A 458546-nucleotide genomic window follows, 5' to 3' on the forward strand; every position below is an offset into this window, starting at 1 on the left:
CAAGAGGCCCGAAGGTCCCCCTCTTTGGTCTTGCGACGTTATGCGGTATTAGCCACCGTTTCCAGTAGTTATCCCCCTCCATCAGGCAGTTTCCCAGACATTACTCACCCGTCCGCCACTCGTCAGCAAAGCAGCAAGCTGCTTCCTGTTACCGTTCGACTTGCATGTGTTAGGCCTGCCGCCAGCGTTCAATCTGAGCCATGATCAAACTCTTCAATTTAAAAGTTTGATGCTCAAAGAATTAAACTTCGTAATGAATTACGTGTTCACTCTTGAGACTTGGTATTCATTTTTCGTCCGAGGACGTTAAGAATCCGTATCTTTGAGTGCCCACACAGATTGTCTGATAAATTGTTAAAGAGCAGTGCAACGCGGCTTTCGCTCACCGTCGCGAGGTGGCGTATATTACGCTTTCCTCTTTTTGAGTCAAGCCTTTATTTTCGCTTTCCTCACAGACTTCTTAACGAAGCCTTTCTGACCCGGCGGCCTGTATGCCGTTGTTCCGTGTCAGTGGTGGCGCATTATAGGGAGTTATTAGAGCCTGACAAGACCTAAATGCAAAAAAAAGCTCAACCGTTCACTTTTCAAACAACATTTGAACCAAAAGCCTATTTTCGCCTGGTTTTTAAACAAAAACGAGCCCGTCAGGGCCCGTTTTATTCAAATTTGTGACTTACTGCACTGCCACAATACGATCATCATTGGCTTCAAGGCGAATCACTTTGCCAGGAACCAGTTCACCAGACAGGATTTGCTGCGCCAGTGGGTTTTCGATCTGCTGTTGAATAGCACGTTTTAACGGACGCGCCCCGTAGACCGGATCGTAACCGTTGGCGCTCAACAGTTTCAGCGCCTCGTCGGAGATATGGATTTCATAACCACGTTCTTCCAGACGTTTGTACAGACGCTGCAGCTGGATCTGAGCAATAGAAGCGATGTGTTGCTCACCTAACGGATGGAATACCACAACTTCATCAATACGGTTGATAAATTCCGGACGGAAGTTTTGGCTAACCACACCCAGCACCATCTCTTTCATTCGACCGTAATCCAGTTCGCCAAAGCGCTCCTGAATGAGATCGGAACCGAGGTTAGAAGTCATAATGACCACCGTATTACGGAAGTCGACCGTTCTCCCCTGCCCGTCAGTCAGCCGACCGTCGTCCAGCACCTGCAACAGAATGTTGAATACATCCGGATGCGCTTTTTCTACTTCATCCAACAAGATGACGGAATAAGGACGACGGCGTACCGCTTCCGTCAAATAACCGCCTTCTTCATAGCCGACATATCCCGGAGGCGCCCCGACCAAACGAGACACGGAGTGTTTCTCCATAAACTCAGACATGTCGATACGCACCATCGCGTCGTCGCTGTCGAACATAAAGTTAGCCAGCGCTTTACACAGTTCGGTTTTACCGACCCCCGTCGGCCCAAGGAACAGGAAGGAACCAATCGGACGGTTCGGATCGGACAGCCCCGCGCGGCTACGACGTATGGCGTTCGATACTGCTTCAACGGCTTCATTCTGCCCGATCACACGGCTGTGTAACTCTTGTTCCATACGCAACAGTTTTTCACGTTCGCCTTCCAGCATTCTGGCAACCGGAATACCGGTCCAGCGCGCCAGCACTTCGGCAATTTCCGCATCCGTTACTTTGTTACGTAACAGACGCATGGTTTTACCTTCCGACTGGGTCGCGGCTTCCAACTGTTTTTCCAGCTCCGGAATTTTGCCGTACTGCAGTTCAGACATTCGCGCCAGGTCGCCAACGCGACGCGCCTGCTCGATGGCGATCTTCGCCTGCTCTAGCTCCGCTTTAATAGTTTGCGTCCCAGAGAGCGACGCTTTTTCCGCTTTCCACTCTTCTTCTAACTCAGAATACTGGCGCTCTTTGTCGTCCAGTTCTTCATTCAGCATATCGAGACGTTTTTTACTCGCCTCGTCAGACTCTTTCATCAACGCCTGCTGTTCCAGTTTGAGCTGAATAATGCGGCGGTCGAGTCTGTCCAGCTCCTCCGGCTTAGAGTCAATCTGCATACGAATGCTGGATGCCGCTTCATCGATGAGGTCGATAGCTTTATCCGGCAACTGACGGTCGGCGATATAGCGATGAGACAATGTTGCCGCCGCCACAATCGCCGGGTCAGTGATCTGCACATGGTGGTGCAGCTCGTAACGTTCTTTCAGGCCACGCAGAATAGCAATGGTGTCTTCCACTGAAGGTTCTGCGACAAACACTTTTTGAAAACGACGTTCCAGCGCCGCGTCTTTTTCAATGTACTGACGGTATTCATCCAGCGTGGTGGCGCCCACACAGTGCAGTTCACCACGCGCCAGCGCCGGTTTCAGCATATTCCCGGCGTCCATGGCGCCATCGGCCTTACCTGCGCCAACCATGGTGTGCAGCTCATCGATAAACAGGATGACGTTGCCTTCCTGTTTTGCCAGATCGTTCAGCACGCCTTTCAGACGCTCTTCAAATTCGCCGCGATATTTCGCCCCGGCCACCAGCGCGCCCATATCCAGCGCCAGTACGCGGCGACCTTTTAAGCCTTCAGGGACTTCACCGTTAATAATGCGCTGCGCCAGTCCTTCAACAATTGCCGTTTTACCGACCCCTGGCTCACCGATTAACACCGGGTTATTTTTAGTACGACGTTGCAGTACCTGAATGGTACGGCGAATTTCTTCATCACGACCAATTACCGGGTCAAGCTTACCTTGTTCAGCCCGCTCGGTCAGATCGACGGTATATTTTTTCAAGGCCTGACGTTGGTCTTCAGCCCCTTGATCGTTCACGCTTTCACCTCCGCGCATCTGTTCAATTGCCTGAGTGATATTGGCCGTGGTCGCACCGGCTGATTTCAGCAGATCGGTTAACGTGCCGCGAGACTCAAGCGCCGCCAGAACAAACAGCTCTGACGAAATAAAATTGTCTCCCCGTTTTTGCGCCAGCTTGTCGCAAAGGTTCAGTACGCGTACCAGTTCCGAAGAAGGCTGTACGTCGCCGCCGGTGCCTTCCACCTGCGGTAAACGGCTCAGCGCCTGATCGATAGCAGTGCGCAACTGGCCAGCATTAATGCCGGCGGAGGTTAATAAAGGACGTATCGATCCCCCTTCCTGGTTCAGCAAGGCGCTCATTAAATGAAGAGGTTCGATGAATTGGTTGTCGTGCCCCAGCGCGAGCGACTGGGCATCGGCAAGAGCAAGCTGGAATTTGTTAGTAAGACGATCCAGACGCATAACTCCTCCCATAACAGGTCAAAATTGCTACTGGAGATTAAATGAGGTCATCCCTCAATTATTCAAGGTGAATGACCTGAATTATGTGAAAAGAAAGTTACCCGTACCGGATCGTCTTGATTCTTTAGGTTATATCAGCCAAATAAAACTTGCCATACGACCTGTCGTCTTGTCGCGACGATAAGAGAAGAAAGTCTCACTTTCGCTAAAGGTGCAGCGATCCCCGCCATAGACATGTTCAACGCCGGTATTCGCCAGACGTTGGCGTGCAAGCTGATAAATATCCGCCAGAAATTTTTCCCCGTGCGGCAAAAATGCGCTATCGGCTTGCGCATCTTTTGCTAAAAATGCGTCACGCACTTCCGGCCCCACTTCAAACGCGGCCGGGCCGATCGCCGGACCTAACCAGGCGATGATATTTTCTGGTTTGTCAGCAAAGCAGGTGACAGTTTCCTCCAGTACGCCTTCACATAATCCGCGCCAGCCCGCATGAGCCGCCGCCACTTCTGTTCCCTCACGGTTACAGAATAGCACAGGCAGGCAGTCTGCCGTCATTACCGCGCAGACGGTTCCTGGCGTATTGCTGTAAGACGCATCCGCACGTTTGGAGGCATAAGGTTCTCCGGTAAGCCTCAATACATTTTTACCGTGAACCTGTTCAAGCCAGACAGGTTTCGAAGGCAGATTGCCCGCCGCAAACAGACGCTTGCGGTTCTCTTCAACATGCTCCGGGTTATCGCCGCAATGCGCGCCCAGATTCAGCGAGTCGTAAGGCGGTAAACTCACCCCGCCAATACGGGTAGAACTACAGGCTGCGACGCCTTTCGGCAGCGGCCACTGCGGGACAATCAGTGCATTCATAACCAGTCCACATCATCTTTATGATCTTCAAAATCAGCGCGCATCGCATCGATAAGGTCCACCATATCTTGTGGAATCGGCGCGTGCCACTCCATTTCGATACCCGATACAGGATGGTAGAGACGCAGCATTGTTGCATGCAGCGCCTGGCGGTCAAACTTACGCAGCGTGGAAATAAATTCTTCCGATGCGCCTTTCGGTGGACGTGGACGACCACCGTAGACCTGATCGCCCACTAACGGGTGCGTAATATGCGCCATATGCACGCGGATCTGGTGCGTACGCCCGGTCTCCAGACGCAACCTAAGACGCGTGTGCACACGGAAATGTTCCATAATGCGGTAGTGGGTCACCGCCGGTTTGCCCATGGGATGCACCGACATATGGGTACGTTTGGTCGGGTGACGACTGATGGGTTCATTCACCGTTCCTCCCGCCGTCATATGTCCGATCGCGACCGCTTCATATTCGCGGGTGATCTCGCGCAGCTGCAAAGACTCCACCAGGCGCGTTTGCGCCGGAACGGTTTTGGCCACCACCATCAGCCCCGTCGTGTCCTTATCCAGACGATGCACAATGCCCGCGCGCGGAACATCCGCAATCGGCGGATAATAATGTAGCAACGCGTTCAGTACCGTACCGTCCGGGTTACCCGCGCCAGGATGTACCACCAGATCGCGTGGTTTGTTGATAACCAGAATATCGTCATCTTCATAAACAATATCTAACGGGATATCCTGCGCTTCAAAACGAATCTCTTCGTCGATCTCCGCATCAATAGCCACCCGCTCGCCGCCTAACACTTTTTCTTTTGGCTTATCGCAAAGTTGACCATTGACCAACACGCGCTGATTCAAAATCCATTCTTTTATACGCGAACGTGAATAATCCGGGAACATTTCGGCCAAAGCCTGATCTAAGCGTTGACCGAGTTGGTTTTCGGAGACCGTTGCGGTGAGTTGTACTCGTTGTGCCATATACAGCTTCTTCGTTTAACGTTGGGTTTTACGGCTTTGCCGTTTAATATAGTGTGCTATTGTAGCTGGTCTTAACCGGGAGCAGGAACAGAGAATCTCCCGTAAAACATTTTGAGGAAAGTCAAAACGTCATGACGCGCATGAAATATCTGGTGGCAGCAGCCACGTTGAGCCTGTTTCTGGCGGGTTGCTCGGGTTCAAAGGAAGAGGTGCCCGATAATCCGCCGAATGAAATCTACGCGACTGCTCAGCAAAAGCTGCAGGACGGTAACTGGAAACAGGCAATAACGCAATTGGAAGCGTTAGATAATCGTTATCCATTCGGACCGTATTCTCAGCAGGTGCAGTTGGATCTTATCTACGCCTATTACAAAAACGCCGATTTGCCGCTAGCGCAGGCCGCCATCGATCGTTTTATGCGTCTTAATCCAACGCACCCTAATATTGACTATGTCATGTACATGCGCGGCCTGACGAACATGGCGCTGGATGATAGCGCGCTGCAGGGTTTCTTTGGCGTCGATCGCAGCGATCGCGATCCGCAACATGCGCGGGCGGCGTTCAATGACTTTTCGAAACTGGTACGCAGCTATCCTAATAGCCAGTACACCACCGACGCCACTAAGCGTCTGGTATTCCTGAAAGACCGTCTGGCGAAATATGAATATTCCGTCGCAGAGTACTATACCGCGCGCGGCGCATGGGTTGCGGTCGTAAACCGGGTAGAAGGTATGCTACGCAATTATCCTGATACGCAGGCCACGCGCGATGCGTTGCCGCTGATGGAAAACGCCTATCGTCAGATGCAGCTGAATGCGCAGGCTGACAAAGTCGCGAAAATTATTGCCGCTAACAGCAAAAACACCTGAAGCAATACCAACAAGCAAAACGGCAGCCTTCCGGCTGCCGTTTTTTTATTCGGTATCTGATGCAACAGAAATGATTTCACTGCAACGCATCCAGTCAAATATGGCCTGCTTTCAGCCATTCCTCAAGTAAAAGATCGCTTCTTCCTGCGATGCCTCACAAAAAGTTCGCCTTGACAAAAAGTGACAAAATAATGTGATTTACATCACACATTTTGACATTAAGAACGGTATGCTGGAATCACCAAGACGGGAAAGACAAGAGGTAAAATTTATGACAATGAACATTACCAGTAAACAAATGGAAATTACTCCGGCAATCCGCCAACATGTCGCAGACCGTCTCGCCAAACTGGAAAAATGGCAAACTCACCTGATTAATCCTCATATCATTCTGTCTAAAGAGCCACAGGGCTTTATTGCTGACGCCACCATTAATACACCGAACGGACATCTGGTCGCCAGCGCAAAACACGAAGATATGTACACCGCTATTAATGAATTGATCAACAAGCTGGAACGGCAGCTCAATAAAGTGCAGCACAAAGGCGAAGCCCGTCGTGCCACCGCATCGGTGAAAGATGCCAGCTTCGTCGAAGCAGAAGAAGAGTAGTCCCTTACATTGAGTGTATCGCCAACGCGCCTTCGGGCGCGTTTTATTTCACAGTATCTCACTGAAATAAAAGGATTTATTTCAACCAACGTCCACATATCGACCACATCGATAACAAAAAACCCCGAATCTGGGGTTTTTTCATATGGAGTCTAAAATGCAAGAGTTAGAAGGAGCACCACTACATCATTCAAAACTGGCCGGCGTTCGGCTTGCCTGCCCTCCTGAACTTTCAGCTTCAATACAAGATTACTTCAAAAGTAACGGGTTTGACGTTAGTAAAACTATTTGCTTTTCCAACAATGCACCGGATAGACTTAATCTCATCTTTGAAGTGGCCACTCAGGCAAGGAAGTTAGCAGGGGTTATTATGGGATTGCTAAACAGGAACGATGTTGAAATCGAATTGAATCTTTGTACCGGGGACTATGAACCTAAAATAGCAAAGGTTAAATTGCGCAGTCTGAAGGATGTTGAAGCGTGCGAACGTCTGATCGATAAACTGGCATCAGTGGTTGTTGCACCAAAGCAAGACAATAAATAAGGTTAAGAAAAAGGTCATATATAAGATAAAGCCTCGACTAATGAGGCTTTATCTTATTAGTTTAATTCTAATTAAATTGTAGTACGGACTTTACAAATCATCCCAGTCTATATTTATAAATTCACTCTCAACCATTCAATCCAATCCTTTTTTAATGAAGTCCATGATTGGCGACCAAAACTCAGAGTTGTGCTCGTTGAATAAATCTATCATACCCGCCCTAATAAACAACTCAGATGTAAAATCCAATTTATCACTTAATCTAGTAAAATAAACATGATGATCACATGCCGAATTCATTACACTTTCAACAGCCGCCTTGATTTTTTCAGCATCAAATCTTGTTAACAAACATCTTTGCCTTAAAACTGAAGCATGTTCTTCTATGTTTTTAGCAATATAATGATAGACTATAGCATCAGGATAGTCGTCCCCGATAAACATTGCATTTTCAGGCAATTCCTTAGTTCCCTGCCGTCCTTTAATATCGCCATCAACTAAGGCAATAGAAGGATAATTAATGGTAGGGTTCTCATTATGATATTGACTAACCTTAACAACACTAGGATATCCGCCAGCCGTATAAACTTTTATTGTTGAAGCTAATTTTGGAAGATATCTATCTATCGCATTCTCAACCCACTCTTTTGCAAAAGAATCTTCAACATATATAACCTTCGAATTTACCTTCTGCCCCGTAATAGCACGTAAACTTTCAATGCTTAGTTTACCATTCCAAACTTTTTTATTAATGGAGGCCCAAACGGCTTCTGGCTCAAGCTCATTCACTGCATCCTGTGAATGTGTTGTAAATATTATCTGCAGTTTTTTTCGCTTCGCGACATTTGTCAAATAATTAACAAACAATCTTACCGCGACAGGATGCAACCCATTCTCAATTTCTTCAACCAAGATAAGAGAATTATCGGTAGCATTTTCAATTCTATCAATAGTATCTATTATTGAGGCTTCACCTGCACCAAAATGGAACTGAGAATAACCAGAACCATTCAACGCCTTGCCTACAAACATTCTAGAAGTTGGATCATTCTTATTTATTACACATTTATAATCTTCTATTTTTTTATCCAAAACTGCAGTGCAATATTTTATTGTATCAGGATTAAGGTTTTTCACTTCAAATTGAATTGAATCACCAGATAAAAACTTATTGAATTTAGTTAGCTCACCAGCAGGGACTGTTCGTTGTATTTCTACATATACAACATTTCGCTCCGGAAAACTATCTCTACGCCATTTCATCTGTTTGAACTTTGCAGTTCTGTTAATGTTTTTATCTTTTGAAATAGGCTTATCAATCAATTCAAAACCAATCTCCCAATCACTCATTGAATCGTCGCCATAAAATGATTTAGGGAAAAATTTACTTGGCTTAACATTTTTATAAGCGAGGGCTACAGCACCTAATATCGTCGACTTCCCGCCGCCATTGGTACCAATAAGCGCAGTTACGGGGGTTTTAAACTCTACAATTTCCTCATCAAATCCCCTGACATTTTTTAGTGTTATACGTTTAACATATTGATTGAATTTATTATCCTGCACCTTATCCTTTTCTAACTTTAATTCTGCTGGAGATAATTTCATTTTAGTCCCTTAGTTTTAATCATAAAAAATTATAACCATACTATTAATACCATATGGATACTATATTTGTAGCCAGTATAAATATTAACAGAACTTACATCATTTTCTCTCTTACCAAGATATTAAATCCCCGTTAAAGAATAAAAACATCGCATAACATAATATTGGAAGCTCCCTCGGAAAACCGTCACAACCATCACACCTTACAAAAAGAAACCCTATCATAATGATTCTAAACAATAAATGTTGTGACGGTAAAACCATCACAAAACGTAACGCAAACCATCACACTCAATAAATTCAATGAGTTATAAAACAGAGTTGTGATGTTTTAATACCGTCACACTGTGATGCTTCTGTGATGCTCTTGTGATGGTTTTAAATATGCTTATTTATTATTAAATATCATATAGATAGATAATACTTTTAAATCTTGTGACGTTTGTGACGGTTTTCCGATGCCCCCCATCAAATTTTGAAAATGCCCAGATTGGTCAGAAATCCCCCTGATTTGTTGGTAGTTTTGTATATCTATCTGTTAGTGATTTGAGCACTGGAGCGTGTACGTTATTGCAGGTATGGCGATGGTTCAGGCTGTGCAAAGTATTTCAGTTCCGCATTTCACTGCCATTCCGCGCCAGAGCGCGTCATATAAGGTCTGGGCACTTCCCCGCCCTTACGTGATTCCGATGCGGTTGTTACGTAAAAAGTCACGTAATCGCTGTTAATCCCGCATGAAGTCCGGCACCGGCATTTTTCACCCACGGCCGGTAATCGCACAAAAACTGTAATCTTTGAAATCTGTTTCACACATTTCAGTTAGCGATCGGCCGTCAAACCTCCAGCATTGGCACGGTCTGGCGATGTGTTTTGTACCACCGGAAAAACTGAAATCATTCTCAACACGAAAACCGCAGGCGGGTGCGGTGTAGCGCCGTTTTCGTCACTTCCGCCGTTATTTCGTCGCCAACAGACAGCCGCAGCGGCTTGCTGTGCCACTGAAACAAATGAGGTAATGGATGAACGGGGGCAGATATTAACGACGCTAAAAATGCGTCTGATACGGTCTGAAAGTGGGGATAAAAAAGCCCGCATTATGCGGGCTGAAAAGAGAGAATCAGGCGATGATGTTCTGGTACTTGCTCCGGGTCTGTCCGGCCTTCGCTGCCGTCTGGTTAAATGCGCCCGCGTTCGTCGGCGTACCGACACTGGGGTGCGAATGGCTCGCGCACTGCTGCGCCAGCTCTGCCAGTAAATCAATGGTGTCCAGCATCATAGTTAGCGTATTTACGCCCTCGCTACCGATATGCACGGTTGGCCCCATAATCTGCTGACCGCCCGCCGCCACAGATTTACGTAATGCGGCAATCTTTTCTGTCAGGGTTCCCCCCACATCAACATTCATGGCGCCGGCCACTTTCGTGGACAGCTGCCCGGCGATTTCGGTTTCTTCATTTCCTGTAATACTGGCCAGCCGGTTTCCTTTTACCGCCTGGCTGAAGTCGCCAGCACTGACCTGCTGTATGGCTCCGGCCATCAGCGTGGCGGTACCCAGTACTGTGATTTTATCCGTGGCTTTCACCGTGGTTTCACGGCTGACCAGTTCTCGTCGTTCCGTGTCGGCTTTCACCGTCCGCGCCATCGATGTTTCACTGATGGTCTGATCCGTCTGGCGTACCCAGTCTCCTGCCTGTGTCACGCGTTGCGAGACTTCCGCTCGCTGCTGTTGCAGCTGTTCGCCGGGCTTAATGTCCGGCAGACTGGTGCCATCCGGCAGCGTCTGCCTGATAAAGGGCTTGTCCGGTCTGCCGCCCGTAAACGCCACTTCTACCAGCGTTCCTTCCGGTGGAAACTGGAACATTCCCGAATCGTTACCGGCCATTGGCACTGGCAGCGGTACGGCGGAATATACCGGCGTCTGGTTGTCCGGGTTGCCGTCCGCGTCAAGCAGCTGCACGTCAACAGCGTACCGTGGCCGGAACGGGTCGGCAAAATTACCGCTTTTTACGGCCTCGCTGGGTGCCACCACCCTGGCCAGTTTGGGCAGGTGAAGACCTGAAGCCAGTTCCGGGTAATGGCTTTCTATCTGACGCTGCGCCGGTGTTTTCTGCAATGGCTGACCTGTGGCGCGGTTCCGTGGTGTCCACGTGATGGTCATTGTGTCATTCGCCAGATGAACTTTGGTCACGCGTTCCCCGTTCACGTCCACGCCCGGACGAAGACTCTGGATCACCGGCAATGTCATGGAATTACCGCCCGCCGTTCCCTGGCTGAACTCTGCCGGGATTTCTACCGGGCGTCCGGCAAACAGCGCCTTTTCTGCGCCGCCGACATACAGCGAACCATCCGGCAATGGATACCAGATGTAATCCGTGATACTGAATGCCCTGCCCAGGTTATTCAGCAGCTGGTATCCCGTCCCGTTATGGGTGAAATGGGGGATCGGTTTATCACTGTACGGCACATCCGGTACCGCAATGCTGATCCCGCTGTTTTCCTCCAGCCATCCGGCCACATCGCGCAGTGTGGGATGCTGAAATGAGCATGGCCACATCCGCTCAAACACGCCAGCCAGCTCGCGGACAAACAGACGCTGATAACCGTTTTCGGCAGGCTGTGAGCGCTCCACATAGCCGGTAAACCAGCGCAGAAGTAAACCGGAATACCCCACATCCAGCCGTACCAGTTTGCCGGTGTAGTCTGTGGTCGTCTGTGCCGTAATAAAGCCACGTCCGCAGCTGTTCAGCTCCAGCACCAGACTGGCGTCAGCCAGGTGTATTTCATCCGTTGAAAGGTAAAGGCGTTTTACTGGTTTCATCATTAACCCAAAGCGTCATTGACGGGCTTCAGCACCCTGCGTTCAAACCACGTCAGTTTTTCTTCATCCTCTCCGGCATTCTGACCAGCGGATTGTCCCGTACTGCTGGCCGTCTGTTTTTTTGCCGTTGTTTTACCGGTTGCCCTGGCTTCCCGCTTCTCCTGCACGCTGACATGTTCCGCCAGGGTGAACGTGACCAGCCAGGCCATTTTTCCGTCCTGCTGCGGCGCATCCAGCATTCCGCTGAAGGTGGCCTCACGAAAATTCACCGCTCTGGCCACCTCATGCGCAACGCGGTATTTCATGCGTTTCCCGTCTGCATCGGTGGCGCTGGCCAGTTCAAAAATACGCTTCAGGATCTCCGGGTTTTTAAAGGGTATTTCGCCGCTGATACGCAGCTCTTTGCCCTTTGCCCCCTGCTCTGATTTGGTGGTCGCGCTGGTCTGACCGGACTGGTCTTTATCCTGAAACTGCTGGGAAACGGTCACGCGCATGTTTTTCAGCAGTATGGCCTCACCATTAAGCGCCAGTGTCGGGATCGACGTCATGAATCATGCCCCTTATTCCATCAAGATTTTTTCCGGCCAGCATGATTGCCGCAGTATAAACGGCTGAAGGCTGCGGAATGTCCTTTACCAGCGCCAGAAGGGTGGCGGCGGTGTCGCCACTGGCCGTAAATACCCATGCCCTGGCGCTTTTCCCCTGTAAATCAGCGAGGCCGCTGGCCACATCGTTAATCAGGTTGTCACGCAGTTGCGTAAATTCCCCCAGCTGTTGTTTCAGCCCTTCCAGGCTGAATCCGGCGCCAGCCGCTTTCTGCGCCTCACTGATAGCGGCAGCGGATAACGCTGCCCTGCTGGTCGGAACGGACAGCGGAATGGCAACCGGCAGTCCTGCCCCGGCTTTCGCGGGGATCTGCATTTTCTCAGTAGCCAGTGTCGCCGCAGACTCAGCCAGACGTCTAACCTGGGTGAATGCGGGCGCGGGGAAAACATCCACCAGGCTGTTAAGCCCCTTCATGAAGTTTTCATGGGTCTGTCCCGTTACCATCATGATCACCACATCGGTATTGCCTCCCGTTCCGGCCAGCCTTTCCGCCAGATAATGGATTGCATTGACCGGACTCAGGTATGCCCCGTTATCTGTCTGCTGCCCCAGACCGTGAATCCACGGATGCGCCGGAACGACAGAACAATCCAGCGCAGCCAGAGAATCCGTAAAAGCCAGACGCGCTTCACGCCACATCCGGTACCTCCGGCCAGTCAATATCTGGCGCACCAGTCAGATCCAGACGGCGCAATTTTGTACGCACTTCACGTAAATCGGAAAGTTCGACCAGCTCGGCATCAGTAATATCACTATCATCCTGCGCTTCCATAAGCTGATTGATTTTTGACGTGACCGACGCCATGCGCCGGTCGCGTTCTGCTGTCGCTAAAGCAACATAATCAACCTGAACAGGTGCGATAACGCCGTTGCTATAGGTAAAATTACCAGCCTGGAAACCATCAGGAATATCAGTATCAGCGAGTTCCACAACAGAGCAATTCAGCGGAAATAACTTTGTTGCATCTTTATCCGCAGCAATAATCAGACCTGTTTTGTCATACTGTATTTTCAGTGTGTCTGGCTGAAATAATTTCTGTAGCACATACCAGTCAACACCTGATTCATCGTGGATAAACTGAACGCTGCAGTTCTCTGATAACTCCTGCTGAACAGGGGTTAATTCCGTTGTTTTAGTGAATTTTTTAAAATGTCTCATTTTTATGTCCCTACCGTATACCACTGACCATTCACTTTAAGCTGTAACAAGCGTCGTTGGATCCGGTCTGGTGTATCGTTCGAGTCTCCATTCTCAACACCTGTAATGACGTAACCTAACTGGTCTGCAAATCCGGGCGAACGATATAAGTTTCCATGCTCAACGGCACCGAATCGAATTGACTGAACATACCCACTTAGCATGTCAGTTGTAGCAAGGAATACACCAGAACCATCATCATGAAGCATAAATGGCTTTGTTTTGTCGTTCTGGTACACACCGACCATGGTGATGTATTGTCGTAACGGTCTGCCTGCAATATACGCACTCAACCAGCCAGGCCCGCTGCCTGTGCCCCATATATCGCCGTAAACATCGCCGTTTTTGTTGAATATCGCATTTCCGGCCTGCAAATTTTCAGCAGCTGCGATAACACCGAGTCGGGTGCTGATATATGCCCGGATAGCCAGGTCTTCTGAGTTCTGAAATCCAATACCATTCCATGACTTAATGTTCAGATTGTTACCATTAAAACCTGCACCATCAACGTCACCTTTAGCCATCCCACCAGTGCCATCCCCAACCGTAACCAGGGTATCGCCACGCATATTTGGAGCAGAAATCCCCCCCGTAAAGGCGCCCCCCTCCAGCATCGCCACATGACGCCATGAGGTAATACCTGCTCCTGTACCGTGACCAAACAATACGTTATTGCCACTGACTGCAAGAACATCCACAACAGTGGTCGGACTTACCACCTCGCTAAGGGTAATAATTTGCCAGAAACTTACCAGGTCTGGCGCATCAGGTGCCTGATGTGCGCGCATAAACTGACAGCCTGTAGCCGCCCTGGCACCAATTGATGTTCGGTCAATTGCGTCACTGACAAATGTTCCCGCGAGGAACCTGCCATCACCTTTGAAAAGCACATTTCCCAGTCCAATATTTTGAACAAACAGAGGTTTATCAGGAATATCCGATCCGTTCCTGTCTTTCGCTAGTCGTGCTGCGGCATTATCCATAGCAATCTTGACTGCTTTCGGCGTAGCGGCCTGTTCTTCACTGGTGCTGTCTGTCGCGCTGCTTAACTGAGTGAACCCCTTCGCGCTGGTAGTGGCGTCCGGATGATTACGGGATTGCTCATGTTTTCTCAGCGCATCGCTGGCCTGCTGCTCATTCAGTGTCCCTTTCGGGCGTAAATCCGTAATATTGCCGTTTTCATCAATACCCGCCACCGCAAACACATAATGCTGTACGCCGTTCTGCACATAATCCGCCAGGTTGTCAGCAACCGTAATACGGGACTGCACACCCCACACGCTGGTAAGCGTTCCTGTCCAGCATACATCCAGCCAGACTTTGACTGGCCTGGTTGTCACGGTAATATTCAGGTTTTCTGCAAGCGTTGTGCGCAGACCTGCCACATAGCCGGTACCTTTGGTCACATAAAACTGATTCCCGCTTTTCCCGACCAGATAGCCGTCCCCAAAAAACGCCGCCGCCCCGAAGATGTCGATATTTTCCAGGCGCTGGCGCTCGTCCATTCCGGCCATACGCGCGGTAAAGTCAATCTGCCAGGTCTCAGCAGGCGTATTAATTCCGGTTTCAGCCTGTGCGCCGTTATATTCCATCAGAAACGAGCGTGTAAGCACGTTCCCCTGTTGCCCTTCAGCTGTTTTAAGTTTTTGCTGTAATGGCGCATGAACAATCATTGCCAGCGTACCGCTGGCCTTATTAATCAGACCAATCCAGTTAAAGGAAAAATCCCCCACATCAGCCCCCAGTACGACGGAATGCACCACAGCGTTGTCATTCACCACGCCCTTACGGCTGACGGCCTGCCGGTGAACAATCTGTTCAGCCGGTGGCAGGGTTTCATTGCGGTCAACCGGCTGATCCGGGTCAAGTGCCGGCACATTAGCGAACACAAATTCATCCAGCAGAACAGGCTCCCCCGTGGTGCCCTGTTGCGCTTTCCACTGTTCAAATGCCAGTGTGATTGTTGTCTGTGACATATAATCCCCTTATAACCCTGCGCTGTACGTTGCGCTGCTGGTTTCCGTACCGCTCAGTGCTGCCGGATAAACCACATATTCCCCCTGATCCCATCCCGCCCGGATAGTCAGCCGTTCGGACGTGATCACTTCAAACTGGTAACGGCGGCATGTCCGCCCGTACTGCCGGATAATCTGGATCATCAGCTGCGTGTTAGTCGCAATCTGGCTGTCCGTGACGCGAACCTGAATCACATCCCAGTCAATTCCCGGCTGGCGCTCCATCAGTTCAACGTACCCGATCCCCAGCCGCTCAAAGATACTGATAAATCCCTCAACAGAACCGGCGTCACGCGCATTCACGAAGGCATACGCCACACGCCTGCGGAACAGTTCCAGCGGCTCCCCGTCAAAGCGGGAAATGTCCCGGTCATACGCCAGCAGGTTAAGTAACGCCGGTGTACAGGTCAGCGGATCAAACTGGTTCAGTGGCCACGTCACCCAGCCGTACACTTCCGCCCAGAACCGACGCGCCGTTTGCAGCAGTTTTCGCGGCTCGCCCCTGTCCATCCAGGAGGGAAGTACCATTCCGGCCAGTTTTTTCATGAACTCATTCATTCTCAATACTCACCACAAGCGATTTCAGGCGCGGCACATTCAGCTCACTGGCAATGTCATCCAGCGAAAAATTCAGCGATTCTGTTACCGGAAAATTTTTATGGATTTCGCGCCCCAGCTGCGAGAAGGAGAACCGTGAATACGGCCACGTCCTTCTGACGTCATAGTCCGTATTTTCCCGGAAGGCGCACCGGATCAGGTTTTCAATACCGTCCTTCAGGCGCTTCTGTTCATCATCACTGATGTTGTTCAGGTTCCTGACCCAGACAGTGACCGCCAGATCGTGCAGGGTTTCCGGCATGGCATAACACTGCATATCGTCCCCGTGGCCGTGATGCCCCTGCGTGTTGATATAGTCATTCACGGCATCCACAAACGGCGCAGAAGCCACGCCGCTGTCCAGCAATAAATAGGCGTTGGCTGTCCCCGGCCCCCTCGGTGCTTCGTGCTCAAAGAAAATCCGGTCAATGCTCAGTCCGGCAACACCGGCTATCATCGACCGGTATACCGCGTCCGTATGGTAGTTGCCCACCAGGTTAAACTGGTTACGGCAACGCTCACGCAGTTCATCATCGCTTTCCTCATCCGCGCCCGGTACGGTCAGCCAGTTTTCTTCACTGGCCACATGGCTGATGCCGTCCACGGCCACCGGCAGAATGCGGTAATATCCCGGCGCAAGGTTATATGCGCCGCCCGTTCCCGTTGCCTTTACCGGCAGCAGTGCGCTGGCGGTACCGGAGGCAATCACCACATCTTCCGTGATGGCCAGTTCATACACCCTGCCGTTAATACGTTCTGTCTGTATCACCGTTCCGGCCTTCACCGTCACCACGGCGCTGGCGTCTTCCTTGTAAAAACGGATAACGCCCTGTGCAGCGCTGGCGGGCTTCGGCGTGATATTCACCGCCCATGCCAGCAGCCGTAACATGCTTCCACTGGCCGTGGCCACAAACATATTGGCCAGTACGGTGGAGACCAAAACCTCCTTCAGCCACATCACCGGCGCGGTTACAATGGCCGTGACCAGTCGCCAGAACGGAGACATACGGGAGGTATTCGTGATAATTCCCTCCTCCGTCGCAATGGCATTAAAGCGATCGCGAATCTCTTCTTCCGTCACCGGCATACCGCTGGCTTTCACCACCTCTTCAAAGTCAACCTGTGGCTTTTCCGTCATAAATCCACCTGTACCGATATTCCGCCGAAGTCATAAGTGCTGGCCGTGATCCACAACCGTGTCCGGCTTTCTTCACCGATTTCCACTGTTCCCGGAACGATACGTTCATCATCCTCAATCAGTAATTCCATACGGGTAAAAATATCTGCCCGCATGGTCGGGCTTCTCTCGGCAATTAATTCCGTCGCCAGACCGCTTTCAATAATGGAATGAATAATGTCCTGCCCGATACTTTTACGGTTATTACATAATTCAGGTTCATTACCGGTATTCAGGACAAAGTCATTTCCCTGAATTAATAAATCAACATACAGGATTTCATTCATACGCCCAGCTCCTGAAACTCCATTAACTGCCCCGGCGTTATCATTTCTTTTGGATAGATATTGACAGTATTAATTTTCCGACTGTTATCCGTCACAACCCTTGAGTTATTACTAACAGATTTACTAATACCACCTTTATCAATTCCTTTTAATTCTCCACCAGTAGAAAGCGTATTTGTTGTCAGTGCCGGAGGTGACTCGTTAGCCAGCGAAATATTGACACCGGGTATTTTATTCAACTTTTCTACAATCCAGTTCCATGATTTCAGGAAGCTACCTTTAACGGACTGCCAGATATTATCAAACATGGATACAATACCACCGGCCATCCCGCTTAATGCCTGTGAAGGTGAAAATCCCGTCAGCAGATTAATAAAGCCGTTCCAGCCGTCCTTAATCCATTGCCATGCCGTCGAGAACACACCGGCAAGCCATTCGACAACGCCAGCCACAGCGGTAAACGCTGCCGTATTCATCACCGCCGCCTGTACATCGTCCCAGTGTTTAATCAGCAGATAACACCCTGCTGCCAGCAGGCCAATCGCACCAATAACCAGCAGAACCGGCCAGCTCATCAGATTTATGCCAATTCCGGCCATAATTGCCGCCATACGAACCGCAAGAAGCGTACCACGCAGAAATTTAAGCGTCAGATTCCATGCCGCTACAGCTTTTGAGGCAATCCAGACGGTGGCGGTGTATATCTTCGTGACTGAAGTCAGTGTCTTCCAGAGAGCAATCGCACCCAGCTTAATAAGTTTTGAGACGCCCAGAACGATGTTAGCTATTGCGCCGGCAGCAGCAAACCCCAACAACGCCATAGCCGCATAACCGATAACACGCGCAATGTTGGGAAACAACTGCATCCAGCGGGCAAAGGTCTGTCCCATATCAGCCAGGCGGTTCAGCACCGGATACAGAACGGGGATCAACGTCAGTCCAATGACGGTCTGAACAGACTTAAGGATCTGTACAAAGCGATCCCACGGTTTCACCAGTTTGCCGGCCATCTCCTGTGTACGCTTCAGCCCGTCAGAACCGCCCAGCTCAGTGATGTTACGTTGCAGTAAGGCCACATTGCCGTACAGGTGTTTCACCACCGCCGAACTGTCACCAAATGCCGCATCCAGCTCCGCCTGTGCTTTCAGGTTCCCTTCCAGACTTTTGCCATACTTGCCCTGTAACTTGATCAGCATTTCAGGCATGGACAGCATTTTGCCGGTGGCATCCGTAAAGGACAGCCCCAGCTTTTTACCGCCCTCAATGGCTCCGGTCATGAAGCCTTCGTAAGCGCTGCTGGCTTCCGTTCCCAGCGTGCGGTTAAGCTGCCCCAGTACGGCCAGCTGTTCATCCAGTCCGACGCCGTAGTTGGTACCAACGCCCCGCGCCCCTTCCATCAGGTCTTTGATAGTGCCCATTTCGGTACCGAAGACCTTGCGCATATACACCATTTTTCCGGCCAGCTGCTCAGCGAACTGAACCTTGCCCAGACGCTCCGCATCAGCGGAAAAGTTACCGAACATCTGCCCCATAAATTCCGCCGTTTCGGCAGATGTGGATCTCAGGGCAAATGCCAGGGTATTAGCAACTTTTGTCACTTTCGGCAGCTCATTACCGGCGAGGCCGGCAATGGAGGCATTAATATTTTCTGTGGACTTAACAAACTCCACCGCGCTGGCACCGTAGGTCATACTGAACCGCAGCGCATCACGCTGGACAGCCTTTAAAGCCTGATCATCAATCCCTTTTGCCGCAGCGTCATTCAGTGCGTCATACATCTCAATAGCCGGCGATAACGCCCCTTTGATGGCCATCCCTGTGCCGGCTAAAGCCAGCGCACCGCCCCCAATCTGCGTAAAGGCCGCTTTCGATTTTTCCGCAAAGCCTGTGACACTGCTCTGCACCTGCTTTAACGGGCGCGTCAGTTTATCAATCAGGCTTAATGTAAAATCTAACTGTTTCATCCTGAACCTTTAAATGCGGTGCTTATTCCGTTAGCAACCGCTATGCGCGTATTTTCCCAGTGGCGATTATCCAGCCAGATAGCGGCGGAAATATCATCCACGGAATCCTGACCGTGCGGTAAATAATGACGCCGTAAAATCAGATATTGTTCGAGTCCGTTCTGTTCGATTGACCGGACTCGCTTTGTCAGTTTTTTACTTCAATTTCCAGTTCTGGCGCATAAAGTTCATTGATTTTCCCTGCAAGTTGAAGCGCTGCCCCCGGACGTTTCAGAATATCTTCCAGCGCTTCTTTACACTCTGGTACAACAATACGCATAAGATAACTATGGGCTGGAGCCACTTTATTATCCATCGCCATTTCATTGATGAATTTATTATAAGCCGTCTGATTTGGTTCAAACGTAATTTCTTTCTTACATACAACCAGATTAATTTTTTCCATAAATAATATTCTCTCTTAAATTAATTTCATCAACCAGCGTGTTATGACGTGCAGCACACTGCCCGTATAACTCCAGATAAAGTGTCAGTAATTCCGCCGCATCTTTTCCCTGCGTGCCATTCAGGCGCGGCAGCTGCGTGGCACATTTAGTTTTCAGGTTTTCCTGATAACGTACGTTCGGTACTGGTGACGGCGTCGTTGTACATGCGGACAAAGTCATCAGACAGGCACACGTTAGTAAACACCGGTTTAACCACCTCCGTACGAATTTCACGCGGCGGCGCATTTTTCAAAGCCTCCAGTTGTTCTTCCAGTTTTCGCCCGGATTCACTGGCCACGCTCGCCAGCGTTTCCCCGGTAGCGCTGGCTGACCGGCTGATGGCCAGATCGATACTGTCACGCTGCCAGTTAGCCGCCTTCCAGCCTGCCCAGAAGGCCAGAACAACCGTCACAAGCCAGCCCGCTACCACACGATCCATCAGCGAACCCCGTCATGTTCCAGACTGAAATGATTGCCGTCCGGCCTGGATTTGAAGCGCCCGCCCCAGCTGCCGCCCAGTGACTCCCAGTATTCGCCCAGCGGCAGGTAATCCTCTGTGCGGGTCTGGTACTGGCCGTTAACAAACAGGTTAAAATCCACCGCCAGACGCCGGGTATGCAGACTGTTGGTAATACCGCTACCCTTTTTAGCGTTCAGCGCCGCCTGTTCCGGCGTGCGGTAAGCCTCCCCGAACGTCAGCCGGTAGCCGTGTTCTTCTGCCCAGTGGATCAGATTTGCCACCATAATGGTAAACAACTGTTGTTTTTCGCTCAGTGTCACTTTGTCACCCCCTTGCCCAAAATTCCGGCAAATCCACGTTTACGTAACCATGCTTCCACCACGTTTTGTCCCAGAATCCCCAGACCAGAACCAAATCCCAGCAATGCCAGCGGATGAATATTTGGTACAAAGTAAAGAGCAACGCCGGCAATAACAGATAACCCGGCCCCGACAATGACACGGCCGGCCACCAGACGAAGGGTAATCGGCTCGTCACTGTTAAGTAGTTTCCCCAGTGCAATCAGCCCCCCCATAACCACAAGGGCAATAAATCCCTTTTCATAGTCCTGCATCCCTGCTGCCCCTTATCCAATCAGGTTTTCCGTGGCCTCCGCTTCCAGATACGGAACGCCGTTGATGTTGACGAACTTCGGACTGGTCACGAAGTATTTAATTTTATGGGTGGACACGCTGCTGCCCTTCGGATCAACATCCAGTACACTATTGAGCTGGAGCTTATTACCGAAGGTTTCCACCTTCATTTCTTCGCTGCCGGCTTTGGCGTAAAAAAGGAAGTCCACAGGGGGAATGCCCCGCCATGAACCGGCTGAACGGGCTTTGGCCGTCAGTACCTGAAGCACTTTTGAACTGACTTCAATTTCACCCTCTGCGGCCACATCGCCGTCGACATAGCCGTCAGGTACACCGCGTGTCTGAGCTGCGGCGCTGTTGTCGGTGATATCCAGCGAAATTTTTTCAATGTGGATCAGGTCGCCGTCCACGTAGACGTCAAAGGACATCCCTGAAATACGTTTGGTCATGCGCTGGCCTCCAGACTCGCATCCAGTAACAGACTGATGGTGATTTGCAGTGGTACTTCATACGTACGCACCACAATGTAGATATCCACCGCCTTTTTGTTCTTCCAGACAATGGTCACGTCACCGTCCTGCGGTGGCTTCACTTCGCCCGGAAATGACACACCGTTAATGCTGGCCGCCGTGGACATTTCACGCAGCGGACGGGCAAACAGCGTCTGGTGTGCGGCAATGCTTCCCGGTGTACTGTTCAGGGAGCGATCGGCAATCTTACCGATAGCCAGCAGACGGACACGACGGGCGGCCTTGTCCACAATACGCAGCGTCTCAATGGACTGATAATCACCTCCTTCCACATCCAGCGTGCGACCGTCAGCCCAGTAAAAGCCGTCATAGTCCGGATACCACATCGGCACGCTGTAGCGCTGTGCCTCCAGCGCCTGAAGGGTAGCCAGCCCCAGCGTTGCCCCTGCCCCATCTTTCGGCAGTTCATCGCTGCCCAGATTCAGTAACGGCCCGGTTTTTACCCGCGCCGGACTGTCAGCGATGGTAACAGCGCGATTACAGAGGCGACCGGCCAGAACACCCGGTTCATTCCCCCAGAGACGCGGAACCAGCTGCACCGCTTTTTCAGCAATACCCTGCTGAAGGGTGGACAGACGTTTCAGATAATCCGCCTGTGATTCATCCTCCTGCATACCCTGTACGGCCAGAATGAACCACACCCAGCGACCGTATTTTGCAATCAGTTCGGATCGCAACGTTGCCGCCTGGTTAATCTGCTCTTTTGCAGCCACATCATCCGACAGCACCACACCTTCCACCGAACAGGAAACCTGTGCAGCTTTGACGGCATCAACCCACGCCCCTGACTCACTGTCAGCGGCCAGCACATGGATGAACCCCCACCAGTTCTGCCCGGCGTTCGCCAGTGCAGCCAGTACATCACTTTTTAACGGACTGTTTCCCTCACCCAGTAGCGCGTTAAAGTCACTCTGTGCATTAACAGCCAGAGTTTTTCCCACATTTTTGGTACCCGTACCGATAAACAGCAACGTGCGTTCCACCTCTTTGGTTTCACCCAGTAACTGGTTTACCTGGTTAACGGTTACGATTGGCCAGGTCATGCTCTCCCCCTGATATCCTGCGCGTTAACATCCCAGCCGAACCCGATAGCCTGAAGCTGTCGTGCCAGCGATCTGTTAAAATCATCCTGACCTATCCCCAGAAACGCCCTGGCAGGTAAATCAATCTGCCAGGATGTTTTGACCGGTTTGTCCTCCAGTATCCGGATAAGCAAACCTGCCTGTCTGGCGGTCATTTTTTCCTGTATTTCCTTATAACCGGGCTTACGCCAGCGCTTGCCGCGCCTGACTTTATACCCGGCCTTACGCAGACGTTTCGCCTGTCGCAGTGATGCAGGTTTATCCCCCTGCTCACGGCCTTCCACCTGCCTGCGGTTGACGGTTACGCTCATGCCATTCTGCTGGACATAACCCACCACGCCGGCAGGCAGATTTCCCTTCGCATTCCGGTAATGGCCACCAGCCAGATACAACCTGACGGAATCCGTTTCCGGCATTTCACGGATGCGGATAAGTTTCGGCATATTGCGCAACATCTTGCCTTTACGCCGGGTCTGTCTCCCCTGCCACTTATCCCCCTCCGGTGACTGCTGGTTGCGCACATTGCGCTTTGCTGCGGCTTCCACGCCGTATTTCGCCATGCGCCACAACAGCCGGCGACGTCTGGCAGGAGGCAAATCCAGCTTTTTCAGCGCCTCCTGTAGCTGGCGGAACTGTTCCTGGTTCAGTTCGCCATTTATCATCCATCCCCCTCATTGACGGGGATCACCGTCACCTCATCCGCCGTCCAGACTTCGGGGTTTGCCAGCTTCCAGCGCTGGCCATCAAACGGGATCTGACCTTTGGGATCGGGGATCAGATTCAGTTCCTCCACCATTGGCAGCGTCACCACCATAATGGCGGTTTCCTGGTCGATGGTTTCGATATCAAATTCAGGTAATTCGGCATCAATGCCGGTTTCCTCAAAGAGCGCCCGCTCATCCTGACAAAGCCACGACATAAATAACGCCATCAGAATTTTGGGATCGTACTCACGGTAGGGATAACGCTCCCACGTCAGCACGGCGTTATAACGAATGATGGCAATGCGATACTGCCCCAGCCCGGTGTCACGCTGTGCCGGGATGAATGCGATTTCATCCATCTGGCTGTCAAATCCCTGCATTGCCCGTCTGGGCATGTTCGCAATGAGAAAATCCGTTAATTCGGTAAGCTGGCTCATATCATGGCCACCGTGATGCGTTTCAGCCCTTTGATACGCCGTACCGCCAGCGTGGATTCCGCTATCAGACTGGAGCGGGTTTCATCGCTTTCCTGCCCAGGATGGCTTTCACGGCGCCCAACAGACGCAAATTCGCCCATCAGGTCAGCTTTGGCGCGGGCAAAAACAGCCTTGCGGTAACGGGCGCACAACAGATTTTCACCGTCAATCTCAACGCCCGGAACGTCCGCCGCGCTTGCATGGCCACTGAGGCGACAATCCGCCACTACCCTGACCAGATCATCATTGATTTCACCGGCTGCGGTCAGCAGCGCCTGACGGATGGTGGCTGCGTCGATATCGGCAGGAATAGCACGCTGGGACTGAAAATCCTTCACGCTCAGGTCTGGCCAGAAGCCATCATTAGTCAGAATGGCATCATCAAAATCAATTGCAGTTCCGCTGAACATCCTGTTCCTCCGGAAAAAAGCGGGCTGGCCGGTTTCCACGGGCGATACGCTGATGCGCTCCCCTCCACCGCGCCCGCTTTCGGGTCGGTAGCCTGTGATTACTTATCCAGCGCCCGCAGACGTGCAGCAATGCGCTGCAACATCGTGCCGACACCACATTTAGGGTCGAATCCCTTCGCCTGCTCCAGCAAATCCTTCGCCCGGAGCAATACATCCCTGTCTTCCGTTGCCGCTGCGCGTGGCTCTCCGTTCTCATCGCGTAGCAGGTGCAGACCGGCAAATTTCACATATTTGGCCTTGATGACCTCATACACATTCCAGTGCTGCATAACGTTTCCCAGCGTGCGGCTGAAATACGGCTCCACATCCTGCCCCTGTGCGGCTTCCGTCTCCGCCCAGGCCAGTACCGTATCGGCCACAAACACCGGGAACGCACTGCCGAACGCGGCCGGGGTTTCCTGCCCCCGTTCGATGGCCACATCCGCCCAGTCCAGCGCCTGATCGAACTGGCCGGTATCAAACAGCCAGATGACACACCAGGCAAAAACGGGATTCTGATGCATGCTGTCACTTTCCAGCCAGGTTTGTGCGGTCGGCATCCAGCGGGGCAACAGCACATCACGCTTGAACTCCATGCGCTCCGCACGGTTGCTAATCGCTGCGGCCGCTGCCACATCCTTTTCCAGTGCCGCAATCTGGACGTGCAGACTGGTTTCACTGTCGAGAGATTGTTGCTGACGCAGCAGCCGTTCTGCTGCAATACGCGCGCTGTGTCGCTGTGCCGGTGACAACTGCATTATTTCCCCCGTTATGCGCCTGCTGACGGTGCAGCCGTTGCCCCAATCGTTACCGCGCTTTCGTCAAATGCGGCATACAGTTCCGGATATTCCACGGCATAGCCTTCATTACGCAGGTATTTGTTTTCATACTGCTTGCGATCTTCCACAAACTCCGCTTTACGCTGACGCGTACCGCGCTGGGTGTAGATATGCAGGTTAGGCAGTGTGGTAACAATCATGCGCTTGCCTGGCATAAACGGAGGAACATAAGCCGTACGGCCGGCGATACTGTCAGACAGCAGCTGTGCCGCAATCTTTTCAGTGGGTTTATCAGCTTTCTGATACAGACGGAACGACTCCGCCGCCACCAGGTCAGCACCTACCAGAACCACCAGACGCGGATCATTACGGTACTGTGCCGGAATTTTGGCATTGATAAGATCGGATGCCATCGCATCCAGCGACACGTAATCACCTTTACCGTCACCGTCCAGCACAACCTTATCAGTGATGATCTGCTGGCCATCCTTCCACTCTTTAACGATTTGATGCCAGCCCTTGTTCACATCCTCGCCGTTCGGGTTGGTTTCCGCATTTGTGGTTTCTGCCACTTTGGTACCATTAAACCCGATACGCAGCATATCCAGCGCAAACGCCTGATTGGTGAACTCCTGGACACGCTGGAAAAACTCGTTTTCATCGCCGGCATTCGCCCAGACAGAAAGCAATTGCCAGGTCAGTGCGGCACACGAATCTGTTTCGACCAGCCTGTAATCATTGCCGCTGACGCCCACTTTTTTACGGAAACGGCCATCCAGCACACGCCCGGTATACAGGCCAGAACTGCCAACCGGAACCACCTGCCCCTGTAACTGATCCACATCAGCAACCGTCAACAGATTCAGGAAAGATGACTCCTCCAGTAGCGCATTACGCATCTGGGTTTCTTTCGGATCTGACAGCGCAAACCAGCGGTCGTCATCGGTCGCACCGTAGGATTCACGCAGACCATTGTGATACTGGCGCAGAAACTCACGGGCTTTCGCATTTAATTGCATATTCTTTTTCCTTAAAGAAAAGTTGTGTTATCCCTTACAGGAAATTGAAGCCTTTTTTGCCCTTGCTGAATTTTTTATCCGGCAACTGGGTAACTTTGCTGTTCAGCTTGCTGAAGTTTTTCACCAGTTCTGGCAGATTCCCTACCAGGCGCGCAAAATCTTCGGTATCCACCACTTCCTTAACGGTGTCCACATCTTCCTGGACATCAGATACCGCTTCTTCCGCCTCACCCAAACGGGTTTCAATGGCAGATACACGCTTATCAATCGCATCCAGCGCTTCAGCGAGCGCCTGTAAAGCATCAGGCTGTGATGTTTCCTGCTCCGCGGTCGCTTCTGGTTCTTCAATACTGAAAAAATGGCGCCAGCCTTTTTTCGCTTTAGACATTCCCTTTTCCTTTTTAAATTCCCTGACTTCATCAAACGCCAGCGGCTTATACGGGCCGATGCGTTTTCCTTTGGTGCGGCTGAAACGTAGCCGTGTGGTGCTCACTCCTGCCGGGCTGTCAGTGACTGCCAGCCCTTCCAGATAGGTTTTACCGGTGTTCCGGAAATTACCGTCCGGTGTGAATTCCGGCGACAAAAATAAAAGTTGCCCGTTGGCGTTCGCCTGAAGTAACGAAATACCAGGACATAAACGAGCATATAAACGCAAAATACCTTCATCATCACGTTCAGCTTTTAATTCCAGCACCTCCCCCATATTCCCGAAATTACGGGAATGCTCCGGCCATAACAGCGCCGTATACAAAGAGGGGTCGTATAATTCAGCGGCATCCAGTAGCCATTGCTCTTCAATAGCCCGCTTATCAACCGTTTCACCCGCAGTAGCGATACAAATCCAGTTTGTTGCCAGTTGTGAAGCTGACATATTGCCTCCCTTCCTGCTGCGGTTTTCAGTATCGCCAATAAAATTAGCTTCCGCATTCACTTCATTCCGGAATAATTCGGTTATGTCGCTTATCCGTATATCCACGAAATTATTTTCAAAAAAGAAAACCAAATTGCTGAATAATTCATACATACCACTGCTTCCGGATTTAACCGAAAAGACAGTACTGACATAAAGGCAAGGAAGCCAATGGCGAAATACAGTGAAGAATTAAAAGGCGTTGCACGGGCACTCTATTTAAAACGATATACTCCGCAGGAAATTGCCGATGAACTTAATCTGCCTAACAGACGTATCGTCTATTACTGGGCGGAGAAATATTGCTGGGCGGAATTACTCAGTCATGAATCAACAGAAGACGCATTAAACCGCCGTATTCAGTCACTGACATTACGTGAAGGGAAATCGGAACTGGAGCTGCGGGAGCTGGACAGCCTCGTGTCTCACCTGGTGAAACTCCGTGCACAGCATAATAAGCATCAGGAAAAGCTGGCAGAAATTAAACACAGTGAAAGTGATGCGCCGGCGTCCCGCCAGTCCTGTGGCGACGAAAAGCACCGGAAACGCGGCAAATACAAAAAGAACGATATCAGCCACTTAACCCAGGAGGATTTTGACCGTTTCGCGCTGGAGCACCTTTTCGGCTACCAGAAACACCTTCGCGACAATCTTCATCAGCAAATCAGGAACATCCTGAAAAGCCGCCAGATTGGCGCAACCTGGTATTTCTCAATAGAAGCGTTTGAGAATGCGGTTATGACAGGTGATCCACAAATCTTCCTGTCCGCCTCAAAAGCCCAGGCTGAAGTATTCCGCAGCTATATCGTCAACATTGCGGAGCAGTATTTCGGCGTGGAGCTGACCGGCAACCCCATCCGTTTGTCCAACGGCGCGGAGCTGCGCTTCCTGTCAACCAACAAGAACACCGCCCAGTCATACAGTGGTCATCTGTACTGTGATGAATATTTCTGGGTACCCAACTTTGCAAAGTTAAACGAAGTGGCCAGCGCAATGGCCACACACGACAAATGGCGCACCACTTACTTTTCCACACCCAGCAGCAAAACACACCAGGCATACCCGTTCTGGACAGGCGAAGAGTGGAAGCGCGGCGACAAAAAACGCGCACGCGTGGCGTTCCCAACAGAGAAGGAGCTGCGTGACGGCGGACGGTTATGTCCTGATGGCCAGTGGCGCTACATCATCACGCTGGAAGACGCGATCGCAGGCGGGTTTAACCTGGCCAGCATCGATAAGCTGCGCAATCGCTACAACCGCGACACCTTTAACATGCTGTACATGTGCGTGTTCGTGGACAGCAAGGACAGCGTATTTTCGTTCTCCCACGTCGAACGTTGCTGTGTTGATCCGGATATCTGGGAGGATCATGACGAAAACCTGCCACGGCCATTCGGCAATCGTGAAGTGTGGGCAGGCTATGACCCTGCACGCAGCGGGGACACATCCACCTTCGTGATTATCGCGCCGCCGATCGTGGCGGGCGAAAAATTTCGCGTGCTGCGCGTATTCCACTGGCAGGGAATGAACTGGAAATGGCAGGCGGCACAAATTAAGAAGCTGTTTGGCCAGTACAACATGACCTACATCGGCATTGATATCACCGGGCTGGGGAGTGGTGTCTTTGAGGATGTGCAGCATTTTGCCATGCGTCAGGCGGTGGCTATCCGCTACGGCGTGGAAACGAAAAACCGCCTGGTGATGAAGATGATCGACGTTATCGAAGACAACCGCGTGGAATGGGATAAGGAGAAGACGGAAATCGCTGCCAGCTTTATGACCATCCGCAGAACGTCCACGGCCAGCGGTAACGCCATGACATTTGTCGCCGACCGCACAGCTGAAACCGGCCACGCTGACAGCTTCTGGGCTATCGCCCATGCCATTGACAACGAACCATTAAACTTTGAAAACCAGCGAAAATCACGCTGGGGCAACTTAGGGAAAGCAGCATGAAAAAACGGAAATACAGGGAACGCCGCACCGTTACCAGACCGCGCCATATGAGCCTTATCACGCTGGGTAAGCCAGAACCCATTCTGACGACCGGCACGAACTATACAGACGTCTGGTATGACAATGAAGCGGAACACTGGACGCTCCCGATTGACCGGCTGGCGCTGGCGCAACTGGTAAACCTGAACGCGCAGCACGGTGGCGTGCTGTATGCCCGCCGCAATATGGTGACAGCAAATTATAATGGCGGCGGCCTGACGCATGAGCAACTGGGCGCGGCCGTGTTTGACTGGCTGACGTTCGGTGATGTGGCCATTCTCAAGGTACGTAACGGCTGGGGGGATGTAATCGCACTTTACCCGCTGCCGGCACTCTATACCCGCCAGCGTAAGACCGGGGAATTTGTTGTACTTCAGCAGGGTGAACCGGTAATTTATCCGCCTGAAGATATTATTTTTCTCAGGCAGTACGACCCGCAACAGGCCATTTATGGTCTTCCGGATTACATCAGCGGCATCCACTCCGCCATGCTCAACGGTGAAGCCACGATTTTTCGCCGGCGTTACTACCACAACGGTGGTCACACGGGCGGCATGATTTATTGCAACGACCCGAATATGACCGACGAAGTGGAAGAAGAAATCATTCAGAAGCTGGAGCAGTCGAAGGGGATCGGGAACTTCAGCACCATGTTTGTGAACATCCCCAAAGGCGATCCGGATGGCATCAAATTTATCCCGATTGGCGATATCAGTGCCAAAGATGAGTTTCAGAACATCAAAAGCATCAGCGCCCAGGACGTGCTGACCGCGCATCGTTTTCCGGCAGGTCTGGCAGGGATTATCCCCACCAACGGAGCTATAATGGGCGATATTGAAAAAGCGGCTAAAACATACCGTAAAGCGGAGATTTTACCCATTCAGCGTATGTTCAGCGCCGCAGTGGCGCAGGAAAGTGATGTACCGCCCCACCTGTACCTTAATTTCCTGAAAGACAGTGAGCTGGAAGGTGATTAATGTCCAGAAAAAGGCTAAAATATCAGCGTTTTCAGATTAACGGAGCGAGGGATATGCGGGTACTGAAAGTAAAATGTCCGGAGTGCGGGGCAAAAGCGGTTATCAGAAAAACCAATCCCAAACACCCCCATATTTCAGATATTTATTGCGCCTGTACGGATGTGGAGTGCGGACATACATTTGTACTGAACCTGACATTCTCCCACACACTCAGCCCCAGTGCGAAGACAGGCGATATGATGTTACAGACCATCATTAATTCATTCTCACCAGAACAGAAGCAAATGACGCTGGATTTATTAAAAGCCAGTCTGGCCGCATAACACATGGCACCGCACACGGTGCCTTTTTTATTTCTCTCGACCAAATATCCAGCACCGGAAGGTCTCAGGCATTCTGGACATATCCCCTTTACCGCGATTATGACGCTCACTTACTGCGCTGCGTGTGGTTCCCTGCCTGATGAAACGGCGTTCATTACCGTTTTTAAGCAGCTTTTTGATTTCCGTTAAGGTAAAAGGTATGCGCTGCCGGTGTGCAGCGGCGACTTCCTCCATGTGGTTAAAATTAACCGCTATTTCATTCTCATCAGACGAATGATTGATGCCATAAGGTGCCAGTTCATCCAGGTAATCAAACAACTCCCAGAACTCCTGAACCATAGGATGATCCTTTTTAAGTGCCTGGCAGCGTTCCACGGCCAGTGCAGTGATAGCCGCACGGGTTTTTTCTATGCGCTCAACCGGCAACGGTACAACAATCGCGAGCGCATCCAGCAGACCAGCCAGCTGCGCGTGATTTTTTGCAATACGAATATGGCGAATATCCGCATCAGACTCCAGTTCATTACGGGCGCGTTCGTAACTCCTGCTGAACGTATCCATAATTTCTTTTTCACGCATGGCCGCCAGTAACGTGAATCCGGACACCCGACTGACAGGGATTTGTTCAAGCCGCTCTGCGGCATGTCGCGTCTGAATGGACTGGCCACGTTTGTCAGTGTAGATATGGATAATACGCTCCAGAAACGCCTTACTGCCGTCTGTATCTGCGTTCTGTGCGATAACGATACTTCCCCTGAATGGCGGTTCATATGTCTCGTTATTGTTGGATTTGATGCCTACTGCGCGGGATGCCCGACCATTATACAGTGATTTCAGTTCATCCCAGTCAAAAGCACGCTGTTTCGCGTTGTCCGTGGTGCGATCACCTTCAATTAGCACCACCGGCAGGTTACTTACCTGAGCAAAGTTACGTCCGCGCGCTGCGGCCGTCGATTTAGATGGATCAAAACCTTCATATTCTTCACGGCCAGCGAGTTTCCAAAGGAACTCAATAAGCGTTGATTTACCCGTTCCGGGTTCGCCGACAATCTCCAGAAACGGAAATGACTTGTCACGTTCGCGGATTTGTTCAGCAAAGAGTGACCCCAGCCAGAACGCCAGCGCCACATATCCTTTTTCACCGAACGCCGTCCAGATATCGTCAATCCAGCCTGTGGTAAATTCATTCAGCTTTGGATTCAGATCCAGCACAGGCGTAAGACTCAGGCTTTTTACGCTTGCATGGTTAATTTCGAAATAATCCTCGTCATTCATTTCATACAGCCGGCCATCGCAAACGGCCACACGATTAAACAACCACGCTGAATAATCCTTGTTGTAACCAATAAAATTCTGCGTTTTAACCTCTTTGATTTCGGGAAGACGCATCTGAATAAACTTATCCAGCTGTTTGGTACTTCCGGTATACACAGCCCCTTTGGCAATATGCAACAAGCGCTTTTTGAACTCGGCGGAGCTGGTAAGCTGATTTGCTGTGAAGGTGTCTTTCACAGCCGGTCTGTTTGGCATATTCACCTTCACGTAATACCAGGACTCGTCCGTGGGTTCAGAACGCTGGAAATACAGGGGAGTCAGCCAGCAGTTGGCAATTTCCGTGACACATCCGGACTCTTTAACAGCTTTTTCTCTGGCCTCCCATTCCTGTATGACTTCGGTTCCGGTATTGGTAATACGATCCAGTGCGCGTGTGTACCGGTCAAGATCCAGCTCAAACCAGTACATACGTGAGCCATACTCAAAATAAAACGAATGCCATTCATTATGTTGATGCATAAGAAGGGCTTTTTCAGTCGGGCTTTTCGCCAGCAGGAGATCTCCATAATAGCGGTAATTTTTTATGTCTGATTTACTGAAACGGTCACGTAGCAGCAAATCATTCCAGTCCAGGCAAGACGATGATTTCATCGGCTGCGCGGCGCGCGTTTTCCAGCCGGCTGCATCACTGCGCGCAGCAAAAGCCAGTGTGTGTTTTGTACCGGCCTTATCACCATCAAACGCCCATACAAGGCGCGGGCGTGGTTTTTCACCCAATTCTTTGGCCAGTGTATCCAGCGCGGCCAGCGGATAATTATTGCTGCTCAGTGTTGCCACCGCAGGTAAGCCAGCCTGACAAAGACTCAGTGCATTGAAAATGCCCTCGGTGATCCAGATTTCGTTCACTTCCAGCAGGTTAATAAAAGGCGGTACCCACCAGTGACCAACATAGCTTCCTTTGATATTCGCTTTTTGTTTTCCGAAGCGCTGCGGCTGGTCAATGATACGCTCCCACATGGCACCACATGACAACTTAAACCGGACAGTGGCAGATCCCATACCATCCTTCACAAATGCACCCTGGGTAAAACTGCCTTTCAGTGGTTCCGTATTCAGTCCTCTGGCCTCACGCAGATAGGCTTCTGCCGCCGCATGTGGGGTTTCGGGCGTGTCCTGATAACGCTTAGACCAGTCTTCAAAAATATCCGAATACAGCTCTTTAACAACGACCTGATGACCGCAGTTATTTTCACGGCCACATTTCAGAATCCAGGGTTTCTCAATACTGGTAAATAACTCACGTTTATGACAGGCAGGGCATATGCCCTGCTGCAAATATTTATCTTTTTCTTTAAATTCAAAGTCACGGACAAGGCGGCGCACAACGTCCCGTTGTATCGTAGCGTTCATATATAATCCAGATATGAATAGTGAAAGAAAGGCAAAAATTATATTTTATACTGTTTGTTATATCGCTCATGCGTCATTAATTCCCAGTCCCTGCCCTTATTCTTACTAAGCAGACGCCAGCGATAGGAGACATGAACAGAAAAATAATGATTCGGCTTAATAACCTGATAAACCTTTTTGCCGTTGTAATATTCCGTCAGCGCTGAAAATGCCTTATTTATGACACTTTCACTTGCATGAGAGGTCACTTTCAGCATAGTTATTTCACACTGGCTATTTTCATGAGGTACGTCCAGACATAAGAAACAATTTTTGCCTGATGGATAGCATCATATAAAGCGTGATGTTTGACGCCTTCAAACTTAATAATATTATTAATATTCAGTCCCAGAGCTTTAGCCAGTGCACTTACTGTTCTTACATCACGATCATTCCAGTAATTCCACATCGGGCTTAACAAGCCGACCTTATTTGCAGCATGACGAAGAATAACGTTGTCGAATGACGATCCATTACCCCAGACCTGTAAATGATGTGCATCAGTGAGTTCACAGATAAAATGGAAAAGGTCAGATATGGCGGTATCCAGCGGACAATTCGCATCATTAATAATCTCGCTCTTTGCTTCGATGGACTGACGCAGCCACCACAACACGGTATCTGCGCCCATCGTGCAGTCGTAATCAACGCTACTTGTAAGACTGATACGACGATAGAATGTTTCCCCCATTTCACCCGTTTCCGGATTAAACAAAACAGCACCGATAGCAGTAATTGCAGCGGTTGGTTTATTATCCATTGTCTCAAGGTCAATCATTAAATGTTTCATGGTATTTCCTTAACGTTGAACGGCGGTAAGTTGTACAGCAGATTTATTATTTTTTACAGTGCATGAAGCGAGTGAAATGAGGCCTGGAATATTATCATCAACCGGAATACTCCCATTAAAAGCCATCATAGTAATTTCGTGAAGTTCACAATAATCCTCAAATTCATTATTAAACCTGGCCATTAAAGACATACCTTCGAGACACTTCGCCAGTTTTAAATTTAGCTCCATTAACTGGATACCATCGCTATGAACAGAGAATGACTCCTTCTCAATAGCACTTGCCTGTTCGCGATAGGTACGTAACAGGCTACGAATAAGCGTGGCGTATTTCGCTTTCATAGTGAATCCCGAATAAATTAAAAAATTATTTTTTACTATGGCTTGTTGTTTTACTCGTCGTAAAAACTCGCTTAGCCCACTCTTTAAAGATTCCTGGTTCAGATGTAAATAAGCGGTTTTTCCAGTTATGCCACTCAGGCGGTGCAGACTGCGCAAGGTAAGCTGCGTAATCATCCCATTCGCCACGATGAATATAAATTTCTCCCCCTTTTTTCGAGGGGTTATCAGGATCTTTCATGCGTACAACTGGCAACTTATTAGCAGAAGCCATTTTTCGGATCGCAGACGGTGTTTTACCTATGTAGGTAGCAAAAAGTTCTGGTGTCACCAGTAATGAAATCTCATTTTCGGATAGCTCTTTCATCTGTGTTATCCTCCGTCAGTTTGGGTTCTTAGGGCGCTTTAATCCGCTCTAGGGTGTATTTGTATGTCACATCTGACAAGCAAAGGATATGTCACATATGACCAACTCGTCAAGTGCAGGAAAGAAAATCCAATTAATTAGGAAGGCGGAGGGATTAAGTAGAAGTCAACTATCTGAAATAATAGGAATTTCCTACAACACTTTAACTAATTACGAAGTGAAAGGCATACAGATGACTGAAGGCAACCTCATGTTGTTCACTCAGCATCCAAGATTTGAAAAATATACGCTTTGGTTAATGACAGGCAAAACAGCACCGGCAGCGGGACAGGTCGCGCCGTCTCTCTCCCCTGATGGGCAAGACGACAAAAAATCATCCCACTCCACCCAGAAGGCTGGTTAATTGTCTGTTTTATATACGCATTAGCACATAATTTACATAATGATTCAGATGTCGGAGGGCTTCGCTATGTCGATTAAGAAGCTCGATGATGGTCGTTATGAAGTGGACGTAAGACCGCGCGGAACTTCAGGAAAGAGGATTCGCCGAAAATTCAACAGGAAGTCAGAAGCTCAGACATATGAAAAATATGTTTTGACAAACTTCCACGATAAAGAGTGGCAGGATAAACCAGCAGACAGAAGACTTTTGTCTGATTTGATCGCGCTATGGTGGAGTTACCACGGTAAAAACCATAATTACGGTGACTCATACAAAAAACGGCTAGAAAAGATTAACCGTGAAATGGGCGAACCCAGAGTTTACGAACTGACTCGTAATTTTTTAATGAAGTATCGTGCAAGCAGGCTACATGATGGTGTGTCTGCCGGAACGGTAAACAGGGACTTTTGTACTATGTCCAGCATGTTTAGGCTGCTGATTGATATGGAGGAGTTTCATCATGAAAACCCATTTCACAAGGTGCGTAAACTACGCCTGGAAAACACAGAAATGTCCTTCCTGTCAGAAGAGGAGATCCGGGACTTATTAATGGCACTCACTGGTGATGATCGTAGGGTTGTCGTGTTATGCCTAAATACAGGGGCGCGATGGGGCGAAGCCAGTAATCTGAAAGCAGAACACGTTATCAGTAATCGTGTAACTTTCGTCAAGACTAAAACTGGCCCGGCCCGGACAGTTCCAATTTCACAAGAGATAGCTGACTACATCCTTACGCGCAAATCAGGAAAGTTGTTTGACACTAACTATGAACGAGTTCGCGATGTACTCCGTAAGGTAAAACCCGACCTGCCAAGAGGACAAGCGCTTCATGTGTTACGACATACTTTTGCTACTCATTTCATGATTAACGGTGGAAACATTATCACGCTACAGCGAATCCTGGGGCATACAACTATTGAGCAAACAATGACGTATGCTCACTTCGCCCCGGACTATTTATCCGATGCTATACGGTTTAACCCTATGCGCGGGAGTGTCCAGATAATGTCCACCAACTAAGGCACTTTAGGGGTAATTAGGGCTGATAAGGCGCTCATAACTGATTGATTTAAATAAGAGCGTCTTATTTAATAAGTATTTCAATCGCACCTTCGGGCGCGTTTTTTGTTGACAGGATTAAAACAGTACGGGTACTGTACTTACGTACACAAAGGAAACAGTTATGAAGCTCACCCGGTTTTTCTTCGCATTCTTTTTTATCTTCCCCTGACCGGGAGGCGTTTCGTCATGTGATAAAGAATGCGAAGACGAACAAGAAGGCCTCCCCCACCGGGAGGCCTTTTTTATTGATAACAAAAAAGGCAACACTATGACATCGGAAAACCCATTACTGGCGCTGCGAGATAAAATCAGCGCTTTAGACGAAGAGTTACTGGCCTTACTGGCAAAACGACGCGCGCTGGCGATTGAAGTGGGACAAGCAAAACTACTGTCGCATCGTCCGGTTCGGGATATCGATCGTGAACGCGCGCTGCTGGACAGGCTCATCCATCTCGGTAAAGCCCACCATCTCGACGCACACTACATTACCCGTCTGTTCCAGCTTATCATTGAAGACTCCGTGCTTACTCAGCAGGCGCTGCTGCAACAACATCTGAATAATACTCACCCTCATTCGGCACGTATTGCGTTTCTTGGGCCGAAAGGCTCCTATTCTCATCTCGCGGCGCGCCAGTATGCTGCACGCCATTTTGAGCAATTTATCGAGAGCGGCTGCGCAAAATTCACCGATATTTTTCATCAGGTCGAAACCGGCCAGGCCGATTACGCCGTGGTTCCGATAGAGAACACCAGCTCCGGCGCTATCAACGATGTGTACGACTTATTGCAACACACCAGTCTGTCGATTGTCGGTGAGATGACCGTCACTATCGATCACTGCGTGCTGGTTTCCGGCGCTACGGATCTGAATACCATCGAAACGGTGTACAGCCATCCGCAGCCGTTCCAGCAGTGCAGTAAATTTTTGAGCCGCTATCCGCACTGGAAAATCGACTATACCGAGAGTACGTCGGCAGCGATGGAAAAAGTCGCGCAGGCGAACTCTCCGCGCGTCGCGGCGCTCGGCAGCGAGGCAGGTGGCATGTTGCACGGATTACAGGTGCTGGAACGCATCGCCGCAAACCAGACGCAAAATATCACCCGCTTTCTGGTACTGGCGCGCAAAGCCATTAATGTTTCCGATCAGGTTCCGGCAAAAACCACTCTGTTAATAGCCACCGGGCAGCAAGCTGGCGCGCTGGTCGAAGCGCTGCTGGTGCTGCGTAACCACAATCTCATCATGACGAAACTGGAGTCGCGCCCCATTCACGGCAATCCGTGGGAAGAGATGTTTTATCTCGATATTCAGGCGAACCTGGAGTCGCAGGTAATGCAAAGCGCGCTAAAAGAGCTGGGCGAGATCACGCGCTCAATGAAAGTGCTTGGCTGCTATCCCAGCGAAAACGTCGTGCCGGTAGAACCTGCCTGACGTTCAATAAAACGGCTTTTCTTCATCCCTGCGACGGCTACCTGCAGGGTGAAGATGGCGCCGGAGAGCGGATAATCCGCCACTTCCTGAGCAGACATATTTTCTCTGGTAGTTGTAATAAACAGCGTTTTCATATCTGCGCCGCCAAAGCAAACCATCGTCGGACAACGTACCGGCAACCGGTACTCTTCCAGCTGCTCTCCTTGCGGTGAGAAACGCGCCACGCGCCAGCCGTCAAACATCGCGCTCCAGTAGCACCCTTCGCTATCCATCGCCGCGCCGTCGGGAAGTCCTTCTCCTTCGCCAAAATGGCGAAAAAGTTCACGCTTGCCCGGTTCGCCATGCTTATCAAGTAACGTGCGGTATATCACGCCATTCGGCGTATCGGAGGTATACATCCACTGGTTATCCGGGCTGAACGCCAGGCCGTTGTGTCCCTGGATATCGCACTGGATCACTTTTGCCGTCAGGTCATGATCGATCCGCATCAGCAACGCGCCATTATAGTCACCCGGCGCCCAGAACGTTCCGGCATAAAAACGCCCATCGCCATCAGTGCCACCATCGTTGAAACGCGCCAGTTTCGTATTAGAGGGATTGTCGCAAACCTTACGCTGCAATAATCCATTTTTATCGGCCAGCCAGATAGCATGACGCATGGCCACAATAAATCCGCCCTGCTCACGCAAGGCAAAACAGCCTACCTCTTCCGGAAACGCCAGCACGCTATGCGTCCCGCTCGCCGGATGGTAACGATGGATCTCCTGTTCCAGGATATCGGTCCAATACAGCGCGCTTTCATCCTCGCTCCATGTGGGGCATTCTGGTAGATGTCCGACATAATCAAATAAAACGTGCGGCGTAGTCATAACGGTTCCTTAAATGAAAAAAGCCAGCAAAGCTGGCTTTTAGTATAGATGTCATCATTATGGTCGGCTGTCATTCGCCTGACGCAATAACACACGGCTTTCATTCTGGAAGCGTCTGGCATAATCGCCAAACCAGTGTTCAACTTTGCGAAAACTGTCGATAAAAGCCTGCTTATCACCCTGTTCCAGTAACCCGATCGCATCGCCAAAACGTTTATAGTAACGCTTGATAAGCGCCAGATTGCGCTCCGACGACATAATAATGTCCGCATACAGCTGCGGGTCCTGGGCGAACAGACGCCCGACCATCGCCAGCTCCAGTCGATAAATCGGCGATGATAGCGCCAGAAGCTGCTCAAGCTGGACGTTCTCTTCCGCCAGATGCAGCCCATAAGCGAAGGTAGCAAAATGGCGCAACGCCTGGATAAAAGCCATGTTCTGATCGTGCTCGACTGCGCTAATTCGATGCAACCGCGCGCCCCACACCTGGATTTGCTCAAGGAACCACTGATACGCTTCCGGTTGACGCCCATCACACCAGACCACCACCTGCTTCGCCAGGCTCCCGCTGTCCGGGCCAAACATCGGATGCAAGCCCAACACGGGGCCATCATGGGCCGCCAACATTGCCTGCAACGGACCGCTTTTCACCGATGCCAGATCGACCAGAATACAGTCGGACGGCAAGGGCGGCAGTTGCGCTATGACCTGTTCAGTAACATGAATCGGCACGCTGACGATCACCATTCCGGCATCGGCAACAATGTCCCTGGCGCGCGGCCAGTCCTGCTGTTCCAGAATACGGACCTGATAGCCCGACAGCGTGAGCATTTTTTCAAACAGACGCCCCATCTGTCCGCCGCCGCCCACAATGACGACCGGACGCAGAGAAGGACAAAGCGTTTTGAACCCCTTATCATTTTCGCTGGAGTAAGATTCACGCATTACCCGGCGCAGGACATCTTCAATGAGATCGGGCGGGACACCGATCGCTTCTGCTTCCGCCCGTCGTGAAGCCAGCATAGAGGCCTCACGCTCCGGCACGTAAATAGGCAGGCCAAAACGGCTTTTCACCTCGCCGACTTTGGCAACCAGTTCCAGGCGCTTAGCCAGTAAATTCAACAACGCTTTATCGACATCATCTATTTGATCGCGTAACGCGGTCAATTCAGCAACCATAACAACCTCTTATGCGACGCGCACCGCCAGCTGGCCGCTCAAATCTTTATGAATTTCACGTAACAGGGCATCGGTCATCTCCCAGCTAATACAAGCATCGGTGACGGAAACGCCATACTTCATTTCGCTGCGCGGCTGCTCGGAAGACTGATTACCCTCATGAATATTACTTTCAATCATTAAGCCAATGATTGAACGATTGCCATCTTTAATCTGCGCAACCACAGATTCGGCAACGGCTGGCTGGCGGCGATAATCTTTATTGGAGTTACCATGACTGCAATCTACCATCAGCGAAGGACGTAGTCCCGCCTGTTCCATCTCTTTTTCACACTGAGCGACATCTGCCGGGCTATAGTTTGGCGCTTTGCCGCCACGCAGAATCACATGACCATGCGGATTTCCCTGGGTTTGCAATAACGCAACCTGACCGGCCTGGTTAATGCCAACAAAACGATGAGGTTGCGCAGCGGCGCGCATGGCGTTAATCGCTGTCGCCAGGCTGCCATCCGTGCCGTTTTTAAAGCCGACCGGCATAGAAAGACCAGACGCCATTTCGCGGTGGGTTTGCGATTCGGTTGTGCGCGCGCCTATCGCCGACCAGCTAAACAGATCGCCCAGGTATTGCGGGCTGTTCGGATCCAACGCTTCGGTCGCCAATGGCAACCCCATATTCACCAGTTCCACCAGTAGCTGACGCGCTATTTTCAACCCGGCTTCCACATCAAATGAGCCATCCATGTGAGGATCGTTAATCAGCCCTTTCCAGCCGACGGTAGTCCGCGGCTTTTCAAAATAGACGCGCATTACCAGATAGAGGCTATCGCTGACCTCTGCGGCAAGGGCTTTAAATCGACGGGCATATTCCAGAGCGGTTTCAGGATCGTGAATAGAACAAGGACCGCATACCACCAACAGACGCGGATCGCGCCCGGCAATAATGTCAGAAATGATTCCCCGGGACTGCGCTATCTGCGCTTCCTGCGCCAGGCTCAACGGAAAGGCCGCTTTAAGCTGCTCCGGCGTCATTAATACCTGTTCATCGGTGATACGTACGTTATTCAGCGCGTCTTTTTGCATGATGGCGATCCTGTCTTTTCTTGTTTGCGATAGTTGATCCTCCACGAGGATGTTTAAACCATACCACAAAAAGTAAAGATTTCAATCCATATTACGTAAAATAAACTTTACACCATGCGAAATCATCGATTAAACCCCTTCATTTCGTATCAAAAACTTTACACAACAAGTGAATTATTTTATTCCCAGCCTCAGAAAAGCGGTAAAATGAGCGATGCTCGCTATTTTTTGATTATTTTTTCTCCGCACACATATTTTTACTTTCTGATACAGGGTGATTAATACCATTATCACAAGAATTTAATATCAGGGATGCCACTTAAATTATTCATATTATCAATAAGACATAATGACGATATGGCAAAATAATGTTATTTTGCTACAAACAATCACGGATGTATTTTAATGCTTTACGACTGAAGATGGTGGGGACTTGTTAATGCGTTTTTCTCACCGATTTATCCTTCTGTTATCGCTATTATTAGCAAGCTTGCCTCTGTATGCTCAACGCGTCACGGAAGAAGAGAAATCCGTACGCGCCATCGTCTCCGGTATCGTCAGTTATACACACTGGCCGGCGTTATCCGGGCCGCCAAGGCTATGCATATTTTCATCTGCGCGTTTTGTCAGGGTACTTAGCGAAGAGGCTGACTGGGCTTTCCCTTATCAACCGCTTGTCATCCGTACCACACAAGAAGCCCTGAGCGCCCGCTGTGATGGTTTTTACTTTGGCAATGAATCGCCAGCTTATCAGGTGGAGTTAACGCGTCATTATCCAGTTAATGCCTTGTTATTAATTGCCGAGCAAAATACCGAATGTATTATTGGCAGCGCATTTTGTCTGATCATTAACAATGATGAAGTCAAATTTTCCGTCAACCTGGACTCCCTCTCGCATAGCGGCGTGAGAGTGAATCCAGAAGTATTAATGCTTGCACGGAATCAAAAGCATGAATAAGGAATTTTCTCTGTCCAGGCCAACATTTAAACGCACACTACGGCGGATTAGTATAATCAGCGTGCTGCTTACAATGACATTGATCTGGCTATTAATTTGCGTTGCGTCTGTCCTTACGCTCAAACAGTATGCGCAAAAAAATCTCGATTTGACCGCCGCCACAATGGCCCATAGCCTTGAAGCGGCGCTGGTATTTTCCGATAACGCGGCCGCAGCGGAAACGCTCGCCACACTGGGACGCCAGGGACAATTTTCAGCGGCGGAGGTCCGCGATAAAAATGGCCGTGCTATCGCCTCATGGCGCTATGATGCGCGAGCCGCAGACGATAAGCTCATCGGCTTAATTAGCCACTGGCTTTTTCCATTGCCGGTATCGCAACCCGTCTGGCACAACGGCAGGGCCATCGGCGAAGTACGGCTTGTCGCCCGCGACAGCCTTATTGGTCATTTTATCTGGCTATCGCTGGCAGTGCTGACAGGATGTATTCTGCTGGCATCCGGCATTGCCCTGCTGCTCACGCGTTATTTACACAATGGCGTTGTGGATGCGCTGCAAAATATTACTGAAGTTGTACACGACGTTCGCACTAACCGAAATTTTTCACGCCGGGTACCTGATGAGCGTATTGCGGAATTTCACCTGTTTGCGCAGGATTTCAATAGCCTTCTGGATGAGATGGAAGAATGGCAGCTACGGCTTCAGGCTAAAAATGCCCAGTTACTACGTACCGCGCTGCACGATCCGCTGACGGGGCTTGCCAATCGCGCGGCATTTCGCAGCTGTATTAACGCGCTGATGAAGGACAATTCCGCTCGTAGCAGTTCGGCATTGTTATTTCTGGATGGCGATAACTTTAAATATATTAATGATACCTGGGGACATGCGGCAGGCGACCGCGTACTTATAGAGGTTGCCAAAAGATTAGCGGAATTCGGTGGTAGCCGTTATCAGACTTACCGACTCGGCGGCGATGAATTTGCGATGGTGCTTTACGATGTACATTCGGAATATGAAGTACAACGTATTTGCGCAGCGCTATCCCAGGCGTTTAATCGACCTTTTGAACTGCATAACGGCCAGCGAATAACGATGACCCTGAGTATTGGCTTTGCGCTGACATGGGAACATGCCACTGCCGAAAAACTACAAGAACTGGCCGATCGAAATATGTATCAGGCTAAACACCGGCGTGCGGAACGCTCGCTAAACTAAGGAACGGGCCTGGCCGTTTCTGACTCAGCGTTGAGACCACAGACCCAGCCTAATCATGCAACCGTCTATGGCGTGGAGCAAACCCATAAAAAAGGGGCCAGCGTAATGCCAGCCCCTTCTTTTCTACAAGCTTTCGGATGTTGCGAAAGCGCGTTCTTAGTTAAGACGCTCTTTGATACGAGCCGCTTTACCAGTACGCTCACGCAGGTAGTACAGTTTAGCTTTACGAACAGCACCACGACGTTTAACAGCAATGCTGTCAACTACCGGAGAGTGAGTCTGGAAGACACGCTCAACGCCTTCGCCGTTGGAAATTTTACGAACAGTGAATGCAGAGTGCAGACCGCGGTTACGAATAGCGATAACCACGCCCTCGAATGCCTGCAGACGTTTCTTGGTACCTTCAACAACCCATACTTTCACTTCCACGGTATCGCCCGGACGGAAGGAAGGTACGTTCTGCTTCATCTGCTCTTGTTCAAGTTGCTTAATAATGTTGCTCATAATTTAATCTCTTATCCTGGGTAAACTGATATTCGGGGGCCTATGCCATCCCATCATGTTTATGCTGCTGTTGTGCGTGTTCTGTTTTGAACTCCGCCAGCAACCTTGCTTGCTCTTCAGTCAGAGCCAGGTTTTCCAGAAGTTCAGGTCTTCTAAGCCAGGTTCGGCCCAGCGACTGTTTCAAACGCCAGCGACGTATCTCGGCATGGTTTCCCGACAGCAATACTGGCGGTACTTCCATCCCCTCTAACACTTCAGGGCGCGTATAGTGCGGACAATCCAGCAACCCATCAGCAAACGAATCTTCGATTGCTGATGCTTCATGCCCCAGAACTCCCGGTATAAACCGGGCGACGGAGTCAATCAGCGTCATTGCCGGTAGTTCGCCACCGCTGAGAACGTAATCGCCAATTGACCATTCTTCGTCAATTTCGGTCTGAATTACGCGCTCATCTACGCCTTCGTAGCGACCACACACCAGAATAAGCTTCTGATTCGTGGCCAGCTCGCTAACGCCCGCTTGATCAAGCTTGCGTCCCTGAGGCGACAGATAAATCACTTTAGCGCCTTCACCTGCCGCGGCTTTTGCTGCATGAATGGCGTCCCGCAAGGGTTGCACCATCATTAACATCCCCGGTCCGCCGCCGTAAGGACGATCGTCCACGGTACGGTGCCGGTCATGCGCGAAGTCGCGAGGACTCCAGCTTTGGATGTTCAGCAGGCCTTTTTTTACTGCCCGGCCAGTTACCCCGTAATCGGTAATTGCGCGGAACATTTCAGGAAACAGGCTAACGATGCCAATAAACACAAGCCAATCCCCATAACGCCATTTATTACCGTTTATTCGGTGGTTTAAAAACCAGGATCCCAGTCTACTTCGATAGTACGAGTAGCGAGATCGACTTTCTTGATAACCTGCCCATCGAGGAACGGTACTAGTCGTTCCTTGATACCAAATGCATCTTTCAGGTTCGCCTTAATGACGAGAACGTCATTCGACCCGGTTTCCATCATGTCGATAACTTTACCGAGATCGTAGCCTTCAGCGGTGACTACCTGGCAGCCCATCAGGTCTTTCCAGTAGTAGTCTCCCTCCTCAAGCGCAGGAAGTTGCGAGGAATCCACGACAATTTCGCAATTGGTCAGAAGATTCGCTGCATCTCGATCGTCAACGCCTTTCAGCTTGATGATCAGATCCTGATTGTGGTGCTTCCAGCTTTCCAGCTGTACCTGCTGCCACTGACCCGCCTTCTGGATAAACCAGGGCTGATAGTCAAAAATGCTTTCGGCGTCTTCAGTGGAGGAAAACACTCTGAGCCAACCACGGATACCGTATGAAGAACCCATTTTCCCCAGTACAACCGGTTCAGCGGGTACTTGTGCGGCGAGTTGCTTGCTCATCATGACCACCGTGACAGATTAAGCTGCTTTTTTTACTTCTTTGATCAGCGCCGCAACGCGATCGGAAATGGTTGCGCCCTGGCCAACCCAGTGAGCGATGCGATCCAGATCCAGGCGGGTGCCTTCTTCTTTTTCGCTAGCGATTGGGTTGAAGAAACCAACGCGCTCAATGAAGCGACCGTTGCGTGCATTACGGCTGTCGGTGACAACAACCTGGTAGAACGGACGCTTTTTAGCGCCGTGACGAGCTAAACGAATAGTTACCATAACATCCTCTTGTGTGAATAAAACAACCGGGCCCCATCGAGGAACGGAGCCCGGCGTCATATTAAAAGCCCGAAAATTTTACTGATTTCTGGGAAAAAAGCAATCAACATGTGATGAAGCTTGATTCCAGGGCGTGACCGTTGCAGCCAGTTTGGCGTCGGCGTGCGCGCAGAAAGCGGAGCGTACACGCAGTACGTGAGCATTTCGAGCACACTCCGGCGTCAAAATGGCAAATAAGGTAGCCCGATATATTTATCTACCCGGGAAGCCTGGCGGCATCATCCCCTTCATACTCCGCATCATCTTCGCCATCCCGCCCTTCTTCATCTTCTTCATCATGCGCTGCATGTCGTCGAACTGTTTCAGAAGGCGATTAACGTCCTGCACCTGCATCCCACAGCCCTGCGCGATACGACGCTTGCGGGAACCTTTGATGATTTCCGGCTTCGCGCGTTCTTTCAGCGTCATCGAATTGATGATCGCCTCCATACGCACCAGCACTTTGTCATCCATCTGCGATTTAACGTTGTCCGGAATCTGCCCCATGCCCGGTAATTTGCCCATCAGACTGGCCATACCGCCCATGTTTTTCATCTGTTTGAGCTGTTCCAAGAAGTCGTTCAGGTCGAAACCGTCGCCTTTCTTCAGTTTGGTCGCCAGCTTCTCAGCCTGTGCGCGGTCAACTTTGCTTTCGATATCTTCGATAAGAGACAGTACGTCTCCCATGCCGAGAATACGCGAGGCGATACGATCCGGGTGGAACGGCTCCAGCGCGTCGGTTTTCTCGCCGACACCGAGGAATTTAATCGGCTTGCCGGTGATATGACGAATAGAGAGCGCCGCACCGCCACGCGCATCACCATCAACTTTGGTCAGCACCACACCGGTTAACGGCAGCGCTTCGTTAAAGGCTTTTGCGGTATTCGCCGCATCCTGACCGGTCATCGCATCGACGACAAACAGCGTTTCTACTGGCTTGATAGAAGCGTGGACCTGTTTGATTTCGTCCATCATCGCTTCGTCAACGTGCAGACGACCGGCGGTATCCACCAGCAGCACGTCGTAGAATTTGAGCTTCGCTTCTTTCAGCGCGGCGTTGACGATATCAACCGGTTTCTGGCCGACATCAGACGGGAAGAAATCCACGCCAACCTGCTCAGCCAGCGTTTCGAGCTGTTTGATCGCCGCCGGGCGATAGACGTCGGCAGAGACGACCAGCACTTTCTTCTTGTGCTTCTCGCGCAAGAATTTCCCCAGCTTACCGACGCTGGTGGTTTTACCCGCCCCCTGCAGACCCGCCATCAATACTACGGCTGGCGGCTGCGCAGCTAAATTCAGCGTCTGGTTCTCTTCGCCCATCGCCGCAACCAGTTCGCTACGGACAATCTTGACGAACTCCTGCCCTGGGGTCAGGCTCTTGTTAACTTCATGACCAACCGCTTTCTCTTTTACGCGATTGATGAACTCACGCACTACCGGCAGCGCAACGTCAGCCTCCAGCAGCGCCATGCGCACTTCGCGCAGCGTCTCTTTAACGTTGTCTTCAGTAAGGCGCCCACGGCCACTGATATTGCGCAGCGTGCGCGACAAACGATCGGTTAAATTATCAAACATTGTCTCTCGCCTGGGGTGGAAACGGTTGGTCGCCGCAGCGACACAGTTACAGAATTTCGCCACAGTATACCATGAAGCCGTCTTTGTTGTTATGCAACGGTTGGAGCTGCGGTCACGTAACGCTATACTGCTTCTCTTTCTCACTGGTCAACTGTCGACACAACTATGCCCGTTTTTGCTTTACTTGCCCTTGTCGCCTACTCCTTCAGCCTCGCGCTGATCGTTCCCGGACTGTTGCAAAAGAACAGCGGCTGGCGGCGTATGGCTATTCTTTCTGCGGTCATCGCGCTGGTGTGCCATGCTGTCGCGCTGGAATCGCGTATTCTGCCCGGCGGCGACAGTGGACAAAACCTGAGCCTGCTGAATGTCGGTTCGCTGGTCAGCCTGATGATCTGCACGGTGATGACCATTGTCGCGTCGCGTAATCGCGGCTGGTTACTTCTGCCCATTGTCTATGCTTTTGCGCTGATTAACCTGGCCTTCGCCACGTTCATGCCTAATGAATATATTACGCATCTGGAAGCGACCCCAGGCATGATGGTGCACATCGGTCTGTCGCTTTTCTCTTACGCGACGCTGATAATCGCCGCGCTGTATGCGCTACAACTGGCGTGGATCGACTATCAGTTGAAGAACAAAAAGCTGGCGTTTAGTAATGAAATGCCGCCATTGATGAGCATTGAGCGCAAAATGTTTCATATCACGCAGATTGGCGTCGTACTGCTGACCCTTACTCTGTGTACCGGCCTGTTTTACATGCATAACCTGTTCAGTACTGAAAATATTGATAAAGCCGTGCTCTCTATCGTGGCATGGTTTGTCTATATCGTTCTGCTGTGGGGGCATTACCATGAAGGCTGGCGGGGTCGGCGGGTCGTGTGGTTTAACGTCGCAGGCGCGGGTATTCTGACGCTGGCCTATTTTGGTAGCCGCATATTACAGCAATTTGTAAGCTAAGCTTTTAAAGGAGTTTCCCCTGGAACACATCTCCACCACCACGCTGATTATCATATTAATCATCATGGTGGTCATCTCGGCCTATTTTTCCGGTTCCGAAACTGGAATGATGACGCTAAACCGTTACCGTTTACGCCATATGGCGAAGCAAGGTAATCGCTCGGCAAAACGGGTAGAAAAATTATTGCGTAAACCCGACCGACTGATAAGCCTGGTGCTGATCGGCAATAACCTGGTCAACATTCTTGCCTCGGCGCTCGGCACGATTGTGGGTATGCGGCTTTACGGCGACGCCGGCGTGGCTATCGCTACCGGGGTACTGACGTTTGTCGTGTTAGTTTTTGCCGAAGTCCTGCCCAAAACTATCGCCGCGCTCTATCCGGAAAAAGTGGCCTATCCCAGCAGCTTCCTGCTGGCGCCGTTACAGATACTGATGATGCCGCTGGTGTGGTTACTTAACACCATCACCCGCCTGCTGATGCGTCTGATGGGAATTAAAACGGACATCGTGGTCAGCGGGTCGTTAAGCAAAGAGGAATTACGCACTATCGTGCATGAATCCCGTTCGCAAATCTCTCGCCGCAATCAGGATATGCTGCTGTCGGTTCTCGACCTGGAAAAGGTCAGCGTGGATGACATCATGGTGCCGCGTAATGAAATTATCGGGATCGATATCAATGACGACTGGAAGTCTATCGAGCGGCAGCTCACCCACTCGCCGCACGGACGCATTGTGCTCTATCGCGATTCGCTGGATGACGCCATCAGTATGCTGCGCGTGCGTGAAGCCTGGCGGTTAATGGCCGAGAAAAAAGAGTTCACCAAAGAGATGATGCTGCGCGCCGCCGATGAAATCTATTACGTCCCGGAAGGTACGCCGCTCAGTACACAACTGATTAAATTTCAGCGTAATAAAAAGAAAGTCGGACTGGTCGTCAACGAATATGGCGATATCCAGGGGCTGGTCACCGTGGAAGATATTCTCGAAGAGATCGTCGGCGACTTCACCACATCGATGTCGCCGACACTGGCGGAAGAGGTCACGCCGCAAAACGACGGTTCGGTCATTATTGACGGTACCGCCAACGTCCGGGAAATCAATAAAGCGTTTAACTGGCACCTGCCGGAAGATGACGCGCGCACCGTCAATGGGGTGATTCTGGAGGCGCTGGAGGAAATTCCGGTTGCTGGCACGCGCGTGCGCATTGAGCAGTACGATATCGATATTCTCGATGTACAGGAAAATATGATTAAGCAGGTAAAGGTTGTACCGGTAAAACCGCTGCGCGAGAGTGTGGCGGAGTAACACAATGGCGAACTCCGGTTCGCCTTTTTTATCGCCGTCTTTTAAGATTCCATCAATTCCTGCCATTTACTTAACAATGCAATAATGTCTTTTCAGGCATTCAGAAAGGATATTGATGTTATGTCAGAAAATTATGTAATTGAATGGGATAAGAATTTTGCAGACGACCTCAACGTCGTCGCCAACGTTTTTTTATCGCACAACCCAACCTTATGGCCCACTATTTTCTCTCAACTTTCGACGCAACCTGAAATCTTTGAAGACGAAGATGAAGACGAATATGGGTTGCAGGACGTCCTGGATTGTAGCGGTGGCGATCTCGGAAATAACGAGCTGGCACAGGCATTTTTACAAGTTCTACGCGGCGAAGGATTTATTCACCTCGTTGACTGGAAAGGTGAAGATGAAGAAGGCGAACTGGCTAATTTTGCCGCAGATCGCTTTTATGAACTCACAAAAAACCTGACGAATTCTGAGGAATTAAGAAATCTTCTTGTCGAAATAACCCAAGAGGATGAAATCTCCGATGTCTGTGAAGCCGGGGACCGTTACCTTGACGAGATCTTTGAACGCATCCAGACCGAACTCAATAAGAGGGGCTTCCAGATTTTTGATCTGAATGAAGGATCTGACACCTATAATGTGGTCGTTCTGCCAATGAGCGAATATAAAAAAATAGAGGATTTCAACACGCCGTGGCTGGAAGTGCAGGATTTTTTAAGCTAAAAAAATGGCCGACTTTACATCGGCCATCAGACTTTTACTTCGCCTTCGCTACCGTCACCATCGCCGCGCGAATGGTACGACCGTTCAGCGTATAGCCTTTCTGCATAATACCCAGCACATTGCCTGCCGGAACCTCTTCCGACTCCACCATCGCAATCGCCTGATGCACGTTCGGGTCCAGCGGCACGTTGGTCTCAGCAATCACTTCCACGCCGAACTTACGCACCACATCCAGCATAGACTTCAGCGTCAGCTCAATCCCTTCGACCATTGCCGCCATATCCGGATTGGCTTTGTCTGCGACTTCCAGCGCGCGATCCAGGCTATCGATTACCGGCAGCAATTCGTTGACGAATTTCTCGAGAGCGAATTTATGCGCTTTTTCGATATCCTGTTCAGTACGACGGCGCAGGTTTTCCATTTCCGCTTTGATGCGCAACACGGTGTCGCGTTCGCGAGTCTGGGCTTCTGCAAGCTGAACTTCCAGATTCGCAATTTTTTCATCGCGCGGATCCACCTGCTCAGCAGAATCGTTTGGTTCAACTGCCTCAACCTCTTCGTGCTGATCCATGATAATTTCTTCCGGGGCTTGCCCCTCAGGCGTTTTCTGTTCTTTACTACTCATGAATTTCTCCGCGTTTTTTTTCGCATTCATCTCGCTAACTTCGCTTATTATGGGGATCAGATTCAGGGTTTCAAGGGAAGTACTCACATTGTCATCAATCTTCGCTACAAGGACCTCAGAAAAATGAATAATCATTTCAAGTGTATCGGCATTGTGGGGCATCCGCGTCATCCCACCGCACTCACGACACATGAAATGCTCTACCGTTGGCTATGCGATCAGGGTTATGAGGTCATTGTGGAGCAACAAATCGCCCACGAATTACAGCTAAAAAATGTGCCAACCGGCACGCTGGCGGAAATTGGTCAACAGGCGGATCTGGCGGTAGTCGTGGGCGGCGACGGCAATATGCTTGGCGCAGCGCGTACGCTGGCGCGTTATGACATCAATGTGATTGGCATTAACCGCGGTAATCTTGGCTTCCTGACCGATCTCGATCCGGACAACGCCCTGCAACAATTATCTGATGTGCTGGAAGGGCGCTATATCTCCGAAAAACGTTTTCTGCTGGAAGCGCAGGTCTGCCAACAGGACCGCCAGAAGCGTATCAGCACAGCCATTAATGAAGTGGTGCTGCATCCGGGAAAAGTGGCGCATATGATCGAATTCGAGGTTTATATTGATGAAACCTTCGCTTTTTCACAGCGATCTGATGGTCTGATCATTTCTACGCCGACCGGCTCCACCGCCTATTCGCTCTCCGCAGGCGGCCCTATTCTGACCCCTTCACTGGATGCAATCACCCTGGTGCCGATGTTCCCGCATACCTTGTCGGCGCGCCCGTTAGTCATTAACAGCAGTAGCACGATTCGTCTGCGTTTTTCGCATCGCCGTAGCGATCTGGAAATTAGCTGCGACAGCCAGATAGCGCTGCCTATTCAGGAAGGAGAAGATGTGCTGATTCGCCGCTGCGATTACCATCTCAACCTCATACATCCCAAAGACTATAGCTATTTCAATACATTAAGCACAAAACTCGGTTGGTCAAAAAAATTATTCTAATTTTACGTTAGCCTCTTTACTGTATAAAAAACCAGTTTATACTGTATTTAATTACAGTCATGGTTTTTCATACAGGAAAACAGCTATGTTGGCGCAACTGACCATCAGCAATTTTGCTATCGTTCGTGAGCTTGAGATCGATTTTCAGAGCGGAATGACCGTCATTACTGGTGAAACCGGCGCGGGTAAATCTATTGCGATTGATGCCCTGGGTCTGTGTCTGGGCGGTCGCGCTGAGGCCGATATGGTCCGTAGCGGAGCGACCCGCGCCGATTTGTGTGCCCGCTTTGCGCTGAAAGACACGCCTGCGGCATTGCGCTGGCTGGAAGAAAACCAGCTTGAAGAAGGTCGCGAATGCTTACTTCGCCGCGTTATCAGCAGCGATGGTCGCTCACGGGGCTTTATTAACGGCACCGCTGTGCCCCTGTCTCAATTGCGTGAGCTCGGTCAGTTGCTGATTCAAATTCACGGTCAACATGCGCACCAGCAGCTTACCAAACCCGAACAGCAAAAATCGCTGCTGGATAGCTATGCCAACGAAGCCGCTTTAGCGCAGCAGATGGCTGCCCGCTACCAATTATGGCATCAAAGCTGCCGCGATCTCGCCCATCACCAACAACAAAGCCAGGAACGCGCCGCGCGCGCGGAACTGCTGCAATATCAGTTAAAAGAGTTGAACGACTTTAATCCGCAGGCCGGCGAATTCGAGCAAATTGACGAAGAGTACAAACGGCTGGCCAACAGCGGGCAGTTGCTTACGACCAGCCAGAACGCTCTGGCGCTACTCGCGGACGGCGAAGACGTTAATCTGCAAAGCCAGTTATATAGCGCAAAACAACTGGTTAGCGAGCTGGTGGGTATGGACAGCAAGCTTTCCGGCATCCTGGATATGCTGGAAGAAGCCACTATCCAACTCACCGAAGCCAGCGATGAATTACGCCACTATTGCGAGCGTCTGGATTTAGACCCCAATCGCCTGTTTGAGCTTGAACAGCGCATCGCTAAACAAATTTCGCTGGCGCGAAAACATCATGTCAGCCCGGAAGCGCTGCCGCAGCTTTATCAGTCACTGCTCGAAGAACAGCAGCAGCTCGACGATCAGGCCGATTCGCTGGAAACGCTAACGCTGGCGGTTAATAAGCATCACCAACAAGCGCTGGAAACGGCGCAAGCGCTGCATCAACAGCGTCAGTTTTACGCCCAGGAGCTGGGGCAGTTGATCACTGAAAGTATGCATTTACTTTCGATGCCGCACGGTCTGTTTACTATCGACGTGAAATTTGATGAGCATCATCTGAGCAACGACGGCGCCGATCGCGTGGAGTTTAAAGTGACGACAAACCCGGGTCAGCCGCTGCAGCCTATCGCTAAAGTCGCGTCTGGCGGTGAACTGTCGCGCATTGCGCTGGCTATTCAGGTGATTACCGCGCGCAAAATGGAAACGCCGGCGCTAATTTTTGACGAGGTCGATGTTGGCATCAGCGGCCCAACTGCCGCCGTGGTCGGTAAACTCCTGCGTCAGCTTGGCGAATCCACTCAGGTGATGTGCGTCACTCACCTGCCACAGGTAGCCGGGTGCGGTCACCAGCACTTCTTTGTCAGTAAAGAAACAGACGGGGCAATGACCGAAACCCATATGCAACCGTTGGATAAACGTGCGCGTTTACAGGAACTGGCCCGCCTGTTGGGAGGAAGTGAAGTTACGCGTAATACGCTGGCAAACGCAAAAGAACTGCTGGCGGCGTAAACTTTTTTATCTCCCGAAGGTCTGAGTTCACAACAAAAACGCCGTAAGACCCGACAGCAAAAGGTTTTAAAGTGATGAAAGGTCTATTATCATCGGCATATTAATATGAGCCACGTACTGCTCAGGCCCGAAAAGGAACCCAATCACTATGCGCTGTAAAACGCTGACTGCTGCCGCAGCAGTACTCCTGATGTTGACCGCAGGCTGTTCCACTCTGGAGCGAGTGGTTTACCGACCTGACATCAATCAGGGGAACTATCTTACACCTACGGATGTCGCCAAAGTGCGTGTTGGTATGACGCAACAACAGGTTGCGTATGCTTTAGGCACGCCGATGATGACCGATCCTTTTGGTACGAACACCTGGTTTTATGTCTTCCGCCAGCAGCCAGGACATGAGAACGTGACGCAGCAGACTCTGACACTCACCTTTAACAGCAGCGGCGTGTTAACCAATATTGATAACAAACCGGCGTTGACGAAGTAATTTTGTGATACCGCCTGATGAGGTTACGTTCATCAGGCCTGCAAACCTCTCCCCCGCCATTTGGTACGAATTTGCCTGATGGCGCTACGTTTATCTGGCTTACAGGCACGCCTGTGCTTCAGGTGTGGTACGGCTTCCACACCGTTATCCGGCAAAAGAGGCTAATTATCTGCCAGCCGATTTTTCGGCGCGCTGGCGGCGTAACGCTTTTGGATCGGCGATTAAGGGACGGTAAATTTCAACCCGATCGCCATCCTGCACCGTATCGGTGAGTTTTACCGGACGACTATAGATACCCACTTTATTTTTCGCCAGATCGATATCCGTGCGCAATTCCAGCAAGCCGGAAGCGCGAATCGCCTCTTCGACCGTCGCGCCCTCCTCCAGCGTTACGCGCTGCAAATACTGCTTTTCCGGCAGCGCATAAGCCACTTCAACCACAAGTTTATCCGGCACGGTAAACCTCTTTGGCGCGAACCGTAAACGCCTGCACCATGTTGGACGCTAACTCTTTGAATATACGACCAAACGCCAGCTCAATGAGTTTATTGGTAAACTCAAAATCAAGCTGAAACTCAATGCGGCACGCCTCGGGGCTGAGCGGGGTAAATTTCCAGCCGCCGATCAGCTTTTTAAAAGGGCCATCCACCAAATGCATCAGAATGCTCTGGTTACGCGTTAGCTGATTACGCGTCGTAAACGTCTTGCTGATACCCGCCTTCGACACGTCAACAGCCGCCGTCATCTGTGCTGGCGATGACTCCAGGACACGACTGCCAACACACCCAGGCAAAAACTGGGGATACGATTGCACGTCATTCACTAACTGATACATCTGTTCCGCACTGTAGGGGACTAAAGCAGTCCGACTAATCTGAGGCATAGCAATTCCCATCAACATAAATCGTGTAAATAATACCACTTATCAGCAAGTAAAAAAAATGCTGTCCCCAACCGTCATGCCTTAATTGTGCGTGCATAGCCCAACTCATGCTAAGATAGATTTTTGCACCTCATCAGGACGTAATGGGGTGTTTTCGATATCAGATTACCTATGAATTCACGACACTTATGACGAAGAAAAAAGCACATAAACCGGGCTCAGCCACCATCGCGCTGAATAAGCGCGCCCGGCACGAATACTTTATCGAAGAAGAGTTCGAGGCTGGTCTCGCCCTGCAAGGCTGGGAAGTAAAATCTCTGCGCGCAGGAAAAGCCAATATCGGCGACAGTTACGTTATCCTCAAAGATGGCGAGGCCTGGCTGTTTGGCGCAAACTTTACGCCGATGGCGGTCGCCTCGACACATGTTGTATGCGACCCAACCCGAACCCGCAAACTGTTGTTAAATCAGCGTGAGCTTGATTCGCTGTATGGCCGTATTAATCGTGAAGGTTATACTGTCGTCGCGCTTTCTCTGTACTGGAAAAATGCCTGGTGCAAAGTAAAGATCGGCGTGGCGAAAGGTAAAAAACAACATGATAAACGTTCCGATCTTAAAGAACGTGAGTGGCAACTGGATAAAGCACGCATTATGAAAAATGCAGGCCGATAATAGACATTTTTTGTGACCAGCTTCTCAGTATGAAGCTGGTCAATATTCATATCTCATGCATGCCTCGAAAATATATTCTCTGTGTCTGACGCTTATCAATAGCAATAAATACCACAACAAGAATATATTCTTTGTTTAAAAAATTTTTATAGCCTAATAACACAATACTTCAAATGATTTTTATAAAATTTAATATTGCTGAATACCTTCACAAAAGGTATTGTTTTTATGTTAAAAAAGAAAAAGAAGATTAAATTAAAACTCATTATAAAACATAAAGATAAATAAAAAACCATCATGCGTTGTTAGCCTACCCCACCTCTCCTTAACACAAACTCCGTTATATTTCAGACGCACTAACACCTTTATCAATAGATCTTAATTTGCAGAAAGATTTTTTTCTGACTATATCATCTAATACGAAAGCACTAGTCAGGCACAAAAAACAAAGGGTTATTCGGCGAGAAAACCAGACCTTCACCTACGCTCATAAAAAAGAATATGGCTACGGAAATTCATCTCTCACGATGAACGGGAAGGCTCGTCTACGCATTTTGCCCTGAACGTCGTGCCCGTTAATTAATACACAGAGCAAATCCATCAGGAGCTAATTTATGCGTCTACTCGCCGTGGTTTCGAAATTGACTGGCGTCTCCACCACTGTGGAATCCTCAGCGGTCACTCTTAACGCCCCGTCAATTGTTAAATTATCAGTGGCCCGGGAGGAAATTAGTCAACTTACGCGCATTAATCAGGATCTGGTGGTGACGCTCCATTCCGGCGAAACGATCACAATTAAAAACTTTTACGTTACCAACGATTTGGGCGCAAGCCAGTTAGTACTGGCAGAAAACGATGGCACGTTATGGTGGGTAGAAAATCCGCAAGCCGGGCTACATTTTGAACAAATCGCTGATATTAATGAGCTGCTGGTCACTTCCGGCGCTTCCCATGAAGCAGGCGGCGCCGTTTGGCCGTGGGTACTGGCTGGCGCGGTGGCGGCTGGCGGCATTGCAGCTATCGCGTCTTCCGGCGGCGGCGATTCCCACCATCATTCGGATGGCGATAATCCGCCCCCCGATAACACCAATCCTGACGGTAATCCCCCTGATAACAGCAATCCCGGCGGCAGTAACCCTAACGGCAATACTCCAGGTAGCAGTAATCCTGTAGATACTACCCCGCCTCTCGCTCCCGGCAAGTTGTTGATTTCAGCGGACGGAAAAACGGTGAGCGGCGAGGCCGAAGCGGGCAGTACCATTACCATCAAAGATCCTTCAGGCAACGTCGTTGGCGAAGGCAAAGCGGATAGCGACGGTAAATTTAGTATTGATTTGACAGCGCCACAGCTTAGCGGCGAACAACTTACCGTGACCGCGACTGACGATGCCGGCAATACCGGCCCATCCGCAACCATTGATGCGCCCAACATTCCTCTCCCCGATACACCAGCTATCACCGCCGCTATCGATGATGCCGCTCCCCTCACCGGCACGCTGAGCAATAATCAGTTTACGAACGACAATACCCCCACGCTGGAGGGAACCGGCAGCGCAGGCACAGTCATCCATATTTACGCCAATGGTCAGGAAATAGGCTCCACAACGGTTGATGCCAGCGGAAACTGGCATTTTGCCATTACCAGCGCGCTGGCGGATGGGGAAAATCATTTCACCGCCATTGCGACTAACGTTAAAGGCGAAAGTAGCGAATCAGCCCGCTTTACACTGACTATCGACACACTCAGCCCCGATGCCCCACGCGTTGAACTGATTGCCGATAACACCGGTTTGCTCACCGGGCCGCTACAGAATAATGACCGGACTGACGAGGCAAAACCGCTATTTTCCGGGCAGGGAGAGGCAGGCAATACCATCACGATTAAAGAGGGTTCAACCGTTATCGGCAGCGCTACCGTAGACGAAAATGGACGCTGGACCTTTACGCCGACTACGCCGTTAAGCGATGGCGAACATACCTTTACCGTCGAACAAAGCGACAAAGCCGGAAACACGAGCCGCGTGACGACAACGCCTACTATCATTGTGGACACCACACCGCCTGACGCCGCTATCATTGATAATGTTGCGAAAGACGGCACAACCGTTAGCGGCACCGCTGAAGCTGGCAGTACCGTGTCGATCTATGACCCGGCGGGAAATTACCTGGGCTCCACGATTACCGGAGAAAATAACCACTTCAGCATCACGCTGAATCCGGCTCAGACCCACGGCGAGCGTCTGGAAGCGCGTATTCAGGACGCCGTCGGTAACATCGGCCCCGCCACGGAGTTTACCGCTTCTGATTCACAGTATCCTGCACAGCCGACTATCCTTACCGTGACGGATGACGCTGGCGCCGTTACCGGGCTGCTGAAAAATGGCGATGCCACAGATGATAACCGCCCAACCCTCAGCGGTATTGCCGAACCAGGCAGTACGATATCGATTAACGATAATGGCTTTCCTGTACTGACCTATCCGCCCATTGTCGCTGACGCTGACGGCAAATGGAGCTTTACCCCCTCGCTGGCACTTGCCGATGGCGACCATGTCTTTACCGCTACCGCGACCAACGATCGCGGCACCAGTGGGCAGTCCGTCTCCTTTACCATTGATATCGACACGCAGCCACCGGTGCTGGAAGGCCTGGCGGTTAGCGACGTCGGCGACAGACTTACCGGCACTACGGAAGCTGGCAGTACTGTGGTTATCAAAGACAGCCAGGGAAATACGCTCGGTAGTGGAACGGCAGGCGACGACGGTACCTTCTCAATAGGTATTAGCCCGGCGAAAATTAACGGCGAAACATTAAGCATTAGCGTTACCGATAAAGCCACGAATAGCGGTCCGGTAGAAACGCTGAACGCGCCGGATAAAACTGCGCCTGCGGCACCGGACGGTCTTATCGTGGCGACCGACGGTCTGTCCGTAAGCGGTCAGGCGGAAGCCGGGGCAACGGTAACTATCCGCGACAGTAGCAACACCGTACTTGGCAGCGCCGTCGCTAACGGCAACGGACAATTTATCGTTCCGCTGAATACGGCGCAGACTAACGGCCAGGCGCTTATCGCTACCGCCACCGATGTCGCGAAAAACGAAAGCGCCGCCGCGACGGTTATCGCGCCGGACAGTACCGCGCCGGAAATGCCAAAAAACGTGGTAATTAGTGAGGATGGCGCCAGTATCAGCGGCACCGCCGAACCGGGTAGCGCCATCACGATCGCCACGCCGGACGGCACGCCGCTTGGCAGCGGCAAAGCAGATGGCGAAGGTCATTTTACCCTTCCCCTCGTCCCCGCACAGACCAACGGCGAACAGGTTACCGTCACCGCCACCGACAGCGCCAACAACGTCAGCCCGCCAACTACAGCGCAAGCGCCCGATATCACCGCCCCGGATAAGCCCATTATCACTCAGGTGCTGGACGATGTTGAAAGCTTCACCGGGCCGCTGGTTAACGGACAAACCACCAATGACAACCGCCCCACCCTTAGCGGTACGGCGGAGGCTGGCGCGCGTGTCGAAGTCTTTGATAACGGTGTTTCGCTGGGACTCGCCACGCTACAGCCCAACGGCGGCTGGACGTTTACGCCGTCGCAAAATTTAGGTGAAGGCGCGCATCGACTGACCGTAATCGCAACCGACGCTAAAGGCAATGCAAGTCCGGCCGCGTCATTCGACCTGGTGGTCGATACGCAATCGCCGCAGCAACCGGTAATCACCTTCATTACAGATGATGCGCCGGGTATTCTCGGTAGCGTCGCGCATCTGGGGCTCACTAACGACAGCACGCCAACGATTAACGGTACAGGTGAACCGGGTTCCACAGTACACCTGTATCAGAATGGCGCCCGGATAGCAGATATTATCGTCGGTAATTCCGGCGTCTGGAGCTACGCCTACACCACGGCCTCGCCACTGGCGGACGACACCTACACCTTTACCGTGACGGCCAGCGACAGTAACGGCAACACCACGCCTTTTTCGACCGATTTTACGATTACCATTGATACCCAGGCCCCTGCCGCCCCCGGCGTTATCGGCGTAGCTGACGGCGACGGAAATACGATTGATACCAATCAGATTACCCAGGAATCCCAGCCCCGGTTGAGCGGTAGCGGCACCGCAGGCGACATAATCATCCTTTACGATAACGGCAATGCCATAGGTCAGGCGCTGGTCGGCACGGACGGGCGCTGGCAGTTTACGCCGCCTGCCGCGCTGGGCGACGGCGACCACCTTCTGACCGCTCGCGCCAACGATCCGGCGGGGAACGAAAGTCCCGAATCCATCAGCTTTACCCTACGCATCGATACCCAGGCGCCGGATGCGCCGCAGATCGTGTCAGCCGCCATCACAGGTGGAGAAGGCGAGGTGCTACTGGCAAACGGCAGTATTACCAATCAGCGTATGCCGACCCTCAGCGGCACCGGCGAACCCGGCGCCATCATCACCCTGTACAATAACGGCGTAGAACTGGCTACCGTCCAGGTCAATCCACAGGGTAGCTGGACCTATCCGTTAACCCGTAATCTGAGCGAAGGGTTAAACATCCTGACGGCCACCGCCACGGATGCCGCAGGCAATAGTAGCCCCACCTCCAGCGTTTTCTCCGTTACCCTTGATACCCAGCCTCCAGCGCAGCCTGACGCGCCGCTAATCAGCGATAACGTCGCACCGGTTATCGGCAACATCGGCAATAATGGCGCAACGAACGATACCACGCCGACCTTCAGCGGCACGGGAGAGATCGGCAGCACGATAATTCTCTACAATAATGGCAGTGAAATTGGTCGCACAACGGTAGGCGATAACGGTAGCTGGAACTTTACGCCTGCGGCACTGACGCCAGAAACCTATACCATTACCGTCACGGAAACCGATATAGCGGGCAATATCAGTCCACCTTCCGCCTCAGTCACTTTTACGCTAGACACCACTGCGCCCGCCAATCCAGTTATCACTTTTGCCGAAGATAACGTCGGCGAAGTCCAGGATACTATTGTCAGCGGCGCAACCACTGACGACAATACACCAGTCATTCACGGCACTGGCGACATCGGCAGCATTATTACGCTCTATAACGGCAGCAGCGTTTTAGGCGTAGTCACCGTCGATGAGACCGGCACCTGGACGCTGCCGGTGACCAGCGCGTTGCCGGATGGCGTCTACACCCTGACCGCCATTGCCGCCGATGCAGCCGGAAACAGCAGCGGCGTATCGAACAGCTTTACCTTCACCGTCGACACCGTTCCGTTGCAGCCGCCCGTCGTCAATGAGATCCTCGACGATGTTGCACCAGTGACCGGGCCATTAACCGATGGCGCCTTTACTAACGATCGGACGCTGACTATTAACGGCAGCGGCGAAAACGGCAGCACCGTCACGATTTACGACAATGGCGTGGCAATCGGGACGGCGCTCGTCACCGACGGGGTCTGGACATTCAATACGCCCGAATTATCAGAAGCCAGCCATGCGCTAACCTTCAGCGCGACTGACGATGCTGGAAATACCACGGCGCAAACCCAGCCGATCACTATTACCGTGGATATCACCGCCCCGCCCGCGCCAACGATCCAGACGGTGGACGACGATGGCACGCGCGTCGCCGGACTTGCCGATCCTTACGCTACCGTTGAAATTCATCATGCCGATGGCACCCTGGTCGGCAGCGCTGTCGCTAATGGCACCGGTGAATTCGTCGTTACGCTCAGTCCGGCGCAAACCGATGGCGGTACGCTGACGGCAATTGCTATCGATCGCGCGGGGAATAACGGCCCGGCTACGAATTTTCCCGCTTCCGACAGCGGTCTGCCCGCCGTCCCGGCCATCACGGCAATTGAAGATGATGTCGGGAGCGTACAGGGGAATATTGCGGCGGGCGGCGCCACGGACGACACCACGCCGACGCTGCGCGGCACCACGGATATCGGCTCTACCGTTGAAGTTTTCATTGATGGCGATTCGGCAGGCTTTGCCACCGTTGACGCCAGCGGGAACTGGATCTTTGAGATCGCGACGCCATTAAGCGAAAGCACACATTACTTCACCGTCCAGGCAACCAATGCGAATGGCCCGGGCGGCCTGTCCGCACCGGTCGGGATCACTGTCGATCTTAGCGCGCCGGCGCAACCGGTTATTACCAGCGCAACGGATGATGTCCCCGGCATGACCGGTACGCTGGATAACGGCGCGCTCACCAATGATTCACGCCCGACGCTCAACGGAACGGGAGAAGCAGGCGCCACCATCCGCATTCTGGATAACGGCGTAGAAATCGGTTCCGCCACGGTAGATCAAAGCGGCAACTGGCGCTTCACCCCGAACGCGCCGCTGGAGAGCATCGCACACATCTTTACCGCCGTGGCGACCGATCCCGCCGGCAATAGCGGCCAGCCTTCGGACGGCTTTACGCTGAACATTGACGCGCAGGCGCCAGATGTGCCGGTTATCACGTCCGTGATTGACGATAACAATCAACCGACCGTCCCGGTGTTACCGGGGCAATCCACCGACGATCGGCAGCCAATACTGAACGGAACTGGCGAACCTGGCGCGACAATCAGCATTTTTGATAACGGTACGCCGCTTGGCACGGCTCAGGTAGGCGAAAACGGTAGCTGGACCTTCCCGGTGCCCCGCAATTTGTCAGAGGGAAGCCATAATCTGACGGTTAGCGCAACCGATCCGGCGGGCAATACCAGCACGGTCTCCGCGCCGTGGACGATCGTGGTCGATATTACGCCTCCGGCGATCCCGGTTCTCACCTCCGTTGTGGATGACCAGCCCGGTATTACCGGCAACCTGGTTAGCGGGCAGCTAACGAACGATGCGACGCCCACCCTGAACGGGCGCGGAGAGGCAGGCGCGACGATTAATGTCTATCTTGACGGTAATCCCGCGTCCATCGGTACCACGACGGTGAATAGCGACGGCACGTGGAGTTTCACGCCGCAGACACCACTTGCAAACGGTAGCCACACGTTCACCCTTAGCGCCACCGATCCGGCGGGTAATAGCAGCGCGGTGTCCAGCGGATTTGTGCTGACGATTGACGCCACACCGCCCGCCGCGCCGGTTATCGCCAGCGTGGCAGACAATACGGCGCCGGTGACGGGCATCGTCCCCAACGGCGGCTCGACGAACGAAACCCGACCAACACTTTCGGGTACCGGTGAGGCGGGTACAACCATCTCGATTTATAATGGCAGCGCGCTGGTCGGCACGGCGCAAGTTCAGGCCAACGGTAGCTGGAGTTTTACACCGTCTACCTCGCTGGGCGCGGGCGTCTGGAACCTGACGGCGACAGCAACCGATGCGGCAGGCAATACCAGCGCCGCGTCCGAAATACGCTCGTTTACTATTGATACCACGGCTCCCGCCGCGCCTGTTATTGATACGGTCTACGACGGTACGGGCCCCATTACCGGCAATCTGAGTTCAGGACAGATCACAGACGAGGCGCGCCCTGTCATTAGCGGCACCCGTGAAGCCAACACAGCTATTCGTCTCTACGATAACGGCACGCTGCTGGCTGAAATTCCCGCCGACAATAGCAGTAGCTGGCGCTACACGCCCGATGCCTCTCTGGCGACGGGCAACCATGTAATTACCGTCATTGCCGTTGATGCCGCAGGCAACGCCAGTCCCGTTTCAGACAGCGTTAATTTCGTTGTCGATACCACGCCGCCGCTGACGCCGGTAATCACATCAGTCAGTGACGATCAGGCGCCAGGCCTCGGCACGATCGCGAACGGCCAAAATACCAACGATCCTACGCCAACCTTCAGCGGCACCGCAGAAGCCGGCGCCACGATCACGCTCTATGAAAATGGTACGGTCATTGGCACGACAACGGCTCAACCTGACGGCGCGTGGAGCGTCTCCACCTCAACGCTGGCAAGCGGAACGCACGTCATCACCGCCGTGGCCACCGATGCCGCAGGAAACAGCAGCCCGAACAGTACGGCTTTCACCCTGACGGTCGATACCACCGCGCCGCAAACGCCAATCCTGACGTCCGTGGTGGATGACGTCGCGGGCGGGGTCACAGGAAATCTCGCTAATGGTCAGATAACCAATGATAACCGCCCCACGCTGAACGGCACTGCCGAAGCGGGCAGCGTGATCAGTATCTATGATGGCAACACTCTGCTTGGCGTCACCTCGGCTAACGCGGGCGGCGCGTGGAGCTTCACGCCGACGACAGGGTTAAACGACGGCACGCGCATATTAACAGTGACCGCCACCGACCCGGCAGGCAACGTTAGCCCGGCCACCAGCGGTTTTACTATCGTGGTCGATACCCTTGCGCCAACGGTTCCGCTTATAACCAGCATCGTTGATGATGTCCCGAACAATACCGGCGCCATTGGCAATGGACAATCGACCAACGACACACAGCCGACGCTCAACGGTACTGCGGAAGCCAACAGCGCGGTAAGCATCTTCGATAATGGCGCGCTGGTCGCGACCGTGAACGCCAATGCCAGCGGCAACTGGAGCTGGACGCCAACCGCCGCGCTCGGCCAGGGAAGTCACGCCTATAGCGTTAGCGCCGCCGATGCGGCTGGCAACGTTAGCGCCGCTTCGCCATCGACAACGATTATCGTGGATACCATTGCGCCCGGCGCGCCCGGCAACCTGGTCATCAATACTACCGGTAATCGCGTGACGGGCACCGCGGAAGCAGGCAGTACAGTGACGATTACCTCTGAGACTGGTGTGGTACTGGGAACCGCCACCGCCGACGGTACAGGCAGCTTCACCGCCACACTCACGCCCGCGCAGACCAATGGTCAGCCGCTACTGGCATTTGCCCAGGATAAAGCAGGCAACACCGGCATTGCCGCCGGATTTACCGCGCCCGATACGCGCGTGCCGGAAGCACCGATCATCACCAACGTAGTGGATGATGTGGGTATTTATACCGGCGCTATCGCCAACGGCCAGGTCACTAATGACGCACAACCCACATTGAATGGTACCGCTCAGGCGGGCGCCACGGTGAGCATTTATAACAACGGGGCGCTGCTCGGCACCACCACGGCGAACGCCAGCGGAAACTGGAGCTTTACCCCGACAGGCAATTTGACCGAAGGTAGCCACGCCTTCACCGCCACCGCGACTAACGCCAACGGTACAGGCAGCGTCTCCACCGCCGCGACGGTGATTGTCGATACGCTGGCGCCCGGTACGCCGTCAGGTACGCTCAGCGCCGATGGCGGTTCACTTTCCGGACAGGCAGAGGCAAACAGCACCGTAACCGTCACGCTGGCGGGCGGCGTGACGCTCACCACCACCGCCGGCAGCAACGGCGCATGGTCTCTCACCTTGCCGACAAAACAAATTGAAGGTCAGCTCATTAACGTGACGGCCACTGACGCTGCGGGTAATGCCTCCGGCGCGTTAGGCATTACCGCGCCGGTTCTGCCGCTGGCGGCAAGGGATAACATCACCAGTCTTGATCTGACCTCGACCGCCGTCACCAGCACGCAAAACTATTCGGATTACGGCCTGCTGCTGGTTGGCGCGCTTGGCAATGTCGCCTCGGTTTTGGGTAACGATACCGCTCAGGTTGAGTTCACCATTGCTGAAGGTGGTACGGGCGACGTCACCATCGATGCCGCCGCAACGGGAATCGTGCTTTCGCTGCTCAGTACTCAGGAGATTGTGGTACAGCGTTATGACACCAGCCTCGGCGCCTGGACGACGATCGTCAACACCGCCGTTGGCGACTTCGCGAATTTGCTTACCCTGACCGGGAGCGGCGTTACCCTGAACCTGAGCGGCCTGGGCGAAGGCCAGTACCGGGTACTCACTTATAACACCAGTCTGCTCGCCACCGGGTCATATACCAGCCTGGATGTCGATGTACACCAGACCAGCGCAGGTATTATTAGCGGGCCAACCATCAGTACCGGCAACGTCATGGCTGATGATACCGCGCCGACGGGCACCACGGTCACCGCCATCACCAACGCCAACGGCGTCAGTACGCCGGTCGGCGCGGGCGGCGTGGATATCCAGGGACAATACGGCACGCTGCACATTAATCAGGATGGCAGTTACACCTACACGCTGACTAAGCCCACGGCAGGATACGGACATAAAGAGAGCTTCACCTACACCATTACCCAGAATGGCGTCGGTAGCAGCGCCGCGCAACTGGTTATCAATCTGGGTCCCGCGCCGGTACCGGGCAGCGTGATAGCGACAGACAATAACGCCTCGCTGGTCTTTGATACTCACGTTAGCTACGTCAACAACGGTCCCTCGACACAAAGCGGCGTCACGGTATTAAGCGTCGGACTTGGTAATGTACTGAACGCGAATCTGCTTGATGATATGACTAATCCGATCATCTTTAACGTTGAAGAAGGCGCTACGCGAACCATGACGTTACAGGGAACCGTCGGCGGCGTCTCACTGGTTTCCACGTTCGATCTGTACGTTTATCGCTTCAACGATGCCATTCAGCAATATGAGCAGTTCCGGGTGGAAAAGGGCTGGATTAACACCCTGCTGTTAGCCGGACAGTCCCAGCCGCTGACCCTGACGTTGCCTGGCGGCGAATACCTGTTCGTGCTGAATACCGCCAGCGGCATTAGCGTCCTCACTGGCTATACGTTGGCGATTTCCCAGGACCACACCTATGCCGTTGACAGTATCACCGCCAACACCACCGGCAACGTACTGACCAATGATGTCGCCCCTACGGGCGCCCTCCTCACTGAAGTAAACGGCGTGGCGATTGCGGCGACCGGCACGACGGAGGTAAACGGGCTGTATGGCTCGCTCATCATTGACGCAAGAGGCAACTATACCTACACGCTGAAGAACGGCGTCGGCGCCGACAGCATTAAAACGCCGGACAGCTTTATCTATACGGTCAAAGCGCCAAACGGCGATACCGATACGGCCTCGCTCAATATCACGCCAACCGCCAGGGCGCTGGATGCGATTAATGATGTCAGCGATACCCTTAGCGTCGCCACGCTTCAGGATACCGCTGCCTGGCTGGACTCCAGCGTCGGCAGCGCCAGTTGGGGGCTACTCGGCAAATCGGGCAGCGGGAGCGGCACCTTTGACGTTGCAACGGGCACCATACTTAAAGGCGCGTCACTGGTCTTTGATGTCTCCACGCTCATTACGCTGGGCAATCTGAATATTAGCTGGGCCATTCAGGAGAACGGGACCGTCATACGCAACGGAACCGTCCCGGTGGCGAATATCACGCTGGGCAGCGCGACGGTGACCGTCAACCTGAGCGGCCTGGAGCTGGATGCCGGAACGTACACGCTGAACTTTACCGGCACCAATACCCTGGCCGGGGCAGCGACGATCACGCCACGCGTCATCGGCACCACCGTCGATCTGGATAATTTTGAAACGTCCGGAACGCATACCGTTCCCGGCAATATTTTTGATGGCAGCGATGCGGCGGGGGCGATGGATCAGCTTAATACGGTGAATACCCGCCTGAGCATTAGCGGGTATAACGGCAGCGCCGCCACGCTGGACGCCGCGGCGAATACCACCAGCGCCACGATTCAGGGACATTACGGCACATTGCAAATTAACCTTGATGGCGCCTACACCTACACCCTGAATAATGGCGTCGCGATGTCGTCCATCACCAGTAAAGAGGTCTTTACCTATCAACTGGATGACAAGATGGGTCATACGGATAGCGCCACATTGACCATTGATATGGCGCCGCAAATCGTCAGTACCAACCAAAACGATGTTCTCATCGGCTCCGCCTATGGCGATACGCTGATTTACCACCTGTTAAACGGCGCGGACGCGACCGGCGGCAACGGCGCCGATCGCTGGCAAAACTTCTCTACCGCGCAGGGCGACAAGATCGATATCCACGAACTGCTGACCGGCTGGGATCACCAGGCGGCGACGCTGGGTAACTTTGTTCAGGTTCATACCAGCGGCGCCAATACGGTGATATCCGTCGATCGCGACGGCGCCGGCAGCGCGTTTAAATCAACCGACCTTGTCACTCTGGAGAATGTGCAGCTCACGCTAAATGATCTGTTGCAGAACAACCACCTGATAACCGGCGGTTGATAAAAAAGCCCCGAACGCCACGACGTTCGGGGCAACAAGCGGTGATATTTAAAAGGGATAAACTATGGGAAGAGTCGCGCCTGTCGCCATCGTACTGGCATTTGCTTTGTTTCATCACCAGCCCCGGGGCGCAGAAGCGCCGCCAATGATTACATCCGAAGGATTAGCAACGGACCAGATGCTCCCTTCGCTGGATGGCTCCGCCGCTGAGTTGCCGCTCAGCGCCGCCGCGCCGGGCAACCTGACGCTCAATGACGCGGTCAATCGCGCCGTTAACTGGCATCCTTCTATTCGCGAAGCCGTCGGCAAACTGCTCGCACAGAATGAACAAATAGAGGTCGCCAAATCGAAATATTATCCGCAAGTCAGCGCTGGCGTGAACAATGGGTACAGCAATACCTACACCGATCACGGGTATAGCCCCTCGCTGGTGCTGTCGGTATCGCAAATGCTTTATGACTTCGGCAAAGTGGCAAGCCAGGTTCGCGCCGAAACCGCAGGCGCAGCGCAGCAACAGGCCAATGTGTTGCTCAGTATTGATACCGTCGCGCACGAAACCGCCAACGCCATTGTACAAACGCAGAGCTGGCAGCAAATGGTAGAAGCGGCGGAAGAACAGCTCGTCGCGCTGGACGGCATCGGTAAACTTATCCGGCAGCGCAGCGATGAAGGCGCTACGTCGCTCTCTGACGTGGTGCAAACCGAAGCCAGAATCGAATCCGCCCGCTCGCAACTGGCGCAGTATCAGGCCAATCTCGACAGTGCGAAAGCCTCACTGATGAGCTGGCTGGGCTGGAATTCGCTTAACGGCATCAATAATGACTTCCCGGCGAAACTTGCTCGCAGCTGTGAGACGGCGACTCCCGACGATCGACTGGTGCCCGCGGTACTGGCCGCCTGGGCGCAGGCCAACGTTGCGCGGGCGAATCTGGACTATGCCAGCGCGCAAATGACGCCGACGATTTCGCTCGAACCTTCTGTACAACATTATCTTAATGATAAATATCCCAGTCATGAAGTGCTGGATAAAACCCAGTATTCCACCTGGGTGAAAGTTGAGATGCCGCTTTACCAGGGCGGAGGGCTGACCGCCCGACGCAACGCCGCCAGCCATGCGGTAGACGCGGCTCAGTCGACCATTCAGCGCACCCGGCTTGATGTCCGCCAGAAACTGATGGAGGCGCGCAGCCAGGCAATGAGTCTTGCCAGCGCGTTACAAATCCTTCGTCGGCAACAGCAGCTTAGCGAACGCACGCGCGAACTGTATCAGCAGCAATACCTTGACCTCGGTTCCCGCCCGCTGCTCGACGTGCTTAATGCGGAGCAGGAAGTTTACCAGGCGCGTTTTGCCGAACTGCAAACGGAAAGCCAGTTGCATCAGTTGCAACTGAACTGTCTGTATAACACCGGCGCGCTTCGTCAGGCGTTCGCGTTAAATCATCGCAGCATTCAATCCGTGGAGATCCAGCCATGACCCGCGCCGCCCCCGATGTAGAAGAGGTACTCAGTGAGCGCGCGCTGAGCCAATGGGCGCAGGCCATCAGCCATGTCGCCGGTCATTATCGCGTTGCCTGTTCTCCCGGTTCAATTCAGGCCAACGCCCCGTGGTTTAGGGGTAAAAGCAGAACGACCGCCTTAACGCAGCTCGCGCGGCAGGCGGGTTTATCCTTTCATGCGCCGGACATAGACAAAACGGCATTTAGTCAGTGGCGATTGCCGTTGGTTGTCGAGCTCCGGGACGGGCAGTTATTGGTCATCGAACATGTTAATGACGAAGATGCGGTAGACGTTTTTGTGATTGAAGAAGAGAGTCAGCGTAACCGCCTGACGCTCAGCGAGTTATTGCCGGAGATCCTCTATGTTGCCGCGCTACGCCCGCTATCGGCGCTCAAGGATAGCCGCGTCGATCGCTATATCTCCCGCTTTAAACCCGACTGGATGCGCGAGCTGGTTCTGCAGGATATTCGCCCTTATTTACCGGTAATGGTCGCCGCCTTTCTGATTAACGTGCTGTCGCTGGCCGGGATTGTGTTCTCTATGCAGGTTTACGATCGGGTGATCCCCGCTCAGTCATATCCTACCCTGTACGTGCTCTCCTTCGGCGTGCTGGTAGCGGTGCTGTTCGGTTTTCTGCTGCGTGAAGCGCGTACGCACATTATGGACGTGCTCGGTAAACGCGCCGATATGCGCATTTCCGATCGGGTATTCGGTCATGCGTTAAGGCTGCGCAACAGCGCTATTCCCCGTTCCACCGGCAGTTTTATCTCGCAGTTACGCGAACTGGAGCAGATCCGCGAGATGATTACCTCTTCAACGCTGGCGACCATTGTCGATCTGCCTTTCTTTTTCCTGTTTATGGTAGTCCTGGCGATTATTGCCCCACCGCTGGCATGGATAGCGCCCGTGGCGGCTCTGCTGATGATCCTGCCGGGCGTCGCACTGCAAAAAAAACTGGCTGTCCTCGCCAACCAGGCCGCCCACGAAGCGACGCTACGCAATGCAGTCTTGGTCGAAAGCGTTCAGGGGCTGGAAGATATTAAACTGATGCAGGCGGAGAACCGCTTTCTTCAGCAGTGGAATAGCTATATCCGTATTACCGGTGAGTCGGGTCTACGCACCCGCAAACTCACGCAAGGGCTTATCAGTTGGGGGATGTCGGTACAAAGTCTGGTGTATGCCGCAGTGATTATGTTTGGCGCGCCGATGGTCATTGAAGGCAGTATAACTACCGGCGCCGTGGTCGCCGCGTCGATGCTCGGCTCGCGGATGATCGCGCCAATGGCTAACCTGTGCGGCGTGCTGGCGCGCTGGCAGCAGGTGAAAGCGGCGAAGATGGGTCTCGACAACATTATGCAACTGCCCACCGAGACACAGCATGATGATAGCCTGATACACCGCGACATCCTCCACGGGCATTACCTCTTTGAAAACGCTCAGTTTCGTTACCATAACGACGATCAACGCATACCGTTGCGCCTCGTACGTCTGGAGATCATGCCAGGCGAGCGGATTGCGATACTGGGGCGTAACGGCGCGGGTAAATCCACACTTTTACAGGCGATGGCGGGCGGCCTGGAGATGATTCAGGGAGATGCCCGGCTTGATAATCTCAGCTTGTCGCACATCGATATGGCGGATTTACGCCGCAACATCGGCTTTCTTAGCCAGAACGCGCGGCTTTTCTTCGGCACCCTACGAGAGAACCTGACGCTCGGCGCGCCGCACGCCAACGATGAACAGATTTTTGACGCGCTCGAAGTCAGCGGCGGCGCCGTCTTCGTCAGGCGGCTGGCAAAAGGGTTGGATCATCCCATTATGGAGGGTGGTAACGGCCTGTCCGGCGGGCAGCGTCAGTCCCTGTTGCTGGCGAGAATGCTGCTGCGCTCCCCCAATATTGTGCTACTTGACGAACCCAGCGCCTCGCTGGACGAGCATACGGAACGAGAGTTTATTCAGCGGTTACATCAGTGGCTTGGCAATCGTACCCTGGTCGTCGCGACGCACCGGGTACCAATACTGGAGCTGGTTGAGCGTGTCGTTGTCCTGAAAGAAGGACAACTGGTGATGGATGCGCCAAAAGCGCAGGCGCTTAACGCGGATCGGATGCAAAGTCACCGTCGGGAGTGGAAAAATGAAAACCAATCAGCATGATGCCGCGATGGACGATTTCGATATTCAGCGTGAACGGGCGTTCTCCGGCGCGGGTCGTATTGTTCTGATCTGCTCACTGTTATTTCTCATTCTCGGCATCTGGGCGTGGTTTGGCCGGCTGGATGAGGTTTCCACCGGCAACGGGAAAGTGATCCCCAGTTCACGCGAACAGGTTCTGCAGTCGCTGGATGGCGGCATTCTGGCGCAGTTGACGGTGCGGGAAGGCGACAGAGTTCAGGCCAACCAGATTGTCGCCCGGCTTGATCCGACGCGTCTGGCGTCCAATGTGGGTGAAAGTGCGGCAAAATATCGCGCTTCACTCGCCTCCAGCGCACGGTTAACTGCGGAAGTCAGCGACTTACCTCTCGCCTTCCCCGCTGAGCTGAACGGCTGGCCGGATCTGATTGCCGCAGAGACGCGTCTCTATAAAAGCCGCCGCGCGCAGCTGGCCGATACCGAAGCCGAGCTACGGGATGCGCTGGCGTCGGTTAATAAAGAGCTGACCATTACCCAGCGGCTGGAGAAAAGCGGCGCGGCCAGTCATGTTGAAGTGCTACGCCTGCAACGACAAAAAAGCGATTTAGGCTTAAAAATTACCGATCTGCGCTCACAATATTATGTGCAGGCACGCGAAGCGTTATCGAAAGCGAACGCTGAGGTCGATATGCTCTCCGCCATTTTAAAAGGACGCGAGGATTCCGTCACCCGCCTCACCGTGCGTTCGCCGGTACGCGGCATTGTTAAAAATATCCAGGTCACGACGATTGGCGGCGTGATCCCGCCTAACGGCGAGATGATGGAGATAGTGCCGGTAGACGATCGTCTGCTGATTGAAACCCGCCTTTCGCCGCGTGATATCGCCTTTATTCATCCCGGCCAACGCGCATTGGTTAAAATTACTGCTTACGATTACGCCATTTACGGCGGGCTTGACGGCGTGGTGGAGACCATTTCACCGGATACCATTCAGGATAAAGTGAAACCGGAAATTTTCTACTATCGCGTATTTATCCGCACCCACCAGGACTATCTACAAAATAAATCAGGACGCCGTTTTTCGATTGTTCCAGGCATGATCGCCACGGTAGATATCAAAACCGGTGAAAAAACCATTGTCGACTATTTAATCAAACCGTTTAATCGCGCGAAAGAAGCGCTGCGCGAGCGGTAAATCGTTGAAGATAAGAAGATACGGGGGCTGGTCACGCATGTCACAAGTCTGTTATACTTACCTTACACATTGGGGCTGATTCTGGATTCGACGGGATTTGCGAAACCCAAGGTGCATGCCGAGGGGCGGTTGGCCTCGTAAAAAGCCGCAAAAAAATAGTCGCAAACGACGAAAACTACGCTTTAGCAGCTTAATAACCTGCTTAGAGCCCTCTCTCCCTAGCCTCCGCTCTTAGGACGGGGATCAAGAGAGGTCAAACCCAAAAGAGATCGCGCGGATGCCCTGCCTGGGGTTGAAGCGTTAAAACGAATCAGGCTAGTCTGGTAGTGGCGTGTCCGTCCGCAGGTGCCAGGCGAATGTAAAGACTGACTAAGCATGTAGTACCGAGGATGTAGGAATTTCGGACGCGGGTTCAACTCCCGCCAGCTCCACCACTTGCTCTTCCGGATACGTCCGGAGAAATCCTGAAAGCCCGCATGGCACAAGCTTTGCGGGCTTTTTTGTGTCTATCTTTGTCCGAGGATATCCAGCTAAATCCAGTGATTATTGGTATATGTTTAGGTATACGGTAAGATGTATACCTAAAAGCGTATACCAATACTCTGAGGTAGGATAATCGTGGCACGTACAACACGCCCTCTTACTAACACTGAACTATCACGTGCTAAAGCAACTGAAAAGGATCTAACGCTACATGATGGTGATGGGCTTTTTCTACTCATAAAAACGAACGGAAGGAAGTTGTGGCGTTTCCGATACCAGAAGCCTGTATCAAAACAGAGAACCATGATTAGTTTAGGAACGTTCCCCGCCCTATCTCTGGCTGAGGCCAGAAACGTGCGTGCTGAGTATCTTTCCTTATTAGCCCGGGGTATTGATCCACAAACATACAGTAAGCAAGTCTCAGAACATCAACAGATTGCGATTGATAGTATTTTTTCAAAAGTTGCCACAAATTGGTTTGCCATAAAAAGCAATAACGTCACACCTGATTATGCAAAGGATATCTGGCGATCCTTAGAGAGGGACATTTTCCCTGCTATCGGTGAGATTCCTGTTCAGGAAATAAAAGCCCGCACATTAATTGAAGCCCTAGAGCCAATTAAAGCTCGTGGGGCACTTGAGACTGTTCGTCGTTTAGTACAACGTATTAATGAAATTATGATTTATGCTGTTAATACTGGTCTGATAGATGCTAACCCTGCTTCAGGCATTGGTATGGCATTTGAAAAACCTAAAAAACAGCACATGCCAACGCTTAGACCTGAAGAATTACCGAAACTCATGCGTTCAATAACAATGTCTAATTTATCTATTCCAACTCGTTGTTTGATTGAATGGCAACTCTTAACACTTGTACGCCCTGCAGAAGCTTCCAATGCAAAGTGGATAGAGATCGATTTCGAAGCTAAACTATGGATAATACCAGCCAATAGAATGAAGGCAAAGCGGGAACATATTGTTCCATTATCACTTCAGACATTAGATATTCTTGAAATTATGAAGCCAATCAGTTCACATCGAGAATATATTTTTCCTAGCAGGAATAACCCCAATCAACCAATGAACAGTCAGACGGCAAATGCAGCCTTAAAGCGCATCGGTTATGGTGGTAAGTTGGTTGCACACGGACTGCGTTCGATAGCAAGTACAGCAATGAATGAAGCTGGTATAAATCCAGATATTATCGAAGCAGCACTTTCCCATTGTGATAAAAATGAGGTTAGAAGAGCATATAATCGAACAACCTACTTGGAACAAAGAAAAGAGCTTATGAATTGGTGGGGTAGTTTCATTTCAAAAAACAAATAAGGATATAGTGATGAATAATAAAGATTTTCCATGCAAAGCCTCAAATATCTATGATAAAAATATAAATTTTTTATTTGGCTCAGGCTCCTCTGCTTCATATATTCCTACTCTCTATCTAGATAAAAACACTACTTATGAAACATTACTTACACATGAGGATTGTGAGGGTGTCAAGGACTTCATATTATGTTCTTATTTCAATAATATCATTAGAAAAACATTTTGTGTTAAACCTAATAGTGAAGACAAAAAATATAATTCTACTTTAGCAAACTATAGCTACTTTATTGATGAACTAATCAAATTATTAGAGAAAAAAGGGGCAAATCAAATAAGGCGAGCGAATATTTTTACAACAAATTATGATCTTTTTTTCGAAACTGCGGCTGATGATATTTTAAATAATAAAACATTTCATTTCAATGACGGTGGTCTAGGTTTCAAAAGCCGGAAATTGAACATTAGTAATTTTCATATTACTGCTTGGCATCAAGGTACGCATGATATGTACAAACATGAAATTCCAACAGTAAACTTAATAAAAATGCATGGTTCTGTTTCTTGGTGTAGAGATATTAATGAAACGATTAGTATTAATTACACTCAAGAAGAACCACCAAAGTTTAGACTAGATACAAAAAAAGACATTAATGATTTAGTCACCACCTTAAACGAAACAAGCGATAATCTCGTTAGTTATTTAAATTTATCTACAAGCGATCAAGAAACACTTCAAGAATTTAAATCTTATTACAACAACTTAGCTATAGTTAGCCCAACTAAAGAAAAATTTTCTGAAACTGTTTTTCAACAACATTATTACCAATGTTTACGATTGCTAAGTTATGAATTAGAGAAACCACAAACTGTATTAATTTGTTTTGGTTTTTCTTTTCAAGATGAACACATACGTGAGATTATAAAAAGATCATTAAGTAACCCTACTCTTAAGGTCTTTGTTTTTTGCTACTCAAAATCCAGCATGGAAAGTATACAGCACATTATCAATGACCAACGAATAACCTATATTCTTCCTATAGAAGATGATCATACAATTTCATTTAAACCGTTTATAGATAGAGTATTTAGATCTGAACACGGAGATTGGATTACATGGAAGAACTAATTGTTGGTAATGTTACCCAAATAAAGGGCACAACAGTAAGGGCCAAAATCAATCATGACTTTTTTCAGTCAACATACTTTCATAAAGGTAAAATACTACGAGGTATCTCTATAAATGAATTTGTTTTGATTAAAAAAGGTTATCACGATATCGTCGGAAAGATTATTGGTGAAGAAATTGTTGAAAACATCAATATTAGAAGCGATGAAATTGAACAAAAAAAATATGACCGTTTTGTAGAACTGAATATTTTAGGGTATTTTTTTGAGAGTTCATTTTATTCCGGTATAAAATTTTTACCAATGATAAATGACAGCTTACACTTAATTTCAGACGAGAAGATATCAGAAATATATAAGTTTAGCAAAAACACTAAAGCACCTTTAATAAACATAGGGAAATCTATGTTAGAGGAGTTGCCAATTAACATACCAATAAATGGTATTTTTAATTCACACATAGGCATATTTGGAAACACTGGAAGTGGCAAGTCCAACACTCTTGCAAAACTTTATCACTCTCTAATAAACCTTATAACAACAAAAGAAAGAGTTATATCAAAATCAAGTTTTGTTTTGATTGATTTTAATGGTGAATACAGCACATTTGCTACGTCATTTCCAGATTTGTGCGAACAAGTCAATCTCAACACAAAGAATTCCGGTGATAAACTAACTTTCACTGATGATGAATTTTGGGATGATGAATTATTATCGGTATTGTTTTCTGCAACTGAAAAAACTCAAAAGCCATTTCTTAGTCATTTAATTAAAAATAGAGAAAAATATAATGGTAAATTGGAGGATTACTTACAAACAACTATCCACAGTATGTTTTCTCCTAATCCACACAGGGAAACAATAAATTTATTAAAAAGCCTTGCCCCTTACTTTTCAGAGAGAGCACAGGGTAAAATACTTGAAGAGTTATCACAATTCTCATGGCATTCTGGGCAAAATAAGTATTTGCACTCAAAATACAACTTCATTGATAAAATGGAAGATGCTTTACAGGCTTTAGATGCAACATATAAATCCAAGTTTAAGTTAAACAGCGTTTTTGATGAAGTTGCAATCCGATCTATTCTACAACTAATTAATTCAGTATCACGTAATTATGTACAATATGATCATATATATCCGCTAATTAATAAAATAACGGCAATGACTCCTGCCCTATCCAAAGTAATTAATATCAGAAACGAAACAAAAAATAAAAAACCTATATATATAGTGTCATTAAAAGAGTGCAATCAATTAATCAAAAAAACCATTCCAATGATGCTTGCAAAATGTTCATTCTTAGAGCACAAGTCATCTAAAAATACAAAGGAAAGCTTCCACCTAATTATAGATGAAGCACACAACATATTGTCTGAAACATCTGTCAGAGAGGCGGAAACATGGAAAGATTATAGGCTTGAGTTATTTGAGGAAATAATAAAAGAGGGAAGGAAGTTTGGGTTCTTCGTTACAATTTCGAGTCAACGACCTTTTGACATCTCTCCCACAATTGTTTCCCAACTTCATAATTATTTTATTCATCGATTAGTGAACGAAAATGATTTGTTTTTGTTAAAAAATACTTTAAGCACCCTTGATGCGGCATCAAGATCACTAATTCCAACACTTCCTCCTGGTGGGTGTATAGTTTCAGGAACAGCTTTCCACACCCCATTACTTGTTCAAATCGACAGATTAGCTGAGGAAAATGCTCCTAACAGCGATACTCTTGATTTAGAAAAATTGTGGGATATTTAATATCGCTACGCGCAGTGCTTTCCCCGCCTCGCCCGCCCGCTTTGCAGGGCGGTTTTAATGCAGTTGCACTGACACGCTCAGGCCGCGCCGGGAATGGCGCGGTCTGCAGAAAATGAGGCAGGAAAACGCATGCAAAGCCATGCACCTTATCGATGCATGGCTTTTTTCAGTAAAAACAGGCGGATTTTCGGGGAATTTTACACAGACTGACGTGATGCCAGTTGCGCACTTTTACGCGAAAAAATCATGTTCTGCGCAGGGGTGAATTTTTCACGGCTGTCATCCACAGAAGCCGCGTCAGGCCTGAATCCGATAGTCGTTAAAATGTCGCTATCCTGTGCGGAATAATTAATTTTTTCACCCTTCGCAAGCCAGGACAGGAGGGCTTCACGCAGGGCATCTGTGGCACGCTGTATGGCACAGTTTCGGGCAATGGCCGTCAGCTCACTGTAGCCCATCAGCTCCGGTGCCAGTGCCGCCGCCAGTGCTGTGCCGTGCTGCTGCATAAAATCATTCAGCCGGTCGCGGATGCTGATGTGCTGAACGGCTTCATGCGAACGAATATAACGACCGGCGGCCTGATTCACCTGCCATTTTCTGACTTCGATAATATTGCGTAATTCGTCCAGGCGGCTGACGTTTCTGCCTTCTCCTGACAGAAGCCGCAGATATTCCTGTTCGGCCGCTGCCAGCTCATTTTTGCGTTGCAGCCATGCTGCTTTGTTATTCTGACAGGTGTCAAAGGCCTGCTGTAAGGCTGTGCTTTCCATCGTTATCTCTTTCTCATCATGCTGAAGAATAAAAATACGGTGTGCGGCGACGGCCGGGGTTAACCGGCAGCCCTCATTCCAGACGCAGCGAATATGATTGTGTTTTTAACCGTACTGGCGGCAGTTCCTGTTTTTCATGCAGGCGTTCTGCCAGTTCGTCCGGCGTGACCGGGCGGACAATGAAGCGGGTGATGGTCTGAAGCGTTTTAAACACCAGACCACAGCCCGGATCCGTGCACACATAAAAACGCTCGGTGACTTCCTGAGACAGACGCCGCGATGTTCTTGACAGTGCAAGGCCTTTACATCTCCGACAACAATATCCGGTAACAAGCATTCTTTTCGGGCGTTTCATACTGCCGGAGGCCGACGTCAGTGAATCGCGGTATCTCTGTTTGCCTGAAATGTATTCCATTCCTGAATCTTTACTGTCAGAGAAAAAGCTTTCACTCGCTTCAAATGTCGCAGAGCAATAAATATTCCGGCACTGTGCAATCATTATCTTGGTGCCATCGTCCATGAAATGTGCGCGACGGGTGTGAGCAACATGTCCACACGACGGGCAGTAAATCATGACAGCAGTCCTCTGGCCTTAAGCTCTGCTCCCTGCTGGTCTATTTTGTCCTGCCACACCTTGCGCTGTGCCGGTGTGCCTGCCACCTCATAATCCATGTGCGGGAGTGTTGCCGCTGACAGTCCGGTCAGCCGGAGAACCGGCTCGCCGGTGAGGCTGATTTGCATCTGTTTAATTTTCTGTTCCAGCGATGATTTCACCTGCTGCATGACAGCCTTTTCCGGTGCGACGTAGCCCTGATGGCCGGTGGTGTTGGCGAGCGGATTTTCCTGTACCAGGATACTCAGATGCATTGCCCGGACAAGCGCCTCACAGGTTTCATTCAGGGCGTGTTCCAGCTCATGCTCTGCATACAGACTCAGAAGGTGATGATGTGCCTTCCGGTAGGCGGTGGCCGTGCTGTCACACGCCCCTTTCAGGCGTTCACGTTCGAAATTCAGCACCACGGCCAGATTGTCATATTCCTGTACCAGCTCCCGGCGTGCCACGCGCTCAATGTGGCGCTGTTTCAGCTCGTCGCTCAGGACACCACCGGCTGCACGAAAGGCCGTGCGCCAGTCGTCAGCGTCGTTTCCGTCGGCCTGCGCCAGCGCATTTTTTTCCTGCTCTGCCCGTTCAATGGCCGTGACGGTCTCATCCATCAGGCGGGCGTTCTCAAGATGGGCGGCTCTGGCCTTTTCCAGTTGTGCCAGTGCGGGTTGCAGATATTCAGGGATGGTGTTGTCAGACATTTTCCGGCTCCTCGTCACTTCAGGTTAAGAAAATTGTGACGTACACCGGACAACAACACGACGCATTGCAGATGTGCCAGCCCTGACACAGGAGACTCATCCTCAGACCGGCAAGCCAGGAAAAGGTCGCAGGAAAAACCGGCTTACTGTTTGTTTTTTTATATTTTACTGTTCACCTCTGTTCACCATAAGAAAAAAGATAAGTAATACAGTAAGTTAAAGGGTGAACAATCGCAGTAATGACTGTTCACCGTCTGTTCACCACTGTTCACCCGTTGATGGGCTTTTTGTGCTGTTTACTACTGTTTGTTTTTATTAATTCGCCGGGAATGAATAAGAAAAAACGATTTGTATTTCACTATAAAAATTACGAATTGCTTTAAGTGGCTTTAAATGACTTTAAGTGGAGATGAACAAAAAACACACAAGCATTGTAAGGCTGCCTGAACAAATCCCCCCTGTTGCGTCTGCTGAAAATATTCACAAAATAAAGCGCTACCCGAAGCCGGACGGACTTATCCGGTGCTGTATGGACATTAACGAGGTAGCCCGATGCAAGCTGTTTTTTCTTCCCCGTCTCCCGCCCCTGTGACACCACTGATGCCGCTGCCGGACATCACGCAGGAGCGTTTTTTACGTCTGCCGGAAGTGATGCACCTGTGCGGCCTGTCACGCTCGACCATCTATGAACTCATCCGTAAGGGGGAATTTCCGCCGCAGGTGAGTCTTGGCGGTAAAAATGTGGCCTGGCTGCACTCTGAAGTCACCGCATGGATGGCCGGGCGCATCGCCGGACGCAAACGGGGGTACGACGCATGATGATGCCCGCTCTGCAAAAACTCCCTTTTTCTGGCTTGCCTTTTTCCGGCATTTGCGGATATAGTTTTTCCGCTGTCGCAAAATCGGCAGCCGGGCGTGGAAACCCGTGTAACTCGAAGGCGACATATGACGCGCCATGCGTCTTTTTTTGTGTCGCAATCAACGCCACAGAGCGCCAGATTATGGTGTGGTGTGTGGTCAGTCGTGCAGATGGCATTCCGTGCATCCTGCCCGCGTCCGCTCATTATGCCGCAGAGTCAATGGTAGCTCAGGCGGGGCAGCCTCCGGGCTGGCCGGTATTCTTCGAGGCCGGTATTTCCACCCCCGTCTGGGCTATCGCCATTGAGCGTGGAAACTCCGGCGATAGCAGTTATTTGCTACTCGAAGGAGGCTGCCTTATGGCTACAACCCTTACCCCCTCACACCCTGAATTTGTCTTTGTGTTTGCCGCTGTCCGTCGTGCAGACCGTCATCCCCGTATCTGTATGCTTCGCACCGTCGCCGGTGATGAACGCAGTGCCCGCCGTTCCCTTGTCCGTGACTATGTGCTCTCCCTTGCTGCCCGTCTGCCGGTGGTGGAGGTGTCCCGTGCGTAATAAAAAAGCCCCTCAGACCGTCTCAGCACGTCATGACGCCCGTGAACACCTCAGCATTGAGGCTTACCATAAGCTCAACCGCGCCAGCGCCGTATCCCAGTTTGTTGGGGGTGATTTGATTCACCGTGAACTCTCCGGCCTGCATCAGCTCTACATTCCGCATATTTTCAGCTACCTGAATGAAGATATTGATTTTGTGCTGAATGAGCTGAAAGCCAAAGGCCTGTGCCGCGATTTTCTCGCCCAGCAGAAAGACCGGGGAGACAGGACGCATGTTTGATTTTCCCCAGCCCGGTGAGATTTACCGTTCTGCCGGTTTTCCCGATGTGGCCGTGGTCGGCATTCTGGAAGACGGTATTCCGTGGGAAATGCCATACCGCTGCCCGGAAATTGTCTGGAACCCGTACCGCCGTAAATTCAGTATCCTTGTGCGTATCCTCGCCGACGGGCGCACCACAGACATCCCGCTGGGGCGTTTTCTGCGGGAATTTACCTGTGACCGTCCTGACCTGTTTAAACGCAGCCCCGTAAACCGGCATGCGGTACTGAAAGAAATGGCCGGAGACCCGGAATTACAGAAATGGCGGGAGAAATATCTGGATATTTACCCGCAGGACCCTGTTCCGGTCAGCCGGGCGGCACCGGTGGCGCGGGAATGGCGGGAAATTCCCCGCACGGAGCCTGACCCGGAAATCACCCCGGATAACAGTTACCGCAATTATCTGTAATTAAAAAACGACACCCGAAAAATTAAATGTGCGTATTCGCGCAGGGATACGCACGTCTTCAGGAGACGCAGATATGCCTTATCAGTTAATGCAACCGGCACGGAATGCAGTCATCTGTCACAGGGAGGAAAACGAATGAAAACACCCTTACCGCCCGTCTTACGCGCTGCCCTTTACCGTCGCGCTGTCGCCTGTGCCTGGCTGACCGTGTGCGAACGTCAGCACCGCTACCCGCATCTCACCCTTGAGTCACTGGAGGCGGCCATCGCCGCTGAGCTGGAAGGCTTTTATCTGCGCCAGCACGGTGAGGAAAAAGGGCGTCAGATAGCCTGTGCCCTGCTGGAAGATTTAATGGAATCCGGCCCCCTGAAGGCCGCGCCGTCGCTGTCCTTTCTCGGGCTGGTTGTGATGGATGAACTCTGTGCCCGTCACATAAAAGCGCCGGTACTGCACTGAAGGAGAACAACACCATGAAAATGAACGTAACCGCCACCGTCAGCCATGCGCTCGGCCACTGGCCGCGTATTCTCCCGGCGCTGGGGATTCAGGTGCTGAAGAACCATCATCAGCCCTGTCCGGTCTGTGGCGGGAGTGACCGCTTCCGTTTTGATGACAGGGAGGGGCGCGGCACCTGGTACTGCAATCAGTGTGGTGCCGGTGACGGCCTGAAACTGGTTGAAAAGGTGTTTGGTGTTTCCCCGTCCGACGCGGCCGCAAAGGTGGCTGCCGTGACCGGCAGCCTGCCCCCGGCTGACCCGGCAGTGAGGACCGCCGCCGGTGCTGAAACAGACGCAGCCCGGAAGAACGCCGCCGCACTGGCACAAACCCTGATGGCGAAAACCCGTCCCGGAACCGGTAACGCCTACCTGACCCGCAAGGGCTTTCCCGGCCGGGAATGCCGGATGCTGACCGGCACACACAGAGCCGGTGGCGTGAGCTGGCGCGCCGGTGACCTTGTGGTGCCACTGTATGACGACAGCGGCGAACTGGTTAACCTTCAGTTAATCAGCGCTGACGGCCGTAAGCGCACCCTGAAAGGCGGACAGGTCAGGGGCACCTGTCACACCCTTGAAGGACAGAATCAGGCCGGAAAACGTCTGTGGATAGCGGAGGGATACGCGACCGCACTTACCGTGCATCACCTGACCGGTGAAACGGTGATGGTGGCGCTTTCTTCCGTGAACCTCCTTTCTCTGGCCAGCCTTGCCCGGCAGAAGCACCCCGCCTGTCAGATTGTCCTTGCCGCTGACCGTGACCTCAGTGGTGACGGCCAGAAAAAAGCCGCCGCAGCCGCAGATGCGTGTGAAGGTGTTGTTGCCCTGCCGCCGGTCTTCGGTGACTGGAATGATGCCTTCACGCAGTACGGCGGGGAGGCCACCCGTAAGGCCATTTACGATGCCATCCGGCCACCGGCTGAAAGCCCGTTCGACACCATGAGCGAAGCAGAGTTTTCCGCCATGAGTACCAGCGAAAAGGCCATGCGTATCTATGAGCATTACGGCGAGGCGCTCGCGGTCGATGCCAACGGCCAGCTTCTGTCCCGTTATGAAAATGGTGTCTGGAAGGTGCTGCCGCCACAGGACTTTGCCCGGGATGTGGCCGGGCTGTTTCAGCGTCTGCGCGCGCCGTTCTCCTCCGGGAAGGTGGCCTCCGTGGTGGACACCCTGAAGCTGATTATTCCGCAGCAGGAAGCCCCCTCCCGCCGCCTGATTGGCTTTCGTAACGGCGTGCTCGACACGCAGAACGGTACGTTCCACCCGCACAGACCGTCACACTGGATGCGTACCCTGTGTGATGTGGATTTCACCCCGCCGGTGGACGGTGAAACGCTGGAAACCCACGCTCCCGCGTTCTGGCGCTGGCTTGACCGTGCTGCCGGTGGTCGTGCGGAAAAACGCGACGTGATTCTGGCCGCACTGTTTATGGTGCTGGCAAACCGCTACGACTGGCAGCTCTTTCTGGAGGTGACCGGTCCCGGCGGCAGCGGCAAAAGTATCATGGCCGAAATAGCCACCCTGCTGGCCGGTGAGGATAACGCCACGTCGGCCACCATCGAGACGCTGGAATCCCCGCGTGAACGTGCCGCGTTAACTGGCTTCTCACTGATACGCCTGCCGGACCAGGAAAAATGGAGCGGCGACGGTGCCGGACTCAAGGCCATCACCGGCGGCGATGCGGTGTCCGTTGACCCGAAATACCGGGATGCATACTCCACGCATATCCCGGCGGTAATTCTGGCCGTGAACAATAACCCGATGCGCTTCACCGACCGCAGCGGCGGCGTGTCACGCCGGCGGGTGATTATTCACTTCCCGGAACAGATAGCCCCGCAGGAGCGCGACCCGCAGCTTAAGGACAAAATCACCCGCGAGCTGGCGGTCATCGTGCGTCACCTGATGCAGAAGTTCAGCGACCCGATGCTCGCCCGGTCACTGCTTCAGTCCCAGCAGAACTCAGACGAGGCGCTGAACATCAAACGGGATGCCGACCCGACGTTTGATTTTATCGGCTATCTGGAAACCCTGCCGCAGACCAGCGGCATGTATATGGGGAACGCCAGTATCATCCCGCGTAATTACCGTAAATACCTCTATCACGCCTATCTGGCCTACATGGAGGCAAACGGCTACCGGAATGTACTCAGTCTGAAAATGTTCGGGCTGGGGCTACCGGTGATGCTGAAGGAATACGGACTGAATTACGAGAAGCGCCATACCAAACAGGGGATACAGACCAACCTGACGCTGAAAGAGGAAAGCTACGGCGACTGGCTGCCAAAATGTGACGACCCTGCGACAGCCTGACCCACCTGACCGGCATCTGCCGGTCTTTTTTTATCCCTGAATTCCCCGAAGGTGAACAATCCACTGTTCACCCTTCACCGTATATTCACCTGTTATCACACTGAAATTAAAAGAGAAAAACGAAAGGTGAACAGTGTGAACAATCAAATCAAAAAAAACTTTTTTTCTCCCTGTGTGATTTCAGTACGGGGGATTAATCACCGGTATGAGTCACACCGGCAGAATGCCGGAGGTGAAGAATCGAATGTTCACCCTTCACCCATTATTCACCACCTATCATACTGAAATAAAAGGAGAAAAAAGAAAGGTGAACAGTGTGAACAGTTCTTTCGAAAAAAAATTTTTTTTCTGTACGATATAGCATCAATCCAAGTAAAAATGCGCTTTCATTTCACATTAACTTACAGCCATTGGTATACGATTAGGTATACGTACAAAAACTGAATTAAACAAAATCATTAAAAATCAAAACAATACAGCATTTATTCAAACTCCGCCAGCTCCACCAAACATTCATTCATGATATATCATGAACCTTAAAAAAGCCTGTAACTTCAACGAGTTGCAGGCTTTTTTGTTGCATGTGTGGTCATGATATCTGTATGAATCTTGAGCATTATGTATCTTGTTTTGCACCGCGTTGCCAGAACGCTAAAAAAAACAAGGTGCAAAAACATGCCTAAAATGTTGAAATCCCTAACCAATACCGAGATCGCTGCCGCCAAGCCGCAGAAGACCGAGTATATGCTGCGCGATGGCGACGGACTGGCGTTGTTGATTAAGCCATCCGGCAGAAAGATCTGGTACTTCGAATACACTCCCCCGGCGCTGAAAAAACGGACCAAAATCAGCATTGGCCCCTACCCGGTAGTCACCCTCGCCATGGCGCGTGATTTCAGGTTGCAATACCGGCGTCTACTCGTGCAGGGCATCGACCCACAGACCCATCTGGAGCAGGTTGCAGAGGAGCAACGACTCCAGAATGAATGCACGCTGGAAAAAGTTGCGGAACAGTGGCTCAAAGAGAAAAAACGGACCAGCGATCGTAGCGAAGATCACGCCAAAGATGTCTGGCGCTCGCTGGAGATGCACGTCTTCCCCTCTTTGGGTAACACACCCGTTGCCGAGATCCGCCCGAAGATGCTCAAGGAACACCTCACACCGCTGGAAGAACAGGGCATACTGGAAACGCTGCGGCGAGTTATCTCACGGCTCAATGAAATCTTCCGCTTCGCCATCGCCGTGATGCCGGGCTGACAGGCGAATACTCTTTCTACTCCCTGCGCTATGCCTGGGCACAGGACGCGATCCGCTATTACGAGGAACGGGGGTTGAGCCATAAGGAGGCGCTGGCGGTGACTTCAACGGCTCTGGGACATGGGGAGAGACGGGGAAAAATATATAGAGTAACTATACGGATATACTGATTGAATCTCACTAATACAAGATGTTTCATTCCTTTTTGTATGTAAAAATTCATAACTACTTTAAATTTAAAATGCACAATCGAAATATAGATAGAAAATGTGTTCTGTTTCCATTTCACCACACTTGAGTTTAAAATACCAAGATTCATCTAAAACCAGGATTATTGTCATGAAAATTTCATATTTAAAATCGTCTCCGTCAATGATTGAAGTGTTAAAAAATGACTATGAAACATTTATAATTCAAAACTATAAATTCAATCACTTAGGTTTATTCCATGACAAGGAAAATATTTATGCTGTAATACAGAATTACAAAGAATTTAATACTACATTAGATGAAATACAAGAACTTTACAACTACAGATTTAAAAATGCAGGTGTTCCAGGACCAACGTTTACAGAAGAAGTAAAAGACAACTATATAAAAATAGATCTTAGAAATATATATGAAAAAGTAAATTTATTTGGCCAACCATTTAACGCATTCGAATTTAATAATAGTATACGCATAGCCATACCATCTAAATTTCATCCTTTTCATGTTGACATGAAGTGGTCCGATAACAGTTTTACATTTACCTTCAATAAAGAACTTACGCCTAACGAAACTGATGAAATAATTTTAATATGTGAAAGCTTAGGTTTTTATGGTTATAAGTACAATATTAAAACAGACCATGAACTACTTGATTATAATCATCAAAAAAAGGAAAGTAATACACAAGGAAATCTTACATTAATTGCGAGCCGATACCTTAGGAGCAACCAACCTAAAGAAATCTTGGAAAAATATGAAGAGGATCAAGACTTTTGGACAGAAAAAAGAATGAATATTTTTTCAGATGTAAGTTTCACCAGAGATGAGTGTCTTATTGACTCATTTAAGAAGAGTCAAAACAGATGTTTTGTCGATGCCAGTATTTTCCCACGAAATAACATAAGAGAATATCTGTCACTGTATGACACTGTAATTATTGCAATTCCATTAGCAGACTCACCCAATACTCAAAGTTTTTATGATATTTTTAAAATAAACAGGATTGAGCTATTAGAGTTAGTCCGACGCGGACGTATAAAATTTGTCGCATTCCAAAACCTCCAGCGATATGATTCAAATTTTTTGGCAGATGTTCTGTCTGTTGATCCAGAATGTGTATTATTCTCAAGAAGATTAGCTGCCTCGACATTATTAGCAATTAGAGAAAAAACAGGATTATTTGGATTCGCATTTGATAGCAGCACTCAATATAACTTATTGAAAGAATGCTACAATTCAAAAATCGATGCACTTAAAATGTTAGCAGAGTCGTTATCGGAAAATATACCATTTTTTGAGTATGAAATAAATCAAAGAGGTGCATTGGGTATTAGTCAATTTTGCGGAGCAAGTTTTGCAGCTCAAATATATAAATCACGCGGTCTCGATTATGATATTGAGCTAATGACCAGCGCAATGTCACTTGAGTTTTCACTGGGGCTAGGAGCACATCACTTTCCTTTTGAGCACACAGGTTATTCTGAGGTAAATGCCTGTAAAATCCTTAATGGTATATATAATGGAGTTCAGCAATCACAAAATGAGCTTCGAGAAATGGAGATACAGACTTTACTATCAAATATTTTCACTATTAATAACGACATGGATGTTCTCGAGTTAGATGACATCTTAAGCAAATACAGTCGGCGTATGATCCCACAAATATTACAAGAGTATGCCCATCTGACACCTGAAGAATTAAGCTTTAAGATATACTCTCTAAATAAAGATATCAAAGCAATTGAAAAGAGGAAGCAAAACTTGTCTATTTTAGACTTATCAGGTTTTGCCCCAGCAGTTGCAGGGGCAGTGATGGAGTATAAGGGACTATCGGGAGCGGGTTATATCGCGTTGCTGCCATGGACTTTCAAATTATTAAAAGTCACCACCAATAATTCAAATATATTCAGCAATGAAACGTTTAGTAATTTAGAAGCTTTAACTTTAAATACCCCAAGAAACACAATATTAGTACATAAAATAAGACAAGACATGCCTAAATAGTAAGTCTTAATTCGAAGCATTATACTATTTGCACATCAACCAAGCCCATATAAACATACGGGCTATAACGATGCTTTTACAGCTATAGCCATTTATTTAACAAATTCTAAATCCGATCTTTTCTCTTTCTAGTATAGTTCGTTTCGCATCTATTGCAGGCATCAATCAATACAATAAACTTCAGCACTATAAAAATAACCTTAAAAATCAAAAAATATACAAAAACCCCTTCCATATCAACACCATCGCCACCCTTTTGCGCCTTCGCGCAAAAAATAAAAATCCCCAACAAACTCAGCCACCTCCCCCACCAATTACAAGGACGCCAGCAAATAAAACAAGGGGCAACGTGAATACGTAGCCCCTTTTTGTTGTCTATGTCCACTTTACGTCCACCAAATTAAAGGATTTAACGCCAAGATTAATGCAGTCATTAAAAGTATGGCACTGACTACTTTAGGAAGAGGCGTCCGTCACATCACTGCACGGAAAGTCTGCACAGAACACGATCTGCCGCCGGATACCATTAAATTGCCCGGCAACGTGTTATCAATACTACTCCCTACGTTTCCCGTTACCTTGCTGTCGGTACGTTTACCTCATTGTCTGAAAGCTTATTTGCGAAGTTATCATTAATAATCCACGGGCGTCTGGTATGCGAATCCAGTTCCCCAATCCTGGCGCTTTGCCTTTGCGACCATACGCGCGTAAATAAGTCTGAAACCAAACTTCACCGCTTAACGCTCTCCTCTTCCCCGATTTTTATGAAAAAAATCATCACATGATCAAGGGTCGTATTTGTTATTGCATTTTTCAAATGATATTGGTAATTATTATCATTCTCATTAACGACTTGTTCGATGTATGACGTGGAGAGAGAGGATTTCTCATGCGTATTCTGTTTGTCGGTCCACCACTGTATGGACTGCTATACCCTGTGCTGTCCCTGGCGCAAGCGTTTCGTGTTAATGGCCATGAAGTGCTGATTGCAAGCGGTGGAAAATTTGCACAGAAAGCAGCAGAAGCTGGGTTGGTGGTATTTGACGCTGCGCCTGGTTTCGATTCGGAAGCGGGTTATCGCCGTCAGGAGGCATTACGAAAAGAAAATAACATTGGAACAAAAATGGGGAACTTCTCATTCTTCAGCGAAGAGATGACTGACCCGCTGGTCGCGTTCGCCGGGCAGTGGCGACCAGATCTCATCGTCTACCCTCCCCTTGGAGTCGTTGGACCACTGATTGCCGCTAAGTATGACATTCCGGTAGTGATGCAAACCGTCGGCTTCGGTCATACGCCCTGGCACATCAAAGGCGTGACGAAATCACTTTCTGACGCCTACCGCCGCCATGGGGTCAGCGCGCCACCAAGAGATCTGGCGTGGATAGACGTCACACCGCCCAGCATGAGCATACTGCAAAATGACGGAGAGCCGGTTATCTCCATGCAATACGTCCCGTATAACGGCGGCGCCGTCTGGGAAGAATGGTGGGAACGTACACCTGATCGCAAGCGTCTTCTGGTCAGCCTCGGCACCGTCAAACCGATGGTGGATGGCCTGGATCTGATTTCCTGGGTAATGGATTCTGCCGACGAAGTAGATGCCGAAATCATCCTGCATCTTCCGGCAAACGCCCGCTCGGATTTACGTTCACTGCCGCCGAATGTCCGTCTGGTCGACTGGCTTCCGATGGGCGTTTTCCTTAACGGCGCCGACGGTTTTATCCACCATGGCGGCGCAGGCAACACCCTGACGGCGCTGCATGCCGGCATTCCGCAGATAGTCTTTGGCCAGGGTGCCGACAGACCCGTCAATGCCCGCGCCGTGGTCGAGCGCGGATGCGGCATTATTCCCGGTAAGAGCGGGCTTACGAGCAGCATGATCAATACCTTCCTCGGTAATCGCGCGCTTCGCGAGGCGTCGCAGGAGGTCGCGGCGGAAATGGCGGCCCAGCCTTGCCCGACCGAGGTGGCAAAAAAACTGATCGCCATGCTGCAACACGGCTAACCGCGGCAGCGCAATGACAATATGGCGGCTGAACCCAGCGTGTGTCGCCATATCTCATCTTTCACCGATAAGGAGGCTTAATGCCCGCGACTCATTCCCCCATGCCCGCTCGTGCCTGGATAGTTCGCCTTGCCCGCGTGTGTTGGGAACGTAAAACACTGAGCATCATTGTCATCGTAGCATCAGTATCGACCATTTTACTGGCTGCGCTGACGCCGCTAATAACGCGTCAGGCCGTCAATGACGCGATAGCAGGCGATACGACCCACCTGCCGTTACTTGCCTGCGGCCTGCTGTTAATTGCCCTTTTTGATTTTATCGGGAATTACGTGCGCCGCGGCTATGCCGGAGAACTCTCGCTGTGGGTTCAGCATACGTTACGTAGCCGTGCATTCGACAGTATTCAAAAACTGGACGGCGCAGGCCAGGACGCCTTGCGTACCGGGCAGGTCATTTCGCGTACCAACAGCGATCTTCAACAGGTACACACCTTGCTACAGATGTGTCCGGTGCCGCTGGCGGTGCTCACTTACTATGTGGCCGGTATCGCGGTGATGCTATGGATGTCGCCATCCATGACGCTTATCGTGATTTGCGTACTGGCCGCCCTTGCTATTACCGCCCTGCGCGCCCGTCGCCGTGTTTTCGCGCAAACGGGGCTTGCCTCAGACCGGCTGGCGCACATGACGGAGCATATGCGCGAAGTATTGGAACAGATCTCAGTGGTGAAGTCCTGCGTGGCGGAGTTGCGCGAAACGCGTTGGCTCGATGGTCAGTCGCGGCAGATGGTGCGGGTACGCATCGGCGCCGCTATCTCGCAGGCGATGCCGGGCGCAACCATGCTGGCGCTACCGGTGATAGGGCAAATCGTCCTGCTGTGCTATGGCGGCTGGTCGGTAATGAATGGGCGAATCGATCTGGGAACCTTCGTTGCGTTCGCGAGTTTTCTCGCTATGCTGACCGGCCCTACCCGCGTACTGGCATCGTTTTTGGTTATCGCACAGCGCACACAGGCGTCGGTAGAGCGCGTCTTCGCGCTTATCGACACGCGTTCTCGCATGGAAGACGGTACTGAGTCGGTTGAGGGTCAGATTATCGGGCTGGACGTGGAGAAGATGAGTTTCCACTACGACAACGGTAACCGTATCCTCAATGAGATCTCGTTTTCCATTCACGCCGGTGAAACCGTGGCGGTGGTTGGCGCATCCGGCTCCGGAAAATCAACATTGCTGATGTTGCTGGCGCGCTTTTACGATCCTACCTCCGGCGGGGTGTGGCTCAACACCACTGCGGGTCAACAGAATATTCGCGACCTGAAACTGACGGCGCTTCGTCGTCGCGTTGGCGTAGTGTTTGAAGACGCGTTTCTGTTTGCCGGTACGGTGGCGGAAAACATCGCCTATGGGCACCCGCAAGCGACTCAGGACGACATTCGACGCGCTGCCGATGCCGCAGGCGCCAGCGGGTTCATCAATGCGCTACCGCAGGGGTTCAACACCCGACTGGCCGAACGCGGAAGCAACCTCTCCGGCGGCCAACGCCAGCGTATTGCGCTAGCCCGGGCACTGATTACCGCGCCGGAACTGCTGATTCTCGATGACACCACCTCGGCGGTCGATGCCGGTACTGAAGCGGAAATTAATACGGCTCTTGGTCGTTATGCCGATAATGAGCATATGCTGCTGGTGATTGCACGCCGCCGTTCAACACTGCAGTTAGCCGATCGGATCGTCGTGCTGGATAAAGGCCGCGTCGTGGATATCGGTACCCAGGCGGAGCTGGATGCAAGATGTCCGACGTTTCGCTCGCTGATGAGCGGCGAGGGGGATTTTCTCGCCCTTGCCCCGGCAGAACAACGTACGCTATGGCCAACAACGCAGGCGGTAAAATCCGACGACGCGCATGAGCGCCAGACACCCGCCGGAAAAGGTTTTGTCGACCGGATGACGCGCGTTCCGGAACGCGCCGTACAGATGGCGCTGGCAGGCCACGGGCGTCAAGTCTCATCGCTGCTGACGCCAGTAGCCTGGATGTTCGTCATCGCCGCCCTGCTTATCGCGCTTGATTCCGCCGCAGGCGTTGGCGTGCTGGTGCTTTTGCAGCGCGGTATTGACTCAGGCGTTGCCGCAGGGGATATGTCGACTATTGGCATATGCGCTCTGCTCGCGCTGTGTCTGGTAGCGATCGGTTGGTGCTGCTATGCGCTGCAAACGATCTTCGCCGCCCGCGCGGCAGAGTCGGTACAGCATACGGTACGCTTACGCAGCTTCAGCCACCTGCTACGCCTGAGTCTTCCCTGGCACGAGAAGCACATCGACTCGCGTCTTACTCGCATGACCGTCGACGTTGATTCACTCGCCCGATTTCTGCAAAACGGTCTTGCCAGCGCGGCCACCAGCATCGTGACGATGGTCGCTATCGCCGCGGCAATGTTCTGGCTTGACCCTATTCTTGCATTAACGGCATTAAGCGCCGTGCCTGTAGTGGTGCTGGCGACGTGGATTTACCGCCGTTTGAGCTCGCCTGCTTACGCCCAGGCACGGCTGGAAATTGGTAAGGTGAACAGTACGCTTCAGGAAAAGGTCTCCGGTATGCGGGTAGTGCAGTCACACGGCCAACAGAAGCAGGAAGCCGCCAGGCTACGGGCGTTATCAGACAACTTCCGCGCCACCCGCGTGCGGGCGCAAAAATACCTTGCCGTTTATTTTCCGTTCCTGACCTTCTGCACCGAGGCTGCCTATGCCGCCGTGCTTTTAATCGGAGCGACCCGGGTCGCCGAAGGCGAAATGACGCCCGGGATACTGGCGGCGTTCTTCCTGCTATTGGGACAATTTTATGGCCCGGTACAGCAGTTGTCAGGCATTGTTGATTCCTGGCAGCAGGCAACCGCCAGCGGCAAACATATCAATGCGCTATTGGCGACTGAGGAAACGGAGAATATTGAACCGTCCTCCATAACGCCTGGCACTGGCGGCGCGCTACGTCTGGAGGCATTGACATTCCGCTATCCCGAAAAAACGCAACCTGTGCTTGATAATCTCTCGCTCACCATTCCGCCAGGAACGGTAGTCGCGGTGGTCGGACGTAGCGGCGCCGGCAAATCGACGCTGATCAAGCTGCTGGCCGGGCTCTACTCTCCCGGCAGCGGGCAAATCCGTGTCGGTGAGCGCCTAATTGATGCCGCGTCGCTTAGTGATTATCGTCGCCAGACGGGGCTGGTCACTCAGGATGTCGCATTATTTAGCGGCGATATTGCCGAAAATATCCGCTATTCGCGGCCAGACAGCAGCGACACGGAGGTGGAGATCGCGGCGCGACAGGCGGGACTCTTTGAAACTGTGCAACATCTGCCGCTGGGGTTTCGTACTCCGGTCAATAACGGCGGCACGGATCTGTCCGCGGGCCAGCGTCAGTTGATTGCCCTCGCGCGCGCCCAACTGGCACAGGCGCACATTCTGCTGCTCGACGAGGCGACAGCACGTATCGACCGCAGCGCCGAGGAGCGCTTAATAACCTCGCTTACCGGAGTGACGCATACCGAGAAACGCATCGCGCTTATCGTCGCGCACCGACTGACCACCGCTCGCCGCTGCGATGTTATTGTCGTAATCGATAAAGGATGTATCGCTGAATATGGCAGCCATGAGCAGTTGATAGCGGCTCATGGCCTGTATGCTCGTCTGTGGCGGGCCAGCGTCGGCCAGACACGCGATACGCAAGGAGAGGTCGTAGGATAGTTTTTATCGCCACGATTTACGCAAAAGAAAGCCCGCAAGCGGCTGTTCCTGTAACAGCCGCTTTAGCTATTGATACTGACCGAAATATAAACGAGATGGAATACAAAGAATGAGACTGAGCCCGCCCGTCGCTCCTGTCGCTATACAGACCGCTACGCGCCTTCGCCGTCAACTCGCCGCCGGAAGCCAGGTTGACGCTTCTCACTTCTGGCGAGAAGCAAACTCGCTCGCGCTGCCGCTGGTGACAGCCATTAACGGCGCAGACGATGAACGGGAAGTCACCTTCCTGTGGCGTGCCGCCTCTCCTCTGCGGGGGGTTTATGTTCGCCTGAACCGTGTCACCGATAAAGATAACGTGGCGAAAGGTATGATGACGCAACTGCCCACAACGGATATCTGGCATCTGACGCTTCGCTTACCGGCGTCCTACTGCGGTTCCTATACGATGGTCGAAATACCACCGGAAACCCCGGACGAGACGGTGTTGCAGCTTGGAAGCCGTTTCGCCCCCCTTGTCGGGAAGGCGGACCAGCTGAACAGCACGCCGGGAATAAATGTTCGGGGTAATACGCAGGAGTCTGTTCTGGCGTTGGATCATGCCCCGGCACAGGAGGAGTGGTCAGGCTGTCGCGCTTACGCCGGGCAGCTTTTCACCTCAGAACATCGGCTCGCCGGACAACGTCGCCGTGTGCGGCTGTATCTTCCTGACGTTCCTGTCGAACAACCGCTGGGCTTGCTGGTACTCACGGATGGCGAGATCTGGTTCGACCATCTTGGGGTAAGCGCCGCCATTGACGCCGCCATCCGCAGCGGACGCATCGCGCCGGTGGCCGTACTCGGCGTTGATAATATCAATGCGCGTGAACGCGTCGCAATCCTCGGCGGTCGCCGCGAGCTGGTGCTCGACATTGCCGAACGCCTGCTGCCAACCCTTCGCGCCAAATACCCGGAACGACAGTGGGCGGACCGTACACAAACGGTGCTGGCTGGGCAAAGCCTCGGCGGCGTGACCGCGCTGATGGCGGCCCGCCACGCGCCAGAGAGCTTCGGCCTGGTACTGAGCCACTCCCCCTCAATGTGGTGGACACCGGACAACCGCAATCGCCCGGGCCATTTCAGCGCAGAAGAGCGCTCATGGGTCAGCGAACATGTGTTATCCGCGCCCTCGCCAGCCGTACGTACGCATCTGTGCGTGGGATCGTTAGAAGGTTCGACGGTCCCGCAGGTCAAACAGTTGCATGAAAAATTGCGCGCCGCCGGCGTCGAAAGCCATTACAGCGTGTACACCGGCGGTCACGATTATGCCTGGTGGCGCGGCGCGCTGATTGACGGATTACGTCTACTGCCCCGATAAAACTTCACCTGCCAAAAAGGAATCACATCCGATGTATGGTCGCCAGTACCACAACAAGTGCTATCGCATGGCGCTATTTTTAGTGAGTTTTTGTTTTAGCGCGCTGAGTTATGCGCAGCCGGATATGCAGCCATTAGGACCGAATATTGCTGATAAAGGTTCGGGATATTACCATTTTAGGGTCAATGACTTTCAATCTGCCGATGGCGCAAGACATTACCGGGTATGGACCGCTATTCCCAATAAAGCCGCCCCGCCGTCGGGTTATCCTGTCTTATATATGCTGGACGGCAACGCAGTGATGGACAGACTGCCGGAGACGCTGCTCAAACAGCTGGCAGACCACTCGCCGCCGGTGATTGTGGCGATTGGCTATCAGACTAACCTGCCGTTTGATCTTAACGGCAGAGCTTATGACTATACGCCGGCGCCGGGAATCAAGCGCGATGGCAGTGAAAATAACCCGCGTTTTCATCGTAAAACCGGCGGCGGGCCAGCGTTCCGCCAGCTACTGGAGAGACATATCGCGCCGCAGGTGGAACAAGGAATAACCATCAACCCCGAACGGCGCGGGGTATGGGGACATTCTTATGGCGGCCTGTTCGTTTTAGACTCCTGGCTGTCGTCATCCTTCTTTCATATCTATTACAGCGCCAGCCCGTCACTCAGCAGGGATAACTTTGCCCTGTTGAATCGCCTTACGACAGTGAAGCCGTCGCTGTTCTGCCATAAAAAACTCATCATAATGGAAGGTTCAGCGTCGAATGGGGATAGCAGGCAACGCCAGATGGCCGAGCTCCTGCAAAAAGTTCAGGAGACCGTGAGAACGCTTGAGAACAACGGCGTTAACGCGGCCCTGCAGCATTACCCGGGCCTGGGCCACGGGCCCATGTTTAACGCCTCTTTTCGCAGTGCATTGCTGGATATCAGTCGCGAACCGGCAAGCCACAAACCACGCTGCCATTAACCCGCCGCCAGAATATGCCCGCCAGCGGCGGGCATAATCCATCAAAACGAGGCCGTCACACCGGCATAATAAGCCCGCCCCGGTTCGTTATAGGTATTTGCCCCTTCGGCGGAGCGATAGATCTGTTTATCGAAGATATTGCTGATACCGACATTAAGACGCAGGTTCTTATTGATATCGTAGTTAACGTTAGCGCCGACCAGTGAGTAAGCCCCCAACGCTTTCCCGGACAATCCTTTGGTCTCTTCACTACGCGACTCCGCATGTGTTCGCGGTTTTTGCTTGCCGTATAACGTCCAGTTGACGTTAGCGGAGAGCGCGCTGGTGATAGTCCAGTCGAGGAAGGTATTCACCGTATATTTCGGGATTATCGATAAGGGATTGCCGGTATCTTTTTGCTCAGACGCGATCATATAAGTCGCATTGGTATTCCAGTTCAGACGGTCCGGCATCAGCGGAACAGCCATGCTGGCTTCAATACCTTCAATCAGCGCTTTACCGCCGTTCTGCCATTGCAATACATAAGCGCCAGATGCGCTTCTGCCAATAATTTTATCACCTGCGACAATCTTATTCTGATAATCGTTACGGAAATACGTGACGCTTGCGTGGTAATCGTCTACGGTAAATTCCAGCCCAATCTCTTTATTGATGCTAATTTCAGGATCGAGGTTCTTATTACCGACCAGGTAACAGCCGCCCGACGTAATATCTTTTGGACAACCGTTGCCTTTCGAATAGAGTAAATACCCCTCACTGGTTTGATACAAGTTCGGTGCCTTAAAGGCACGGGCAATACCGGCTTTCACCTTGACGTATTCACCTAACTCCTGGGAAAGGTTAAGACTGGGACTAAAATTACTCCCGGATTCGCTCAAATAGTCAAAACGCAGACCCGGAATAATATTGGTACCGGCCATGGGTTCGATATTATCTTCAACGTACAGCGCACTGATTTCCGATTTATTTTTGCTGCTACGGTTAGCCGCCGAACCGGATATCCCGGCGATATTGCTATCCTTAACCGTCAGACTGGTAGAGGAAGGATCGTTCAGTTCATCGCGGTTCCACTCCGCGCCGACGGTGAGCGTTTGCTCAAATAGCCATATCACCGGGACATTCACCTCGCCGCTGGTGCGATACGAGGTCAGGCGGTTAGTGGTGAACGTCTGGTCGTTGGTAATACGCCCCTCGCCGCCGCCGGAGAGCCCCTCATTCATGCGGGTATTATCGGTTTTTTCATAGTAGAACCCCAGGCGGCTTTGCCCCCAGTCCCAGATGCCGTTATGAGTTAGACCGTAATTCTGCCGGTACAGGCGATTGGTCTCCCGCCCAGACTGCGCGAGACTTTTGGTAACCGCGTTTGAAGTACTGTTTTGCGTATCGCCGGCATAGATATTCCCCTGCCGACTGTATCCCGCTTCAAAATCAAGGATTTGCTGCGGGGTCATTTTCCATGAGAAGACGCTATTAATATCTTTATTGGTGACCCCCTCCCGTCCGGCGGCATTTTTGGTCCCGGCGGAGGAGTTAATATCCCAGCTGTCGGCATCGGTTCTGTTGAGATTACCGTACAGGCGCATCGTCAACGTATCACCAGCCAACGGGCCGCTAAGGCTAAAGTTACCCCGCCGGGTGTCACCTTCTTTGCTGCTTTCCGGCTGGTTGGTATAGAGCGACAGCGAACCATGCCAGTCGTTAGTGGGGCGTTTGGTGATGATGTTCACCACCCCACCTGCGGCACCGGAGCCATAGCGCGCGGCGGCGGGCCCACGGATCACTTCAATACGTTCTACCATCTCCGGCGGCACCCAGTTCGTATCGCCACGGGTGTCGCGTTCTCCGCGCCAGCTATAGCGAACCGAATTTCGCGACGTCACCGGCACGCCGTCAATCAGCACTAAGGTATTTTCCGGCCCCATACCACGAATATCAATTTGTCGGTTATTTCCGCGCGTTCCCGAGGCGCTATTGCCGGTAAGATTAACCCCAGGCATCTTACGAATAATATCGGCAAGATCGTTAACGGGAGGATTCTTTTGAATATCGTCACGAGTAATAATCGAAACGCCCGGCTGTTGCTTTAATACTTGCTCGGCGGTGGATTCAACCACCATCGTTTCGCCGTTGTCGTCAGTAGATTCTGCTGCTGATAATGGACTATTAACCCCTGTAGAAACCACGGTTATTAACCAGATGAACTTCTTAACTCTCATACCCATTCCCTAAATAATGTCTAAAGTAGCGCTGTTGCCCTCAAGCTCACATCCTTGCCAGGTTACGTCTATATAGTAATTATTATCATATGCTAATGATAATAATTATCATTCAATTAAGAAAAAGGCAATCTTTCGACCGCAAAAATCTGGTAATAAAAAACGGAAATGGGATTTTGCAATATGACTCTCTGTCCGGGCTCCGCTTTGCCAGTAAATCCGGGAAGGGTGGCAGAATGCGCCTACTGAACGAAGGTTTTACAAAACAGAAATAGATGAAATAAAACTATTTTTCAAAGCGTTAATGATAATAAACACCCAGGTAAGATGGTATAGTGCGGTTCAGAGTTCACCGGCGCTTCCCTGTCGACGGCAAACCGTTCTTACAGTTTGCCGTCAGGGTAATGGCGGGATCGGATACGATTGTAGTCATTCGATATATGACAATGAAAGTGATGTTGGCGCCAAAATACAAAGCGCCTGGTAATAATTATCAGGCGCTTTGCAGACAGAAAACCATCAAACATCGGTTTCTCGTTCTCCAGGATCTACTGGAAAATATGGCAACCCACAGTTAGTGGATTTTACTGTCGGGTCTTGCCAGGGATGTTGTGTTACCCCCAGGTCTTTTAAAAGACCTCGTAACAGCACTAACTCGCTGGGTGTCATTTTTTGCTTTGGTTCACCCTCTTTAGGTGGACGAATATCCTCCTGACTAGTACATGTAACACAATAACCTTTTAACTCTATCCACTTAGGCTTAGGGGGGGCCTTAGGATCGGGAGGCGTCGGGCTGGCAACGCACGAACAGGCACTTATACATCCAGGCATAACGTTTTCCTTTTCAAACAATTCACTTTAGTTGGAAGTTCTACTTGAGAAAATAGAAATAGTTATTCAGATATTTTTACCGTTGCATACTCCTGTAATAATAAAAGATACTGTAAATAATTTAATCTCAGCTACTATTCAGTAGCAGATAGTTATTCTTACATTGCTTTTATTTCAGATTTACGTCAAGTAGGGCTAAATATTTTCACTATAAAATACGTTAAAGAGTGTTTGTGTACTTGTAGACATTGTGGCGTCTTCAGTACGCAAATCGGTTAGTGTACAATCTTTAAAACTGGTATTTTTTAAATTAGCTTCGGACAAATCAGCCTCGCCCAGGTTCGTAGAAATGAAACTCGCCTTTTGCAGGTTTGCCCGGGTTAAGATAGCGCCTTCCATATCAGCAGCCATTATAGTAGCACCCTTTAATGTCGCACCGCTCATATCGGCACGTATAAGGGTTGCACCTGAAAGATTAGTGTGATCCATATTTGCACCGGAACAATTACATTCTACCATGCTACAGCCTAACAGACTTGTGTGTTGTAAATTGGCACCAGTAAGATTAGCGCGATCGAGGGTAGCGCCACACATAATACTATCTTCCAGACAGGCGTTCATTAAATTACTGTCGCCTAATGATGCTCCCGATAGATTTGCGCCCTTAAAATTTGCACCGTCACAATCCGCCATAAACAGTACTGCCCCCCCTAAATCTGCGTCGCTTAGGTCTGCGCCACATAAATTTTCTGCCGTCAGATTTGCTCCGGTAAGGACAGCGCCTTTAAGATTCATGCCTCCCTGGGCAGTTAATATTACAGAATCCTGAGGGAGAGAAAATTCGCATCTGAATAGTAAAGCTCGACATATTTTTTCAAAAGAGGCAAGCGGAATTTCTCTCATCTCAGAATGGTCGCCTTTACTGACCCGTACAATAACTTGTCCAGCTTCGTTATTCTCACCAGGAAGATTAAATTCGACACGACACCCATCCATATCCTCCAGTACGATGTTTTCTGGCAACGGAGCACCTCTGTCAGGCATTGAACTTTTCAATGTATCAGCCATAGTGTCTATCAATTCCTGATATTGTGCTTCATTTTTCCGACGCACCCCACCACAGGTAAAAAAGTTAATGATATATTCCAGAATGGTTTTGGGAGAGGTGGCTTGCCGCATAGCAGCAGAAGTCCCCGCGCCAAAAGCAGATGTAGCCATACCAGCCAGACTATCGAGTGAACGCTCCATAATATTTTCTCCCAGAGAGCAACATAGTACATGATAAAATTTATCATATAGATTTGCATTTAGAGATAAGGTGAATACCCCCTTTGCGTCTGGTTACATAATAACGTATCACGACGCTTTGCTGTCTGGCTTACACAATACCAGCTAAATAAATATATTGGCTTATACTCGTCATACTTCAAGTTGCATGTGCTGCGGCTGCGTTCCCTCCCCCCAGTCACTTACTTTAGTAAGCTCCTGGGGATTCACTCGCTTGCCGCCTTCCTGCAACTCGAATTATTTAGAGTATAAACATTATTTAAAATAATAAACACGGCATTCGTTTTAATACTACGTTCAGGACTCATCCCACTCATTAGCAGAAAATCTATTAAAAAGCGTGTTCAGGCGTTTTATTGCTGCCATTGATAAACTGTTTAACAACGTCGTCTGTACAGGCCTTCTTCGTTGCCTTTACGTTTAACTCAATCAGGCTACCGTCTCGGTTATAAGTCTATCGAGTAGTAGGGACGTAGTATGACGATGCAGCAAAGTGATATGGAAAGATATAATCCATTATTAATGTTAAAAGAAGTCATGGCGCAGACGCCTTATCGCCATAAACGCTGGGGAGAGCGTAAGTTTCGCTATAAATTTGTATTACGTTGCCTTATTAACCCCGTAACGACAATTAAATACTTCAATGAATTATGCCATCTGTCTCAGCCCAGAACGCTGATCATTCATCGTCCACTGTTGCCGGCAAAAATCCAGCGGCCCTATTTGTATACCGGGCTTAGCATACGTTGCCGGGCAAAAGCTATTCTGGAACACTACCAGTTCGTTCAGTCCTTTCCGGAAAATAAAATTAAAAAGATCCTCCTGTCCGAGGAACAAATCTTGCTCGCTCACCTGGAAGGAAAAAACGGCGCTCTGGTGGATATCTACTGCGGTCCCTGTGGCTATGACAGGGAAGGTGAACTGACATTAACGCTGTGCTTCAATGATACGCCGTTGGCACGTTTATCATTTTCCTTTATCCGCCATGAAGGGAAGCAAATAGCGCTGGTTGCCGGGTTACAAGGGCCCAGTAAACATGTCGGCCCACAAGTCATACGTAACGCCACCAAAGATTGTTACGGTCTCTTTCCTAAACGGATGCTGTATGAAGCATTTGCGACATTGATGCTGGCCTGTAATGTCGACGAGATTTATGCGGTAAGTGAAAACAACCATGTTTATCGTCAACTCCGGTACTTATTCCAGAAGAAAAAAACTTTTGTGGCCAGCTATAGTGAATTCTGGGAGTCGCTAAACGGCGTTAAGAAAGGTGCCTTATATCATCTGCCATCACAGGTGATGCGTAAAGCGCCTGAAAGTATCCCCAGCAAAAAACGCGCAGAGTATCGGAAACGCTATCATATTCTGGATACAATAATACAAGAGGTTAACAGCCTCTCCCGGTAGAACTATTTCATACGCGGATGTGCAGATCCTGCTACCGTTCAGCGGATCTCTTTGAAATCTGTATCGCTACTGGATGGTTAAATACAGAATGGCTTGCGAGTGAAAAGCGCGGCATTAAACCGTCGCTTTCACTCATGCTATGATCAACATCTTAATCTTATTCCCTTCACCATAACGTCATCGATTAGCATGTTAACCATTAAATACAAGCTAAACATTTGTCACATTTTTATTTGGTTGAGCAAAAAAATAATACAAAATAGAATTTTCAGTAAGCTAAGTCAGGAGTTTTGGTGAAAATACAAGAAGTTAAGCGTATATTAACCCGCTGGCAGCCGTCTTCCTTTGCCCTATACCGGGAGGTGTTTACGCAATACGGCGGTAGTATCAATATGCACCCAGATATTGTGGATTATTTTATGAAGCGCCATAACTGGCATTTTAAATTCTTCCACTATAAAGAAGATGATAAGATTAAAGGCGCCTACTTTATCTGTAATGATCAGAATATTGGCATACTGACGCGCAGAACCTTCCCGCTATCTTCAGATGAGATACTTATTCCGATGGCGCCAGATTTACGCTGCTTCTTGCCCGATCGTACTAACCGACTTTCGGCGTTGCATCAGCCACAAATACGCAATGCCATATGGAAACTCGCCAGAAAGAAACAAAATTGTCTGGTCAAAGAAACGTTCTCTTCTAAGTTTGAAAAAACACGCCGTAATGAATATCAGCGGTTTCTTAAAAAAGGCGGAAGTGTAAAAAGCGTTGCTGATTGTTCTTCTGATGAACTGACTCATATTTTTATCGAGTTATTTCGGTCTCGTTTCGGCAATACTTCATCCTGCTATCCCGCTGATAACCTTGCCAACTTTTTTAGTCAACTGCATCACCTTCTGTTTGGGCATATTCTTTATATTGAAGGGATACCCTGTGCATTTGATATCGTATTGAAATCTGAAAGCCAGATGAACGTCTACTTTGACGTATCTAATGGTGCAATTAAAAATGAATGCAGGCCACTCAGTCCCGGCAGCATACTAATGTGGCTAAATATTAGCCGTGCCAGACATTACTGCCAGGAAAGACAAAAAAAATTACTTTTTTCCATCGGCATACTAAAGCCTGAATGGGAATATAAGCGCATGTGGTCGACCCCCTATTTTACCGGGAAATCGATTTGCTAAAAAAAAGCCTGGACGTAAATATGTTTTTTACGCCCAGGTTTTTCATAAGTCCTGATAAAATGATAAAAAACGAAAATTTAATCAGAGTTTAAAAAATAAGTTAACCACCATATAATCATAATGACAATTACTCGAAATTCACTTACACTATACTCGGTTTTATGGAATTGATTAACACGGTATGTTACAGATAACGTGCTAAAAAGCGTGCAGCGGTTATACATTTTCATATGTGTGTGTCATTAACCTGGCGTCAGGAACAGATGATGATGACAACCACCCTTTTATCTCTTCTGGCCTGGCATACCGTCAGTAGATTAAAGGTGTAGCCTTGCTTTATGGCATTACAAAAATGCGGTTGGGGTCTATGCTCAATGCATACGTTATTTGTAACAACGCTCTTGTGCATAAACAATACGTTATTGTCAACAGCACTGAACGGGTACAGTGGTTCTTGCTGACAACAGGCTTAAAGATCGCCTTAACACGGGATACCTGATAACTGGATTATATTATGACACATGCAGACTGGCTGATTCTTGGGTATACAACTGTTATTATTATTTTTGGTATTGTATGTTATATCGGATTGCTTAAATTGATAACGAAAGGCAAGCATGAAAAATAACGCACTTACCGGGAAGGATATACTCTCAGGAGATAAAATGCTTCGGCAATGATGTGATACCACTGCCGAAATGCTATTTTTACAGAAATCAATCAGGTATTGAGGGTGATTTTATCATAGCCGCGCCAGCGATAATTCAACAACGAGAGCAGCCAGAATAGCACGAAAGCGCCCACTACCCAGAAGCCCACATTCCCCATATGATCGTTAAGCGTGCTGACGGTCTGCCAAAATGTTCCGCTTAACTGTAACGCATCATCAATCAACCCCAGCGCCTCAAGCCCGCCAATCGCCAGCGCGACAATGACGGATGCGGCGGTAATGGTCATATTATAATAAAGCTTACGTAATGGATGCGAGAAAGCCCAACCGTAAGCGCCGACCATGACAAAGTTATCCAGGGAATCCACCAGCGCCATCCCGGCGGTAAACAGCACAGGAAAAATCATCATCGACCAGAGAGATAGCCCCTGGTTGGCTGCTGAAGCGGAAATGCCCAGCAACCCAACCTCGGTTGCGGTATCAAATCCCAGACCAAACAGAAAACCGACAAAATACATATGCCAACTGGAAGTGACCAAACGAAACGTACGCTGAAATATACGCGTCATCAGCCCGCCAGGTATCGCCTCGTCATGCGCCCTCACTGACTCGCCGCGGGTAACCGAGCGAAATTGCCGCCAGACGTTGAGCAAAATAAACAGGTTAAGCAGGGCCATCGCCAGCAGAAAAAAAGCGGAAACAGCCGTACCAATCAACGAACCATATTGATGCAAAACATCAATACGATCGCGAAATGCCATCGACGTCACAACAATCGCCAGACATGCCAGAACGACAATGGTCGAATGACCCAATGAAAAAAACGCCCCCACGCCTAAAGGCGTTTTACCCTGCTGCATCAGTTTACGGGTGACGGTATCGATGGCTGCGATATGATCGGCATCAACCGCATGACGCAGCCCAAAGCTATACGCCAGTATGGCTGCGCTTAGCATGACTGCATGGTGATGAAAAACACAGAACGCCCAAATCCAGGCCAGGATGTTAACCCCAACAAGAAAGACGGTTAATGCTATTCCCCGTCGTTTAGTATGATTATTCATGCCCCTGCACCCACTATAGTTTTAATTAACGCTACGGTTTGTAGGGGGAATGTATGATCATTTGATTAAAACGTCACACCTCAAGATGCGACTTTTTGTAAACGTGCTTTACCGCTGACACATTTGTGCGCATTACTGCGGGACAAGGCTTAAAAAGCGTATCCGAACGTATAACCCTCCCAACGCTTCGCTACGGGAAAAATGGGGATGAGTACGGTGCAGGCGTGCGATATCATTGACCAAAGCCAGACCAATGCCCGCCCCGGCCACATTTCCTACGTTATCGAGCCGGTGGAACGGCTGTAGCGCCAGATGGATGTGTTCATCATCAATGCCGGGGCCGCTATCTTCGACAACCAGCGTCACGGCATCGCCATCCCGTTCAAGCCGCGCGGTGACGATGCCTTGCTCAGGCGTGTATTTCAGCGCATTATCCAGCAAGTTTCCGCACAGCTCGCTAAGCAGTACCTCATCCCCCTCGATCCACATCGCTTCCTGTTCGCCTTCGTAGCCCAGGTCGATATGTTTACTCCGCGCCTGCGCCAGGCGGGTAAAGCAGCCGCTCTGTACGATATCGTACAGATTCACCGGGGAAAAACGCCGCTCGCCCTGCTCTTTATGCTTTACCGCAGAAAGTTGCAACAATCTTTCCGTGAGCTGAATGGTGCTATCCAGCGTTACGCTCATCGCCTGCAGACTTTCGTACCAGTGATGAGGGTGCTGGCTGGCTAACGCCACCGCCGCCTGCGTTTTTAACACCGCCAGCGGCGTTTTTAACTGGTGAGAAGCATCGGCGCTAAAGCGTTCCTGCCGGGAAAGGATGCCGCGGAGCCTGTCAATGTAGCGATTAAACGCCACGATTAACAAGCGTGTTTCCGACCACGGCAGCAGTTCCGGCAGCGGCGTTAACAGACCCGGTTCGCGGCGTACCATTAATGACGAAAGTTGACGCATAGGGCGCAGGATCCGGCGTAATAACCAGCCAACCAGCACCAGGGTCAGCAACACCAGCAGACCCTGTGAGATCCAGGAAGAGAACAGCAGTTGGCCCGCCAGATAACGACGGGACTGCAGCGTCTCTGCGACATAAATCTCCGCCATGCCGATAATGCCACCTTCGTTGACCGGCTGTAGCAAACGCGCCACGCGGATCGCCTCGCCGCGATACTCGGTATGATAGAACCACGCCAGCGCCGGATAAAGCCGGGTACGGGGCGTAGCGGGCGGCATGGCGGGCAGATCGTCATAACCGGAAATGACCTTTCCGGAAGGGTCGACGACTTTGTAATAGAGTCGATCATTCATATTAAGCTCGAAGCTATCCAGCACCACCCAGGGCACGTTAACTTCCAGATGGTTATTGCGCACCACCAGCCGTTCCGATACCGTTCGCGCCGAGGAGAGCAACGTACGATCATAAGCCTGAGTGGCGGCCTGTAGCGCATTGACATAGCTGTTAAACGCCGACAGCCCCCATAGCAGAATCAGCGGCAACCCCAGGAACAGCAAGAGTTGCAGGTACAACGATTGCGGCTTAACCCACTTCATCGCCGCGCTCCAGCACATAACCCAGGCCGCGCAGCGTCGTAATTCGTACATCGCTTCCCTGGAGTTTTTTACGCAGTCGATGAATATAAAGTTCGATGCTTTCAGGGCTTACCTCATCGTTCAGGCTGAACACCTGTTCAAAAAGCTGCTGACGCGAAACCGGCCGCGTTCGTCGGTACATCAATACGGTTAAGAGCGCCTGCTCACGCGGCGTCAGCGCTAACGGCTGCCCCTGTAACAGAAAATACCCTTCATCATGAAAGATCAATTCCCCCAGTTGCTGAATTTCATGAACCTGCCCAGCGCTGCGTCGCAGCAAGGCCCGTAAACGGGCATCCAGTTCTTCCAGTTCAAAGGGTTTCGGCAGATAGTCATCGGCGCCGACGTTGAGACCTTTTACGCGATCCGCCACCGCGCTTCGCGCCGTGAGCAGCAAAACGGGCAAGGTCTGACCGCGTTTACGCAGCCGTTGCACCACCTCCAGTCCATCCATTCCCGGCATATTGATATCCAGCACCGCCAGCGCGTACATTTCACTGTGCAGAAGATGGTCAGCCGCCAGGCCGTCAAATACGCAGTCCACGGCAAAGCCGTTTTGCACCAGCGCTTTCTCCAGCCAGTGAGCCAGCTCACGGTTATCTTCCGCCAATAAGAGACGCATATCACATCCTGTAAAGTTTCTGTCGCATTGAAAGGGAATTGAAAGGTTATTGTTTTAACAATCACGCAACCGAACTGCTACATGTCGGCTCACATAATCACAAAAATCTTCTTCCGAACCTGAAAAATCCGGACGTCCGGCGTGAGGATAAAAAATGAAAAAACAATTACTTCGTACCCTTACTGCAAGCATTTTATTAATGAGTACCTCTGTTCTGGCGCAGGAGGCGCCGTCGCGAACGGAATGTATCGCGCCAGCCAAACCTGGCGGCGGTTTCGACCTCACCTGTAAGCTGATTCAGGTGAGTTTGCTGGAGACTGGCGCTATCGAGAAACCCATGCGGGTAACGTATATGCCCGGCGGCGTCGGCGCTGTGGCCTATAACGCGATAGTCGCTCAACGCCCTGGCGAACCCGGGACTGTGGTCGCCTTTTCCGGCGGTTCGCTGCTCAACCTGTCGCAGGGGAAATTTGGTCGCTACGGCGTGGATGATGTGCGCTGGCTGGCAAGCGTGGGCACTGATTACGGCATGATCGCCGTGCGTGCGGATTCCCCGTGGAAAACGCTGAAAGATCTGATGACAGCGATGGAAAAAGATCCCAACAGCGTGGTCATTGGCGCTGGCGCCTCTATTGGCAGCCAGGACTGGATGAAGTCGGCGTTGCTGGCGCAAAAGGCGAACGTCGACCCGCACAAGATGCGCTACGTTGCCTTTGAGGGCGGCGGCGAGCCGGTGACGGCATTAATGGGCAACCATGTTCAGGTTGTCTCCGGCGATCTCAGTGAAATGGTGCCTTATCTGGGCGGCGACAAAATCCGCGTGCTTGCCGTCTTTTCAGAAAATCGTCTGCCGGGCCAGCTTGCCAATATCCCTACCGCTAAAGAACAGGGCTACGACCTGGTGTGGCCGATTATTCGCGGCTTCTACGTCGGGCCAAAAGTCAGCGATGCCGATTACCAGTGGTGGGTGGATACCTTCAAGAAGCTCCAGCAAACCGACGAGTTTAAAAAGCAGCGCGATCTGCGCGGCCTGTTTGAGTTCGACATGACCGGCCAGCAGCTCGATGACTACGTGAAAAAACAGGTTACTGATTACCGTGAACAGGCGAAAGCCTTCGGACTCGCGAAATAATCGCGGAGGCAATGATGAGCGATCGTATCTTTGCGGGTATCTGGCTGTTGCTCTGTATCGCCGGGCTATTCATCGCCTGGCAGATCCAAAGCGAATACAGCTATGAACCCGTCGGCCCCCGCCCTTTTCCGCTGGGGATTATCGGCCTGATGGCGCTCTGCGCGCTGGCGCTGTTATTGCGCCATCCCGACACGGTTAGCTGGCCGCGCCGCCATGTTCTGCAAAAGCTAATTACCATGATCATCATCCTGTTGATGTATGCCTGGGGATTCGAATGGCTGGGTTTTCCCATCGCCACCGCGCTTCTCACCATGGTTATCGGGATGCTGTTCGGCGCCACGATTCCGGCGGCGGGTATCTCCGGCGCGGTATTGGGTATTCTGCTGTGGTATGCCTTTGACCGGCTGCTTGATGTCACCTTACCTCTCGGCGCCTGGCTGAGTTAACGGAGCAACGATGGATACCTGGATATATCTTTCTCAGGGCTTTGCGGTGGCGATGACGCCGGAAAACCTGGTTATCGCGTTGATTGGCTGCTTCGTGGGCACGATCGTCGGTCTGCTGCCGGGCCTGGGACCGATCAACGGCGTGGCAATCTTACTGCCGCTGGCCTTTGCGTTGCATCTGCCTGCGGAATCGGCGCTAATTCTGCTGGCGACGGTGTACATTGGCTGTGAGTATGGCGGCAGGATCTCCTCCATATTGCTCAACGTCCCCGGCGATGCGGCGGCGATCATGACGGCGCTGGACGGTTACCCAATGGCGCAGCAAGGGAAAGGCGGCGTAGCGCTGTCGATTTCCGCAGTCAGCTCGTTTTTCGGTTCATTAATCGCTATCGGCGGCATCATTCTGTTCGCCCCTTTACTGGCGCAATGGTCGCTGGCCTTTGGTCCGGCGGAATATTTCGCCTTAATGGTTTTTGCCATCGCCTGTCTTGGCAGCATGATGGCGCAAAACCCGCTTAAATCATTTCTGGCAGCTCTGATCGGTCTTGGCCTTGCGACCGTCGGCGTGGACGCCAACACCGGGGTTTATCGCTTTACCTTTGACAGCGTTCATCTTTCCGACGGCGTACAGTTTATCGTCGTGGTGATCGGCCTGTTCTCGGTATCAGAAATACTTTTAATGCTGGAACATACCAGCAGCGGGCAAACAATGGTCCGCAAAACGGGTCGAATGTTGTTCAACCTGAAAGAAGGCGCGCAGTGTATCGGCACCACCCTGCGTTCTTCGGTAATCGGCTTTTTTGTCGGCGTATTGCCCGGCGCCGGGGCGACCATTGCCAGCGCCATTACCTATATGACCGAGAAAAAACTCAGCGGCAACAGCGATAGCTTCGGCAAAGGGGATATTCGCGGCGTCGCGGCGCCGGAGGCGGCAAACAACGCCTCTGCCTGCGGCTCCTTCATCCCGATGCTGACGCTGGGCGTTCCCGGTTCCGGCACTACGGCAGTGATGATGGGGGCGCTGACGCTGTACAACATCACGCCAGGCCCGGCGATGTTCACCGAACAGCCGGATATCGTCTGGGGACTCATCGCTGCGCTGCTGATTGCGAACGTGATGCTGCTGATCATGAATATCCCGTTGATCGGTCTGTTCACCCGTATGCTCACCATTCCGCTGTGGTTCCTGGTACCCGCCATCGCTGCCGTATCGGCGGTAGGGGTGTATGCGGTACACAGCACCACCTTCGATCTGGTGCTGATGGTCGCGCTCGGCGTGTTAGGGTACATTTTACGTAAAATGCACTTCCCCATGTCGCCGCTGATCCTGGGATTCGTACTGGGGGAAATGCTGGAGCAAAACCTGCGTCGCGCACTCTCCATCAGTAACGGCAATATGGCGATTTTGTGGCAAAGCGGCGTTGCCAAAGCCCTGCTGATCATGGCGATCATGGTCATTGTCGTACCGCCAGTGTTACGTCTGATCCGTAAACACAGCCGTAAACCGCAGGTTGACGCCGGTTAATTGACTGCTGAAATACGTTGTACTTGTCCGGCCTACGCGCTCATGTGCCAGGCCGGGCAACCCCGCCAGCATCACTCTTTCCATAACTCGCTCATTTTACCCCCCTTCTTGCCGTTGTCAGGCTCGTGGCGCCGTTAACCTCACCTTTCGCATTGTTAAATATTTGTTGTTTTTGATCACAATAATTAAACAAAAGCGGTTATTTCATACGCGTTCCTGGAAAATGTCGATATTTTTAATTTATGGCTACGAAATGAGCATCGCCATGTCTCCCTGACCATCTACCGAGAGGAATGATTCTGATGAATGCACTGACTGCCGTAAAAGCGAACACAGATGATTTAGCCCAACGCCATACTGGTTTCACCCTTGCCCCTTCGGCGCAGTCGCCGCGCCTGCTGGCGTTAACGTTTACGGCGGATACCACAAAACAATTTCTTCATCAGGTTGCGCAGTGGCCGGTGCAGGCGCTGGAATACAAATCTTTCTTACGTTTTAAAATCGGCAAGATCCTCGACGATCTGTGCGGCAATCAGCTACAACCGCTGTTGATCAAAACGCTCCTCAACCGTGCGCAAGGCGCGCTGTTGATCAGCGCCGAAGGGATCGATGATGTCGCACAGGCAGAAGAGATGGTCAAACTGGCGACGGCGGTGGCGCATCTTATTGGTCGCTCCAACTACGATGCGATGAGCGGCCAGTATTACGCGCGTTTCGTGGTCAAAAACGTCGACAACTCCGACAGTTATCTGCGCCAGCCCCACCGCGTAATGGAACTGCACAATGACGGTACCTATGTTGAGGAGGTGACCGACTACGTGCTGATGATGAAAATCGACGAACAAAATATGGAAGGCGGTAATTCGCTGCTGCTGCACCTTGATGACTGGGAACATCTGGAGTCGTTTTTTACCCATCCGCTGGCGCGTCGCGTCATGCGCTGGGCGGCGCCGCCAAGCAAGAATGTTAGCCATGACGTCTGGCACCCGGTGTTTGATGTCGACCAACAAGGCCGCCCGGTCATGCGTTATATCGACCAGTTCGTCCAGCCAAAAGACTTTGAAGAAGGCGTCTGGCTCAGCGAGCTTTCAGACGCGCTGGAAACCAGTCAAAACATCCTCTCCGTGCCGGTACCGGTCGGCAAATTCCTGCTGATTAACAATCTGTTCTGGCTACATGGACGCGATCGTTTTACGCCGCATCCTGACTTGCGTCGCGAGCTGATGCGCCAGCGAGGTTACTTCGCCTACGCCGCCAGCCATTATCAAACTCACCAATAAGCGCCACGGCGAAGGAATTACGCGGATGTATGATTTTGTGATTATCGGCGGCGGCATTATCGGCATGTCGACCGCCATGCAACTTATTGATGTCTACCCGGATGCGCGCATCGCGTTGCTGGAAAAAGAGTCCGCGCCAGCCTGCCACCAGACCGGGCATAACAGCGGCGTGATCCATGCCGGGGTGTACTACACGCCCGGCAGCCTCAAAGCGCAGTTTTGTCTGGCAGGCAATCAGGCGACCAAAACCTTTTGCGATCAAAACAACATCCGCTACGACACCTGCGGCAAAATGTTGGTCGCCACCTCGGAGCTGGAAATGGCGCGGATGCGCGCGCTATGGGAGCGGACGGCGGCCAACGGCTTAGAGCGCGAGTGGTTAAGCGCGGCGGAGCTGCGTGAACGCGAACCCAATATCATTGGCCTGGGCGGGATTTTTGTCCCTTCCAGCGGGATTGTCAGCTATCGCGATGTCGCGACGGCCATGGCGAACCGCTTTCAGGCCAAAGGCGGCGAGATCATCTACCATGCCGAGGTCAGCGCGCTGACAGAACATGCCGCTGGCATTGTTATTCGCACCTCGCAAGGTCGGGAAATCGAAACCGCTACGCTTATCGGCTGTGCAGGGCTGATGGCGGATCGGCTGGTCAAAATGCTGGGCGTGGAGCCCGGTTTTATTATCTGCCCTTTCCGCGGCGAGTACTTTCGTCTGGCCCCGCGGCACAACCGGATCGTTAACCATTTGATCTACCCGATCCCCGATCCGGCAATGCCGTTTCTCGGCGTCCATCTTACCCGCATGATCGATGGCAGCGTTACGGTCGGGCCGAATGCGGTGCTGGCGCTTAAACGCGAAGGCTACCGTAAGCGCGATGTTTCCTTCACCGACACCCTGGAGATTTTCCGCTCCGCCGGCATTCGCCGCGTACTGCAAAACCATCTGCTTTCCGGGCTGGGCGAGATGAAAAACTCGCTGTGCAAAAGCGGCTATTTGCGGCGAGTACAAAAGTATTGCCCCAGCCTGACCGTCAACGATCTCCAGCCCTGGCCGGCAGGCGTGCGGGCGCAGGCGGTTTCACCGGACGGCAAACTGATTGATGATTTTCTGTTTGTCACGACGCCGCGTTCCATTCACACCTGTAACGCCCCCTCCCCGGCGGCGACATCAGCGATACCTATCGGCGCGCATATCGTCAGTAAAGTTCAGGCGCTACGCGCAAGCCAGAGCAACCCCGGACGTACGCTGCGTGCGGCACGCAGCGTGGACGCACTACACGCCGCATTTACCCGTTAACCCTTCAGACAGGAAGCAATTATGCAACTTAACGACTCTACCCTGTTCCGCCAGCAGGCCTTTATCGATGGCGACTGGCGCGACGCGCGCGGCGGCGATGTCATCCCCGTGAGCAACCCCGCCAACGGGAAACCGCTCGGCAATGTGCCCAAAATGGGGGCGGAAGAGACGCGCGACGCCATCAACGCTGCCAATCGCGCCCTGCCCGCCTGGCGCGCGCTCACCGCCAAAGAGCGAGCCAATATCCTGCGTCGCTGGTTCAATCTGATGATGGAACATCAGGACGATTTGGCGCGTCTGATGACGCTGGAACAGGGTAAACCGCTGGCGGAAGCGAAAGGCGAAATTAGCTACGCCGCCTCGTTTATTGAATGGTTCGCCGAAGAGGGGAAGCGTATCTATGGCGACACGATTCCAGGTCATCAGGCCGATAAACGGCTGCTGGTGATTAAACAGCCCATCGGCGTCACCGCCGCGATTACCCCGTGGAACTTTCCCTCGGCAATGATCACCCGTAAAGCCGGCCCCGCGCTGGCCGCAGGCTGCACAATGGTACTCAAACCCGCCAGCCAGACGCCGTTTTCCGCGCTGGCGCTGGCGGAACTGGCCCAGCGCGCCGGAATTCCCGCAGGCGTATTTAACGTCGTTACCGGTTCGGCAGGCGATATCGGCGGCGAGCTGACCAGCAACCCGCTGGTACGCAAACTGTCGTTTACCGGCTCGACGGAGATTGGCCGCCAGCTAATGGAACAATGCGCCAAAGACATTAAAAAAGTGTCGCTGGAGTTGGGCGGCAATGCGCCGTTTATCGTCTTTGACGATGCCGATCTGGATAAAGCCGTCGAAGGCGCGCTGGCTTCGAAGTTTCGCAACGCCGGGCAGACCTGTGTCTGCGCCAATAGATTGTATGTTCAGGACGGCGTTTACGATCGTTTTGCGGAAAAACTCAACCAGGCGGTAAATAAGCTCGCGGTCGGCGACGGCCTGCAAGCCGACGTCGCTATCGGGCCGCTGATTGATGAAAAAGCCGTGGCGAAAGTCCAGGAGCATATCGCCGATGCGCTGGAAAAAGGCGCCCGCGTCATTACGGGCGGTGAAGCGCACAAATTGGGCGGCAACTTCTTTCAACCGACCATTCTGGCGGATGTTCCTGATAACGCGAAAGTCGCCAAAGAAGAGACATTCGGGCCGCTCGCGCCTCTGTTCCGCTTCAGCGACGAGGCGGATGTCATCAGGCAGGCTAACGATACCGAGTTCGGCCTGGCAGCCTATTTTTATGCACGCGATTTAAGCCGCGTTTTCCGCGTCGGCGAAGCGCTGGAATACGGCATCGTCGGTATTAATACCGGCATTATCTCCAACGAAGTCGCGCCTTTCGGCGGTATTAAGGCCTCCGGATTAGGCCGTGAAGGTTCCAAATACGGCATCGAAGATTATTTAGAAATCAAATATATGTGCATCGGCCTTTAACAGGAGAGTCGCTAATGAATACCAATAACGCTTTAATGCAGCGCCGTCATAACGCCGTTCCTCGCGGCGTGGGGCAGATTCACCCGATTTTCGCCGAGCGGGCGGAAAATTGTCGGGTCTGGGATGTCGAAGGCCGTGAGTATCTCGATTTCGCGGGCGGCATTGCCGTCCTGAACACTGGTCATTTACATCCGGGCATTGTTTCAGCGGTGGAAGCGCAGCTGAAGAAATTGTCGCATACCTGTTTTCAGGTGCTGGCCTATGAACCGTACCTGGCGTTGTGCGAACGCATGAACCAGAAGGTACCGGGCGATTTCGCCAAAAAAACGTTGCTGGTCACGACCGGTTCAGAAGCGGTTGAAAACGCGGTGAAAATCGCCCGCGCGGCGACAAAACGCAGCGGCGCTATCGCGTTTAGCGGCGCTTACCACGGTCGTACCCACTACACGCTCTCTCTGACCGGGAAAGTACACCCGTACTCTGCTGGTATGGGATTGATGCCAGGCCATGTCTACCGCGCGCTTTATCCTTGCCCGCTACACAACGTCAGCGACGACGACGCGATCGCCAGCATTGAACGCATCTTTAAAAATGATGCCGCGCCGGAAGATATCGCCGCCATTATTATTGAGCCGGTACAGGGCGAAGGCGGATTTTACGCTGCCTCTCCCGCGTTTATGCAGCGACTGCGCGCGCTATGCGACCAACACGGCATTATGTTGATTGCCGACGAAGTGCAAAGCGGCGCGGGCCGGACCGGTACGCTGTTCGCCATGGAACAGATGGGCGTTGCGGCAGATATTACCACGTTTGCGAAATCGATCGCCGGCGGCTTTCCGCTGGCAGGCGTTACCGGCCGGGCAGACGTGATGGACGCTATCGCGCCGGGCGGGCTGGGCGGCACCTATGCCGGAAACCCGATTGCCTGCGCCGCCGCGCTGGCGGTACTGGACATTTTCGAGCAGGAAAATTTACTGCAAAAGGCGAATACGCTTGGCAACACGCTGCGCGATGGCCTGATGGAGATAGCGGAAACGCACCGTGAGATTGGCGACGTGCGCGGACTGGGCGCCATGATCGCCATTGAGTTGTTTGAAAATGGCGACCCCGGCAAACCGAACGCGGCTCTGACCGCCGACATTGTGGCCCGCGCCCGCGATAAAGGGTTAATTCTGCTCTCCTGCGGTCCTTACTACAACATCTTGCGCATCCTCGTTCCACTCACTATTGAGGCCTCGCAGATTCGGCAAGGCCTGGAGATTATCGCCCGGTGCTTTGATGAGGCGAAACAAGCGTAATGTCCAATAAGCAGCGTCGGGTGGCGACGTAACTGTCTTATCCGGCCTACAAAAACCGTTTCGATTGTAGGCCGAATAAGCCAGGCGCCATCCGGTAAACGAGCGCAATAACAATAAAGAGGTTTTAGGATGGGGCAATTGTCAGAATCACATGCATTAGGGGGCGGGCTGAAATCACGCCACGTCACCATGTTATCGATCGCCGGCGTCATCGGCGCCAGCCTGTTTGTCGGTTCCAGCGTGGCGATTGCGGAGGCCGGCCCTGCGGTACTGCTGGCCTATCTGTTCGCAGGACTTTTAGTCGTCATGATTATGCGAATGCTGGCTGAAATGGCCGTCGCCACGCCGGATACCGGTTCTTTTTCCACCTATGCGGATAAAGCGATCGGCCCCTGGGCCGGGTATACCATCGGCTGGTTATACTGGTGGTTTTGGGTGCTGGTTATTCCGCTGGAGGCCAATATTGCCGCCATTATTCTGAATTCATGGATACCGGGTATTCCGGTGTGGCTATTTTCATTAGTGATTACGCTTGCCTTAACCGGAAGCAATTTATTGAGCGTCAAAAATTACGGCGAATTCGAATTCTGGCTGGCGCTATGTAAAGTGATTGCTATCCTGGCGTTTATCGCGCTGGGCGCGACGGCGATTAGCGGTTTTTATCCGTATGCCGAGGTAAGCGGTATCTCCCGGCTATGGGATCACGGCGGTTTTATGCCTAACGGCTTCGGCGCGGTGTTAAGCGCCATGTTGATCACCATGTTCTCTTTTATGGGCGCGGAAATCGTCACTATTGCTGCCGCGGAATCCGATACGCCGGATAAACATATCGTACGCGCCACCAATTCTGTTATCTGGCGAATTTCCATCTTTTATCTGTGTTCCATTTTTGTGGTGGTGGCGCTGATCCCGTGGAATATGCCGGGCCTGAAAAGCGTAGGTTCGTACCGCTCGGTACTGGAGCTGCTTCATATTCCGCACGCAAAATTCATTATGGACTGCGTGATTTTGTTGTCGGTGACCAGTTGTCTGAACTCCGCATTATATACCGCCTCCCGGATGCTCTATTCCCTTAGCCGCCGCGGCGATGCGCCTGCGATAATGGGAAAAACTAACCGTAGCAAAACGCCCTGGGTAGCGGTTCTCCTCTCTACCGGCGCGGCCTTTTTAACCGTTATCGTCAATTATTACGCCCCGGCAAAAGTGTTTAAATTTCTTATCGACAGTTCTGGCGCCATCGCGCTGCTGGTCTATCTGGTGATTGCGATTTCGCAATTGCGGATGCGTAAAATTCTGCTGGCGCAGGGCGGAGAAATTAAGCTGAAAATGTGGCTTTATCCGTGGCTCACCTGGCTGGTTATCGGCTTTATCTGCTTTGTCCTGGTGGTGATGCTGTTTCGACCAGCACAGCAACTAGAAGTCATTTCGACGGGGCTGTTAGGGCTGGGCATAATAGGTACTGTCCCCATTATGTCTCGCTGGAAAAAACTGATAAGGTGGCAAAAAGCCCCCCTGCAAAACCTACGTTAGTTATTCCCGGCGTCAGCCGGGAAGCTTCTCAGGAGTAAAAGATGACCGCCCTTTCCCAACCGACGGCCATAGATGGCTATCGCTGGCTTAAAAATGACATTATTCGCGGCACTTATCAGCCGGATGAGAAACTGCGGATGAGTTTATTAACCGCCCGCTATGCGCTCGGCGTAGGGCCGCTGCGTGAGGCGCTGTCGCAACTGGTGGCGGAACGGCTGGTCACCGTGGTGAATCAAAAAGGCTATCGCGTGGCGTCCATGTCAGAGGCGGAACTCCTCGATATTTTTGACGCGCGCGCCAATATGGAAGCGATGCTGGTACGCCTGGCGATTGAACGCGGCGATGATGCGTGGGAGGCGGAGATCCTGGCGCGAGCGCATATGCTCAGTAAACTGGAAGCCAGCGATGCCAGTGAACATATGCTCGATGAATGGGATCAGCGCCACCAGGCGTTCCATTCCGCCATTGTCGCCGGGTGCGGCTCCCACTATCTGCTACAGATGCGCGAACGCTTATTTGACCTGGCGGCCCGCTACCGCTTTATTTGGTTACGTGAAACCGTTCTGTCCGTCGAGATGCTGGAAGATAAACATATCCAGCATCACACGCTAACCGAAGCGATACTGGCGCGCGAGGCGGCACGCGCCAGCGAATTAATGCGTCAGCATTTGCTGACGCCGATTCCCATTATTCGCCAGGCGATGGCAGGAAAAATGTAGCCTGGCGCGGCCTGATAGCCATTATTCTTCAGGAATACGCAACACTTGTCCCGGATATATTTTTTCCGGGCTTTTCAGCATCGGTTTATTTGCCTCGAAGATTTTATTATACAGATTGGCGTTACCATACACTTGCTTTGAAATAGCGCTCAGGGTGTCGCCTGATTTTACGGTATAAAACTGACTTTCAGCCGCTGGCGTCGTGGTTTTAACCTGATCGTCAACGCTGCTAATCCCGGCGATATTCCCCACGGCAACCAGAATTTTTTCTTTTGCCTCCTGACTCAGCCCATCACCCGTCACTGTCGCTTTTCCATCAGCTATTTGCACATTCACTTTGTCAGCGTCGGGTATTCCCGTTTTATTTAAATGTTCCTGGACTTTTTTCGCCTGATCGTCCTTATCATGATTAGCGGTTACCGCGTCCCAGAGTTTTTCACCTGCATCTTTTACAAAATTGAAAAGTCCCATATTCACCTCGCTTGTCAAAAATACACACAAAGAAAAGTGTAGCAGAGGGAATGAGGTTATCCTGATAAGCGGCGCTTATGCGCCGCCGGTGGCCGGTAATTAATGACGCATCTGAACCCAAAATGCGTGGATAAGCCCCGGAATATATCCGAGTAATGTCAGCAGGATATTAAGGATAAATGCCCAACCGAACCCTTTTCCTAAAAGTACGCCGAGCGGAGGCAAAATAATCGTAAATACAATTCTCCAGAAACCCATATACACTCCATACAAGCAAAATTAGTCATTGTTTAAAAAGAGATTTTATCTCTAAGCATAGTCAGTTTACCTGAGCCTGCCAGTCGCGCGCCGCGCTTTTACCCTCCTTTACGCTCTTTACGCTGGCATTAGGTTGATGTTTATTTTAGAATTAACTAAATTTAGAAAATGCTTAAATAACTATGACAGAGCTTGAACAACTTCAGGCCAGCGCAGAACAGGCGGCGGCCCTGCTCAAAGCGATGAGCCACCCAAAAAGATTACTGATTTTATGTATGCTTTGCGGTTCGCCAAAAACCAGCGCAGGCGAACTGGCGCGCATTACCGGGCTAAGCCCCTCCGCGACGTCGCAACATCTGGCGCGGATGCGGGAAGAAGGGCTGATTGATAGTCAACGCGATGCCCAGCGCATTCACTATTTCATTAAAAATGAGGCGGTTAATACGCTTATCGCCACGTTAAAGAATCTCTATTGTCCATAAGGAGGCACGATGTCCATTGGGATAGTTTCCCCCCGTGAGGCGCAAGCGCTGATAGCGCAAGGCGCGAAACTGATTGATGTACGCGACGCCGACGAATATCTGCGCGAGCATATTCCACATGCGCAACTGGCGCCGCTTTCCCGGCTTGAACAGGGCGATTTGCCCGCCAACCTGCGAGCGGAACAGATTATTTTTCACTGTCAGTCAGGTAAACGAACCAGCAGCAATGCAGCAAAACTACAGGCCATTGCCGCCCCAGCTCAGGTCAGTCTACTGGAAGGCGGTATCGATGGATGGAAAGCGGCAGGATTGCCCGTCACAGAAGACAAATCGCAACCGTTGCCGCTGATGCGTCAGGTGCAAATCGCCGCCGGCGGGTTGACGTTGCTTGGGGTGATTCTGGGCTATACGGTCCACGGCGGCTTTTTCCTCATTAGCGGTTTTGTCGGGGCCGGGTTAATGCTGGCAGGCATGACCGGCTTCTGCGGAATGGCGCGACTACTGGAAAAAATGCCCTGGAATACCCGTACTCATTAAGCGGTACCTTCACCGCGCGTCGGTAGGTGTGTAGTAGACTGAAGGCGGGTTTATAGCATTGTTCAACAGGAGAGCGTGATGTTCACACCAGGCGATATCGTACAGCCCCGAATGGGTGGGCCGAAACTGAAAGTGATTGAAGTCAACGAGGATCATATTGTCGCGGTACAGGTCGGTAATGAGCCGGGCGAAAAATTGATCCTCAAAGCGGCAGATGTCACCCCCTATTGCGAAGAGGGCGATTTTGGCGTGTGCTGATTTATCAGAATGAGCATGGCGCAACGTTCCCTGAGTCCCGGTTAATAGAGACAGGAAACGCAGCGCCATCTGTTAAAGGTTATCCGTGATTAGATTAAGAAATCATCCAGAGATTTCCCCGCCGCCAGCGCCTGGGCAATCGGTTTAGGCGTACGACCTTGTCCGGTCCAGGTTTTTTCTTCGCCATTGAAATCAGTAAAACGATATTTTGCCGGACGCGGCTGGCGCTTTTTAGCAGAACGCGGCATTGCTGAATCCATGGCAAATAACTCTTCCGGGTTAATACCGTCTGCTTTCATCAGCTCCAGAAAGGCATTAATTTTCTCCTGCTTCTCGGCAAGCTGGCGTTGCTGCAATTCTTCTTCTTCGCGTCTTTCTTTAGTGACAACCCTGAATTTTTCGAGCATTTCTTCAAGAACGTCAATGGAGAATTCGCGAGCCATAGCGCGCAGCGTGCGGATATTATTTAAGTTCTGTAACATCAAATTCATATCAATAAAAACCTTTTAACGCAGAAAACAAAAACTATTACAGGCGGTATTGTATGCGATTATTGATTATATTTCCAGATCCTAAAGTTCATACAGATATACTCAGTATAACTCGATTAATTATATTAATCTGTTAACCAGAAGGTTATATTCATTACCCCCTGTGTGTTTCAGGTTATTCTGCCTACGGTATATCTGTAGGTTTCCCGTTCGGCTGTTTATCCCCTTCATTCTTCAAGTTGCTTATGTGTTGGCTACGGATTACCCGGCCCATCCATGGGCCTCGCCCTGACGGGTCGTCGCACGCGACGTTCAAATCTGCTCCCGGCAGATTTGTCGCTCCCCCCAGTCACATCGTTATCTATGCTCCTGGGGATTCACTCCCTTGCCGCCTTTAAACAACTCGAAATCCATAGCGTATATAGCGTATTGCGTATCTCAGTAACCGCGGTGGCCCTCACGGTGGCTGACCTTATACAGAAGTGAATATTTCAGCACAATAATAGATTAACCATTCAAAAATCATCATCAGAGCTTTATGCTAAAAATGCCCCTGCAATAGCTATAATTATGCTGAGAAAAGTAGAGCGCGTGCCGTTAGCCGAGAATACATCGCATCTGACAACATTTGGAATGTGGCTGAAAATCGCCAGAAAAACAATGCATTATAATGCATTGATTTAAAAGTAATTAATGACTAACAACAACGAAAATCTCGCCGCGAGCAAAAAATAAACAATCACAGAGTATTTTATCGACAAAAAGCCTATAAATAAAAATATTACACTAGTTGATAGTTATTATATAGGGATATACTCTATGCAAAGACAAAAGTGCTTTATGATTTCACTGCCAACCATCACCTCATTCTGATCGATACGCTACAAGGAGCATTAACATGTTCTCTCCACAGTCACGCTTGCGTCATGCCGTAGCAGACACGTTTGCGATGGTTGTTTACTGTTCTGTTGTGAACATGTTGATCGAGATATTCCTCTCCGGAATGAGCTTTGAGCAGTCGCTTTCTTCCAGGCTAGTGGCGATACCTGTCAACATTTTGATTGCATGGCCATACGGCGTTTACCGCGATCTGATTATGCGCGTCGCGCGTAAGGCAAGCCCGGCGGGATGGGCCAAAAACCTGGCGGATGTATTGGCTTATGTCACCTTTCAGTCACCCGTTTATATTATCATCTTGCTGACCGTCGGTGCCGGCTGGCATCAGATAGTGGCCGCCGTGAGTTCAAACATTGTTGTTTCAATGTTAATGGGCGCGGTTTATGGCTACTTCCTGGATTATTGTCGCCGCCTGTTTAAAGTGAGCAGCTATCATCAGGCTAAGGCGTAAGTTAGCGTCGCGACTGGCATTGCCAGTCGCGCTTTTAGTCGGTTTTTTCGTCGCCAAAAAGCCCATTCAGATAACGTTCTAACGCTATTCGGGAGCTAAAGCCGTGGGGAATACCGTAATGCTCGTGGGTCTCGCCGCCTAAATAGAGCGGAAAATTTTGGTAGTGATCGCAGGTTTTAATATCCGAAGCCGGGTCAGCCAGTGATGAGCTACGGTCTTTTAATCTGGGGTGAATGATCAGCGCGGTACGCCCCATACGCGCCTCGCGGTTAACATAAACATAATTCTCGCCGCGTCGATAACCATACGTCTTATTCGTCACCACATCGACGGTAAACCCTGCCTTTTCCAGTACCCGCGCCACCTCGTCAGGTCGTAAATACATATTTTATCCTCATTCTCTTGTACTGCGGGCTTACCTTACCCGATAGCGCGTTATCAACGCTTTCAGAAAAGTCCAGAAACGCATGATATCGCCGTAACAAGCCTCAGCAGGTAAAAATATGAACTACACTGAAAGCTACATCGAAATCAATGGAGGATCATATGCTTAACAAACCGAACCGAAACGACGTCGATGATGGTGTTCAGGATATTCAGAATGATGTCAATCGATTAGCCGACAGTCTGGAAGATGTCCTTAAATCCTGGGGAAGCGATGCGAAAGACGAAGCCGAGGCTGCGCGACGTAAAGCACAAGCGTTGCTGAAAGAGACCCGGGCGCGGATGCATGGACGTACTCGCGTAAAACAAGCCGCCTGTGATGCGATGGGGTGCGCGGATACGTTTGTGCGTGAAAAACCCTGGTGTAGCGTAGGAACCGCCGCAGCGGTAGGGATTTTTATCGGGGCGCTGCTTAGCCTGCGTCGCTAACGACGTGCGCTGCCGGATGGCGACATACTTTATTGGGCCTGCATCATTGCCGCAGGCCCAGGTCGCGCCATTCGGCGAAACGGTTACTGTATCGCCTGTCGAAGCTGCCATGCGACCTGTTTCGCCATGCCAGCGGAAGTAATATTGGTAAACGACAGTAAAATGCCCCCCTTTCCTGACGAAACCACTCGCCAACGGCTTAGCGCCTGTACCGCCAGTCCGGCCTGATTCGCTTTTGCTACCTGCGCTTTATCATCACCTTCAACCTCAATAACCAATTGAATACCGCCTTTCTGTAATGTCACGACAAATCCCTGTTCTGCCAGCGCCTCTTCAATCCATAACCGTCGCTGAGCATAATGTTGGCGCATCTTTTTCAGATGCCGCCAGAAATGGCCATCACGGATAAAATCAGCCAGCGTGTGTTGCCATAACAACGGTACGCTACAGGGCATCAGCGACGCCTGCTGGCGGAAATGCTCAATCTGCTTTATCGGCACCACCAGCCAGGCGGTACGTAATGCCGGAAAGAGCGACTTACTGAACGTTCCGGCGTAAATCACTCGCTGCGGGGCATCCAGACTCTTGAGCGGCGGAAGCGGTTTACCGTGATAACGAAATTCGCTGTCGTAGTCATCTTCAATAATCCAGGCCTGCACATTCGCCGCCCATGCCAGAAGTTGCCGTCGGCGAGTTAACGACAGCGCCACCCCCAACGGACTTTGATGGGCGGGCGTCACCAATGCAAAGCGTCCCTGCGGGCAATCCCGCATCCCCGCCGCGACATTCAGCCCATCGGCATCGACCGGAATCGGCGCCAGCGTAATCCCCTCCTGCGTTATCACCGGGCGAATTAACGGAAAGCCGGGATCTTCCACCCACATGCTGTCTCCCGGCACAGACAATGTACGCAGGATTAGCCGCATAGAATCCGCATAACCGGAGGTAATAAATACCTGTTCCGGCAGACATTCAATGCTACGTGAAACCCGCAGGTAATCGACTATCGCCTGGCGCAAAATCGCCTCGCCGCAGACGTCGCCTAATGCCAGATCGAAGCGCGTCTGCGTGCGCAACCGACGCCCCATTACTCGCGCCCACTTCTCGCGTGGAAAGAGATCCAGCGCCGGTAACCCCATCTGAAAGGGTTTCGGTTCCGGACTTTCTCCGGCAAAAACGGCGGGTATCGGCGGCGCCGTCTCAAACCGTAGAGCGTTGCTCACAAACGTGCCTGCCTGGCCACGTCGCTCCAGCCAGCCCTGCGCCACCAGCTCGCCATAGGCATTTTCCACCGTGGCGCGAGAAACGCCAAGTTCCTGCGCCCACGTCCGACTGGAAGGCAAACGCGTTCCGGGCGCGAGTTCTCCTTGCTCAATGGCCGTTTTTAACTGACGAGCGATGTGCTGATAGCGCGGCATATGGTCTGCTTTTTCTGTAAAAATATGGCCCTCTTTTACAGACCATTATAGTGCTACAGTGCTCGTCATCAACACGAGGAGAAACATGATGACGACGTTACGCCAACCCTATTATGAACTGAGCCCGGAGGTTTACAGCGCTCTGGTGCAGGCGAAAAACGCGCTGGAAAAGAGCACGCTTGACCTCACTCTGATGGAGCTGATTTACCTGCGTGTTTCGCAAATAAATGGCTGTGCATTTTGCCTGGAGATGCACAGTAAAGCGCTGCGTAAGGCTGGCGTAAATCAAGCTAAATTAGATGCGCTGGCAGGATGGCGGGTAAGTCACCATTTCAGCGAGCAAGAGTGCGCGGCGTTAGCTTGGGCGGAATCGGTGACGCACATTGCTGAAACCCACGCCGAAGATAATGTTTACCTGCCGCTGCTCGATCATTTCAGCGCGCGTGAAATCAGCGATCTGACCTTCGCCATCGGTTTAATGAACTGCTTTAACCGTCTGGCGATCGGTATGCGAATGTGACGCATTGTTGCCGGATGGCGCTGATGTCAGCCAACTCTGTTATGCGTGAACCTGCAGGCCGGATCGGGCGTTCACGCCGCCATCCGGCAAAAATTAGCCATGCCGCCCCTACCCCGCTGCGTTCATCAGCGACGTTAAAATCAATCGAAAATTCCCATATCTTGTATGGTTGAATCTTAATTCAACTACATCTAGTATTTCCTGTATCAACACCCGACAATCCGACGCGTTTCATCGCGCCGTTTTCTCATTTTAAATGGAAATACGAATCATGAGCATTACTATTTACACTCGCAATAACTGTGTTCAGTGCCACGCCACAAAGCGGGCGATGGAAAGCCGTGGATTTGAATTTGAGATGGTGAACGTCGATCTGGTGCCGGATGCAGCGGATACGCTCCGGGCGCAAGGATTTCGTCAATTACCGGTGGTGATGGCGGGCGATTTGAGCTGGTCTGGCTTCCGTCCGGACATGATTAACCGTCTGCACCCGACACCCCACGCGGCAAACGCATGAGCGCGCTCGTCTACTTCTCCAGCAGCTCTGAAAATACGCACCGTTTTATGCAGCGTCTGGGGCTGCCCGCCACGCGTATTCCGCTCAATGAACGGGAGCGAATTCAGGTAGACGAACCGTACATTCTGGTTGTGCCGTCATACGGCGGCGGCGGGATGGCCGGTGCGGTGCCGCGACAGGTGATCCGCTTTTTAAATGATGAACACAACCGGGCGCGCATTCGCGGCGTCATCGCCTCCGGTAACCGCAATTTCGGCGATGCCTGGGGATGCGCTGGCGATGTGATAGCACAAAAATGCGGCGTCCCCTGGCTGTACCGCTTTGAGCTCATGGGCACACAACGCGACATCGATAACGTCCGAAAAGGAGTAAATGAATTTTGGCAACAACTACCCCGGAGCGCGTAATGCAGGAAACCATGGATTACCACGCCCTGAACGCGATGCTGAATCTTTATGATAAAGCAGGCCATATTCAGTTCGACAAGGACCAGCAGGCGATCGACGCCTTCTTTGCCGCCCACGTCCGCCCGCATTCCGTGACGTTTGCCAGCCAGCATGAACGTCTGGAGACGCTGGTTCGGGAAGGGTATTACGATGACGCCGTCCTCGCGCGTTACGACCGCGCCTTCGTCCTCCGCCTGTTCGAGCACGCCCACGCCAGCGGCTTTCGCTTCCAGACGTTTCTTGGCGCCTGGAAGTTCTATACCAGTTACACGCTAAAAACCTTCGACGGCAAACGTTATCTGGAACACTTTGAAGATCGGGTGACAATGGTGGCGTTGACGCTGGCGCAGGGTGACGAAACGCTGGCCACCCAACTGACCGATGAAATGCTTTCTGGTCGCTTTCAGCCCGCCACCCCGACTTTTTTAAATTGCGGCAAACAGCAGCGTGGGGAACTGGTCTCCTGCTTCCTGCTCCGTATCGAAGACAATATGGAGTCGATCGGGCGGGCGGTGAATTCGGCGCTACAACTCTCCAAACGCGGCGGCGGCGTCGCGTTTTTACTCTCCAATCTGCGCGAGGCGGGCGCGCCGATCAAACGCATTGAGAATCAGTCTTCCGGCGTGATCCCGGTGATGAAAATGCTGGAAGACGCGTTTTCGTATGCCAACCAGCTTGGCGCGCGCCAGGGGGCCGGCGCGGTTTATCTCCATGCGCACCACCCGGATATTCTGCGTTTTCTGGATACCAAACGGGAAAACGCTGACGAAAAAATCCGGATCAAAACGCTCTCTCTCGGCGTGGTGATCCCGGATATCACCTTCCGGCTGGCGAAAGAAAACGCGAAAATGGCGCTCTTTTCGCCCTATGACGTACAACGACGCTACGGCAAACCGTTTGGCGATATCGCCATTAGCGAACGGTACGATGAATTAATTGCCGATCCGCACGTGCGCAAAACCTATATTAACGCCCGTGACTTTTTTCAAACACTGGCGGAGATTCAGTTCGAATCCGGGTATCCCTACATCATGTTTGAAGATACGGTAAACCGCGCGAATCCTATTGCTGGTCGCATTAATATGAGCAACCTGTGCTCGGAAATTTTACAGGTCAATAGCGCCTCCCGTTACGACGATAACCTTGACTATACCCACATCGGGCATGACATCTCCTGCAATCTCGGCTCGCTGAATATCGCTCACGTCATGGATTCACCGGACATTGGCCGTACCGTAGAAACCGCTATTCGCGGCCTGACGGCGGTGTCGGACATGAGCCATATACGCAGCGTGCCCTCAATAGCCGCCGGTAATGCCGCCTCTCATGCCATCGGTCTGGGCCAGATGAATCTGCATGGCTATCTGGCGAGAGAAGGCATTGCCTACGGTTCGTCGGAGGCGTTGGATTTCACCAATCTCTATTTTTACACCATTACCTGGCATGCCGTGCATACTTCAATGCGGCTGGCCCGCGAACGCGGCAAAACCTTCGCCGGATTTGCGCAGTCGCGCTATGCCAGCGGCGACTATTTTACGCAGTATTTACAGGACGACTGGCAACCGAAAACGGCGAAAGTCAGAACGCTATTTGCCCGCAGCGGCATTACGCTGCCCACACGAGAAATGTGGCTAAAGCTGCGCGACGATGTGATGCGCTATGGCATCTATAACCAAAATTTGCAGGCGGTGCCGCCGACCGGTTCGATTTCTTACATTAATCATGCGACCTCCAGCATTCATCCGATTGTGGCCAAAATTGAGATTCGCAAAGAGGGCAAAACCGGGCGTGTGTATTACCCCGCGCCGTTTATGACCAATGAAAATCTGGACATGTATCAGGATGCTTACGATATCGGTCCGGAAAAAATTATTGATACCTATGCCGAGGCCACGCGCCACGTCGATCAAGGGCTGTCGCTCACCTTGTTTTTCCCCGATACCGCCACGACCCGCGATATCAACAAGGCGCAGATCTATGCCTGGCGAAAAGGTATTAAGTCACTGTATTACATCCGGCTTCGCCAGTTGGCGCTGGAAGGTACTGAAATTGAAGGCTGCGTATCCTGCGCGCTATAAGGAAAGCCATATGAAATTATCTCGTATTAGCGCCATCAACTGGAACAAGATCCAGGACGACAAAGATCTGGAGGTGTGGAACCGGCTGACCAGTAACTTCTGGCTGCCGGAAAAAGTGCCGTTATCGAATGATATTCCGGCCTGGCAGACGCTGAGCGCCGCCGAACAGCAGCTCACCATTCGCGTGTTTACGGGTCTTACGCTGCTTGACACTATCCAGAACATCGCAGGCGCGCCGTCGTTAATGGCAGATGCCATCACGCCGCATGAAGAGGCAGTACTGTCGAACATCAGCTTTATGGAAGCGGTACACGCCCGCTCTTACAGTTCTATTTTTTCCACGCTGTGCCAGACGAAAGAGGTTGATGCCGCCTACGCCTGGAGCGAAGAAAACCCGCCGCTACAGCGTAAGGCGCAGATTATTTTGGCTCATTACGTCAGCGATGAACCGCTAAAGAAAAAAATTGCCAGCGTCTTTTTAGAGTCTTTTCTGTTCTATTCCGGCTTCTGGCTGCCAATGTATTTCTCCAGCCGCGGTAAGCTCACGAACACTGCCGACCTGATTCGTTTAATCATTCGCGATGAAGCGGTTCACGGTTATTATATTGGCTATAAGTATCAGATAGCGCTACAAAAACTATCGGCAATCGAGCGTGAAGAGTTAAAGCTTTTCGCGCTCGATTTGTTGATGGAACTGTACGACAACGAAATCCGCTACACAGAAGCATTATATGCGGAAACCGGCTGGGTTAACGACGTCAAAGCCTTCTTGTGCTACAACGCCAATAAAGCCTTAATGAACCTGGGTTATGAGGCGTTATTTCCGCCGGAGATGGCAGACGTGAATCCCGCAATCCTTGCCGCGCTCTCGCCGAATGCCGACGAAAACCATGATTTCTTTTCCGGCTCAGGTTCATCTTATGTGATGGGGAAAACAGTCGAAACCGAAGACGAAGACTGGAATTTTTAACCTTACGGGCATGGGAAATAACGTTACATTTTTCATGCCTTTATTTCAATCAATACCGGGTTAAATCGCGCAAATATTACAACATGTCCTACACTCAATACGAGTGACATTATTCACCTGGATTCCTCCAATTCAGGTGGATTTTTGCTGGTTGTCTCAAAAAATATCTCTCCCTCCCCATTCGCGTTCAGCCCTTATATCATGGGAAATCACAGCCGATAGCACCTCGCAATATTCATGCCAGAAGCAAATTCAGGGTTGTCTCAGATTCTGAGTATGTTAGGGTAGAAAAAGGTAACTATTTCTATCAGGTAACATATCGACATAAGTAAATAACAGGAATCATTCTATTGCATGGCAATTAAATTAGAAGTGAAGAATCTGTATAAAATATTTGGAGAGCATCCGCAGCGTGCCTTCAAATATATTGAAAAGGGACTATCGAAAGAGCAAATACTGGAAAAAACGGGGCTATCGCTTGGCGTTAAAGACGCCAGTCTGGCCATTGAAGAAGGCGAGATATTTGTCATCATGGGATTATCCGGCTCGGGTAAATCCACAATGGTACGCCTTCTCAATCGCCTGATTGAACCCACCCGCGGACAGGTACTGATTGACGGCGTTGATATTGCCAAAATATCAGACGCTGAGCTTCGCGAGGTGCGCAGGAAAAAGATTGCGATGGTCTTCCAGTCATTTGCGCTCATGCCACATATGACCGTGCTGGATAATACGGCATTCGGTATGGAATTAGCGGGCATCGCGGCGCAAGAGCGTCGCGAAAAAGCGCTGGACGCCTTGCGTCAGGTGGGGCTTGAGAATTACGCTCACGCCTACCCGGATGAACTTTCCGGTGGGATGCGTCAGCGTGTTGGGCTTGCCCGTGCGCTGGCAATCAACCCTGATATCTTATTAATGGATGAAGCGTTTTCCGCCCTCGATCCATTAATTCGTACCGAGATGCAGGATGAGCTGGTGAAATTACAGGCGAAACATCAGCGCACCATTGTCTTTATTTCCCACGATCTTGATGAGGCTATGCGTATTGGCGACAGGATTGCCATTATGCAAAATGGCGAGGTCGTACAGGTTGGTACGCCGGATGAGATCCTGAATAATCCGGCAAATGATTATGTCCGCACGTTCTTCCGTGGCGTGGATATTAGTCAGGTCTTTAGCGCCAAAGATATTGCCCGTCGCAGTCCGGTCGGCTTAATTCGTAAAACGCCAGGTTTCGGTCCCCGTTCGGCACTGAAATTATTACAGGACGAAGACCGTGAATATGGTTACGTCATTGAGCGTGGCAATAAATTCGTGGGCGTCGTGTCCATCGACTCATTAAAAGCGGCATTAAGCCAGGCGCAAGGGATTGAAGCGGCGCTTATCGACGACCCTTTAGTCGTTGATGCGCAAACCCCACTCAGCGAGTTGCTCTCTCACGTCGGCCAGGCGCCCTGCGCGGTGCCGGTTGTCGATGAAGAACACCAGTATGTTGGCATTATTTCAAAACGTATGTTGCTACAGGCTTTAGATCGCGAGGGGGGTAACAATGGCTGATCAAACGAATCCGTGGGATACCGCACAGGTGGCCGATACTACGACGCAAACGGCTGATGCCTGGGGAACACCGGCAGGCGTAGCCACGGACGGCGGCAGTACCGACTGGTTGAACAGCGCGCCCGCGCCAGCCCCTGAACACTTTTCTCTTCTGGACCCGTTCCATAAGACGCTGATCCCGCTGGATAGCTGGGTCACAGAGGGAATCGACTGGGTCGTCACCCATTTCCGTCCCCTTTTTCAGGGGATTCGTGTGCCGGTGGATTACATCCTTAACGGCTTTCAGCAACTGCTGCTGGGAATGCCCGCCCCTGTGGCGATTATTCTCTTTGCGCTGATTGCCTGGCAGGTTTCCGGCGTGGGCATGGGGATCGCAACGCTGATATCGCTGATCGCGATCGGCGCGATCGGTGCCTGGTCGCAGGCGATGATTACCCTGGCGCTGGTGTTGACCGCCCTGTTGTTCTGCGTCGTGATCGGATTACCGATGGGAATCTGGCTGGCGCGCAGCCCGCGCGCGGCCAAAATAGTTCGTCCGCTGCTGGATGCGATGCAGACCACGCCCGCGTTTGTCTATCTGGTGCCGATTGTCATGTTATTCGGCATCGGTAACGTGCCGGGCGTGGTGGTGACGATTATTTTTGCGCTACCGCCAATTATACGCCTGACGATCCTGGGCATTAACCAGGTGCCTGCCGACTTAATTGAAGCGTCGCGCTCGTTCGGCGCCAGCCCGCGCCAAATGTTGTTCAAAGTGCAACTACCGCTGGCGATGCCCACCATTATGGCAGGCGTTAATCAGACGCTGATGCTGGCTCTCTCGATGGTCGTCATCGCCTCGATGATTGCGGTCGGCGGGCTTGGCCAGATGGTATTACGCGGCATTGGTCGTCTTGATATGGGGCTGGCAACCGTCGGCGGCGTCGGCATTGTGATTCTCGCCATCATTCTGGACCGTCTGACGCAGGCCGTCGGGCGCGACTCGCGTAGCCGTGGTAACCGTCGCTGGTATACCACCGGTCCTGTTGGGCTAATCACCCGCCCTTTCGTTAAGTAACTCTCCTGACGCCCGGTGACGCTACGCTTACCGGGCTTACAACTCCCTACCATAATTAAAGGAACAACGATGCGACATACTGTGATATTTGCCTCAGCGTTTGCCACCCTTGTCACCGCCAGCGCTTTCGCTGCCGACCTGCCTGGCAAAGGCATTACCGTCCAACCTATCCAAAGCACTATTTCTGAAGAGTCCTTCCAGACATTACTGGTCAGCCGGGCGCTGGAAAAGTTGGGTTATACCGTAAATAAGCCGAGTGAAGTCGATTACAACGTAGGCTATACCTCCATCGCCTCTGGCGATGCGACGTTTACCGCCGTGAACTGGCAGCCGCTGCATGATGATATGTATGCCGCAGCAGGCGGAGACAAAAAATTTTACCGCGAGGGCGTCTTCGTCTCCGGCGCTGCGCAGGGCTATCTGATCGATAAAAAAACCGCCGAGCAGTACAACATCACCAATATCGCTCAGCTAAAAGATCCGAAAATCGCCAAAATCTTCGATACCAATGGCGACGGAAAAGCGGACATGATGGGCTGCTCGCCGGGCTGGGGCTGCGAAGCCGTGATCAATCACCAGAATAAAGCGTTTGATCTGCAAAAAACCGTTGAGGTCAGCCACGGTAACTATGCGGCGATGATGGCTGATACCATTACCCGTTTTAAAGAAGGCAAGCCGGTGCTGTATTACACCTGGACCCCGTACTGGGTGAGCGACGTAATGAAGCCGGGTAAAGATGTCGTCTGGCTACAGGTGCCGTTCTCCTCTCTGCCGGGCGAACAGAAAAATATTGATACTAAACTGCCGAACGGCGCGAACTATGGGTTCCCGGTTAATACCATGCATATTGTCGCCAATAAGGCATGGGCGGAGAAAAACCCGGCGGCGGCGAAACTGTTCGCCATCATGAAGCTGCCGCTGGCGGATATCAACGCGCAGAACGCCATGATGCATGCCGGTAAATCGTCTGAAGCCGATGTTCAGGGCCACGTGGACGGCTGGATCAACGCCCACCAGCAGCAGTTTGACGGCTGGGTGAAAGAAGCGCTGGCCGCGCAGAAATAAGATCGTTTTTTATGCCGGATAAAGCGCAGTTCATGCGCCGCTATCCGGCCAACGCAATCTCTCCTCAAAGCGCACGATTCATCACGTCACCGTTCCCCTTTATTCATCAACATCCGCTATGATTGTTTTCCCAGGAAATAATTATCTGAATCACGATTACCATAATGACGAAACCCACTCATGAGCTTAGCCCGGCGCTGATCGTTTTAATGTCTGTGGCCACGGGTCTGGCGGTCGCCAGCAACTACTATGCCCAGCCGCTGCTTGATACCATCGCGCATCACTTTTCGCTTTCCGCCAGCTCCGCAGGGTTTATCGTTACCGCCGCGCAGTTGGGCTATGCCGCTGGCCTGTTGTTTCTGGTGCCACTCGGCGACATGTTTGAACGCCGAACGCTGATTGTCTCCATGACGTTGCTGGCAGCTGGCGGAATGCTGATCACCGCCAGCAGTCAGTCGCTTAGCATGATGATACTCGGAACGGCCTTAACCGGACTGTTCTCCGTGGTGGCGCAGATTCTGGTTCCGCTGGCCGCCACGCTTGCGACGCCCGCCACCCGCGGTAAAGTGGTCGGCACCATTATGAGCGGCCTGTTGCTGGGGATCCTGCTGGCGCGAACGGTCGCCGGACTGCTGGCAAACCTCGGCGGTTGGCGCACCGTATTTTGGGTAGCGTCGGCGCTGATGGCGCTGATGGCCGTCGCGTTGTGGCGCGGACTGCCAAAGCTCAAATCCGACACCCATCTTAACTACCCGCAACTGTTGGGTTCTGTATTCAGCCTGTTTATTCACGATAAGCTGCTGCGTACCCGCGCGCTGCTGGGCTGTCTGACCTTTGCTAATTTCAGCATCCTCTGGACATCAATGGCCTTTTTGCTCGCCGCGCCGCCGTTTAGCTACTCCGAGGGGATGATTGGCCTGTTTGGCCTGGCGGGGGCCGCCGGCGCTTTAGGCGCGCGTCCGGCTGGCGGATTTGCCGATAAAGGTAAATCTCACCTCACCACCACGTTCGGCTTACTGCTGCTGTTACTCTCCTGGCTGGCTATCTGGCTTGGGCACACCTCGGTACTGGCGCTGATTATTGGCATTCTGGTACTGGACCTCACCGTTCAGGGGGTACATATCACCAATCAGACGGTCATCTATCGTTTGCATCCGGATGCGCGTAACCGGCTCACCGCCGGCTATATGACCAGCTACTTTATCGGTGGCGCCGCGGGGTCGCTGATTTCCGCCTCCGCCTGGCAACATGCCGGCTGGGCTGGCGTTTGTCTGGCGGGTGTCACGGTAGCCTTACTTAATTTACTGGTCTGGTGGCGAGGTTTTCACCGACAGGAAGCCGTAAATTAAGCGGATAGTGAGCGTTTACCTTTGTTTAAGCTCCTTAGGGTGTTAAGGAGCTCCCCAGTCTGTTAAGGTTATGCTATTCATTTATCATGGTTATTTTTATACCGGTGAAGAATAATATAATTCTATGGAAAGCCCTGCATCCCCATCTGCTCCCAGGCCAATAGCGCCCGTTCAAGGATTCGAAGGTCGTTCACCGATAGCTATCCGTGATATTTCGGTGGCTTTTGCATCGGGTTGTAAGGCCGTTTACCCGGCTTTCGCCCCTCCCGCTTATCGTTCTCTCCTGATTTTTTCATGCAGGCACTCACGCTTTTCTCGTCATTCCTGGATTTGCCGCAGGCGGCGCTTTACCGGGCCCAATGTTCCCGCTGGCGTCTCAGTCTGCGTATCATTGGTTGCTTTATAGCCTGAAAGAATGATTTTGTATTAATAATACATTTACTTTATTTGTCACTGTCGTTACTATATCGGCTGAAATTAATGAGGTCATGCCCAAATGGATAGTTCGTTTACGCCCATTGAACAAATGCTAAAATTTCGCGCCAGCCGTCACGAAGACTTTCCTTACCAGGAAATTCTTTTGACTCGTCTTTGTATGCACATGCAAGGCAAGCTCCTGGAAAACCGCAATAAAATGCTGAAGGCTCAAGGGATTAACGAGACGTTGTTTATGGCGTTGATTACGCTGGAGTCTCAGGAAAACCACAGTATTCAGCCGTCTGAATTAAGCTGCGCGCTGGGTTCATCTCGCACCAATGCGACACGCATTGCAGATGAGCTGGAAAAACGAGGCTGGATTGAGCGTCGTGAGAGCGATAACGACCGCCGTTGCCTGCATCTGCAATTAACGGAGAAAGGTCAGGCATTTTTGCAAGAAGTGCTTCCGCCTCAGCATCATTGTCTGCATCAACTCTGGTCATCACTTAGCACTGCCGAAAAAGATCAACTTGAGCACATCACTCGTAAACTCCTGACGCGTCTTGATCAAATGGAGCAGGAAGGCACTGTTCTTGAGGCGCTGCGCTAAAGCGCCGACCCGCTCAAAAATCCAGATTAATAACAGGAAAGCGGACAGGCCGGCACGCGTTACTGCTGGCCTTTCTGACAACAGGTCGGCTCAGCCGATGTGAATAATAAGATCGTGGAGAACAACATGAGCGCAAATGCGGAGATCCAAACCCCGCAGCAACCGGCTAAGAAGAAAGGCAAACGCAAAACAGCGCTGCTACTTCTTACCTTGCTCTTTGTTATTATTGCCGTGGCATATGGAATTTATTGGTTTTTAGTATTGCGTCATATTGAAGAGACAGATGATGCTTACGTGGCAGGGAACCAGGTTCAAATCATGGCGCAGGTGTCAGGCAGCGTGACGAAAGTCTGGGCTGATAACACCGACTTTGTAAAAGAGGGCGATGTTCTGGTCACGCTCGATCAGACTGACGCCAAACAAGCGTTTGAAAAAGCCAAAACGGCGCTGGCCTCCAGCGTGCGCCAGACGCACCAGTTGATGATTAACAGCAAGCAGTTGCAGGCGAATATCGACGTGCAAAAAACCGCCCTGGCGCAAGCGCAAAGCGACCTTAACCGTCGTGTGCCGCTGGGTAACGCCAATCTTATTGGCCGTGAAGAGCTGCAACACGCCCGCGATGCCGTCGCCAGCGCGCAGGCACAGCTGGATGTCGCCATTCAACAGTACAATGCCAACCAGGCAATGATACTCAACAGTAAACTGGAAGATCAGCCCGCGGTTCAACAAGCGGCGACCGAAGTGCGTAACGCCTGGCTGGCGCTGGAGCGTACTCGCATCGTCAGCCCAATGACTGGTTATGTCTCCCGCCGCGCCGTCCAGCCTGGCGCGCAAATCAGCCCCACCACGCCGCTGATGGCCGTGGTGCCTGCAACCGATCTGTGGGTGGACGCTAACTTTAAAGAAACCCAATTAGCGAATATGCGCATTGGGCAGCCAGTGACGGTGATTACTGATATTTATGGCGACGACGTAAAATACACCGGTAAAGTCGTCGGTCTGGATATGGGAACAGGCAGCGCCTTCTCCCTGCTGCCCGCGCAAAATGCGACGGGTAACTGGATTAAAGTGGTTCAACGTCTGCCGGTACGCGTCGAACTGGACGCCCGCCAGTTAGAACAACATCCGCTGCGTATTGGTTTATCGACGCTGGTCACCGTGGACACCGCTAATCGCGACGGTCAAGTACTGGCCAGCCAGGTACGAACGACGCCGGTTGCCGAAAGTAACGCACGCGAAATTAATCTCGCGCCGGTCAATAAACTGATCGACGACATCGTACAGGCTAACGCGGGTTAATCCTGAGGTGCGTGTGATGCAACAGCAAAAACCGCTGGAGGGCGCGCAGCTCGTCATCATGACGATCGCGCTGTCGCTGGCGACATTCATGCAGGTGCTGGACTCCACCATTGCCAACGTGGCGATTCCGACCATCGCCGGGAACCTGGGTTCTTCCCTAAGCCAGGGGACATGGGTTATCACCTCTTTCGGGGTGGCGAACGCTATCTCGATTCCCTTAACCGGCTGGCTGGCGAAACGTTTTGGCGAAGTCAAACTGTTCATGTGGTCGACGGTCGCCTTTGCCGCGGCCTCCTGGGCCTGTGGCGTATCCAGCAGCCTGAATATGCTGATCTTCTTCCGCGTGGTGCAGGGCGTGGTCGCCGGGCCGCTGATTCCGCTCTCGCAAAGCCTGTTGCTGAATAACTATCCGCCTGCAAAGCGCTCCATTGCGCTGGCGCTCTGGTCAATGACCGTCATTGTCGCGCCGATTTGCGGCCCGATTCTGGGGGGCTACATCAGTGATAATTACCACTGGGGATGGATTTTCTTCATCAACGTGCCGATTGGCATCGCCGTCGTCCTGATGACGTTACACACGCTGCGCGGACGTGAAACGCATACCGAACGGCGACGTATTGACGCCGTCGGGCTGGCGTTACTGGTGATTGGCATCGGCAGCCTGCAAATTATGCTCGACCGCGGTAAAGAGCTGGACTGGTTCTCCTCGCAGGAAATTATCATCCTGACCGTGGTCGCCGTCATCGCCATCAGTTTCCTGATCGTCTGGGAACTGACCGACGATCACCCTATCGTCGATCTTTCTCTTTTTAAATCGCGTAACTTCACGATTGGCTGCCTGTGCATCAGCCTTGCCTATATGCTCTATTTCGGCGCCATTGTTCTACTGCCGCAGCTTTTGCAAGAGGTGTACGGCTATACCGCAACGTGGGCAGGTCTGGCGTCGGCGCCAGTCGGCATTATTCCGGTAATTTTGTCGCCGATTATCGGACGCTTCGCGCATAAACTGGATATGCGCAGGCTGGTCACGTTCAGCTTCATTATGTACGCCGTCTGTTTTTACTGGCGCGCCTGGACGTTCGAACCGGATATGGATTTCGGCGCTTCCGCATGGCCGCAGTTTATTCAGGGATTTGCCGTCGCCTGCTTCTTTATGCCGCTGACCACCATTACGCTCTCCGGGTTACCGCCAGAACGGCTGGCAGCGGCATCAAGCCTGTCGAACTTCACGCGAACGCTGGCAGGTTCAATTGGCACCTCGATTACCACCACTATGTGGACCGATCGTGAGTCGCTACACCATGCTCAGCTCACGGAGTCGGTTACGGCGTATAATCCAAACGCTCAGGCTATGTACGATAAACTGGAAGGCTTAGGGATGACGCACCAACAGGCGTCAGGCTGGATAGCCCAGCAAATCACGAATCAGGGGCTGATTATTTCCGCCAACGAAATCTTCTGGATGTCGGCGGGGATCTTCCTGGTGCTGCTCGGCCTGGTGTGGTTCGCCAAACCGCCCTTCGGTGCGGGCGGCGGCGGTGGCGGCGCGCACTAACTATCTGATAAAAGGGATCTGCGGATCCCTTTTTTAGTAGACCAACAATCAGAAGAAATATTTGAATCTCAGACGCCCGCCGTAACGCGCATCTTCACTGTTATCGCCATTATTCGGATTGGCCTCTACCCATGAAGCATAGGCACCGAGGTAGATGTTAAAGTTTTTCATATCCATCACGTTGGGGAATAAATATGAGGCATGAATAGTGTGAATGTCATAATTGCCGGGATCGGTGATCCAACAATCGTCCTCACAAACGGCATCGATATTAGTAGCATTGAAGGCTTCGATTTTGTTATGCGCATAGATATAACCCAGTTCAAATCGATGCCACAGCGCATTCACCCCAGCGGTAAAATCTGTCTCATCGGTCGCGTCCATATAGGCGGTATTCAGGTTAATCACTGCGCCATCTTCCGGATCAGTTTTTTGACCATTCCAGGTCATGGTAAAACCATAGCCCGTACGATCTGACTGATCGATCCACTTCCCATTCTCATAATAGCCATAGGCGTTGTTAACGACGTTACTTTCCATCGCTATCGCCGTTGAAAAACGCCCGTTTTGCCAGGCGATAACCGGACGGACGTAAGCCACGTTTTTATCGTTGCTCAAATCCATTCCGTGGTACTGCTTCTCGGTATATAACGTACTGCCATTTTCCAGCAATGTGTTAACTTCGAAATACCAGTTGTCGATGGTTTTACTCAGCAGGAAGTTACCCCCACTGTCGCTACGTCCCCGTCCTTCTTTCATCATATAGATATAGCCGTAACCGTCACTGTAAAGATCGTTCGCTGTATTCCCCGAATATTCAATAAACGTATCCTGATTCAGCGGGAACATATCGTAGGCTTCAAAACGACCAACCTTAATTTTCCAGTCATTCTCACGACCAAAGAAGAAAACGGCATCATCAAGGTTCATTTTTCCGGTCAGGTCCGCCAGAGGCTGTACAGAGAACCCGGCAAAATTACCGTTGTCCAGCCGCTGGTAACCATCAAAGCCCAGTAACAGGCGTCCGTTAATATCCCAGCGTTCATTGGTTCCCGGTGCCCAATCTTTATTCGCTGACGTTCTCGTCGATGTCAGACTACCGGAACGGCTTGCCGCATCCATATTAAATTCGACATCGCCATAGAACTTAATATCGCTGAATCCGGATAAGGTCAGCTTCGGCGGTGTTTTACCTGCTGCAATGGGCTCGGCGGACTGGACATTCACCGTCGGCGTAGCGGCGACCTGCTGCTGTTTCAGCGAGCGAATTTGCGCCTCGGCATCGGATGCCCGTTTTTCAGCATTAACAACACGTTGCTCCAGTTCAGCCAGACGCTGCTCAATAGTGATATTATTCGCTGCCCAAAGGTTATGAGAAAAGCAAGCACCGATCATCAGCGCCAAATATTTAGCCTTCATTTTTTATCCCTTAAGTTTGATGTATACCAGATAAGATTTGCTAAAAACCCCATCGACCGGCTATTAGTAGAGTCTTGTTATTACCTGGATATCTGGCGCATTCCATTATGTTTTTCTATTAATTATTTATGATTTTTAGTTTATGTGATCAATACACTCTGGCATCGTGAGTTATCCGCCTTTTCTGTTTGCCAGATCACATTTTATTATTTAACAGGCCAGGCATTACTTAATTTAAAATGTATTCTCGCCGCAAATATAATAAACGCAAATTATATTAAGCAATAAAAAACCCCGGCCATAAACCGGGGTTAATTTAAATACTGGAAACGCTTACCAATAAGACTAAATATGCAGTTCCTGCAGTTTTTCTTTCGGCAGCGCCAGCTCTTTATTGCTGTTCACGCGCACATCACGCTCCAGAATATGGCGGGCAATGTCCTGCGCTTCACTGAGCGAGTGCATCTGATACGTACCGCACTGGTAAACGTTCAGCTCCGGGATCTGGTTTTGATCCTGCACTTTCAGCACATCCGCCATCGCCGCTTTCCAGGCGTCGGCAACACGCTGCTCGTCCGGCGTGCCAATCAGGCTCATGTAAAAGCCGGTGCGGCAGCCCATTGGCGAGATATCGATAATCTCAACGCCGTTACCGTTGAGGTGGTCGCGCATAAAGCCAGCAAACAGATGCTCAAGCGTATGAATCCCTTTTTCCGGCATCACTTCTTTGTTCGGAATGCAAAAACGCAGATCAAACACGGTGATTGCGTCGCCATGCGGAGTGTTCATCGTTTTTGCAACCCGGACCGCCGGCGCTTGCATCCGGGTATGATCGACTGCGAAGCTATCTAATAATGGCATTTAGTCACCTCCGATAATTTTTTAAAAATAAACTGAACTCTTTGTTCCGGGGCGAGTCTGAGTATATGAAAGACGCGCATTTGTTATCATCATCCCTGTTTTCAGCGATGAAATTTTGGCCACTCAGTGAGTGGCCTTTTTCTTTTGGGTCAGGCGTGTTTTGCAAGCCACGCGGCAAACGGCTCGGTATCCGCCGCCTCAATCTCCTGCTGACGACGTACTGAAGCGTCACGTTCAGCAATAAACTCTTCTTCCTGTAAAATCTCCAGCGGCTCTTCGCGTAACAGATTACGGTAAGCCTCACCGAACGCTTTCCCGGTGCCGCCAATGCCTTCATCAATCATAGACCGTAAGATTCGGGCAGAGAATGTCAGTTCAGGATTATCAAAGCAGGCGACCAACTCGTCACATACCTTTTGATACTCCTCTCCCCCGTGGATACTGTCCAGCGTTTGCGCCACGCGTTTCAGATCGCGGAAAAGATCTTTCCCTACTTTGGGCAGCGGGAACTGCGCAGTTTCACAGCCAATGCCTAACGTCAGGCCCGGCTTACGCCCTTCCAGAATAACGCGATTCCAGTTAGTACGCGTACATAACAGCTCATCGCTACTCATTTCCGGCGCATCGGCCAATACGCACCAGACCATAAACAGATCGAGGAAGCGCACCTGTTGCTCGTCTACGCCGATCGGTGAGAACGGGTTAATATCGAGAGAACGAACTTCAATATACTCAATACCACCACGCAGAAGCGCGTCAGAAGGCGATTCGCCGCTGCGCGTCACGCGCTTGGGACGAATGGGCGCGTACAGCTCATTTTCAATTTGCAGAACGTTGCTGTTAATCTGTAGCCGCTTACCGTCTTTTTCCACACCAATCCGCGCGTACTCCTCGGAAGGGGTTTTAATCGCGCGCTTCAGACCTGCAACGTATTCATGCAAATCGTTAAACGTAATTCCGAGATTGCTTTGCGACTTATTGGTATAGCCCAAATCACTCAAACGCAGCGACGTCGCATACGGCAGGTAGTACATGCCGCAGTCCGTTTTTTCAAACGGTAATGTGGTTGGCTTTCCTTGCAGGAAAGAGGAACAAATGGCCGGAGACGCGCCAAACAGATAGGGGATGACCCAGCCAAAACGGTAATAGTTGCGAATCAGACGAAAATAGCCGGCAGAAATTTTTTCTTTTGCCGCTTCGCCTTCCGTAACGCCGCATTTCGCCTGCCAGAACGCCATCGGTAATGAAAAATTGTAATGTACGCCGGAGATGGTTTGCATCAAGGCGCCATAACGATTTTTCAGCCCTTCGCGATAGAGCGTCTTAAAGCGCCCGGTATTGGATGTGCCGTACTGCGCCAGCTCTATGTCCTGCCCTTCCGCAATATAGCAGGGCATACTTAATGGCCACATCCGCTCATCGCCCAGTTTCCTGGCCGTATACCGATGGAGATCGCGCATAAAAGTGAGCATATGCTGGATATCGCCATCGACTGGCGTAATAAACTCCAGTAGGGCTTCCGCAAAATCCGTGGTAATCCATTTATGGGTCAGCGCTGAACCTAACGCTTCAGGATGACCTGTTGTCGCCAGCGTGCCATCAGCATTGACACGCAGCGTTTCGCGCTCTAACCCGCGCTGTATCCCCTTTAACGCCTGAGGATGTTTTTCCAGCCAGGCCAGAGCCTGTGATACGTCCGGGATCAAATTGACCTCCCGCCTGTCCAAATCGTTTTAATAAGCATAACTGTAATGGCGGCCATACATGCCAAACCTACAATTATTACCACCACATCATGCCCTGAACCGTCGCCGCTGCGAGCGCAACATAGCGCAGCGCCTTACCAAGACACAAAAAAAAGATCGTCCGCCCCCACGGGATGCGCATCCATCCCGCTAACAGGCACAACAAATCACCGATGACCGGCATCCAGCTTAATAATAGTGTGGCTGCGCCATAACGCTTTAGCCAGCCAGTCGCTTTTTCCTGCCAACGCGACGTTTTGCGCAGCGGAAAGAAACGCCCAAGAATAACGTTAGTTACCCCTCCAAGGCTATTACCCATTGTTGCTGTTAAGACTAAGACCCAGGGATGACTGACGCCGGAGACCAGCATAGCAACCAAAACCACCTCAGAATTACCGGGTAACAGCGTCGCGCTGAGAAAACTACTGGCAAACAGAGACAGGAGCGACAGTCCGTCACTCACAATAGTCGGACATCCACGGCATCCATTCCCGCCGCCCGCGCCGCCTGTAAACCAAAATCGGCATCTTCAAATACCACGCACTGCGTCGGCATGACGCCCATCCGCTGGGCGCACAGTAGGAAGGTGTCAGGCGCGGGTTTGTGATGCTGTACGTGATCTGCCGCCACAACCGCATCAAAATAACGACGCAGCTCCAGATGCGCTAACAAGGCTTCCGCGATAGCGCTTTCGCTACCGGTACCGACCGACATGGGACGCCGCCCATGCCACGCTTTGACCACCTCAACCAGCGGCAGCGGTTCTACGCAGTCCAGCAGGATGCTTTTTACCGCGTCGGTTTTCTCACGCGCCAGTGACAGGGGATCAAGATCGGCATGGTTAAGCTCAATGATTGACTGGGCGATAAGCCAGGTTGGCGAACCGTTAAGCGCGACCATTGCCTGTTCATCAAAACGAAGACCATAGCGCCCCAAAACCTCACGCCACGCTTTGCGATGCGTGGGTTCGGTATCCAGGAGAGTACCGTCCATATCAAAAATCAAACCAGCATAACGTGCGTACATCGTGTTCTCGCAAACCGAATAACCAGACAGTACTTTATCGCAATTGGTTGATTTTGTCGCTAATAGAGATGAAGAGGTGTGTTCAGGATAAGGGGAAAAGCGATTGCAGGGCAGTGACGTATCCGGGAGGATTATTCACCTTATGGGCCGTTGCTGACGCAACGTTATCCTTCCTGGTGCCAGCGGTGATTATAGCTATCTTATCTGCATCTTTATCGCTGAAAGTACGGAGAATATGGTGCATCCGGGAGGATTCGAACCTCCGACCGCTCGGTTCGTAGCCGAGTACTCTATCCAGCTGAGCTACGGATGCATTGGAAATGATGTTTACTACAAGATTTGATGTCGCATTTACTGCCACACTAAATAAGATGGTGCATCCGGGAGGATTACTCGCCCTTCTGGCCGTTGCTGACGCAACGTTATCCTTTCTGGTGCCAGCGGTGATTACCGCTATCTTATCCGTATCTTCATCACTGAAAGTACGGAGAATATGGTGCATCCGGGAGGATTCGAACCTCCGACCGCTCGGTTCGTAGCCGAGTACTCTATCCAGCTGAGCTACGGATGCATCGGAAAACTTGCTTTACTGCCGATATTGATACCGCGGTGAAAGCCGTATCAAGTAAGAGATGGTGCATCCGGGAGGATTCGAACCTCCGACCGCTCGGTTCGTAGCCGAGTACTCTATCCAGCTGAGCTACGGATGCATCGGGAAACTTACTTTACTGCAGATTTTGATACCGCGGGAAAGCCGTATCAAGTAAGAGATGGTGCATCCGGGAGGATTCGAACCTCCGACCGCTCGGTTCGTAGCCGAGTACTCTATCCAGCTGAGCTACGGATGCAAATGGCGGTGAGGCGGGGATTCGAACCCCGGATGCAGCTTTTGACCGCATACTCCCTTAGCAGGGGAGCGCCTTCAGCCTCTCGGCCACCTCACCACACGCCTCTTACGAGTGCTTCGAAGAACTTGTTCTGCTCATCGTCGCTGCGTGGCGCACATATTACTTTCTGGGACTTATAAGTCAAACAATTTTTCCAGAGCTTTTATCGTTTGCACACTTCACGCTCAATTAGTCTGTAAAAAAGCCAAAAAGAGTGTTTTATCAACAGATAATTTGATGACACGCTGGCCGCCAAAAGCGCACCATATCAACAGTGAGGTTGAAAAAAGTCATGAAGGGACAACGCGAGCGAGCGAGAAGAGAGGCTGCGTCTCACCCGAAAAGTGAGACGCGAAAACCTTAGTAACTGGACTGCTGGGATTTTTCAGCCTGGATACGCTGGTAGATCTCTTCACGATGGACAGAAACTTCTTTCGGGGCGTTCACGCCAATACGCACCTGGTTGCCCTTCACCCCTAAAACTGTCACGGTGACCTCATCGCCAATCATGAGGGTCTCACCAACTCGACGAGTCAGAATCAGCATTCTTTGCTCCTTGAAAGATTAAAAGAGTCGGGTCTCTCTGTATCCCGGCATTATCCATCATATAACGCCAAAAAGTAAGCGATGACAAACACCTTAGGTGTAAGCAGTCATGGCATTACATTCTGTTAAACCTAAGTTTAGCCGATATACAAAACTTCAACCTGACTTTATCGTTGTCGATAGCGTTGACGTAAACGCCGCAGCACGGGCTGCGGCGCCAACGAACGCTTATAATTATTGCAATTTTGCGCTGACCCAGCCTTGTACACTGGCTAACGCTGCAGGCAGAGCTGCCGCATCCGTACCACCGGCTTGCGCCATGTCCGGACGACCGCCACCCTTACCGCCCACCTGCTGAGCGACCATACCAATCAATTCCCCTGCTTTAACCCGGTCGGTCACATCCTTCGACACGCCCGCAATCAGAGAAACCTTACCTTCAACAACCGTTGCCAGTACGATAACGGTAGACCCCAGTTGATTTTTCAGATCATCAACCATGGTTCGCAGCATTTTCGGCTCAATACCAGCAAGCTCGCTAACCAGGAGCTTCACGCCGTTGAGATCGACCGCTTTACTGGAAAGATTTGCACTCTCCTGCGCTGCGGCCTGGTCCTTCAACTGCTGCAACTCTTTTTCCAGCTGACGTGTACGTTCCAGTACGGCACGCACTTTGTCGCCCAGATTCTGGCTGTCGCCCTTCAGCAGATGCGCAATATCGTTTAAGCGATCGCTTTGCGCGTGAACGGTGGCCATAGCGCCTTCACCGGTTACCGCCTCAATACGACGAATGCCCGCTGCGGTGCCGGACTCAGAGATAATACGGAATAGACCGATATCACCGGTACGACTGGCGTGAGTACCGCCGCACAGTTCGGTAGAGAAATCGCCCATGCTCAGAACGCGTACACGTTCGTCGTATTTCTCGCCAAACAGCGCCATAGCCCCTTTCGCCCTCGCCGCGTCGAGATCCATGATGTTCGTTTCAATCGGCAGGTTGCGGCGAATTTGCGCATTCACCAAATCTTCAACCTGACGAATCTCCGACGGCTTCATCGCTTCATTGTGCGAGAAGTCGAAGCGCAGCACTTTATCGCTAACCAGCGAACCTTTCTGCGCAACGTGTGTCCCAAGCACCTGGCGCAACGCCGCGTGCATCAGGTGCGTGGCGGAGTGGTTCAGACGGATACGTGCGCGGCGCGCTTCATCTACGTCAGCCTGTACCGCATCGCCCACTTTCAGAGCGCCCGCAGACAATTTGCCGATATGACCAATCGCCTGACCATATTTTTGCGTGTCGTCCACAGCGAAAGTAAATCCAGCGCCTTTCAGCTCGCCTTTATCGCCAACCTGACCGCCTGATTCCGCATAGAATGGGGTCTGATCCAGCACGACAACCGCTTCCTGTTCCGCGTTAATCACTTCAACCGCTTTACCATCGACAAACAGCGCGGTCACTTTGCCGTTCAGTTCCAGATGGTCATAACCTTTAAATTCAGAAGCGCTATCAACGCGGATCATCGCGTTGTAGTCCGCGCCAAAACCGCTAGCTTCGCGCGCGCGACGGCGTTGCTCTTCCATAGCGGCTTCAAAACCGGCTTCATCGACTTTGATCTTGCGCTCACGGCAGACGTCCGCCGTTAGATCGACCGGGAAACCATAAGTATCATACAGACGGAAAGCGGTTTCGCCGTCCAGGGTGTCGCCCTGCAATTTCGCCAGTTCTTCATCCAGCAGCGCCAAACCGCGCTCCAGCGTACGGGCGAACTGCTCTTCTTCCGTTTTCAGAACCTGCTCGACCTGCGCCTGCTGACGTTTCAACTCTTCGCCTGCGGAGCCCATTACCTCAATCAGCGGCCCAACCAGCTTGTAGAAGAAGGTCTCTTTCGCGCCCAGCATGTTGCCGTGACGAACCGCGCGACGAATAATGCGACGCAGCACATAGCCACGGTTTTCATTCGACGGCAGCACGCCATCGGCAACCAGGAATGCGCAAGAACGGATGTGGTCGGCGATAACGCGCAGCGATTTATTACCCAGATCGGTGGCGCCGGTGACTTTCGCTACCGCTTCAATCAACGTGCGGAACAGGTCGATGTCATAGTTAGAGTTAACGTGTTGCAGTACCGCGGCAATACGCTCCAGCCCCATACCGGTATCTACAGACGGTTTCGGCAATGGTTCCATCGTCCCGTCAGCCTGACGGTTGAACTGCATAAAGACGATGTTCCAGATCTCAATATAGCGATCGCCGTCTTCTTCCGGGCTTCCCGGAGGGCCGCCCCAGATGTGGTCGCCATGATCGTAGAAGATTTCGGTGCACGGACCGCAGGGACCGGTATCACCCATCTGCCAGAAGTTATCCGATGCGTATGGCGCGCCTTTATTGTCGCCGATACGGATGATACGCTCGCGCGGGATGCCGACTTCTTTTTCCCAGATCTCATAGGCTTCGTCGTCGGTTTCATAAACGGTGACCCATAAACGCTCTTTTGGCAGAGCAAACCAGTTTTCACCGGTCAGTAATTCCCATGCGAACTGAATGGCGTCGTGTTTGAAGTAATCGCCGAAGCTGAAGTTGCCCAGCATTTCGAAGAAAGTATGGTGACGTGCAGTGTATCCGACGTTTTCCAGATCGTTGTGTTTCCCCCCCGCGCGTACGCAACGCTGGGAAGTGGTTGCACGGGAATAATTACGTTTATCGAGCCCAAGGAAAACATCCTTGAACTGGTTCATCCCGGCATTGGTAAACAACAGAGTGGGGTCATTGTTAGGCACCAGGGAACTGCTGGCAACTACCTGATGCCCTTTACTATGGAAAAAGTCGAGAAACGCCTGACGGATCTCAGCGGTGCTCTTGCTCATAATTATCCTGAAATCAAGCTACACTTCATCCTTCAGGCCGCCTCTGCGTTGGCTGCGAGTTTCCCGGTCACGCGTTCCCGAGGCTCACTTGCCGCTTTGATGCGGCTTGAATGATTTTGTGTATTTAAGGAATATTCGTCGCAGACGCTGTTCGCCGTTAAGCAACCCGCGTCCAGACGGAAAAAGTGGGAATAAGATAAGTTTTCTTTACCGGGAAGTAAAATCCCGTATGCGCTCAATCTGCAAAATTTCGCCATATTTGCTGGATATCGTCCATCAGATACCCGCGATAGAGCAAAAAGCGCTGTACCTTAACCTTTTCTGAAAAGTTTGAAGGGAGCGGCTCGCCATATTTGCGAACGGCCTGTTCACGTGCCATTTCACTCCAGTCAATTTCACATTCTCGCATCGCTTTTTCAGTCGATTCACGGGAAATGCCTTTCTGATTCAACTCCTGGCGAATACGCGCCGGGCCATAGCCTTTGCGGCTACGACTGGCGATAAAGCGCATCACGAAGCGCTCGTCATCAAGATAGTGATGTTCGTGGCACCAGGCGATCACGCGTTCATAATCGTCTGCCGTCGCATCAATCTCTTCCGGCCCATTTTTGCCCATCACCGGCGCGGAGAGTTTACGCCGTAATTCCTGCTCGCTGTGATCGCGGACAGCAAGAATACGTACCGCACGATCAAGGAGACGAGCATAAGCGGGACGGCGCGATGTGGGTTCACTCATAAAAAACCTTAACAGGGAGAAATGCCAAAAGGGCCGCATAAATGCAGCCCTTGATGGTAATTTAACGTTTTGCTGAATGGCGGCTTCGTTTTGTCCGACCCACCATCACCTGATGATTAAAAATCTTCGTTGGTTTCTGCAACGCCTTCGCTATCGTCAACGGCGAAATCAGGCGTGGCATTCTGATTACTCAACAGTAATTCACGTACCCTTTTCTCGATCTCTTTCGCTGTCGCCGGGTTCTCTTTCAGCCAGGTAGTCGCGTTCGCTTTACCCTGGCCAATCTTCTCGCCGTTGTAGCTGTACCATGCGCCCGCTTTCTCGATCAGCTTCTCTTTCACGCCCAGGTCAACCAGTTCGCCATAGAAGTTGATGCCTTCACCGTAGAGGATCTGGAACTCGGCCTGCTTAAACGGCGCGGCGATTTTGTTTTTCACCACTTTCACACGCGTTTCGCTACCCACGACATTATCGCCCTCTTTCACCGCGCCAATACGACGGATATCAAGACGAACAGAGGCGTAGAATTTCAGCGCGTTACCGCCGGTGGTGGTTTCCGGGTTACCGAACATCACGCCAATCTTCATACGGATCTGGTTGATGAAAATCAACAGCGTGTTGGACTGTTTCAGGTTCCCCGCCAGCTTACGCATCGCCTGGCTCATCATACGCGCCGCGAGGCCCATGTGAGAGTCGCCGATTTCGCCTTCGATTTCCGCTTTCGGCGTTAGCGCCGCTACGGAGTCGACCACAATGACGTCCACCGCGCCTGAACGCGCCAGCGCGTCACAGATTTCCAGCGCCTGCTCGCCGGTATCCGGCTGAGAGCAGAGCAGGTTATCGATATCGACGCCCAGCTTGCGTGCGTAAACAGGGTCAAGCGCGTGTTCCGCATCGATAAACGCACAGGTTTTACCTTCACGCTGCGCAGCGGCAATCACCTGCAGCGTCAGGGTCGTTTTACCGGAAGATTCCGGCCCGTAAATTTCGACGATACGCCCCATCGGCAGACCGCCCGCACCGAGTGCGATGTCCAGTGAAAGCGAACCGGTGGAGATAGTTTCCACATCCATAGAACGGTCTTCACCCAGACGCATGATGGAGCCTTTACCAAATTGCTTTTCAATTTGGCCCAGTGCTGCCGCCAACGCTTTCTGTTTGTTTTCGTCGATAGCCATTATTACTCCTGTCATGCAACTTGGTATTGAACCGGATAGTGAATTCGTACTGTTGAAGCAATTATACTGTATGCTCATACAGTATCAAGTGTTTTGTAGAAATTGTTGCCACAGGGTTTGTAGCGCGTACGTCGTCGCCTGTCGACGCACCGATTCACGGTCGCCGCTGAAGCATTCCCGACGCGTAATCCCTTCTCCGCTGACGCTGGCGAAAGCAAACCACACCGTACCAACCGGCTTTTCTTCACTGCCGCCATCCGGCCCGGCAATCCCGCTAATAGCGACAGCAAAATCGGCGCGAGCGGCCTTCAGCGCCCCGATCGCCATTTCGACCACTACGGGTTCGCTGACCGCGCCATGCTGCGCCAGAGTCTCTTCACGCACGCCAATCATCTGCGCTTTGGCTTCATTACTATAGGTGACAAAGCCGCGTTCAAACCAGGCGGAGCTTCCGGCGATGTCGGTAATGGCTTTCGCCAGCCAGCCGCCGGTACAGGACTCTGCTGTCGTTACGGTCGCCCCGCGCGCTTTTAACGCCAGCCCGACCTGCTCGCTAAGCCGCATCAGTTCACTGTCAGTCATCATGACCTCTGTCAGTTAGAAATCCTGCCGCACAAGATAGCACTTTCTCACCAGAGATGGGGACGAGCAGTCGATTTTACGAGTCGGATTCCGAAAAAATGCCAGCAGGTTATTTATGCAGAATGAAATGAGGTAGCACATGACTAAATAGCAGTACCATGTCGCTAAATTTACACGCACGGAGAAAAAGCAAGGATGTCACTCAAAAAAACGGAAAGCACACAGCAAACACTAAAACAAACCACCCAACTACGGCTATGGGCCACAATTGGCGGCGTCTGTTCACTTGTCATGGGAGTACTGAATATATTGTCGTCAGGCTATTTTGAACCGTATGATGGCGGTCAAATTATCTTAGGCCTGGGATGTCTGGGATATAGTCTGGCACTATCAAAGAAGATATCCCACTTGCAGGCAGAGAATCAGCCCAAAAAGCCATAATAATAGCGGAGGGGGGGCTCCCCTCCCTAAGCGTAAATTAGCGCACCCGCGCCAGCGCTACCGCCTGGCCCAGTTGCCAAACCGCCATCGCATAATGCGTGCTGTGGTTATATCGGGTAATGGTGTAGAAGTTCGGCAGGCCGTACCAGTACTGGTAGCCCGTACCGATATCCAGACGCAGCAGGCTGGCTTCCTGATGATTGCCCAACGATTGCTGCGGCGTTAAGCCTGCGGCGGCAAGCTGAGAGAGGCTGTATTTTGTTTTGAAACCATTCGCCAGTCCCGGCGCCTGACCATTCGCCGGCACCGCAACCGTATCGCCTTTCACCCAACCATGCGCCTTGAAGTAGTTCGCCACACTGCCGATGGCATCTACCGGATCCCACAAGTTAATGTGCCCATCGCCATTGAAATCGACCGCATATTCTTTATAGGAAGATGGCATAAACTGGCCGTAGCCCATCGCGCCCGCAAAGGAACCTTTCAGATTGAGCGGATCGTCTTGCTCATCGCGCGCCATGAGCAGGAAGGTTTCCAGCTCGCCGGAGAAATATTCCGCCCGGCGCGGATAGTTAAATGACAGCGTCGCCAGCGCGTCCAGAATCCGCGTTTTCCCCATGATACGTCCCCAGCGGGTTTCCACGCCGATGATGCCCACAATGATTTCCGGCGGTACGCCGTATACCTGCCAGGCGCGGTTCAGCGCGTCTTCATACTGATTCCAGAACGCGACGCCGTTTTGCACGTTATCCGGCGTAATAAATTGTTTGCGGTAGCGCAGCCAGGCGCCATTTGGTCCAGCGGGCGGCTGAGTGGTCGGCGCTTGTCTGTCCATCAGACGCAGGACGTAATCCAGTCTTTTAGACTGCGAGAGGATCTCCTGCAGCTGCTGACGGTCGAAACCGTGTTTGCTGACCATTTTATCAATGAACTGCTGCGCATTAGGGTTGTTGGCGAAGTCGCCGCCCATTTGCATGACGTTATGCTGCGGCTCAAGCAGGAAGCCGCCGGAAGACGTGCCAGTCGTCGCTTGAGTCTCGGAAGATTTTGGCGTGCTGCTACAGGCAGCAAGCAATACGCAAAGTGGAAGTAACGCTACATAACGACGCTTGAACATGAGACATCCATTAAACAAATTCAGCCAGGGAGAAGTATGGTAAAGCATCCCCCGCCGCACAAGGAAGCGGCACAAGAGAATAAATCACCTTTCTCCTCTTTTCAGTTTGTATCCTCTCCCTCGCCCCCACAATCTTTCAACTTAAAATATTTTTCTTTTATTTTGCGATCACAATAACACTTTTGAATCTTTCAACATGATTACAATGAACAGGAAATTAGCAAGAAAACTAAAAACCCTACAGGAGAGAACAATGATCGAAACCATTACACATGGTGCGGAGTGGTTCATCGGGTTATTCCAGAAAGGCGGAGAGGTGTTTACCGGTATGGTGACAGGTATTCTTCCGCTACTGATAAGCCTGCTGGTTATCATGAATGCGCTCATCAATTTTATCGGCCAGCAGCGTATTGAGCGTTTTGCCCAACGTTGTGCCGGAAATCCGCTATCTCGTTACCTGCTTTTACCGTGTATCGGGACATTTGTTTTTTGTAATCCGATGACCCTGAGCCTGGGACGCTTTATGCCGGAGAAGTACAAGCCGAGCTATTACGCGGCGGCCTCCTATAGCTGTCACTCCATGAACGGTCTGTTTCCGCATATCAATCCCGGCGAACTGTTTGTTTATCTGGGTATCGCCAGCGGACTCACCACGTTAGGGCTTCCTCTCGGCCCGCTCGCGGTGAGCTATCTGCTGGTAGGTCTGGTGACGAACTTCTTCCGCGGTTGGGTTACCGATCTCACCACCGCTATTTTTGAGAAAAAAATGGGGATTCAACTTGAGCAGAAAGTTCATCTGACAGGAGCGGTATCATGACACGGGTTCGTATTGAGAAAGGCGCCGGCGGCTGGGGCGGCCCGCTTGAACTGGACGTTACGCCAGGCAAAAAGATCGTCTATATCACAGCCGGTACGCGCCCGGCGATCGTCGACAAACTGGCGCAACTAACAGGCTGGCAAGCGGTGGACGGCTTTAAAGAAGGCGAACCACCGGAAGCGGAAATCGGCGCGGCCATTATCGACTGCGGCGGTACGCTGCGCTGCGGTATCTATCCGAAACGCCGGATTCCAACCATTAATATTCACTCGACGGGTAAGTCCGGCCCACTGGCGCAGTATATTGTTGAGGATATTTATGTCTCCGGCGTAAAAGAAGAAAACATTACTCTTGTCGGCGAAACGCCTGCCAGTCCTCAGCCTGCCAAAACGACATTAGGACGTGACTACGACACCAGCAAAAAAATCACCGAGCAGAGCGACGGGCTGCTGGCAAAAGTCGGTATGGGAATGGGCTCCGCCGTGGCGGTACTGTTCCAGTCCGGTCGCGACACCATTGATACAGTCCTGAAAACAATCCTGCCGTTTATGGCGTTCGTTTCGGCGCTGATCGGCATCATTATGGCCTCAGGTCTTGGCGACTGGATCGCCCACGGCCTGGCGCCATTAGCCAGCCATCCACTGGGGCTGGTGACGCTGGCATTGATCTGCTCTTTCCCGCTGCTGTCGCCCTTTCTCGGCCCTGGCGCGGTTATCGCTCAGGTCATTGGCGTCCTGATCGGCGTTCAGATAGGCCTGGGCAATATCCCCCCGCATCTGGCGCTTCCCGCCCTGTTCGCGATTAACGCGCAGGCGGCCTGCGACTTTATCCCGGTCGGCCTGTCACTGGCGGAAGCGAAACAAGACACCGTTCGCGTCGGCGTACCTTCTGTGCTGGTCGGACGCTTCCTGACTGGCGCGCCCACGGTACTTATCGCCTGGTTTGTTTCCGGCTTTATCTATCAATAAGAGGTTCAGACATGAGCGTGATTTATCAAACCACCATCACCCGTATCGGCCAGAGCGCGAAGGAGGCGCTCGGCGAACAGATGCTGATTACGTTTCGGGAAGGTGCGCCGGCGGATATCGAAGAATTTTGCTTCATCCATTGTCATGGCGAACTGACCGGCGCGCTGCAGCCTGGCGCGCGGTGTGAATTGGGCCAACATTGCTATCCGGTCACGGCGGTCGGCAGCGTAGCCGAGCAAAACCTGCGTGAACTGGGGCATATCACTTTGCGCTTCGATGGTCTGCGCGAAGCGGAATTTCCCGGCACCGTACACGTTGCGGGGCCTGTACCGGACGATATCGCGCCGGGCTGTATTTTGACGTTTGTCGCTTAAGGAGAAAAAACATGAATCAAGTTGCCGTTGTCATTGGCGGAGGCCAGACCCTGGGGGCATTCCTTTGCCGTGGGCTTGCAGAAGAAGGATACCGCGTGGCGGTCGTTGATATTCAAAGCGATAAAGCCGCGAATGTCGCCCAGGAAATTAACGCCGATTTTGGCGAAGGTATGGCGTACGGTTTTGGCGCCGACGCTACCAGCGAGCAGAGCGTGCTGGCGCTTTCCCGCGGCGTAGACGAGATTTTCGGGCGCGTCGATCTGCTGGTTTACAGCGCGGGTATCGCCAAAGCGGCGTTTATCAGCGATTTCCAGTTGGGCGATTTTGACCGCTCGCTACAGGTGAATCTGGTAGGCTATTTCCTCTGCGCCCGTGAGTTTTCCCGCCTGATGATCCGCGACGGCATTCAGGGGCGCATTATTCAGATTAACTCTAAATCCGGCAAAGTGGGCAGTAAACACAACTCCGGCTACAGCGCGGCGAAATTCGGCGGCGTGGGGTTAACCCAGTCTCTGGCGCTGGATCTGGCGGAATACGGCATTACCGTACACTCGTTGATGCTCGGCAACCTGTTGAAATCGCCGATGTTCCAGTCACTGCTGCCGCAATACGCCACTAAACTGGGCATTAAGCCCGACGAGGTGGAGCAGTATTACATTGATAAGGTACCGCTCAAACGCGGGTGTGATTATCAGGATGTGCTGAACATGCTGCTATTTTATGCCAGCCCGAAAGCGTCTTATTGCACCGGGCAGTCGATCAACGTAACCGGCGGTCAAGTGATGTTCTGACCGTGAATTGCCGGATGGCGCCGTAAGCCGGATAAGACGGTTACGCCGCCATCAGGCAAAACAACAGGAGCACATTATGGTTTCCACTCTGATTACCGTCGCCGTTATCGCCTGGTGTGCGCAACTGGCGCTGGGCGGCTGGCAGATTTCCCGCTTTAATCGGGCTTTCGATAAACTTAGCCAACAGGGACGGGTCGGCGTCGGGCGCTCCGGCGGGCGTTTTAAGCCCCGGGTGGTGGTTGCCGTGGCGCTGGACGAACAGCAGCGGGTGACGGACACTTTATTGATGAAAGGCCTTACGGTATTCGCCAGACCGGTTAAAATTGCCGCAATGCAAGGAAAACATTTGCATGAATTACAGCCTGATGTGATCTTTCCCCATGATTCGCTCGCGCAGAATGCACTATCATTGGCGCTTAAACTGAAACATGGGTAATTTCGTTGTGAATGCGTATAGCTTGCGAAATTATCATTTTGCAACCAATACCCTAAATAATTCGAGTTGCAGGAAGGCGGCGACGCAGCGAATCCCAGGAGCGTACATCAGTATGTGACCGGGGTGAGCGAGGAAAGCCAACGCACATGCAGCGTGAAGTATGACGGGTAAATACATAAGTCAGGGTAATCACGCCTATGAAACCTCGTCAGCGTCAGGCCGCGATTCTGGAGCACCTGCAAAAACAGGGAAAATGCTCGGTTGAAGAACTGGCCCAGTACTTTGACACGACAGGCACCACTATCCGTAAAGATCTGGTCATTCTGGAAAATGCCGGAACCGTCATCCGCACCTATGGCGGCGTGGTGTTGAATAAAGAAGAGTCCGATCCGCCTATTGATCACAAAACGCTTATCAACACCCACAAAAAAGCGCTGATAGCCGCAGCCGCTGTGAAATATATCCATGATGGCGATTCCATTATTCTGGACGCCGGAAGTACCGTGTTACAGATGGTGCCGTTGCTTTCGCGTTTTAGCAACATCACGGTGATGACCAACAGCCTCCATATTGTTAACGCGCTATCGGAACTGGACAACGAACAAACTATCCTGATGCCCGGCGGCACCTTCCGTAAAAAATCGGCGTCGTTTCACGGTCAACTGGCGGAAAACGCCTTTGAGCAATTCAGCTTTGATAAACTTTTCATGGGAACTGACGGTATTGACCTGAATGTCGGTGTGACCACGTTCAATGAGGTTTACACCGTCAGTAACGCAATGTGCAATGCAGCACGCGAGGTGATTCTGATGGCGGACTCCTCAAAATTTGGTCGTAAAAGCCCCAATGTGGTGTGCAGTCTGGAAACCGTCGACAAACTGATCACGGACACGGGGATCGATCCGGCATTTCGTCAGGCGCTGGAAGCAAAAGGGATTGAAGTAATCATAACCGGAGAAAGCAATGAGTGATGCACTACTAAACGCGGGCCGTCAGACCTTAATGCTGGAGCTACAGGAAGCCAGCCGTCTGCCGGAGCGTCTGGGCGATGATTTTGTCCGCGCCGCCAATATCATTATTCACTGTGAAGGCAAAGTGATCGTTTCCGGCATTGGCAAGTCAGGTCATATTGGTAAAAAAATCGCCGCGACGCTTGCCAGTACCGGTACTCCCGCTTTTTTTGTTCATCCGGCGGAAGCACTGCATGGCGATCTGGGGATGATTGAAAGCCGCGACGTGATGTTATTTATCTCCTATTCCGGCGGCGCAAAAGAACTCGACCTCATCATCCCGCGTCTGGAAGATAAATCCGTCGCGCTGCTGGCGATGACCGGTAAACCTCACTCTCCGCTGGGGCGAGCGGCAAAAGCCGTTCTGGATATTTCCGTCGAGCGTGAAGCCTGTCCGATGCATCTGGCGCCGACATCCAGTACCGTCAATACGCTGATGATGGGCGATGCGCTGGCGATGGCGGTCATGCAGGCGCGCGGTTTTAACGAAGAAGATTTCGCCCGTTCGCATCCGGCTGGCGCACTGGGCGCGCGTTTGCTCAATAATGTGCATCACCTGATGCGCCAGGGCGATGCAATACCGCAGGTGATGCTCGCCACCAGCGTGATGGATGCCATGCTGGAACTTAGCCGTACCGGGCTGGGGCTGGTGGCGGTTTGCGATGAGCAACATGTTGTGAAAGGCGTCTTTACCGACGGCGACCTGCGTCGCTGGCTGGTAGGCGGCGGCGCGCTCACCACGCCGGTAAGCGAAGCCATGACGCCCAACGGTATTACGCTCCAGGCGCAAAGCCGCGCCATTGACGCCAAAGAGCTCCTGATGAAACGCAAAATTACCGCCGCGCCAGTGGTCGATGAAAACGGCAAACTCACCGGCGCCATTAACCTACAGGATTTCTACCAGGCGGGGATTATCTAATCCTTCAGTCCCAGACGTTTCGCCAGCCGATGCAGGTTGGCGACGTCGGTTTCCAGCGCCCGCGCGCTGGCCGCCCAGTTATGATTATTTTGCGCCAGCGCCTGGCGAATCATCTCTCGCTGGAAGTTCTCCGTCGATTCGCGCAAATTGCGGCAAGTCGGCAGCGCCAGAAAGCTTTCCGCAGGCGGCGCGGGTAAAACGTCCTCTGACAAGGCAAAATGCTGCGCCTCCAGTATCACCTCATCCCCTGCCCGGGTCGCTCTCGCCAGTACAACCGCACGGTGAATGGCATGTTCCAGCTCCCGGACGTTGCCCGGCCAGCCATAGTTGAGCAAATGGCGGCGCGCGTCGGGACTCAGCACCACGCGGGACAGCCCCAGCCGCAGTCGGCACTGCTCGCAAAAATAGCCCGCCAGCAGCACCACATCATCGCCGCGCTCGCGCAGCGGCGGCACAAAGAGCGGGAAAACGCTCAGGCGATGGAACAGATCGGCGCGAAAACGCCCTGCCAGCACCTCTTCACGCAGGTCACGGTTGGTTGCCGCCAACACCCGCACATCCACGCGCAGGCTACGATCGTCGCCGACGCGCTGAATATCGCCATACTGCAACACGCGAAGTAGCTTGGCCTGTAGCGCCAGCGACAGTTCGCCAATCTCATCCAGAAACAGCGTACCGTTATCCGCCATTTCGAACTTACCGCTACGATTACTGATAGCCCCGGTAAAAGCCCCTTTTACATGACCAAACAACTCGCTCTCCGCCACGCTTTCCGGCAGCGCGGCGCAGTTGAGATAGACCAGCGGATTGACCGCTCTGGGGGAGCCCTGGTGAATAGCTTTCGCCACCAGCTCTTTACCGGTCCCCGTTTCACCGCCGATCAGCACGTTAAGATCGGAGCCCGCCACAATCTCGATCTCTTTTTTCAACTGCGTCATCGCCGGCGACAGGCCGATCATGTGCGTCTCTTTTATCGGTTCAAACACGCCTGACGACCCCGGCAGCATGTTCTGGCTTTCCAGTTGTTCAATTAACAGCGCATTACTCAATGCCCCGGCGGCCAGCGCGGCGACAAGCCGTAGCTCTTCATCGCTAAATACCTCGAACTGCTCCGGCGTCATAGCATCAAGGGTCAGCGCACCGATGAGGTTCTGTCCGGCAAACAGCGGCAGACCAACACAGGCGTGGACTTTCAGGCTTTCCTGTCCGGGAATTAACCCGTCATACGGATCGGGTAAATCGCTATCAGCCGGAAAACGCACCACGTCCCCCGCGCGGGCGATGGCTTCCAGGCGCGGATGCCCTTCCAGGGTAAAACGTCTGCCGAGAACGTCCTGCGCCAGGCCATCAATCGCCAGTGGAATAAATTGTCGTGATTCATAGCGCAACAGCGCCGAGGCGTCGCACGCCAGCACCTGACGCAGCGTAGTAATCAGCCGCTGAAAACGATCCTGATGCCCAATGCCGCGTTGTAACTCAATGGCGATGCCCGCCAATACCTCCACGGAAAAACTCATGGTTACCTCATTGTCATTTTGACAACCTATAGTGTCATATTGACAGCATCATTTATAGTCTTTTTGACTATATCAAAAATACAAAATTATTATAATTTCATATAAATCAATCAGATGAAAAGTTGGCACACTACCTGCAATAAGCAAAACAACTTTTTGTAAACGTTGAATGAATTGAGGTGGTTATGTCTATTCTGGTTAAAGATAATATTCATTGGGTTGGCCAACGCGACTGGGAAGTACGTGATTTTCACGGCACTGAATACAAAACGCTGCGCGGCAGCAGCTATAACAGCTATCTCATTCGTGAAGAAAAGAATGTGCTGATCGATACCGTCGATCATAAGTTTAGCCGTGAGTTTGTGCAAAATCTGCGCAGTGAAATCGACCTCGCGGATATCGACTACATCATCATTAACCATGCCGAAGAAGACCATGCAGGCGCGCTGACCGAACTGATGGCGCAGATCCCGGACACGCCTATCTACTGTACCGCCAACGCCATTGACTCTATCAACGGCCATCACCATCACCCGGAATGGAATTTTAAGGTGGTGAAAACCGGCGATACGCTGGATATCGGCAACGGCAAGCAGTTGATCTTCGTGGAAACGCCGATGCTGCACTGGCCGGACAGCATGATGACCTATATGACCGGCGACGCGGTGTTATTCAGCAACGACGCCTTTGGTCAGCACTACTGCGACGAGCGCCTGTTCAATGATGAAGTGGACCAAACCGAACTGTTTGAACAATGCCAGCGCTACTACGCCAATATCCTGACGCCGTTCAGCCGTCTGGTAACGCCAAAAATTACCGAAATCCTCGGCTTCAACCTGCCGGTGGATATGATTGCCACCTCACACGGCGTGGTATGGCGCGACAACCCAACGCAAATCGTGGAACTGTATCTGAAATGGGCGGCAGATTATCAGGAAGATCGTATCACTATTTTCTACGATACCATGTCGAACAATACTCGCATGATGGCGGATGCCATCGCGCAGGGTATCAATGAAGTGGACCCGAACGTGGCGGTCAAAATCTTTAACGTCGCCCGCAGCGATAAAAATGAAATACTGACCAATGTCTTCCGTTCGAAAGGCGTGCTGGTCGGCACTTCTACCATGAACAACGTGATGATGCCGAAAATCGCTGGTCTGGTGGAAGAGATGACCGGCCTGCGCTTTCGCAACAAACGCGCCAGCGCCTTCGGTTCTCATGGCTGGAGCGGCGGCGCGGTGGATCGACTGTCCACGCGCTTACAGGATGCCGGTTTTGAAATGTCCCTGAGTCTGAAAGCGAAATGGCGTCCGGATCTGGATGCGCTGGAGTTGTGCCGTCAGCACGGTCGCGACATCGCGCGTCAGTGGGCGCTTGCTCCGCTGCCGGAAACCACACAGAAAACCGCGCCAGTCGAAGAAACCACAACCTGCGCCGCCGCAGACCTCGGCCCCAAAATGCAATGCAGCGTATGCCAGTGGATTTACGACCCTGAGCAGGGCGAGCCGTTGCAGGATGTCGCGCCGGGTACGCCGTGGAACGACGTGCCGGATAACTTCCTGTGCCCGGAATGTTCATTAGGTAAAGACGTGTTCGACGTACTGGCGACGGAGGCAAAATGAGTCGGGGAATCATCATTATTGGGTCGGGCTTCGCCGCCCGCCAGCTCGTCAAAAATATCCGTAAACAAGATGCGCATGTGCCGTTAACCCTGATTGCGGCGGACAGCATGGATGAGTATAACAAGCCCGATCTCAGCCACGTTATCAGCCAGTCGCAGCGCGCCGATGATCTCACCCGCCAGTTAGCGGGGGAATTTGCTGAACAGTTTAATCTGCGACTGTTCCCGCATATCAGGGTTGCTGACATTGATGCCGATGCCCATGTGGTGAAAAGTCAGGATAAGCAGTGGCAGTACGACAAGCTGGTACTGGCGACCGGGGCGACAGCCTTTGTGCCGCCGATTGCAGGACGTGAGTTAATGCTTACTTTGAATAGCCAGCAGGAGTACCGCGCCTGTGAGACACAACTGCGCGACGCGCAGCGAGTGCTGATTGTCGGCGGCGGTCTCATTGGCAGTGAATTAGCGATGGATTTCTGCCGCGCCGGGAAAACGGTAACGCTGATGGATAACGCCGCCAGCCTTCTCGCCTCACTGATGCCACCGGAAGTGAGCAGTCGCTTACAGCATCACCTGACCGATATGGGGGTGCATCTGCTGCTGAAATCGCAGTTGCAAAAACTGGAGAAAATCGAAGCCGGTATCCGCGCTACGCTGGCAAGCCAGCGTAGTATTGAGGTCGATGCGGTGATTGCCGCCACCGGCTTACGCCCGGAAACCGCTCTGGCGCGCCGCGCCGGGGTAGCCGTCAACCGCGGCGTCTGCGTGGATAGCTATCTACAGACCAGTCACCCGGATATTTATGCGATCGGCGATTGCGCAGAGATCAACGGTCAGGTGCTGCCCTTCCTGCAACCGATCCAGTTAAGCGCGATGTACCTGGCGAAAAATCTGTTTGGCGGCAACGCGCCGCTGAAGCTACCGGCGATGCTGGTCAAAGTCAAAACGCCGGAACTGCCGCTGCATCTGGCGGGAGAAACTCAGCGCCGTGATTTAAGCTGGCAGATTACCGCAGAATCTGACGGTATGATTGCCAAAGGCATGAGCGGAGAAGGCCAACTACGCGCCTTTGTGGTGAGTGAAGACCGCATGAAAGAGGCCTTTGCACTGCTGAAAACGTTGTCCGTATAAGCCTGTGATGCCGGATGGCGCCGCTTCGCGTCTTATCCGGCCTACGAGTGAGCATCTGTTTACAGGCCAGATAAGGCGCAGCCGCCATCCGGTGCCCTACACTTCCCTTAACGCTCGCGCTGCGGCAATCACGCCCTGTCCAAACGACAGTCCGCCGTCGCCCGCTGGTAACCGCTGCGGAAATAACAATTTAAAATCAGAAAGATAAAAGGCAAGACGCGCGCGCAGTAAGCGGTTGTGTATCACCCCGCCGCTGAAGACCAGAGTGGTTATCCCCCGCGCCGTAGCCTGCTGGCGCATTAGCGTGGCAAACCCGCACGCCAGCGCATCATGAAAAGCCCAGGCGCGTTGCACGGGCGTGGCCTGCCAGTTCAACCATTGCCGCCAGAAAACAGCGACGTCCAGTTGAGCGCCGTTAAGCGGCATCGTTACCGGATGCTCAACGTTAGCGCATTGAGAGGCCAGCGCCTCCAGCGCGCAGGCGGCCTCGCCCTCATAGCTAAGCGATGCTGGCGTGCAGCGAAGCGCGGCAGCCACCGCGTCGAACAACCTCCCGCAGGAAGAGGCCAACGGGGCATTGACGCCGCGCTCAATGGCACGCGCCAGGACATTCCAGTTTTGCTGTTGCAGCCCCGCTGTCTCCGGATAATCCTGCCAGTCCGGCACAAAGCGCAGGCACTGCGCCAACAGATTACGCCACGGATGTTTGGCAGCCAGATCGCCTCCCGGCAGCGCCACGGCGGGTAAACCACCTAAATGTTCGCACTCGCGATAATTGACCCGCAAACATTCTCCGCCCCATAGCGCGCCATTCTCACCCATGCCGATACCGTCTACCGTCAGGGCAATCACCTCTCCGCCGTCCAGCGGCCAACCATGCTCGGCCAGGCAAGCCGCCGCATGGGCATGATGGTGTAACACCGTCTCTGTCGGCAGACGCATCTCACTGGCCCACTGACTGGAAACATAGCCCGGATGCGCATCACAGACGATACGCTCTGGGGTAAAATCGTAGATTGACTGGATCAGACGCAATGCCTCGCGCCACTGCGCCTGGATACCGTCATCGCTGAGATCGCCTAAATGCTGGCTGACAACCGCCTGTTCGCCGCGTACCAGACAGAACGTGTTTTTCAGATCCGCGCCCAGACAAAGTATCGGCGGCACATCGCGAAATCCGGGCGGCAACGCAATCGCGTCCGGCACGTATCCCCGCGAACGACGCAGCATTTCGCCGCTGTCGCGCACAACAGAGTCGTCCATGCGCTGTACAATGTCGCGATTGTGCAACAGAAAACCATCGGCAATATCGTGTAAATCGTCCAGCGCCTGTTCGTTGGTGATGGCGGGCGGTTTGCCGCTCAGGTTGCCGGATGTCATCACCAGCGGGTAATTGAGCGCCTGCAACAAGAGATGTTGCAATGGGTTGGCTGGCAGCATCACGCCCACCTCCGTAAGTCCTGGCGCGATGCCCTCACTCAGCGAAGGTACATACTGCTTATCCACCAGTACAATCGGGGCCGCTGGCGTGGTCAGCAGTGAACGCGCCGCGGTCGGCAGCGTTTGCGCCGTGGGCAACATCACCGCCAATGGTTTCGCCGGGCGATGTTTACGCGCCCGCAGCATCGCCACTGCGTTATCGTTGCGCGCGTCGCAGGCCAGATGAAAACCACCCAGCCCTTTAACGGCAATAATGCCTCCGGCGTTCAGTTGGGCGACCGCCGCCTGCAAAGCCGCCTCTTTTTCCGCTCGTTCATGTTGGCTCCGCCACTCAAGATGCGGCCCGCATGACGGACAGGCAACGGGCTGGGCATGAAAACGGCGATCGTACGGATCGCGGTATTCGCTGTCGCATTCCGGACACAAGGGAAACGCCGCCATCACCGTAAATGGCCGGTCATAGGGCATAGCGCGAATAATGGTGAAGCGTGGTCCGCAGTGGGTGCAATTGATGAAAGGATAACGGTAGCGCCGCTCGCCTGGGGTATTCATCTCGGCAAGACATGCCGGGCAGGTCGCCGCATCCGGCACGATTTGCGTGTTCATCGAACCGCCTGCGCTCTGACGAATGGTGAAATCCGTCGGTGCGCGCTCCCATACCAACGACGCGTGTTCAACGCTGTCAATGCGCGCCAGCGGCGGGCAATCCTGATAGAGCGCGGCAATAAATTGCGACGGATCTTCCAGCAGCCGAACGACGACGCCGTCGCCGTCATTACACACGTCGCCGTGTAATCGCAACTGCTGCGCCAGCTGCCAGACAAAAGGACGAAAACCGACGCCCTGTACTTTGCCCCGAATGCGTAGCTGTACGCCGGAAGGTGTGTCTATCGCCATCTTATTTTCCCGCCATCATCGAACCCGGATGCCTGATGGCGCGACGCTTATCAGGCCTACAACCGCACGGACCGTAGACCGGATAAGGCATTGATGCCGCCATCCGGCAATGCTTTGTGGCGTATTCTACGCGCAATCGCAGAAATCAGAAAAGCAGCGATGCCGTTGAATCCAGCGCCGCACGACGGCGTTTTTCCGCGCTTAGCTGTTCGAGCTTATTGCGGTCCACGCAGATGAGGGCGTGCGTTGGGCAAGCGGCCATACAGGCCGGACCGGCTTCACGGTGGTGACACAGATCGCACTTGTTGGCTTCGGCTTTTTCGGCACGCACGTTCAGCCCCGCGCCGCTATTGCGAACCACCGGACGTACCACCACTTCCATGGCGCCGTAAGGACATGCCACTACGCAAGTTTTACAGCCAATGCAGCGTTCTTGCATCACATGAACAAAGCCTTTGTCACGGCTGATGGCGCCATTCGGGCAAACGTTGGCGCACGGCGCGTCTTCACACTGGCGACACAGCGTTGCCGTGGAAACATTCACGCCTTTGATGACATGGATACGAGGTAAAAAGGTTTCAGGGGTCAGCGATGCGCAATCCTGATTTTCCTGATGGGATACGACGCAAGCCACTTCACAGGTACGGCAACCAATGCACTTACTCGCGTCTGCAATGATGAAACGGTTCATCAAATTCTCCAGCAATAACAGATGATGTGCCGATATATACACGAATCGTGCCAATTTTTATTTCATTGTTATTTAAGAACATTCTTTCTATTTTCGTGAGCATTTACGTGTCATCGTCACAAGTGTCGATGACACGTAATGTCGCCAGTGGTGGTCAAGATTTGCAGTGATAGCCAGCCAACTCTGCACCGCAACTGACATCAATCCTGATTAACGCCTGGCAATACGTTACCGCGTATTAAACAGCGCTGCGTAAGGGAAAGATCGTCCGTTTGCGGATTCCTTCCGGCAATAGGTTTGATAATTAATTTACGGCCAGGATAGTGATTAAAACGGGTCAGCGCCGGATAACTCAACCGGCCAAACCAGCCGTGTACGCGCTGCCAGCGGGCGTCCTTCACCTGATATAAATTGGTTATCCAGTAGCCTGAGTCAAACTGCATATCCAACAGTTGCGTGCGCCCATTGCCCTGTAAATCAAGCAAATCATCGACGCCAGTATCGGTGGCGGTATAAAACCCCCACGGTTCAAAGACGCAGGGGCGGCCATTCTTGAGAAAGGTGAAAATGATGTATTGCGCGCTCGGCGCCAGGCCCAACCCAGGATTGCCCAACCAGATAACCAGATCCTGAATGCCGTTACGATCGAGGTCAGCGCGATAAAATTGCGCATTACCCGCCAAATTAATCAGCATTCCCACCGGGACAACCCACGAATTACCGGCTCTGTCTTTTCCGCTAATCCGCCATTCGTTATCTTTTTTCGGCTCCGGCAGTAGCGTCACCCCACTGACTCCGACCTGGCGAAAATGCCAGGTCTGGTCGGGCGATACAGAATAAGGCAGGGTCAACAGCGGCTTCAGCGCACGCTTTTGCGCATATTCACCGTCGCTCATCGGCAGGTAACCGACAAAGCCGGTGGCCAGTGCGCGCGCGGCGATGCAGAAAAATAGCAGTCCGCTCCATACGATAACCTTCACGTTCTTCTTACCGCCTATGCCGGGGAACACAAATCCGTCCAATGGGTACGCATTTTACGCCTCCGGCGCTTCCAGCGCGGCAAATCCGCCGTTTCCCTGCCAGCCTTCCAGGCGCTGATAGACAGTGTTTACCGCGTCCTTAATCGGTTGAGTCATCGGATAATAAAACCCGACGATATCCGGCTGGATACCAACAAAAATCACCTCGCCGACATCCTCTTTGAGCTGATCGACCAGGTAGTTGAGCGGCATATTGTGGGTGGTCATCATAAACATTTCGGCGATATCATCCGGATCGATAATGCGGATCTCGCCCGGATTAAGACCCATGTCGGTGGCGTCGACAATCAACAGACGCTGCGGGCGCAGTTCGCGAATCGCCACAATGTCGTTTTCCGGCGCGCTGCCGCCATCAATCACCACCCAATTACCCTTCGGCTGCGCCGCGCACATTTCCGCCAGTAACGGGCCTGCGCCGTCGTCGCCCATCATGCTGTTGCCGACACAGAGTAAAACGTCAGTCACGAAGCCTCCTCACCATCAGGTAGATGGCGCTTTCCTGATGAATGTCATGCAGCATACTGAGCATCAGTTTGCTCCATTCTTGCTGCTGCGGGGTCTGCGCGGCGCGCGCCTCATCAAACGCGCGCGCCAGCATTTGCACATGGTTGAAATCGATGACGATCTCGCCATACTTCGGCACGCCTTCCATTTTACGCCGGGCATCGCTACCGGCTTCCAGGGTGGCGATCCACGCCAGATACTCATCCCATGGGCAGGTGAGCGCGGCCTCCAGACAATCGATAACCCCCAGGTGGTGCCCAATCGCCAGGCTGTAATAGACAACCTGCTGCGCCTCGGCAGGCGTCGCATCGTTCTCATCAATAAACTTACGGCTCAGTTGACTGAACACCACCTGTTCGCTCATCGGATACGCGCCTCTTCAACAACATGATTGAGATGGGTGACAATTTCGGTTAAACGCGGATCGTTTTCCGCTTCCAGCCAACGCGCCACTTGCTGCTCGCCCTGCCCCAACTGTGTCAGGTAATCATCGGCGATCTGACGACCATAGCGATAACCCGCCAGCCGGCGCGCCGCGCGATCCACCTTCACGCGCAGCGGCTGCACCATATCCGGATGCAGGATCTCTGCGGGCTGATCGTCCAGCTCACCCGGCGCGCGGGCGTGGATTTTCTGCTCCAGCAGGCCAAGCGCCATCGCAAAGCCATACAGCGTGGCGGCAGGCGTTGGCGGGCAGCCTGGAATATACACATCCACCGGGACGATTTTGTCGGTACCGCCCCAGACGCAGTAGAGATCGTGGAAAATACCGCCGCTGTTGCCGCAGGCGCCGTAAGAGATACAGATTTTCGGGTCCGGCGCCGACTGCCAGGCGCGCAGCGCCGGAGAGCGCATGGCGCGGGTCACCGCGCCGGTAAACAGCAGAATATCGGCATGACGCGGCGACGGTACCACTTTGATACCGAAACGCTCGGCATCAAACAGCGGCGAAAGCGTCGCAAAGATTTCGATTTCACAGCCGTTACAGCCGCCGCAGTCCACGCGGTAAACGTATGCCGAACGCTTAATATTTTTCAGTAGAGACGCCTTCATGCTGGCGATGGATTCATCCACCGTCATCGGTACCGGAATGCCGTTGGCGTCACGCGGGCCTAATAAATTGCTCATTAGCTGACCTCTTTCATATGGCGAGTCAGTTCAATACGGTCGGACGGCACCAGGCATTTCTGACGCTTACAGTCCGGGCAGGTCTCAAAGCTTTCGCGGTGGTTTTCCGCGCGGCTGTCGCCGTTGTGCGCAAGCAGCGCAATGGCGTAGTCGATCTCTTTCTGTACCGCGAAAGGACGATTGCACACGCGGCAGTTGCACAGCGCAAAGCGGGACTGTTGCAGGAAGTCTTCTTTCTTCCACACTGCCAGTTCGTACTCTTGCGACAGTTTGATCGCCGCCGTCGGGCAAACTTCTTCGCAGCGACCGCAGAAGATACAACGGCCAAGATTGAACTGCCACGCCAGCTCATTGGTTGCCAGTAAGGTTTCCACCGTCAGCGCGTTCGACGGGCAGGCATTAACGCAGGCGGCGCAGCCGATGCACTGCTGCGGATTATGTTCCGGCTTGCCGCGGAAGTTTTTATCAACCGCAATCGGCTCCAGCGGATAAGACGAGGTCGCCGTGCCGGTTTTGATAACTTTTTTGATAAAGGTAAACATGGCGATTCCTTATTTCAGCGGCGAGTTTTTACGCTCAATGCTGTAGCGCTCAAGTTCTTTGTACGGCACGACTTTGCTCTTCTTCTTACGCACATCGACCACGGTCATCCGGTCGGTACAGGAGTAGCAAGGGTCGAGGCTGCCGATAATCAGCGGCGCATCGGAGACGGTGTTGCCGCGCAGCATATAGCGCAGCGTCGGCCAGTTGGCGTAGGTCGCCGCACGACAGCGCCAGCGGTAAAGCTTCTGGTTGTCGCCGGTCATGCTCCAGTGGATATCATCGCCACGCGGCGCTTCGGCAAAGCCGAGCGCAAAACGGTGCGGAATATAGGTAAAGCCTTCCACCATCAGCGGGCCGCCCGGTAGATTATCCAGACCGAAATCGATCATATTCAGCGAGGTGTAAACTTCGTTGATACGGACTTTCAGACGAGAAATCACATCGCAGCCCTGCTCGCTATGTACTTCCATCGGCAGCAGACCGTAACCGACAAACGGGTGGTCGGCTCGGGTGTCGCGGGCGTGACCGCTGGCGCGCACCATCGGGCCGACATTACTGAAGTCGCGGGCAATTTCCGGGTCCAGACGACCGATACCCACGGTACGCTGTTCCATATTCGGCGTGCTCAGCAGCATGTCCACCAGCTCCTGCACGTCACGACGCATCTGCTGCGCCAGTTGACGGGTCTGGATCATGTCCTCTTTGAGCAGATCGCGGCGAATCCCGCCGATCAGGTTCAGGCCGTAGGTTTTACGCGCCCCGGTCAGTATCTCTGCCATTTTCATGGAGGTTTCACGCACGCGGAAGAACTGCATAAAGCCGGAGTCAAAGCCGGTGAAGTGACAGGCCAGGCCAAGGTTGAGCAGATGCGAGTGCAGGCGTTCCACTTCCAGCAGAATAGCGCGGATCATCTGCGCACGTTCCGGCACCTGAATGCCCATCGCGTTTTCCACGGAAGTGGTGTAGGCGGTGCTGTGGGCGAAGCCGCAGATACCACACACGCGATCCGACAGGAAGGTGACTTCGTTATAACCCATGCGGGTTTCCGCCAGTTTTTCCATACCGCGGTGGACATAGAACAGACGGTAGTCGGCGTCGATGATGTTCTCGCCGTCAACAAACAGACGGAAGTGTCCCGGCTCATCGGAGGTCACGTGCAGCGGGCCAATCGGCACCACATTATTTTTCTTGTCACCCAGCTCGTTAATGAACTCGTAGGTTTCCGCATCGGTGGTCGGCGCCGGGCGCTGACGATAATCCATACTGTCTTTACGCAGCGGATAGAGTTCATCCGGCCAGTCGTCCGGCAGCACCAGACGGCGCTCGTCCGGCAGACCGACCGGGATTAAACCGTACATGTCGCGTACTTCGCGCTCACCCCACACGGCAGCCGGCACGCGCGGCGTAACGGATGGGAATTCCAGCTTATTGGCATCCACTTCAACGCGGACGGTAATCCAGCACTTCGTGCCCTGCTCCATCGACAGTACGTAATAAACGGCATAGTGGCCGCACAACTGGCGTTCGTCATTACCGAACAGCACCGACAGCCACCCACCCTGCTGGTAGTAAAGAAACTCCACCACTTCCGGCAGATAGTTTACTTTCACCGTAATAGTCAGCTGATCTTTGGTCTGCCAGGCTTCGTCCAGCACGACGCCCGGAAACGCCTGGTGCAGCGCCGCAAGGTATTGTTGACCTAATTTTTCTTCAGACATGCTCAAACTCTCTTAAATCACGCCGCCAGCAAGGAGACGAAGGCTAAAAACGCAAACCCAAAACCGGCCCAGGTCACGCGTGAAGTGGCGCAAAAACGCAGTCGCGCCATGCTGTTTTCAAACAGGGCGATCACCAGTACGCCGACAATCAGCTTGACGACGGCAATCACCAGCGCCAGCAACAGTCCGCCTGCGCTGAAGGTTTCCATTTGTCCCCACGGCAGAAACACGCCGACGAACATTTGCAGCACCACCAGTTGCTTAAGGCTGATGCCCCATTTCAGCACCGCAAAGCCGCTACCGCTGTATTCGGTCAACGGCCCTTCCTGCAACTCCTGCTCCGCTTCCGCCAGGTCGAACGGCAGCTTGCCCATTTCGATAAAGGTGGCGAAGGCGCAGGCGCACAGCGCCAGAATCAGCGGAATACTGCGCGCGACAGGCCAGTGATAAATGGTATCGGCGATATTGCTGATATGAGTTGAACCCGCCACCTGCGCGGCGACCCACAGACCCAGCAGCAGAATCGGCTCCACCAGCACGCCGAGCATCGCTTCACGGCTGGCGCCGATCGCGGTGAACGGGCTGCCGGTATCCAGGCCTGCAATAGAGAAGAAGAAGCGCGCGATGGCGAACAGGTAAATCAGGGTGATTAAATCACCCAGTTGCGGCAACGGAGATCCAACGGTGACAACCGGCAGCGCGGTGGCGATAGTCAGCATCACGCCGACCATCACAAACGGCGTCAGGCGAAAAACCCAGCTGGAATCCGCAGGCGCAATACTCTGACGACCGAGCAGTTTGATAATGTCGCGGTACTCCTGCAACACGCCCGGCCCACGGCGATTGTGTAGACGGGCGCGCGCCACGCGAGTAATACCGGACAGCAATGGCGCAACGGCAAATAGCACCAGCGCCTGAATTAACGGATAAAACACACTCATTTTCAGGCTCCTCGTGAAACCACAATCACCACCAGCACCGCCAGCTCAATCAGCGCCAGACGACGGAACAGCACCGCGGCCGCCGCGTTCTGCCAGCCCGGCACCAGCGATACCGGGTTCAGCCATTTACGCAATTTGAGTACCGGGGCAAAGGCCTCTTTCACCGGCATGGCGAAACCGTGCGCGGTAATCACCATCGACTGCTCATGGTCGTAGCCGCACACCCAGGCCGCGCCGCGAGAACGCGACGGCAGACGGTTGCCTTTGAACATCGCCATAATGATGAACGGCAGTAGCGGACAGGCGACCAACAGCAGCGTGATCATCGGCTGCGATACGGTGGTGTGCGCGGTTTCCAGCGGCAACGGTACCGCAGTGGAAATCATCGGCAGCAGCCACGGCGCGGCAACCCCGCCCAGTACGCAGCAGATAGCCAGCGCAACCACGCTGACGCCCATCAGGATCGGCGCGCAGCTGGCATTTTCAGCTTCCTTCGTGCGCGGCGCGCCAAGGAACGTCACGCCGTAAACTTTCGCCATACACATCACCGCCAACGCGCCGGTAATCGCCAGGCCAACCGCCAGCAGCGGTCCTAACAGACGACCAACAAACGCGCCGCTGTTGCCCAGTTTGAAGAAGGACTGGTAAATCACCCACTCGCCGGCAAAGCCGTTCAGCGGCGGCAACGCAGCCATCGCCATCAGACCGACCAGCATGGCGATAGAAATAACCGGCATCCGTTTACCAATACCGCCCAGTTTTTCGATATCGCGATGACCGGTACGGAACCAGATGCTGCCCGCGCCCAGAAACAGCACGCTTTTGAACAGGCTATGGTTCAGCAGGTGATAGAGCCCGCCGGTCAGACCCAGCGCGATCAGTACCGGCTGATTGAGAGCAATCCCGGTAACGCCTGCGCCCAGACCGAGCAAAATGATGCCGATATTTTCCAGCGTGTGATAGGCCAGCAGGCGCTGAATGTTATGCTCCATCAGCGCGTACAGACCACCGACAAAGGCGGTGATCATCCCAAGCACCAACAGCGCCACGCCCCACCACAGCGGCGCATTGCCGCCAAGCAGAGATAGCGTGAGAATGCCCAGCAGCCCGATTTTCATCACCACGGTCGAGAACAGCGCGGCGGCGGGAGCGCTGGCGTTGGCGTGCGCCTGCGGCACCCAACCGTGTAGCGGGATAATCCCGGCCAGCAGACCAAAGCCGATAACGCCGAGCAGCCAGATATCGGAGCCCAGCGGCAGTTGCTGAGCACGTTGATCCAGCAGCCCCAGATCCAGCGTGCCGTAGCGCTGCCACACCAACCAGCAGGCGATTGCCAGCAGCAGCGTACCGAGACGGCCCAGCGCAAACCACAGTTTGCCCTCTTTGCTACCGCCGGTGAGGAACACGGCGCAGAGCGCCATGATTTCCGCCATCACCACCATCGTCCCCAGGTTACTGGCGACCACGGCGCAGACGGCTGCCGCCATCAGCAGGTTGATCAACAGTCCGTTGGCTTTTACCTGTGGATGGCGATGCCAGTCGATATTGAACAGGCTGACGAACAGGCCGCACAGCCCCAGCGTAATCAGCCAGATAGCATTCAGCGGCGTAATTTGCAGCATGTGACCGGTAAACGGCATCACGCCGCTCACCGTAACGGCGCTGGTCAGCGCGGTGACCCCCGCGCCTGCCGTACACAGGCTGCCGACCGCGCCGCCGATACCGGCAATCCAGCCGCTCAGCGCTTTATGAAACGAAAACAGAAACGCCAGAACGGCGGCGGCGGCAAACCACGCGACGCCGCTAGTAATCAGTGAAAGTGAACTCATTATGCATCCCCACTCTGAGCCTGCTGAAACAACGTGAGATCGCCAAAATCGGTATTAAACGTCAGCTCACGTTTACGTTTGCTGGCGCGGGCGATATCCGTGTTATCCACCAGGTGTAGCGCTTTAGTCGGGCACATCCGCACACAGGCCGGGCCTTGCTCGTCAAAGCTGCACAGGTCGCATTTCACCGCAATAGCGCGTACGCCCGGCACCCAGTCGAGCAACGTACTGACGCGCGCAGGCGCTGGCGGCGCGGGCGGCGCTTTCGGCGTATTGGCGTTCGCTGGAATATGCAGCGGACGGCTGCCGGAAAACTCAATAGCGCCAAACGGACAGGCAATACCACACAGTTTGCAGCTCACGCACAGGCTTTCATTAAGCTGGACAGCGCCGTCAACGCGATTAATCGCGTTAACCGGGCATACCGTGGCGCATGGCGCATCTTCACAGTGGTGACAAAGCTGCGGCGCAGATTCTTTTTCATTCAGCATCACTTTCAGGCGCGGCATTGACTGCAGGCCATGCTGGCGATGCGTCTCTGAACAGGCGGCCTCACAGGTGTGGCAGCCGATACAGAGAGTGGAGTCAGCAATTACAAAACGATTCACCAGGCATTCCTCAGGTGATTGTCATTTTTGACGAAAACATGCCGTTGAAATGTCATTTTCGACACTTATCGACACGCCCATCCCCAAAACATTCATGACGTGGCGCAACGCCACATCGCGAATCAAAGCGGGCAACGCCTCAGGCTTATACCGCCGGGCTGTTTCCCTTTACCAATTGACGCAAATTAACCGGCGAGTTGGTTTCTACAGCGGTATAGAGGCTGTCGTAAACGCTGGCGATTTTTTCCAGATAGTGCTCCAGCACCTGCTCGCGATCGCGGTTGTTAACCCGTTCGTCAACCTTGCCGTCGATATCGAGCTGCGCCTGTGCAATCAATTGTTTATCTTCGCCATCTTTGGTTTCAACGTAGTACTCAATGGTGTGGCTGTTAAAACCATCCGCCAACGCGACGTAAATACGAAAGTGCTCAAACAGGACAAAGCAAAGATCCCTTTCCGGCGCGCAGCTCATTGCGTGATGCAGGCGCGCTTTCGAGAGGGTGATCCCCTGAACCAGCGAGTTGCAGTAAATATGCCACTGGTCCTGTAGGCGACGATGCCGTTGCGCGATGTAATCGGCCTTTTCGCTTATTTCCCAAATAGTCATGTCAGGTTACCCGTTTAACAGAGATGCCTGCGTTAAGCATTTTCCATGCCAATTTTTAACTTATTGTTTTTAATAGCAGACGAGCGCAGTTACTGCCGTTTCGACGCGGTGACGACATGTCATTTCGTCATCGTCGACATTAACCTGCCAGGGGATAAAAATATTGGCATAAATATTGCTTTACAGGGGCAACCACTACGGGAGGCGATATGCACGAAATCACCCTCTGCCAACGGGCACTGGAATTGATTGAACAACAGGCTTCAGCATACGGTGCAAAACGTGTGACAGCCGTCTGGATCAAAATTGGCGCATTTTCTTGCGTGGAAACCAGCGCTCTTTCCTTTTGTTTTGATCTGGTATGCCGCGGCACGATAGCAGAAGGTTGTAAACTGCACCTCGAAGAACAGGAAGCCGAATGCTGGTGTGAGCATTGTCAACAATATGTCACGTTGTTAACCCACCGTGTACGTCGTTGTCCGCAATGTCATAGCGATACACTGCGAATTGTGGCCGATGACGGCTTACAAATTCGGCGCATAGAGATTGATGAAACTGAAGATTAATGCCGGATAGACGCTCGCGTCGCCATCCGGCAGAAAGCCTGTAACAAGAAAAAGATCAGGAGTAAGCGATGTGTACGACTTGCGGTTGCGCTGAAGGCAACCTTTATATAGAAGGCGATGAACATAATCCGCACTCAGCGTTTCGTAGCGCGCCCTTTGCCCCAGCGGCTCGCCCGGCGCTGAATATTACCGGCATTAAAACGCCTGACTTTGCCCCAAGTCAGACCGCAGAAGGCGATCTGCATTACGGCCACGGCGAAGCCGGAACCCACGCGCCTGGTATGAGTCAGCGGCGGATGCTGGAGGTTGAAATCGACGTGCTGGACAAAAATAATCGTCTGGCTGAGCGCAACCGCGCCCGTTTCGCCGCCCGCCAGCAACTGGTGCTCAACCTGGTGTCCAGCCCCGGGTCCGGTAAAACCACCCTGCTGACCGAAACGCTGATGAAATTGAAAGACCGTGTACCGTGCGCGGTGATTGAAGGCGACCAGCAGACAGTGAACGACGCCGCCCGCATCCGTGCTACCGGCACGCCCGCCATTCAGGTCAACACCGGTAAAGGCTGCCATCTTGACGCGCAAATGATCGCCGACGCCGCGCCGCGCCTGCCGCTGGATGACCATGGTATTCTGTTTATCGAAAACGTCGGTAATCTTGTCTGCCCGGCCAGCTTCGATCTGGGCGAAAAGCATAAAGTCGCAGTGCTTTCCGTGACCGAAGGTGAAGATAAGCCGCTGAAATATCCCCATATGTTTGCCGCTGCGTCGCTCATGCTGCTCAATAAAGTCGATCTGCTGCCCTACCTCAATTTTGACGTTGAGAAGTGCATCGCCAGCGCGCGTGAAGTGAACCCGGAGATTGAAATTATCCTGATTTCCGCCACCAGCGGCGAAGGCATGGATCAGTGGCTGGCCTGGCTGGAGGCGCAGCGATGTGCATAGGCGTTCCGGGTCAAATCCGCGCCATTGACGGCAATCAGGCAAAAGTTGACGTCTGCGGCATTCAGCGCGACGTCGATCTCACATTAGTCGGCAGTTGTGATGAAAACGGTCAGCCGCGTCTGGGTCAGTGGGTGCTGGTTCATGTCGGATTCGCCATGAGCGTCATTAACGAAGCGGAAGCGCGCGACACGCTCGACGCGCTACAAAATATGTTTGATGTTGAGCCGGACGTCGGCGCACTGCTGTATGGTGAGGAGAGATAATGCGTTTTGTTGACGAGTACCGTGCGCCGGAACAGGTAATGCAGCTCATTGAACACCTGCGTGAACGCGCCGCCCTTCTTCCTTACACTGCCGAACGTCCGTTGCGCATTATGGAAGTCTGCGGGGGTCATACCCACGCAATTTTTAAATTTGGTCTCGATCAGTTACTGCCCGAAAACGTGGAGTTTATTCACGGCCCCGGTTGTCCGGTCTGCGTGCTGCCGATGGGACGCATCGACAGTTGCGTGGAAATCGCCAGCCATCCGGAGGTGATTTTCTGCACCTTTGGCGATGCCATGCGCGTGCCGGGGAAACAGGGTTCTCTGTTGCAGGCTAAAGCGCGCGGCGCGGATGTGCGTATTGTTTACTCTCCGATGGACGCGCTGAAGCTGGCGCAGGATAACCCGACCCGCAAAGTGGTATTTTTCGGGCTGGGCTTTGAAACCACCATGCCGACCACCGCCATCACGCTACAGCAGGCAAAACAGCGTGACGTGCAAAACTTCTACTTTTTCTGCCAGCACATTACGCTGATCCCGACGCTGCGTAGCCTACTGGAGCAGCCGGACAACGGCATTGACGCCTTTCTTGCGCCAGGCCACGTCAGCATGGTCATCGGCACCGAGGCGTACCAGTTTATCGCCGCCGATTTTAATCGCCCGCTGGTGGTGGCTGGATTCGAACCGCTTGATCTACTGCAAGGCGTGGTCATGCTGGTTGAGCAGAAAATAGCGGCCCTAAGCCAGGTTGAAAACCAATACCGTCGCGTGGTGCCGGATGCCGGAAACATGCTGGCGCAGCAGGCCATCGCCGATGTGTTCTGCGTTAATGGCGATAGCGAGTGGCGCGGTCTGGGCGTGATTGAATCCTCCGGCGTCCACCTGACGCCAGAGTATCAGCGCTTTGACGCCGAAGCGCATTTCCGCCCAGCGCCACAGCAGGTCTATGACGATCCGCGCGCCCGCTGCGGCGAAGTGCTGACCGGCAGATGCAAGCCGCATCAGTGCCCGCTATTTGGTAAAACATGTAATCCAGAGACCGCGTTCGGCGCGCTGATGGTCTCTTCCGAAGGCGCATGCGCCGCCTGGTATCAGTATCGTCAGCAGGAGTGTGAAGTTTGAACAATATACAACTCGCCCACGGCAGCGGCGGCCAGGCTATGCAACAGTTGATTAATAGCCTGTTTATGGAGGCCTTTGCCAACCCGTGGCTGGCGGAACAAGAAGATCAGGCGCGTCTGGAGCTGGCGCAACTGACGGCGGAGGGCGACCGTCTGGCGTTTTCTACCGATAGCTATGTGATCGATCCGCTCTTTTTCCCCGGCGGCAATATCGGCAAACTGGCGATTTGCGGTACGGCGAACGACGTAGCGGTGAGCGGCGCGATCCCCCGCTATCTCTCCTGCGGCTTTATCCTTGAAGAAGGGCTGCCGATGGAGACGTTAAAAAGCGTGGTCAATAGCATGGCGGCGACCGCGCGGGAAGCGGATATCGCCATTGTAACCGGCGACACCAAAGTTGTGCAGCGCGGCGCGGCGGATAAATTATTTATCAACACTGCCGGCATGGGGGCGATTCCCGCCGATATTCGCTGGGGCGCGCAAACGCTGAGCGTTGGCGATGTGCTGTTAGTCAGCGGTACGCTTGGCGATCACGGTGCCACTATTCTCAACCTGCGTGAGCAACTGGGACTGGATGGCGAGCTGGCGAGCGACTGCGCAGTATTAACGCCGCTTATTCAGACGCTGCGTCATATTGACGGAGTGAAGGCATTGCGTGACGCCACGCGCGGCGGCGTGAATGCGGTCGCCCATGAGTTTGCGGCGTCCTGCGGTTACGGTATTGAATTGTCCGAATCCGCACTACCGCTCAAACCTGCCGTGCGCGGCGTCTGCGAGCTGTTGGGGCTGGATGCCCTGAACTTTGCCAACGAAGGAAAGCTGGTGATTGCCGTTGAACGGCAGGCCGCAGATCGGGCGTTGGCGGCATTACGCGCGCATCCGCTGGGACGTGATGCAGCGCTGATTGGCGAAGTCGTGGAACGCAAAGGCGTTCGCTTAGCCGGACTCTATGGCGTGAAGCGAACCCTTGATTTGCCACACGCCGAACCATTACCTCGTATATGCTAGCAGCCTGTTGGCAGCATACTGTAGGCCGGATAAGACGCATTTGCGTCGACATCCGGCATTAACGCTGCATTAACGCCTGATGGCGCTTTGCTTATCAGGCCTACGGAGTGTGTGACCAGCGAGTTTGCGGTCAGCCATCCGGCAATAACTTACGACTTATACCTATAATTCATTTACCGTTTTCGCACCGTTTTGCGGTATTTTCCTGGAAAAGCAACATGTCGTATACACCCATGAGCGATCTTGGACAGCAAGGCTTGTTCGATATCACTCGTACCTTATTGCAGCAGCCCGATTTGGCGTCGCTCAGTGAAGCGCTTTCACAACTGGTAAAGCGTTCAGCGCTCGCCGACAGCGCCGGCATTGTGCTATGGCAGGCGCTGTCGCAACGCGCACAATATTATGCGACGCGAGAAAATGGCCGTCCTGTTGAATATGAAGATGAAACCGTACTGGCGCACGGCCCGGTACGTCGCATCCTTTCTCGCCCCGATGCATTGCACTGTAATTTCCATGAGTTTACCGAAACCTGGCCGCAGCTTGCCGCGAGCGGCCTCTACCCTGAATTTGGTCATTACTGTCTGCTTCCTTTAGCCGCGGAGGGCCGTATTTTCGGCGGCTGCGAATTCATCCGTCAGGAAGATCGCCCCTGGAGTGAAAAGGAATATGACCGTCTGCATACGTTTACCCAAATTGTCGGCGTGGTCGCCGAGCAAATTCAAAACCGGGTAAACAATAATGTCGATTATGATCTGTTGTGCCGCGAACGCGATAACTTCCGTATTCTGGTTGCGATTACCAACGCCGTCCTGTCGCGTCTGGATATTGATGAGCTGGTAAGCGAAGTCGCAAAAGAGATCCACCACTATTTCAATATCGACGCAATCAGCATCGTGTTGCGCAGCCATCGCAAAAATAAGCTGAATATCTACTCCACCCACTACCTTGATGAGCATCATCCGGCGCACGAACAGAGCGAAGTCGACGAAGCTGGCACGCTCACGGAGCGCGTCTTTAAAAGTAAAGAGATGCTGCTTATCAACCTCAACGAACGCGATCCGCTTGCCCCCTACGAACGCATGCTGTTCGATACCTGGGGCAATCAGATCCAGACGCTTTGCCTGCTGCCGTTGATGTCCGGCAAGACGATGCTTGGCGTGCTCAAACTGGCGCAGTGCGAAGAAAAAGTGTTTACCACCGCCAACCTCAAGCTGCTGCGTCAGATTGCCGAACGGGTAGCCATTGCCGTGGATAATGCGCTGGCCTATCAGGAAATCCACCGTCTGAAGGAACGCCTGGTCGACGAAAACCTGGCGCTCACGGAGCAGCTTAATAACGTCGACAGCGAGTTTGGCGAGATCATCGGACGCAGCGAAGCGATGTACAACGTGCTCAAGCAGGTTGAGATGGTGGCGCAGAGCGACAGTACCGTGCTGATTCTGGGCGAAACGGGAACCGGTAAAGAGTTGATTGCCCGCGCCATTCACAACCTGAGCGGACGTAGCGGGCGCAGGATGGTAAAGATGAACTGCGCCGCGATGCCGGCGGGGCTGCTGGAAAGCGATTTGTTTGGTCATGAGCGCGGCGCGTTTACCGGCGCCAGCGCGCAGCGGATTGGCCGTTTCGAGCTGGCGGATAAAAGCTCGCTGTTTCTGGATGAAGTGGGCGACATGCCGCTGGAGCTACAGCCTAAGCTGCTGCGCGTCCTTCAGGAGCAAGAGTTTGAACGTCTCGGCAGCAATAAACTGATCCAGACCGACGTGCGGCTGATCGCCGCGACTAACCGCGATCTGAAAAAAATGGTCGCCGATCGCGAATTCCGTAACGATCTCTACTATCGGCTGAATGTTTTTCCGATCCAACTTCCTCCGTTACGCGAACGTCCGGAAGATATTCCACTACTGGTCAAAGCGTTCACTTTCAAAATCGCCCGCCGAATGGGGCGTAATATCGACAGCATTCCCGCCGAAACGCTGCGCACGCTCAGCAGCATGGAATGGCCGGGGAACGTTCGCGAGCTGGAGAATGTCGTCGAGCGCGCCGTGCTGCTGACGCGCGGCAATGTGCTACAACTGTCGCTGCCGGATATTACCGCCGTAACGCCCGATACCTCGCCTGTTGCGACTGAAAGCGCCAAAGAAGGCGAAGATGAATATCAGCTTATTATACGCGTGCTGAAAGAGACCAATGGCGTAGTGGCTGGACCAAAAGGCGCGGCGCAGCGTCTGGGGCTTAAACGAACCACCCTGCTGTCGCGTATGAAGCGATTGGGTATTGATAAAGACGCGTTAGTGTAACGGGTTGCCGGATCTGATCCGGCCAGGAGATGATGCGCGCCGTAGGCCTGGCGCTTCCCCTTCACTTCTTGCGCTGATATTTTTCCGGCAATTCCGGAACGGGGCGCTTATCGTCGATAAGGTGCCGCACGGTCAGGACAGGATGCCGCCAAAGCATTCGCGGACCTGCCCAACGCATAATCTGCTTCATCTCCTCGCGTTTAGCCGGCTGATAGCAGTGCACCGGGCACTGCTTACAGGCGGGTTTTTCCTCGCCAAATACGCATTTATCAAGACGTTTTTGCGCGTAGGCGAACAGCGCCTCGTAATGCCCCTGCACCGCTGACGCCTGTGGGCACTGGCTTTCATACAGCGCGATCATTTTTTTGATCGTCAGTTTTTCACGAGCGATACGTTTACCAGGCATCGTGCTCTCTCCGAACATTAAGGTGTATTTATTTTACACCTTATCCCTCTTTAGCACTATCACTGCATATCGTCGCCATTACGCAAATAAGAATTATTTTCATTTATTCATGCCTTGTGCTATATAACATAGCAAAGGCTATATTCGATGATTAATTAACCACATTGTTGCGAGGGATACTATGACGAATCTACATCGTCTGAAAACACTCCTGCTTGCCGGTATTGTTGCGATACTCGCGCTATCGCCAGCCTATGCAAAAGAGAAATTTAAAGTCATCACCACGTTTACCGTTATTGCCGACATGGCGAAAAACGTGGCGGGCGACGCAGCGGAAGTCAGCTCAATTACCAAGCCCGGCGCTGAAATCCATGAGTATCAGCCAACGCCCGGCGATATTAAACGAGCGCAGGGGGCACAGCTTATCCTCGCGAATGGTCTGAACCTGGAGCGATGGTTCGCCCGCTTTTATCAGCACCTTTCCGGCGTGCCGGAAGTCGTCGTCTCTACCGGCGTCAAACCGATGGGCATTACCGAAGGCCCGTATAACGGTAAACCGAACCCGCACGCCTGGATGTCGGCAGAAAACGCGCTGATTTATGTCGATAACATTCGCGACGCCCTGGTGAAGTACGATCCGGATAATGCGCAGATCTATAAGCAAAATGCCGAACGCTATAAAGCGAAAATTCGCCAGATGGCCGATCCGTTGCGTGCCGAGCTGGAAAAAATTCCCGCCGATCAGCGCTGGCTGGTCACCAGTGAAGGCGCGTTCTCTTACCTGGCGCGCGATAACGACATGAAAGAGCTTTATCTCTGGCCAATTAACGCCGATCAACAGGGGACGCCAAAACAGGTGCGTAAAGTGATTGATACCATTAAAAAGCACCATATTCCCGCCATCTTTAGCGAGAGTACGGTTTCCGATAAACCGGCCCGTCAGGTCGCGCGTGAATCCGGCGCGCATTATGGCGGCGTGCTGTATGTCGATTCTCTGAGCGCCGCTGACGGCCCTGTGCCAACCTATCTGGATCTGCTGCGCGTCACGACCGAAACCATCGTCAACGGCATTAACGACGGACTGAGGAGTCAACAATGAGTCAATCTGCGATTACCGTTGATCAAGTCACGGTGACGTATCGCAACGGTCATACCGCCCTACGAGACGCCACTTTTCAGGTGCCAGGCGGTTCAATCGCCGCGCTGGTAGGCGTAAATGGTTCCGGTAAGTCTACGTTATTTAAAGCGTTAATGGGCTTTGTGCATCTTGCGCACGGCGATATCACTATCCTGCAACAGTCAGTCAACAAGGCGCTGAAAAAAAACCTCATTGCTTATGTTCCGCAATCGGAAGAAGTGGACTGGTCATTTCCGGTGCTGGTAGAAGATGTGGTGATGATGGGACGCTACGGCCATATGGGCTGGCTACGCCGTCCCACTGCGCATGATCACGCCTGTGTTGACGCCGCGCTGGCGCGGGTGGATATGCAGGAATATCGTCACAGGCAGATTGGCGAACTGTCCGGCGGGCAGAAAAAACGTGTGTTTCTTGCCAGGGCCATCGCTCAGGATGGACAGGTAATCCTGTTGGATGAACCTTTTACCGGCGTGGATGTAAAAACCGAAGCGCGAATCATTGATCTACTGCGGGAACTGCGCGATGAAGGCCGCACGATGCTGGTCTCAACGCATAATCTCGGCTCCGTCACCGAGTTTTGCGACTATACGGTAATGATTAAAGGAACCGTACTGGCCAGCGGCCCTACCGAAACCACGTTTACCGCCGCGAATCTGGAACAGGCGTTTAGCGGCGTTCTACGTCATATCGCGCTAAGCGGAGGTGAAGAGCACATCATCACCGATGACGAGCGCCCCTTTATTTCCCGGCGCGTGGCCAGCGGAGGAAAATCGTCATGAACTGGCTTGTTGAGCCGTTTGGCTACCAGTATATGCTCAACGCGATGTGGGTCTCCGCGATGGTGGGCGGTCTGTGCGCGTTTCTCTCCTGCTATTTGATGCTCAAAGGCTGGTCGCTCATTGGCGATGCGCTATCTCACTCTATTGTGCCTGGCGTCGCTGGCGCCTGGATATTAGGGCTGCCCTTCTCGCTCGGCGCGTTTCTTTCCGGCGGACTGGCGGCAGGCAGTATGCTCTTTCTTAACCAACGCTCACGCCTGAAAGAAGACGCGATTATCGGGCTTATCTTCTCCTCTTTTTTTGGCGTCGGCCTTTTTATGGTGTCGCTCAATCCGATGTCGGTGAATATCCAGACGATTATTCTCGGCAACGTGCTGGCGATCGCGCCAGCGGATATTGCGCAACTGGCGATTATCGGCGCAGTCTCGCTGACGATTCTGCTGTTAAAGTGGAAAGATCTGATGGTCGTCTTTTTCGATGAGACCCATGCGCGTTCTATCGGGCTTAATCCGGGTCGACTAAAGCTGTTGTTTTTCACTCTATTGTCCGTCTCCACCGTGGCGGCCCTGCAAACCGTTGGGGCGTTCCTGGTGATCTGTCTCGTCGTCACGCCGGGCGCGACGGCCTGGTTACTCACCGACCGTTTTCCACGTCTGCTCATGATTGCCGTCGTGATTGGCAGCCTGACCAGTTTTCTGGGCGCATGGCTTAGCTACTGGCTGGATGGCGCCACGGGTGGAATTATTGTCGTCATGCAAACCTTACTGTTCATCACAGCCTTTATTTTCGCCCCGAAACACGGTCTGTTAGCCAACCGTCGACGCGCCCGCCTGCAGAAGGAGCCGACATGTTCTTAACAACGTTACTGGAACCCTTTCAGTTTGATTTTATGGTGAACGCCCTTATGGTTTCGGTCATTGTGGCGATTCCCTGCGCCTTACTGTCCGTGTTTTTAGTGTTAAAAGGCTGGGCGTTAATGGGCGATGCAATGAGTCATGCGGTATTCCCCGGGGTCGTGCTGGCATATATTGTGGGGATCCCCCTGGCGATTGGCGCCTTCATTGCCGGATTATTTTGCGCTATCGCGACCGGCTATCTGGACGATAACAGCCGCATCAAACGTGATACGGTGATGGGCATCGTCTTTTCCGGGATGTTTGGCGCAGGTCTGGTGCTCTATGTTTCTATTCAATCGGAAGTGCATCTGGATCACATCCTGTTTGGGGATATGCTGGGCGTATCGCTGGGGGATATCGTACAAACGTCAGTTATTGCACTGGGTATTGCGTTAATCATAGGGCTGAAATGGAAAGATCTCCTGCTACACGCTTTTGACCCGCACCAGGCGAAAGCCAGCGGGCTGAATACCACGCTACTGCATTATGGCCTGCTATGTATGATTGCGCTGACTATCGTCGCCACGCTGAAATCGGTGGGCATTATTCTGTCAATCTCACTACTTATCGCCCCCGGCGCAATTGCCATTTTGCTGACGCGACGCTTTGCGCGCGCGCTGGGATTAGCGGTGAGTCTGTCAGTTATTACCGCTTTTGCGGGCGTCTATCTGTCTTTTTATCTTGATAGCGCGCCAGCGCCGACCATCGTGGTATTATTTGCCATCGTGTTTATTGCGGCATTTATTTACGCAACATGGCGCGACAGGCGTAATGAAATCGTACCAGAGGCGCAAGGTTAACACTTTTTTGCCTGCTATTCAGGAAACATACGGTCATAATATAGAGTAGTTTTATGGCGCTGGAAGGATTTCCTCTGGCAGGCAACCTCATAATTTCATTACGGTTTAAGCAAAGACTTATATTCAGCTATCCTTTTTTTATGAGCGGATATAGAGAGTTTTTTATCGTTTAGCATAACGGCATTGTTATCGAATCGCTCATAAAGCGTTTCATTCTTTTTGTTTACTATACTGCTTCCCGCCGCCGGATTGGCCTGCACATATTCATTTAATCGTTGTACGCCTTGAGTATGTTTGTAAAAACTCACCGGCAGATAACGGTCTGCTTTATCAGACGGGAGAAAAGGTTCTTCACCACACAGACGTTCACAAATATTATCTTCATGAATTTTTACTAAGTTCATAAATTCAAGCTGAAGTTTTTTGGCGAGCGCCAGGCTAAAAATACCACATTCAGAAGAGCTTCGTTGAATGTCCAGCTCGACCATAGCAAAATAACAATCAGGCAGTTGTTCACGTTCAAGAGCTGCTTTGGTCCTCAACGCCAGTAAAGCAGGTCCAAAAGCGCTACACGCTGCTGGTTCGAACAAAATCACCGATGTCTTTCCGTCCATAACTCTAAAATCGACGACTGAAATATGGATACCTGAACTTCCCATATTTACGAGAAATCGGGCAGATTCAACGCCTTCCATTCTGGTCTCCTTTATAGAGGAAACAAGCTCATGGACTGACATAACAAATTTAAGATTTAACTCTGGATACTTCTTATTGGCCTGTGCAACAAGAAAAGGCATCATTTCGAGATCGGTTTCCTCGTAACTGATATGAATCCAGCTGCCATCTATAATTTCACTTTCCAGACGCTCAACAATACAGGTCAATGCTTCGGTGTTTAGCTCCCCGCTGACGTCAGGCTGAGGCGATAAACTCGCCCCCATATTACGAGTCGTAGGACTTAGCATACTTTTCCCTCCACATGATAGCTCCTGCACCGAAAATATCATCTTTAACTTTTCAGATTCAATATATTGCCTGCAAAAATATGCCTCAATGATTGAGCCAGGCTACCAACCACCTCCGGATGATTATATATAAGAATTACTACTCAAAAAATCTTTTTTATAATAAAAGCTCAACACATGGTCATAAATGATAAAAAATATTTTAATTCATTCCTACTGCAATCGGTAACGCGCAATTATCGTCAGGTACACCAGGGTTATGTGCAAAAGCAGTGCGCTGTAAATGCGCGTCTAGTTTCAGTCCCCGGAACAGCGATAGCGGTGAAGAGTCCATCCCCAAACGATACATAACCTTCTTACGATAAATACTAACGGTTTTTGTTCCCAGACCAAATTTTTTCGCCAGTTCAATTGCCGGATGTCCGGAGGATAATAATATCAGCAGCGCATATTTCGCCTGAGTGACGCCGGGAGGTAGATTCCACCAGGCGTATTGATTGATATTAAACAATACTTCTTCCGGCGTCTCGCCGGCATTAAAAGCATACGTAGCAGCCACGGTTTTCTTTTGTGGCCTGTGGCAGAAACGCAGCCAGGCTTCCGGAAGACGTAGCTTCTCTCGATCCGAGCGGATAGCGCAGGATAGTTCGTCTTTTAAAACATAATCCATAACGCCAAAATATTGCAGCACACAGCGATCGATATAATACAAGCGATCTGCCACTACCAAAACTTTACGGTTCTGCAACCGCGTCAGCAACGCATGAAAAAGATAAACATGCTCATGCGGGTTCAAAGCTAAAATCAGCCCGGCGTCCGGCATATCGGATAGGGAATGCAAAAGTGCAGTTAATGAGTTACACGTTTTAACGCACTTTTCCGGATATTTTTGCTTAAAAATAGACTGAAGGGCATAACAATTAGTCCAGTTAATACCGTATATAATTACATTTCTCATTTATTTATCCTTTTTTGAAAACTGACCACAGCTTCGGTAATGATTTTTCTTCCTGGGCGACTACTGCGCAAGTAGATAACGCCTTCTTACTACAAAGGTAATAAGACCAGATACGTTATTACATGCGCAATGTCGTTACCGAAATGAATTCCTTTTACAAATCTGATAATGATTAAATTTGCTGTTTTACTTTACTGTAATCTCTTAGAGTACAACGATTGCCCGGCGCCTGGTGGCCATGTATGTCTGACAATGAACGCTTTCGATTCCCTTTCATTAACTACATATCACTGGTGTAGCGATACTGAAATATACACTACGATTAAAAAAATATTTGGTATCTGTAACGGAGACAGATAGTAACGTTTAAAATAATTTCACAAATCAATGGTTCATTGTACGCATAAAGCTAAGCGGTGTAATCTTAAAATGCCGTTTAAAAATAGCGATAAAATAAGAAGGCGTATCATAGCCACACATCGTCGCGACTTGTGAAATATATCCAGCCCCCATACGTAATAATTTTATAGCCTGATTCATACGAGCATCCAGGTATATTTTGCTAAAACTCACCTCTTCAGCGGCCAGTTTTCGCTTCAGACTTGATACGCTCATAAACAGCTTTCCTGCCACCTCAGCCTGTGACCATTTGCGGGTGAGATCGCTGATAATAATGTTATAAACTTTCTCTTTTGTCGTAATTTTTATTGCTCGCTCAAGGAAATCAAACCCACCGGGCTTACGTACAAATGCCGATATAAGATACATCAATGAGAAATATGAATAATCATGATCATCAATACTCACATTACTACAAACCCGTGGACATGCCACACCATGCAAAATAGAGTCAAAAGTATCACTCATCCCGGGCAACAAGTCCGCATGAAAAAAATACTTTGGTTTCGTTTTTAATGATAGCTCTCGATCATTATAGTTTCTTGTACTGTAAAAAACTTTGTAGAATTTTTGCATTAAGTCATAGGAAACTTCCAGTGAAGAAAAATCAATATGCCCTTCTATTTCGCTCATACTAAGAGTGATTGTTTGATCTTTTTCCAATAAAAATAAACACGGCGCAGATTGTTCGATAAACTCCCCAAATTCGTTTTCAATTCGCAAACTGCCTTTATTAAGTTTAAATAATAAGCAGTTTGCGACATAATAGTCTCTTACGTCAGCTAATCCATTTATTAATGGAAATTTGTTCGGCTGTTGAAGGTGATTATTGCTAATGGCCTCAACTGATTTATTCATTGAAGGCAATACCATATTTTATCCTGTGTGCTATAAGGAACTCAAAATCGTTATATTCTTATAAACAAATAATTAAAACTCACAGAGATGATTTAAATCCGATTTTTTTATTATTATAGCCAATAATTACATTCCAACGCGCGTTCATTTCGTCACAAAAAGATACTCTTACAAACTTTATGCACAATTTTGTAATGGAAGCTTACAATATTAATATAATCATTTCAGAATAAAACGCCTGGTAGATACCTTAATAATCCATATACATCAATAAGATAGATACACTGGCATGGTGCATTTTCTGCATTATTTGCTAATATATACACCATACCTTATCACAAATCGCCAGCAATGGGGGGTTCACCAGTCAATTGCCTCTTTGTTTTCCCCGCCCGATAAAATAATCTCCTGCATCCAGGAGGTCATTTGTGACTGCGCATTCATTGTACCAACTAATACCCCGTTTAAAGCCTCATATAAATGAGTGCCCGATTCAACTTTTGCTAACATGTTTTGTAGCATAGCCGTTTGCTGCTCAAAAGAAACAAAAGCCGAATCACCACTTTTCGGATCTTTGAAGGCATTCATCTCTTGATAAATGCTATCTTTAAGCGTTTCAGAAGAGGCTGACTCAGGAAGCGCCAAAAGTCGTTGGTAGAATGCATCATAAAGATCAACGTCGCCGCCATTGCTTAAAGGCGCGCTATCCACATTATTCAGCATAGCGGCCCTGGCACTCAACGAAACCACACCCGTCGCTTCAGTATCCGCTGTCGGGACCAAATAAGAAGTCGGAATCGTACCCGGTATCACCTTATAACCTCCATTTTACAATGCTTGCGTTTTTGTCTTCCATTCATCAATAAGTGCGTTAATGGCGTTATCAGAAATCGTCCGGCAGTCTTGTGGAAGTTCATCAAGATGATGCTTAATGACGCCTACTGCCGTTTCAACAAATTGTTCAGGTGAAAATTCTGCGATCTGATCGCCGCAACTCATGATAAAGCGCTGTTCCTGATGATATTTAAGATTAAAAGTGCCTGGCCAGTTCTCCATAAGCAACACCATCAGTTTTTGGTGATCTTTTTTCGCGTTAACTGGTAGTGTTAAAAAAAGTTGCCCCTCAGGCTTATCGAAATCCCTTAGCCACTCATCCAGGACGGTTAAAAGCGTTTCGGGATGGTCGACCGCAGCTGAAAATAACTCGCGGGCATAAATCTGTATTTTTTCCATCCACTTCCAGGCCATTGTCTGATTATCAGTAAGATAAGCGGCGACCTGTTGTAACGCGTCTATCATTCCCTGCTCGTAACCTTCCTGATAGGCGTACATCCGCAAGGTCTTTGCCTCTTCTTCCGCCTCTCGCAAAATACGCTTAGCCCGTTGATGCGCCTGCTGTTCTAATCTTTCAATAGAGAAATAACGTTCCAGCGTTTTACGCTTTATCAGTATCCCCTCAACAGGCGAAAGCGGGGACGGAATTGGGATATTTTTGAGCATATTGTAAGGCCAGTAGCAAAATTGACATTTCTACAGCATCCTGCTTCGATGCCTCCTCAATAAATGGAGGAAAAAGCAAAGGAAAACGCTGTGCTAAAGATTCAGGTAAAAATTCATTCAGGGCATTTAACTGTGCATACCCGACGCTAAGTAAAAACCGGTGATTCGGCGCCTTATTGCAGACAGATAAACTTGTTCCCTGATGCATTGCCAAAAATGCTTGCGCCCAATCCGGCAGGCCAAGCAAGGCTCCCTGCCTTGCCAGATCGGCTCTCAGTTTATGGCAACCGAGTAAATACGCTACTTGCGGCAGTCGGCGCCACTGACGCAGCCACAGCTGCGTCAGTGAGTTTTGAATACACTCCTTTTCTCCGTTCTTAAGCCGCCATGCCGCCAGTATTAACTCATTTGCCGCCGCCCTGGCGGCGGGTCTGACAATCATTTCCGGCGCTATCTGCAACCGCTGAGGATGGATATACGATAACGGATCAAAAATGATTCTTTGCCAGATAATGGGTAATGGCTGCCTATTCATTTGACGATTTCGCCTTATCATCAGTCGTTATGCCTTTCTTATTGCGGGCATAATGGTTTTTGTAATACCAGACGCCAAAGCCTGCTGACATCACGGATAACAAAATAATCAACACAATCCAACTGGTTGCAAAAGAATTACGTTTTACTGGTGTGCCGGGAGCCTGTAATTGGGCATCAGAACGTTCTGACAACACAACAGAAATGTTGTCATAATCCACATCGGCAAAACTATTCTTTAAGAAACGCTTGATATCGCTGATCTGATGCGCAAGCGGCGAACCTCGTTCATATACGGCTAATGCCGACAGATGAACAGGTTTTGGCGGGCGGCCATTTTCACCAGCATCAATATCATAACTAATATGGACCCTGGCGGAGAGCACGCCCTCCATCGTCTGTAATGACTGTTCCAGTCGCTGTTCAATAGCCGAATATAACCTGGCCTTTTCAGCTCGCGGAGACGATACCAGCGAATCCGCCGGGAACATCTGCGCTATTTCCACCCGTGGCCGGGGAGGAAGCTGATAAGTTTTAATCCAGTACACCGCAGCGGTAAAATCAGGCTCAGCAACGGTAATGCTATAGCCCAATTTTCCGCTATCAATTTTATTCGCCTCTATATTGTGCATTTGCAGAACGGCAATGACCTCATTAGCCTGTTCCTGGTCCAGTCCTTTTAAAAGATCCTTATCCTTACAGCCGGCAAGGGTCATTACCAGCAGAAAGGTATATAGATATCGACGAATCATGAGCGTAATAGCGTTTCAACAGCCCCGACTCCTTTACGAGTAAGGGTACTTACCATAGAAACATACAGGTTATAATCTGAAATCATCTCTTGCGAAATAGCCAGCTCTTTAGGATCCGTCACCAGATTAGGGTCCTCAATCCTGTTGGTAATCGTCTGTTTATCCACAGCCGTGGCAATCGCCGAACCAGAAAAAGCCTGGAGTAGCCGGTCATCCAGCGAGACAATGTCCGTCTCCATAGACCTGATATTGACCGCCTGCCCTATAACGGCATTCTCTGGGACAATAGTTGCAATCGACATAATCCACCTTATAACTGATTAACGGAAGTTCTGAATAATGGCAGCATCAATATCCTTAAAGACTTTTACCGTGTTCGATTGCGCGTTACGGTACAAGTTATATTCCGAGAGCTTACTCTGATACGCCGCCAGTAGCGCCGGATCGGAGGGTTTTGCTGCTAATTTATCCAGCGCCTCTGTTACCTGCGTTTGTAGATCATCAACGCCCTTATCAAATTTTGCAGAAACTTCATCCAGATAGCCTGACCAAGATGTTGGCATAATGACTTCCTTATTTGCGTTAAATTAAAGTGGGCTTGGGAAATACCAATGGCCTGGGCTCATTTTGATATAACCTTCCGCCCCGTACTGAAATGAGCGCCCCTTGAGCCAGTCATCTTTTAATTCGATCGCAAACTGCACATAGCGTCCTCCCCATGTGCGGTAATAGCTATCGACAAATTGACGAGCTCTGAGTATTTCTACATCATCGAGCGCCCCCTGAATAACAAACGTTACGCCCCCCTTATGATTCCTGCGGGAATAAGGTAACGCCTGCTGTTTTAGCCCCGCTTCCGCCTGGCCTGCGGCGGTAACATCGTCCATCAACGTGATGTTAACCGAATCCGCGTAAGGCATTAGCGCTCTCAGCTTTTGACTTAACACCTCGAGCTCTTTCTTGCTCATCGTGTTTCGCTGGCGGCTTAGCCAGAAAACGGGTTTACGCGGCTCATCGAAATGAAGCCGATAATAAGCCAGCTGCGGATAATAGGTATCCAGCCAGGTAGAGATACGCTTATTTTCTTCGTTTTCGTTAATCACTCGCGCATTTTTATCATAATCGCCCCTCGCTAAAACCTGACGAGCCCACAGCGTATCTCTTTCATTTTGCGCAGCGACATAGAGCATTTTGTCCCGTCCTGGCAACACCTGAAAGCGCTCCTTCTCCTGCCCCAATAACGAATCGAGCTCTGCGGCCTGCCGCTGCGGCGAGTTAAGTATCCATAACGTCCCCACCGTCCCAATTCCCAATATAAAAAACCCGGCCAGTGCGGCTACAATTCCGTTTTTAAAACGCGGCTCGTTCTTTTTTGCAGACGTTTCTAACTTCTCAGGCTGCTCGGGCACCCACGGCTCGCTTTCCGGGCGAATCAGGATAAGCAATTCACCGACCTGTATTGGCGTATTTAATTGCACCGAACGAGATTCAGAATTTCCTTCTTTCAGCTCATGGAGTATAATTTCGGTCGCATCCGTATCCACCTGGATTTCAAAATTTACTCCGCCATGGTCCAGCGGGATAAAAAAGCTATCGGCAGGTATATCAGGGAGTTGGCCTGAAGCAGTGAGCGCATCACTCTGACCTACCACAAAGAGTGTTCGGCCTGTCAGCAATGGAAACTCACAGCCGTTCAGTGAGCTGTTAAGTAATCGAACTATGTATGGCCCTGGGCTTGTTATCGTCTTCTCTTTTGATGTTTCCATATATACTGTTAGCGATGTCTGTCGTTCTCGATAGCAGCAGATTACCGCACAGGACACAGGGATTCCTGATGAAAATAGAATGAAAAGTGAGAAATAAAATCAATTTATTCTGTATAATGCGTCTCAACACATATTAAAAGAACCATCATCCCCATTGGGGCTTAAACTACTGTAGATAAATTACCCAAATTTGGGTTCTTTTGGTGTAACAATCAGACCATTGCCAACACACGCTAATAAAGAGCATTTACAACTCAGATTTTTTCAGTAGGATACCAGTAAGGAACATTAAAATAACATCAACAAAGGGATAATATGGAAAATGTAACCTTTGTAAGTAATAGTCATCAGCGTCCTGCCGCAGATAACTTACAGAAATTAAAATCACTTTTGACAAATACCCGGCAGCAAATTAAAAGTCAGACTCAGCAGGTTACCATCAAAAATCTTTATGTAAGCAGTTTCACTTTAGTTTGCTTTCGGAGCGGTAAACTGACGATTAGCAATAATCACGATACGATTTACTGTGACGAACCTGGGATGTTGGTGCTCAAAAAAGAGCAGGTAGTTAACGTGACGCTTGAAGAGGTCAATGGCCACATGGATTTCGATATACTCGAGATACCGACGCAACGACTTGGCGCTCTCTATGCACTTATCCCAAACGAGCAGCAAACAAAAATGGCGGTACCCACAGAGAAAGCGCAGAAAATCTTCTATACGCCTGACTTTCCTGCCAGAAGAGAGGTATTTGAACATCTGAAAACGGCGTTCTCCTGTACGAAGGATACAAGCAAAGGTTGCAGTAACTGTAACAACAAGAGTTGTATTGAAAATGAAGAGTTAATTCCTTATTTTCTGCTGTTCCTGCTTACTGCTTTTCTCCGACTCCCGGAGAGTTATGAGATCATCCTTAGCTCGGCTCAGATAACGTTAAAGGAGCGCGTTTACAACATTATATCTTCGTCACCCAGTAGACAGTGGAAGCTTACGGATGTTGCCGATCATATATTTATGAGTACGTCAACGCTCAAACGGAAACTTGCAGAAGAAGGTACCAGCTTTAGCGACATCTACTTATCGGCAAGAATGAATCAGGCAGCAAAACTTTTACGCATAGGCAACCATAATGTTAATGCTGTAGCATTAAAATGTGGTTATGACAGCACGTCCTACTTCATTCAATGTTTCAAAAAATATTTTAAAACTACGCCATCGACATTCATAAAAATGGCGAACCATTAACATTTTTTGTATCTGTCACTCAAGTAAAGATTTTTATTAAAATTGTAATAATTTAAAATTCAGACTGCGCATTAACACGCTTTATCAGGATGGGAGGCTATTCAACATCATTGTTCTGTCCGGAAGACAGCTTATACTGATATCTCTGGTAATTTAAAGTAAGGCTGATTATATAAACGATTTTTGTGAACTTGTCATCGCTATGATGACTGGTAAACCGATATTGCCTTATTCACAGCGTAAGAATTCGTCCAGATGACACTATCTCCTTCCGGCTTTAACCCTGTGGATTAAGGCCGGCATTTTATTCATATTTATACATCATCCGTTCCCTCTGAGAACTATTTGCCTGAACGGTCTACACCGAAACAGTCACGCTTGTTAGCTTTCTGCCAGGCATACCTCTTCTCTTCCTCCTGATATCGATATAATGCCTGGGGGCCAGCCTGAGGATGATACTGCTCATAAACCCCCTGCCTTTTTGACGCTATAGCTGAAGGGAGTAAAGAAAAGACGATATCATTATTTTGCAAAAAAATACAAAAATAAGCGCACCATTAAAAACAGTCTTTCATTTATATTTTGGAACCTAAGACAAATTATACTCTTAAACTTTCAACGAATGGTCATTTAGTGGAAATCTTCGAGAAAAATGGTTCTGATGGTGTAATTATCAGACCATTAACCATGAAGATATAATAAGCAGCATTTACACCTCCCAAAAATGCAGTAAGATAGCTACAAAACTAATCTCTATTGCAATGAGGCCAAGTTAAATATGTAAATATTTAGATGCCCGGCGCTGACTCTCTGCTCCAGGATATACGACAGCGTCCATTCGATAATCACGGTTAGTTATAACAATATTATTACCAACATGTCAGTTATTTAAAGCACAGGCATAAGCTAAATAATCAAATGTTAAAAACATATAAACCCGAGCCCGTAGAATATGACATTAAGCTCATAATAAAAGCTCAACCTGACCGTTAGTACTAACAGCAGAATTACTGAAACAGTAGATTCTATCCTAACGACTTGTATTAGCTATTATAACTTTTCACCCTGTAAGAGAATACACTATTATCATGCCACATTTTAATCCTGTTCCTGTATCGAATAAAAAATTCGTCTTTGATGATTTCATACTCAACATGGACGGCTCCCTGCTACGCTCAGAAAAGAAAGTCAATATTCCGCCAAAAGAATATGCTGTTCTGGTCATCCTGCTCGAAGCCGCCGGCGAGATTGTGAGTAAAAACACCTTACTGGACCAGGTATGGGGCGACGCGGAAGTTAACGAAGAATCTCTTACCCGCTGTATTTATGCCTTACGACGTATTCTGTCGGAAGATAAAGAGCATCGTTACATTGAAACACTGTACGGACAGGGCTATCGGTTTAATCGTCCGGTCGTAGTGGTGTCTCCGCCAGCGCCGCAACCTACGACTCATACATTGGCGATACTTCCTTTTCAGATGCAGGATCAGGTTCAATCCGAGAGTTTGCATTACTCTATCGTGAAGGGATTATCGCAGTATGCGCCCTTTGGCCTGAGCGTGCTGCCGGTGACCATTACGAAGAACTGCCGCAGTGTTAAGGATATACTTGAGCTCATGGATCAATTACGCCCCGATTATTATATCTCCGGGCAGATGATACCTGATGGTAATGATAATATTGTACAGATCGAGATAGTTCGGGTTAAAGGTTATCACCTGCTGCACCAGGAAAGCATTAAGTTGATAGAACACCAACCCGCTTCTCTCTTGCAAAACAAAATTGCGAATCTTTTGCTCAGATGTATTCCCGGGCTTCGCTGGGACACAAAGCAGATTAGCGAGCTAAATTCGATTGACAGCACTATGGTTTACTTACGCGGTAAGCATGAGTTAAATCAATACACCCCCTATAGCTTACAGCAAGCGCTTAAATTGCTGACTCAATGCGTCAACATGTCGCCAAACAGCATTGCGCCTTACTGTGCGCTGGCAGAATGCTACCTCAGCATGGCGCAAATGGGGATTTTTGATAAACAAAACGCTATGATCAAAGCTAAAGAACATGCGATTAAGGCGACAGAGCTGGACCACAATAATCCACAAGCTTTAGGATTACTGGGGCTAATTAATACGATTCATTCAGAATACATCGTCGGGAGTTTGCTATTCAAACAAGCTAACTTACTTTCGCCCATTTCTGCAGATATTAAATATTATTATGGCTGGAATCTCTTCATGGCTGGTCAGTTGGAGGAGGCCTTACAAACGATTAACGAGTGTTTAAAATTGGACCCAACGCGCGCAGCCGCAGGGATCACTAAGCTGTGGATTACCTATTATCATACCGGTATTGATGATGCTATACGTTTAGGCGATGAATTACGCTCACAACACTTGCAGGATAATCCAATATTATTAAGTATGCAGGTTATGTTCCTTTCGCTTAAAGGTAAACATGAACTGGCACGAAAATTAACTAAAGAAATATCCACGCAGGAAATAACAGGGCTTATTGCTGTTAATCTTCTTTATGCTGAATACTGTCAGAATAGTGAGCGTGCCTTACCGACGATAAGAGAGTTTCTGGAAAGCGAACAGCGTATTGATAATAATCCGGGATTATTACCGTTAGTGCTGGTTGCCCACGGCGAAGCTATTGCCGAGAAAATGTGGAATAAATTTAAAAACGAAGACAATATTTGGTTCAAAAGATGGAAACAGGATCCCCGCTTGATTAAATTACGGTAAAATCTGAGAGAGGAGATATGCATTATTTTTTTATCATCGTAATCTGGTTGCTTAGCATAAATACAGCATGGGCTGATTGCTGGCTTCAGGCTGAAAAAATGTTCAATATTGAATCCGAACTACTTTACGCTATCGCCCAGCAGGAATCGGCGATGAAACCTGGCGCCATTGGTCATAACCGAGATGGTTCAACCGATCTTGGCCTGATGCAAATTAACAGCTTCCATATGAAAAGGCTGAAAAAAATGGGGATTAGTGAAAAACAGTTGTTACAGGACCCCTGCATTTCTGTCATTGTGGGCGCATCCATTTTATCAGATATGATGAAAATCTACGGTTATAGCTGGGAGGCCGTTGGCGCTTATAATGCCGGGACGTCACCGAAACGATCGGATATAAGGAAACGTTATGCTAAAAAAATTTGGGAGAATTACAGAAAATTAAAAGGGATGTCAGCAGAAGAGAAAAACAAAAGACTTTCTATCGCGGCAAACAAATAATTATACAGAAATAGCTTACTTTCAGATAGTTCTAAAAGTAAGCTATATTTTTATCAGCTTGCCGTCGTCATAAGCAGCTGGGCTTGCATTGCTTTTAGTTGTACAAACTGTGAGGCGTCTTCCAGCATTCTATTGTTCCGTGAATCCCGGAAATCTGCACGTACCTGCTCCAGATTACTATGAGGATTATCCTTAAGTACAAGGGCCGCCGCCATCGTTCCGGTTCTACCCACTCCGCCCAGACAATGAATCATCGGTAAATGCTTATCTGATGAACTACGTCCCGGCGCGCCATTTTGGTTACTATTTTTCACAATATCCGCCAGGTATTCTAACTGATTAGTAGACGGTAACGGCTGGTGATCTGGCCAATTTTTGACATGTAATACCGGGATTGTATACTGCTTTTCTCCGCAGGACAGTTGCATATTGTATTGGTCTACCGCACCTCCCTGACTGGCTGAGCTCACTTTTTGGCTGTTGGTATGCACCTCGCCAAAGGTGTAGCTCCCTCTGAAATAGGGTGGTAATTGTTTTGCCTGCATCTGATCTTCCGACGTTAACACCACCAGGCACGAGCATTCTTTTTCAAGAAGCATTTTCATATGCGCTTCCAGCGCATCCGGCGTATTTTTTGGGTACGAACCGGCTAATGCCACAGGCTTACCGTCAAAAGTTAACGTATTCACTGGCACAGGCATTCCATCGCTCAGTTTCACCTGGGTTTGCTGATTAATTGGAATGCTGCTGACCGCAAACCGTGCCAGGCCCAGTGTCGGTCCGCTCATCGTCTGTGGCATTGGCGCGCCGGCTTCTATTTTCTCAAGTTCAGCTGTAACGTTTTTCAGTTCTTTAGCAATAACGTGAATTTTTTTTACAGCCTGGGTTAATTCATGAGTAGAGGCTTTATCAATCCACCTCTCAACCTCTCCTCCACAGGTTCCCCATTGTGAGAACCGGGCTACACCGACCTGAATATTTGTTAACGTTGTAACATAATCATTAAGTTGTTTAGCCTCTGGAATTTTATTTAAATTCTGTAAATTCGTCATTAATGAACGCAGCGGGCCGTTACCTGAAGCCATCTCCTGGAAGTTTTCTCGCAGGCTATTTCCATCCATTTGTTCCAGTTGCGGTAATGTTCTTTTAAGTCCCTTTAGCGCGATATCAAGTAAAGGTTGCTTACTTTCTGCTCCAACATCGTTATTTTTTTCTGCCACTTTTGTATCGCCGCCTTTTATGACTAAAGCGGCATTCCTGACACCAACATTATCCTTGATATTAATAAGGTTTATAAACCCTTCGTCAGCAGCTTTTACACACTCCGTGATCTGCACTGCTAAACGTTGGGTAAGGGGTTTGTTCATATTTATACGGGACATTAACAGTGCGTCATTAACCGCTGTTTCCCCATATTTTTCCGTTAGTGCATGGAGAAATGTCTGTAAAATCTTTTGGTCCTGTACTCTGATATTTTCCGTATGTTTTTGCACCACTTCAGTGTTTTTAAATAACGGCATTTTTCCAAGCCAGGTTAATACTTTTGACGAAAATTTTTCAGGCGCAACATATGCCTTATCAGTATTTTCCTTAGCAATATAAAGTCGGGCATCATTCGACACACCAACTTTTGAAAACGAAGACAACGTTAAATTATTCAATTTTCTCTCCTCATACTTTAGCATATTCCTGCAGTATGTTTTTGAGCGCTTCCTGCTGATTCACAAATGACTCAAGCTGCGATATAATATGGTAAGTATTTGTCAGATCGGTAATTGCATGTATAAGCAACAACGTCTCTGCGGCATCAATATACGCTAACGTACCTTCATTATTCGCAGCCAGTTCACCATTAATCACCATAATCTGCCGCCAGATAGAATCGCCACAAACAGGCGATAACGGTATAATCATACCGTTCAATAACCAGATATCATCTTTAGCTTCAATAGACGTAAAAATATCGCTATCGAGTAGTAATAAGCACTGATTGTTGTCGTCAAAAGTGAGCGGTAAACCCAATTTCTCACCAATATTAGCGATAATATCCTGGTGTGCTTGCAATTTACTTTCCTCTTGAATTATATCTTTTATAAGATTGCTTCTTCAAATTTAATCTGGTTACACAATGTCTTGATACTTTTTCGCGCCCATCGCCGGGCGCAATATTTCTCTCCTTTAATCCAGTAGAATAGCCATTCACTACGCATCGGAACACATATCAGCAGCTCCTTCGGATCATTTTCAACATGACGTAACTTGCCTTTAATAACAAAACGCGAACTGTCAGCAATATCATCATATATTGCAGCCATACCTGAACCGGGTACTACATGTGTGATGATTTTCATAACAATTAATCTTATTCAATTGTTGTCGAGCGAGAGAAAAATACTACACCCTGGACTCAAGACTTTTTTTAACAACACGGCATATATCCGCAAAGGTCGTCATATCAGGAAGATCGTTTTCATTGCAACTAATGTCAAACTCCTCACTAAGACCAAATACAATATCAATTAAATCCAATGAGTCAGCGTAAAGATCCTCAACCAGATGGGTCTGACCATTGATACTATCAACATCAACGGCAATACAAGAGGTGATCACTTTTTTGACTCTTGCTTCAATATCCATATTCATCGCATCTTTCCCGGTTAATTAACGCTGCATGTGCAAGCCATCAACGGTAGTAATAACCCGATCCACGCCAGGTTTATTCAGGTATGACTCGTAAGCCGGGCCAGCTCGCCAGCTACCGTCTCCGATAAGGCCGTCCAGCACATTACTTAACACATAGTCAGTTTCCCCTTTTAGCCTGGTCAGCCCCGCCTCTCTGGCAAACTGCAGTGCAATCTCAGCCAGTTTTTCTTTTTGTGGATGATGAGTAATGACCTCTTTAAGCGTATCCATTTTCGCTTTCAATTCTGGGTACTTGTCAATATCGCTACATTGCGCTTTCAACGCTGCACTCTTTATCGTGTCATTGGGTAATATTTCCGCACGCAAGCCGTCAAACGCTCTGCGTACAGGGAACGGTGTGGAGGTATCCGGCTCCAGGGCTTTACGTATCACACCCAAAAACGTCTCACGGGCGTCGAAATGCATTGAATGCATATTCGTAACGCTCGGTACTGTTGAGAGGAAACTATTTTGCTTAAACTTCAAACCAGAAAATGGGCCAGTCTTATCTGTCTGGCTATTATCATTATCGGTCGTACCGGCTTTATTACCTGTAATTACCGTCGAGTCTGATTGTAAAGTATCGATTTTAACATTCTCGACGCCAGCCAGTTGACTGGCAAGCGGCTTCACATTCACAATCTCTGCCGTCTGGCTTTGCTGTTTATTATCATCAACGCCGTGCACCGTGGCCTGTACAGGCTTGCCGATAATGTTCTTGCTGGTTACGCCATCAACTTCATCAAAAGAGGGTGTTTCACCCGTAGTGCCCTTTTCTGACGTGACCACCTTTCCATCTTTACTTTCGGATGAAGCGTTGGTCACAGCCTCTGCCGTCGCATGAGCCGTGACGTCAATTTTACCCGCGATGCCATGGTCAATTGCCCCTGTGCTGGCGCTGTGTGCCGTCTCCGTTTGATGCGTAGTCGAATCCACACGCGAATGACTATGACTTACGTTACTGCTGTTAGTCGAATGGTGTGACTCGCCATGGCGTTGGCTGTTATCAATAAATGTTCGGCTATTATCAATCGTCTTCCGGCTATTATCATGGTTGCTATTATCGATATGGCGCTGGCTATTATCGACATGGCTTCGGCTATTGTTAATATGCTTACTGTTATCCACGCTATGGCTACTGCTATCAATATTAATATTGATATTAATACCCGTAGGTTCTGCTTTTTTCCCACCATCAGGTACTAGTCCAGCCGCAGGTTCCGGAATTTTAGGGTCAGGCAGTTTATCTGCAGGAATTTGTGCAAAAACATTACGTAGCAGCAGGGGTATCAACGTTTGCGTTTCAAGGTGCCGGGCTTCCCGTCCTACGCTGGTACCCTGCTCTTGCGTTAATTTTTGGTGGCACATATCAAGCGCCTCAACCGCCTTCGCCGCCGCTTTGTCAACAAGCTGCGTAAGACTGCTGCGGGTTAACGGATCCAACGTACAGCCAAAGTTATGTTCAATGCAGCTGGCAATATAGGGCATCACCTCCTGCATAACAAGATTCGTCGATAATTTACTTAATTCACCGCCAGTGTTATTTTTGATGATATCTAACAGCTGCTTTTCCAGGTTTTCCAGCTTCGCTTCCGCTTTCTTTGTTTCTGGCATCCATGGTCCAAAAGCTGACTTTTCTTTCAGGCCATCTTTTATGATTTGCGCGGTATACTCTGCCCCCACCTTCATCAGTAGCGTCTTCGCCGCAGGAGAATCACTGGTGGCGTTGAGCGCTGAACGAAAGAGCCCGGCAAACTCCATTATCGCTTTCTTACCGGCGACATTATTTGAATTGGTAAAAACTTCTTTTAACGCCTCAGCGTCTTTCCCGCATTTAAACAACGCATCCAGACTCGCCTGTTTGATCAGCGCGGGAAAATCTTCCAGTTGCGGGCCTCTAATTTCCCCTGACAGCGTCGTTGTGGCACTTTCTCTGACTGCGGAAAGATTCGCCGCAAGATTCGTGGCCTGCGTTTTGATCTCGGTCTGCATACCTGGCATTATGACGGGGGGCTGAGTCCTTACACTTGTAACCATTATTAATATCCTCTTCTGTTATCCTTGCAGGAAGCTTTTGGCGGTTTCCAGGCTGCTACTTATCGTACTGCTCAGCACTTTTACCAGGTTGTCGTATAATGAATTGGCATTGCTATATTTTTGCGTCAGCGTCTGTAATGTGGTTTTCAGATTTTCTTCCTGCGCTTTAAAACCCGACTGCCAGGCTTGATATTTGGCGTTATCCATTTCGAGTTTTGAATCTTTTCCCGGCGCACCTAAACCATCAATATCCTGAACCATTTTTTGTAATGGCGTCAGATCAACGGTGACGACATAACCGGATCCATAAGATTTCAGGCAGCTATTCGGCAAATTCAATTCACTGAGCCACTGTCTCGCTTCCGCTTCAGTAGCTACTTTAACGCCGCTGCCTGACTGCGCTGGGAATAAAACGGTATTACTGTTTATTTGATTATATTTATTGACTAAACTGTTTAAATCATTTTTGAGTGAGGTAACATCTAGCTTAACGGTATTACCGTCCTTACCTGGTAATAACCAGCCTCCCATTTTGGACAGAATGTCACTGAAGGCCTGATAAAAATCGGTATAGACTGCGACAACGTTTTCATAAACGCCCAGATAGCTGTCACCTATCGCCGATATATTTTGGGAAACCATATCCCAAATCTCAGCATCAGAAATGGTTGTTCTCGGCTGCGCCATAGGCGAAGCGCTAAATAAGGCCGACGTCGGCGCAGAAAACGCGCTCCGCAGGTTCTCATTTTGTTCTGCGGATAATGACACGCCAGACTTCGCCAGCGCATTCAGGCTGCTGGTCAACTGCTGGCGCGCCAGCGTGCGCTCGTCATTATTCTCTTCAGAGATCGGTGGCGTTGACTGCAGCGTCTGCTGTGCCTGCTGGATTTTAGTAGCCGCCTGCGATAATGAAATGATATCTGTACCGCGATGTTCTGTGGTAGACGGTACCACGGCAATCTCGGCGTGCTCGCTCGCCGAAGGAGTCTGCGGCCGTTCGGCAACGATCCCCGGATGAGGAGAAGCGGAATAATTTTGAATATTAAGCATAATATCCCCAGTTCGCCATCAGGAGCGCGATTAAATCACACCCCTGATGGCGTATAGATGACCTTTCAGATTAAGCGCGAATATTGCCTGCGATAGCAGCGAGTGCGGATGCTTTCGACTGGTTAATGCTCTCCATTGTTTTCAGCATTTCCTGAATCAGGCTGGTCGATTTACGTGAACTTTCACGGGCTTCGTCCGATGCGGTGCTGGCAACCCGGTTATTCACCTGGCTAATTTGCTGCTCGGAACGTTCCTGAGTAGCGGCGTACTGCCCGGACGCCCCTGCAATACCACCGACCGTAACTGAGTTTTTCATAATCAGATCGCCCGTCATCTGCATCTTGCGCGCATCGATTCGGGTCATATCCATGGTATTCTGCTCAAGACGAATATCGGATTCGACAGACTCAAGACGTTTCGACAGAATAGCCTGATGTTCAGGGGAGATTTGTTTATTACTGTCTTTAATACCCAGACTTTCCGTGGCGCTGGTTCCGGCATTAGATTTAAGCGTCGCATCATTAAGATTTTTCGTCGCATCGGTACCGGTTTTCTTCATATTTAACGATTTCAGAGAATCGACGCCTTCAGCACCGAGTTTGACGCTATTCTGCCCGTTCAGCACGTTTTTAATACTGTGGCTTTCAGTGGTCAGTTTATCGATCTTCGCGGCATTATGTTTAAGCGCGCCTCTTTCATTCTGCAGCCCCTTATATTCCAGTTTGGCGCCCACGCCAGTGATCCCCAACTGAAGCGCGCTCTGGGAAATACTACCGGACAACGCATTCATCCCTTCGCGCATCATGGAGCTTGCCGTCGTTTTAGCTGCATCAAAGCTGACTAATGACAACTTACCAGACAGTTTGCTATCAGCCTGGTTCAACGTCAGCATTAACGTATTCGCGGCAGCCAACAGCGCAACGGCACTGGAAGACATTCCGCTAATATCAAAAAACTTTCCGACTTCTGCCTGCTGCTCGCGTAACTGGGTTTGCACAACCTCATTCGCTTTAGTCGTGACATTATTTGCCAGAGCATTCAAATCCTGATTCATGTCGGTATTTTGAATACTGGCTTTTAAAAAGGACGTGATCGTTCCGGGGGTTTGCGTTAATACCCCTGGCGCAGGCGCGCTCAGTGTAGGACTCAACCCCAGGTCACTGACTTTACTGCTGCTAATACCAATACTATTCAGAATATCTTTAGCGCTAACGGATTGCGAAGCTGTCTGTGAACTATTCTCAACAGAATGATTATTTAAATAAGCGGCGGGATTTACTCCCACATTACTAATTAACATATTTTTCTCCCTTTATTTTGGCAGTTTTTATGCGCGACTCTGGCGCAGAATAAAACGCGAAGCATCCGCATTTTGCTGTACCGCAGAAGACATGGCTTTTTGCAGTTCCGCCGTTACCTTCTGGTTTTCACCAAATATTTCTACGGATTGTTTAAGCCACTGCTGAATCTGATCCATGGCAAAACGGGCGAGCATAAAATCAGCAAGCGCCTCGCTGGCATTTTTAATAAATACCCCCTCGGCAACCCCACCGGCTGACTGGGCTGCGGTATTCGTGACTTCCATGCCCAACGCCACTTTATTTAGGGTATTACCTACCAGCTCTTTACTTAAGGCATTCGTTTGCAGGCCCATCTTGCTACCCACATTACCCAGGCCGCTAGTAATACGTTGCATCCCCTGGGTAAAGAGTTTGCTGCCGTTTTGTGCCAACTGTTTCAGCACGTTAGGCACCAACTTCTTAATCGTTTCGCCCATCATTTTGCTCAGCGCGTTACCCAGTTTCGCCGCCGCGCCTTTCCCGACAACTGCGACCACCACAATGACCGCTACCATCGCAATAGCGGCAACAATCGCACCAACAATGCTGCCTGCCATCTCTGCCGTTTTCTTATCGACGCCTAATCCTTCCAGCGCTTTGGTAATCGCCTTGCCAATCAGCTCCATTAACGGCTTCAGCACATGCTCCATAATCGGGTTTAGCGCCTGCTGAATAAACGACACCCCCGTCGCCGCCTTCACAATTTCATCGGCCACCATTACCGCAAGTCCCACCGCAGCCAGCGCCAGACTCGCCCCACCGGTAAAAACAGCGGCCACAACGCTGACAATGGTTAGCAGCGCGCCGAGGACTTTCCCGATACATCCCATAATGCGGTTCGTTTCCTCGGCTTTGCGCGTCTCTTCCTGGAATTCAGCCGATTTCTTTTCCATCTCCGCCTGACGCCCTTCCTGCAAGGCGTTGAAAAGCGCAAGATCGTTTTGCAGGCTTTCTTCCGTATTTTTGCCCACAATCTCAATAAACATGGCCATGAGCATAGTGAGGCGGGCGACATTTGACAGATTATCCTGCTCACCCTGGGAAACCTGATTCTGAGAGGCGGCATTAGCCGTTCCCTGGAATTTGGTCAGAATGTTATCCGCTTTCTCGGCTTTCGCTTTGGCGTCTGTGCCTGCTTTAACCGTCGCATCCGTGGCCTTATCTAAGGCCTCTTTCGCCTCTGTCGCTTCTTTTCCGGCCTGTTCTACCGCGGCTTCAGCTTGTGCATAGCCGGGGTCAGCCGGGTCCAGCGATTGCAATTTATTTTGCGCCTGCGTCAGTTTTTTGGCCGCAGCGTCATAAACACTCTTGGCGGTATCCGTCTTTTTGATACTGGCTTCATAGAGATCCGTCGCCTCCTGAGCCTCTCCCAGAGCCGTCTGGAATTCTTTCGATACCTGAATCCCCATCTCTTTTTGTGACTCAATCATCGCCTGCCATACCGCCAGACGAGACTCCAGTTGAGACAGCGAAACATCGCCCAGTAGGGTCATTAACTTGCCAAGCAGTAACGTCAATTGCCCTTCGCTGGAGAGTTTTTCCCGGGCGGCGTCCGTAGGCGGCTTTAGACCCACCGTATTAATAGCGCTCTCGCCGGACTTTGTTCCGGCTTTAAGGTCGCCCGCTTTCGTTGCCACCACATCTTTAAAAGCTTTATCCGCCGCTTTTAAAAAGTCCGTGTTCTTACGAACGCCCTCAAAAGCCGCCTCAGCGAGGCGCGGATTTTGGGTATATCCGCTACGGCTAATGCTACTTGCGTCATTTACCATAATTATTCCTTTTCTTGTTCACTGTGCTGCTCTGTCTCCGCCGTTTTTAGCGCCTCCAGATAGACCAACGCTTTTGCCCGCAGAGACTCATCTTCAGTACGTTCATTGACAAGTTCAAAACACTGTCTGGCTTTTGCCGCCTTACGCATTAATAATTGACACTGCCCGGTAAAAAAAACGGGGCGATAATCATTTTTAAGTAACGTAAACGCTACTGCATAAAGGTCACATGCTTTCTGAAATTGTTTTTTCAGTTGGCATACCGCCGCCAGTCCCATGGTGTAATCGGGATTGTAAAAATCATAAATGCATAAGAAACGAAAGAATGTCTCAGCTTCATCCAGTCGTCCCTGGTTATAAAACTCATAAGCATGAGCATATAAACCGTCCATCATATCTTGAGGGATCCCGTGAACGTCTTTTAGCGTGGCGCCTTCACTAACGGCATCCCAAATCATTTCCGCAACACGTTCTTCGCTGACATTATTTTGATAATCCATTCCTTACTCCTGTTATCTGTCACCGACTTTGTAGAACTTAACTACTGCGTTTATCTGATGCAGTTATTAAACCCCGACGGTGGTTAGTGAACATTCAAAAAACGCCCAATGAATACATCGCTACTGCTTTACGCGGCTCAATGCCGTACCTCGTTTTCTTGTGGCTGAATAACGTCTTTGCCCGCGTTTTCTACCTCTTCCAGCCAAACCAGAAGACGTAAAACTTCATCAATTTCTTCCAGACTCACCAGATCATAACGGCGATGGGTTTTGAAAAGACTGCGCGCCAGTTTGATATCGACGATCACAGGTACGCCAACCTTCTCCGCATAGGCGCGGACGGCCAGCGCGCGCTGATTCGTTTCATACACCGAGATCATCGGAATCGGCATCAGTTCGGGTTTAAAATAAATCCCGATCGTAATATGCGTGGGGTTGGCAACAATCAGGCGTGAGTTTTCAATATCGGATTTCACCTGTTCAGACAGAATTTCCATATGAACTTCACGTCTTTTAGATTTAACCTCTGGGTTCCCTTCCTGCTCCTTCATTTCACGCTTCACTTCTTCCTTATCCATTTTCATATCTTTCATGGTCAGGAAATATTCCGCAATAGCATCCAATAATAAGACAATCAATGCGCAAGCAAGGCAAGTTAATACCAACGCGAGAAGAAGCTCACGCCAAATGACGGCAATATCCACAACATTGCCATTTAACTGAGAAAAGATTTCAACCTTATATTTCTTCCAGCAAATGATGGCGGCCACCACAAAGGATGAGAGATACAGTAGGGTTTTGACCGTATCTTTAACCGTGCGCATACTAAAAATTTTTTTCGCCCCTTCTACCGGGTTTAACGCCGATAAATTAGGTTTTAATGCTTCTGTCGCCAGCACAAAACCGGCCTGTAATAACGCCGGTAATGCGGAACACACTAAGCAGAGCAGCATAAATGGAATCAGATATTTTAACCCTATCCCAAAAACGGCCAAACTGTAGTCAGCCATGCTCTGATCAAAATTATCCGCAATAATGATCTTAATTATCCCCATAAACTCATTAAATGAGCCATACGACACCAGATAGGCAATTCCTCCCAGCGTCAGGCAGGCGATAATGAGATCTTTACTTTTAAATGACTGGCCTTTTTTAGCGGAGTCTTCCAGCCGTTTTTTAGTCGGTTTTTCTGTTTTATTCGAGGACATGCGTCGCCCCTCGCTCGTAAAACCAACTGCTTAACCCTGTGGCCTGGAAAGAGAGTCGCAGTACATTGTCCGGTAGTACCGGAGAGAAATAAAGCAGCATAATTAAAACGGCAATGCCGCTTTTTACCGTCAGTGAAATCGCAAAGGCGTTCATTTGCGGAGCAAAGCGCGACAATAAACCCAGGAATACTTCTGACAGCAACAGCACTAATACCACCGGACTGGCCAGAACCAAGGCGTTTTGAGCCACCTGATTAATAAACGTTAATAGCGGCGGTAATGAAGGCGTGCACTCGTTCATCGGATCGCATAGCTGATAGCTTTTATTTAACACGTCAACCATCGTGACCAGACCGCCGTTTTGTAAATAAACGACAGCGGCAAACATATTCAGGAAATTAGCCATTTCCGAGGTATCAATACCGTTTGCCGGATCGATACTACTACTTAGCGTTGCCCCTCGCTGGTTATCGATAATACAACCCAGCGCATGCATAACCCAAAAAGGCCATGACAGCAGACAGCCCAGCATGACGCCTACCGCCGCTTCTTGCAGAACTAACGGGATCATCGCCACCGATAAAAACGGCGGCGCCTCGTTCAATGCATGCGGCCATACTCCCAATGCCACCAGGATGATAATGGCGTTTCTCGGCGCACCGCTTAATACCCCGCTATTCAAAAACGGTAGGAAGAAAAAAATCGGCGCCACGCGAGCAAACCCTAGCGCCGCAGACGCAACCAGGTGATGAATTTCAAAGTACAACGCGTAAAACATTTTTTACCCCTTAGCCAACGCCAGGAATATCACCTGACGCCCGTAAGAGAGTAAAACTTCGCCATACCAGCCAGACAGTAAAAACAAGCATAAACACACGCCAAGTAATTTAATGCCAAAAGGCAGCGTCTGTTCCTGTAATTGCGTTACCGTCTGGAATAACCCTACCAGGAGGCCGATAATCGTTGCGACAATCGTCGGCCACCCTGACAGGATCAAAACAAGATAGAGCGCCTTATTACCTGCAAACACTAAATCATCCATTTAACTATCCCGTCTCGTAATGATGTCATGTTGCAATGTCCATATACTGTAATATCAATCCCTTAGACAGTAAGGTCCAGCCATCAAGCGCGACAAAAAGCACCAGCTTAATAGGTGTAGATATCGTCACCGGACTCATCATCATCATCCCCAGCGCCAGTAGCACGCTGGATACCACCAGGTCGACGACGACAAAGGGTAAATAGAGATAAAAACCAATTTTAAACGCGCTTTTTATTTCGCTCAGCGCATAAGCAGGTAATAACGCAAATATTGATGGTTTTTCAATTTCATCTTTGTCACGCTTTACCGTCTCGGTCTCTTCTCCATACTGACGCTTCAGTTGCGCGTTTTCAAAAAACTGGACTAACTCGCGATCTGAATATTTGATCAGATAATCGCGATAACCATCCAGACCTTCATCAACGTGTTTACTTAATGACGAAATATCATTAAAGGTGACATCTTCGTCCTCAAAATAGACGTAGGCATCATGCATTATGGGCCACATAACAAACATAGAAAGCAGCAATGCGACGCCGTTAAGCGTCATATTTGAAGGTATCTGCTGCAATCCCAGGGCGTTACGCACCATGACAAATACAATAGAAAATTTAACGAAACAGGTTCCTGACGCAATAATAAATGGCAACAGGGTGGAAAATGCCAGTAAGGCAATTAATGAGATATCATTCCCCATTACCAGACTCGCTCAGCCATTCATGGATCTCAACGCCTAAGGTGTCATTCATCTGTACCAGTTCGCCATTACCCAGCAAAACACCATTCGCCATAATTTCAACGTTAAGTTCAGCATTGGTCGGCAGTGATAATAGCTGTTGCTGCCCCATGGCTTCGAGTTCGGCGAGGGTAACGTTCTTACGATACAAAACAAATTCCAGTTTGACGGGCAATTGGTTCAAGCCAGGCAGAGTTTCTGCAGTTTCAGTTGTATTATTTTCTTCTTCGATATGTTGAATATCTAACGTTTCCACAATAATTCCCCCTTCAACACGGTTGAAATGACCTAACTTTTTCGCGTAGCAATAAACTTCCGCACGGGAAGTACGAATCAGGAGTACATCTCCGATCCCGATTCGGCCCAGCAACGAACGCTGCGTATCACTGCTACCGATTACAAAGCGCAACGGCCAGCGCAGCATTTTCGGCCTGCCGCCCCCGACTGCAGGCAGTTCAGGAAGATATTCAAACCACAGGCCGCCCCGATCGCTCATAATGTGCAACAATTTCCCTTCCGGCAGCGCGCTTCCCGGCACGGGGTTCTCTACGCATAAACGCCGACAGGACAAATGCGGCACGGGCAACTCAAACGGTCGCTCTGTTGCAGCAAGCCAGGGAACGACCAGATGCTCAGCGCCAGCAGAAACCGCCGCCCCCGCCAGAGCGGGAGAGACATGCTCAAGCCAGTCCCCAGGTTTAATCCAGGCCGACCACCGTTTTTCTGCATCGCTCAACCGAACCCACATTCCCTGTCGCGTCGGATATTCCAGCGTCGCTTCCCGGCCATGGCGCAGGCATTCTGTCGCGGTTTGCGCCAATAGCCATTCGCGACGATCAATCTGTCTCACACGCAATGACATCAGGCGTCATCCTCCTCGCCAGATTGTTGTCTGTGCTGTTGCTGCTGCGGATTTTGTTGATCGTCTCGCGTCAGGTGCCAGCGCTGGGGATTACCGTTTTGCCATTGATCATGCAAACGATGTTCAACCTGCGTATTTGACGGTATTAACGAAAACTCCCCTGCTTGCCGCGCCTGAATATTGACGGAATAGTCATTTCCCCAGCGCTGAAAACGGTAAGTCAGCGAGCTATCCTCTCCTTTCACGCCATCGGCAGTGGGAAAAATAGTCATCATCGGCTTTGATTGCGCCGCTAAAGGCATTTTTTCATCGCCGCCGGTTAATTGGCTAAGATCGGCGATAGTGGTTGGTTGCAGCGGAAGCTGAGAAACATCTTTAACCTTTTTATGATCTTTATCGTCAGGCTTACCGGTATTGGCTGCGGCCATTCGGGCAGGTGCGACATCCCGCGCCAGCGGCGCGCCCTCTTTACGAACGCCTTCGCCCGCGATGGCTTTATTATCCCCAGGCAATGCCTTGATATTATCGTCAGAGATTCCCGTGGCGTTATCGGTTACTTCACTAACGGATTCCACAGCTTTTAAATCAGCAGATAATTTTTTACCGCTTACGCTTTCTAACGGCCTATTTTTAGACGATAGCAACGCTGCGGATTTATCTACTTTGGCCTCCGCAGAGATCAAACCGACAGATTTTTCAGCAGTGACTTTCAACAGTTTTTCAGCAATCCTGAGTTCGCCTTTTCCGTTATGATGCAGACCAGAAACGTTGCCATTGTGATGTTCTGATTTCGCTGGCGCGCCATGTCGCCATGCCGCCAGTAATACCGGTAAAGCCGTTTCTTTATGCATTACGAAAGCATCGCCATAGTCGCGATCTTTTTTATCACCGGAATATTCTGTCTTATGTTTCTCCACCGCTTTTTTTAATGCTTCTGATAAACCGCCGACCTCATCCTGCTGCGGCAGTAAAATGTTTCCGGATGAACTGACAGCTGACACATCGCCCATTAAATTATCTCCTCTGACTCGGCCTCTTCCTGCTGTATCTCTCGCTGGATGTAGTGTCTTTTCTGACGGATTATCCAGCGTTGATAGTTCCCTTCTTTGCGCAACCAATATTTACTTTTTTTCTGAAACTCTTCCCTTTTCTTTTCCAGCTCGCTCCGTTTTTCCTGAATTTGTATAATCTGGAGTTCTAAATCTTTTATCTGCCGGCGAACAATAGACTGCTTACGTAATAACGTATAAATTTCCTCACGACTGAGCTGTCTGTTTTCTGCACGCAGCGTATCTAATAACAATTTCAGACCCGCTATTTGTTCAAGGAGCGCCTCCTCCTCGGCCTGCAGCCCGCGGTCCTCATCCTGATAGCGAAGTAATATCGACTCACACTGTGAATGAAATACCGTACAGCGCCGCTGCAATACTTTAATTCTGGTCAGCGAATGCATTCATACCGCTCAACGTGTCATCAAAGGATGAATATTGCGCTACCGGCTGGCATAACCAGGCTTTCAGGCTATCCCGCATCTGCATCGCCCGATCGTTATCGATATTTTCGCCAGGACGATATTCTCCCAAGTCAATGAAAAGCTGGAGCTCTTCCAGACGCGTCATTAATTTACGCACGGCAGATGCCTGTTCAGCATGTGTCGGCGTCGTGACTTGTCCAAAAACGCGGCTTACGCTTTTCAGTACATCGATTGCCGGATAATGTCCCTGCCCGGCCAGCTTTCTGCTCAGATACAGGTGACCGTCAAGGATAGAGCGAATTTCATCCGCCATCGGGTCCGCCTCTTCCTCGCTTTCCAGCAGTACCGTATAAAAGGCAGTAATGCTTCCCTCGCTGGTCGCCCCGGGACGTTCCAGCAAGCGGGGCAAATTATCGAATACGGAGGCGGGATAACCTCGACGAGCCGGACGCTCTCCCGACGCCAGTGCCACATCTCGCAAAGCACGCGCATAACGGGTCATGGAATCGATAAAAAGCACGACCCGTTTTCCCTGGTCGCGAAAATATTCCGCTACGGTTGTCGCCAGTTGCGCCGCATTGCAGCGATCGACCGAGGGGAAATCGGAAGTGGCAAAAACCAGCACGCATTTTTCTTTCTTATGCGAAGCGCGCAACATATCCACGAATTCAGTGACCTCACGGCCTCGTTCACCGATAAGACCGATAACAAAGACATCCGCCTCCGTTTGCTCGATCAGCATATGCATCAGCATGGTCTTACCGCATCCTGCGGAGGCAAAAATGCCCATTCGCTGGCCTACGCCACAGGTCAATAACCCGTCAATCGCGCGCACACCGGTAATCAGCGGTTCACGGACGCCAACGCGCGAAGCGTAAGACGGCGGTGCGACATCAATAACGCGTTCTTCGCTAATCGGCGCCACTTCAGGGGTAAAACGCTCAACGATTTTCCCCGTCGGATCCAACACCGCGCCTAATACCGAGTATCCCACCCACGCCGATAACGCACGTCCAGTGGGATAAAGCACGACATCGCGGCTCAGCCCCTGGGCATTGCCGATAAGGCTCAGCACGGTGCGTTCCCGCTGTAAGCCAACCACCTGCGCACGTGCAACAACCTGTTTTTGGTGCCAGCCACGGCGTATTTCACACAGTTCGCCAATGGCCACATCGCGCAATTCCGCCTCAATAATTGGGCCGGTTATTTTTTGTGGGTAGGCCAGATATTGCAGTAAACGAGGTGTTTTCATCTCATTAGCGACCGACTAAAAACTTCCAGATAGTTGTAAAACCCATTCAAGGCAGTAGAGAACTTTTCACCGTCAGATAAAAAATCCGGATGCACTAAGGCTTTAAGCGTTAGCTCCCCATTCTGCTCCCCCAGTAGTAATTGCCCGCCGCGGGCAAAATGGCATCCTTCCATTATGGTCATTAAGATTTCATAAGCCCGCTGTTGTAATACCACCATGCTGTCAGCACCCAATTGCGCCCAGATCCATACATCATCGTCCTTGACGCTGATACAGATACTTGGCAATGCAAATAAATCCAGAACAATTGTTGAATGGCTATCTATTCCTCCGATGAGTGAAGGATCGCAACCACTTACTTCCAGTGCGGAACGAACTAATTCAGCGATATCCAAATGTTGCATAGATCTTTTCCTTAATTAAGCCCTTATATTGTTTTTATAACATTCACTGACTTGCTATCTGCTATCTCACCGAAAGATAAAACCTCCAGATCCGGAAAACGACCTTCAATCATTTTCTTAATAAATCGACGGACATCGACAGACGTAAGGAGGACAAGATCTTTATGTGCAATCAATAAATCATCCAACTTAAGTGTAATGAGATCCATCAAATTAGCGGAGGCTTCCGGGTCAAGGCTGAGGAAGGTACTGCCAGAGGTCTGACGGATCCCTTTGCGAATAACATCCTCAACTTCAGCAGATACCATTACTGCTCGTAATTCGCCGCCATTGGCGAATTTATGACAAATATAACGCGCCATTGCTCCACGAATATGCTCCACAAGGTTAATGACATCTTTTTCTCTTGGCGCCCACAATGCGAGCGCTTCCATAATTAATTTCATATTACGCACGGAAACACGTTCGCTTAACAAACGCTGCAAAACTTCAGATATACGTTGTACCGTGGCATGTCTGAGCACTTCTTTAAGTAAATCAGGAAATTTCGCTTCCAGTTGGTCCAGCATATGTTTTGTTTCCTGAATACCGAAATATTCATTGACGTTGCGCGCCAGCGTCACCGCCAGACAGTGGTAAAGCTCATCAAGCGCGTTCCGCAACACATAGCCAAGCTCCCGGAGTTTCTCCCCCTCTTCATGCGTTACCCAGAAATACTGACTGCTACCTTGCTGATGGATTGTTGGATTAATACCAAAGGACACGACTTCATCGGAATAATTTACCACTCGCATCAAATCAAAATAGACCGTAAATTGTTCAACACGGATCTCATTAATCAACAATACGATGCTGTTATCGTCCAGGCCCTCGCCATCGCGTAACAATACTTCCGGCAGGCGCACGCCATAATCAATAAAGAACTGACTACGTAGACGCTCCGCAAGTTGAGCTTTTTCCAGATCTTCACGCCGGCTCTTCGGCACAAGTAATATCAACGGTACGGTCTCTGTAGAGACTTTATCGAGATCGCCAATCAGTCCTAACGACGACCCTTCTTTTTCCTCAATACTGAGCGGCTGCTCGCCTTTGCTGGTTTTAGGTTTGGCGGCGCTACGTTTTGCTTCACGGAATTTAAAATAGAAGAGTACGCTTAAAACCACCGATAAAATAACAAAAACCGGCAGCGGGAATCCCGGCAGAGTTCCCATTGAAATGGTCAAAATAGCCGTAACAACCAATACAAATGGGTTGTTCAACAGCTGCGTCATGATATTCCGCCCCATATTATCGCTATCGCCATTTACGCGAGTCACGATAAAACCGGCACTAATCGCAATCAACAATGCGGGGATCTGGGCGACAAGACCATCACCAATGGTCAGCATGGTATAAGTAGACAGGGCGGAGGACAAATCCATACCATGGCGGGTCATCCCCACCGAAATACCGCCAATAAAGTTCACAAAGATAATAATGATGCCGGCAATAGCGTCACCTTTGATAAACTTCATCGCACCGTCAAAGGAACCGTAAAGCTGGCTTTCCCTTTCCAGTACGCTTCGCCGTTCGCGCGCGGCATCCGCATCAATAATACCGGCCTTCAAATCGGCATCAATACTCATCTGTTTACCGGGCATACCATCCAGAGAAAATCGGGCCGCGACTTCCGCGACACGTTCTGAACCTTTGGTAATAACGATAAACTGGACCACGGTGACAATAGAGAAGACAACAAAACCCACCGCCAGGCTATCGCCAATAACGAATTGCCCGAACGTGGCGATAATTTCACCGGCATCGGCTTCAATCAAGATAAGACGGCTGGTACTGATCGATAATGCCAGACGAAAGAGCGTGGTAATTAACAGTACCGCAGGAAACGTTGAAAAACTGAGGATTCTGTCAATGTAGAACGACCCCATAAACACCAATATCGCCAGTACGATATTCAGTGCGATCAGGAAATCAACCAGATAGGTAGGTAATGGAATGACGAACATAGAAATGATCATCACCATTAGTACCAGAATCAGTAATTCAGGTCGTAAACGAGCACTGTTAAGTAGAGAAAGCAGCACTATAGGTATCCTGTTAATATTAAATTAAGACAGCTTTTCAATAGTACGACGCTGTTCTGCCATTTCATGCTTGTAGGCAATATCGGTCATACTACGTAACGCCATTAACAATTCTTCCTGCCAATATTCTTCATAAAAGAGTGAAGAGGGTATGGCTTTACATACTTGATAAAATATCTGCAAAAAGGATGCATGTTCTTTATGACTAAGCAATAACGCATTCAAACCTATAATATCGGCTAACAGCGAATCCACTTCATGTGGCTGTTGCAATAGCGAAAGCATCAGTAGTAGCCACGACGACTCCTCCGCATTAAACGCTTTGGTAAACGAATACGACAACAATGTACTCACAAACAGTAGGTCAGCGGAGCGCAACATTTTAAGTTGCGTCAGGCGTCGTAAAAGCTGGCCAAACTCCAGGCGCGAACAGCTGGCGTCATTCGCGTCAATATCGGTTAATAGCGAACCCTCGATAAAATCCAGTACCACCAGTCGACGTTGATAGCCATAACTGGCTATCCAGTCAGAGTAAATCTCCACTTCATGTGATTCACTCTGGATAAATTGCCGATAGCTGGCGCGCAATAAGCCTGGTTTTAACGATAATGTTTTCCCAAAAAGCCGGGCCTTCAACGCACAATTAATCCCTGCCTTGAGGGTCTTCGGATCGGTTTGCTCTTCAACGTGCTTAAGTAACGACTCCAGCTTTTTCCGCACGATCTCTTCCAGATCTTTACGACGAAGCAATTCACGTAACACAAGGACTAAATCACTGGGGTCAGGAAATAAGCTACGCGCCTGACGTAAAAAATCTTCTAACGCGCCGCCATGTACGCTAATTAGCTTTAATATTTGTTTCGCCTTCGGTAAAGCCTCATCCTCCAGCACGCGTTCAAAACTGTTAGATAAATTACTGGATTTTTTTTCATAATCGCGACGGTTACGAAATTGCGCCAGCGCCGCTGACATTTCGTCCGTCGACTGGACAAATTTTTGTACTTCCGCCCCTGGAGACGAATCCTCTGCGGCCTGTTGTATTTCCGCCTGTTGCGCATCAGTATGCTGGGTCGCATCCTGATGAGATGTCTGCCGGGACAATATTCTGGAAAATGAAATACCGGAGGTTGAGCCAGGAATCATTTAATTGCCTCCTGACCTCTATCCAGATAAACACGAACCCATTTCTGTAACTTATCGTCCCCACTCCAGGCACCGCTTTGTTTCAGAATATTGTTTACCGATTCGCTGGCATCCGGCGTTAACGGGTCGACAATTTCTTTTGGTTCAATCATGAACACACGAACAACATTACTTTTATTCTTACTGGAATAACGGAACAGGCTACCAATAAGCGGTAATTTGCCTAAAAACGGAATACTTTGGACAGTATCGGTATTTGCATCCCGTGTATAACCACCGACCAGCAAACTTTTTCCGTGCGGAACTCTCGCAATAGTGCTAATTAACGTTCGCCCGACTTCGGGTAACGCATCTACGGAGGTGGTAGTATCGGATTGCGGCGTCTTATCGTTGCCATCTTCAATGTCCAGCGACATTTCTATCTGACCATCTGCGGAAAAACGGGGCAGCACTCGGATCATTGTTCCGTATGTTACATGCTCAAGCGCCACATTACGTTCCCCAATCAGCTTGGTGTAAAACGTTCTGTTGTTATCAAAAATAGCGGGAACATTTTCCTGAGTCAGTAATACCGGGCGCGAAACCACCGTCGCCTGTTTCTTCTCTTCTAACGCATTTACCGCGGCGATGAATCGACTGCCATCGAGGGTACTTATTGAAGACTGGTTTAATGACACGCCAAGTTTGTCCCCAATAGTTATGCTGCCGCTCCATGAAGTGCCCAAACGCTCCAGATCGCTTTTATTAAGATCGACAATCCACAGGGATAATTCTACGTGACGTTTGGCGACATCCAGCGCTTTAACCAGCATTTCGATAAAATGCACCTGCTCAGCCGTTCCCTTTACTAACAAACTGTTGGTATCCGGATAGGCCACGATTTTAATATTGCCCGCCGCGGCATTTTGCTTTAAAGCTTCCTGCAGACTCATGCCACCGGCATAATTTGCTGCTTTACCTTTTTCTCCATTCGCTGAAAACGCTGGCATCGCCGGGGGTTCGCTACTGACAATATTACCTAAAGGTTGCTCTTCTCCCTGCAACAACCTTTCAATGGCCGTGGCAATACCGGGGATAACCATTTTCTGATCGCGCAGATTGTAGGTACGATCGCCCACGAAGGTATTGTTCAGACGCATCACCCCTATTTTCTGGCGTCCCAGCTCAATACCATCGTTTTGCTTGTCCATCATGGTGGCGGCGTTGACCACCATATCAACATAGACGGGTGGCCCTGAAACATAGAATGTTCCTTTACGGTTATCGCCACGTAGCGGGTAATTTTTGTTATATAAACCTGAGCGTTTTAGAAAATTGTTGAACTCATTGAGTGAGACGTTGCGTAAAGAAACCACGGCATTGCGCATTTCACTGGCGTCATAAATATAGATAGCCTGCCCATCGAAATACCAAATCAGCCCCAGTTGTAGGGAAAGCTTCTCCAGTAATGCGTTAGGATCGTGAAACTCAAAGTTGCCCGTAATTTTTTTTCGTGCCGCCATTTTGCTAACAATGACAGGCTCCTTTAGCTGTAGCGCCATGGCATCGAAAAATGTCCGCAGGCTATCGTCTTTCGCAACAAACCCACTTCCCGTTACAGGTATTTTTTCACTAGAATAACCAGGTGTAACCAGAACAAGCGCGGCACATGCCAGCACTCTGGCCAAAAGAATATGTGTCTTCATTTGTCTGCCAATTGAATAATATTTGATAATTTCCGCGGCGAAACGCCGATCAGCTCTTTGATCTCACTAGAAAAATGTGAAGGCGATGAGTAACCATGATTAACGGCTAATTGGGTGATGTTCTCGTGGCCTTCTACACTATTCAGCAGCGATTGCGCCATACGCCAGTTTCGTAATTCACTCTTCGCTTTTCCGCCCAACGCTCTGCTGCACAAACGACGAAAATGGGTATAAGAAACGCCATAGTCTTCTCCCAGCATTCTCATCGTGTTGCCGCTGGTTGACTGAGCGAGTAAATAGCCAACCAACCAGTAACTCTCGCTTTTTCGTAACAGCGCCAGTACCTTATTGAAGGCCGGAGAAGGCGTAATAATTTGCTGCAAAAACCAGTACTCGCAGCGTTTACGATCTTGCCAAATAGCGCGAAACTCAGGACTCAGCAAAACCCATTTATCGGATTCAGCATATGTCGTGTCCACTAATCCTGCGCCATCGATAAATGCCAGTAATTTGCTGAGTACTTCAATTTTTAACGGTCGAAAAACCACGTCTCCTGATACTGGTGCGACAACGGCCTGCTCGCAAAAAAGCAGCGCGCCTTCCTGAATCAGGCAGTTTTCATTGTGTCGGCCTTCAGAAAATGACATATGCAGCTTTTGCGCGGAACACGTCTGTATAAACCATGCTTCCGGGCTGCGGATTTTCCGCTTCTCTCCTTCTTTAAGTACTTCCTGCGTATTTAGCATAGTTGTCAGCACCAGTTAAAAATCATTTTAATATGTAAACAATACCGGGAGCGGGTGGCAAAATCCTGATGCAATCATTATGAAACTGATGCCACCCGCTAATTAAATTAGCCAACTTGCACAGCACCCGCTGATTTAAAATAGAAAATCAGCTCATAGTATATAAATTCTGGCTTATTACTCTGCAGCAGCAAAAATTCAGATATTGTCATCGGGATGGAGAATTAATTATTTATATCAGGAGTTTTTTTTGCTAGCATTCCTGAAACGCATTCGCCCCTTATCACTATTGTCAGATAAAATTCTGACGGTTGTGTAAAAACATTGCGCCTCATTCTTCTGTAGTTGGAGTTAATATGAAAAAATTTTATAGCTGTCTTCCTGTCTTTTTACTGATCGGCTGTGCCCAGGTGCCCCTCCCTTCCTCCGTGAGCAAACCGGTACAGCAACCTGGCGCTCAGAAAGAGCAACTGGCCAACGCAAATAGTATTGATGAGTGTCAGTCTCTTCCGTATGTGCCGTCAGACCTTGCGAAGAATAAATCATTATCAAACCAGAACGCTGATAATTCCGCATCAAAAAATAGCGCAATCAGCTCAAGCATTTTTTGCGAAAAATATAAACAAACCAAAGAGCAGGCGCTCACCTTCTTCCAGGAACATCCACAATACATGCGTTCGAAAGAAGATGAAGAGCAACTCATGACCGAATTTAAAAAAGTTCTTCTTGAACCCGGAAGTAAGAATTTAAGCATATATCAGACGTTACTTGCTGCCCATGAAAGACTGCAAGCTTTATAAGGCCATATCACCGTTGGCTGAACTCATCATGATATAATTAAGACCATATTTTGCATTGCCACTTAATATCAATATAATTATTATAGCTATGGTCACTTTTACGGTTGGCCATTTGTCTCTTACGTTGCATTTATCAATCTGCTTTTTGATACAGCAGCACCTCGCTGCTGCTTTTTTTATTTGCGATAAAGAACTGCCTCCCAGACTCGGGAAAATAGCCGAAACTTATACTGACAAACTATCGTCTCGTATATCGCGGTAAACTGACATCCCCCTCTTTCTCCACATGTTGGCATTCTTACGATACCCCATCCACTTTTCGCGGATAACGTTCTTTTTACCTGTGACAGCGTATTGACTACCAGGCTAGTATAGCGGCAGAAACGTCCCGATGTCTGGAATGAATGGCAAACAGTCTATAAGGTGATTGAATGGATACGACAGAAGAACTAAACGGAACCTACTTCTACCACGGACAATCGAACCTGTCAGCAGGTGAACTATTTGATGTAATTGTCCTTGAGCAATTTTGTGATGAACCTGGGATTGGTATTGAGTCAGGTGCTGCTATCCTCGCCGGGCAACCGTGGTTAAAAACCAGAACGAAACCGGGAGAGGCAATCAAAGGGACAAGTGTTATCTCCAGGTATGGGAGAATGCTTTTACGAAATGCACGAACTACTTTTGGTATTAGCGTTCCTACACCCGTTGGTATAAGAATGCGAAAAACAAATAATCTTGCCGCAGTCATAGCACGATATGTTCCATGGTTAGGTTGGGTTGGTCTTGTGAATTCAATTTACCAGGTATCAAGGAGAACTCAGGCAAAATACAACCTAATAGCACGCCCTAAAGATCGTATACAATGGACATCCTTTTGATGGACACAATTCAGCAAGAGGTGTTAGCACTCTTCCGTGAAGAGATTCCCGGATATTTAGACAGCAATTGGAAAGAAATCCCTTTAGAACTTGATTCTGATTTATTTGAAGCTCCAGGCGATGACCTGCATGAAGCTTTGGATAAATTTGAAAAAAAATTTAATGTAGATTTATCACAAGTTAAATGGTCGTGTTATTTTCCCTGGGAGAATACTCCACTGCTTACACGATGGTTTAAATTAAAACGGGAAGATGTAGAACGAACTCGTACACCTTTAACAATCAGAATGTTTTCTGAGTCAGCGAAAGCTGGGAAATGGCTTTATGATTAGTGAAAAATATGTCGAATTAATCAGGAGTTAATTACTATGAATTTTGTTAATCGGTTAAAATTAAAAGTAGTAAATTTCATATGCTTTTCAAATTAAAATAATTTGTTGTATCTACCTTTCGATCACCAGTAACTTTGACGCCATCCGTTTCAAATTGACCATTTTGTTCTGGTGTATATCGCGAGTAGACATTTCTGAATGTGTTTGACTATCCACTCTTTTTTAGCCTGCGTGTATGGCGGCGACAATGCTGTTACATAGGTACCGGTATATTACCAAATTGATTCTGCCAGATATCCCGCCTCACGTAGAGCATTCATAATTTTATTCGCTAATTCATACTGATATTCATACGAGGTATTCTCCATGGAAAATACCGTTAATTCATATTTATAATACAGCCACCCATCATTCTCATTTATCAACTTAGGATTCCAGTCATAATTTCTTTCTATTGTAATCATTGTATTTTCGTATCTTAAATATAATGAATTCACTTTTATTATGTCTGGAATCCCTTGGGATAAAAAATCAATTAACTCATATTTATCCAGATCAGACTCAACAACGATTGTGAATTCAGCGTTAACTTCTTCCATTATGGAACCTCAATATATGGGCCTCTATTAAACGGTGATGATCCTTTCATTACCGATATCTGTATTTTTGTTACATCATCCGGATGAAAATGTAGGATATACATCCTCCCGTATGCCACCTTCATCACCAGGGCCTAATGCACGCCGTTGGGCCTTTGTTGATTTTTAACCATCTGATCTTACTCAGCAATAGTGGACACGCAACTAAGTGAGTAAACGCTCAAGCAAGAGGTGACTCACATGACAAAACCAGCATCAACCACCAAAAAGCCACGTAAACAGCAAACTCAGCTCTCTTCTTCTGAACGTGAGCAGGAGATGTCCGCCGCTTAGGGTTGTGTCCCTATTACGCGGGTAGGATCAATCAAGCAGTTACGGCAAAAAGAGAATCATGAATATATTTAGCAAACTCCCTGATGATACGTAATCAGTGAGATTAAAGTAATGCAATCGCGATAAACCGAAGTTAATCCCCTGTTTAAAGACAGTGAACGACCTTCTTGCCATGCCTGGACTATATCAGCCTCACATGTACGCCTTGAAAGCGTACAGATATGTATTATAATTGTACATATTGTTCATAAACAGGAGGATGAAAACCATGCCTCAGATAGCTATAGAATCTAACGAAAGGCTGTCGTTACGTGTATCGACGGATGCCAAAAAGTTGATAGTCCGCGCTGCGGCAATCCAGCAAACCAACCTGACGGATTTTGTGGTCAGTAACGTACTACCTGTCGCACAGAAGATTGTTGATGCCGCCGAACGGGTATATCTGACGGAGCGTGATACTCAAATGATCATGGAAATTTTAGATAACCCGCCAGCGCCGAATGAAAAGCTTCTTGCTGCTGCTTTCGCCCTGCCGGACATGAAGAAATGATGTTTACAGACTGGCATGAGGCCGCGATAGGGAAAACCCACAATCGAATGAATTTTGATTGTGGGAATGCCGATCTGAACCAATTCCTGCAACGCCATGCACGACAAAATCATGAGAAAGGGACAACGAAAACCTATGTTGCGCTTGATAATTCGGATGTTACACGTATCCACAGCTTTTACTCAGTCAGTCCTGCATCACTGATATATGCACAGGTTCCCGGCGCAATCAGCAAAGGATTAGGGAGATATGATGTGCCAGTGTTTCGTCTGGATCGTTTAGCCGTAGACAAATCTATGCAGGGGCAAGGGCTGGGAGCACAACTTTTGTTATCTGCCGGAAAGCGTTGCATACAGGCGGCTTTGCAGGTCGGTGGCGTAGCCCTGCTTATTGATGCCAAAAATAAACAGGTCTGCGACTGGTACAAAGGATTTGGCGCAGTACCATTAAACGATCAACCCCTTTCCTTGTTGCTGTCGTTTAAAACGCTTTATGCTGCTTTATCTGCATCTGGTAGGTTATGACAACATGAGGCTTTGTTGAATAATTCAGAATCGGCCAACGATAAGGATACAGGACTCCCACCGGAGCACTCGTTATACGAGCCTGACGCTGGTCGGCATTGCCAACAACGTCATCCGGTTCAGCGCTTTGACCATCGCCATCACTTCACCCACCTGCGCGTCATAGTTCCGCAGGCTCAGATGGCCGCCCAGCAAGGTTTTGATACGGAACATCGCTGTTTCCACTACTGAACGACGGTGATAGCCCACTTTCTTTTCCAGACCTCATTGCTGCCGCTCCGATGTTGATTTTAAACTTTTGCTTTGCCATGGGAACCCGATGCTGAAACGACAGTAACGATCAGATCCGCCAATCTCTTTATTCAACAAAGCCCCTTCGGGATAGAGCTTCCGCTGAGCGGGAAAGTATGCCTTTGCAATTAATCAGGAAAGTGTTGCGCGAGAAATCGTGCATCTTTCAAGCACATCGTCTACTTTAATTAACCGATTCATAAAATATATATTCTCTGTTCATTTCTAGCTTGTAGGCTATTTTAATAACGGTGTATTTTAAACAATAAAAATTAATATTACCCTACTTCTTTGTTATAATACCAGCCTCCAAAATTGTGCTATAGGAACATCATGGAATTAATCCGTTATGCTGACATCAACAGCGATCTCTATCGCCACATTTGGGTCGTTGGTGATATTCATGGATGTTACTCCTTATTGTTAACCAGACTGGCTCAATTACATTTCTCTCCTGATACCGATCTCTTGATCTCCACTGGAGATAACATTGATCGAGGAAAAGAAAATCTTGAAACACTGAGACTGTTAAATACCTCATGGTTTATTTCTGTAGTGGGTAATCATGAAGCTATGGCGCTTGACGCTTTTGAAACACAGGATGGCAATTTCTGGTATGTAAACGGTGGTTACTGGTACGACTCGGTCACCGAAAAAGACAGGCAAGAAGCCACTGAGCTATTACTAACTTTTAAGCAGCGTCCTCACATCATAGAGGTTGAAACGTCCTCAAAGAAGTACGTGATTGCCCATGCCGATTATCCAGATGACAGCTACGATTATGGGAAGCAAGTTGATATTGATAGCGTTCTATGGTCACGCGATCGTCTGCTTGGTTCGTTACAGGGGAATATCCATCCAATACGCGGTGCGGATACTTTTATCTTCGGCCATATGATTGTTGACTACACAACAACATTCGCCAATCAAATCTACATTGACACCGGTTCTTTCTGTTCAGGCAATCTGTCTTTTTTTAAAATAAAGTAATCTGGAAATAGAATTATATAATATACGCAACGATAGCGTTACTTTATTTTGTATTCTGAGGATATATATTCAAACATAGAATTCTATCATAGAATATTAACCCTCCCTGCATTATGGGCAATGATATAGCCTTCAATAAGTACCATTGCCCATTCGTAATAGCGTCTAAATTTCGCGTTTTTCTGCCCATTTCAGCATTAAGATCGCAGGCCAAAAAAACGAAGCCGTAATCCGACGCAGGTAGTTACTCGAGCGCCTGAGACGAGTAAAGATCGCACATCTCAAGATACCTATCGGAAGAAAGCGCAATAACCGTGGTGGCGAAATGGATCGGCTTGCCTTCATGCAACACAATCTTAATACCGGCGGCGGCCGGGATGAAGTTAATGCTCTGTGAATGCCAGGTGTTTTCGGCGATATTTGTCCAGGCCGCGAATTTGCCATTACAGAAGCGAATACCTTCACGACTGATGGTGACTGCCGGCTTTGCCGCGCTTAAAAATGTGCGAGCCAGGCGCACAATAAATAACAGACTGCCGCAACAAATAAGTCCCATAAAGACGGCACCGCCAGTTTTGGGCTCCTCGGGATCGGTGGCCATATTCACCGCCAGCGCAATAAAAACTCCCATCATACAAATCCAGAACACAATACCAACCAACGTTTTAGATCTGGAATAATAGATATTGAACTCCACAGGCATGTTTTGCTGGCTGGTTTTTGATACGTACAGTTCCATTGATTCATCCTTGTATAAAAATGTCGTCAGGCGGGTAAACGCTGGGAAAGAAAGTTGAGCAGCAGCGGCTCATTGACGATAGTGGAGCGGTCGATTTTGCAGATCCGGCCCGTAGCGGTGCTAATCATCAGATAGCTCATTGAACTGCCAGCCCCCTCCTCGCGCTGGGTGCGAATACTGGCGATCTGCGCATACGGCACCGCCCGGTTTTTGTGTTCAAGCCGATCCGCCAGCGCGGTCACTTTGCCGAATTTAAGACGTCCATCGGCGGCGAGGCGCGCCCCCAGCGCAGAACCGTGTCGCCGGACAAGTTCAGCAGCCAGTCGGTCGTAAATTCCGTTGCCATCGTTCCAGAAATCAAGGTAGATGACGTACTTCTTGCCGCCACTGTGGCGCAAGATGAGTTTGTCGGATTGGTGGAGCAGACGCATTGATTCAAGCGCATCGTAATGGATAACACGATGCCCGGCCTGCAACGCGGTTTCGGTTAACGTCATCCTGCGCGGCGTAAACAGAAACAGAACTGTGACGCTGAATTTCCAGATGATAAACAACAGGCCCACCAGTAGCGATATACCGGAAAGCCGATAATTCACGGTGGCTGTTGCTATGCTGAGAATAAAAAAACCGATCCCGATAGCAAACCATTTCAGCTCCGAAAGCGAAAGATGCCGGGTGTATTGACGACTTTCCATGATGGTATGGTATCCCTGATTTTACTGTCGGCGTATTACGTCAGGTTGAGTAAGGAAGCTATATCCGTTATGTTTTAGGTTATATACACTTCATCCTTCAGGCTGCCGGAGCAACTATTGTACGCTCCCGGAGATTAATGAGAGACATCCTGCCTCTCACCGAAGACCAACCACGAGCCTATACACCATTCGGTGTAAATGCCTTTCTCGGAAGTGAACGTCCAGGCGGCTACCGAACCCGAGCGTGATAATAAAGCGACTCGTTGTCATGAGCCAGTCCCTTAGCGACATTGTCCATTTTCGGATGTCGGCCTGAATTGCCAGTCACACGACCTTTTTCACTGACTCGTCCGTCGGAAACACCGTACGCTTTTTAATAGCATGTTGATTATCTATGCCGGAAATGCGGGTCTGGTTTTTCTTCAGCAGACGATCGAACGGGCTGAGATCTTCAGGTATTTTGAGATTTTGGCCAGTGCATTAGCCAGAGCCTGCAACTGTTTTTCGTCCATAAAGCAACCAGCTTTTGATGTTGAATCGAACATATCAAAATCAGGCAATTACACAATTTTAATTACAGTCTCATATTGAGTTTGGAAGCATCCGTTTCCCTCTTAATTTTATTGGGATTTCTCTTTGTTGCGAGCATGGTCTGAACTAATTGCCTGGCACCTTGCCTTGTTTCGTCAATATTTGGAAAATCGAACACATTTCCAACTTTTACTTTCAAGACAGAACTTGGCTTCCTACCCTCACTGACATTACGATCTGACGAGGCTACTCTTCGCTGGATTACGTAGGTTTTTTTCGTCAAACTGGCTTTTACCCCGAAACCAGCAGGAGCTTGTCTGTGGTCATCGAAAACAATGTAGAGTTTTTGAGCTGGGTTAGCTTCGAAAACGATTTTTCCAGAGCGACTGAGTGCAGGCTTAACATTGATACTTAACTTGTTGATAATGAAAGGCTGGCTGAGAGTTGTTTTCAAAGTATCACCCCTGTTGTAGTCCAGGAATGATGAGAATGTAACCTGTCACATTTTAGGCTACAGGTGAGCTACAAATTTATGGGTTTATGTGAGTTTATAAGGGTTTTACCTGGGGCCACATGAGCACTTGAAAGAATAAAAAAACGAGTAAAATCAATATGAATGAGTCATTTGATAAGGACTTCTCCAACCACACCCCGATGATGCAGCAGTATCTCAAGCTGAAAGCCCAGCATCCGGAGATCCTGCTCTTTTATCGTATGGGAGACTTTTACGAGCTGTTTTATGACGACGCAAAGCGTGCGTCGCAGTTGCTCGATATTTCGCTGACCAAACGCGGCGCATCGGCTGGCGAACCTATCCCTATGGCGGGAATCCCGCACCACGCCGTAGAAAACTACCTCGCGAAACTGGTCAATCAGGGCGAATCCGTCGCTATTTGCGAACAGATTGGCGATCCGGCCACCAGCAAAGGTCCCGTTGAACGTAAGGTCGTGCGTATCGTTACACCTGGCACCATCAGCGATGAAGCCCTGTTACAGGAGCGTCAGGATAACCTGCTGGCGGCTATCTGGCAGGATGGTAAAGGCTACGGTTACGCCACGCTGGATATCAGCTCCGGGCGCTTTCGTCTGAGCGAACCCGCCGACCGTGAAACGATGGCCGCAGAGCTGCAGCGCACCAATCCCGCCGAACTATTGTATGCCGAAGATTTTGCTGAAATGGCGTTAATAGAGGGACGCCGGGGTCTGCGCCGTCGCCCGTTGTGGGAGTTTGAGATTGATACCGCCCGCCAGCAGTTAAATCTGCAATTCGGTACGCGGGATCTGGTCGGTTTCGGCGTCGAAAATGCCTCGCGTGGATTATGTGCGGCAGGCTGCCTGTTACAGTACGTAAAAGATACCCAGCGCACCTCCCTGCCGCATATTCGTTCCATTACGATGGAACGCCAGCAGGACAGCATCATTATGGATGCCGCAACCCGCCGCAATCTGGAAATTACCCAGAACCTGGCCGGTGGTGTCGAAAATACCCTCGCCGCGGTGCTTGACTGTACCGTGACGCCAATGGGTAGCCGAATGCTTAAACGCTGGCTGCATATGCCGGTACGAAATACCGACATATTACGTGAACGCCAGCAGACCATCGGCGCCTTGCAGGACACCGTCAGCGAACTGCAACCGGTGCTGCGTCAGGTCGGCGATTTGGAGCGTATCCTTGCGCGTCTGGCGCTGCGCACCGCGCGTCCGCGCGATCTCGCCCGAATGCGTCACGCCTTCCAGCAACTGCCGGAATTGCACGCTCAGCTTGAAACCGTTGACAGCGCGCCGGTACAGGCGTTGCGTAAAAAAATGGGCGATTTCGCCGAGCTGCGCGACCTCCTGGAACGCGCCATTATTGACGCGCCGCCGGTACTGGTCCGCGACGGCGGCGTTATTGCGCCCGGCTACCATGAAGAGCTGGATGAATGGCGCGCGCTGGCGGACGGCGCCACCGATTATCTCGATCGTCTGGAAATTCGCGAACGCGAGCGTACCGGGCTGGATACGCTGAAAGTTGGCTATAACGCGGTACATGGTTATTACATTCAGATTAGCCGTGGTCAAAGCCATCTGGCACCCATCAATTATGTGCGTCGCCAGACGCTGAAAAATGCCGAACGCTACATTATTCCTGAGCTTAAAGAGTACGAAGATAAAGTTCTGACCTCGAAAGGCAAAGCGCTGGCGCTGGAAAAACAGCTATATGACGAATTGTTTGATCTGCTGTTGCCGCATCTGGCCGATTTACAGCAGAGCGCCAACGCGCTGGCGGAGCTGGATGTGCTGGTTAACCTGGCCGAACGCGCCTGGACGCTGAATTACACCTGCCCGACATTTACCGATAAACCCGGTATCCGTATTACCGAAGGTCGCCACCCGGTGGTTGAGCAGGTACTGAATGAGCCGTTTATCGCTAACCCGCTCAATCTGTCGCCGCAGCGCCGGATGTTGATCATTACCGGCCCCAATATGGGCGGTAAAAGTACCTATATGCGGCAAACGGCATTGATCGCCCTGCTGGCCTATATCGGCAGTTACGTTCCGGCGCAAAACGTGGAAATCGGCCCCATCGACCGTATTTTTACCCGCGTCGGCGCAGCGGACGACCTGGCCTCCGGGCGTTCGACCTTTATGGTGGAGATGACCGAAACCGCGAACATTCTGCATAATGCCACGGAAAACAGTCTGGTATTGATGGATGAAATCGGGCGCGGTACCTCCACGTATGACGGGCTGTCGTTGGCCTGGGCCTGCGCGGAGAATCTCGCGAATAAGATTAAAGCGTTAACGCTGTTCGCTACCCACTACTTCGAGCTGACCCAATTACCGGAGAAAATGGAAGGCGTGGCAAACGTCCACCTGGATGCGCTGGAACACGGCGATACTATCGCGTTTATGCACAGCGTGCAGGACGGCGCGGCAAGTAAGAGCTATGGCCTGGCGGTCGCGGCGCTTGCGGGCGTCCCTAAAGAAGTCATCAAACGCGCGCGCCAAAAACTCCGCGAGCTGGAAAGCATCTCGCCCAATGCGGCGGCAACGCAGGTGGACGGCACGCAAATGTCGTTGCTTGCCGCCCCGGAGGAGACATCGCCTGCCGTTGAAGCGCTGGAGAATCTCGATCCGGACTCCCTGACGCCACGCCAGGCGCTGGAGTGGATCTATCGGCTGAAAAGTCTGGTGTAAACGTGTCAGACCCGATAGCGCCGCGCTATCGGGTCTGCGCGCCGGAACAGGCTTTTCAGGCTGTGACTGTCGTTTCGTGTAAATGACGCCAGACTATCCGTCTTCTTTCGCTTTTTAAAATAACCGTCGACCAGCGTACCGTCTCAGCCTGACCCGGCAGTTGCTGGCGCTCACGATAACGCAGCGCGGCACCTTCCGGCCACTCCGCCACAAGGTCAATGTGCTCAACCACGATAACCAGCCCCGGGCGACACGCGCGCTGCGCCTGGAAAAAAGCGCCCAGCGCCGGATAATCCAGACAAATACCTCCTGGCGTTATCATCGTAAAATCAACAGCGAAACGCGCTATCAACGCCTCCAGGCTACCCATCCCCTTACTAAGCCAGTTCTCAATCGCCGCATGGGCGTGAATAATTTCTTCTTTATATGGATTCATGATCTTTCCTTTTTCAGGCACAGAAGCGCCTGTCTATTGTTCAGACAGACAGCGTAAATAAGGGGCAGCAGGGTGATACCGGCGGCGGCAATAAAGGTCCAGCGATAAGCAACCTCAAGCGACATAACGCGCTGGAGCGCATTTAACAGCAGCGTCAACAGCGTCGCGCCAAGGAAAAAGCTGATCTGACGATTAAGATTCCATAGCGCGCTGGCGTCAGGCATGTCCCGGCGAGCAATAGTCAGGAAAGCGCCACTCTGCGCGGTACTGCTGCACAAACTGCCGCCAGCGCCCATTAAGGCGAATATCATCATCAGTACACGGTGCGATGTCGCAGGCGTAACGTTAGTTAAAAGCAGTATCCCTGCAGCCTGAAGAAGACAGCCGACGATAATCAGCGGACGCGGCCCAAGCCGATTGAAGTAACGTCCGGTAAGCATAATGGCGACAAATGAAGCGATCGACCAGGGGATCATCAGCGACCCCGCCGCCGCAGGCGATAGCTGCGCGACGTTCTGTAGATAAAACATCCCGACCACGCTGATACCAATGAACATACCCGGTACGCACAGATAGACGATCATGGCAAAACGCAGCAGCCTGTCCGTCAACAACGGCAGATGGAGCAATCTTGCTGACGCCATTGTCGTCGACGCGGCGTTCAGCCAACAATAAGCGAGCAATAAAGTGAGAACGGCCACCGGCAGCGTGGCAAAGAATATCCAGCGCCAGCCGCACGTTTCCACCAGCAGCCCACCAATCGCAGGCGAACATGCCGGCGCCAGTAGCGCCACCATCATGACAACCGATGACACGCCAGCGCGTTCATGCGGTTTAAACTGTTGCCAGGTTAACGCCTGACCAACCGGGATCAATAAGCCACCGCCCGCCCCCTGCACAATACGCCAGAAAACAAGGCTGTGTAAGGAATCGGCAAAACCTGCGGCAGCGGCGGCAACGCTAAACAGGATGAGCGAAAATATGATCAGCCGTCGAGCGCCGAGATAACGCGAAAGAAACGCGCTAAACGGAACGATCAGCGTTAATCCTGCGATATAACCGTTACTCACCCATGCCAGCGCCGATATGGACGTATGCAGATCCACGGACATCGCAGGAAAAGCCACGCTGGCAATAAACAGATTAATCAGATCAAGAAAGAAGCCGAGCAGGTAAACCACTGCCACTTTACTGCGATACGTCATTATGCATCCTCCGTCAGAGGCGCTAATGTAGCCGTCCGGAGAAAGCCAGATAAGTCCGCGCTTCAACGATATACTGTCAAAATAATTTTGACAGTAAAGGAGCTCGCCATGCTCAATTTGCAGCGTATGTCGCTGTTTATCGCCGTGGTAGATAGCGGCAGCTTCACGGCCGCCGCCGCCGCATCGGGCCAAACAAAAGCAGTAGTGAGCTTTAATATTCGGCAGCTTGAAAAAGAGCTTGGCGTAACGTTACTGCTACGTTCCACCCGACGACTGACGCTCACAGACGCCGGCGTCCTCTTTTACCAAAAAGGCGTGAATTTACTCAACGCCGCGAAAAATTTGCAGGATGAAGTGCGTGCCAGCCATAGTGGGCTGGGCGGCGAGTTACGTATTACCACTACGTCCGAGTTTGGCGAACAGGTGGTCATTCCGGTACTGGCGCAGTTTAGTCAGCGCCATCCCGATCTCCGTATTCGGCATATGTCCTCATCACATCATGCCGATTTAATTGCCGAGCGCTTTGATGTGGCGATTCGGCTTGGCTCGCTGGCGGACTCCCGCTATCGCGCCGCGCTGATATCCCGCTTTACCATTCTGCCGGTCGCCGCGCCGCAGTGGCTCGCCCGCAACCCTGTTTCATCACTGGAGTCGTTGGCCCAGGCGGAATGGATTATTCATGAGCGATTACCTACGCCGCTACGGTGGACAGTAACGAATAATCATGGCCAACACTCACGCCTGGAGATAAGCAAAGCCGGCAAAATTTCTGTCGACAGCGCGCGCTCGCTGATGGCCTTCGCTCTCGCGGGAAGCGGCGTCGCATTACTGCCGCAATGGTTAGTCAACACCGCACTGGGGGATGGAACGTTAATTCACCTGTTACCCGACTATCATTTTCCCCGTCAGGGCATTTATGCCGTTTACCCGGACGCCCGCCATGTATCGACAAAAGTACGCGCATTTATTGATTTTTTACGTTCGCAATGGGATTGCGGGGAGCACGCCCCATCATTGTAGCCAGCCCGGGAGCATTGCGCTCCCGGACGGATAATACCGTCTTAATCCTTAACTACCAGCTTGTCTTTGATCCCCTGCGCCTGCCAACGCACCCACAGCATAATTGCTGCCAGAACGACGATCGGCAGTAACGGATCGAGCCAACTGCCGCCGGAACCGAACAGCAGGTTAATCAGCGCCACGCCGGTGCCGCCAATCGCCCAGGCAATGGTCGTCGGTACAGACCAAACCACCATCTGCTGTTTGACATCAGAGACGCCCATCATGCGGTTAACCACCCAGAACAGGCTGTCGTTGAAGTAGCCGAAGAACAGCGACCCCATCGTTGCGGCCTGAGCGGCAAGCAACATATTGATGCCGGGGATCTGCGCCAGGATCGGCGCGGAAATCGAGGCGGCAGTGATCATCGCCACCGTCCCCGATCCCTGAATCAGGCGTACCAACGTCGCCACGATAAACGGGATCAGGATCGGCGAGATCGGCAGGTTGGCAACCTGCTCCGCCAGCTGTTGCCCCGCGCCGCTGTCGCGCAGGATCGCGCCCAACGCGCCGCCAGCGCCCGTGACCAGTAAGATAATCCCGGCGCTTTGCAAGCCCTCTTCCAGACGCTCTGCGGTGGTATGTTTATCCATGCGCGGCACCAGCGTATACACCGCCAGCAGAACGCTGATGGCCAACGCGATCACTGGGCTTCCCACAAAGTTGATTGCCTGTACCACCGGATGCGTCGCCAGGCCGGACCATCCTTCTACAGTGGCGAGGGTGGAACAGATAGCCTTCAGGAAGATCAGCACGATCGGCACCACAATAGGCAGCAGAGAGAGCGTCAGGCTCGGCAGATCCTTTTGCTCTTTCTCTTTATTGTACTGCTCCAGCGCGGCATTGACTTCATCGGCGTTCAGCGTGCGCGGCACGAAATCAGGGTAGCGTTTATCCAGCCACTGCGCATAGAACACAATGCCGATCACACAGGGCACCGCCAGCGCCATCCCGGTCAATAACATTGCGCCGATGTCGACGTTAAAAATCCCGGCTACCCCCAGCGGACCGGGCGTCGGAGGTACCGTATGGTGAGTGACCACCAGCCCGCCCGCCAGCGCGACGCCCAGCGTCAGTAGCGAACGTTTACCGCTTTTCGCCAGCGCTTTCGCCACCGGATAAAGAATGACAAAAGCGGAATCGACGAAAATGGGGATGCTGACAATATAACCCGTGATCGCCAGCGCCCACTCTTCACGGCGTTTCCCCAGCCATTTGATAAAGCTCCAGGCGATACGCTCCGCCGCGCCGGAAACCTCCAGCAAGCGCCCCATCATTACGCCGAGACCAATCACCAGGCCAATGCTGCCCAGCGTCGTACCGAATCCGCTGGTGATGACAGAGAGCGTTTTATCAATGCCCATTCCCCCCAACAGACCGGCGATACAGGCCGCCGCCAGCATCGCGATCAGCGCATGAACACGGGTGCGTAACACCAGCCATACCAGCACGAAAACGGCAACGATCAGGCCGATAATTGGGGTCGGTAAACTTGTCATGACCTCCCCTCCATATCATCTTGTCGAAAGCGTTCGATAATGTCATCGAAGCGTTTATCGGCGACAAAACCTAACGCCAGCGCACGCTGGTTATCGATACGTCCCGGCCAGGAGGCGACAATTTTCTCGACGCCTTCATCGCGCTGATGCGTAACCCGATCGCGCGCCGCCTGGCCGCCCGCCTGACGCAACGTTTCCAGCATCTCGCCCACGGTTACGCTGATCCCCGGTAAGTTGATGCTGCTCGCCTCGCCAGGCGCGGGTAACGTTGCGGCCAGCGACAGGTTATGGATCACCGTCGCCGGGCTGGAAATCCACAGCCGCAAACTTTCCGACACCGGGCAGATGGTCGTCTCGCCCTGCAACGGTTCACGAATAATCGCGCTGACAAAAGAAGAGGCGGCGCGGTTTGGTTTACCCGGGCGAACACAGATCGTCGGCAAACGCAGCGCCAGCCCATCCACATAGCCTTTGCGGGTATAATCGTTGACCAACAGTTCACAGGCGGCCTTCTGCGCGCCATAAGACGAGCGCGGCGTGAGCGCGGTGGTATCGGTGACGCATTCCGGCAGCGTACCGCCATAAACGGCAAGCGAGCTGGAGAAGACAAAACGAATTTTCTGCGGTTGTCGACGACACGCCTCAAGTAACTGGCGGGTAAGATCCAGGTTAACTTTCCATCCCAGATCGAAATCGTCTTCCGCATGACTGCTGACAATCGCAGCGAGATGATAAACAACAGAGGTATTAGCGGTAATCACATTCTCCAGCACGCCCGGCTGGGTTAAGTCAGCTTCCAGGCAGCGTAAACGAGGGGAATCTGATAACCGTGCAGGCATTTTTAAATCAACAAGAAGCAGTTCGTTAAACGCCAGCGATGAGTTTAATAAGGCGCTTGCGAGTTTCTGGCCTAAAAAGCCGCCCCCGCCGGTAATGATAATCTGCATCCGGATGTCCTCTTTATTGTTGTGTAGGGTAGTTCAGGGTTAGCGCCAGGCGTTAAACCAGCCAAGCCCGTCCTGCGTGGTATTCCGTGGTTGGTATTCGCAGCCTATCCAGCCGCGATAACCTACGTCATCGAACAGCCGGAACAGCCACGGGTAGTTGATCTCGCCATCATCCGGTTCATGTCTGTCCGGTAGCGAGGCGATTTGTACATGGGCATAGCGGCCCGCGTACTCGCGAATCAGGTGACTCAAATTGCCATCCACTTTTTGCGCATGGAAAGTGTCGAGCTGGATGAACACATTCGGGCGGTCAACCTCTTCTGCGATGCCCAGCGCCTGATATTGGCTGGAAAAGAGGTAGCCGGGTTTAACGCCAGGACTCAGCGCTTCGATCAAAATACGTTTATCGTGGGCGGCAAACCGGTCGGCGGCATAACGCAAATTATCGATAAACGTGGCGCGATAACGTGCGCCATCAGCGCCATCCGGCACGACGCCCGCCATGATGTGAACCTGCTCACATTCCAGCGCCAGAGCGTACTCCAGAGCCAGATCGATATCGGCGCGCGCGTCGTGTTCTCGCCCCGGTAGCGCGGCACGTCCCCACTCGCCCGCCGCGGTATCGCCCGCCGAAGTATTAAACAGCGCCAGCGTCAGATCATTACGCGACAGCTGGGCTTTAATCTCGCTGGCGGCAAAGCCGTAGGGGAACAGAAACTCAACGGCCTGAAAACCGGCTTCGGCAGCGGCGGCAAAACGCTCGATAAACGGCACTTCGGTAAACATCATCGACAAATTGGCGGCAAAACGCGGCATCGGGTTATCTCCTTAACTGCGCAATTTCTTCGGTGGTTAAATAACGAATCGGGCGTTCGCCAAGGATAAAAATCAGCTTTGCCGTCTCTTCCAGCTCCTCGGTATTATTAGCGGCTTCCTGCAAATTCTCCCCGCACACGACCGGCCCATGATTAGCCAGTAAAAAGGCCTGATGCCGGGCCGCCAGCGCAGCCAAATCGCGAGCAATTCGGTCATCCCCCGGGCGATAGTAGGGAACCAGCGGAATGTCTCCCATCCGCATCACCACATAGGGGGTAAACGGGCGAATCACATTTTGCGGGTCCAGCCCTTCGAGACAGGAAAGCGCCGTTGACCAGGTGCTGTGCAGATGAACCACGGCCTTGCAGCAAGGGTTATTGCGATACAACGCCAGATGAAAACGCACCTCTTTAGACGGTTTATCGCCGCTGAGCCATTCGCCCTGCGGGTCCACTTTGGATAGCCGCTGCGGGTCGAGATTACCCAGACACGAACCGGTGGGCGTCGCCAGAATATTGCCGTCCGGCAGTAACAGCGAGAGGTTGCCTGCCGAGCCGGTAGCATAGCCGCGCTGGAAAAACGAGGCGGCTATCCTGACCATCTCTTCTCGCAAAGCGTGCTCTTCTTTTGCCAGTGTCGTCATACCTGAAACTCCCTTTGAGCGCGGATGAAAAAGGATTCATCGCCAAAATTGCCTGACTTTAGCGCCAGCGAGACTGGCGCATGGAGCGCGTTGACCCACGGCACGCCGGGTGAAATGCACGGTCCGATGTGAAAACCGGTAATACCGAGGCTTTGCGTCACCACGCCCGAGGTTTCGCCGCCCGCCACAATAAACCGGGTGATACCGCCTTCCGCTAAGCGAGCGGCCAGCAGGGAAAAGAGCGCCTCTACCGCATGGCTGGCTTCGGTAGCGCCATATTGCTGCTGGATGGCGGCCAGCGCCTGCGTGGAGGCGGTGGCGCTAATCATTGGCGCCAGTTCGCTGTCCTGACTGAGCACCCACTGCGCCAGCGCTTCAGCGTAGGCCTCGCGCGTCTCGGATGACAGGCAGCGCGCCACGTCAACGTCGCGTGTGGGAGCATGTTGTCGATAGAAAGCCACCTGCTGATTCGTCATTTGCGAACAGGAACCGGAAAGCACCACCGCGCGACCGCTCAGCGGATAGCCTGCGGAACGGGCCTGAGAAACGCCGTGCTTCGCCCACTGACGCGCCAGCCCCATTGCCAGCCCGGAACCGCCGGTCACCAGCGGGACATCACGCAAAACCTCGCCCTGAATTTCCAGGTGTCGCTCATTGAGCGCGTCAAGTACCGCGTAGCGATATCCTTCCTGCTGTAAACGCGACAGCGCCGCACGGGTCGCGGCAACGCCTTCATCAAGCGTCTGAGCCGGAATAACGCCGCAGCGCCCTTGCGCCTGCGCTTCCATCAGACGCGGCAGGTAGCTGTCGGTCATCGGATTGATAGGGTGGTGGCGCATACCGGACTCCGCCAGCAAGTGGTTCATGACAAACAGATAGCCCTGATAAACCGTGCGTCCGTTAACCGGCAGCGCGGGAGAAATCACGGTAAATGAGGTATCCAGCGCCACCATCAGCGCGTCGGTGACCGGGCCGATATTGCCTTCGGCGGTACTATCGAAAGTCGAGCAATATTTGAAATAGACTTGCTGGCAGCCCTGTTTTTTTAGCCATACCAGCGCCGCCAGCGATTGTTTTATCGCCTCTTGCGCCGGGCATGAGCGGGTTTTCAGGCTGATAACCACCGCGTCGCATCCTTCCGGTTGCGTCCCGGTTGGAACATCATTGATCTGCACTGTCGGCATCCCGTTTTCGACCAGAAAACTGGCGATGTCAGTCGCGCCGGTAAAATCATCGGCAATGACGCCAATTTTTAACATGACGGCTCCTCAGGCGTGACGCCAGGCAGAGTAATCCCTGAGAAAATTTTGATCACAGCGCTGTCATCCTCTTTGCCATAACCGGCGTTACTGGCGCTGGTGAACATATTTAACGCCGTAGAGGCCAGCGGTAAGGGGAAGCGCAGCGCTTTCGCCGTGTCGGCAACCAGCCCCAAATCTTTGACAAAAATGTCGACGGCCGAACGCGGGGTATAGTCGCCGTCAACGACATGCTGCATACGGTTTTCAAACATCCAGGAGTTGCCGGCGGCATGGGTCACGACGTCATACATCACGTCCAGAGGAATACCGGCCCGCGCGGCCAGCGCCATCGCTTCGGCCGCCGCTGCAATATGCACGCCAGCCAGCAGTTGATGAATGATTTTGACGGTTGAGCCTGCGCCCGGCGTATCGCTGATGCGATAAACGTTGCTGGCAACGGCGTCCAGCACAGGCTTCAGGCGGGTAAACGCCGCCTCGCTCCCGGAGGCCATCACCGTCATTTCGCCCTGCGCCGCTTTTACCGCGCCGCCGGAAACCGGCGCATCCAGCATGTTAAGATTCAATGCCGTCAACGCCGCGGCGATCTCTTCCGCGTCGGCGCTTGAGATCGTGGACGAAACCATCACCGCGCTTCCGGGTTTCATCAGATGGGCGACGCCATCCTCACCGAATAACACCTGTCTGACCTGGGCGGCATTGACGACCAGAATGACTAACGCATCCACGACGCCGGCGAACTCCCTGGCGCTGGCGGCAGCCCCACAAGCCCCTTCAGCGAGAAGATTCGCGCACGCTTGCGGGTTAAGATCGGCCCCCCATGTGGAAAGCCCGGCGCGCAGGCATGAACGCGCAGCGCCCATTCCCATTGAGCCAAGCCCCACAATGCCGACATGAAAATCAGTTCCTGTTGTCATTATCACTCCATGTTAATTTACGTGATATTATGTTTTGTTATGTGAATATAGGCGTTTTTGTAAACAATTGCGGTGAGTTGTTTCACAAAAAATAACAAAATATGTTATTTTTTGTGAAGGCAATCCTCATAGAACTTCACACGCTGTGACGAGAAATCGCGTAAAATCGCGACAGGACTAAAGAAAGGAGCAGACGTTGATACCTACTGAGCGTCGACAAATCATTCTTGATATGGTGGCGGAGAAAGGCATCGTCAGTATCGCTGAACTGACCGAGCGCATGCATGTATCCCACATGACTATCCGCCGTGATTTACAAAAACTGGAGCAGCAAGGCGCGGTAATCCAGGTCTCTGGCGGCGTGCAATCATCGACTCGCGTGGCGCACGAACCCTCGCATCAGATCAAAACCGAACTGGCGACGCCGCAGAAAGCGGCGATTGGCAAACTGGCCGCCAGCCTGGTACAGCCAGAAAGCTGTATCTACCTTGATGCAGGTACTACCACGCTGGCGATCGCCAGGCAGCTGGTTACGATGAATAAACTTACGGTGGTAACGAATGATTTCGTTATCGCCGATTACCTGATGGACAATAGCGATTGCACAATTATTCACACTGGCGGGGCGGTATGCCGGGAAAACCGGTCGTGCGTCGGTGAAGCCGCGGCGACGCTTTTGCGCGGATTGATGATTGACCAGGCCTTTATTTCCGCCTCGTCCTGGAGCGTGCGCGGTATTTCAACGCCGGCAGAAGATAAAGTCACGGTGAAACGGGCCGTCGCCAGCGCCAGCCGCCAAAAAATTCTGGTGTGCGACGCGACTAAATACGGCCAGGTCGCGACGTGGCTGGCGTTACCGCTGGCGGAATTCAACCAAATCGTCACCGATGACGGCCTGCCGGAAAGCGCAATTCGGGCGCTGGCCAAAGTGGATATCTCACTGCTGATGGCCAAAAAATAGCAAAGCGGCGCAAGCCGCTTACGTCATCATCTTGCGTACCAGTTGCGTAAACTGTTCGCGTTCTTCAGCGCTCAGTCGCCCCAAAAACTCATCGTCAACGCGATCCCCCAGTGGTATCGCGGCGGCGAGCAACGTTTGGCCCTGAACGGTGAGATAGACAAAACGCCGACGTTTATCCAGCGGATCGTTTTCTCGCTTTACCAGCCCACGATTTTCCATCCGGCTTAACATCTCCGCCAGCGTCGCTTTAGTGCTGACCGCCGCTTCGGTCAGATCGACCTGTTCAATACCCGGATGTTCAGCAATAACGCGCATCACCGCATATTGAGGTTTGGTGAGCTCCGGTAGTTCATGCTGCCAGCGTGCGGTATGTTGCTGAAAAAGTTGGCGTAACAGATGAAACGCGGTGTTTCGTAACTCCATGAGCGCTCCGGATAAATTAACTTTTTCTATCATAACGACTTATGCACGGTTTTTTAATGACGAATGCTTTAGCTAAACGTGCGCAGGCGTCGGGAGCGATCTTGTCGCAAAGGCCGTGTGGGCGTATTTTGATCAAAATGTTCGTATACGAACGATATTTGAGGTAAGAAATGAGATTGATTGTGGGGATGACCGGTGCGACCGGCGCGCCGCTTGGCGTCGAGCTACTCCAGGCATTGCGGGCGATACCTGATGTTGAAACGCATCTGGTAATGTCAAAGTGGGCGAAAACCACTATTGAACTGGAGACGCCCTACACGCCCGCTGAGGTAGCCGCCCTGGCAGATTATTGTCATAGCCCGGCCGATCAGGCGGCGACCATTTCCTCCGGCTCATTTCGTACCGACGGCATGATTATTATCCCCTGCAGTATGAAAACACTGGCGGGGGTTCGCGCCGGCTATGCCGAGGGGCTGGTGGGACGCGCTGCCGATGTCGTGTTGAAAGAGGGTCGCAAGCTGGTGCTTGTGCCGCGGGAAATGCCGCTCAGCACGATTCATCTGGAAAACATGCTTGCGCTTTCTCGTATGGGGGTGGCGATAGTGCCACCCATGCCCGCGTTCTACAACCTGCCGCAAACCGTTGACGATATTATCCAGCACATCGTAGCGCGCGTTCTCGACCAGTTTGGTCTGGAGCATACGCGCGCGCGTCGCTGGCAAGGACTGCGACAGGCAGCAAATTTTTCACAGGAGAATGGATAATGGCATTTGATGATTTGCGCAGTTTTTTACATGCGCTGGATCAGCAGGGACAACTGCTGAAAATCAGCGAGGAAGTGAATGCGGAGCCGGATCTCGCCGCCGCTGCCAACGCAACGGGACGCATCGGCGATGGCGCGCCCGCGCTGTGGTTTGACAATATTCGTGGTTTTACCGACGCCCGCGTGGCGATGAATACCATCGGTTCCTGGCAGAACCATGCCATCTCACTGGGTTTGCCGCCTAACACGCCGGTTAAAAAACAGATCGATGAATTTATTCGCCGCTGGGACAATTTTCCGGTAGCGCCGGAACGACGGGCGAATCCGGGCTGGGCGGAAAATACCGTCGACGGCGACGCGATCAACCTGTTTGATATCCTGCCGCTGTTTCGTCTGAACGACGGCGACGGTGGATTCTATCTGGATAAAGCCTGTGTGGTATCACGCGATCCGCTCGATCCCGATAACTTCGGCAAGCAGAATGTCGGCATCTACCGTATGGAAGTTAAAGGCAAGCGTAAGCTGGGTCTGCAACCAGTGCCGATGCATGATATCGCATTGCACCTGCACAAAGCCGAAGAGCGTGGGGAAGATCTGCCGATTGCGATCACGCTGGGTAACGATCCGATCATTACCCTGATGGGCGCAACGCCGCTGAAATACGATCAGTCAGAGTATGAAATGGCAGGCGCGCTGCGTGAAAGCCCCTATCCTATCGCCACCGCGCCGTTGACCGGTTTTGATGTGCCGTGGGGATCTGAAGTCATTCTTGAAGGGGTCATCGAAAGCCGTAAACGTGAAATTGAAGGACCGTTCGGCGAATTTACCGGCCACTATTCCGGCGGTCGCAACATGACCGTGGTGCGTATCGATAAGGTCTCTTACCGCAGCAAACCCATTTTTGAATCGCTCTATTTAGGTATGCCGTGGACAGAAATCGACTACCTGATGGGGCCGGCGACCTGCGTGCCACTGTATCAACAGCTGAAAGCCGAATTTCCGGAAGTGCAGGCGGTAAACGCCATGTACACCCACGGCTTGCTGGCCATCATCTCGACCAAAAAACGCTACGGCGGCTTTGCCCGTGCGGTGGGCCTGCGAGCGATGACGACGCCGCACGGTCTGGGATATGTGAAGATGGTGATCATGGTCGATGAAGATGTCGATCCATTCAATCTGCCACAGGTGATGTGGGCGTTGTCGTCGAAAGTGAATCCGGCAGGCGATCTGGTACAGCTACCGAATATGTCCGTCCTGGAACTGGACCCGGGCTCAAGCCCGGCGGGGATTACCGACAAGCTGATCATTGACGCCACCACGCCGGTTGCGCCAGATAACCGTGGTCACTATAGCCAGCCGGTTGTTGATTTACCGGAAACTAAAGCCTGGGCTGAAAAGCTGACCGCCATGCTGGCCAACCGTAAATAAGGAGTAACCGATGATTTGTCCACGCTGTGCCGATGCACATATTGAACTCATGGCGACTTCGCCGGTAAAAGGAGTCTGGACGGTATATCAGTGTCAGCATTGTCTGTATACCTGGCGCGATACCGAACCGTTACGCCGTACCAGCCGCGAACACTATCCACAAGCGTTTCGCATGACGCAAAAAGATATTGATGACGCGCCAATGGTGCCGAGTATCCCGCCGCTGCTGGCAGAAGACAAACGGTAAAAAAAAGGCCAGTCTGTCGACTGGCCTTTTTTTGACAAGGGTACTTACTCGCGGAACAGCGCTTCGATATTCAGCCCCTGCGTCTGCAGAATTTCGCGCAGACGGCGCAGGCCTTCAACCTGAATCTGACGAACACGTTCACGCGTAAGACCGATTTCACGGCCTACATCTTCCAGTGTCGCAGCTTCATATCCCAGCAGACCGAAACGGCGCGCCAGCACTTCACGCTGTTTGGCGTTCAGTTCGAACAACCATTTGACGATGCTCTGTTTCATATCGTCATCTTGCGTGGTGTCTTCCGGACCGTTCTCTTTTTCATCGGCCAGGATGTCCAGCAACGCTTTTTCGGAATCACCGCCCAGCGGGGTGTCTACCGAGGTAATGCGCTCGTTGAGACGAAGCATACGGCTGACGTCATCAACCGGTTTATCCAGTTGCTCTGCAATTTCTTCCGCACTCGGTTCGTGGTCCAGTTTATGCGACAACTCACGTGCGGTGCGCAGGTATACGTTCAGCTCTTTAACAATGTGAATCGGCAAGCGAATCGTACGGGTTTGGTTCATAATCGCCCGTTCGATTGTCTGGCGAATCCACCAGGTTGCGTATGTTGAGAAGCGGAACCCGCGTTCCGGGTCAAACTTCTCGACTGCACGGATAAGCCCCAGGTTGCCCTCTTCAATCAGGTCCAGCAACGCCAGTCCACGATTGCCATAACGGCGGGCAATTTTTACCACCAGACGCAGGTTACTCTCAATCATGCGACGGCGAGAAGCGACATCTCCACGCAGTGCGCGACGCGCAAAATAGACTTCTTCTTCGGCTGTTAACAGTGGTGAATACCCAATCTCACCAAGGTAAAGCTGAGTCGCGTCCAACACACGCTGTGTGGCCCCTTGCGATAACAGCTCTTCTTCAGCCAGGTCGTTATCACTGGGTTCCTCTTCACTCAAGGCTTTTTCGTCAAAAGCCTCTACTCCGTTCTCATCAAATTCCGCGTCTTCATTTAAATCATGAACTTTCAGCGTATTCTGACTCATAAGGTGGCTCCTACCCGTGATCCCTTGACGGAACTAGCAAGTCAAAGCCTGGTTCCGCCGCTTTATCGCTGCGGTAAATAACGCAGCGGGTTTACGGATTTCCCCTTGTAACGAATTTCAAAATGCAAGCGTGTAGAGCTGGTGCCGGTGCTACCCATAGTAGCGATTTTTTGCCCCGCCTTAACTTCCTGTTGTTCCCGGACCAGCATCGTATCATTATGGGCGTAGGCACTCAGGTAATCATCGTTATGTTTGATGATAATAAGATTACCGTAACCACGCAGTGCGTTACCGGCATATACGACGCGCCCATCAGCGGTTGCGACGATAGCCTGTCCCTTACTGCCTGCAATGTCGATCCCTTTATTGCCCCCTTCGGAAGCGCCAAAGTTTTCGATCACTTTGCCATCCGTCGGCCAGCGCCATGCGGAAATCGGCGCGCTGGTTGACGTACTGCTTGCATTTGGTTCGGTCGTGCTTACCGTTGGTGCCGTTACAGGCGCTGTGACAACCGTCCCAGCAGGCTTGTTGTTTGGCAACATTTTGTTAGCACTTTGTTCACCTGAGCCCTCAGAATACGTAATTGTTGGTTGAGACGCAACTGCAACGGTGGAATTTTGTGCAGACCTGGTCACAACTCCTTGCTGTGCTGCATCCGCCTGGGTGATCGCATTTCCGCCAGTAATTGGCGTACCGGATGCGTTACCAACTTGCAAAGTTTGCCCTACATTCAGGCTATACGGGGCAGAAATACTGTTTCTCTGGGCCAGATCGCGGAAATCGTTCCCGGTAATCCAGGCGATGTAAAAAAGCGTATCACCCTTTTTCACGGTGTAAGTACTGCCACCCGTATAGCTACCTTTCGGAATATTCCCATACTGGCGATTGTATACGATTCGCCCATTTTCCATCTGCACGGGTTGTTCCGTGACCGGTTGAGTTTGCATGGGCTGCGTTACAGGACGCTGAACGGGTTGAATTTGCGGCGCTTGTTGCGGCGTTTGTTGCGTCGTCGCGCCCATTTTTGGCGGCGGTGTGATCAACATCCCGGAATTGGTATTTGATGACGACCCACTGTCCACAGACGTGACCGGCGCCGGAGGGTTTGACGAACTGGTACAACCTGCCAGCCATAGTGAAACCAGTGATAGTGCCGCAATGCGACTAACGGTGAATTTTGGGCTTCCCGCGCTCATTTATCCCCCAGGAAAAAATTTGGTTAACAACCAGTGACGTAAGAACCGTGCAACGCATTAAGTGAACACGGGAAAATGTGTTCACGATACGCTTAACCCACCGGGAATAACCAGGAAAACTCCAGGTATTCGTTTCGGCTTCATCAGGCGTAAGAGTGGGTGTTTGCAGGGCAAACTAGGCCAGCTCTCCCTTGACTAACGGGACGAAGCGAACGGCCTCCACGGTATCGATAATAAATTCGCCGCCCCGGCGACGCACGCGTTTCAAAAACTGCTGCTCATCGCCCACGGGCAAAACAAGAATGCCGCCTTCATCCAACTGTGCCATGAGCGCGGTAGGAATTTCCGGCGGCGCGGCCGTCACAATGATAGCGTCAAACGGCGCACGCGCCTGCCAGCCTTGCCAGCCATCGCCATGACGGGTAGAAACATTATGTAAATCGAGCTGCTTCAGGCGGCGGCGCGCCTGCCATTGCAGCCCCTTAATCCGCTCAACGGAGCAAACGTGATGCACCAGATGCGCCAGAATCGCCGTCTGATAGCCGGAACCGGTGCCAATTTCCAGCACCCTGGATTGCGGCGTCAGTTCGAGCAGTTCCGTCATTCGCGCCACCATATAGGGCTGCGAAATCGTCTGACCCTGGCCTATCGGCAAAGCGATATTTTCCCAGGCCTTATGTTCAAACGCTTCATCAATAAATTTCTCGCGCGGCACTGCGGCAAGCGCATTAAGCACCTGCTCATCTCTGATGCCCTGCGCGCGCAATTGTTCAAGAAGAGCCTGTACACGTCCACTTACCATTGCGTGCCAACTCCCACGCTGTCTAACCAGTCTGAAACCACATCATGCGCGCTGTGCGCGGTTAAATCCACATGCAACGGCGTGACGGAGACGTAGCCTTCATCCACCGCCGCGAAATCGGTATCCGGCCCGGCATCGTATTTATCGCCCGGCGGGCCAATCCAGTACAATGTATTACCGCGCGGATCTTCCTGCGGGATCACTTTATCCGCTGGATGGCGACTACCGCAGCGAGTCACGCGGATGCCTTTAACCTGCGCTAACGGTAGATCCGGGACATTCACGTTGAGAATACGCCCGGTACGCAACGGCTCCCGGCTTAACCCTCGCAAAAGCGCGCAAGTCACGGCCGCCGCCGTATCATAATGCTGATAGCCGTTAAGGGAGACCGCTAATGCCGGAAAGCCGAGATGACGACCTTCCATCGCCGCGGCGACAGTACCGGAATAGATCACATCATCGCCCAGATTCGGACCCGCGTTAATACCGGAAACGACAATATCCGGACGCGGACGCATTAAGGCATTAACGCCCAGATAGACGCAATCGGTCGGCGTCCCCATCTGTACGGCGATATCGCCATTATCAAAGGTAAAAGTACGAAGCGAAGATTCCAGCGTGAGGGAATTAGACGCGCCGCTGCGGTTACGATCCGGGGCTACGACCTGTACATCAGCAAACTCACGCAGCGCTTTCGCCAGCGTTTGTATACCGGGCGCGTGAACCCCGTCATCGTTACTCAGCAATATGCGCATAATCACCCATTGTGTTGATCAGTTCCCTTACTACGCTGGTGGCAAAACTGCCTGCGGGCAGCCAGAAACGTAACTCGACGGTAACGTCATCCCACCAGTTCCAGCTTAATTGTTGCGGATAAAGCAGCATCGCTCTGCGCGACGCCTCTACTTTTTCGCGCAGCAACAGCGATTGCAACACCGTTTCCTGGGCAATGGCATCTTGCTCAAACGCCAGCGCCGCACGCTGTGTTCCCCACTCTCCGCTGCCCGGCAACGACGCTGTAATCATCAGCTCTTTTTCGTCTACCCGGCGCTGCAATTCAGGCAGTTCTTCAGATGTCGCGACGAACCAGCTTCCACGCCCCGCTAATTGTAGCGCATCGCCGTCAACAACTTGATTAAAGTCTGGTTTCTTCAGCCGCTGGTGAACAATTTGATTAAACAACGCGCTACGCGCCGCCGACAACCAAAAACTGCGTTTATTGCGATCGCGCACCGGCGCGTTACTTTGCGCCCAGCGCAGCGCGCCCTGCAAGTTGCTGCCGCCAATGCCGAATCGCTGTGCGCCGAAATAGTTCGGCACGCCGCCATCGCGAATCGCCTGCAATCGTGTTTCGACATCGCGGCGATCGCTTATTTCACGCAACACCAGAGTAAAGGCATTGCCTTTCAGCGCGCCTAAACGCAGCTTACGCTTGTGACGCGCGTATTCCAGCACTTTACAACCTTCCAGCTGAAAGGCGCTGAAATCGGGCATCTCTTTCCCCGGCACGCGCGCGCACAGCCACTGCTCGGTAACGGCGTGTTTATCTTTTTGCCCGGCAAAGCTCACTTCGCGAGCGTGAATTTTCAGGAATTTCGCCAGCGCGTCAGCGACAAAACGGGTATTGCAACCGTTTTTCAAAATACGCAGCAAAATGTGCTCGCCTTCACCATCCGGCGTAAAGCCTAAATCTTCAACTACCACAAAATCTTCCGGATTCGCTTTCAGCAATCCGCTACCTTGTGGTTTTCCGTGCAGCCAGGTGAGATTGTCAAACTCTGTCATTTCGCCGCCTTCATCAGCAACGCGACCGCTTCGCAGGCAATGCCTTCTCCGCGTCCGGTAAATCCGAGCTTTTCCGTCGTCGTCGCCTTCACGTTAACGTCATCCATATGGCAGCCGAGATCTTCGGCGATAAAGACGCGCATTTGCGGAATATGCGGCAACATTTTCGGCGCCTGCGCAATAATGGTGACATCCACGTTGCCGAGGGTGTACCCCTTCGCCTGAATACGACGCCAGGCTTCACGCAGTAGTTCGCGGCTATCCGCTCCCTTAAATGCCGGATCGGTATCCGGGAAGAGCTTGCCGATATCGCCAAGCGCCGCCGCGCCCAGCAGCGCATCGGTCAGCGCATGTAACGCCACATCGCCATCGGAATGCGCCAATAGCCCTTTTTCATAAGGGATACGCACGCCGCCAATAATAATCGGCCCTTCTCCGCCAAACGCGTGTACGTCAAAACCGTGTCCAATTCGCATTATGCTTTCTCCTGGTGGATGGTTCGGGTCAGATAAAATTCCGCCAGCGCCAGATCTTCCGGACGGGTGACCTTGATGTTATCCGCGCGACCTTCTACCAGCGCCGGATGAAAACCACAATACTCCAGCGCTGACGCCTCGTCGGTGATGGTCGCGCCTTCATTCAGCGCACGCGTCAGACAATCGTGCAAGAGTTCGCGGGGGAAAAACTGCGGGGTGAGCGCGTGCCATAAATCGGCGCGCTCTACGGTATGGGCAATAGCGTTTTTCCCCGGTTCGCCGCGTTTCATGGTGTCGCGCACCGGACTGGCGAGAATACCGCCGACCCGGCTGTTTTCGCTGATGGCCAGTAACCGCGCAAGGTCATCCTGATGCAAACAGGGTCTTGCCGCGTCGTGCACCAGCACCCACTGCGCCTTTGCAACGGCCTGTAACCCGGCCAAAACGGAATCAGCGCGTTCGTTGCCGCCATCCACAACGGTGATTTGCGGATGATTCGCCAGCGGAAGTTGGGCAAAGCGATGATCGCCAAGGCTGATAGCAATAACAACGCGTGTCACCCGAGGATGCGCCAGCAGCGCATGAACTGAGTGCTCCAGAATGGTTTTATTACCGATTGAGAGATACTGCTTAGGACATTCTGTTTGCATTCGGCGGCCAAATCCGGCCGCCGGCACCACGGCGCAAACGTCCAATAAAGTGGCTGCCATGTTAAATCCCTGGATGGTTTATCGATGAGTTTGCCCCGCCGTTGCCGCGCGTTTTGAGGCGTCAGGCACCAGACGATAGAAGGTTTCGCCCGGTTTGGTCATGCTAAGTTCGTTGCGCGCGCGCTCCTCTATCGCTTCCTGGCCGCCATTGAGATCGTCAATTTCGGCAAAAAGCTGATCGTTACGCGCTTTAAGTTTGGCGTTTGTCGCCTGCTGCGCGACCACATCATCGTTGACGCGGCTATAGTCATGTATGCCGTTCTTACCGAACCACAGCGAGTACTGTAGCCAGACCAGTAAAGCCAGCAACAGCAGCGTTAGTTTACCCATCCTGCCCCCTGAAAAACGGCATCATCATCCCATAACGTCCTCTGTGACTCCACATTCAGGACGGGATTGCCGCGACAACGCCGGCAAATGTACCACATTTGCCGGATGTTACGTATACCCGAGTAAGGAGAACATAATCTCATTGTTGGTTACGGTTTGAATTATGACCGGAGGCGCAGTGATAACCCGTCTACCCTAATAGCCATATGAATAACGCGCCGAACAGCGCGCCTACGGCCAGTAGAGTAAACATGATGCTAAAAAGTATTTTGCCCTTTACCAGCAGATGCAACGCAATGCCGATAATCACCGATACCGGCATTAACGCGAGGAAAAAGGGCCAGGTATAGAGGAAAAAAAACAGCGTGTTAGGGCCATAAAGCAGAAAAGGGATCCCCAACGCCAGCAGCCATGACACAAAGCCGACCACCGCCCCCGGAAATGCACTGGTGGCGTCATCGTCGACCATGAAGGCGTCTGACCTTGTGAAAGTAATGTTATGGCTATTACGCATATTAAATCCTGTAACCTTGACCATACCGGGCATACAAGCCCGGTGGTGTCTCAGGATCTGATAATATCGCGCCGTCTCAGCAGGTCTAATAATTGGGAAACCAAATTTGTTACTAATTGTTCACCATTAAGATGAACCTGTGGCGAGTCAGGCGCTTCGTAAATGGCGTCGATACCGGTAAAGTTACGCAACTCGCCCGCGCGCGCTTTTTTATACAATCCTTTAGGATCGCGCTGTTCACAGATAGCCAGCGGCGTATTGACATAAATCTCGATAAAACGATCGTGGCCGACGCGCTCTTTTACCAGTTGCCGCTCGGCGCGGTGCGGAGAAATAAATGCCGTCAAAACAATCAGGCCGGCGTCCGCCATCAGACTGGCCACTTCGCCTACCCGCCGGATATTTTCCTGGCGATCGGCATCGCTAAAACCTAAATCACGGCACAAACCGTGGCGCACATTATCGCCATCCAACAGGTAGGTACTGACGCCACGCTGATGTAACGCCTCTTCCAGCGCGCCAGCCACCGTTGATTTTCCCGAACCGGAGAGTCCGGTAAACCACAGCACCACGCCACGGTGGCCGTGGAGCTGTTCACGGGCGGCGACAGTAACGGGATGAGAGTGCCAGACCACGTTCTCATCATGCAGCGCCATGTTTATCTCCCAGCAAATCGCGGGCGTCCCAGTGCGGAAAATGACGGCGTACCAGCGCATTCAGCTCCAGCTCAAACGCACTGTATTCCACGGGCGGCGTCGCTCCGCGTTCGTCCAGTTCCCGCACCATGCCAGCGCCCACGGTAACGTTAGAAAGCCGGTCGATAAAAATCAGTCCGCCCGTCACCGGATTTTGCTGATAAATATCCAGCGCGAGCGGCTCATCGAATGTCATCTCTACCAGACCAATACCGTTTAACGGCAGGCTCTCGACGTCTCGTTGGGTCAGATTGTTGATATCAATCTGATAGCGAATAGCCTCGATACGCGCGCGGGTTTTCTTACCCGCGAGTTTAACGTCGTAGCTTTGGCCCGGCGCCAGCGGCTGTTCCGCCATCCATACCACGTCGATCGCGGCGTGCCGCGCAGGTGCCAGCGTCTCGTTTGCCGCCAGCAGCAGATCGCCGCGGCTAATATCAATGTCGTCGTTGAGTACCAGGGTAATGGCTTCGCCCGCACAGGCTTCTTCTTTATCGCCATCAAAAGTGACGATACGCGCCACGCTGGATTCCACGCCAGACGGCAGCACTTTAATGCGCTCTCCGACTTTGACGCTACCAGACGCCAGAGTGCCGGCATACCCCCGAAAATCAAGATTCGGGCGATTGACGTATTGTACCGGAAAGCGCATCGGCTGACGGTCTACCGCACGCTGTATGTCTACCGTTTCCAGGACTTCCAGCAGCGTCGGACCGCTGTACCAGCGCATATTCGCGCTCTGCGCGGCGACATTATCCCCTTCCAGCGCCGAAAGCGGGACAAAGCGAATATCCAGATCGCCCGGCAACTGTTCAGCAAAGGTCAGATAATCTTCACGAATACGGGCGAAGGTCTCTTCGCGGTAGTCAACGAGATCCATTTTGTTGATTGCCACCACCAGGTGTTTGATCCCCAACAGAGTGGAGATAAAGCTATGGCGACGCGTCTGATCCAGCACGCCTTTACGCGCGTCGATCAGTAGGATCGCCAGATCGCAGGTGGACGCCCCGGTCGCCATATTACGGGTATATTGTTCATGGCCCGGCGTGTCGGCGATAATAAATTTTCGTTTTTCCGTGGAGAAATAGCGGTACGCGACGTCAATAGTAATGCCCTGCTCACGCTCGGCCTGTAGCCCATCTACCAGCAGCGCCAGATCGAGTTTTTCTCCCTGCGTGCCATGACGTTTACTGTCATTATGCAGAGAAGAGAGCTGATCTTCATAAATTTGCAGGGTATCGTGCAGCAAACGACCTATCAGCGTACTTTTACCGTCATCAACGCTGCCACAGGTTAAAAAACGCAGCAGGCTTTTGTGTTGTTGGGCCATCATCCAGGCTTCGACGCCGCCTTCATTGGCGATTTGTTGTGCAAGTATGGTGTTCATGGCGGCTCCTTAGAAATACCCCTGACGTTTTTTAAGCTCCATCGACCCCGCCTGATCGCGGTCAATCATCCTCCCCTGGCGCTCGCTGGTGGTAGAAACCAGCATCTCTTCGATAATTTCCGGCAGCGTTTGCGCGTGGGATTCCACCGCCCCGGTGAGCGGCCAACAGCCAAGTGTACGGAAGCGCACCATCCTTTTTTTGATGACTTCGCCAGGCTGGAGATCGATACGATCGTCATCCACCATCATCAACATGCCGTCACGTTCCAGAACCGGGCGTTCAGCAGCCAAATACAGCGGCACGATGTCGATGTTTTCCAGCCAGATGTATTGCCAGATATCCTGCTCTGTCCAGTTGGAGAGCGGGAAGACGCGTATACTTTCGCCTTTATTAATCTGACCGTTATAGTTACGCCACAACTCTGGCCGCTGATTTTTCGGGTCCCAGCGATGGAAACGGTCACGAAAGGAGTAAATACGTTCTTTCGCGCGGGATTTTTCCTCATCGCGCCGTGCGCCGCCGAACGCGGCATCAAAACCGTACTTATTCAGCGCCTGCTTTAACCCTTCGGTTTTCATAATGTCGGTGTGTTTAGCGCTACCGTGAACGAACGGATTGATGCCCATCGCCACGCCTTCCGGATTTTTATGTACCAGCAATTCGCAGCCGTATGCGTTGGCGGTACGATCGCGAAAGGCGTACATCTCACGGAATTTCCAACCGGTATCAACGTGCAATAGCGGGAACGGCAACGTACCCGGATAAAACGCCTTACGCGCCAGATGCAGCATGACGCTGGAGTCTTTACCAATGGAGTACAGCATGACCGGATTAGCGAATTCCGCTGCCACTTCACGGATAATGTGGATACTTTCCGCCTCCAGTTGCCGCAGGTGGGTGAGTCGTTTTTGATCCATAACCGTTCCTTTGCAATACCGTTTTTTGCTAAACATTTCGATTACACGACTATAGGGAGCGCAGGAGAGTGAATGAAATGACGAATTGGAATGAGTAGTTCCTCAAAGGAATAACGCGGCCCAAAAACCAATATCAAAAAATGCTTAACGTACCGGATTGCCAGCATTTAGGAGCAAATGAAATTGTATTAACACGATCGCGGTTTCATACTAGCCACGTAAAATTTTGTTCTGTATTTAAGGACTCATTATGTTTTCCGCAACGCGCCGCTTTGCCGTCATTCTGGCGCTCGGCGTAGGCTTTATCCTTCCTGCACAAGCAGCATCACCAGGGCCTGGTGAAATAGCGAATACTCAGGCACGACATATCGCCACCTTTTTTCCCGGGAGAATGACGGGCTCCCCCGCCGAGATGTTGTCTGCCGATTATTTACGCCAACAATTTACCCAGATGGGATACCAAAGCGATATTCGAACGTTTAATAGCCGATTTATTTATACCACGAAGGATAATCGCAAAAACTGGCATAACGTGACGGGCAGTACGGTCATCGCCGCCCATGAAGGGCGCGTGCCGCAGCAGATCATCATTATGGCGCATCTGGATACCTACGCTCCGCAGAGCGACGCTGATGTCGATGCCAATCTGGGCGGTTTAACGTTACAGGGAATGGATGATAATGCCGCGGGATTAGGCGTTATGCTGGAACTGGCGGCGCGTCTGAAAGATATACCGACCCATTATGGGATTCGTTTTATCGCCACCAGCGGGGAAGAAGAGGGAAAGCTAGGCGCGGAAAATTTACTCAAACGAATGAGTGACGCTGAGAAGAAAAATACGCTGCTGGTCATTAATCTCGATAACCTGATTGTTGGCGACAAGCTCTATTTTAATAGCGGGAAAAATACGCCTGAAGCGGTGCGTACACTGACCCGCGATCGGGCATTAGCGATTGCGCGCCGTTATGGTATCGCCGCCAACACCAATCCGGGACGCAATCCATCCTACCCCAAAGGAACGGGTTGCTGTAATGATGCGGAGGTTTTCGATAAAGCGGGAATATCGGTGCTTTCTGTTGAGGCGACGAACTGGAACCTGGGTAAAAAAGACGGATACCAGCAACGTGTGAAAAATGCATCCTTCCCGAACGGCAATAGCTGGCACGACGTACGGCTTGATAATCAACAGCATATTGACAAGGCGCTGCCAGGGCGGATTGAGCGCCGTAGCCGCGATGTAGTGCGGATAATGCTGCCGTTGGTAAAAGAGCTGGCGAAGGCGGAAAAAACGTCCTGATATGCTGGTGAAACGTGTTTATCCCCGCTGACGCGGGGAACATTTTTCAGCCCTTGCCGACTGCGGAACGCCCCTCGGTTTATCCCCGCTGGCGCGGGGAACACATGGATGGCTCATATCCGGTTTCTGTTTCTGCCGGTTTATCCCCGCTGGCGCGGGGAACACGCGAAATAGTGGGGAAAAACCCCTGGTTAACCCGGTTTATCCCCGCTGGCGCGGGAAACACTAGGCCTTGATACCATCGCTCGCACCTCGTCACGGTTTATCCCCGCTGGCGCGGGGAACACATATTGATACTGTTCTCAAGCGCCGTTTTAGCCGGTTTATCCCCGCTGGCGCGGGGAACACTGGCGCCAGAAATATTCATGATCATCGGGATTCGGTTTATCCCCGCTGGCGCGGGGAACACTTCATATTCCAGAAAATGCCTGGGTGATGATCCGGTTTATCCCCGCTGGCGCGGGGAACACGTGGTATCTCCTGTCGACCTTGCCGTTAAAATCGGTTTATCCCCGCTGGCGCGGGGAACACTATAACTGGCGGGTTTTAGTGTCGTTATAAAACGGTTTATCCCCGCTGGCGCGGGGAACACTCAGGCTTGACGACAGTCTCCAGCCACTCCTGCGGTTTATCCCCGCTGGCGCGGGGAACACGACCGCGCGGGCTATCGTTCAGGACTATTTTTCGGTTTATCCCCGCTGGCGCGGGGAACACTGGAAGATATTGAAAGCGCCCAATCTTCCCAGCGGTTTATCCCCGCTGGCGCGGGGAACACCTCTGTTACACCGTTATGCACAGACCACACAGCGGTTTATCCCCGCTGGCGCGGGGAACACGTTAATGCAAGCGCCATTAACAAGAAAATGACCGGTTTATCCCCGCTGGCGCGGGGAACACAGCTCCGGCAGGGTCATGTCCCGGCAGGTGCGCGGTTTATCCCCGCTGGCGCGGGGAACACGTTGTGACGAGTTCGTCGTCTTTTTTTTCGCTCGGTTTATCCCCGCTGGCGCGGGGAACACTAGGGAACCTGGCTAAAGTGTCTGAAGGCTACCGGTTTATCCCCGCTGGCGCGGGGAACACAATTTTTCTGCGGCCAGCGCGGCCAGCGCCTCCGGTTTATCCCCGCTGGCGCGGGGAACACACTAAAACTATATATTTGTTCTAAAAGCCCTTTTTTACTACCTAACAAACTACCAACGGTAAGATAACAATTCCTTATTATTAAAGAACATTCAACTTATTGATTTTCAACAGGAAGAAAAGAAACTAATCTAAGTCCATCCAAATCTACCGGAATACGTCTGTTTTCACCCCAGGTCTGGAACTCAAAACCAGACTCAGTATTTGTTGCCCAAGCCATTACTACGTTTCCGACTCCGCCAAGCTGTGTGATCTGTTGCCAAATCATTTCCCGAATACGCTTCGAGGTATCGCCAACATAAACACCTGCACGAACCTCGAGTAACCAGACGGCAAGACGTCCCCGCAGGCGCGGCGGTACGTTTTCCGTGACCACAACCACCATACTCATCAACCATGCCCCCGATGGCCGCTATCACCCAGTGATTCAGGTTCCGGTATTGCTGGCGGCAGCATATCCGACGCAGGCTGAGGGGGTTCAATTTCACCGGCAGCGAGTACCTCTTCGATCAGTGGGATCAATTTTCCGGTCAGCTTCGAACTGCGAAAAATATCCCGGCAGGCCAGGCGCACTTCTTTATCAGGTTCCGCCGGGTGACGAGCGGCGATCTCAAATGCTTTGGGCACCACCGATTCAAATTTGATGATATCGGCAATGTCATAAACAAAAGAAAGCGGCTTACCGCTATGGATAAAACCGATAGCTGGCGCATAGCCCGCCGCCAGGATAGCCGCTTCTGAAATCCCGTACAGGCACGATGTCGCCGCGCTAATACATCGGTTGACGACATCCCCCTTCTCCCAGTCTTTCGGATCGTAGTTACGACCATGCCATTTCACGCCATACTGCTTCGCCAGTAATGCATAGGTCGCCCGCACACGGGATCCTTCAATACCGCGCAGTTGCTCAACGGAACGACGGGCGGGAGGCGGCTCACGAAAACGCAGTTCATACATTTTGCGGACTACTTTAAGCCGCAGGTCATCATCTAACGCCAGCTTTGCCTGATAAAGCAACTTATCGGCTCGTGCGCCACCGGGTTGTCCGGAGGAATAGACCCGCACTCCCGCCTCGCCCACCCATACCAACAGGGTGCCGACCGTTGATGCTAAATGCACTGCCGCATGGGAAACCCGCGTTCCCGGTTCCAGCATGATACAAGCGACCGAACCGACGGGAATGTGCGTGCGGACTCCCGTTTTATCGATCAGCACGAATGCCCCATCCAGCACGTCAATTTGACCGTACTGGAGGAAGATCATCGAGGTTCGATCTTTTAACGGGATCGGGTTGAGCGGTACGAACGTCACGCGTCGTCTCCGGGTTTGATCATCATCATTCCGCAGCCAAACGCCCGGCTTTTACCGTACCCCTGCGCCAGACGTTGCAGGAAAAGCACGGGATCGTTAAGCACCAGCACGCCGGTATAGTCCACGCTGCTAAACTGAATCATCTGCCGGGATTTCTCTCGACGTATCTGCTGCTGCCGATAAGCATCAACGCTCGTTTCGCGCAGGGTGAAGCCATTTTGCTCCCCCTGGCGCGCCAACCACGTCAGCGCCGCCTGCTGCTGATAAGACCAAATATCCTGGCTATCACCCTGCGTTTTACGCTGGCGTTTCGCCTCCATCAGCAAATCGTGACGCTTGCCGTTTTTGCAAACCGTCGGATTGGCGCGCAAGTTAAACCGCAGCGTCTGTCCCGCGCTCAGCATTGGCGCAAATGGGCGAGTCTGCACGTCAAAAATCGCGCTGGCGGCAGGCTGTTCCTGTGAGAGAACAAAAAAGCGAAACGCGCCCTGTAACTCTTCGCGGCGATAAAGAAACTGCCGTTCCTTGCCGCCGGGAAAGAGATCCCATAACCACTGGTGCATCACGTACTCGCCGCGCTCCACCAGATGCAAGAGCTGTGCCGGCGAAAGCTCGCTGGTGTGCAGCGTTATTCTTGAGAGATACACGCGTCCTCCTTGCGGAGCCACGGCCCCTGATTCACGCTACGTTCACCGAACAGCCATTGCTGGCGGCTCAACGGCATGTCGCGACGACGTAAAATTTTGCTCGCCGTTAAGCCATCGTGTTCACCTTCCCACCAGCATTCGTTCTGTAATCTGGGGAGAGGCAGTTTCAGCGCATTGAATTGATCCTGATACCAACGATATGCTTCACGCAGGACATCCGCCGCACTCCCTTCCAGCAGTTGCGGCGCAAGCGGCAACGCCAGAGGGTGACTTTTGCGCCCCAGGTACAGCGGGAACACAGGATGTTGTAACGCCGCCTGAAGCTGCGCCAACGTGTAAGGCGCGTCCGGCGTCGCGCTGACAGCAATCATCCACCAAGCGTCGGTGTAGTAGTCGCGTCGGGAAATCAGCGCGCTCAGTAATTCAGGATCCTGTAACTCTTCGCGACGGCTAAAGTAACGTGCCTTACGTACCTCTTTCGGCATCTGCACCGTGTGATAATCCCGCGCCCAGCGCGGGTTGCCACTGGCGCACAGCAAAAATTGGTAATGACGATTGAAGGCGTTTAGCCGTTCCTCCTCATCGCGGCGAATTCCCAGCGCCGCAGCTAATAACCCCAACAGCGCCGAGCGTGAGGGTAGCTCATGGCTGTGGCGCACTTCGCCTGGCGCATCCACGCCCCAGGACGCCATCGGCCCGTGAAGCTGAAAAACCAGATATTGGCTCATAAGCCGCCCCTTACGCGCAGATGAAGTCAAGCACGTCTTTCATGCTTCCCTGCTGATTCATCACGTCGAAACTGGCGGTATCAGTCCGCTGGCCATAAACCTTATTCATATTCTTATGCAGCGATGTAATACGCTTAACCGCAACGTTCAATTGGTCTGTACCGTTGATCGGTTCATAAAACGCGGCCGCCAGTGAACGTGGTTGGTCGGTGCCTTTTTCGGCCAGCGCCCACGAGGCATAGGCACGGCTGGCAAAGCTGTTCTGTTTGCCGGTCGGCGACACTTTCAGCGCCGCTTCAGTAAAGGCGCGCAGCGTTTTGTTTGCCAGTTCTTCATTGTCGTTCAGGTTTTTCACCAGCAGATCTTTGTTGATGCAGATATAGGTGTAAAATAGCGCGGAGCCAAAGCCGGTTTCGCCGAGATGGCCTGCGCCTGCATCTTCTGCCGATGCCTGGCGTAGGTCATCCACAGCAGTAAAGAAATCGTCTTCGACGATCGTTTCGCTGACGCCGAAGGCGTGGGCGACCTGGCAGGCGGCTTCAACGTTAAAATCAGTTTTCTTCGCTAACATCCGGCCAAACATGGCAATATCGACGGCCATGCGATCTTTACGTAGCAGTGCAAGCTCTTCCTCTTTTGGCGCGCGTTTTTCTTCTGCCAGACGGTGCGCCAGCGCTTTCACAGCCTCAAACTCAGCTGGGCTGATATGCACCAGTTGCCCGGTTTCAGCATTCGTCAACTCATCTTTGGGTTTCTTTTCCGCCTTTACCTTGCCAAAATAGTTAGCGATGTTCTTGACGTACTCAACCGCTTTTTTGGCGTCAATGCCGCTTTCAACGAGGATCTGCGCCGCTTCGCGCGCAATACGTCCGCTACGAATACCGATATTCCCGGCAAGCGCCTGCTCAAACAGTTCCGAGGTACGCCAGGCACGTTTCAGGCTCTGAGAGGAGATACGCAGACGCGTCGCGCCGCCAAGCACCACGGTTTTTGGCGCGCCGGTATCGTCACGGTTGAGGTTGGCGGCAGGATAAGCGGTTAATAAATGGAGTTGAATAAACGTTGTCATAAAGATATCCCTGTTAATCTTGTTCGTTATCGCCAGCCTGGTAGTATTCCAGCGCCCAGCGGATACGGAGAAATTCGGTTGGCCGCTGCTGGCGGCGATGGTGGTTCAGCAAGTCATTCTGCTCCTGGCACCAGCAGAAAATATCGTCTGCAAGAGAAAACAGGTTGACCGAACCATCTAACAGCTTCACCGCACGCCGTAACTGGCGCAGCAGTTCATCCGGCGTTTTTACCGCTAATAGGTGGGAGAAGCGTAGTTTTGACATTACCGGATTGTCACCACTCTTCTTCTGTCCAAGCTGCGTAGCAAAACTCTGTCGCTCATCAATAAATTTGATATGCGCAGCCAGTACCGCAGTAATTGCCAATGCAGTAACATGCCAGGCTGCCTTGTTTTTCCATAAAGAATGTGTTTGCATTAACAATGAATGAAGCCCCTCAGCCAAACAGGCATCATTCACCGTTTTACTACGTCGTAAGCTGGCACGTAATTCACGTTTTTCTTGTAGTTCCTCATGCCACTGAAGCAAAGTGGCTTTATCATCTTTCGTCACAATACTCATTCAGCAGCCTCCTGCTTCTTTGCTTTGGCGGCTTTCGCGCTTTGCTTTTCCGCCGATGAAGTAAAATATTTTTTGCGCGCCTTCATGATGCGCTCCAGATCGCTGCTCTCGTAGGGGTTGGTAAAGACGTGATCATCGAAGTAACAACGGGTAAACAGCCAAAGTTCTCTTTGCCATTTATTCAGCCTTTCGTCCGGCTTGTGGCCGTTTTCCAGATCGTGGATCAGATTGAGAAAGCGCCCCTGCGTCAGGTTCCAGAAATCAATATCGATAAAACTGAAATCACCGCGGGCATCCTTCGCATTGGCGAACCACGCTTCTTTTAGCGCACCGCGCAGCAGGCTGAGGAGGCGGGTAGCAGTTTGTGTTGCTTTACGTAAATCAGGGATCAGACCTTCCGTCATCAGCAACGGAAAGTGATGCTCATACCAGCAGCGAATTTTCATTTTTTTGAAATCGGCACCAAATCCCCACAAGCCTACTTTGATATTCCTGAGCTCTCGGGCATTAAACACTTTGATCACCTGTGCCGGATATTCGGTATTCTTTTCCGTCGGGTTTTCTTGACTTAGTCCCAGCCAATCTCGCCAAAGAAGTCCACCAGGTTGGGTTATAACAGGTTCAAATCCCTTACTATTCTTTATTTGCAGGCGATGTGGTGTTAATGGGTGCCGCCAGCGGTCATAATTAACGCCATAATTCTTGACCAACATCTGGATTAGCAGCTCATCGCTATTATTACCGCAGATATTGCACACTCCCTGACGTATTGTCGCGAAATCCAGACGGATACGGCGTGGCATCCCCCAGTATGCTTGTAATTTATTTACCTGCTCATCTGTTGTAATAGTATGAGCTGGTGGCTCGCTGGTACGTGTTGCGGCAAGCCAGGGAAATACAGCCGCATCATAGACGACAGGCAAAGGCAGATCCGCAGCATCCTGCGGCATCACGTTGAGCCACAGCTTGCGCCAGAGCGGCGTTTGCCGCTCTCCCTGATATTCCTGCAATTCAATCAATGTAGTCAGCGGCCCGCCGCCGCGCAGCCCAGTGCGGTAGCCTTGTCCGCCGGAAGGAGCGTTAAGCTGCATTGAAAACAACGCCAACGCGGCACAATGCGGGCAAAAACATTCCATTACGCCACGTTTGATAAAATGATCTGTATTTAACTCAGTAGTTTGAATACCTGGTGTTTCCGGTAATAGCGAAGCTATAGTTATTTTATTGTCGGGTAATTCTTCAAAATCCTGCATAAAAGACGGCGTTTCCGCGCCAAACTGAAAAGCGTGTTCTAACGGTGCTAATGCCTTATGGAGCGCATCGGCATGCAATCCATCAAACCAGATATCCTCCCAGTTTTTGTATCTTTTCGGCGCGATACTGCATTGCAGCAATCCCAACAGAAACTGCCAGGCCGCTCCCTGCAAATCTGCTCGCGTTGCGGCGATATCCACCACGTTTTCATCTGCCAGATCGACGGGGGCCAACTTACCCGTCGAGCCATCTTTGAAACGGACGGGGAGCCAGGGCGTTGTTAAAAGTGAAAAATTGTCCATATCTGTATTCGTTATTCCCCCATCATGCCAATCAATCCCTCATTCGCCGAATAACCACAAGCGGCAAAGTCCGTCACCACAATCACCGTGGCAAAATCCTTATCCTGATGCTGTTGCGCACACCACTTGCGTAGCGGTTCACCATCTAACCGTTCAAACTCGCCTTTATGTTTATCCCACCAGCTCTGACGTACCCGCAGCACGCTCATCTCCCAGGCATGTTCACCGCTGGCATAAGGGGTTACGACGCCATCCACGATTTTCGCCAGCCACAGCGTGACAGACTCTTCCGCCAACCGCGTTGACATTTTCTCCGGTAGAGAATCGCTAATTTCAGCACAGTAGCCCGGCGCAAAGTTAAGCAGCATCTGTCTGGCAAATGCCCGGTCGCAATAAAATTTGCCTTTCTGCAATTGCTCGGTTTTTGCAAATCCAACCGGCATGTTAACGTCCTCGCCGTAGACCGACTCAATCAACAATCGGGCAGATTGCGGCATCCGAATCGTCCCCTGCTCACGTAATATGCGCTGCGTCAGCCACATGCGCCCATGATCGGGATAGACATAGGCGCTGTTACGCATGGCGCTGGATAACCAGTTCTCTCGCGGCGCGTCATCCCACTCCGGAGCAAGAATGCGCAGCACTGGCGTCTCTCGCTCATCCTGCCCACTCTTTTTCACCAGACCGTTACGATCGCGAATATGACGCTGTAGTCGACCGGCCCGCTGAATTAATAAATCCACCGGCGCTAAATCAGAGATCATCTCATCGCAGTCAATATCCAGACTTTGTTCGATTACCTGCGTGGCGATAATGACCTTACCGGCACGTTGCGCTCCGCTCTGTTTGCCAAAGAGATTCAGCGTCTGCGACTCAATCCGCTGACGATCGTGAAAAGCAAAGCGACTATGGAAGAGTAAAAGGTTTTCCGTGGCGACGACCTTACTCAGTTGAAGCTGGCGATAGATACGAATCGCATCATCAACGGAGTTACGTATCCAGGCGATACAGTTTCCTTTTTCCACTGCTTCACCTATACGTTCAAGACACGCCTCTTCACTGTGTAGCCAGCCAATATCTACACTACGCTCAACCTCCTTGCGTGTATCAACCCGCTGAGAAATCAGCTCTGTTTGTGTGACCTGAGTCAGCCAGGGATAATCGTCATGGCCTAGCAACGGCGCCTGCACACTACGCCTCACCCCACGGGAAAATGCCGCCACCAGCTTATCTCGCTGCTGCTGCGATAGCGTCGCAGATAACAGAATAGTGGCGTTGCCATTACTGGCCTGCCGTTCAATCAAACCTTCAAGTATTCGGGACATCCAGGCATCACAGGCATGGATCTCATCAGCCAGTAAAATCTTGTTGCTAAGACCCAGTAACCGCAGGTTGTTATGTTTAAATGGCATTACCGCCATCATCGCCTGATCCAACGTGCCTACGCCAACCTCCGCCAACAACGCTTTTTTATTGCTGTCGGCAAACCAGGCGGCGCATCCCTGACTATCAGGCTGCGCTTCATCGGGTTCTTCCGTACCAGAAAGAGTGACCGACCATATTGACTGATTGAAACGATCCATTAAGCGACGCGCGCTATGCGCCAGAATCAGGCTGGGACGGGAGTCCGGCTGATACAGCGCCAGCCAGGTGTTCGCCATACGTTCAAACATCGCGTTGGCTGTCGCCATTGTCGGCAGTCCAAAATAGAGTCCCTGCGCTTTACCTGCCGCCATCAGTCGATGAGCTAATATGAGCGCCGCCTCTGTTTTTCCGGCTCCAGTGACATCTTCAAGAATAAAGAGTTGGGCGCCATCCACGTTGATATCCAGCTCAAGCGCCTTTTGTTGTAACGGTGTGGGATGCTGAATAAAAGGGAAAAGCGTTTCTATGCCCGTAAAGGCAGACACATTCGCCGCTGAGGGAAATAGCGTAATGGCAGTTTGTGCTTTAGTGAGAGCTTGCTGCCAGTAGATATCAACAGGCATTTTTTCCGCAGTACGCGGAAAATAACGGCTGGCAGAACCAGTCCAGTCAGCCAGTACAACCGCAGCGGAAATAAACCAGGAAAGTTGCTGAAATTGGTCGATACCCTCATCTTCATCCCAGGCTTCAGGCAAAGTAATTAAAGGAAAGAGCGCTTTTATTCTCAGAAGAAAATCTCTTGCCGCCTCTTTATCCTGCTGGCGAAAATGGTCCAGCTCCTGGATTGCCTCTGGAGGGCGTCCATGATGACCTGTAGTGACTGGCATCCAAAGCGCCATAACGCGCTTACTTTTACGAACTGAAAGCGAAGAAGGAGGAAACAATTCAGGGCATTCACTTAGCCAGGAGTTCCACAACACGTATCCCAGCGTGGTATGCGCGATTTTTTCATAATGCCGTGTAGGCTCATTAAAGATATTTAAAGCCTCATGACGGTATAGTTGCTGGAAGGAATGAGCAAATTTTCCAATATCATGCCAACATAAAATCCAGGCAAAAAATTGCGCCGCCTGCTCCTTATCCTGGATGCCTAATTTTTTTAGATAGCGGTCAATAAAATAAATATTATTTATCACCATCCAGTAACCCACAGCCGCAACATCTAAAGAATGCCAGCAAAGCAAATGGTAATCATCACCGCCGTCAGTTTCTCCTCGTCGAGACTTTCCCCAATAGTGATATATCGACACGTAAACTCCAGCATGTGGATAATAAAAGCACTCTACGCCTTTTTAATGGTCTTTTTTGTTGATATATCTCACAAAAATTGCACTTCCTGAGATTATATTTAAATATGCTCACTCAACTTTATATATTCTTCAGAAATATTTACCCCACGAATAATTATTATAAATTTTTCCGCTCTTTTCTTTTGGAAGAAGCGATCAAAGAGGCTTCTTCCAATGCCCCCCTGCATAAACCAAAATTTAAAAAAACGACCATTTGCGGCGAATCATCTACCTTTTGTCTGAATTATCGTCACCACAAAGGATTACCAACCATAAATGTGCTGTATTAATAATGTCGTTCAAATTCTCTCCTGTAGTAAACTTTATCTGTTTAATAAAAAAGAGAGAATTGAACGATATATTTTACTCCGAATATTGAATAATATAAATTTGAAGGAAAATATTATGCCAGTCACTTTAAGCTTCGGTAATCATCAAAATTATACGCTTAATGAAAGTCGGCTTGCTCATCTGTTAAGCGCAGATAAAGAAAAAGCAATCCATATGGGGGGCTGGGATAAAGTCCAGGATCATTTTAGAGCGGAAAAAAAGGACCATGCGCTGGAAGTGTTACACTCCATCATTCACGGGCAGGGCCGTGGTGAACCTGGAGAGATGGAAGTTAACGTAGAGGATATAAATAAAATTTACGCCTTTAAACGGCTACAACATCTGGCCTGCCCGGCTCATCAGGATCTGTTTACTATCAAGATGGACGCTTCTCAGACACAATTTTTACTTATGGTCGGCGACACGGTGATCAGCCAAAGCAATATTAAGGACATCCTTAATATATCAGATGATGCAGTGATAGAATCTATGAGTAGAGAGGAGAGACAATTATTTTTACAAATATGTGAGGTGATTGGTTCGAAGATGACCTGGCACCCGGAATTACTTCAAGAGTCGATTTCAACTCTACGAAAAGAAGTGACGGGCAATGCACAAATCAAAGCGGCGGTTTATGAGATGATGCGTCCCGCAGAGGCTCCAGACCACCCGCTTGTCGAATGGCAGGACTCACTTACTGCAGATGAAAAATCGATGCTGGCCTGTATTAATGCCGGTAACTTTGAGCCTACAACTCAGTTTTGCAAAATAGGTTATCAGGAGGTACAAGGTGAAGTCGCTTTTAGCATGATGCATCCATGCATCTCCTATTTACTACATAGCTATTCACCGTTTGCAGAGTTTAAACCAACAAATTCCGGTTTTTTAAAAAAACTTAATCAGGATTATAACGACTATCATGCAAAAAAAAATTTTTATTGATGTAATTCTTGAAAAACTATATCTAACCCATGAACGTTCTTTGCACATTGGTAAAGATGGGTGCAGTCGTAATATATTACTGGTATAAAGATAGTCAGTAATATACCCTTCATACTTCAAGTTGCTTATGTGTTGGCTACGCTCGTTCACCCCAGTCACATAGTTATCTATGCTCCTGGGGACTCACTCCCTTGCCGCCTTTAAGCAACTCGAATTATTTTGGGTATATAACCAATTTAAAATCCGGCTGCCTGCCGGATTTTTCATAGCAGCAAGTATAATCATACCGCGTAAGGACAATCACCCTTCGTGCAGCCCGCACTCGCGCTTCAGCCCGAAGAAGCGTGTCTCTTCTTCCGCCATACCCGGCTCCCATTTGCGGGTGGTGTGCGTATCGCCCACCGACAGATAGCCCTGATCCCACAGCGGATGGTATTTCAGACCGTGCTTTTGCAGATACTGGTAAACCGTGCGGTTATCCCAGTCGATAATCGGTAGCACTTTAAACACGCCGCGCTGGATAGCGAGAACAGGTAAATGCGCGCGGCTGCCGGACTGCTCGCGACGCAGACCCGCAAACCACGTCTGCGCTTTCAGCTCTTTTAGCGCCCGGTTCATCGGCTCGACTTTGTTGATCTCATTGTATTTCTCAATGCCCTCAACGCCCTGCTCCCACAGCTTGCCGTAGCGCGCTTCCTGCCAGGCCGGACTTTCGCCCGCGCGGTAAACTTTCAGGTTGAGTTTGAGTTTGTCCGTTAGCTCATCAATAAACTGATAGGTTTCCGGGAACAAATAGCCGGTATCGGTGAGGATCACCGGGATATCCGGGCGAATCTGATTCACCAGATGCAGACTCACCGCCGCCTGGATGCCAAAGCTTGAGGAGAGCACGTATTCGCCGGGCAGGTTTTCCAGCGCCCAGGCCACGCGTTCTTCGGCAGTCAGCGTTTCCAGTTGAGCGTTGGGTTCCGCCAACGCCAGTACGCGATCGACTTTTGGCAGGTCGTTCAGGGCATTTAGATCGAGTTTGGACATAAGTTCCTCGCGGTATATCTTGCCTGATGGCGCTTCGCTTATCAGGCCTACGCGGGCGGTAGGCCGGATAAGGCATTTATGCCGCCATCCGGCAATTCAGGTTATTCCCAGAAATCACGCGCGGGATCGAGCACCGGGCGAATGATGCCCGCACGCACCGTAAAGTCGCCGAAGCCTTCACCCGCTTCACGCTCTTTCGCCCAGCGCCCAATCAGTTCATCCAGCGAGGCCAGAATATCCGGCTCGGTGATATTTTCTTGATACATCCGTGGGATACGACTCCCGATGCGGTTGCCGCCAAGATGCAGGTTATAACGACCAGGCGCTTTCCCTACTAAGCCAATTTCCGCCAGCATCGCGCGGCCACAGCCGTTCGGGCAGCCGGTCACGCGCATCACGATATGCTCGTCCGGGATGCCGTGTTTTTCCAGAATCGCTTCGACTTTGTCCGTGAACGATGGCAGGAAACGCTCGGCTTCCGCCATCGCCAGCGGACAGGTCGGGAACGACACGCAGGCCATTGAGTTTTCACGCTGCGGTTTCACCGCATTCATCAACCCGTGGTCGCGCGCCAGCGTCTCGATCTTCGCTTTCTGGCTTTCCGGCACGCTGGCAATAATCAGGTTCTGGTTAGCGGTAATACGGAACTCGCCCTGATGAATCTTCGCGATCTCCAGCAGGCCGGTTTTCAGCGGACGCCCCGGATAGTCCAGAATGCGGCCACTTTCGATAAACAGCGTCAGGTGCCATTTATCATCAATGCCTTTCACCCAGCCAATCCTGTCGCCACGCCCGGTAAATTCATACGGACGAATGGGTTCAAATGTGATCCCCGCGCGACGCTCGACTTCCGCTTTAAACGTCTCCAGTCCCACGCGCTCAAGGGTGTATTTGGTTTTGGCGTTTTTACGGTCGGTACGGTTACCCCAGTCGCGCTGCGTCGTCACTACCGCTTCGGCCACCGCCAGGGTGTGCTCCAGCGGCAGATAGCCAAACTCGCTCGCGGTACGAGCGTAGGTTTTCTTATTACCGTGCTCAATAGACAGACCGCCGCCCACCAGCAGGTTAAAGCCGACCAGCTTGCCGTTCTCGGCAATCGCCACGAAGTTCATGTCGTTGGCGTGCAAATCGATATCGTTTTGCGGCGGGATCACTACCGTGGTTTTGAACTTACGCGGCAGATAGGTCTGACCGAGGATCGGCTCTTCATCGGTGGTCGCCACCTTCTCCTGATCGAGCCAGATCTCCGCATACGCGCGAGTGCGCGGCAGCAGATGTTCAGAGATCTTCTTCGCCCATTCGTAGGCTTCAGCATGCAGCTGAGACTCGTACGGGTTAGAGGTGCACAGCACGTTACGGTTCATGTCGTTAGCGGTTGCCAGCGCATCCAGCCCCACCGAGTGCAGCATCTGGTGCACCGGCTTAACGTTCTTCTTCAGAATGCCGTGGAACTGGAAGGTCTGACGGTTGGTCAGACGGATACTGCCATAAATCGTGTTATCCGCCGCGAATTTATCGATCGCCTGCCATTGCGTCGTAGTAATCACCCCGCCCGGCAGACGGCAGCGCAGCAGCATGGCGTGGCGCGGCTCCAGCTTCTGCGCCGCACGCTCGGCGCGAATATCGCGGTCATCCTGCTGATACATGCCATGAAAGCGTATTAGCAGGAAGTTGTCGCCTTTAAAACCGCCGGTGAGACCGTCGTTCAGATCTTCCACAATGGTACCGCGCAGATAGTTGCTTTCCAGCTTCATGCGCTCGGCATCGGACAGTTTACCTTCGACCACCAGTGGGCCTGGATGTTTTTCGCTCATTAGTAGACATCTCGCTGATAACGGCGCTCTACGCGCAGCTCACTTAAATATTCATCTGCCGATTCGAGGTCCATACCGCCGAATTCAGCGATCACTTCCAGCAATGCTTTTTCGACATCTGCGGCCATACGCCTGGCGTCGCCGCAGACATAAATATGCGCGCCATCATTGATCCAGCGCCACAGCTCGGCGCCCTGTTCACGCAGCTTGTCTTGTACGTAAATTTTTTCTTTTTGATCGCGTGACCAGGCGAGATCGATACGGCTTAACAGTCCCTCTTTCACGTAGCGCTGCCACTCCACCTGATAGAGGAAATCTTCGGTAAAGTGCGGGTTGCCGAAGAACAGCCAGTTCTTGCCTTCCGCCCCTTCCGCCGCACGCTGTTGCATAAAGGCGCGGAACGGCGCGATGCCGGTGCCGGGGCCAATCATAATGACCGGCGCTTCCGGGTTAGCTGGCAGGCGGAAGTTGTCGTTGTGCTCAATAAAGACGCGAACTTCGCCCTCTTCTTCCACGCGGTCGGCAAGGAAGCTGGAAGCACCACCCGCGCGAGCGCGGCCTTCAATGTCGTAGCGCACGACGCCGACGGTTACGTGTACTTCGCTTTCGACTTCCGCCTGCGCGGAGGCGATGGAGTACAAACGCGGCGTCAGCGGACGCAGCAGGTCGATTAGCGCCTGAGCATCCAGTTGCGCCGGAGAGAAACGCACCATATCGACGATTGGCGTGGTCGTGGCGTAGTGCTGGAGCTGCGCTTTATCACCCACTAATGGCAACAGCGACTCACTGCGCGTCAGGGTCGCGTAGTTCTCAACAATGTTGGCGGTATTCACCGTCAGCTCGAAGTGCCACTCCAGCGCTTCGGCGAGCGGCAGGGTTTTACCGTCAACCGTCACCGGCTCATCGCCTTTCAGCCACAGCAACTCAACCAGTTCTTTCACCAGAGCCGGATCGTTCTGATACCAGACGCCCAGCGCATCGCCCGGCTGGTAACGCAGACCGGAGTCGCCTAAATCAATCTCAATATGGCGCACATCTTTTTCCGAGTTGCGACCGGTGATTTTCTGATTCACGGAGAGGGTCGCGGTCAGCGGCGCGTCTTTGGTATAGGGGCTGGTGTGGATGTCGTTTACCGCGCCAGTAGCGACGGATTGCGAAGGTGCCGCGACAGGTGCGCGGGACTTCAGAACATCAACCACGCGGGCGCGCCATTCGCTGGCAGCTGCCTGATATTCAACGTCAGCATCGACACGGTCGAGCAGACGTTCACCGCCCAGTTCCGCCAGTTTGCTGTCGAAATCTTTTCCGGACTGGCAGAAAAATTCATAAGAGGTGTCGCCGAGGCTAAACACGGCAAAAGCGGTGTTTTCCAGTTTCGGCGCTTTTTTCGAGAACAGGAACTTATGCAGCGCGACGGCCTCTTCCGGCGGCTCGCCTTCTCCCTGGGTGGACGTCACTATCACCAACAGTTTTTCACTGGCAATCTGTTTGAATTTGTAGTCGCCGGCGTTCACCAGTGTCACATTAAGGTTGGCCGCCAGCAGATCATCACGCAGCGCTTCCGCCACACGACGCGCATTGCCGGTTTGCGAAGCGGAGATAAGCGTAACCCCCGGCATCTTCCCCTCAGGAGCAGGCGTGACGGCAACAGCGCCTGAGCGCGGGTTCAGTACGCCCCAAAAATAGCCGGAGACCCAGGCAAGCTGTTCGGGAGTAAGGTCGGTTGTCGCGGCCTGAAGGCGCGCCAGTTGCTCCGGATTAAGCGGAAGCAACCCAGTCAGTGGAGCCGGTGTCGTCATGCGTCGTTATGTTCCAGTAAGCAAAGCGGATCTATACACAAAATCATTCAAGTTCGCTGTAGCCCAGACTGTAAGCTGAGCGCGCCCCAGGAGCGTACATAAATACGTGACTGGGGTGAGTAAACGCAGTCACACAGATGCGGCTTGAAGGATGAAATGTATAAGCGATAAATCCCAAACTGAGGATAAGGTTAACGGTGAGAGGAATAACAATTAAAGAAGGGTTGGAAATAACAAATAACCAAATGAACTAACCTGTTTTAGTTATCGTTATTAACGCCAAAATCGATTTTATAATTGATTGATAATTATTAAATTTTCTGGAAATTCTTAAATTAATTGCCCGTCACAAGGCGGAGAATGGTTTTAGTTAATGATAAAAAATGCGCTTTCCGGTACCCTACGGCGGTTTTTTTATTGCCTGAGAGTTCATCATGTCCACCACGTTGTATAAAGATTTCACCTTTGAAGCCGCTCACCGCCTGCCTCACGTGCCTGAAGGGCATAAGTGCGGCCGCCTGCACGGACACTCGTTTATGGTGCGTCTCGAAATTACCGGTGAAGTCGATCCGCATACCGGTTGGATTATGGATTTCGCGGATCTCAAAGCGGCGTTTAAACCGACTTACGATCGTCTTGATCACTACTATCTGAATGATATTCCAGGGCTGTCCAATCCCACCAGCGAAGTGCTGGCAAAATGGATTTGGGATCAGGTTAAGCCCGTCGTGCCGCTACTGAGCGCCGTGATGGTGAAAGAGACCTGTACAGCCGGCTGCGTCTATCGCGGCGAATAAGGTTTATTAACGCGTGGGCTGGATGTCAAATTGATTCCAGCCTATCCACACGACGTTTTATCAGTGAAAACATTGTCCAGCGCGGTGTTAAAAGCGCAGCACATCACCGGTTGCAGGTGCGGTTATTTCCGGTAGCCACAACCGCCCCCAGGCCCCTGTACAGTGACAACCGCATAGTTTTTCAGGTTTTTGTTCTTGCAGAAAGCGCCTGACTCGCCACAGCGTGAACGGTGATGCGCAGCGGAGATGAAATCCGCCGACAAGCGCGTAAATCCGCTTTATACCGGTAATGTTCTGACAGTGCCGGACAATATTTGCGATCCCCCGATGCCCGCATCCCGTAATGATGACTAATCCTTTTGTCGATTGGTAAATCAGTACGCCCTCATCCAAAATAGAGTCCGGCTCCGCATCGTGGCCGCCAAAAATGCCGTAGGCTTCAGGCGCGACCACTGGTATTTCCCCTGACCAGATAAAGTTTTCGCCAATCGGCAGGGGGTCACGCGTGTACATCATTCGATAGCGTGAATAGTCCACCTCACACGACAATTTTTTTATTTTTCGGGTAATACCGAGAAAAGTCATTGCCGCATAACGTTCGCGCGCAATATCGGGATGGCAGATGATTCGACTGTTATCAGGAAGCCACGGCACGCCGCCGCAATGATCGTAATGACCATGCGAAAGCACCACAGCAGACACATCGGACAGGTCGATCCCCATCGCCAACGCGTTTTGCATAAAACTGCCATCAGGGCCGGTATCGAACAAGATAGACGTAGACTCATCCTCGACCAACAGGCTTAACCCTGGCCGGGCCTTCAACGATTTATCCGCTCCAGCTCCCTTATGATTTTCGAGCAATACCCTGATCCTTAACGCCATGGCCTTCTCCTGTATAAAAGCCTCCCCGGAAAAACGCGGCCTTTTTACTTTACAGGTTTGTAGCAGCCATTACTGGTACACAGATTATGATTATGCAACGGCTATCCTTGTTGGCGCGGGGAACACCTGCTCAGCGATAACCGGCAGGTTTAGCCGCTCGGTTTATCCCCGCTGACGCGGGGAACACTTGCCGACCAGATCAATGACAACGCTAACCTTCGGTTTATCCCCGCTGGCGCGGGGAACACCAGATCACAACGGGTGACGTGATTTTTGGAAACGGTTTATCCCCGCTGGCGCGGGGAACACTCGTTTTTATCTGCATCTCACTCCCCCTTAACCGGTTTATCCCCGCTGGCGCGGGGAACACGCCTAAGCCGGGATTTGCTTTAGGCCAGTTGGCGGTTTATCCCCGCTGGCGCGGGGAACACAATAAATGGGATGATCCTGTTGTCCGGGATGCCGGTTTATCCCCGCTGGCGCGGGGAACACTCCATCGCTTTTGCCAATCTATCAGACAATTTCGGTTTATCCCCGCTGGCGCGGGGAACACGGCGACTAACGGCGTGCTGACCAGCCAGTCGCCGGTTTATCCCCGCTGGCGCGGGGAACACACTAAACGTATATCATTGTTTATAAACTACTTTTTATCAGCACCACATTCCACCAACATAATCGCAACAATTTAAATTATTAAAGAACAGCTAATTTGCTGATTTTGATGCAAAAAAGTTCATAGAATGATTTTTTCTTTAAATTTACCAAAATAGCGTGATCCGTGCATCGCTATGGAAAAATTTATCAGCGCTTTTATACACTCATCGAAATTCACATAGAGAAAATAAACAATGCAAGGTAATGGATGAGTCACAGACGGCATCGGCAGGCCGTCTGTAAGATTAGTAATGCATCAGGCGATATTTAAATATTTATGCGTTTGCATAGACAGCCGCCAGTTACGTGCAATACACGTTTCAATACACAGACGCGTCGCGTCTTCTTTCTGGCTAATGGGCTGCAAAGCAATCACGCGCGGTTTATCATCGCTCAACGTGGCTAACAGTTCATCCAGCGCCTCAATATCACGAACTCGCCCAACGGGATGCTTGATTTCATTGGCGCGCTCCAGCGCCTGGGAAAGCACGTCATATCCTCCGCGCATATTCACTTTTGGTGAAACCGTGACCCAGGTGTTAGGCGTACAGCGCACTTCATGCGTCCCGCTGGTTTCAATCTGACAACTAAAACCACTCTTTTCAAGCAGATCGGTGAGCGGCATGAGGTCGTGAATACAGGGTTCGCCACCGGTGATGACAACGTGACGCGCGGTATAGCCCTGACGATTAATCACCGCCAGCAGATCTTCACTGCTCGCAGCACCCCATTTGTCGCTCTCTTTGGTTTTTGCCAGAATGCTGAACAGAGACACTTCCCGATCGCTCAGTTTATCCCAGGTATGCTTAGTATCACACCAGGCACAGCCGACCGGACATCCCTGTAAACGAATAAAAATAGCGGGGACGCCGGTAAAATAACCCTCGCCTTGTAGGGTCTGGAACATCTCGTTAATCGGGTACTGCATAGCGTTCTCTGTTAAGGGGATAATCGTTAATTATTGCAGATTTCGTCTGCCCGGTCATGCACAGCGGCTGCGCTATTGAACAGATACAAAAAAACCCGCCGAAGCGGGTTTATACGTTAAGAGGTAAAAGCAGGATTACGCCTGGCCTTTGATCTCTTTACGACCGTTGTACGGTGCTTTTTCGCCCAGAGCTTCTTCGATACGAATCAGCTGGTTGTATTTAGCAACGCGGTCAGAACGGCTCATAGAACCGGTTTTGATCTGACCTGCAGCGGTACCAACAGCCAGGTCAGCGATGGTAGCGTCTTCAGTTTCGCCAGAACGGTGAGAGATGACAGCAGTGTAGCCAGCGTCTTTCGCCATCTTGATTGCAGCCAGAGTTTCGGTCAGAGAACCGATCTGGTTGAATTTGATCAGGATGGAGTTAGCGATGCCTTTCTCGATGCCTTCTTTCAGGATTTTGGTGTTGGTTACGAACAGGTCGTCACCAACCAGCTGGATTTTGTCGCCCAGTACTTTGGTCTGGTATGCAAAACCGTCCCAGTCAGACTCGTCCAGACCATCTTCGATGGAAACGATCGGGTACTGTTTGGTCAGTTCTTCCAGGAAGTGGGTGAATTCTTCGGAGGTGAACGCTTTGTTGCCTTCGCCAGCCAGAACGTATTTACCGTCTTTGTAGAATTCAGATGCTGCGCAGTCCATCGCCAGGGTGATGTCTTTACCCAGCTCGTAACCAGCCGCTTTAACCGCTTCAGCGATAACAGCCAGCGCTTCCGCGTTGGAGCCCAGGTTCGGCGCATAGCCGCCTTCGTCACCCACAGCGGTGTTCATGCCTTTGCCTTTCAGCACTTTTGCCAGGTGATGGAAAACTTCAGAACCCATACGGATGGCTTCTTTAACCGTTTTCGCGCCAACCGGCTGGATCATGAATTCCTGGATGTCGACGTTGTTGTCAGCGTGCTCGCCGCCGTTGATGATGTTCATCATCGGAACCGGCATGGAGTATTTGCCCGGAGTGCCGTTCAGTTCAGCAATGTGCTCGTACAGCGGCATACCTTTAGCGGCAGCAGCAGCTTTGGCGTTAGCCAGAGAGACAGCCAGAATGGCGTTTGCACCGAAGTTAGATTTGTTTTCAGTACCGTCCAGGTCGATCATGATTTTGTCGATGCCAGCCTGGTCTTTAGCGTCTTTGCCAAGAATAGCCTGAGCGATCGGGCCGTTAACCGCGCCAACAGCTTTGGTTACGCCTTTACCCAGGAAACGGGATTTGTCGCCATCGCGCAGTTCCAGCGCTTCGCGGGAACCAGTAGAAGCACCTGACGGAGCCGCCGCCATACCTACGAAACCACCTTCCAGGTGTACTTCAGCTTCAACAGTCGGGTTACCACGGGAGTCGATGATTTCACGACCGATGACTTTAACGATTTTGGACATTAGGTTTTCCTCAAGTCACTAGTTAAACTAAAACTTCAGACAAACGGTGCACCGCTGAGGGTGCACCGCCGTTCTAACTTTTTTACTTCGCCTGACGTTTCTGATGCTCGTTGGCGGCTTTAACAAAGCCAGCGAACAACGGATGTCCATCACGCGGCGTGGAAGTAAATTCCGGATGGAACTGACAGGCCACGAACCACGGATGATTCGGTACCTCAATGATCTCGACTAACTGATCATCACCGGAACGGCCTGCGACACGCAGACCCGCTGCTTCAATTTGTTTCAACAACATATTGTTGACTTCGTAACGATGGCGATGACGTTCAACAATCGTCGGCGCGCCGTACAACTGACGTACCAGACTGTCATCGCTAAGCTGGCACTGCTGCGCACCCAGGCGCATGGTGCCGCCCAGATCGCTTTTCTCGCTACGGACTTCAACGTTACCGTCTTCATCGCGCCACTCGGTAATTAACGCCACAACCGGGTACTTACAGTCTGGCACAAATTCCGTTGAGTTGGCGTTGTCCATGCCGGCCACGTTACGAGCGAACTCAATCAACGCAACCTGCATCCCCAGGCAAATGCCCAGATAAGGAATATTGTTTTCACGCGCATAGCGCGCAGTGGCGATTTTACCTTCAACGCCACGATAGCCGAAGCCGCCGGGGATCAGGATAGCGTCCAAATCTTTCAGAATTTCGACGCCGCGCGTTTCAACATCTTGCGAATCGATCAATTTGATGTTGACGGTAACGCGGTTTTTCAGACCACCGTGTTTCAGCGCTTCGATCACCGACTTATAGGCATCCGGCAGTTCAATATATTTGCCGACCATGCCGATAGTCACTTCGCCTGCCGGGTTCGCTTCTTCGTAAATGACCTGTTCCCATTCAGACAGGTTAGCTTCCGGACAGTTCAAGCTGAATCGTTTACAAATATAATCATCAAGCCCCTGAGATTTCAACAGGCCTGGAATTTTATAAATGGAATCGACATCTTTCATTGAAATAACGGCTTTTTCCGGCACATTACAGAACAATGCAATTTTTGCACGCTCGTTGGCAGGAACCGCGCGATCGGAACGACAAATCAGAATATCGGGCTGAATACCGATAGACAGCAGCTCTTTCACGGAGTGCTGAGTCGGTTTAGTTTTCACTTCGCCCGCAGCCGCCAGGTAAGGTACCAGCGTCAGGTGCATAAACAGCGCGTGTTCACGACCGATATCTACCGCCAATTGACGAATCGCCTCAAGAAACGGCAGCGATTCGATATCACCGACGGTACCGCCGATTTCCACCAGTACCACATCGTGGCCTTCGCCGCCTTCCAGCACGCGCTCTTTAATCGCGTTAGTGATGTGAGGGATTACCTGTACGGTTGCGCCCAGATAGTCGCCACGGCGTTCTTTACGCAGAACGTCGGAGTAGATGCGGCCAGTCGTGAAGTTGTTGCGGCGAGACATCTTGGTGCGGATGAAACGCTCGTAGTGCCCCAGGTCCAGGTCGGTTTCAGCGCCGTCTTCAGTAACGAACACTTCCCCGTGTTGGATTGGGCTCATAGTACCCGGATCGACGTTGATGTACGGATCCAGTTTCATGATGGTCACGTTGAGACCACGGGCTTCCAGAATGGCTGCGAGGGAGGCTGCGGCAATGCCTTTACCCAGAGAGGATACGACCCCGCCGGTCACAAAAATATAGTTCGTTGTCATGCGGAACCTGAGAAGTTAGGTTTAAAAGACGATGGAATAACCAGGACGGGAAAGCAGTATACCCGAACATGACCTACGCCACAAACTTTCATTATTCCTCCTCTTCGTCAGGCTGACATTCACACAGGGAGGGAGAAAATAGCCCCTTTGAGGTAAATGTTTTTGACGTAAATCAAGCGCTTGTTATTTAAAAAATCACACAAATCGCTCTTGACCGCCTAAAACCTTTAGAGATCAATTTCCTGGCGTTTTACTTCCTGCCAAACTTCTTCCATTGTTTCCAGGTCCACCCCGGTCATTTCCAGGCCTCTGGCGGCGACAATACGTTCAACTTCGCGAAAACGACGTTCAAATTTATCGTTCGCTTTTTGCAAAGCGAGCTCCGCTTTCGTACCTAAATGACGCGCCATGTTGACCGTGGCAAAGAGCAAATCGCCCATTTCCTCTTCCAGTTTAGCCTGATCAACAACCGCCTGCCGCGCCTCGAACATCACCTCATCGATCTCTTCATAGACCTTATCGACGACCGGTCCCAGCGTCGTCCAGTCAAAGCCCACGTTTGAGCAACGTTTCTGGATTTTTTGCGCGCGCATTAAGGCCGGTAAGCTGCGCGGAATATCGTCCAGCGCGGAATGCTGCGCTTTTTGCGCGCGCTCTTCCGTTTTGATTTGCTCCCAGCGAGCTAAGACTTCTTCGCTATTATCCGCGGAAAGCTCGCCAAAAACATGCGGATGGCGGCGCTCCAGCTTGTCGCTGATGGCAGCGCAGATATCATTAAAATCGAAGCGGCCTTCTTCCTGCGCCATCTGCGCGTAAAACACCACCTGGAACAACAGGTCGCCCAGTTCGCCGCGCAAATCGTCAAAATCCTCACGCGCAATCGCATCCAGTACTTCATAGGTTTCTTCCAGCGTATAAGGCGCGATGCTGGCGAAGGTCTGCTCTTTATCCCACGGACAGCCGTTTTCCGGGTCACGCAGGCGCTGCATGAGGGTGAGAAGACGGTCAATTTGATGGTTAGTTGTCATGGTTTTTAATCGGTTGTAAATACCAGCGACAATTGTAACGTATTATTCTTAACCATTCACGCACAGAGACACTACGGTAACGCCTATATAATAAAATATATTGTTAACAGGTGTTGAATGCTACCTTCCCCGTATAACTTTAAAATTATTAATCGATACACAACAATATAATAATCATATAACTAATTTATTAAAAAAACAGATATTTGCACCAGACATTATAAATAACATCAATTAAGTAAAAAAATTATGCAAACACTATAAGCACCCCACCCAAAGAGCCTTCCCTTTTAAAAAAATAAATTATTTCACTTTTACGGAAAAACGAGTAGCATGCACGCCAGTTTAATATTCAAAAAAGACCGCTTTTTTTTGTTTTTTTCTGGAACATACATGAAATAAATATATTGAAAGTATTACATATAATATTCTATGAGCAGGTACGATCATTCAGCTCATAAGAATATACTCATAAAAATGTAGAAATATAATATTTTTATTATGACCTATTTTTTACCCAAAGCCCGCAGCATGGCTCTATGCCGCATATCCCTTGGTATACGCGTACAAAATGTTGCCATAAAACACGTTAATTAAGGATAACACGATGAAGTCATCTCATTTTTGTAAACTGGCAGTAACTGCATCTTTAGTTATGGGAATTGTCTCCGGCGCTCAAGCCGCGGGTAGCAACACAGCGAAGGTCACTTTCCTTGGTAATATTGTTGATTCCCCCTGCTCTGTCACATTGGATACGGAAGATCAAACAGTCAATATGGGTTCAAGTATCGGTAATGGCACGCTGAGTAATGGTAAAACGACCATCAACAATGCCCGTACCTTTCATATCGATCTTGAGGGTTGTACCTGGGCTACCGAGAAAAATATGAATGTAGTATTCACTACAGGTAGTGGAACCACAGCGGCTACAGGCGCCACGGATAATCTCGCGCTGATGAAGACTGACGGCACTGGCGCTATTAGCAACGTAAGCCTGGCAATCGGCGATGCTGGCAAAAACAATATCAAACTGGGCGATACCTATACACAGGCCATTGCGGACCTGGACGGAGATACCATTCTTGATGAGAAGCAAAGCCTGAATTTCACCGCCTGGCTGGTTGGCGCAGCAACCGGCACCGTAGGCACAGGTGAATTCAGCAGCGCCGCCAACGTCACTATCTCTTACCTGTAATTCAGTTAACAGAGTCACGACGATAATACCCTGCCGCTTTAGGTAGGGTATTCCTGTTGAGTTTTATTGCGGAATATATTTGATGAATAACACATGGAAAAGTGTTCTTTGCCCAATAGCGTGCGGAGTGGGAATGCTTCTAAGCGCCTCCCCTTATAGCGCGTCAGGCAAAGACATCGAATTTAATACCGATTTCCTCGATGTAAAAAATCGCGATAACGTTAACATTGCACAGTTTTCTCGTAAGGGTTTTATCCTGCCAGGCGTCTACCTTTTACAAATTAAAATTAACGGACAGACTCTGCCGCAGGAATTTCCTGTTAACTGGATTATTCCAGAACATGATCCACAAGGAAGTGAGGTTTGCGCAGAACCAGAATTAGTTACGCAATTGGGTATAAAGCCGGAACTCGCGGAAAAACTCGTCTGGATAACGCACGGTGAACGACAATGTCTGGCGCCAGATTCACTGAAAGGCATGGATTTTCAGGCTGACCTGGGACACTCCACGCTGCTGGTGAATTTACCCCAGGCGTATATGGAATACAGCGATGTCGACTGGGACCCACCCGCCCGCTGGGATAATGGTATTCCCGGCATCATTCTGGATTACAACATTAATAATCAGCTCCGCCACGATCAAGAAAGCGGCAGCGAAGAGCAAAGCATCAGCGGCAACGGGACATTAGGCGCGAACCTGGGCGCATGGCGACTGCGGGCCGACTGGCAGGCCAGCTACGACCATCGTGACGATGACGAGAACACTTCCACCCTCCACGATCAGAGCTGGAGCCGCTACTACGCCTATCGCGCACTACCGACGCTCGGGGCCAAACTTACGCTGGGCGAAAGCTATCTCCAGTCCGATGTTTTCGACAGCTTTAACTATATCGGTGCCAGCGTCGTTTCTGACGATCAGATGCTGCCGCCGAAACTGCGCGGCTATGCGCCGGAGATCGTGGGCATTGCGCGCTCTAACGCAAAAGTCAAAGTCTCCTGGCAGGGGCGCGTACTGTATGAAACGCAGGTGCCCGCAGGACCGTTCCGTATTCAGGATCTCAACCAGTCCGTTTCCGGTACGTTGCACGTCACCGTGGAAGAGCAGAACGGTCAGACCCAGGAGTTTGACGTTAACACCGCATCGGTTCCCTTCCTGACGCGCCCCGGCATGGTGCGCTACAAGATGGCGCTGGGCCGCCCGCAGGACTGGGATCATCACCCCATTACCGGCACATTCGCCTCGGCGGAAGCTTCGTGGGGGGTCACCAACGGCTGGTCGCTATATGGCGGCGCAATTGGAGAAAGCAGCTATCAGGCCGTGGCGTTGGGAAGCGGTAAGGATCTTGGCGTGGTGGGCGCGGTGGCGGTCGACATTACGCACTCCATCGCCCACATGCCGCAAGACGACGGGTTTGACGGCGAAACTCTGCAGGGTAACTCATATCGCATCAGCTACTCCCGTGACTTTGATGAAATCGACAGCCGACTAACCTTTGCCGGATACCGCTTCTCAGAAAAGAACTTTATGAGCATGAGCGACTATCTGGATGCGAAAACCTATCATCATCTCAATGCCGGTCACGAAAAAGAACGCTATACGGTCACCTATAACCAGAACTTCCGTGAACAGGGCATGAGCGCCTATTTCAGCTACTCACGCAGTACCTTCTGGGACAGCCCGGATCAGAGTAACTATAACCTGTCTCTTTCCTGGTACTTCGACTTAGGGTCGATAAAAAATCTCAGTGCGTCGCTGAACGGCTATCGCAGCGAATATAACGGTGATAAAGATGATGGCGTCTATATCTCGCTGTCTGTTCCCTGGGGCAATGATTCCATCAGCTACAACGGTACGTTTAACGGTAGTCAACACCGTAATCAGCTCGGCTATTCCGGCCACAGCCAGAACGGCGATAACTGGCAGCTTCACGTCGGGCAGGATGAACAAGGCGCGCAGGCAGACGGTTATTACAGCCATCAGGGCGCGCTGACGGACATCGATCTGAGCGCGGATTATGAAGAAGGATCGTACCGTTCACTGGGCATGTCGCTGCGCGGCGGCATGACTCTGACCACCCAGGGCGGCGCGCTACACCGGGGAAGTTTAGCGGGCAGCACACGTTTGCTGGTTGATACCGACGGCATTGCGGACGTCCCCGTTAGCGGTAACGGCTCACCAACCTCAACCAACATTTTCGGCAAGGCCGTGATTGCGGATGTCGGAAGCTATTCGCGCAGCCTGGCGCGTATCGATCTGAACAAATTGCCGGAGAAGGCGGAAGCTACTAAGTCGGTTGTGCAGATCACGCTCACCGAAGGCGCCATCGGCTACCGTCACTTTGACGTGGTCAGCGGCGAGAAAATGATGGCGGTTTTCCGGCTGGCAGACGGCGACTTCCCACCGTTCGGCGCCGAAGTGAAAAACGAGCGCCAGCAGCAGTTGGGCCTGATGGCCGATGACGGCAACGCCTGGCTGGCGGGCGTAAAAGCCGGGGAAACATTGAAAGTCTTCTGGGATGGCGCGGCGCAGTGTGAAGCATCACTCCCGCCCACGTTTACACCGGAGCTATTGGCCAACGCGCTATTGCTGCCGTGCAAAATGCTGGAAGGTCAGCCCCCCACCGCACCGCAGAAAAGTTCTCCGCTGCCTGCGCAACCGCTAATCCAGGAACATACGCAAACCGATGGCCAACCGGCCGCGCCGGTGGCGACAACCACTCAAACCCCGCCCATACCGCTGGCTGACAACCATGCGGTGAATCGCAAGGATATGGAATAAAGGGAATCTGTAATGAACAAGACCAACCATTTTAAGCGCCAGGCGCTTATCGCTTCGGTATTACTGGCTGCGCCGCTGGTATCGCACAGCGCGATTGTGCCAGATCGTACCCGCGTTATTTTTAACGGCAATGAAAATTCAATCACCGTCACGCTGAAAAACGGCAACGCCACTCTGCCCTACCTCGCACAGGCGTGGCTGGAAGACGATAAGTTCGCCAAAGATACCCGCTATTTTACCGCCCTGCCGCCGCTGCAGCGTATTGAGCCAAAATCCGACGGGCAGGTTAAAGTCCAGCCGTTACCAGCCGCGGCTAGCCTACCGCAGGACCGGGAAAGTCTGTTTTATTTCAACGTGCGGGAAATTCCGCCGAAAAGCGATAAGCCTAATACGCTCCAGCTGGCGCTGCAAACGCGTATTAAGTTTTTCTACCGCCCGGTAGCCGTCGCCCGGCAGGTGGATAAGACGCACCCGTGGCAGACGAAGCTCACGCTGACCTACCAGGGCGATGGTGTGATCTTCGACAACCCCACACCGTTTTACCTCGTCATCAGCAATGCCGGTAGCAAAGAGAACGAAACCGCCTCCGGCTTTAAAAACCTGCTGATTGCCCCGCGTGAAAAAGTGACCTCTCCCATCAAAGGTGCCTCGCTCGGCAGCTCACCGGTGGTGGGCTACGTCGATGATTACGGCGGCCATCGCCTGCTGGTTTTTACCTGCTCAGGGAATACCTGCAAGGTCAATGAGGAAAAAACCCGTGACGCTGAGAAGAAAGCGAATAAGTAATCCTGTGCGAAAGAGATCCATGACGATGTTGACTCGCTGGAAAATACTGGTGCTGCTGTGCGGTGGATTCGTTACCGGCACCGAGGCTGCCGGCACAAAAACCGTGCAACTGGAGCTGCATCTGGTCGTCACTCAACCACCGCCCTGTACGGTAGGCGGCGCTTCCGTAGAGTTTGGCGATGTCCTGACCACCAAAGTTGGCGATGTTTCTCAAACGAAACCTGTGGGCTACAGCCTGAACTGCGATGGCAGAGCGAGTGACTATCTGAAGCTACAAATTCAGGGGAGCACTACCACCATCAGCGGGGAGCAGGTTCTGCAAACTTCGGTGCAGGGGTTAGGCATCCGTATTCAGCAGGCGGGCAATAAACAACTGGTTCCGGTTGGCATAACGGATTGGCTGAACTTCACCCTGAGCGGCAGCAATGGGCCGGAGCTGGAAGCCGTACCGGTTAAAGAGCCCACCACGCAGTTAGCGGGTGGCGATTTTAACGCCAGTGCGACGTTAGTCGTGGATTACCAGTGATGGAGAGATTCATAGTGAAAAGGGTGCTTATCCTGACGCTTTTAATCACCCAGTTTGCCTGCGCCGACAATTTGACCTTTCACGGCAAACTGATAAACCCGCCCGCCTGTACTATCAATAATGGTGAAACGCTGGAGGTCAGTTTTGGTAGCGTGATTATTGATAATATTGACGGCGTCAATTACCTGACCGAGATCCCGTGGACCCTTACCTGCGACAGCAGCTTTCGCGATGACGCATTAACTTTTACGTTGAGCTATCTGGGCACGGCGACGCCTTACTCCGCAAATGCCTTAACCACCAATGTCCCTGAGCTGGGCATTGAACTTCAGCAGAACGGCACGGTGTTTCCTCCCGGCACGTCGCTAACCATCGATGAGTCATCGCTTCCCACACTAAAAGCCGTGCCGGTAAAACAGCCAGGTAAAGAGCCTGCCGAAGGCGATTTTGAGGCTTTTGCCACGTTACAGGTGGATTACCAATGAACCGTATTTTTCAAACTGCCGGGCATTTGATCGGAGGCGTAATGTTATGGGCGGTTTGCAATACGCTACCTGCCGCCACGCCTAATGTGCACTACAGCGGTAAGCTGGTTGCCGGCGCCTGTAACCTGGTAGTGGATAATGACACGATGGCAACGGTGGATTTTCATACTATTGGCAGTGACAATTTCGACGCCAGCGGGCAAACGACTCCTGTTCCATTCACACTTAGCCTCCAGGATTGCAAAACAGCGCTAGCCAACGGCGTGCTGGTGACCTTTCAGGGCGTTGAAGACAGTACTCTGCCCGGACTGCTGGCGCTGGAGCCCTCGTCGGAAGCCAGTGGTTTTGCGATTGGCGTGGAAACGGCTGCACAGCAACCAGTGAGTATCAATGTAACAGTGGGTACAGCTTTTGTGCTGAAGGAAGGGATTACCACCATCAACTTGCAGGCCTGGCTGCAAAAATACGCTGGTGAAGATGTTATGCCGGGGGAATTTTCGGGTAGCGCAACAGTGAGTTTTGAATATCAGTAAGCTATAGGTAAAATTATAAGGATATGAAATGCAGCGAATTTTATTACAGCTAATACTGGTAATAATATCTGGTTTTTGGTGTATTGCGCTACAATGCGCTGAAGTAAGAACGGATATAGAATATAATTCTCAAATTATTTCACAGTTTGATAGTCTTGGTGCACTGACTGGCGATCCTACACTCGATACCATCCATACCCCATTACCAACAAACATTCATATCCTTTCATCGTGCACTAAGTCAGGTGGAGGCGATGGGGGTGGTTGTACTACTCAAGGTACAATTCCCTATGGACTTGAATCCACCCTTGAGTTTGATCCATCAACTTCTTTCATCAATACAACCGCTGTCGATAACGGTATCACTTATAGTTTTACTGGTGAAGCGGTAAAAGCGACGGCACATGCCGACTGTACGGGTAATCAGGCAACTAACAGCGCAATTTGTGTATGGGATAAATCATTTTCACTTCCCCTCACCTTACTTACCAAACAGAATGGAATAACAATTAACCAGCAAAATCTTACAGTTTCGGTAATACCCGGAGGAGGAAATAATGACACTAATCAATATTCATCCCTTTCCGGCCATATTATTATTGATGAATCGGTAAGCAGTTACGCTAGTTATGAACCGGAAACATCGGGCATTGAGAATCTGAAATTCAAATGGACTGTAACAGTGACAGAAGATACCGAGGGTGATTTCGGTATATGGAACGGATCACTTGTACTTAATGGCTCTCCAGCGTCCACCCTACATCGTTATTTGCCTCCAGAAATATTAGATGCTTCATTTTCTGAAAATACGATAGTGCACAGTACAGAAGTCGCCATGACTGGCGCAAAAAATAATGTCGAGCTAGCCTCTGTATATCTCTACCATGGCAATACGCCATGCGACGATACATCCTTGTGTAACTACAGTCTTAATAAGACGTCGGTTGCTCTTGTATGTCACGATCTGAATGCGCAGCTTGCCTTTAGCAGCACTTGTAATGCTTCAGACACAACACATTGCCTGAACGGCAAAGTAGGTACGATAAATGGTACCTGGGGGAAAGTCAGCATTGATACAACTTGTGCAATCACCGTTTTGATACCCTACGAATAAACACAGGAAAAATGATGACCATAAACAAAAGAATCATAATTTCATTTATTCTATTCATGTGCTTCACCAACAATACATTTGGATCTGGATACGTTAAGATCAATGCCGAATTGAATAATATGGCAGGCAGAGGGGCAGGTACAGCTGATTTAAATAGTGACCTACGGGTTAGAACATCATTATTACCAGAGAATATTGAGATGTTATGTACTGGTGGAAAACTACGTGGCAGTCAGGTAACGTGCGCTCCTGGGCTATGGGTCGATATTGAATCAACGATAACAATGGATTCCAGTATAAGAATGATCATTGGCAGCACTTTTTTCACACTTCCCAATATGACTGAAACCCGCCGGGCCCGCTGTACATCACATGATAATTCCACACTTGATTGTGTCTGGACCAGCAATATCGATGCACAATTAAATATATCACCACTATACGATGCACCAATAATCAAACAAGATTTAAAATTACATATCGAACCATCTTCATATGATTACGCACAATCGCAATATATTGATGGGGAAATAACTTACAACACCAAAAAACATCAAGTATCCTATGACGCTTATAGTATAACTGATTACGGCTTTACAGACCATAATATAAAAACGGAAATTTCGATTATTGACGCCAATTTTGGGACCAGCATTACCACCATTAATGATAAAATGTCATTTTATAGTGACAGCGTACAAATTATCGCTTCAATCGATCCTGAAAATTTAGCTGCTTCTTTTGATAAATACTCAGAAGTAACCTCAATAAATAAAGAATTTAGTGGACCAAAAACCAATGAGCTCATTGCAAATATTTTTTTAAGACATGGAAATATGCCCTGTGATGTCTATGAATCAGATTCAATTTGTGCACAAATAATAGATAATGCAACAGTATCAATAGCATGTGATGATAAAAACATGCAGATTGAGGCTATTCCCTGTGATCAAAACAATACTGAATGTGCCCGTTCACAGATGGTAGAACTTCGTGGTACCTGGGGACGAGTCAACATTGACACCGATTGTGCGGTAACCGTATTACTGCCATACGAATAGAAATTTGAACAAAACCGATTTTCATGGAACCATACCAGATATCTGGTAAGCAGATAGCTACCAGATATCTTTATAAAACATCAAGCCGTAGCCCTCGAGTATCTCCCTACATCCCGAATAATATCTGATAGATGATTAATATATCGATCGGCCTGTATTTCGCCAAAATGCTGCCAGCAGTAATGCCAGATATTTTCCAGATCTTCACTGGCCTTTGGCGTTAATTTTACCGTTCTCATCGGGTTTGATCATCCCTGTTTTGACCTTCCGTAAAAAGGCATCCTTTTCCCAGGCCTGCGGCTCTCCGCTGTTCAGACCTTCAGCCAGAAGTTCACATAACGCCTGAAGTCGTGACTCGGCCTGTTTTTCCCTCAGCAGACGAAGAGACTCTCTGATCACTTCACTTTGTGTTCTGTAATCACCTGATTCTATGAGCGATTCAATAAACTCACGCAGTTCATCGCCAGGATCAACGGTCATTGTTCTGGCCATAACAGCCTCCACTGTAAGTATAAATCTTACATAAGAGTACACCGGAAATGAAATGTACGTCGAAAACATACCCCATATCTCATGCTTATGGGGTTGGCTAATGCGGCTTTGCTGAACGAGTAGCAAAGCCGCTACATTATTACTGTCTAGGGTTTACCCCCCGTGCAGTCGCCGTGCATCAATCACATCCGGCACCTGGTTCAGCTTACCGAGCACGCGGCCCAGCACCTGCAGGTTGTAGATCTCGATGGTCATATCAATGGTGGCGATCTGCTGTTTAATGTCGCTGCGGCTGGCGACGCCCAGCACGTTGACTTTTTCGTTAGCCAGAATGGTGGTGATATCGCGCAGCAAGCCGCTGCGATCGTTGGCCTGAACGCGCACCACCAGCGAATATCCCGCCGAGTAGCTCTCGCCCCATACCGCCTCTACGATCCGCTCCGGCGCATGGGAGCGCAGTTCCGCCAGCTGTTCGCAGTCGGCCCGGTGCACGGAAATCCCCCGCCCCTGAGTAATGAAGCCGACAATTTCATCCCCCGGAATCGGCTGGCAGCAGCGGGCGATGTGGTGCATCAAATTACCCACGCCTTCTACCACCACGCGCCCGTCGTCTTTACGACGATTTTGCGGCGCGTATGTTTTTTGCTGAAGCTGTTTCAGCGCCGCTGCATCCTGCTCCTCTGCACTCGGCTTATTGAACTGCGATTGCAGGAAATTCACCATCTGATTAAGACGGATATCGCCGCCGCCTATCGCCGCCAGCAACTCTTCCAGCTCATTAAAGTTGTAGCGCGGCAGCAGATGTTTCTCGGCCTCTTTCAGGCTAATCCCCAAATGCGCCAGCTCATCGTCGAGGATCTGCCGTCCAGCCAGGATATTTTTGTCACGGTCCTGTTTACGGAACCAGGCGTGAATTTTCGAGCGTCCGCGGCTGGTCGTCACATAGCCCAGGTTTGGATTCAGCCAGTCGCGGCTGGGATTCGGCTGCTTCTGCGTGATAATTTCAACCTGATCGCCCATCTGCAACTGATAGGTGAATGGCACAATACGGCCGCCGATTTTAGCGCCAATGCAGCGGTGCCCGACATCGCTGTGGATGTGGTAAGCAAAATCGAGCGGCGTAGATCCGGCAGGCAAGTCAACCACGTCGCCTTTTGGCGTAAAAACGTAGACCCGATCGTCAAACACCTGGCTGCGCACTTCATCCAGCATTTCGCCGGAATCGGCCATCTCTTCCTGCCAGGCGATCAGCTTACGCAGCCACGCAATTCTGTCTTCATGACCGGAACGCACGCCGCCGGACGCGGCGCCTTCTTTATACTTCCAGTGTGCCGCCACGCCCAGTTCGGCGTCTTCATGCATCTGTTTGGTACGGATCTGGATCTCAACGGTTTTACCGCCCGGCCCCAGGACCACGGTGTGGATAGACTGGTAACCGTTCGGTTTGGGGTTAGCGACATAATCATCGAATTCATCCGGCAGGTGACGATAGTGCGTATGCACTATCCCCAACGCGGCGTAGCAGTCCTGCAGACGTTCAGCGACAATACGCACGGCGCGCACGTCAAAGAGTTCATCAAACGCCAGATGCTTTTTCTGCATTTTGCGCCAGATGCTATAAATATGTTTTGGTCGTCCGTAGACTTCCGCCTGCACGCCTTCGTTTTTCATTTCGGCGCGCAGATGTCCAACAAACTCTTCGATGTAATGTTCGCGATCGAGACGGCGCTCATGCAGCAGTTTGGCGATGCGTTTGTATTCCGCCGGATGCAGGTAGCGGAAACAGTAGTCTTCCAGTTCCCACTTCAGTTGCCCGATGCCCAGACGATTAGCGAGCGGCGCATAGATGTTGGTACATTCTTTCGCCGCCAGCACGCGCTCATCTTCCGGCGCCTCTTTCACTTCGCGCAAATGAGCGATTCGCTCGGCCAGTTTGATCACCACGCAGCGGAAATCATCCACCATCGCCAATAACATTCGACGGACGTTATCAACCTGCTCCGAAGAAACAGAGTCGTTATGAGTGGCGTTTAGCTGACGGATCGCCGCCATATCGCGCACGCCATGAATCAGGGTAACGATAGATTTCCCGACGCTTTCGCGCAGTACATCTTCGCTGACTACGTTGGCGTCGGCCAGAGGGAACAGTAGCGCCGCCCGCAGCGTGTCGATATCCATACTCAGCGTGGAAAGAATTTCTACCATCTCCACGCCACGCCACAGCAACAGATCCGCATCCGGATGTCCTTGTGTCTGTTGCAGGCAATACGCCCAGGTTTCGGCTAAGCGCTCACACGACTGCTGGCTGGAAATTCCCAGGCTTGCGATCCACTTCTTCGGATCAAATTCACCAGCTTTATTAATATGTGCACTTCTTACCGCGACCATCGTCCTCTCCTTAAGGGACCAGGCCTACCGAAGTCGGTAAGCCGGTAATCATTACATGCGCTCGAACAGAACCATTGATTCCAGATGTCCTGTGTGCGGGAACATGTCGAGCATCGCTAAACGCGTAACCTCATATCCCGCATTGACCAGCGCTTCACTATCGCGCGCCAGCGTCGCCGGGTTACAGGATACATAAACAATGCGAATAGGTTTTAATTTTATAATATGTCGCATCACTCCTGTAGCCCCCGCACGCGCAGGATCGAGTAAGACTTTGTCAAAGCCGTTTTTCGCCCACGGCTGCTTCGTGACATCTTCCTCCAGGTTCTCATGGAAGAATGTCACATTATGTAAACCATTGCGGATGGCGTTTTCACGGCCTTTTTCTACCAGCGCCGGAACGCCCTCAACCCCAATCACGCTTGCCGCGCGCGTTGCCAGCGGCAGCGTAAAATTCCCCATTCCGCAGAACAGATCCAGGACACGATCCTCGGCGCGCACATCAAGCCACTCCAGCGCGCGGGCGACCATTTGCTGGTTTACCGCCTCATTAACCTGAATAAAGTCTCGCGGACTGAAGGCTAAACGTAAGCCGTGCGAATCATACCAGGGCGCCTCGCCAGATACCGTTTCCAGTATCTCGCTAAACGGCGCCAGAAACAGAGACAATCCCTCAGAATGCGAAAAGCGTTCCAGTTTTTCTTTATCCGCCGCACTTAATGGCGCGGTATGGCGCAGAATCATCAGCGTACCGCTTCCCGCCTGTACCAGCTCAACATGCCCAAGATGTCGGGTGCCGTGTAAACTCGCCAGACACGCCCTGATTCGGGGCAGCAATGCTTCAAGCTGGGGCGCCAAAACGGGGCACTGTTCGACATTGACGATATCGCTGGAACCCGCTTTGCGAAATCCCATTTGCAGCGGTTTATCCGACGGGCAATTCAGACTTAACCGCGCACGACGCCGATAACCCCAGGGCGCGCCGGCGATGATGTCATTCACCTCGTGTTTCATCAAACGCGCCAGCGCCGCGCTTTTGCTGCGTTGTTGCAGGGTGATGCTGACATGCTGTTGCTGACAACCGCCGCAGACGCCAAAATGCGGGCAGCGCGGCGTTTCTCGTTCCGGGCTATCATTCAAACGGCGCGAAACGCGTGCGCGGGCAAATTGCTTTTTATCTTCTGTAATAATGACTTCTGCGCTTTCCTCAGGCAATAAACCGGGGATAAACAGCGCCTTTCCGTTATGACGGGCTACGCCCTGACCAAATGAATCGAGGTCATTGACTTTAACGGTTATGATCTGACGCGTCGTCACGCGCCGTTTTGCAGAGTAGAATTGCGCCATCGACCAGCTTTTTCTCAATTTAACAGTGTGACCCTAATTGTCCCATAACGGAACTCCATGACCAACTACAGCCTGCGCGCACGCATGATGATTCTGATCCTGGCCCCGACCGTCCTGATAGGTTTGCTGCTCAGTATCTTTTTTGTAGTGCACCGCTATAACGACCTGCAGCGTCAACTGGAAGATGCCGGCGCCAGTATTATTGAACCGCTCGCCGTCTCCAGCGAATATGGTATGAACTTACAAAACCGGGAGTCTATCGGCCAACTTATCAGCGTCCTGCACCGCAGACACTCTGATATTGTGCGGGCGATTTCCGTTTATGACGATCATAACCGCCTGTTTGTAACGTCTAATTTCCATCTGGACCCCTCACAGATGCAGCTTCCCGCCGGAGCGCCGTTTCCACGTCGTCTGAGCGTCGATCGCCACGGCGATATTATGATTCTGCGCACCCCGATTATCTCGGAGAGCTATTCGCCGGACGAGTCAGCGATTGCCGACGCGAAAAATACCAAAAATATGCTGGGGTATGTGGCACTTGAACTGGATCTCAAGTCGGTAAGGCTACAGCAATACAAAGAGATTTTTATCTCCAGCGTGATGATGCTTTTTTGTATTGGCATTGCGCTGATCTTTGGCTGGCGGCTTATGCGCGATGTCACCGGGCCTATCCGTAATATGGTGAATACCGTTGACCGCATTCGCCGCGGACAACTGGATAGCCGGGTGGAAGGATTTATGCTGGGCGAGCTGGACATGCTGAAAAACGGCATTAATTCCATGGCGATGTCGCTTGCCGCCTATCACGAAGAGATGCAGCATAATATCGATCAGGCCACCTCGGACCTGCGTGAAACCCTTGAGCAGATGGAAATCCAAAACGTTGAGCTGGATCTGGCGAAAAAGCGCGCCCAGGAAGCGGCGCGTATTAAGTCGGAGTTCCTGGCGAACATGTCGCACGAACTGCGAACGCCGCTGAACGGCGTCATTGGCTTTACCCGCCTGACATTAAAAACGGAGCTGAACCCCACCCAGCGCGACCATCTGAACACCATTGAACGTTCCGCGAATAATCTGCTGGCGATCATTAATGACGTGCTTGATTTCTCCAAGCTGGAAGCCGGTAAGCTCATTCTGGAAAGTATCCCTTTTCCACTGCGTAATACGCTGGATGAAGTGGTTACGCTGCTGGCCCACTCGTCGCATGATAAAGGGCTGGAGTTGACGTTAAATATTAAAAACGACGTCCCGGATAATGTGATTGGCGACCCGCTGCGCCTGCAACAGGTCATTACTAATCTGGTGGGTAATGCCATTAAGTTCACCGAGAGTGGCAATATCGACATTCTGGTAGAAAAGCGGGCGCTTAGTAACACCAAAGTACAGATTGAAGTGCAGATCCGCGATACGGGGATCGGCATTCCGGAACGCGACCAGTCGCGACTGTTTCAGGCGTTTCGCCAGGCCGATGCCAGTATTTCTCGCCGTCACGGCGGCACCGGGCTTGGGCTGGTGATTACGCAAAAGCTGGTCAACGAAATGGGCGGGGATATCTCTTTCCACAGCCAGCCTAATCGCGGCTCGACCTTCTGGTTTCATATTAATCTTGATCTTAACCCAAATGTCATTATTGACGGGCCGTCGACCGCGTGTCTGGCCGGGAAACGGCTGGCTTATGTCGAACCGAATGCTACCGCCGCGCAATGTACCCTGGATCTACTGAGCGACACGCCGGTGGAGGTGGTTTACAGCCCGACCTTCTCCGCGCTGCCGTTAGCGCACTACGATATTATGATTTTGAGCGTTCCGGTGACCTTCCGCGAGCCGCTCACTATGCAGCATGAACGTCTGGCGAAAGCGGCGTCAATGACGGACTTTCTACTGCTGGCGCTACCTTGCCATGCGCAAATTAACGCCGAAAAGCTGAAACAAGGAGGCGCGGCGGCCTGTCTGTTAAAACCATTGACGTCAACGCGCCTGTTGCCAGCGCTGACGGAATATTGCCAGTTGAATCACCATCCTGAACCGCTGCTAATGGATACCAGTAAAATCACCATGACGGTTATGGCGGTTGATGACAATCCCGCCAATCTGAAGCTTATCGGCGCGTTACTGGAAGATAAAGTCCAGCACGTAGAACTTTGTGATAGCGGACATCAGGCGGTAGATCGGGCGAAACAAATGCAGTTTGATCTGATTTTGATGGATATTCAGATGCCGGATATGGACGGCATACGCGCCTGCGAATTGATTCACCAGCTTCCTCATCAGCAGCAAACACCGGTTATTGCCGTTACGGCACATGCGATGGCCGGGCAAAAAGAGAAGTTGCTCAGCGCGGGCATGAACGACTATCTGGCTAAACCGATAGAAGAAGAGAAGTTGCATAATCTGTTGCTGCGCTATAAACCTGGCGCCAACGTAGCAGCGCGCCTGCTGGCGCCGGAACCGGCTGAGTTTATCTTCAATCCGAATGCAACGCTCGACTGGCAGCTTGCGCTCCGCCAGGCTGCCGGTAAGCCCGATCTGGCGCGGGATATGCTGCAAATGCTGATTGATTTTCTGCCGGAAGTGCGCAACAAAATTGAAGAACAACTGGTGGGAGAAAATCCCAACGGCCTGGTCGATCTGGTCCATAAGCTACACGGGAGCTGCGGCTATAGCGGCGTACCGCGGATGAAGAACCTTTGCCAGCTTATTGAGCAACAGCTTCGCAGCGGCGTCCACGAAGAGGAGCTGGAGCCTGAGTTTCTGGAGCTGCTGGATGAGATGGATAATGTCGCGCGTGAAGCGAAGAAGATATTAGGCTGATATTCGCCGGATGGCGGCGTGACCGCCTTATCCGGCCTATAACTCAGCGTAACTGTTGCCCCGCTTTCAGCGTTGCAGCCACGTTGCGCGCGGTCATTCGTACGTTTTCACTCGCATTCTTCAGCGCGTCCTCCAACGTGCAGATGGTATAAATCACGCTGAAAACGGCATCAAGCCCATGTTCATGAACCACGCCAACGTCCGCCGTCAGGCTACCCGCAATACCAATTACCTGCTTGTTATACCGTTTGGCGATGTTTGCCACGCCAATAGGGACTTTACCGTGAATGGTCTGGCTGTCGATGCGCCCCTCGCCGGTGATGACTAAATCAGCATCCGCAAGACACGCTTCCAGATGAAGCGCATCGGTGACAATCTCAATACCACGCCGTAGCTGCGCGCCGCAAAACGCGTATAACGCCGCCCCCATGCCGCCTGCCGCGCCGCCGCCTGCCAGATCCAACACATCGACATGCAGATCGCGGGCAATCAAATGCGCATAGCGAGTCAATGCCGTATCCAGGCGTTCAATCATTTCCGGCGTCGCCCCTTTTTGCGGACCAAAAACCGCAGACGCGCCCTCTTTGCCGGTAAGGGGATTCGTGACATCGCAGGCGACCTCTATATGACACGCCGACAAACGCTTATCCAGGCCGCTGATATCAATGCTGGCGAGTGTTTCCAGCCCAATGCCGCCTTGCACAATATCATTGCCCTGCGCATCCCGTAGCCTGGCCCCCAGCGCCTGCACCATCCCCGCGCCGCCATCGTTGGTGGCGCTACCGCCGATACCAATAATGATATGCTCAACGCCCGCATCCAGCGCATGACGGATCAGCTCGCCGGTTCCCCATGATGTGGTCTTCAACGGATCGCGTTGCGCGGGCGGTACCTGCTCCAGCCCACTGGCGGCCGCCATTTCAATGAACGCGGAACGCGCATCGCCGGAAAGCCCATAAAACGCATTGACGCGATGCCCCAACGGCCCGGTGACCTCAACATGCACGATTCGACCCGCCGTCGCTTCAACCATCGCTTCGACAGTACCCTCTCCGCCATCAGCCAGCGGCAATTTCAGGTAATCGGCGTCAGGCCAGATCTCGCGAAATCCTTGTTCAATGGCGGTCGCGACCTCAAGAGCACTCAAACTTTCCTTATACGAGTCTGGTGCGATCACTATTTTCATAAGTCGTCCTTACGCATGTTGATCCTGTTAAGCATACACCCAGAGAAGAACCGGTTCCTTACGGAACCGGCTCTGACTTAACGCACCATGCAAGGACGCTTATTATCAAACGTCCAGCCAGGAATTAAGTACTGCATTCCCATCGCGTCGTCACGCGCGCCTAAGCCATGCTTTTGATAGAGCTCATGCGCTTTCATCACCTGATCCATATCGAGCTCAACGCCCAGACCCGGTTTGGCCGGTACTTGCACCATGCCGCCTTTAATTTCAAACGGTTCTTTAGTCAGACGTTGGTTGCCTTCCTGCCAGATCCAGTGGGTATCGATCGCGGTGATCTTGCCCGGCGCCGCCGCGGCAACATGGGTAAACATCGCCAACGAAATATCAAAGTGGTTGTTAGAGTGCGATCCCCAGGTCAGACCGAACTCATGACACATTTGCGCCACGCGTACAGAGCCTTGCATAGTCCAGAAGTGCGGGTCCGCCAGCGGGATATCTACAGATTGCAGCGACAGCGTATGCCCCATTTGACGCCAATCGGTCGCTATCATATTGGTGGCCGTCGGTAATCCGGTCGCGCGACGGAATTCCGCCATCACTTCACGACCAGAAAAACCCTGCTCCGCGCCGCACGGATCTTCTGCATAGGCCAGAGAACCTTTCAGGTATTTACCAATGCTGATCGCTTCGTTCAACGACCAGGCACCGTTTGGATCGAGCGTAACGCGCGCTTGTGGGAAACGTTTCGCCAGCGCCACGATTGACTCGGCCTCTTCTTCGCCCGCCAGCACGCCGCCTTTCAGTTTGAAGTCGTTGAAGCCGTATTTTTCATAGGCGGCTTCCGCCAGACGTACTACCGTTTCCGGCGTCATCGCCTCTTCATGGCGCAGACGATACCAGTCGCATTGCTCATCCGGCTGGCTCTGATACGGCAGCGGCGTGGCCTTGCGATTGCCGACAAAGAACAGATAACCCAGCATTTCGACTTCGCTGCGCTGCTGACCGTCGCCTAACAGCGAAGCGACGTTGACGCCCAGGTGTTGGCCCAAAAGATCAAGCATTGCCGCTTCAATACCAGTCACCACATGGATAGTGGTACGGAGATCGAACGTTTGTAAACCGCGTCCGCCCGCATCGCGATCGGCAAACTGGTTGCGAACGGCGGTCAGGACATTTTTATATTCACCCAGCGTTTTTCCCACCACCAGTGGGATCGCATCTTCCAGCGTTTTGCGGATTTTTTCGCCGCCCGGAATCTCGCCGACCCCGGTATGGCCGGAGTTATCTTTAATAATGACGATGTTGCGCGTGAAGAACGGGGCGTGCGCGCCGCTCAGGTTCATCAGCATACTGTCATGACCCGCAACCGGGATAACCTGCATTTCAGTCACTACAGGCGTCGTAAATTGAGTACTCATAACTGTGTCCTTATTCAGAATTAGTGACGACCAAAAACAGGGCGTTTGCGGTCAAAAGTCCAGCCGGGGATCAGGTATTGCATCGGGCCTGCATCATTACGCGCGCCGCCTGGCAGCGTTTTATACGCGTCATGCGCTTTTCGCACCTGTTCCCAGTCAAGCTCCACGCCCAGTCCTGGCGCATCCGGAACGGCAATTTTGCCGTTTTTAATTTCCAGCGGATTTTTAGTCAGGCGGCAATCGCCCTCCTGCCAGATCCAGTGCGTATCAATAGCGGTGGGTTTGCCTGGCGCCGCCGCGCCGACATGGGTAAACATCGCCAGTGAAATATCAAAATGGTTATTCGAATGGCAGCCCCAGGTTAGCCCCCAGTCATCGCACAGTTGCGCCACGCGAACGGCGCCGGTGAGGGTCCAGAAATGCGGATCGGCAAGAGGAATATCTACCGCGTTGAGCATCACCGCGTGTCCCATTTCACGCCAGTTGGTGGCAATCATATTGGTCGCCACCGGCAGTCCTGTCGCGCGGCGGAACTCCGCCATGACTTCACGACCAGAGAATCCTTGCTCCGCGCCGCACGGATCTTCCGCGTAGGTCAGTACATCATTCAGCCCTTTGCACAACGCAATGGCTTCATCCAGTAGCCAGGCGCCGTTCGGATCCACGGTAATACGCGCGTCCGGGAAGCGTTTTTTTAGCGCGCGAACGGTATCAATCTCTTGTTCGCCCGGCAGCACGCCGCCCTTGAGTTTAAAATCTTTAAAGCCGTAGCGATCCTGAGACGCTTCCGCCAGCCGCACGACCGCGTCGCTGTTCAGCGCTTCCTGATGGCGCAGGTGATACCATTCATGACTGCCCGGCGTGCTTTCCAGATACGGCAGATCGGTTTTAGTGCGATCGCCAATATAGAAGAGATAGCCCAGCACGGTGACGGCATCGCGCTGTTTACCGGGCCCTAACAGTTCACAGACCGGCACATTAAGCGCCTGTCCCAGTAGATCAAGCAGCGCCGCTTCCAAAGCCGCCACCGCGTTAACCCGCAGTTCAAACGTCCATGCGCCTTTACCAAAGGTGTCAAAATCAGCGGCCTGGTTGCCTTTATGCACCTGCTGCACCACTTTGTTCAGGCGGGCGACTTCCTGGCCTAATACCATCGGAATAGCATCGACCAGCGTCTGATAAATCACTTCTCCGCCCGGCGCCTCGCCGACGCCAGTATGCCCGGCGTTATCGGTGAGGACGACGATGTTACGGGTGAAGTACGCGTTATGCGCGCCGCCGATGTTGAGTAGCATACTGTCATGTCCGGCAACCGGAATGACCTTCATGTCCGTAATAACGGGACTGGATTGCGTTGTCATGATAATTGTCCTGCGACAGGTTTCAGTTCAATACGCTTAATATCACCTACCAGCACCAGATAGCTGATGATGGCCACCAGGGCATGTACGCCGACATAGATCAACGCGCCGTTGAAGGAACCGGTGGTGCCAACGATGTAACCAATCGCGATTGGCGTCACAATACCGGAGATATTGCCGAACATATTAAACAAGCCGCCGGAAAGACCGCTGATCTCTTTCGGCGCGGTATCCGCCATTACTGCCCAGCCCAACGCGCCGATACCTTTACCGAAGAAGGCCAACGCCATAAAGCCGATGATCATCCATTCCACGTTCACATAGTTACAGAACACCATAACCATTGACAGCAACATCCCCAGCACAATCGGCGTCTTACGCGCGATATTCAGGGAGCCAGTACGACGCATCAGCCAGTCGGAAATGATGCCGCCCAACACGCCGCCGATAAAGCCGCAGACTGCAGGAACCGAGGCGACAAAGCCCGCTTTGAGAATCGACATGCCGCGCGCCTGGACCAAATAGACCGGGAACCAGGTAATAAAGAAATAGGTCAATGCGTTAATACAGTACTGACCGATGTAAACGCCAATCATCATACGAGAGCCCAGCAGCTGTTTGATCTGGCCCCATTTGACGCTAAACGGTACTTTCGCTTTGGTGTCTTTCTGATCCATATTGATCAGCGCGCCGCCTTCTGCGATGTACTCCAACTCTTTCTTATTTACGCCCGGATGGTTATTTGGTTCATGGATAACTTTCAACCAGATAAAGCTGATGATGATCCCTAACCCGCCCATAAAGAAGAAGACATGCGACCAGCCCACTTCGTGCGTCAGCCAGCCCATAATTGGCGCGAAAATAACCGTGGCAAAGTATTGCGCGGAGTTAAAGATGGCCACCGCCGTTCCCCTCTCCTGCGCCGGGAACCAGGCTGCAACAATGCGACTGTTGCCCGGGAAAGAAGGCGATTCCGCCAGACCAACCAGGAAACGAAGCGTAAAGAGGGCGACAATAATGCCGAAACCACTAAAGATATCGACAAAACCCTGCAACAGGGTGAAGACTGACCAAATGAAAATAGACCAGAAATAGACGCGTTTGGAACCAAAGCGGTCCAGCAGCCAGCCGCCCGGGATCTGCCCGATAACATAGGCCCATGAAAAAGCAGAAAAAACATAGCCCATACCTACCGGATCAAGGCCGATATCTTTGGCCATTTCTGAGCCGGCAATGGACAATGTGGCGCGGTCGCCGTAGTTGAAGGATGTGACGATAAACAGCATCACCACTATCCAGTAGCGGGCGTTCGTGCGTTTCTCCGCACTGCTCGCCGCGTGACTTAATGAACTCATTGTTGCACTCCTGAAATTTCGCGTTAGCTACGCTCACTCTGAACTGCACAACCGGTAGGGAATCAGAGATAACGTTTCCTTGTTGCAGCTTTTATTAGGTCGTTTGCTTTGCACGCTGCATGCTTTTATTCACTGGCAGGAGAAGTATAAAAAGCGCGCCACACACACTCACCGTGCAACAACACAGTATTTTGGCGATGAATTACGCCTGTTTATGGCAAAAGCCCAGGACAGTGGAAGCCACTTCACGGAAATGAAATCAGAAGGCGCCAGGCGTCGACGCAGGAGGAATAAAAAGAGAAGAATGTGAAACAGGTCGCTTGATTACATGAAAACGCCCGTAAAAAACTGCCGCTTTTGCGGGCATATGCCCAAAGCTAACACGATTCAGTTACTTTACACTGTGTACAGGTCGTGATTTTGCTTACTGGCAACGCAAGCAAACGAAAAGGTACCCTCCCGTAGGGGGGAGGGATTTACCTCAGGAAAGTAAAGTTCCCCAGTTTTCAACCCAGGGATTGGACTGGCTCTCCGGCTCCGGATGTTCGCTGGCGTCAATGAATAACATCTCCCCCACCCGCTGCGCGCTTTGCTCTTGCAACAGGGCATCAAACTGTTTGCCGCCATTACAGAAATTGGGGTAGCTGCTATCACCTAGCGCAATCACCCCGTAACGCAGGTTTGGTTGAAAACCGACTGTATCTTTAATGCCGTGAAAGAGCGGCGCAATGCTATCCGGTAGATCGCCCTGCCCGGTCGTCGAGGTAACGACCAGCGCAACCTTATCCTGATATTGCTGCCAGTCGGACAGTTCAGGATCTTCAAACACGGTCGCGCTGTGGCCCTGTCTGGCGAGGATCGCTTCCGCTTCTTCCGCCACCAGCAGTGAGTTGCCATACATGGTCCCGACAAAAATACCAATTTCTGCCATTATGCGTATCTCCCTGAATTATGCCTGATGATTCTCATCCTGCCGGGACGCCGCCGTAAACTCAACCCTTTCATTGTCAGGGAGAAGTCCCCGCCAGCCAAACTGTGTCAGCGCCTGCATCCAGGTTTCATCCAACCCGGCCTGAATTATCAACGGCTGTCCGGTGAAGGGGTGCGTCAGCTCAAGCCGACTGGCATGAAGCATCAAGCGACGACAGGCAAAATGCTCTGCGGCACTGCGGTTTTGTCGCAAATCGCCATGCTTGCTGTCGCCGATGATAGGATGACGCAGATGCGCCAGATGACGACGAAGCTGGTGCTTGCGTCCCGTTTTTGGTTCCAGCTCAACCAGACCATAACGCGTGGTGGGATAACGTCCGGTCGGCACCGCCATTTCGACCGTCGCCAGTCCGCGATAGTGCGTTACAGCCGGCTGGGGCGCTTTATCTTCGCGGGCGAATTTATCGGCAATTTTATCGCGCTCTTCCACCAGCGGATAATCCAGTACCGCGTCATCCATCAGCCAGCCGCGCACAATGGCATGGTAGCGTTTACGGATGTGGTGCTGCTCGAACTGCTGCGCCAGACGGCGTCCCGCTTCGCTGGACAGCCCCATTAACAGTACGCCCGACGTGGGTCTGTCGAGACGGTGGGCGGTAAAAACATGCTGGCCGATTTGGTCGCGCACCGTTTGCATGACCACGACTTTTTCGTCGCGATCCAGCCAGCTCCGGTGAACAAGCCAGCCTGCGGGTTTATTCACGGCAACCAGCCACGGGTCTTGATAGAGGATCTCCAGCATCAGGATTTATCGCGGACGAATAGCGCATCCAGATCCTGCAAAACCGCCAGGATCGCCTCCCGCTGCGGATGATCCGCCGCCAGCGCCATTTCATAATAAGGGGCGACGGCAAACGCCTCGGGCAGCGGCTGCGCATTATCAAGTAGGGTATGCATACGTGGGATCAATACCCATTGCAGCCATTCCAGCGGTTCCATGGTATCCATATAAAATGGTTGAGTGCTGGTAAACAGGTGCGCCTGCGGCGCATCCAGCCGCCAGTGGCGATGCTCGCGCAGCAGCGTTTCAAGCGCATGTAACTGCTGACGCACACGGTCATGAGTCGTCATGTTAAAAACCTCAATGATGAAAATCTGGCGCGAAGAATAACAAAAAAAAGGGAGCACTGTATAAACAGTGCTCCCGGTTCGTTTCGCAGCATTCCAGCTACTTTTCGTGCTCCCTGCTCATCCGTGACAACTTTTCCTGTGACCTTACGGCCTGTTCATCCTGAACGTTTGCATCCTGCGCACATCGCCCGATGTGATAGCTTCTTCCTGAAGCGTCCCTGGTCATCCAGACCCGCCGAACATCCTGATCGGCTCTCGTTCTCCGTCCTGGAGGTGTCCTTTAACGCATCCTGCGCTTTCCACTTTGCTTCATCCTGAAGCCTTTCCTTGTAACACCATCCTGGCGTGTCCTGCTGAAGCGTCATCATCCTGACGTTCGCTTCGTTGTACGACTCCCTGTCGACGAAGATAGAATCGCCTGTTTCACCTTGTCTTACAAGACGCTTACAGACAATACCTTAAGTAAATTTTCATATGAAAGTGCGCAAAAACATTTTAATTAGTTGTTTTATATAGACTTATATAAGAAAACGGGGCTCAGTATCCGCTGATATCCTGGCGATCTCCTACAGACTTTGTAAGAGATCTCTCACACCCGTTAGGGCAAACGATTACAGAAGAGGATTAAGTTGCGTAAGGAATTCCGCAAGCGTTGCGGCAAGAACGGTACGATTGCGGGTGCCCAGCGTTTCTTTAATCACCTCGCCGGACAGATTACAGACCGAAATGACCTCAAGCTCATTTTCCTGCGTCGCAATAAAAAGCGTGGGAGGAAGCTTGAGCCGCTTTTGCGTGACCAGGTGGCCTATCAGATTTTCCTGCACGCGCCGAAAGTCATCCTGACTCCAGGTTTGCAGTAGCGTAAGCTTTTCATCCGCAAACTGCGCGGGCATGTCGCCAGCAAACTGCGTGGTGTAAAACGCGTGGAGCGCAGGTTGTACCATAATATCAAAGGCGCGTTCAACCGCGTTTACATTTTCTTCGCCTTCAAAAGGTTGCGGCTGCCAGTAAACGGCATCGCGGGTTGAAGAAATAATGCACGGAGAAGGTACGCCATACAGTTCTTCGCTCAACGGCCAGCTACCGTGTTTTTCTTGCCACGCGTCGCAGTAACGCGTCGTAAAGGCTTTCAATGCCTGCGCTGTCAGTTCGTCCACCAGTTTCTCTCTTCATAAAAGCCAGGATACACTTGGCGCATAGTGTATCTGGTTTATGACGGTGAAACATGTCTTCTTATGAAAACCATCAGGCTCTTGATGGCCTGACTCTCGGAAAATCAACGGATTACCGGGACAATTATGACGCCAGCCTGCTGCAGGGCGTACCGCGCAGTTTGAATCGCGACCCGCTCGGATTAACAGCCGATAATTTGCCGTTCCACGGCGCGGATATCTGGACGTTGTATGAACTTTCCTGGCTTAACAGCCAGGGTCTTCCGCAGGTCGCCGTCGGGCATGTCGAACTGGATTACACCAGCGTTAATTTAATCGAATCCAAAAGTTTTAAACTGTATCTGAACAGCTTTAACCAGACGCGCTTTGACACCTGGGAGACGGTGCGCCAGACGCTGGAGCGCGATCTGCGCGCCTGCGCGCAGGGCAACGTTAGCGTGAGGCTTCATCGTCTTGATGAGCTGGAAGGACAGCCTGTCGCCCATTTCCACGGCACCTGTATTGACGATCAGGATATCAGTATCGACAACTACCAGTTTACTACCGACTATCTGCAACATGCGGTCAGCGGCGAGAAGCAAGTAGAAGAGACGCTGGTCAGTCATCTGTTGAAATCCAACTGCCTGATCACCCACCAACCGGACTGGGGCTCGATACAAATTCAGTATCGCGGGCGCAAAATCGACAGGGAAAAACTGCTGCGTTATCTGGTCTCCTTCCGTCACCATAATGAATTTCACGAGCAGTGCGTAGAGCGTATTTTTAATGACATTCTGCGCTTCTGCCAGCCGGAAACGTTAAGCGTTTATGCGCGCTATACTCGCCGCGGCGGGCTGGACATTAATCCCTGGCGCAGCAATACCGATTTCGTGCCCGCCACGGGCAGGCTGGCGCGACAGTAATTTTTTTGTCAATTTTGCGTGCCGGATTGCGCATGTAAGGTTGTGAAAGGTCATCAGCCAGGGCTATTGTAATCAACAGGGAATGGCGTGTTGCGTCCCATAAGGAGTTTACTTGATTACACATATTAGCCCGCTTGGCTCAATGGATATGTTGTCGCAACTGGAAGTGGACATGCTGAAACGCACGGCCAGTAGCGACCTGTATCAACTGTTTCGTAACTGTTCACTTGCCGTTCTTAACTCCGGCAGCCTGACCGACAACAGCAAAGAGCTGCTGTCCCGCTTTGAAAATTTCGATATTAACGTACTGCGCCGCGAGCGCGGCGTGAAGCTGGAATTGATTAACCCGCCTGAAGACGCTTTTGTTGACGGGCGGATTATTCGTGCGCTACAGGCTAACCTGTTCGCGGTGCTGCGCGACATTCTCTTTGTGAATGGGCAGATCCACAATGCCGGCCGTTTCCAGCATCTGGATCTTGAAAGCTCAACACATATCACCAATCTGGTGTTCTCCATTTTGCGCAACGCCCGGGCGCTGCACGTCGGCGAAGCGCCAAACATGGTGGTATGCTGGGGCGGCCACTCAATTAACGAAAACGAGTACCTGTATGCCCGTCGCGTCGGCACGCAGTTGGGATTACGCGAGCTGAACATCTGCACCGGCTGCGGCCCTGGGGCGATGGAAGCCCCCATGAAGGGCGCGGCGGTCGGTCACGCGCAGCAGCGTTATAAAGACAGCCGCTTTATCGGCATGACTGAACCTTCCATTATTGCGGCTGAACCGCCTAATCCGCTGGTGAACGAACTGATCATCATGCCGGATATCGAAAAACGCCTGGAAGCGTTCGTCCGTATCGCACACGGTATCATCATCTTCCCGGGCGGCGTGGGTACGGCGGAAGAGCTGCTTTATTTGCTGGGGATTCTGATGAATCCAGCCAATAAAAATCAGGTGTTGCCGCTAATCCTGACCGGACCAAAAGAGAGCGCCGATTACTTCCGCGTGCTGGATGAGTTTATTACCCATACGCTGGGCGAAGCGGCCCGCCGTCATTACCGCATCATCATTGACGATGCGGCGGAGGTAGCGCGACTGATGAAGAAAGCGATGCCGCAAGTGAAAGAGAATCGCCGCGATACCGGCGACGCCTATAGTTTTAACTGGTCGATGCGTATTGCACCGGATCTGCAGGTGCCGTTTGAGCCGTCGCATGAGAATATGGCCAACCTGAAACTGTACCCGGATCAGCCGGTTGAGATTCTGGCGGCGGATCTGCGACGCGCCTTCTCCGGTATTGTCGCGGGGAACGTGAAGGAGGTCGGGATACGCGCCATTGAAGCTAATGGTCCGTATAAAATCCACGGCGATCGAGAGATGATGCGTCGCATGGACGATCTGCTGCAGGGATTCGTCGCGCAGCATCGTATGAAATTGCCAGGTTCCGCCTACATCCCCTGTTACGAGATCTGCGCTTAGCGCTTATGCCCGGTTGCCGCCAGCAGCCGGGCGCTTCTCCCATTCCTTTCATTGCGGTATGGCAATTAACGTATGCCTTCATTTTTTATGATGATCATCAGAGGCATAGCCCGCATTGTTTTATAAACACCATTTATAATTCATCATAAATAGATTGCCAGGCAAACGTTTACTTCACTCCTCTTACCGTGATTTATCGGTTCAAACTCTTATTCTTCGCCAGAATCCACTAAAAACCTTGATTTTTATAGTCAAACCTCCGTATCTTGCGCCCCAATCTTTCCGGCCTTATATCGTTAATGGTAGCCTTCGCGCCCGGAAATTCGTTATGACGTTTTTTTAATAGATTAATGGTCCAAATTTATCCATGTAAGAAGCGGATTATTGCATTTGAGATCGGGATCACTGATAGATTCATCACTTAAATGTATCTTTCCGCCCGAAAATTATTACGGCGAAAAATTATATAAAAAGCGTCCCTAAGCAGATTTCATTTTACGATCAGGTCTTTTTTCATTGGATTAGACCAGCAACCTGATTTTTAGCATCCTCCAGGAGAAATAGATGGAAACCACTCAGACCAGCACGATTGCTTCGATTGACTCTCGAAGCGCATGGCGCAAAACGGATACCATGTGGATGCTGGGCCTTTACGGCACGGCTATCGGCGCGGGCGTTCTGTTCCTGCCGATCAACGCAGGCGTCGGCGGCATGATTCCGCTCATCATCATGGCGATTCTCGCTTTCCCGATGACCTTTTTCGCACACCGTGGTTTAACCCGCTTCGTGCTGTCCGGTAAAAATCCGGGTGAAGACATCACTGAAGTCGTTGAGGAACACTTCGGTATCGGCGCAGGTAAACTGATTACCCTGCTTTACTTCTTCGCGATTTACCCCATCCTGCTGGTTTACAGCGTGGCGATTACTAATACCGTGGAAAGCTTCCTGACCCACCAGTTAGCGATTAATCCGCCGCCGCGGGCGATTCTTTCCCTGATCCTGATTGTTGGCATGATGACCATCGTGCGCTTCGGCGAGCAAATGATCGTTAAGGCGATGAGTATCCTGGTATTCCCGTTCGTCGCTGCGCTGATGCTGCTGGCCTTGTACCTGATCCCGCAGTGGAACGGCGCGGCGCTGGAAACGCTGTCCTTTGATTCCGCCGCGTCTACCGGTAACGGTCTGTGGATGACGCTGTGGCTGGCGATTCCGGTGATGGTTTTCTCTTTCAACCACTCCCCGATCATCTCCTCCTTCGCGGTTGCGAAGCGTGAAGAGTACGGTGAAGGCGCTGAGAAGAAATGTTCTAAAATTCTGGCCTTCGCCCACATCATGATGGTGCTGACCGTGATGTTCTTCGTCTTCAGCTGCGTGCTGAGCCTGACGCCGGCAGATCTGGCAGCGGCAAAAGAGCAGAACATCTCTATTCTGTCTTACCTGGCGAACCACTTTAACGCGCCGATCATCGCCTGGATGGCGCCGATCATTGCGATGATTGCTATCACCAAATCCTTCCTCGGCCACTACCTGGGCGCGCGTGAAGGCTTTAACGGGATGGTGATTAAATCGCTGCGTGGTAAAGGTAAATCCATCGAAATCAACAAACTGAATAAAATTACCGCGCTGTTCATGCTGGTCACCACCTGGATTGTGGCGACGCTGAACCCCAGCATCCTGGGCATGATTGAAACCCTGGGCGGCCCGATCATCGCGATGATTCTGTTCCTGATGCCGATGTATGCCATCCAGAAAGTACCGGCAATGCGTAAGTACAGCGGTCATATCAGCAACGTATTCGTTGTGATTATGGGCCTGATTGCCATCTCCGCTATTTTCTACTCACTGTTCAGCTAAGTCCTTTAGCGCCGCTTACCGCGGCGCTTCTCTATGATACAACCGCAATGGATGCCCTATGATTAGCGTATTCGATATTTTTAAAATCGGCATTGGCCCTTCCAGTTCTCACACCGTCGGACCAATGAAAGCAGGCAAGCAGTTCACGGATGATCTGATTGCCCGCCATATCCTTACAGATGTCACCCGCGTCGTGGTGGATGTCTACGGCTCTCTGTCATTGACGGGTAAAGGCCACCACACTGATATCGCCATTATTATGGGCCTGGCGGGGAATCTGCCGGACACCGTCGATATCGACGCCATTCCGTCCTTTATCCAGGATGTGAACACCCATGGGCGTTTACTACTGGCCAATGGGCAGCATGAAGTCGAATTTCCGGTCGATAAATGCATGAATTTCCACGCCGACAACCTGTCTCTGCATGAAAACGGGATGCGTATTACCGCGCTGGCGGGCGATAAGGTGCTCTACAGCCAAACCTACTACTCCATTGGCGGCGGCTTTATCGTCGATGAAGAGCACTTTGGTTTGACGAATAGCGAACCTGTTAACGTGCCGTACCCTTACAAAACCGCCGCGGATTTACAGCGCCATTGCCAGGAGACGGGTCTGTCGCTCTCCGGTCTGATGATGCAAAACGAACTGGCCCTGCACAGTAAAGAAGCGCTGGAGCAGCACTTCGCCAGAGTCTGGGAGGTAATGCGCAGCGGTATTGAGCGCGGTATCACCACCGAGGGCGTATTGCCGGGCAAACTGCGCGTTCCGCGTCGCGCGGCGGCGCTGCGTCGGGTGCTGGTCAGTCAGGATAAGACCACCACCGATCCGATGGCGGTCGTCGACTGGATCAATATGTTCGCGCTGGCGGTGAACGAAGAGAATGCCGCAGGCGGACGAGTAGTCACTGCGCCGACTAACGGCGCATGTGGTATTGTTCCGGCGGTGCTGGCGTACTATGACAAGTTTATCCGCGAAGTAAATGCTAACTCACTTGCTCGCTATATGCTGGTCGCCAGCGCGATTGGCTCGCTGTATAAGATGAACGCCTCTATTTCCGGCGCCGAAGTGGGTTGTCAGGGAGAGGTCGGCGTGGCCTGTTCCATGGCGGCAGCGGGTCTGGCCGAGCTGCTGGGCGGTAGTCCGGCGCAGGTGTGTATCGCCGCAGAAATCGCCATGGAGCATAATCTGGGGTTAACTTGCGATCCGGTTGCCGGCCAGGTCCAGGTTCCCTGCATTGAGCGTAACGCGATTGCTTCAGTCAAAGCGGTCAACGCCGCGCGTATGGCGCTGCGCCGTACCAGCGAACCGCGCGTATGCCTCGATAAAGTGATTGAGACCATGTACGAAACCGGTAAAGACATGAACGCTAAGTACCGCGAAACTTCGCGCGGCGGCCTGGCGATGAAGATCGTTACCTGCGATTAATTCTCAGCACATTTTAGGATCTGTAGGCCGGATAAGGCGCTCGCCGCCATCCGGCTTTTGTTGCCTGATGGCGCTTCGCTTATCAGGCCTACGGATAGCGCTATTTCGCAATGCTCGCCTCCCCCCGCCGTGAATGTTACCCTACGCGCAGGTTTGTAAGGGAGAACACCGTGGCTGCTCATCTGCTTATCGTCGACGCGCTCAATTTGATTCGCCGTATTCACGCCGTTCAGGGATCGCCCTGTGTGGAAACCTGCCAACACGCGCTCGATCAATTGATTATTCACAGCCAGCCAACCCATGCCGTAGCGGTATTTGATGACGACGCGCGCAGTAGCGGCTGGCGTCATCAGCGTTTGCCGGACTACAAAGCAGGACGTCCGCCGATGCCTGACGATTTACATAATGAAATGCCCGCCCTACGCGCCGCGTTTGAACAGCGCGGCGTACGCTGTTGGGCATCAGACGGTAACGAAGCGGATGATCTGGCGGCGACGCTGGCGCTAAAAGTTACCGAAGCCGGACACCAGGCAACCATTGTGTCAACCGATAAAGGCTATTGCCAGTTGCTCTCTCCGGGATTGCGCATTCGCGACTACTTCCAGAAACGCTGGCTGGACGCGCCGTTTATTGAAAAAGAGTTTGGCGTACTTCCCCGGCAGTTGCCGGATTACTGGGGTCTGGCAGGAATCAGCAGTTCGAAAGTCCCCGGCGTTGCCGGTATCGGCCCCAAAAGCGCGACCCAGCTGTTGATTCAGTTTCAAAATCTGGAGGGAATTTACGCCCATCTGGACGAGGTGCCGGAAAAGTGGCGCAAAAAGCTTGAGACGCATAAAGAAATGGCATTTCTTTGCCGCGATATTGCACGTCTGCAAACCGATTTACATATCGACGGAAACTTACAGCAGCTACGGCTGGCGCGGTAGTTTTGTTGCCGGATGGCGGCGTGAACGCCTTATCCTGCCTACAGGACTGCACGAAATGTAGAGCGGATAAGCGCAGCGCCATCCGACAAAATTACCAGGCGATATGATACAGTTCGACAATGTCCGCCAGACTCGCTTCACGCGGATTGCCGCCCGTACAGACATCATCGAACGCTGCCTGCGCCAGCGCCGGGATATCCTCTTTTCGAACGCCGACATCACGCAAATGCAGCGGAATTCCCACATCGCGATTTAGCGCAAATACGGCTTCCACTGCGGCATTACGCGCCTCTTCAAGACTCAATCCTTCTACCTTCACCCCCATCGCCCGGGCGATATCACGGAATTTCTCGTTGGTAGACCCGGCATTAAAACGCATCACATGCGGAAGCAAAATAGCATTCGCGACGCCATGCGGCGTGTTGTAAAACGCGCCCAGCGGATGCGCCATCCCATGCACCAGTCCCAGCCCCACATTGGAAAACCCCATCCCGGCAACGTATTGCCCCAGCGCCATCGCCTCACCGGCCTCTTTTTCTCCGGCTACGGCGCCGCGCAGCGCGCCAGCAATAATCTCAATGGCTTTGATATGTAATGCATCCGTCAGCGCCCATGCGGCCCGGGTAATATAGCCTTCAATAGCATGGGTTAGCGCATCCACGCCCGTTGCCGCTTTCAGCGCGGGCGGCATACCGTCCATCATATCGGCATCGATAAATGCCGCCTGCGGAATATCATGTGGATCGACACAAACGAATTTGCGCCGTTTCTCCTCATCGGTAATCACATAATTGATAGTGACTTCCGCCGCGGTTCCCGCCGTTGTCGGGATCGCCATAATCGGCACGCTGGGTTTACGGGTCGGCGATAGCCCTTCCAGACTGCGCACATCGGCAAATTCCGGATTGTTACTGATAATACCGATCGCTTTGCAGGTATCCTGCGGAGAACCGCCGCCAATGGCGATGAGATAGTCCGCGCCGCTTTGGGTAAAGACCTTAAGCCCTTCCTGGACAACGGAAATCGTAGGATTAGGGATCACGCCCGCATAGATCTCCCACGCCAGCCCTGCGGCATCCATTCTGCTTGTCACTTTATCGACCACACCGCATTGCACCAGCGTTTTATCGGTAACAATCAGCGCTTTATGATAACCGCGGCGCGTCACCTCATCGGTTAATGCGTCCACCGCTCCCCGGCCAAACCATGCCGTTTCATTCAGAATCATTCTGTTCGCCATCGCCTGTCTCCTGACATCACTCTTCAATACGTAATCCGTAAGTTTTAAATTTCTCCAGTACGATAGCGATCGCCTCGTCATCCAGTACCGGTACCGGATCGACAATGGCCAGCGTACTTAAATAGAGCTGCGCCAGCACTTCCACTTCATGCGCCAGCCACAACGCTTTGTCTAAATTTTCTTCACAAGCGATAAGCCCGTGATGCTGTAACAGCGTCGCTTTACGATTTTTAAGCGCCACGGCAACATGGTCAGAAAGTTCGCGGGTGCCAAAAGTGGCGTAGGGCGCGCAGGGAATAGAGTTTCCTCCTGCGGCGGCAATCATGTAGTGAATCGCCGGAATCGGGCGATTGAGGATCGAGACTGCCGTACAATGGACAGCGTGGTTATGTACCACGGCATTGGCGTCAGGGCGCGTCTGGTATGCCGCCATATGAAAACGCCACTCGCTGGAAGGCAGCTTGCCCTGCTCATGCTGACCGTCAGCATCAATAAAGACAATGTGCGACTCTGTCAGCTTCTCATAGGGGATCCCCGTCGGCGTAATCAGCATTCCGCCCTGATAACGTACGCTCACGTTACCTGCCGTCCCCTGATTTAACCCTAACCGCGTCATTTCCAGACAGGTATCAATAATCTGCCGCGCCAGTCTATTTCGTTCCATTATTTACCTCTCTCTGTGATTCAAAATGAGACAACAAAACCGCCTTTCGCATCGCGCTGCTGTCCTGTTGAAATAATCGAATAGTTAGCAACTATCATCATACTGAATAAAGAGAAGGGAATTTAAATAACGATATTTTGTGATTCACATCAATTAATTCGCCACGATAAACCAGACGACTACCGTTTCTCTCGCCGATAAATGCCCGCTCTTAATAATATTTTTTAAAACGGGCAAAAATGAAGAATAAGTTACTACTGCCCGTTTTCGTGGCAATAATTTAATTCGGGCATTCAGTCTGTGGTTTTTTAAATTAAACATCTCAAACGGTCATTTTTTTATGGAAATTAAAGTGATGATAATCACAGAACGCTCTGCTCTCAGGTATAAATGTGACCGCCATCATATTAAAAGGCCTTTTTTATTTGAAAATGAATCCATGAGTTCATTCCGGACGCCAATTTATTACCGGTAAGAAAAGCGAACTCACCTAATTTTACGGTCTGGTGACCAGAACCGACCGCACGCAAAAGCTTCTGAACCGATGAGGATGCTATGGGAAACACAACAATACAAACGCAGAGTTTTCGTGCTGTGGATGCAGAGCAAAGCAAGAGCAAGCGCTACATTATTCCATTCGCCTTACTTTGCTCGCTATTTTTTCTGTGGGCCGTCGCCAATAATCTGAATGACATTTTATTACCGCAGTTTCAACAAGCTTTTACGCTAACTAACTTTCAGGCCGGGCTTATTCAGTCAGCCTTTTATTTCGGTTATTTCGTCATTCCAATTCCCGCTGGGATTTTGATGAAAAAACTCAGTTATAAAGCAGGGATTATCACCGGGCTTTTTTTGTATGCTGTTGGCGCCGCATTATTCTGGCCTGCCGCCGAGATAATGAATTACACATTATTTTTAATTGGCCTGTTTATCATCGCCGCCGGTTTAGGCTGCCTTGAAACTGCGGCCAACCCTTTTGTTACGGTATTAGGTCCAGAAAGCGGCGGACATTTCCGGCTTAATCTGGCGCAAACTTTTAACTCCTTTGGCGCTATTATCGCCGTTGTGTTTGGGCAAAGCCTTATTTTGTCTAACGTGCCGCATCAATCGCAAGAAGCGCTTGATAAAATGACGCCGGATCAGCTTAGCGCCTATAAACACAGCCTGGTGTTATCGGTACAAACGCCATACATGATTATCGTCGCCATCGTATTAGTAGTTGCGCTGCTGATTATGCTGACCAAATTTCCGGCCCTGCAAAGTGACGATCATAGCGATGCTAAACAAAGCTCTTTCTTATCTTCTCTCTCCCGACTCATCCGTATCCGCCACTGGCGCTGGGCGGTGCTGGCGCAGTTCTGCTATGTGGGGGCGCAAACCGCCTGCTGGAGCTATCTGATCCGCTACGCCATTGAGGAGATCCCTGGAATGACGCCCGGTTTCGCCGCCAATTACCTGACCGGCACGATGGTGTGCTTCTTTATCGGCCGTTTCACCGGGACCTGGCTTATCAGCCGCTTCGCGCCGCATAAAGTGCTGGCCGCCTACGCCCTGTTTGCCATGCTCCTGTGTCTGATTTCCGCCTTTAGCGGCGGACATATGGGCCTGCTGGCGCTGACGTTGTGTAGCGCATTTATGTCAATCCAGTACCCGACCATCTTCTCGTTGGGTATCAAAAATCTGGGACAGGACACTAAGTACGGCTCGTCTTTTATCGTCATGACCATCATTGGCGGCGGTATTGTCACGCCAGTAATGGGCTTCGTTAGCGACGCCGCAGGCAAAATCCCGACCGCCGAACTGGTTCCGGCATTGTGCTTTGCCGTCATCTTCATTTTTGCCCGTTTCCGTTCACAAGCGGCGACAAACTGAACATTTATCCGAATAACGTGAGGAATCTGTCATGAAAAAAATCAGCTTACCGAAAATCGGTATCCGCCCGGTGATTGATGGACGTCGTATGGGCGTACGCGAGTCGCTCGAAGAGCAAACCATGAACATGGCGAAAGCGACGGCGGCGCTCATCACCGAGAAAATCCGCCACGCCTGCGGGGCTCAGGTGGAGTGCGTCATTGCGGATACCTGTATTGCCGGAATGGCGGAATCCGCCGCCTGTGAAGAAAAATTCAGTAGCCAGAACGTGGGCGTGACCATTACCGTTACGCCGTGCTGGTGCTATGGCAGCGAAACCATTGATATGGACCCGATGCGTCCGAAAGCCATCTGGGGCTTTAACGGCACAGAGCGTCCTGGGGCGGTTTACCTTGCCGCGGCGCTGGCGGCGCACAGCCAGAAAGGCATTCCGGCGTTCTCCATTTATGGCCATGACGTGCAGGATGCCGACGATACCTCCATTCCTGCCGACGTCGAAGAAAAACTGCTGCGTTTTGCGCGGGCAGGGTTAGCGGTAGCCAGCATGAAAGGCAAAAGCTACCTCTCCGTCGGCGGCGTGTCGATGGGGATCGCGGGTTCCATTGTCGATCATAACTTCTTTGAATCCTGGCTGGGCATGAAGGTGCAAGCGGTAGATATGACCGAACTGCGCCGCCGTATCGATCAAAAAATTTATGATGAGGCCGAACTGGAGATGGCGCTGGCGTGGGCGGATAAAAACTTCCGCTACGGCGAAGATCAGAACGCCTCACAGTATAAGCGCAATGAAGCCCAGAACCGCGCGGTGCTAAAAGAGAGCCTGCTGATGGCGATGTGTATTCGCGACATGATGCAGGGCAACAAGACGCTGGCGGACAAAGGGTTAGTTGAAGAATCGCTGGGCTACAACGCCATTGCCGCCGGCTTCCAGGGCCAGCGCCACTGGACCGATCAATACCCGAACGGCGATACCGCCGAAGCGCTGCTCAATAGCTCTTTTGACTGGAATGGCGTACGCGAACCGTTTGTCGTCGCCACCGAAAATGACAGTCTGAACGGCGTAGCGATGCTGTTCGGCCATCAACTCACTGGTACAGCGCAGATATTCGCCGACGTGCGAACCTACTGGTCGCCGGAAGCCGTAGAACGCGTCACCGGCCAGGCGCTCAGCGGCCTGGCGGAACACGGCATTATTCACCTGATTAATTCCGGTTCTGCCGCTCTGGACGGTGCCTGTAAACAGCGCGACAGCGAAGGCAAGCCGACCATGAAACCACACTGGGAAATCAGCCAACAAGAGGCGGATGCGTGTCTGGCGGCCACTGAATGGTGCCCGGCGATTCACGAATACTTCCGCGGCGGCGGCTACTCATCCCGTTTCCTGACCGAAGGCGGCGTGCCATTCACCATGACCCGCGTGAATATCATCAAAGGCCTGGGACCAGTGCTGCAAATCGCCGAGGGCTGGAGCGTCGAACTGCCGAAAGCGATGCACGATCAGCTTGATGCCCGCACCAACTCTACCTGGCCTACCACCTGGTTTGCGCCGCGTCTTACCGGCAAAGGCCCGTTTACCGATGTCTATTCGGTGATGGCGAACTGGGGCGCTAACCACGGCGTACTCACCATCGGCCATGTAGGGGCGGACTTTATTACTCTCGCCGCGATGCTGCGTATCCCGGTATGTATGCACAACGTGGAGGAGGCGAAGATCTATCGTCCTTCCGCCTGGGCAGCTCACGGTATGGATATCGAAGGCCAGGATTATCGCGCCTGCCAGAATTATGGCCCGCTGTATAAACGTTAATGCGGCTTAGCCCAGTGGCGCAGGCTTACCGGGCCTACGGGCGCGTGAGCCGTAGGCCGGATAAGCGTAGCGCCATCGGGCGGCGTTTATGGAGTTATCTATGAAACAAGACGTTATCCTGGTTCTCGACTGCGGTGCGACAAACGTTCGGGCGATCGCCGTTGATCGCCAGGGGAAAATTGTCGCCCGCGCCTCAACCACTAACGCCAGCGACATTGCCGCAGAAAATAGCGCCTGGCATCAGTGGTCTCTGGACGCCATCCTGCAACGTTTCGCCGACTGCTGCAGGTCACTCTCCAGCGCCCTGTCGGAGTGTGTTGTTCGCGGTATTACGGTGACTACGTTCGGCGTCGATGGCGCGCTGGTCGATGCGCAGGGTAAGCTGCTCTACCCGGTCATCAGTTGGAAATGCCCGCGAACCGCCGCCGTGATGGAAACGATTGAGCGCTTTATCTCGCCCCGGCAATTGCAGACGCTCTCCGGCGTCGGCGCGTTCAGCTTTAACACGCTGTATAAACTGGTCTGGCTTAAAGAGAATCATCCGCGCCTGCTGGAACAAGCTCACTGCTGGCTGTTTATCTCGTCGCTGATTAACCACCGTCTGACCGGCGAGTTTACGACCGATATCACTATGGCAGGCACCAGCCAGCTACTGGATATCCATCAGCGCGACTTTAGTCCGGAAATCCTGCAGGCGACGGGCCTGGCGCGCCGCCTGTTCCCGCGTATCGTGGAAGCGGGCGCCCAGATAGGCACGCTACAGACAGACGCGGCCAGGCTACTCGGTCTCCCGGCGGGTGTGCCGGTGATCTCTGCCGGACACGATACTCAGTTCGCGTTATTCGGCGCTGGCGCGCAGCAAGGTGAACCGGTGCTCTCCTCCGGAACATGGGAGATTCTGATGGTACGCAGCGGTCAGGTGAATACCTCGCTGCTCAGTCAGTATCCGGGCTCGACCTGTGAACTGGACAGTCAGTCGGGGCTTTATAACCCCGGAATGCAGTGGCTGGCCTCCGGTGTACTCGAATGGGTACGAAAACTGCTGTGGACGCCGGAAACACCATGGCAAACGCTGATCGACGAAGCGCGCGCTATTCCCGCTGGCGCGGAAGGCGTACGGATGCAGTGCGATCTGCTCGCCTGCCAAAATGCAGGCTGGCAGGGCGTGACGCTCAATACCACCCGCGGCCATTTCTATCGCGCCGCGCTGGAAGGCCTGACGGCGCAACTGCAGCGTAATCTGCGCACGCTGGAGAAAATCGGTCATTTTAACGCCACAGAACTGTTACTGGTTGGCGGCGGCAGTCGCAACGCTTTGTGGAATCAAATTAAAGCGAATCAGCTTGCTCTCCCTATCAAAGTGCTGGACGACGCGGAAACCACCGTGGCCGGCGCTGCCATGTTTGGCTGGTACGGCGTAGGCGAATTTAGTAGCCCGGAACAGGCGCGCGCGCAGGTCAATTATCAGTATCGCTATTTCTGGCCGCAAACCGAACCTGAAATTATTGAGGGAGTATGAAATGCTAAAAACCATTTCACCGTTAATTTCTCCGACACTGCTCAAAGTGCTGGCCGAGATGGGCCACGGGGACGAAATCATTTTTTCCGACGCTCACTTTCCCGCGCATAGCCTGGGCCCACAGGTGATTCGCGCCGATGGTCTTAGCGTCAGCGATCTACTGCGGGCAATTATTCCGCTCTTTGAGCTGGATAGCTACGCCCCGCCGCTGGTAATGATGGCCGCCGTGGAAGGCGACACGCTCGACCCCAGCGTTGAAGCGCGCTATCGCGATGCTTTGTCATTAGAAGCGCCGTGCCCGGATATCGTTCGTATCGACCGTTATGCGTTTTATGAGCGGGCGCAAAAAGCGTTTGCGATCGTTATCACAGGTGAGTGCGCGAAGTACGGAAATATTCTTTTAAAAAAAGGGGTAACGCCGTAATCTCTTGCCGGTGCGCCCGCATGACGCGGGCGTTCATCGAATGATGGGGTGAGAAAAATGAAAGCGGCACGCCAACAAGCGATAGTCGATCTGCTGATCAATCATAAAAGTCTGACCACCGAAGCGCTGGCCACCCGGCTTAACGTCAGTAAAGAGACCATCCGCCGCGATCTCAGTGAACTACAGACGCAGGGAAAAGTGCTGCGTAATCACGGACGAGCTAAATATATTCATCGTGAAAATCAGGACAGCGGCGATCCATTCCATATCCGCCTGAAAAGCCATTATGCGCACAAAGCCGATATTGCCCGTGAAGCGTTAGCGTGGATAGAAGAAGGAATGACGATTGCGTTGGATGCCAGTTCAACCTGCTGGTATCTGGCCCGCCAGTTGCCGGATATTCCCATTCAGGTTTTTACCAATAGCCATCCTATCTGTCAGGAGCTGGGAAAACGCGAACGCATTGCGCTGATAAGTTCCGGCGGCCAGCTTGAACGTAAATATGGCTGTTACGTTAACCCGTCTCTTATCTCACAGCTAAAATCGCTTGATATCGATCTGTTCATCTTTTCCTGCGAGGGGATCGACGGCGGCGGCGATCTGTGGGACTCCAATGCGATCAACGCCGATTTTAAATCTATCCTGCTCAGGCGCGCCTCGCAGTCTTTATTATTGATTGATAAAAGTAAATTTAATCGTTCAGGAGAGGCGCGCATCGGCCATCTGGATGATGTGACGCATATTGTTTCAGATGCGCCGCAGTCATAGGCCGGATAAGCGTGCGCCATCCGGCGCCGATGACGCGCCGGATGACGGCAGCGCGTTTTTATCGCTCGTCGCGACGTCCGCCAACAGCCGCCCACAACCGACGCACGTGCACCGTCACTTCTTCGCGATCGTGATAAAGCTGACGCGCCTGGATCTGCGCATTAACGCCATGCTCATCCAACTGCGCCTGAAGATACGCCAGATTATGCGATACCTCTTCATAGCGTTTTTTCATCGGCAGTTTAAGGTTAAAAATCGTCTCCCGACACCAGCCGTTCACCAGCCACTGCGCCATTAACGCGGTGACTTTGGCCGGCTTCTCCACCATATCGCAGACCATCCATGAAATATTATTCCGGTTCGGACGGTACCTGAAGCCATCCTCACGCAACCAGGTCACCTGTCCGGTGTCCATCAGGCTTTGCGCCATCGGGCCGTTATCTACGGAGTAGACCCACATATTGCGCTTCACTAACTGGTACGTCCATCCGCCGGGACAGGCGCCCAAATCCACCGCATACATGCCGTTCGCCAGACGTTCATCCCACTCATCTTCCGGGATGAAAACGTGGAGCGCCTCTTCCAGTTTCAGCGTTGAGCGGCTCGGCGCATCAGACGGAAACTTCAAACGCGGGATGCCCATATAAAACGGTGAATTGTTATGCGCGAGCGAATAACCGGTATAGCAGCATCCTGGCGCGATAAAAAAGACATGAACGACCGGACGCTTCGGCGTTTCATAATTCGTCAATACGCCCGCATCACGCAAAGCCGCGCGCAGCGGCACCGTAAATTTGCGGCAGAACTTCATCAGTTCTTTACTTTCATTGGTATCGGCGACTTCAACGCGCAGCTCGCCGCCCTTTTCCACTACGCCCTGCAACATGCCGACAATCGGCGTAATTCGGTCTTCCGGCGGTAAATGTTGCAGCAGTTCACCCACCACAAACCACTGGCGGGCGAAAATCAGCGAACTGAACGGCAGTTCTGAAATCAGCTTTTCGCCATCTTCCGGCTGGTAGCATTCATAAATGACATAGCCTGCGTTCTCTTTTACGCGTGCAAAACCAAATATTTCCCGTTTTCCCGCTTTATCGGTAATTTCTGCAGCGCACTCTTTTTCAAACCCCGGACGGCAGAGCAATACAACTTTATTCATGGCTCGCGCCCTTACGTTTCATACGAATGGCGCCAATCAGCAATAGCGCCCAGCCCACCAGGAAACTGACGCCGCCGACAGGCGTGATATACGCCCACAAGCGCAGATGCGAAAGCGCAAGGCAGTACAGGCTGCCGCTAAACAGCACCGTGCCCAGCGCCAGAAAAACGCTGCTCCAGTAAAACCAGATGCTGATACGGCGCTGCATCGCCACCGCCAGGCCAAAGATCGCCAGCGTATGGAACGCCTGATATTGCAGGCCGGTCTGAATCCAGCCCATTTCAACCACGCCCAGGGTTTTACTCAAAACATGCGCCCCGAACGCGCCCAGAGCAACGTAAATAAAACCGCTGATAGCGGCGACAATCAGCATAAAACGGCTGGTCATGGTCATACCCTAAGTTAATTATTGTTCGTAACGAAAACGGAATTTTTCTTGCTCCGTCGCCGCCTTCGCCAAAATCCACTGACGGAAGGCGGCTATTTTACCCAGTTCTGCCTGGCTGTCATGACAAACCAGATAAAAAGCATTCTTACTCACCAGAACATCGTTAAATGGACATACCAGTCGCCCGGCTTCAATTTCCGACTGCGCCATAACATTATTCGCCAGCGCGATCCCCTGTCCGTGAATAGCAGCCTGTAGCACCATCGCGCTGTGGCTAAATATCGGCCCTTGCTGAACGTTAATATGGTTGAGCCCTAACTGACGAGTATAGGCCTGCCAGTCACGCCGGGAGGCATCGTGCAATAACGTGTGTTTCGCCAGATCTTCCGGCGTTTTTAACGGTTTTTCGCCTGTGAGTAATAAAGGAGAACAGACGGGCAGTAAATATTCTGCGTATAATTTTTCGACGCGCAAGCCCGGCCAGTTTCCCCGGCCATAAAAAATCGCGACATCGACATCGTCTGCCAGTTTATCTTCCTGACGGTCAACGGCTTGTATCCGAACGTCAATTCCCGGATAAGCTGAGTTAAAGCTGGAGAGCCTGGGCACCAGCCATTGGATGGCAAAACTGGGCGGTAAACTCACCGTCAGCGCCCCTTTGGCACTGCGCGCCTGGAGCTTACGCGTTGCTTCCGTGAGCTGGGAAAATATCTCTTTAATGTCGAGAAAATAGCTTTGGCCTTCTTCCGTCAGCAACAGCGAACGATTGCGGCGGCGGAACAGTTTTAGCCCCAAAAAATCCTCAAGTGACTTAATTTGGTGGCTTACTGCGGCCTGCGTCACAAAAAGTTCTTCCGCTGCTCGCGTAAAGCTCAAATGGCGCGCGGCAGCATCAAAAACGCGTAACGCATTTAAAGGAGGTAATCGTTTTGACATGGCCTCTGGACTTAATGTCGAATGAATTTAACAAATAGGTAACAATATGTAACCTATTAGTTTTTTTAATCTGAGACATTATAAATTGTCCGTTGAGGTTCTACCAGCAAATACCTATAGTGGCGGCACTTCCTGAGCCGGAACGAAAAGTTTTATCGGAATGCGTGTTCTGATGGGCTTTTGGCTTACGGTTGTGATGTTGTGTTGTTGTGTTTGCAATTGGTCTGCGATTCAGACCACGGTAGCGAGACTACCCTTTTTCACTTCCTGTACATTTACCCTGTCTGTCCATAGTGATTAATGTAGCACCGCCATATTGCGGTGCTTTTTTTTGTATAACAAACGGTTAGTTTTCCAGAGCCACCATCTCTTTCACGTCAGTACGATTGATCTGCTGTTTGTTGCCATTAGCGTCTTTATACGAAATCATACCGGTATCGTTATCGGTCTGGGGTTTACCGTCGGTCACAATGCTACGTCCATCATTGGTGTGCATAACGTAATTAGGACCGGAACAGGCGCTCAGGGCAAAAGTCAGCATACATGCAGAGATAATTGCGGCAGTCTTTTTCATCTTCTTCTCCTTAAAGCTGTTTGTGCTATTTAAAGCGGACTCCGTAACAGGCTTAAACATTCGCCTAACATTATTCAGCATAACCTCCTTTACATAATTCGCCAGGATATACAGACGATTCCGATGGTTAGGACAAACCTTGTATCAGCCGCGCTTTTACGCCACGATCGGTAAACTGAACCGAGGAATATCATGAACGCTTTTAATCCCACGCAGTTTCGCGCGCAGTTTCCCGCGCTAGCCGATGCGGGTGTTTATCTCGATAGCGCCGCCACGGCATTAAAGCCACAGGCAGTCATTGACGCCACGCACCAGTTTTATTGTTTGAGCGCCGGTAACGTTCATCGTAGCCAGTTTGCGCAGGCGCAGCGCCTGACGGCGCAATATGAAGCGGCCAGAGCAAAAGCGGCGCGACTGTTAAACGCGCCCGATGAAAAAAGTATCGTCTGGACACGCGGCACCACCGAAGCGATCAACATGGTGGCGCAGTGTTACGCCCGTCCTCGTCTGCGCCCCGGCGATGAAATTATCGTTAGCGTCGCCGAGCATCACGCCAACCTTGTGCCCTGGCTGATGGTGGCGCAACAAACCGGCGCGCAGGTCATAAAACTGCCGCTTAATGACCGGCGTCTTCCTGATGTTGAGCGTCTGCCGGAACTGATCACGTCGCGCAGCCGCATTCTGGCGCTGGGGCAAATGTCGAACGTAACGGGCGGCTGCCCGGATCTCGCAAGCGCTATCAGCGCCGCTCACGCAGCGGGAATGGTCGTGATGGTAGATGGCGCGCAAGGCGCGGTACACTTCCCGGCGGATGTTCAGCAGCTTGATATCGATTTTTATGCTTTTTCCGCTCACAAACTGTATGGCCCGACCGGTATCGGCGTGCTGTACGGTAAGCCGGAGCTTCTTGAGGCGATGTCGCCCTGGCTCGGCGGCGGCAAGATGATCCGTGACGTTAGCTTTGAAGGCTTCACCACTCAAAGCGCTCCCTGGAAGCTGGAAGCGGGGACGCCGAACGTCGCCGGGGTCATCGGCCTGAGCGCTGCGCTGGAATGGCTGTCCGATATCGATATTGAACAGGCCGAAAACTGGAGCCGGGGGCTGGCGACGCTGGCGGAAGACGCACTGGCGAAACGCCCGGGCTTTCGTTCGTTCCGCTGCCAGGACTCCAGCCTGCTGGCCTTTGATTTTGTCGGCGTGCACCACGGCGATATGGTGACGCTGCTGGCGGAATACGGTATTGCGCTCCGGGCCGGGCAACATTGCGCCCAGCCATTGCTGGCGGAACTTGGCGTCACAGGGACTCTGCGCGCCTCTTTTGCGCCGTATAATACCCAACATGATGTGGATGCGTTGGTTAACGCCGTTGACCGCGCGCTGGAACTGCTGGTGGATTAATGACAAACCCTCTTTATACCGGACACCCGTTCGGCACAACGGTAACGGAAGAGACGTTACGCGCTATCTTTCTCCCGCTGACCCAGTGGGAGGATAAATATCGTCAGTTGATTCTGTTAGGAAAACAGCTCCCCGCTCTGCCGGATGAATGCAAAGCGCAGGCGAAGGAGATAGCCGGCTGCGAGAACCGCGTCTGGCTGGGCTTTACCCGATCAGATAACGGAACGATGCACTTTTTCGGCGACAGTGAGGGGCGGATTGTCCGCGGCCTGCTGGCGGTATTGCTCACCGCGGTGGAAGGAAAAAACGCCGCCGAATTACAGGCTCGTTCACCGCTGGCGCTGTTTGATGAGCTGGGTTTACGCGCCCAGCTTAGCGCCTCACGCAGTCAGGGGCTGAACGCGCTGAGCGAAGCGATTGTTGCCGCAACGCATAAGCGTTGAAATAGCGTAAATATTCTGTCGCCTGACAGCGCCGTCCGCGGCGGTCAGGCGATGCAGATAAAATAATCCAGTCACTTTATTAGTTTCGGCGTCAGATTTCCCTGATAAACATTCTTTTGATTTTTATCAGCTATCACAATGAAATTACAATGTTAGAATCCATGTTAAAACGGCGTGAAGATTTTAGAGTAAATAAAGCCACTCGATGTAGCGTAGCAGGAGAACTGGAAAATTCATACGTATCGGGTGAAGTTATAACAGGATATGGATAAGTGGAAAAATATCTGCGTAGCGGTACCATGTTTGTGGTACTGGCATTTATATTATGGGGGTTAACACCTTTATATTATCAATATTTATCAGGGGGAAATCTCGCACAAATATTGATATACCGGGTGTTCTGGTCAATTCCATTATTACTGGCAGTAAGATTGTTATTTCGGCAGCGAACGCGATTTCATGATGCCTGGAAAGATAAAAAATCTTTTTTCTTCTGCATGATCGCCGGACTTTTGATGATTGTCTCATGGTCATCTTTTATTTATGCGCTAACCCATCATCTGGTACTTGATGCCAGCCTCGGCTATTTTATCAACCCGCTATTTGTTATTGCGCTGGGATGCATTTTTCTTAAAGAAAAACTGTCGTTGTTTCAGGCCATCGCCGTTTTTTCTGGTGTCTGTGGCCTGACTTTTCAAATTATCATGCTACGGCATTTCCCGGCGCTGGCGCTAACCATGGGATTATCATTTGCGCTATATGGCCTGGCGCGAAAGTTTATACATTATGATGTGATGACATCGATAACGATTGAAACATTATGGGCATTGCCTGTCTCACTATTAATCTTTCTCTTTAGCGATAGCGGACCAATTATATCCGCTAATACTCCTTTCTTTTTGTATGTCATGACGGCGCCAGTGACGATCATTCCACTGGTATTATTTGCCATCGCGTTAAATCACACCTCGTTGATTGTCACCGGACTGGCGCAATATATAGAGCCGTCTTTACAGTTCTTACTTGCCATTATGATATTTGGCGAGCACATTAATTACGCGGAACTGCTCTGCTTTTGTGCAGTATGGTTCGGGTTGTTTCTATGCATATCTGAAAATTTATATTCCCATTATCTCCGCGCCCGTCTGAAACCGGTGTTCGGCAGGGTACAGCGCTTCTTTCGCTAACAAAGGGCGCAGGGCCGGATACGCGTCTGCGTGACACTCCGCCCCGTCCTTTTATTCTTGTCGCGCCGCTTTAGCCATGATCTTCTTCAGCGCATGGGAAACGGCGACAAAACCGAACGTTGCCGTCACCATCGTCGCCGCGCCGAAGCCAGAGGCGCAATCCATCCGTTTTGGCCCTTCTGCGGTAGCTTTCATCGCGCATACGGAACCGTCCGCCTGTGGGTAAACCAGCGCTTCGGTGGAAAAAACACAGTCCACGCCCAGCTTACCTTTACTGTTCTTCACTACGCCAAAATTATGTTTCAATCTCTCACGCAGTTTTGCCGCCAGCGGATCCTGGATGGTTTTCGCCAAATCAGCGACCTGGATTTGCGTCGGATCGATCTGCCCGCCCGCGCCGCCAGTGGTCACTAAAGGAACCTTATATCGGCGACAGTACGCAATCAGCGCGGCTTTTGGACGAACGCTGTCAATGGCGTCAATGACATAGGTAAAACCCGCGCTCATATAACCCGCCACATTATCCGGCGTGATGAAATCATCGATAACCGTTACCCGGCACTCCGGGTTAATTTGCCGAATCCGTTCGGCCATCACTTCCGCTTTCGCCAACCCGACGTTATCACGCAACGCATGGATCTGACGGTTCGTATTGGTCACGCAGACATCGTCCATATCAATCAGCGTAATCGCGCCGATGCCCGTACGCGCCAGCGCCTCTGCCGCCCATGATCCCACCCCGCCGATTCCTACGACGCAGATATGCGCCTCAGCAAACCGCTGCAGCGCTTTTTCACCGTACAGACGCGCGGTGCCGCCAAAGCGTTGGCGCCAGGCATCACTTATCACCACTGACATATGACCTCAGAATAAAAAAAGGTGAGGTTATTCCTCACCCCTGCTCACTATTTTCAGGCCCGATAGCGATCGCGTTATCGGGCAATCCGGTTGTCGCAGAATACCACAATCAGCCGCTAAACACGTTACCGGCGCCCGGCGCGCTTTTTAACACCCAGACGCGACCATAGTGATTATACCATCCGGCACGATGCCCGGCATCCGGGCCAATTCCCTGGTAAATATCAAAGTGCTGGCCTTTAATCGCTCCGCCGACATCCAGTGCGACCATCAAACGTAGCTCATACTGACCGCTAAATTTACCGTTGTTATCCAGCAACGGTACTTCCGCCAACAAGGTCGTGCCAGGCGGAATGATGCTGCGGTCGGAGGCGACGGATGCTCGCCCAATCAGCGGTACAGCGCTGGCGCCTTTGACCGGCGCAAAAGATTGCGGCTTAAAGAAGACGAACGACGGGTTCTGCTCCAGTAATTCACGCACTTCCGCTTCGCTGTGCTTCTCTCCCCATTCGCGTATAGCCTGCATCGACATATCTTCTTTTTTCACTTCACCGCGATCGATAAGCACTTTACCAATACTGCGATAAGGCCAGCCGTTTTTACCGGCATAACTAAAGAAGTTCAGCGGACTACCATCACCGAAATCAATATAACCGCTGCCCTGGACATCCATAATAAAGTTATCCATCAGCGAATTACTCCAGGCCAGGATGTACTTATCGCTCAGCGCGCCTGCGTAGATCTGAGCGCGGGACGGTAAGCGTCCGCGTTTTGGCGGCATACTATAGATAGGATACTGGAACGCGCCCTGGCGCGTATGGCGAGCCTGAACGACGGGCGTATAGTAGCCCGTGAACTGGACGTTACCGTAGTTGTCGGTGCCTTCCATCTGCCAGGCATCGATACCAAACTGACGCATAGTGCGCGTATCGCCTCCGGAACGTAACCAGTTCTGGACAGCGTTATAGACGTTGCTTTGATTGGTGTATAAACGCGGCGACGCGGAACGGATCTGGTTGACCTGCTCGGCAAAGTCTCCAGCATTAATCGGCGCGCCCACTGCGTCCGGCTGGTTTACCAGGGAGAAGGGCTGGGTAAATTTCCCGTCCTTATATTGCTGACCGCGATCGGTCGGTTTTGATGAACAGGCAGCCAGCATTGCCAGCATTACGCCTGTCGCCACATATTTTGCCCAACGTCCTTTCATGGTGTCTCGTCTTCTGCGTAATCGAAAGTGCCCGGTGAAGATAACAAACCGTCCGAAGTAATGAAATGCGATCGCGATCTCATTATGTAAATTCGTTTAAAAATCGCGCTATCTGCGGTGTATTTGCGCAATTCATGAGAAATTAGCGATTTATATGAAAAAAGGGTTGCAACAAAAGCTCAGCGGAGTATAGTGCGCATCCACGGACGCGGGGTGGAGCAGCCTGGTAGCTCGTCGGGCTCATAACCCGAAGGTCGTCGGTTCAAATCCGGCCCCCGCAACCAATTACAATGAGAATGCAAGTTTAGACGGACGCGGGGTGGAGCAGCCTGGTAGCTCGTCGGGCTCATAACCCGAAGGTCGTCGGTTCAAATCCGGCCCCCGCAACCAACTTAATGAACACCCTTACGGGTGTTTTTTTGTATCTGTCGTCTGGTCCGCAACGACAGTGCGGGCAGCATCCTACTTACCCGCGCAATAAACTCGCCGTCATCTCAGGTTAACTTCTTCTCGCCAGCGTCGCCCCATCGGCAAAATACGCTTTAATGCCCGCCAGAATCGACTCTGCGACCTGTTGCTGGAACGTCGCGGTCTTGAGCTTGCGTTCTTCTTCAATGTTACTGATAAACGCCGTCTCGACCAGAATAGACGGAATATCGGGCGCCTTTAACACCGCAAACCCCGCCTGCTCGACCTTGTTTTTATGCAGGTCATTAATTTTACCAAGCTGCTTCAACACCGCTTTACCGAATTTCAAACTATCGGCAATGGTCAGCGATTGCACCATATCGAACATCGTATGGTCGACATAACGGTCACCGCTTTTGCTCACGCCGCCAATTAAGTCCGAGGCGTTCTGCGTTTGCGCCAGATATTTCGCCGCGGTACTGGTGGCGCCTTTGGTCGATAGTGCGAATACGGATGAACCGCTAGGCTGCCGGCTGGTGAAGGCATCCGCATGAATAGAGACAAACAGGTCGGCGCGCTGTTTCTGCGCTTTCGCCACCCGGACTTTTAACGGAATGAAGATGTCTTCATTGCGCGTCATATAGACCTTCATGTTGCCTTCTTTTTCGATCAACGCGCGCAGGCGGCGGGCTATCTGGAGCACCACGTCTTTTTCACGCGTTTTGTATTTGCCTATCGCGCCGGGGTCTTCGCCGCCGTGTCCCGGATCAAGCATAATAACAATGGGGCGGTCGCGCCCCGCTTTACCGGGCTGCGGCCCGCTTTGCGAAGGCGGCACCTGTTTATCCAGATCGCCTTTATTGTAGTCTTCCAGCAGCGCCAGCAGCGGATCCTGCATATCCTGCGCATTGGCAGGATAAAGATCCATCACCAGACGTTCTTTAAAGCCTGCCACAGGCGCCAGCGCAAATAGCTGCGGCTTCACGTTTTGTTTTAGCTCAAAGACCATACGCACAGTCTTAGGATCAAACTGCCCTACCCTTGCGGATTTGATATACGGATCGTCGCTGCGAATCTGCGCGCCAATGCCTTTAAGCACCGAGTTCAGATTCACATCCTCAATATCTACCACCACGCGGTCCGGGTTACTTAAGGCAAATTGTTTATATTTCAGCAGACGATTCGACTCTACCGTGACGCGGGTATAGCTGGACGCAGGCCAGATACGCACCGCAACGACCTGGCTTACGGCAGCCAGCCCGACCTGGCTCACGCTTAATAGCCACATGGCGCCCGCGCCTTGTAGTAAACGGCGACGGCTGATTGCTGAATTGGCTCCCGACATGCTTCTCCCGAGCAAAAACTAAATAGAGATCATACAAAGTTCATCCAAATTGACCGGAAACTTTAGCGAATGACGCATAATCTGTCATCTATAAAAGGGTAAACATTCTTTTTATATTCACGGCATTACTAAGAAAAGCGATCGGACCGCATAAAATTTACGCTTGCACAGAGGGCAAAAACAGAATAAAAATACACTAATTTCGAATAATAATTCACTAGTGGGGCGCGCAATGATAAAGGAACGTAAAACCGAACTGGTAGAAGGGTTTCGCCATTCAGTTCCCTATATCAACACCCATCGCGGAAAAACCTTTGTCATTATGCTCGGCGGCGAAGCCATTGAGCATGACAATTTTTCCAGCATCGTTAGCGATATCGGGCTACTGCATAGCCTCGGTATTCGCCTTGTCGTGGTGTATGGCGCGCGACCACAAATCGACGCCAATCTGGCCGCGCATCATCATGAACCGATTTACCACAAAAACACGCGGGTGACGGACGCCAAAGCACTGGAGCTGGTGAAACAGGCCGCCGGTTTACTCCAGCTTGATATTACCGCCCGTCTGTCGATGAGTCTGAACAATACGCCGTTGCAGGGCGCGCACATTAATGTCGTCAGCGGCAATTTCACCATTGCGCAGCCGCTGGGCGTTGATGATGGCGTGGACTACTGTCACAGCGGCCGTATCCGGCGCATTGATGAAGATGCGATCAACCGCCAGCTGGATAACGGCGCGATCGTTCTGATGGGGCCGGTCGCCGTCTCAGTGACCGGCGAAAGTTTTAATCTGACCTCAGAAGAGATTGCCACTCAACTCGCCGTTAAACTGAAAGCGGAAAAAATGATCGGTTTCTGTTCTTCTCAGGGCGTTACCAATAGCGAGGGCGGCATCATTTCTGAACTCTTCCCGAATGAAGCGCAGGCACGGGTGGAAGAGTTGGAAGCGCAGGGCGATTACAACTCCGGAACCGTACGTTTTTTGCGCGGCGCGGTAAAAGCCTGTCGTAGCGGCGTTCGTCGTTGCCATCTGATCAGCTATCAGGAAGATGGCTCGCTATTACAGGAACTGTTCTCGCGTGATGGTATCGGTACGCAGATCGTCATGGAGAGCGCCGAGCAGATCCGCCGCGCCACCATCAACGATATTGGCGGTATTCTGGAGCTTATCCGCCCACTGGAACAGCAGGGCATTCTGGTACGCCGTTCCCGTGAACAACTGGAGATGGAGATCGATAAATTTACCATTATTCAGCGCGATAATATGACTATCGCCTGCGCGGCGCTGTATCCTTTTGTGGAAGAGAAAATAGGCGAAATGGCCTGCGTTGCGGTGCATCCGGATTATCGCAGCTCATCGCGTGGAGAAGTGCTTCTGGAGCGGGTTGCCGCCCAGGCGCGGCAAATGGGGCTGAGTAAATTGTTTGTGCTGACGACGCGCAGTATTCACTGGTTCCAGGAGCGCGGTTTCACGCCTGTCGATATTGAGTTACTGCCTGAGAGCAAGAAAAAAATGTATAACTATCAGCGACGTTCAAAGGTGCTGATGGCGGATTTAGGATAACGAGGGGGGCCTGATAGCGCTGCGCTTATCAGGCCTACGCTCGAAAGCATCATTTGGAGGCCGGATAAGACGCTACGCGTCGCCATCCGGCGAGAACTCGTCTTATTCGGTACGACTGACTTCATCAAATAAGGTGGCTAACCCGCTGCGCCGTTCCGTTCGCGTCACAATCGCGCCTGCCAGGATCCGTTCATCGGCATACAGCGATAATCGCCGCCGCGCCCGCGTAACCGCGGTATACACCAGCTCCCGCGTCACGACCGGCGAACGTTGGCTGGGTAAAATCAGCGCGGCGTGATCAAATTCAGACCCCTGTGATTTATGTACCGTCATCGCCCAGGTTGTATCATGTTCCGGCAGACGGCTGGGCTGAACGGACTTGATGGTGCCGTCCGGCATCACAAACCAGACGCGTAACCCCTGTCCGCGATCGAGCGCAATACCAATATCGCCGTTAAATAGCCCCAACGCGCTATCGTTGCGCGCAATCATTACCGGACGCCCTTCATACCAGCGAGAGTGCGGATGCCGCTGAATTTTTCGTTGCTGCACCATCGCCTGCTCAATGCGGTCATTCAGTCCCCTCACGCCAAATGGGCCTTCACGCAGCGCGCAAAGCAGTTGATACTCATTGAAAGCCTGCAGGATTGCCTCCGGCGTCGCTTTCTCATGCAGCAACCGCAGGTAGCGCCCATAGCCCGCCAGCGCTTCATCCAGCATCCCGGCATAATCGTCGCTGCTTTGCAATGTACGCTTCTCTATATCGCTAAACCCCTGCTGAAAAACAGCCTGGATTGCCGACCTGTCGCCGCAGTTAATCGCCGCCGCCAGCTTGCCGATGCCAGAATCGCTGCCGAAACGGTAGCTCTTTTGCAACAAACAGAGGCTATCGCGTAAAGACGCGGCTTGCGTTCCGGCCCCCGCCGGAATGGCGCTCCCTGTTAGTCGACTTAGCTGTCGGGCGCGTTCCGCCGTAAACCCTGCGTTGACATAGGCGCAAATATCGCCCAACACAGCGCCCGCCTCAACGGATGCCAACTGATCGCGATCGCCAAGAAAAATGACCCGCCCGTGCGGCGGCAGAGCGTCAATCAAACGTGACATCATCGGCAAATCAATCATTGATGCCTCATCGACCACCAGCACGTCCAGATGCAGCGGGTTGCCCGCATGATGGCGTAATCGCTGACTGCCGGGCTGTGCGCCCAGCAGTCGGTGCAGCGTACTGGCGTCCTCCGGTATACGCTTTTTCTGCGCATCGGTAAGAGGAAGCTGACGCAACGCCGCGCCGAGCGACTCCGTCAGGCGTGCGGCCGCTTTCCCGGTCGGCGCTGCCAGCCGGATACGGCAACGTTCGCCATCCGCCATTTGAATTAATGCCGCCAGCAGCTTCGCGACGGTGGTGGTTTTACCGGTGCCGGGACCGCCTGAAATCACGGAGATACGGCGAGTTAGCGCTACGGCGGCGGCCACCTTTTGCCAGTTCACCTCGTCTGTCGGAGGGAATAGCGCGTCCAGAATACGGGATAACTGATCTTCATCTACGGCGATGGCCTGGTTAACCTCGTTAAAAAAGCGCGCAACCGTACGCTCGTTGCACCACATGCGATTCAGGTAGAGGCGATCGCCGCACAGAATTAACGGCGCGGGGCTATCGCCGCAGCTAACCGCCGCAGACGCCAGTAACCGCTTTTTCCAGTCGATTGGCGTAGCCGTTTCGCTTATCCAGGCGACCAGTAAGGGATGCGCCTCCTCCGTTAACGTTAAACGCGACAACGGCAGACACACGTGACCTTCACCTGCGTCATGACTAAGCAGCGCTGCCGCCAGCGTCACGGCGGGATCGTCGTTACCGGCGACGGTTAAAGCAAACTGGGCATCAATGGGCCGTAAGAGTTTTTGTTCAACGGCCTCCAGCAACCGCTCCTGGATTGTCATTGCGCCTCCTCACTCATTTCACCTGCAAACATATCATCCAGTTGGTTAATTAACGCCGCCGCAGGACGAGTGGTAAAAATACCCTGCTGCGGACGTTCGCTATCCACCCCGCGTAAAAAGAGATAGATGACGCCGCCGAAATGGCGTTCATAGTCGTAATTCGCCATTCGATGACGAAGGTAACGGTGCAATGCCAGCGTATAAAGCTGGTACTGCAAATCATAGCGATGCGCCTGCATCGCCGCAGCCATCGCCGTCTGGGTATAAGCGGCGCTATCCTCGCCCAGCCAGTTAGATTTATAGTCGAGCAGGTAATAGCGCCCCTCATAACGGAACACCAGGTCGATAAAGCCCTTTAACATGCCGCGAACCTGCATGAAATCCAGCGCAGGGCAACCTGCTGAAAGCGGGTCGTATCGACGAATCAACGCATCCAGCTCTCCGGCGATAAGCGGCTGGGCAATCGGCAGATAAAACTCCATTTCGACCTGTTTTTCACGCTCGGTCAGCACGCTCAGACTAACGCCCGTCTCGTTAAGGGGAACGTGTAACACGGTGTCCAGCCAGCGGGTAAGTACGGGCTCCCATCGCGTTTCAAAACCACTCAGCTCCAGTTTTTCCTGTACCCATTGGGGGTCTATCGGTTGAGTAAAATCAAGCTCTTCAAACAGGCTGTGCAAAAATGTTCCCGGCGATGCCCCGCGAGGAAAGTGATGCGGCGTCATTGCCGGCGCTTCCGCCGCTTCGCCAACGCCTGCGGCGTCAATGTCGAGACGAGGAATAAGATCTTGCGCCACGCTATGTCCCCGCTGCTGCAAACCGGAATAACTGGTGACGCGCCAGCTATCATAAAGCAGACGTTGCAGCGTTCTGGCGCTGAGTTCCGCGTGCGATGCAGCGGCAATTTGCCAGCGGTCGTTATCCGTGTTGCCTGGCGTTCGACACACGATATCCTCGTCGCATAGCGCCTCAATACAGGCGCGAAGGCCTGCGGCATCCATCGGTTCGCCTTTTTGCAGGAGTCGCCCAAGCGCGCTTTGGTGCACATCCGTCTCGCCTTTCTTATCGCTGCGACGCCGTACCAGCGGCGCGACGCCGAGGCTGCAATGCCACACTGCACGGGTCAGCGCGACATAAAGTAGGCGCAGGTCTTCCGCCAGGCGTTCGGCTTCCGCCAGTGCTATGCTCTCTTCGGCGTGACTAAGGTCCAGCACCGCCTCGTAGGAGTGCCTGTCGTGATAAAAAGCCTGGTCCTGCACGCGGAAATGGGTGATAAAAGGTAACCAGACCAGCGGGTATTCCAGACCTTTCGATTTATGAATGGTGACGATTTGCACCAGATGCTTATCGCTTTCCAGACGTAGTTGCTGGCTGGAAGCATTGCTATCGGGTTCAAGAATATGTTGCGCCAGCCAACGCACCAGCGCATGTTCGCTTTCCAGCTGCGAACCGGCTTCCTGTAACAGCTCGCTAATATGCAAAATATCCGTCAGCCGACGTTCGCCTCCCGCCGTCGCCAGCAGGTTTTCAGCAATATTGCGCGCCGACATTAGCGCGCGCAGCATAGGCATCACGCCGCGTTTATGCCAAATCTGTCGGTAGCCATCAAACTCTTCAACAACCGCATCCCACGCATTTTCATCATTGTTAAGCGTTTCGATATCCAGCGCGGTAAGGCCCATCATTGATGTCGCCAGAGCGCTACGCAGCGTATTCTCACGTTCGGGCGCCATCACCGCCTGCAACACCCACAGCATTTCCTGCGCTTCGAGCGTTTCGAATACGCTGTCGCGGTTAGAAAGATAGACGGAGGGGATCGCCAGTAAGGTCAGCGCATCCCGTATCAGCGCGGCTTCCCGCCTGCTGCGCACCAGCACGCTGATATCCGAGGCGCGAACGGGCCGCGACGAATCGCCGTTCGTCAGCAGCGCGTCGCCCGTTTGCCCGGCACGCAGCCAGTCGCGAATTTGCGTGGCGCACACCTGCGCCATATAACTTTGATAATCGCCCGAACCGCAGCTTTCCCCCTCCATTAGCCACAGGGTCATCGCCGGTTGAGGCGCGTCATTCACTTTAAATTGCAGCGACTGGTTTCTGGGCGCAAACTTTACCGGGCTGAAGGGAATATCGCGGAACATAAAGGCGTCGTTCATCTGACTGAACAGCTTGTTAACGCTATTCACCATCCCCGGCGCGGAGCGCCAGTTAGTGTCAAGCGTATAGTGCGCGCTCACTTCGCTGCGAGCCTTCATGTAGGTGAAGATATCCGCGCCACGAAACGCATAAATCGCCTGTTTAGGATCGCCAATCAGCAATAGCGCCGTATCGGGTTGATGTCGCCAGATACGGCGAAAAATACGGTACTGTTGTGGGTCGGTATCCTGAAATTCATCGATCATCGCCACCGGGAAACGGGTACGAATCGCCGCAGCCAGCGCCTCGCCGCTTTCACTACGCAGCGCGGTATCTAAACGGCTGAGCATATCGTCAAACCCCAGCTCACCGCGCCGGCGTTTTTCCTGAGCCACCGTTTCACGGATCTCTGAGAGCGCTCGGGTAAGAACCAGATCTTTAATCGATAGCGGTTCGCCCAACAGGTTATCAATGGCGACAAACAATGGGTGCTGGGGCGTCACGCCGCCAGCTTTGGTGCGCTCAGCTAAAAAACGCTGTGAAAATTTTCCCAACGCCTCAGGTAATTGATAATTTTTAGTCTCTTCTTGCGCCCACGCGGTGATCTTTTCGATCCATTTCGCCTGATTGCCGCGGTTGAACTTTCTGCGATCGATGCCGGATGATTCGATCAGCGCGTCCAGCTCGCTAACCGCCTCACACCACTGCTGCTTCACCTGGTTGATACGCGCCAGGATCTGTTCATGACGCGATGCCAGCGTCTCCTCCTGCGATGGCGGCGCTTTAATGACCGGCGCTTCGCCCTGCAGATAACGATCGATATCCTTTAAGAGCGCCTTCGGCCCCTTCCACACGTCAAACACCACCTGCGCGATGTCGCGCGGCAGCGGATAGCAATGACGCCGCCAGAAATCGGCGCAGGCCTGATAACGCAACAAAGATTCGTCTTCAATAAGCTGTTGCTCAAACAACATACCGGATTCGAAAGCGTTCAGGCTGAGCATACGCTGGCAAAAACCGTGGATGGTAAAGACCGCGGCCTCGTCCATTTGTCGTTCCGCCAGTAATAACCACTGCGCGGCCTGCTTTTTGTCGCTAATTTCTTCCAGCAAGCGGGCATACAGCGGATTATCCGTGCTTTCCCGCAGACAGGCGATGCGCAACTCATGGATATTACTGCGGATTCGCCCACGCAGCTCTTCAGTGGCGGCCTCCGTAAAGGTTACCACCAGCAGTTCTTCAACGGTCAACGGACGGGGAAATGCGGCACTGCCGCCTAAACCGAGCAATAACCGCAGATACAGCGCCGCGATAGTAAACGTTTTGCCTGTGCCCGCTGATGCTTCAATCAGACGCTCGCCTGTCAGGGGCAAGCGTAGAGGATCAAGAGTCTCGGCGACATCATTCATTCTTTTCGCTCATTAGAGGTAACGTTTGCTGCAATGCGCTGACGTTATCCCACACTTTCCAGCCTGTCGGATGCACGTATTCTGCTTTTCCATTCTGGCTACCAGCAATCTGTGACAATATTGCCATACCTTGTGGTTCCACCACCGCCTGGTGGAAGAAGTCGGCAAGCTTTTGTGGCGTCAGCAATTTTATCTGAGCGATGATTTTATCACGCGAGTCAAAGCGCATATTACCCCGATCGAAATCCTTGCTTAAACGGGATGCTTCTTCGCCCAACGTTTGCGGCGCCTGGCGCATTTGCGTAATGATCGCCTGCTGAATTTGGGCGAACTCTTCCGGCTTCATCGCCCTCAGCTTCGCCTCGGCGTCAGGGAAAAATGCCTGATAGCGTTGCCACAGGTAAGAGGGCTGTTTATCGTTGCTCTGTAGCAGGAATCCCATTCCCCACTGACGGCCAACGCTCATCGGAAAGGCGAAAACGGCGTATCCCAGTTGCTCTTCGGTTCGTAGCTGATTGTAAAACCACGGTTGAACAATCTGACCTAACATCGCGCTGTAGGCGGCGCTGACGTACTCGTCGTAGCCGACCGGGACAAAGACCGCGGCTAACGCGGAGTCGGTGCTACTGCCCGCTTTTTCAAATATTACGGACTGCTTTTTCTCAACCACTACGTCTTTGTTGCGACACCACGCCGATCCGTTCGCCGCGAGCTGTTTTTGAACATCTTGCGCCAGAGAGGTCGCCTGGGCTTCGCTCATATTCCCTATAACCAGAAATTCCGGACGAGCGCCCGTTTTTAACGCATTACGATAGGCCATCACCTCTTTCAACGTAATGGACGGCAGCAAAGCGCGACGTTCATCACGGGAAAAATAAGGCACCTGCGAAATCATCTGCACCGGCATAATCGCCTGTTCGTAGGCTTTTCCCTTCTCCGCAGAATCCATCATCTGCGTATACCAGGATTTCGCCTGCGCCAGCTGTTCCTCCGTGGCGTCGTAGCTAAAATATCCTTCCAGCAACGCCAGGAAAAGCTGCGGCAAACGCTGGGTATAACCGTTCGCAGTGACCATCAGACCATTGTTGGCGTTAGTGGAAAAGCTAATGCCGCCCACTGCCGCCTGGTTGCTGAGCTGATCGAGCGCCATTCCCGCCAGATAATCATTAAGGGCGAACAGTACCTGATTGCGGGCGCTGTCCATCGCCTGCGGGTTACGCAATACCACGCTCACGTCAGCTTTTGGCTCGCTGGCGAAATAACGACTCGGCGCATAAACCACGCGCAAATCCGCTTTATCGACAATCAGTTCTGGCCGCACGTAGTTTTTGTCATTCTTAACAAGCGTAAAATCATCAGGAATATAGGGGTTTAACTCCGGCAGCGACAACGCAATGCCCTGTGCTTTTTGCTGCCAGTTTTTAAACGTCTGTTCGCTAATCTTATCGACCTGATAAGGCGCATCCACAAAATACGCCGTCTTATTATGGGGTTCCTGGGGACTGATGTACCAGATGCGCGCATTCTGCGGCGTCATCATCGCCAGGCGATTTTTGATAGCGGCAGGATCGTAACGATCGGCGATATTCGCCGCATCCAGCGTATGCGCTACCGGGACGCGGATCATAGTGTCCGCCAGCCATTCGACATAGTCCATATCGCGGGTAATCGACGGATAGCGGAAGTCGAGATCCAGCACATGCGCCAGCTCGTCAAAGTAACGTTTATCTATCCCTTTTTCACGTAACATATTGAGATAGCTGAAAATAGCCGCGACGACTTCATCACGATTGGCCAAACCTTTATCGGTCAGCGTTGCCGAAATGGCAAATACGCCGCTGTTACCATTAACAATCGGATCGGAATCCGCGCTAATACCTTCGACCAGTCCTTGTTTTTGCAGCCAGTCAGAGAGCGTCCCTGGGCTACGATTGCCAATCAGATAAGAGACCAGTTCATCGGTCTTGCTGCGGAACTGCGCGCTATTGTTATCAATACGAAACTCCACGCGCAGCACTTTACGCGGTAGTGCCGGCACGTAATGAATAATGATGCCCTTCTGCGCCTCGGTGATGACAGGTACGGTAATTTCCGGTTTTTTAATCTGTTTATTCGGCACGCGACCATAGGTTGCGGCGGCAATACTCGCCAGTTCCGGCAAGGGTTTATTACTGTAAATCACCGCCTTCATCAGATTAGATGAATAGTATTTTTCATGAAAAGCGATCAACGCCTGTTGCACCGGATTGCCCGGCTTATCGCTTAGCGTTTCCAGATTGCCGCCAGAAAAGTGCGAGCCTGGATGCGCCGGGTTAATGGTTTCGGCGCTTACCTGCGCCATACGCATACCGTCGCGGGTGCGCGCCATCGTCAGCTCGGCATTCACCGCGTTTCGTTCGCGTTCGGCATACTTTTTATCGAGCAATGGCGCGGCAATGGCGTCGGCCAGGCGATCTACGGCGCCTGGAAGCGCGTCGTTTTCAACCTCCAGGTAGAAGGCTGTTCGATAAGGCGCGGTGCTGGCGTTGTGGCTACCGCCATGTCTTTTAAGGTATTCGGCAAGGCTATCCGCCTGCGGATATTTTTTTGACCCCATCAGGCACATATGCTCAAGATAATGAGCAAGCCCCTGATGAGCCTCAGGATCTTCAAGCGATCCAACGGGTACCACTAACGCTGAAAGCGACTTTACAGCCTGCGGATCGGATACCAGCAACACCACCATGTCATTATCAAGACGTATCGCCTGATACTGCCGGGTATCTTTATCGCTTTTACGGATAGTTTCTTGCAGCGGTTGCCAACCGATATCCGCCTGAACTGCAGGCCCCCAGAGGGCGACCAATAACAATAACGCTTTGAACCAGGTGCTGCGGGGCATTCACGGACCTCATCATTAACTTTCATTCCCACTCATCTGTATGGTCACGTAAACCATCGACCTGAGCAGAACGGGATATTATTGTGCTGAACCAGGCAGCATCTTTTTATCAGTAATCAGTCCGTGACGAAGAGCGCATCATAGTCGAAGCCTTTTAATTGCGCGATTTCCATACAATCAACGAGACTGATTAAAACGAAACAGCGGTAACAGGTAATGTCGGGACTGCGCAATGATAGCCTGCAACGTTTCAGATTCCAGCTGACGCCAAAGACGTTGATACCAGATATCTTCGCCTTCGCCGCTCACCATCATGTTGCCTTCATAAGCCTGTAAAAACTTTGTCCTGGCCTTCTGTAAGGTATCATCGTCGTCTAACATGACATCATTTTCAGCGTCATAACAGGCTTTTATCCATGCGCCGCCGCTTTCCGGCAGTACCAATAGCGGAGAAGACATGCCTTCCCGGTAGCCTTCAATCAGTTGCGCCAGGTAAGCCATTGCCTGCGTTTTATCAAGTGGCGGAAATCGCCACTCTCCCTCTTTGCGCAAAAACAGGCGACTTTCGCCACTCCCGCCGCTGGCACAATAGACAAGGTGTTCCAGCCAAAGTTGCACACCTTGCGCAACGCTGATTAAAGCGGGACGCCAGCGCAATAATCCATCCTCCTGTACCTGCGGTAGCCAGCCGGTTAGCTGAACGCCATTGCAAAGCAGATCCACTTCCAGGCTTTGGCTCGGCTTACGACAGGCGATAACCCGGCTTGCCAGTTGCTGCATCTCCTGACATTGCGCATCCCAGAATATTTCGCCAAACGCGCCGTAAGGCAACTCTCCCGCAGCCCGGAAACGGCGGAACAAGCGTTCGGCGTCGTCCTCTTCAACCAGCGTATTGAGCAACTGTTGGTTAAGTTGATATCGCGTCAATCCCTCTAATTCAAACGGTTCCGCATCAGGAATCTCACTCTCTTCCGAGCGGAAATTAACCTGAAGCCGCATCTGAAAAAATGCGCGTACCGGATGGGCCCAAAAACGCTGCAGACTTTCCAGAGTCAATGTTTCCGGCATCGTAAAAGGAAGCGGCTGCACAAAGTCAGAATGCGCTTTTCCCGATTGACTCGCCGCGGGCAACCACTCTCTGGCATAACTTTGCTGTTCGCCGGGTTGGTAATTTTGCGCATCAAAAGGCATACGGGTATGCAGACGCGTAATATGCGCTTTGACTCGTGCTTCGCTCTCATCACAGGTCAGCGTTTCGTCGCCCGGCAAATAGTGGCTTTGTCCGATGTAATCCACCAATTCTTGCACCAGTACAGAGGGAAAGCGTTCGCTATTATCCTGGATGGAGCGACCGATGTAGCTGATATACAGCGTCTGCTGCGCCGAGATTAACGCTTCCAGAAACAGGTAGCGGTCATCGTCGCGACGGCTACGATCCCCGCGCATGGGTTTTTGGCTCATCAGGTCAAAGCCCAACGGCGCAAGCTGGCGCGGGTATACGCCGTCGTTCATTCCCAGCAGGCAAACGACTCTAAACGGAATGGAACGCATCGGCATCAGCGTACAAATATTGATGGGGCCCGCCAGGAAGCGCTGGCTAATACGTTCCTGATCCAGACGCTGCGCCAGTTCATCCCGCAGTAGCGAAATCGGTACCGCGTCGCCATATTCCGCCGCGACGCCTTCGGCGATAATGGCCTGCCACTGCTGTTCAATCAATGTCATTGCCGCTTCCGTGTCCGCATCGGGCAGGAAGAAATCATTGAGCATATCGCGACAAACGGGCAACCACTCTTCCAGCGGTCGCTCCTGCGCCAGACCGCGCCGCCAGATATTAAGCTGCATCAGCAGCGAAGCCAGATGCCCGACCAGCTCAGCAATCAGACCGCTGGATTCGTCATAAGGCAGAACCGACTGCCACTCGCCCTGGGCGCTTTCCATCGCATACCCCAGCAGCATACGCGTCAGGCCAAATTGCCACGTATGCTGCCCCGTGGCAGGAAGTTCCAGCTCGCGTACGTTGTCATCGTCAATTCCCCAGCGAATGCCTGACTCATTGACCCACAAGCGCAAATAACGCAACCCTTCTTCGTTGATCGTAAAGCGGGCAGCCAATACCGGTACGTCTAACAACGCCAGAACATCCTCGGAGACAAAGCGGCTGTCCGGTAACGAAAGTAGGCTGATAAATGCCTGTAACACCGGATGTGACTGACGCGCCCGCCGATCGGAAATGGCATAAGGCAGATAGCGCTCCGTTGGCGCGCTACCAAACACCGCCTGGATAAACGGGCTATAGCTGTCAATATCAGCCACCATAACGATAATGTCGCGCGGCGTTAGTGTCGGATCGGCTTCCAGCATCGCCAGCAGGCGATCGTGCAGTATTTCCACCTCGCGCTGCGGGCTGTGACAAACGTGAAAAGAGAGGCTGTTATCCTCGGGATCGAGCAGACGCTTATTGTCGCTGCGCGAATACTCCTCAAGATTTACGCCCGCCACCGCATGGCTTTCCAGTTCAAGGATATCCGCCTGAATCCGATGCAAAAGATTATCTGGCGTAATATCAACAAACGCATCCAGCTCCTGGCTGTTTTCCAGTTCAGATAGCAGGTAGATATAATCCCGCCCCAGTTTTCCCCATGAGGCCAGTAGCGGATTACCGATATCCTGTTCACCGTCGCTGTTAAATAAGGCTTCCGGATTCTGATTTTCACGGAACAGCGGTAAATGACGGTCTTCAAAAGTGTGACGACGCTGGCGAGCCATGAGTTTTGCCAGCCAGGCTGGGTCTTTAATATCCCCCCAGTAATACCGACACGGATTAGTAAAAAGGAGATGGATTTCAATATGTTTACCCAGCGCCTGCAATGCTCTGAGATACACTGGCGGTAACGCGGAAATGCCGCAAATAAAAACGCGGGACGGCAACCCTGGCGGGCAGGCGGTCGCGCTCTCCAGCGTTTGAATAAAGCGTTGGTAGAGATTGGCGCGATGCCAGCGCGGCTGCCCCAGCGCGGCGGTATATTCCACCAATGCTTTCCACAGCGGCGCCTGCCAGTTTTGCGCCTCCCCCAGACCTTCCACGGTTTTTCCTGCTTCCCACTGCGTAAGCCAGTCAGGCCGATAAACCAGATACTGATCGAACAGGTCGGCGGCGCGCGCGGAAAGCTGAAAGAGTTTGCGTTTATCGGTGTCGTCGGTCAGATAATGGCGCAGCAGTACAAACTCATCCTTATCCAGCAACTGCGGCAGCAAGGTCATCAGTTTCCAGCTCATGCTTTGTTTGCTGAAAGCGCTTTCTTTGGGGATATCCGGCAACACGCGGACAAACATCTCCCAGATAAAACTCGCCGGTAACGGAAAAGCGATATTCGCCGCAATACCAAACTTTTGTGAAAGGGTCATCTGCAGCCACTGCGCCATACCCGTGCTTTGTACCAGAATCATTTCTGGTTCAAAGGGATCATCCAGCCGCTCGCGTTCGACGATGAATTCCATCAACGCTTCCAGCACATCCAGACGATTGGAGTGGTAGACCCTTAACATAATTACTCCTGACGATTAACGATTTGGACAATGCAAGCGCGTCATTTGCCCCTGCCTGCCAGAGGGTGAAACCATCGTGACGCTGATGCTGACACATCCCGATTGCGTTGTCTGCATCCGGTTGGCCTTCCAGCCTTCAGCAGGCGAAAATGGATACAGCGCCGTTTGCTGCCACGCCTGCCGCCAGATCTGAAGATACTGGTGTCGTAATGCAAAACTGTGCATTAATACCCGCTGATAGCCTGACAGCGCGGTGACGATCATTACCATTAGAACCATCGCCACTAAAACTTCCGGGAGGCTAAACCCGCGTTGTAAATTCAGGGGATGCGACATAACGCCACCTCTTTTAACGGACAAAAATCGCTCCAGCCGTGGGGAGAAAAGACAATGCTTCCCTGAATGACGTTGCCCAAACGCCATAACGTCATGCCATCATCTTGCGCCGCCATCACCACCTCATCCCCCGATAATCTCCGCAAACAGACCCTCGCTCCTGAAGGGGAATAGCGCCGACATTCCATTTCGGTTACGCCTGACCATAGCTGCCCCCGCCCCCATTCCAGCGCCGACTGTACGAGCGCCTGGCGTTGTATCGCCATGCTCTGCGTCGTCACGCGGGCGGCATAGCTGGCCTGCTGCTGATTTACGCCTTGCAGTAGCAGACTACCCAGAATCAGTATTAAAAGCGCCAGTATTAGCGAAGAAGCGCCACGTTCCCGATTCACAGATTAAATCCCGTTACGCTGTATTGCGCGTCAATAACCGTCTGAGGCTCGGCTTTGCTGGCGCCGCGCAGATGCAGCATGAGCACTGGCGAGAATCCCGTTATATCCCGGCGCTCAACGGTAAACGCCGTGATGAGTACCGTATTGGGATCGGTCATTTTTTCCCATCCCTTCCCCTGGCAAGATGTTGCTCCGCGTAATGTCTCCAGAACGTTATCCTTCATACGGAACCCGGTCTGGTCGGCCTCTTTCGCCGGTATGGTATCCCAGACCCCGTTATTATTCCCGTCCCACTGAACGATGACGCATTGCCCCTGTTCGGCAAGATGTAACCCTTCGCCAATGCAGTGGCCATGACAGTAACCCGCACGTTGAAGATGCTTCGCTACGGTATAGGTTCGCTGCCAGATTTCATCTTCCAGCGATAACTGTCGCGTGTTGTGCCAGATCTCACGCTGTAGCGCCGGTAAAAATCGTGCGGACCCAAGCAGTAAAATGGAACCTATCGCCATCGCCAGCACAACCTCCAGTAGCGAGAACCCCCGCGTGGTTATTGACACGTGGCGGCCTCGTTACGCTCGCATAGCCTGATTCGCCCCCAGGAAGAGACGACCAGACGCCACTCTCCGGCAGCGTTTTTCAGTACGATGTGCCCTGCCCATGCCGTATTGCGCAGGCCAAAGAAGGCTAACGACGGCGTGATATCGGCAAGGACGACATCACGCCAGTCGGGCGTAAACACAAAGGGGGAAGATGGCGTACACGATGTTTGCGTAGCAACAGAGCTGACAAAGCACCATGAACCGCCTTCGCTGACCACGCGAAGAATGTGATCGCGGTTATGCCAGTGAGCGTCCTCACGAAGTTGCAGCAGGTAATCCCGCACCTGACATGCGGTTTGCCACAGGCGCTGTTGCTGCTGCCAGCGTTGCCAGCCATAAAGTCCTGTGGCGCTGAGAATGATAATGAGCGACATCGCGACCACCGTTTCAATGAGCGTATAGCCCTGTTGTTTTTTCATGTCGGCAGTATGGCGGGCGGAAGAAAAATAACGAGCGCCAAATACAGATTGTTCGGCGCGTTACGGAAAAAAGTTCATGTCTTGCAGCGCGTTGCAAAATTTCAGGAATGCGCGCCGAAGATTGAGACGAAGGGTAAAAAAAACCGACGCGCGATGACGTCGGTTATGGCAGGATCGTCAGCGCTTAGATAGCGACCGGCGCTTTAATACCGGGGTGCGGATCATAGCCTTCAATTTCGAAATCATCGAACCGGTAGTCAAAAAGCGAATCGGGTTTACGCTTAATGACCAATTTCGGCAGCGCGCGCGGTTCACGGCTTAATTGCAGGTGCGTCTGCTCCATATGGTTGCTGTACAGGTGCGTGTCGCCGCCGGTCCAGACAAAATCGCCGACGTCCAGGTCGCACTGTTGCGCCATCATATGCACCAGTAACGCGTAGCTGGCAATGTTGAATGGCAGACCGAGGAACACATCGCAGGAGCGCTGATAAAGCTGACAGGAGAGTTTTCCATCTGCGACATAAAACTGGAAAAAGGCGTGACACGGCGCCAGCGCCATCTTATCCAGCTCGCCGACGTTCCACGCAGAAACGATAATACGACGAGAGTCCGGGTCGTTTTTAAGCTGGCTTAAGACCGTGGCGATCTGATCGATATGGCGGCCATCCGGTGTTGGCCATGCACGCCACTGCTTACCATAAACCGGGCCTAAATCGCCGTTCTCATCGGCCCATTCGTCCCAGATGGTGACATTATTTTCGTGCAGGTAAGCGATGTTGGTATCGCCCTGCAAAAACCATAGCAGTTCGTGAATAATTGAACGTAAATGGCAGCGTTTCGTCGTCACCAGAGGAAAGCCTTCCTGCAGGTTAAAACGCATCTGATGGCCAAAAATGGAAAGCGTGCCGGTGCCGGTACGGTCGTTTTTCTGTGTGCCTTCATCCAGCACTTTTTGCATCAGTTCTAAATACTGTTTCATGGTTCCTCAGGAAACGTGTTGCTGCGGGCGGCGGCGATATGCCCAAACCATCATGATCGCGCCTGCGATAATCATCGGGATAGAGAGAATCTGCCCCATGCTGATGTACTGTACCCACGCGCCGGTAAATTGCGCGTCCGGCTGGCGGAAGAATTCAACAATGATACGAAACGCGCCATAGCCAATCAGGAATAATCCGGAGACTGCGCCCATCGGACGCGGTTTGCGAATAAAGAGATTAAGGATGATAAACAGCACCACGCCTTCTAATGCCAGTTCATACAACTGGGAAGGGTGGCGCGGCAATACGCCGTAGGTATCAAAAATAGGCTGCCATTGCGGATGTGACGGCAGCAGCGCAATATCTTCCGCGCGTGAGCCAGGAAAGAGCATGGCAAACCGGAAGTCAGGATCGACGCGCCCCCACAATTCACCGTTGATAAAGTTGCCCAGACGCCCGGCGCCCAGGCCGAACGGAATTAACGGCGCAATAAAATCAGACACCTGAAAGAACGAGCGCTTCGTGCGCCTGGCGAAGATAATCATCACCAGTATCACGCCGATAAGCCCGCCGTGGAAGGACATGCCGCCGTCCCAGACGCGGAATAAATAGAGCGGGTTATCCAGAAACAGAGGGAAGTTATAAAACAGGACATAGCCAATACGTCCCCCCAGGAAGACCCCCAGGAAACCTGCATAGAGTAAATTTTCAACTTCGTTTTTGGTCCAACCGCTTCCCGGACGGTTAGCGCGACGCACCGCCAACCACATCGCGAAAACGAACCCCACCAGATACATCAAGCCATACCAGTGAAGCGCGACGGGCCCAATTGAGAAAATGACCGGATCAAAGTCCGGAAAATGCAGATAGCTACTGGTCATCTGTCACCACAATTTCTTGTTATTTCGCTGAAGAGATAGCGATTGATAAGCGCGCCTGCGCGTTGCAGACGCTCCAAAGGTGCGAATAATAGCACAAGGGTTAAAAGCGAGATGCCGATTACCGTTAAAAGATATGTATACGCATTGTCTTTCATCTTGCAGGCGTGTTGTCTGCGCCGTGAATCCACAGTCACTCTCTTTTCCCGCTCCAGTCGTTACAACCCTCCTCGAATCAATCCCCCCATCCCGCGGCGCTCCATAAACGCCGCCACCTGATGACGCACTTCGGTCGCCATCTGCGCCTCAAGGCTGCGTCTGGCAAGAGTTTGCGCGTCTTCAAAATCGATATGCCGCAGCAGATATTTCACACGCGCTACCGAACGGCCATTCATCGAAAGATGGCGATATCCCAGACCGATAAGAATCGCCACGCACATCGGATCGCCCGCCATCTCGCCGCACAAGCGAAGATCGAGGCCATTTTTTTCGGCTTCCTGCGCAATCATGCTCAGTGCGCGCAGCATAGCCGGATGCAGACTGTCGTAAATACTGGCCACGCGGGTATTGTTGCGATCTACCGCCAGGATATATTGCGTTAAATCGTTGGTGCCGACCGAGATAAAGTCGATCCGGTTAGCCAGATGCGGCAGCATAAATACCATTGATGGCACTTCCAGCATAATGCCGATACGCGGTTTCGGGATCGCATAGCCGATCATCTCCTCGACCTCGCGCCCGGCGCGTTCGATCAGACGCCGCGCTTCATCGACTTCATCAATACTGGTGACCATCGGCAGCAAAATGCTGAGGTTGCCAGTCGCCGCATTGGCGCGCAGCATCGCGCGGACCTGGATCAAAAAGATCTCCGGCTGATCCAGCGTAATGCGGATCCCGCGCCAGCCCAGACACGGGTTCTCCTCGCTGATCGGCATATAGGGCAGTTGCTTATCCGCTCCCACATCCAGGGTCCGCAGCGTCACCGGTTTATCGTTAAACATTTGCAGCATCCCTTGATACTGCGCCACCTGCTCTTCTTCCGAGGGAAACCCGCTTTGCAGCATAAAGGGAATTTCAGTACGGTACAGGCCGATACCGTCGATCCGACTGCCTAACTTTTCCTCATGCTCGGGACTGAGCCCGGCATTCAGCATCACTTTGACTCGCTCGCCGCTTTTCAGTTGGGCGGGAAGATTGACGTCGTCCTCCGCCAGACGACTGAGTTCTATCTCTTCACTAATGAGCCGCTGATATTCCTGAATAAGCACGGGTTCAGGATCGACCAGTAATTCACCGCGATAGCCATCCACCACCAACGTACGGCGATGTAGCACCGAAGGTTGGATATCCGCGCCCATGACGGTCGGGATACCGAGCGCGCGCACCATAATCGCCGCATGCGAGTTTGCCGCGCCGTCGCGCACCACAACGCCCGCCAGCCTGTCCTGCGGCAGCTCCGCCAGGGTGGTCGCCGACAGCTCATCCGCGACCAGAATAAAACGTTCCGGCCAGGCGTTTGGCCCCTGAACTGAATCATCAAGGTGGAATAACAACCGCTGCCCCAGCGTGCGTAAGTCTCCCGCACGTTCTTTGAGGTAGTTATCGGTTAGCGCCGCAAATTGCTCGGCAAATTTTTCGATGATTTTTTTAACGGCCCACTCCGCAACAGCGCCTTTGTCGACCTCGGCGAAGAGTTCGCGACGCAGTCTGGCGTCTGAAAGCAGGTGTGAGTACAGATCGAAAATGGCCGCCGTCTCTTTTTGCGCGCCAGCGGCAAAGCGTTTGCTGTATCGTCGGAACTCGTTCGCCGCCTCTTCCAGCGCGCCGGTCAATCGTTCGCGTTCAAGAGAGGTATCCAGCGTAGACGCTTCGTAAACCTGTTCCATCAGCGGCATGGTCGCGTCTTGCCAGCCCGTTGCGATAGCCACGCCCGGCGCCGCAGGAAGCGCGCGGATTCGCGTCTGCCGGTATTGCCCGAACAGCGCTGTGACCTGCGACTGTGACAGGATAGCCGCCATCTGCGTAGCGAGCGTGACGAGGAAAGACTCTTCGCTTTCATCGTACTGGCGCAATTCGCGCTGCTGTACGACCAGCACGCCGAGAAGTTGGCGACGCTGAATGATCGGCACGCCGAGAAACGCGCGAAAACGCTCCTCTTTTACCGAAGGAATGTATTTAAAGCTGGGATGTTTTTGCGCATCGGCAAGGTTAATGGGTTCCGCCAGTCTGCCCACCAGACCGACGATCCCCTCATCAAACGCAAGCGCAACGGTTCGACCACGCGGTTTTTTCAACCCCCGCGTCGCCATCAGGTAATAACAGCGTCGGTCATGATCGGCCAGGTAAACCGAGCAAACCTCTGTATCCATCGCAAGACAGATATCCGTGACCAGAATATTCAGCGCCTCGTTCAGACGCGGCGCACTGGCCACTTTTTCAACTATTTCGCGCAGGCGAGTGAGCATAATTTGCGTGGCTTAACCTCTTTTACGTCGATAAGCAGGCGCGCTTTGTAGCTTAGGGGGATTATCCTGAAGCGCCATGACAACACTTGCAAACTCTTTCATTACCCTGCGGTAGACATCGCGTTTAAATGACACCACTTGTCGAACCGGATACCAGTAACTTACCCAGCGCCAGCCGTCAAACTCCGGCGTACTGCTGGTTTGCATATTGATTTCGGCGTCGGCGCTCATTAACTGCAAAAGAAACCACTTTTGTTTCTGGCCGATACATACCGGCTTTGTGTCCCAACGCACCAAACGTTTTGGTAACTTGTAACGCAACCAGTTGCGAGTAGAAGCAAGGATCCGCACATCTTTACGGCTTAACCCAACTTCTTCAAACAGTTCCCGGTACATCGCCTGTTCTGCCGACTCCCCTGGATTTATCCCGCCCTGCGGGAACTGCCAGGAGTGCTGACCAAATCGCCGGGCCCACATCACCTGCCCCTGACGATTACAAATTACGATACCTACATTTGGGCGGTAGCCATCGTCATCAATCACCGGACTACCTCAACATAAACCTTATATATGAACGATTGTTTCATACTCCAGTGAGGCGGTAAACCACTCTGTAATAGTGACACAGCCTAATAACAATTGAATAACTCACAGTAAATAGCCGAGTTATAAACAGATGATGACGCCCTTGCGCCATTTTATTCACCTTTTCTGTGGATATAGTTGTGAAGAAGTATGGAATTACCACGGGAAAACCCAGAACAGTCTGAATTCCTCATGCTGAAAACAGTAAAAATAGTGCCTTATATTCATTGTGTTATAGACAAATCTTACATGCCACCTTCATAAAGCGTGACCAGCATCACATCTAAGATCCTTATGCTGATGAAAGATCAACCAGCGTCGGTTTTATCCACAGATTGTGCCAATAACTTACGCACTATTTGTCTGAATTTTCGATTTTCGTCGCACGTCAAGGCTGTAAATGGAAACAGTAGTGGTGGTTTTACACAGTTATCCCAACTTTCTGTGGATAACATAGTGTAAGATCCTGTTTATTGTCAGTGACCAGAATTGGAAAACCCGCTTCAGCGTTGCGCAACACGAAGAAACAACACAAAAAAGGCAATAAAAATCAGTCTATTGAATATAAGACACAGAAAAAGATAAACTCTGCCCATACGGTATAAAATCACTGCTCATTTTTTGACCTAAGGTAATTGTCATGTCCGCTCTTTGTCCGCTACTGACTCCGCCTGCTTCGGAAGCATTGCTGTTAGCCCAGGCGCGGCAGCTTTCCGGCTATACGTTAGGCGAGCTGGCGGCGATGGCCGGCATTACCACGCCTAAAGATTTGAAGCGAGACAAAGGCTGGATCGGCGTCTTGCTGGAGATCTGGCTCGGCGCCAGCGCCGGGAGCAAGCCGGAGCAGGATTTCGCCGCGTTAGGCGTAGAACTGAAAACCATCCCGGTGGATAGTCTGGGTCGTCCTCTGGAAACAACCTTTGTTTGCGTGGCGCCGTTAACCGGTAACAGCGGCGTGACCTGGGAGACAAGTCACGTACGGCATAAATTGAAGCGCGTGCTATGGGTGCCGGTCGAAGGCGATCGCAGCATACCGTTAGCCGAACGCCGCGTAGGTTCGCCGCTACTCTGGAGTCCGAGTGAAGAAGAGGACAGGCAGCTACGCCTCGACTGGGAAGAGCTGATGGACATGATAGTGCTGGGCCAGGTGGAACGCATTACCGCCCGCCATGGCGAAGTCTTGCAACTGCGACCCAAAGCCGCCAATGCCAGGGCGCTCACCGAGGCTATCGGCGCGCGCGGGGAACCTATTTTGACGCTACCGCGTGGATTTTATCTGAAAAAAAATTTTACGCAGGCGCTGCTGGCTCGCCATTTTTTATTGCAGAATCCGTAACGTCCATTACACGCAAATGCGCCTCCGCTATGGCTACGCATCGGGCCGATGCCGGATAAACGTAAGCGTATTGTCGCCGCTATTTTACACCGTTCCTGGTTGCGCAAATTCAGCCTGGGCTTTCGCCCGTCACTCGACGGGCCTATAATTACCGCTTCTTTTTTTGGCAGGACTTTGTTCGATGTTATTTGCATGGATAACCGATCCTAATGCCTGGCTGGCGCTCGGTACGCTGACGCTGCTGGAGATTGTACTTGGGATCGACAACATTATTTTTCTTTCTCTGGTGGTAGCAAAACTTCCTACGGCGCAACGGAACCACGCACGGCGGCTTGGGTTGGCGGCGGCGATGGTCATGCGCCTGGCGCTGCTGGCGTCAATCGCCTGGGTCACTCGTCTGACTAATCCGCTGTTTGAGCTTTTCGGCGAAGCGATTTCCGCTCGCGATCTCATTCTGTTACTGGGCGGGTTATTTTTAATCTGGAAAGCCAGCAAGGAGATCCATGAGTCCATCGAAGGCGAAGAAGAAGGGTTAAAAACCCGGGTTTCTTCTTTCCTGGGCGCAATAGTGCAGATTATGCTGCTGGATATTATTTTCAGCCTTGATTCAGTTATCACAGCGGTTGGCCTCTCCGATCATCTGTTTATTATGATGGCGGCAGTCGTTATTGCCGTGGGCGTCATGATGTTTGCGGCACGGCCCATCGGCGAGTTTGTTGATCGTCATCCGTCGGTAAAAATGCTGGCGCTCTCCTTTCTGATCCTGGTTGGCTTTACCCTGATTCTGGAAAGTTTCGACGTTCACGTTCCGAAAGGGTATATCTATTTCGCCATGTTCTTCTCTATCGCAGTAGAGAGCCTGAACCTGTTGCGTAATAAAAAGAATCCGCTGTAATCCTGTCTCGCTCCCCCGCCGGGGAGCGAATACTCACTTTATTTCCTTTCTTCTCACAGATTAAGATTTTGCTGCTTCCGACATGCAGAGCTGCGCGTTATTACTAGACTATTATCAGACATATGATTAACAGACTATTATCAGATGCAGGCTACGTGAGGACAAACGGATGAAAAAGTGGGCAGTTGTAATTTCCGCAGTAGGGTTGGCTTTTGCGGTATCCGGATGCAGCAGCGATTATGTAATGGCGACGAAAGATGGTCGTATGATCCTGACCGATGGAAAACCGCAAGTTGACGATGATACCGGTCTGGTCAGCTATACCGATGCACAGGGAAACGAGATGCAAATCAACCGTGACGAAGTGTCTCAAATCATCGAACGTTAAGCGGTGGCCTGTGATCGAGGTCAGCGTTCTGCAAGCCTTCAGGCTGCGTCCCGTAACGGTGCGTGGCGACCACGCCCGGTAACAATTACGCCGTGCAGCCTGCAATTTTACTTTCCCTTTTGCCTTCCCTCTGCCATTTTTATTGTCCTTTGTCGGGAATTTCTGACTTCATAATAAAAAGGAAACGGCTATGCACTATCACCGTATACCCCACAGCTCGCTCGAAGTAAGTACGCTAGGGCTGGGCACAATGACATTTGGTGAACAAAACAGCGAAGCCGACGCTCACGCACAGCTCGACTATGCCATCGCAAATGGCATTAACCTTATCGACGCCGCCGAGATGTATCCGGTACCTCCGCGCCCGGAAACACAAGGGCTGACGGAATCCTATATCGGTAACTGGCTCGCCAAACGCGGCAACCGTGAAAAACTGATCATCGCCAGCAAAGTTAGCGGACCGGCACGTAATAATGATCAAGGCATCCGGCCTCATCAGGCGCTGGATCGTAAAAATATTCGCGAAGCGCTACACGACAGTTTGACCCGATTGCAGACCGATTATCTGGATTTGTATCAGGTGCACTGGCCGCAGCGTCCCACTAACTGCTTCGGTAAACTCGGCTATAACTGGACGGATTCCACACCAGTAGTAAGTCTGCTGGAGACGTTAGACGCGCTAAGTGAGTTTCAGCGAGCGGGTAAGATTCGTTATATTGGCGTTTCAAATGAGACAGCGTTTGGCGTTATGCGCTATCTGCATCTGGCGGAAAAACATGACCTGCCGCGTATTGTCACGATCCAGAACCCCTATAGCCTGTTAAACCGCAGTTACGAGGTCGGGCTGGCGGAAGTCAGCCAGTATGAAGGTGTTGAATTGCTCGCCTACTCCTGTCTGGCGTTTGGCACATTAACCGGTAAATACCTGAACGGGGCCAAACCCGCAGGCGCGCGGAATACCTTGTTCAGCCGCTTCACACGTTACAGCGGCGAACAGGCGCAAAAAGCCGTTGCCGCCTACGTCGATATCGCGAAGCGTCACAATCTTGATCCGGCGCAGATGGCGCTGGCCTTTGTTCGCCGCCAGCCGTTTGTCGCCAGTACGTTACTGGGCGCAACCACGATGGCGCAGCTCAAGACGAATGTGGAAAGTCTGCATCTGACGTTAAGCGAAGAGGTTCTGGCGGAGATTGAGGCGGCGCATCAGGTTTATACCTATCCGGCGCCGTGATGGTCAGTGCCCGGTGGCGCTACGCTTCCGGGCTTACAGAGACAATGTAAGCCGGATAACGCGCGCTCGCCGCCCGGCATATTCACTCAGTATGATGCCTGCCGGCGCTGCCAGATCCACAGCGCCGCGATCGCCAGCGCGAACAGCACGCCAAAGCCGATACCTATCGCCACTGCCGGAACGCCAACCAGCACCGCGAGCGAGTACAGTCCCAGCATTAATAGCATGGCGCTATTCTCGCCCAGATTTTGTACGGCAATGGCATTCCCGGCGCCAACGCTCTTCTTACCGCGCTCCTGGAGCAAAGCGTTGAGCGGCACCACAAAAAAGCCGCCCAGCATACCTATCAACAGCAACAAGGCATAAGCAGGCAGCAATGCGTGCTGTAATGAGAAGATTGCAACCACAACGCCAATCAAAATCCCGGCGGGCATACAGCGCGATACGGTCTCCAGCGTCACCAGTTTTGCCGCCGCACCCGCGCCGACCACAATGCCTACCGCCACCATGGCGTTCAGGTAAGTTGGCGTGGCGTTATCCGTAATGCCCAGCGCCACCGGCACCCACAGCACCAGCAGAAAACGCAGCGTCACGCCTGCGCCCCAGAATAGCCCGGTCCCCACCAGCGAAAAACGCGTTTCACCGTTACGCCAAAGGACAACGCAAGCGCTGAAGAAGCTACGCGTCATCGCCGACAACCGCCAGGATTGTCCTGGACGCGCCGCCACAAGCTTCGGGATAAACAGGTTCGCCGCCACTGCGCCAGCGTAGGCCAACGCGCAGGCAACCAGCGCAGCGATGACATGCCAGTCGGCCAGTACGCCGCCCGCGACGGAACCGAGCAAAATCGCCGCAATCGTAGAGGCTTCCATCAGGCCATTGGCTTTCACCAGCTTATCGCCCGTCGTCAGTTCGCCCAGAATACCGTATTTCGCCGGAGAATAAGCCGCCGCGCCAATCCCGACCAACGTATAACCGACAAAAGGATTTACGCCGAGGCAGATACCTGCCGCTCCCGCCAGTTTAAGACCATTGGCGACCATCATCACCCGGCCTTTGGCAAAGCTGTCCGCTATCTGGCCGACAAACGGCGCAAAAAGAATGTAAGCGCCCACAAACACCATTTGCAAAACAGGCTGGCTCCAGTCCGGGTAAAACTGGGCTTTCAGCAGCGCCAGCGTCGCAAACAGCAGCGCATTATCGCCAAAAGCCGAGAGAAACTGCGCGACAATCACCGACAGCATCCCTTTCGACCAGATGGAGGTGTTAGTACGTACTGACTCACTCATGATGTTGTTCCGGCGCATCCACCCAACTTTTCAGCGTCACAAAATCGGGTTTCCCGCTGCCAAGCAAGGGAAGCTGTTTCAGATAACGGATATCACGCGGGACGGCAAGTTCCGGAATACCGTGTTCACGGGCATAGTGCTGTAACTTTTCTCGGGTGAGTTCGCTGTCAGTCGTAAACAGTACCAGCGCTTCACCTTTGCTGGCATCGCTTTTAATGGCGGTAGCGTGCATTTTGTCCGCCGAAACGCCAAGCGCCAGTTGCTCGACCATCTCCAGCGAGACCATTTCGCCAGCAATTTTCGCAAAGCGTTTCGCGCGCCCCTGAATCTGCACAAAACCATTTTCATCGAAGCGTACAATGTCGCCCGTGTCGTACCAGCCGCGCTCGGTTTCGCCTCTGGCGTTTTCCGCTGACGGCACCTCCAGCACGCCCGGTTTTTCCACGCGCAGATAGCCATTCATGATATTCGGCCCTTTCAGCTGTAGCCGACCGCCGTTTTCAATACCGGGCACCGCCAGCAGACGCGCGTCCATGCCAGGCAGAATGCGGCCAACAGTGCCCGGCTTAGCCGCCATCGGCACGTTAATCGAGACTACTGGCGCGCATTCCGTTACCCCGTAGCCCTCAAGAATGCGCAGACCGAATTTATCCTGCCACAGTTGTTTGGTGCTCTCCTGAAGTTTTTCCGCACCGGCCACCACATAGCGCAGGCGATAAAAATCATACGGATTGGCAAAGCGCGCATAGTTGCCGAGGAAGGTTGACGTACCAAACAACACGGTACAGTTACGGTCATAGACCAGTTCCGGCACAATGCGGTAGTGCAGCGGACTTGGATAAAGAAACACTTCCGCGCCGGTCAACAACGGCGTAAACAGGCCCACCGTCAAACCGAACGAGTGAAAGAGCGGCAGCGCCGACATAAAACGGTCATTGGCGGTGAAATCCGCAATCGTTTTTATCTGCTCGACGTTCGCCAGAATGCTTTTATGGCTGTGCACCACCCCTTTCGGGTGCCCTTCCGAGCCGGAGGTAAAAAGAATGATCGCCGCGTCTTCCGGCTGCTGTTTTACCTGCGCCAGTCGCGGCGCCAGGAGGTGGGCAAAAATCCACAGCTTGTCGGCGGGTGTGACGTCCGCTTTTAAATCTTCCAGGTAAACCCAGCGAACCTGCGTTAGCTGCTCCGGCAGGTGCCACAATTTACCTTTATCGAGGAACTGGCGGGAGGTAAAAATCGTTTTAATTTCCGCCGCGGTAATCGCGCTGGTCAGCCCTTTTACCCCCGCTGTGTAGTTCATCATGGCCGGAATGCGGCGACGAGAAACCGCGCCGAAAATCACCGCCGCGCTGATGGCGGCATTCGGCAGCATTAAACCGATTTTCTCGCCCTTAACGCTGTACTTTTCCAGAATCCGGCCAACAAAAAGCGTCTTGGTCAGTAACTTACGATACGTATCCGGCGTAAAGTTAATGTCCTCAATACAGTTTTTACCCGCGCCGTAACGATATTGCGCCGCCAGCAACGATTCGTATAACGTCTCGCGCGGGCGCACCGCCATACGCGCTTCCATCATGATCTGGTGCAGCATCTCACCCGCTATTTTACGCCTGTCGCGCGCGCGCGGCGCTTCCGGCATCGGTATTTGCGTCGGCGGTAAAATATGAAGCTGAATGCGGGGGAATAAGCGCCGTTTAACCAGACCTTTCAGGCGGCTGAAAGGGGTAAGCTCCGCGCCGTCAATGCGGAGCGGAATGACGGTTGCGCCCGATTTTGCCGCCACAAAGCCTGCGCCGTCATAAATTTTCATCAGCGAGCCGGTCACGGAAATCCGCCCTTCCGGGAAAATCACCACTGGATGCCCCTGCTCCACCAGACGCACCAGGTGTTTAATGGACATGGGTTTAGTGGGATCGAGCGGTACAAAATCGATCAGCGGCGTTAACCAGCGCATATACCATTGCTGGCTGATGGAGGTATATACCGCAAAGACAGGCCGTACCGGCAAAAACAGCGCCAGTAGCATACCATCGATAAATGAAACGTGATTGGGGGTAATTAAGACCCGGTTCCCCTGTAGCGCCCGGACATCGCCAGTGACGCGCACACGATAAAGCACGCGAAACAGGTTACGGAAAAATCCAAACAGCATTTCAACTCCCTTTGGCCGACAATTCGCTAAAACATGAATTGTGGCAGATTACACGAGTTGCGTAACAGGAGCGATAGCAAAATAGGTTCGAAAAAAAACCTGCGCATCCGCGCAGGTTGGTGCAAGAGACAGGTACGAAGAGCGTACCGAATAATCTCACCAATCAATACCTCTGGGATCTTGATTGTGGGCTTCGCGCGTCTGCATCGCCAGTCCGAAAACGCAAAGGAATAAACGGAAATGCAACGAGTTGTGTAAATTATCCGTTACTGTTACAGGTTCAGGCGAAACAAAAAAAAACCTGCGCATCTCTACGCAGGTTGGTGTAATTCGTGTGATCAACAATGACGTTGATTCCACCTATCAATACCTCTGGGATCACCACTCTATCAACCTGACTCGCTGGCCTGCCAGCAGACAATCGCAACAGCGCTTCGCAAACTGTAACGAAAGATTTGTATTGTCACTTTACAGACGCATTTCTCCCGTGCAGGTCACATTTGCCCGACACGGCGGGGCAAGAGGCTTGAACAGACGTTCATTTTCCGTAAAACTGGCGTAATGTAAGCGTTTACCCACTATAGGTATTATCATGGCGACCATAAAAGATGTAGCCCGACTGGCCGGTGTTTCAGTCGCCACCGTTTCTCGCGTTATTAACGATTCGCCAAAAGCCAGCGAAGCGTCCCGGCTGGCGGTGACCAGCGCAATGGAGTCCCTGAGCTATCACCCTAACGCCAACGCGCGCGCGCTGGCACAGCAGGCAACGGAAACCCTCGGTCTGGTGGTCGGCGACGTTTCCGATCCTTTTTTCGGCGCGATGGTGAAAGCCGTTGAACAGGTGGCGTATCACACCGGCAATTTTTTACTGATTGGCAACGGGTATCATAACGAACAAAAAGAGCGTCAGGCTATTGAACAGTTGATTCGTCATCGTTGCGCAGCGTTAGTGGTGCACGCCAAAATGATTCCGGATGCGGACCTGGCCTCATTAATGAAGCAAATCCCCGGCATGGTGCTGATTAACCGCATTTTACCGGGGTTAGAACACCGCTGTGTCGCGCTGGATGACCGTTACGGGGCATGGCTGGCGACCCGGCATCTGATCCAGCAAGGTCATACGCGTATTGGGTATATCTGTTCCAATCACACTATCTCTGATGCCGAAGATCGCCTGAGGGGCTATTACGATGCGCTGGCGGAAAGCCATATCCCGGCTAACGATCGGCTGGTGACGTTCGGCGAACCGGATGAAAGCGGCGGCGAGCAGGCGATGACTGAGTTATTAGGTCGCGGCAGAAATTTTACCGCAGTGGCCTGCTATAACGACTCGATGGCGGCTGGCGCGATGGGAGTATTAAATGATAATGGCGTGGGGGTGCCGGGCGAAGTATCGCTCATCGGTTTTGATGATGTACTGGTCTCACGCTATGTGCGTCCCCGACTGACCACCATTCGGTATCCGATCGTCACCATGGCGACACAGGCGGCGGAACTGGCGTTAGCGCTGGCAGGGAAATGCCCTACGCCGGAAGTGACCCATGTATTTAGTCCGACACTGGTACGCCGACATTCGGTATCCACGCCGACGGATACCGGGCACCTGTCGACAACCGATTAATCAGGGTAGCATGATGGCGACAATGCTGGATGTTTCCCGCCATGCGGGCGTATCAAAGGCCACCGTCTCACGAGTGCTGAATGGGACGGGGCAGGTAAAAGAAAGCACGCGCCAGAAAGTGTTTACGGCGATGCAGGCTCTGGACTATCGCCCCAACCTGCTGGCACGCTCGCTGGCGAATCGCACCAGCAACAGCATCGGTCTGGTCGTCTCTACGTTTGACGGCTTCTATTTTGGCAGTTTGTTGCGCCGGGCGTCGCGCCAGGCGGAGTTTCATAACAAGCAGTTGATCGTCACCGATGGTCACGATACGCCGGAACGAGAGCAGAAAGCCGTACAAATGTTGGCCGACAGACAGTGCGACGCTATTATTCTTTACACTCGCTATATGGATGAGCCGGCGATTTTGTCGTTGATTGACGCCACGGAAATGCCGCTGGTGATTATTAATCGCAACGTCACTCAGGCCCGCGATCGCGCTATTTTCTTCGAGCAGGAGACGGCGGCATTCCAGGCGGTGGAATACCTGATTACGCAGGGCCATCGCGATATCGCCTGTATTACGCTGCCTGTTCATACTCCCACCGGCACATCACGCGTAGCGGGTTATCGCAAGGCGCTGGAAAAATATGGCATCCCCTGGCAACCGGCAAAAGTGAAATACGGCGATTACACGCTGACGCGCGGCTATGACGCCTGCCGGGAATTACTGGAGGAAGGCGTCACGTTTAGCGCGCTATTCGCCTGTAATGATGACACGGCGCTGGGCGCGGCAAAAGCGCTGCGCCAGGCCGGATTACGCATCCCGCAGGATGTGTCGCTGTTTGGTTTTGACGATGCGCCGGGCGCAACCTGGCTTGAACCGGGGCTTTCAACAGTCTATTTACCCATCGAGGATATGATAGCCACCGCGATCGATCAGGCTGTTCGTCTGGCGAACAGCGAGCCGGTCGCCCCGATCCCGCCCTTTACCGGCACGCTGATTCTGCGCGAGTCCGTCGCCGCGGGCCCGTTTTTTCAACGTCCGGCCTAATGATGCGCTTCAGAGCATCTCCAGCGCTAACAGCTCTTCAATGGTCTGACGACGGCGGATCAGCCGCGCCTGTCCATTGTCAAACAGCACTTCCGGCAGGAGCGGGCGGCTGTTGTAATTCGATGACATAGACGCGCCGTACGCGCCGGTATCGTGCAATACGAGGTAATCGCCGGGGATGACCGCAGGTAAGGCGCGTGTTTCAACCATTCCCCCTTCCTGCTGCGTAAAAACATCGCCTGATTCGCATAGCGGCCCGGCGACCACCGTCTCGACCCACGGGCCATTTTCAAGCGCGCGACCATCCGCCGCCAGCGCCGAAATACGGTGATAGCTACCGTACATCGCCGGGCGCATCAGATCGTTAAAACCCGCATCTACCAGCACGAAATGGCGGCTTCCCATCTGTTTTACGCTACGCACCTGCGTTACCAGCACGCCCGATTGCGCCACCAGAAAACGTCCGGGTTCGATCTCAAGTTTGACCGCATGTCCCAGATGGCGGGCGATTTGCTCGCGCGCTGCGTTCCACAGGCCATAGTAATGGCGCGTATCAACGGGCTCTTCTCCCTCACGATAAGGTATCGAGAGTCCGCCGCCTGCCGAAATCGCCTCCACATCCTGACCACATTCCAGCACCTGGCGTACCATCGCGCCGCAAACCTGCTCCAGATGGCCATAATCGACGCCGGAACCAATGTGCATATGGATACCGACAAGTTTCAGTCGGTATTTCTGCATTACCGCCAGCGCCGCCGGAAGATCGCTATGCCAGATGCCGTGTTTGCTGTTTTCGCCCCCGGTGTTGGTTTTCTGGCTGTGGCCGTGACCAAAGCCAGGATTCACGCGCAACCAGACGCGATGCCCAGGCGAAACCTGACCAAGCTGCGTCAGCATATCTACCGAGCCGGCATTGACCGGAATATGCAGTTCACTGACGCGCGCCAGCGTGGCGGCGTCAATCACATCGGCGGTAAAAACGATATCATCAGGGCACGTTTGCGGATCGTAGCCCGCCGCCAGCGCACGTTCGATCTCCCCCAATGAAACAGAATCCACCTTGACACCCTGCGCGCGCATTAAGCGCAGGATATGAATGTTCGAACAGGCTTTTTGCGCAAAACGCACGACGTCAAACTGCTGCAGGGCGGCTATCTGACGGCGAATAATGTGCGCGTCATAGACCCAGACCGGACAGCCGAATTCAGCAGGCAATCTGAGCAAATTTTCAGCGTTAAGGTCAGTTTCAGCGTGATAATGCGGCAATGACATAACAAACTCCGGAACAGGCTTTTTAACGATTACGCCATACCTTAGAAAGAATAAAAAATATCGTTTTATTGTCAGTCTATGCAAAAATGATATGGGATAAATGATTCAGGGAAACGTATGGCTGCCGTAAATTTACGTCACATTGAAATTTTTCACGCCGTAATGACCGCCGGAAATCTCACCGAAGCGGCGCGGCTGCTGCATACCTCGCAGCCTACCGTCAGCCGCGAGCTGGCGCGTTTTGAGAAAGTGCTGGGATTAACGCTGTTTGAGCGCACACGCGGGCGCTTACATCCGACGGTGCAAGGGCTACGCCTGTTCGAAGAGGTACAACGCTCCTGGTATGGGTTGGATCGCATCGTCAGCGCGGCGGAAAGTCTGCGCGAGTTCCGTCAGGGCGAACTCTCTATCGCCTGCCTGCCGGTCTTTTCACAATCCTTTTTGCCGCCGCTACTACCGCCTTTTCTGGCGCGTTATCCGGATGTCAGCCTGAATATTGTGCCGCAGGAGTCGCCGTTGCTGGAAGAGTGGCTCTCCGCTCAGCGCCACGACTTAGGGCTGACGGAGACGCTTCATGCCCCGGCAGGAACAACCCGTACCGAGTTACTAACGCTAAATGAAGTGTGCGTACTGCCCTGCGACCATCCGCTTGCCGCCAAAACGGTACTGACGCCAGACGATTTTCAGGGGGAAAACTTTATCAGCCTCTCCCGCCTGGACAGCTATCGACAGTTGTTGGATACGTTATTTGCCGAACATCAGGTGAAGCGCAGAATGGTGGTGGAAACGCATAGCGCGGCCTCCGTCTGCGCGATGGTGCGCGCCGGGGCGGGCGTTTCGATCGTTAACCCGCTGACCGCGCTGGACTATGCCGCCAGCGGCGTCACCGTTCGCCGCTTCAGCATTGACGTGCCCTTTACCGTCAGCCTGATTCGCCCGCTACACCGCCCCGCCTCCGCGCTGGTTGACGCCTTCAGTAAGCATTTACAAACGCATCTTTCGCGCCTGGTCGAACCGCTGGAGGTTATTCTGGGGCCGATGACGAAAGCATAAAGCTCACGGCATCTGCGGCATGAATTGCCGTGGTATCGAAAACCGGTAGCGCGCTTTGCGTCTGGGGAACAAGCAAACCTATTTCAGTGCAGCCAAAAATAACGCCCTGCGCGCCTTGCGCAGCCAGTTGTTCGATAACCTGTAAATAATAGTGGCGCGACGCGTCAGTGAATGTCCCCTGGCAGAGCTCGTCAAAAATGACCTGATTGATACGCGCCCGATCGTCCGCCTCCGGCACGATGGTCTCAATCGCAAATTGCTGTTCCAGCCGCCCGCGATAAAAATCCTGCTCCATCGTATAGCGGGTCCCTAATAGCGCCACGCGATGCAACCCCTGACGGGCGATAGCTCGCCCGGTAGCATCCGCGATGTGTAGGAAAGGCAGAGAACAACGAGATTCAATAACGTGCGCGATTTTATGCATGGTGTTGGTACACAGCACAATGCCTTCTGCGCCCGCCTGCTGTAACCCCTGGGCGGCCTGCGCCAGGATATCGCCCGCTTTATCCCACTCGCCGCGGCGTTGACATACTTCAATATCGTGGAAATCTACGCTATGCAGCAGTAAGCTCGCCGAGTGCAGGCCTCCCAGCTGCTGTTTAATGCCTTCATTGATTAAACGGTAATAAGGGATAGTCGATTCCCAGCTCATACCACCCAACAGTCCGATCGTTTTCACTGCGCTCTCCTTTTTGTAAAGCATTATGGCAGTGAAGCAAACTTACACATCCGTTTCCAGTCTATTTTTCATCATGCCGGATAACAGGCGTTATCCGGCATGGGAGGGGGGATTACACGCCAATATTTCTTAGCTTCTCGCCCGCCATTAGCTTGCGTTCGATATGCTCCAGGGTGACATTTTTGGTTTCCGGAATCAGCCAGAAAGTGATACCGATAAAAGCGATATTCAGCGCGGTGTAAAGCCAGAATGTACCTGCCGCGCCAATGCTGTCCAACAGTGTCAGGAATGTCGCGCCGATGATCATGTTCGATACCCAGTTTGTTGTGGTTGAACAGGTAATGCCAAAATCACGGCATTTCAGCGGCTGGATTTCCGAACACAGTATCCACACCACCGGAGCGGCGCTCATCGCGTAACCGGCGATACACATCATCGTCATCCCAACGGAAAGCCAGGAGAGACCGCTTGATGCCGTACCGTTATCAAACTGCATCAGGCAGTAGCCCAACACCAATGTCCCTAACGCCATTACGCTGAAACCGATTTTTAACGCCGGTTTACGCCCGGCCTTATCGACCGTAAAGACGGCGATAAACGTCGCGAACATAAAGGTCAGTCCGACCACCAGCGTAGCGATCATTTGCTGTTCCGTGGTGGTAAAGCCGGCCATTTTAAAAATGCGCGGCGCATAGTACATAATGATGTTCATGCCGGTGAACTGCTGCATTGCCTGTAGCAGCATACCGAGGAACACGGCGCGGCGAACATTGCGGTTAGCTTTAAATAATGCCCACCCTCCCTGCTTGAGTTTGAGGCTTTCCCGAATCTCATTCAGTTCATCACGGGCTTTTTCCGAGGTATCGCGCAGCATACGCAGCACCTCTTCCGCTTCAATATGGCGACCTTTTTGCGCCAGCCAACGCGGACTATTCGGCAGGAATACCACGAGAATAATGAGCAACACCGCAGGCAGCGCCAGCACGCCCAACATCGCGCGCCAGTTGCCGCTGTAGCTGAATGCCGTATCGGATAAAAAAGCCAGCACAATGCCTAACGTCACCATCAGTTGATACATACTGATCATTTTGCCGCGAACATTTTCACTTGCCATTTCAGAGAGATAAAGCGGCGCGGTATAGGAGGCAATCCCTACTGCTACGCCCAGTATCACGCGGGCGCCAATCAATACTTCCACGCTGGAAGCAAACGCCGACCCCAGCGAGCCGAGCACGAACAAAATCGCGCCGGCCATCAGGCTATACTTACGCCCCAGCCGGAATGAAAGCCAGCCGTTAAATAATGCGCCAATTGCCGCGCCAAGCATCATGCTGCTGACGACCCATTCCTGCAGCCGGCTGGTCAGTACGAAATGGTCGGTAATAAAAGGCAGCGCCCCGGCGATAACGCCGATATCCAGACCAAATAACAGTCCCGCTACCGCTGCAGAAACCGAAACAAACATATTCATACGTCGTGTGTCGCGAAGCGAACGCGGCGTTAAAGCAGAGTCATGATTAATAGAGACCATATTTTCCTGCCACAACAGAGTAAGACATAGCCTGAAAGTACGGGATACTCTTCCTCAAGTGTCAGGCTGGAAACGGCATAAATATGGATTAAATGGCTACGCTATAGCGATATGTGATGGATATTACACTTTTTAAATTTAACGCCGTTGCCGGGTATTTTTTTAAACCACCAATATTTCAATGAATTAAACCATTGATCATAGCTATTATTTAACAATATATGGATTAAGTTAAACCCACAATATGGACTATGCTAATGAGATCATAAAAAAACCCTGTACGAGGACAGGGCTTTATCAGTTTTTTCGGCCAAAGCGTCGATTTTTCCAGAAACGCATTTGTCAGTAGCGGATTAACGCGCCAGCCAACCGCCATCTACCGCTATGGTATAGCCGTTAACATAATCAGCGGCGCTGGATGCCAGGAAGACTACCGGCCCCATTAAATCGCCCGGTAGCCCCCAACGTCCAGCCGGAATACGGTCGAGAATTTCGGCGCTACGTTGTGCATCAGCGCGCAATTGCTGGGTATTATTCGTGGACATATAGCCCGGCGCGATGGCGTTCACATTGATATTGTGTTTCGCCCACTCGTTCGCCATCAGACGCGTTATTCCCATTACGCCGCTTTTCGACGCGGTATAAGACGGAACGCGAATGCCGCCCTGGAAGGAGAGCATAGACGCGATATTAATAATTTTGCCGCCGTTGCCCTGGGCAATAAAATGTTTTGCCGCCGCCTGAGACATAAAGAACACGCTCTTGATGTTCAGGTTCATGACGTCATCCCAGTCTTTTTCCGTGAAATCAATCGCATCTTCACGACGGATCAAACCCGCGTTATTCACCAGAATATCAATATGACCGTATTCCGCCACCGCCCGTTCCAGTAATGCCGGAATACCATCGATTTGACGCAGATCGGCTGTCAGGCTTAAAAAACGACGTCCCAGAGCGGTGACGCGCGCAATAGTTTCCGTCGGTTCAACAATGTTAATACCGACAATGTCACAGCCCGCTTCCGCCAGCCCTAACGCCATCCCCTGCCCCAATCCGGTATCGCACCCCGTCACAACCGCGACTTTACCTTCAAGAGAAAATGCATTCAAAATCATTGTTAATCCTTATTTTTGTCATGCCTGTCACGCACAGGCGTTATCACCGGTCGCGACTAGCGCAGATCTTGTACCGCAACGTGATCCATGTCATCGAAGACCTGATTTTCCCCTACCATGCCCCAAATAAACGTATAGGCTTTGGTGCCAACGCCGGAATGTATTGACCAGCTTGGGGAAATAACCGCCTGTTCATTACGCATCACAATATGACGGGTTTCCTGAGGCTGCCCCATCATATGGAAAACGCAACTGTCCTCTTCCATATTGAAATAGAGGTACACTTCCATACGGCGCTCATGGGTATGGCATGGCATGGTGTTCCATAGATTGCCGGGCGCCAGTTCGGTGAGTCCCATACTGAGCTGACAGGTTTCCAGTACATCCGGTACGAAGTATTTATTGATGGTGCGACGGTTACTGGTGAGGTTATCGCCTAAGGTGACGGGCGCAACGTCGGCAGGCGACACTTTTTTCGTCGGATAAGCGGTATGCGCTGGCGCGCAGTTGTAATAAAACTTCGCCGGTCTGCTCGCCTCATTGCTGACGAAGACCAGCTCTTTCGCCCCTTTACCAATATACAGAGCATCACGATGACCAATGTCATGGCGCTGCCCGTCAACGATAATGGCGCCCGCGCCGCCAATATTAATGACGCCCAGCTCGCGGCGGTCCAGTAACCGGGAAACGCCAAGCTGTTTACCCACCTCTCCGCCGATTTCAACGGGATGGCTGACGGGCATAATGCCGCCGACAATAATACGGTCGATATGGCTGTAGACCATCGTATATTCATCAGCGACAAAAATATTTTCTATTAAAAACTCGCGTCGCAGCGCCTGGGTGTCCAGCGTTTTAGCGTGCTCGCTATGGATGCTTTGCCTTACGTCCACTTTTTCCTCCAATGATAAATCGATCGCAATGGCATAAAATCAAAACACTGTTTTGATTTATTTAACGGCATCATAGTCGCCTGGATAAAGGTTTTCAACAATAAATAAAACAACGTTTCATTTATATGGTTGGTTATTTTTAAAACTGCTGTAGCGATCACGAACGGCGCTAAAACTTACGCACTTGTCTGATTTTCAGACATGTGCGCCAGATGCTGTATGCGGTTACTCAGATAAAAATTGGAGCTTGTTTTAGAACGAGGTCTGATGTGCGAATTGAATTAAAAGCGGTATGCGTCTGCAATGCCCGACGCGGCAAGAAGTTCTGCGCTATAACGAAAAAGGGGGGTCTGTCACTGGCTTTGCCCTCGTGATAGAGGGCTTTTTATAACGGAATACTGAAGCAGAAAAAGGATGGCTGGCGTAGGATCAGTCGCGTTCAATGGTTAAAGCAACGCCCTGGCCGCCACCGATACACAGCGTCGCCAGACCTTTTCGCGCGTCGCGTTTAACCATTTCGTGCACCAGTGAAACCAGAATTCGACAACCGGAAGCGCCAATAGGATGCCCCAGCGCAATCGCGCCGCCATTAACGTTTACCCGTCGCTCATCCCATTCCAGCATTTTTCCTACCGACAACGCCTGGGCGGCAAACGCTTCGTTGGCTTCGATAAGGTCGACCTCCGTCAGTTGCCAGCCGGCACGCTCCAGACAGCGCCGGGTAGCATATACCGGCGCAATCCCCATTAGCGCAGGATCGACGCCGACGCTGGCAAACGCGCGGATGCGCGCCAGCACCGGCAGCCCCAGCGCCTGGGCTTTCGCCTCGCTCATCATCATCACCGCGGCGGCGCCATCGTTGATTGAGGAGGCATTACCCGCCGTCACCGAACCTAAACTATCAAACGCCGGATGCAGCAGGGCTAACCCCTCCGCACTGGCGTCGGCCCGCGGTTGTTCATCCGTATCGACAATTGCGGTCTGCCCATTACGTTGCGTGACGATGGGGACAATCTCATCTTTAAAACGCCCGGTATCAATCGCGGCCCTGGCTTTTTGCTGCGAACTGAGCGCATAAGCATCCTGTAACTCGCGGCTGATGCCATATTCCCGCGCCAGGTTTTCTGCCGTCACGCCAATGTGATAATCGTTGAAGGCATCCCATAAGCCATCATGTACCAGACTATCCACCAGATTGTCGGCATCAGGCAACGCGCCGGTACGGCTGTCATTGAGGACATGCGGCGCACGGCTCATATTCTCCTGCCCGCCCGCGATAACAATGTCCGCTTCGCCGCACTGAATAGCCTGCGTCGCCAGGTGCAACGCTTTTAAACCGGAACCACAAACGTCATTAATGGTAATGGCGGAAACGGTAGTCGGCAGCCCTCCTTTGATGGCTGACTGGCGCGCCGGATTCTGCCCGGCGCCAGCCGTCAGTACCTGACCGAGGATGACCTCATCGATAGCGTTAGCGTCCACGCCGGTGCGCTCAATTAACGCTTTTACGACCATGCTCCCCAGCTCGACGGCGGAATGACGGGCCAGCGTTCCCTGAAAACAGCCGATGGGTGTCCGTAAAGCCCCCACTATCACAACCTCTTTCATTACCACCTCAGCGCAAAATGACAACGCCATAGTAGAGCATTGTTAAAATTAGTTATCTTGATTGTTTAAAAAAAGTGAGTTTTATCACAAAGGAAATGACGCTGATTTGACGGTGACGCAGCTTATTTCTGCTGCAAATGGTAGCGAAGCCAGTTCCCTGCCGTTCCGGGCGGCGTCTTCTTGTTCCACAGCAAATCAATAGCAATCGCCCTCGGCCAGCCAGGAACTTCCAGCTGGGCCAGCGGTTTTTCCGCCGCAAACTCTTCCACCAGCGCGCAGGGCAATACGCACCAGCCAAATCCCTGAACCGCCATGCTCAACAGTAATAAATAGTTTGGCGCTGACCAGGCCGGGCCGCGCGTAATGTTGGCGTTAGAGTCAAGGTAGGTATTCAGACGCAGCTCGCGCCAGGTATGCAGTTGCTCCCATTGCAGGTTCGTCTGCGACGCCAACGGATGCGTGGTCGCCACATAAACCCCCATCCAGCTTTGAACAGGCAGACGCGTCGCGCCAATGTTTGTGGGATAGTCATCACGCGCTTCAATCAGGCCTATCTGGGCGCGCCCTTTTTGCAACAGGTCGATGACATCATCATTTTCTCCGATCAAGCATTCAAACTCGGTATGCGGAAATTGACGATCAAACTGCGCCATTAACTCTTCCAGACTGTCAGGGTGCAGGGTATCAGAGAGGACGAACGTGAGTCTTGCCTCCGTCTCGCCGGATAACGTCAGCGCCACCTCATCCAAACGATCGCTCGCCGATAAAATAGCCTGAACATAGCTAAGCACCCGTTTTCCTTCTTCGGTCAGAACGGGCTGGCGCGAAGATCGATCAAATAATGAAAATCCCAGATCCGCCTCCAGATGCGCAATGGCGGTACTAATGGTGGACTGGCTTTTACGCAGGCGGCGCGCCGCCGCAGAAAACGAACCGCAAGAGACGGTCTCAACAAATGCCATTAACGCTTCAGGTGAGTAACGCATAACCTATCTACTTTATCGATGGATATTATCTTTTAGGTATCACATTAAACGATAAAATAGCGGAAATTTCTTTAGCTTGATTAAGAGTAAGGTTTTTTCGTTTATGCAACATGACGCCATACAACGTCGCTCGCTGCCGGAGCGTATTTTCCATGCTGTCTGTTTTGAAGGTATTGCGACTGCGATACTGGCGCCAACGACCGCCTGGCTAATGCAGCGCTCGGTGCTGGAGATGGGCGGCCTGACGATATTGCTGGCAACGACGGCCATGATCTGGAATATCATTTATAACGCTCTGTTTGATCGACTGTGGCCTGCGCATCAGGTGAGACGAACCGCCAAAGTGCGCGCACTCCATGCGTTAGGATTTGAAAGTGGGTTTATTGTCATTGGCGTGAGTATTGTCGCCTGGGTACTGAATGTCAGCCTGCTACAAGCATTCACCCTGGAAATTGGTTTCTTCCTGTTCTTTTTGCCGTACACGATGCTGTACAACTGGGCATACGATGTTTTACGCCAGCGAATAGTGACCCGCCGCCAACAGCGCGTTAGTGCATGATATTGCTCTTTTTTGCCGGGATCGCAACGCTCCCGGCCCCCCTCCTCCACGACATCCATCTGCTTAAAACGCCCCCAACTGACGCTATTTATGGTAAATTGCGCTTCTTTTTGTGTGTTTTATAGTTGATAAATTCAAATAATGTCTAAAATTTGGTCAAAAGATGAGACTCTCTGGAGTTTTGCATTATACGGAACGGCTGTAGGCGCAGGCACTCTTTTCCTTCCCATCCAGTTGGGATCGGCAGGCGCAATCGTGCTATTTATTACCGCGCTGGTCGCCTGGCCTCTGACATACTGGCCGCATAAGGCGCTGTGTCAGTTTATTCTTTCCTCAAAGACTTCTGCCGGTGAGGGAATTACTGGCGCCGTTACTCATTATTACGGCAAGAAAATCGGCAGTATTATTACCACGCTTTATTTCATTGCGTTTTTTGTCGTGGTATTAATTTATGCTGTGGCGATTACCAATTCCCTGACAGAGCAATTAGCGAAGCATATTCAGATAGATATTCGCATCCGGATGGCAGTTAGCTTCGGCGTAGTACTTATCCTGAATATGATTTTCTTAATGGGAAGACATGCCACTCTTCGCGTAATGGGCTTTTTAGTCTTTCCACTTATCGCTTACTTCTTGTTCCTTTCGCTCTACTTAACCGGAAGCTGGCAACCTTCGTTACTGACCGGGCAGATGTCTTTGGATAGTCACACGTTGCACCAGGTATGGATTTCTATTCCGGTGATGGTTTTTGCTTTTAGCCATACGCCCATTATTTCGACGTTTGCCATCGACAGACGGGAAAATTTTGGCGATCAGGCCATGGATAAATGCAAAAAGATCATGAAGGTCGCCTACCTGATTATCTGCCTGAGCGTGCTGTTCTTTGTCTTTAGCTGCCTGCTCTCCATTCCGCCGTCATACATTGAAGACGCGCGCAACGAAGGCGTTACCATCCTTTCCGCGCTCTCGATGATGCCCAATGCGCCGGCCTGGCTCTCTATTTCCGGTATTATCGTTGCCGTCGTGGCCATGTCGAAATCTTTCCTCGGCACCTATTTCGGCGTCATTGAGGGCGCAACCGAAATGGTAAGAACCACCCTACAGCAGGTTGGCGTGAAAAAAAGCCGGGCGTTCAATCGCGCGCTGTCTATCATGCTGGTCTCCGGGATTACGTTTATTATTTGCTGTATTAACCCGAATGCCATCTCTATGATTTATGCTATTAGCGGCCCGCTCATTGCGATGATTCTGTTTATTATGCCCACGTTGTCAACGTACCTGATACCGGCATTGAAACCCTACCGTTCAATAGGTAATTTCATTACGTTGGTCGTCGGTTTACTTTGCGTATCGGTGATGTTTTTCGGCTAAAGTAAAAGATAGCCGGGATATAACTCCCGGCTATTTTATATAAGAATCCAGCACCTTTAATATTACGTCCAGATCTTCTTCACGTCTGGCTTCATCACTCTGATGAACGATATGCTCGGTCAAATGCCCTTTAATCACCTCGCGCATTAAGCCATTTACCGCGCCGCGAATCGCCGCGATCTGTTGTAACACGGCCGCGCATTCATGCGGTTCATCCAGCATTTTTTTTAGCGCTATCACCTGTCCCTGAATCTTGCTGGTTCTGGCTTTAAGCTTTTGTTTGTCCCGGATGGTATGTGACATTGCAACACCTCACTAACATTAACGAATACAAATTATAGCATTACGATGCTACTGGGGGGTAGTATTCCATACTGGGGGGGAGTAGAATAACGCCCACATAAAACAACTAAGAATCATTCTCATGGGTGAATTTTCGACACTTCTTCAGCAAGGAAACGGCTGGTTCTTCATTCCCAGCGCCATTTTATTAGGTATTTTGCACGGGCTTGAACCAGGGCACTCCAAAACCATGATGGCGGCTTTTATCATTGCCATTAAAGGTACGGTTAAACAGGCTGTCATGCTCGGTCTGGCAGCAACGCTTTCTCATACCGCGATCGTCTGGTTAATCGCGCTGGGTGGGATGTATCTTAGCCGGGCATTCACCGCACAATCAGTGGAACCATGGCTGCAGTTAATTTCTGCGATCATTATTCTGAGCACCGCGTGCTGGATGTTCTGGCGGACATGGCGAGGCGAGCAGCAGTGGCTAGCGGGAAACCATCATCACGACCACGACCACGACCACGACCACGACCACGACCATCATGGTCACATACATCCGGAAGGCGCAACGTCAAAAGCGTATCAGGATGCCCATGAACGCGCCCATGCTGCCGATATTCAACGCCGTTTTGATGGTCAAACAGTGACTAATGGACAGATCCTGCTGTTCGGCCTGACCGGAGGGCTTATCCCCTGTCCGGCTGCGATCACCGTTTTACTGATTTGTATCCAGCTTAAAGCGTTTACGCTGGGCGCCACGATGGTGCTGAGCTTTAGTCTTGGCCTGGCATTAACGCTGGTGACGGTAGGCGTGGGCGCGGCGATAAGCGTTCAACAGGCAGCAAAGCGCTGGAGTGGTTTTTCGACGCTTGCCCGGCGGGCACCCTATTTTTCGAGCATTCTGATTGGTCTGGTCGGCGTGTATATGGGAATTCATGGCTATACCGGGATCATGCAGTAAATATGTAACGCTTCTGCTCAGGCCGTATCATTCACTTCGGGTTTCATTCCAGAAGCGTTTTTACTTATCAAACGGTATGAAAGGCCATACATTCAGCATCCCGCCTGAATTCTGTATTTTACTCCACTACATCACAGGCAAAACATACCCCACCGCCACCGGGTGTAGCCGGAGTGTCAGTGTTTCTGGATAGGGTCGCCGGAGGCGGGTTATTGCGGAGCGATAAACGGAGTTCGCTGCAGTGATTTACAAAACCGGGTACCAAACAGCAGTTCCCGTAATCGGTTCCGCATTCCCAGCTTCACCAGTAACCGGTATTTGTCCTGCCAGATTTGCTTCTCCTGCGTATTCAGCCTTCCACACAACGCTGACAGCCTTCCCCGTCCACGGTAAACTTCCTGAAGCAAGCGTAACTGGGCCAGGCTCACTCCGCATGCCAGTATCTCCCGGTGCATCAACTGGTCCATATAGTTCATCAACCGCTTCGGATTGTTAAATATCGGTGGCACTTCCAGAAAGCCCGTCACCGGAGCCGGAGATAACAAAAAGGCGTCCAGCTCTCCTGTCCTGCGCAGGCGTGCGCCCCCGGCCCACTGTTCACCCCGTCGCCCCCGAATAAGTATCTCCGCCAGTTCCGGCTCCAGCAGCGCCGGGATGCCGCCGTATACCTTCAGTACCACCCGGTCGCTGAAAAACAGCTCATCGCTGATAACCATAACCGGGTAGTCCGGCAGTATCTGTCTCAGGGAATAGAACAAAAAGAGATGTTCACGGGGACGCAGACACAGTATCAGTATGGCCTCCGGTTTCCGACGTAATTGCTGCAACAGAACAGGCTGCCTGTATGCGGTTTCACAGTTGCAGCCCGGCATAAATCTCCGGACCAGGTGTGCCACGGCGATCGTCACCGGCCAGCAGTCACCGTAAACGATAATCTGCCGGGCCGGCATCCGGTTATGTTCCGTCATCCTCATCCTCCTTCTTTTTCAGGATCTTCCCCGCATTTCTGTTACTGCACAGCCGGTTCCACAGTTCATTTGCCATCGACCTGTCACCATTACCGACCCGGCGTTTTGATACCGGCGGCGGTCCGGCTTTTTCACGACGCGTGGACGGGGTGGGACTGTCAAGAACCCGGATAACATAAATCTCATAGCGTCGTGCTTTATTGGGCAGGGTCTGGTGACGGCAGATGCTGACCACCCGTGATGTTTTGCTTCGCAGATAGGCAATCAGGTAGCTGGCCCGTCTGGCCGTGATGTGAAACGCCTCTGCTATCTGGTTACGCTGAACCCAGTTCTGCTGCAACAGGCACCAGTGTGCCACGATGATATACAGGGGCTCGCCGGCATACTGGCGGACACTTACCGGAATAAAACAGGCATCATGGTTGGTCTGTCCGGGATAATGAATATCGTTACCTGAAAAAACTATCTTCCCTTTTGATTTATCAGAAGACATGCAAACTCTCCGTTTTTTTAGTGAAAAAGACCGAGAAGAAAAAAATAATCATAAAGATAAATTTATAGCTATTTTTTAATTAACTATCAGGAAATGGTATTTAATCCTGCTAATTGTAAGTAACAATCACTGTCATTGCGGCTGAAAAAGCACCTGTTTTAATTACCGCACCGGGTATAGCTTCGACCTTTGCTTTATACTGTTTTATAATTCTGCCACCGGCACCGTTATCAAGATGGATAGATCCCATATCTGTTTTCACATTAAATTGAACTGGTGTGTTATTATTCACATCCATTACCGACAGTCTGAAACCATTGTTTTCTTGTTTATTATTCTTAAGAATCACGGTGCTGTCAGCATCTGCCAGTGTCAGACCGTTGGTCCTGAACTCTATAGCCAGTGGGGCGACGAACGGGATCTGCGTTCCGACATTCTGTTGTGCTGTAACGGTGAAAGGTACTTCCCTGGGCACCATGGTTTCCTTATATTCCGTATAAAAATGCCCCATTTTGATAGTATTAGAAGGAGAGATAATAACCGTGCCTGAGTTGTCAGGAATAAACCTGAGATTAAACGCAGAAACAGTTAAAGGTCTGAATGAAACAGATGGGGGGCTTACACCATTTGGGTCATAGGGTAATATGTTAATCGTGCTTGATGGTATAGTTATGTTCAAAAAGTTATTCTTAAACGCCTGATACACAAATATACGAAACGTCAGCGTTCCGCTCCGGTTATATGTTTTCTCCGGGTCCATATATTGCCCGAATACTTTTGAGCTGCTCCAGCCAGAAAATCCTGCCTGTATATCTTTCCATGTAAATGTTACGGAAGCCGACGTCCCTTCCTGAACAGTGATATCCATGCCGAGACCGCTTTTTCTTAGTGCAGTTACTACCTCCCCCATATTGTAAAGATTAAGAGTTGTATAGTAAGAGGGTCCGTAACTTTTCCATTTTGTATAACAGGTATAACTAATGGGAACAGTAACGCTCTGCAGCTCCTGACCAGTGAAGAATGTTCCACCCTTCAGATTAATATTCTGAAGGCCGACATGTCCATTCGCGTCACAATATGACCATTCGATATTTGCCCGCGCAGAATCACAGACAGTAAAGAAAAGAAACACACCTGACAGTATCAGTGATTTCATATTGAATAATCGTTCTGTCATGATGTCGCCCCTGCGTCCTTAAACGCGCAGTTCAGGGCATCGCAGGCGTAGCGGTTCATCTGCAGTCCACCGTAATCATCTATATACCCCACCCACAGCGTCCGGGTTTCTGCCGGCAGAACAGCCTTTAAAGGCAGGCTCTCCAGGGGCGGCACCATCACGCCCTCGCGGAAACCGCTGAGCCTGTGGCTACGGTCTGCTCCCAGCCACGCCACAGTGATGTAGTACGGCGTCGGGTTTCTGAGGGTCAGATGTCCCGCATTCCGCTCAGCAGTCAGCTTTCTTTCCGGCTGGTCACTGCTGCTTCTGATAATGGCTTTCGGACGGTAAAACAGTTTCAGCTGGCTCTGCATGGCCAGCTGCAGAACGTTGTCGTCTTCTGGCTTCGGGGGAACGCCCCGCACGTTAAACCAGAACAGTGTTTCCCTGTCCTGAGGGAGCTTATCTGTCAGCCCGCGAACCTGGGTGATGCGGACCTGGGATTTCTGTCCGGCATCAATACGCTGCAGCGGCGGCAGCGCCATCAGCGCATCGGTTCTCACCCCGTCAGCGTCCGTCACCCAGGACTGCGCCAGGAACGGCGTGGTTTTGTCATCGTTATTCAGCGTGATGGCCACCGTTTTCTGCGATGCATCCATGATAATACGGGTCCGGTCGACATTGACGGCCGCCGGGCTGCACTGGCTCCATGCTGCCGCCAGCGCGAGTAAAATCACACGGCTTCTTCTGCTGTTTTTCACCTGTTTTCTCCGTTAGTCCTGCTCTGTGACAGGGATATTTTTATCTGCAGGGCAGTAACAGCGGCCCCCGACTGAGTGTCACCGTTTCCGGCAGGGTGAGTCTGCACTGCACCCGGCCATCCCAGGACACGTTCAGGGTCCGGCGGTCTTCCCCGCTGAGGCCTGTCAGGTAGGCCAAACCGTCATCCCCGACCATCCCCGCGGTTCTGCCGGTTTTTCCGGACACCACCAGGGCGCCAAACGGCGGACTGGCGCCATCAGCCAGTCGGATATGACCGAGCACCTGCTCCCCCTGGCTGGCGTCAATCTTCCGGTAGCCCACCGCGCCCTCCGTCAGCACCTGGCTAATGACGGAGCTGTTGACGTCCACGTCCTCCGGCAGGGCGGCCACATCAACCGAAATATCGCTGCGCCGATAGCTGCTGCCGGCGCTTACCACGCCCACCCCGAAGCGGTTGGTCACCCCGCTGTTGCCGTTCACCGGCACACCGGCCACGTCTCCGGTATCTATCATCATGCGAGGCTCATTCCCGGCCATCGACTGGCTGAAGGCGGCGCCGTGGGCGGTGGCGGTCACCGAGCCGTACCAGCTCAGGCCCAGGCTGCGGTACTGTCCGGGCTGCAGGGTGGCGTCCGCTGCCGCCTGACCCCACGGCAGACGGCTCTGCACGCTGCCGCTAAAGCTGCTGTTACTGCCGGTGTCATAGCGGTTATGACCGGCGCTGATGTTCCATGTGGTATCCGGGTTATGGAAATCGCTGTAATTCACGGTCTGCTGCAGGCCGCCCCGGTTATCCTTCTGCACGCTGTAGCTCACCTGGCGGCTGTCGCCCCACGGGATACTGATGGTGGCGTAGACCTGGTTCTGGCTCCCCCCGCCGGTGTACTGGTTACGGGCAAACGACACCGAGGCCGAGAGCCCCTGAAGGTCGCCGAGACTGAACACTTTGTTGAAGCTGAGCATGTAGTTATTGTTGGACTGCGCATTCCAGTAATTGAGCCGGCTTACCGAGAGGGCCGCGCTCATATTGAGTACCGGAACGGACTGGCTGTAAGTCACGGTGTAGCTTTGTTTTTCATGCCATGCATCGCCGCCGTCGGTGGCCCGACGCTGCAGGTACTCCGGCATGGACAGAAAATGGCGGTCCGAGAAGCGGTATCCGACGAACGCCAGGGTACTGCCGGTTTTATCAAACGTTTTGGCATAGTTGATACGGTAGCTGTAACCGGACTGCTTCTTCCCATGCGGCAACCGCGCATCTGAGCGGGTGACGTCCGCAGACAGAGCGCCCAGCAGCCCCATATTCTGGCCGATCCCGAGCGCCGCGGACTGGTAGTCGCCGGTGGAGGCAATGAGGCCGCCATACAGCGACGTGTTGTTAAATGCTCCCCAGGTGGCCTCCCCGAGCAGAAAGTCAGGGCTGACCGTGCTGTTGTTATGCGTCCCGCCGTACAGCGGACGTCCGGCGGCCACCTTATAGCGAACCTGTCCCTGGCGTGCCATAAAGGGGACGCTGGCCGTGTTGACCTGCCAGGTCCGGACGCTACCGTCGCTTTCCCGGACGCTGACATCCAGGTTGCCGCTGATATTCTGGCTCAGGTCGGGAAGCTCAAAAGGCCCCGGCGACACCCGGGTCTGGTACAGAATGCGTCCATTCTGGCTGACGGTAACCTGTGCATTACTGTTCGCAATGCCGCTGATTTTCGGGGCATACCCCTGAAGAGAGGGCGGCAGCATGCGCTCATCGCTGGCCAAAGTGAGCCCGGCAAAGCGGAAGGAGTCAAAAATAGCGGAGCTGAGGTACGTCTGTCCGAGCGTCAGTTTTGAGCGCAGTGCTGGCAGGGCACGGAACAGATACGTCTGCGGCAGATAAAAATCGGACTGTGATGCGCCCCGCCCACTGTCAAAACGGCTGTACTGGTAATCGCTCCGCAACCGCCAGGCGCCGAGATTAAACCCGGCGGTGCCGTAGAGGCTGTAGCTGGTAGAGGTTTCCCCCTGCTGCGGCATATAGCGGTTGACCATCAGGCTGTAATCAAGCAGGCCGGCGGTGACGCCGTCGCTCCAGCGTGAAGGGGGCACCCAGTCCGGGTCCTGATAACGCATCCAGGCCTGGGGGATAATGAAGGTCAGACGCTGATTTTCAGCGCTGTACCGTACCTGACTGTCAGCGGAGCGCAGCTCAAGGCATTGCCCGTCCGGGATACCGGTAACGGGTTTCAGGCCATGAATAATCTTATCCTTAAGACCCAGCATGGCCACCATGTCTGTTGTCACACAGATGACGGCCGCGTCGAGTCCGGCAACCGGTACAACTCTGACCGGATACTGTTCCCGTACCGGCTGGTCATTGAGCCAGATATCGAGAATATAGTTACCGGGCGCCACATACCCCTCGCGGCTGAAGGCCGTGAGGTCCACGTTGGACAGGTTCCCGCTGTCCAGCAGGCTGGCATTGAACTCCGTGGCCTGCGACTTCAGGACGGAAAATGTCAGGGTAATCAGAATGGCAAGCCGGGTAATTTTCATGGCATGGCGCTTTCGTGTTGTCGTCCGTGTAACAGACAGCCCGCAGGCACAGTCAGATATAAAAGCCGTCCGATCCCCTCCGTGGACGGCTTCTCCCTGTCGTTATTTACCGCGTAAAATCACAGGTATTTCAGGGTGTAGGTGACGGAGGCGTTGAAGTCACCGGGAGTGACGCCATTATCCAGTGCTATTAGCCGGGCAAAGAAGTTGAGTTCGTTGTTTCCGGCCTGCAGTTGTTGAGCGTCGCCATCCGGCATCGGGGTGTTGGGCTCGATAATTGTGGTGTTGTCACTCTTCAGTAACTGGACACCAACATGTTTGGCTGCGCCGTTGGTGGTGTAAGCCTTTTTCGCTACATCGGCTCCGCCAGAGAAAGAGACGGTCACTTTGGACATTTTCCCAACCGGGTTCGGATTGGGCTGTGCATCATCCGTATCAAATGCACAGTTCTGTAGATGAATGGTGAACGGTTTGGATTCCGTGGTTGCGTCGGCGGTATTCAGTTTACGGTAAGAAATCTGTCCAAACGGAACGGTGATCGCATCGTCGCCCGGTGCGATATTACAGGGTGAGTTGGTGATGGTACCAGTGAAAAGAATTTTACCTGAGCCGAACGGGCCTGCTGTTGTGGGTGTAGTATCGGCGGCAAATACAGAAGCGCCATACATCATACCGGCAGCCGCCATGGCAAGTATTATTTTATTACGCATAGATAATATGTCCTTTGGGTGAATGAGAATTATTTTGCAAAGGCTGAAAACAAGTCTGAGGGTATTAATGAAAGCGTTCAGAAAAGATTCGTATGAATAATAAACGCCGGGTGTTAAACGAAGCACCTGAACTTTCCATCGAAAAATATTGATTTCAGCTAATGCCTAATCAGTTGTAAGAAAATTCTTATTCAAATTAAAACAATAAAAATAGATCGATACGATCGATGATTATGATCGTAATTTAAGAATAATCATCAAAGAAATACTTTTTAATGTAATTATAAGCAGATGAATACCTAACAGACAGATATTCGCAGCGGACATGAAATATTTTGTAATATGTTATCTGGAATGTATGTTTTGCTTTTCCATCACACTGGATATTTACAAAACATAATACTAATCATATATAGCAATGAAATTGCTGGCAGCATAAAAAACCAGATATGACGCAAGTGAAAGGCATTTAATTTCAAAACATTAACTTAATAAATGATTATGAACCATCATAAGTGGAAGGAATAAAAAATAATAAATGAAATGATATTCTTCTGTATTTGTGATGGGCATCACAATAGATATAAATGCAGGTACCCTGACATTCCTGAACTTCGCGGATGAAATTTAAAAACAATGCCGACAGCAAAGAATAAACTGGTAATAGCTGTCAGACATAATGCTGCCTGCTGTAATGTATACAGCAGGCTGGGGATATTAATGCGCGGCGTCGTGCTGCACGGAGTGCGTGGGTGATTCCTGAACTGACTGAGAGTCTACAACTATGCCATCCTGAGCTGATTTCAGTATCAGACCTGCCTGATAGTATTTTCCTTCGTTCATCAAGGAAAGCGCTGTGGTCACATCCTTACGGGTTTGCTGAAGAGGAATGAGTTCCTGATTTTCAATAACACTGACGCCTGCTAGTTTCAGGGCCTCTATAGTCCCTTTTTTATCTCCTTCTTTCATTTTCTGGTTTGCTTTATTAATAGCATCATTTTTCTGGCCCGCAGGGAGATAATCTTCGGCTACCGTAATCGATGAATTTATCCGAATATAGTGGTCTCCTTCAACCGGGGCTTTTTTATCTGATTTGACATACAGCTTCCAGTCAGTGCTGTCATCGTTCAGGAGTTTTTCTGCTTGCGCAGCCAGTTGTTCCGCCTTTTGGGTCCGACCATTAAACAACTCGAATCGCGACATTCCGATATCACGCATGGCCTGCCAGGCCTGTCCGGATATCTTGTCATTATTCAGAGTAACGTTATCAGTCATGTTTGTTGCGGCCATAATATTTCCTGAAAACAGGATAAACATCAGCGCAACGCCTGGCATAATATGGCTTTTCATAATCCATCATCTCCACAAAGTAACATTTTTTATCGTATTATCCTATTCAGAACCGGTAACCCACGCCAAGATTAAAGCCGTTGCTATTAAGGCTTCCGCTGTTATGGGTAGCATCAAAATCCGCACCCTCATAACCCAGAGTTATAGCGACATTACTGACCGGGGTATAAGCCACGCCAGCAGAATAACCATATCCGACCTTACTATCAGACTCATTTATCCCGTGATCACGCTGATGCAATAATACGGGGCCCACTTGACTATACAGACTTAACTGGTTATTTATTTTCCATGAGGGGCCTGCAAGCAGGGAGTAATAACGGGTTGTTACACGACCATTACTGCTTTCATCGGAATAGCGCTGGCTTCCATTTAGCCAGGCAAATGAGGTTGTCAGCCCCCAGTCCGGTGACATTTCATAGTTGTTTGCCAGCCGAACCCCACGCAACGTCCCGGCGTGATTAGTATGGGACTGGGCGTATCCAAGTGAAAATGTACTGGCATTATCGTCTGCCCATACCGGACTGGCTGCAGCAGACAGCAGAACAATACCGGTACTTCCGGCTAATAGCATTTTGTTCATCTTCTTCTCTCCGGTTATTTTTACCTGATGCCTTACTGGCATGTATTAAGTTAAAATCTTTCCGTGATAACAAACTATAAATAAATCTTTTAAATTATGAGCGCTGTTACGCCAGCAAATACCTTTATCTCCGGCTGTCGGGAGGCTATTCACAGAAATATATCCAGGCCAGAAACAGTATTTAATAATAAATAAACTGAAAAATAAAAACTGACAAAAATAGAAGTTCACTGATATATACCCAAAATAATTCGAGTTGCTTAAAGGTGGCAAGGGAGTGAGTCCCCAGGAGCATAGATAACTATGTGACTGGGGTGAGCGACAAATCTGCCGGGAGCAGATTTGAACGTCGCGTGCGACGGCCCGTCAGGGCGAGGCCCATGGATGGACTGAGTAATCCGTAGCCAACACATAAGCCACTTGAAGTATGAAGGGTATATAACGGGAAAGAAGGCATATCGGCCTGGTAAATCAACGTCTGTGACTTAGTTGCAGGAAACGGCTATGGTGAGGGGGGGGCGGCAGTTATCGGGCAGTAACGGCATTGTTCAGTGAGTATCCAGGAAACAAAAAAAGAAGGGAGCGGTACTCCCTTCGTAAACATGTCAGAATACGACATTTTGGTACTCTTTTATTTATTATCTGGCCGTAAAAGTTATGCTGTTGGCAGATATCTCCAGTCAACATAAAAAAATACCACCAGCTAAAAATGTGATGCAAACCACCATTAAGCAGGTAACCAAATTGACTGTGCCACTAAATCCGGAAAAGAGTTTGAATCCGGGGATAACATCTGATGCAGAAATTAGCACCAGTCTTCTATTCGGATACCCGGAATGCGTTCAAATTCGCGGAGATTGTTTGTGACGACGACCAGTCCGCGGTTACGGGCATGGCCAGCAATCATCTGGTCATAAGGCCCGACAGGTGTTCCCTTGCGGGCCAGTTCGGCACGGATTTGACCGGTATGTATCGCCAGCCTGAAGGGGCATGTTGGCTTTGACGATCAGGCAAAAAACAACGGCGAATAAAGTCGTATGATGATCTTCACATTTATCATCATCAGCGTTCATATTACTCAACCTGTAATCAACCTCTGGCGTTTTTCTGTATCCATCACAACCATTTCCGGTAAAGGTAAAAAAGGGATTTGAACCTTTCCGGAGATGATAATGAAGGTAAATGCATGGATAATTTTGCTTATGTCGGCGCATCTGACGGCCTGTGCCGTCCCTGGCACAGAAAAATATCAGACCAGCATGGACAGCGTTACGGCAGAAAAAATAAGCCGGATTATCCAGTCGGATGTCATTCCTTATAAAGGCGAAAACCATGGAGAAGTTATCAGCCGCGTATCGTCTGCTTTTCTCGGAACACCTTATCAGGCGGATACGCTCATCGGTGGGCCCGGCACCCCCGAAGTCCTTGTAGCGAATTTCAACGGCGTGGACTGCTTTACCCTGGCTGATTACGTTGAAGCCCTGGCCCGCAGCGATAATCAGAAATCGTTTCTGCATAATCTTGCCAGGACTCGCTACGCCGCAGGCAAAGTTGCTTATCTCAGCCGCCGGCACTTCTTCTCTGACTGGTTCGCCGCAGCACCGCGTAATGCACGGGATGTAACGCCGGATATCAGCCCTGATTATGTCGTTGTTGACAAGCAGCTTAACCATAAACCTGATGGCGGCGAGTACATTCCTGGTCTGGGCATCCATCCTCGTAAAATAAATTACATTCCCGGAAGAGCCATCAACCAGCAGGTCATGAACCACCTAAAAAACGGGGATTATATCGGTGTCTACTCCCCGCTTGACGGGCTGGACGTTTCACATGTGGGTATCGTAGTTCGCCATGATGAACAGGTGTGGTTCAGGAACGCCTCCTCATTGGCCGCAAACAGAAAAGTGGTGGACACACCGTTTATGGAATACATGCATTCCAGACCGGGCATCGTTGTGCTGCGGGCTGAATGATAAAGTCATTACCGGAGTCGCCAGCTGATAATAGCCGTCCGACATAGGCATTGAAACCCTGTGTACTGTGGGGCCGACAGGAAAAATTGCTGTAAATTCGTGGAGTTAGTAAATATTAGAAGATATTTGTCTGGAGCGGGCGAAGGGAATCGAACCCTCGTATAGAGCTTGGGAAGCTCTCGTTCTACCATTGAACTACGCCCGCTTTGAGATGCGTAAGGCATTATAAACCTTACGCTCTGGTTGGCAAGAGACTTACTGGCTGACTGGCGATTAATTCGCCGTCAGCACTTCGGTTTACTCCCCTGCGGCGGCAGATAACGCAGCGGATCGATGGCCGTCGCCCGGTAGCGAATCTGGAAGTGTAGTCTTACGGATGCGGCATCCGTGCTGCCCATCGTAGCGATTTTTTGCCCCGCTTTAACGCTTTGTCCATTATTAACCAGCATGGTGTCATTATGAGCGTAAGCCGTAATGTAATCTTCATTGTGCTTAATCATGATGAGATTGCCGTAACCGCGCAGCTGGTTCCCGACATAGACAACTTTACCCGCTCCCGCCGCATAAACAGGCGTTCCGCGCGCGCCCGCAATATCGATCCCCTTATTTCCGCCCTCCGCGGTGGAATAAGGTAAAATCACTTTACCGTTAGCAGGCCATACCCAACAACGCTGCCCCACCGGCGGCCAGGAGGATTTTGGCACCGAAGATGACGGTCTTACCGCGGCAGTTTTTGTTGCTGTTTTATTGCTGGTTTTGCGTGCTGAACTGCTACTCTTTGCGCTGCCGCGCACTTTAATTCGCTGCCCCACCTCAATAGTATAAGGCGGAGAAATGCCATTCAGTCGGGCCAGTTCTTTCACGCTGGTTCCCGTAGCGCGCGATATACGATACAACGTATCGCCGCGCTTAACGGTATAGACGGAGCCGGAATACGTTCCTGAGCCGGAATTACTGGAACACCCCGCCAGCAGCAGCCCTGCGCATAACAGCACCGCAATACCCAGGCTATTTTTGTTCAGGCGTCCTGCGCTCAAAACCATTCCTCACTCTATTGACAGACGCCTTATGATAGCAGCCAAATGCCGTATGCCCAATCCATTGACGCCGGAAAGGGGCCGCGTGGATGATGATGCCGCGAATATCCGATATGCCAGCATAATATCGACTCACGGCACAATGGCGCTCGTCTGCGTTCTGTCAGGGCCTGTTTTGGTAATGCCTTTCTTTCTGTTATGCGCTACGCTGATCGTCTGAGTATATGGCCTGGCCATGCTGCCGGGTCATTTTAATTTTCAGGAGCTTTCATGACTGAGGAACATGTCGTTTTATTGGATGAGCAGGATAAGCCTTCCGGCACACTGGAAAAGTATGCGGCTCATACGCTTAATACGCCTTTGCATCTGGCTTTCTCCTGCTGGCTATTTAACGAAGATGGTCAGTTGCTGGTAACACGACGGTCGCTGAGCAAGAAAGCCTGGCCAGGCGTGTGGACGAATTCGGTTTGCGGTCATCCGCAACAAGGCGAAACCACCGAAGAGGCGATCATCCGCCGTTGTCGGTTCGAACTCGGCGTGGAAATTACCGATCTCACCCCCGTCTATCCGCACTTCAGCTATCGGGCGACAGATCCAAACGGTATTGTGGAAAATGAAGTCTGTCCGGTATTTGCCGCGCGGGCAACCAGTGTGTTACAGGTTAACAGCGAAGAGGTGATGGACTATCAGTGGAGCGAATTTAAAAGCGTATGGAAAAGCCTTCTCGCTACGCCGTGGGCATTTAGCCCGTGGATGGTCATGCAAGCGTCAGACGAACAAGCGCGTGAACGACTGCTCGATTACTGCCAGCGTTAAAGATTACCTGATGGCGCTACGCCTGAACGAAGAGATGCCGGATGGCGGCTGATGCCCCATCCGGCAATTTACATCTTATTTCACCGGACGCATCGCCGGGAACAGAATAACGTCGCGAATCGTGTGGCTGTTAGTAAACAGCATCACCATACGGTCGATACCAATTCCCAGACCCGCTGTCGGCGGTAAACCGTGTTCCAGCGCCGTCACGTAGTCTTCGTCGTAGAACATGGCTTCGTCGTCGCCCGCCGCTTTTGCATTAACCTGATCCAGGAAACGCTGCGCCTGGTCTTCCGCATCGTTCAACTCGCTAAAGCCATTGCCGATTTCACGACCGCCGATAAAGAACTCGAAGCGGTCAGTGATTTCCGGGTTCACATCATTACGACGCGCCAGCGGAGACACTTCAGCCGGATATTCGGTGATGAAGGTCGGCTGAATCAGATGCGCTTCAGCGACTTCGTCAAAGATCTCGGTGACGATACGGCCCAGACCCCAGCTTTTCTCGACGTGAATGCCGATGCTTTCAGCAATCGCCTTCGCGGAATCGAAGTTGTCCAGATCAGCCATATCCGTTTCCGGGCGATATTTCTTGATCGCTTCACGCATGGTCAGTTTTTCGAACGGCTTACCGAAGTCAAACACTTCATCACCGTACGGAACCTGGGTGGTTCCCAGAACATCCTGCGCCAGCGTACGGAACAGAGACTCCGTCAGTTCGATCAGGTCTTTGTAGTCCGCATACGCCATATAGAGTTCCATCATGGTGAACTCAGGATTATGGCGCACGGAGATGCCTTCGTTACGGAAGTTACGGTTAATTTCGAATACGCGTTCGAAGCCGCCAACCACCAGACGCTTGAGGTACAGTTCCGGCGCGATACGCAGGTACATGTCCAGATCCAGCGCGTTGTGATGGGTGATAAACGGACGGGCAGACGCGCCGCCTGGGATCACCTGCATCATCGGGGTTTCGACTTCCATAAAGCCGCGAGCAACCATAAACTGGCGAATACCGGCCAGGATCTTCGAACGGGTTTTGAAGGTGTTACGGGATTCATCGTTAGAGATGAGATCCAGATAACGCTGGCGATAGCGCGCTTCCTGGTCCTGCAGGCCGTGGAATTTATCCGGCAACGGACGCAGCGCTTTCGTCAGCAGGCGCAGTTCGGTGCAGTGGATAGACAGCTCGCCGGTTTTGGTTTTGAACAGCTTACCTTTCGCGCCGAGGATATCGCCAAGATCCCACTTCTTGAACTGCTCGTTGTAAACGCCTTCCGGCAGATCATCGCGCGCCACATACAGCTGAATGCGGCCGCCTACGTCTTGCAGGGTAACAAAAGAGGCTTTACCCATAATACGGCGAGTCATCATACGGCCCGCGACGGACACTTCAATATTCAGCGCTTCCAGTTCTTCAGCTTCTTTCGCGTCAAACTCTGCGTGCAGTTGGTCTGAGGTACGGTCACGACGGAAATCGTTCGGGAACGGGATACCCTGCTCACGCAGTGCAGCCAGCTTCTCGCGACGTGCCTTCATTTCATTGTTAAGATCGACTACCTCGTCAGCGCCCTGTGCGTTTTGTTCAGACATGTTGATTCCTCATAGCCCTGCTTTCAAACTTGCTTCGATAAATTGATCCAGACTACCGTCCAGTACCGCCTGTGTATTGCGGGTTTCCACCCCAGTACGCAGGTCTTTAATGCGGGAATCGTCCAGGACATAGGAACGAATCTGGCTTCCCCAGCCGATATCAGACTTAGTGTCTTCCATCGCCTGTTTTTCAGCGTTCTTTTTCTGCATCTCCAGTTCATAAAGCTTCGCTTTCATCTGCTTCATGGCCTGGTCTTTGTTTTTGTGCTGCGAACGGTCGTTCTGGCACTGCGTCACGATCCCGGTGGGAATATGGGTGATACGCACTGCGGACTCCGTACGGTTAACGTGCTGACCGCCTGCGCCAGACGCGCGATAGACGTCGATACGCAGATCCGCCGGGTTAATGTCGATATCGATATCGTCGTCCACTTCCGGATACACAAACGCGGAGCTAAACGAGGTATGACGGCGACCGCCGGAGTCGAACGGACTTTTACGCACCAGACGATGTACGCCGGTTTCAGTGCGCAGCCAGCCATAGGCATATTCGCCGGAGATTTTGATAGTCGCGGACTTAATGCCGGCGACTTCCCCTTCCGACTCTTCAATGACTTCCGTCTTGAAGCCGCGCGCTTCCGCCCAACGCAGATACATACGCAGCAACATGCTGGCCCAGTCCTGCGCTTCAGTACCACCGGAACCGGCCTGAATATCAAGATAGCAATCGGCGCTATCGTACTCGCCGGAGAACATCCGGCGGAATTCCAACTGCGCCAGCTTCTCTTCCAGCGTATTCAGTTCCGCGACGGCTTCGTTAAACGTCTCTTCGTCGTCAGCTTCTACCGCCAGTTCCAGCAGCCCGGAAACGTCGTCCAGCCCCTGAGTCATTTGATCAAGCGTATCGACGATCGCTTCGAGCGATGAACGCTCTTTTCCCAGCGCCTGCGCGCGCTCAGGTTCGTTCCAGACATCCGGCTGTTCCAGCTCGGCGTTTACTTCTTCCAGACGCTCTTTCTTAGCATCGTAGTCAAAGATACCCCCTAAGAACGTTGGTGCGTTCCGTGAGGTCCTGAATGCGGTTATTCACCGGGTTAATTTCAAACATGGTCTGATTTCTTTTATTTGACTTGTCAAAATGCGGTTATAAGGGCGAAATATTAGCGGATTTCGCCCCTTAATTACAGCGAAAGTGTTGTTAAATCGCCCCGATCATAGCGGCCAAATATCATCGATAATAATCTGTAAACTACGGTTGCCGCGAAACTCGTTAATGTCCAGTTTATAAGCCAGTTCTACCTCCCGCACGCCGTTATCCGGCCAACAGGTCGTATCAATATTAAATGCGATGCCATCCAACAGCGGGCCGCCGCCGACGGGCTCCACCATCACCTTGAGGTGGCGCTCGCCCACCAGACGCTGTTGTAGCAGACGGAAACGACCATCGAATAACGGTTCCGGGAACATTTGCCCCCACGGTCCGGCATCCCGCAACAGTTGCGCCACTTCCATAGACATCTCCGCCGCGCTTAATGGACCATCGGAGATCACTTCGCCTTGCAACAGGGCAGGATCGAGCCATTCCGTCACCAGCTCGCCAAAACGTTGCTGAAACTGCTCGAATTTATGCTCTTCCAGCGACAATCCCGCCGCCATCGCATGACCGCCGAACTTGATCATCAGATCAGGGTAAAGGGTATCCAGCCTTTCCAGCGCATCGCGCATATGCAACCCCTGAATCGAACGGCCTGAGCCTTTTAGCGTGCCGTCGCCCGTAGGCGCAAAGGCGATCACCGGGCGGTGAAAACGCTCTTTAATGCGCGACGCCAGAATTCCGACCACGCCCTGATGCCACTCAGGATGATACATCGCCAGACCGCCCGGAAGCGTTTCACTACTGCGCTCAAGCTTTTCGCACAGGATAAGCGCTTCCGCCTGCATCCCCTGCTCTATTTCTTTGCGCGTCTGGTTAAGCGCATCCAGCTCGCTGGCCAGAACACGCGCTTCGCCGAGGTTATCGCACAACAGTAACGCCACGCCAACGGACATATCATCCAGCCTGCCGGCGGCATTCAGGCGAGGCCCCAACGCGAAGCCTAAATCACTGGCGGCAAGCTGCTGCGGATCGCGATTCGATATCTCCAGCAACGCTTTAATTCCCGGACGGCATTTCCCGGCACGAATACGACTTAGCCCTTGCCAGGTCAGAATACGGTTGTTAGCGTCCAGCGGCACAACGTCTGCTACCGTACCCAACGCCACTAAATCCAGCAGCTCCGCCAGATTCGGCGGCGCAATGTTGCGCTCGTCGAACCATCCTTTGTCGCGCAAAAATGTTCGCAACGCCAGCATCAGGTAAAACGCCACGCCGACGCCCGCCAGCGACTTAGACGGGAATTCGCAGTCGCGCAGATTGGGATTAATAATCGCGTCGGCATCCGGCAACGTGTCGCCAGGCAGGTGGTGATCGGTCACGATCACCGGAATCCCCAACGTCTTTGCATGCGCTACGCCGGCGTGGGATGAGATGCCGTTATCTACGGTGACGATAAGCTGCGCGCCGCGCGCCTTCGCCTGATCGACCACTTCCGGGCTTAAACCGTAGCCGTCCTCAAAGCGATTAGGCACCAGATAACTGATGTTGTCACATCCCAACGCACGCATTCCCAATACGCTTAGCGCAGTACTGGTCGCGCCGTCGGCGTCAAAATCGCCAACAACAATAATGCGGGTACCTTCGCGAAAGGCGTTGTAGAGGATCTCCACCGCGTTATCTATGCCGCTAAGCTGTTGCCAGGGCAGCATTCCTTTCACGCTGCGCTCCAGTTCGCGGGCGCTACGAACGCCCCGGCTGGCATATAAACGTCGTAGTAATGGAGGAAGATCGGCGGGGAGTTCCGTCGTCTCATCAGCCTCGCGCCGACGAAGTTGTCTCTGTTGTTTCACGCGTATTATTTACCACTGGTCTGTTTTTGATGCTCATCAAGAAACGCTTTCATCTCTTTCGGTCCCTGATAGCCAGGCACCACATAGCCGTTACTCAATACAATGGCTGGCGTACCGCTAACGCCCAACTGCACGCCCAACGCATAATGATCAGCAATGTTCACGTCACAGCTTGCCGGTTTCACGCCCTTACCTGCCATGGCGTCATCAAACGCTTTGTTTTTGTCTTTGGCGCACCAGATAGATTTCATATCCTGCTCCGCCTGGCTTTCCAGCCCCTGGCGCGGGAAGGCCAGATAACGTACCGTGATCCCCAGCGCGTTATAATCTTTCATCTCTTCATGTAGCTTATGACAATAGCCGCAGGTGATATCGGTAAAAACAGTAATGACATGTTTCTCATCCGGCGCTTTATAGACGATCATCTCTTTTTCCAGCGCATTTAGCTGGCTCATCAGCAGTTTGTTCGTCACGTTTACCGGATGCGCGCCGCTCACGTCATACATCGGCCCTTGAATAATATGTTTGCCGTCATCAGTGACGTACAGTACGCCGCTGTGAGTGAGGACGGTTTTCATCCCTGCCACTGGCGAGGCCTGAATTTCCGTACTCTGAACGCCCAGCTTAGCCAGCGACTGACGGATAGCCGCATCATCCGCATGGGCCACGCCTGAAAACGCCGCCGCCAGTAAAGTGAACATCATAAAACGCTTTTTCATAAACTATCCTTTCCTGTCAGCACTCATGCCCGCGGATGGTGCTGTTGATGAAGTTGACGCAAACGCTCCGTTGCGACATGCGTATAAATTTGTGTCGTCGAAAGATCGCTATGCCCAAGTAGCATTTGTACAACGCGCAAGTCGGCACCGTGATTCAGCAAATGCGTGGCGAAAGCGTGACGTAAAACATGCGGCGATAGTTTTTCGCTATCGATTCCAGCCAGTACCGCATAATGTTTAATACGGTGCCAGAAGGTCTGCCGCGTCATCTGCTGCGCACGCTGGCTGGGGAACAATACGTCAATCGATACGCCATTGAGTAACCAGGGACGCCCATGCTCCAGATACGTTTCCAGCCAATATACCGCCTCTTCGCCTAACGGCACCAACCGCTCTTTATTGCCTTTACCGATAACCCGCACCACGCCCTGCCGCAGACTGATATCGCTCATTGTCAGCCCCACCAGTTCCGACACGCGCAAACCGGTGGCATACAGCACTTCCAACATAGCTTTATCGCGCAACTCCAAAGGTTGATCAATAAGCGGCGCCTGCAAGAGCCGTTCAACCTGCGCCTCGCTAAGGTCTTTCGGTAAACGCTGCGGAAGCTTAGGCGAGGCCAACTGCGCGCTCGGATCATCCTCACGATACTTTTCACGGTACAGATGCTGGAAAAAGCGCCGCATAGCGCTTAACAGGCGTGCGGAGCTGGTCGCTTTGTATCCGCCCTCCACCCGTTCAGCCAGCAGCGTTTGTAAATCATCAGCCTGCGCCGTCGCAAGCGTTTTTCCGCGATGATGCAACCACGCAACGACCATCGATAAATCGCGACGATACGCGCTTAATGTATTTTCCGCCAGATTTCGTTCCAGCCACAGGGCATCCAGAAACTGCTCAATACGCGCTAAATCCTGTTCCATTCGCGCTCCCCACTTCACGCTGACTTTGGGTGCATTATGCCTCATTGTGCCGTGAATGCAGCGATTCTGTTACACTACCCGCAACGCTATAGCAGAATCGAGATGTAACGTAATGAACATGGGTCTTTTTTACGGTTCCAGCACGTGCTACACCGAGATGGCCGCAGAGAAAATTCGCGATATCCTCGGCCCGGAGCTGGTGACATTACATAACCTTAAGGATGACGCCCCCGCCTTAATGGAGCAGTACGACGTGCTCATTTTAGGCATTCCCACCTGGGATTTTGGCGAAATTCAGGAGGACTGGGAAGCCGTCTGGGAGCAACTGGACGATCTCAATCTGGAAGGCAAAATCGTTGCGCTTTACGGTATGGGCGACCAGCTCGGCTACGGTGAGTGGTTCCTGGATGCGCTGGGTATGTTGCATGACAAACTTGCCCTCAAAGGCGTTAAATTTGTCGGCTACTGGCCCACAGAAGGCTACGAATTTACCAGCAATAAACCGGTCATTGCGGATGGGCAACTGTTTGTCGGCCTGGCGCTGGATGAAACGAACCAGTACGATCTCAGCGATGAGCGTATACAGACCTGGTGTGAACAAATTCTCGGCGAAATGGCCGAACACTACGCCTGAAGCCTTACTCGCTGTATTTCCCTCTCGACGGAACCGCGTTTACGCCGTTCCGTCAGTGTTGGCCTGATATCGGCTGCTGTAACAGTATCCGACGCAACTCACGCCATTCCGCTTCTTCCATGCTATCCGCCGCCAGCCATAAATGCTGATGACGTCCAGACTCTGCGCGTAAACGCAACACCATCCCGCTCTTCAGTAACCAGGGCGGACGCAAGAGCGTCCAGTCCTGCCCCTGCCAGCGTAAGCGCCCGTCCATGAGTAGCTTGATCTCTCCCTGACAGGTATTAATCCTGCGCTGGCTACGTACACAGTCAAACACGACCAGCGACAGTAGTATCATCCATAACGGGGTATAACTCAGCGGCCAGGGCATCAATAAAATCACCGCGGCAACCAGCCCATGAATGAGCAATGAGATCCACTGAGCGCGCCATGAGACGCGTAAATCAGATTGCCACAGGACCACGTTCCCGATTCCGTGTCTGAATGAGTCGGACCATCTGTTCCAGTTCAGCGTCAGCCGGTTTACCGTGATTCATTAACCAGTTAAATAAATCCGGGTCATCACTCTGCAACAAACGGACAAAAATACGCTTTTCTTCATCACTTAAACTATCGTACTCATGTTCAAAAAACGGCATGATGGAAATATCAAGTTCGCGCATACCGCGACGACATGCCCAGTGAATACGTGCTTTATTGTGAATATCCATGTTCTTCCTGCCTCGCGAAAATGAAGTACCGGGCTATTGTAACGTGTTTTTGGCGTTGTTTTACGGGAATCTCAGTAATCTGGAACGCGATCGCGAAATAAAAGGCTGGGAATCAATATGTTCATCCATTTTGGATACCGCCTCGCAAAACGATCAATCCGCTCTCAATGGGCTATTTAAAGCACTTGCAATGACCGATGGCTCTTTTACCATTAACCATTATTGTTGCAGCTAACCAGGACATTATTTATGGCTTTTATCTCCTTTCCACCGCGTCATCCTTCATCGTCAGCCCGCCTGCCGCTGACGCTGATCGCGCTTGACGACTGGGCGCTGTCGACCATTACCGGCGTAGACAGTGAAAAGTATATTCAGGGCCAGGTCACCGCTGACGTAAGCCAGATGACTGAACAGCAACACCTTCTCGCCGCCCACTGCGATGCTAAAGGTAAGATGTGGAGCACTCTGCGCCTGTTCCGTGAGCGCGACGGTTTCGCCTGGATTGAACGCCGTAGCGTGCGTGAAGCACAATTAACGGAGCTGAAAAAGTACGCCGTATTTTCCAAAGTGGTCATCGCGCCGGATGACGAACGCGTATTGCTTGGCGTGGCCGGTTTTCAGGCCCGCGCGGCGCTGGCTAATGTCTTTAGCGAACTGCCCAATAGCGAAAATCAGGTGGTCAGAGACGGCGCCTCCACGCTGCTATGGTTTGAACATCCTGCGGAACGATTCCTGCTTGTCACCGATGTCGCGACGGCCAACATGTTAACAGAGAAGTTGCATGGCGAAGCCGAACTGAATAACAGTCAACAGTGGCTGGCATTGGATATTGAAGCAGGCATTCCGGTGATTGACGCGGCGAACAGCGGTCAGTTTATCCCCCAGGCGACTAACCTACAGGCGCTGGGCGGCATCAGCTTCAAGAAAGGCTGCTACACCGGACAGGAGATGGTCGCACGGGCAAAATTCCGCGGCGCCAATAAACGCGCGCTTTGGTTGCTGGCGGGCAAAGCCAGCCGGGTACCGGAAGCAGGAGAAGATCTGGAGCTACAGATGGGCGAGAACTGGCGTCGTACCGGCGCTATTCTGGCGGCGACACAGTTGGACGATGGTCAGTTACTGGTTCAGGCCGTCATGAATAACGATTTAGAAGCCGAAAGCGTCTTCCGTGTTCGCGACGATGCCAACACCCTGCATATCGTCCCGCTGCCTTACTCGTTGGAAGAGTGATATCACGTTAAAAGCCGGATAGCCTGATAGCGCAACGCCATCAGGCTCGCACGTGCTGCTCTCGTAGGCCGGATAAGGTACGACAGCGCCGCCATCCGGCACGGGCATCCGGGAATTACGCCTGTCCCACATACAAATAGATGGCCAGGAAGTGGCACACGCTGCCGCCCAGCACAAAGCCATGCCAGATGGCGTGGTTATAAGGTATGCGTTTGCAAACATAGAAAATTACGCCCAGCGAGTAAACGACGCCACCTACCGCCAGCAGCGTCACGCCGCCTATCGCCAGCTTAATCGCCAACTGATAAACCACTATCAGCGACAGCCAGCCCATTGCCAGATACGTAACCAGTGAAAGCACTTTAAATCGGTGCGCAATCGTCAACTTGAAGAGGATACCGAATAGCGCCAGGCTCCAGATCACAATCATTAGTCCGCGCGCCAGCGGCGAATCCAGACCTACCAGCAGAAATGGCGTATAGGTTCCGGCAATGAGCAGATAGATAGCGCAGTGATCAAATTTCTTTAACCAGATTTTTGCCCGCTGATGAGGAATGGCATGATAAAGCGTTGAGGCAAGAAAAAGCAGGATCATGCTCCCGCCATATAAACTGTAGCTGGCGATAGCCGTCATACCCGCATTCGCCTCTACCGCCTGAACCAACAACAGCACCAGGCCGACAATACCAAATACCAATCCAATGCCGTGGCTAATACTGTTGGCGATTTCCTCAGCCAGCGAATATCCCTGCGTCATTAATGGTTTTTGCACCATAACTTACTCCGGAGAAACGTTCATAACGATGAACTGCGCCTCTAGCGTAACTGAGAATGGTTCCAGTGAACACATGTTAGCTAAAATAAATTCTCAAAATTAAATTTTGCTTATTATTCAATAAGTTAATTACAAAAACTCAACTAACACGCGTTCATATTTATCGAAGGCATTTAAAATCAATCACATAAAATTGCGTCTGGTTGGGATAGATTTCAGCAATGACCCGTTTCAGCTCATCAAGCGACATATTTTCCTGTTGCGCATGTTTTTCGTTCAGCGTATCCAGCGTCACAGTTGACGTTCCTGTCACTTCGATTGTGCAAAAATAGCCATCATCTTCGAACCGCCCCACGCGTAGCACATCGCCTGCTTTAAAGTGGGACTCGGAGGCATCACGAATAGTGATGGTTTTACGCCCTGCCAGAATGTCATTCTGGAAACGTTGAAAGAAAGTAATGTCATTTGGCTGCATGTGGTTATCCCCCTGAATATGGCCCCTTGAAGCGGATGTTACGATCTGAATATGTTCTTGTCCCGACACGCAAGCACCCTGGAATTTTGCGTACGCTTTACATGCCATTTGGTGCAGAATGAATGATAACAGACTAAATAAATTGAGATTATGCAACAATGAGAAAACTCACCCTGCCAAAAGATTTTTTATGGGGCGGCGCGGTTGCCGCCCACCAGGTTGAAGGCGGCTGGAATAAAGACGGTAAAGGCCCCAGCATCTGCGACGTGCTAACCGGCGGCGCACACGGCGTGCCACGCGAAATCACCCAGAATGTCGTTGCTGGCAAATACTATCCGAACCACGAGGCGGTGGATTTTTACGGACATTACAAAGAAGACATCCGTCTTTTCGCCGAAATGGGGTTCAAATGCTTCCGTACCTCTATTGCCTGGACGCGTATCTTCCCGAATGGCGACGAATCCCAGCCAAACGAGGCCGGTCTGAAATTCTACGACGACATGTTTGATGAATTGCTCAAATACAACATCGAACCGGTCATCACCCTTTCCCACTTTGAAATGCCATTACATCTGGTACAGCACTACGGCGGCTGGACCAATCGTAAGGTCGTTGATTTCTTTGTCCGTTTTGCTGAAGTCGTGTTTGAACGCTACAAACATAAGGTCAAATACTGGATGACCTTCAACGAAATTAACAACCAGCGAAACTGGCGCGCGCCGCTGTTTGGCTACTGCTGTTCCGGCGTGGTGTATACCGAGCATGAGAATCCAGAAGAAACCATGTATCAGGTCTTACATCATCAGTTTGTCGCCAGCGCGCTGGCGGTAAAAGCGGCACGTCGTATTAATCCACAGATGAAAGTGGGTTGTATGCTGGCGATGGTCGCGCTGTATCCTTTCTCCTGTAAACCAGAAGATGTGATGTTTGCTCAGGAGTCGATGCGTGAACGCTACGTCTTTACCGATGTGCAGCTGCGCGGCTATTACCCGTCCTATGTGTTGAACGAGTGGGAGCGCCGCGGATTTAACATCAAAATGGACGATGGCGATCTTGAAGTGCTGCGCGAAGGCACCTGCGATTATCTTGGTTTCAGTTATTACATGACCAACGCGGTCAAAGCCGAAGGCGGTAGCGGCGATGCGATTTCCGGTTTTGAAGGCAGCGTACCGAACCCCTATGTTAAAGCCTCTGACTGGGGCTGGCAGATTGACCCGGTGGGCCTGCGTTATTCATTGTGTGAACTGTACGAACGCTATCAAAAGCCGCTGTTTATTGTCGAAAACGGTTTTGGTGCTTACGACAAAGTAGAAGAAGATGGCGGCATCAACGACGACTACCGCATTGACTACCTGCGCGCCCATATTGAAGAGATGAAAAAAGCGGTGACTTACGATGGTGTCGACCTGATGGGCTACACGCCGTGGGGCTGCATCGACTGCGTGTCGTTCACCACCGGTCAGTACAGCAAGCGCTACGGCTTCATCTACGTGAACAAGCACGATGACGGTACGGGCGATATGTCGCGTTCGCGTAAGAAAAGCTTCAACTGGTACAAAGAGGTGATTGCCAGCAACGGCGAGAAGCTTTAACTCCTGCACGTTACCCGCCAGTCGGCGGGTAACACTTTGAACGAGTCTTACCAGGTCTTACCTATTTTAAATTCCCAGCGTACATCTTCCATTTTGGTTGGCGACTTCGCTTCCTGCATTACCGGGAAGAAGGCTCCGGCACCAAACCATAATTTCAGTGAATCGACGGCAATATTAAATGACGGACCAACAACCCATTCGGTAGTTCCAGAATGGTTATTAATTACGCTGCCATTAGACAGTTTTTTCGTTCCAGAGGCATTATTGCTGTAGGCACTTTCCAGACCAAGATCCAGCGGTAAATCGCTAAACATATACCGCACTTGGGTATTCCACTGGAATTCGTTACCTCGTTTCACGTCCTGGTTACCGCGCTCAAATGGTCCCTGATATACAAAACCCATATCCCCTTTAATGTTAGGAGTAAATAATTTTGTTAAAGTGAGTGTTACTCTTCCTCCCCAGGCGCTATTCCCAGGCAAATGATTATCTCCATCTTGCCCGGTGGGTAGTAATAATGCCCCGCCTACCGTAACCCAAAACGGATCACCTCTTCGCTGGCTCATTAAAGCATAATTGACCCCCACCGATTGGTCGCCCATTCCCTCTATATGCTCAGGAGACAGATTGTCTCGTTTGTTATTGATATAGGAACCCACTGTTGATAATTCCAGTCTGTCGGTCAAACCGTAACGAATCTTCAATAACCATATCTGGGAGTAAACATCCGGACTTCCGTGCCCCTCGATTTGATGATCTTTATCGCGAAATGAGCTATTCACGGCGGTTAATAACTTTCCTTCCGGCAATACTGAACCACCAGAAATAGCGGTATTAACTGGTGCACCTAATAGATTACTGGGATTATTTTCTCCGTTAGCTGCCATTGCATTCATTAATAGAAAATATGTCATTAATGGCAGAAATATAAATCGTTTCATTATTCCCTCCAGGTATAAAAAACAAAGCGCTAAGTTAATAAATATTTACGTTATTTATGCTTATTTTTAATTTATAATTTAAATTAATAACTTGATGAATTTAATATACGGAAATTTTTGTAACTATATTGAGAGGTAAATAACGATTCCGGAGAGAAACTATTTGTAACCACATGTAAATATACTGTGTTGTTTTGATTAAATAACAGCAAGGTAAAAATGATGCACAATGAATCATTAGACTCTAAAAAACCGGTAATTTAATTCTGGCTAATACACTGATACAAACGCCAGGTTGCCTGACAGGAGCCAACGATTTACTGTAATGTATTGAATTAGTAACACTTTGTAGCCTGAATAAGGCACTCACACTGCATCCGACATAAACAAAACGCACTTTATTAACAAGCTGAAAAGGCGCCGAAGCGCCTTTAGAAAACAGTCGAATCAGTAAATTACTGGTAGTCGCTAATCGGTACGCAGGAGCAGAACAGGTTACGGTCGCCATAAACATCATCCAGACGTTTCACCGTCGGCCAGTATTTGTCTGCCACGCCTGCCGGGAATACGGCAACTTCACGGCTGTACGGATGCGCCCACTCGGCGACCAGTTCGCTCTGAATGTGCGGCGCGTTCACCAGCGGGTTATCTTCCAGCGGCCAGACACCGGCTTTCACCTGGTCAATCTCTGCGCGGATAGCCAGCATCGCATCGATAAAGCGATCCAGCTCGGCCTTACCTTCAGATTCCGTCGGCTCTACCATCAGCGTGCCCGCCACCGGGAACGACATGGTTGGCGCATGGAAACCGTAGTCGATCAGACGCTTGGCAATATCCAGCTCGCTGATGCCGGTTTCTTCTTTCAATGGGCGAATATCAAGAATACATTCGTGCGCCACACGGCCATCGCGACCAGTATACAGTACCGGGTACGCGTCTTTCAGACGGCTGGCAATGTAGTTAGCGTTAAGAATCGCGACCTGGCTTGCCTGCTTCATGCCTTCTGCGCCCATCATGCGGATGTACATCCAACTAATCGGCAGAATGGAGGCGCTGCCGAACGGCGCCGCAGACACCGCGCCCTGACGGGTGAGCATGCCTTCAATTTGCACCACGCTATGACCCGGTACGAACGGTGCCAGATGCGCTTTCACGCCGATCGGTCCCATGCCTGGGCCGCCGCCGCCGTGCGGAATGCAGAAAGTTTTATGCAGGTTAAGATGCGAAACGTCCGCGCCAATAAAGCCCGGTGAGGTAATGCCGACCTGAGCGTTCATGTTCGCGCCGTCAAGGTAAACCTGACCGCCGAACTGGTGCACAACTTCACACACCTCACGGATCGTTTCTTCATACACGCCGTGGGTGGAAGGATAAGTCACCATGATGCAAGAGAGGTTCGCAGCATGTTGTTCTGCTTTTGCCCGCAGATCGTCCAGGTCGATGTTGCCGTTCTTATCACAGGCGACTACCACCACCTGCATTCCTGCCATATGTGCAGAAGCAGGGTTAGTGCCGTGAGCAGAGGCCGGAATCAGGCAGATATCGCGATGCCCTTCGTTGCGGCTTTCGTGATAGTGACGAATCGCCAGCAGCCCCGCGTATTCCCCCTGTGCGCCGGAGTTAGGCTGCATACAGACGGCGTCGTACCCGGTGAGTTTCACCAGCCAGTCAGAAAGCTGGCTAATCATCTGATGATATCCTTCCGCCTGTTCCGGCGGGCAGAACGGATGCAGTTCAGCGAATTCCGGCCAGGTGATAGGGATCATCTCGGCGGCGGCGTTCAGCTTCATGGTGCAGGAACCCAGCGGGATCATCGCCTGGTTCAGCGCCAGATCTTTACGCTCCAGCGAGTGCATATAGCGCATCATCTCGGTTTCGCTGTGGTAACGGTTAAATACCGGATGCGTCAGAATCGCATCGTCACGCAGCATACTTTGCTGAATGGAACGGCTATCAAGCGCCACGTCTTTATCCAGTGTTTCAATGTTCAGACCGTGGCTGTCGCCCAGCAAAACATTGAACAACTGCGCCACATTCTCACGGGTGGTGGTTTCATCGAGCGTAATACCCACCGCGTTATGAATATCGCTGCGCAGATTGATCTCTGCCGCTTCCGCACGCGCCAGTACCGCAGCTTTATCAGCTACTTCCACACACAGGGTGTCGAAGTAGTGCGCATGACGCAGCTTTAAGCCTTTCTGTTGCAGACCTGCCGCCAGAATATCGGTCAGGCGGTGGATACGATTCGCAATGCGTTTCAGGCCAACCGGTCCATGATAAACGGCATACAGACTGGCGATGTTAGCCAGCAGTACCTGCGAGGTACAAATGTTGGAGTTCGCTTTCTCACGACGGATATGCTGCTCGCGAGTCTGCATCGCCATGCGCAGTGCGGTATTGCCCGCCGCATCTTTTGAGACGCCGATAATACGGCCTGGCATGGAGCGTTTAAATTCGTCTTTGGCGGCAAAGAATGCCGCGTGCGGGCCACCGTACCCCATCGGTACGCCGAAGCGTTGCGCAGAGCCGAAAACAATGTCCGCGCCCTGTTTACCCGGCGCGGTAAGCAGCACCAGCGCCATAAAGTCAGCGGCGACGCTGACAATCACTTTACGGGCTTTGAGTTCGCTAATCAGCGCGCTGTAGTCGTGAATTTCGCCCGTGGAACCAACCTGCTGCAACAGCACGCCAAACACATCCTGGTGATCCAGTGCTTTCGCCGCGTCATCCACAATGACGTCAAAGCCAAAGGTTTCGGCACGCGTACGCACGACGTCCAGAGTTTGCGGATGGACATCAGAGGCGACAAAGAACCGGTTGGCATTTTTCAATTTGCTGACGCGCTTTGCCATCGCCATCGCTTCAGCGGCGGCGGTCGCTTCATCCAGCAGCGAGGCGGAAGCCATGTCCAGCCCTGTCAGGTCCAGCGTCACCTGTTGGAAGTTGAGCAGCGCTTCCAGACGCCCCTGAGAGACTTCCGGCTGATAAGGAGTGTAGGCGGTATACCAACCCGGATTTTCCAGCATGTTGCGCAGGATAACCGGCGGTAGCTGCACGGCGGTGTAGCCCATGCCAATATAGGACGTGAAGCGCTTGTTACGCCCGGCGATGGCTTTTAATTCCGCCAGTGCGGCATATTCGGTTGCCGCCTCGCCAACCTGCGGCGGAGTCGCGAGCTGAATGTCTTTCGGCACAATCTGACCTGTCAGCGCGTTTAACGACTCGGCGCCAACCGCATTCAGCATCTCTTGTTGCTGTGCGGCGTCCGGTCCGATGTGGCGTTCAATGAAAGCGCCGCGGTTTTCAAGCTGGCTTAACGTCTGTGTCATGGGCGATGGTTCCTGAAACGTGCAGTGAATCGTGATTGTCTCTAACTCAATTGCCCGGTGGCGCTGACGCTTACCGGGCCTACGCGTGCGAAAACGAATACGCAAAATAATTCGCGTTGCAGTGAGTAGGCCGGATAAGCATTAGCGCCATCCGGCACAACATTATTCGTCTTCTAACAATGCCTCGTACGCGGTGGCATCCAGCAGCGATTCAAGTTCGCTTTCATCGCTGGCTTTGATTTTAAAGATCCAGCCACCGGCATACGGTTCGCTGTTCACCAGCTCCGGGGAGTCGCTCAGCGCATCGTTTACCGCCACGATCTCGCCGCTTACCGGCGCATAAATGTCGGACGCCGCTTTTACGGACTCCGCCACGGCGCAGTCATCACCCGCGCTGACGGTCGCGCCGACTTCCGGCAGATCAACAAAAACCATGTCGCCCAACAGCTCCTGAGCGTGTTCAGTAATGCCAACGGTGTAAGTGCCATCCGCTTCTTTACGCAGCCATTCGTGTTCTTTGCTGTATTTCAGTTCTGCGGGTACGTTGCTCATCAATTAATCTCCAAAAAAGGATGAATCACGCGACGGCTTTGCCGTTACGCACAAAAACAGGTTTAGTCACTTTTACCGGCATTTCACGGTTACGAATTTGTACAATCGCCGTCTCGCCGATGCCCGCCGGAACGCGCGCCAGCGCAATGCTGTAGCCCAACGTTGGGGAAAACGTCCCGCTGGTGATAATGCCTTCTTGCTGATTGCCCTGCGCATCGGTAAAACGCACCGGCAGTTCATTACGCAATACGCCTTTCTCGGTCATCACCAGACCGACAAGCTGCTCATGGCCTTTTTCACGCTGCATCTCCAGCGCCTCACGGCCAATAAAGTCGCGGTCAGCAGGTTCCCAGGCGATAGTCCATCCCATATTAGCCGCCAGCGGAGAGATACCTTCATCCATCTCCTGACCGTACAGGTTCATGCCTGCTTCCAGACGCAGCGTGTCGCGCGCGCCAAGACCGCACGGCTTCACGCCCGCCTCCACCAGCGCACGCCAGAAATCCGCCGCTTTTTCATTCGGCATGGCGATTTCATAGCCTGCTTCGCCGGTATAACCGGTGGTGGCGATAAACAAATCACCCGCCTGAACGCCGAAGAACGGCTTCATACCTTCTACTGCATGGCGCTGTTGGTCAGTAAACAGAGTCGCCGCTTTTTCCTGCGCATTCGGCCCCTGTACCGCAATCAGCGACAGGTCGTCACGAACGGTGATGTCGATGGCATAAGGTTCAGCGTGTTGGGTAATCCAGGAGAGGTCTTTTTCGCGGGTGGCGGAGTTAACAACGAGACGGAAGAAATCTTCAGTGAAGTAGTAGACGATAAGGTCATCAATCACGCCACCCGATGCGTTAAGCATACCGGAGTAGAGGGCTTTACCCGTCTTCGTTAGCTTCGCGACGTCGTTTGCCAGCAGATAACGCAAGAACTCCCGGGTGCGGCTGCCATGAAGATCGACAATGGTCATATGCGATACATCAAACATCCCGGCATCGGTGCGCACAGCGTGGTGTTCATCAAGCTGAGAGCCGTAATGCAGGGGCATCATCCAGCCATGAAAATCGACCATGCGGGCGCCGCATAGCGTGTGTTGTTCGTACAAAGGCGTCTGTTGGGCCATCTTTTCCTCGTTGAATTAGCGGGGGCTAACAACCATTTTCATGGGAAATCTTCGCCACGAAACCTGGCATCGACGCCCTTTTTCCTGCGCCGACGCAAACGTTCTCTTGCTCCTGAACTTACCACCGAACCAGGCGCTAAACCATAAGGCTGAATTTACCATCACATTAGCTTATGACTAAAAAACGCTAAAATCCCATCAGCACAAAAAACCACTATTACGCTAAATAACCGCCATAAAAATGAAGCTGATACGATTTATCACAACATAAATTAATATTAAATGCGGAAAAAATGTCGAAAATCGCGTTCGCTAAAAATAATGACATTAGAAAATATAATGCGAAATAGGCGGTGAAATTAGATTATTTCAAACGAGGAAAGCCCCCCGGCGCGATAGCCGGGAAAGCAAAGTGTGACGGGTTTCAAACTCTTGCTGGCGTGCAGTCAGACGCTTAACGAAGCCATTGCGGAAGGTCGTTTAGCCCCATTGCCTGGCGAAGCAGTTGGGGTTTGACGCCGGGGAGCGTGTCCGCCAGTTTCAGTCCGATGTCGCGCAGCAATTTTTTTGCCGGGTTTTCGCCGGCAAACAGGTCACGAAAACCTTGCATCCCGGCAAGCATCATCGCCGCACTATGTTTACGGCTACGCTCATAACGACGGAGATAAAGATGTTGGCCAATGTCTTTGCCCTGGCGCTGAAGCCGGCGCAGATCGTCCACCAGTTCGGCCGCGTCCATAAAGCCGAGGTTGACGCCTTGCCCTGCCAGCGGATGGATGGTGTGCGCGGCATCACCGACCAACGCCAGACGATGCGCGGCAAACTGGCGAGCATAGCGGCCCGTCAGCGGAAAAACCTGCCGTTCGCTTTCCAGGCGGCATAAGCCCAGCCGATTATCGAAGGCGATAGTCAACGCCTGGTTAAACGCCTCGTCGCCGCTCTGTTGCATACGCTCCGCATCCTGCGGAGAAAGCGACCAGACAATGGAACACAGATGCGGATCGCTTAACGGCAAAAACGCCAGAATACCTTCACCATGAAACACCTGGCGAGCAACCGCGCCGTGCGGCTCTTCGGTGCGGATAGTCGCTACCAGCGCATGGTGACGGTAGTCCCAGAAAGTTAAGGGAATATCCGCTTTGTTACGCAGCCAGGAGTTGGCGCCATCCGCGGCAATCACCAGACGCGCGGTTAACATCGCGCCGTCTTTTAAAGTCAGGAAGGCGTCGTTCTCCCCCCAGGCGACCTGCTGTAACTCCGCTGGCGCCATTAAGGTGATATCCGCCGCTTGCTGCGCTTTTTGCCACAGTGCATAGTGAATGACGCTGTTTTCAACAATATGCCCCAGATGGCTATATCCCATGCTTGCGTCATCAAACGTAATACGGCCAAAGCTGTCTTTATCCCAGACTTCCATACCGTGGTAGCAACTTGCCCGTCGCGCCACAATGTTTGACCATACGCCAAGACGGGTAAGCAGTTTTTCGCTGGCGGCATTAATCGCCGACACCCGAAGCTGAGGCGGCGCATCGTTCGCCAACGGCTGGGGAACAACGTGATCCAGTACCGCAACGCGCAAACCGCTCCCCTGCAAGCCGCAGGCGACAGCCAGTCCCACCATGCCTCCGCCAACTATTGCTACATCAACACTTTGCACTATTTACTCCTGGAAACCGGAACAATCAAACCGTAGGCCGGATAAGGCGAAGCTGCCATCCGGTATTTTTACGAACACGATGCCGGATGGCGGCGTAAATGCCTTATCCGGCCTACAGATCTGCTTAACGCGCAACCCAACCTAAGGTCCGCTGTGCCAGCGCATCGCGCGCAGGCGGTAATAATTCCATCGCCATTAAACCGATATTGCGCCCAATAACCAGCGGCGCCCAACGATTTGCAAACACATGGACCAGACCGTTCGTTACGCCAATCGTCGTATCCCGGTCAACCTGACGACGCTGCTGATAGCGCGATAACACGTGCCAGGCGCCAATATCCTCGCCCGCGTCCTGTGCCGCGACCAGCGTTTCCGCCAGGCTCATGACATCGCGCAGACCGAGATTAAACCCTTGTCCGGCGATAGGATGCAACGTCTGCGCCGCATTGCCGACCACGACAGTCCGGTGAGTAAACACTTTCGCCGCCGTAGTAAGGGCAAGCGGATACGCGCTGCGCTTACCCGCCTGAGTAATTCGCCCCAGCCGCCAGCCGAACGCGGCCTGCAATGCATGGCAGAACTGCGCGTCGGACCAGCTCAGCACCTCATCGCGCTGGTCGAGCGGGTGACACCAAACCAGCGAACATCGGCCATGCGACATCGGCAACATCGCCAGCGGGCCATTGGGAGTAAAACGTTCAAAGGCGCGTCCCTGATGCGGGATAGCGGTCGCGACATTCGCTATCACCGCTAACTGTTCGTAAGGCTCCTGATGCCAGTCAACGCCGCAGGCTGACGCGAGCGCGGAGTGGGTACCGTTAGCCGCCACCAGCACGCTGCCAGCTATCACATTGCCGTTTTCCAGAGTGACGTTAACCTGCTGTTGGGTACGCGACACGCTGGCTACGCGCTCCGGGCAGTGCAGCGTAACGCCTGGCGCTTTACGCAAGAGCGCAAACAGACGCAGCCCGATATCATGCAGCTCCGCAACGTGCCCCAACGCTGCCAGACTGTAGTCCTGCGCGTCGAGAGTCACAAATCCGGCATGGCCGCGATCGCTGACGTGTACGGTGTTGATTGCCGTTGCGCAATCGGAAATCGCCTGCCAGACGCCAATTCGCGCCAGTTGCTGACAAGTGCCCGCCGCCAGCGCAATCGCTCTGGCGTCAAAGCCGGGATGACCGTCGGCTTCAGGCGCTTTCGCTTCAATCAGGTGTACCGGCAACGTCCCATGACTGAACTGAGAGATGGCCAGCGCCAGCGTCGCGCCTGCCATGCCGCCGCCAACGATAATGACGCTCATTGCTGCCGCGCCGCCGCCATTAATGCTTCAATGTCATCCGCCTTCTTCACAACGCCAGCGGTCAGGTTTTCATTACCGGTTTCGGTAATGACAATGTCATCTTCAATTCGAACGCCAATGCCGCGATACGCTTCCGGCACGTCGGCATCCGGCGCGATATAGAGGCCTGGCTCTACGGTCAGCACCATGCCCGGCTCCAGGGTACGGGAGCGATCCGGCCCATAAACGCCGACATCATGAACATCCAGCCCCAGCCAGTGGCTCAAGCCATGCATAAAGAAAGGACGATGCGCATTTTCGGCAATCAGTTGATCAACCTCTCCTTGCAAAATCCCCAGCTTCACCAGCCCGGTTATCATGATGCGCACGACTTCGCCGGTCACCTCCTGAATAGAGGTACCAGGACGGAACAGTCGCAGGCTGGTCTCCAGCGATTCCAGAACGATGTCATAAATTTCACGCTGAGCTGGCGTAAATTTCCCGTTCACCGGGAAAGTACGCGTGATGTCGCCCGCGTAACCTTTATATTCACAGCCCGCGTCGATAAGCACTAAATCGCCGTCGCGCATTTCACTTTCGTTTTCAGTGTAATGCAGAATACAGCCATTTTCGCCGCTGCCGACAATGGTGTTATAGGAGGGATAGCGCGCGCCGTGGCGATTAAATTCGTGGTGAATTTCCCCCTCCAACTGATACTCAAACATCCCCGGACGGCATTTTTCCATCGCGCGGATATGCGCCAGCGCGCTAATTTCCCCGGCACGGCGCAGGACAGCAATCTCTTCCGGCGATTTGAACAGGCGCATCTCATGGACGATCGGTCGCCAGTCAGTCATGGTGGCCGGCGCGGTCAGATTCTGGCGGGAGCCTTTACGCAGCTTCTCCAGCGCAGCCAGAACAATTTCGTCGGCATACGCATATTCGCCCTGCGCGTGGTACACCACATCCAGACCATTAAGCAACTGAAAGAGTTGCTGGTTGATTTCGCTAAACGCCAGCGCCCGGTCAACGCCCAGTTTTTCCGGCGCGGCATCCTGTCCTAAACGGCGACCAAACCAGATTTCCGCCGTCAGGTCGCGAACGCGGTTGAACAAAACGCTGTGGTTGTGGGTGTCATCACTCTTAATCAGTACCAGCACGGCTTCCGGTTCGTTAAAACCGGTGAAATACCAGAAGTCGCTACTCTGGCGATACGGATATTCACTGTCTGCGCTGCGCGTCGCCTCCGGCGCGGCAAAGATCAGCGCGGCGCTGCCGGGCTGCATTTGCGCCAGTAATGCCTGGCGACGGCGTTGGTATTCCTGCTGAGTCATGACATGGCCTCCATTTCGTTTTTTCTTAGTGTAGCGTCGGTTTACGCACTTCCGGCGCGGTCGGCTGTTGGCGCGTGAAAGTGTCATGACATAACAGCGCCGCAACACGGACATATTCGATGATCTCTTCGAGCGACATCTCCAGCTCTTCCTGATCTTCGCTCTCATCATAACCAAGCTGCGCAATATTACGCAGGTCGTCAATCGCTTCACCCGTTTCGCCGGTGACTTTATCAAGTTTAGGCTGCGTTACGCCGAGGCCAAGCAAAAAGTGGTTAACCCACCCGGCTAATGCATCTGCGCGATCGAATACGCTGACATCGTCGCCTTCAGGCAGATAAAGCTGAAAAAGAAAGCCGTCGTCTTCTAGCGCGTCGCTGGTCGCCGCGTGCATTTTGCGCAGCGCCTGAGCAAGCTCATGCCCGAAGGCCAGACCTTCGTTCGTCAGGTCGTGCAACAGCGGCTGCCATGAGCTGTCGTTGTTGCCGCCGCAAATCATCCCGCTGATTAAACCATGCATTTCAGCCGGGGTCAGACCGGCCCCTTGTTGATTCAAAAACCGGTTCATTTCGTTGTAACCAGGCATTTCGTTCTGTATAGACATAAGCATTCGTCATCAAAGGGAGGATATTCATGATATGCTACCACTTTGGACCCTGGTGAACCAGAAAAGGGCTTGTATCTTCACACCAGGGTAGCTATAGTGTCGCCCCTTCGCGGACCCTGGGTCTGGAGACGAAGGCAGCGCAGTCAATCAGCAGGAAGGTGGCATGTCTGCACAACCCGTCGATATCCAAATATTTGGCCGTTCACTGCGAGTGAATTGCCCGCCTGACCAAAGGGATGCGTTGAATCAGGCTGCGGACGATCTGAATCAGCGGTTGCAAGATCTGAAAGTTCGCACTAGAGTCACAAATACTGAGCAGTTGGTTTTCATTGCCGCATTGAATATCAGCTATGAGTTAACTCAGGAAAAAGCGAAGACCCGCGATTACGCGGCGAGCATGGAACAACGTATTCGGATGCTACAACAGACCATCGAACAGGCGTTGCTTGATCAAGGTCGCATAACCGAAAAAACGGGCCAAAACTTTGAATAACACTTTTCGCTTTACTATGGTAAAGTGATTGTGAAAACAGAATTTCTCTGAGATGTTTGCAAGCGGGCCAGTCCCCTGAGCCGATATTTCATACCACAAGAATGTGGCGCTCCGCGGTTGGTGAGCATGCTCGGTTCGTCCGAGAAGCCTTAAAACTGTGACGACACATTCACCTTGAACCAAGGGTTCAAGGGTTACAGCCTGCGGCGGCATCTCGGAGATTCCCCTTCTGACTGGCGACAGCCATGACGCAACTTCCCGAACTCTCTTTATCACGACAAGAAATCCGCCGAATGATTCGGCAACGTCGCCGTGTGCTAACGCCAGAGCAGCAACGCCGTTTTGGTCAACAGGCCGCCGCCCGAATGCTCAGCTTTCCTCCCGTCGTGATGGCGCACACTGTCGCCGTGTTTCTCTCCTTTGATGGCGAACTCGACACCCAGCCGCTGATTGAACAGCTATGGCAAGCGGGCAAGCGCGTCTACCTTCCGGTTCTTCATCCCTTCAGCCCTGGCAACCTCCTGTTCCTGCACTATCATCCGCAGAGTGCGCTGGTGACCAACCGCTTAAAGATCCGGGAGCCACGGCTTGATGTCCGCGACGTATTACCGCTGGCAAAGCTGGATGTGCTGGTAACGCCGTTAGTGGCGTTTGACGAAGACGGGCAGCGCCTGGGGATGGGCGGCGGATTTTATGACCGTACGTTGCAAAACTGGCAGCAGCATAAGATCCAGCCCGTGGGCTACGCGCATGATTGCCAGTTAGTAGAAAAGCTGCCGGTTGAAGAGTGGGATATCCCGCTGCCTGCGGTGGTGACGCCGTCCAAAATTTGGGAGTGGTAGCCGTGTTTTGCCGATTGACAGCGTCGCTTTTTTGACCTAAATTTCTCGGTGAAGGGTGAGGGAGGCGAACCTCCCTCCTGCGTACTCTCTGTTAATATGCTGGCGTAGCGATGATTAACAGGATCAGCAGCATGATGACGTATCTCATCATCGTCCCTTTCCTTTTTAGAGCCCCTGCTTCGGTAGGGGCTTTCCCGTTTCAGCGCTATGCTGAGCCCTTATCGTAAATTCCTTTTATTGCTGTACAACACGCAACGCTGCCTTTAATTACCAATTGCGGCAAGGCTCGAAAACAGAATGTATGCGTTACACGAAGAGATGTTGAGGCAGGGAAACCAGAAGAAAGGATGGGCAGGTCATCTCCTGCCCATTTAGAGGAAATTAGTACAGCAGACGGGCGCGAATGGTGCCCGGAATCGCCTTCATCGCCAGCAGCGCTTTCTCCGCCACATCGCCATCGGCTTCTATATCAATTACCACATACCCCATTCGGGCGGAGGTTTGCAAATACTGTGCGGCAATGTTAACGCCCTGCTCGGCAAAGATCTGGTTAAGCGCGGTCAATACGCCCGGGCGGTTTTCGTGGATGTGCATCAGGCGACGACCGCCGTGCAGCGGCAGCGACACTTCCGGGAAGTTCACGGCGGACAGCGTCGAGCCGTTATCCGAGTACTTAATCAGTTTTCCTGCGACTTCCAGACCGATGTTTTCTTGCGCCTCCTGCGTCGAGCCGCCGATATGCGGCGTCAGGATCACGTTATCGAATTCGCACAGCGGAGAGGTAAACGGATCGCTATTAGTGGCCGGTTCCGTCGGGAAGACGTCGATAGCCGCCCCCGCCAGATGTTTCGTCGCCAGCGCGTCGCACAAAGCCGGGATATCCACTACCGTACCGCGCGCGGCGTTAATCAGCAGCGAACCCGGCTTCATCAGGGCAATCTCTTTTGCGCCCATCATGTTTTTGGTGGAGGCGTTTTCAGGTACGTGCAGACTGACCACATCGCTCATATTCAGCAATTCAGACAGGTGCTGCACCTGAGTTGCGTTACCAAGCGGCAGTTTATTTTCAATATCATAGAAATAGACATGCATCCCCAGCGATTCCGCCAGAATGCCCAACTGCGTTCCGATATGGCCGTAACCGATAATGCCAAGCTTTTTACCGCGCGCTTCGAACGATCCCGCCGCCAGTTTATTCCATACGCCGCGGTGCGCTTTGGCGTTCGCTTCCGGCACGCCGCGCAGCAGCAGCAATAGCTCGCCAATCACCAGCTCCGCCACGGAACGGGTATTCGAGAATGGCGCGTTAAAGACCGGAATACCGCGTTTTGCCGCCGCATTTAAATCCACCTGGTTGGTGCCGATGCAAAAACAGCCAATCGCCACCAGCTTCTCTGCGGCGTTAATCACTTCTTCTGTCAGATGAGTACGGGATCGCAGACCGATGAAGTGGGCATCGCGGATGGACGCTTTCAACTGTTCAGCGTCCAGCGCGCCCTTGTGATATTCAATGTTGGTGTAACCTGCCGCACGAAGGCTTTCCAGCGCCTTTTGATGCACCCCTTCAACCAGCAGAAATTTAATTTTATCTTTCTCCAGCGATACCTTTGCCATTTCCCCGATCCTGTCTTTTTTTGCCATCTGATGTTGTGTATGGATTTGCATCCGTCCTTCAACATATCAAAAAAAATTATCACGGCAATATGAACGTTTGCGCCAGCGTCGTGAAGGAATCGCATACAGCGGGAAATAGCAGATGAAAATACCGGGAATAACTTTTTCTTTGGAGGGATCGGCAGGGCAAACAATTAAACGTGATACATGTCACCAAATTTGCCCTGACCGAATTTTTTACGCGGCAGGAAATACGCCTGGCGGGATCATTTTACGATGGTTTTCACCCCGTCCGGCGTGCCGATCAGTGCGACATCGGCGCCACGGTTGGCGAACAACCCTACGGTCACGACGCCCGGAATCGCGTTAATGGCGTTTTCCAGCGCGATGGGATCAAGGATTTCCATACCATAAACATCCAGAATCACGTTGCCGTTATCCGTGACCACGTTCTGACGGTACTCCGGACGCCCGCCCAGCTTCACCAGTTGACGAGCGACCGCGCTGCGCGCCATCGGAATCACTTCGACCGGCAACGGGAATTTGCCAAGAATATCCACCTGTTTAGAGGCATCCGCAATACAAATAAATTTCTCTGCCACGGAAGCAATAATTTTCTCACGGGTTAATGCCGCGCCGCCGCCTTTGATCATCTGCATATGACCGTTGATTTCGTCCGCGCCATCGACATAGATACCCAGGCTATCCACTTCGTTGAGGTCAAACACATGAATACCGAGGCCTTTGAGTTTTTCAGTCGAGGCGTCCGAGCTGGAGACCGCGCCTTCAATCTGGCCTTTCATTGTGCCCAGCGCATCAATAAAGTGTGCGGCCGTTGAGCCTGTACCAACGCCCACAATGGTGCCGGGCTGTACATACTGAAGTGCCGCCCATCCTACCGCTTTTTTCAGTTCATCCTGCGTCATAGATCGTTTCGCCTGTGGTGTGAAAATACAGCCGCATTATAGAACATTGTCGGGAAAAATCTCCGTGTCCGTACACAGGCTACGGATTTCATCTGTACCGACGGCAAATTTATGTCATAGTGCGGAAAAAAATAACAGGAGCATGACACAACAATGAAACGTCCGGACTACAGAACACTACAGGCGCTGGATGCCGTTATACGTGAACGAGGATTCGAGCGCGCCGCCCAGAAGCTGTGCATCACACAATCCGCCGTCTCACAGCGCATAAAACAGCTTGAGAATATGTTCGGACAACCTTTGTTGGTGCGTACCGTTCCTCCTCGCCCCACGGAGCAAGGGCAAAAATTACTGGCTCTGCTGCGTCAGGTTGAACTGCTGGAAGAAGAGTGGCTGGGCGATGAACAAACCGGCTCTACGCCGCTGCTGCTGTCGCTGGCGGTTAACGCCGATAGTCTGGCGACCTGGCTGCTTCCGGCGCTGGCGCCGGTGCTGGCGGACTCCCCTATCCGTCTCAATTTACAGGTGGAAGATGAAACGCGCACGCAAGAACGTCTGCGGCGCGGCGAGGTAGTGGGCGCGGTGAGTATTCAGCATCAGGCGCTGCCCAGTTGCCTGGTGGACAAACTGGGCGCGCTCGACTATCTGTTTGTCGCGTCAAAGCCGTTTGCCGAGCGCTATTTCCCCAATGGCGTTACCCGGTCGTCGCTGCTGAAAGCGCCCGCCGTCGCGTTCGACCATCTGGATGATATGCATCAGGCCTTTTTGCAACAGAATTTCGATCTACCGCCCGGCAGCGTGCCGTGCCATATCGTTAATTCATCCGAAGCGTTTGTACAGCTTGCGCGTCAGGGCACGACCTGCTGCATGATCCCTCACCTGCAGATTGAGAAAGAGCTGGAAAGCGGCGAGTTGATCAACTTAACGCCTGGTTTGCTACAGCGCCGGATGCTTTACTGGCACCGCTTTGCCCCGGAAAGCCGGATGATGCGCAAAGTAACCGACGCGCTGCTGGAGTACGGGCACAAGGTGCTGCGTCAGGATTAGCCTCTCAATGAATGCCGGATGGCGGCGTGAACGTCTTATCCGGCCTGCATGACCCATTATTCCCCCGTCGCTTCTTTGAAATTCATCACAAAATCATTGCGTTCAGGCGGCAAAAAACGCGAACACCGGGAGAAAACGCGGCCTGGAAGCGCCCAGGCCGGGCGAGGTTACTGCGTGCTGGCGGCCGTGGTTGACGTCTGCCCTGTTCCAGGTTCAAGCTGGAATACCACATCGACCTGATCGTCGAACTGAATGGTCGGCTGCTCGTAAGTTTCCTGCGCGGATACCGGCGCAGCATCTGCGGCTTTCATCATTCGCACCACCGGACTCGGCTGATAATTAGAGACATGGTAACGAACGCTGTAAACCGGCCCCAATTTGCTGTTAAAACCGGCTGCCAGCGCTTGCGCCTGATGAATCGCGTCATCAATGGCGGCTTTACGGGCCTTGTCTTTATAGGCGTCCGGTTGCGCCACGCCCAGCGATACCGAACGAATCTCGTTCAGACCCGCCTTCAGCGCGCCGTCCAGCAGCGAATTAAGTTTATCTAACTGACGCAGCGTCACCTCAACGGTTCGCACCGCGCGATACCCTTTCAGAATGCTTTTACCGTTTTGGTAATCATAATCCGGCTGCGTGCGCAGATTCGCCGCGCTAATGTCTTTTTTCGCAATCTGATTTTGCTCAAGGAAGGAAAGATATTGCGCCACGCGCTCATCGGCCTGCTTCTTCGCCGTCGCCGCATCCTTCGCCGCGACGTTCACTTCAATCGCTAAGGTGGCGATATCAGGCACAGCATCGACGCTTGCCGTACCGGAAGTCACGATGTGCGGGCCTTCCGGCAATTCGCTTGCCTGCGCCGACATTGCACTTAAACCCACTAATGCCGCCAGGGCCATCACTTTGAACTTCACAGTCTCTCCTCCATATTGCAGTCATTGCCCTGATATACAGGGCGCATGCAGGCAAGCTTAGCGGATATCGGCCTGTTGTCCATCAGACAACGCTTAGTTGAAAAGCGCGTGCATATGCGCGACGCCTTCCCGCGCCAGTTGGAAGGCGATAAGCCACATCACCACCCCTACCAGAATGTTGATAATGCGTTGAGCTTTCGCCGTACGCAGTCGAGGCGCAAGCCAGGCCGCCAGTAGCGCTAACCCAAAAAACCATAAGAACGACGCGCTAATCGTGCCGAGGGCGAACCAGCGCTTTGGCTCCATAGCCAGTTGTCCGCCGAGACTGCCCAACACGACAAACGTATCCAGATAAACGTGCGGATTCAGCCAGGTTACCGCCAGCATCGTAGCAATAATTTTCCAGCGCCCCTGCTTCATAACCTCGGCGCTGGCCAGCTCCAGATTACTGCTCATTGCCGTTTTCAGCGCGCCAAAACCGTACCATAACAAGAACGCGACCCCGCCCCATGTGACCAGCGCCAGCAGCCACGGCGACTGCATCAGCAACGCGCTACCGCCAAAAATACCGGCGCTAATCAGGACTAAATCACTTAACGCGCAAAGCAGCGCTATCATGAGGTGGTACTGGCGACGAATTCCCTGATTCATCACAAACGCATTTTGCGGGCCAAGCGGAAGGATCATGGCAGCGCCAAGGGCAAACCCTTGAAAATAATAAGATATCACGTTAACTACCCTGAGCTGTTTTTCTTAAAGGCAGACTATAGCGCGGGAATATTATTAGCGGAAATTGATAATTTTAATCACTAATAAGAAAAGCTAATGAAGAGACTGAATAACGGATGGCGGCTACGCTTATCCGCTCAATAACCAGAGAATACTGGAGGCGGATAAGCGCAGCGCGGGAGAAAAATTACTCCGCGGCGTTATCTTTCACGCGTTTAAAATTGACGTCCATCTGCGGGTACGGGAAGCTAATACCAGCGGCGTCGAATTCACGTTTAATACGTTCCAGCACGTCCCAATAGACATTTTGCAGGTCGCTGCTTTTACTCCAGACACGCACCACAAAATTAATTGATGAGGCGCCCAGCTCATTCAAACGCACCGTCATTTCGCGATCTTTTAAAATACGATCGTCGGACTCGATAATCGTCGTTAGCAGCTGTTTCACCTGATCGATATCCGAATCGTAGGCCACCCCAATAATAAATTCGTTACGGCGAACCGGCTCACGAGAATAGTTGATGATATTTCCCGCGATAATTTTGCCATTCGGAATTACAATAATTTTGCCGTCTACCGCGCGCATTGTCGTGGAAAAGATTTGCACGTTCAGTACCGTACCGGCAACGCCGCCCAAATCGACATACTCACCGGCGCGGAACGGACGGAACATAACCAGCAATACCCCAGCCGCAAGGTTAGAAAGCGATCCCTGTAATGCCAGGCCAACGGCTAAACCGGCGGCGCCCAGTACTGCGATCACCGACGCCGTTTGTACCCCCACGCGACCCAGAGCCGCAATCAGCGTAAAAGCGATAACCCCATAGCGCACCAGCGCAGAAAGAAAGTCGGCCACTGTCGCATCAATATGACGCGCACGCATCAGACGATTTACCGTATTGGAAATCACACGCGCTACAATCAAGCCGATGATGATAATAGCGATAGCCGCAACAATATTCACAGCATAGCTGAGCAATAACGCCTGGTTGCGTACCAGCCAGGTGCCCGCACCATTTATGCTGTCGACAACATTCAAATCTTCCATTCAATATTCCTTGGTCATAGCAAAACAAGCAAATGAGATCATTCTCACGAAAAGAACTTTTTAAAGGTAAACAAAAACAGAGGAATATGCCATTTTTCGGCATCATCCCAAAAAAGGCAGGTACATTGTGTATTGGCCGGATGAAAGCGCTAACTAACGCCGCTCTCCGGGAATGACGATAAAAAAATGGCTTCCCGAGGGAAGCCATTTCAATCAGCAGACTATATTACAGAACGTCAATCGCGTTCAGTTCTTTAAATGCTTTTTCCAGACGAGCGATCATCGAAGTCTGGCCAGCACGCAGCCATACGCGCGGGTCATAGTATTTCTTATTCGGCTGATCTTCGCCTTTCGGGTTGCCCAGCTGACCTTGCAGATACGCTTCGTTTTCTTTGTAGTAGTTCAGAACACCTTCCCAGGTTGCCCATTGGGTATCGGTATCGATGTTCATTTTCACTACGCCGTAGCTTACGGAGTCTTTGATTTCCTGAGCAGTAGAACCGGAACCGCCGTGGAAAACGAAGTTCAGGCTGTTGTGCGGCAGGTTGTGTTTCTTAGAAACATAGTCCTGAGAATCACGCAGAATGGTCGGGGTCAGAACCACGTTACCCGGCTTGTAAACGCCGTGTACGTTACCGAAGGAAGCGGCAATGGTGAAACGCGGGCTGATTTTGCTCAGCTCAGTGTACGCGTAATCAACGTCTTCCGGCTGGGTGTACAGGGCAGAAGCGTCCATGTGGCTGTTGTCCACGCCGTCTTCTTCGCCACCGGTGCAACCCAGTTCGATTTCCAGAGTCATGCCAATTTTGGACATGCGCGCCAGGTATTTGGAGCAGATTTCGATGTTTTCGTGCAGAGACTCTTCAGACAGGTCAATCATGTGAGAAGAGAACAGCGGTTTACCGGTAGCCGCGAAGTGTTTTTCACCCGCGTCCAGCAGACCGTCGATCCACGGCAGCAGTTTCTTCGCGCAGTGGTCAGTGTGCAGGATAACCGGCACGCCGTAGTGCTCAGCCATCTGATGAACGTGATGCGCGCCAGAGATAGCGCCCAGGATTGCCGCGCCCTGAGGTACGTCAGTTTTCACGCCTTTACCCGCGATGAAGGACGCGCCGCCGTTGGAGAACTGAACGATGACCGGCGCTTTAACTTTTGCAGCGGTTTCCAGAACAGCGTTGATGGAATCAGTGCCCACGCAGTTAACTGCCGGCAGAGCAAAATTGTTTTCTTTTGCTACCTGGAACACTTTCTGTACGTCATCACCAGTGATCACGCCTGGTTTTACGAAATCAAAAATTTTAGACATGTTTCGTTGTCCTGTATCGTCGGGCTTTGGGAAAAAACACGGGCCGCCCTGAATGTCAGATCGGCGATAAATCAACGGGCAGGAATCCCTGCCCGTAACGATTACTTCTTAGCGCGCTCTTCGAGCATCGCTACGGCTGGCAGAACTTTACCTTCCACGAATTCGAGGAATGCGCCGCCGCCAGTAGAAATGTAGGAAATTTTGTCAGCAATGCCGAACAGGTCGATTGCCGCCAGGGTGTCACCGCCGCCAGCGATGGAAAACGCTTCGCTATCAGCGATGGCATTCGCCACGATTTCAGTCCCTTTACGGAAGTTCGGGAACTCAAACACGCCAACCGGGCCGTTCCACAGAATGGTTTTGGCATTCTTGAGGATTTCAGCCAGCTGCTGAGCGGAAGCATCGCCGATATCCAGGATCTGCTCGTCTTCTTTCACGTCGTTAACGGATTTCAGAGTCGCCGGTGCGGTTTCGGAGAACTCGGTGGCAACGCGAACATCGGTCGGAACCGGGATATCGCAAGTGGTCAGCAGACGTTTTGCTTCGTCAACCAGGTCAGCTTCGTACAGGGATTTACCGACGCTGTGGCCCTGAGCGGCAACGAAGGTGTTGGCGATACCGCCGCCGACAATCAGCTGGTCAGCGATTTTAGACAGGGAATCCAGAACGGTCAGTTTGGTAGATACTTTAGAACCACCAACGATAGCCACCATCGGACGAGCCGGTTCTTTCAGCGCTTTACCCAGCGCATCCAGTTCAGCGGCCAGCAGCGGGCCTGCGCACGCAACGTCAGCAAATTTGCCGATACCGTGGGTAGAAGCCTGCGCGCGGTGCGCAGTACCAAAGGCGTCCATCACGAATACGTCACACAGGGCGGCATATTTTTTAGACAGCGCTTCGTCGTCTTTCTTTTCGCCTTTGTTAAAGCGAACGTTTTCCAGAACCACCAGCTCACCTTCGGCCACGTCAACGCCGTCCAGGTAATCTTTGACCAGGCGAACCGGGTTAGACAGTTTGTCTTTCAGGTAGTTAACAACCGGCAGCAGAGAGAATTCTTCGTTGTACTCGCCTTCGGTAGGACGACCCAGGTGGGAAGTTACCATCACTTTCGCGCCCTGTTTCAGAGCCAGTTCGATGGTCGGCAGAGAGGCGCGGATACGCGCGTCGCTGGTCACTTTCCCTTCTTTAACAGGTACGTTCAGATCCGCACGGATAAAAACGCGTTTCCCGGCCAGATCCAGATCGGTCATCTTAATTACAGACATGGTGAATCCTCTCAATGATGCTTAAAGTTTTGTCGACGCTGACGCGTCGAGCCTGAAACCAACTGCGGCCATCGCTAACGTGGTGTCGAGCATCCGGTTAGCAAAGCCCCATTCATTATCGCACCAGACCAGCGTCTTGATCAGGTGGGCGCCACTGACCCGGGTTTGCGTGCCATCAACAATGGCGCTGTGCGGGTCGTGGTTAAAATCTATCGAGACCAACGGTGATTCCGTATAGTCAACTATACCATGAAATGCACCTTGTGCTGCTTTTTGCAGCAACTGGTTGACTTCACTGGCTTTTACTGGTTTTTTCACCGTCACGCTTAAATCGATCGCCGTCACATTAATGGTTGGAACGCGCACCGCAATCGCCTCAAAACGATCGTTAAACTGCGGGAATATACGCGTAATGCCTGCCGCCAGTTTTGTATCTACCGGGATAATCGACTGGCTGGCCGCGCGCGTGCGCCGCAGATCGGAGTGATACGCGTCGATCACCTGCTGATCGTTCATCGCGGAGTGGATCGTCGTGACGGTACCAGACTCGATGCCGTAAGCATCATCCAACAATTTAATGACGGGAATTATGCAATTCGTGGTACAGGACGCGTTTGAGACAATACGATGTTCCGCACGCAGTTGGTTCTGGTTCACGCCAAAAACGACGGTGGCGTCAAGATCGTTGCTGCCCGGATGAGAAAAGAGCACTTTCTTCGCGCCTGCGGCAATATGCGCCTCACCATGCTCCCGGTTGCCATATACGCCCGTACAATCCAACACGACATCCACGCCCAGTTCGCGCCACGGCAGATCCGCCAGCGTTCTTTCATGCAGAATACGAATGACGTCGTCACCGACAAAAAGCTGCTCGCGCTCGTGGCGAACCTCCCATGCAAAACGCCCGTGGCTGGTATCGTATTTCAACAAATGCGCCATGCCTGCGGCATCCGCCAGCTCGTTGATGGCCACCACGGTAATTTCCGCCCGACGTCCGGATTCATACAAAGCACGAACCACGTTACGCCCGATGCGACCAAAGCCATTAATCGCTATGCGTACGGTCATAGGTCTCCTGCAAGGCTATCCCGATTCAGATGAGGCTGACAGAGTAATGCAGCTCATCGTCGAGTAAAACCTCACCTGTCGCAAACTGCGACTGATTGGTTAATTGTCGAACATTTAATTAACTGAAACGCTTCAGCTAGAATAAGCGAAACGGGGAATAAAAGGAATGTTTGTCCAGTCGAAGAAGACAGTTATCTGACCTGCATCACATTTCATGGCCGCTTACGCTGCAATTTATTCCATATTTAAGAATCACCAGTTCATCCGTCAGATCTTTTCATCGTCGCGTCACAAATACTGATTTATATCAGAAAGCGCTGTCGCCAGCGTCTATATTATCAGCGCCACGTCCGAGTCTCGGAGTCCTGTAACGATGACTGTATCTCACCACAATGCCTCTACAGCGCGCTTTTACGCGCTTCGTCTGCTTCCCGGCCAGGAAGTGTTTTCCCAATTACACGCCTTTGTGCAACAGAACCAATTACATGCCGCCTGGATTGCAGGGTGTACCGGCAGTCTGACCGACGTTGCGCTGCGTTATGCCGGGCAAGAGGCGACCACATCGCTCACCGGCACGTTTGAAGTTATCTCGCTAAACGGCACGCTTGAATTGACCGGCGAGCATCTGCATCTCGCGGTATCGGATCCCTACGGGGCCATGCTCGGCGGCCATATGATGCCAGGGTGTACCGTGCGTACCACGCTGGAACTGGTTATCGGCGAGCTGCCAGCGCTGACGTTCAGCCGTCAACCGTGCGCCATTTCCGGTTATGACGAACTGCATATTTCTTCCCGTTAATTGACGACTCTTTAAGAGGTACTTTATGGCGCGTCGCCCGTTTTCCAGCCAGTCTCTGGTGCTGATTGTCATCGCTATTGCCATCAATATGATTGGCGGACAGCTTATTAGCATGTTGAAGCTGCCTATTTTTCTCGACTCGATCGGCACCTTAATTAGCGCGGTACTGTTAGGGCCGTTCATCGGCATGTTGACTGGGCTTCTGACCAACTTGCTGTGGGGGCTGCTTACCGACCCTATCGCTGCCGCGTTTGCCCCGGTAGCGATGGTTATCGGTCTGGTCGCCGGGTGGCTGGCGCGCGCAGGCTGGTTTCGTACCCTGCCCAAAGTGATCGTCAGCGGGGTCGTCATTACATTGGCGGTGACGCTGGTCGCCGTACCGCTTCGTACCGCGCTTTTTGGCGGCGTTACCGGTAGCGGCGCTGATTTGTTCGTCGCCTGGATGCATTCAATGGGCCAAAACCTGGTGGAGTCAGTCGCGATTACCGTCATAGGCGCTAATCTGGTCGATAAAATTCTGACGGCGATCATCGTTTGGGTGCTGCTGCGTCAGCTACCGTTACGTACGACACGGCATTTTCCTGCGATGTCAGCCGTACGCTAAATGCATCCGTTTACCTCGTTAACCTTATGGGCGTTGGCGGCCTGCACCACGCTGCTACTCCCTGCGCAGACCGTGCTCCCGGTTTATAGCGCGGCGGCCTTCCTCTGTCTGCTGGCGCTGAAATCAACGCGGCGGCGGGCGAAGTATGTCGCCTGGCTGATGCTGTCTTTAGGGTTTGGGCTATGGCTGGTACATGGCGGTTGGCTAACGGAATGGATAAGCGGGCAGCCTCGCGATCCGCAGCGCTGGATATATGCCGTTACGCTATGGCTACGCCTGCTGGCGATCGTGTCGACGTCGCAGCTATGGATGCAGTATGTGCCGGTTCAGCGGTTTATTCGCGCCCTGTTCGCTTCACGTTTGCCGCCCGGCATCGCTTACCTGTTCGCTGGCCCGCTGCTGGTCGTCGAACAGCTCAAACGACAACTGACGATCGTTCATGAAGCCCAGCGCGCGCGTGGCGTACCGCTGGATGAAGGCTGGTATCAGCGGCTACGGGCAATGCCTGCGCTGATCGTGCCGCTTACGCAAAATGCGCTTAACGATCTGACAATACGCGGCGCGGCGTTGGATATGCGGGGGTTTCGGCTTCATCGAGCCCGAACCACGCTGTGGGCGCCGAAAGATAACATGTTACAACGGGTTGCGCGGTATGGCATGGTACTGCTAATAGTGGCGGAAGCGGGAGTATGGATATGGTTACGTTAGAGCAGTTTCGTTATCTTCCGTCCGATGCGACACGCCCGCCGGCATGTTTTGATTTCCACTATTCAACACCCGGAATAGTGGCGATAGTCGGCGATAACGGCAGCGGAAAAAGTACGCTGGCGCAACTGATGGCTGGCTGGTATCCGGATTATCTTCCCGGTGATATTGACGGCACAGGCTTACTGCTTGGCGTCCCTATCGGGCAGCTCCCGCTGGTAGAACAGTCGCCCACCATCCAGTTGGTGCAGCAATCGCCTTATTTACAGCTTTCCGGCTGTACCTTTAGCGTAGAGGAAGAGGTGGCGTTTGGCCCGGAGAATCTCGGCCTCCATGAAGCGGAAATTCTACGGCGCATTGACGAGGCGCTGACTCTGACAAACTGCCAGTCGTTACGCCATCGTCATCCCGGCACGCTCTCCGGCGGCGAAACGCAGCGGGTAGTGATTGCCAGCGCGCTTGCCATGCAGCCCAGATTATTAGTTCTTGATGAAGCCTTCAGTCGGCTGACGTCAGCGGCCACCGGGACACTGCTGGAACGGTTACAACAGTGGGCGCTGGAACGTCATTCTCTCATTGTGCTTTTTGAACGTAATCACTTTCCTTTTCTGACGCGATGCCAGCGGGTATGGCAATTGCGCGACGGAGCGCTAACCCCATTATGTTGACGTTAAATCAGGTCGCTTATCGCTGGCCGGATGCCGCAGCCGACTGTCTGCACGCCATCTCGCTTGAGCTTCATGACGGCGAATGGCTGGCGTTGACCGGCGATAACGGCGCGGGAAAATCAACGCTGTTACGGATTATGGCCGGCCTGCTTTCCCCCGCTTCCGGCTCGGTAACGCTTAATGGAGAGCCGATTGCGCAGCTTAAAAATCGTCAACGCGCCGCCGCTATCGGCGTACTCTTTCAGGAAGCGGAAAACCAGATTTTCCACAGCAATGTCGCGCAAGAGGTCGCTTTTGGGCTGAAACTACAACGCTTATCGGCAGAGGAAATTTCACGGCGCACGCAGGCCGCGCTGAGGTTATGCCAGCTAACGGACGTCGCCGAGGCACACCCGCTTGATCTGCACGCCGCACAGCGCCGGATGGTGGCGGTCGCCAGTCTGGAGGCGATGGCGCCGCCGGTGTTATTACTGGATGAACCCCGCCGGGATTTTGACGCCCACTGGCTAACCGTATTTGAACACTGGCTGGCGACATGCCGGGCACGGGGAACCAGCGTCGTGGCGATTAGCCATGACGCTGCGTTTACCCGGCGTCATTTTTCACGGGTGGTACGGCTGGAAAACGGCAGGTTGTCAAAGGGGGAATAAAAAACGGGTCGCCGAAGCGACCCGTTTTATGCCGTATTAAGGATTACAGCAGCGCTTTCGCTTTGGCGATCACGTTGTCCACCGTGAAGCCAAACTCTTCAAACAGCAGCTCTGCCGGGGCGGATTCACCGAAGGTGGTCATCCCGACAATAGCGCCGTTCAGGCCGACGTATTTGAACCAGTAGTCAGCGATACCCGCTTCAATCGCCACACGCGCAGAGACCGCTTTCGGCAGCACGGATTCACGGTAGGCCGCATCCTGCTTGTCGAATGCGTCGGTGGACGGCATGGAAACCACGCGCGCCTTCACGCCTTCGGCAGTCAGTTTTTCGTAAGCGGCAACCGCCAGCTCAACCTCAGAACCGGTCGCAATGAAGATAATCTGCGGCTGGCCCGCACAATCTTTCAGTACGTAACCACCGCGGGCGATATTCGCCAGTTGCTCTTCAGTACGTTCCTGCTGCGCCAGGTTCTGACGGGATAGAATCAGCGCGGTTGGGCCATCCTGACGCTCTACGCCATATTTCCACGCCACCGCGGATTCCACCTGGTCGCACGGACGCCATGTGGACATGTTCGGCGTTACGCGCAGGCTTGCCACCTGCTCGACCGGCTGGTGCGTCGGGCCATCTTCGCCCAGACCGATGGAGTCGTGGGTGTAAACCATCACCTGACGTTGTTTCATCAACGCTGCCATACGCACTGCGTTACGGGCATATTCGACGAACATCAGGAAGGTGGAGGTGTACGGCAGGAAACCGCCGTGCAGGGCGATACCGTTGGCGATAGCGGTCATACCGAATTCGCGCACACCGTAATGAATGTAGTTACCTGCGGCGTCTTCGTTGATAGCCTTAGAACCGGACCATAGGGTCAGGTTAGACGGTGCCAGGTCTGCAGAGCCGCCAAGGAATTCCGGCAACAGCGGACCGAAGGCTTCGATGGCATTCTGGGACGCTTTACGGCTGGCGATTTTGGATGGATTCGCCTGCAGTTTAGCGATGAACTCATTCGCTTTCGCATCGAAGTCAGCCGGCATGTCGCCTTTCATACGACGAGAGAATTCAGCAGCTTCCTGCGGGAAGGCTTTCTCATAAGCCGCGAATTTCTCATTCCATGCAGACTCTTTCGCCTGGCCGGCTTCTTTCGCATCCCACTGGGCGTAGATTTCAGACGGGATTTCGAACGGCGCGTATTTCCAGCCCAACTGTTCGCGGGTCAGCGCGATTTCCGCGTCGCCCAGCGGCGCGCCGTGGGAATCGTGGGTACCCTGTTTGTTCGGCGAACCGAAACCGATGATGGTTTTGCACATCAGCAGAGACGGTTTGTCAGTCACGGCGCGAGCTTCTTCCGTGGCGCGTTTAATGGCGTCGGCATCGTGACCGTCAATGCCACGGATAACATGCCAGCCGTAGGCTTCAAAACGTTTCGCGGTGTCATCGGTGAACCAGCCTTCAACATGACCATCGATAGAGATACCGTTGTCATCATAGAACGCGATCAGTTTGCCCAGTTTCAGAGTACCAGCCAGAGAGCACACTTCGTGAGAAATGCCTTCCATCATGCAGCCGTCGCCCATAAAGACGTAGGTGAAGTGGTCAACGATGTCGTGGCCAGGACGGTTAAACTGCGCCGCCAGAGTTTTCTCGGCAATCGCCATCCCGACGGCGTTGGCAATACCCTGACCCAGCGGGCCAGTAGTGGTTTCAACACCAGCGGTGTAGCCCACTTCCGGGTGACCCGGGGTTTTTGAATGTAGCTGACGGAAATTCTGCAGTTCGGACATCGGCAGGTCATAGCCGGTGAGGTGCAGCAGGCTGTAAATCAGCATCGAACCATGGCCATTGGACAGCACAAAGCGGTCGCGGTCGGCCCAGGACGGGTTGGTCGGGTTGTGGTTCAGGAAATCACGCCACAGGACTTCGGCAATGTCAGCCATACCCATCGGGGCACCCGGGTGACCGGATTTGGCTTTCTGTACTGCGTCCATGCTCAGCGCACGAATAGCATTGGCAAGCTCTTTACGTGAGGACATTTTGACTCCAGATCGGATGTTGAAAGGCCATGCCCGTAACGACTTGACGACAGCGCGTTTTGGGCTACGCCGGAAAATTTGCCAACAATTTACCCCAAGCCGCGCGTCATGTACATGGAACATCCTTTTACCGCTTCAGAAATCTCCGGATCGTGCTCGCATGTTGCGCAATTAGCTAACTTGCCTGCCACGCTTTTCTTTATACTTAACCTAGGCGCTAATTCATCTGCAACGGGCGCATTTCAAAATAATATTAATTCGTATGGAAGAGAAAAATGAAAATTCGCGCTTTACTGCTTGCTTTGGGCATGGCGACGGTGCTGACCGGTTGCCAGAATATGGACTCTAATGGACTGCTTTCTTCGGGCGCTGAAGCTTTTCAGGCCTATACGTTAAGCGATGCGCAGGTAAAAGCGTTGAGCGATCAATCCTGTCAAGAGCTCGACAGCAAAGCGAAAATCGCGCCGGCGAGCAGCGAATACACTAAACGACTGGCAAAAATTGCCGCCGCGCTGGGGGATAACATTAACGGCCAGCCGGTGAACTATAAGGTTTACGAGACGAAAGACGTCAACGCGTTTGCCATGGCGAACGGTTGTATCCGCGTCTACAGCGGACTGATGGATATGATGACCGACAACGAAGTTGAAGCCGTGATCGGCCATGAAATGGGCCATGTCGCGCTGGGTCATGTAAAGAAAGGGATGCAGGTCGCGCTGGGCACTAACGCCGTTCGTGTTGCGGCGGCATCGGCAGGAGGCGTTGTCGGCAGCCTGTCGCAATCACAGCTTGGCGATCTTGGCGAAAAACTGGTGAACTCGCAGTTCTCCCAGCGTCAGGAGTCCGAAGCGGATGATTATTCTTACGATCTGTTGCGCAAACGCGGTATCAGTCCGTCAGGACTCGCCACCAGCTTTGAGAAACTGGCAAAACTGGAAGCGGGTCGTCAAAGCTCAATGTTCGACGATCACCCGGCGTCCGCCGCACGCGCACAGCATGTGCGCGATCGTATGAGCGCAGACGGGATCAAATAATCCCCGAACAGTGCCGGATGGCGGCGTGAACGCCTTATCCGGCCTACAAGCATCAATCAGCTGTAGGCCGGATAAGCGCAGCGCCATCCGGCAAAACAACTTACTCGCCTTTCTTCGCCGCCTGGATATAGAGCATTTCTAATGCCAGCGTCGCGGCCGCCAGAGCGGTGATCTCCGACTGATCGTAAGCCGGCGCGACTTCCACTACATCCATACCGACAATGTTCAGATCTTTCAGACCGCGTACCAGTTTAATGGCGCGATCGGAGGTCAGGCCGCCGATCACCGGCGTACCGGTACCAGGCGCAAACGCCGGGTCCAGACAGTCGATATCAAAGGTCAGATAGACCGGCATATCGCCGACGATCTGTTTCACCTGAGCGAGAATATCATCCACGCCGCGATCGTTGACCTGGCAGGCATCCAGCACGGTAAAGCCATTGTCTTTGTCAAACTCAGTGCGAATACCGATCTGTACCGAATGATGCGGATCGATCAGGCCTTCTTTCGGCGCGGTGTAGAACATCGTGCCGTGATCGAATTCGCAGCCGTTAGCGTAGGTATCGGTATGCGCGTCAAAATGTACCAGCGCCATTTTGCCAAAATGTTTCGCGTGGGCGCGCAGCAGCGGCAGCGTGACGAAGTGGTCGCCGCCGAAAGAGAGCATACGCTTGCCTGCAGACAGCAGTTTTTCAGCGTGCGCCTGTAATTTTTCACTCATTTCACGGGCATCGCCAAACGCATACACCAAATCGCCACAGTCCACGACGTTCAGGCGCTCGCGCATGTCAAAATTCCACGGGAAACGGTGATGTTCCCAGGCGAGGTTGGTCGACACCTGACGGATCGCCGCCGGGCCATGACGGCCGCCAGCGCGACCGGACGTTGCCATATCAAACGGTACGCCAGTGATCACCCAGTCGGCATCGCTGTCATACGGCTGGAAGTTCATTGGCAGACGTAAAAAACCAAACGCATTAGAAACCAGTGAGTTATCGTACTGATGACCTAAGGTGCTCATGGCAAAAACCTCTTCTTAGTCAATATAAAAAAACCCTCCCGCGTCGTTAGGCCCGACGAGGAAGGGTTTGAATTTGTTTACGGCTCAAAGTTTACTCTGACAGACCGCATTATTGAAGTCAGTTTAGCCAGGTACAGTAGACAACGCCCGAAAAAAATATATATCCAGCGCAAATCAGTAGGCTCATACGTCCATCGCGGCCAGTTAAGAGGCCTTAGGGATTTGCCGCTGTAAAAACTCAAGCACTAATGCGTAAAACAGCGGTGTTTTTCCTGGCGTCTGGAAAATGGCGTGACCGCTACCGGGAATGAGGGTCATCTCCGCCTGAGGCAGCAGCCGGTACAGCTTCGTTACCTCTTCAACGGTGAAAAATTCATCCCGGTCGCCGTCCAGTAATAGCACAGGAGTGTGGATTTTTTTCACCTCTTCTTCCGCCAGCGATGTGGGCGTTGTCCACATTGGCCAGACACCTTTGAGGAACGTGCGCCAGTAGTCTTTTTGCTCTGGATGATGCATGTTCTGATAAAATTTAACCATCCCGGGCGCATCCGAAGCCATTTTATCCAGATCGCGATCCGTCAATTGCCCCTGAGGCATTCCTTTACCATAAAAAATTTCCATCCCCTGCATGTAATGGGTCGTAGCAAAGCGATGCGTTGCGCCGCCGACGATAGCAGCGCGCGCTAGATCCGGGTATCGGCTGGTTAACTTCAGAACGACCATGCCGCCATCGCTGTAACCCATCACCAGCGGTTTTTCCAGCTTCAGCGCTTTAACAAAAGCCGCCATATCTTCCGCCATCAGATCATAGCTAAACGTTCCTTGCGGGTTATTGGTTAATCCATGTCCACGACTGTCCGGCATGATGACGCGAAAATATCGAGATGCCTCTTTCGCTAATCCCTGCCAGCTTTTCGCCGTCAGACCACCACCGTGAATCAACAGCAGCGGAGGCCCCTCGCCCTCTTCAACGTAATGAATTTTGATACCATTCGCTTCTACAAATTTATCTTTGTCCATCGTTGTTGCTGAAGCATTTATTAAAAATATAGTATTGATAATAAAAATAAATGCGAATTTAAAAATATGATTCATAACACCTCGCCAATTACTTTCCGTGTAAAAGACCATATTATTCAGATTGAACAAAAATAATATCAAAATCGATTTGTATCATTTTCACTTATTTACCGTGGAGACCCCGCATCATCTTTTTACAGAACGTAAAAAGCCTTTCCGCGATTAGCCTCAACGCGAAAAGGCTCTGAAGTCAGAAAAGTGCCACCTTATTCATTCTGGCTATAATTCAGGATGACTTGAAGGTCTCTTCCTGAATTGCATTTGGCGCTTTCTTTATTCCTTCGTCTGACAGGGCAAGCTTGACTCGCTAAATGCCGTGGCCGGAATTTTCACAATCGCTTTTTTAACCGGCGCAGGTTTACCACGCGTACAAAGCGGACGGTGGATCTGGTTGGGATAAAAAAGCGCGAAATCGCCAGGATTTAATGTAACGAACTGCTCATTAGCGACACATTCAGGAAAGATGATGTCATCAGGAAGATGCTCAAGCTCCTTTATCCTGGTATCAATTTTGTTGGAATAGCCAATCTCCTCATAACCGCTTAGTAAAATCTGAACATCGATATATTTTTTATGAAGTTCAGCTTTGCGGTTTAACGAAGAGTGTGTTTCCCCTTCGCTTATCATAAGAAATGATTCCGGGAAAGAAAGTTCATATCTACCAGCAGGCTGATCTTCAGCTATCTTCACCGCTTCGATGATAAGTTTTTTAATAATGTGGTTAACGTAAGGTAATAAAGTAAGCTGCTCTATATTTCCATATAGCATACTATAGTTATCCTAAATAATGGTCGTGATTATAATTATCAGCCAATCAGGTACTGGTAAATACCTTCAGCCACAGGAATACCTTCTTTTAAACATTTTTCTTTATAGGCGATTTGCGGATCGTTTGGCGCCAGCACTTTATCAACACCGGGCATCGGTTTTACAGCCCTTAGCTCATTGACCATTGTGCTCATTATTGAGGAAAACAGCGGATTGCCCAACATCTGCGGATCAATAACGATAACCAGACTCGCTAACTTGCGCATCTTGTCATAGTCGCCATACATCCGAACAATATGGTTGCTAAAGTTTGCCCCCATCAGGACGCCCGTGAGCGCATCAATCGCCAGGGCAATACCAGAACCTTTGTGTCCGCCAAAGGGCAGCAGATTTTCAATTTTATGCGGATCGGTAGTGATATGTCCCTCTTTATCCAGCGCCAGGCCGTGACCTATTGGTTTCCCGGTTTCTTTGGCGTGCAGAATTTTACCAAACGCAATGGCGCTGGTCGCCATATCGACGATCATCGGATGGCTGTCTTTAACGGGGAAGCCGAAGGCGATTGGGTTAGTCCCCAGAAAGCGCTCCGCGCCGCCATACGGCGCAACGCAGGTATCCGTTTGCGTCATGGCGATAGCCACCATTCCCTGGCTTGTCGCCTGCTCAATAAACCACGAGAGCGCGCCGCAGTGGGACGTATTTTTGACGCTGACGAAGCCCAGCCCCGTCTCTCTTGCCAGACTAATAGCGTGGTCTGTCGCCTTTATCAGCGCGCAGTGTCCCATTCCATCATCAGAGTCCAGAATAGCGACAGAAGGCGAAATCTGTTCAATGCTGAATGTTGCTTTTGGATTGAGCCCGCCTGCGTTCAGGCGGGTACAATAGTGCTCTACGCGAATAACGCCGTGGGAGTGAACGCCGGTAATATCGGCATGAACCAAAACGTCGGCTACCTGCTGCGCCGTTTGCGCGTCAAGACCCGCCTGGGTGAGTTTATTAAACGCCAGCGCTTTCAATTCATTTTCTTTGACTAATATTGTTGACATAACTATCCCGCTATTAAAATTTGATAACGCCTTTAACCAATTTTTTGTTTTCTACCACGTTCTTCTGGTACTGGTTGCCGAACGTATAGAAATCGAATTCCTGGTTTTTCATCATTGTTTCGCTAATAGCGCCCTGAGCCATTAGCTCAATGACACATTCGAAGTCTTCCCGCGTCGCGTTACGGCTGCTCAATAGCGTGGTCTCTTTTTTATGGAAGGTTGGATCGTCAATGACGAGCTCGCCGATATACAGCCCGATGAAGACGATTTTTCCGCCGTGACGAATCAGATCGACAGCGCGGCTCATGGAGGATTTATTGCCGGTGGCATCAAGCACAGTGCCGGCTAATTCACCGGAGAAACAGGCTTTCAGCGCATCAATATAGTCGTCTGACGACGGATCGAGCGTTGCAACGCCTACCTTTTCGGCTACCAGACGACGGCGTTCGGCGTCAATATCAGCTACCGCGACGCGAGCGCCTTTGGCTTTTGCTATCGCGGCGGCGGCCAGCCCAATCGGCCCGGCGCCGACCACCACAATGTTTTGCTGCGGCTTCACGTCAGCGCGGCGTACTGCGTGGGCGCTGATGGCGAAACACTCAACCAGCGCGCCCGCGCTGTCGGTGAGGTTATCCGACAGTTCAACCAGATTTTGTTCACGAACGGCCAGATATTCGCTAAAGCCGCCGTCCTGGTGAACGCCATACAGCGAGACGTTCTCACAGCAGTTGGTTTTTCCTTCCCGGCAGGCTGCGCAAGCGCCGCAAGGAATACAGGGAATAACGCTATAGCGTTGGCCGACCTTCGCCGTGCTGCACGATTTACCCAATATTTCCGCCACGCCGCAAATTTCATGACCCAGCACGCGCGGATAGGCAAAAAAGGGCTGGCGGCCAGCAAACGCATGGATATCGGTGCCGCAAATACCAACCGCTTTAATTTTTAACAGTACTTCATCGTCTTTTAAATGAGGAATATCCCTTTCAATGTATTCGATATTTCCCGGATTATTACAGATAAGCGTTTTCATACTTAACCCTTTGAAGATAAACGGTGAATGGTGGCCGTGACGCCATGTAATTCAATATGGTTAAAGGCCTGCTGAATGTCGTTTAAAAAATCTGCGTTGTCGCCGGCCAGCGTTCCAAAGATGCTATTTATCTGCAGCAAAGACAGCGCTTGTTCCCATCGCGTGTTTTTATTTTTAATAGCCGCATTGAAGGTATCATTGAGCGGGTCGGCCACGCTCTGCCCCTGAGAGAGCGTATTAATGACGTAATGGAGCCAGCCCGCAATCAGCGTCGCCAACGCCCTGCCCTTAACGCCGCGCGCCTGAAGCGTCAGATAAGGATCGACGGCCCGCTGAGGCAGCTTCTGAGAACCGTCCATCGCAATCTGTCCGGTCTTATGTTTAATGTTCGGGTTGCTGAATCGCTCAATGAGCAACTGCGCATATTGATGTACATCTACCGCCAAATTCGGGCGCAGCGATTTTGCCTGCTCTTCCGTCATTAAATGATGTACGGCGGTTTTAAAAGCGTCGTCTTCCATGCACTGATAGATAAACTCATATCCAGCCAGGCTGCCGTTATAGGCGAGAAACGAATGGCTGCCATTCAGCATACGAAGTTTCATTTCTTCATAGGGAAGCACGTCCGAGACGAACATCGCCCCTGCTTTATCCCAGTCAGGACGACCGGCAACGAAATTATCTTCGATAACCCACTGACGGAAATCCTCGCATACGATGCCGCAGGGATCGGCAAAACCGATCTGGTCTTTAATCATGTCAAATTGCTCTGGCGTCATTGCCGGCACGATGCGATCGACCATGGTGCCAGGAAAGGTGACATGCTTCGCTATCCAGGCCGCCAGTTGCGGATCGAGATTATCGGCAAACGTAACGATCGCCGTTTTGGTCAAATGACCGTTTTCCGGAATGTTATCGCACGACAGTACACTAAACGGGGGAAGCCCTTGCTGGCGGCGTATCCGTAGCGCTTCGACGATCAGTCCGAGTGCTGACCGGGGATGTTCAGGATCGGCAAGATCATGTTTAATGAGCGGATGGCTGAGATCGAGCGTTCTGGACCGCGGATCGGTGCAGTAACCTTTTTCCGTTATCGTCAACGAAACAATTTTTACCTGCGGCTCAGTTAGCTTCTCGATCGCCGCCTGAATACCTGACTTCGGCGTATGCAACGCGCCGGTGACGGTACGAACCAGGCGACTATTGATGGCGCTGGCTGACGTTTCCACCACTGAAAACAGCCCCTGTTGCGCATTTAGCGCATCCACCAGCTCCGCATCGCCGAACAGATTCAGTTCAAAAATCCCCCAGCGGTTGCCGGTTATCTCATTCGTGAGATCGTTATAAACAGCCTGATGACCACGGTGAAAGGCGCCAAATCCAATATGTACGATGTTGGCTTCCATTCCCTGACGTGAATAAGTCGTTTTGAATTGGTGCCTTGCGGCGTCTAACTGGCGAGCTATGGTGTCCATGAATTTTTCCCACCCCTGTTTTGTTTACCAATTCTGCTTAAACACCATACCAAAATCCGTGAATATGATCACACTCATGGCACCAGATTCTTTACCCTGGTATGCTGACTAATAGCCAATGAATAAAAATAATTTATTTATCAAATAGTTACAAAAAGCACTTCTCCGGATAAATTTTATGATTCACAAAATCGTGATTTTGATTAGAAAAATCGGCCACGAATTGGCATACCACCCATACAACCCGTAATCATTAAACCCCATGGAAAACAATATCTTATTGAATAACACGCCCGCTGCAAGCGTATATGTCACGCATGATTGGTTCAATAATCACCCGAAATACAGCAAACCAAACCTGATAATTTGTCTAGGGAATTAATGAACTCAATTTATTATCAGCATCAACATTAACCTAAGAACATCAGTTACGGTTTTGATCATCCGGGTCGCTGCTAAAGCGATGAGGAGTGAGCCGCCTTTAGACGTAATTGGCAAATTAATCCATTGATTTAAAACAGGAAAAAATTGATGAAGACGCGGATTAGGCACGTTGAAACAAAGCTTTCAAAGCCCCTCTGGCCGAGGTCTTAGTTGACGTGAAACATGGCATAATAGCCATTTCGAACTGGTAACCACGACAATTACGCTGGAAGACGGTTCAACTGGCACCGGATATACCTATACCGGCGGAAAGGGAGGGTATGCAATTAAAGCGATGATCGACCACGATCTTGCCCCGGTACTGTCAGGGAAAGAGGCGCTGCGATTGACGATATTTATGACTTTATGGAATAGCATATTCACTATATGGGTTGCGGAGGCATCGCGTCGTTTGCGATGTCTGCGGTGGATATCGCCCTTTGGGATTTGAAAGGCAAACGTGAAAAACTGCCGCTGTGGAAAATGGCTGGATGAAGGCGGCGCGTCTGTCGACGAATGGCGGTCGTTTGGTATGCTCGCTCGGTATGCAGGAATTACACGTCAGACTGGTTTCCGCATTCGAGACTGGCTGACTGGAGGTTCACAGTTTCCCGATCGAGCAATATACCAAACATCCGCTGGTGGTCGACAATTATCGCGCCGTGGCACCAGACACCTACGGCATTGGCGTAGAGTTTGACTGGGATAAGCTGAGCGTTTACGAAGCCTGATTCCCTCTCTCCGGGTTTGTTTTTGGCGGCAGGCCCGGTTAATCGCTGACAAAAATGTCATCCGCCTGAAAATAGCCGTCAGGTGGCGAAGAAAAAATCATCAAAATCTTCCAGCGAATCATCCTGTTGGAAGATTTTTACCAGCTCATTTTTACTGTTTTCAAGATGGGTCCACGAGGCCTGTCTGGCCTGCTCAGCATCGCGTTTTTGCAATGCAAGGAAGATACTACGGTGATCTTCCACCCATTTCATTCTTAACTCTTTCTTATGTAAATACTTATAGTTTAACTGCTTCCAGCGCGGATTTTCGGTCCTGACAGCCCGCCACAGCTCGGCAGATTGTTTCATTAATACACGATTTTGCGTGGATTCCGCGATGATATTGTGGAACTGGCGATCCAGTTCTTCAAATTTGTCGCTGTCGCCGCCAATCTGCTTTTCCTGCTGCTCAATAATACGTTTAAGCTGCTTAAGTTCATTAAATCTTATTTGCGTAGCGGCAAAACCGGTGATGTTGCTTTCGATGACCTGCCGGGCCTGTAGCAATTCAAAGGGGCCAATGTCTGAGTAAGGCAAGAGCGCTTTTTGATTGATTTTCTCCAGACTATCAATAAAGTAAGTGCCTGCGCCTTGCTTAACCTCTACCACTCCCTTCAGCTCAAGCATAATAATCGCCTCACGAATCGTCGTGCGGCTGGTTTGAAAACGCTCGCTGAGTTCTCTCTCCGCCGGAAGTCGCTCGCCAGCTTTAAATACCCCTGAATAGAGTAGTTCTTCTATTTGCAGCCCTATATCAAAATAGCGCCGCTTGGTTAAAATTTGTTCCATGCACATACCTATGTAGACAGCAATTGCTCCACTTGAGGGTAGTGTAAACAAATCCTAATGTTTATGGTAAACAATTTCCCTGCCAGAGAGTGGTCGTTTCTTTCCCGCAACCTACGGCTATGCGCGTCACACAGTCCTTCCCCACCAGACTCGGCAGGAAAGGCGCTGATTCCCATAACGCATATTTGACGTTTGATGCCGGGTTTATTTGCGGCAGGGCGGCGGCGCATACCCGTTGTTGTCCGCCGGGAAAGCCTGCGAGGAACAAGGCGGTAGCGTATTTGTTGCTTTACCCTGCAATGCAAAAGCGGCAAAGCCAATGACGCCGATGTTGCGTACGTCGCCCTGCGCGGAGTGGGCCGCATAAGCGTCAGCTACGTCGGCGAACTGGAATGCCGCCTCAGTGTGTTTATCTTTGCGAAACCCTTTAATCGCCAGTGAATCGCCAGCGTTAACAATATAGCCATGATGATTCAGCGAGCCAGCTTTTCCGTTCAACACGTCCAGGCCATCAACCGTTGCGACGATTTCGTAATTGGTATCATGACTGTAATTACGGATATATAACTGATAGTTCATCCCTGATCTTGCAGGAATACTATATTGCCATTGTCCCATTGATGCGTTGTAGCGACGAGTAATTGGAATCGAATTAAAATTAGCGTCGCGCACAGCATATTCAAGATCGCTGATACGTATACTATAAACTTTATCGTAACCTGACGGATATTGAGTGGAGTAATTTATTACCACCATTTCGGCAGGTTCTCGATCGGCACGTTCTACCGAAACGCTTTGTACCGATGAATGCACGTCGCCGCCCCAGGCGGTGCCGACGTCGGATGAAGAGCCATTATTAGATTGCATTCCGCTGGAACAACCGCCTAACAGCAAAAACAAGCCAACAATGACGGCATTAAATTTAAATTTGCTCATACTTAACCCCCTTTTTAATTATTAGGGGGATTGTAGGCCCATAAAATTACATAGAGAAGCGGCACCGCTGATAATTAAGAATTTATAAAATATAAAAGGGTCGATTTAAATAATTAAATCGACCCACAAGCGGAATACTCTTAATTACTCATCTTCAAGATAAGTATAACCGTACAGTCCCGCTTCAAATTCCTCAAGGAACTGCTGCTGCAACGCATCGTCCAGATCCGTCTGTTTTACCTGGTCGCGGAAATGCGTTAACAGCGTTTTCGGGTCCAGTTGTACATATTGCAGCATATCCGCAACGGTATCGCCTTCGTCCGACAGCTCAACCTCGACGCTACCATCCGGGAAGACAAACACGTCAACCGCTTCAGTATCGCCAAACAGGTTGTGCATGTTACCGAGGATCTCCTGATAGGCGCCGACCATAAAGAAGCCGAGCATCGGTGGATTCTCTGGATCGTATTCCGGCATCGGCATCGTCGTGGCGATACCGTCGCCATCGATATAGTGGTCGATAGCGCCATCGGAATCACAGGTTATATCCAGCAGCACGGCACGACGTTCCGGTACCTGATCTAACCCTTCCAGCGGCAGTACCGGGAAGAGCTGATCGATTCCCCACGCGTCCGGCATCGACTGGAACAGCGAGAAGTTGACGTACATTTTGTCCGCCATCCGCTCTTGCAGTTCGTCGATAATCGGACGATGCGCACGGTTTTGCGGATCCAGTTGCTTCTGCACTTCATGGCACATGCTGAGATAAAGTTGTTCCGCCCAGGCGCGCTCCTGCAAACTAAACGCGCCGGAAGAGTAGCCGATATGAATATCGTGCAGATCCATTTGGCTATCATGCAGCCATTCACGCAGCGAGCGGCGAGTGCCGGGCTTATGCATCTCCTGCCAGGTTTCCCACAGATTTTGCAGCGCGCGCGGCGCATCTTCAGCAGGGGCTGTCGGATCCGTGTATTCGTTACGCTCCACGCCGATAATGTTAGAGACCAGTACCGTATGGTGCGCAGTGACGGCGCGGCCAGACTCGGTAATCACCGTCGGATGCGGTAAACCATGCTCTTCGCAGGCATCGCCAATCGCCCAGATGATGTTATTGGCATATTCGTTCAGGCCATAGTTCACCGAACAGTCGGACTGCGAACGGGTACCTTCATAATCCACGCCCAGACCGCCGCCCACGTCGAAGCACTGGATATTAACGCCCAGCTTATGCAGCTCAACATAGAAACGCGCGGATTCGCGCACGCCGGTCGCGATATCGCGAATGTTCGCCATCTGCGATCCCAGGTGGAAGTGCAACAGTTGCAGACTGTCCAGACGCCCGGCGTCACGCAGGGTCTCCACCAGTTGCAGCACCTGCGTCGCCGCCAGGCCGAATTTTGATTTTTCGCCGCCGGAGGATTGCCACTTACCGGACCCCTGAGAGGCCAGACGCGCACGCACGCCCAGGCGAGGAACCACATTCAGGCGCTCGGCCTCTTCCAGCACAATCGCGATTTCAGACATCTTTTCGATGACCAGATAAACCTTATGGCCCATCTTCTCGCCAATCAGCGCCAGCCGAATGTATTCACGGTCTTTATAACCATTACAGACGATCACGCTACGGGTCATGCCGGCATGCGCCAGCACCGCCATCAATTCCGCTTTCGACCCCGCTTCCAGCCCCAACGGTTCACCGGAATGGATAAGGGACTCGATCACGCGGCGATGCTGATTGACCTTAATCGGATAAACGAGGAAGTAGTCGCCGTTATAACCGTAAGATTCACGCGCACGCTTAAACGCCGCGTTAATTGAACGCAAACGATGTTGCAGGATCTGCGGGAAGCAGAACAGCGCCGGCAGACGCTGACCTTGCGCTTCGCGCGCTTTCACCAGTTTGGCAAGATCGACACGCGCTTCCGGTACGTCGGGATCGGGGCATACGCTAATATGGCCCAGCTCGTTGACGTCGTAGTAGTTATTGCCCCACCAGGCAATATTGTAAGTGCGCAGCATCTTGCTGGCTTCCTGGGAGCTCATTGCAACCTCCTGCATGGAGCGTAGTACACCCTGTTCGCCTGCTGACGAAGGCGAACCCATAGACATGTCGTCAGACATAGCGAACCTCAATTTTTATTAGCAAGTGTAAAACAGTTGACTACTATCGCAATCCGAAGACGCGATAACAACCCATAGACAAGCGGATTTTCCAGCAGATAGCGCTGATGCTCCGCCTGCGCGACCGGTTTCTTTTTCATATCATTGTAAACACGTAACCGAACTCACAGATAACGGTTCGGCGAAACCACGAGAAAACTCTTGCGTTAACAAGAGCGCCCTTGTTCAGTCTTCAGCGCCATTGCCGGCTCTGGAATCCTGAGAAGCGCCGAGATGGGTATAACATCGGCAGGTATGCAAAGCAGAGATGCAGATTGCGGGGGACATGCGCGCACCAGAACGATGCGACAGATTCAGCAGAATACAACGGTTCATTATCTCGTATCACCTCCACGGCCGCCTCGTAAGACGAACCCACAAGCCAAAGCAACGTTTTAACCCGGCTGGAAGTGGCGACACGAAGAAAACGTCGTGTGCTTTTGTATGAGCCGCGCGTCGCGTTTTATACCCAGAACGCAGAAAAAAAGCAAAGCATAAATGCGCATAATGTCAGCATTATCAGAAACGTTTATCGCCTGATTTTGACCGACATTGCGACGGCCTTCAAAAAAAGCTGGAAATTGGGCGAAGAAGTGACCTAAAATAGCCGTCCAGATGTTAATCCATCCATACTGATTAACACTCAGACTGCCAGTGTCAGCGACCTTCAGACTCATGGTAGAATCTTCTGTCATGACTATTCCGCACAACAGTTTGAGCTAACTAAATTCTCCTTAGGTGAAATTAAATATGGCAAAACACCTTTTTACGTCTGAGTCCGTATCAGAAGGGCATCCTGACAAAATCGCAGACCAAATCTCTGATGCCGTGTTGGACGCTATCCTGCAACAGGATCCGAAAGCACGCGTCGCCTGTGAAACCTACGTTAAAACCGGCATGGTTTTAGTTGGCGGTGAGATCACCACCAGCGCCTGGGTCGATATCGAAGAGATTACCCGTAATACGGTGCGCGAAATTGGCTATGTGCATTCCGACATGGGCTTTGACGCCAACTCTTGCGCGGTACTGAGCGCAATTGGCAAACAGTCTCCGGATATCAACCAGGGCGTTGACCGCGCAGACCCGCTGGAACAAGGCGCGGGCGACCAGGGCCTGATGTTTGGCTACGCGACAAATGAAACCGACGTACTGATGCCTGCGCCAGTCACCTACGCGCACCGTCTGGTACAGCGTCAGGCTGAAGTGCGTAAAAATGGCACCCTGCCATGGTTGCGTCCGGATGCAAAAAGCCAGGTCACTTTCCAGTATGACGACGGCAAAATCGTCGGTATCGACGCCGTGGTTCTCTCTACGCAGCACGCAGAAGATATCGACCAAAAATCGCTGCAAGAAGCGGTGATGGAAGAGATCATCAAACCCATTCTGCCGTCTGAATGGTTAAATACGTCCACTAAGTTTTTTATCAACCCAACCGGGCGTTTTGTTATCGGCGGCCCGATGGGCGATTGTGGTCTGACCGGTCGTAAGATCATCGTTGATACCTACGGCGGTATGGCGCGTCACGGCGGCGGCGCCTTCTCCGGTAAAGATCCGTCTAAAGTTGACCGTTCTGCAGCTTACGCTGCGCGTTATGTCGCGAAAAACATCGTGGCGGCAGGTCTGGCGGATCGCTGTGAAATCCAGGTCTCCTACGCTATCGGCGTAGCGGAGCCGACGTCCATCATGGTGGAAACGTTCGGTACTGAAAAAGTGCCTGCTGAACAGTTGATTCTGCTGGTGCGCGAATTCTTCGACCTGCGCCCGTACGGCTTGATTCAGATGCTGGATCTGCTGCACCCGATCTACAAAGAAACTGCGGCTTACGGCCACTTCGGTCGCGAAAACTTCCCATGGGAAAAAACCGACAAAGCGCAACTGCTGCGCGATGCTGCCGGTCTGAAATAATCGACCGCGCCTGACGCTGTTTTTCAGTCAGGTAAACCATACCGTACTTATCAAGGCCAGCGCCCTGCTGGCCTTTATCATTGCTGATACACGCAACGTTATCAGATATTCCAGCGTGAATTTATACTGACCTTTTTGTGATGCGCAGCACAATCCACTCTCCCCTTTCGTTTCTTCGACTACACTTTTTATCATTCAGTTTCAGTCATCATGAAAGCGGTTACATTCATTTTCATTAAGAACTGACCGCATCACTATCGGTATGCTAATTCTGCGATGAAAATATTACATAATTTTTCAACTTTGTCTGAATACCAGGCGATTGATATGGTTATAAGATTATTAAAACTATTATTTTTCAGATAATTAAATAATCACCGAGATAAATAGTAGTGTAAACGATTACACCATTGTGATTAGCCTCACATCTTTTTACGGCGTACTCACCTACTCTTAACATCGATAAAATTGCTAACCCAACCGGAGGGCATAATGCCTGACAATAAAAAACAAGGGCGTTCCAACAAGGCCATGACATTTTTTGTCTGCTTTCTTGCAGCCCTGGCAGGATTACTTTTTGGCCTGGATATCGGCGTTATCGCCGGTGCTTTACCCTTCATTACCGACGAGTTTCAGATTACCGCACACACTCAGGAATGGGTGGTCAGCTCCATGATGTTTGGCGCGGCCGTCGGCGCTGTCGGCAGCGGCTGGCTCTCCTTTAAGCTGGGCCGTAAAAAAAGCCTGATGATCGGCGCTATCCTGTTCGTCGCCGGTTCGCTGTTCTCCGCTGCGGCGCCTAACGTTGAAGTCCTGATTATTTCTCGCGTGCTGCTGGGTCTGGCCGTCGGCGTCGCTTCCTACACTGCACCGTTGTACCTGTCCGAGATCGCGCCGGAAAAAATTCGCGGCAGTATGATCTCAATGTACCAACTCATGATCACCATCGGGATTCTGGGCGCTTATCTGTCCGATACCGCGTTCAGCTACAGCGGCGCATGGCGCTGGATGCTCGGCGTGATCATCATCCCGGCCATTCTGCTGCTGATCGGCGTCTTCTTCCTGCCGGACAGCCCGCGCTGGTTTGCGGCGAAACGCCGTTTCCATGATGCTGAACGCGTCCTGTTGCGCCTGCGTGACACCAGTGCGGAAGCAAAACGTGAGCTCGATGAAATTCGCGAAAGTTTGCAGGTTAAACAGAGCGGTTGGGCGCTGTTCAAAGAGAACAGCAACTTCCGCCGCGCCGTGTTTCTTGGCATTTTGTTGCAGGTCATGCAGCAATTTACCGGGATGAACGTCATTATGTATTACGCGCCGAAAATCTTCGAACTGGCGGGGTACACGAATACCACGGAGCAGATGTGGGGCACCGTTATTGTTGGTCTGACTAACGTGCTGGCAACCTTCATCGCTATCGGCCTGGTTGACCGCTGGGGCCGCAAGCCGACCCTGACGCTGGGCTTCCTGGTCATGGCGATTGGTATGGGGATTCTGGGTACGATGATGCACATCGGCATCCATTCGCCGTCTGCGCAATACTTCGCTATCGCTATGCTGCTGATGTTCATCATTGGATTTGCGATGAGCGCTGGTCCGCTGATTTGGGTACTGTGCTCCGAAATCCAGCCGCTGAAAGGCCGCGATTTCGGCATCACCTGCTCCACCGCGACCAACTGGATCGCCAATATGATCGTCGGCGCAACGTTCCTGACCATGCTGAACAATCTGGGTAACGCCAACACTTTCTGGGTCTACGCTGGCCTGAACGTACTGTTTATCCTGCTGACCCTGTGGCTGGTGCCGGAAACCAAACACGTTTCGCTGGAACACATTGAACGTAACCTGATGAAAGGTCGTAAACTGCGCGAAATCGGCGCCCACGACTAATCCCTCCACGCTTCCTCCTGCCACAGGAGGAAGCGTTTTTCTTGCAGTCCCTCTTCCGTCGCACTATTCTCTGCCGCTATGAAAACCCCTCGTCTCCCTATCGCTATCCAGCAGGCCGTGATGCGCCGTCTGCGGGAAAATCTCGCCCAGGCGAACCTCAAGCTCGATAGACATTATCCGGAGCCGAAACTGGTGTATACGCAACGCGGCACCTCGGCGGGCACCGCCTGGCTGGAGAGCTACGAAATCCGCCTCAACCCGGTGTTACTGCTGGAAAACATCGACACCTTTATAGCAGAGGTCGTGCCGCATGAACTGGCGCATCTGTTGGTGTGGAAGCACTTCGGACGCAAGGCTCCGCATGGCAAGGAATGGAAGTGGATGATGGAAAGCGTGCTGGGCGTTCCGGCCAGACGTACTCATCAATTTGCTCTGCAATCCGTACGGCGCAATACCTTTCCCTACCATTGCCAATGCCAGCAACATCAACTCACCGTCCGCCGTCATAATCGGGTAGTACGCGGCGAAGCGGTTTATCGTTGCGTTCACTGCGGCGAACCACTGGTCGCCGGGTAGTTCCCGAAACGTCCGGGAACTTTCCTGAGCGGACTGATTGCATACAGACACAACTTTCGTTACGTTGCGGGCTCGTTTTGCTATGGAGTGTGCAATGTACCGTAATTTTTCTTTTGCCGCTGCGTTGCTGGCCGCAGCGTTTTCAGGCCAGGCCCTGGCCGATGGCATTAACAATTTTTCTCAGGCCAAAGCGGCGAGCGTCAAAGTCAATGCTGACGCGCCCGGCAGCTTTTACTGCGGGTGCCAAATCCGCTGGCAGGGTAAAAAAGGCGTCGTAGACCTGGAGTCCTGCGGCTATAAGGTGCGTAAAAACGAGAATCGCGCCAGACGCATTGAGTGGGAGCACGTTGTCCCCGCCTGGCAATTCGGTCATCAGCGCCAGTGCTGGCAGGACGGCGGGCGAAAAAACTGCGCTAAAGACCCGGTCTACCGCAAAATGGAAAGCGATATGCATAACCTGCAACCCGCGATTGGCGAAGTGAATGGCGATCGCGGCAACTTTATGTATAGCCAGTGGAACGGCGGCGAAGGTCAGTACGGGCAATGCGCCATGAAAGTGGATTTTAAAGCGAAAATCGCCGAGCCGCCCGCCCGCGCCCGTGGCGCAATCGCCCGCACTTATTTTTATATGCGCGACCAATACCAACTGAAACTTTCCCGCCAACAAACGCAGCTTTTTAACGTCTGGGATAAGCAGTACCCCGTTACCGCCTGGGAGTGCGAGCGCGATGCGCGTATCGCGAAGGTCCAGGGTAATCATAATCCCTATGTGCAACGCGCTTGCCAGGCGCGAAAGAGCTAACCTACACTAGCGGGATTCTTGTTAACCCATGCCCTGGATAGCCAAACGCCGGGGCCATGACGCGGATTTTTTTATTATGCGTATTCCCCGCATTTATCACCCTGAATTGTTGACGTCCGGTACGCAGATTTCGTTATGCGAAGATGCGGCCAACCATATTGGTCGTGTACTGCGCATGGGAGCGGGACAAGCGTTACAGCTGTTTGACGGCAGTAATCAGGTATTCGATGCTGAAATCATTAGCGCCAGTAAGAAAAGCGTTGAAGTGCAAGTGATGAAAGGCGAAATCGACGATCGTGAATCGCCGCTACATATCCATCTGGGCCAGGTGATGTCGCGCGGTGAAAAAATGGAATTTACTATCCAGAAATCGATCGAACTAGGTGTAAGCCTCATTACGCCACTGTTCTCTGAGCGCTGTGGCGTTAAACTGGATAATGAACGTCTGAACAAAAAGCGCCAGCAGTGGCAAAAGATCGCCATCGCCGCCTGCGAACAATGCGGGCGTAACCGGGTGCCGGAAATTCGCCCGCCGATGGCGCTGGAAGCCTGGTGCGCCGAGCAAGATTCCGGGCTGAAGCTCAATCTTCATCCGCGCGCCCATGCCAGTATCAACACTCTGCCGCTGCCGGTTGAACGCGTCCGACTGCTGATCGGCCCGGAAGGCGGGCTGTCGGCGGACGAAATCGCGATGACCGCGCGCTATCAGTTTACTGATATTCTGTTAGGACCTCGCGTTCTGCGTACTGAGACAACCGCGCTCACCGCCATTACCGCGCTACAGGTGCGTTTTGGCGACTTAGGATGAAGCGTTAACGGAGAAAATAATGATCAAGCTCGGCATCGTGATGGACCCCATCGCACACATCAACATCAAGAAAGACACCAGTTTCGCTATGCTGCTGGAGGCCCAACGTCGTGGTTATGAACTTCATTATATGGAGATGGCCGACCTTTATCTGATTAACGGCGAAGCCCGCGCCCGCACGCGAACGTTGAGCGTGGAGCAAAATTACGATAAATGGTACGAGTTCGGCAGCGAGCAGGAGATTAAACTCGCCGATCTGGACGTCATTTTGATGCGTAAAGATCCGCCGTTTGATACCGAGTTTATTTATGCGACCTATATTCTGGAACGCGCTGAAGAAGAAGGGACGCTTATCGTCAACAAACCGCAAAGCCTGCGCGACTGTAATGAAAAACTGTATACCGCCTGGTTTGCCGATCTGACGCCGGAAACGCTGGTAACGCGCAATAAAGCGCAGCTCAAAGCGTTTTGGGAAAAGCACGGCGATATCATTATGAAACCGCTGGACGGTATGGGCGGCGCGTCCATTTTCCGCGTTAAGGAAGGCGATCCTAACATAGGCGTTATTGCCGAAACGCTGACCGAGCTGGGCAACCGCTACTGCATGGCGCAGAACTATTTGCCCGCGATCAAAGATGGCGATAAGCGCGTACTGGTCGTCGACGGCGAGCCGGTGCCTTACTGCCTGGCGCGTATTCCGCAGGGCGGCGAAACCCGCGGCAACCTGGCGGCTGGTGGTCGCGGCGAACCCCGTCCGTTGAGCGAAAGCGACTGGGAAATCGCCCGCCGCGTTGGGCCGACGCTTAAAGCCAAAGGGCTTATTTTCGTCGGTCTGGATATTATCGGCGACCGCTTAACGGAAATTAACGTGACCAGCCCAACCTGCGTGCGTGAAATTGAAGCGGAATACCCGATCTCTATCACCGGGATGTTGATGGACGCCATCGAAGCGCGTCTGGCGAAGTAAAGGTTTATTGCCCGGTGGCGTGCGCTTACCGGGCCTGAGCAATCACGCCGCCCCGGTCGGATAAGGCGGCGCATCAGCATCGCCATCCGGCAATCTATTGCCCGATAAGGCCGCCGTCCTTTGGCAAAAGACGGCTTATATGAGTGACAACCGTCCGCTTTCCCCACATACTGAACGCTGTCGTTTTTTTGAACCAGGAAACAGAACCTCTGACAATGAATTTACAGCATCACTTTCTTATTGCCATGCCTGCGCTCCAGGACCCGATTTTCCGCCGTTCCGTGGTGTATATTTGCGAGCACAACCAGGACGGCGCTATGGGGATTATTGTTAATAAGCCTTTGGAAAATCTGCAAATTGAAGGGATTCTGGAAAAACTAAAAATTACGCCGGAACCGCGCGATTCGTCAATTCGTCTTGATAAAGCCGTGATGCTCGGCGGCCCGCTGGCGGAAGATCGCGGATTTATTCTCCATACTCCGCCGTCACGTTTCGCCTCCAGCATTCGTATCTCAGACAATACCGTGATTACCACCTCCCGCGATGTGCTGGAAACGTTAGGAACCCAACAACAGCCTTCCGATGTGCTGGTCGCGCTGGGCTACGCCTCCTGGGATAAAGGCCAGCTTGAACAAGAGTTGCTTGATAACGCCTGGCTTACCGCGCCCGCCGATCTCAATATTTTGTTCAAAACGCCCATTGCCGAGCGCTGGCGCGAAGCGGCAAAACTTATTGGCATTGATATTCTGACCATGCCTGGCGTTGCGGGGCACGCCTGATGAGCGACACCTTACTGGCCTTTGACTTCGGCACAAAAAGCATCGGCGTTGCAATAGGACAACGCATTACCGGCACCGCCCGTCCGCTTCCGGCAATCAAAGCACAGGACGGCACGCCCGACTGGACGCTCATTGAACGTTTGCTGAAAGAGTGGCAGCCGGACGAAATTATTGTCGGGCTACCGCTCAATATGGATGGCACTGAACAACCGCTGACGGCGCGCGCACGTAAATTCGCCAACCGTATTCATGGGCGTTTCGGGGTAACTGTCACGCTGCACGATGAACGGCTCAGCACCGTTGAAGCACGCTCCGGTCTGTTTGAACGAGGTGGGTATCGCGCGCTGAACAAAGGCAAAGTGGACTCGGCCTCCGCCGTGATTATCCTCGAAAGCTATTTTGAACAGGGGTATTAAAGCCGTTTTTGTCAGCAGGCGGATAACGCGGTCACGGTTGCCAGGCTTACTGGGCAATAAGCTGGTTTAATGCCTTCAACGCCTGTAAACGCGCAGCCGCCTCCGCCTCATCAATCCGCCACATTCCCGCAAAGGCCAGCGCTGCGGCGTGCTTGTCTAGCGGTTGCGCCATAGAAACTTCACCATCAGCGTGATGCCACAGCACGTATCCCCGCTGGCGCTGCTGCGCCACATGCGGCGCCAGATTACGCCACTGCTCCGGAGTAAAACGCTGCATTAGCGCCTCATCGCTTTCTGCCGCCAGTAACGCCACTCCTGTTACCGACTGCCAGGCCGGGCACATGCGAAACCCCGCCAGCGCCTGACTTCCCTGCGAACCCGGCGTAGAGTGATAAATATAGATAATCTGGTCTTCCCATAGCACGCCTAATGCCACCACGATGTCTTTGGGCGCATGGCGTTCAAGGATAGGCAACGCATAGGAGAACAGCGCTGAACCACGAATCGCCTGCGCCGCCAAAGCATGAATGCCTGGCCCGGGTAAATAGCGTCGGTGCTCATCCTGCATCGTGAGTCCAATAGAGGCCATCGTCATTAACAGGCGATTAACGCGCGTGGTATTAATATCCATCAGCCGGGCAAGCTCGCGACATCCGATAGCACGGTCGCTGGAAACCAGATATTGCAGACAGCGAATGCCATCTATCAGGCTTTGATTCGGTTGTGATGACATCGTTAAATGGCTTCGCTGTGGTTTTAACAAAGCTGCGATTTTAACGCCGGTTCGCCAGGATACAAGCCTGCATGCCGTTCAATCCACCGCGCCAGTCAACACTTTCCTCCCCCCTCTACGCCGCCATCTTCGCTACAGTCGTCCCTGCGCCTGACGCCATTGCGCGCTCTGGGCGAATGTCATCATCCCCTGCTGCTGCCCGGTTTGTATCACGTGGGCCAACTGATGGAGTTTGCCTTCACGGATCAAATTCCCTGTGGCTGGCGTATTAATCAGTAATTCAAACAACGCCACGCGCCCATCCTGCCTGTCGACCTCCAGTTTTTGCGATAGTACGGCGCGCAGACTACCCGCCAGTTGGCTGCGTACCGGTTCTTTTTCCTGCGCCGGAAAACTATCCACTAATCTTTCCACCGCCTGCGCCGCACCGCGAGTATGCAGGGTTGCCAGTACCAGATGCCCCGTTTCCGCCGCCGTCAGCGCCAGGCGAATGGTCTCGCTGTCACGCAGCTCTCCCAGTAAAATGACATCGGGATCTTCACGCAACGCCGCGCGCAGCCCGGCGGCAAAAGTGGCGCAATGCTGACCGATTTCCCGCTGCTGTATCAGGCAACGCTTGCTGGTGTAACGGTACTCAATAGGATCTTCCAGCGTCAGGATGTGTTTATCGGCATGTTGATTAAGATATCCCACCATCGCCGCCAGCGTGGTGGACTTCCCGCAGCCAGTAGCGCCAGTGACCAGAATCAGTCCGTTCTCGCTGGCAAGCAGTGCGGGTACTATCGGCGGCGTCTGGATTTCCGCCAGATCAGGACAACGCTCGGGCAATAGCCGTAGCGCCAGCGACGTTCCCTGTTGATGTGTGAACGCACTGGCGCGCAGGCGCCGCGTGCCAGACAGCGAGACGGCGAAATCAAGCTGACCGTGCGTTCGCCACTGATATTGTTGCGCGTCATTAAGCCAATCAAGCAGAAGCCTGTCGACATCAGGCGCGGTAAAAGGCGCGATCTCCATGCGTCCTTGTTTGCGCCATCGCGCAGGCCAGGCGTTACACAGGTGTAGATCCGAGACGTTATGCTTTACACTAAGCGTCACAATTTCTTCCATATTCATATAAACATCCTCGGAAAATGAACGATATCGCGCATAACCTGGCACACATCCGGGACAAAATCTCCGCCGCGGCGACGCGTTGCGGCCGCTCTTCAGAAGAAGTTACGTTGCTTGCAGTGAGTAAAACCAAACCTGCGAGCGACATCGCAGAAGCCATTGCCGCCGGACAACGGGCATTTGGTGAAAATTATGTACAAGAGGGGGTGGAAAAAATCCGCCACTTTCAGGAAGCGAAAGTGGAAGGCCTGCACTGGCACTTTATTGGCCCTTTACAGTCCAACAAAAGTCGGCTGGTGGCCGAGCATTTTGACTGGTGTCATACCATCGATCGCCTGCGTATCGCCTCGCGTCTGAGCGAACAGCGTCCGGATAATCTGCCAGCGCTGAATGTTCTGATCCAAATTAATATCAGCGATGAAAACAGCAAATCAGGCATTCCGCTGGCGGAACTGGATGAGCTGGCCGCGGCGGTGGCAACACTGCCGCGTCTGCGGCTTCGCGGACTGATGGCGATCCCGGCGCCAGAGTCAGATTATGTAAGGCAGTTTGAAGTCGCACGTCAAATGGCTGTAGCATTTGCCGGGCTGAAAGCGCGCTACCCTGACGTTGATACCCTATCTCTGGGTATGAGCGACGATATGGAAGCCGCGATTGCGGCAGGTAGCACAATGGTGCGCATCGGCACCGCTATCTTTGGTGCTCGTGATTACACAAAAAATTAAGGAAAACTGAGGAACGCCATGAATACGTTGACCTTCCTGCTCTCAACGGTAATTGAGCTGTATACCATGGTGCTATTATTGCGCGTGTGGATGCAGTGGGCCCGCTGTGACTTTTACAACCCTTTCTCCCAGTTCGTGGTGAAAATTACGCAGCCCATCATCGGACCGCTGCGTCGTATTATCCCAGCAATGGGGCCGATCGACAGCGCTTCCCTGCTGGTGGCGTTTATTCTTAGCGTTATTAAGGCGATAGTGCTGTTTAAGGTCATTACGTTTCAGGCGATTATCTGGATTGCCGCGGTGCTTATCTTGCTTAAAACAATCGGCCTGCTGATCTTCTGGGTGCTGCTGGTCATGGCTATCATGAGCTGGGTGAGCCAGGGTCGTAGCCCGATTGAATATGTATTGATTCAGCTTGCCGAGCCGCTGCTCAGCCCGATTCGCCGTATACTGCCTGCGATGGGCGGCATCGACTTCTCGCCGATGGTTCTGGTGCTGCTGCTGTATGTCGTTAATATGGGGATCGCTGAAGTCTTACAAGCGACAGGCAACATGTTGCTGCCGGGGCTGTGGATGGCGTTATGAGTGCTGTGACTCGCTGCGAAGACGGTCTGGTGTTACGGCTTTATATTCAGCCGAAAGCCAGCCGCGACAGTATTGTGGGCTTACATGGCGACGAGGTGAAAGTCGCCATTACCGCCCCGCCGGTTGACGGTCAGGCAAACAGCCATCTGATCAAGTTTCTCGGTAAACAGTTTCGCGTGGCGAAAAGTCAGATCGTCATCGAAAAAGGCGAGCTGGGCCGTCACAAACAGGTAAAAATTATTCACCCGCAACAGATCCCGCCGGAAATTACGGCGTTAACTGAGTAGGTATTCCATGCAAAAAGTTGTTCTCGCAACCGGCAACGCCGGTAAAGTGCGCGAGCTCGCGTCGCTGTTAAGCGATTTTGGGCTTGATGTGGTAGCGCAAACGGAACTGGGCGTTGACTCCGCGGAAGAAACCGGCCTGACGTTTATTGAAAACGCGATTCTCAAAGCGCGCCATGCCGCTAAAATGACCGGTCTGCCCGCCATTGCCGATGACTCCGGTCTGGCCGTTGACGTTTTAGGCGGCGCACCGGGTATCTATTCCGCGCGCTATTCTGGCGAAAACGCGACAGATCAGCAAAATCTGGAAAAACTGCTGCATACTCTACGAGATGTTCCGGACGACAAACGCCAGGCGCGATTCCATTGTGTGCTGGTTTATTTGCGTCATGCCGAAGATCCCACACCGATAGTCTGTCACGGTAGCTGGCCAGGCGTCATTACTCGCCAGGCGGCCGGAAATGGCGGATTTGGCTATGATCCTATTTTCTTCGTACCGTCTGAAGGCAAAACCGCCGCAGAACTGACCCGTGAAGAAAAAAGCGCTATTTCCCACCGAGGACAAGCGCTCAAGCTGCTGCTGGATGCGTTACGCAATGGCTAAACTACCGCCGCTCAGTCTTTATATTCATATTCCCTGGTGTGTACAAAAATGTCCATATTGCGACTTCAATTCCCATGCGTTGAAGGGCGAGGTGCCGCATGACGACTACGTCCAGCATCTGTTAAACGATCTGGATGCCGACGTCGTCTGGGCGCAAGGGCGTGAAGTAAAGACCATTTTTATTGGCGGCGGTACGCCAAGCCTGCTTTCCGGGCCGGCGATGCAAACGCTGCTGGACGGCGTGCGTGCACGCCTGAATCTGGCGGCGGATGCGGAAATTACCATGGAAGCGAACCCCGGCACGGTCGAAGCCGACCGCTTCATCGACTATCAGCGCGCCGGCGTAAACCGGATCTCCATTGGCGTGCAGAGCTTTAGTGAGCCTAAGCTGAAACGTCTTGGCCGTATTCACGGTCCACAAGAGGCGATGCGGGCAGCAAGACTGGCAAATGGGCTTGGGCTACGCAGCTTTAACCTCGACTTGATGCATGGATTGCCGGACCAAACGCTGGAAGGGGCGCTGAACGATTTGCGACAGGCAATTGCGCTTAATCCGCCGCATCTCTCATGGTATCAATTGACGATTGAACCCAACACTCTGTTCGGTTCGCGTCCGCCGGTTTTACCGGACGATGACGCTCTGTGGGATATCTTTGAGCAGGGCCACCAGTTATTAACCGCCGCGGGCTATCAGCAATACGAAACGTCGGCCTATGCCAAACCCGGTTATCAGTGCCAGCATAATCTGAACTACTGGCGCTTTGGCGACTATCTGGGTATTGGCTGCGGCGCCCACGGTAAAGTCACCTTCCCGGGCGGCAGGATCCTGCGCACCACCAAAACCCGTCACCCACGCGGTTATATGCAGGGACGTTACCTGGAAAGCCAGCGTGACGTGAGTGATGACGATAAACCCTTTGAGTTCTTTATGAATCGTTTTCGGTTGCTGGAGCGCGCGCCTCGCGCCGAATTTGTCGACTACACCGGGCTTACGGAAGCGGTTATTCGTCAGCCAATCGACGAGGCTATTGCCCAGGGCTACCTGACCGAATGCGAGCAATACTGGCAGATTACCCGTCACGGTAAACTATTTTTAAACTCTCTTCTTGAGTTGTTTCTCGCGGAATAACAAGGATAAGCCTGTCGCGCCAGCGGGTAAAATACCTGATGGCGCGACGCTTACCGACCTGTGGCGGTTAATGCGCCGCCAGCAAGCGCATTATTTAATAACGCCTTTACGACGCAAATCGTCCGTATCTTTTTTCCAGCGCTCGTAACCGTCATTAATATCCGAGATTTTCATGCGGATATCACTCTGTTGCATCTGAAGTTTCTGTACCGCTATATTCAGCGGATATTGTCCTTTCTCTAACGTTATCCAGTCATTCTGCGCTTTTCGACGCAGCTCTTCTGATTTCAAAAATACCTGCCGCCGTTGCTCGTGTATGTCTAAATCTCTTTTCTGCTGAATAGCCGCTTCATTGCACGGCTCACTCTGCTTACGACACGCGTCTAATGCCGGTTGATAGACCTCTTTTTCGTATTTCTCGGCATATACGCTGCTATCGTTGGCTTTTACATAATCATCGCGCTCTTTTAACGTCTTTTTAAACGCCTCGGCGCGGGTCAACGGTTTCCCATCAGCGCCTTTTCCCCAATACGCGTCCGCTTCTTTTTTAGCTACCGCTATTTTCTTATCCAGGGCAGAGAGTTGTTCTTCAAGACCGGGGATCGACGCTTTCTGCGCACGCCAGGAGGCTTCAATGTTGCCAAACCGATAGTTAAAGTCATCACTGTTGACGATCAGGTATTTATCATTCGTTTTAATGTCGTCAATAGCCCGGCCCTGATCGCTGGCTGCCATTTGTAATGAGTAATAGCTCACCGTCCAGCCAGAGGCTGGCGTCCCTTTGCTGGTTAACATGGCAGAAAATTTAACGGGACGATCTTTGGTCCAGGTTTTTTCAACAAAATAATAATCCGCCGCCATACCAACGCCGGTATACATATCTTCACGGGAAGAAATATCCCCTTCGGCAGACCAGGTGGCCTGATTGCCCGTCGAATCAAGATTTTTTAAGGTAATGGAATCCAGTTTAAGTATGCCGTGGTACTGCTTACTAAACTGTTCTTTTAAGATGTTATCGGAGGGTTGAGCAACCTCTGCCCAACTATAGCCTGAAATCAGGGCAAACAGCGCTGCGCCAGCAATCCATTGTCGAACCACTTGTGGACCTCCCGTCCAGAGACATTACGCCCACAATTATCATAACCAGGATGATAATTAGCAAGATAATAGTGTTGGTTGTGCGAGAGGTCTTCCAAAGATAGCCCCGGCCTTCCGACCGGGGCATTATCTTTAATACTGATTGAACATCGTCTGGATCTGTTTTGGATCTTTAGTCTGGGTTAACGCCAGTTGCAGTAAGACACGCGCTTTTTGCGGGTTCAGCGTGCCGGAAGCGACAAAGCCGTATTTTGCATCGTCAACTTCCGCATCCTGCGTGGTTGCGCCAGTCGGCACACGTGAAGAACGCACCACTACCGTACCGTTGTGCGCGGCGGTCGCCAGGGTATCAAAGACCGTTTTATACAGGTTGCCGTTACCCACGCCTGCGCTCACGATCCCGTCATAACCCGCGTCTACCAGCGCTTTTGCCGGCAGATCGGACGCATTCGCATAGTTATAAACGATACCGACTTTCGGCAACGCGGTCAGCTTCGACACGTCGAACGGGGTGGAGGTGGTATGTTTACGCTCTGGCGTACGCTGGTAGTCAATTTTACCGTTGTGGATATAACCCAGCGGGCCGTAGTTAACCGCTTTAAACGTCGCCACGTCAGTCGTATTGGTCTTAGTGACGTCGCGTCCGTCCATGACGGTATCATTCATTACCACCAGCACGCCGCGGTTGGCAGACTGTTTATCAGCCGCTGTTACTACCGCATTATAGAGGTTGAACGGGCCATCTGCGCTCATTGACGTGGAAGGACGCATCGCGCCGACCAGTACCACCGGTTTATTGCATTTCACGGTCAGATCGAGGAAATAAGCGGTCTCTTCCATCGTATCAGTACCGTGGGTGATCACGAAACCGTCGGTGCTGTCGCACTCGGTATTGATTTTTTTCGCCAGCGTGAGCCAGACTTCATCGTTCATATCCTGCGAGCCAATGTTAACGACCTGCTCGCCTTTCACTACCGCAATGTCCTTCAATTGAGGAACGGCATCCACCAGATTTTCGACGCCAACTTTACCTGCCGTATAATTTGATTTTGTTGCTGAATCACCGCCGCCAGCGATCGTTCCGCCGGTCGCTAAGATGGTGATATTCGGTAAAGCGAACGCTGCGCCGCTGAAACCCATTACCAGAGCAGCTAATGCCGTTTTCCTGAAAAACTCCATGTTATATCTCCAGTTATGTCAACTGGTCGCATTATCTCTATATTGCAGACGAATAATGTGACGCCATACGATTAACCAGCGATATATATCCGACAGAGAGTATTTTTTAGAGATGGATAACAAAATGCAGGAAAAAACAGAATAAAAAGGCGCAGATACGATCTGCGCCATTGTTTAAAAAGGAAAGATTACTTCAGGCTGCCAACCAGCGCTTTGCGGCTATCTTCTAAGGTCACTACGCGGCTACAGACATCTTTGCCAAACTGCTGGAAATCTTTCTCCTGGTTTTTCCATTCGTTCTGGATAGCGGTTTGCAAACCACCGAGGCTGCCCATCACACCCTGTAAAGGATTACCGCCGCCTTTAAGCACCGCTTTGGCGCCCATTTCGTTAATGCTGTCCTGCAAAATACCGCCCATCGCCTGATTCACCAACTGCTGACCGTCGGCACGCACCTGGTCGATAGCCTTATAGTGGAACGTCAGGCCGTCCGTACGATGTTCGATAATGCGGTTCATTTGCGCTTTTAATTGCGCATCAAGCTTCGTCAGACGGCTACGCATGTTGCTGCTTTCGCCCACCTCTTTAGCGATGATTTTATCCAGCGCCACGCGGCCTTTTTCGACGCGCGATCGGGCGCCCTCATCAATCCACGGCAGCGCGCTTCGCAGCTCCGCCTGGTAATCTTTCGCTTGCTCGCGCTGCGCGGCGCTAAGGGTGTACTGCTTACCGTTGTACATCACATTGCCGTCCGGCGTGATCACCAGGTTGCCGTTTTCACCTTTCACCTGCACCGTTTGTGGACTCAGGATCACATCGTCACGCGGCGTGACGCTGCATTTGTAATCTGCATGAGCGGCCATCGCCGTAAACGTTAGCACTGCCGCCAGCAGCGTTTTGCGCATCATAACTTTCCCTCAAGACAAAGCGGGCCGGCATTTGCCGACCCTGTACTTATTAGTCCCACCAAACGTCGAAAAGTTCGCTGGTTCGGACTTCTTCAAGGTTGCGCGCTTCCAGCCACTTACGCACAATCGCCTGATGTTCTTCGGTACATTTACCGATTTCCTGCATACAAATCAGCCCTTCCCAGGCCAGGTAGCCGCTGCCGTCAAACGCCAGTTTATTAGGCTCAATAACGTCATTAATAAAGTCATCGACAGTCTTATCGACCTGCTCTTCAGATGTACCTTCCGGAAAACGCCATGCCACCGAAAATCCTAATTCCTGGAATTCGTCAATGTGCATTTTTTTACGCAGACGACGACTACGGTTCTTTGCCATTATTTCACCCTCTCGAACATTAAGTCCCATACGCCATGACCAAGACGATGGCCACGTTGTTCAAATTTCGTTACCGGGCGCGATTCCGGGCGCGGTACATAATCATTGCTCTCTGACAGATTTTTGTACCCGTCGATAGAAGACATGACTTCAAGCATGTGTTCCGCATACGCTTCCCAGTCGGTCGCCATATGGAAAACGCCGCCCAATTTCAGCTTGCTCAATACCAGTTCAGCAAACGGCACCTGAACGATACGGCGTTTATTATGACGCGCTTTATGCCACGGGTCAGGGAAAAAGAGCTGAACCATCGATAAAGAATTGTCAGGAATCATTGTATGCAACACTTCTACCGCGTCGTGGCACATGACGCGCAGGTTTTCAACGCCCTCTTCATGAGCGGACGCCAGACACGCGCCGACACCGGGCGAATGTACTTCAATGCCGAGGAAATTCTGCTCCGGGCGCGCTTTCGCCATCGCCACGAGAGACGCCCCCATGCCAAAACCAATCTCCAGCGTCACCGGCGCTTCGCGACCAAACAACGTGGCGAAATCTACCGGCGCTTCGCTGAACTCGACGCCCATCACCGGCCAGTAGTTTTCCAGCGCGTGTTCTTGCCCCTTTGTCAGTCGCCCCTGGCGACGAACAAAACTACGAATACGGCGCAGCGGGCGACCGTTTTCATCAAATTCCGGTGAAATGACGTCGTTTTTCATAAAAGTGTAGTCTGCTGTGTTTGAGTTCTGAAAACGGGCATTATCCAAAGTTAGTTGCCGGATGCAAGCATGAAGCGCACTGCGGAAAGTTCCGGTTTACACCCTGCGGCCTCTGTGCTGCAATCTTGCCCCCGGCAATAATGAATGAGTTTCCATGCAAGCGTCTCAATTTTCAGCCCAGGTTCTGGACTGGTACGACAAATACGGGCGGAAAACGCTGCCCTGGCAAATTAACAAGACGCCTTACAAAGTATGGCTCTCGGAAGTCATGTTGCAACAAACGCAGGTGACGACGGTGATTCCTTACTTTGAGCGATTTATGGCGCGCTTTCCCACAGTGACGGATTTAGCGAATGCGCCGCTGGATGAAGTACTCCATTTATGGACCGGGCTCGGCTATTACGCCCGCGCACGTAATTTGCATAAAGCGGCGCAACAGGTGGCGACGCTTCACGGTGGAGAATTCCCGCAAACTTTTGCCGAAATCGCCGCGCTACCCGGCGTCGGGCGTTCAACCGCCGGCGCAATTCTCTCCCTCGCGTTAGGTAAACATTATCCGATTCTTGATGGAAACGTTAAACGTGTGCTGGCTCGCTGTTATGCTGTTAGCGGCTGGCCTGGAAAAAAAGAGGTGGAGAATACGCTGTGGACGTTGAGCGAGCAAGTGACGCCCGCACGCGGCGTGGAGCGTTTTAATCAGGCGATGATGGATCTGGGCGCGATGGTTTGTACGCGTTCAAAGCCAAAGTGCACCCTGTGTCCGCTGCAAAACGGTTGTATCGCCGCTGCGCATGAAAGCTGGTCACGCTATCCGGGCAAGAAACCGAAACAGACGTTGCCGGAGCGGACGGGTTACTTTTTATTGTTACAGCATAATCAGGAGATTTTCCTGGCGCAGCGCCCTCCCAGCGGTTTATGGGGCGGACTCTACTGCTTTCCGCAGTTCGCCAGCGAAGCTGAATTACGTGAATGGCTGGCGCAACGGCATGTTAACGCTGATAATTTGACCCAGCTTAACGCGTTTCGCCACACATTTAGCCATTTCCACCTGGATATTGTGCCTATGTGGCTTCCCGTGTCGTCACTGGACGCCTGCATGGATGAAGGCAGCGCGCTCTGGTATAACTTAGCGCAACCGCCGTCAGTCGGACTGGCGGCCCCCGTGGAGCGCTTGTTACAGCAGTTACGTACCGGAGCGCCAGTTTAACGCCCCGGTCGATGAAGAGGATGACTTATGAGCAGAACGATTTTTTGTACTTACCTGCAACGCGACGCTGAAGGGCAAGATTTTCAGCTCTACCCTGGCGAACTGGGAAAACGTATCTATAACGAGATCTCTAAGGACGCGTGGGCGCAGTGGCAGCATAAGCAGACCATGTTGATTAACGAGAAAAAGCTCAACATGATGAACGCCGAGCACCGTAAACTGCTGGAACAGGAGATGGTGAGCTTCCTGTTCGAAGGCAAAGACGTTCATATCGAAGGTTATACGCCGGAAGATAAAAAATAGGCCCGTTGCTGAATGAGGCTGCGCTTATTCGGCCTGTGAGTTATGCCGGATAAGCCCTTAGCGCCGCTGCCCGGCAACATGGCATAACGACAACACAACATGCACTCCCGGAATGATGAAAAAATTACTCGCGCTTGCTGTTATTGCGCCGTTGCTCATCTCCTGCTCCAGTTCGACCAAAAAAGGCGAGACGTATAATGAAGCCTGGGTCAAGGATACCAACGGCTTTGATATTTTGATGGGGCAATTTGCCAACAATATTGAAAATCTGTGGGGATATAAGGAAGTCCTGATCGCCGGGCCGAAAGACTACGTCAAATATACCGATCAGTTCCAGACCCGTAGCCACATCAACTTTGATGATGGGACCATTACCGTTGAAACCATCGCCGGGACGGAACCTACCGCACATCTGCGCCGGGCCATTATTAAAACGTTGCTCATGGGTGACGACCCAACCTCCGTCGATCTTTACTCCGATGTCGATGACATAAAAATTTCTAAAGAACCCTTCCTGTATGGTCAGGTCCTCGACAATACCGGCCAGCCTATTCGCTGGGAAGGCCGCGCCACGACATTCGCGGATTACTTGCTGAAAACGCGGCTCAAAAGCCGCAGTAACGGCCTGCGTATTATTTACAGCGTCACCATTAATCTGGTGCCGAACCACCTTGATAAACGCGCGCATAAATACATTGGCATGGTACGCCAGGCCTCCCGTAAATACGGCGTTGACGAGTCGCTGATTCTGGCGATTATGCAAACGGAGTCCTCGTTTAACCCGTATGCGGTCAGCCATGCGGATGCGCTGGGCCTGATGCAGGTGGTGCAACACAGCGCCGGGAAAGATGTTTTCCGTTCTCAGGGTAAGTCCGGCACGCCAAGCCGTAACTTCCTGTTCGACCCCGCCAACAATATCGATACCGGCACAGCGTATCTGGCGATGTTGAATAATGTCTATCTGAGCGGTATCGAGAATCCGACGTCGCGGCGCTATGCGGTCATTACCGCCTACAATGGCGGCGCAGGCAGCGTATTACGCGTATTCTCGAACGATAAGATTCAGGCCGCGAATATGATTAACCGCATGTCGCCGGGGGATGTGTACCAGATATTAACCACCCGACATCCATCTGCGGAGTCGCGCCGCTATCTGTATAAGGTGAATTCCGCCCAGCGATCGTATCGCCGCCGATAAACCATCGCATCCCGCCTCTGGCCGGCAAATGACAGAGGCGGGAAAGGTAAAAGTGTTAACTCCGTCACCTTTTTGCTTTGCAATCAGAAATTGTTTGCAAATATTTGTCACAGGTAACAAAAAAAGCCCGCCTCTCATTGATAGAATCACACCAAATCACAACGGCAAATGTGCCTTTTAAAACATTCATCCGCTCTCAGGTGTGAGGAAATTAACATGAATCTTAAGCTGCAGCTTAAAATACTCTCTTTTCTGCAGTTCTGTCTGTGGGGAAGCTGGCTCACTACCCTGGGCTCGTATATGTTCGTCACCTTAAAATTTGACGGCGCATCTATTGGCGCAGTTTATAGTTCACTGGGGATTGCCGCCGTCTTTATGCCGACCTTGTTAGGCATTGTGGCTGACAAATGGCTGAGCGCGAAATGGGTCTATGCCCTGTGTCATGTCGTCGGCGCCATCACGCTATTCATGGCCGCGGAAGTCACTACGCCTGGGGCGATGTTCTTTGTGATCCTGCTTAACTCGTTGGCCTATATGCCGACGTTGGGCTTGATCAATACCATATCGTATTACCGCCTGCAGTCTGCCGGCATGGATATTGTGACTGACTTCCCGCCTATCCGTATCTGGGGCACCATTGGCTTTATTCTGGCGATGTGGGGCGTGAGTTTCTCCGGTTTCGAGCTGAGCCATATGCAGCTTTATATCGGCGCGACGCTTTCTGTTCTGCTGGTACTGTTTACTTTTACCCTGCCGCACATTCCGGTGGCGAACCAACAGAAAAACCAGAGCTGGACATCAATGCTGGGCCTTGACGCTTTTGCGCTGTTTAAAAATAAGCGGATGGCGATTTTCTTCATCTTCTCCATGATGCTGGGCGCGGAACTGCAGATCACCAACATGTTTGGCAACACCTTCCTGCATAGCTTTGATAAAGATCCGCTATTCGCCAGTAGCTTTATCGTGCAGCACGCCTCGGTGATGATGTCGATTTCGCAGATTTCTGAAACGTTATTCATCCTGACCATTCCGTTCTTCCTGAGCCGTTATGGTATTAAGAACGTTATGCTTATCAGTATTGTGGCGTGGATGCTGCGTTTCGGCCTGTTCGCTTATGGCGACCCGACGCCGTTCGGTACCGTTCTGCTGGTATTGTCGATGATTGTGTACGGCTGCGCCTTCGACTTCTTCAACATTTCTGGCTCGGTGTTTGTCGAAAAAGAAGTACGCCCGGAAATCCGCGCCAGCGCGCAGGGGATGTTCCTGATGATGACCAACGGCTTCGGCTGTATCCTGGGCGGCATTGTGAGCGGTAAAGTGGTGGAGTATTACACTCAAAACGGCATTACCGACTGGCAGACCGTGTGGCTCATCTTCGCAGGCTACTCGCTGGTGCTGGCCTTCGCGTTCGTAGCCTTGTTCAAATACAAACACGTTCGCGTTCCGGCAGGTTCGCAACCCGTTGCACATTAATTCTTGCCCTGTTTCGCAGGCCGGATAAGGCGTAAATGCCTTATCCGGCCTGCAGGCAACGTTACTTTAAAACATATCCGTACAAGCGTTGAATTCCATCGGCATCGGTCTCGCTATACACTCCCTGCAATTCCGGCGAAAAACCGGGCAACAGATTGATGCCCTCTTCCAGCGCCAAAAAATAACGCTGCGCCGCGCCGCCCCAAATCTCCCCCGGCACCACGCACAGTACGCCCGGCGGGTATGGCAATGCCCCCTCGGCAGCAATACGCCCGCCCGCCTCGCTGATACGCACCAGCTCTACATCGCCGCGAATAAAGGCGCTGTTGGCATCCTGTGGGTTCATCGCCACATGCGGCAGGCTTTCTTTGCGGAACATCGCTTTTTGCAGATCCTTAACGTCAAAGCTAACGTACAGATTGTGCATCTCCTGACATAGCTCACGCAGGGTGTAATCGCGGTAGCGCACCGGGTATTTCTGAAAAACCGTCGGCAATACATCCGCAAGCGGCGTATCGTCTTCAATGTGTCGTTCAAATTGCGCCAGCATCGCGACCAGTCGCGCCAGTTTCTCTTCGCTCTCGGCAGGTGTCAGCAAGAACAGAATCGAGTTGAGATCGCACTTCTCAGGCACAATACCGTTCTCACGCAGATAGTGGGCGAGAATGGTCGCCGGGATGCCGAATTCGGTGTACCGCCCACTATCGGCATCAATACCTGGCGTGGTCAGTAACAGTTTACAGGGGTCGACAAAATACTGGTCATCCGCATAACCCTCAAAGCCATGCCATTTCGCCCCGGGCTCAAAACTGAAGAAACGACGATTGCTGGCAATGGTCTCCGTCGGATATGCCTGCCACGGCTTGCCGTCAACCACCAGTGGGATAAAGGGCTGAAGCAGTTTGCAACGGGCGAGAATGGCTTTACGCGCGTCAATGCCCAGCGCAACGCACTCCGCCCACAGGCGGCGACCGCTCTCCCCTTCGTGGATTTTGGCATTGATATCCAGCGCCGCAAACAGCGGGTAGAACGGACTGGTTGAAGCATGCAACATGAAGGCGTTGTTCAGGCGTTTGTGCGGGCAAAAACGCGCCTGGCCGCGAATATGGTTATCTTTTTTGTGGATCTGCGAGGTTTGTGAGAACCCCGCCTGTTGCTTATGTACCGATTGGGTCACAAAGATCCCTGGGTCGTTTTCATTAAGCTCCAGCCGCAACGGCGAGGTATCCGCCATCATATTGATAAACTGCTCATAGCCTACCCACGCGGAGTCAAACAGAATGTAATCGCAGAGATGCCCGATTTTATCCACCACCTGACGGGCGTTGTAAATAGTGCCGTCATAGGTACCCAGCTGAATGATCGCCAGGCGGAACGGACGCGACGCATCGGCGCTTTCCGGCATCACGTCACGAATCTGGTCGCGCAGGTACGTTTCATCAAAACAGTGCGCATCAATGCCACCGATAAAACCAAACGGGTTACGCGCCGCTTCAAGATAGACTGGCGTCGCCCCGGCCTGAATCAGGGCGCCGTGGTGGTTGGATTTGTGATTATTACGATCAAACAGCACCAGATCGCCGCGCGTCAGCAGGGCGTTGGTGACCACTTTATTCGCCGCCGAAGTCCCATTCAGCACAAAGTAGGTTTTATCCGCATTAAACACTTTTGCCGCAAATTTCTGCGCGTGTTTGGCAGAACCTTCATGTATTAGCAGATCGCCAAGTTTCACATCGGCGTTACACATATCCGCACGAAACAGGTTTTCACCAAAAAAGTCATAAAAATGGCGGCCTGCGGGATGTTTTCTAAAAAATTCGCCATGCTGGTGCCCCGGGCAAGCAAAAGTACTATTCCCCATGTCGACATACTGGGTCAGGGTGCCATAAAAGGGCGGCAGAAGTTCCGCTTCGTAGCGACAGGCAGCGTTTTCCAGCTCCAGCCATTCCTGCGCGTTCCCGACTATTACCGCCGTAACGCCGACAGGCGCGCTGACGGGTTCATCCGCAAGCATAAACACCGGCAGGTGAAAACCGGTGCGTTTAAGCAACGCCAGAATACCGCTACGGCTGTCGGCAGTGGTAATGACGACTGCGGCCACATCGGTAAAGTCGGTACTGTCCAGCGCCACTACGTTTCGGTGGGTGGAGAGACGGGGGATGAGTTCACCGCTGGCGGCAATATTCATTGATTTCATAAGCGCAAATACCCGTTTCGGGAGTAGAGTAACCCCGGACAAGGCCCGATGCCTTGCCCAACGAGATGCCGGGTCAAACTGGATACCAGCTCCGACCGCCAGACATCAGTAAAAACAGACTGTTTCTGATTTTACTGTTGTCCTGCAGTGAGCGTGCGCTGCCCTCACCGCATAGCGGGGATGACAAAAAAAAGGAAAGAAAGGGGCAAACCTCGCGCAGTCAGGCGACAGTGAAGACAATATAAAGGCGCTATGTTCATCCCGGCGAGCCCCATGCTGGCAGGAGAAATTTCGCGCAATCATGGCACCTTTCACCAGACGGCGCAAGGTAAAATCAGCGCTCTATACGTCACAGATAATCAAGCTATTAACAGCTTAATCGCGTGATAATAAGGCAATTTGAAAGACAAATAACAGGAGTCATTGTGGTAATTGGACCTTTCATTAACGCTGGCGCAATTTTATTCGGCGGCGTTATTGGCGCGCTGTTAAGTCAGCGTCTGCCAGAACGGATTCGCGTCTCAATGACGTCTATTTTTGGTCTGTGCTCTCTGGGAATTGGTATTCTGCTGGTGATGAAGTGCGCTAATCTTCCGGTGATGGTGCTGGCGACGCTGGTCGGCGCGCTTATCGGCGAGTTTTGTTTGCTGGAAAAAGGCATTAATGGCGCAGTCGCGAAAATCCAACAATTATTTATGGCATCGGGTAAGAAGCCAACACACGACTCATTTATTCAAAGTTACGTCGCTATCATTGTACTTTTTTGCGCCAGCGGCACCGGTATTTTCGGCGCGATGCATGAAGGGATGACCGGCGATCCAAACATTTTGATCGCTAAATCTTTTCTGGATTTTTTCACTGCCATTATTTTCGCCTGTTCGCTTGGCATCGCCGTTTCGGCGATTTGCGCGCCGATGTTGATTATCCAGTTAACGCTTGCCGCCTGCGCCACTCTCATTCTTCCGCTGACCACGCCGGCAATGATGGGCGACTTTAGCGCTGTAGGCGGACTGCTGCTGGTGGCGACCGGCTTGCGTGTATGCGGAATCAAAATGTTTCCGGTAGTGAATATGCTCCCGGCGCTGTTATTGGCGATGCCGATTTCCGCCGCATGGGCGATGTTTTTTGCCTGACTCTGCGTGCAATAACAACAAAGTGGTGATAGATTGTGCAGTCTACGTTGATTTGAAGAAATTTCGTTGACGAAGCGAGGCGATTACGGTTTAATGCGCCTCGTTGCCCGGATAGCTCAGTCGGTAGAGCAGGGGATTGAAAATCCCCGTGTCCTTGGTTCGATTCCGAGTCCGGGCACCACCTTCCCTTTTTATACTTCCTTAAAAATCCCCATGTGTTTTTAATTCAATGAGTTAGTGGAAAAACTCTTCCCAGCGAATTTCTATTTATCCGCCCAAATCAGGGGCTTTTGGTGGTCAACTCGGTGCTCAGTCCGGTTCGATAAAGGAGTGCCCCCCAAATGGCATTAACCGACAAACAAGCCCGTAGTGCAAAGCCTTCTGATAAACCCTACAAACTCGCTGATACACTCAGCCTGTATCTTCTGGTAAAACCCAACGGTTTTCGTATCTGGTATTTCAAATATCGTTTTGAGGGAAAAGAGTCCGGGGTATCATTCGGTCCTTATCCCGAAACTTCACTCGCCCTTGCCCGCGAAAAACGCGATGCCACCCGGCGCGTACTAAAATCCGGCTTTACCCCTTCTCAGCAGCGCCGGGACGAAAAAAGGTTGTCAATGAATTAGAACGTTCCAGTACATCGCCAGATTGTGGCATACAGGCTGCCTGAAACTCTGGTCAGAAAGTCACGCCAATAAAATTCCTGTCTGCCTCCAACACTACGTTTTCCCTGATATCGGCGCAATGGGTATTTCGGCGACTTAAACCCTACATCTCGCACGACTGGTCAGAGACATTGATGATAAAGGTGTGCATGATGTTGCCGGACGTATACGCCAGCATCTGACCAAAATTATGCGCCACGCCGTACAGCAGGGAACGATTAAATATAATCCGGCATTCGATCTGGATGGTGTTGTAACTCCTGTTGTAACCCAGCATCACCCCGCCCTTCCCCTGAAACGCCTGCCTGAATTGCTGGGCTATATCGACACCTACAACAAGGCCGGATGCCAGCTATCGACACTTTCCGCTGTGCCGCACTGCCAGGACAACACCAAACGTGAGTTCACACATCTGGTTAGAGTTTCTCTGGCTTACCGCAAAATTGAGTGGGAACACGTTTCAACAGGCACTTCAGGTGCTGATGACTGGCGTGCGCCGCTGGAAGCATAAGAGTAAATCCACAGCATTCCGCCTTAATGGTGAGATGCTGTTTTTGTCCGGGAACGGAGACAAAAAGCCCGTGCCAGCAATGAGTTACGTCTGTTACGTTTCATATATGGGAGATGGTGGATGCCGGAAACTTTGGCGGTAGCGTGCCTGAAGCGGCTGTCCTCCCCATTGCCACTGTCACGAGCGGACCGTGGTTCCTTTTTCGTCAATAAATCCAGAATAAGGTTATGTCACAAAATGGCCTGTGTTTTACGCTGGATGTGGACGGATTAGCGCCGGCGGCAACCACTGTCGTCAGCTTCACCCTCCAGAGGTATCAACAGTTCAACAGGTGCAAGCTGGAATAAGAATGAAAGACTAAAAACACCAGATGATGCATCCAATGATAGCATTAAATCAGGCCATGGTTCACAGGAGGAAATATTATCATCTTACCTTTACTTAATAAGATCATTTTTAATGAAAATAGGTTTATCAATAAAACAAAAAATATTCTTGACAGCGAAATTACATCTTTTCTTGCATCTTCAAGTCAGGAAGGATTTGATTTAGTGGATGATAACAATAATTATCTTTTTGATCGCACAGTTAAAAAATTAGGCGCATTAGCTGATAATGAAATGTTTGGTTTGGAACCTGCATACATTTTGGGCGGGGAAATAAAAATTTTTCTTTATTCAAAAAATTGAATTTTCTGATGGTAAGATTATCATTGATAATGAATCTGTGTCATGGTCACTAAAAAATTTAGTACACAAACAGAATACTCATGTTATATCCAAATTCATAAAAAAAAGAAAGAAAAGCTTTATTTAATAACAAATTTTAAAAAAATCAGCAGTGCATTGAGAAAACCAATAAATACATTCCCAGATGGAATTATGCCATCAAATCGAAGAGAAAATGAATTAATTAATATCCTGGATTCGCATAAAAAAGATTCAGAGTTTAGATTTTTATTAAAAGAATTAATTAGTTATATTGGAGTTGCAGTAAGTTCAATGTTCCTATCACTTATTATTTAGTAATGAAGCTATGGAGAAAAATGCCCACAGCCGCCCGACTCAACGATAAAGGCACCCAGCACGACGATTATTACGAGACCGTGAGTATAGCGAGTTCCCCCACGGTATTTATTGACGGCCTGCCCGTTGCCAGAATGGGTGATGCGGTGGACTGTGGCGGGGAGGTTAATATGACTCGAATGAAATCAGGTAAAGCATCAAAGGTTAGAAAAGTTGACAGAGTCGGAAAACGGAGGTTCGAGCTTCATCATATAGATGAAGTTGCAAATAGAGGCGATGTTTACAATGTAGACAATCTCCGTGTGAACACCATATTGACATACACAGGCGATTTATGAAATTAAAAGAAAATATTAGTGATTATACGGAAAGTGAGTTCATTGATTTCTTGAGAGTGATATTTTCTGAAAACGAGTCGGATACAGATGAAACATTAGATCCATTGCTTGAGTATTTTGAGAAGATCACTGAATACCCAGATGGAACAGATCTTATCTATTATCCTGAAACGGAAAGTGATGGAACACCTGAGGGTATTCTGAACATAATTAAAGAATGGAGAGAATCTCAAGGATTGCCTTGTTTTAAGAAAAGTAAATGAAAATCAGGTGTAGGGGAATGCCCAGAGTTACTGGCGCAGTTTAGTAAATCGAATCAAACTTTGATAAAAAGAAGTCGAGCGCCGTACACCTTGATAAGGCAACAAGTCGGAGGTAGGTGGGCTTATGAAATTTACCACGTTGGAAAGATCCAGTATGGAGGAATGGTGTTTGATGTTGATAACCTTAGGATAAACACTCCTAAAAATCATATACGATTGTATAAGTAAGGTTTGAGGTGAAAATGGAACTAAAAAATAACCTTGAAGATTATACAGAAGATGAGTTTATCGAGTTTTTAAACAATTTTTTTGAGCCTCCTGAAGAGTTGACTGGAGATGAATTATCGAAGTTTATTGATAATCTTCTACGCCATTTTAATAAAATTACTCAACACCCTGATGGCGGGGATTTGATATTTTATCCATCAGGGGAACGAGAAGATAGTCCTGAAGGAGTTATTGAAGAGCTAAAACGCTGGCGGAAGTCTCAGAGACTCCCCTGTTTTAAGGAAAATAAGTAGCGATCAGTGGTGAGGAGTTTGTCAACCGGAACCGGGATGATAATGCAGTGACCGTTAAAAGGCAAAAATATGTCAGTTAAGGGAGCAACTATCAAAGGCATAATTCTGAGTGTTTTTACACTGAACCGTAGTGCCAGAGGATATATTTGTCTGACGCGAATCGTATGAAATGAGAGCTTTACGTACGGTTTGTGAGAGGCTGTAGGGAAAGATCCTACAGCCTACTCACTAAGTAGTCTATTTTTGTACATTGTTTCATGTTCTGGAAACACGATAAAGTATGAGCCTGACGAACTCTCGCCCGCTAAAGTTCCACGCTGGAGGCTGACGGCCAGGAACCGGACATCTTTGCGGTGGTGAATTTACACCCGTTCAAAAAAATCTAATGTAAGAGATAGATGATATGGCTAAATATATATTCCTCTTTATCTGGATTGTGACATTTTCTGTCAACGCTGGTGAGCGAGGATATTATTTATTCATATGGGGTAACCCAGAAGGGAAGGAATATTTTAAAGAATATAGAGCTAATGAAAGGATATATGCGGTCAATAAATCCTGTTGGAATGAAAGAGCGGGGAACTCTATACGAATAGTATATGTTGATACTTATCCTCATGGAATAACCGATTCTTTAATTAATTCCTTTTTGGCTGGGAATAATAAATCTATAATAAATATTAGACTATCATTAAATAATTTTAGTGACGATCAAATACCTCATGGTTTTGATGGCATGTTAATAATAAATAAAAAAAATGAAGAGATCGAGATTTTTACTATTCCAGTGGTTGGTGCTAATTACTCATATAAAGATAAATTTTTAGTAAACGTCCATGATTTTGAATTATTTGATGGAAAGATCTGTAACGCTTTGATGCCTATAGATAGTTATTTTTCACCATAAGAAGGGTTGTTGAATAAATCAAATTACCCTGTACCGTCAAATGTACCTACAGTCGACACGGGTAACGGATCTACATCTTCTGGGAAGCAAAAGGCAACAACAAAAGATGCGGAACAATTGCCGACAGAGGGAAATAAAATCGTGGAGGGCCTATAGCTACGGGCTGAGATTATCTGTTCATGATATGTATGGCACACACGTTACCATAACATCATTGAATGTATCAAAAATGCCTACGCAGCAAACGGGCATTACAGGATGCAGGATCATTTTAGTCTTGACAGTAATGATATAACACATTGGCTTTATAGCCATTGGGATGTCTTTAAAATTTGGTTTGTACTTCAACATTATGAGAAAGAGGGGTATGAGTTTAAGCCATTTATACACAAAATCATTCTAGATGCATCGCGGCGGCAAGGGAAGAAATCCCCGGGAGCATAGATAACTATGTGACCGGGGTTTCTGAGCGCAGCCAACAAAGAGTCAGCTTAAAGGATGAAGTGTATATTACAGAAATAAATACCACCGTAAAAATCTCAGGTGTCAGAGGATATTACTCCTGATTTGGTATGTATTGTCGGCAAGGTATTTGTTTGTATTGTTAACATAGCATAGTCCGATATTTTGCATAAGGAATGTGATTGTGTCATGGGTAATAACGAAAAAATTCATTTATATTGTGACAATCGCCATATTATTTTGTTCTGTTGTTATATACTTATGGTCAGGCAGACCAGTAGAAATCGTGGATGTCCATTATTATTCAGGTAAAGACATTAACATTCTTGCCAGGCATTTCCCCATTACGGACAGGGGGAAACTGAATTGGTGGAGAGAAAATGAAAGAAAAATTCTGGAAAAATATAATCTCCCTGGAAATGATTTTTCGGTATATATATGGGATTTTGGTGACGGTTATCAAAAATTATCGCCCTATGATGCCGAGGATGAATTTTATTGTTTTCCTGGGTAATGACTCCAACTTACTGATAGTGTTTTATGTTCAGATAATGCCCGATGACTTTGTCATGCAGCTCCACCGATTTTGAGAACGACAGCGACTTCCGTCCCAGCCGTGCCAGGTGCTGCCTCAGA

The 458546-nt window shown here is 51.8% G+C and carries 428 protein-coding genes, 9 tRNA genes, 1 rRNA gene, 2 other RNA genes, 14 pseudogenes, 2 CRISPR repeat arrays and 1 other annotated feature; of the genes and pseudogenes, 188 read left to right on the forward strand and 266 right to left on the reverse strand.

Going from position 1 to position 458546, the window contains the following annotated elements; translation table 11 throughout:
- The 4 genes from ACH0WD_RS02570 to rluD form a co-directional block, all read right to left on the reverse strand.
- Positions 1 to 220 (reverse strand): 16S ribosomal RNA (locus ACH0WD_RS02570); the annotation flags it as partial.
- A gap of 453 nt (positions 221 to 673) precedes the next feature.
- The gene (gene clpB, locus ACH0WD_RS02575) at positions 674 to 3247 is read right to left on the reverse strand and encodes an ATP-dependent chaperone ClpB (RefSeq protein WP_001235092.1); all 2574 of its coding nucleotides are present in this window, start codon (positions 3245 to 3247) and stop codon (positions 674 to 676) included.
- 129 nt (positions 3248 to 3376) lie between these two features.
- On the reverse strand, positions 3377 to 4108 hold the full coding sequence (gene yfiH / locus ACH0WD_RS02580) for a purine nucleoside phosphorylase YfiH (RefSeq protein ID WP_000992634.1): 732 nt from the start codon (positions 4106 to 4108) through the stop codon (positions 3377 to 3379).
- Positions 4105 to 5085, reverse strand: coding sequence for a 23S rRNA pseudouridine(1911/1915/1917) synthase RluD (gene rluD / locus ACH0WD_RS02585; RefSeq protein ID WP_000079130.1), 981 nt, complete (start codon positions 5083 to 5085; stop codon positions 4105 to 4107). Before rluD ends, yfiH begins: the two co-directional genes overlap by 4 nt.
- Before the next feature lie 131 nt (positions 5086 to 5216).
- On the opposite strand from rluD, the gene bamD reads away from it, so the two are divergent.
- From bamD to ACH0WD_RS02600, 3 genes are all read left to right on the forward strand, one after another.
- On the forward strand, positions 5217 to 5954 hold the full coding sequence (bamD, locus tag ACH0WD_RS02590) for an outer membrane protein assembly factor BamD (protein ID WP_000197660.1): 738 nt from the start codon (positions 5217 to 5219) through the stop codon (positions 5952 to 5954).
- 271 nt (positions 5955 to 6225) lie between these two features.
- Positions 6226 to 6564, forward strand: coding sequence for a ribosome-associated translation inhibitor RaiA (raiA, locus tag ACH0WD_RS02595; RefSeq protein ID WP_000178449.1), 339 nt, complete (start codon positions 6226 to 6228; stop codon positions 6562 to 6564).
- 157 nt (positions 6565 to 6721) lie between these two features.
- Positions 6722 to 7108: a hypothetical protein gene (locus ACH0WD_RS02600; RefSeq protein ID WP_001156921.1), complete on the forward strand. Its 387-nt coding sequence runs from the start codon at positions 6722 to 6724 to the stop codon at positions 7106 to 7108.
- 135 nt (positions 7109 to 7243) lie between these two features.
- Here ACH0WD_RS02600 and ACH0WD_RS02605 read toward each other — a convergent pair whose 3' ends face one another.
- The 25 genes and pseudogenes from ACH0WD_RS02605 to ACH0WD_RS02725 form a co-directional block, all read right to left on the reverse strand.
- Positions 7244 to 8716: an ATP-dependent endonuclease gene (locus ACH0WD_RS02605; protein WP_000777801.1), complete on the reverse strand. Its 1473-nt coding sequence runs from the start codon at positions 8714 to 8716 to the stop codon at positions 7244 to 7246.
- A 1117-nt stretch (positions 8717 to 9833) separates the two neighbouring features.
- Entirely contained in the window at positions 9834 to 11537 is a 1704-nt protein-coding gene (locus tag ACH0WD_RS02610; protein ID WP_000977529.1) for a hypothetical protein, read from the reverse strand.
- Positions 11537 to 12082, reverse strand: a complete 546-nt coding sequence (locus ACH0WD_RS02615) for a hypothetical protein (protein ID WP_000200791.1) — start codon at positions 12080 to 12082, stop codon at positions 11537 to 11539. Before ACH0WD_RS02615 ends, ACH0WD_RS02610 begins: the two co-directional genes overlap by 1 nt.
- Entirely contained in the window at positions 12054 to 12779 is a 726-nt protein-coding gene (locus ACH0WD_RS02620; protein ID WP_000267954.1) for a hypothetical protein, read from the reverse strand. Before ACH0WD_RS02620 ends, ACH0WD_RS02615 begins: the two co-directional genes overlap by 29 nt.
- Positions 12769 to 13299 (reverse strand): tail fiber assembly protein, encoded by a 531-nt coding sequence (locus ACH0WD_RS02625; RefSeq protein WP_001215677.1) that lies wholly within the window; start codon positions 13297 to 13299, stop codon positions 12769 to 12771. The genes ACH0WD_RS02620 and ACH0WD_RS02625 overlap by 11 nt, the downstream gene beginning before the upstream one ends.
- Before the next feature lie 2 nt (positions 13300 to 13301).
- A pseudogene (locus ACH0WD_RS02630) lies at positions 13302 to 14303 on the reverse strand (phage tail protein); the annotation flags it as partial.
- 45 nt (positions 14304 to 14348) lie between these two features.
- Positions 14349 to 15314, reverse strand: a pseudogene (locus ACH0WD_RS02635) (phage tail protein); the annotation flags it as partial.
- Between the two features lie 9 nt (positions 15315 to 15323).
- Entirely contained in the window at positions 15324 to 15911 is a 588-nt protein-coding gene (locus ACH0WD_RS02640; RefSeq protein ID WP_001001824.1) for a phage tail protein, read from the reverse strand.
- The gene (locus tag ACH0WD_RS02645; protein ID WP_000136927.1) at positions 15904 to 17088 is read right to left on the reverse strand and encodes a baseplate J/gp47 family protein; all 1185 of its coding nucleotides are present in this window, start codon (positions 17086 to 17088) and stop codon (positions 15904 to 15906) included. Before ACH0WD_RS02645 ends, ACH0WD_RS02640 begins: the two co-directional genes overlap by 8 nt.
- Positions 17085 to 17414, reverse strand: a complete 330-nt coding sequence (locus ACH0WD_RS02650; RefSeq protein WP_001002797.1) for a DUF2590 family protein — start codon at positions 17412 to 17414, stop codon at positions 17085 to 17087. Before ACH0WD_RS02650 ends, ACH0WD_RS02645 begins: the two co-directional genes overlap by 4 nt.
- Positions 17411 to 19378, reverse strand: a complete 1968-nt coding sequence (locus ACH0WD_RS02655; RefSeq protein WP_000811100.1) for a phage tail tape measure protein — start codon at positions 19376 to 19378, stop codon at positions 17411 to 17413. Before ACH0WD_RS02655 ends, ACH0WD_RS02650 begins: the two co-directional genes overlap by 4 nt.
- Positions 19375 to 19569 (reverse strand): DUF6890 family protein, encoded by a 195-nt coding sequence (locus tag ACH0WD_RS02660; protein WP_371045435.1) that lies wholly within the window; start codon positions 19567 to 19569, stop codon positions 19375 to 19377. The genes ACH0WD_RS02655 and ACH0WD_RS02660 overlap by 4 nt, the downstream gene beginning before the upstream one ends.
- On the reverse strand, positions 19566 to 19823 hold the full coding sequence (locus ACH0WD_RS02665; RefSeq protein ID WP_000411500.1) for a putative phage tail assembly chaperone: 258 nt from the start codon (positions 19821 to 19823) through the stop codon (positions 19566 to 19568). Before ACH0WD_RS02665 ends, ACH0WD_RS02660 begins: the two co-directional genes overlap by 4 nt.
- The gene (locus ACH0WD_RS02670; RefSeq protein ID WP_001747519.1) at positions 19810 to 20043 is read right to left on the reverse strand and encodes a hypothetical protein; all 234 of its coding nucleotides are present in this window, start codon (positions 20041 to 20043) and stop codon (positions 19810 to 19812) included. The genes ACH0WD_RS02665 and ACH0WD_RS02670 overlap by 14 nt, the downstream gene beginning before the upstream one ends.
- Positions 19970 to 20302, reverse strand: a complete 333-nt coding sequence (locus ACH0WD_RS02675) for a hypothetical protein (protein WP_000376378.1) — start codon at positions 20300 to 20302, stop codon at positions 19970 to 19972. Before ACH0WD_RS02675 ends, ACH0WD_RS02670 begins: the two co-directional genes overlap by 74 nt.
- A complete protein-coding gene (locus tag ACH0WD_RS02680; protein WP_000175558.1) occupies positions 20302 to 20643 on the reverse strand; it encodes a M15 family metallopeptidase in 342 nt (113 codons plus the stop codon). Before ACH0WD_RS02680 ends, ACH0WD_RS02675 begins: the two co-directional genes overlap by 1 nt.
- Complete coding sequence (locus ACH0WD_RS02685) at positions 20640 to 20936, reverse strand: phage holin family protein (RefSeq protein WP_001154426.1); 297 nt, start codon at positions 20934 to 20936, stop codon at positions 20640 to 20642. The genes ACH0WD_RS02680 and ACH0WD_RS02685 overlap by 4 nt, the downstream gene beginning before the upstream one ends.
- A 12-nt stretch (positions 20937 to 20948) precedes the next feature.
- Complete coding sequence (locus ACH0WD_RS02690) at positions 20949 to 21404, reverse strand: phage protein (protein ID WP_000166745.1); 456 nt, start codon at positions 21402 to 21404, stop codon at positions 20949 to 20951.
- Entirely contained in the window at positions 21401 to 22528 is a 1128-nt protein-coding gene (locus ACH0WD_RS02695) for a DUF2586 domain-containing protein (protein ID WP_000220184.1), read from the reverse strand. The genes ACH0WD_RS02690 and ACH0WD_RS02695 overlap by 4 nt, the downstream gene beginning before the upstream one ends.
- Complete coding sequence (locus ACH0WD_RS02700; RefSeq protein ID WP_000606933.1) at positions 22525 to 23229, reverse strand: hypothetical protein; 705 nt, start codon at positions 23227 to 23229, stop codon at positions 22525 to 22527. Before ACH0WD_RS02700 ends, ACH0WD_RS02695 begins: the two co-directional genes overlap by 4 nt.
- A complete protein-coding gene (locus ACH0WD_RS02705) occupies positions 23226 to 23708 on the reverse strand; it encodes a phage tail protein (RefSeq protein ID WP_000080871.1) in 483 nt (160 codons plus the stop codon). Before ACH0WD_RS02705 ends, ACH0WD_RS02700 begins: the two co-directional genes overlap by 4 nt.
- Positions 23705 to 24157, reverse strand: a complete 453-nt coding sequence (locus ACH0WD_RS02710; protein ID WP_000491223.1) for a head completion/stabilization protein — start codon at positions 24155 to 24157, stop codon at positions 23705 to 23707. Before ACH0WD_RS02710 ends, ACH0WD_RS02705 begins: the two co-directional genes overlap by 4 nt.
- 98 nt (positions 24158 to 24255) lie before the next feature.
- A complete protein-coding gene (gpM, locus tag ACH0WD_RS02715; RefSeq protein ID WP_001177276.1) occupies positions 24256 to 24954 on the reverse strand; it encodes a phage terminase small subunit in 699 nt (232 codons plus the stop codon).
- An 11-nt stretch (positions 24955 to 24965) separates the two neighbouring features.
- Positions 24966 to 25994 carry a phage major capsid protein, P2 family gene (locus ACH0WD_RS02720; RefSeq protein WP_001176503.1) on the reverse strand — a complete coding sequence of 343 codons (1029 nt, stop codon included), beginning with the start codon at positions 25992 to 25994 and terminating at the stop codon, positions 24966 to 24968.
- A 34-nt stretch (positions 25995 to 26028) separates the two neighbouring features.
- A complete protein-coding gene (locus tag ACH0WD_RS02725) occupies positions 26029 to 26865 on the reverse strand; it encodes a capsid scaffolding protein (protein WP_023375469.1) in 837 nt (278 codons plus the stop codon).
- A gap of 210 nt (positions 26866 to 27075) precedes the next feature.
- On the opposite strand from ACH0WD_RS02725, the gene ACH0WD_RS02730 reads away from it, so the two are divergent.
- The 3 genes from ACH0WD_RS02730 to ACH0WD_RS02740 are packed head-to-tail and all read left to right on the forward strand — an operon-like array spanning position 27076 to position 30199.
- Positions 27076 to 28860 (forward strand): terminase large subunit domain-containing protein, encoded by a 1785-nt coding sequence (locus ACH0WD_RS02730; protein WP_001151938.1) that lies wholly within the window; start codon positions 27076 to 27078, stop codon positions 28858 to 28860.
- Positions 28857 to 29876, forward strand: a complete 1020-nt coding sequence (locus tag ACH0WD_RS02735) for a phage portal protein (RefSeq protein ID WP_000746494.1) — start codon at positions 28857 to 28859, stop codon at positions 29874 to 29876. Before ACH0WD_RS02730 ends, ACH0WD_RS02735 begins: the two co-directional genes overlap by 4 nt.
- A gap of 53 nt (positions 29877 to 29929) precedes the next feature.
- A complete protein-coding gene (locus ACH0WD_RS02740) occupies positions 29930 to 30199 on the forward strand; it encodes an ogr/Delta-like zinc finger family protein (RefSeq protein ID WP_001264830.1) in 270 nt (89 codons plus the stop codon).
- A 27-nt stretch (positions 30200 to 30226) separates the two neighbouring features.
- Here the strand turns inward: ACH0WD_RS02740 and ACH0WD_RS02745 are convergent, their stop codons facing one another.
- The 5 genes from ACH0WD_RS02745 to ACH0WD_RS02765 are packed head-to-tail and all read right to left on the reverse strand — an operon-like array spanning position 30227 to position 34419.
- On the reverse strand, positions 30227 to 32884 hold the full coding sequence (locus tag ACH0WD_RS02745) for a toprim domain-containing protein (RefSeq protein WP_000994501.1): 2658 nt from the start codon (positions 32882 to 32884) through the stop codon (positions 30227 to 30229).
- A gap of 38 nt (positions 32885 to 32922) precedes the next feature.
- A complete protein-coding gene (locus ACH0WD_RS02750) occupies positions 32923 to 33141 on the reverse strand; it encodes a hypothetical protein (protein WP_000922120.1) in 219 nt (72 codons plus the stop codon).
- A gap of 2 nt (positions 33142 to 33143) precedes the next feature.
- Positions 33144 to 33713, reverse strand: coding sequence for a 3'-5' exonuclease (locus ACH0WD_RS02755; RefSeq protein WP_000681787.1), 570 nt, complete (start codon positions 33711 to 33713; stop codon positions 33144 to 33146).
- Between the two features lie 9 nt (positions 33714 to 33722).
- On the reverse strand, positions 33723 to 34055 hold the full coding sequence (locus ACH0WD_RS02760; protein ID WP_000645096.1) for a hypothetical protein: 333 nt from the start codon (positions 34053 to 34055) through the stop codon (positions 33723 to 33725).
- Between the two features lie 25 nt (positions 34056 to 34080).
- A complete protein-coding gene (locus ACH0WD_RS02765; RefSeq protein ID WP_000661531.1) occupies positions 34081 to 34419 on the reverse strand; it encodes a Cox family DNA-binding protein in 339 nt (112 codons plus the stop codon).
- A gap of 97 nt (positions 34420 to 34516) precedes the next feature.
- Here ACH0WD_RS02765 and ACH0WD_RS02770 point away from each other — a divergent pair, with 97 nt between their 5' ends.
- From ACH0WD_RS02770 to pheA, 4 genes are all read left to right on the forward strand, one after another.
- Positions 34517 to 34822 (forward strand): helix-turn-helix transcriptional regulator, encoded by a 306-nt coding sequence (locus ACH0WD_RS02770; RefSeq protein WP_000185337.1) that lies wholly within the window; start codon positions 34517 to 34519, stop codon positions 34820 to 34822.
- 66 nt (positions 34823 to 34888) lie between these two features.
- On the forward strand, positions 34889 to 35881 hold the full coding sequence (locus tag ACH0WD_RS02775; RefSeq protein WP_024132356.1) for a tyrosine-type recombinase/integrase: 993 nt from the start codon (positions 34889 to 34891) through the stop codon (positions 35879 to 35881).
- A gap of 162 nt (positions 35882 to 36043) precedes the next feature.
- Positions 36044 to 36169: a sequence feature (Phe leader region), on the forward strand.
- Positions 36045 to 36092, forward strand: coding sequence for a pheA operon leader peptide PheL (gene pheL, locus ACH0WD_RS02780; RefSeq protein ID WP_010989056.1), 48 nt, complete (start codon positions 36045 to 36047; stop codon positions 36090 to 36092). It overlaps the preceding feature by 48 nt.
- A 22-nt stretch (positions 36170 to 36191) precedes the next feature.
- The gene (gene pheA, locus ACH0WD_RS02785; RefSeq protein ID WP_000200080.1) at positions 36192 to 37352 is read left to right on the forward strand and encodes a bifunctional chorismate mutase/prephenate dehydratase; all 1161 of its coding nucleotides are present in this window, start codon (positions 36192 to 36194) and stop codon (positions 37350 to 37352) included.
- Here the strand turns inward: pheA and ACH0WD_RS02790 are convergent.
- Genes ACH0WD_RS02790 through aroF form a run of 3 tightly spaced genes read right to left on the reverse strand, consistent with a single transcriptional unit; the run spans position 37313 to position 40480 of the window.
- Complete coding sequence (locus ACH0WD_RS02790; RefSeq protein WP_000210991.1) at positions 37313 to 38221, reverse strand: SMP-30/gluconolactonase/LRE family protein; 909 nt, start codon at positions 38219 to 38221, stop codon at positions 37313 to 37315. The two genes, pheA and ACH0WD_RS02790, sit on opposite strands and share 40 nt — an antisense overlap.
- Before the next feature lie 57 nt (positions 38222 to 38278).
- Positions 38279 to 39400: a bifunctional chorismate mutase/prephenate dehydrogenase gene (gene tyrA, locus ACH0WD_RS02795; protein ID WP_000225191.1), complete on the reverse strand. Its 1122-nt coding sequence runs from the start codon at positions 39398 to 39400 to the stop codon at positions 38279 to 38281.
- A gap of 9 nt (positions 39401 to 39409) precedes the next feature.
- On the reverse strand, positions 39410 to 40480 hold the full coding sequence (gene aroF / locus ACH0WD_RS02800; RefSeq protein WP_001168062.1) for a 3-deoxy-7-phosphoheptulonate synthase AroF: 1071 nt from the start codon (positions 40478 to 40480) through the stop codon (positions 39410 to 39412).
- 439 nt (positions 40481 to 40919) lie between these two features.
- Here aroF and ACH0WD_RS02805 point away from each other — a divergent pair, with 439 nt between their 5' ends.
- Positions 40920 to 41438 carry a YfiR family protein gene (locus ACH0WD_RS02805; RefSeq protein WP_001212379.1) on the forward strand — a complete coding sequence of 173 codons (519 nt, stop codon included), beginning with the start codon at positions 40920 to 40922 and terminating at the stop codon, positions 41436 to 41438.
- On the forward strand, positions 41431 to 42651 hold the full coding sequence (gene dgcN, locus ACH0WD_RS02810) for a diguanylate cyclase DgcN (RefSeq protein ID WP_001030981.1): 1221 nt from the start codon (positions 41431 to 41433) through the stop codon (positions 42649 to 42651). The genes ACH0WD_RS02805 and dgcN overlap by 8 nt, the downstream gene beginning before the upstream one ends.
- Before the next feature lie 156 nt (positions 42652 to 42807).
- Here dgcN and rplS read toward each other — a convergent pair whose 3' ends face one another.
- From rplS to ffh, 5 genes are all read right to left on the reverse strand, one after another.
- Entirely contained in the window at positions 42808 to 43155 is a 348-nt protein-coding gene (gene rplS / locus ACH0WD_RS02815; RefSeq protein ID WP_000065257.1) for a 50S ribosomal protein L19, read from the reverse strand.
- 40 nt (positions 43156 to 43195) lie between these two features.
- Positions 43196 to 43963: a tRNA (guanosine(37)-N1)-methyltransferase TrmD gene (gene trmD, locus ACH0WD_RS02820; RefSeq protein ID WP_000469804.1), complete on the reverse strand. Its 768-nt coding sequence runs from the start codon at positions 43961 to 43963 to the stop codon at positions 43196 to 43198.
- A 44-nt stretch (positions 43964 to 44007) separates the two neighbouring features.
- Positions 44008 to 44556 (reverse strand): ribosome maturation factor RimM, encoded by a 549-nt coding sequence (gene rimM, locus ACH0WD_RS02825; RefSeq protein WP_000043266.1) that lies wholly within the window; start codon positions 44554 to 44556, stop codon positions 44008 to 44010.
- Between the two features lie 18 nt (positions 44557 to 44574).
- Complete coding sequence (rpsP, locus tag ACH0WD_RS02830) at positions 44575 to 44823, reverse strand: 30S ribosomal protein S16 (protein ID WP_000256453.1); 249 nt, start codon at positions 44821 to 44823, stop codon at positions 44575 to 44577.
- A 252-nt stretch (positions 44824 to 45075) separates the two neighbouring features.
- Positions 45076 to 46437: a signal recognition particle protein gene (ffh, locus tag ACH0WD_RS02835; protein ID WP_000460052.1), complete on the reverse strand. Its 1362-nt coding sequence runs from the start codon at positions 46435 to 46437 to the stop codon at positions 45076 to 45078.
- A gap of 165 nt (positions 46438 to 46602) precedes the next feature.
- Here ffh and ACH0WD_RS02840 point away from each other — a divergent pair, with 165 nt between their 5' ends.
- The 3 genes from ACH0WD_RS02840 (at position 46603) to ACH0WD_RS02850 (ending at position 49426) form a co-directional block, all read left to right on the forward strand.
- Positions 46603 to 47394 (forward strand): inner membrane protein YpjD, encoded by a 792-nt coding sequence (locus tag ACH0WD_RS02840; protein ID WP_001537507.1) that lies wholly within the window; start codon positions 46603 to 46605, stop codon positions 47392 to 47394.
- A 19-nt stretch (positions 47395 to 47413) separates the two neighbouring features.
- Positions 47414 to 48700, forward strand: coding sequence for an HlyC/CorC family transporter (locus ACH0WD_RS02845; RefSeq protein ID WP_127172650.1), 1287 nt, complete (start codon positions 47414 to 47416; stop codon positions 48698 to 48700).
- A 120-nt stretch (positions 48701 to 48820) separates the two neighbouring features.
- A complete protein-coding gene (locus ACH0WD_RS02850; RefSeq protein ID WP_001294018.1) occupies positions 48821 to 49426 on the forward strand; it encodes a hypothetical protein in 606 nt (201 codons plus the stop codon).
- Between the two features lie 34 nt (positions 49427 to 49460).
- Here ACH0WD_RS02850 and grpE read toward each other — a convergent pair whose 3' ends face one another.
- Positions 49461 to 50051, reverse strand: a complete 591-nt coding sequence (grpE, locus tag ACH0WD_RS02855) for a nucleotide exchange factor GrpE (RefSeq protein ID WP_001518875.1) — start codon at positions 50049 to 50051, stop codon at positions 49461 to 49463.
- Positions 50052 to 50174: 123 nt separating this feature from the next.
- Here grpE and nadK point away from each other — a divergent pair, with 123 nt between their 5' ends.
- The 3 genes from nadK to bamE all read left to right on the forward strand — a co-directional run bounded on the left by nadK (position 50175) and on the right by bamE (position 53287).
- Positions 50175 to 51053 (forward strand): NAD(+) kinase, encoded by an 879-nt coding sequence (gene nadK / locus ACH0WD_RS02860; protein ID WP_001059155.1) that lies wholly within the window; start codon positions 50175 to 50177, stop codon positions 51051 to 51053.
- 85 nt (positions 51054 to 51138) lie between these two features.
- Entirely contained in the window at positions 51139 to 52800 is a 1662-nt protein-coding gene (gene recN, locus ACH0WD_RS02865; RefSeq protein WP_000880958.1) for a DNA repair protein RecN, read from the forward strand.
- 148 nt (positions 52801 to 52948) lie between these two features.
- Positions 52949 to 53287 carry an outer membrane protein assembly factor BamE gene (gene bamE, locus ACH0WD_RS02870; protein WP_001203445.1) on the forward strand — a complete coding sequence of 113 codons (339 nt, stop codon included), beginning with the start codon at positions 52949 to 52951 and terminating at the stop codon, positions 53285 to 53287.
- Positions 53288 to 53452: 165 nt separating this feature from the next.
- Here bamE and ACH0WD_RS02875 read toward each other — a convergent pair whose 3' ends face one another.
- Complete coding sequence (locus ACH0WD_RS02875; RefSeq protein WP_001112990.1) at positions 53453 to 53743, reverse strand: RnfH family protein; 291 nt, start codon at positions 53741 to 53743, stop codon at positions 53453 to 53455.
- Positions 53733 to 54170, reverse strand: coding sequence for a type II toxin-antitoxin system RatA family toxin (locus ACH0WD_RS02880; protein ID WP_001537508.1), 438 nt, complete (start codon positions 54168 to 54170; stop codon positions 53733 to 53735). The genes ACH0WD_RS02875 and ACH0WD_RS02880 overlap by 11 nt, the downstream gene beginning before the upstream one ends.
- 188 nt (positions 54171 to 54358) lie before the next feature.
- Between ACH0WD_RS02880 and smpB the strand changes: the two genes are divergently transcribed.
- From smpB to ACH0WD_RS02925, 9 genes are all read left to right on the forward strand, one after another.
- Positions 54359 to 54841, forward strand: coding sequence for an SsrA-binding protein SmpB (gene smpB / locus ACH0WD_RS02885; protein WP_001518569.1), 483 nt, complete (start codon positions 54359 to 54361; stop codon positions 54839 to 54841).
- Positions 54842 to 55455: 614 nt separating this feature from the next.
- The gene (gene bapA, locus ACH0WD_RS02890) at positions 55456 to 66930 is read left to right on the forward strand and encodes a biofilm-associated protein BapA (protein WP_001237691.1); all 11475 of its coding nucleotides are present in this window, start codon (positions 55456 to 55458) and stop codon (positions 66928 to 66930) included.
- Positions 66931 to 66994: 64 nt separating this feature from the next.
- Complete coding sequence (locus ACH0WD_RS02895) at positions 66995 to 68404, forward strand: TolC family outer membrane protein (RefSeq protein ID WP_000533865.1); 1410 nt, start codon at positions 66995 to 66997, stop codon at positions 68402 to 68404.
- Positions 68401 to 70581, forward strand: coding sequence for a type I secretion system permease/ATPase (locus tag ACH0WD_RS02900; RefSeq protein ID WP_000196133.1), 2181 nt, complete (start codon positions 68401 to 68403; stop codon positions 70579 to 70581). The genes ACH0WD_RS02895 and ACH0WD_RS02900 overlap by 4 nt, the downstream gene beginning before the upstream one ends.
- Positions 70582 to 70588: 7 nt before the next feature.
- Complete coding sequence (locus ACH0WD_RS02905; protein WP_072101449.1) at positions 70589 to 71752, forward strand: HlyD family type I secretion periplasmic adaptor subunit; 1164 nt, start codon at positions 70589 to 70591, stop codon at positions 71750 to 71752.
- Between the two features lie 71 nt (positions 71753 to 71823).
- Positions 71824 to 72186: a transfer-messenger RNA gene (ssrA, locus tag ACH0WD_RS02910) on the forward strand.
- 184 nt (positions 72187 to 72370) lie between these two features.
- Positions 72371 to 73564, forward strand: a complete 1194-nt coding sequence (locus ACH0WD_RS02915) for an integrase domain-containing protein (RefSeq protein WP_021528959.1) — start codon at positions 72371 to 72373, stop codon at positions 73562 to 73564.
- A 10-nt stretch (positions 73565 to 73574) separates the two neighbouring features.
- Entirely contained in the window at positions 73575 to 74690 is a 1116-nt protein-coding gene (locus ACH0WD_RS02920; RefSeq protein ID WP_021528960.1) for an SIR2 family protein, read from the forward strand.
- On the forward strand, positions 74678 to 76450 hold the full coding sequence (locus ACH0WD_RS02925; RefSeq protein ID WP_021528961.1) for an ATP-binding protein: 1773 nt from the start codon (positions 74678 to 74680) through the stop codon (positions 76448 to 76450). The genes ACH0WD_RS02920 and ACH0WD_RS02925 overlap by 13 nt, the downstream gene beginning before the upstream one ends.
- 197 nt (positions 76451 to 76647) lie before the next feature.
- Here the strand turns inward: ACH0WD_RS02925 and ACH0WD_RS02930 are convergent, their stop codons facing one another.
- The 3 genes from ACH0WD_RS02930 to ACH0WD_RS02940 form a co-directional block, all read right to left on the reverse strand.
- Positions 76648 to 77220 (reverse strand): phage polarity suppression protein, encoded by a 573-nt coding sequence (locus tag ACH0WD_RS02930; protein WP_000446132.1) that lies wholly within the window; start codon positions 77218 to 77220, stop codon positions 76648 to 76650.
- Positions 77221 to 77293: 73 nt separating this feature from the next.
- Complete coding sequence (locus ACH0WD_RS02935; RefSeq protein ID WP_000638636.1) at positions 77294 to 77794, reverse strand: ogr/Delta-like zinc finger family protein; 501 nt, start codon at positions 77792 to 77794, stop codon at positions 77294 to 77296.
- Entirely contained in the window at positions 77791 to 78525 is a 735-nt protein-coding gene (locus ACH0WD_RS02940) for a hypothetical protein (RefSeq protein ID WP_001283018.1), read from the reverse strand. The genes ACH0WD_RS02935 and ACH0WD_RS02940 overlap by 4 nt, the downstream gene beginning before the upstream one ends.
- A 552-nt stretch (positions 78526 to 79077) precedes the next feature.
- On the opposite strand from ACH0WD_RS02940, the gene ACH0WD_RS02945 reads away from it, so the two are divergent.
- The 13 genes and pseudogenes from ACH0WD_RS02945 to ACH0WD_RS03005 all read left to right on the forward strand — a co-directional run bounded on the left by ACH0WD_RS02945 (position 79078) and on the right by ACH0WD_RS03005 (position 95006).
- Complete coding sequence (locus tag ACH0WD_RS02945; RefSeq protein WP_001149160.1) at positions 79078 to 79344, forward strand: AlpA family transcriptional regulator; 267 nt, start codon at positions 79078 to 79080, stop codon at positions 79342 to 79344.
- A complete protein-coding gene (locus ACH0WD_RS02950) occupies positions 79341 to 79940 on the forward strand; it encodes a host cell division inhibitor Icd-like protein (RefSeq protein ID WP_000980237.1) in 600 nt (199 codons plus the stop codon). The genes ACH0WD_RS02945 and ACH0WD_RS02950 overlap by 4 nt, the downstream gene beginning before the upstream one ends.
- Positions 79933 to 80220 carry a hypothetical protein gene (locus tag ACH0WD_RS02955; RefSeq protein WP_001244665.1) on the forward strand — a complete coding sequence of 96 codons (288 nt, stop codon included), beginning with the start codon at positions 79933 to 79935 and terminating at the stop codon, positions 80218 to 80220. The genes ACH0WD_RS02950 and ACH0WD_RS02955 overlap by 8 nt, the downstream gene beginning before the upstream one ends.
- Positions 80213 to 80668, forward strand: a complete 456-nt coding sequence (locus ACH0WD_RS02960; RefSeq protein ID WP_000459315.1) for a hypothetical protein — start codon at positions 80213 to 80215, stop codon at positions 80666 to 80668. The genes ACH0WD_RS02955 and ACH0WD_RS02960 overlap by 8 nt, the downstream gene beginning before the upstream one ends.
- Before the next feature lie 135 nt (positions 80669 to 80803).
- On the forward strand, positions 80804 to 81124 hold the full coding sequence (locus ACH0WD_RS02965; RefSeq protein ID WP_000856729.1) for a DUF5375 domain-containing protein: 321 nt from the start codon (positions 80804 to 80806) through the stop codon (positions 81122 to 81124).
- Between the two features lie 14 nt (positions 81125 to 81138).
- Positions 81139 to 83472 (forward strand): phage/plasmid primase, P4 family, encoded by a 2334-nt coding sequence (locus ACH0WD_RS02970; RefSeq protein ID WP_153644906.1) that lies wholly within the window; start codon positions 81139 to 81141, stop codon positions 83470 to 83472.
- A gap of 675 nt (positions 83473 to 84147) precedes the next feature.
- Positions 84148 to 84714: pseudogene (locus ACH0WD_RS02975) on the forward strand (integrase arm-type DNA-binding domain-containing protein); the annotation flags it as partial.
- Positions 84708 to 84903, forward strand: a pseudogene (locus ACH0WD_RS02980) (DNA-binding protein); the annotation flags it as partial. The pseudogenes ACH0WD_RS02975 and ACH0WD_RS02980, both read left to right, overlap by 7 nt.
- Before the next feature lie 165 nt (positions 84904 to 85068).
- Positions 85069 to 86943, forward strand: a complete 1875-nt coding sequence (locus ACH0WD_RS02985; RefSeq protein WP_000704434.1) for a hypothetical protein — start codon at positions 85069 to 85071, stop codon at positions 86941 to 86943.
- An 889-nt stretch (positions 86944 to 87832) separates the two neighbouring features.
- Positions 87833 to 88948 (forward strand): salmochelin biosynthesis C-glycosyltransferase IroB, encoded by a 1116-nt coding sequence (gene iroB, locus ACH0WD_RS02990; protein ID WP_001221105.1) that lies wholly within the window; start codon positions 87833 to 87835, stop codon positions 88946 to 88948.
- Positions 88949 to 89028: 80 nt separating this feature from the next.
- Positions 89029 to 92685: a salmochelin/enterobactin export ABC transporter IroC gene (iroC, locus tag ACH0WD_RS02995; protein WP_001111810.1), complete on the forward strand. Its 3657-nt coding sequence runs from the start codon at positions 89029 to 89031 to the stop codon at positions 92683 to 92685.
- Positions 92686 to 92794: 109 nt separating this feature from the next.
- On the forward strand, positions 92795 to 94039 hold the full coding sequence (locus ACH0WD_RS03000) for an esterase family protein (protein ID WP_001239933.1): 1245 nt from the start codon (positions 92795 to 92797) through the stop codon (positions 94037 to 94039).
- 31 nt (positions 94040 to 94070) lie between these two features.
- Entirely contained in the window at positions 94071 to 95006 is a 936-nt protein-coding gene (locus tag ACH0WD_RS03005; RefSeq protein WP_000274366.1) for an alpha/beta hydrolase, read from the forward strand.
- 41 nt (positions 95007 to 95047) lie between these two features.
- Here ACH0WD_RS03005 and ACH0WD_RS03010 read toward each other — a convergent pair whose 3' ends face one another.
- The 3 genes from ACH0WD_RS03010 to pipB2 all read right to left on the reverse strand — a co-directional run bounded on the left by ACH0WD_RS03010 (position 95048) and on the right by pipB2 (position 99301).
- Positions 95048 to 97222 (reverse strand): TonB-dependent siderophore receptor, encoded by a 2175-nt coding sequence (locus ACH0WD_RS03010; protein WP_001747679.1) that lies wholly within the window; start codon positions 97220 to 97222, stop codon positions 95048 to 95050.
- 519 nt (positions 97223 to 97741) lie between these two features.
- Entirely contained in the window at positions 97742 to 98074 is a 333-nt protein-coding gene (locus ACH0WD_RS03015) for a hypothetical protein (RefSeq protein WP_077905756.1), read from the reverse strand.
- A gap of 174 nt (positions 98075 to 98248) precedes the next feature.
- Entirely contained in the window at positions 98249 to 99301 is a 1053-nt protein-coding gene (gene pipB2, locus ACH0WD_RS03020) for a type III secretion system effector PipB2 (protein WP_000442273.1), read from the reverse strand.
- 516 nt (positions 99302 to 99817) lie between these two features.
- Here pipB2 and ACH0WD_RS03025 point away from each other — a divergent pair.
- Entirely contained in the window at positions 99818 to 100747 is a 930-nt protein-coding gene (locus ACH0WD_RS03025) for a VirK family antimicrobial peptide resistance protein (protein WP_000178739.1), read from the forward strand.
- Positions 100748 to 101040: 293 nt separating this feature from the next.
- Entirely contained in the window at positions 101041 to 101937 is an 897-nt protein-coding gene (locus ACH0WD_RS03030) for an antimicrobial resistance protein Mig-14 (RefSeq protein WP_000701503.1), read from the forward strand.
- Positions 101938 to 102657: 720 nt separating this feature from the next.
- On the opposite strand, the gene ACH0WD_RS03035 is transcribed toward ACH0WD_RS03030, so the two are convergent.
- The 3 genes from ACH0WD_RS03035 to tctD form a co-directional block, all read right to left on the reverse strand.
- Positions 102658 to 103671, reverse strand: coding sequence for a HoxN/HupN/NixA family nickel/cobalt transporter (locus tag ACH0WD_RS03035; protein WP_001059357.1), 1014 nt, complete (start codon positions 103669 to 103671; stop codon positions 102658 to 102660).
- Positions 103672 to 103803: 132 nt separating this feature from the next.
- Positions 103804 to 105219, reverse strand: a complete 1416-nt coding sequence (locus ACH0WD_RS03040) for a sensor histidine kinase (RefSeq protein ID WP_000872338.1) — start codon at positions 105217 to 105219, stop codon at positions 103804 to 103806.
- A complete protein-coding gene (gene tctD, locus ACH0WD_RS03045; RefSeq protein WP_001237930.1) occupies positions 105206 to 105880 on the reverse strand; it encodes a transcriptional regulator TctD in 675 nt (224 codons plus the stop codon). Before tctD ends, ACH0WD_RS03040 begins: the two co-directional genes overlap by 14 nt.
- A 154-nt stretch (positions 105881 to 106034) precedes the next feature.
- On the opposite strand from tctD, the gene ACH0WD_RS03050 reads away from it, so the two are divergent.
- From ACH0WD_RS03050 to csiR, 9 genes are all read left to right on the forward strand, one after another.
- Positions 106035 to 107012, forward strand: coding sequence for a tripartite tricarboxylate transporter substrate binding protein (locus ACH0WD_RS03050; RefSeq protein ID WP_000744413.1), 978 nt, complete (start codon positions 106035 to 106037; stop codon positions 107010 to 107012).
- An 11-nt stretch (positions 107013 to 107023) separates the two neighbouring features.
- Positions 107024 to 107458 carry a tripartite tricarboxylate transporter TctB family protein gene (locus ACH0WD_RS03055; RefSeq protein ID WP_001574835.1) on the forward strand — a complete coding sequence of 145 codons (435 nt, stop codon included), beginning with the start codon at positions 107024 to 107026 and terminating at the stop codon, positions 107456 to 107458.
- A 10-nt stretch (positions 107459 to 107468) separates the two neighbouring features.
- Positions 107469 to 108983 carry a tripartite tricarboxylate transporter permease gene (locus ACH0WD_RS03060; RefSeq protein WP_000382034.1) on the forward strand — a complete coding sequence of 505 codons (1515 nt, stop codon included), beginning with the start codon at positions 107469 to 107471 and terminating at the stop codon, positions 108981 to 108983.
- Positions 108984 to 109285: 302 nt separating this feature from the next.
- Positions 109286 to 110263: a glutarate dioxygenase GlaH gene (gene glaH / locus ACH0WD_RS03065; RefSeq protein WP_000993096.1), complete on the forward strand. Its 978-nt coding sequence runs from the start codon at positions 109286 to 109288 to the stop codon at positions 110261 to 110263.
- A gap of 25 nt (positions 110264 to 110288) precedes the next feature.
- Positions 110289 to 111557 (forward strand): L-2-hydroxyglutarate oxidase, encoded by a 1269-nt coding sequence (lhgO, locus tag ACH0WD_RS03070; protein ID WP_000271904.1) that lies wholly within the window; start codon positions 110289 to 110291, stop codon positions 111555 to 111557.
- A 21-nt stretch (positions 111558 to 111578) separates the two neighbouring features.
- Positions 111579 to 113027 carry an NADP-dependent succinate-semialdehyde dehydrogenase gene (gabD, locus tag ACH0WD_RS03075; RefSeq protein WP_001176529.1) on the forward strand — a complete coding sequence of 483 codons (1449 nt, stop codon included), beginning with the start codon at positions 111579 to 111581 and terminating at the stop codon, positions 113025 to 113027.
- Positions 113028 to 113041: 14 nt separating this feature from the next.
- Positions 113042 to 114325, forward strand: a complete 1284-nt coding sequence (gene gabT / locus ACH0WD_RS03080; protein ID WP_001095570.1) for a 4-aminobutyrate--2-oxoglutarate transaminase — start codon at positions 113042 to 113044, stop codon at positions 114323 to 114325.
- Positions 114326 to 114454: 129 nt separating this feature from the next.
- Positions 114455 to 115855 (forward strand): GABA permease, encoded by a 1401-nt coding sequence (gabP, locus tag ACH0WD_RS03085; protein WP_000531282.1) that lies wholly within the window; start codon positions 114455 to 114457, stop codon positions 115853 to 115855.
- Positions 115856 to 115896: 41 nt separating this feature from the next.
- A complete protein-coding gene (csiR, locus tag ACH0WD_RS03090; RefSeq protein WP_000126152.1) occupies positions 115897 to 116574 on the forward strand; it encodes a DNA-binding transcriptional regulator CsiR in 678 nt (225 codons plus the stop codon).
- A gap of 21 nt (positions 116575 to 116595) precedes the next feature.
- Here csiR and lysM read toward each other — a convergent pair whose 3' ends face one another.
- Complete coding sequence (gene lysM, locus ACH0WD_RS03095) at positions 116596 to 117045, reverse strand: peptidoglycan-binding protein LysM (RefSeq protein ID WP_000522406.1); 450 nt, start codon at positions 117043 to 117045, stop codon at positions 116596 to 116598.
- 99 nt (positions 117046 to 117144) lie between these two features.
- Positions 117145 to 117303 carry a YqaE/Pmp3 family membrane protein gene (locus ACH0WD_RS03100; protein ID WP_000508175.1) on the reverse strand — a complete coding sequence of 53 codons (159 nt, stop codon included), beginning with the start codon at positions 117301 to 117303 and terminating at the stop codon, positions 117145 to 117147.
- Between the two features lie 182 nt (positions 117304 to 117485).
- Between ACH0WD_RS03100 and ACH0WD_RS03105 the strand changes: the two genes are divergently transcribed.
- The 3 genes from ACH0WD_RS03105 to ACH0WD_RS03115 all read left to right on the forward strand — a co-directional run bounded on the left by ACH0WD_RS03105 (position 117486) and on the right by ACH0WD_RS03115 (position 118580).
- Positions 117486 to 117785 (forward strand): helix-turn-helix transcriptional regulator, encoded by a 300-nt coding sequence (locus ACH0WD_RS03105; RefSeq protein ID WP_000137433.1) that lies wholly within the window; start codon positions 117486 to 117488, stop codon positions 117783 to 117785.
- Between the two features lie 9 nt (positions 117786 to 117794).
- Entirely contained in the window at positions 117795 to 118322 is a 528-nt protein-coding gene (locus tag ACH0WD_RS03110) for a rhodanese family protein (protein WP_000022011.1), read from the forward strand.
- 78 nt (positions 118323 to 118400) lie between these two features.
- Positions 118401 to 118580 carry a hypothetical protein gene (locus tag ACH0WD_RS03115; protein ID WP_000494942.1) on the forward strand — a complete coding sequence of 60 codons (180 nt, stop codon included), beginning with the start codon at positions 118401 to 118403 and terminating at the stop codon, positions 118578 to 118580.
- An 89-nt stretch (positions 118581 to 118669) separates the two neighbouring features.
- Here ACH0WD_RS03115 and stpA read toward each other — a convergent pair whose 3' ends face one another.
- Entirely contained in the window at positions 118670 to 119071 is a 402-nt protein-coding gene (stpA, locus tag ACH0WD_RS03120) for a DNA-binding protein StpA (RefSeq protein WP_001051100.1), read from the reverse strand.
- Positions 119072 to 119969: 898 nt separating this feature from the next.
- On the opposite strand from stpA, the gene alaE reads away from it, so the two are divergent.
- The gene (gene alaE / locus ACH0WD_RS03125; protein WP_000492669.1) at positions 119970 to 120419 is read left to right on the forward strand and encodes an L-alanine exporter AlaE; all 450 of its coding nucleotides are present in this window, start codon (positions 119970 to 119972) and stop codon (positions 120417 to 120419) included.
- 34 nt (positions 120420 to 120453) lie between these two features.
- On the opposite strand, the gene ACH0WD_RS03130 is transcribed toward alaE, so the two are convergent.
- Complete coding sequence (locus ACH0WD_RS03130) at positions 120454 to 120804, reverse strand: DUF2002 family protein (RefSeq protein WP_000281305.1); 351 nt, start codon at positions 120802 to 120804, stop codon at positions 120454 to 120456.
- Between the two features lie 161 nt (positions 120805 to 120965).
- Here ACH0WD_RS03130 and ACH0WD_RS03135 point away from each other — a divergent pair, with 161 nt between their 5' ends.
- Positions 120966 to 121292 carry a DUF883 domain-containing protein gene (locus tag ACH0WD_RS03135; RefSeq protein ID WP_001650455.1) on the forward strand — a complete coding sequence of 109 codons (327 nt, stop codon included), beginning with the start codon at positions 120966 to 120968 and terminating at the stop codon, positions 121290 to 121292.
- 83 nt (positions 121293 to 121375) lie between these two features.
- On the opposite strand, the gene ACH0WD_RS03140 is transcribed toward ACH0WD_RS03135, so the two are convergent.
- Entirely contained in the window at positions 121376 to 122710 is a 1335-nt protein-coding gene (locus ACH0WD_RS03140) for a PLP-dependent aminotransferase family protein (RefSeq protein ID WP_001138466.1), read from the reverse strand.
- An 88-nt stretch (positions 122711 to 122798) separates the two neighbouring features.
- Here ACH0WD_RS03140 and ACH0WD_RS03145 point away from each other — a divergent pair, with 88 nt between their 5' ends.
- From ACH0WD_RS03145 to emrB, 12 genes are all read left to right on the forward strand, one after another.
- A complete protein-coding gene (locus ACH0WD_RS03145; protein ID WP_000209807.1) occupies positions 122799 to 123230 on the forward strand; it encodes a carboxymuconolactone decarboxylase family protein in 432 nt (143 codons plus the stop codon).
- Positions 123231 to 123501: 271 nt separating this feature from the next.
- The gene (gene nrdH / locus ACH0WD_RS03150) at positions 123502 to 123747 is read left to right on the forward strand and encodes a glutaredoxin-like protein NrdH (RefSeq protein ID WP_000028870.1); all 246 of its coding nucleotides are present in this window, start codon (positions 123502 to 123504) and stop codon (positions 123745 to 123747) included.
- A complete protein-coding gene (gene nrdI, locus ACH0WD_RS03155; protein ID WP_001275401.1) occupies positions 123744 to 124154 on the forward strand; it encodes a class Ib ribonucleoside-diphosphate reductase assembly flavoprotein NrdI in 411 nt (136 codons plus the stop codon). The genes nrdH and nrdI overlap by 4 nt, the downstream gene beginning before the upstream one ends.
- Positions 124127 to 126271 carry a class 1b ribonucleoside-diphosphate reductase subunit alpha gene (gene nrdE, locus ACH0WD_RS03160; RefSeq protein ID WP_000246620.1) on the forward strand — a complete coding sequence of 715 codons (2145 nt, stop codon included), beginning with the start codon at positions 124127 to 124129 and terminating at the stop codon, positions 126269 to 126271. Before nrdI ends, nrdE begins: the two co-directional genes overlap by 28 nt.
- A 10-nt stretch (positions 126272 to 126281) precedes the next feature.
- Positions 126282 to 127241: a class 1b ribonucleoside-diphosphate reductase subunit beta gene (gene nrdF, locus ACH0WD_RS03165; RefSeq protein ID WP_000777903.1), complete on the forward strand. Its 960-nt coding sequence runs from the start codon at positions 126282 to 126284 to the stop codon at positions 127239 to 127241.
- A 354-nt stretch (positions 127242 to 127595) separates the two neighbouring features.
- Positions 127596 to 128798: a glycine betaine/L-proline ABC transporter ATP-binding protein ProV gene (proV, locus tag ACH0WD_RS03170; protein WP_000985529.1), complete on the forward strand. Its 1203-nt coding sequence runs from the start codon at positions 127596 to 127598 to the stop codon at positions 128796 to 128798.
- A complete protein-coding gene (gene proW / locus ACH0WD_RS03175) occupies positions 128791 to 129855 on the forward strand; it encodes a glycine betaine/L-proline ABC transporter permease ProW (protein ID WP_000775021.1) in 1065 nt (354 codons plus the stop codon). Before proV ends, proW begins: the two co-directional genes overlap by 8 nt.
- Positions 129856 to 129924: 69 nt before the next feature.
- Entirely contained in the window at positions 129925 to 130920 is a 996-nt protein-coding gene (gene proX, locus ACH0WD_RS03180) for a glycine betaine/L-proline ABC transporter substrate-binding protein ProX (protein ID WP_001216613.1), read from the forward strand.
- A gap of 164 nt (positions 130921 to 131084) precedes the next feature.
- Positions 131085 to 132269, forward strand: a complete 1185-nt coding sequence (locus ACH0WD_RS03185; protein WP_000165758.1) for an MFS transporter — start codon at positions 131085 to 131087, stop codon at positions 132267 to 132269.
- 496 nt (positions 132270 to 132765) lie between these two features.
- Positions 132766 to 133296 carry a transcriptional repressor MprA gene (gene mprA, locus ACH0WD_RS03190; protein WP_000378431.1) on the forward strand — a complete coding sequence of 177 codons (531 nt, stop codon included), beginning with the start codon at positions 132766 to 132768 and terminating at the stop codon, positions 133294 to 133296.
- A 126-nt stretch (positions 133297 to 133422) separates the two neighbouring features.
- Positions 133423 to 134595, forward strand: a complete 1173-nt coding sequence (emrA, locus tag ACH0WD_RS03195) for a multidrug efflux MFS transporter periplasmic adaptor subunit EmrA (RefSeq protein WP_001275600.1) — start codon at positions 133423 to 133425, stop codon at positions 134593 to 134595.
- Between the two features lie 16 nt (positions 134596 to 134611).
- Positions 134612 to 136150, forward strand: coding sequence for a multidrug efflux MFS transporter permease subunit EmrB (gene emrB, locus ACH0WD_RS03200; protein ID WP_001187295.1), 1539 nt, complete (start codon positions 134612 to 134614; stop codon positions 136148 to 136150).
- A 48-nt stretch (positions 136151 to 136198) separates the two neighbouring features.
- Here emrB and ACH0WD_RS03205 read toward each other — a convergent pair whose 3' ends face one another.
- From ACH0WD_RS03205 to pncC, 15 genes are all read right to left on the reverse strand, one after another.
- Positions 136199 to 137569: a carbohydrate porin gene (locus tag ACH0WD_RS03205; protein ID WP_000645142.1), complete on the reverse strand. Its 1371-nt coding sequence runs from the start codon at positions 137567 to 137569 to the stop codon at positions 136199 to 136201.
- Between the two features lie 345 nt (positions 137570 to 137914).
- Positions 137915 to 138430, reverse strand: coding sequence for an S-ribosylhomocysteine lyase (gene luxS / locus ACH0WD_RS03210; RefSeq protein WP_001130194.1), 516 nt, complete (start codon positions 138428 to 138430; stop codon positions 137915 to 137917).
- A gap of 149 nt (positions 138431 to 138579) precedes the next feature.
- Positions 138580 to 140136, reverse strand: coding sequence for a glutamate--cysteine ligase (gshA, locus tag ACH0WD_RS03215; RefSeq protein ID WP_000611821.1), 1557 nt, complete (start codon positions 140134 to 140136; stop codon positions 138580 to 138582).
- Between the two features lie 76 nt (positions 140137 to 140212).
- Positions 140213 to 140638 carry a YqaA family protein gene (locus tag ACH0WD_RS03220; protein ID WP_001279499.1) on the reverse strand — a complete coding sequence of 142 codons (426 nt, stop codon included), beginning with the start codon at positions 140636 to 140638 and terminating at the stop codon, positions 140213 to 140215.
- Entirely contained in the window at positions 140635 to 141201 is a 567-nt protein-coding gene (gene yqaB / locus ACH0WD_RS03225; protein ID WP_000271287.1) for a fructose-1-phosphate/6-phosphogluconate phosphatase, read from the reverse strand. Before yqaB ends, ACH0WD_RS03220 begins: the two co-directional genes overlap by 4 nt.
- Positions 141202 to 141437: 236 nt before the next feature.
- Positions 141438 to 141514: transfer RNA gene (locus tag ACH0WD_RS03230), tRNA-Arg, on the reverse strand.
- A gap of 181 nt (positions 141515 to 141695) precedes the next feature.
- Positions 141696 to 141772 (reverse strand) — tRNA-Arg (locus ACH0WD_RS03235).
- Between the two features lie 62 nt (positions 141773 to 141834).
- Positions 141835 to 141911: transfer RNA gene (locus ACH0WD_RS03240), tRNA-Arg, on the reverse strand.
- Positions 141912 to 141972: 61 nt separating this feature from the next.
- Positions 141973 to 142049, reverse strand: a tRNA-Arg gene (locus ACH0WD_RS03245).
- 3 nt (positions 142050 to 142052) lie between these two features.
- Positions 142053 to 142145, reverse strand: a tRNA-Ser gene (locus ACH0WD_RS03250).
- Between the two features lie 303 nt (positions 142146 to 142448).
- A complete protein-coding gene (csrA, locus tag ACH0WD_RS03255) occupies positions 142449 to 142634 on the reverse strand; it encodes a carbon storage regulator CsrA (RefSeq protein WP_000906486.1) in 186 nt (61 codons plus the stop codon).
- Between the two features lie 234 nt (positions 142635 to 142868).
- Entirely contained in the window at positions 142869 to 145499 is a 2631-nt protein-coding gene (gene alaS / locus ACH0WD_RS03260) for an alanine--tRNA ligase (protein WP_000047219.1), read from the reverse strand.
- A 235-nt stretch (positions 145500 to 145734) separates the two neighbouring features.
- Positions 145735 to 146235, reverse strand: a complete 501-nt coding sequence (gene recX / locus ACH0WD_RS03265; protein WP_001294863.1) for a recombination regulator RecX — start codon at positions 146233 to 146235, stop codon at positions 145735 to 145737.
- Positions 146236 to 146351: 116 nt separating this feature from the next.
- Positions 146352 to 147413: a recombinase RecA gene (gene recA, locus ACH0WD_RS03270; RefSeq protein WP_000963150.1), complete on the reverse strand. Its 1062-nt coding sequence runs from the start codon at positions 147411 to 147413 to the stop codon at positions 146352 to 146354.
- An 84-nt stretch (positions 147414 to 147497) separates the two neighbouring features.
- Positions 147498 to 147995: a nicotinamide-nucleotide amidase gene (gene pncC, locus ACH0WD_RS03275; protein ID WP_000132239.1), complete on the reverse strand. Its 498-nt coding sequence runs from the start codon at positions 147993 to 147995 to the stop codon at positions 147498 to 147500.
- A 195-nt stretch (positions 147996 to 148190) separates the two neighbouring features.
- Here pncC and ACH0WD_RS03280 point away from each other — a divergent pair, with 195 nt between their 5' ends.
- Positions 148191 to 148436 (forward strand): hypothetical protein, encoded by a 246-nt coding sequence (locus tag ACH0WD_RS03280; RefSeq protein WP_000053777.1) that lies wholly within the window; start codon positions 148191 to 148193, stop codon positions 148434 to 148436.
- 37 nt (positions 148437 to 148473) lie between these two features.
- Here ACH0WD_RS03280 and mltB read toward each other — a convergent pair whose 3' ends face one another.
- Positions 148474 to 149553, reverse strand: a complete 1080-nt coding sequence (mltB, locus tag ACH0WD_RS03285; protein ID WP_000476826.1) for a lytic murein transglycosylase B — start codon at positions 149551 to 149553, stop codon at positions 148474 to 148476.
- A 253-nt stretch (positions 149554 to 149806) separates the two neighbouring features.
- Between mltB and srlA the strand changes: the two genes are divergently transcribed.
- The 7 genes from srlA to gutQ all read left to right on the forward strand — a co-directional run bounded on the left by srlA (position 149807) and on the right by gutQ (position 154868).
- Positions 149807 to 150370, forward strand: a complete 564-nt coding sequence (srlA, locus tag ACH0WD_RS03290) for a PTS glucitol/sorbitol transporter subunit IIC (protein WP_000573333.1) — start codon at positions 149807 to 149809, stop codon at positions 150368 to 150370.
- Positions 150367 to 151338 (forward strand): PTS glucitol/sorbitol transporter subunit IIB, encoded by a 972-nt coding sequence (locus ACH0WD_RS03295; protein ID WP_000199039.1) that lies wholly within the window; start codon positions 150367 to 150369, stop codon positions 151336 to 151338. The genes srlA and ACH0WD_RS03295 overlap by 4 nt, the downstream gene beginning before the upstream one ends.
- A gap of 11 nt (positions 151339 to 151349) precedes the next feature.
- Complete coding sequence (srlB, locus tag ACH0WD_RS03300) at positions 151350 to 151712, forward strand: PTS glucitol/sorbitol transporter subunit IIA (protein WP_000111553.1); 363 nt, start codon at positions 151350 to 151352, stop codon at positions 151710 to 151712.
- 11 nt (positions 151713 to 151723) lie between these two features.
- The gene (gene srlD / locus ACH0WD_RS03305) at positions 151724 to 152503 is read left to right on the forward strand and encodes a sorbitol-6-phosphate dehydrogenase (RefSeq protein ID WP_001077372.1); all 780 of its coding nucleotides are present in this window, start codon (positions 151724 to 151726) and stop codon (positions 152501 to 152503) included.
- Between the two features lie 76 nt (positions 152504 to 152579).
- Entirely contained in the window at positions 152580 to 152939 is a 360-nt protein-coding gene (gutM, locus tag ACH0WD_RS03310; RefSeq protein WP_000255198.1) for a transcriptional regulator GutM, read from the forward strand.
- A 197-nt stretch (positions 152940 to 153136) separates the two neighbouring features.
- Positions 153137 to 153910, forward strand: coding sequence for a glucitol operon DNA-binding transcriptional repressor SrlR (gene srlR, locus ACH0WD_RS03315; protein ID WP_000804537.1), 774 nt, complete (start codon positions 153137 to 153139; stop codon positions 153908 to 153910).
- Positions 153903 to 154868 carry an arabinose-5-phosphate isomerase GutQ gene (gene gutQ / locus ACH0WD_RS03320; protein ID WP_001278206.1) on the forward strand — a complete coding sequence of 322 codons (966 nt, stop codon included), beginning with the start codon at positions 153903 to 153905 and terminating at the stop codon, positions 154866 to 154868. The genes srlR and gutQ overlap by 8 nt, the downstream gene beginning before the upstream one ends.
- Here gutQ and norR read toward each other — a convergent pair.
- The gene (norR, locus tag ACH0WD_RS03325) at positions 154865 to 156385 is read right to left on the reverse strand and encodes a nitric oxide reductase transcriptional regulator NorR (protein ID WP_000010808.1); all 1521 of its coding nucleotides are present in this window, start codon (positions 156383 to 156385) and stop codon (positions 154865 to 154867) included. The genes gutQ and norR overlap by 4 nt on opposite strands.
- 185 nt (positions 156386 to 156570) lie before the next feature.
- On the opposite strand from norR, the gene norV reads away from it, so the two are divergent.
- Both norV and norW read left to right on the forward strand, forming a co-directional pair.
- A complete protein-coding gene (gene norV / locus ACH0WD_RS03330) occupies positions 156571 to 158010 on the forward strand; it encodes an anaerobic nitric oxide reductase flavorubredoxin (protein WP_000025989.1) in 1440 nt (479 codons plus the stop codon).
- On the forward strand, positions 158007 to 159140 hold the full coding sequence (gene norW / locus ACH0WD_RS03335) for an NADH:flavorubredoxin reductase NorW (RefSeq protein WP_000086326.1): 1134 nt from the start codon (positions 158007 to 158009) through the stop codon (positions 159138 to 159140). The genes norV and norW overlap by 4 nt, the downstream gene beginning before the upstream one ends.
- Positions 159141 to 159236: 96 nt before the next feature.
- Here the strand turns inward: norW and hypF are convergent, their stop codons facing one another.
- The 12 genes from hypF to hycA form a co-directional block, all read right to left on the reverse strand.
- Complete coding sequence (hypF, locus tag ACH0WD_RS03340; protein ID WP_000963420.1) at positions 159237 to 161477, reverse strand: carbamoyltransferase HypF; 2241 nt, start codon at positions 161475 to 161477, stop codon at positions 159237 to 159239.
- Between the two features lie 145 nt (positions 161478 to 161622).
- On the reverse strand, positions 161623 to 162168 hold the full coding sequence (gene hydN / locus ACH0WD_RS03345; protein WP_001078791.1) for an electron transport protein HydN: 546 nt from the start codon (positions 162166 to 162168) through the stop codon (positions 161623 to 161625).
- 200 nt (positions 162169 to 162368) lie between these two features.
- Complete coding sequence (locus tag ACH0WD_RS03350) at positions 162369 to 163178, reverse strand: hypothetical protein (protein WP_001747661.1); 810 nt, start codon at positions 163176 to 163178, stop codon at positions 162369 to 162371.
- 24 nt (positions 163179 to 163202) lie between these two features.
- Positions 163203 to 163673, reverse strand: coding sequence for a hydrogenase maturation peptidase HycI (gene hycI / locus ACH0WD_RS03355; protein WP_000132987.1), 471 nt, complete (start codon positions 163671 to 163673; stop codon positions 163203 to 163205).
- On the reverse strand, positions 163666 to 164076 hold the full coding sequence (locus ACH0WD_RS03360) for a formate hydrogenlyase maturation HycH family protein (protein WP_000003725.1): 411 nt from the start codon (positions 164074 to 164076) through the stop codon (positions 163666 to 163668). Before ACH0WD_RS03360 ends, hycI begins: the two co-directional genes overlap by 8 nt.
- Positions 164073 to 164840, reverse strand: a complete 768-nt coding sequence (hycG, locus tag ACH0WD_RS03365; RefSeq protein WP_000067419.1) for a formate hydrogenlyase subunit HycG — start codon at positions 164838 to 164840, stop codon at positions 164073 to 164075. Before hycG ends, ACH0WD_RS03360 begins: the two co-directional genes overlap by 4 nt.
- Entirely contained in the window at positions 164840 to 165382 is a 543-nt protein-coding gene (gene hycF / locus ACH0WD_RS03370) for a formate hydrogenlyase subunit HycF (RefSeq protein ID WP_000493773.1), read from the reverse strand. The genes hycG and hycF overlap by 1 nt, the downstream gene beginning before the upstream one ends.
- Before the next feature lie 9 nt (positions 165383 to 165391).
- Entirely contained in the window at positions 165392 to 167101 is a 1710-nt protein-coding gene (hycE, locus tag ACH0WD_RS03375; protein ID WP_001288155.1) for a formate hydrogenlyase subunit HycE, read from the reverse strand.
- A gap of 17 nt (positions 167102 to 167118) precedes the next feature.
- The gene (locus ACH0WD_RS03380; protein ID WP_000110570.1) at positions 167119 to 168042 is read right to left on the reverse strand and encodes a respiratory chain complex I subunit 1 family protein; all 924 of its coding nucleotides are present in this window, start codon (positions 168040 to 168042) and stop codon (positions 167119 to 167121) included.
- Positions 168043 to 168044: 2 nt separating this feature from the next.
- Positions 168045 to 169871, reverse strand: a complete 1827-nt coding sequence (gene hycC / locus ACH0WD_RS03385) for a formate hydrogenlyase subunit 3 (RefSeq protein ID WP_000097055.1) — start codon at positions 169869 to 169871, stop codon at positions 168045 to 168047.
- Positions 169871 to 170479, reverse strand: coding sequence for a formate hydrogenlyase subunit HycB (hycB, locus tag ACH0WD_RS03390; protein WP_001079163.1), 609 nt, complete (start codon positions 170477 to 170479; stop codon positions 169871 to 169873). The genes hycC and hycB overlap by 1 nt, the downstream gene beginning before the upstream one ends.
- Positions 170480 to 170624: 145 nt before the next feature.
- Positions 170625 to 171086, reverse strand: coding sequence for a formate hydrogenlyase regulator HycA (gene hycA / locus ACH0WD_RS03395; protein ID WP_000158075.1), 462 nt, complete (start codon positions 171084 to 171086; stop codon positions 170625 to 170627).
- Between the two features lie 209 nt (positions 171087 to 171295).
- Here hycA and hypA point away from each other — a divergent pair, with 209 nt between their 5' ends.
- The 6 genes from hypA (at position 171296) to flhA (ending at position 177281) form a co-directional block, all read left to right on the forward strand.
- Positions 171296 to 171652 carry a hydrogenase maturation nickel metallochaperone HypA gene (gene hypA, locus ACH0WD_RS03400; RefSeq protein WP_000544461.1) on the forward strand — a complete coding sequence of 119 codons (357 nt, stop codon included), beginning with the start codon at positions 171296 to 171298 and terminating at the stop codon, positions 171650 to 171652.
- Positions 171653 to 171720: 68 nt separating this feature from the next.
- Positions 171721 to 172593: a hydrogenase nickel incorporation protein HypB gene (gene hypB / locus ACH0WD_RS03405; protein WP_000337636.1), complete on the forward strand. Its 873-nt coding sequence runs from the start codon at positions 171721 to 171723 to the stop codon at positions 172591 to 172593.
- Entirely contained in the window at positions 172584 to 172856 is a 273-nt protein-coding gene (gene hypC, locus ACH0WD_RS03410; RefSeq protein ID WP_000334871.1) for a hydrogenase 3 maturation protein HypC, read from the forward strand. The genes hypB and hypC overlap by 10 nt, the downstream gene beginning before the upstream one ends.
- Complete coding sequence (hypD, locus tag ACH0WD_RS03415) at positions 172856 to 173977, forward strand: hydrogenase formation protein HypD (RefSeq protein ID WP_001212956.1); 1122 nt, start codon at positions 172856 to 172858, stop codon at positions 173975 to 173977. Before hypC ends, hypD begins: the two co-directional genes overlap by 1 nt.
- Positions 173974 to 174984, forward strand: a complete 1011-nt coding sequence (gene hypE / locus ACH0WD_RS03420) for a hydrogenase expression/formation protein HypE (protein WP_001059953.1) — start codon at positions 173974 to 173976, stop codon at positions 174982 to 174984. The genes hypD and hypE overlap by 4 nt, the downstream gene beginning before the upstream one ends.
- A gap of 218 nt (positions 174985 to 175202) precedes the next feature.
- Positions 175203 to 177281: a formate hydrogenlyase transcriptional activator FlhA gene (gene flhA, locus ACH0WD_RS03425; protein ID WP_000122682.1), complete on the forward strand. Its 2079-nt coding sequence runs from the start codon at positions 175203 to 175205 to the stop codon at positions 177279 to 177281.
- Between the two features lie 61 nt (positions 177282 to 177342).
- Here the strand turns inward: flhA and ACH0WD_RS03430 are convergent, their stop codons facing one another.
- A complete protein-coding gene (locus ACH0WD_RS03430; RefSeq protein ID WP_001117944.1) occupies positions 177343 to 177687 on the reverse strand; it encodes a nitrous oxide-stimulated promoter family protein in 345 nt (114 codons plus the stop codon).
- A gap of 181 nt (positions 177688 to 177868) precedes the next feature.
- On the opposite strand from ACH0WD_RS03430, the gene sitA reads away from it, so the two are divergent.
- The 4 genes from sitA to sitD are packed head-to-tail and all read left to right on the forward strand — an operon-like array spanning position 177869 to position 181300.
- On the forward strand, positions 177869 to 178786 hold the full coding sequence (gene sitA / locus ACH0WD_RS03435) for an iron/manganese ABC transporter substrate-binding protein SitA (RefSeq protein ID WP_000182931.1): 918 nt from the start codon (positions 177869 to 177871) through the stop codon (positions 178784 to 178786).
- Complete coding sequence (sitB, locus tag ACH0WD_RS03440; RefSeq protein ID WP_000083150.1) at positions 178783 to 179604, forward strand: iron/manganese ABC transporter ATP-binding protein SitB; 822 nt, start codon at positions 178783 to 178785, stop codon at positions 179602 to 179604. Before sitA ends, sitB begins: the two co-directional genes overlap by 4 nt.
- Positions 179601 to 180461: an iron/manganese ABC transporter permease subunit SitC gene (gene sitC, locus ACH0WD_RS03445; RefSeq protein ID WP_001104329.1), complete on the forward strand. Its 861-nt coding sequence runs from the start codon at positions 179601 to 179603 to the stop codon at positions 180459 to 180461. The genes sitB and sitC overlap by 4 nt, the downstream gene beginning before the upstream one ends.
- The gene (gene sitD / locus ACH0WD_RS03450; protein ID WP_000480208.1) at positions 180452 to 181300 is read left to right on the forward strand and encodes an iron/manganese ABC transporter permease subunit SitD; all 849 of its coding nucleotides are present in this window, start codon (positions 180452 to 180454) and stop codon (positions 181298 to 181300) included. The genes sitC and sitD overlap by 10 nt, the downstream gene beginning before the upstream one ends.
- A gap of 98 nt (positions 181301 to 181398) precedes the next feature.
- Here sitD and avrA read toward each other — a convergent pair whose 3' ends face one another.
- From avrA to prgH, 10 genes are all read right to left on the reverse strand, one after another.
- The gene (gene avrA / locus ACH0WD_RS03455; protein ID WP_023785403.1) at positions 181399 to 182307 is read right to left on the reverse strand and encodes a type III secretion system YopJ family effector AvrA; all 909 of its coding nucleotides are present in this window, start codon (positions 182305 to 182307) and stop codon (positions 181399 to 181401) included.
- A 160-nt stretch (positions 182308 to 182467) separates the two neighbouring features.
- The gene (sprB, locus tag ACH0WD_RS03460) at positions 182468 to 183223 is read right to left on the reverse strand and encodes a transcriptional regulator SprB (RefSeq protein WP_001246658.1); all 756 of its coding nucleotides are present in this window, start codon (positions 183221 to 183223) and stop codon (positions 182468 to 182470) included.
- A 384-nt stretch (positions 183224 to 183607) separates the two neighbouring features.
- On the reverse strand, positions 183608 to 184495 hold the full coding sequence (gene hilC, locus ACH0WD_RS03465; RefSeq protein ID WP_006683694.1) for an invasion transcriptional regulator HilC: 888 nt from the start codon (positions 184493 to 184495) through the stop codon (positions 183608 to 183610).
- A 345-nt stretch (positions 184496 to 184840) separates the two neighbouring features.
- Positions 184841 to 185293, reverse strand: a complete 453-nt coding sequence (locus tag ACH0WD_RS03470) for a type III secretion system effector protein OrgC (protein ID WP_000612178.1) — start codon at positions 185291 to 185293, stop codon at positions 184841 to 184843.
- A gap of 15 nt (positions 185294 to 185308) precedes the next feature.
- A complete protein-coding gene (orgB, locus tag ACH0WD_RS03475; RefSeq protein ID WP_000916655.1) occupies positions 185309 to 185980 on the reverse strand; it encodes a type III secretion system linker protein OrgB in 672 nt (223 codons plus the stop codon).
- Positions 185937 to 186536, reverse strand: a complete 600-nt coding sequence (gene orgA, locus ACH0WD_RS03480) for an oxygen-regulated invasion protein OrgA (protein WP_001591231.1) — start codon at positions 186534 to 186536, stop codon at positions 185937 to 185939. Before orgA ends, orgB begins: the two co-directional genes overlap by 44 nt.
- Positions 186508 to 187266: a type III secretion system inner membrane ring lipoprotein PrgK gene (prgK, locus tag ACH0WD_RS03485; RefSeq protein WP_000621239.1), complete on the reverse strand. Its 759-nt coding sequence runs from the start codon at positions 187264 to 187266 to the stop codon at positions 186508 to 186510. The genes orgA and prgK overlap by 29 nt, the downstream gene beginning before the upstream one ends.
- Positions 187263 to 187568 carry a type III secretion system inner rod protein PrgJ gene (gene prgJ, locus ACH0WD_RS03490; RefSeq protein ID WP_000020431.1) on the reverse strand — a complete coding sequence of 102 codons (306 nt, stop codon included), beginning with the start codon at positions 187566 to 187568 and terminating at the stop codon, positions 187263 to 187265. Before prgJ ends, prgK begins: the two co-directional genes overlap by 4 nt.
- Positions 187569 to 187586: 18 nt before the next feature.
- Positions 187587 to 187829 carry a type III secretion system needle complex protein gene (locus ACH0WD_RS03495; protein ID WP_001143298.1) on the reverse strand — a complete coding sequence of 81 codons (243 nt, stop codon included), beginning with the start codon at positions 187827 to 187829 and terminating at the stop codon, positions 187587 to 187589.
- A 24-nt stretch (positions 187830 to 187853) separates the two neighbouring features.
- A complete protein-coding gene (gene prgH / locus ACH0WD_RS03500) occupies positions 187854 to 189032 on the reverse strand; it encodes a type III secretion system inner membrane ring protein PrgH (RefSeq protein ID WP_000450196.1) in 1179 nt (392 codons plus the stop codon).
- A gap of 315 nt (positions 189033 to 189347) precedes the next feature.
- Between prgH and hilD the strand changes: the two genes are divergently transcribed.
- The 3 genes from hilD to iagB all read left to right on the forward strand — a co-directional run bounded on the left by hilD (position 189348) and on the right by iagB (position 193527).
- A complete protein-coding gene (hilD, locus tag ACH0WD_RS03505; protein ID WP_000432699.1) occupies positions 189348 to 190277 on the forward strand; it encodes a transcriptional regulator HilD in 930 nt (309 codons plus the stop codon).
- A gap of 1088 nt (positions 190278 to 191365) precedes the next feature.
- Positions 191366 to 193027, forward strand: a complete 1662-nt coding sequence (hilA, locus tag ACH0WD_RS03510; RefSeq protein WP_001120085.1) for a transcriptional regulator HilA — start codon at positions 191366 to 191368, stop codon at positions 193025 to 193027.
- A 17-nt stretch (positions 193028 to 193044) separates the two neighbouring features.
- Entirely contained in the window at positions 193045 to 193527 is a 483-nt protein-coding gene (gene iagB / locus ACH0WD_RS03515; protein ID WP_000558928.1) for an SPI-1 type III secretion system invasion protein IagB, read from the forward strand.
- A 53-nt stretch (positions 193528 to 193580) separates the two neighbouring features.
- Here the strand turns inward: iagB and sptP are convergent, their stop codons facing one another.
- The 22 genes from sptP to invF form a co-directional block, all read right to left on the reverse strand.
- Positions 193581 to 195212, reverse strand: a complete 1632-nt coding sequence (gene sptP, locus ACH0WD_RS03520) for an SPI-1 type III secretion system effector GTPase-activating protein SptP (protein ID WP_000922304.1) — start codon at positions 195210 to 195212, stop codon at positions 193581 to 193583.
- Entirely contained in the window at positions 195199 to 195591 is a 393-nt protein-coding gene (gene sicP, locus ACH0WD_RS03525; protein ID WP_001147852.1) for a chaperone SicP, read from the reverse strand. Before sicP ends, sptP begins: the two co-directional genes overlap by 14 nt.
- Positions 195592 to 195617: 26 nt before the next feature.
- Positions 195618 to 195878: a hypothetical protein gene (locus ACH0WD_RS03530; RefSeq protein ID WP_000692254.1), complete on the reverse strand. Its 261-nt coding sequence runs from the start codon at positions 195876 to 195878 to the stop codon at positions 195618 to 195620.
- A gap of 43 nt (positions 195879 to 195921) precedes the next feature.
- Complete coding sequence (locus ACH0WD_RS03535) at positions 195922 to 196170, reverse strand: acyl carrier protein (protein ID WP_001055579.1); 249 nt, start codon at positions 196168 to 196170, stop codon at positions 195922 to 195924.
- An 18-nt stretch (positions 196171 to 196188) separates the two neighbouring features.
- The gene (sipA, locus tag ACH0WD_RS03540) at positions 196189 to 198246 is read right to left on the reverse strand and encodes an SPI-1 type III secretion system effector SipA (RefSeq protein WP_000258824.1); all 2058 of its coding nucleotides are present in this window, start codon (positions 198244 to 198246) and stop codon (positions 196189 to 196191) included.
- An 18-nt stretch (positions 198247 to 198264) separates the two neighbouring features.
- Positions 198265 to 199296 carry an SPI-1 type III secretion system needle tip complex protein SipD gene (sipD, locus tag ACH0WD_RS03545; RefSeq protein WP_000932241.1) on the reverse strand — a complete coding sequence of 344 codons (1032 nt, stop codon included), beginning with the start codon at positions 199294 to 199296 and terminating at the stop codon, positions 198265 to 198267.
- A 70-nt stretch (positions 199297 to 199366) separates the two neighbouring features.
- The gene (gene sipC / locus ACH0WD_RS03550) at positions 199367 to 200596 is read right to left on the reverse strand and encodes an SPI-1 type III secretion system needle tip complex protein SipC (protein WP_000909028.1); all 1230 of its coding nucleotides are present in this window, start codon (positions 200594 to 200596) and stop codon (positions 199367 to 199369) included.
- 27 nt (positions 200597 to 200623) lie between these two features.
- Positions 200624 to 202405 carry an SPI-1 type III secretion system needle tip complex protein SipB gene (gene sipB, locus ACH0WD_RS03555; protein WP_000245782.1) on the reverse strand — a complete coding sequence of 594 codons (1782 nt, stop codon included), beginning with the start codon at positions 202403 to 202405 and terminating at the stop codon, positions 200624 to 200626.
- 2 nt (positions 202406 to 202407) lie between these two features.
- Positions 202408 to 202905 carry a SycD/LcrH family type III secretion system chaperone SicA gene (gene sicA, locus ACH0WD_RS03560; RefSeq protein WP_000386309.1) on the reverse strand — a complete coding sequence of 166 codons (498 nt, stop codon included), beginning with the start codon at positions 202903 to 202905 and terminating at the stop codon, positions 202408 to 202410.
- A gap of 137 nt (positions 202906 to 203042) precedes the next feature.
- Positions 203043 to 204113, reverse strand: a complete 1071-nt coding sequence (spaS, locus tag ACH0WD_RS03565; RefSeq protein ID WP_172480759.1) for an SPI-1 type III secretion system export apparatus protein SpaS — start codon at positions 204111 to 204113, stop codon at positions 203043 to 203045.
- Positions 204100 to 204891 carry an SPI-1 type III secretion system export apparatus protein SpaR gene (gene spaR, locus ACH0WD_RS03570; protein WP_000498965.1) on the reverse strand — a complete coding sequence of 264 codons (792 nt, stop codon included), beginning with the start codon at positions 204889 to 204891 and terminating at the stop codon, positions 204100 to 204102. The genes spaS and spaR overlap by 14 nt, the downstream gene beginning before the upstream one ends.
- 3 nt (positions 204892 to 204894) lie before the next feature.
- Positions 204895 to 205155 (reverse strand): SPI-1 type III secretion system export apparatus protein SpaQ, encoded by a 261-nt coding sequence (gene spaQ / locus ACH0WD_RS03575; RefSeq protein WP_000342503.1) that lies wholly within the window; start codon positions 205153 to 205155, stop codon positions 204895 to 204897.
- A 25-nt stretch (positions 205156 to 205180) separates the two neighbouring features.
- On the reverse strand, positions 205181 to 205855 hold the full coding sequence (gene spaP / locus ACH0WD_RS03580; RefSeq protein ID WP_000526016.1) for an SPI-1 type III secretion system export apparatus protein SpaP: 675 nt from the start codon (positions 205853 to 205855) through the stop codon (positions 205181 to 205183).
- On the reverse strand, positions 205845 to 206756 hold the full coding sequence (spaO, locus tag ACH0WD_RS03585) for an SPI-1 type III secretion system protein SpaO (protein ID WP_000058725.1): 912 nt from the start codon (positions 206754 to 206756) through the stop codon (positions 205845 to 205847). The genes spaP and spaO overlap by 11 nt, the downstream gene beginning before the upstream one ends.
- Positions 206756 to 207766, reverse strand: coding sequence for an SPI-1 type III secretion system protein SpaN (gene spaN / locus ACH0WD_RS03590; RefSeq protein ID WP_000503107.1), 1011 nt, complete (start codon positions 207764 to 207766; stop codon positions 206756 to 206758). The genes spaO and spaN overlap by 1 nt, the downstream gene beginning before the upstream one ends.
- Positions 207766 to 208209, reverse strand: a complete 444-nt coding sequence (gene spaM, locus ACH0WD_RS03595; protein WP_001747512.1) for an SPI-1 type III secretion system protein SpaM — start codon at positions 208207 to 208209, stop codon at positions 207766 to 207768. Before spaM ends, spaN begins: the two co-directional genes overlap by 1 nt.
- Positions 208187 to 209482 carry a SctN family type III secretion system ATPase InvC gene (invC, locus tag ACH0WD_RS03600; protein WP_000856766.1) on the reverse strand — a complete coding sequence of 432 codons (1296 nt, stop codon included), beginning with the start codon at positions 209480 to 209482 and terminating at the stop codon, positions 208187 to 208189. The genes spaM and invC overlap by 23 nt, the downstream gene beginning before the upstream one ends.
- Positions 209479 to 209886 carry an SPI-1 type III secretion system chaperone SpaK gene (gene spaK, locus ACH0WD_RS03605; protein WP_001164066.1) on the reverse strand — a complete coding sequence of 136 codons (408 nt, stop codon included), beginning with the start codon at positions 209884 to 209886 and terminating at the stop codon, positions 209479 to 209481. Before spaK ends, invC begins: the two co-directional genes overlap by 4 nt.
- A 23-nt stretch (positions 209887 to 209909) precedes the next feature.
- On the reverse strand, positions 209910 to 211967 hold the full coding sequence (gene invA / locus ACH0WD_RS03610; RefSeq protein WP_000927219.1) for a type III secretion system export apparatus protein InvA: 2058 nt from the start codon (positions 211965 to 211967) through the stop codon (positions 209910 to 209912).
- Between the two features lie 24 nt (positions 211968 to 211991).
- Positions 211992 to 213110 (reverse strand): type III secretion system gatekeeper InvE, encoded by a 1119-nt coding sequence (gene invE, locus ACH0WD_RS03615; RefSeq protein ID WP_000612171.1) that lies wholly within the window; start codon positions 213108 to 213110, stop codon positions 211992 to 211994.
- Complete coding sequence (gene invG, locus ACH0WD_RS03620; RefSeq protein ID WP_000848113.1) at positions 213107 to 214795, reverse strand: type III secretion system outer membrane ring protein InvG; 1689 nt, start codon at positions 214793 to 214795, stop codon at positions 213107 to 213109. Before invG ends, invE begins: the two co-directional genes overlap by 4 nt.
- A complete protein-coding gene (invF, locus tag ACH0WD_RS03625) occupies positions 214792 to 215442 on the reverse strand; it encodes a type III secretion system transcriptional activator InvF (RefSeq protein ID WP_001747511.1) in 651 nt (216 codons plus the stop codon). Before invF ends, invG begins: the two co-directional genes overlap by 4 nt.
- A gap of 455 nt (positions 215443 to 215897) precedes the next feature.
- Between invF and invH the strand changes: the two genes are divergently transcribed.
- The 3 genes from invH (at position 215898) to ACH0WD_RS03640 (ending at position 217554) form a co-directional block, all read left to right on the forward strand.
- A complete protein-coding gene (invH, locus tag ACH0WD_RS03630) occupies positions 215898 to 216341 on the forward strand; it encodes an SPI-1 type III secretion system invasion lipoprotein InvH (RefSeq protein ID WP_000715096.1) in 444 nt (147 codons plus the stop codon).
- 431 nt (positions 216342 to 216772) lie between these two features.
- Entirely contained in the window at positions 216773 to 217222 is a 450-nt protein-coding gene (locus ACH0WD_RS03635) for an STM2901 family protein (protein ID WP_000381619.1), read from the forward strand.
- The gene (locus ACH0WD_RS03640; protein WP_001555786.1) at positions 217207 to 217554 is read left to right on the forward strand and encodes a DUF1493 family protein; all 348 of its coding nucleotides are present in this window, start codon (positions 217207 to 217209) and stop codon (positions 217552 to 217554) included. The genes ACH0WD_RS03635 and ACH0WD_RS03640 overlap by 16 nt, the downstream gene beginning before the upstream one ends.
- 272 nt (positions 217555 to 217826) lie before the next feature.
- Here ACH0WD_RS03640 and ACH0WD_RS03645 read toward each other — a convergent pair whose 3' ends face one another.
- Positions 217827 to 218153 carry a hypothetical protein gene (locus ACH0WD_RS03645; protein WP_000393296.1) on the reverse strand — a complete coding sequence of 109 codons (327 nt, stop codon included), beginning with the start codon at positions 218151 to 218153 and terminating at the stop codon, positions 217827 to 217829.
- 592 nt (positions 218154 to 218745) lie between these two features.
- Between ACH0WD_RS03645 and ACH0WD_RS03650 the strand changes: the two genes are divergently transcribed.
- Together ACH0WD_RS03650 and ACH0WD_RS03655 are read left to right on the forward strand one after the other, a co-directional pair.
- Positions 218746 to 219036 (forward strand): DUF1778 domain-containing protein, encoded by a 291-nt coding sequence (locus tag ACH0WD_RS03650; RefSeq protein ID WP_000855694.1) that lies wholly within the window; start codon positions 218746 to 218748, stop codon positions 219034 to 219036.
- The gene (locus ACH0WD_RS03655; RefSeq protein ID WP_000971656.1) at positions 219033 to 219560 is read left to right on the forward strand and encodes a GNAT family N-acetyltransferase; all 528 of its coding nucleotides are present in this window, start codon (positions 219033 to 219035) and stop codon (positions 219558 to 219560) included. The genes ACH0WD_RS03650 and ACH0WD_RS03655 overlap by 4 nt, the downstream gene beginning before the upstream one ends.
- A gap of 72 nt (positions 219561 to 219632) precedes the next feature.
- Here the strand turns inward: ACH0WD_RS03655 and ACH0WD_RS03660 are convergent.
- Positions 219633 to 219847: pseudogene (locus ACH0WD_RS03660) on the reverse strand (IS5/IS1182 family transposase); the annotation flags it as partial.
- Positions 219848 to 220184: 337 nt separating this feature from the next.
- Here ACH0WD_RS03660 and pphB point away from each other — a divergent pair.
- A complete protein-coding gene (pphB, locus tag ACH0WD_RS03665; RefSeq protein ID WP_000420449.1) occupies positions 220185 to 220841 on the forward strand; it encodes a protein-serine/threonine phosphatase in 657 nt (218 codons plus the stop codon).
- 244 nt (positions 220842 to 221085) lie between these two features.
- Here pphB and ACH0WD_RS03670 read toward each other — a convergent pair whose 3' ends face one another.
- From ACH0WD_RS03670 to ACH0WD_RS03685, 4 genes and pseudogenes are all read right to left on the reverse strand, one after another.
- Positions 221086 to 221580 carry a hypothetical protein gene (locus ACH0WD_RS03670; RefSeq protein ID WP_000424943.1) on the reverse strand — a complete coding sequence of 165 codons (495 nt, stop codon included), beginning with the start codon at positions 221578 to 221580 and terminating at the stop codon, positions 221086 to 221088.
- Between the two features lie 26 nt (positions 221581 to 221606).
- The gene (locus tag ACH0WD_RS03675; protein WP_000445914.1) at positions 221607 to 222275 is read right to left on the reverse strand and encodes a hypothetical protein; all 669 of its coding nucleotides are present in this window, start codon (positions 222273 to 222275) and stop codon (positions 221607 to 221609) included.
- A gap of 156 nt (positions 222276 to 222431) precedes the next feature.
- Positions 222432 to 222662: pseudogene (locus tag ACH0WD_RS03680) on the reverse strand (hypothetical protein); the annotation flags it as partial.
- A gap of 202 nt (positions 222663 to 222864) precedes the next feature.
- Positions 222865 to 223260 (reverse strand): annotated as a pseudogene (locus ACH0WD_RS03685) (cytoplasmic protein); the annotation flags it as partial.
- A gap of 158 nt (positions 223261 to 223418) precedes the next feature.
- Here ACH0WD_RS03685 and mutS point away from each other — a divergent pair.
- On the forward strand, positions 223419 to 225986 hold the full coding sequence (gene mutS / locus ACH0WD_RS03690; RefSeq protein ID WP_001005807.1) for a DNA mismatch repair protein MutS: 2568 nt from the start codon (positions 223419 to 223421) through the stop codon (positions 225984 to 225986).
- A 55-nt stretch (positions 225987 to 226041) separates the two neighbouring features.
- Here the strand turns inward: mutS and ACH0WD_RS03695 are convergent, their stop codons facing one another.
- Both ACH0WD_RS03695 and ACH0WD_RS03700 read right to left on the reverse strand, forming a co-directional pair.
- The gene (locus tag ACH0WD_RS03695) at positions 226042 to 226422 is read right to left on the reverse strand and encodes a DUF4440 domain-containing protein (protein ID WP_001070476.1); all 381 of its coding nucleotides are present in this window, start codon (positions 226420 to 226422) and stop codon (positions 226042 to 226044) included.
- Positions 226419 to 227627: an MFS transporter gene (locus tag ACH0WD_RS03700; RefSeq protein WP_000222398.1), complete on the reverse strand. Its 1209-nt coding sequence runs from the start codon at positions 227625 to 227627 to the stop codon at positions 226419 to 226421. Before ACH0WD_RS03700 ends, ACH0WD_RS03695 begins: the two co-directional genes overlap by 4 nt.
- A gap of 87 nt (positions 227628 to 227714) precedes the next feature.
- Here ACH0WD_RS03700 and ACH0WD_RS03705 point away from each other — a divergent pair, with 87 nt between their 5' ends.
- Positions 227715 to 228647 (forward strand): LysR family transcriptional regulator, encoded by a 933-nt coding sequence (locus tag ACH0WD_RS03705; RefSeq protein WP_000216313.1) that lies wholly within the window; start codon positions 227715 to 227717, stop codon positions 228645 to 228647.
- Positions 228648 to 228688: 41 nt separating this feature from the next.
- Here ACH0WD_RS03705 and ACH0WD_RS03710 read toward each other — a convergent pair whose 3' ends face one another.
- Genes ACH0WD_RS03710 through ltnD form a run of 6 tightly spaced genes read right to left on the reverse strand, consistent with a single transcriptional unit; the run spans position 228689 to position 234767 of the window.
- Positions 228689 to 230185 carry a GntP family permease gene (locus tag ACH0WD_RS03710; protein ID WP_000202725.1) on the reverse strand — a complete coding sequence of 499 codons (1497 nt, stop codon included), beginning with the start codon at positions 230183 to 230185 and terminating at the stop codon, positions 228689 to 228691.
- Complete coding sequence (denD, locus tag ACH0WD_RS03715) at positions 230182 to 231132, reverse strand: D-erythronate dehydrogenase (RefSeq protein ID WP_001165727.1); 951 nt, start codon at positions 231130 to 231132, stop codon at positions 230182 to 230184. The genes ACH0WD_RS03710 and denD overlap by 4 nt, the downstream gene beginning before the upstream one ends.
- 39 nt (positions 231133 to 231171) lie before the next feature.
- Positions 231172 to 231948 carry an HPr family phosphocarrier protein gene (locus ACH0WD_RS03720; protein WP_001136903.1) on the reverse strand — a complete coding sequence of 259 codons (777 nt, stop codon included), beginning with the start codon at positions 231946 to 231948 and terminating at the stop codon, positions 231172 to 231174.
- Between the two features lie 4 nt (positions 231949 to 231952).
- Positions 231953 to 232591, reverse strand: coding sequence for an aldolase (locus tag ACH0WD_RS03725; RefSeq protein WP_000209068.1), 639 nt, complete (start codon positions 232589 to 232591; stop codon positions 231953 to 231955).
- Complete coding sequence (gene otnK / locus ACH0WD_RS03730; protein ID WP_000912492.1) at positions 232588 to 233850, reverse strand: 3-oxo-tetronate kinase; 1263 nt, start codon at positions 233848 to 233850, stop codon at positions 232588 to 232590. Before otnK ends, ACH0WD_RS03725 begins: the two co-directional genes overlap by 4 nt.
- Positions 233844 to 234767, reverse strand: a complete 924-nt coding sequence (gene ltnD / locus ACH0WD_RS03735; protein WP_000206947.1) for an L-threonate dehydrogenase — start codon at positions 234765 to 234767, stop codon at positions 233844 to 233846. The genes otnK and ltnD overlap by 7 nt, the downstream gene beginning before the upstream one ends.
- Before the next feature lie 196 nt (positions 234768 to 234963).
- On the opposite strand from ltnD, the gene ygbI reads away from it, so the two are divergent.
- Positions 234964 to 235728, forward strand: a complete 765-nt coding sequence (gene ygbI / locus ACH0WD_RS03740) for a DNA-binding transcriptional repressor YgbI (protein ID WP_000613178.1) — start codon at positions 234964 to 234966, stop codon at positions 235726 to 235728.
- 18 nt (positions 235729 to 235746) lie between these two features.
- On the opposite strand, the gene ACH0WD_RS03745 is transcribed toward ygbI, so the two are convergent.
- Positions 235747 to 236151, reverse strand: a complete 405-nt coding sequence (locus tag ACH0WD_RS03745; protein ID WP_000423338.1) for a MarR family winged helix-turn-helix transcriptional regulator — start codon at positions 236149 to 236151, stop codon at positions 235747 to 235749.
- Between the two features lie 170 nt (positions 236152 to 236321).
- On the opposite strand from ACH0WD_RS03745, the gene ACH0WD_RS03750 reads away from it, so the two are divergent.
- The 3 genes from ACH0WD_RS03750 to ACH0WD_RS03760 are packed head-to-tail and all read left to right on the forward strand — an operon-like array spanning position 236322 to position 238589.
- Positions 236322 to 236915 carry a non-oxidative hydroxyarylic acid decarboxylases subunit B gene (locus ACH0WD_RS03750; RefSeq protein ID WP_001237180.1) on the forward strand — a complete coding sequence of 198 codons (594 nt, stop codon included), beginning with the start codon at positions 236322 to 236324 and terminating at the stop codon, positions 236913 to 236915.
- Entirely contained in the window at positions 236915 to 238342 is a 1428-nt protein-coding gene (locus tag ACH0WD_RS03755; RefSeq protein WP_000863168.1) for a non-oxidative hydroxyarylic acid decarboxylases subunit C, read from the forward strand. The genes ACH0WD_RS03750 and ACH0WD_RS03755 overlap by 1 nt, the downstream gene beginning before the upstream one ends.
- A gap of 10 nt (positions 238343 to 238352) precedes the next feature.
- Positions 238353 to 238589, forward strand: coding sequence for a non-oxidative hydroxyarylic acid decarboxylases subunit D (locus ACH0WD_RS03760; RefSeq protein ID WP_000562964.1), 237 nt, complete (start codon positions 238353 to 238355; stop codon positions 238587 to 238589).
- A gap of 44 nt (positions 238590 to 238633) precedes the next feature.
- On the opposite strand, the gene rpoS is transcribed toward ACH0WD_RS03760, so the two are convergent.
- Together rpoS and nlpD are read right to left on the reverse strand one after the other, a co-directional pair.
- Positions 238634 to 239626, reverse strand: coding sequence for an RNA polymerase sigma factor RpoS (gene rpoS / locus ACH0WD_RS03765; RefSeq protein WP_000081498.1), 993 nt, complete (start codon positions 239624 to 239626; stop codon positions 238634 to 238636).
- A 62-nt stretch (positions 239627 to 239688) separates the two neighbouring features.
- Positions 239689 to 240771 carry a murein hydrolase activator NlpD gene (gene nlpD, locus ACH0WD_RS03770; protein ID WP_223149274.1) on the reverse strand — a complete coding sequence of 361 codons (1083 nt, stop codon included), beginning with the start codon at positions 240769 to 240771 and terminating at the stop codon, positions 239689 to 239691.
- Between nlpD and ACH0WD_RS03775 the strand changes: the two genes are divergently transcribed.
- Positions 240701 to 240859, forward strand: a complete 159-nt coding sequence (locus ACH0WD_RS03775) for a peptidase (RefSeq protein ID WP_223148970.1) — start codon at positions 240701 to 240703, stop codon at positions 240857 to 240859. The genes nlpD and ACH0WD_RS03775 overlap by 71 nt on opposite strands.
- Before the next feature lie 138 nt (positions 240860 to 240997).
- Here the strand turns inward: ACH0WD_RS03775 and ACH0WD_RS03780 are convergent, their stop codons facing one another.
- The 10 genes from ACH0WD_RS03780 to cysD all read right to left on the reverse strand — a co-directional run bounded on the left by ACH0WD_RS03780 (position 240998) and on the right by cysD (position 248439).
- Positions 240998 to 241624, reverse strand: a complete 627-nt coding sequence (locus ACH0WD_RS03780) for a protein-L-isoaspartate(D-aspartate) O-methyltransferase (RefSeq protein WP_000253545.1) — start codon at positions 241622 to 241624, stop codon at positions 240998 to 241000.
- A complete protein-coding gene (surE, locus tag ACH0WD_RS03785) occupies positions 241618 to 242379 on the reverse strand; it encodes a 5'/3'-nucleotidase SurE (protein WP_001221538.1) in 762 nt (253 codons plus the stop codon). The genes ACH0WD_RS03780 and surE overlap by 7 nt, the downstream gene beginning before the upstream one ends.
- Positions 242360 to 243409 (reverse strand): tRNA pseudouridine(13) synthase TruD, encoded by a 1050-nt coding sequence (gene truD / locus ACH0WD_RS03790; RefSeq protein ID WP_000134246.1) that lies wholly within the window; start codon positions 243407 to 243409, stop codon positions 242360 to 242362. The genes surE and truD overlap by 20 nt, the downstream gene beginning before the upstream one ends.
- Positions 243406 to 243885: a 2-C-methyl-D-erythritol 2,4-cyclodiphosphate synthase gene (ispF, locus tag ACH0WD_RS03795; protein WP_001219244.1), complete on the reverse strand. Its 480-nt coding sequence runs from the start codon at positions 243883 to 243885 to the stop codon at positions 243406 to 243408. Before ispF ends, truD begins: the two co-directional genes overlap by 4 nt.
- A complete protein-coding gene (ispD, locus tag ACH0WD_RS03800) occupies positions 243885 to 244595 on the reverse strand; it encodes a 2-C-methyl-D-erythritol 4-phosphate cytidylyltransferase (protein ID WP_000741640.1) in 711 nt (236 codons plus the stop codon). The genes ispF and ispD overlap by 1 nt, the downstream gene beginning before the upstream one ends.
- A gap of 18 nt (positions 244596 to 244613) precedes the next feature.
- Positions 244614 to 244925, reverse strand: coding sequence for a cell division protein FtsB (gene ftsB, locus ACH0WD_RS03805; protein WP_000517480.1), 312 nt, complete (start codon positions 244923 to 244925; stop codon positions 244614 to 244616).
- Between the two features lie 190 nt (positions 244926 to 245115).
- Positions 245116 to 245439: a DUF3561 family protein gene (locus tag ACH0WD_RS03810; RefSeq protein ID WP_001537530.1), complete on the reverse strand. Its 324-nt coding sequence runs from the start codon at positions 245437 to 245439 to the stop codon at positions 245116 to 245118.
- A gap of 50 nt (positions 245440 to 245489) precedes the next feature.
- Positions 245490 to 246095 (reverse strand): adenylyl-sulfate kinase, encoded by a 606-nt coding sequence (gene cysC / locus ACH0WD_RS03815; protein WP_001173663.1) that lies wholly within the window; start codon positions 246093 to 246095, stop codon positions 245490 to 245492.
- Positions 246082 to 247521, reverse strand: coding sequence for a sulfate adenylyltransferase subunit CysN (cysN, locus tag ACH0WD_RS03820; RefSeq protein ID WP_001092269.1), 1440 nt, complete (start codon positions 247519 to 247521; stop codon positions 246082 to 246084). Before cysN ends, cysC begins: the two co-directional genes overlap by 14 nt.
- A 9-nt stretch (positions 247522 to 247530) precedes the next feature.
- Positions 247531 to 248439 (reverse strand): sulfate adenylyltransferase subunit CysD, encoded by a 909-nt coding sequence (gene cysD, locus ACH0WD_RS03825; protein ID WP_000372384.1) that lies wholly within the window; start codon positions 248437 to 248439, stop codon positions 247531 to 247533.
- Between the two features lie 250 nt (positions 248440 to 248689).
- On the opposite strand from cysD, the gene ACH0WD_RS03830 reads away from it, so the two are divergent.
- A complete protein-coding gene (locus ACH0WD_RS03830; protein ID WP_000490481.1) occupies positions 248690 to 249736 on the forward strand; it encodes an aminopeptidase in 1047 nt (348 codons plus the stop codon).
- 14 nt (positions 249737 to 249750) lie between these two features.
- A CRISPR array of direct repeats spans positions 249751 to 250877; the repeat unit is 29 nt; unit sequence CGGTTTATCCCCGCTGGCGCGGGGAACAC.
- 96 nt (positions 250878 to 250973) lie between these two features.
- Here ACH0WD_RS03830 and cas2e read toward each other — a convergent pair.
- Genes cas2e through ACH0WD_RS03870 form a run of 8 tightly spaced genes read right to left on the reverse strand, consistent with a single transcriptional unit; the run spans position 250974 to position 259424 of the window.
- Entirely contained in the window at positions 250974 to 251267 is a 294-nt protein-coding gene (cas2e, locus tag ACH0WD_RS03835; protein ID WP_001518648.1) for a type I-E CRISPR-associated endoribonuclease Cas2e, read from the reverse strand.
- Positions 251267 to 252187 (reverse strand): type I-E CRISPR-associated endonuclease Cas1e, encoded by a 921-nt coding sequence (gene cas1e, locus ACH0WD_RS03840; protein ID WP_000144834.1) that lies wholly within the window; start codon positions 252185 to 252187, stop codon positions 251267 to 251269. The genes cas2e and cas1e overlap by 1 nt, the downstream gene beginning before the upstream one ends.
- Complete coding sequence (cas6e, locus tag ACH0WD_RS03845) at positions 252184 to 252834, reverse strand: type I-E CRISPR-associated protein Cas6/Cse3/CasE (protein ID WP_000281478.1); 651 nt, start codon at positions 252832 to 252834, stop codon at positions 252184 to 252186. Before cas6e ends, cas1e begins: the two co-directional genes overlap by 4 nt.
- Positions 252816 to 253562: a type I-E CRISPR-associated protein Cas5/CasD gene (gene cas5e / locus ACH0WD_RS03850; RefSeq protein ID WP_000085109.1), complete on the reverse strand. Its 747-nt coding sequence runs from the start codon at positions 253560 to 253562 to the stop codon at positions 252816 to 252818. Before cas5e ends, cas6e begins: the two co-directional genes overlap by 19 nt.
- A gap of 10 nt (positions 253563 to 253572) precedes the next feature.
- Positions 253573 to 254631, reverse strand: coding sequence for a type I-E CRISPR-associated protein Cas7/Cse4/CasC (gene cas7e / locus ACH0WD_RS03855; RefSeq protein ID WP_000206423.1), 1059 nt, complete (start codon positions 254629 to 254631; stop codon positions 253573 to 253575).
- A 13-nt stretch (positions 254632 to 254644) separates the two neighbouring features.
- The gene (casB, locus tag ACH0WD_RS03860; protein WP_000029567.1) at positions 254645 to 255193 is read right to left on the reverse strand and encodes a type I-E CRISPR-associated protein Cse2/CasB; all 549 of its coding nucleotides are present in this window, start codon (positions 255191 to 255193) and stop codon (positions 254645 to 254647) included.
- Positions 255190 to 256749, reverse strand: a complete 1560-nt coding sequence (casA, locus tag ACH0WD_RS03865) for a type I-E CRISPR-associated protein Cse1/CasA (RefSeq protein ID WP_000368578.1) — start codon at positions 256747 to 256749, stop codon at positions 255190 to 255192. Before casA ends, casB begins: the two co-directional genes overlap by 4 nt.
- Before the next feature lie 11 nt (positions 256750 to 256760).
- The gene (locus ACH0WD_RS03870; protein ID WP_000029743.1) at positions 256761 to 259424 is read right to left on the reverse strand and encodes a CRISPR-associated helicase/endonuclease Cas3; all 2664 of its coding nucleotides are present in this window, start codon (positions 259422 to 259424) and stop codon (positions 256761 to 256763) included.
- A 444-nt stretch (positions 259425 to 259868) separates the two neighbouring features.
- Here ACH0WD_RS03870 and sopD point away from each other — a divergent pair.
- Positions 259869 to 260823 (forward strand): annotated as a pseudogene (gene sopD / locus ACH0WD_RS03875) (SPI-1 type III secretion system effector SopD).
- A gap of 212 nt (positions 260824 to 261035) precedes the next feature.
- Here the strand turns inward: sopD and cysH are convergent.
- From cysH to cysJ, 3 genes are all read right to left on the reverse strand, one after another.
- A complete protein-coding gene (gene cysH, locus ACH0WD_RS03880) occupies positions 261036 to 261770 on the reverse strand; it encodes a phosphoadenosine phosphosulfate reductase (RefSeq protein ID WP_000039831.1) in 735 nt (244 codons plus the stop codon).
- Between the two features lie 101 nt (positions 261771 to 261871).
- Positions 261872 to 263584 (reverse strand): assimilatory sulfite reductase (NADPH) hemoprotein subunit, encoded by a 1713-nt coding sequence (cysI, locus tag ACH0WD_RS03885; protein WP_001290673.1) that lies wholly within the window; start codon positions 263582 to 263584, stop codon positions 261872 to 261874.
- Complete coding sequence (gene cysJ / locus ACH0WD_RS03890) at positions 263584 to 265383, reverse strand: NADPH-dependent assimilatory sulfite reductase flavoprotein subunit (protein WP_000210913.1); 1800 nt, start codon at positions 265381 to 265383, stop codon at positions 263584 to 263586. Before cysJ ends, cysI begins: the two co-directional genes overlap by 1 nt.
- Before the next feature lie 434 nt (positions 265384 to 265817).
- Between cysJ and queD the strand changes: the two genes are divergently transcribed.
- Positions 265818 to 266180 carry a 6-carboxytetrahydropterin synthase QueD gene (queD, locus tag ACH0WD_RS03895; protein ID WP_000108313.1) on the forward strand — a complete coding sequence of 121 codons (363 nt, stop codon included), beginning with the start codon at positions 265818 to 265820 and terminating at the stop codon, positions 266178 to 266180.
- Between the two features lie 87 nt (positions 266181 to 266267).
- On the opposite strand, the gene ACH0WD_RS03900 is transcribed toward queD, so the two are convergent.
- The 5 genes from ACH0WD_RS03900 to mazG form a co-directional block, all read right to left on the reverse strand.
- The gene (locus tag ACH0WD_RS03900; RefSeq protein WP_001207997.1) at positions 266268 to 267065 is read right to left on the reverse strand and encodes an MBL fold metallo-hydrolase; all 798 of its coding nucleotides are present in this window, start codon (positions 267063 to 267065) and stop codon (positions 266268 to 266270) included.
- Between the two features lie 97 nt (positions 267066 to 267162).
- Positions 267163 to 267679: a CRISPR direct-repeat array (repeat unit 29 nt; unit sequence CGGTTTATCCCCGCTGGCGCGGGGAACAC).
- A gap of 296 nt (positions 267680 to 267975) precedes the next feature.
- Entirely contained in the window at positions 267976 to 268647 is a 672-nt protein-coding gene (gene queE / locus ACH0WD_RS03905; RefSeq protein ID WP_001199961.1) for a 7-carboxy-7-deazaguanine synthase QueE, read from the reverse strand.
- Positions 268648 to 268782: 135 nt separating this feature from the next.
- The gene (eno, locus tag ACH0WD_RS03910) at positions 268783 to 270081 is read right to left on the reverse strand and encodes a phosphopyruvate hydratase (protein WP_000036734.1); all 1299 of its coding nucleotides are present in this window, start codon (positions 270079 to 270081) and stop codon (positions 268783 to 268785) included.
- Between the two features lie 82 nt (positions 270082 to 270163).
- A complete protein-coding gene (gene pyrG / locus ACH0WD_RS03915) occupies positions 270164 to 271801 on the reverse strand; it encodes a glutamine hydrolyzing CTP synthase (RefSeq protein ID WP_000210861.1) in 1638 nt (545 codons plus the stop codon).
- A 227-nt stretch (positions 271802 to 272028) separates the two neighbouring features.
- A complete protein-coding gene (gene mazG / locus ACH0WD_RS03920; RefSeq protein ID WP_000210454.1) occupies positions 272029 to 272829 on the reverse strand; it encodes a nucleoside triphosphate pyrophosphohydrolase in 801 nt (266 codons plus the stop codon).
- A 607-nt stretch (positions 272830 to 273436) separates the two neighbouring features.
- On the opposite strand from mazG, the gene ACH0WD_RS03925 reads away from it, so the two are divergent.
- The 8 genes from ACH0WD_RS03925 to ACH0WD_RS03960 all read left to right on the forward strand — a co-directional run bounded on the left by ACH0WD_RS03925 (position 273437) and on the right by ACH0WD_RS03960 (position 281308).
- The gene (locus ACH0WD_RS03925) at positions 273437 to 274024 is read left to right on the forward strand and encodes a fimbrial protein (RefSeq protein ID WP_000842512.1); all 588 of its coding nucleotides are present in this window, start codon (positions 273437 to 273439) and stop codon (positions 274022 to 274024) included.
- An 82-nt stretch (positions 274025 to 274106) separates the two neighbouring features.
- On the forward strand, positions 274107 to 276803 hold the full coding sequence (locus ACH0WD_RS03930; protein ID WP_071591118.1) for a fimbrial biogenesis outer membrane usher protein: 2697 nt from the start codon (positions 274107 to 274109) through the stop codon (positions 276801 to 276803).
- A gap of 12 nt (positions 276804 to 276815) precedes the next feature.
- Positions 276816 to 277589, forward strand: coding sequence for a fimbria/pilus periplasmic chaperone (locus ACH0WD_RS03935; protein ID WP_001044459.1), 774 nt, complete (start codon positions 276816 to 276818; stop codon positions 277587 to 277589).
- Positions 277590 to 277608: 19 nt separating this feature from the next.
- Positions 277609 to 278115 carry a fimbrial protein gene (locus ACH0WD_RS03940; protein WP_000178262.1) on the forward strand — a complete coding sequence of 169 codons (507 nt, stop codon included), beginning with the start codon at positions 277609 to 277611 and terminating at the stop codon, positions 278113 to 278115.
- A gap of 14 nt (positions 278116 to 278129) precedes the next feature.
- A complete protein-coding gene (locus ACH0WD_RS03945; RefSeq protein ID WP_000832396.1) occupies positions 278130 to 278600 on the forward strand; it encodes a fimbrial protein in 471 nt (156 codons plus the stop codon).
- Positions 278597 to 279133 (forward strand): fimbrial protein, encoded by a 537-nt coding sequence (locus tag ACH0WD_RS03950; RefSeq protein ID WP_001079647.1) that lies wholly within the window; start codon positions 278597 to 278599, stop codon positions 279131 to 279133. The genes ACH0WD_RS03945 and ACH0WD_RS03950 overlap by 4 nt, the downstream gene beginning before the upstream one ends.
- 28 nt (positions 279134 to 279161) lie before the next feature.
- A complete protein-coding gene (locus ACH0WD_RS03955) occupies positions 279162 to 280247 on the forward strand; it encodes a hypothetical protein (RefSeq protein WP_001188945.1) in 1086 nt (361 codons plus the stop codon).
- A gap of 11 nt (positions 280248 to 280258) precedes the next feature.
- Positions 280259 to 281308: a hypothetical protein gene (locus ACH0WD_RS03960; protein ID WP_023135214.1), complete on the forward strand. Its 1050-nt coding sequence runs from the start codon at positions 280259 to 280261 to the stop codon at positions 281306 to 281308.
- A gap of 119 nt (positions 281309 to 281427) precedes the next feature.
- Here ACH0WD_RS03960 and ACH0WD_RS03965 read toward each other — a convergent pair.
- The 4 genes and pseudogenes from ACH0WD_RS03965 to rlmD form a co-directional block, all read right to left on the reverse strand.
- Positions 281428 to 281547: pseudogene (locus ACH0WD_RS03965) on the reverse strand (type II toxin-antitoxin system RelE/ParE family toxin); the annotation flags it as partial.
- A complete protein-coding gene (locus ACH0WD_RS03970; RefSeq protein ID WP_023785404.1) occupies positions 281513 to 281869 on the reverse strand; it encodes a type II toxin-antitoxin system ParD family antitoxin in 357 nt (118 codons plus the stop codon). The pseudogene ACH0WD_RS03965 and the gene ACH0WD_RS03970, both read right to left, overlap by 35 nt.
- Positions 281870 to 281953: 84 nt before the next feature.
- Positions 281954 to 284188 carry a GTP diphosphokinase gene (relA, locus tag ACH0WD_RS03975; RefSeq protein WP_000226841.1) on the reverse strand — a complete coding sequence of 745 codons (2235 nt, stop codon included), beginning with the start codon at positions 284186 to 284188 and terminating at the stop codon, positions 281954 to 281956.
- Between the two features lie 51 nt (positions 284189 to 284239).
- Positions 284240 to 285535 (reverse strand): 23S rRNA (uracil(1939)-C(5))-methyltransferase RlmD, encoded by a 1296-nt coding sequence (rlmD, locus tag ACH0WD_RS03980; RefSeq protein ID WP_000046862.1) that lies wholly within the window; start codon positions 285533 to 285535, stop codon positions 284240 to 284242.
- A 57-nt stretch (positions 285536 to 285592) separates the two neighbouring features.
- Here rlmD and barA point away from each other — a divergent pair, with 57 nt between their 5' ends.
- Positions 285593 to 288349 carry a two-component sensor histidine kinase BarA gene (gene barA, locus ACH0WD_RS03985; RefSeq protein ID WP_000186398.1) on the forward strand — a complete coding sequence of 919 codons (2757 nt, stop codon included), beginning with the start codon at positions 285593 to 285595 and terminating at the stop codon, positions 288347 to 288349.
- 43 nt (positions 288350 to 288392) lie between these two features.
- Here the strand turns inward: barA and ACH0WD_RS03990 are convergent, their stop codons facing one another.
- The 8 genes from ACH0WD_RS03990 to syd form a co-directional block, all read right to left on the reverse strand.
- The gene (locus ACH0WD_RS03990; protein WP_000706487.1) at positions 288393 to 289535 is read right to left on the reverse strand and encodes a glycerate kinase; all 1143 of its coding nucleotides are present in this window, start codon (positions 289533 to 289535) and stop codon (positions 288393 to 288395) included.
- Positions 289536 to 289612: 77 nt separating this feature from the next.
- The gene (gene gudD / locus ACH0WD_RS03995; RefSeq protein ID WP_000107112.1) at positions 289613 to 290953 is read right to left on the reverse strand and encodes a glucarate dehydratase; all 1341 of its coding nucleotides are present in this window, start codon (positions 290951 to 290953) and stop codon (positions 289613 to 289615) included.
- A 20-nt stretch (positions 290954 to 290973) separates the two neighbouring features.
- The gene (locus ACH0WD_RS04000) at positions 290974 to 292314 is read right to left on the reverse strand and encodes an enolase C-terminal domain-like protein (protein ID WP_000211795.1); all 1341 of its coding nucleotides are present in this window, start codon (positions 292312 to 292314) and stop codon (positions 290974 to 290976) included.
- The gene (gudP, locus tag ACH0WD_RS04005) at positions 292311 to 293669 is read right to left on the reverse strand and encodes a galactarate/glucarate/glycerate transporter GudP (protein WP_000097015.1); all 1359 of its coding nucleotides are present in this window, start codon (positions 293667 to 293669) and stop codon (positions 292311 to 292313) included. The genes ACH0WD_RS04000 and gudP overlap by 4 nt, the downstream gene beginning before the upstream one ends.
- A 481-nt stretch (positions 293670 to 294150) precedes the next feature.
- Positions 294151 to 294600 carry a flavodoxin gene (locus ACH0WD_RS04010; RefSeq protein ID WP_000807739.1) on the reverse strand — a complete coding sequence of 150 codons (450 nt, stop codon included), beginning with the start codon at positions 294598 to 294600 and terminating at the stop codon, positions 294151 to 294153.
- Positions 294601 to 294618: 18 nt separating this feature from the next.
- Positions 294619 to 295401, reverse strand: coding sequence for a tRNA pseudouridine(65) synthase TruC (gene truC, locus ACH0WD_RS04015; protein WP_000890023.1), 783 nt, complete (start codon positions 295399 to 295401; stop codon positions 294619 to 294621).
- Positions 295401 to 295730 carry a YqcC family protein gene (locus tag ACH0WD_RS04020; RefSeq protein ID WP_000207012.1) on the reverse strand — a complete coding sequence of 110 codons (330 nt, stop codon included), beginning with the start codon at positions 295728 to 295730 and terminating at the stop codon, positions 295401 to 295403. The genes truC and ACH0WD_RS04020 overlap by 1 nt, the downstream gene beginning before the upstream one ends.
- A gap of 611 nt (positions 295731 to 296341) precedes the next feature.
- Positions 296342 to 296887, reverse strand: a complete 546-nt coding sequence (gene syd / locus ACH0WD_RS04025; protein WP_000343990.1) for a SecY-interacting protein — start codon at positions 296885 to 296887, stop codon at positions 296342 to 296344.
- Positions 296888 to 296955: 68 nt separating this feature from the next.
- Between syd and queF the strand changes: the two genes are divergently transcribed.
- From queF to xni, 5 genes are all read left to right on the forward strand, one after another.
- Positions 296956 to 297804, forward strand: a complete 849-nt coding sequence (gene queF, locus ACH0WD_RS04030; RefSeq protein ID WP_000100463.1) for an NADPH-dependent 7-cyano-7-deazaguanine reductase QueF — start codon at positions 296956 to 296958, stop codon at positions 297802 to 297804.
- A 112-nt stretch (positions 297805 to 297916) separates the two neighbouring features.
- Positions 297917 to 299281 carry a nucleotide 5'-monophosphate nucleosidase PpnN gene (ppnN, locus tag ACH0WD_RS04035; RefSeq protein WP_000627973.1) on the forward strand — a complete coding sequence of 455 codons (1365 nt, stop codon included), beginning with the start codon at positions 297917 to 297919 and terminating at the stop codon, positions 299279 to 299281.
- A 564-nt stretch (positions 299282 to 299845) separates the two neighbouring features.
- On the forward strand, positions 299846 to 301135 hold the full coding sequence (sdaC, locus tag ACH0WD_RS04040) for an HAAAP family serine/threonine permease SdaC (RefSeq protein WP_000450462.1): 1290 nt from the start codon (positions 299846 to 299848) through the stop codon (positions 301133 to 301135).
- 58 nt (positions 301136 to 301193) lie between these two features.
- A complete protein-coding gene (gene sdaB, locus ACH0WD_RS04045) occupies positions 301194 to 302561 on the forward strand; it encodes an L-serine ammonia-lyase II (protein WP_000626384.1) in 1368 nt (455 codons plus the stop codon).
- A gap of 170 nt (positions 302562 to 302731) precedes the next feature.
- Positions 302732 to 303487, forward strand: coding sequence for a flap endonuclease Xni (gene xni, locus ACH0WD_RS04050; protein ID WP_001519360.1), 756 nt, complete (start codon positions 302732 to 302734; stop codon positions 303485 to 303487).
- 91 nt (positions 303488 to 303578) lie between these two features.
- Here the strand turns inward: xni and fucO are convergent, their stop codons facing one another.
- Together fucO and fucA are read right to left on the reverse strand one after the other, a co-directional pair.
- Positions 303579 to 304727, reverse strand: coding sequence for a lactaldehyde reductase (gene fucO, locus ACH0WD_RS04055; RefSeq protein WP_000013562.1), 1149 nt, complete (start codon positions 304725 to 304727; stop codon positions 303579 to 303581).
- 16 nt (positions 304728 to 304743) lie between these two features.
- Entirely contained in the window at positions 304744 to 305391 is a 648-nt protein-coding gene (gene fucA, locus ACH0WD_RS04060) for an L-fuculose-phosphate aldolase (RefSeq protein ID WP_000440828.1), read from the reverse strand.
- 555 nt (positions 305392 to 305946) lie between these two features.
- Here fucA and fucP point away from each other — a divergent pair.
- The 5 genes from fucP (at position 305947) to fucR (ending at position 311781) form a co-directional block, all read left to right on the forward strand.
- Positions 305947 to 307263: an L-fucose:H+ symporter permease gene (gene fucP, locus ACH0WD_RS04065; protein ID WP_000528624.1), complete on the forward strand. Its 1317-nt coding sequence runs from the start codon at positions 305947 to 305949 to the stop codon at positions 307261 to 307263.
- A gap of 31 nt (positions 307264 to 307294) precedes the next feature.
- A complete protein-coding gene (gene fucI / locus ACH0WD_RS04070; protein ID WP_000724126.1) occupies positions 307295 to 309070 on the forward strand; it encodes an L-fucose isomerase in 1776 nt (591 codons plus the stop codon).
- A 100-nt stretch (positions 309071 to 309170) separates the two neighbouring features.
- Complete coding sequence (gene fucK, locus ACH0WD_RS04075; protein WP_000806795.1) at positions 309171 to 310589, forward strand: L-fuculokinase; 1419 nt, start codon at positions 309171 to 309173, stop codon at positions 310587 to 310589.
- 1 nt (position 310590) lies between these two features.
- Positions 310591 to 311013, forward strand: coding sequence for an L-fucose mutarotase (fucU, locus tag ACH0WD_RS04080; protein ID WP_000920848.1), 423 nt, complete (start codon positions 310591 to 310593; stop codon positions 311011 to 311013).
- Positions 311014 to 311070: 57 nt separating this feature from the next.
- Complete coding sequence (gene fucR / locus ACH0WD_RS04085) at positions 311071 to 311781, forward strand: L-fucose operon activator (RefSeq protein ID WP_000642330.1); 711 nt, start codon at positions 311071 to 311073, stop codon at positions 311779 to 311781.
- Positions 311782 to 311839: 58 nt separating this feature from the next.
- On the opposite strand, the gene rlmM is transcribed toward fucR, so the two are convergent.
- The 4 genes from rlmM to ACH0WD_RS04105 all read right to left on the reverse strand — a co-directional run bounded on the left by rlmM (position 311840) and on the right by ACH0WD_RS04105 (position 314838).
- Positions 311840 to 312940 carry a 23S rRNA (cytidine(2498)-2'-O)-methyltransferase RlmM gene (rlmM, locus tag ACH0WD_RS04090; protein ID WP_001045497.1) on the reverse strand — a complete coding sequence of 367 codons (1101 nt, stop codon included), beginning with the start codon at positions 312938 to 312940 and terminating at the stop codon, positions 311840 to 311842.
- The gene (locus ACH0WD_RS04095; RefSeq protein ID WP_000203913.1) at positions 312933 to 313328 is read right to left on the reverse strand and encodes a DUF423 domain-containing protein; all 396 of its coding nucleotides are present in this window, start codon (positions 313326 to 313328) and stop codon (positions 312933 to 312935) included. The genes rlmM and ACH0WD_RS04095 overlap by 8 nt, the downstream gene beginning before the upstream one ends.
- An 18-nt stretch (positions 313329 to 313346) precedes the next feature.
- The gene (gene gcvA, locus ACH0WD_RS04100) at positions 313347 to 314264 is read right to left on the reverse strand and encodes a glycine cleavage system transcriptional regulator GcvA (RefSeq protein WP_000044409.1); all 918 of its coding nucleotides are present in this window, start codon (positions 314262 to 314264) and stop codon (positions 313347 to 313349) included.
- A gap of 346 nt (positions 314265 to 314610) precedes the next feature.
- A complete protein-coding gene (locus ACH0WD_RS04105; protein WP_000750393.1) occupies positions 314611 to 314838 on the reverse strand; it encodes a YgdI/YgdR family lipoprotein in 228 nt (75 codons plus the stop codon).
- 192 nt (positions 314839 to 315030) lie between these two features.
- On the opposite strand from ACH0WD_RS04105, the gene csdA reads away from it, so the two are divergent.
- From csdA to rarD, 3 genes are all read left to right on the forward strand, one after another.
- Positions 315031 to 316236, forward strand: coding sequence for a cysteine desulfurase CsdA (csdA, locus tag ACH0WD_RS04110; protein WP_000991053.1), 1206 nt, complete (start codon positions 315031 to 315033; stop codon positions 316234 to 316236).
- Complete coding sequence (gene csdE / locus ACH0WD_RS04115) at positions 316236 to 316679, forward strand: cysteine desulfurase sulfur acceptor subunit CsdE (RefSeq protein ID WP_000184199.1); 444 nt, start codon at positions 316236 to 316238, stop codon at positions 316677 to 316679. Before csdA ends, csdE begins: the two co-directional genes overlap by 1 nt.
- Positions 316680 to 316978: 299 nt before the next feature.
- The gene (rarD, locus tag ACH0WD_RS04120; protein WP_077248417.1) at positions 316979 to 317866 is read left to right on the forward strand and encodes an EamA family transporter RarD; all 888 of its coding nucleotides are present in this window, start codon (positions 316979 to 316981) and stop codon (positions 317864 to 317866) included.
- Between the two features lie 51 nt (positions 317867 to 317917).
- Here the strand turns inward: rarD and tcdA are convergent, their stop codons facing one another.
- Entirely contained in the window at positions 317918 to 318724 is an 807-nt protein-coding gene (tcdA, locus tag ACH0WD_RS04125) for a tRNA cyclic N6-threonylcarbamoyladenosine(37) synthase TcdA (RefSeq protein ID WP_000117750.1), read from the reverse strand.
- A gap of 109 nt (positions 318725 to 318833) precedes the next feature.
- Positions 318834 to 319931 (reverse strand): murein transglycosylase A, encoded by a 1098-nt coding sequence (gene mltA / locus ACH0WD_RS04130; RefSeq protein ID WP_000678626.1) that lies wholly within the window; start codon positions 319929 to 319931, stop codon positions 318834 to 318836.
- Between the two features lie 207 nt (positions 319932 to 320138).
- Between mltA and ACH0WD_RS04135 the strand changes: the two genes are divergently transcribed.
- A tRNA-Met gene (locus ACH0WD_RS04135) sits at positions 320139 to 320215 on the forward strand.
- A 29-nt stretch (positions 320216 to 320244) separates the two neighbouring features.
- A tRNA-Met gene (locus ACH0WD_RS04140) sits at positions 320245 to 320321 on the forward strand.
- A 109-nt stretch (positions 320322 to 320430) separates the two neighbouring features.
- Here the strand turns inward: ACH0WD_RS04140 and amiC are convergent.
- Positions 320431 to 321684, reverse strand: coding sequence for an N-acetylmuramoyl-L-alanine amidase AmiC (gene amiC, locus ACH0WD_RS04145; RefSeq protein WP_000011919.1), 1254 nt, complete (start codon positions 321682 to 321684; stop codon positions 320431 to 320433).
- 232 nt (positions 321685 to 321916) lie between these two features.
- Here amiC and argA point away from each other — a divergent pair, with 232 nt between their 5' ends.
- Positions 321917 to 323248 (forward strand): amino-acid N-acetyltransferase, encoded by a 1332-nt coding sequence (argA, locus tag ACH0WD_RS04150; RefSeq protein ID WP_000588965.1) that lies wholly within the window; start codon positions 321917 to 321919, stop codon positions 323246 to 323248.
- A gap of 102 nt (positions 323249 to 323350) precedes the next feature.
- Here the strand turns inward: argA and recD are convergent, their stop codons facing one another.
- The 12 genes from recD to rppH form a co-directional block, all read right to left on the reverse strand.
- Positions 323351 to 325186: an exodeoxyribonuclease V subunit alpha gene (gene recD, locus ACH0WD_RS04155; RefSeq protein WP_000155136.1), complete on the reverse strand. Its 1836-nt coding sequence runs from the start codon at positions 325184 to 325186 to the stop codon at positions 323351 to 323353.
- Positions 325183 to 328728: an exodeoxyribonuclease V subunit beta gene (gene recB / locus ACH0WD_RS04160; RefSeq protein ID WP_001000531.1), complete on the reverse strand. Its 3546-nt coding sequence runs from the start codon at positions 328726 to 328728 to the stop codon at positions 325183 to 325185. Before recB ends, recD begins: the two co-directional genes overlap by 4 nt.
- Positions 328721 to 331609, reverse strand: a complete 2889-nt coding sequence (gene ptrA, locus ACH0WD_RS04165; RefSeq protein ID WP_001138238.1) for a pitrilysin — start codon at positions 331607 to 331609, stop codon at positions 328721 to 328723. The genes recB and ptrA overlap by 8 nt, the downstream gene beginning before the upstream one ends.
- 177 nt (positions 331610 to 331786) lie before the next feature.
- A complete protein-coding gene (gene recC / locus ACH0WD_RS04170) occupies positions 331787 to 335158 on the reverse strand; it encodes an exodeoxyribonuclease V subunit gamma (protein WP_000946835.1) in 3372 nt (1123 codons plus the stop codon).
- A 15-nt stretch (positions 335159 to 335173) separates the two neighbouring features.
- Positions 335174 to 335494 (reverse strand): prepilin-type N-terminal cleavage/methylation domain-containing protein, encoded by a 321-nt coding sequence (locus ACH0WD_RS04175; RefSeq protein WP_000019294.1) that lies wholly within the window; start codon positions 335492 to 335494, stop codon positions 335174 to 335176.
- Positions 335479 to 335886 (reverse strand): DUF2509 family protein, encoded by a 408-nt coding sequence (locus ACH0WD_RS04180; RefSeq protein WP_001078535.1) that lies wholly within the window; start codon positions 335884 to 335886, stop codon positions 335479 to 335481. The genes ACH0WD_RS04175 and ACH0WD_RS04180 overlap by 16 nt, the downstream gene beginning before the upstream one ends.
- Positions 335883 to 336446: a prepilin peptidase-dependent protein gene (locus tag ACH0WD_RS04185; protein WP_000029150.1), complete on the reverse strand. Its 564-nt coding sequence runs from the start codon at positions 336444 to 336446 to the stop codon at positions 335883 to 335885. The genes ACH0WD_RS04180 and ACH0WD_RS04185 overlap by 4 nt, the downstream gene beginning before the upstream one ends.
- Positions 336437 to 336907 (reverse strand): prepilin peptidase-dependent protein, encoded by a 471-nt coding sequence (locus tag ACH0WD_RS04190; RefSeq protein ID WP_000744668.1) that lies wholly within the window; start codon positions 336905 to 336907, stop codon positions 336437 to 336439. Before ACH0WD_RS04190 ends, ACH0WD_RS04185 begins: the two co-directional genes overlap by 10 nt.
- Before the next feature lie 184 nt (positions 336908 to 337091).
- On the reverse strand, positions 337092 to 337886 hold the full coding sequence (gene thyA, locus ACH0WD_RS04195) for a thymidylate synthase (RefSeq protein ID WP_000816247.1): 795 nt from the start codon (positions 337884 to 337886) through the stop codon (positions 337092 to 337094).
- Positions 337887 to 337892: 6 nt separating this feature from the next.
- Positions 337893 to 338768, reverse strand: coding sequence for a prolipoprotein diacylglyceryl transferase (lgt, locus tag ACH0WD_RS04200; protein ID WP_000204645.1), 876 nt, complete (start codon positions 338766 to 338768; stop codon positions 337893 to 337895).
- Between the two features lie 215 nt (positions 338769 to 338983).
- A complete protein-coding gene (gene ptsP / locus ACH0WD_RS04205; protein ID WP_000957888.1) occupies positions 338984 to 341230 on the reverse strand; it encodes a phosphoenolpyruvate--protein phosphotransferase in 2247 nt (748 codons plus the stop codon).
- Positions 341231 to 341242: 12 nt separating this feature from the next.
- Positions 341243 to 341773 (reverse strand): RNA pyrophosphohydrolase, encoded by a 531-nt coding sequence (rppH, locus tag ACH0WD_RS04210; protein ID WP_000564481.1) that lies wholly within the window; start codon positions 341771 to 341773, stop codon positions 341243 to 341245.
- Between the two features lie 682 nt (positions 341774 to 342455).
- Here rppH and mutH point away from each other — a divergent pair.
- From mutH to ACH0WD_RS04230, 4 genes are all read left to right on the forward strand, one after another.
- Entirely contained in the window at positions 342456 to 343151 is a 696-nt protein-coding gene (mutH, locus tag ACH0WD_RS04215) for a DNA mismatch repair endonuclease MutH (RefSeq protein WP_001274930.1), read from the forward strand.
- 181 nt (positions 343152 to 343332) lie between these two features.
- A complete protein-coding gene (locus ACH0WD_RS04220; RefSeq protein WP_000895635.1) occupies positions 343333 to 344046 on the forward strand; it encodes a TerC family protein in 714 nt (237 codons plus the stop codon).
- A 169-nt stretch (positions 344047 to 344215) separates the two neighbouring features.
- A complete protein-coding gene (locus ACH0WD_RS04225; RefSeq protein WP_000758662.1) occupies positions 344216 to 344434 on the forward strand; it encodes a YgdI/YgdR family lipoprotein in 219 nt (72 codons plus the stop codon).
- Positions 344435 to 344624: 190 nt separating this feature from the next.
- The gene (locus ACH0WD_RS04230) at positions 344625 to 345665 is read left to right on the forward strand and encodes an NADP(H)-dependent aldo-keto reductase (RefSeq protein ID WP_000558960.1); all 1041 of its coding nucleotides are present in this window, start codon (positions 344625 to 344627) and stop codon (positions 345663 to 345665) included.
- An 86-nt stretch (positions 345666 to 345751) separates the two neighbouring features.
- Here the strand turns inward: ACH0WD_RS04230 and lplT are convergent, their stop codons facing one another.
- Both lplT and aas read right to left on the reverse strand, forming a co-directional pair.
- A complete protein-coding gene (gene lplT / locus ACH0WD_RS04235; protein WP_000004686.1) occupies positions 345752 to 346954 on the reverse strand; it encodes a lysophospholipid transporter LplT in 1203 nt (400 codons plus the stop codon).
- Positions 346947 to 349106: a bifunctional acyl-ACP--phospholipid O-acyltransferase/long-chain-fatty-acid--ACP ligase gene (gene aas / locus ACH0WD_RS04240; RefSeq protein WP_006683743.1), complete on the reverse strand. Its 2160-nt coding sequence runs from the start codon at positions 349104 to 349106 to the stop codon at positions 346947 to 346949. The genes lplT and aas overlap by 8 nt, the downstream gene beginning before the upstream one ends.
- Before the next feature lie 592 nt (positions 349107 to 349698).
- Between aas and galR the strand changes: the two genes are divergently transcribed.
- Together galR and ACH0WD_RS04250 are read left to right on the forward strand one after the other, a co-directional pair.
- Positions 349699 to 350727 carry an HTH-type transcriptional regulator GalR gene (gene galR, locus ACH0WD_RS04245; protein ID WP_000201030.1) on the forward strand — a complete coding sequence of 343 codons (1029 nt, stop codon included), beginning with the start codon at positions 349699 to 349701 and terminating at the stop codon, positions 350725 to 350727.
- Positions 350728 to 350737: 10 nt separating this feature from the next.
- The gene (locus ACH0WD_RS04250; protein ID WP_000968338.1) at positions 350738 to 351760 is read left to right on the forward strand and encodes a LacI family DNA-binding transcriptional regulator; all 1023 of its coding nucleotides are present in this window, start codon (positions 350738 to 350740) and stop codon (positions 351758 to 351760) included.
- Positions 351761 to 351769: 9 nt separating this feature from the next.
- On the opposite strand, the gene lysA is transcribed toward ACH0WD_RS04250, so the two are convergent.
- Positions 351770 to 353032, reverse strand: a complete 1263-nt coding sequence (gene lysA, locus ACH0WD_RS04255; RefSeq protein ID WP_000056587.1) for a diaminopimelate decarboxylase — start codon at positions 353030 to 353032, stop codon at positions 351770 to 351772.
- A 117-nt stretch (positions 353033 to 353149) separates the two neighbouring features.
- Here lysA and ACH0WD_RS04260 point away from each other — a divergent pair, with 117 nt between their 5' ends.
- On the forward strand, positions 353150 to 354085 hold the full coding sequence (locus ACH0WD_RS04260) for a LysR family transcriptional regulator (RefSeq protein ID WP_000741798.1): 936 nt from the start codon (positions 353150 to 353152) through the stop codon (positions 354083 to 354085).
- On the opposite strand, the gene ACH0WD_RS04265 is transcribed toward ACH0WD_RS04260, so the two are convergent.
- The 6 genes from ACH0WD_RS04265 to ACH0WD_RS04290 form a co-directional block, all read right to left on the reverse strand.
- Positions 354057 to 354764, reverse strand: a complete 708-nt coding sequence (locus ACH0WD_RS04265) for an aspartate/glutamate racemase (RefSeq protein WP_000848633.1) — start codon at positions 354762 to 354764, stop codon at positions 354057 to 354059. The genes ACH0WD_RS04260 and ACH0WD_RS04265 overlap by 29 nt on opposite strands.
- A 112-nt stretch (positions 354765 to 354876) precedes the next feature.
- Positions 354877 to 356295, reverse strand: coding sequence for an arabinose-proton symporter AraE (araE, locus tag ACH0WD_RS04270; protein ID WP_000253650.1), 1419 nt, complete (start codon positions 356293 to 356295; stop codon positions 354877 to 354879).
- 353 nt (positions 356296 to 356648) lie between these two features.
- Positions 356649 to 357410: a 2-dehydro-3-deoxy-D-gluconate 5-dehydrogenase KduD gene (kduD, locus tag ACH0WD_RS04275; RefSeq protein ID WP_000602491.1), complete on the reverse strand. Its 762-nt coding sequence runs from the start codon at positions 357408 to 357410 to the stop codon at positions 356649 to 356651.
- Positions 357411 to 357466: 56 nt separating this feature from the next.
- Positions 357467 to 358303: a 5-dehydro-4-deoxy-D-glucuronate isomerase gene (gene kduI / locus ACH0WD_RS04280; protein WP_000383270.1), complete on the reverse strand. Its 837-nt coding sequence runs from the start codon at positions 358301 to 358303 to the stop codon at positions 357467 to 357469.
- A 429-nt stretch (positions 358304 to 358732) separates the two neighbouring features.
- Positions 358733 to 359911 (reverse strand): acetyl-CoA C-acetyltransferase, encoded by a 1179-nt coding sequence (locus ACH0WD_RS04285; RefSeq protein ID WP_000665980.1) that lies wholly within the window; start codon positions 359909 to 359911, stop codon positions 358733 to 358735.
- 122 nt (positions 359912 to 360033) lie between these two features.
- Complete coding sequence (locus tag ACH0WD_RS04290) at positions 360034 to 360897, reverse strand: LysR family transcriptional regulator (RefSeq protein WP_001270778.1); 864 nt, start codon at positions 360895 to 360897, stop codon at positions 360034 to 360036.
- Between the two features lie 103 nt (positions 360898 to 361000).
- Between ACH0WD_RS04290 and ACH0WD_RS04295 the strand changes: the two genes are divergently transcribed.
- Positions 361001 to 361456: a multidrug/biocide efflux PACE transporter gene (locus ACH0WD_RS04295; RefSeq protein WP_001519547.1), complete on the forward strand. Its 456-nt coding sequence runs from the start codon at positions 361001 to 361003 to the stop codon at positions 361454 to 361456.
- 141 nt (positions 361457 to 361597) lie between these two features.
- Positions 361598 to 362827: an amino acid permease gene (locus tag ACH0WD_RS04300; RefSeq protein ID WP_000036836.1), complete on the forward strand. Its 1230-nt coding sequence runs from the start codon at positions 361598 to 361600 to the stop codon at positions 362825 to 362827.
- A gap of 30 nt (positions 362828 to 362857) precedes the next feature.
- Here ACH0WD_RS04300 and rcnR read toward each other — a convergent pair whose 3' ends face one another.
- The gene (gene rcnR, locus ACH0WD_RS04305) at positions 362858 to 363130 is read right to left on the reverse strand and encodes a Ni(II)/Co(II)-binding transcriptional repressor RcnR (RefSeq protein WP_000019953.1); all 273 of its coding nucleotides are present in this window, start codon (positions 363128 to 363130) and stop codon (positions 362858 to 362860) included.
- Between the two features lie 121 nt (positions 363131 to 363251).
- Between rcnR and ACH0WD_RS04310 the strand changes: the two genes are divergently transcribed.
- Entirely contained in the window at positions 363252 to 364076 is an 825-nt protein-coding gene (locus tag ACH0WD_RS04310; protein ID WP_000503695.1) for a nickel/cobalt efflux protein RcnA, read from the forward strand.
- A gap of 209 nt (positions 364077 to 364285) precedes the next feature.
- On the opposite strand, the gene ACH0WD_RS04315 is transcribed toward ACH0WD_RS04310, so the two are convergent.
- From ACH0WD_RS04315 to vapC, 9 genes and pseudogenes are all read right to left on the reverse strand, one after another.
- Positions 364286 to 365044, reverse strand: a complete 759-nt coding sequence (locus ACH0WD_RS04315; RefSeq protein WP_000134804.1) for a hypothetical protein — start codon at positions 365042 to 365044, stop codon at positions 364286 to 364288.
- Positions 365031 to 365537, reverse strand: a complete 507-nt coding sequence (locus ACH0WD_RS04320) for a CaiF/GrlA family transcriptional regulator (protein ID WP_000093333.1) — start codon at positions 365535 to 365537, stop codon at positions 365031 to 365033. The genes ACH0WD_RS04315 and ACH0WD_RS04320 overlap by 14 nt, the downstream gene beginning before the upstream one ends.
- Positions 365538 to 365646: 109 nt before the next feature.
- The gene (locus tag ACH0WD_RS04325) at positions 365647 to 366714 is read right to left on the reverse strand and encodes a hypothetical protein (RefSeq protein ID WP_001747748.1); all 1068 of its coding nucleotides are present in this window, start codon (positions 366712 to 366714) and stop codon (positions 365647 to 365649) included.
- Positions 366711 to 367454 carry a fimbrial biogenesis chaperone StdC gene (stdC, locus tag ACH0WD_RS04330; RefSeq protein ID WP_000798495.1) on the reverse strand — a complete coding sequence of 248 codons (744 nt, stop codon included), beginning with the start codon at positions 367452 to 367454 and terminating at the stop codon, positions 366711 to 366713. Before stdC ends, ACH0WD_RS04325 begins: the two co-directional genes overlap by 4 nt.
- A 40-nt stretch (positions 367455 to 367494) precedes the next feature.
- Complete coding sequence (gene stdB / locus ACH0WD_RS04335) at positions 367495 to 369984, reverse strand: fimbrial outer membrane usher protein StdB (RefSeq protein ID WP_000705489.1); 2490 nt, start codon at positions 369982 to 369984, stop codon at positions 367495 to 367497.
- Positions 369985 to 370103: 119 nt separating this feature from the next.
- Entirely contained in the window at positions 370104 to 370694 is a 591-nt protein-coding gene (locus ACH0WD_RS04340) for a fimbrial protein (protein ID WP_001244642.1), read from the reverse strand.
- Positions 370695 to 371411: 717 nt separating this feature from the next.
- Positions 371412 to 372044, reverse strand: a complete 633-nt coding sequence (locus ACH0WD_RS04345) for a YfdX family protein (RefSeq protein WP_000835259.1) — start codon at positions 372042 to 372044, stop codon at positions 371412 to 371414.
- Positions 372045 to 372090: 46 nt separating this feature from the next.
- Positions 372091 to 372627 carry an STM3031 family outer membrane protein gene (locus ACH0WD_RS04350; RefSeq protein WP_001038505.1) on the reverse strand — a complete coding sequence of 179 codons (537 nt, stop codon included), beginning with the start codon at positions 372625 to 372627 and terminating at the stop codon, positions 372091 to 372093.
- 805 nt (positions 372628 to 373432) lie between these two features.
- Positions 373433 to 373603: pseudogene (vapC, locus tag ACH0WD_RS04355) on the reverse strand (tRNA(fMet)-specific endonuclease VapC); the annotation flags it as partial.
- 190 nt (positions 373604 to 373793) lie between these two features.
- On the opposite strand from vapC, the gene ACH0WD_RS04360 reads away from it, so the two are divergent.
- Entirely contained in the window at positions 373794 to 374600 is an 807-nt protein-coding gene (locus ACH0WD_RS04360; RefSeq protein ID WP_077905757.1) for a DUF1460 domain-containing protein, read from the forward strand.
- Positions 374601 to 374731: 131 nt separating this feature from the next.
- On the opposite strand, the gene ACH0WD_RS04365 is transcribed toward ACH0WD_RS04360, so the two are convergent.
- Both ACH0WD_RS04365 and actS read right to left on the reverse strand, forming a co-directional pair.
- Positions 374732 to 374805 (reverse strand) — tRNA-Gly (locus tag ACH0WD_RS04365).
- Between the two features lie 79 nt (positions 374806 to 374884).
- Entirely contained in the window at positions 374885 to 375643 is a 759-nt protein-coding gene (gene actS, locus ACH0WD_RS04370; RefSeq protein ID WP_000244317.1) for an amidase activator ActS, read from the reverse strand.
- 264 nt (positions 375644 to 375907) lie between these two features.
- Here actS and idi point away from each other — a divergent pair, with 264 nt between their 5' ends.
- Positions 375908 to 376453, forward strand: a complete 546-nt coding sequence (idi, locus tag ACH0WD_RS04375) for an isopentenyl-diphosphate Delta-isomerase (protein ID WP_000133992.1) — start codon at positions 375908 to 375910, stop codon at positions 376451 to 376453.
- Between the two features lie 75 nt (positions 376454 to 376528).
- Here idi and lysS read toward each other — a convergent pair whose 3' ends face one another.
- The 5 genes from lysS to xerD form a co-directional block, all read right to left on the reverse strand.
- Entirely contained in the window at positions 376529 to 378046 is a 1518-nt protein-coding gene (gene lysS, locus ACH0WD_RS04380) for a lysine--tRNA ligase (protein ID WP_000003339.1), read from the reverse strand.
- 9 nt (positions 378047 to 378055) lie between these two features.
- Positions 378056 to 379154 (reverse strand): peptide chain release factor 2 gene (gene prfB, locus ACH0WD_RS04385; RefSeq protein WP_010989230.1). Its coding sequence is split into 2 segments (ribosomal slippage): positions 378056 to 379078 and positions 379080 to 379154, totalling 1098 coding nucleotides; the frame shifts between segments, so codons are not numbered across the junction.
- Between the two features lie 104 nt (positions 379155 to 379258).
- Complete coding sequence (gene recJ, locus ACH0WD_RS04390) at positions 379259 to 380992, reverse strand: single-stranded-DNA-specific exonuclease RecJ (protein WP_000813397.1); 1734 nt, start codon at positions 380990 to 380992, stop codon at positions 379259 to 379261.
- A gap of 5 nt (positions 380993 to 380997) precedes the next feature.
- Positions 380998 to 381711: a bifunctional protein-disulfide isomerase/oxidoreductase DsbC gene (gene dsbC, locus ACH0WD_RS04395; protein WP_000745614.1), complete on the reverse strand. Its 714-nt coding sequence runs from the start codon at positions 381709 to 381711 to the stop codon at positions 380998 to 381000.
- A gap of 23 nt (positions 381712 to 381734) precedes the next feature.
- Positions 381735 to 382631 (reverse strand): site-specific tyrosine recombinase XerD, encoded by an 897-nt coding sequence (gene xerD / locus ACH0WD_RS04400; protein WP_000434302.1) that lies wholly within the window; start codon positions 382629 to 382631, stop codon positions 381735 to 381737.
- 112 nt (positions 382632 to 382743) lie between these two features.
- Here xerD and fldB point away from each other — a divergent pair, with 112 nt between their 5' ends.
- Entirely contained in the window at positions 382744 to 383265 is a 522-nt protein-coding gene (fldB, locus tag ACH0WD_RS04405; RefSeq protein ID WP_001055885.1) for a flavodoxin FldB, read from the forward strand.
- 52 nt (positions 383266 to 383317) lie between these two features.
- Here the strand turns inward: fldB and ACH0WD_RS04410 are convergent, their stop codons facing one another.
- Both ACH0WD_RS04410 and sdhE read right to left on the reverse strand, forming a co-directional pair.
- On the reverse strand, positions 383318 to 383731 hold the full coding sequence (locus tag ACH0WD_RS04410) for a protein YgfX (RefSeq protein ID WP_000244756.1): 414 nt from the start codon (positions 383729 to 383731) through the stop codon (positions 383318 to 383320).
- On the reverse strand, positions 383712 to 383978 hold the full coding sequence (gene sdhE / locus ACH0WD_RS04415) for an FAD assembly factor SdhE (RefSeq protein WP_000351186.1): 267 nt from the start codon (positions 383976 to 383978) through the stop codon (positions 383712 to 383714). Before sdhE ends, ACH0WD_RS04410 begins: the two co-directional genes overlap by 20 nt.
- 249 nt (positions 383979 to 384227) lie before the next feature.
- Here sdhE and ygfZ point away from each other — a divergent pair, with 249 nt between their 5' ends.
- Positions 384228 to 385208, forward strand: coding sequence for a tRNA-modifying protein YgfZ (ygfZ, locus tag ACH0WD_RS04420; protein ID WP_000874176.1), 981 nt, complete (start codon positions 384228 to 384230; stop codon positions 385206 to 385208).
- 115 nt (positions 385209 to 385323) lie between these two features.
- Here ygfZ and ACH0WD_RS04425 read toward each other — a convergent pair whose 3' ends face one another.
- Both ACH0WD_RS04425 and yqfB read right to left on the reverse strand, forming a co-directional pair.
- Positions 385324 to 385983, reverse strand: a complete 660-nt coding sequence (locus ACH0WD_RS04425; protein WP_000250289.1) for a hemolysin III family protein — start codon at positions 385981 to 385983, stop codon at positions 385324 to 385326.
- Between the two features lie 160 nt (positions 385984 to 386143).
- Positions 386144 to 386458, reverse strand: a complete 315-nt coding sequence (gene yqfB, locus ACH0WD_RS04430; protein ID WP_001182977.1) for a N(4)-acetylcytidine aminohydrolase — start codon at positions 386456 to 386458, stop codon at positions 386144 to 386146.
- A 158-nt stretch (positions 386459 to 386616) separates the two neighbouring features.
- Here yqfB and bglA point away from each other — a divergent pair, with 158 nt between their 5' ends.
- Entirely contained in the window at positions 386617 to 388050 is a 1434-nt protein-coding gene (gene bglA, locus ACH0WD_RS04435) for a 6-phospho-beta-glucosidase BglA (RefSeq protein WP_001230139.1), read from the forward strand.
- Between the two features lie 47 nt (positions 388051 to 388097).
- Here bglA and ACH0WD_RS04440 read toward each other — a convergent pair whose 3' ends face one another.
- The 8 genes from ACH0WD_RS04440 to ACH0WD_RS04475 form a co-directional block, all read right to left on the reverse strand.
- Positions 388098 to 388991 (reverse strand): transporter, encoded by an 894-nt coding sequence (locus ACH0WD_RS04440; RefSeq protein ID WP_000819373.1) that lies wholly within the window; start codon positions 388989 to 388991, stop codon positions 388098 to 388100.
- A 455-nt stretch (positions 388992 to 389446) separates the two neighbouring features.
- Positions 389447 to 392320: an aminomethyl-transferring glycine dehydrogenase gene (gene gcvP / locus ACH0WD_RS04445; RefSeq protein ID WP_000194965.1), complete on the reverse strand. Its 2874-nt coding sequence runs from the start codon at positions 392318 to 392320 to the stop codon at positions 389447 to 389449.
- A gap of 162 nt (positions 392321 to 392482) precedes the next feature.
- A complete protein-coding gene (gene gcvH / locus ACH0WD_RS04450; RefSeq protein WP_001295377.1) occupies positions 392483 to 392872 on the reverse strand; it encodes a glycine cleavage system protein GcvH in 390 nt (129 codons plus the stop codon).
- 25 nt (positions 392873 to 392897) lie between these two features.
- Positions 392898 to 393992 carry a glycine cleavage system aminomethyltransferase GcvT gene (gene gcvT, locus ACH0WD_RS04455; protein ID WP_000068738.1) on the reverse strand — a complete coding sequence of 365 codons (1095 nt, stop codon included), beginning with the start codon at positions 393990 to 393992 and terminating at the stop codon, positions 392898 to 392900.
- Positions 393993 to 394446: 454 nt separating this feature from the next.
- Complete coding sequence (gene ubiI, locus ACH0WD_RS04460; RefSeq protein ID WP_001192144.1) at positions 394447 to 395649, reverse strand: FAD-dependent 2-octaprenylphenol hydroxylase; 1203 nt, start codon at positions 395647 to 395649, stop codon at positions 394447 to 394449.
- Positions 395650 to 395773: 124 nt separating this feature from the next.
- Positions 395774 to 396952, reverse strand: coding sequence for a 2-octaprenyl-6-methoxyphenyl hydroxylase (gene ubiH, locus ACH0WD_RS04465; protein WP_000111143.1), 1179 nt, complete (start codon positions 396950 to 396952; stop codon positions 395774 to 395776).
- Positions 396949 to 398265, reverse strand: a complete 1317-nt coding sequence (pepP, locus tag ACH0WD_RS04470) for a Xaa-Pro aminopeptidase (protein WP_000193682.1) — start codon at positions 398263 to 398265, stop codon at positions 396949 to 396951. Before pepP ends, ubiH begins: the two co-directional genes overlap by 4 nt.
- A 25-nt stretch (positions 398266 to 398290) precedes the next feature.
- A complete protein-coding gene (locus ACH0WD_RS04475; RefSeq protein ID WP_000027236.1) occupies positions 398291 to 398869 on the reverse strand; it encodes a YecA family protein in 579 nt (192 codons plus the stop codon).
- 166 nt (positions 398870 to 399035) lie between these two features.
- Between ACH0WD_RS04475 and zapA the strand changes: the two genes are divergently transcribed.
- The 3 genes from zapA to ACH0WD_RS04490 all read left to right on the forward strand — a co-directional run bounded on the left by zapA (position 399036) and on the right by ACH0WD_RS04490 (position 400207).
- Positions 399036 to 399365, forward strand: a complete 330-nt coding sequence (zapA, locus tag ACH0WD_RS04480; protein WP_001276011.1) for a cell division protein ZapA — start codon at positions 399036 to 399038, stop codon at positions 399363 to 399365.
- Positions 399366 to 399406: 41 nt separating this feature from the next.
- A non-coding RNA gene (gene ssrS, locus ACH0WD_RS04485) (6S RNA) lies at positions 399407 to 399590 on the forward strand.
- 20 nt (positions 399591 to 399610) lie between these two features.
- On the forward strand, positions 399611 to 400207 hold the full coding sequence (locus ACH0WD_RS04490; RefSeq protein ID WP_006493293.1) for a 5-formyltetrahydrofolate cyclo-ligase: 597 nt from the start codon (positions 399611 to 399613) through the stop codon (positions 400205 to 400207).
- A gap of 381 nt (positions 400208 to 400588) precedes the next feature.
- Here the strand turns inward: ACH0WD_RS04490 and serA are convergent, their stop codons facing one another.
- Complete coding sequence (gene serA / locus ACH0WD_RS04495) at positions 400589 to 401821, reverse strand: phosphoglycerate dehydrogenase (RefSeq protein WP_001151627.1); 1233 nt, start codon at positions 401819 to 401821, stop codon at positions 400589 to 400591.
- A 266-nt stretch (positions 401822 to 402087) separates the two neighbouring features.
- Positions 402088 to 402747, reverse strand: coding sequence for a ribose-5-phosphate isomerase RpiA (gene rpiA, locus ACH0WD_RS04500; RefSeq protein WP_000189741.1), 660 nt, complete (start codon positions 402745 to 402747; stop codon positions 402088 to 402090).
- 153 nt (positions 402748 to 402900) lie between these two features.
- Here rpiA and argP point away from each other — a divergent pair, with 153 nt between their 5' ends.
- On the forward strand, positions 402901 to 403794 hold the full coding sequence (gene argP, locus ACH0WD_RS04505) for a DNA-binding transcriptional regulator ArgP (RefSeq protein WP_000828345.1): 894 nt from the start codon (positions 402901 to 402903) through the stop codon (positions 403792 to 403794).
- A gap of 167 nt (positions 403795 to 403961) precedes the next feature.
- Here the strand turns inward: argP and ACH0WD_RS04510 are convergent, their stop codons facing one another.
- The 6 genes from ACH0WD_RS04510 to epd all read right to left on the reverse strand — a co-directional run bounded on the left by ACH0WD_RS04510 (position 403962) and on the right by epd (position 410124).
- A complete protein-coding gene (locus ACH0WD_RS04510; protein ID WP_000669854.1) occupies positions 403962 to 404708 on the reverse strand; it encodes an oxidative stress defense protein in 747 nt (248 codons plus the stop codon).
- Between the two features lie 93 nt (positions 404709 to 404801).
- Positions 404802 to 405437: an arginine exporter ArgO gene (argO, locus tag ACH0WD_RS04515; protein WP_000626863.1), complete on the reverse strand. Its 636-nt coding sequence runs from the start codon at positions 405435 to 405437 to the stop codon at positions 404802 to 404804.
- Between the two features lie 187 nt (positions 405438 to 405624).
- A complete protein-coding gene (locus ACH0WD_RS04520) occupies positions 405625 to 406485 on the reverse strand; it encodes a small-conductance mechanosensitive channel MscS (RefSeq protein WP_000389833.1) in 861 nt (286 codons plus the stop codon).
- Between the two features lie 226 nt (positions 406486 to 406711).
- The gene (gene fbaA, locus ACH0WD_RS04525) at positions 406712 to 407791 is read right to left on the reverse strand and encodes a class II fructose-bisphosphate aldolase (RefSeq protein ID WP_000034386.1); all 1080 of its coding nucleotides are present in this window, start codon (positions 407789 to 407791) and stop codon (positions 406712 to 406714) included.
- A 101-nt stretch (positions 407792 to 407892) separates the two neighbouring features.
- Positions 407893 to 409056 (reverse strand): phosphoglycerate kinase, encoded by a 1164-nt coding sequence (pgk, locus tag ACH0WD_RS04530; protein WP_000111274.1) that lies wholly within the window; start codon positions 409054 to 409056, stop codon positions 407893 to 407895.
- A gap of 21 nt (positions 409057 to 409077) precedes the next feature.
- On the reverse strand, positions 409078 to 410124 hold the full coding sequence (epd, locus tag ACH0WD_RS04535) for an erythrose-4-phosphate dehydrogenase (RefSeq protein WP_000218338.1): 1047 nt from the start codon (positions 410122 to 410124) through the stop codon (positions 409078 to 409080).
- A gap of 373 nt (positions 410125 to 410497) precedes the next feature.
- On the opposite strand from epd, the gene ACH0WD_RS04540 reads away from it, so the two are divergent.
- Genes ACH0WD_RS04540 through ACH0WD_RS04560 form a run of 5 tightly spaced genes read left to right on the forward strand, consistent with a single transcriptional unit; the run spans position 410498 to position 413550 of the window.
- A complete protein-coding gene (locus ACH0WD_RS04540; protein WP_000218564.1) occupies positions 410498 to 410923 on the forward strand; it encodes a PPC domain-containing DNA-binding protein in 426 nt (141 codons plus the stop codon).
- Between the two features lie 25 nt (positions 410924 to 410948).
- Entirely contained in the window at positions 410949 to 411527 is a 579-nt protein-coding gene (locus ACH0WD_RS04545; RefSeq protein ID WP_000124001.1) for an ECF transporter S component, read from the forward strand.
- Complete coding sequence (locus tag ACH0WD_RS04550) at positions 411528 to 412235, forward strand: energy-coupling factor transporter transmembrane component T (protein ID WP_000553261.1); 708 nt, start codon at positions 411528 to 411530, stop codon at positions 412233 to 412235.
- The gene (locus tag ACH0WD_RS04555) at positions 412223 to 412900 is read left to right on the forward strand and encodes an ABC transporter ATP-binding protein (protein ID WP_001534176.1); all 678 of its coding nucleotides are present in this window, start codon (positions 412223 to 412225) and stop codon (positions 412898 to 412900) included. The genes ACH0WD_RS04550 and ACH0WD_RS04555 overlap by 13 nt, the downstream gene beginning before the upstream one ends.
- Positions 412894 to 413550, forward strand: coding sequence for an ABC transporter ATP-binding protein (locus ACH0WD_RS04560; RefSeq protein ID WP_000956902.1), 657 nt, complete (start codon positions 412894 to 412896; stop codon positions 413548 to 413550). The genes ACH0WD_RS04555 and ACH0WD_RS04560 overlap by 7 nt, the downstream gene beginning before the upstream one ends.
- Positions 413551 to 413593: 43 nt before the next feature.
- Here the strand turns inward: ACH0WD_RS04560 and tkt are convergent, their stop codons facing one another.
- Entirely contained in the window at positions 413594 to 415585 is a 1992-nt protein-coding gene (tkt, locus tag ACH0WD_RS04565) for a transketolase (protein WP_000098645.1), read from the reverse strand.
- Positions 415586 to 415860: 275 nt separating this feature from the next.
- Here tkt and ACH0WD_RS04570 point away from each other — a divergent pair, with 275 nt between their 5' ends.
- The gene (locus ACH0WD_RS04570; RefSeq protein WP_000701831.1) at positions 415861 to 416619 is read left to right on the forward strand and encodes a M48 family metallopeptidase; all 759 of its coding nucleotides are present in this window, start codon (positions 415861 to 415863) and stop codon (positions 416617 to 416619) included.
- 12 nt (positions 416620 to 416631) lie between these two features.
- On the opposite strand, the pseudogene ACH0WD_RS04575 reads toward ACH0WD_RS04570, so the two are convergent.
- The 7 genes and pseudogenes from ACH0WD_RS04575 to ACH0WD_RS04605 all read right to left on the reverse strand — a co-directional run.
- Positions 416632 to 416716: pseudogene (locus ACH0WD_RS04575) on the reverse strand (hypothetical protein); the annotation flags it as partial.
- Between the two features lie 3 nt (positions 416717 to 416719).
- Positions 416720 to 417640, reverse strand: coding sequence for an agmatinase (speB, locus tag ACH0WD_RS04580; RefSeq protein WP_000105550.1), 921 nt, complete (start codon positions 417638 to 417640; stop codon positions 416720 to 416722).
- Positions 417641 to 417844: 204 nt separating this feature from the next.
- Entirely contained in the window at positions 417845 to 418801 is a 957-nt protein-coding gene (locus ACH0WD_RS04585) for an alpha/beta fold hydrolase (RefSeq protein WP_023785407.1), read from the reverse strand.
- Between the two features lie 192 nt (positions 418802 to 418993).
- Positions 418994 to 419488 (reverse strand): YhcH/YjgK/YiaL family protein, encoded by a 495-nt coding sequence (locus ACH0WD_RS04590; protein ID WP_000965537.1) that lies wholly within the window; start codon positions 419486 to 419488, stop codon positions 418994 to 418996.
- 38 nt (positions 419489 to 419526) lie between these two features.
- A complete protein-coding gene (locus ACH0WD_RS04595) occupies positions 419527 to 420534 on the reverse strand; it encodes an Ldh family oxidoreductase (protein ID WP_000104231.1) in 1008 nt (335 codons plus the stop codon).
- Positions 420535 to 420547: 13 nt separating this feature from the next.
- The gene (locus tag ACH0WD_RS04600) at positions 420548 to 421564 is read right to left on the reverse strand and encodes a zinc-binding alcohol dehydrogenase family protein (protein ID WP_000853907.1); all 1017 of its coding nucleotides are present in this window, start codon (positions 421562 to 421564) and stop codon (positions 420548 to 420550) included.
- A gap of 2 nt (positions 421565 to 421566) precedes the next feature.
- The gene (locus ACH0WD_RS04605; RefSeq protein WP_000379532.1) at positions 421567 to 423039 is read right to left on the reverse strand and encodes a mannitol dehydrogenase family protein; all 1473 of its coding nucleotides are present in this window, start codon (positions 423037 to 423039) and stop codon (positions 421567 to 421569) included.
- Positions 423040 to 423879: 840 nt separating this feature from the next.
- On the opposite strand from ACH0WD_RS04605, the gene ACH0WD_RS04610 reads away from it, so the two are divergent.
- Positions 423880 to 423957: a hypothetical protein gene (locus ACH0WD_RS04610; protein WP_023228383.1), complete on the forward strand. Its 78-nt coding sequence runs from the start codon at positions 423880 to 423882 to the stop codon at positions 423955 to 423957.
- Between the two features lie 314 nt (positions 423958 to 424271).
- Here ACH0WD_RS04610 and ACH0WD_RS04615 read toward each other — a convergent pair whose 3' ends face one another.
- From ACH0WD_RS04615 to ACH0WD_RS04640, 6 genes are all read right to left on the reverse strand, one after another.
- Entirely contained in the window at positions 424272 to 425072 is an 801-nt protein-coding gene (locus ACH0WD_RS04615; protein ID WP_001576357.1) for a FadR/GntR family transcriptional regulator, read from the reverse strand.
- A 153-nt stretch (positions 425073 to 425225) separates the two neighbouring features.
- The gene (locus ACH0WD_RS04620; RefSeq protein WP_000032796.1) at positions 425226 to 425957 is read right to left on the reverse strand and encodes a hypothetical protein; all 732 of its coding nucleotides are present in this window, start codon (positions 425955 to 425957) and stop codon (positions 425226 to 425228) included.
- Between the two features lie 144 nt (positions 425958 to 426101).
- On the reverse strand, positions 426102 to 428078 hold the full coding sequence (gene speA / locus ACH0WD_RS04625) for a biosynthetic arginine decarboxylase (RefSeq protein ID WP_001278580.1): 1977 nt from the start codon (positions 428076 to 428078) through the stop codon (positions 426102 to 426104).
- 8 nt (positions 428079 to 428086) lie between these two features.
- The gene (gene yqgB, locus ACH0WD_RS04630) at positions 428087 to 428218 is read right to left on the reverse strand and encodes an acid stress response protein YqgB (RefSeq protein ID WP_000729109.1); all 132 of its coding nucleotides are present in this window, start codon (positions 428216 to 428218) and stop codon (positions 428087 to 428089) included.
- A gap of 85 nt (positions 428219 to 428303) precedes the next feature.
- On the reverse strand, positions 428304 to 428453 hold the full coding sequence (locus ACH0WD_RS04635) for a hypothetical protein (RefSeq protein ID WP_001751809.1): 150 nt from the start codon (positions 428451 to 428453) through the stop codon (positions 428304 to 428306).
- Between the two features lie 59 nt (positions 428454 to 428512).
- On the reverse strand, positions 428513 to 428812 hold the full coding sequence (locus tag ACH0WD_RS04640) for a hypothetical protein (RefSeq protein WP_001576358.1): 300 nt from the start codon (positions 428810 to 428812) through the stop codon (positions 428513 to 428515).
- A 55-nt stretch (positions 428813 to 428867) separates the two neighbouring features.
- On the opposite strand from ACH0WD_RS04640, the gene metK reads away from it, so the two are divergent.
- The 8 genes from metK to ruvX all read left to right on the forward strand — a co-directional run bounded on the left by metK (position 428868) and on the right by ruvX (position 436257).
- Entirely contained in the window at positions 428868 to 430022 is a 1155-nt protein-coding gene (gene metK, locus ACH0WD_RS04645; RefSeq protein WP_001062143.1) for a methionine adenosyltransferase, read from the forward strand.
- Positions 430023 to 430514: 492 nt separating this feature from the next.
- A complete protein-coding gene (gene galP, locus ACH0WD_RS04650) occupies positions 430515 to 431909 on the forward strand; it encodes a galactose/proton symporter (RefSeq protein WP_001113171.1) in 1395 nt (464 codons plus the stop codon).
- 78 nt (positions 431910 to 431987) lie between these two features.
- The gene (locus ACH0WD_RS04655; RefSeq protein WP_000856775.1) at positions 431988 to 432485 is read left to right on the forward strand and encodes a SprT family zinc-dependent metalloprotease; all 498 of its coding nucleotides are present in this window, start codon (positions 431988 to 431990) and stop codon (positions 432483 to 432485) included.
- 94 nt (positions 432486 to 432579) lie between these two features.
- Positions 432580 to 433287, forward strand: a complete 708-nt coding sequence (endA, locus tag ACH0WD_RS04660) for a deoxyribonuclease I (RefSeq protein WP_000286123.1) — start codon at positions 432580 to 432582, stop codon at positions 433285 to 433287.
- Between the two features lie 76 nt (positions 433288 to 433363).
- Positions 433364 to 434095 carry a 16S rRNA (uracil(1498)-N(3))-methyltransferase gene (gene rsmE, locus ACH0WD_RS04665; protein WP_001675718.1) on the forward strand — a complete coding sequence of 244 codons (732 nt, stop codon included), beginning with the start codon at positions 433364 to 433366 and terminating at the stop codon, positions 434093 to 434095.
- 19 nt (positions 434096 to 434114) lie between these two features.
- Positions 434115 to 435062, forward strand: a complete 948-nt coding sequence (gshB, locus tag ACH0WD_RS04670) for a glutathione synthase (protein ID WP_000593248.1) — start codon at positions 434115 to 434117, stop codon at positions 435060 to 435062.
- 215 nt (positions 435063 to 435277) lie between these two features.
- A complete protein-coding gene (locus tag ACH0WD_RS04675; RefSeq protein ID WP_001053173.1) occupies positions 435278 to 435841 on the forward strand; it encodes a YqgE/AlgH family protein in 564 nt (187 codons plus the stop codon).
- Positions 435841 to 436257 carry a Holliday junction resolvase RuvX gene (gene ruvX, locus ACH0WD_RS04680; RefSeq protein WP_001285491.1) on the forward strand — a complete coding sequence of 139 codons (417 nt, stop codon included), beginning with the start codon at positions 435841 to 435843 and terminating at the stop codon, positions 436255 to 436257. The genes ACH0WD_RS04675 and ruvX overlap by 1 nt, the downstream gene beginning before the upstream one ends.
- Before the next feature lie 46 nt (positions 436258 to 436303).
- Here the strand turns inward: ruvX and ACH0WD_RS04685 are convergent, their stop codons facing one another.
- Positions 436304 to 436990 carry an IclR family transcriptional regulator gene (locus ACH0WD_RS04685; RefSeq protein ID WP_000098338.1) on the reverse strand — a complete coding sequence of 229 codons (687 nt, stop codon included), beginning with the start codon at positions 436988 to 436990 and terminating at the stop codon, positions 436304 to 436306.
- A 132-nt stretch (positions 436991 to 437122) separates the two neighbouring features.
- A complete protein-coding gene (locus ACH0WD_RS04690; protein ID WP_001055639.1) occupies positions 437123 to 438103 on the reverse strand; it encodes a type IV pilus twitching motility protein PilT in 981 nt (326 codons plus the stop codon).
- A gap of 17 nt (positions 438104 to 438120) precedes the next feature.
- Here ACH0WD_RS04690 and ACH0WD_RS04695 point away from each other — a divergent pair, with 17 nt between their 5' ends.
- The 5 genes from ACH0WD_RS04695 to hemW are packed head-to-tail and all read left to right on the forward strand — an operon-like array spanning position 438121 to position 441427.
- On the forward strand, positions 438121 to 438825 hold the full coding sequence (locus tag ACH0WD_RS04695; RefSeq protein ID WP_000997790.1) for a YggS family pyridoxal phosphate-dependent enzyme: 705 nt from the start codon (positions 438121 to 438123) through the stop codon (positions 438823 to 438825).
- 18 nt (positions 438826 to 438843) lie between these two features.
- Complete coding sequence (locus tag ACH0WD_RS04700) at positions 438844 to 439410, forward strand: YggT family protein (protein WP_001094842.1); 567 nt, start codon at positions 438844 to 438846, stop codon at positions 439408 to 439410.
- On the forward strand, positions 439407 to 439697 hold the full coding sequence (yggU, locus tag ACH0WD_RS04705) for a DUF167 family protein YggU (RefSeq protein WP_001277204.1): 291 nt from the start codon (positions 439407 to 439409) through the stop codon (positions 439695 to 439697). The genes ACH0WD_RS04700 and yggU overlap by 4 nt, the downstream gene beginning before the upstream one ends.
- A 7-nt stretch (positions 439698 to 439704) precedes the next feature.
- Complete coding sequence (locus ACH0WD_RS04710; protein WP_001174769.1) at positions 439705 to 440298, forward strand: XTP/dITP diphosphatase; 594 nt, start codon at positions 439705 to 439707, stop codon at positions 440296 to 440298.
- The gene (gene hemW / locus ACH0WD_RS04715; RefSeq protein WP_001096523.1) at positions 440291 to 441427 is read left to right on the forward strand and encodes a radical SAM family heme chaperone HemW; all 1137 of its coding nucleotides are present in this window, start codon (positions 440291 to 440293) and stop codon (positions 441425 to 441427) included. The genes ACH0WD_RS04710 and hemW overlap by 8 nt, the downstream gene beginning before the upstream one ends.
- Before the next feature lie 90 nt (positions 441428 to 441517).
- On the opposite strand, the gene ACH0WD_RS04720 is transcribed toward hemW, so the two are convergent.
- From ACH0WD_RS04720 to trmB, 5 genes are all read right to left on the reverse strand, one after another.
- The gene (locus ACH0WD_RS04720) at positions 441518 to 442525 is read right to left on the reverse strand and encodes a DUF1202 domain-containing protein (protein ID WP_000252199.1); all 1008 of its coding nucleotides are present in this window, start codon (positions 442523 to 442525) and stop codon (positions 441518 to 441520) included.
- A gap of 132 nt (positions 442526 to 442657) precedes the next feature.
- Positions 442658 to 443704: an L-asparaginase 2 gene (gene ansB, locus ACH0WD_RS04725; RefSeq protein WP_000394189.1), complete on the reverse strand. Its 1047-nt coding sequence runs from the start codon at positions 443702 to 443704 to the stop codon at positions 442658 to 442660.
- 188 nt (positions 443705 to 443892) lie between these two features.
- The gene (locus ACH0WD_RS04730; RefSeq protein ID WP_000984827.1) at positions 443893 to 444612 is read right to left on the reverse strand and encodes a DUF2884 domain-containing protein; all 720 of its coding nucleotides are present in this window, start codon (positions 444610 to 444612) and stop codon (positions 443893 to 443895) included.
- A 49-nt stretch (positions 444613 to 444661) separates the two neighbouring features.
- Entirely contained in the window at positions 444662 to 444988 is a 327-nt protein-coding gene (locus ACH0WD_RS04735; RefSeq protein ID WP_001107574.1) for a YggL family protein, read from the reverse strand.
- Entirely contained in the window at positions 444988 to 445707 is a 720-nt protein-coding gene (gene trmB / locus ACH0WD_RS04740; protein ID WP_000786893.1) for a tRNA (guanosine(46)-N7)-methyltransferase TrmB, read from the reverse strand. The genes ACH0WD_RS04735 and trmB overlap by 1 nt, the downstream gene beginning before the upstream one ends.
- 154 nt (positions 445708 to 445861) lie before the next feature.
- Between trmB and mutY the strand changes: the two genes are divergently transcribed.
- From mutY to ACH0WD_RS04760, 4 genes are all read left to right on the forward strand, one after another.
- Complete coding sequence (gene mutY, locus ACH0WD_RS04745; RefSeq protein ID WP_001148957.1) at positions 445862 to 446914, forward strand: A/G-specific adenine glycosylase; 1053 nt, start codon at positions 445862 to 445864, stop codon at positions 446912 to 446914.
- Between the two features lie 27 nt (positions 446915 to 446941).
- Entirely contained in the window at positions 446942 to 447217 is a 276-nt protein-coding gene (locus ACH0WD_RS04750; protein ID WP_000091706.1) for an oxidative damage protection protein, read from the forward strand.
- A gap of 112 nt (positions 447218 to 447329) precedes the next feature.
- On the forward strand, positions 447330 to 448415 hold the full coding sequence (gene mltC / locus ACH0WD_RS04755; RefSeq protein WP_000976286.1) for a membrane-bound lytic murein transglycosylase MltC: 1086 nt from the start codon (positions 447330 to 447332) through the stop codon (positions 448413 to 448415).
- Between the two features lie 216 nt (positions 448416 to 448631).
- The gene (locus ACH0WD_RS04760) at positions 448632 to 449888 is read left to right on the forward strand and encodes a nucleoside permease (RefSeq protein ID WP_001049803.1); all 1257 of its coding nucleotides are present in this window, start codon (positions 448632 to 448634) and stop codon (positions 449886 to 449888) included.
- A gap of 61 nt (positions 449889 to 449949) precedes the next feature.
- On the opposite strand, the gene ACH0WD_RS04765 is transcribed toward ACH0WD_RS04760, so the two are convergent.
- On the reverse strand, positions 449950 to 452085 hold the full coding sequence (locus ACH0WD_RS04765) for an ornithine decarboxylase (RefSeq protein WP_000839737.1): 2136 nt from the start codon (positions 452083 to 452085) through the stop codon (positions 449950 to 449952).
- Between the two features lie 425 nt (positions 452086 to 452510).
- Between ACH0WD_RS04765 and ACH0WD_RS04770 the strand changes: the two genes are divergently transcribed.
- The 13 genes and pseudogenes from ACH0WD_RS04770 to ACH0WD_RS04830 all read left to right on the forward strand — a co-directional run bounded on the left by ACH0WD_RS04770 (position 452511) and on the right by ACH0WD_RS04830 (position 458424).
- Entirely contained in the window at positions 452511 to 453218 is a 708-nt protein-coding gene (locus ACH0WD_RS04770) for a DUF554 domain-containing protein (RefSeq protein WP_000234466.1), read from the forward strand.
- A 105-nt stretch (positions 453219 to 453323) separates the two neighbouring features.
- A tRNA-Phe gene (locus ACH0WD_RS04775) sits at positions 453324 to 453399 on the forward strand.
- 160 nt (positions 453400 to 453559) lie between these two features.
- A pseudogene (locus tag ACH0WD_RS04780) lies at positions 453560 to 454217 on the forward strand (tyrosine-type recombinase/integrase); the annotation flags it as partial.
- A gap of 36 nt (positions 454218 to 454253) precedes the next feature.
- A pseudogene (locus ACH0WD_RS04785) lies at positions 454254 to 454394 on the forward strand (type VI secretion system tube protein Hcp); the annotation flags it as partial.
- Positions 454395 to 454945: 551 nt separating this feature from the next.
- Positions 454946 to 455083 (forward strand): T6SS immunity protein Tdi1 domain-containing protein, encoded by a 138-nt coding sequence (locus ACH0WD_RS04790; RefSeq protein WP_001747489.1) that lies wholly within the window; start codon positions 454946 to 454948, stop codon positions 455081 to 455083.
- A 42-nt stretch (positions 455084 to 455125) separates the two neighbouring features.
- Complete coding sequence (locus ACH0WD_RS04795; protein ID WP_023167864.1) at positions 455126 to 455419, forward strand: hypothetical protein; 294 nt, start codon at positions 455126 to 455128, stop codon at positions 455417 to 455419.
- A 20-nt stretch (positions 455420 to 455439) separates the two neighbouring features.
- Positions 455440 to 455757 (forward strand): PAAR domain-containing protein, encoded by a 318-nt coding sequence (locus tag ACH0WD_RS04800; protein ID WP_001141621.1) that lies wholly within the window; start codon positions 455440 to 455442, stop codon positions 455755 to 455757.
- A complete protein-coding gene (locus tag ACH0WD_RS04805; protein ID WP_000768133.1) occupies positions 455754 to 456020 on the forward strand; it encodes a bacteriocin immunity protein in 267 nt (88 codons plus the stop codon). The genes ACH0WD_RS04800 and ACH0WD_RS04805 overlap by 4 nt, the downstream gene beginning before the upstream one ends.
- A gap of 21 nt (positions 456021 to 456041) precedes the next feature.
- A pseudogene (locus tag ACH0WD_RS04810) lies at positions 456042 to 456248 on the forward strand (type VI secretion system tube protein Hcp); the annotation flags it as partial.
- 14 nt (positions 456249 to 456262) lie between these two features.
- Entirely contained in the window at positions 456263 to 456541 is a 279-nt protein-coding gene (locus tag ACH0WD_RS04815) for a bacteriocin immunity protein (protein WP_000421097.1), read from the forward strand.
- Positions 456542 to 456944: 403 nt separating this feature from the next.
- A complete protein-coding gene (locus ACH0WD_RS04820) occupies positions 456945 to 457448 on the forward strand; it encodes a hypothetical protein (protein WP_001151804.1) in 504 nt (167 codons plus the stop codon).
- 222 nt (positions 457449 to 457670) lie between these two features.
- A complete protein-coding gene (locus tag ACH0WD_RS04825; protein WP_223151465.1) occupies positions 457671 to 457892 on the forward strand; it encodes a DUF3289 family protein in 222 nt (73 codons plus the stop codon).
- A gap of 202 nt (positions 457893 to 458094) precedes the next feature.
- Entirely contained in the window at positions 458095 to 458424 is a 330-nt protein-coding gene (locus ACH0WD_RS04830; protein WP_395201880.1) for a DUF943 family protein, read from the forward strand.
- 10 nt (positions 458425 to 458434) lie between these two features.
- Here ACH0WD_RS04830 and ACH0WD_RS04835 read toward each other — a convergent pair.
- Positions 458435 to 458546, reverse strand: a 112-nt coding sequence (locus ACH0WD_RS04835; RefSeq protein WP_001691633.1) for an IS1 family transposase, incomplete at its 5' end; no start/stop codon positions are given.

Source organism: Salmonella sp. 2020_1395 (assembly GCF_043848115.1).
GTDB classification, from domain to species: Bacteria; Pseudomonadota; Gammaproteobacteria; order Enterobacterales; family Enterobacteriaceae; genus Salmonella; species Salmonella enterica.

Coding starts and splice junctions, on each gene's coding strand:
- bamD (WP_000197660.1), top strand. CDS start 5,217: ATGACGCGCATGAAATATCTGGTGGCAGCAGCCACGTTGAGCCTGTTT.
- stdB (WP_000705489.1), bottom strand. CDS start 369,984: ATGAAAATTACCCGGCTTGCCATTCTGATTACCCTGACATTTTCCGTC.
- nadK (WP_001059155.1), top strand. CDS start 50,175: ATGAATAATCATTTCAAGTGTATCGGCATTGTGGGGCATCCGCGTCAT.
- ACH0WD_RS04640 (WP_001576358.1), bottom strand. CDS start 428,812: ATGACAGAAGATTCTACCATGAGTCTGAAGGTCGCTGACACTGGCAGT.
- hypD (WP_001212956.1), top strand. CDS start 172,856: ATGCGTTTTGTTGACGAGTACCGTGCGCCGGAACAGGTAATGCAGCTC.
- ACH0WD_RS03205 (WP_000645142.1), bottom strand. CDS start 137,569: ATGAAGGCTAAATATTTGGCGCTGATGATCGGTGCTTGCTTTTCTCAT.
- ACH0WD_RS03105 (WP_000137433.1), top strand. CDS start 117,486: ATGACAGAGCTTGAACAACTTCAGGCCAGCGCAGAACAGGCGGCGGCC.
- kduD (WP_000602491.1), bottom strand. CDS start 357,410: ATGATTTTGAATGCATTTTCTCTTGAAGGTAAAGTCGCGGTTGTGACG.
- fucA (WP_000440828.1), bottom strand. CDS start 305,391: ATGGAACGAAATAGACTGGCGCGGCAGATTATTGATACCTGTCTGGAA.
- tkt (WP_000098645.1), bottom strand. CDS start 415,585: ATGTCCTCACGTAAAGAGCTTGCCAATGCTATTCGTGCGCTGAGCATG.
- invG (WP_000848113.1), bottom strand. CDS start 214,795: ATGAAGACACATATTCTTTTGGCCAGAGTGCTGGCATGTGCCGCGCTT.
- sitA (WP_000182931.1), top strand. CDS start 177,869: ATGACGAATCTACATCGTCTGAAAACACTCCTGCTTGCCGGTATTGTT.
- ACH0WD_RS02985 (WP_000704434.1), top strand. CDS start 85,069: ATGAAAATTTCATATTTAAAATCGTCTCCGTCAATGATTGAAGTGTTA.
- ACH0WD_RS02755 (WP_000681787.1), bottom strand. CDS start 33,713: ATGAAACATTTAATGATTGACCTTGAGACAATGGATAATAAACCAACC.
- rimM (WP_000043266.1), bottom strand. CDS start 44,556: ATGAGCAAGCAACTCGCCGCACAAGTACCCGCTGAACCGGTTGTACTG.
- srlD (WP_001077372.1), top strand. CDS start 151,724: ATGAATCAAGTTGCCGTTGTCATTGGCGGAGGCCAGACCCTGGGGGCA.
- ACH0WD_RS02920 (WP_021528960.1), top strand. CDS start 73,575: ATGAATAATAAAGATTTTCCATGCAAAGCCTCAAATATCTATGATAAA.
- ftsB (WP_000517480.1), bottom strand. CDS start 244,925: ATGGGTAAACTAACGCTGCTGTTGCTGGCTTTACTGGTCTGGCTACAG.
- hycF (WP_000493773.1), bottom strand. CDS start 165,382: ATGTTTACCTTTATCAAAAAAGTTATCAAAACCGGCACGGCGACCTCG.
- fucU (WP_000920848.1), top strand. CDS start 310,591: ATGCTAAAAACCATTTCACCGTTAATTTCTCCGACACTGCTCAAAGTG.
- hypF (WP_000963420.1), bottom strand. CDS start 161,477: ATGGCGATAGACACACCTTCCGGCGTACAGCTACGCATTCGGGGCAAA.
- ACH0WD_RS04345 (WP_000835259.1), bottom strand. CDS start 372,044: ATGAAAAGCCATATTATGCCAGGCGTTGCGCTGATGTTTATCCTGTTT.
- ACH0WD_RS04655 (WP_000856775.1), top strand. CDS start 431,988: ATGAAAACCCCTCGTCTCCCTATCGCTATCCAGCAGGCCGTGATGCGC.
- gudP (WP_000097015.1), bottom strand. CDS start 293,669: ATGAGTTCATTAAGTCACGCGGCGAGCAGTGCGGAGAAACGCACGAAC.
- csdA (WP_000991053.1), top strand. CDS start 315,031: ATGAACGCTTTTAATCCCACGCAGTTTCGCGCGCAGTTTCCCGCGCTA.
- orgA (WP_001591231.1), bottom strand. CDS start 186,536: ATGATAAGGCGAAATCGTCAAATGAATAGGCAGCCATTACCCATTATC.
- ACH0WD_RS04600 (WP_000853907.1), bottom strand. CDS start 421,564: ATGAAAACGCTTATCTGTAATAATCCGGGAAATATCGAATACATTGAA.
- fbaA (WP_000034386.1), bottom strand. CDS start 407,791: ATGTCTAAAATTTTTGATTTCGTAAAACCAGGCGTGATCACTGGTGAT.
- ACH0WD_RS04685 (WP_000098338.1), bottom strand. CDS start 436,990: ATGTCATCACAACCGAATCAAAGCCTGATAGATGGCATTCGCTGTCTG.
- lgt (WP_000204645.1), bottom strand. CDS start 338,768: ATGACCAGTAGCTATCTGCATTTTCCGGACTTTGATCCGGTCATTTTC.
- fucP (WP_000528624.1), top strand. CDS start 305,947: ATGGGAAACACAACAATACAAACGCAGAGTTTTCGTGCTGTGGATGCA.
- ACH0WD_RS04440 (WP_000819373.1), bottom strand. CDS start 388,991: ATGAAACGATTTATATTTCTGCCATTAATGACATATTTTCTATTAATG.
- ACH0WD_RS04800 (WP_001141621.1), top strand. CDS start 455,440: ATGCCCACAGCCGCCCGACTCAACGATAAAGGCACCCAGCACGACGAT.
- cysD (WP_000372384.1), bottom strand. CDS start 248,439: ATGGATCAAAAACGACTCACCCACCTGCGGCAACTGGAGGCGGAAAGT.
- amiC (WP_000011919.1), bottom strand. CDS start 321,684: ATGTCGGGAGCCAATTCAGCAATCAGCCGTCGCCGTTTACTACAAGGC.
- zapA (WP_001276011.1), top strand. CDS start 399,036: ATGTCTGCACAACCCGTCGATATCCAAATATTTGGCCGTTCACTGCGA.
- ACH0WD_RS02690 (WP_000166745.1), bottom strand. CDS start 21,404: ATGACCAAACGTATTTCAGGGATGTCCTTTGACGTCTACGTGGACGGC.
- sicA (WP_000386309.1), bottom strand. CDS start 202,905: ATGGATTATCAAAATAATGTCAGCGAAGAACGTGTTGCGGAAATGATT.
- truC (WP_000890023.1), bottom strand. CDS start 295,401: ATGCTGGAGATCCTCTATCAAGACCCGTGGCTGGTTGCCGTGAATAAA.
- ACH0WD_RS02615 (WP_000200791.1), bottom strand. CDS start 12,082: ATGACGTCGATCCCGACACTGGCGCTTAATGGTGAGGCCATACTGCTG.
- speB (WP_000105550.1), bottom strand. CDS start 417,640: ATGAGCACCTTAGGTCATCAGTACGATAACTCACTGGTTTCTAATGCG.
- fucI (WP_000724126.1), top strand. CDS start 307,295: ATGAAAAAAATCAGCTTACCGAAAATCGGTATCCGCCCGGTGATTGAT.
- ACH0WD_RS02840 (WP_001537507.1), top strand. CDS start 46,603: ATGCCCGTTTTTGCTTTACTTGCCCTTGTCGCCTACTCCTTCAGCCTC.
- spaO (WP_000058725.1), bottom strand. CDS start 206,756: ATGTCATTGCGTGTGAGACAGATTGATCGTCGCGAATGGCTATTGGCG.
- mltB (WP_000476826.1), bottom strand. CDS start 149,553: ATGTTCAAGCGTCGTTATGTAGCGTTACTTCCACTTTGCGTATTGCTT.
- norV (WP_000025989.1), top strand. CDS start 156,571: ATGTCTATTCTGGTTAAAGATAATATTCATTGGGTTGGCCAACGCGAC.
- gutM (WP_000255198.1), top strand. CDS start 152,580: ATGGTTTCCACTCTGATTACCGTCGCCGTTATCGCCTGGTGTGCGCAA.
- ACH0WD_RS03960 (WP_023135214.1), top strand. CDS start 280,259: ATGATGACCATAAACAAAAGAATCATAATTTCATTTATTCTATTCATG.
- ACH0WD_RS04250 (WP_000968338.1), top strand. CDS start 350,738: ATGATGGCGACAATGCTGGATGTTTCCCGCCATGCGGGCGTATCAAAG.
- pyrG (WP_000210861.1), bottom strand. CDS start 271,801: ATGACAACGAACTATATTTTTGTGACCGGCGGGGTCGTATCCTCTCTG.
- ACH0WD_RS02725 (WP_023375469.1), bottom strand. CDS start 26,865: ATGTCAGCTTCACAACTGGCAACAAACTGGATTTGTATCGCTACTGCG.
- ACH0WD_RS02765 (WP_000661531.1), bottom strand. CDS start 34,419: ATGAAAGAGCTATCCGAAAATGAGATTTCATTACTGGTGACACCAGAA.
- ACH0WD_RS03940 (WP_000178262.1), top strand. CDS start 277,609: ATGACGATGTTGACTCGCTGGAAAATACTGGTGCTGCTGTGCGGTGGA.
- recB (WP_001000531.1), bottom strand. CDS start 328,728: ATGAATGATGTCGCCGAGACTCTTGATCCTCTACGCTTGCCCCTGACA.
- rsmE (WP_001675718.1), top strand. CDS start 433,364: ATGCGTATTCCCCGCATTTATCACCCTGAATTGTTGACGTCCGGTACG.
- lhgO (WP_000271904.1), top strand. CDS start 110,289: ATGTATGATTTTGTGATTATCGGCGGCGGCATTATCGGCATGTCGACC.
- invF (WP_001747511.1), bottom strand. CDS start 215,442: ATGTCATTTTCTGAAGGCCGACACAATGAAAACTGCCTGATTCAGGAA.
- cysH (WP_000039831.1), bottom strand. CDS start 261,770: ATGTCCAAACTCGATCTAAATGCCCTGAACGACCTGCCAAAAGTCGAT.
- ACH0WD_RS04475 (WP_000027236.1), bottom strand. CDS start 398,869: ATGTCTATACAGAACGAAATGCCTGGTTACAACGAAATGAACCGGTTT.
- surE (WP_001221538.1), bottom strand. CDS start 242,379: ATGCGCATATTGCTGAGTAACGATGACGGGGTTCACGCGCCCGGTATA.
- ACH0WD_RS02905 (WP_072101449.1), top strand. CDS start 70,589: ATGGACGATTTCGATATTCAGCGTGAACGGGCGTTCTCCGGCGCGGGT.
- ACH0WD_RS02760 (WP_000645096.1), bottom strand. CDS start 34,055: ATGAAAGCGAAATACGCCACGCTTATTCGTAGCCTGTTACGTACCTAT.
- mprA (WP_000378431.1), top strand. CDS start 132,766: ATGGATAGTTCGTTTACGCCCATTGAACAAATGCTAAAATTTCGCGCC.
- cysJ (WP_000210913.1), bottom strand. CDS start 265,383: ATGACGACACCGGCTCCACTGACTGGGTTGCTTCCGCTTAATCCGGAG.
- ACH0WD_RS02600 (WP_001156921.1), top strand. CDS start 6,722: ATGCAAGAGTTAGAAGGAGCACCACTACATCATTCAAAACTGGCCGGC.
- gabD (WP_001176529.1), top strand. CDS start 111,579: ATGCAACTTAACGACTCTACCCTGTTCCGCCAGCAGGCCTTTATCGAT.
- ACH0WD_RS04695 (WP_000997790.1), top strand. CDS start 438,121: ATGAACGATATCGCGCATAACCTGGCACACATCCGGGACAAAATCTCC.
- recC (WP_000946835.1), bottom strand. CDS start 335,158: ATGTTAAGGGTCTACCACTCCAATCGTCTGGATGTGCTGGAAGCGTTG.
- stpA (WP_001051100.1), bottom strand. CDS start 119,071: ATGAATTTGATGTTACAGAACTTAAATAATATCCGCACGCTGCGCGCT.
- gabP (WP_000531282.1), top strand. CDS start 114,455: ATGGGGCAATTGTCAGAATCACATGCATTAGGGGGCGGGCTGAAATCA.
- pgk (WP_000111274.1), bottom strand. CDS start 409,056: ATGTCTGTAATTAAGATGACCGATCTGGATCTGGCCGGGAAACGCGTT.
- proW (WP_000775021.1), top strand. CDS start 128,791: ATGGCTGATCAAACGAATCCGTGGGATACCGCACAGGTGGCCGATACT.
- ACH0WD_RS04610 (WP_023228383.1), top strand. CDS start 423,880: ATGTCTGCGGTGGATATCGCCCTTTGGGATTTGAAAGGCAAACGTGAA.
- yqaB (WP_000271287.1), bottom strand. CDS start 141,201: ATGTACGCACGTTATGCTGGTTTGATTTTTGATATGGACGGTACTCTC.
- cas5e (WP_000085109.1), bottom strand. CDS start 253,562: ATGAGCCAATATCTGGTTTTTCAGCTTCACGGGCCGATGGCGTCCTGG.
- fucO (WP_000013562.1), bottom strand. CDS start 304,727: ATGGCGAACAGAATGATTCTGAATGAAACGGCATGGTTTGGCCGGGGA.
- ACH0WD_RS03060 (WP_000382034.1), top strand. CDS start 107,469: ATGGATACCTGGATATATCTTTCTCAGGGCTTTGCGGTGGCGATGACG.
- sitB (WP_000083150.1), top strand. CDS start 178,783: ATGAGTCAATCTGCGATTACCGTTGATCAAGTCACGGTGACGTATCGC.
- yqfB (WP_001182977.1), bottom strand. CDS start 386,458: ATGCAGCCAAATGACATTACTTTCTTTCAACGTTTCCAGAATGACATT.
- ACH0WD_RS02900 (WP_000196133.1), top strand. CDS start 68,401: ATGACCCGCGCCGCCCCCGATGTAGAAGAGGTACTCAGTGAGCGCGCG.
- ACH0WD_RS03000 (WP_001239933.1), top strand. CDS start 92,795: ATGAGACTGAGCCCGCCCGTCGCTCCTGTCGCTATACAGACCGCTACG.
- csdE (WP_000184199.1), top strand. CDS start 316,236: ATGACAAACCCTCTTTATACCGGACACCCGTTCGGCACAACGGTAACG.
- ACH0WD_RS04620 (WP_000032796.1), bottom strand. CDS start 425,957: ATGAGCAAATTTAAATTTAATGCCGTCATTGTTGGCTTGTTTTTGCTG.
- tyrA (WP_000225191.1), bottom strand. CDS start 39,400: ATGGTTGCTGAATTGACCGCGTTACGCGATCAAATAGATGATGTCGAT.
- ACH0WD_RS03635 (WP_000381619.1), top strand. CDS start 216,773: ATGGATACGACAGAAGAACTAAACGGAACCTACTTCTACCACGGACAA.
- emrB (WP_001187295.1), top strand. CDS start 134,612: ATGCAACAGCAAAAACCGCTGGAGGGCGCGCAGCTCGTCATCATGACG.
- ACH0WD_RS03115 (WP_000494942.1), top strand. CDS start 118,401: ATGTTCACACCAGGCGATATCGTACAGCCCCGAATGGGTGGGCCGAAA.
- ACH0WD_RS02730 (WP_001151938.1), top strand. CDS start 27,076: ATGGCGAAATACAGTGAAGAATTAAAAGGCGTTGCACGGGCACTCTAT.
- emrA (WP_001275600.1), top strand. CDS start 133,423: ATGAGCGCAAATGCGGAGATCCAAACCCCGCAGCAACCGGCTAAGAAG.
- ACH0WD_RS04290 (WP_001270778.1), bottom strand. CDS start 360,897: ATGCGTTACTCACCTGAAGCGTTAATGGCATTTGTTGAGACCGTCTCT.
- glaH (WP_000993096.1), top strand. CDS start 109,286: ATGAATGCACTGACTGCCGTAAAAGCGAACACAGATGATTTAGCCCAA.
- galR (WP_000201030.1), top strand. CDS start 349,699: ATGGCGACCATAAAAGATGTAGCCCGACTGGCCGGTGTTTCAGTCGCC.
- ACH0WD_RS04000 (WP_000211795.1), bottom strand. CDS start 292,314: ATGACAACGCAATCCAGTCCCGTTATTACGGACATGAAGGTCATTCCG.
- ACH0WD_RS02605 (WP_000777801.1), bottom strand. CDS start 8,716: ATGAAATTATCTCCAGCAGAATTAAAGTTAGAAAAGGATAAGGTGCAG.
- norR (WP_000010808.1), bottom strand. CDS start 156,385: ATGAGTTTTTCCGTGGAGGTATTGGCGGGCATCGCCATTGAGTTACAA.
- ACH0WD_RS04300 (WP_000036836.1), top strand. CDS start 361,598: ATGTCTAAAATTTGGTCAAAAGATGAGACTCTCTGGAGTTTTGCATTA.
- gabT (WP_001095570.1), top strand. CDS start 113,042: ATGAATACCAATAACGCTTTAATGCAGCGCCGTCATAACGCCGTTCCT.
- spaS (WP_172480759.1), bottom strand. CDS start 204,113: ATGTCCTCGAATAAAACAGAAAAACCGACTAAAAAACGGCTGGAAGAC.
- raiA (WP_000178449.1), top strand. CDS start 6,226: ATGACAATGAACATTACCAGTAAACAAATGGAAATTACTCCGGCAATC.
- ACH0WD_RS03140 (WP_001138466.1), bottom strand. CDS start 122,710: ATGCCGCGCTATCAGCACATCGCTCGTCAGTTAAAAACGGCCATTGAG.
- rcnR (WP_000019953.1), bottom strand. CDS start 363,130: ATGTCACATACCATCCGGGACAAACAAAAGCTTAAAGCCAGAACCAGC.
- ACH0WD_RS04545 (WP_000124001.1), top strand. CDS start 410,949: ATGGCGCGTCGCCCGTTTTCCAGCCAGTCTCTGGTGCTGATTGTCATC.
- ACH0WD_RS04760 (WP_001049803.1), top strand. CDS start 448,632: ATGAATCTTAAGCTGCAGCTTAAAATACTCTCTTTTCTGCAGTTCTGT.
- ACH0WD_RS03750 (WP_001237180.1), top strand. CDS start 236,322: ATGAGATTGATTGTGGGGATGACCGGTGCGACCGGCGCGCCGCTTGGC.
- gcvP (WP_000194965.1), bottom strand. CDS start 392,320: ATGACACAGACGTTAAGCCAGCTTGAAAACCGCGGCGCTTTCATTGAA.
- lysM (WP_000522406.1), bottom strand. CDS start 117,045: ATGGGACTTTTCAATTTTGTAAAAGATGCAGGTGAAAAACTCTGGGAC.
- ACH0WD_RS03755 (WP_000863168.1), top strand. CDS start 236,915: ATGGCATTTGATGATTTGCGCAGTTTTTTACATGCGCTGGATCAGCAG.
- pheA (WP_000200080.1), top strand. CDS start 36,192: ATGACATCGGAAAACCCATTACTGGCGCTGCGAGATAAAATCAGCGCT.
- ACH0WD_RS02945 (WP_001149160.1), top strand. CDS start 79,078: ATGCAAGCTGTTTTTTCTTCCCCGTCTCCCGCCCCTGTGACACCACTG.
- ACH0WD_RS03645 (WP_000393296.1), bottom strand. CDS start 218,153: ATGGAAGAAGTTAACGCTGAATTCACAATCGTTGTTGAGTCTGATCTG.
- ACH0WD_RS02960 (WP_000459315.1), top strand. CDS start 80,213: ATGTTTGATTTTCCCCAGCCCGGTGAGATTTACCGTTCTGCCGGTTTT.
- ACH0WD_RS04675 (WP_001053173.1), top strand. CDS start 435,278: ATGAATTTACAGCATCACTTTCTTATTGCCATGCCTGCGCTCCAGGAC.
- ACH0WD_RS04815 (WP_000421097.1), top strand. CDS start 456,263: ATGGAACTAAAAAATAACCTTGAAGATTATACAGAAGATGAGTTTATC.
- ACH0WD_RS02625 (WP_001215677.1), bottom strand. CDS start 13,299: ATGAGACATTTTAAAAAATTCACTAAAACAACGGAATTAACCCCTGTT.
- ACH0WD_RS03745 (WP_000423338.1), bottom strand. CDS start 236,151: ATGGAGTTACGAAACACCGCGTTTCATCTGTTACGCCAACTTTTTCAG.
- ACH0WD_RS04710 (WP_001174769.1), top strand. CDS start 439,705: ATGCAAAAAGTTGTTCTCGCAACCGGCAACGCCGGTAAAGTGCGCGAG.
- ACH0WD_RS04490 (WP_006493293.1), top strand. CDS start 399,611: ATGACGCAACTTCCCGAACTCTCTTTATCACGACAAGAAATCCGCCGA.
- luxS (WP_001130194.1), bottom strand. CDS start 138,430: ATGCCATTATTAGATAGCTTCGCAGTCGATCATACCCGGATGCAAGCG.
- alaS (WP_000047219.1), bottom strand. CDS start 145,499: ATGAGCAAGAGCACCGCTGAGATCCGTCAGGCGTTTCTCGACTTTTTC.
- iroB (WP_001221105.1), top strand. CDS start 87,833: ATGCGTATTCTGTTTGTCGGTCCACCACTGTATGGACTGCTATACCCT.
- mazG (WP_000210454.1), bottom strand. CDS start 272,829: ATGACAACTAACCATCAAATTGACCGTCTTCTCACCCTCATGCAGCGC.
- ACH0WD_RS03930 (WP_071591118.1), top strand. CDS start 274,107: ATGAATAACACATGGAAAAGTGTTCTTTGCCCAATAGCGTGCGGAGTG.
- spaN (WP_000503107.1), bottom strand. CDS start 207,766: ATGGGCGATGTGTCAGCTGTCAGTTCATCCGGAAACATTTTACTGCCG.
- bamE (WP_001203445.1), top strand. CDS start 52,949: ATGCGCTGTAAAACGCTGACTGCTGCCGCAGCAGTACTCCTGATGTTG.
- ACH0WD_RS02710 (WP_000491223.1), bottom strand. CDS start 24,157: ATGTTCAGCGGAACTGCAATTGATTTTGATGATGCCATTCTGACTAAT.
- recX (WP_001294863.1), bottom strand. CDS start 146,235: ATGAGTGAACCCACATCGCGCCGTCCCGCTTATGCTCGTCTCCTTGAT.
- truD (WP_000134246.1), bottom strand. CDS start 243,409: ATGACAGAGTTTGACAATCTCACCTGGCTGCACGGAAAACCACAAGGT.
- ACH0WD_RS04425 (WP_000250289.1), bottom strand. CDS start 385,983: ATGGTGCAAAAACCATTAATGACGCAGGGATATTCGCTGGCTGAGGAA.
- ACH0WD_RS03925 (WP_000842512.1), top strand. CDS start 273,437: ATGAAGTCATCTCATTTTTGTAAACTGGCAGTAACTGCATCTTTAGTT.
- csrA (WP_000906486.1), bottom strand. CDS start 142,634: ATGCTGATTCTGACTCGTCGAGTTGGTGAGACCCTCATGATTGGCGAT.
- rlmM (WP_001045497.1), bottom strand. CDS start 312,940: ATGAATAAAGTTGTATTGCTCTGCCGTCCGGGGTTTGAAAAAGAGTGC.
- ACH0WD_RS04765 (WP_000839737.1), bottom strand. CDS start 452,085: ATGAAATCAATGAATATTGCCGCCAGCGGTGAACTCATCCCCCGTCTC.
- ACH0WD_RS02895 (WP_000533865.1), top strand. CDS start 66,995: ATGGGAAGAGTCGCGCCTGTCGCCATCGTACTGGCATTTGCTTTGTTT.
- ubiH (WP_000111143.1), bottom strand. CDS start 396,952: ATGAGCGTCATTATCGTTGGCGGCGGCATGGCAGGCGCGACGCTGGCG.
- rpiA (WP_000189741.1), bottom strand. CDS start 402,747: ATGACGCAGGATGAACTGAAAAAAGCGGTAGGATGGGCGGCACTTCAG.
- norW (WP_000086326.1), top strand. CDS start 158,007: ATGAGTCGGGGAATCATCATTATTGGGTCGGGCTTCGCCGCCCGCCAG.
- ACH0WD_RS02770 (WP_000185337.1), top strand. CDS start 34,517: ATGACCAACTCGTCAAGTGCAGGAAAGAAAATCCAATTAATTAGGAAG.
- spaQ (WP_000342503.1), bottom strand. CDS start 205,155: ATGGATGATTTAGTGTTTGCAGGTAATAAGGCGCTCTATCTTGTTTTG.
- mltA (WP_000678626.1), bottom strand. CDS start 319,931: ATGAAAGGACGTTGGGCAAAATATGTGGCGACAGGCGTAATGCTGGCA.
- ACH0WD_RS03950 (WP_001079647.1), top strand. CDS start 278,597: ATGAACCGTATTTTTCAAACTGCCGGGCATTTGATCGGAGGCGTAATG.
- ACH0WD_RS04605 (WP_000379532.1), bottom strand. CDS start 423,039: ATGGACACCATAGCTCGCCAGTTAGACGCCGCAAGGCACCAATTCAAA.
- recD (WP_000155136.1), bottom strand. CDS start 325,186: ATGACAATCCAGGAGCGGTTGCTGGAGGCCGTTGAACAAAAACTCTTA.
- ACH0WD_RS02790 (WP_000210991.1), bottom strand. CDS start 38,221: ATGACTACGCCGCACGTTTTATTTGATTATGTCGGACATCTACCAGAA.
- spaP (WP_000526016.1), bottom strand. CDS start 205,855: ATGGGGAATGATATCTCATTAATTGCCTTACTGGCATTTTCCACCCTG.
- fucR (WP_000642330.1), top strand. CDS start 311,071: ATGAAAGCGGCACGCCAACAAGCGATAGTCGATCTGCTGATCAATCAT.
- pncC (WP_000132239.1), bottom strand. CDS start 147,995: ATGACTGACAGTGAACTGATGCGGCTTAGCGAGCAGGTCGGGCTGGCG.
- dgcN (WP_001030981.1), top strand. CDS start 41,431: ATGAATAAGGAATTTTCTCTGTCCAGGCCAACATTTAAACGCACACTA.
- yggU (WP_001277204.1), top strand. CDS start 439,407: ATGAGTGCTGTGACTCGCTGCGAAGACGGTCTGGTGTTACGGCTTTAT.
- ACH0WD_RS04315 (WP_000134804.1), bottom strand. CDS start 365,044: ATGACGGAACATAACCGGATGCCGGCCCGGCAGATTATCGTTTACGGT.
- ACH0WD_RS03010 (WP_001747679.1), bottom strand. CDS start 97,222: ATGAGAGTTAAGAAGTTCATCTGGTTAATAACCGTGGTTTCTACAGGG.
- sdhE (WP_000351186.1), bottom strand. CDS start 383,978: ATGGATATTCACAATAAAGCACGTATTCACTGGGCATGTCGTCGCGGT.
- ACH0WD_RS03640 (WP_001555786.1), top strand. CDS start 217,207: ATGGACATCCTTTTGATGGACACAATTCAGCAAGAGGTGTTAGCACTC.
- ACH0WD_RS02720 (WP_001176503.1), bottom strand. CDS start 25,994: ATGCAATTAAATGCGAAAGCCCGTGAGTTTCTGCGCCAGTATCACAAT.
- ACH0WD_RS03535 (WP_001055579.1), bottom strand. CDS start 196,170: ATGAATATGGATATTGAAGCAAGAGTCAAAAAAGTGATCACCTCTTGT.
- srlR (WP_000804537.1), top strand. CDS start 153,137: ATGAAACCTCGTCAGCGTCAGGCCGCGATTCTGGAGCACCTGCAAAAA.
- ACH0WD_RS03710 (WP_000202725.1), bottom strand. CDS start 230,185: ATGACAAGTTTACCGACCCCAATTATCGGCCTGATCGTTGCCGTTTTC.
- avrA (WP_023785403.1), bottom strand. CDS start 182,307: ATGATATTTTCGGTGCAGGAGCTATCATGTGGAGGGAAAAGTATGCTA.
- ACH0WD_RS02930 (WP_000446132.1), bottom strand. CDS start 77,220: ATGGAAAGCACAGCCTTACAGCAGGCCTTTGACACCTGTCAGAATAAC.
- iagB (WP_000558928.1), top strand. CDS start 193,045: ATGCATTATTTTTTTATCATCGTAATCTGGTTGCTTAGCATAAATACA.
- relA (WP_000226841.1), bottom strand. CDS start 284,188: ATGGTCGCGGTAAGAAGTGCACATATTAATAAAGCTGGTGAATTTGAT.
- sdaC (WP_000450462.1), top strand. CDS start 299,846: ATGGAAACCACTCAGACCAGCACGATTGCTTCGATTGACTCTCGAAGC.
- ACH0WD_RS03130 (WP_000281305.1), bottom strand. CDS start 120,804: ATGTATTTACGACCTGACGAGGTGGCGCGGGTACTGGAAAAGGCAGGG.
- ACH0WD_RS03830 (WP_000490481.1), top strand. CDS start 248,690: ATGTTTTCCGCAACGCGCCGCTTTGCCGTCATTCTGGCGCTCGGCGTA.
- eno (WP_000036734.1), bottom strand. CDS start 270,081: ATGTCCAAAATCGTTAAAGTCATCGGTCGTGAAATCATCGACTCCCGT.
- ACH0WD_RS03810 (WP_001537530.1), bottom strand. CDS start 245,439: ATGCGTAATAGCCATAACATTACTTTCACAAGGTCAGACGCCTTCATG.
- ACH0WD_RS04590 (WP_000965537.1), bottom strand. CDS start 419,488: ATGCTATATGGAAATATAGAGCAGCTTACTTTATTACCTTACGTTAAC.
- ACH0WD_RS02775 (WP_024132356.1), top strand. CDS start 34,889: ATGTCGATTAAGAAGCTCGATGATGGTCGTTATGAAGTGGACGTAAGA.
- galP (WP_001113171.1), top strand. CDS start 430,515: ATGCCTGACAATAAAAAACAAGGGCGTTCCAACAAGGCCATGACATTT.
- cysN (WP_001092269.1), bottom strand. CDS start 247,521: ATGAACACCATACTTGCACAACAAATCGCCAATGAAGGCGGCGTCGAA.
- prgK (WP_000621239.1), bottom strand. CDS start 187,266: ATGATTCGTCGATATCTATATACCTTTCTGCTGGTAATGACCCTTGCC.
- ACH0WD_RS04820 (WP_001151804.1), top strand. CDS start 456,945: ATGGCTAAATATATATTCCTCTTTATCTGGATTGTGACATTTTCTGTC.
- ACH0WD_RS04595 (WP_000104231.1), bottom strand. CDS start 420,534: ATGTCAACAATATTAGTCAAAGAAAATGAATTGAAAGCGCTGGCGTTT.
- ispD (WP_000741640.1), bottom strand. CDS start 244,595: ATGGCAGCCACTTTATTGGACGTTTGCGCCGTGGTGCCGGCGGCCGGA.
- srlB (WP_000111553.1), top strand. CDS start 151,350: ATGAGCGTGATTTATCAAACCACCATCACCCGTATCGGCCAGAGCGCG.
- smpB (WP_001518569.1), top strand. CDS start 54,359: ATGACGAAGAAAAAAGCACATAAACCGGGCTCAGCCACCATCGCGCTG.
- ACH0WD_RS04190 (WP_000744668.1), bottom strand. CDS start 336,907: ATGAAAAAACAACAGGGCTATACGCTCATTGAAACGGTGGTCGCGATG.
- sdaB (WP_000626384.1), top strand. CDS start 301,194: ATGATTAGCGTATTCGATATTTTTAAAATCGGCATTGGCCCTTCCAGT.
- sptP (WP_000922304.1), bottom strand. CDS start 195,212: ATGCTAAAGTATGAGGAGAGAAAATTGAATAATTTAACGTTGTCTTCG.
- ACH0WD_RS04795 (WP_023167864.1), top strand. CDS start 455,126: ATGGTCACTAAAAAATTTAGTACACAAACAGAATACTCATGTTATATC.
- cysI (WP_001290673.1), bottom strand. CDS start 263,584: ATGAGCGAAAAACATCCAGGCCCACTGGTGGTCGAAGGTAAACTGTCC.
- ACH0WD_RS03700 (WP_000222398.1), bottom strand. CDS start 227,627: ATGACGTATCGCAGTAAAGTGGCAGTGGTTTACCTGCTCGGCTTCTTT.
- tctD (WP_001237930.1), bottom strand. CDS start 105,880: ATGCGTCTCTTATTGGCGGAAGATAACCGTGAGCTGGCTCACTGGCTG.
- clpB (WP_001235092.1), bottom strand. CDS start 3,247: ATGCGTCTGGATCGTCTTACTAACAAATTCCAGCTTGCTCTTGCCGAT.
- ACH0WD_RS03725 (WP_000209068.1), bottom strand. CDS start 232,591: ATGACGACACTGGCAAAAGAAGAGCACGCTTTGCGAGAAGAGATGGTC.
- ACH0WD_RS04020 (WP_000207012.1), bottom strand. CDS start 295,730: ATGACGACTCATGACCGTGTGCGTCAGCAGTTACATGCGCTTGAAACG.
- ptsP (WP_000957888.1), bottom strand. CDS start 341,230: ATGCTCACTCGCCTGCGCGAAATAGTTGAAAAAGTGGCCAGTGCGCCG.
- ACH0WD_RS02685 (WP_001154426.1), bottom strand. CDS start 20,936: ATGCAGGACTATGAAAAGGGATTTATTGCCCTTGTGGTTATGGGGGGG.
- queF (WP_000100463.1), top strand. CDS start 296,956: ATGTCTTCTTATGAAAACCATCAGGCTCTTGATGGCCTGACTCTCGGA.
- ACH0WD_RS03040 (WP_000872338.1), bottom strand. CDS start 105,219: ATGAAGTGGGTTAAGCCGCAATCGTTGTACCTGCAACTCTTGCTGTTC.
- grpE (WP_001518875.1), bottom strand. CDS start 50,051: ATGAGTAGTAAAGAACAGAAAACGCCTGAGGGGCAAGCCCCGGAAGAA.
- gcvT (WP_000068738.1), bottom strand. CDS start 393,992: ATGGCCCAACAGACGCCTTTGTACGAACAACACACGCTATGCGGCGCC.
- ACH0WD_RS03145 (WP_000209807.1), top strand. CDS start 122,799: ATGACGACGTTACGCCAACCCTATTATGAACTGAGCCCGGAGGTTTAC.
- ACH0WD_RS03695 (WP_001070476.1), bottom strand. CDS start 226,422: ATGAATCCATATAAAGAAGAAATTATTCACGCCCATGCGGCGATTGAG.
- speA (WP_001278580.1), bottom strand. CDS start 428,078: ATGTCTGACGACATGTCTATGGGTTCGCCTTCGTCAGCAGGCGAACAG.
- ACH0WD_RS04360 (WP_077905757.1), top strand. CDS start 373,794: ATGATAATGAAGGTAAATGCATGGATAATTTTGCTTATGTCGGCGCAT.
- xerD (WP_000434302.1), bottom strand. CDS start 382,631: ATGGAACAGGATTTAGCGCGTATTGAGCAGTTTCTGGATGCCCTGTGG.
- mutY (WP_001148957.1), top strand. CDS start 445,862: ATGCAAGCGTCTCAATTTTCAGCCCAGGTTCTGGACTGGTACGACAAA.
- ACH0WD_RS04730 (WP_000984827.1), bottom strand. CDS start 444,612: ATGATGCGCAAAACGCTGCTGGCGGCAGTGCTAACGTTTACGGCGATG.
- recA (WP_000963150.1), bottom strand. CDS start 147,413: ATGGCTATCGACGAAAACAAACAGAAAGCGTTGGCGGCAGCACTGGGC.
- ACH0WD_RS04295 (WP_001519547.1), top strand. CDS start 361,001: ATGCAACATGACGCCATACAACGTCGCTCGCTGCCGGAGCGTATTTTC.
- sitD (WP_000480208.1), top strand. CDS start 180,452: ATGTTCTTAACAACGTTACTGGAACCCTTTCAGTTTGATTTTATGGTG.
- ACH0WD_RS04700 (WP_001094842.1), top strand. CDS start 438,844: ATGAATACGTTGACCTTCCTGCTCTCAACGGTAATTGAGCTGTATACC.
- hemW (WP_001096523.1), top strand. CDS start 440,291: ATGGCTAAACTACCGCCGCTCAGTCTTTATATTCATATTCCCTGGTGT.
- proX (WP_001216613.1), top strand. CDS start 129,925: ATGCGACATACTGTGATATTTGCCTCAGCGTTTGCCACCCTTGTCACC.
- ACH0WD_RS04285 (WP_000665980.1), bottom strand. CDS start 359,911: ATGAAAGAGGTTGTGATAGTGGGGGCTTTACGGACACCCATCGGCTGT.
- fucK (WP_000806795.1), top strand. CDS start 309,171: ATGAAACAAGACGTTATCCTGGTTCTCGACTGCGGTGCGACAAACGTT.
- srlA (WP_000573333.1), top strand. CDS start 149,807: ATGATCGAAACCATTACACATGGTGCGGAGTGGTTCATCGGGTTATTC.
- sipD (WP_000932241.1), bottom strand. CDS start 199,296: ATGCTTAATATTCAAAATTATTCCGCTTCTCCTCATCCGGGGATCGTT.
- ACH0WD_RS02750 (WP_000922120.1), bottom strand. CDS start 33,141: ATGCTGAAAGTGACCTCTCATGCAAGTGAAAGTGTCATAAATAAGGCA.
- hycE (WP_001288155.1), bottom strand. CDS start 167,101: ATGTCTGAAGAAAAATTAGGTCAACAATACCTTGCGGCGCTGCACCAG.
- lplT (WP_000004686.1), bottom strand. CDS start 346,954: ATGAGTGAGTCAGTACGTACTAACACCTCCATCTGGTCGAAAGGGATG.
- ACH0WD_RS04325 (WP_001747748.1), bottom strand. CDS start 366,714: ATGACAGAACGATTATTCAATATGAAATCACTGATACTGTCAGGTGTG.
- recN (WP_000880958.1), top strand. CDS start 51,139: ATGTTGGCGCAACTGACCATCAGCAATTTTGCTATCGTTCGTGAGCTT.
- ACH0WD_RS02880 (WP_001537508.1), bottom strand. CDS start 54,170: ATGCCTCAGATTAGTCGGACTGCTTTAGTCCCCTACAGTGCGGAACAG.
- ACH0WD_RS03780 (WP_000253545.1), bottom strand. CDS start 241,624: ATGGTAAGTGGACGTGTACAGGCTCTTCTTGAACAATTGCGCGCGCAG.
- ACH0WD_RS03100 (WP_000508175.1), bottom strand. CDS start 117,303: ATGGGTTTCTGGAGAATTGTATTTACGATTATTTTGCCTCCGCTCGGC.
- hypB (WP_000337636.1), top strand. CDS start 171,721: ATGTGTACGACTTGCGGTTGCGCTGAAGGCAACCTTTATATAGAAGGC.
- ACH0WD_RS02650 (WP_001002797.1), bottom strand. CDS start 17,414: ATGAATGAAATCCTGTATGTTGATTTATTAATTCAGGGAAATGACTTT.
- hydN (WP_001078791.1), bottom strand. CDS start 162,168: ATGAACCGTTTCATCATTGCAGACGCGAGTAAGTGCATTGGTTGCCGT.
- tcdA (WP_000117750.1), bottom strand. CDS start 318,724: ATGTCAGTGGTGATAAGTGATGCCTGGCGCCAACGCTTTGGCGGCACC.
- rarD (WP_077248417.1), top strand. CDS start 316,979: ATGTTTGTGGTACTGGCATTTATATTATGGGGGTTAACACCTTTATAT.
- ACH0WD_RS04095 (WP_000203913.1), bottom strand. CDS start 313,328: ATGACCAGCCGTTTTATGCTGATTGTCGCCGCTATCAGCGGTTTTATT.
- hycA (WP_000158075.1), bottom strand. CDS start 171,086: ATGACTATTTGGGAAATAAGCGAAAAGGCCGATTACATCGCGCAACGG.
- ACH0WD_RS04310 (WP_000503695.1), top strand. CDS start 363,252: ATGGGTGAATTTTCGACACTTCTTCAGCAAGGAAACGGCTGGTTCTTC.
- ACH0WD_RS03495 (WP_001143298.1), bottom strand. CDS start 187,829: ATGCCAACATCTTGGTCAGGCTATCTGGATGAAGTTTCTGCAAAATTT.
- rplS (WP_000065257.1), bottom strand. CDS start 43,155: ATGAGCAACATTATTAAGCAACTTGAACAAGAGCAGATGAAGCAGAAC.
- casB (WP_000029567.1), bottom strand. CDS start 255,193: ATGAGTATTGTGACGAAAGATGATAAAGCCACTTTGCTTCAGTGGCAT.
- ACH0WD_RS02740 (WP_001264830.1), top strand. CDS start 29,930: ATGCGGGTACTGAAAGTAAAATGTCCGGAGTGCGGGGCAAAAGCGGTT.
- hypC (WP_000334871.1), top strand. CDS start 172,584: ATGTGCATAGGCGTTCCGGGTCAAATCCGCGCCATTGACGGCAATCAG.
- ACH0WD_RS02850 (WP_001294018.1), top strand. CDS start 48,821: ATGTCAGAAAATTATGTAATTGAATGGGATAAGAATTTTGCAGACGAC.
- argP (WP_000828345.1), top strand. CDS start 402,901: ATGAAACGTCCGGACTACAGAACACTACAGGCGCTGGATGCCGTTATA.
- ACH0WD_RS03760 (WP_000562964.1), top strand. CDS start 238,353: ATGATTTGTCCACGCTGTGCCGATGCACATATTGAACTCATGGCGACT.
- ACH0WD_RS02805 (WP_001212379.1), top strand. CDS start 40,920: ATGCGTTTTTCTCACCGATTTATCCTTCTGTTATCGCTATTATTAGCA.
- hilC (WP_006683694.1), bottom strand. CDS start 184,495: ATGGTATTGCCTTCAATGAATAAATCAGTTGAGGCCATTAGCAATAAT.
- hypA (WP_000544461.1), top strand. CDS start 171,296: ATGCACGAAATCACCCTCTGCCAACGGGCACTGGAATTGATTGAACAA.
- ACH0WD_RS02620 (WP_000267954.1), bottom strand. CDS start 12,779: ATGTGGCGTGAAGCGCGTCTGGCTTTTACGGATTCTCTGGCTGCGCTG.
- ACH0WD_RS03280 (WP_000053777.1), top strand. CDS start 148,191: ATGTCACTCAAAAAAACGGAAAGCACACAGCAAACACTAAAACAAACC.
- ACH0WD_RS04560 (WP_000956902.1), top strand. CDS start 412,894: ATGTTGACGTTAAATCAGGTCGCTTATCGCTGGCCGGATGCCGCAGCC.
- trmB (WP_000786893.1), bottom strand. CDS start 445,707: ATGAAAAACGACGTCATTTCACCGGAATTTGATGAAAACGGTCGCCCG.
- ACH0WD_RS04260 (WP_000741798.1), top strand. CDS start 353,150: ATGGCTGCCGTAAATTTACGTCACATTGAAATTTTTCACGCCGTAATG.
- ACH0WD_RS03110 (WP_000022011.1), top strand. CDS start 117,795: ATGTCCATTGGGATAGTTTCCCCCCGTGAGGCGCAAGCGCTGATAGCG.
- ACH0WD_RS02935 (WP_000638636.1), bottom strand. CDS start 77,794: ATGATTTACTGCCCGTCGTGTGGACATGTTGCTCACACCCGTCGCGCA.
- ACH0WD_RS04350 (WP_001038505.1), bottom strand. CDS start 372,627: ATGAACAAAATGCTATTAGCCGGAAGTACCGGTATTGTTCTGCTGTCT.
- ptrA (WP_001138238.1), bottom strand. CDS start 331,609: ATGCCCCGCAGCACCTGGTTCAAAGCGTTATTGTTATTGGTCGCCCTC.
- invH (WP_000715096.1), top strand. CDS start 215,898: ATGAAAAAATTTTATAGCTGTCTTCCTGTCTTTTTACTGATCGGCTGT.
- gcvH (WP_001295377.1), bottom strand. CDS start 392,872: ATGAGCAACGTACCCGCAGAACTGAAATACAGCAAAGAACACGAATGG.
- actS (WP_000244317.1), bottom strand. CDS start 375,643: ATGGTTTTGAGCGCAGGACGCCTGAACAAAAATAGCCTGGGTATTGCG.
- ACH0WD_RS04570 (WP_000701831.1), top strand. CDS start 415,861: ATGAAAATTCGCGCTTTACTGCTTGCTTTGGGCATGGCGACGGTGCTG.
- lysA (WP_000056587.1), bottom strand. CDS start 353,032: ATGTCATTGCCGCATTATCACGCTGAAACTGACCTTAACGCTGAAAAT.
- epd (WP_000218338.1), bottom strand. CDS start 410,124: ATGACCGTACGCATAGCGATTAATGGCTTTGGTCGCATCGGGCGTAAC.
- aas (WP_006683743.1), bottom strand. CDS start 349,106: ATGCTGTTTGGATTTTTCCGTAACCTGTTTCGCGTGCTTTATCGTGTG.
- ACH0WD_RS04690 (WP_001055639.1), bottom strand. CDS start 438,103: ATGAATATGGAAGAAATTGTGACGCTTAGTGTAAAGCATAACGTCTCG.
- gshB (WP_000593248.1), top strand. CDS start 434,115: ATGATCAAGCTCGGCATCGTGATGGACCCCATCGCACACATCAACATC.
- pphB (WP_000420449.1), top strand. CDS start 220,185: ATGGAATTAATCCGTTATGCTGACATCAACAGCGATCTCTATCGCCAC.
- spaK (WP_001164066.1), bottom strand. CDS start 209,886: ATGCAACATTTGGATATCGCTGAATTAGTTCGTTCCGCACTGGAAGTA.
- hilD (WP_000432699.1), top strand. CDS start 189,348: ATGGAAAATGTAACCTTTGTAAGTAATAGTCATCAGCGTCCTGCCGCA.
- ACH0WD_RS04175 (WP_000019294.1), bottom strand. CDS start 335,494: ATGTCGCATCCCCTGAATTTACAACGCGGGTTTAGCCTCCCGGAAGTT.
- csiR (WP_000126152.1), top strand. CDS start 115,897: ATGACCGCCCTTTCCCAACCGACGGCCATAGATGGCTATCGCTGGCTT.
- ACH0WD_RS02705 (WP_000080871.1), bottom strand. CDS start 23,708: ATGAGCCAGCTTACCGAATTAACGGATTTTCTCATTGCGAACATGCCC.
- hycC (WP_000097055.1), bottom strand. CDS start 169,871: ATGAGTTCACTTTCACTGATTACTAGCGGCGTCGCGTGGTTTGCCGCC.
- nrdI (WP_001275401.1), top strand. CDS start 123,744: ATGAGCGCGCTCGTCTACTTCTCCAGCAGCTCTGAAAATACGCACCGT.
- ACH0WD_RS02925 (WP_021528961.1), top strand. CDS start 74,678: ATGGAAGAACTAATTGTTGGTAATGTTACCCAAATAAAGGGCACAACA.
- rluD (WP_000079130.1), bottom strand. CDS start 5,085: ATGGCACAACGAGTACAACTCACCGCAACGGTCTCCGAAAACCAACTC.
- ACH0WD_RS04105 (WP_000750393.1), bottom strand. CDS start 314,838: ATGAAAAAGACTGCCGCAATTATCTCTGCATGTATGCTGACTTTTGCC.
- yqgB (WP_000729109.1), bottom strand. CDS start 428,218: ATGAAAAAGAAACCGGTCGCGCAGGCGGAGCATCAGCGCTATCTGCTG.
- ACH0WD_RS03360 (WP_000003725.1), bottom strand. CDS start 164,076: ATGAGCGAACAGGTGGTGTTCAGTCAACTGAGCCGTAAGTTTATTGAT.
- lysS (WP_000003339.1), bottom strand. CDS start 378,046: ATGTCTGAACAAAACGCACAGGGCGCTGACGAGGTAGTCGATCTTAAC.
- ACH0WD_RS04805 (WP_000768133.1), top strand. CDS start 455,754: ATGAAATTAAAAGAAAATATTAGTGATTATACGGAAAGTGAGTTCATT.
- ACH0WD_RS03035 (WP_001059357.1), bottom strand. CDS start 103,671: ATGAATAATCATACTAAACGACGGGGAATAGCATTAACCGTCTTTCTT.
- barA (WP_000186398.1), top strand. CDS start 285,593: ATGACCAACTACAGCCTGCGCGCACGCATGATGATTCTGATCCTGGCC.
- ACH0WD_RS03675 (WP_000445914.1), bottom strand. CDS start 222,275: ATGGAAAGTCGTCAATACACCCGGCATCTTTCGCTTTCGGAGCTGAAA.
- mutS (WP_001005807.1), top strand. CDS start 223,419: ATGAATGAGTCATTTGATAAGGACTTCTCCAACCACACCCCGATGATG.
- invE (WP_000612171.1), bottom strand. CDS start 213,110: ATGATTCCTGGCTCAACCTCCGGTATTTCATTTTCCAGAATATTGTCC.
- ACH0WD_RS04550 (WP_000553261.1), top strand. CDS start 411,528: ATGCATCCGTTTACCTCGTTAACCTTATGGGCGTTGGCGGCCTGCACC.
- ACH0WD_RS02965 (WP_000856729.1), top strand. CDS start 80,804: ATGAAAACACCCTTACCGCCCGTCTTACGCGCTGCCCTTTACCGTCGC.
- ACH0WD_RS04320 (WP_000093333.1), bottom strand. CDS start 365,537: ATGTCTTCTGATAAATCAAAAGGGAAGATAGTTTTTTCAGGTAACGAT.
- sipC (WP_000909028.1), bottom strand. CDS start 200,596: ATGTTAATTAGTAATGTGGGAGTAAATCCCGCCGCTTATTTAAATAAT.
- mltC (WP_000976286.1), top strand. CDS start 447,330: ATGATGAAAAAATTACTCGCGCTTGCTGTTATTGCGCCGTTGCTCATC.
- thyA (WP_000816247.1), bottom strand. CDS start 337,886: ATGAAACAGTATTTAGAACTGATGCAAAAAGTGCTGGATGAAGGCACA.
- ACH0WD_RS02670 (WP_001747519.1), bottom strand. CDS start 20,043: ATGACTTTGTCCGCATGTACAACGACGCCGTCACCAGTACCGAACGTA.
- rpoS (WP_000081498.1), bottom strand. CDS start 239,626: ATGAGTCAGAATACGCTGAAAGTTCATGATTTAAATGAAGACGCGGAA.
- alaE (WP_000492669.1), top strand. CDS start 119,970: ATGTTCTCTCCACAGTCACGCTTGCGTCATGCCGTAGCAGACACGTTT.
- dsbC (WP_000745614.1), bottom strand. CDS start 381,711: ATGAAAAAGCGTTTTATGATGTTCACTTTACTGGCGGCGGCGTTTTCA.
- gutQ (WP_001278206.1), top strand. CDS start 153,903: ATGAGTGATGCACTACTAAACGCGGGCCGTCAGACCTTAATGCTGGAG.
- prgH (WP_000450196.1), bottom strand. CDS start 189,032: ATGGAAACATCAAAAGAGAAGACGATAACAAGCCCAGGGCCATACATA.
- rpsP (WP_000256453.1), bottom strand. CDS start 44,823: ATGGTAACTATTCGTTTAGCTCGTCACGGCGCTAAAAAGCGTCCGTTC.
- ACH0WD_RS04555 (WP_001534176.1), top strand. CDS start 412,223: ATGGTTACGTTAGAGCAGTTTCGTTATCTTCCGTCCGATGCGACACGC.
- ACH0WD_RS02940 (WP_001283018.1), bottom strand. CDS start 78,525: ATGTCTGACAACACCATCCCTGAATATCTGCAACCCGCACTGGCACAA.
- ACH0WD_RS03430 (WP_001117944.1), bottom strand. CDS start 177,687: ATGCCTGGTAAACGTATCGCTCGTGAAAAACTGACGATCAAAAAAATG.
- ACH0WD_RS03295 (WP_000199039.1), top strand. CDS start 150,367: ATGACACGGGTTCGTATTGAGAAAGGCGCCGGCGGCTGGGGCGGCCCG.
- ACH0WD_RS04340 (WP_001244642.1), bottom strand. CDS start 370,694: ATGCGTAATAAAATAATACTTGCCATGGCGGCTGCCGGTATGATGTAT.
- endA (WP_000286123.1), top strand. CDS start 432,580: ATGTACCGTAATTTTTCTTTTGCCGCTGCGTTGCTGGCCGCAGCGTTT.
- bglA (WP_001230139.1), top strand. CDS start 386,617: ATGAGAAAACTCACCCTGCCAAAAGATTTTTTATGGGGCGGCGCGGTT.
- spaR (WP_000498965.1), bottom strand. CDS start 204,891: ATGTTTTACGCGTTGTACTTTGAAATTCATCACCTGGTTGCGTCTGCG.
- cas7e (WP_000206423.1), bottom strand. CDS start 254,631: ATGACAACGTTTATTCAACTCCATTTATTAACCGCTTATCCTGCCGCC.
- ffh (WP_000460052.1), bottom strand. CDS start 46,437: ATGTTTGATAATTTAACCGATCGTTTGTCGCGCACGCTGCGCAATATC.
- idi (WP_000133992.1), top strand. CDS start 375,908: ATGACTGAGGAACATGTCGTTTTATTGGATGAGCAGGATAAGCCTTCC.
- pipB2 (WP_000442273.1), bottom strand. CDS start 99,301: ATGGAGCGTTCACTCGATAGTCTGGCTGGTATGGCTACATCTGCTTTT.
- ACH0WD_RS04225 (WP_000758662.1), top strand. CDS start 344,216: ATGAAAAAGTGGGCAGTTGTAATTTCCGCAGTAGGGTTGGCTTTTGCG.
- ACH0WD_RS04010 (WP_000807739.1), bottom strand. CDS start 294,600: ATGGCAGAAATTGGTATTTTTGTCGGGACCATGTATGGCAACTCACTG.
- denD (WP_001165727.1), bottom strand. CDS start 231,132: ATGCAGATTATCATTACCGGCGGGGGCGGCTTTTTAGGCCAGAAACTC.
- ACH0WD_RS04540 (WP_000218564.1), top strand. CDS start 410,498: ATGACTGTATCTCACCACAATGCCTCTACAGCGCGCTTTTACGCGCTT.
- hycG (WP_000067419.1), bottom strand. CDS start 164,840: ATGAGCAATTTATTAGGCCCGCGTGACGCCAACGGCATTCCGGTACCG.
- ACH0WD_RS02950 (WP_000980237.1), top strand. CDS start 79,341: ATGATGATGCCCGCTCTGCAAAAACTCCCTTTTTCTGGCTTGCCTTTT.
- queE (WP_001199961.1), bottom strand. CDS start 268,647: ATGCAGTACCCGATTAACGAGATGTTCCAGACCCTACAAGGCGAGGGT.
- orgB (WP_000916655.1), bottom strand. CDS start 185,980: ATGCTCAAAAATATCCCAATTCCGTCCCCGCTTTCGCCTGTTGAGGGG.
- ACH0WD_RS02735 (WP_000746494.1), top strand. CDS start 28,857: ATGAAAAAACGGAAATACAGGGAACGCCGCACCGTTACCAGACCGCGC.
- spaM (WP_001747512.1), bottom strand. CDS start 208,209: ATGCATTCGCTGACCAGAATTAAAGTATTGCAGCGGCGCTGTACGGTA.
- ACH0WD_RS04220 (WP_000895635.1), top strand. CDS start 343,333: ATGTTATTTGCATGGATAACCGATCCTAATGCCTGGCTGGCGCTCGGT.
- ACH0WD_RS03185 (WP_000165758.1), top strand. CDS start 131,085: ATGACGAAACCCACTCATGAGCTTAGCCCGGCGCTGATCGTTTTAATG.
- fldB (WP_001055885.1), top strand. CDS start 382,744: ATGAACATGGGTCTTTTTTACGGTTCCAGCACGTGCTACACCGAGATG.
- ACH0WD_RS03025 (WP_000178739.1), top strand. CDS start 99,818: ATGACGATGCAGCAAAGTGATATGGAAAGATATAATCCATTATTAATG.
- sprB (WP_001246658.1), bottom strand. CDS start 183,223: ATGAGAAATGTAATTATATACGGTATTAACTGGACTAATTGTTATGCC.
- mutH (WP_001274930.1), top strand. CDS start 342,456: ATGTCCGCTCTTTGTCCGCTACTGACTCCGCCTGCTTCGGAAGCATTG.
- ACH0WD_RS03055 (WP_001574835.1), top strand. CDS start 107,024: ATGATGAGCGATCGTATCTTTGCGGGTATCTGGCTGTTGCTCTGTATC.
- nrdF (WP_000777903.1), top strand. CDS start 126,282: ATGAAATTATCTCGTATTAGCGCCATCAACTGGAACAAGATCCAGGAC.
- hilA (WP_001120085.1), top strand. CDS start 191,366: ATGCCACATTTTAATCCTGTTCCTGTATCGAATAAAAAATTCGTCTTT.
- ltnD (WP_000206947.1), bottom strand. CDS start 234,767: ATGACAACAGGAACTGATTTTCATGTCGGCATTGTGGGGCTTGGCTCA.
- araE (WP_000253650.1), bottom strand. CDS start 356,295: ATGGTCTCTATTAATCATGACTCTGCTTTAACGCCGCGTTCGCTTCGC.
- ACH0WD_RS02665 (WP_000411500.1), bottom strand. CDS start 19,823: ATGGAAAAAATTAATCTGGTTGTATGTAAGAAAGAAATTACGTTTGAA.
- ACH0WD_RS02970 (WP_153644906.1), top strand. CDS start 81,139: ATGAAAATGAACGTAACCGCCACCGTCAGCCATGCGCTCGGCCACTGG.
- ACH0WD_RS02675 (WP_000376378.1), bottom strand. CDS start 20,302: ATGGATCGTGTGGTAGCGGGCTGGCTTGTGACGGTTGTTCTGGCCTTC.
- ispF (WP_001219244.1), bottom strand. CDS start 243,885: ATGCGAATTGGACACGGTTTTGACGTACACGCGTTTGGCGGAGAAGGG.
- ACH0WD_RS03530 (WP_000692254.1), bottom strand. CDS start 195,878: ATGAAAATCATCACACATGTAGTACCCGGTTCAGGTATGGCTGCAATA.
- ACH0WD_RS03670 (WP_000424943.1), bottom strand. CDS start 221,580: ATGGAACTGTACGTATCAAAAACCAGCCAGCAAAACATGCCTGTGGAG.
- ACH0WD_RS04735 (WP_001107574.1), bottom strand. CDS start 444,988: ATGGCAAAGAACCGTAGTCGTCGTCTGCGTAAAAAAATGCACATTGAC.
- ACH0WD_RS03990 (WP_000706487.1), bottom strand. CDS start 289,535: ATGAAAATAGTGATCGCACCAGACTCGTATAAGGAAAGTTTGAGTGCT.
- iroC (WP_001111810.1), top strand. CDS start 89,029: ATGCCCGCGACTCATTCCCCCATGCCCGCTCGTGCCTGGATAGTTCGC.
- ACH0WD_RS02610 (WP_000977529.1), bottom strand. CDS start 11,537: ATGATGAAACCAGTAAAACGCCTTTACCTTTCAACGGATGAAATACAC.
- gpM (WP_001177276.1), bottom strand. CDS start 24,954: ATGCAGTTGTCACCGGCACAGCGACACAGCGCGCGTATTGCAGCAGAA.
- ACH0WD_RS02640 (WP_001001824.1), bottom strand. CDS start 15,911: ATGAATGAGTTCATGAAAAAACTGGCCGGAATGGTACTTCCCTCCTGG.
- cas2e (WP_001518648.1), bottom strand. CDS start 251,267: ATGAGTATGGTGGTTGTGGTCACGGAAAACGTACCGCCGCGCCTGCGG.
- ACH0WD_RS04520 (WP_000389833.1), bottom strand. CDS start 406,485: ATGGAAGATTTGAATGTTGTCGACAGCATAAATGGTGCGGGCACCTGG.
- ACH0WD_RS02745 (WP_000994501.1), bottom strand. CDS start 32,884: ATGAACGCTACGATACAACGGGACGTTGTGCGCCGCCTTGTCCGTGAC.
- sipB (WP_000245782.1), bottom strand. CDS start 202,405: ATGGTAAATGACGCAAGTAGCATTAGCCGTAGCGGATATACCCAAAAT.
- rlmD (WP_000046862.1), bottom strand. CDS start 285,535: ATGGCGCAATTCTACTCTGCAAAACGGCGCGTGACGACGCGTCAGATC.
- ygfZ (WP_000874176.1), top strand. CDS start 384,228: ATGGCTTTTATCTCCTTTCCACCGCGTCATCCTTCATCGTCAGCCCGC.
- gudD (WP_000107112.1), bottom strand. CDS start 290,953: ATGAGTACTCAATTTACGACGCCTGTAGTGACTGAAATGCAGGTTATC.
- yfiH (WP_000992634.1), bottom strand. CDS start 4,108: ATGAATGCACTGATTGTCCCGCAGTGGCCGCTGCCGAAAGGCGTCGCA.
- serA (WP_001151627.1), bottom strand. CDS start 401,821: ATGGCAAAGGTATCGCTGGAGAAAGATAAAATTAAATTTCTGCTGGTT.
- sipA (WP_000258824.1), bottom strand. CDS start 198,246: ATGGTTACAAGTGTAAGGACTCAGCCCCCCGTCATAATGCCAGGTATG.
- queD (WP_000108313.1), top strand. CDS start 265,818: ATGTCCACCACGTTGTATAAAGATTTCACCTTTGAAGCCGCTCACCGC.
- ACH0WD_RS02700 (WP_000606933.1), bottom strand. CDS start 23,229: ATGATAAATGGCGAACTGAACCAGGAACAGTTCCGCCAGCTACAGGAG.
- ACH0WD_RS04635 (WP_001751809.1), bottom strand. CDS start 428,453: ATGAACCGTTGTATTCTGCTGAATCTGTCGCATCGTTCTGGTGCGCGC.
- ACH0WD_RS03135 (WP_001650455.1), top strand. CDS start 120,966: ATGCTTAACAAACCGAACCGAAACGACGTCGATGATGGTGTTCAGGAT.
- ACH0WD_RS03005 (WP_000274366.1), top strand. CDS start 94,071: ATGTATGGTCGCCAGTACCACAACAAGTGCTATCGCATGGCGCTATTT.
- sitC (WP_001104329.1), top strand. CDS start 179,601: ATGAACTGGCTTGTTGAGCCGTTTGGCTACCAGTATATGCTCAACGCG.
- ACH0WD_RS04230 (WP_000558960.1), top strand. CDS start 344,625: ATGCACTATCACCGTATACCCCACAGCTCGCTCGAAGTAAGTACGCTA.
- proV (WP_000985529.1), top strand. CDS start 127,596: ATGGCAATTAAATTAGAAGTGAAGAATCTGTATAAAATATTTGGAGAG.
- ACH0WD_RS03935 (WP_001044459.1), top strand. CDS start 276,816: ATGAACAAGACCAACCATTTTAAGCGCCAGGCGCTTATCGCTTCGGTA.
- bapA (WP_001237691.1), top strand. CDS start 55,456: ATGCGTCTACTCGCCGTGGTTTCGAAATTGACTGGCGTCTCCACCACT.
- ACH0WD_RS02645 (WP_000136927.1), bottom strand. CDS start 17,088: ATGACGGAAAAGCCACAGGTTGACTTTGAAGAGGTGGTGAAAGCCAGC.
- ACH0WD_RS03900 (WP_001207997.1), bottom strand. CDS start 267,065: ATGGCGTTAAGGATCAGGGTATTGCTCGAAAATCATAAGGGAGCTGGA.
- prgJ (WP_000020431.1), bottom strand. CDS start 187,568: ATGTCGATTGCAACTATTGTCCCAGAGAATGCCGTTATAGGGCAGGCG.
- nrdH (WP_000028870.1), top strand. CDS start 123,502: ATGAGCATTACTATTTACACTCGCAATAACTGTGTTCAGTGCCACGCC.
- ACH0WD_RS03050 (WP_000744413.1), top strand. CDS start 106,035: ATGAAAAAACAATTACTTCGTACCCTTACTGCAAGCATTTTATTAATG.
- ansB (WP_000394189.1), bottom strand. CDS start 443,704: ATGGAGTTTTTCAGGAAAACGGCATTAGCTGCTCTGGTAATGGGTTTC.
- ACH0WD_RS03955 (WP_001188945.1), top strand. CDS start 279,162: ATGCAGCGAATTTTATTACAGCTAATACTGGTAATAATATCTGGTTTT.
- ACH0WD_RS03720 (WP_001136903.1), bottom strand. CDS start 231,948: ATGCCGCGTTTTGCCGCCAATTTGTCGATGATGTTTACCGAAGTGCCG.
- casA (WP_000368578.1), bottom strand. CDS start 256,749: ATGGACAATTTTTCACTTTTAACAACGCCCTGGCTCCCCGTCCGTTTC.
- invC (WP_000856766.1), bottom strand. CDS start 209,482: ATGAAAACACCTCGTTTACTGCAATATCTGGCCTACCCACAAAAAATA.
- otnK (WP_000912492.1), bottom strand. CDS start 233,850: ATGTTAAAAATTGGCGTCATTGCCGATGATTTTACCGGCGCGACTGAC.
- pepP (WP_000193682.1), bottom strand. CDS start 398,265: ATGACTCAGCAGGAATACCAACGCCGTCGCCAGGCATTACTGGCGCAA.
- ACH0WD_RS04750 (WP_000091706.1), top strand. CDS start 446,942: ATGAGCAGAACGATTTTTTGTACTTACCTGCAACGCGACGCTGAAGGG.
- cysC (WP_001173663.1), bottom strand. CDS start 246,095: ATGGCGCTGCATGATGAGAACGTGGTCTGGCACTCTCATCCCGTTACT.
- ACH0WD_RS02695 (WP_000220184.1), bottom strand. CDS start 22,528: ATGACCTGGCCAATCGTAACCGTTAACCAGGTAAACCAGTTACTGGGT.
- ACH0WD_RS02655 (WP_000811100.1), bottom strand. CDS start 19,378: ATGAAACAGTTAGATTTTACATTAAGCCTGATTGATAAACTGACGCGC.
- ACH0WD_RS03650 (WP_000855694.1), top strand. CDS start 218,746: ATGAAAACCATGCCTCAGATAGCTATAGAATCTAACGAAAGGCTGTCG.
- argA (WP_000588965.1), top strand. CDS start 321,917: ATGATAAAGGAACGTAAAACCGAACTGGTAGAAGGGTTTCGCCATTCA.
- ACH0WD_RS03380 (WP_000110570.1), bottom strand. CDS start 168,042: ATGAGTGTGTTTTATCCGTTAATTCAGGCGCTGGTGCTATTTGCCGTT.
- ruvX (WP_001285491.1), top strand. CDS start 435,841: ATGAGCGACACCTTACTGGCCTTTGACTTCGGCACAAAAAGCATCGGC.
- ACH0WD_RS03655 (WP_000971656.1), top strand. CDS start 219,033: ATGATGTTTACAGACTGGCATGAGGCCGCGATAGGGAAAACCCACAAT.
- flhA (WP_000122682.1), top strand. CDS start 175,203: ATGTCGTATACACCCATGAGCGATCTTGGACAGCAAGGCTTGTTCGAT.
- gcvA (WP_000044409.1), bottom strand. CDS start 314,264: ATGTCAAAACGATTACCTCCTTTAAATGCGTTACGCGTTTTTGATGCT.
- ACH0WD_RS03970 (WP_023785404.1), bottom strand. CDS start 281,869: ATGTTTTCGACGTACATTTCATTTCCGGTGTACTCTTATGTAAGATTT.
- metK (WP_001062143.1), top strand. CDS start 428,868: ATGGCAAAACACCTTTTTACGTCTGAGTCCGTATCAGAAGGGCATCCT.
- aroF (WP_001168062.1), bottom strand. CDS start 40,480: ATGCAAAAAGACGCGCTGAATAACGTACGTATCACCGATGAACAGGTA.